At 64.2% G+C, this 461,373-nt stretch carries 411 protein-coding genes, 4 tRNA genes and 1 riboswitch (2 of these 416 only partly in view); of the genes, 293 read left to right on the top strand and 122 right to left on the bottom strand.

From position 1 onward, the window contains the following. Positions 1-609, top strand: partial view of an error-prone DNA polymerase gene (locus tag ACSQ3S_RS26250; RefSeq protein WP_436144246.1) — the 3' end only. Its footprint begins 2,565 nt before the window's first position; only the last 609 of its 3,174 coding nucleotides appear in the window; its start codon lies beyond the left edge, outside the window; its stop codon occupies positions 607-609. On the opposite strand, the gene ACSQ3S_RS26245 is transcribed toward ACSQ3S_RS26250, so the two are convergent. Further along, positions 610-1,029: a PRC-barrel domain-containing protein gene (locus tag ACSQ3S_RS26245; protein WP_436144245.1), complete on the bottom strand. Its 420-nt coding sequence runs from the start codon at positions 1,027-1,029 to the stop codon at positions 610-612. A gap of 224 nt (positions 1,030-1,253) precedes the next feature. Here ACSQ3S_RS26245 and ACSQ3S_RS26240 point away from each other — a divergent pair, with 224 nt between their 5' ends. From ACSQ3S_RS26240 to ACSQ3S_RS26210, 7 genes are all read left to right on the top strand, one after another. Continuing rightward, positions 1,254-2,942, top strand: a complete 1,689-nt coding sequence (locus ACSQ3S_RS26240; protein ID WP_436144244.1) for a CTP synthase — start codon at positions 1,254-1,256, stop codon at positions 2,940-2,942. Beyond that, positions 2,939-3,793, top strand: a complete 855-nt coding sequence (gene kdsA, locus ACSQ3S_RS26235) for a 3-deoxy-8-phosphooctulonate synthase (protein WP_176654304.1) — start codon at positions 2,939-2,941, stop codon at positions 3,791-3,793. The genes ACSQ3S_RS26240 and kdsA overlap by 4 nt, the downstream gene beginning before the upstream one ends. Positions 3,794-3,926: 133 nt before the next feature. Then, complete coding sequence (gene eno, locus ACSQ3S_RS26230; protein WP_176654305.1) at positions 3,927-5,210, top strand: phosphopyruvate hydratase; 1,284 nt, start codon at positions 3,927-3,929, stop codon at positions 5,208-5,210. A 43-nt stretch (positions 5,211-5,253) separates the two neighbouring features. Further along, positions 5,254-5,574: a cell division protein FtsB gene (gene ftsB / locus ACSQ3S_RS26225; RefSeq protein WP_436144243.1), complete on the top strand. Its 321-nt coding sequence runs from the start codon at positions 5,254-5,256 to the stop codon at positions 5,572-5,574. Positions 5,575-5,581: 7 nt separating this feature from the next. After that, complete coding sequence (locus ACSQ3S_RS26220; RefSeq protein ID WP_436144242.1) at positions 5,582-6,379, top strand: hypothetical protein; 798 nt, start codon at positions 5,582-5,584, stop codon at positions 6,377-6,379. Between the two features lie 4 nt (positions 6,380-6,383). After that, positions 6,384-6,764: a VOC family protein gene (locus tag ACSQ3S_RS26215; protein ID WP_436144241.1), complete on the top strand. Its 381-nt coding sequence runs from the start codon at positions 6,384-6,386 to the stop codon at positions 6,762-6,764. 61 nt (positions 6,765-6,825) lie between these two features. Beyond that, positions 6,826-7,749 carry a L,D-transpeptidase family protein gene (locus ACSQ3S_RS26210; protein ID WP_436144240.1) on the top strand — a complete coding sequence of 308 codons (924 nt, stop codon included), beginning with the start codon at positions 6,826-6,828 and terminating at the stop codon, positions 7,747-7,749. Between the two features lie 7 nt (positions 7,750-7,756). Here the strand turns inward: ACSQ3S_RS26210 and ACSQ3S_RS26205 are convergent, their stop codons facing one another. Next, entirely contained in the window at positions 7,757-9,409 is a 1,653-nt protein-coding gene (locus ACSQ3S_RS26205; protein WP_436144239.1) for a DUF5597 domain-containing protein, read from the bottom strand. 96 nt (positions 9,410-9,505) lie between these two features. Further along, on the bottom strand, positions 9,506-12,592 hold the full coding sequence (locus ACSQ3S_RS26200; protein WP_176654310.1) for a TonB-dependent receptor: 3,087 nt from the start codon (positions 12,590-12,592) through the stop codon (positions 9,506-9,508). Positions 12,593-12,795: 203 nt separating this feature from the next. On the opposite strand from ACSQ3S_RS26200, the gene ACSQ3S_RS26195 reads away from it, so the two are divergent. The 6 genes from ACSQ3S_RS26195 (at position 12,796) to ACSQ3S_RS26170 (ending at position 16,367) form a co-directional block, all read left to right on the top strand. Further along, positions 12,796-13,179: a VOC family protein gene (locus ACSQ3S_RS26195; protein ID WP_176654311.1), complete on the top strand. Its 384-nt coding sequence runs from the start codon at positions 12,796-12,798 to the stop codon at positions 13,177-13,179. Positions 13,180-13,192: 13 nt separating this feature from the next. Beyond that, positions 13,193-13,900, top strand: a complete 708-nt coding sequence (locus ACSQ3S_RS26190; protein ID WP_436144238.1) for an aspartate/glutamate racemase family protein — start codon at positions 13,193-13,195, stop codon at positions 13,898-13,900. Further along, positions 13,897-14,523 (top strand): glutathione S-transferase, encoded by a 627-nt coding sequence (locus ACSQ3S_RS26185; protein WP_436144237.1) that lies wholly within the window; start codon positions 13,897-13,899, stop codon positions 14,521-14,523. Before ACSQ3S_RS26190 ends, ACSQ3S_RS26185 begins: the two co-directional genes overlap by 4 nt. 2 nt (positions 14,524-14,525) lie before the next feature. After that, positions 14,526-15,137 carry a hypothetical protein gene (locus ACSQ3S_RS26180; RefSeq protein ID WP_436144236.1) on the top strand — a complete coding sequence of 204 codons (612 nt, stop codon included), beginning with the start codon at positions 14,526-14,528 and terminating at the stop codon, positions 15,135-15,137. Continuing rightward, the gene (locus tag ACSQ3S_RS26175; RefSeq protein WP_176654315.1) at positions 15,137-15,664 is read left to right on the top strand and encodes a gamma carbonic anhydrase family protein; all 528 of its coding nucleotides are present in this window, start codon (positions 15,137-15,139) and stop codon (positions 15,662-15,664) included. The genes ACSQ3S_RS26180 and ACSQ3S_RS26175 overlap by 1 nt, the downstream gene beginning before the upstream one ends. 112 nt (positions 15,665-15,776) lie before the next feature. Continuing rightward, positions 15,777-16,367 (top strand): PEP-CTERM sorting domain-containing protein, encoded by a 591-nt coding sequence (locus ACSQ3S_RS26170; protein WP_413446340.1) that lies wholly within the window; start codon positions 15,777-15,779, stop codon positions 16,365-16,367. Positions 16,368-16,439: 72 nt separating this feature from the next. On the opposite strand, the gene ACSQ3S_RS26165 is transcribed toward ACSQ3S_RS26170, so the two are convergent. Together ACSQ3S_RS26165 and ACSQ3S_RS26160 are read right to left on the bottom strand one after the other, a co-directional pair. Continuing rightward, positions 16,440-17,615, bottom strand: a complete 1,176-nt coding sequence (locus ACSQ3S_RS26165) for a glycerophosphodiester phosphodiesterase (protein ID WP_413446339.1) — start codon at positions 17,613-17,615, stop codon at positions 16,440-16,442. Beyond that, entirely contained in the window at positions 17,615-20,011 is a 2,397-nt protein-coding gene (locus ACSQ3S_RS26160; protein ID WP_436144235.1) for a TonB-dependent receptor, read from the bottom strand. The genes ACSQ3S_RS26165 and ACSQ3S_RS26160 overlap by 1 nt, the downstream gene beginning before the upstream one ends. A 119-nt stretch (positions 20,012-20,130) precedes the next feature. On the opposite strand from ACSQ3S_RS26160, the gene ACSQ3S_RS26155 reads away from it, so the two are divergent. Continuing rightward, complete coding sequence (locus ACSQ3S_RS26155; RefSeq protein WP_176654318.1) at positions 20,131-20,445, top strand: hypothetical protein; 315 nt, start codon at positions 20,131-20,133, stop codon at positions 20,443-20,445. A gap of 1 nt (position 20,446) precedes the next feature. Further along, the gene (locus tag ACSQ3S_RS26150; protein WP_436144234.1) at positions 20,447-21,340 is read left to right on the top strand and encodes a cupin-like domain-containing protein; all 894 of its coding nucleotides are present in this window, start codon (positions 20,447-20,449) and stop codon (positions 21,338-21,340) included. Positions 21,341-21,347: 7 nt separating this feature from the next. On the opposite strand, the gene hslO is transcribed toward ACSQ3S_RS26150, so the two are convergent. Together hslO and ACSQ3S_RS26140 are read right to left on the bottom strand one after the other, a co-directional pair. Further along, positions 21,348-22,313: an Hsp33 family molecular chaperone HslO gene (gene hslO / locus ACSQ3S_RS26145; RefSeq protein ID WP_436144233.1), complete on the bottom strand. Its 966-nt coding sequence runs from the start codon at positions 22,311-22,313 to the stop codon at positions 21,348-21,350. A gap of 3 nt (positions 22,314-22,316) precedes the next feature. Then, positions 22,317-22,841, bottom strand: coding sequence for a gamma carbonic anhydrase family protein (locus ACSQ3S_RS26140; RefSeq protein ID WP_436144232.1), 525 nt, complete (start codon positions 22,839-22,841; stop codon positions 22,317-22,319). Between the two features lie 144 nt (positions 22,842-22,985). On the opposite strand from ACSQ3S_RS26140, the gene ACSQ3S_RS26135 reads away from it, so the two are divergent. The 10 genes from ACSQ3S_RS26135 (at position 22,986) to bamC (ending at position 32,456) form a co-directional block, all read left to right on the top strand. Continuing rightward, on the top strand, positions 22,986-23,870 hold the full coding sequence (locus ACSQ3S_RS26135; RefSeq protein ID WP_353404034.1) for an alpha/beta fold hydrolase: 885 nt from the start codon (positions 22,986-22,988) through the stop codon (positions 23,868-23,870). A gap of 255 nt (positions 23,871-24,125) precedes the next feature. Continuing rightward, positions 24,126-25,166, top strand: a complete 1,041-nt coding sequence (locus ACSQ3S_RS26130; protein WP_436144231.1) for a threonine ammonia-lyase — start codon at positions 24,126-24,128, stop codon at positions 25,164-25,166. 29 nt (positions 25,167-25,195) lie between these two features. Next, on the top strand, positions 25,196-26,029 hold the full coding sequence (locus ACSQ3S_RS26125; protein WP_413446333.1) for a 3',5'-nucleoside bisphosphate phosphatase: 834 nt from the start codon (positions 25,196-25,198) through the stop codon (positions 26,027-26,029). Between the two features lie 116 nt (positions 26,030-26,145). Then, a complete protein-coding gene (htpX, locus tag ACSQ3S_RS26120; protein WP_176654326.1) occupies positions 26,146-27,030 on the top strand; it encodes a protease HtpX in 885 nt (294 codons plus the stop codon). A 46-nt stretch (positions 27,031-27,076) separates the two neighbouring features. Continuing rightward, positions 27,077-27,700, top strand: a complete 624-nt coding sequence (locus ACSQ3S_RS26115) for an L-threonylcarbamoyladenylate synthase (protein WP_176654327.1) — start codon at positions 27,077-27,079, stop codon at positions 27,698-27,700. Positions 27,701-27,807: 107 nt separating this feature from the next. Further along, positions 27,808-28,485 (top strand): site-2 protease family protein, encoded by a 678-nt coding sequence (locus ACSQ3S_RS26110; protein WP_176654328.1) that lies wholly within the window; start codon positions 27,808-27,810, stop codon positions 28,483-28,485. Between the two features lie 7 nt (positions 28,486-28,492). Then, positions 28,493-29,695, top strand: coding sequence for a tryptophan--tRNA ligase (locus ACSQ3S_RS26105; RefSeq protein ID WP_176654329.1), 1,203 nt, complete (start codon positions 28,493-28,495; stop codon positions 29,693-29,695). Positions 29,696-29,703: 8 nt separating this feature from the next. After that, a complete protein-coding gene (locus ACSQ3S_RS26100) occupies positions 29,704-30,252 on the top strand; it encodes a class I SAM-dependent methyltransferase (protein WP_436144230.1) in 549 nt (182 codons plus the stop codon). Between the two features lie 84 nt (positions 30,253-30,336). After that, positions 30,337-31,212, top strand: coding sequence for a 4-hydroxy-tetrahydrodipicolinate synthase (gene dapA, locus ACSQ3S_RS26095; protein ID WP_413446331.1), 876 nt, complete (start codon positions 30,337-30,339; stop codon positions 31,210-31,212). Positions 31,213-31,340: 128 nt separating this feature from the next. Beyond that, positions 31,341-32,456, top strand: a complete 1,116-nt coding sequence (gene bamC / locus ACSQ3S_RS26090; RefSeq protein ID WP_353404039.1) for an outer membrane protein assembly factor BamC — start codon at positions 31,341-31,343, stop codon at positions 32,454-32,456. A gap of 119 nt (positions 32,457-32,575) precedes the next feature. On the opposite strand, the gene ACSQ3S_RS26085 is transcribed toward bamC, so the two are convergent. The 3 genes from ACSQ3S_RS26085 to ACSQ3S_RS26075 form a co-directional block, all read right to left on the bottom strand. After that, on the bottom strand, positions 32,576-32,815 hold the full coding sequence (locus tag ACSQ3S_RS26085) for a hypothetical protein (RefSeq protein ID WP_176654333.1): 240 nt from the start codon (positions 32,813-32,815) through the stop codon (positions 32,576-32,578). Between the two features lie 294 nt (positions 32,816-33,109). Next, entirely contained in the window at positions 33,110-33,586 is a 477-nt protein-coding gene (locus ACSQ3S_RS26080) for a hypothetical protein (protein WP_176654334.1), read from the bottom strand. A 27-nt stretch (positions 33,587-33,613) separates the two neighbouring features. Then, positions 33,614-34,735, bottom strand: coding sequence for a JmjC domain-containing protein (locus tag ACSQ3S_RS26075; protein WP_436144229.1), 1,122 nt, complete (start codon positions 34,733-34,735; stop codon positions 33,614-33,616). 102 nt (positions 34,736-34,837) lie between these two features. Between ACSQ3S_RS26075 and ACSQ3S_RS26070 the strand changes: the two genes are divergently transcribed. Beyond that, the gene (locus tag ACSQ3S_RS26070) at positions 34,838-35,380 is read left to right on the top strand and encodes an FKBP-type peptidyl-prolyl cis-trans isomerase (RefSeq protein ID WP_176654336.1); all 543 of its coding nucleotides are present in this window, start codon (positions 34,838-34,840) and stop codon (positions 35,378-35,380) included. 11 nt (positions 35,381-35,391) lie between these two features. Here ACSQ3S_RS26070 and ACSQ3S_RS26065 read toward each other — a convergent pair whose 3' ends face one another. After that, positions 35,392-36,345: a hypothetical protein gene (locus ACSQ3S_RS26065; RefSeq protein ID WP_436145079.1), complete on the bottom strand. Its 954-nt coding sequence runs from the start codon at positions 36,343-36,345 to the stop codon at positions 35,392-35,394. After that, entirely contained in the window at positions 36,345-39,023 is a 2,679-nt protein-coding gene (mutS, locus tag ACSQ3S_RS26060) for a DNA mismatch repair protein MutS (RefSeq protein ID WP_436144228.1), read from the bottom strand. Before mutS ends, ACSQ3S_RS26065 begins: the two co-directional genes overlap by 1 nt. A gap of 340 nt (positions 39,024-39,363) precedes the next feature. Between mutS and ACSQ3S_RS26055 the strand changes: the two genes are divergently transcribed. Further along, positions 39,364-40,368: a GlxA family transcriptional regulator gene (locus ACSQ3S_RS26055; protein WP_436144227.1), complete on the top strand. Its 1,005-nt coding sequence runs from the start codon at positions 39,364-39,366 to the stop codon at positions 40,366-40,368. Here ACSQ3S_RS26055 and ACSQ3S_RS26050 read toward each other — a convergent pair. Further along, positions 40,362-41,378 carry a LysR substrate-binding domain-containing protein gene (locus ACSQ3S_RS26050; RefSeq protein ID WP_436144226.1) on the bottom strand — a complete coding sequence of 339 codons (1,017 nt, stop codon included), beginning with the start codon at positions 41,376-41,378 and terminating at the stop codon, positions 40,362-40,364. The genes ACSQ3S_RS26055 and ACSQ3S_RS26050 overlap by 7 nt on opposite strands. 301 nt (positions 41,379-41,679) lie before the next feature. On the opposite strand from ACSQ3S_RS26050, the gene ACSQ3S_RS26045 reads away from it, so the two are divergent. The 12 genes from ACSQ3S_RS26045 (at position 41,680) to ACSQ3S_RS25990 (ending at position 54,213) form a co-directional block, all read left to right on the top strand. Further along, a complete protein-coding gene (locus ACSQ3S_RS26045; protein WP_176654383.1) occupies positions 41,680-42,438 on the top strand; it encodes an SDR family oxidoreductase in 759 nt (252 codons plus the stop codon). A 73-nt stretch (positions 42,439-42,511) separates the two neighbouring features. Next, positions 42,512-43,015, top strand: a complete 504-nt coding sequence (locus ACSQ3S_RS26040; protein WP_176654384.1) for an Ohr family peroxiredoxin — start codon at positions 42,512-42,514, stop codon at positions 43,013-43,015. Between the two features lie 121 nt (positions 43,016-43,136). Then, positions 43,137-44,378, top strand: a complete 1,242-nt coding sequence (locus ACSQ3S_RS26035) for an alpha-hydroxy acid oxidase (RefSeq protein WP_436144225.1) — start codon at positions 43,137-43,139, stop codon at positions 44,376-44,378. Positions 44,379-44,392: 14 nt separating this feature from the next. Next, a complete protein-coding gene (locus tag ACSQ3S_RS26030; protein WP_436144224.1) occupies positions 44,393-45,055 on the top strand; it encodes a response regulator transcription factor in 663 nt (220 codons plus the stop codon). A 142-nt stretch (positions 45,056-45,197) separates the two neighbouring features. After that, positions 45,198-45,566 (top strand): cupin domain-containing protein, encoded by a 369-nt coding sequence (locus ACSQ3S_RS26025; protein ID WP_353404096.1) that lies wholly within the window; start codon positions 45,198-45,200, stop codon positions 45,564-45,566. A gap of 121 nt (positions 45,567-45,687) precedes the next feature. After that, the gene (locus tag ACSQ3S_RS26020) at positions 45,688-46,851 is read left to right on the top strand and encodes a hypothetical protein (RefSeq protein ID WP_413446323.1); all 1,164 of its coding nucleotides are present in this window, start codon (positions 45,688-45,690) and stop codon (positions 46,849-46,851) included. A gap of 3 nt (positions 46,852-46,854) precedes the next feature. Beyond that, a complete protein-coding gene (locus ACSQ3S_RS26015) occupies positions 46,855-47,658 on the top strand; it encodes a hypothetical protein (RefSeq protein ID WP_436144223.1) in 804 nt (267 codons plus the stop codon). Between the two features lie 17 nt (positions 47,659-47,675). Then, positions 47,676-49,121, top strand: coding sequence for an efflux transporter outer membrane subunit (locus ACSQ3S_RS26010; RefSeq protein WP_436144222.1), 1,446 nt, complete (start codon positions 47,676-47,678; stop codon positions 49,119-49,121). 18 nt (positions 49,122-49,139) lie between these two features. Then, entirely contained in the window at positions 49,140-50,315 is a 1,176-nt protein-coding gene (locus ACSQ3S_RS26005) for an HlyD family secretion protein (protein ID WP_176654390.1), read from the top strand. 1 nt (position 50,316) lies between these two features. After that, positions 50,317-51,825, top strand: a complete 1,509-nt coding sequence (locus ACSQ3S_RS26000) for an MFS transporter (protein WP_436144221.1) — start codon at positions 50,317-50,319, stop codon at positions 51,823-51,825. A gap of 68 nt (positions 51,826-51,893) precedes the next feature. After that, positions 51,894-52,802, top strand: coding sequence for a hypothetical protein (locus ACSQ3S_RS25995; RefSeq protein ID WP_353404052.1), 909 nt, complete (start codon positions 51,894-51,896; stop codon positions 52,800-52,802). A gap of 331 nt (positions 52,803-53,133) precedes the next feature. Next, positions 53,134-54,213: a LacI family DNA-binding transcriptional regulator gene (locus ACSQ3S_RS25990; RefSeq protein ID WP_176654393.1), complete on the top strand. Its 1,080-nt coding sequence runs from the start codon at positions 53,134-53,136 to the stop codon at positions 54,211-54,213. Here the strand turns inward: ACSQ3S_RS25990 and ACSQ3S_RS25985 are convergent. From ACSQ3S_RS25985 to kduI, 9 genes are read right to left on the bottom strand one after another with little or no spacing between them, the layout of a single operon-like run. Next, the gene (locus tag ACSQ3S_RS25985; protein ID WP_413446317.1) at positions 54,203-55,030 is read right to left on the bottom strand and encodes a hypothetical protein; all 828 of its coding nucleotides are present in this window, start codon (positions 55,028-55,030) and stop codon (positions 54,203-54,205) included. The genes ACSQ3S_RS25990 and ACSQ3S_RS25985 overlap by 11 nt on opposite strands. A 12-nt stretch (positions 55,031-55,042) precedes the next feature. Next, positions 55,043-56,230 (bottom strand): glycoside hydrolase family 88 protein, encoded by a 1,188-nt coding sequence (locus ACSQ3S_RS25980; RefSeq protein ID WP_176654395.1) that lies wholly within the window; start codon positions 56,228-56,230, stop codon positions 55,043-55,045. Further along, positions 56,214-57,476, bottom strand: a complete 1,263-nt coding sequence (locus ACSQ3S_RS25975; protein WP_436144220.1) for an oligosaccharide MFS transporter — start codon at positions 57,474-57,476, stop codon at positions 56,214-56,216. The genes ACSQ3S_RS25980 and ACSQ3S_RS25975 overlap by 17 nt, the downstream gene beginning before the upstream one ends. After that, a complete protein-coding gene (locus ACSQ3S_RS25970; RefSeq protein ID WP_436144219.1) occupies positions 57,473-59,410 on the bottom strand; it encodes a glycoside hydrolase family 97 catalytic domain-containing protein in 1,938 nt (645 codons plus the stop codon). The genes ACSQ3S_RS25975 and ACSQ3S_RS25970 overlap by 4 nt, the downstream gene beginning before the upstream one ends. Before the next feature lie 14 nt (positions 59,411-59,424). Beyond that, entirely contained in the window at positions 59,425-60,363 is a 939-nt protein-coding gene (locus tag ACSQ3S_RS25965) for a carbohydrate kinase family protein (protein ID WP_436144218.1), read from the bottom strand. Further along, complete coding sequence (locus ACSQ3S_RS25960; RefSeq protein WP_436144217.1) at positions 60,360-61,574, bottom strand: AGE family epimerase/isomerase; 1,215 nt, start codon at positions 61,572-61,574, stop codon at positions 60,360-60,362. The genes ACSQ3S_RS25965 and ACSQ3S_RS25960 overlap by 4 nt, the downstream gene beginning before the upstream one ends. A 2-nt stretch (positions 61,575-61,576) precedes the next feature. Then, a complete protein-coding gene (locus tag ACSQ3S_RS25955; protein ID WP_436144216.1) occupies positions 61,577-62,653 on the bottom strand; it encodes a hypothetical protein in 1,077 nt (358 codons plus the stop codon). Next, positions 62,650-63,405 (bottom strand): 2-dehydro-3-deoxy-D-gluconate 5-dehydrogenase KduD, encoded by a 756-nt coding sequence (kduD, locus tag ACSQ3S_RS25950; RefSeq protein WP_436144215.1) that lies wholly within the window; start codon positions 63,403-63,405, stop codon positions 62,650-62,652. The genes ACSQ3S_RS25955 and kduD overlap by 4 nt, the downstream gene beginning before the upstream one ends. Positions 63,406-63,413: 8 nt before the next feature. Then, positions 63,414-64,262: a 5-dehydro-4-deoxy-D-glucuronate isomerase gene (kduI, locus tag ACSQ3S_RS25945; protein WP_436144214.1), complete on the bottom strand. Its 849-nt coding sequence runs from the start codon at positions 64,260-64,262 to the stop codon at positions 63,414-63,416. Positions 64,263-64,376: 114 nt separating this feature from the next. Here kduI and ACSQ3S_RS25940 point away from each other — a divergent pair, with 114 nt between their 5' ends. The 4 genes from ACSQ3S_RS25940 to ACSQ3S_RS25925 all read left to right on the top strand — a co-directional run bounded on the left by ACSQ3S_RS25940 (position 64,377) and on the right by ACSQ3S_RS25925 (position 71,536). After that, complete coding sequence (locus tag ACSQ3S_RS25940; RefSeq protein ID WP_436144213.1) at positions 64,377-65,996, top strand: glycoside hydrolase family 43 protein; 1,620 nt, start codon at positions 64,377-64,379, stop codon at positions 65,994-65,996. A gap of 21 nt (positions 65,997-66,017) precedes the next feature. Beyond that, complete coding sequence (locus ACSQ3S_RS25935) at positions 66,018-67,469, top strand: hypothetical protein (protein WP_436144212.1); 1,452 nt, start codon at positions 66,018-66,020, stop codon at positions 67,467-67,469. Positions 67,470-67,674: 205 nt separating this feature from the next. Then, on the top strand, positions 67,675-70,650 hold the full coding sequence (locus ACSQ3S_RS25930) for a TonB-dependent receptor (RefSeq protein WP_436144211.1): 2,976 nt from the start codon (positions 67,675-67,677) through the stop codon (positions 70,648-70,650). A 139-nt stretch (positions 70,651-70,789) separates the two neighbouring features. Then, positions 70,790-71,536 carry a substrate-binding periplasmic protein gene (locus ACSQ3S_RS25925; protein ID WP_436144210.1) on the top strand — a complete coding sequence of 249 codons (747 nt, stop codon included), beginning with the start codon at positions 70,790-70,792 and terminating at the stop codon, positions 71,534-71,536. 45 nt (positions 71,537-71,581) lie between these two features. On the opposite strand, the gene ACSQ3S_RS25920 is transcribed toward ACSQ3S_RS25925, so the two are convergent. Further along, the gene (locus ACSQ3S_RS25920) at positions 71,582-74,116 is read right to left on the bottom strand and encodes a cation-translocating P-type ATPase (RefSeq protein WP_436144209.1); all 2,535 of its coding nucleotides are present in this window, start codon (positions 74,114-74,116) and stop codon (positions 71,582-71,584) included. 175 nt (positions 74,117-74,291) lie between these two features. On the opposite strand from ACSQ3S_RS25920, the gene ACSQ3S_RS25915 reads away from it, so the two are divergent. The 5 genes from ACSQ3S_RS25915 to ACSQ3S_RS25895 all read left to right on the top strand — a co-directional run bounded on the left by ACSQ3S_RS25915 (position 74,292) and on the right by ACSQ3S_RS25895 (position 78,733). Continuing rightward, on the top strand, positions 74,292-75,026 hold the full coding sequence (locus ACSQ3S_RS25915) for a cytochrome b/b6 domain-containing protein (protein WP_436144208.1): 735 nt from the start codon (positions 74,292-74,294) through the stop codon (positions 75,024-75,026). Between the two features lie 24 nt (positions 75,027-75,050). After that, positions 75,051-75,719, top strand: coding sequence for a winged helix-turn-helix domain-containing protein (locus tag ACSQ3S_RS25910; protein ID WP_176654406.1), 669 nt, complete (start codon positions 75,051-75,053; stop codon positions 75,717-75,719). A 1-nt stretch (position 75,720) separates the two neighbouring features. Then, positions 75,721-77,082, top strand: coding sequence for an ATP-binding protein (locus tag ACSQ3S_RS25905; protein ID WP_436144207.1), 1,362 nt, complete (start codon positions 75,721-75,723; stop codon positions 77,080-77,082). Between the two features lie 15 nt (positions 77,083-77,097). Beyond that, entirely contained in the window at positions 77,098-77,871 is a 774-nt protein-coding gene (locus ACSQ3S_RS25900; protein WP_436144206.1) for a substrate-binding periplasmic protein, read from the top strand. Positions 77,872-77,995: 124 nt separating this feature from the next. Continuing rightward, positions 77,996-78,733 carry an alpha/beta fold hydrolase gene (locus ACSQ3S_RS25895; protein ID WP_353404068.1) on the top strand — a complete coding sequence of 246 codons (738 nt, stop codon included), beginning with the start codon at positions 77,996-77,998 and terminating at the stop codon, positions 78,731-78,733. Here ACSQ3S_RS25895 and ACSQ3S_RS25890 read toward each other — a convergent pair whose 3' ends face one another. The 3 genes from ACSQ3S_RS25890 to ACSQ3S_RS25880 are packed head-to-tail and all read right to left on the bottom strand — an operon-like array spanning position 78,734 to position 80,881. Next, the gene (locus ACSQ3S_RS25890) at positions 78,734-80,104 is read right to left on the bottom strand and encodes a YncE family protein (RefSeq protein ID WP_436144205.1); all 1,371 of its coding nucleotides are present in this window, start codon (positions 80,102-80,104) and stop codon (positions 78,734-78,736) included. Further along, entirely contained in the window at positions 80,101-80,541 is a 441-nt protein-coding gene (locus tag ACSQ3S_RS25885) for a DUF305 domain-containing protein (protein ID WP_436144204.1), read from the bottom strand. The genes ACSQ3S_RS25890 and ACSQ3S_RS25885 overlap by 4 nt, the downstream gene beginning before the upstream one ends. 4 nt (positions 80,542-80,545) lie before the next feature. Then, entirely contained in the window at positions 80,546-80,881 is a 336-nt protein-coding gene (locus tag ACSQ3S_RS25880) for a CzcE family metal-binding protein (RefSeq protein WP_413446299.1), read from the bottom strand. 164 nt (positions 80,882-81,045) lie between these two features. Here ACSQ3S_RS25880 and ACSQ3S_RS25875 point away from each other — a divergent pair, with 164 nt between their 5' ends. From ACSQ3S_RS25875 to ACSQ3S_RS25850, 6 genes are all read left to right on the top strand, one after another. After that, the gene (locus ACSQ3S_RS25875) at positions 81,046-81,717 is read left to right on the top strand and encodes a heavy metal response regulator transcription factor (protein WP_176654413.1); all 672 of its coding nucleotides are present in this window, start codon (positions 81,046-81,048) and stop codon (positions 81,715-81,717) included. Then, a complete protein-coding gene (locus tag ACSQ3S_RS25870) occupies positions 81,714-83,114 on the top strand; it encodes a heavy metal sensor histidine kinase (protein ID WP_436144203.1) in 1,401 nt (466 codons plus the stop codon). The genes ACSQ3S_RS25875 and ACSQ3S_RS25870 overlap by 4 nt, the downstream gene beginning before the upstream one ends. Positions 83,115-83,213: 99 nt before the next feature. Continuing rightward, positions 83,214-83,687 carry a VOC family protein gene (locus ACSQ3S_RS25865; RefSeq protein ID WP_176654415.1) on the top strand — a complete coding sequence of 158 codons (474 nt, stop codon included), beginning with the start codon at positions 83,214-83,216 and terminating at the stop codon, positions 83,685-83,687. A gap of 10 nt (positions 83,688-83,697) precedes the next feature. Continuing rightward, entirely contained in the window at positions 83,698-84,111 is a 414-nt protein-coding gene (locus ACSQ3S_RS25860) for a YciI family protein (protein WP_176654416.1), read from the top strand. Between the two features lie 38 nt (positions 84,112-84,149). Then, the gene (locus ACSQ3S_RS25855) at positions 84,150-84,968 is read left to right on the top strand and encodes a YciI family protein (protein WP_436144202.1); all 819 of its coding nucleotides are present in this window, start codon (positions 84,150-84,152) and stop codon (positions 84,966-84,968) included. Between the two features lie 25 nt (positions 84,969-84,993). Beyond that, positions 84,994-86,217: an RNA polymerase sigma factor gene (locus ACSQ3S_RS25850; RefSeq protein ID WP_436145078.1), complete on the top strand. Its 1,224-nt coding sequence runs from the start codon at positions 84,994-84,996 to the stop codon at positions 86,215-86,217. Here ACSQ3S_RS25850 and ACSQ3S_RS25845 read toward each other — a convergent pair. From ACSQ3S_RS25845 to ACSQ3S_RS25830, 4 genes are all read right to left on the bottom strand, one after another. Continuing rightward, positions 86,210-87,073, bottom strand: coding sequence for an alpha/beta hydrolase family protein (locus ACSQ3S_RS25845; protein WP_436144201.1), 864 nt, complete (start codon positions 87,071-87,073; stop codon positions 86,210-86,212). The two genes, ACSQ3S_RS25850 and ACSQ3S_RS25845, sit on opposite strands and share 8 nt — an antisense overlap. Beyond that, positions 87,070-87,654, bottom strand: coding sequence for a TetR/AcrR family transcriptional regulator (locus ACSQ3S_RS25840; protein WP_436144200.1), 585 nt, complete (start codon positions 87,652-87,654; stop codon positions 87,070-87,072). The genes ACSQ3S_RS25845 and ACSQ3S_RS25840 overlap by 4 nt, the downstream gene beginning before the upstream one ends. Positions 87,655-87,792: 138 nt before the next feature. Beyond that, positions 87,793-88,296: a GAF domain-containing protein gene (locus tag ACSQ3S_RS25835; protein WP_176654419.1), complete on the bottom strand. Its 504-nt coding sequence runs from the start codon at positions 88,294-88,296 to the stop codon at positions 87,793-87,795. Positions 88,297-88,363: 67 nt separating this feature from the next. Beyond that, the gene (locus tag ACSQ3S_RS25830) at positions 88,364-89,254 is read right to left on the bottom strand and encodes a LysR family transcriptional regulator (RefSeq protein ID WP_436144199.1); all 891 of its coding nucleotides are present in this window, start codon (positions 89,252-89,254) and stop codon (positions 88,364-88,366) included. 89 nt (positions 89,255-89,343) lie between these two features. Between ACSQ3S_RS25830 and ACSQ3S_RS25825 the strand changes: the two genes are divergently transcribed. From ACSQ3S_RS25825 to ACSQ3S_RS25795, 7 genes are all read left to right on the top strand, one after another. Beyond that, entirely contained in the window at positions 89,344-90,294 is a 951-nt protein-coding gene (locus tag ACSQ3S_RS25825; RefSeq protein ID WP_436144198.1) for an aldo/keto reductase, read from the top strand. A gap of 146 nt (positions 90,295-90,440) precedes the next feature. Further along, positions 90,441-90,671: a hypothetical protein gene (locus tag ACSQ3S_RS25820; RefSeq protein WP_436144197.1), complete on the top strand. Its 231-nt coding sequence runs from the start codon at positions 90,441-90,443 to the stop codon at positions 90,669-90,671. A gap of 73 nt (positions 90,672-90,744) precedes the next feature. Continuing rightward, positions 90,745-91,776, top strand: a complete 1,032-nt coding sequence (locus ACSQ3S_RS25815) for a ligase-associated DNA damage response exonuclease (RefSeq protein ID WP_436144196.1) — start codon at positions 90,745-90,747, stop codon at positions 91,774-91,776. Continuing rightward, positions 91,769-93,400: an ATP-dependent DNA ligase gene (locus tag ACSQ3S_RS25810; RefSeq protein WP_436144195.1), complete on the top strand. Its 1,632-nt coding sequence runs from the start codon at positions 91,769-91,771 to the stop codon at positions 93,398-93,400. Before ACSQ3S_RS25815 ends, ACSQ3S_RS25810 begins: the two co-directional genes overlap by 8 nt. After that, the gene (locus tag ACSQ3S_RS25805; RefSeq protein ID WP_436144194.1) at positions 93,397-95,841 is read left to right on the top strand and encodes a ligase-associated DNA damage response DEXH box helicase; all 2,445 of its coding nucleotides are present in this window, start codon (positions 93,397-93,399) and stop codon (positions 95,839-95,841) included. The genes ACSQ3S_RS25810 and ACSQ3S_RS25805 overlap by 4 nt, the downstream gene beginning before the upstream one ends. Beyond that, positions 95,838-96,512: a ligase-associated DNA damage response endonuclease PdeM gene (pdeM, locus tag ACSQ3S_RS25800; RefSeq protein ID WP_436144193.1), complete on the top strand. Its 675-nt coding sequence runs from the start codon at positions 95,838-95,840 to the stop codon at positions 96,510-96,512. The genes ACSQ3S_RS25805 and pdeM overlap by 4 nt, the downstream gene beginning before the upstream one ends. A 145-nt stretch (positions 96,513-96,657) precedes the next feature. Next, on the top strand, positions 96,658-97,023 hold the full coding sequence (locus tag ACSQ3S_RS25795; RefSeq protein ID WP_176654427.1) for a KGG domain-containing protein: 366 nt from the start codon (positions 96,658-96,660) through the stop codon (positions 97,021-97,023). Between the two features lie 61 nt (positions 97,024-97,084). On the opposite strand, the gene ACSQ3S_RS25790 is transcribed toward ACSQ3S_RS25795, so the two are convergent. Next, positions 97,085-97,579 carry a pyridoxamine 5'-phosphate oxidase family protein gene (locus ACSQ3S_RS25790; RefSeq protein WP_176654428.1) on the bottom strand — a complete coding sequence of 165 codons (495 nt, stop codon included), beginning with the start codon at positions 97,577-97,579 and terminating at the stop codon, positions 97,085-97,087. 166 nt (positions 97,580-97,745) lie between these two features. Here ACSQ3S_RS25790 and ACSQ3S_RS25785 point away from each other — a divergent pair, with 166 nt between their 5' ends. From ACSQ3S_RS25785 to ACSQ3S_RS25765, 5 genes are read left to right on the top strand one after another with little or no spacing between them, the layout of a single operon-like run. Further along, positions 97,746-98,375: a PepSY-associated TM helix domain-containing protein gene (locus tag ACSQ3S_RS25785; protein WP_413446288.1), complete on the top strand. Its 630-nt coding sequence runs from the start codon at positions 97,746-97,748 to the stop codon at positions 98,373-98,375. 30 nt (positions 98,376-98,405) lie between these two features. After that, on the top strand, positions 98,406-98,915 hold the full coding sequence (locus tag ACSQ3S_RS25780) for a DUF2271 domain-containing protein (RefSeq protein WP_353404084.1): 510 nt from the start codon (positions 98,406-98,408) through the stop codon (positions 98,913-98,915). Positions 98,916-98,923: 8 nt separating this feature from the next. Next, positions 98,924-99,754 carry a DUF4198 domain-containing protein gene (locus ACSQ3S_RS25775; RefSeq protein ID WP_176654431.1) on the top strand — a complete coding sequence of 277 codons (831 nt, stop codon included), beginning with the start codon at positions 98,924-98,926 and terminating at the stop codon, positions 99,752-99,754. A gap of 6 nt (positions 99,755-99,760) precedes the next feature. After that, complete coding sequence (locus ACSQ3S_RS25770; RefSeq protein WP_436144192.1) at positions 99,761-100,750, top strand: FAD:protein FMN transferase; 990 nt, start codon at positions 99,761-99,763, stop codon at positions 100,748-100,750. Then, entirely contained in the window at positions 100,747-102,111 is a 1,365-nt protein-coding gene (locus ACSQ3S_RS25765; RefSeq protein ID WP_436144191.1) for a sulfite reductase subunit alpha, read from the top strand. Before ACSQ3S_RS25770 ends, ACSQ3S_RS25765 begins: the two co-directional genes overlap by 4 nt. A gap of 33 nt (positions 102,112-102,144) precedes the next feature. On the opposite strand, the gene ACSQ3S_RS25760 is transcribed toward ACSQ3S_RS25765, so the two are convergent. The 6 genes from ACSQ3S_RS25760 to ACSQ3S_RS25735 form a co-directional block, all read right to left on the bottom strand. After that, positions 102,145-103,326 (bottom strand): DUF2325 domain-containing protein, encoded by a 1,182-nt coding sequence (locus tag ACSQ3S_RS25760; RefSeq protein WP_436144190.1) that lies wholly within the window; start codon positions 103,324-103,326, stop codon positions 102,145-102,147. A gap of 9 nt (positions 103,327-103,335) precedes the next feature. Beyond that, the gene (locus ACSQ3S_RS25755) at positions 103,336-103,668 is read right to left on the bottom strand and encodes a hypothetical protein (protein ID WP_176654435.1); all 333 of its coding nucleotides are present in this window, start codon (positions 103,666-103,668) and stop codon (positions 103,336-103,338) included. A gap of 105 nt (positions 103,669-103,773) precedes the next feature. Next, positions 103,774-103,974, bottom strand: a complete 201-nt coding sequence (gene hemP / locus ACSQ3S_RS25750; protein ID WP_436144189.1) for a hemin uptake protein HemP — start codon at positions 103,972-103,974, stop codon at positions 103,774-103,776. A gap of 184 nt (positions 103,975-104,158) precedes the next feature. Beyond that, positions 104,159-104,956: a Crp/Fnr family transcriptional regulator gene (locus tag ACSQ3S_RS25745; protein ID WP_176654503.1), complete on the bottom strand. Its 798-nt coding sequence runs from the start codon at positions 104,954-104,956 to the stop codon at positions 104,159-104,161. A 302-nt stretch (positions 104,957-105,258) separates the two neighbouring features. Continuing rightward, entirely contained in the window at positions 105,259-105,903 is a 645-nt protein-coding gene (locus ACSQ3S_RS25740; protein ID WP_090314830.1) for a response regulator, read from the bottom strand. A 94-nt stretch (positions 105,904-105,997) separates the two neighbouring features. Beyond that, positions 105,998-106,462, bottom strand: coding sequence for a universal stress protein (locus ACSQ3S_RS25735; protein WP_176654437.1), 465 nt, complete (start codon positions 106,460-106,462; stop codon positions 105,998-106,000). Positions 106,463-106,851: 389 nt separating this feature from the next. On the opposite strand from ACSQ3S_RS25735, the gene ACSQ3S_RS25730 reads away from it, so the two are divergent. The 21 genes from ACSQ3S_RS25730 (at position 106,852) to ACSQ3S_RS25630 (ending at position 129,940) form a co-directional block, all read left to right on the top strand. Beyond that, positions 106,852-107,679, top strand: coding sequence for a protein phosphatase CheZ (locus ACSQ3S_RS25730; protein ID WP_436144188.1), 828 nt, complete (start codon positions 106,852-106,854; stop codon positions 107,677-107,679). Further along, on the top strand, positions 107,679-109,568 hold the full coding sequence (locus ACSQ3S_RS25725) for a chemotaxis protein CheA (RefSeq protein WP_413446285.1): 1,890 nt from the start codon (positions 107,679-107,681) through the stop codon (positions 109,566-109,568). The genes ACSQ3S_RS25730 and ACSQ3S_RS25725 overlap by 1 nt, the downstream gene beginning before the upstream one ends. Positions 109,569-109,809: 241 nt before the next feature. Further along, complete coding sequence (gene leuC, locus ACSQ3S_RS25720; RefSeq protein WP_176654504.1) at positions 109,810-111,213, top strand: 3-isopropylmalate dehydratase large subunit; 1,404 nt, start codon at positions 109,810-109,812, stop codon at positions 111,211-111,213. A gap of 26 nt (positions 111,214-111,239) precedes the next feature. Continuing rightward, positions 111,240-111,362, top strand: coding sequence for an entericidin A/B family lipoprotein (locus tag ACSQ3S_RS25715; RefSeq protein ID WP_176654440.1), 123 nt, complete (start codon positions 111,240-111,242; stop codon positions 111,360-111,362). 53 nt (positions 111,363-111,415) lie between these two features. Then, positions 111,416-112,063: a 3-isopropylmalate dehydratase small subunit gene (leuD, locus tag ACSQ3S_RS25710; protein WP_176654441.1), complete on the top strand. Its 648-nt coding sequence runs from the start codon at positions 111,416-111,418 to the stop codon at positions 112,061-112,063. A 15-nt stretch (positions 112,064-112,078) separates the two neighbouring features. Next, positions 112,079-113,149 (top strand): 3-isopropylmalate dehydrogenase, encoded by a 1,071-nt coding sequence (gene leuB / locus ACSQ3S_RS25705; RefSeq protein ID WP_436144187.1) that lies wholly within the window; start codon positions 112,079-112,081, stop codon positions 113,147-113,149. 25 nt (positions 113,150-113,174) lie between these two features. Then, positions 113,175-114,302, top strand: coding sequence for an aspartate-semialdehyde dehydrogenase (gene asd, locus ACSQ3S_RS25700; RefSeq protein WP_176654443.1), 1,128 nt, complete (start codon positions 113,175-113,177; stop codon positions 114,300-114,302). 253 nt (positions 114,303-114,555) lie between these two features. Beyond that, positions 114,556-117,309, top strand: a complete 2,754-nt coding sequence (locus ACSQ3S_RS25695; protein WP_436144186.1) for a FimV/HubP family polar landmark protein — start codon at positions 114,556-114,558, stop codon at positions 117,307-117,309. Between the two features lie 48 nt (positions 117,310-117,357). Continuing rightward, the gene (gene truA / locus ACSQ3S_RS25690) at positions 117,358-118,161 is read left to right on the top strand and encodes a tRNA pseudouridine(38-40) synthase TruA (protein WP_176654445.1); all 804 of its coding nucleotides are present in this window, start codon (positions 117,358-117,360) and stop codon (positions 118,159-118,161) included. Between the two features lie 9 nt (positions 118,162-118,170). Beyond that, positions 118,171-118,878 carry a phosphoribosylanthranilate isomerase gene (locus ACSQ3S_RS25685; protein ID WP_176654446.1) on the top strand — a complete coding sequence of 236 codons (708 nt, stop codon included), beginning with the start codon at positions 118,171-118,173 and terminating at the stop codon, positions 118,876-118,878. Further along, entirely contained in the window at positions 118,844-120,076 is a 1,233-nt protein-coding gene (gene trpB, locus ACSQ3S_RS25680; RefSeq protein WP_176654447.1) for a tryptophan synthase subunit beta, read from the top strand. The genes ACSQ3S_RS25685 and trpB overlap by 35 nt, the downstream gene beginning before the upstream one ends. Before the next feature lie 9 nt (positions 120,077-120,085). Beyond that, positions 120,086-120,883: a tryptophan synthase subunit alpha gene (trpA, locus tag ACSQ3S_RS25675; protein ID WP_436144185.1), complete on the top strand. Its 798-nt coding sequence runs from the start codon at positions 120,086-120,088 to the stop codon at positions 120,881-120,883. 140 nt (positions 120,884-121,023) lie between these two features. Further along, a complete protein-coding gene (accD, locus tag ACSQ3S_RS25670; RefSeq protein WP_176654449.1) occupies positions 121,024-121,896 on the top strand; it encodes an acetyl-CoA carboxylase, carboxyltransferase subunit beta in 873 nt (290 codons plus the stop codon). Between the two features lie 179 nt (positions 121,897-122,075). After that, positions 122,076-123,362 (top strand): bifunctional tetrahydrofolate synthase/dihydrofolate synthase, encoded by a 1,287-nt coding sequence (gene folC, locus ACSQ3S_RS25665; RefSeq protein WP_436144184.1) that lies wholly within the window; start codon positions 122,076-122,078, stop codon positions 123,360-123,362. A 22-nt stretch (positions 123,363-123,384) separates the two neighbouring features. Continuing rightward, the gene (locus ACSQ3S_RS25660; protein WP_436144183.1) at positions 123,385-124,377 is read left to right on the top strand and encodes an SPOR domain-containing protein; all 993 of its coding nucleotides are present in this window, start codon (positions 123,385-123,387) and stop codon (positions 124,375-124,377) included. An 18-nt stretch (positions 124,378-124,395) separates the two neighbouring features. Beyond that, positions 124,396-124,884: a CvpA family protein gene (locus tag ACSQ3S_RS25655; RefSeq protein ID WP_353405303.1), complete on the top strand. Its 489-nt coding sequence runs from the start codon at positions 124,396-124,398 to the stop codon at positions 124,882-124,884. Between the two features lie 39 nt (positions 124,885-124,923). Next, positions 124,924-126,447 (top strand): amidophosphoribosyltransferase, encoded by a 1,524-nt coding sequence (gene purF / locus ACSQ3S_RS25650; RefSeq protein ID WP_353405304.1) that lies wholly within the window; start codon positions 124,924-124,926, stop codon positions 126,445-126,447. Positions 126,448-126,544: 97 nt separating this feature from the next. After that, positions 126,545-127,789: a cystathionine gamma-synthase family protein gene (locus ACSQ3S_RS25645; RefSeq protein WP_436144182.1), complete on the top strand. Its 1,245-nt coding sequence runs from the start codon at positions 126,545-126,547 to the stop codon at positions 127,787-127,789. Positions 127,790-127,876: 87 nt separating this feature from the next. Beyond that, positions 127,877-128,449 (top strand): hypothetical protein, encoded by a 573-nt coding sequence (locus ACSQ3S_RS25640; RefSeq protein ID WP_353405306.1) that lies wholly within the window; start codon positions 127,877-127,879, stop codon positions 128,447-128,449. Between the two features lie 99 nt (positions 128,450-128,548). Beyond that, the gene (locus ACSQ3S_RS25635) at positions 128,549-129,313 is read left to right on the top strand and encodes a tetratricopeptide repeat protein (RefSeq protein ID WP_436144181.1); all 765 of its coding nucleotides are present in this window, start codon (positions 128,549-128,551) and stop codon (positions 129,311-129,313) included. Between the two features lie 39 nt (positions 129,314-129,352). After that, on the top strand, positions 129,353-129,940 hold the full coding sequence (locus ACSQ3S_RS25630) for a hypothetical protein (protein ID WP_436144180.1): 588 nt from the start codon (positions 129,353-129,355) through the stop codon (positions 129,938-129,940). A gap of 33 nt (positions 129,941-129,973) precedes the next feature. On the opposite strand, the gene lexA is transcribed toward ACSQ3S_RS25630, so the two are convergent. Then, complete coding sequence (lexA, locus tag ACSQ3S_RS25625; protein WP_176654458.1) at positions 129,974-130,612, bottom strand: transcriptional repressor LexA; 639 nt, start codon at positions 130,610-130,612, stop codon at positions 129,974-129,976. A gap of 240 nt (positions 130,613-130,852) precedes the next feature. Here lexA and rpsF point away from each other — a divergent pair, with 240 nt between their 5' ends. From rpsF to ACSQ3S_RS25585, 8 genes are all read left to right on the top strand, one after another. Then, positions 130,853-131,239 carry a 30S ribosomal protein S6 gene (gene rpsF, locus ACSQ3S_RS25620; RefSeq protein WP_028819549.1) on the top strand — a complete coding sequence of 129 codons (387 nt, stop codon included), beginning with the start codon at positions 130,853-130,855 and terminating at the stop codon, positions 131,237-131,239. Positions 131,240-131,269: 30 nt separating this feature from the next. Then, positions 131,270-131,575: a primosomal replication protein N gene (priB, locus tag ACSQ3S_RS25615; RefSeq protein ID WP_176654459.1), complete on the top strand. Its 306-nt coding sequence runs from the start codon at positions 131,270-131,272 to the stop codon at positions 131,573-131,575. Positions 131,576-131,590: 15 nt separating this feature from the next. Further along, entirely contained in the window at positions 131,591-131,881 is a 291-nt protein-coding gene (rpsR, locus tag ACSQ3S_RS25610) for a 30S ribosomal protein S18 (protein WP_008450941.1), read from the top strand. A 34-nt stretch (positions 131,882-131,915) separates the two neighbouring features. Continuing rightward, positions 131,916-132,368: a 50S ribosomal protein L9 gene (rplI, locus tag ACSQ3S_RS25605; protein ID WP_090314782.1), complete on the top strand. Its 453-nt coding sequence runs from the start codon at positions 131,916-131,918 to the stop codon at positions 132,366-132,368. Between the two features lie 121 nt (positions 132,369-132,489). Further along, a complete protein-coding gene (locus ACSQ3S_RS25600; RefSeq protein ID WP_176654460.1) occupies positions 132,490-133,875 on the top strand; it encodes a replicative DNA helicase in 1,386 nt (461 codons plus the stop codon). A 57-nt stretch (positions 133,876-133,932) separates the two neighbouring features. After that, positions 133,933-134,559, top strand: coding sequence for a DUF47 domain-containing protein (locus ACSQ3S_RS25595; RefSeq protein ID WP_008450935.1), 627 nt, complete (start codon positions 133,933-133,935; stop codon positions 134,557-134,559). Positions 134,560-134,580: 21 nt separating this feature from the next. Continuing rightward, positions 134,581-135,591 (top strand): inorganic phosphate transporter, encoded by a 1,011-nt coding sequence (locus ACSQ3S_RS25590; protein WP_176654461.1) that lies wholly within the window; start codon positions 134,581-134,583, stop codon positions 135,589-135,591. Positions 135,592-135,733: 142 nt separating this feature from the next. Then, a complete protein-coding gene (locus ACSQ3S_RS25585) occupies positions 135,734-136,099 on the top strand; it encodes a cytochrome-c oxidase (protein ID WP_176654462.1) in 366 nt (121 codons plus the stop codon). On the opposite strand, the gene ACSQ3S_RS25580 is transcribed toward ACSQ3S_RS25585, so the two are convergent. Further along, entirely contained in the window at positions 136,096-136,704 is a 609-nt protein-coding gene (locus tag ACSQ3S_RS25580; RefSeq protein ID WP_436144179.1) for a TetR/AcrR family transcriptional regulator, read from the bottom strand. The two genes, ACSQ3S_RS25585 and ACSQ3S_RS25580, sit on opposite strands and share 4 nt — an antisense overlap. 72 nt (positions 136,705-136,776) lie before the next feature. Between ACSQ3S_RS25580 and ACSQ3S_RS25575 the strand changes: the two genes are divergently transcribed. From ACSQ3S_RS25575 to ACSQ3S_RS25555, 5 genes are all read left to right on the top strand, one after another. Next, positions 136,777-137,232: a nuclear transport factor 2 family protein gene (locus ACSQ3S_RS25575; protein ID WP_436144178.1), complete on the top strand. Its 456-nt coding sequence runs from the start codon at positions 136,777-136,779 to the stop codon at positions 137,230-137,232. Positions 137,233-137,387: 155 nt separating this feature from the next. Continuing rightward, positions 137,388-138,182: a metallophosphoesterase gene (locus ACSQ3S_RS25570; RefSeq protein ID WP_353405314.1), complete on the top strand. Its 795-nt coding sequence runs from the start codon at positions 137,388-137,390 to the stop codon at positions 138,180-138,182. Positions 138,183-138,190: 8 nt separating this feature from the next. Further along, entirely contained in the window at positions 138,191-138,649 is a 459-nt protein-coding gene (locus ACSQ3S_RS25565; RefSeq protein WP_436144177.1) for a GNAT family N-acetyltransferase, read from the top strand. Beyond that, a complete protein-coding gene (locus ACSQ3S_RS25560) occupies positions 138,646-139,593 on the top strand; it encodes an alpha/beta hydrolase fold domain-containing protein (protein WP_436144176.1) in 948 nt (315 codons plus the stop codon). Before ACSQ3S_RS25565 ends, ACSQ3S_RS25560 begins: the two co-directional genes overlap by 4 nt. Positions 139,594-139,717: 124 nt before the next feature. Further along, the gene (locus tag ACSQ3S_RS25555) at positions 139,718-140,299 is read left to right on the top strand and encodes a hypothetical protein (RefSeq protein ID WP_413446274.1); all 582 of its coding nucleotides are present in this window, start codon (positions 139,718-139,720) and stop codon (positions 140,297-140,299) included. Here ACSQ3S_RS25555 and ACSQ3S_RS25550 read toward each other — a convergent pair. Both ACSQ3S_RS25550 and ACSQ3S_RS25545 read right to left on the bottom strand, forming a co-directional pair. Continuing rightward, positions 140,182-142,533 (bottom strand): ATPase, T2SS/T4P/T4SS family, encoded by a 2,352-nt coding sequence (locus ACSQ3S_RS25550; protein WP_436145077.1) that lies wholly within the window; start codon positions 142,531-142,533, stop codon positions 140,182-140,184. The two genes, ACSQ3S_RS25555 and ACSQ3S_RS25550, sit on opposite strands and share 118 nt — an antisense overlap. Before the next feature lie 11 nt (positions 142,534-142,544). Next, a complete protein-coding gene (locus tag ACSQ3S_RS25545) occupies positions 142,545-143,444 on the bottom strand; it encodes an MBL fold metallo-hydrolase (RefSeq protein WP_436144175.1) in 900 nt (299 codons plus the stop codon). 254 nt (positions 143,445-143,698) lie between these two features. Here ACSQ3S_RS25545 and ACSQ3S_RS25540 point away from each other — a divergent pair, with 254 nt between their 5' ends. The 12 genes from ACSQ3S_RS25540 to ACSQ3S_RS25485 all read left to right on the top strand — a co-directional run bounded on the left by ACSQ3S_RS25540 (position 143,699) and on the right by ACSQ3S_RS25485 (position 171,823). Further along, positions 143,699-145,327, top strand: a complete 1,629-nt coding sequence (locus tag ACSQ3S_RS25540; protein WP_436144174.1) for an HD-GYP domain-containing protein — start codon at positions 143,699-143,701, stop codon at positions 145,325-145,327. A gap of 16 nt (positions 145,328-145,343) precedes the next feature. After that, entirely contained in the window at positions 145,344-147,623 is a 2,280-nt protein-coding gene (locus ACSQ3S_RS25535) for a CHASE2 domain-containing protein (RefSeq protein ID WP_436144173.1), read from the top strand. Positions 147,624-147,872: 249 nt separating this feature from the next. Further along, positions 147,873-153,818, top strand: a complete 5,946-nt coding sequence (locus ACSQ3S_RS25530; protein ID WP_436144172.1) for a beta strand repeat-containing protein — start codon at positions 147,873-147,875, stop codon at positions 153,816-153,818. 208 nt (positions 153,819-154,026) lie between these two features. Next, positions 154,027-155,628: a ShlB/FhaC/HecB family hemolysin secretion/activation protein gene (locus ACSQ3S_RS25525; RefSeq protein WP_436144171.1), complete on the top strand. Its 1,602-nt coding sequence runs from the start codon at positions 154,027-154,029 to the stop codon at positions 155,626-155,628. Positions 155,629-155,642: 14 nt separating this feature from the next. After that, positions 155,643-160,835, top strand: coding sequence for a beta strand repeat-containing protein (locus ACSQ3S_RS25520; protein ID WP_436144170.1), 5,193 nt, complete (start codon positions 155,643-155,645; stop codon positions 160,833-160,835). Continuing rightward, a complete protein-coding gene (locus ACSQ3S_RS25515) occupies positions 160,804-161,655 on the top strand; it encodes a FecR family protein (RefSeq protein WP_436144169.1) in 852 nt (283 codons plus the stop codon). Before ACSQ3S_RS25520 ends, ACSQ3S_RS25515 begins: the two co-directional genes overlap by 32 nt. A gap of 125 nt (positions 161,656-161,780) precedes the next feature. Further along, complete coding sequence (locus ACSQ3S_RS25510) at positions 161,781-163,988, top strand: heavy metal translocating P-type ATPase (protein ID WP_436144168.1); 2,208 nt, start codon at positions 161,781-161,783, stop codon at positions 163,986-163,988. Further along, complete coding sequence (cueR, locus tag ACSQ3S_RS25505) at positions 163,985-164,371, top strand: Cu(I)-responsive transcriptional regulator (RefSeq protein WP_436144167.1); 387 nt, start codon at positions 163,985-163,987, stop codon at positions 164,369-164,371. Before ACSQ3S_RS25510 ends, cueR begins: the two co-directional genes overlap by 4 nt. A gap of 2 nt (positions 164,372-164,373) precedes the next feature. Continuing rightward, a riboswitch (cobalamin riboswitch) is annotated at positions 164,374-164,592 on the top strand. 189 nt (positions 164,593-164,781) lie between these two features. Further along, on the top strand, positions 164,782-165,378 hold the full coding sequence (locus tag ACSQ3S_RS25500; RefSeq protein ID WP_436144166.1) for a MotA/TolQ/ExbB proton channel family protein: 597 nt from the start codon (positions 164,782-164,784) through the stop codon (positions 165,376-165,378). 1 nt (position 165,379) lies between these two features. Beyond that, positions 165,380-165,715: a DUF2149 domain-containing protein gene (locus ACSQ3S_RS25495; protein WP_436144165.1), complete on the top strand. Its 336-nt coding sequence runs from the start codon at positions 165,380-165,382 to the stop codon at positions 165,713-165,715. After that, positions 165,702-169,778 carry a cobaltochelatase subunit CobN gene (locus ACSQ3S_RS25490; RefSeq protein ID WP_436144164.1) on the top strand — a complete coding sequence of 1,359 codons (4,077 nt, stop codon included), beginning with the start codon at positions 165,702-165,704 and terminating at the stop codon, positions 169,776-169,778. Before ACSQ3S_RS25495 ends, ACSQ3S_RS25490 begins: the two co-directional genes overlap by 14 nt. Beyond that, complete coding sequence (locus tag ACSQ3S_RS25485; RefSeq protein ID WP_436144163.1) at positions 169,775-171,823, top strand: TonB-dependent receptor; 2,049 nt, start codon at positions 169,775-169,777, stop codon at positions 171,821-171,823. The genes ACSQ3S_RS25490 and ACSQ3S_RS25485 overlap by 4 nt, the downstream gene beginning before the upstream one ends. Here the strand turns inward: ACSQ3S_RS25485 and ACSQ3S_RS25480 are convergent. Beyond that, complete coding sequence (locus ACSQ3S_RS25480; protein ID WP_436144162.1) at positions 171,813-172,577, bottom strand: sulfite exporter TauE/SafE family protein; 765 nt, start codon at positions 172,575-172,577, stop codon at positions 171,813-171,815. The genes ACSQ3S_RS25485 and ACSQ3S_RS25480 overlap by 11 nt on opposite strands. Positions 172,578-172,674: 97 nt before the next feature. Here ACSQ3S_RS25480 and ACSQ3S_RS25475 point away from each other — a divergent pair, with 97 nt between their 5' ends. After that, entirely contained in the window at positions 172,675-173,397 is a 723-nt protein-coding gene (locus ACSQ3S_RS25475; protein WP_436144161.1) for a glutathione S-transferase, read from the top strand. On the opposite strand, the gene ACSQ3S_RS25470 is transcribed toward ACSQ3S_RS25475, so the two are convergent. Next, entirely contained in the window at positions 173,398-173,598 is a 201-nt protein-coding gene (locus ACSQ3S_RS25470; protein ID WP_436144160.1) for a heavy-metal-associated domain-containing protein, read from the bottom strand. 78 nt (positions 173,599-173,676) lie between these two features. Between ACSQ3S_RS25470 and ACSQ3S_RS25465 the strand changes: the two genes are divergently transcribed. After that, on the top strand, positions 173,677-174,012 hold the full coding sequence (locus tag ACSQ3S_RS25465; protein WP_436144159.1) for a type II toxin-antitoxin system HicB family antitoxin: 336 nt from the start codon (positions 173,677-173,679) through the stop codon (positions 174,010-174,012). 88 nt (positions 174,013-174,100) lie between these two features. On the opposite strand, the gene ACSQ3S_RS25460 is transcribed toward ACSQ3S_RS25465, so the two are convergent. The 11 genes from ACSQ3S_RS25460 to ACSQ3S_RS25410 all read right to left on the bottom strand — a co-directional run bounded on the left by ACSQ3S_RS25460 (position 174,101) and on the right by ACSQ3S_RS25410 (position 184,876). Then, the gene (locus ACSQ3S_RS25460) at positions 174,101-174,385 is read right to left on the bottom strand and encodes a type II toxin-antitoxin system HicB family antitoxin (protein WP_176652084.1); all 285 of its coding nucleotides are present in this window, start codon (positions 174,383-174,385) and stop codon (positions 174,101-174,103) included. A gap of 261 nt (positions 174,386-174,646) precedes the next feature. Continuing rightward, positions 174,647-176,467, bottom strand: a complete 1,821-nt coding sequence (locus tag ACSQ3S_RS25455; RefSeq protein WP_353405332.1) for a PhoH family protein — start codon at positions 176,465-176,467, stop codon at positions 174,647-174,649. A 282-nt stretch (positions 176,468-176,749) separates the two neighbouring features. Then, positions 176,750-177,214 (bottom strand): peroxiredoxin, encoded by a 465-nt coding sequence (locus ACSQ3S_RS25450; protein ID WP_413446261.1) that lies wholly within the window; start codon positions 177,212-177,214, stop codon positions 176,750-176,752. A gap of 21 nt (positions 177,215-177,235) precedes the next feature. Beyond that, positions 177,236-178,180 (bottom strand): polysaccharide deacetylase family protein, encoded by a 945-nt coding sequence (locus ACSQ3S_RS25445; protein WP_353405359.1) that lies wholly within the window; start codon positions 178,178-178,180, stop codon positions 177,236-177,238. A gap of 33 nt (positions 178,181-178,213) precedes the next feature. Further along, positions 178,214-179,266: a bifunctional UDP-4-keto-pentose/UDP-xylose synthase gene (locus tag ACSQ3S_RS25440; RefSeq protein ID WP_176652082.1), complete on the bottom strand. Its 1,053-nt coding sequence runs from the start codon at positions 179,264-179,266 to the stop codon at positions 178,214-178,216. Positions 179,267-179,290: 24 nt separating this feature from the next. Continuing rightward, complete coding sequence (locus ACSQ3S_RS25435) at positions 179,291-180,232, bottom strand: formyltransferase (RefSeq protein WP_176652081.1); 942 nt, start codon at positions 180,230-180,232, stop codon at positions 179,291-179,293. Next, on the bottom strand, positions 180,225-181,220 hold the full coding sequence (locus tag ACSQ3S_RS25430; protein ID WP_436145076.1) for a glycosyltransferase: 996 nt from the start codon (positions 181,218-181,220) through the stop codon (positions 180,225-180,227). The genes ACSQ3S_RS25435 and ACSQ3S_RS25430 overlap by 8 nt, the downstream gene beginning before the upstream one ends. 11 nt (positions 181,221-181,231) lie before the next feature. Beyond that, positions 181,232-182,371: a DegT/DnrJ/EryC1/StrS family aminotransferase gene (locus ACSQ3S_RS25425; protein ID WP_436144158.1), complete on the bottom strand. Its 1,140-nt coding sequence runs from the start codon at positions 182,369-182,371 to the stop codon at positions 181,232-181,234. Between the two features lie 64 nt (positions 182,372-182,435). Next, complete coding sequence (locus tag ACSQ3S_RS25420; protein ID WP_176652079.1) at positions 182,436-182,807, bottom strand: SMR family transporter; 372 nt, start codon at positions 182,805-182,807, stop codon at positions 182,436-182,438. 15 nt (positions 182,808-182,822) lie between these two features. Beyond that, a complete protein-coding gene (locus ACSQ3S_RS25415; protein ID WP_436144157.1) occupies positions 182,823-184,484 on the bottom strand; it encodes a glycosyltransferase family 39 protein in 1,662 nt (553 codons plus the stop codon). Continuing rightward, the gene (locus ACSQ3S_RS25410; protein WP_353405337.1) at positions 184,484-184,876 is read right to left on the bottom strand and encodes an Mth938-like domain-containing protein; all 393 of its coding nucleotides are present in this window, start codon (positions 184,874-184,876) and stop codon (positions 184,484-184,486) included. Before ACSQ3S_RS25410 ends, ACSQ3S_RS25415 begins: the two co-directional genes overlap by 1 nt. Before the next feature lie 185 nt (positions 184,877-185,061). Here ACSQ3S_RS25410 and ACSQ3S_RS25405 point away from each other — a divergent pair, with 185 nt between their 5' ends. Then, positions 185,062-186,294: a pyridoxal phosphate-dependent aminotransferase gene (locus tag ACSQ3S_RS25405; RefSeq protein WP_436144156.1), complete on the top strand. Its 1,233-nt coding sequence runs from the start codon at positions 185,062-185,064 to the stop codon at positions 186,292-186,294. A gap of 112 nt (positions 186,295-186,406) precedes the next feature. After that, positions 186,407-187,729: a homoserine dehydrogenase gene (locus tag ACSQ3S_RS25400; protein WP_353405340.1), complete on the top strand. Its 1,323-nt coding sequence runs from the start codon at positions 186,407-186,409 to the stop codon at positions 187,727-187,729. 123 nt (positions 187,730-187,852) lie between these two features. Here ACSQ3S_RS25400 and ACSQ3S_RS25395 read toward each other — a convergent pair whose 3' ends face one another. The 4 genes from ACSQ3S_RS25395 to ACSQ3S_RS25380 form a co-directional block, all read right to left on the bottom strand. Continuing rightward, a complete protein-coding gene (locus tag ACSQ3S_RS25395) occupies positions 187,853-188,179 on the bottom strand; it encodes a BON domain-containing protein (protein WP_176652074.1) in 327 nt (108 codons plus the stop codon). Positions 188,180-188,385: 206 nt separating this feature from the next. Then, entirely contained in the window at positions 188,386-189,807 is a 1,422-nt protein-coding gene (locus ACSQ3S_RS25390) for a sigma 54-interacting transcriptional regulator (protein ID WP_353405342.1), read from the bottom strand. Beyond that, positions 189,804-190,406, bottom strand: coding sequence for a hypothetical protein (locus ACSQ3S_RS25385; protein ID WP_436144155.1), 603 nt, complete (start codon positions 190,404-190,406; stop codon positions 189,804-189,806). Before ACSQ3S_RS25385 ends, ACSQ3S_RS25390 begins: the two co-directional genes overlap by 4 nt. Continuing rightward, complete coding sequence (locus tag ACSQ3S_RS25380) at positions 190,396-191,820, bottom strand: sensor histidine kinase (protein WP_176652071.1); 1,425 nt, start codon at positions 191,818-191,820, stop codon at positions 190,396-190,398. The genes ACSQ3S_RS25385 and ACSQ3S_RS25380 overlap by 11 nt, the downstream gene beginning before the upstream one ends. A gap of 179 nt (positions 191,821-191,999) precedes the next feature. On the opposite strand from ACSQ3S_RS25380, the gene ACSQ3S_RS25375 reads away from it, so the two are divergent. Together ACSQ3S_RS25375 and ACSQ3S_RS25370 are read left to right on the top strand one after the other, a co-directional pair. Continuing rightward, positions 192,000-193,913: a methyl-accepting chemotaxis protein gene (locus ACSQ3S_RS25375; protein ID WP_436144154.1), complete on the top strand. Its 1,914-nt coding sequence runs from the start codon at positions 192,000-192,002 to the stop codon at positions 193,911-193,913. Positions 193,914-194,047: 134 nt separating this feature from the next. Further along, positions 194,048-194,335, top strand: a complete 288-nt coding sequence (locus ACSQ3S_RS25370; RefSeq protein ID WP_436144153.1) for a YciI family protein — start codon at positions 194,048-194,050, stop codon at positions 194,333-194,335. Here ACSQ3S_RS25370 and ACSQ3S_RS25365 read toward each other — a convergent pair whose 3' ends face one another. From ACSQ3S_RS25365 to ACSQ3S_RS25340, 6 genes are read right to left on the bottom strand one after another with little or no spacing between them, the layout of a single operon-like run. Further along, positions 194,336-194,677, bottom strand: a complete 342-nt coding sequence (locus ACSQ3S_RS25365) for a ribonuclease E inhibitor RraB (RefSeq protein WP_176652068.1) — start codon at positions 194,675-194,677, stop codon at positions 194,336-194,338. Positions 194,678-194,681: 4 nt separating this feature from the next. Further along, the gene (locus tag ACSQ3S_RS25360; RefSeq protein WP_436144152.1) at positions 194,682-195,014 is read right to left on the bottom strand and encodes a nucleotidyltransferase domain-containing protein; all 333 of its coding nucleotides are present in this window, start codon (positions 195,012-195,014) and stop codon (positions 194,682-194,684) included. A 60-nt stretch (positions 195,015-195,074) separates the two neighbouring features. Further along, on the bottom strand, positions 195,075-195,200 hold the full coding sequence (locus ACSQ3S_RS25355) for a nucleotidyltransferase substrate binding protein (RefSeq protein ID WP_436144151.1): 126 nt from the start codon (positions 195,198-195,200) through the stop codon (positions 195,075-195,077). Positions 195,201-195,233: 33 nt separating this feature from the next. Continuing rightward, positions 195,234-195,806, bottom strand: coding sequence for a CDP-alcohol phosphatidyltransferase family protein (locus ACSQ3S_RS25350; RefSeq protein ID WP_436144150.1), 573 nt, complete (start codon positions 195,804-195,806; stop codon positions 195,234-195,236). Next, positions 195,803-197,296, bottom strand: coding sequence for a sensor histidine kinase (locus tag ACSQ3S_RS25345; protein WP_176652064.1), 1,494 nt, complete (start codon positions 197,294-197,296; stop codon positions 195,803-195,805). Before ACSQ3S_RS25345 ends, ACSQ3S_RS25350 begins: the two co-directional genes overlap by 4 nt. Then, entirely contained in the window at positions 197,297-198,013 is a 717-nt protein-coding gene (locus tag ACSQ3S_RS25340; RefSeq protein ID WP_176652063.1) for a response regulator, read from the bottom strand. It lies immediately after the preceding gene. A gap of 228 nt (positions 198,014-198,241) precedes the next feature. Here ACSQ3S_RS25340 and ACSQ3S_RS25335 point away from each other — a divergent pair, with 228 nt between their 5' ends. The 24 genes from ACSQ3S_RS25335 to ACSQ3S_RS25220 all read left to right on the top strand — a co-directional run bounded on the left by ACSQ3S_RS25335 (position 198,242) and on the right by ACSQ3S_RS25220 (position 221,733). Further along, entirely contained in the window at positions 198,242-199,306 is a 1,065-nt protein-coding gene (locus tag ACSQ3S_RS25335; RefSeq protein ID WP_176652062.1) for a porin, read from the top strand. An 87-nt stretch (positions 199,307-199,393) separates the two neighbouring features. Next, entirely contained in the window at positions 199,394-200,365 is a 972-nt protein-coding gene (locus ACSQ3S_RS25330) for a Bug family tripartite tricarboxylate transporter substrate binding protein (RefSeq protein ID WP_436144149.1), read from the top strand. A 31-nt stretch (positions 200,366-200,396) separates the two neighbouring features. Then, positions 200,397-201,494, top strand: coding sequence for an ABC transporter substrate-binding protein (locus ACSQ3S_RS25325; protein ID WP_413446253.1), 1,098 nt, complete (start codon positions 200,397-200,399; stop codon positions 201,492-201,494). Between the two features lie 69 nt (positions 201,495-201,563). Then, entirely contained in the window at positions 201,564-203,339 is a 1,776-nt protein-coding gene (locus ACSQ3S_RS25320) for an ABC transporter permease (RefSeq protein ID WP_353405357.1), read from the top strand. Positions 203,340-203,363: 24 nt separating this feature from the next. Then, positions 203,364-204,434: an ABC transporter ATP-binding protein gene (locus tag ACSQ3S_RS25315; RefSeq protein ID WP_413448454.1), complete on the top strand. Its 1,071-nt coding sequence runs from the start codon at positions 203,364-203,366 to the stop codon at positions 204,432-204,434. A 281-nt stretch (positions 204,435-204,715) separates the two neighbouring features. Further along, entirely contained in the window at positions 204,716-205,447 is a 732-nt protein-coding gene (locus ACSQ3S_RS25310; RefSeq protein ID WP_436144148.1) for a beta-ketoacyl synthase chain length factor, read from the top strand. After that, positions 205,440-206,225, top strand: coding sequence for a lysophospholipid acyltransferase family protein (locus ACSQ3S_RS25305; RefSeq protein WP_436144147.1), 786 nt, complete (start codon positions 205,440-205,442; stop codon positions 206,223-206,225). Before ACSQ3S_RS25310 ends, ACSQ3S_RS25305 begins: the two co-directional genes overlap by 8 nt. After that, on the top strand, positions 206,218-206,472 hold the full coding sequence (locus ACSQ3S_RS25300; RefSeq protein WP_043481206.1) for a phosphopantetheine-binding protein: 255 nt from the start codon (positions 206,218-206,220) through the stop codon (positions 206,470-206,472). Before ACSQ3S_RS25305 ends, ACSQ3S_RS25300 begins: the two co-directional genes overlap by 8 nt. Before the next feature lie 11 nt (positions 206,473-206,483). Continuing rightward, positions 206,484-206,753, top strand: coding sequence for an acyl carrier protein (locus ACSQ3S_RS25295; RefSeq protein ID WP_436144146.1), 270 nt, complete (start codon positions 206,484-206,486; stop codon positions 206,751-206,753). A gap of 5 nt (positions 206,754-206,758) precedes the next feature. Beyond that, entirely contained in the window at positions 206,759-207,304 is a 546-nt protein-coding gene (locus ACSQ3S_RS25290; RefSeq protein WP_353402656.1) for a hypothetical protein, read from the top strand. Beyond that, positions 207,297-209,057, top strand: coding sequence for an AMP-binding protein (locus tag ACSQ3S_RS25285; protein WP_436144145.1), 1,761 nt, complete (start codon positions 207,297-207,299; stop codon positions 209,055-209,057). Before ACSQ3S_RS25290 ends, ACSQ3S_RS25285 begins: the two co-directional genes overlap by 8 nt. Then, complete coding sequence (locus ACSQ3S_RS25280; RefSeq protein WP_436144144.1) at positions 209,050-209,799, top strand: glycosyltransferase family 2 protein; 750 nt, start codon at positions 209,050-209,052, stop codon at positions 209,797-209,799. The genes ACSQ3S_RS25285 and ACSQ3S_RS25280 overlap by 8 nt, the downstream gene beginning before the upstream one ends. After that, positions 209,784-210,740 carry an LpxL/LpxP family acyltransferase gene (locus ACSQ3S_RS25275; RefSeq protein ID WP_436144143.1) on the top strand — a complete coding sequence of 319 codons (957 nt, stop codon included), beginning with the start codon at positions 209,784-209,786 and terminating at the stop codon, positions 210,738-210,740. Before ACSQ3S_RS25280 ends, ACSQ3S_RS25275 begins: the two co-directional genes overlap by 16 nt. Beyond that, on the top strand, positions 210,727-212,298 hold the full coding sequence (locus ACSQ3S_RS25270) for an HAL/PAL/TAL family ammonia-lyase (RefSeq protein ID WP_436144142.1): 1,572 nt from the start codon (positions 210,727-210,729) through the stop codon (positions 212,296-212,298). Before ACSQ3S_RS25275 ends, ACSQ3S_RS25270 begins: the two co-directional genes overlap by 14 nt. Beyond that, a complete protein-coding gene (locus tag ACSQ3S_RS25265) occupies positions 212,285-212,719 on the top strand; it encodes an acyl-CoA thioesterase (protein WP_436144141.1) in 435 nt (144 codons plus the stop codon). Before ACSQ3S_RS25270 ends, ACSQ3S_RS25265 begins: the two co-directional genes overlap by 14 nt. Beyond that, positions 212,716-213,324, top strand: a complete 609-nt coding sequence (locus ACSQ3S_RS25260) for an outer membrane lipoprotein carrier protein LolA (protein ID WP_436144140.1) — start codon at positions 212,716-212,718, stop codon at positions 213,322-213,324. Before ACSQ3S_RS25265 ends, ACSQ3S_RS25260 begins: the two co-directional genes overlap by 4 nt. Continuing rightward, entirely contained in the window at positions 213,321-215,672 is a 2,352-nt protein-coding gene (locus tag ACSQ3S_RS25255; RefSeq protein ID WP_436144139.1) for an MMPL family transporter, read from the top strand. Before ACSQ3S_RS25260 ends, ACSQ3S_RS25255 begins: the two co-directional genes overlap by 4 nt. Beyond that, the gene (locus ACSQ3S_RS25250; RefSeq protein WP_436144138.1) at positions 215,665-216,918 is read left to right on the top strand and encodes an NAD(P)/FAD-dependent oxidoreductase; all 1,254 of its coding nucleotides are present in this window, start codon (positions 215,665-215,667) and stop codon (positions 216,916-216,918) included. The genes ACSQ3S_RS25255 and ACSQ3S_RS25250 overlap by 8 nt, the downstream gene beginning before the upstream one ends. Then, complete coding sequence (locus tag ACSQ3S_RS25245; RefSeq protein ID WP_436144137.1) at positions 216,903-217,478, top strand: DUF3261 domain-containing protein; 576 nt, start codon at positions 216,903-216,905, stop codon at positions 217,476-217,478. Before ACSQ3S_RS25250 ends, ACSQ3S_RS25245 begins: the two co-directional genes overlap by 16 nt. Before the next feature lie 10 nt (positions 217,479-217,488). After that, positions 217,489-218,682, top strand: coding sequence for a beta-ketoacyl-ACP synthase (locus tag ACSQ3S_RS25240; RefSeq protein WP_436144136.1), 1,194 nt, complete (start codon positions 217,489-217,491; stop codon positions 218,680-218,682). Further along, positions 218,679-219,149, top strand: a complete 471-nt coding sequence (locus ACSQ3S_RS25235) for an ApeP family dehydratase (RefSeq protein WP_436144135.1) — start codon at positions 218,679-218,681, stop codon at positions 219,147-219,149. Before ACSQ3S_RS25240 ends, ACSQ3S_RS25235 begins: the two co-directional genes overlap by 4 nt. Continuing rightward, entirely contained in the window at positions 219,146-219,883 is a 738-nt protein-coding gene (gene fabG, locus ACSQ3S_RS25230; RefSeq protein WP_176652046.1) for a 3-oxoacyl-ACP reductase FabG, read from the top strand. The genes ACSQ3S_RS25235 and fabG overlap by 4 nt, the downstream gene beginning before the upstream one ends. Next, complete coding sequence (locus ACSQ3S_RS25225) at positions 219,880-221,112, top strand: beta-ketoacyl-ACP synthase (protein WP_436144134.1); 1,233 nt, start codon at positions 219,880-219,882, stop codon at positions 221,110-221,112. The genes fabG and ACSQ3S_RS25225 overlap by 4 nt, the downstream gene beginning before the upstream one ends. Then, entirely contained in the window at positions 221,113-221,733 is a 621-nt protein-coding gene (locus ACSQ3S_RS25220; protein WP_436144133.1) for a 4'-phosphopantetheinyl transferase family protein, read from the top strand. Here the strand turns inward: ACSQ3S_RS25220 and ACSQ3S_RS25215 are convergent, their stop codons facing one another. Then, positions 221,734-222,582 (bottom strand): polysaccharide deacetylase family protein, encoded by an 849-nt coding sequence (locus ACSQ3S_RS25215; RefSeq protein WP_353402686.1) that lies wholly within the window; start codon positions 222,580-222,582, stop codon positions 221,734-221,736. A gap of 34 nt (positions 222,583-222,616) precedes the next feature. Further along, positions 222,617-223,249, bottom strand: coding sequence for an energy transducer TonB (locus ACSQ3S_RS25210; RefSeq protein ID WP_436144132.1), 633 nt, complete (start codon positions 223,247-223,249; stop codon positions 222,617-222,619). Positions 223,250-223,401: 152 nt separating this feature from the next. Here ACSQ3S_RS25210 and ACSQ3S_RS25205 point away from each other — a divergent pair, with 152 nt between their 5' ends. From ACSQ3S_RS25205 to ACSQ3S_RS25175, 7 genes are all read left to right on the top strand, one after another. Then, the gene (locus ACSQ3S_RS25205) at positions 223,402-224,040 is read left to right on the top strand and encodes a response regulator transcription factor (protein WP_436144131.1); all 639 of its coding nucleotides are present in this window, start codon (positions 223,402-223,404) and stop codon (positions 224,038-224,040) included. Between the two features lie 4 nt (positions 224,041-224,044). Further along, positions 224,045-225,331 carry a sensor histidine kinase gene (locus ACSQ3S_RS25200; protein ID WP_436144130.1) on the top strand — a complete coding sequence of 429 codons (1,287 nt, stop codon included), beginning with the start codon at positions 224,045-224,047 and terminating at the stop codon, positions 225,329-225,331. A gap of 31 nt (positions 225,332-225,362) precedes the next feature. After that, positions 225,363-225,581, top strand: coding sequence for a hypothetical protein (locus ACSQ3S_RS25195; protein WP_176652039.1), 219 nt, complete (start codon positions 225,363-225,365; stop codon positions 225,579-225,581). Between the two features lie 144 nt (positions 225,582-225,725). Then, entirely contained in the window at positions 225,726-226,031 is a 306-nt protein-coding gene (locus tag ACSQ3S_RS25190) for a hypothetical protein (RefSeq protein WP_436144129.1), read from the top strand. Positions 226,032-226,190: 159 nt separating this feature from the next. Then, complete coding sequence (locus ACSQ3S_RS25185) at positions 226,191-226,679, top strand: VOC family protein (protein ID WP_436144128.1); 489 nt, start codon at positions 226,191-226,193, stop codon at positions 226,677-226,679. A 129-nt stretch (positions 226,680-226,808) separates the two neighbouring features. Further along, on the top strand, positions 226,809-228,719 hold the full coding sequence (locus ACSQ3S_RS25180) for an MFS transporter (RefSeq protein WP_436144127.1): 1,911 nt from the start codon (positions 226,809-226,811) through the stop codon (positions 228,717-228,719). 145 nt (positions 228,720-228,864) lie between these two features. Continuing rightward, a complete protein-coding gene (locus tag ACSQ3S_RS25175; protein ID WP_436144126.1) occupies positions 228,865-229,620 on the top strand; it encodes a hypothetical protein in 756 nt (251 codons plus the stop codon). A 10-nt stretch (positions 229,621-229,630) separates the two neighbouring features. Here ACSQ3S_RS25175 and ACSQ3S_RS25170 read toward each other — a convergent pair whose 3' ends face one another. The 3 genes from ACSQ3S_RS25170 to ACSQ3S_RS25160 form a co-directional block, all read right to left on the bottom strand. Then, entirely contained in the window at positions 229,631-231,157 is a 1,527-nt protein-coding gene (locus ACSQ3S_RS25170) for a hybrid sensor histidine kinase/response regulator (RefSeq protein ID WP_436144125.1), read from the bottom strand. A 5-nt stretch (positions 231,158-231,162) separates the two neighbouring features. Next, positions 231,163-232,653, bottom strand: coding sequence for an ATPase domain-containing protein (locus tag ACSQ3S_RS25165; protein WP_436144124.1), 1,491 nt, complete (start codon positions 232,651-232,653; stop codon positions 231,163-231,165). 72 nt (positions 232,654-232,725) lie between these two features. Beyond that, the gene (locus ACSQ3S_RS25160; RefSeq protein WP_436144123.1) at positions 232,726-234,879 is read right to left on the bottom strand and encodes a diguanylate cyclase domain-containing protein; all 2,154 of its coding nucleotides are present in this window, start codon (positions 234,877-234,879) and stop codon (positions 232,726-232,728) included. A gap of 197 nt (positions 234,880-235,076) precedes the next feature. On the opposite strand from ACSQ3S_RS25160, the gene ACSQ3S_RS25155 reads away from it, so the two are divergent. The 5 genes from ACSQ3S_RS25155 to ACSQ3S_RS25135 all read left to right on the top strand — a co-directional run bounded on the left by ACSQ3S_RS25155 (position 235,077) and on the right by ACSQ3S_RS25135 (position 242,361). Further along, entirely contained in the window at positions 235,077-236,285 is a 1,209-nt protein-coding gene (locus ACSQ3S_RS25155) for an efflux RND transporter periplasmic adaptor subunit (RefSeq protein WP_436144122.1), read from the top strand. Between the two features lie 11 nt (positions 236,286-236,296). Beyond that, positions 236,297-239,431: an efflux RND transporter permease subunit gene (locus ACSQ3S_RS25150; RefSeq protein WP_436144121.1), complete on the top strand. Its 3,135-nt coding sequence runs from the start codon at positions 236,297-236,299 to the stop codon at positions 239,429-239,431. Next, complete coding sequence (locus tag ACSQ3S_RS25145; protein ID WP_436144120.1) at positions 239,428-240,849, top strand: efflux transporter outer membrane subunit; 1,422 nt, start codon at positions 239,428-239,430, stop codon at positions 240,847-240,849. Before ACSQ3S_RS25150 ends, ACSQ3S_RS25145 begins: the two co-directional genes overlap by 4 nt. Before the next feature lie 106 nt (positions 240,850-240,955). Beyond that, entirely contained in the window at positions 240,956-241,567 is a 612-nt protein-coding gene (locus ACSQ3S_RS25140) for a TetR/AcrR family transcriptional regulator (RefSeq protein ID WP_436144119.1), read from the top strand. An 86-nt stretch (positions 241,568-241,653) separates the two neighbouring features. Next, positions 241,654-242,361, top strand: a complete 708-nt coding sequence (locus tag ACSQ3S_RS25135; protein WP_436144118.1) for a fumarylacetoacetate hydrolase family protein — start codon at positions 241,654-241,656, stop codon at positions 242,359-242,361. 5 nt (positions 242,362-242,366) lie between these two features. On the opposite strand, the gene ACSQ3S_RS25130 is transcribed toward ACSQ3S_RS25135, so the two are convergent. Next, complete coding sequence (locus tag ACSQ3S_RS25130) at positions 242,367-243,203, bottom strand: SIR2 family NAD-dependent protein deacylase (RefSeq protein ID WP_436144117.1); 837 nt, start codon at positions 243,201-243,203, stop codon at positions 242,367-242,369. Between the two features lie 98 nt (positions 243,204-243,301). Between ACSQ3S_RS25130 and ACSQ3S_RS25125 the strand changes: the two genes are divergently transcribed. Then, a tRNA-Pro gene (locus ACSQ3S_RS25125) sits at positions 243,302-243,378 on the top strand. A gap of 95 nt (positions 243,379-243,473) precedes the next feature. Here ACSQ3S_RS25125 and ACSQ3S_RS25120 read toward each other — a convergent pair. Further along, positions 243,474-243,722, bottom strand: a complete 249-nt coding sequence (locus ACSQ3S_RS25120) for a helix-turn-helix transcriptional regulator (RefSeq protein WP_436144116.1) — start codon at positions 243,720-243,722, stop codon at positions 243,474-243,476. 843 nt (positions 243,723-244,565) lie between these two features. Here ACSQ3S_RS25120 and ACSQ3S_RS25115 point away from each other — a divergent pair. The 5 genes from ACSQ3S_RS25115 (at position 244,566) to ACSQ3S_RS25095 (ending at position 250,713) form a co-directional block, all read left to right on the top strand. Beyond that, positions 244,566-245,432: a phage integrase N-terminal domain-containing protein gene (locus ACSQ3S_RS25115; RefSeq protein WP_436144115.1), complete on the top strand. Its 867-nt coding sequence runs from the start codon at positions 244,566-244,568 to the stop codon at positions 245,430-245,432. A gap of 185 nt (positions 245,433-245,617) precedes the next feature. Next, positions 245,618-246,562, top strand: a complete 945-nt coding sequence (locus tag ACSQ3S_RS25110; RefSeq protein ID WP_436144114.1) for a DUF2971 domain-containing protein — start codon at positions 245,618-245,620, stop codon at positions 246,560-246,562. A gap of 326 nt (positions 246,563-246,888) precedes the next feature. Continuing rightward, positions 246,889-247,656 carry a hypothetical protein gene (locus tag ACSQ3S_RS25105; protein ID WP_436144113.1) on the top strand — a complete coding sequence of 256 codons (768 nt, stop codon included), beginning with the start codon at positions 246,889-246,891 and terminating at the stop codon, positions 247,654-247,656. A gap of 234 nt (positions 247,657-247,890) precedes the next feature. After that, entirely contained in the window at positions 247,891-250,017 is a 2,127-nt protein-coding gene (locus ACSQ3S_RS25100; RefSeq protein ID WP_436144112.1) for a hypothetical protein, read from the top strand. A 144-nt stretch (positions 250,018-250,161) separates the two neighbouring features. Continuing rightward, a complete protein-coding gene (locus ACSQ3S_RS25095) occupies positions 250,162-250,713 on the top strand; it encodes a hypothetical protein (RefSeq protein ID WP_436144111.1) in 552 nt (183 codons plus the stop codon). Between the two features lie 208 nt (positions 250,714-250,921). Here ACSQ3S_RS25095 and ACSQ3S_RS25090 read toward each other — a convergent pair whose 3' ends face one another. The 6 genes from ACSQ3S_RS25090 to ACSQ3S_RS25065 form a co-directional block, all read right to left on the bottom strand. Beyond that, positions 250,922-252,340: a tyrosine-type recombinase/integrase gene (locus tag ACSQ3S_RS25090; RefSeq protein WP_436144110.1), complete on the bottom strand. Its 1,419-nt coding sequence runs from the start codon at positions 252,338-252,340 to the stop codon at positions 250,922-250,924. Positions 252,341-252,918: 578 nt separating this feature from the next. Continuing rightward, positions 252,919-253,188: a hypothetical protein gene (locus ACSQ3S_RS25085; protein WP_176652018.1), complete on the bottom strand. Its 270-nt coding sequence runs from the start codon at positions 253,186-253,188 to the stop codon at positions 252,919-252,921. A gap of 63 nt (positions 253,189-253,251) precedes the next feature. Next, positions 253,252-253,752, bottom strand: a complete 501-nt coding sequence (locus ACSQ3S_RS25080) for a PEP-CTERM sorting domain-containing protein (protein ID WP_436144109.1) — start codon at positions 253,750-253,752, stop codon at positions 253,252-253,254. An 80-nt stretch (positions 253,753-253,832) separates the two neighbouring features. Next, a complete protein-coding gene (locus ACSQ3S_RS25075) occupies positions 253,833-254,420 on the bottom strand; it encodes a TadE/TadG family type IV pilus assembly protein (RefSeq protein WP_436144108.1) in 588 nt (195 codons plus the stop codon). A 1-nt stretch (position 254,421) separates the two neighbouring features. After that, positions 254,422-254,880 (bottom strand): TadE family protein, encoded by a 459-nt coding sequence (locus ACSQ3S_RS25070; protein WP_436144107.1) that lies wholly within the window; start codon positions 254,878-254,880, stop codon positions 254,422-254,424. Further along, on the bottom strand, positions 254,877-256,340 hold the full coding sequence (locus ACSQ3S_RS25065) for a pilus assembly protein TadG-related protein (protein ID WP_436144106.1): 1,464 nt from the start codon (positions 256,338-256,340) through the stop codon (positions 254,877-254,879). Before ACSQ3S_RS25065 ends, ACSQ3S_RS25070 begins: the two co-directional genes overlap by 4 nt. A 152-nt stretch (positions 256,341-256,492) precedes the next feature. Here ACSQ3S_RS25065 and ACSQ3S_RS25060 point away from each other — a divergent pair, with 152 nt between their 5' ends. From ACSQ3S_RS25060 to ACSQ3S_RS25020, 9 genes are all read left to right on the top strand, one after another. Beyond that, a complete protein-coding gene (locus tag ACSQ3S_RS25060) occupies positions 256,493-256,858 on the top strand; it encodes a VOC family protein (RefSeq protein ID WP_176652013.1) in 366 nt (121 codons plus the stop codon). A 236-nt stretch (positions 256,859-257,094) separates the two neighbouring features. Further along, the gene (locus ACSQ3S_RS25055; RefSeq protein ID WP_436144105.1) at positions 257,095-258,366 is read left to right on the top strand and encodes an ABC transporter substrate-binding protein; all 1,272 of its coding nucleotides are present in this window, start codon (positions 257,095-257,097) and stop codon (positions 258,364-258,366) included. A gap of 60 nt (positions 258,367-258,426) precedes the next feature. Beyond that, a complete protein-coding gene (locus ACSQ3S_RS25050) occupies positions 258,427-259,452 on the top strand; it encodes a LacI family DNA-binding transcriptional regulator (RefSeq protein WP_176652011.1) in 1,026 nt (341 codons plus the stop codon). A gap of 75 nt (positions 259,453-259,527) precedes the next feature. Then, positions 259,528-260,841 carry a glycoside hydrolase family 5 protein gene (locus ACSQ3S_RS25045; RefSeq protein WP_436144104.1) on the top strand — a complete coding sequence of 438 codons (1,314 nt, stop codon included), beginning with the start codon at positions 259,528-259,530 and terminating at the stop codon, positions 260,839-260,841. Between the two features lie 9 nt (positions 260,842-260,850). Next, a complete protein-coding gene (locus ACSQ3S_RS25040; RefSeq protein WP_353402738.1) occupies positions 260,851-262,215 on the top strand; it encodes a GH1 family beta-glucosidase in 1,365 nt (454 codons plus the stop codon). A gap of 98 nt (positions 262,216-262,313) precedes the next feature. After that, positions 262,314-264,836, top strand: coding sequence for a glycoside hydrolase family 3 N-terminal domain-containing protein (locus tag ACSQ3S_RS25035; protein WP_436144103.1), 2,523 nt, complete (start codon positions 262,314-262,316; stop codon positions 264,834-264,836). Between the two features lie 21 nt (positions 264,837-264,857). Next, entirely contained in the window at positions 264,858-266,147 is a 1,290-nt protein-coding gene (locus tag ACSQ3S_RS25030; protein ID WP_176652007.1) for a sugar MFS transporter, read from the top strand. 162 nt (positions 266,148-266,309) lie between these two features. Further along, positions 266,310-267,884 carry an oleate hydratase gene (locus tag ACSQ3S_RS25025; RefSeq protein WP_436144102.1) on the top strand — a complete coding sequence of 525 codons (1,575 nt, stop codon included), beginning with the start codon at positions 266,310-266,312 and terminating at the stop codon, positions 267,882-267,884. Between the two features lie 52 nt (positions 267,885-267,936). After that, a complete protein-coding gene (locus tag ACSQ3S_RS25020) occupies positions 267,937-268,560 on the top strand; it encodes a 2OG-Fe(II) oxygenase (protein ID WP_436144101.1) in 624 nt (207 codons plus the stop codon). A gap of 15 nt (positions 268,561-268,575) precedes the next feature. Here the strand turns inward: ACSQ3S_RS25020 and ACSQ3S_RS25015 are convergent, their stop codons facing one another. The 3 genes from ACSQ3S_RS25015 to ACSQ3S_RS25005 all read right to left on the bottom strand — a co-directional run bounded on the left by ACSQ3S_RS25015 (position 268,576) and on the right by ACSQ3S_RS25005 (position 272,049). Next, a complete protein-coding gene (locus ACSQ3S_RS25015) occupies positions 268,576-269,040 on the bottom strand; it encodes a hypothetical protein (protein ID WP_413448501.1) in 465 nt (154 codons plus the stop codon). A gap of 258 nt (positions 269,041-269,298) precedes the next feature. Then, positions 269,299-269,766 (bottom strand): DUF1854 domain-containing protein, encoded by a 468-nt coding sequence (locus ACSQ3S_RS25010; protein WP_176652003.1) that lies wholly within the window; start codon positions 269,764-269,766, stop codon positions 269,299-269,301. Between the two features lie 9 nt (positions 269,767-269,775). Further along, positions 269,776-272,049: an ABC transporter ATP-binding protein gene (locus ACSQ3S_RS25005; protein WP_436144100.1), complete on the bottom strand. Its 2,274-nt coding sequence runs from the start codon at positions 272,047-272,049 to the stop codon at positions 269,776-269,778. A gap of 262 nt (positions 272,050-272,311) precedes the next feature. Here ACSQ3S_RS25005 and ACSQ3S_RS25000 point away from each other — a divergent pair, with 262 nt between their 5' ends. From ACSQ3S_RS25000 to ACSQ3S_RS24985, 4 genes are all read left to right on the top strand, one after another. Then, entirely contained in the window at positions 272,312-274,489 is a 2,178-nt protein-coding gene (locus ACSQ3S_RS25000) for a cyanophycin synthetase (protein ID WP_413448503.1), read from the top strand. A 27-nt stretch (positions 274,490-274,516) separates the two neighbouring features. Continuing rightward, positions 274,517-277,087: a cyanophycin synthetase gene (cphA, locus tag ACSQ3S_RS24995; RefSeq protein ID WP_436144099.1), complete on the top strand. Its 2,571-nt coding sequence runs from the start codon at positions 274,517-274,519 to the stop codon at positions 277,085-277,087. A gap of 196 nt (positions 277,088-277,283) precedes the next feature. Continuing rightward, complete coding sequence (locus ACSQ3S_RS24990; protein WP_436144098.1) at positions 277,284-278,747, top strand: catalase; 1,464 nt, start codon at positions 277,284-277,286, stop codon at positions 278,745-278,747. Between the two features lie 116 nt (positions 278,748-278,863). Continuing rightward, positions 278,864-279,934 carry a patatin-like phospholipase family protein gene (locus ACSQ3S_RS24985; RefSeq protein ID WP_436145075.1) on the top strand — a complete coding sequence of 357 codons (1,071 nt, stop codon included), beginning with the start codon at positions 278,864-278,866 and terminating at the stop codon, positions 279,932-279,934. On the opposite strand, the gene ACSQ3S_RS24980 is transcribed toward ACSQ3S_RS24985, so the two are convergent. Then, positions 279,894-280,811: a LysR substrate-binding domain-containing protein gene (locus ACSQ3S_RS24980; RefSeq protein ID WP_176651997.1), complete on the bottom strand. Its 918-nt coding sequence runs from the start codon at positions 280,809-280,811 to the stop codon at positions 279,894-279,896. The genes ACSQ3S_RS24985 and ACSQ3S_RS24980 overlap by 41 nt on opposite strands. An 87-nt stretch (positions 280,812-280,898) precedes the next feature. Between ACSQ3S_RS24980 and ACSQ3S_RS24975 the strand changes: the two genes are divergently transcribed. From ACSQ3S_RS24975 to ACSQ3S_RS24960, 4 genes are read left to right on the top strand one after another with little or no spacing between them, the layout of a single operon-like run. Continuing rightward, a complete protein-coding gene (locus ACSQ3S_RS24975; protein ID WP_436144097.1) occupies positions 280,899-282,395 on the top strand; it encodes an acetyl-CoA hydrolase/transferase family protein in 1,497 nt (498 codons plus the stop codon). Between the two features lie 33 nt (positions 282,396-282,428). Then, positions 282,429-283,556, top strand: coding sequence for a M14 family metallopeptidase (locus ACSQ3S_RS24970; RefSeq protein WP_436144096.1), 1,128 nt, complete (start codon positions 282,429-282,431; stop codon positions 283,554-283,556). 2 nt (positions 283,557-283,558) lie between these two features. Beyond that, positions 283,559-284,023 (top strand): CYTH domain-containing protein, encoded by a 465-nt coding sequence (locus tag ACSQ3S_RS24965; protein ID WP_436144095.1) that lies wholly within the window; start codon positions 283,559-283,561, stop codon positions 284,021-284,023. Positions 284,024-284,051: 28 nt separating this feature from the next. Continuing rightward, positions 284,052-284,336: a hypothetical protein gene (locus ACSQ3S_RS24960; RefSeq protein ID WP_436144094.1), complete on the top strand. Its 285-nt coding sequence runs from the start codon at positions 284,052-284,054 to the stop codon at positions 284,334-284,336. A 34-nt stretch (positions 284,337-284,370) separates the two neighbouring features. On the opposite strand, the gene ACSQ3S_RS24955 is transcribed toward ACSQ3S_RS24960, so the two are convergent. From ACSQ3S_RS24955 to ACSQ3S_RS24935, 5 genes are all read right to left on the bottom strand, one after another. Next, on the bottom strand, positions 284,371-285,642 hold the full coding sequence (locus tag ACSQ3S_RS24955; RefSeq protein ID WP_436144093.1) for a DUF2863 family protein: 1,272 nt from the start codon (positions 285,640-285,642) through the stop codon (positions 284,371-284,373). Between the two features lie 154 nt (positions 285,643-285,796). Next, a complete protein-coding gene (gene acnA / locus ACSQ3S_RS24950; protein ID WP_176651991.1) occupies positions 285,797-288,505 on the bottom strand; it encodes an aconitate hydratase AcnA in 2,709 nt (902 codons plus the stop codon). A 97-nt stretch (positions 288,506-288,602) separates the two neighbouring features. Beyond that, positions 288,603-289,121, bottom strand: coding sequence for a hypothetical protein (locus ACSQ3S_RS24945; RefSeq protein WP_176651990.1), 519 nt, complete (start codon positions 289,119-289,121; stop codon positions 288,603-288,605). Next, complete coding sequence (locus tag ACSQ3S_RS24940; protein ID WP_413448507.1) at positions 289,121-290,125, bottom strand: HpcH/HpaI aldolase/citrate lyase family protein; 1,005 nt, start codon at positions 290,123-290,125, stop codon at positions 289,121-289,123. Before ACSQ3S_RS24940 ends, ACSQ3S_RS24945 begins: the two co-directional genes overlap by 1 nt. Before the next feature lie 114 nt (positions 290,126-290,239). Beyond that, the gene (locus tag ACSQ3S_RS24935; RefSeq protein ID WP_176651988.1) at positions 290,240-291,232 is read right to left on the bottom strand and encodes a malate dehydrogenase; all 993 of its coding nucleotides are present in this window, start codon (positions 291,230-291,232) and stop codon (positions 290,240-290,242) included. 247 nt (positions 291,233-291,479) lie between these two features. Here ACSQ3S_RS24935 and ACSQ3S_RS24930 point away from each other — a divergent pair, with 247 nt between their 5' ends. The 7 genes from ACSQ3S_RS24930 to gltA all read left to right on the top strand — a co-directional run bounded on the left by ACSQ3S_RS24930 (position 291,480) and on the right by gltA (position 297,538). Then, positions 291,480-292,301: a GntR family transcriptional regulator gene (locus tag ACSQ3S_RS24930; protein WP_176651987.1), complete on the top strand. Its 822-nt coding sequence runs from the start codon at positions 291,480-291,482 to the stop codon at positions 292,299-292,301. A gap of 244 nt (positions 292,302-292,545) precedes the next feature. Then, positions 292,546-292,968 carry a succinate dehydrogenase, cytochrome b556 subunit gene (gene sdhC / locus ACSQ3S_RS24925; protein ID WP_353402766.1) on the top strand — a complete coding sequence of 141 codons (423 nt, stop codon included), beginning with the start codon at positions 292,546-292,548 and terminating at the stop codon, positions 292,966-292,968. 1 nt (position 292,969) lies between these two features. Next, positions 292,970-293,335, top strand: a complete 366-nt coding sequence (sdhD, locus tag ACSQ3S_RS24920; protein ID WP_176651985.1) for a succinate dehydrogenase, hydrophobic membrane anchor protein — start codon at positions 292,970-292,972, stop codon at positions 293,333-293,335. Between the two features lie 2 nt (positions 293,336-293,337). Further along, the gene (gene sdhA / locus ACSQ3S_RS24915; protein WP_176651984.1) at positions 293,338-295,116 is read left to right on the top strand and encodes a succinate dehydrogenase flavoprotein subunit; all 1,779 of its coding nucleotides are present in this window, start codon (positions 293,338-293,340) and stop codon (positions 295,114-295,116) included. A gap of 10 nt (positions 295,117-295,126) precedes the next feature. Further along, positions 295,127-295,837, top strand: a complete 711-nt coding sequence (locus tag ACSQ3S_RS24910) for a succinate dehydrogenase iron-sulfur subunit (protein WP_008450684.1) — start codon at positions 295,127-295,129, stop codon at positions 295,835-295,837. A 57-nt stretch (positions 295,838-295,894) separates the two neighbouring features. Continuing rightward, positions 295,895-296,176 (top strand): succinate dehydrogenase assembly factor 2, encoded by a 282-nt coding sequence (locus ACSQ3S_RS24905; RefSeq protein WP_176651983.1) that lies wholly within the window; start codon positions 295,895-295,897, stop codon positions 296,174-296,176. Between the two features lie 60 nt (positions 296,177-296,236). Further along, entirely contained in the window at positions 296,237-297,538 is a 1,302-nt protein-coding gene (gene gltA, locus ACSQ3S_RS24900) for a citrate synthase (RefSeq protein WP_176651982.1), read from the top strand. Positions 297,539-297,583: 45 nt separating this feature from the next. Here gltA and ACSQ3S_RS24895 read toward each other — a convergent pair whose 3' ends face one another. Further along, complete coding sequence (locus tag ACSQ3S_RS24895) at positions 297,584-297,988, bottom strand: hypothetical protein (protein ID WP_436144092.1); 405 nt, start codon at positions 297,986-297,988, stop codon at positions 297,584-297,586. Positions 297,989-298,142: 154 nt separating this feature from the next. Here ACSQ3S_RS24895 and ACSQ3S_RS24890 point away from each other — a divergent pair, with 154 nt between their 5' ends. Then, complete coding sequence (locus ACSQ3S_RS24890) at positions 298,143-298,715, top strand: PEP-CTERM sorting domain-containing protein (RefSeq protein WP_436144091.1); 573 nt, start codon at positions 298,143-298,145, stop codon at positions 298,713-298,715. A 34-nt stretch (positions 298,716-298,749) separates the two neighbouring features. On the opposite strand, the gene ACSQ3S_RS24885 is transcribed toward ACSQ3S_RS24890, so the two are convergent. From ACSQ3S_RS24885 to ACSQ3S_RS24875, 3 genes are all read right to left on the bottom strand, one after another. Next, complete coding sequence (locus ACSQ3S_RS24885) at positions 298,750-299,130, bottom strand: BlaI/MecI/CopY family transcriptional regulator (protein ID WP_436144090.1); 381 nt, start codon at positions 299,128-299,130, stop codon at positions 298,750-298,752. A gap of 32 nt (positions 299,131-299,162) precedes the next feature. Continuing rightward, the gene (locus tag ACSQ3S_RS24880; protein WP_436144089.1) at positions 299,163-300,446 is read right to left on the bottom strand and encodes a leucine-rich repeat-containing protein kinase family protein; all 1,284 of its coding nucleotides are present in this window, start codon (positions 300,444-300,446) and stop codon (positions 299,163-299,165) included. Positions 300,447-300,507: 61 nt separating this feature from the next. Next, a complete protein-coding gene (locus ACSQ3S_RS24875; protein WP_436144088.1) occupies positions 300,508-301,368 on the bottom strand; it encodes an MBL fold metallo-hydrolase in 861 nt (286 codons plus the stop codon). A gap of 114 nt (positions 301,369-301,482) precedes the next feature. Between ACSQ3S_RS24875 and ACSQ3S_RS24870 the strand changes: the two genes are divergently transcribed. The 7 genes from ACSQ3S_RS24870 to ACSQ3S_RS24840 all read left to right on the top strand — a co-directional run bounded on the left by ACSQ3S_RS24870 (position 301,483) and on the right by ACSQ3S_RS24840 (position 310,648). Next, positions 301,483-302,400, top strand: coding sequence for a LysR family transcriptional regulator (locus ACSQ3S_RS24870; RefSeq protein WP_436144087.1), 918 nt, complete (start codon positions 301,483-301,485; stop codon positions 302,398-302,400). A gap of 263 nt (positions 302,401-302,663) precedes the next feature. Beyond that, the gene (locus ACSQ3S_RS24865; RefSeq protein WP_176651974.1) at positions 302,664-305,519 is read left to right on the top strand and encodes a 2-oxoglutarate dehydrogenase E1 component; all 2,856 of its coding nucleotides are present in this window, start codon (positions 302,664-302,666) and stop codon (positions 305,517-305,519) included. A 73-nt stretch (positions 305,520-305,592) separates the two neighbouring features. Continuing rightward, positions 305,593-306,846, top strand: a complete 1,254-nt coding sequence (gene odhB, locus ACSQ3S_RS24860; protein WP_436144086.1) for a 2-oxoglutarate dehydrogenase complex dihydrolipoyllysine-residue succinyltransferase — start codon at positions 305,593-305,595, stop codon at positions 306,844-306,846. A 54-nt stretch (positions 306,847-306,900) separates the two neighbouring features. Then, positions 306,901-307,233 (top strand): PspC domain-containing protein, encoded by a 333-nt coding sequence (locus ACSQ3S_RS24855; RefSeq protein ID WP_176651972.1) that lies wholly within the window; start codon positions 306,901-306,903, stop codon positions 307,231-307,233. 3 nt (positions 307,234-307,236) lie between these two features. Next, complete coding sequence (gene lpdA, locus ACSQ3S_RS24850) at positions 307,237-308,667, top strand: dihydrolipoyl dehydrogenase (protein WP_353402781.1); 1,431 nt, start codon at positions 307,237-307,239, stop codon at positions 308,665-308,667. Between the two features lie 159 nt (positions 308,668-308,826). Further along, positions 308,827-309,924 (top strand): cell division protein ZapE, encoded by a 1,098-nt coding sequence (zapE, locus tag ACSQ3S_RS24845; RefSeq protein ID WP_176651970.1) that lies wholly within the window; start codon positions 308,827-308,829, stop codon positions 309,922-309,924. A gap of 19 nt (positions 309,925-309,943) precedes the next feature. Continuing rightward, complete coding sequence (locus tag ACSQ3S_RS24840; protein WP_353402783.1) at positions 309,944-310,648, top strand: hypothetical protein; 705 nt, start codon at positions 309,944-309,946, stop codon at positions 310,646-310,648. Here the strand turns inward: ACSQ3S_RS24840 and ACSQ3S_RS24835 are convergent, their stop codons facing one another. After that, positions 310,649-311,452 carry a PP2C family protein-serine/threonine phosphatase gene (locus ACSQ3S_RS24835; protein ID WP_176651969.1) on the bottom strand — a complete coding sequence of 268 codons (804 nt, stop codon included), beginning with the start codon at positions 311,450-311,452 and terminating at the stop codon, positions 310,649-310,651. Positions 311,453-311,598: 146 nt separating this feature from the next. Between ACSQ3S_RS24835 and ACSQ3S_RS24830 the strand changes: the two genes are divergently transcribed. Continuing rightward, a complete protein-coding gene (locus ACSQ3S_RS24830; RefSeq protein WP_008450659.1) occupies positions 311,599-311,799 on the top strand; it encodes a YdcH family protein in 201 nt (66 codons plus the stop codon). A 30-nt stretch (positions 311,800-311,829) separates the two neighbouring features. Continuing rightward, positions 311,830-313,866, top strand: coding sequence for an ATP-dependent DNA helicase (locus ACSQ3S_RS24825; protein ID WP_436144085.1), 2,037 nt, complete (start codon positions 311,830-311,832; stop codon positions 313,864-313,866). 100 nt (positions 313,867-313,966) lie between these two features. Here the strand turns inward: ACSQ3S_RS24825 and ACSQ3S_RS24820 are convergent, their stop codons facing one another. Continuing rightward, a complete protein-coding gene (locus tag ACSQ3S_RS24820; protein ID WP_436144084.1) occupies positions 313,967-314,941 on the bottom strand; it encodes an NADPH:quinone oxidoreductase family protein in 975 nt (324 codons plus the stop codon). Positions 314,942-315,119: 178 nt separating this feature from the next. On the opposite strand from ACSQ3S_RS24820, the gene ACSQ3S_RS24815 reads away from it, so the two are divergent. The 9 genes from ACSQ3S_RS24815 to pbpC all read left to right on the top strand — a co-directional run bounded on the left by ACSQ3S_RS24815 (position 315,120) and on the right by pbpC (position 330,765). Beyond that, positions 315,120-315,725 (top strand): toll/interleukin-1 receptor domain-containing protein, encoded by a 606-nt coding sequence (locus tag ACSQ3S_RS24815; RefSeq protein ID WP_176651967.1) that lies wholly within the window; start codon positions 315,120-315,122, stop codon positions 315,723-315,725. Between the two features lie 10 nt (positions 315,726-315,735). After that, a complete protein-coding gene (locus tag ACSQ3S_RS24810; RefSeq protein WP_176651966.1) occupies positions 315,736-317,700 on the top strand; it encodes a KGGVGR-motif variant AAA ATPase in 1,965 nt (654 codons plus the stop codon). A 70-nt stretch (positions 317,701-317,770) separates the two neighbouring features. Further along, positions 317,771-318,508, top strand: coding sequence for a 5'/3'-nucleotidase SurE (gene surE / locus ACSQ3S_RS24805; RefSeq protein WP_176651965.1), 738 nt, complete (start codon positions 317,771-317,773; stop codon positions 318,506-318,508). Then, a complete protein-coding gene (locus tag ACSQ3S_RS24800) occupies positions 318,505-319,380 on the top strand; it encodes a protein-L-isoaspartate(D-aspartate) O-methyltransferase (RefSeq protein ID WP_436144083.1) in 876 nt (291 codons plus the stop codon). Before surE ends, ACSQ3S_RS24800 begins: the two co-directional genes overlap by 4 nt. Positions 319,381-319,421: 41 nt before the next feature. Next, positions 319,422-320,375, top strand: a complete 954-nt coding sequence (locus ACSQ3S_RS24795) for a peptidoglycan DD-metalloendopeptidase family protein (protein ID WP_436144082.1) — start codon at positions 319,422-319,424, stop codon at positions 320,373-320,375. Between the two features lie 7 nt (positions 320,376-320,382). Continuing rightward, positions 320,383-321,387 carry an RNA polymerase sigma factor RpoS gene (gene rpoS / locus ACSQ3S_RS24790; RefSeq protein WP_176651962.1) on the top strand — a complete coding sequence of 335 codons (1,005 nt, stop codon included), beginning with the start codon at positions 320,383-320,385 and terminating at the stop codon, positions 321,385-321,387. Positions 321,388-321,475: 88 nt separating this feature from the next. Beyond that, entirely contained in the window at positions 321,476-322,813 is a 1,338-nt protein-coding gene (rlmD, locus tag ACSQ3S_RS24785; RefSeq protein WP_436144081.1) for a 23S rRNA (uracil(1939)-C(5))-methyltransferase RlmD, read from the top strand. An 81-nt stretch (positions 322,814-322,894) separates the two neighbouring features. Beyond that, entirely contained in the window at positions 322,895-328,669 is a 5,775-nt protein-coding gene (locus ACSQ3S_RS24780) for an alpha-2-macroglobulin family protein (RefSeq protein ID WP_436144080.1), read from the top strand. After that, complete coding sequence (gene pbpC / locus ACSQ3S_RS24775; RefSeq protein WP_436144079.1) at positions 328,666-330,765, top strand: penicillin-binding protein 1C; 2,100 nt, start codon at positions 328,666-328,668, stop codon at positions 330,763-330,765. The genes ACSQ3S_RS24780 and pbpC overlap by 4 nt, the downstream gene beginning before the upstream one ends. 145 nt (positions 330,766-330,910) lie before the next feature. On the opposite strand, the gene ACSQ3S_RS24770 is transcribed toward pbpC, so the two are convergent. Further along, a complete protein-coding gene (locus tag ACSQ3S_RS24770) occupies positions 330,911-331,591 on the bottom strand; it encodes a Bax inhibitor-1/YccA family protein (protein ID WP_176651958.1) in 681 nt (226 codons plus the stop codon). A 270-nt stretch (positions 331,592-331,861) separates the two neighbouring features. Between ACSQ3S_RS24770 and ndk the strand changes: the two genes are divergently transcribed. The 19 genes from ndk to ACSQ3S_RS24675 all read left to right on the top strand — a co-directional run bounded on the left by ndk (position 331,862) and on the right by ACSQ3S_RS24675 (position 350,540). Continuing rightward, complete coding sequence (ndk, locus tag ACSQ3S_RS24765) at positions 331,862-332,269, top strand: nucleoside-diphosphate kinase (RefSeq protein WP_090314593.1); 408 nt, start codon at positions 331,862-331,864, stop codon at positions 332,267-332,269. A 72-nt stretch (positions 332,270-332,341) separates the two neighbouring features. Next, positions 332,342-333,514 carry a 23S rRNA (adenine(2503)-C(2))-methyltransferase RlmN gene (gene rlmN, locus ACSQ3S_RS24760; RefSeq protein WP_176651957.1) on the top strand — a complete coding sequence of 391 codons (1,173 nt, stop codon included), beginning with the start codon at positions 332,342-332,344 and terminating at the stop codon, positions 333,512-333,514. Then, on the top strand, positions 333,514-334,341 hold the full coding sequence (pilW, locus tag ACSQ3S_RS24755) for a type IV pilus biogenesis/stability protein PilW (RefSeq protein WP_176651956.1): 828 nt from the start codon (positions 333,514-333,516) through the stop codon (positions 334,339-334,341). The genes rlmN and pilW overlap by 1 nt, the downstream gene beginning before the upstream one ends. Positions 334,342-334,354: 13 nt before the next feature. Continuing rightward, entirely contained in the window at positions 334,355-335,341 is a 987-nt protein-coding gene (locus ACSQ3S_RS24750) for a helix-turn-helix domain-containing protein (protein WP_436144078.1), read from the top strand. Between the two features lie 26 nt (positions 335,342-335,367). Continuing rightward, positions 335,368-336,636, top strand: a complete 1,269-nt coding sequence (gene ispG / locus ACSQ3S_RS24745; RefSeq protein ID WP_176651954.1) for a flavodoxin-dependent (E)-4-hydroxy-3-methylbut-2-enyl-diphosphate synthase — start codon at positions 335,368-335,370, stop codon at positions 336,634-336,636. Next, positions 336,623-337,966 carry a histidine--tRNA ligase gene (gene hisS / locus ACSQ3S_RS24740; protein WP_353402804.1) on the top strand — a complete coding sequence of 448 codons (1,344 nt, stop codon included), beginning with the start codon at positions 336,623-336,625 and terminating at the stop codon, positions 337,964-337,966. The genes ispG and hisS overlap by 14 nt, the downstream gene beginning before the upstream one ends. A gap of 54 nt (positions 337,967-338,020) precedes the next feature. After that, positions 338,021-338,674, top strand: a complete 654-nt coding sequence (locus tag ACSQ3S_RS24735; RefSeq protein WP_176651952.1) for a tetratricopeptide repeat protein — start codon at positions 338,021-338,023, stop codon at positions 338,672-338,674. Positions 338,675-338,724: 50 nt separating this feature from the next. Continuing rightward, positions 338,725-339,861 (top strand): outer membrane protein assembly factor BamB, encoded by a 1,137-nt coding sequence (gene bamB, locus ACSQ3S_RS24730; protein WP_436144077.1) that lies wholly within the window; start codon positions 338,725-338,727, stop codon positions 339,859-339,861. A gap of 4 nt (positions 339,862-339,865) precedes the next feature. Next, entirely contained in the window at positions 339,866-341,212 is a 1,347-nt protein-coding gene (gene der / locus ACSQ3S_RS24725) for a ribosome biogenesis GTPase Der (protein WP_176651950.1), read from the top strand. Positions 341,213-341,394: 182 nt separating this feature from the next. After that, positions 341,395-341,631: an RNA chaperone Hfq gene (gene hfq, locus ACSQ3S_RS24720; protein WP_008450615.1), complete on the top strand. Its 237-nt coding sequence runs from the start codon at positions 341,395-341,397 to the stop codon at positions 341,629-341,631. 45 nt (positions 341,632-341,676) lie between these two features. Then, positions 341,677-342,837 carry a GTPase HflX gene (hflX, locus tag ACSQ3S_RS24715; RefSeq protein WP_436144076.1) on the top strand — a complete coding sequence of 387 codons (1,161 nt, stop codon included), beginning with the start codon at positions 341,677-341,679 and terminating at the stop codon, positions 342,835-342,837. A gap of 17 nt (positions 342,838-342,854) precedes the next feature. After that, a complete protein-coding gene (gene hflK, locus ACSQ3S_RS24710) occupies positions 342,855-344,153 on the top strand; it encodes an FtsH protease activity modulator HflK (RefSeq protein ID WP_436144075.1) in 1,299 nt (432 codons plus the stop codon). Next, positions 344,153-345,067 (top strand): protease modulator HflC, encoded by a 915-nt coding sequence (gene hflC, locus ACSQ3S_RS24705; protein ID WP_176651947.1) that lies wholly within the window; start codon positions 344,153-344,155, stop codon positions 345,065-345,067. Before hflK ends, hflC begins: the two co-directional genes overlap by 1 nt. A 160-nt stretch (positions 345,068-345,227) precedes the next feature. Continuing rightward, positions 345,228-346,388 carry an ATP phosphoribosyltransferase regulatory subunit gene (locus ACSQ3S_RS24700; protein ID WP_436144074.1) on the top strand — a complete coding sequence of 387 codons (1,161 nt, stop codon included), beginning with the start codon at positions 345,228-345,230 and terminating at the stop codon, positions 346,386-346,388. 4 nt (positions 346,389-346,392) lie between these two features. Beyond that, positions 346,393-347,703 (top strand): adenylosuccinate synthase, encoded by a 1,311-nt coding sequence (locus ACSQ3S_RS24695; RefSeq protein WP_176651945.1) that lies wholly within the window; start codon positions 346,393-346,395, stop codon positions 347,701-347,703. 14 nt (positions 347,704-347,717) lie between these two features. Next, the gene (locus ACSQ3S_RS24690; RefSeq protein ID WP_436144073.1) at positions 347,718-348,263 is read left to right on the top strand and encodes a phosphoribosyltransferase; all 546 of its coding nucleotides are present in this window, start codon (positions 347,718-347,720) and stop codon (positions 348,261-348,263) included. A 255-nt stretch (positions 348,264-348,518) separates the two neighbouring features. Then, positions 348,519-349,187 (top strand): choice-of-anchor E domain-containing protein, encoded by a 669-nt coding sequence (locus ACSQ3S_RS24685; protein ID WP_436144072.1) that lies wholly within the window; start codon positions 348,519-348,521, stop codon positions 349,185-349,187. Between the two features lie 31 nt (positions 349,188-349,218). Next, the gene (locus tag ACSQ3S_RS24680) at positions 349,219-349,875 is read left to right on the top strand and encodes a choice-of-anchor E domain-containing protein (RefSeq protein ID WP_436144071.1); all 657 of its coding nucleotides are present in this window, start codon (positions 349,219-349,221) and stop codon (positions 349,873-349,875) included. A 68-nt stretch (positions 349,876-349,943) separates the two neighbouring features. Beyond that, the gene (locus ACSQ3S_RS24675) at positions 349,944-350,540 is read left to right on the top strand and encodes a MarC family protein (protein ID WP_070268658.1); all 597 of its coding nucleotides are present in this window, start codon (positions 349,944-349,946) and stop codon (positions 350,538-350,540) included. On the opposite strand, the gene ACSQ3S_RS24670 is transcribed toward ACSQ3S_RS24675, so the two are convergent. Beyond that, positions 350,527-351,633 carry a S41 family peptidase gene (locus ACSQ3S_RS24670; protein WP_436144070.1) on the bottom strand — a complete coding sequence of 369 codons (1,107 nt, stop codon included), beginning with the start codon at positions 351,631-351,633 and terminating at the stop codon, positions 350,527-350,529. The genes ACSQ3S_RS24675 and ACSQ3S_RS24670 overlap by 14 nt on opposite strands. Before the next feature lie 71 nt (positions 351,634-351,704). Here ACSQ3S_RS24670 and ACSQ3S_RS24665 point away from each other — a divergent pair, with 71 nt between their 5' ends. From ACSQ3S_RS24665 to ACSQ3S_RS24600, 14 genes are all read left to right on the top strand, one after another. Continuing rightward, positions 351,705-351,854: a hypothetical protein gene (locus ACSQ3S_RS24665; protein ID WP_436144069.1), complete on the top strand. Its 150-nt coding sequence runs from the start codon at positions 351,705-351,707 to the stop codon at positions 351,852-351,854. An 80-nt stretch (positions 351,855-351,934) separates the two neighbouring features. Next, positions 351,935-352,951 (top strand): LacI family DNA-binding transcriptional regulator, encoded by a 1,017-nt coding sequence (locus ACSQ3S_RS24660; protein ID WP_176651940.1) that lies wholly within the window; start codon positions 351,935-351,937, stop codon positions 352,949-352,951. 60 nt (positions 352,952-353,011) lie between these two features. Then, positions 353,012-355,867: a TonB-dependent receptor gene (locus ACSQ3S_RS24655; RefSeq protein WP_436144068.1), complete on the top strand. Its 2,856-nt coding sequence runs from the start codon at positions 353,012-353,014 to the stop codon at positions 355,865-355,867. 16 nt (positions 355,868-355,883) lie between these two features. Continuing rightward, complete coding sequence (locus tag ACSQ3S_RS24650) at positions 355,884-357,296, top strand: glucoamylase family protein (RefSeq protein ID WP_436145074.1); 1,413 nt, start codon at positions 355,884-355,886, stop codon at positions 357,294-357,296. Beyond that, the gene (locus tag ACSQ3S_RS24645) at positions 357,293-358,567 is read left to right on the top strand and encodes a sugar ABC transporter substrate-binding protein (protein WP_436144067.1); all 1,275 of its coding nucleotides are present in this window, start codon (positions 357,293-357,295) and stop codon (positions 358,565-358,567) included. The genes ACSQ3S_RS24650 and ACSQ3S_RS24645 overlap by 4 nt, the downstream gene beginning before the upstream one ends. Continuing rightward, complete coding sequence (locus ACSQ3S_RS24640) at positions 358,564-359,439, top strand: carbohydrate ABC transporter permease (RefSeq protein ID WP_176651936.1); 876 nt, start codon at positions 358,564-358,566, stop codon at positions 359,437-359,439. Before ACSQ3S_RS24645 ends, ACSQ3S_RS24640 begins: the two co-directional genes overlap by 4 nt. Further along, positions 359,436-360,266 carry a carbohydrate ABC transporter permease gene (locus ACSQ3S_RS24635; protein WP_353402827.1) on the top strand — a complete coding sequence of 277 codons (831 nt, stop codon included), beginning with the start codon at positions 359,436-359,438 and terminating at the stop codon, positions 360,264-360,266. Before ACSQ3S_RS24640 ends, ACSQ3S_RS24635 begins: the two co-directional genes overlap by 4 nt. Then, positions 360,263-363,400, top strand: a complete 3,138-nt coding sequence (locus tag ACSQ3S_RS24630; protein ID WP_436144066.1) for a discoidin domain-containing protein — start codon at positions 360,263-360,265, stop codon at positions 363,398-363,400. The genes ACSQ3S_RS24635 and ACSQ3S_RS24630 overlap by 4 nt, the downstream gene beginning before the upstream one ends. Positions 363,401-363,425: 25 nt before the next feature. Beyond that, entirely contained in the window at positions 363,426-364,784 is a 1,359-nt protein-coding gene (locus ACSQ3S_RS24625; protein WP_436144065.1) for a GH1 family beta-glucosidase, read from the top strand. Positions 364,785-364,788: 4 nt separating this feature from the next. Next, complete coding sequence (locus ACSQ3S_RS24620) at positions 364,789-368,601, top strand: GH36-type glycosyl hydrolase domain-containing protein (protein ID WP_436144064.1); 3,813 nt, start codon at positions 364,789-364,791, stop codon at positions 368,599-368,601. Positions 368,602-368,614: 13 nt separating this feature from the next. Beyond that, entirely contained in the window at positions 368,615-369,694 is a 1,080-nt protein-coding gene (locus tag ACSQ3S_RS24615) for an ABC transporter ATP-binding protein (protein WP_436144063.1), read from the top strand. An 86-nt stretch (positions 369,695-369,780) separates the two neighbouring features. After that, on the top strand, positions 369,781-370,062 hold the full coding sequence (locus ACSQ3S_RS24610) for an autorepressor SdpR family transcription factor (protein WP_436144062.1): 282 nt from the start codon (positions 369,781-369,783) through the stop codon (positions 370,060-370,062). After that, positions 370,059-370,691 carry an SdpI family protein gene (locus tag ACSQ3S_RS24605; RefSeq protein ID WP_436144061.1) on the top strand — a complete coding sequence of 211 codons (633 nt, stop codon included), beginning with the start codon at positions 370,059-370,061 and terminating at the stop codon, positions 370,689-370,691. The genes ACSQ3S_RS24610 and ACSQ3S_RS24605 overlap by 4 nt, the downstream gene beginning before the upstream one ends. Before the next feature lie 15 nt (positions 370,692-370,706). Continuing rightward, a complete protein-coding gene (locus ACSQ3S_RS24600; RefSeq protein WP_436144060.1) occupies positions 370,707-371,648 on the top strand; it encodes an alpha/beta hydrolase in 942 nt (313 codons plus the stop codon). A 4-nt stretch (positions 371,649-371,652) separates the two neighbouring features. On the opposite strand, the gene uvrB is transcribed toward ACSQ3S_RS24600, so the two are convergent. After that, positions 371,653-373,725: an excinuclease ABC subunit UvrB gene (uvrB, locus tag ACSQ3S_RS24595; RefSeq protein ID WP_436144059.1), complete on the bottom strand. Its 2,073-nt coding sequence runs from the start codon at positions 373,723-373,725 to the stop codon at positions 371,653-371,655. A 113-nt stretch (positions 373,726-373,838) separates the two neighbouring features. Between uvrB and ACSQ3S_RS24590 the strand changes: the two genes are divergently transcribed. The 3 genes from ACSQ3S_RS24590 (at position 373,839) to ACSQ3S_RS24580 (ending at position 376,497) form a co-directional block, all read left to right on the top strand. Continuing rightward, positions 373,839-375,041 (top strand): aromatic amino acid transaminase, encoded by a 1,203-nt coding sequence (locus tag ACSQ3S_RS24590; protein WP_436144058.1) that lies wholly within the window; start codon positions 373,839-373,841, stop codon positions 375,039-375,041. A 122-nt stretch (positions 375,042-375,163) separates the two neighbouring features. Further along, a tRNA-Asn gene (locus ACSQ3S_RS24585) sits at positions 375,164-375,239 on the top strand. A 265-nt stretch (positions 375,240-375,504) separates the two neighbouring features. Further along, positions 375,505-376,497 (top strand): DUF6896 domain-containing protein, encoded by a 993-nt coding sequence (locus tag ACSQ3S_RS24580; RefSeq protein ID WP_436144057.1) that lies wholly within the window; start codon positions 375,505-375,507, stop codon positions 376,495-376,497. Here ACSQ3S_RS24580 and ACSQ3S_RS24575 read toward each other — a convergent pair. Then, positions 376,490-377,461: a hypothetical protein gene (locus ACSQ3S_RS24575; RefSeq protein WP_436144056.1), complete on the bottom strand. Its 972-nt coding sequence runs from the start codon at positions 377,459-377,461 to the stop codon at positions 376,490-376,492. The genes ACSQ3S_RS24580 and ACSQ3S_RS24575 overlap by 8 nt on opposite strands. Positions 377,462-377,632: 171 nt before the next feature. On the opposite strand from ACSQ3S_RS24575, the gene ACSQ3S_RS24570 reads away from it, so the two are divergent. The 7 genes from ACSQ3S_RS24570 to ACSQ3S_RS24540 all read left to right on the top strand — a co-directional run bounded on the left by ACSQ3S_RS24570 (position 377,633) and on the right by ACSQ3S_RS24540 (position 386,048). After that, positions 377,633-380,848 carry a M35 family metallopeptidase gene (locus ACSQ3S_RS24570; RefSeq protein ID WP_436144055.1) on the top strand — a complete coding sequence of 1,072 codons (3,216 nt, stop codon included), beginning with the start codon at positions 377,633-377,635 and terminating at the stop codon, positions 380,846-380,848. 97 nt (positions 380,849-380,945) lie between these two features. Next, positions 380,946-381,021, top strand: a tRNA-Asn gene (locus tag ACSQ3S_RS24565). A 146-nt stretch (positions 381,022-381,167) separates the two neighbouring features. After that, positions 381,168-381,569 carry a VOC family protein gene (locus tag ACSQ3S_RS24560; protein ID WP_436144054.1) on the top strand — a complete coding sequence of 134 codons (402 nt, stop codon included), beginning with the start codon at positions 381,168-381,170 and terminating at the stop codon, positions 381,567-381,569. 198 nt (positions 381,570-381,767) lie between these two features. Beyond that, positions 381,768-382,463 (top strand): DUF3334 family protein, encoded by a 696-nt coding sequence (locus tag ACSQ3S_RS24555; RefSeq protein WP_176651922.1) that lies wholly within the window; start codon positions 381,768-381,770, stop codon positions 382,461-382,463. A 331-nt stretch (positions 382,464-382,794) separates the two neighbouring features. Beyond that, a complete protein-coding gene (locus ACSQ3S_RS24550; RefSeq protein WP_413446397.1) occupies positions 382,795-384,984 on the top strand; it encodes a TonB-dependent receptor in 2,190 nt (729 codons plus the stop codon). Positions 384,985-385,040: 56 nt separating this feature from the next. Then, positions 385,041-385,116 (top strand) — tRNA-Asn (locus tag ACSQ3S_RS24545). Positions 385,117-385,319: 203 nt separating this feature from the next. Further along, a complete protein-coding gene (locus ACSQ3S_RS24540) occupies positions 385,320-386,048 on the top strand; it encodes a substrate-binding periplasmic protein (RefSeq protein WP_436144053.1) in 729 nt (242 codons plus the stop codon). 10 nt (positions 386,049-386,058) lie between these two features. Here ACSQ3S_RS24540 and ACSQ3S_RS24535 read toward each other — a convergent pair whose 3' ends face one another. Further along, a complete protein-coding gene (locus tag ACSQ3S_RS24535) occupies positions 386,059-387,135 on the bottom strand; it encodes a GGDEF domain-containing protein (RefSeq protein WP_436144052.1) in 1,077 nt (358 codons plus the stop codon). Positions 387,136-387,368: 233 nt separating this feature from the next. Here ACSQ3S_RS24535 and ACSQ3S_RS24530 point away from each other — a divergent pair, with 233 nt between their 5' ends. The 4 genes from ACSQ3S_RS24530 to ACSQ3S_RS24515 all read left to right on the top strand — a co-directional run bounded on the left by ACSQ3S_RS24530 (position 387,369) and on the right by ACSQ3S_RS24515 (position 390,526). Beyond that, positions 387,369-387,953, top strand: coding sequence for a Crp/Fnr family transcriptional regulator (locus tag ACSQ3S_RS24530; protein WP_176651918.1), 585 nt, complete (start codon positions 387,369-387,371; stop codon positions 387,951-387,953). Positions 387,954-388,009: 56 nt separating this feature from the next. Beyond that, entirely contained in the window at positions 388,010-389,197 is a 1,188-nt protein-coding gene (locus ACSQ3S_RS24525; protein WP_436144051.1) for a hypothetical protein, read from the top strand. Positions 389,198-389,262: 65 nt separating this feature from the next. Then, on the top strand, positions 389,263-389,712 hold the full coding sequence (locus ACSQ3S_RS24520; RefSeq protein ID WP_176651916.1) for an Hsp20/alpha crystallin family protein: 450 nt from the start codon (positions 389,263-389,265) through the stop codon (positions 389,710-389,712). A gap of 97 nt (positions 389,713-389,809) precedes the next feature. Next, positions 389,810-390,526 (top strand): glutathione S-transferase N-terminal domain-containing protein, encoded by a 717-nt coding sequence (locus ACSQ3S_RS24515; protein ID WP_176651915.1) that lies wholly within the window; start codon positions 389,810-389,812, stop codon positions 390,524-390,526. A 6-nt stretch (positions 390,527-390,532) separates the two neighbouring features. On the opposite strand, the gene ACSQ3S_RS24510 is transcribed toward ACSQ3S_RS24515, so the two are convergent. Beyond that, on the bottom strand, positions 390,533-391,255 hold the full coding sequence (locus tag ACSQ3S_RS24510) for a hypothetical protein (protein ID WP_436144050.1): 723 nt from the start codon (positions 391,253-391,255) through the stop codon (positions 390,533-390,535). Between the two features lie 120 nt (positions 391,256-391,375). Between ACSQ3S_RS24510 and ACSQ3S_RS24505 the strand changes: the two genes are divergently transcribed. The 4 genes from ACSQ3S_RS24505 (at position 391,376) to ACSQ3S_RS24490 (ending at position 397,772) form a co-directional block, all read left to right on the top strand. After that, positions 391,376-392,215, top strand: a complete 840-nt coding sequence (locus tag ACSQ3S_RS24505) for a M15 family metallopeptidase (protein WP_436144049.1) — start codon at positions 391,376-391,378, stop codon at positions 392,213-392,215. 111 nt (positions 392,216-392,326) lie between these two features. After that, on the top strand, positions 392,327-396,004 hold the full coding sequence (tssM, locus tag ACSQ3S_RS24500; RefSeq protein WP_436145073.1) for a type VI secretion system membrane subunit TssM: 3,678 nt from the start codon (positions 392,327-392,329) through the stop codon (positions 396,002-396,004). Then, positions 396,001-396,969, top strand: coding sequence for a type VI secretion system-associated protein TagF (tagF, locus tag ACSQ3S_RS24495; protein ID WP_413446401.1), 969 nt, complete (start codon positions 396,001-396,003; stop codon positions 396,967-396,969). The genes tssM and tagF overlap by 4 nt, the downstream gene beginning before the upstream one ends. A gap of 14 nt (positions 396,970-396,983) precedes the next feature. Next, positions 396,984-397,772, top strand: a complete 789-nt coding sequence (locus tag ACSQ3S_RS24490; protein ID WP_436144048.1) for an OmpA family protein — start codon at positions 396,984-396,986, stop codon at positions 397,770-397,772. A gap of 4 nt (positions 397,773-397,776) precedes the next feature. Here ACSQ3S_RS24490 and icmH read toward each other — a convergent pair whose 3' ends face one another. Then, positions 397,777-398,559 (bottom strand): type IVB secretion system protein IcmH/DotU, encoded by a 783-nt coding sequence (gene icmH / locus ACSQ3S_RS24485; RefSeq protein ID WP_436144047.1) that lies wholly within the window; start codon positions 398,557-398,559, stop codon positions 397,777-397,779. Further along, positions 398,556-399,899: a type VI secretion system baseplate subunit TssK gene (gene tssK / locus ACSQ3S_RS24480; RefSeq protein WP_436144046.1), complete on the bottom strand. Its 1,344-nt coding sequence runs from the start codon at positions 399,897-399,899 to the stop codon at positions 398,556-398,558. The genes icmH and tssK overlap by 4 nt, the downstream gene beginning before the upstream one ends. Positions 399,900-400,082: 183 nt before the next feature. Between tssK and ACSQ3S_RS24475 the strand changes: the two genes are divergently transcribed. From ACSQ3S_RS24475 to ACSQ3S_RS24435, 9 genes are all read left to right on the top strand, one after another. Beyond that, entirely contained in the window at positions 400,083-400,673 is a 591-nt protein-coding gene (locus ACSQ3S_RS24475) for a hypothetical protein (RefSeq protein WP_413446404.1), read from the top strand. Between the two features lie 37 nt (positions 400,674-400,710). Continuing rightward, positions 400,711-401,211: a type VI secretion system contractile sheath small subunit gene (gene tssB / locus ACSQ3S_RS24470; RefSeq protein ID WP_436144045.1), complete on the top strand. Its 501-nt coding sequence runs from the start codon at positions 400,711-400,713 to the stop codon at positions 401,209-401,211. 2 nt (positions 401,212-401,213) lie between these two features. Further along, the gene (tssC, locus tag ACSQ3S_RS24465) at positions 401,214-402,710 is read left to right on the top strand and encodes a type VI secretion system contractile sheath large subunit (RefSeq protein ID WP_436144044.1); all 1,497 of its coding nucleotides are present in this window, start codon (positions 401,214-401,216) and stop codon (positions 402,708-402,710) included. Between the two features lie 30 nt (positions 402,711-402,740). Continuing rightward, entirely contained in the window at positions 402,741-403,232 is a 492-nt protein-coding gene (locus tag ACSQ3S_RS24460) for an Hcp family type VI secretion system effector (RefSeq protein ID WP_176651905.1), read from the top strand. A gap of 98 nt (positions 403,233-403,330) precedes the next feature. Further along, positions 403,331-403,789: a type VI secretion system baseplate subunit TssE gene (tssE, locus tag ACSQ3S_RS24455; protein ID WP_436144043.1), complete on the top strand. Its 459-nt coding sequence runs from the start codon at positions 403,331-403,333 to the stop codon at positions 403,787-403,789. Between the two features lie 2 nt (positions 403,790-403,791). Further along, positions 403,792-406,392: a type VI secretion system ATPase TssH gene (gene tssH, locus ACSQ3S_RS24450; protein ID WP_436144042.1), complete on the top strand. Its 2,601-nt coding sequence runs from the start codon at positions 403,792-403,794 to the stop codon at positions 406,390-406,392. Positions 406,393-406,406: 14 nt separating this feature from the next. Continuing rightward, entirely contained in the window at positions 406,407-407,258 is an 852-nt protein-coding gene (gene tssA / locus ACSQ3S_RS24445) for a type VI secretion system protein TssA (RefSeq protein ID WP_436144041.1), read from the top strand. 102 nt (positions 407,259-407,360) lie between these two features. After that, positions 407,361-408,986 carry a methyl-accepting chemotaxis protein gene (locus ACSQ3S_RS24440; RefSeq protein ID WP_436144040.1) on the top strand — a complete coding sequence of 542 codons (1,626 nt, stop codon included), beginning with the start codon at positions 407,361-407,363 and terminating at the stop codon, positions 408,984-408,986. A 6-nt stretch (positions 408,987-408,992) separates the two neighbouring features. Further along, positions 408,993-409,631 (top strand): tRNA-uridine aminocarboxypropyltransferase, encoded by a 639-nt coding sequence (locus ACSQ3S_RS24435; protein ID WP_436144039.1) that lies wholly within the window; start codon positions 408,993-408,995, stop codon positions 409,629-409,631. On the opposite strand, the gene ACSQ3S_RS24430 is transcribed toward ACSQ3S_RS24435, so the two are convergent. The 3 genes from ACSQ3S_RS24430 to ACSQ3S_RS24420 are packed head-to-tail and all read right to left on the bottom strand — an operon-like array spanning position 409,628 to position 414,875. After that, a complete protein-coding gene (locus tag ACSQ3S_RS24430) occupies positions 409,628-412,459 on the bottom strand; it encodes an Hsp70 family protein (protein ID WP_436144038.1) in 2,832 nt (943 codons plus the stop codon). The two genes, ACSQ3S_RS24435 and ACSQ3S_RS24430, sit on opposite strands and share 4 nt — an antisense overlap. Positions 412,460-412,461: 2 nt before the next feature. Next, positions 412,462-414,315 carry an Hsp70 family protein gene (locus ACSQ3S_RS24425; RefSeq protein ID WP_436144037.1) on the bottom strand — a complete coding sequence of 618 codons (1,854 nt, stop codon included), beginning with the start codon at positions 414,313-414,315 and terminating at the stop codon, positions 412,462-412,464. After that, on the bottom strand, positions 414,312-414,875 hold the full coding sequence (locus ACSQ3S_RS24420; RefSeq protein ID WP_436144036.1) for a DUF2760 domain-containing protein: 564 nt from the start codon (positions 414,873-414,875) through the stop codon (positions 414,312-414,314). Before ACSQ3S_RS24420 ends, ACSQ3S_RS24425 begins: the two co-directional genes overlap by 4 nt. A 207-nt stretch (positions 414,876-415,082) precedes the next feature. On the opposite strand from ACSQ3S_RS24420, the gene ACSQ3S_RS24415 reads away from it, so the two are divergent. After that, positions 415,083-416,240, top strand: a complete 1,158-nt coding sequence (locus ACSQ3S_RS24415) for a PA0069 family radical SAM protein (RefSeq protein ID WP_436144035.1) — start codon at positions 415,083-415,085, stop codon at positions 416,238-416,240. Here the strand turns inward: ACSQ3S_RS24415 and ACSQ3S_RS24410 are convergent. The 3 genes from ACSQ3S_RS24410 to ACSQ3S_RS24400 form a co-directional block, all read right to left on the bottom strand. Next, positions 416,232-416,810, bottom strand: a complete 579-nt coding sequence (locus ACSQ3S_RS24410; RefSeq protein ID WP_176651895.1) for a gamma-glutamylcyclotransferase — start codon at positions 416,808-416,810, stop codon at positions 416,232-416,234. The two genes, ACSQ3S_RS24415 and ACSQ3S_RS24410, sit on opposite strands and share 9 nt — an antisense overlap. Positions 416,811-416,849: 39 nt before the next feature. Then, on the bottom strand, positions 416,850-417,416 hold the full coding sequence (locus tag ACSQ3S_RS24405) for an NAD(P)H-dependent oxidoreductase (RefSeq protein WP_176651894.1): 567 nt from the start codon (positions 417,414-417,416) through the stop codon (positions 416,850-416,852). Positions 417,417-417,536: 120 nt separating this feature from the next. After that, positions 417,537-418,451: a LysR family transcriptional regulator gene (locus ACSQ3S_RS24400; RefSeq protein WP_436144034.1), complete on the bottom strand. Its 915-nt coding sequence runs from the start codon at positions 418,449-418,451 to the stop codon at positions 417,537-417,539. 87 nt (positions 418,452-418,538) lie between these two features. Between ACSQ3S_RS24400 and ACSQ3S_RS24395 the strand changes: the two genes are divergently transcribed. The 3 genes from ACSQ3S_RS24395 to maiA are packed head-to-tail and all read left to right on the top strand — an operon-like array spanning position 418,539 to position 420,744. Then, on the top strand, positions 418,539-419,081 hold the full coding sequence (locus tag ACSQ3S_RS24395; RefSeq protein ID WP_176651892.1) for a VOC family protein: 543 nt from the start codon (positions 418,539-418,541) through the stop codon (positions 419,079-419,081). Beyond that, the gene (locus tag ACSQ3S_RS24390; RefSeq protein WP_436144033.1) at positions 419,078-420,100 is read left to right on the top strand and encodes a fumarylacetoacetate hydrolase family protein; all 1,023 of its coding nucleotides are present in this window, start codon (positions 419,078-419,080) and stop codon (positions 420,098-420,100) included. The genes ACSQ3S_RS24395 and ACSQ3S_RS24390 overlap by 4 nt, the downstream gene beginning before the upstream one ends. Next, positions 420,100-420,744, top strand: coding sequence for a maleylacetoacetate isomerase (gene maiA, locus ACSQ3S_RS24385; RefSeq protein WP_436145072.1), 645 nt, complete (start codon positions 420,100-420,102; stop codon positions 420,742-420,744). The genes ACSQ3S_RS24390 and maiA overlap by 1 nt, the downstream gene beginning before the upstream one ends. Before the next feature lie 13 nt (positions 420,745-420,757). Here maiA and ACSQ3S_RS24380 read toward each other — a convergent pair whose 3' ends face one another. The 9 genes from ACSQ3S_RS24380 to ACSQ3S_RS24340 all read right to left on the bottom strand — a co-directional run bounded on the left by ACSQ3S_RS24380 (position 420,758) and on the right by ACSQ3S_RS24340 (position 433,828). After that, on the bottom strand, positions 420,758-422,731 hold the full coding sequence (locus ACSQ3S_RS24380) for a TonB-dependent receptor (RefSeq protein ID WP_436144032.1): 1,974 nt from the start codon (positions 422,729-422,731) through the stop codon (positions 420,758-420,760). Between the two features lie 93 nt (positions 422,732-422,824). Next, entirely contained in the window at positions 422,825-424,648 is a 1,824-nt protein-coding gene (locus tag ACSQ3S_RS24375) for an IucA/IucC family protein (protein ID WP_436144031.1), read from the bottom strand. After that, a complete protein-coding gene (locus tag ACSQ3S_RS24370) occupies positions 424,645-425,853 on the bottom strand; it encodes an MFS transporter (RefSeq protein WP_436144030.1) in 1,209 nt (402 codons plus the stop codon). The genes ACSQ3S_RS24375 and ACSQ3S_RS24370 overlap by 4 nt, the downstream gene beginning before the upstream one ends. After that, entirely contained in the window at positions 425,850-427,610 is a 1,761-nt protein-coding gene (locus ACSQ3S_RS24365; protein WP_436144029.1) for an IucA/IucC family protein, read from the bottom strand. The genes ACSQ3S_RS24370 and ACSQ3S_RS24365 overlap by 4 nt, the downstream gene beginning before the upstream one ends. Positions 427,611-427,747: 137 nt before the next feature. After that, on the bottom strand, positions 427,748-429,433 hold the full coding sequence (locus ACSQ3S_RS24360) for a diguanylate cyclase (protein WP_436144028.1): 1,686 nt from the start codon (positions 429,431-429,433) through the stop codon (positions 427,748-427,750). Positions 429,434-429,559: 126 nt separating this feature from the next. Continuing rightward, positions 429,560-430,726, bottom strand: coding sequence for an ABC transporter permease (locus tag ACSQ3S_RS24355; RefSeq protein WP_436144027.1), 1,167 nt, complete (start codon positions 430,724-430,726; stop codon positions 429,560-429,562). A 10-nt stretch (positions 430,727-430,736) separates the two neighbouring features. After that, positions 430,737-431,894: an ABC transporter permease gene (locus ACSQ3S_RS24350; RefSeq protein WP_353402870.1), complete on the bottom strand. Its 1,158-nt coding sequence runs from the start codon at positions 431,892-431,894 to the stop codon at positions 430,737-430,739. A 9-nt stretch (positions 431,895-431,903) separates the two neighbouring features. Further along, a complete protein-coding gene (locus tag ACSQ3S_RS24345; RefSeq protein ID WP_436144026.1) occupies positions 431,904-432,605 on the bottom strand; it encodes an ABC transporter ATP-binding protein in 702 nt (233 codons plus the stop codon). A 2-nt stretch (positions 432,606-432,607) separates the two neighbouring features. Then, a complete protein-coding gene (locus tag ACSQ3S_RS24340) occupies positions 432,608-433,828 on the bottom strand; it encodes an efflux RND transporter periplasmic adaptor subunit (RefSeq protein ID WP_436144025.1) in 1,221 nt (406 codons plus the stop codon). A 145-nt stretch (positions 433,829-433,973) separates the two neighbouring features. Between ACSQ3S_RS24340 and ACSQ3S_RS24335 the strand changes: the two genes are divergently transcribed. From ACSQ3S_RS24335 to ACSQ3S_RS24325, 3 genes are all read left to right on the top strand, one after another. Beyond that, complete coding sequence (locus tag ACSQ3S_RS24335; protein ID WP_436144024.1) at positions 433,974-435,290, top strand: glucoamylase family protein; 1,317 nt, start codon at positions 433,974-433,976, stop codon at positions 435,288-435,290. Positions 435,291-435,547: 257 nt separating this feature from the next. Next, positions 435,548-436,219, top strand: a complete 672-nt coding sequence (locus ACSQ3S_RS24330; protein WP_436144023.1) for a DUF2306 domain-containing protein — start codon at positions 435,548-435,550, stop codon at positions 436,217-436,219. Positions 436,220-436,280: 61 nt separating this feature from the next. Beyond that, on the top strand, positions 436,281-437,060 hold the full coding sequence (locus tag ACSQ3S_RS24325; protein ID WP_436144022.1) for a uracil-DNA glycosylase: 780 nt from the start codon (positions 436,281-436,283) through the stop codon (positions 437,058-437,060). Between the two features lie 30 nt (positions 437,061-437,090). Here the strand turns inward: ACSQ3S_RS24325 and ACSQ3S_RS24320 are convergent, their stop codons facing one another. Beyond that, complete coding sequence (locus ACSQ3S_RS24320; RefSeq protein WP_176651878.1) at positions 437,091-438,116, bottom strand: hypothetical protein; 1,026 nt, start codon at positions 438,114-438,116, stop codon at positions 437,091-437,093. Between the two features lie 186 nt (positions 438,117-438,302). On the opposite strand from ACSQ3S_RS24320, the gene iscR reads away from it, so the two are divergent. The 11 genes from iscR to ACSQ3S_RS24265 are packed head-to-tail and all read left to right on the top strand — an operon-like array spanning position 438,303 to position 446,528. Then, positions 438,303-438,779 carry a Fe-S cluster assembly transcriptional regulator IscR gene (gene iscR / locus ACSQ3S_RS24315; protein WP_176651877.1) on the top strand — a complete coding sequence of 159 codons (477 nt, stop codon included), beginning with the start codon at positions 438,303-438,305 and terminating at the stop codon, positions 438,777-438,779. Positions 438,780-438,807: 28 nt separating this feature from the next. Beyond that, a complete protein-coding gene (locus tag ACSQ3S_RS24310) occupies positions 438,808-440,064 on the top strand; it encodes an IscS subfamily cysteine desulfurase (protein WP_176651876.1) in 1,257 nt (418 codons plus the stop codon). 24 nt (positions 440,065-440,088) lie between these two features. Next, complete coding sequence (iscU, locus tag ACSQ3S_RS24305) at positions 440,089-440,478, top strand: Fe-S cluster assembly scaffold IscU (protein WP_008450509.1); 390 nt, start codon at positions 440,089-440,091, stop codon at positions 440,476-440,478. A 48-nt stretch (positions 440,479-440,526) separates the two neighbouring features. After that, positions 440,527-440,850 (top strand): iron-sulfur cluster assembly protein IscA, encoded by a 324-nt coding sequence (gene iscA / locus ACSQ3S_RS24300; RefSeq protein WP_209715847.1) that lies wholly within the window; start codon positions 440,527-440,529, stop codon positions 440,848-440,850. 6 nt (positions 440,851-440,856) lie between these two features. Then, positions 440,857-441,372, top strand: coding sequence for a Fe-S protein assembly co-chaperone HscB (gene hscB, locus ACSQ3S_RS24295; protein ID WP_436144021.1), 516 nt, complete (start codon positions 440,857-440,859; stop codon positions 441,370-441,372). Between the two features lie 54 nt (positions 441,373-441,426). Next, complete coding sequence (gene hscA, locus ACSQ3S_RS24290; protein WP_353402878.1) at positions 441,427-443,307, top strand: Fe-S protein assembly chaperone HscA; 1,881 nt, start codon at positions 441,427-441,429, stop codon at positions 443,305-443,307. Between the two features lie 23 nt (positions 443,308-443,330). Then, positions 443,331-443,672, top strand: a complete 342-nt coding sequence (gene fdx, locus ACSQ3S_RS24285) for an ISC system 2Fe-2S type ferredoxin (RefSeq protein ID WP_176651872.1) — start codon at positions 443,331-443,333, stop codon at positions 443,670-443,672. Between the two features lies 1 nt (position 443,673). Then, a complete protein-coding gene (gene iscX, locus ACSQ3S_RS24280; protein WP_176651871.1) occupies positions 443,674-443,868 on the top strand; it encodes a Fe-S cluster assembly protein IscX in 195 nt (64 codons plus the stop codon). Further along, a complete protein-coding gene (locus ACSQ3S_RS24275; RefSeq protein WP_176651870.1) occupies positions 443,855-444,745 on the top strand; it encodes a class I SAM-dependent methyltransferase in 891 nt (296 codons plus the stop codon). Before iscX ends, ACSQ3S_RS24275 begins: the two co-directional genes overlap by 14 nt. A gap of 20 nt (positions 444,746-444,765) precedes the next feature. Then, positions 444,766-445,788, top strand: a complete 1,023-nt coding sequence (gene ltaE, locus ACSQ3S_RS24270; RefSeq protein ID WP_436144020.1) for a low-specificity L-threonine aldolase — start codon at positions 444,766-444,768, stop codon at positions 445,786-445,788. Continuing rightward, the gene (locus ACSQ3S_RS24265; RefSeq protein WP_436144019.1) at positions 445,785-446,528 is read left to right on the top strand and encodes an rRNA pseudouridine synthase; all 744 of its coding nucleotides are present in this window, start codon (positions 445,785-445,787) and stop codon (positions 446,526-446,528) included. The genes ltaE and ACSQ3S_RS24265 overlap by 4 nt, the downstream gene beginning before the upstream one ends. Here ACSQ3S_RS24265 and ACSQ3S_RS24260 read toward each other — a convergent pair. The 4 genes from ACSQ3S_RS24260 to ACSQ3S_RS24245 are packed head-to-tail and all read right to left on the bottom strand — an operon-like array spanning position 446,525 to position 448,818. Next, complete coding sequence (locus tag ACSQ3S_RS24260; protein WP_413446431.1) at positions 446,525-447,064, bottom strand: RDD family protein; 540 nt, start codon at positions 447,062-447,064, stop codon at positions 446,525-446,527. The two genes, ACSQ3S_RS24265 and ACSQ3S_RS24260, sit on opposite strands and share 4 nt — an antisense overlap. Then, positions 447,054-447,809 carry a DUF3106 domain-containing protein gene (locus ACSQ3S_RS24255; protein ID WP_353402882.1) on the bottom strand — a complete coding sequence of 252 codons (756 nt, stop codon included), beginning with the start codon at positions 447,807-447,809 and terminating at the stop codon, positions 447,054-447,056. Before ACSQ3S_RS24255 ends, ACSQ3S_RS24260 begins: the two co-directional genes overlap by 11 nt. A gap of 47 nt (positions 447,810-447,856) precedes the next feature. Beyond that, on the bottom strand, positions 447,857-448,252 hold the full coding sequence (locus ACSQ3S_RS24250) for a DUF3619 family protein (protein ID WP_176651865.1): 396 nt from the start codon (positions 448,250-448,252) through the stop codon (positions 447,857-447,859). Then, complete coding sequence (locus ACSQ3S_RS24245) at positions 448,249-448,818, bottom strand: RNA polymerase sigma factor (RefSeq protein WP_176651864.1); 570 nt, start codon at positions 448,816-448,818, stop codon at positions 448,249-448,251. The genes ACSQ3S_RS24250 and ACSQ3S_RS24245 overlap by 4 nt, the downstream gene beginning before the upstream one ends. Positions 448,819-449,328: 510 nt before the next feature. Here ACSQ3S_RS24245 and ACSQ3S_RS24240 point away from each other — a divergent pair. From ACSQ3S_RS24240 to ACSQ3S_RS24190, 11 genes are all read left to right on the top strand, one after another. Continuing rightward, on the top strand, positions 449,329-451,056 hold the full coding sequence (locus tag ACSQ3S_RS24240; protein ID WP_176651863.1) for an acetolactate synthase 3 catalytic subunit: 1,728 nt from the start codon (positions 449,329-449,331) through the stop codon (positions 451,054-451,056). Position 451,057: 1 nt separating this feature from the next. Further along, positions 451,058-451,549 (top strand): acetolactate synthase small subunit, encoded by a 492-nt coding sequence (ilvN, locus tag ACSQ3S_RS24235; RefSeq protein WP_176651862.1) that lies wholly within the window; start codon positions 451,058-451,060, stop codon positions 451,547-451,549. Positions 451,550-451,580: 31 nt separating this feature from the next. Beyond that, the gene (ilvC, locus tag ACSQ3S_RS24230) at positions 451,581-452,597 is read left to right on the top strand and encodes a ketol-acid reductoisomerase (RefSeq protein WP_176651861.1); all 1,017 of its coding nucleotides are present in this window, start codon (positions 451,581-451,583) and stop codon (positions 452,595-452,597) included. 620 nt (positions 452,598-453,217) lie between these two features. Next, positions 453,218-453,982 (top strand): SIMPL domain-containing protein, encoded by a 765-nt coding sequence (locus ACSQ3S_RS24225; protein WP_436144018.1) that lies wholly within the window; start codon positions 453,218-453,220, stop codon positions 453,980-453,982. Positions 453,983-454,048: 66 nt separating this feature from the next. Continuing rightward, on the top strand, positions 454,049-454,813 hold the full coding sequence (locus ACSQ3S_RS24220) for an SIMPL domain-containing protein (protein WP_176651859.1): 765 nt from the start codon (positions 454,049-454,051) through the stop codon (positions 454,811-454,813). Between the two features lie 67 nt (positions 454,814-454,880). Beyond that, positions 454,881-455,753, top strand: coding sequence for a CDP-diacylglycerol--serine O-phosphatidyltransferase (gene pssA, locus ACSQ3S_RS24215; protein ID WP_176651858.1), 873 nt, complete (start codon positions 454,881-454,883; stop codon positions 455,751-455,753). Positions 455,754-455,781: 28 nt separating this feature from the next. After that, positions 455,782-457,329 (top strand): 2-isopropylmalate synthase, encoded by a 1,548-nt coding sequence (locus tag ACSQ3S_RS24210; protein WP_176651857.1) that lies wholly within the window; start codon positions 455,782-455,784, stop codon positions 457,327-457,329. Between the two features lie 86 nt (positions 457,330-457,415). Further along, positions 457,416-458,324, top strand: coding sequence for an alpha/beta fold hydrolase (locus ACSQ3S_RS24205; RefSeq protein ID WP_436144017.1), 909 nt, complete (start codon positions 457,416-457,418; stop codon positions 458,322-458,324). Then, positions 458,321-458,677, top strand: a complete 357-nt coding sequence (locus tag ACSQ3S_RS24200; protein ID WP_436144016.1) for an antibiotic biosynthesis monooxygenase family protein — start codon at positions 458,321-458,323, stop codon at positions 458,675-458,677. The genes ACSQ3S_RS24205 and ACSQ3S_RS24200 overlap by 4 nt, the downstream gene beginning before the upstream one ends. After that, positions 458,674-459,378: an ArsR/SmtB family transcription factor gene (locus tag ACSQ3S_RS24195; RefSeq protein WP_436144015.1), complete on the top strand. Its 705-nt coding sequence runs from the start codon at positions 458,674-458,676 to the stop codon at positions 459,376-459,378. The genes ACSQ3S_RS24200 and ACSQ3S_RS24195 overlap by 4 nt, the downstream gene beginning before the upstream one ends. Positions 459,379-459,380: 2 nt before the next feature. Further along, positions 459,381-460,304 carry a sugar kinase gene (locus tag ACSQ3S_RS24190; RefSeq protein WP_176651853.1) on the top strand — a complete coding sequence of 308 codons (924 nt, stop codon included), beginning with the start codon at positions 459,381-459,383 and terminating at the stop codon, positions 460,302-460,304. Positions 460,305-460,316: 12 nt separating this feature from the next. On the opposite strand, the gene ACSQ3S_RS24185 is transcribed toward ACSQ3S_RS24190, so the two are convergent. Both ACSQ3S_RS24185 and ACSQ3S_RS24180 read right to left on the bottom strand, forming a co-directional pair. Continuing rightward, a complete protein-coding gene (locus ACSQ3S_RS24185) occupies positions 460,317-461,129 on the bottom strand; it encodes a hypothetical protein (RefSeq protein ID WP_353402886.1) in 813 nt (270 codons plus the stop codon). Between the two features lie 103 nt (positions 461,130-461,232). Further along, positions 461,233-461,373: the 3' portion of a hypothetical protein gene (locus tag ACSQ3S_RS24180; protein WP_436144014.1), read on the bottom strand. 330 nt of this gene lie beyond the right edge of the window; only the last 141 of its 471 coding nucleotides appear in the window; its start codon lies off the right edge, out of view; it ends in the stop codon at positions 461,233-461,235.

Genomic DNA, 461,373 nt, shown 5'->3' with positions numbered 1-461,373 from the left:
GTGGCCGATATGGCGCGGCGTGCCGACCTGGAGCGGCATGACCTGCAGGTGCTGGCCGGCGGCAATGCGTTGAAGGATTTGGCCGGCAACCGGCGCCAGGCCTTGTGGCAGGCGGTCGGCGCCACGCCGGACAAGGACCTGCTGCGGCCGACCACGCCGGACGAGGAAATCCCGGTGCTGAAGCCGCCGTCGGAAGGGGAGGAAATCCTCGGCGACTACCGCTCGCACGGCCTGACGCTGGGGCGCCATCCGCTAGCGCTGCTGCGGCCCAGGCTGCTGGAGCACCGCTTCCTGCCGGCCGCCACGCTCAACACCTACACCAACGGCATGCTGGCGCGGGCCTGCGGCATGGTCACGGTGCGGCAGCGTCCCGGCACGGCCAAGGGCGTGATCTTCATCACCCTTGAGGATGAGACCGGCAACGTCAACGTCATCATCTGGCCAGCGCTGGTCGAGCAGCAGCGGCGCGAAGTGCTGAGCGCGCCGCTGCTGGGGGTGTATGGGGTCTGGCAACAGGAGGGTGTGGTGCGCCACCTGGTTGCCAAGCGGCTGGTCGACATGTCCCACCTGCTGGGACGCCTGCCGACCATCAGCCGCGACTTCTGCTAGTTAGCGGAGGTCGGCGCTGCGCGCGCTGTTGGTGCCATAGTAGGTATGAATCTGGCTGGCCCAGGTCTGGTTGGCCATGTTCGGCCAGTGGTCGCTGTCGAAGCCGGGGGCGTTGTCGATGCGGTCCTTGTCGATATTGAGCGTGAAGCGCTTGTTGATGGTGTCCAGGGTCATCGCTTCCCAGGGCACGGCGAACAGCTTCTCGCCGAGCGTGAACACGCCGCCGTGCGACATCACCGCATAGGCGATCTGGCCGGTGCGCATGTCGAGCATGATTTCCTTGATCTCGCCCAGGTGCTCGTTTTTCAGGTTGTGGACATGGTTGCCGATCAGCGTGTCGGCGCCCATCAGTTCCGGACCGGGGCCTTTATGGCCGTTGTCGACATACATGCCAAATGGATCGAGTTCTTCGTAGTTCATGATGAGCCTCCTTTTATTCAATGAGTTGTCATTTTGTTCTTGTTGGAGTATCCGGTCTGTACGGTGAGGCACGGTCGCGGCGGATTGATAAACGGTCTCGTTTGCTGTTTAACCATCTGGATTTTCCCGTCCAGTTGCGGATTTTTCCGGGCAGGAAGGTGGAGAATTGCACGTTTTAGGGTATAATTTCAATTTCCCGCACGTGCCGTTCGGCACTATCTGCAATGACCAAATTTGTCTTCGTCACTGGCGGCGTCGTGTCTTCCCTTGGTAAAGGGATTGCCGCCGCCTCTCTCGCCGCGATCCTCGAATCGCGCGGCCTCAAAGTCACCATGCTCAAGCTCGACCCGTACATCAACGTCGATCCTGGCACGATGAGCCCTATGCAACACGGTGAAGTCTTCGTCACCGACGACGGGGCCGAAACCGACCTCGACCTCGGTCACTACGAGCGCTTCATTTCCACCCGCATGAAAAAGGTGAACAACTTCACCACCGGGCAGATCTATGAATCGGTGATCCGCAAGGAACGCCGCGGCGAGTACCTGGGCAAGACCGTGCAGGTGATTCCGCACATCACCAATGAAATCCAGGACTACATCCGTCGCGGCGCCGAAGGCTACGACGTGGCCCTGTGCGAAATCGGAGGCACCGTCGGCGATATCGAATCGCTGCCCTTCCTCGAAGCCGCGCGTCAGCTGAGCCTGCGCGCCGGCCGCAAGAACACCGCCTTCGTGCACCTGACCCTGGTGCCGTACATCGCCTCCGCCGGCGAGCTGAAGACCAAGCCTACCCAGCATTCGGTACAGAAACTGCGCGAAATCGGCATCTCGCCCAACGCGCTGCTGTGCCGCGCCGACCGTCCGATCCCGGACGACGAACGCGCCAAGATCTCCTTGTTCTCGAACATCGAAGAGCAGGCCGTCATTTCCGTGTGGGACGTCGATACCATCTATAAGGTGCCGCAGATGCTGCACGACCAGGGCCTGGACGCGATCATCTGCGAAGCGCTGGACCTGAACCCGGCGCCGGCCGACCTGTCGGTGTGGAGCCGTTTGATCTACACGCTGGAACATCCGAAGACCGAAGTGTCGATCGGCATGGTCGGCAAGTACGTGGAACTGACCGAGTCGTACAAGTCGCTGACCGAAGCGCTGCGCCACGCCGGCATCCACAACGAATCGAAGGTCAACATCGAGTACATCGACTCGGAAGAGATCGAAACCACCGGCTGCGCCTCGCTGGCCAAGTACGACGCCATCCTGGTGCCGGGCGGCTTCGGCAAGCGCGGCGTCGAAGGCAAGATCATGGCGGCGCAGTTCGCCCGTGAAAACAAGATCCCTTACCTGGGTATCTGCCTCGGCATGCAGGTGGCGCTGATCGAATACGCCCGCCACAAGGCCGGCCTGACCGCCGCCAACTCGACCGAGTTCGACCTGGAAACCTCGCAGCCCGTGGTCGCCCTGATCGACGAATGGCAGGGCCAGGACGGCAAGGTCGAGAAGCGCGACGAGAACTCCGACCTGGGCGGCACCATGCGCCTGGGCGCGCAGACCTGCGCCGTCAAGCCGGGCACCCTGGCATCGGAAATCTACGGCGGCGTGGTGACCGAGCGTCACCGCCACCGCTACGAAGCCAACAACCACTACCTGCCGCGCGTCGAAGCGGCCGGCCTGGTGGTGGCGGCCCGTACGCCGACCGAAGACCTGTGCGAAATCATGGAACTGCCGCGTACCGGCGAAAACGCCCACCCTTGGTACATGGGCGTGCAGTACCACCCGGAATTCAAATCGACCCCGCGTGACGGCCACCCGCTGTTCACGTCCTACATCAAGGCAGCACTGGCCCACAAGGCCGCCGGCGGTAATCGCCCGCACGCTGTCGCAGATGCACTGCAAGGAGATGCAGCATGAAACTGTGCGGATTCGACGTAGGCCTGGATAAACCGTTCTTCCTCATCGCCGGCACCTGCGTGATCGAATCGCGCCAGATGGCGTTCGACACCGCCGGTGCGCTGAAGGAAATGACGGCGGCGCTGGGCATCCCGTTCATCTACAAGTCCTCGTTCGACAAGGCCAATCGTTCCTCCGGTACCTCGTACCGCGGTCCGGGCCGCGACAAGGGCCTGGAGATCCTCGGCGACGTCAAGCGCGAGCTGGGCGTGCCGGTGCTGACCGACGTGCACTCGATCGACGAAATCGCCGAAGTCTCGGCGGTGGTCGACGTGCTGCAAACGCCGGCCTTCCTCTGCCGCCAGACCGACTTCATCGTCGCCTGTGCTGAGTCCGGCCTGCCGGTCAACATCAAGAAGGGCCAGTTCCTCGCTCCCGGCGACATGAAGAACGTCATCGACAAAGCCCGCCTGGCCGCCCGCGCCAAGGGCTTGAACGAAGACAACTTCATGGCCTGCGAGCGCGGCGCCTCCTTCGGCTACAACAACCTGGTGTCGGACATGCGTTCGCTGGCCATCATGCGCGAATCGAACTGCCCGGTGGTGTTCGATGCGACCCACTCGGTACAACTGCCAGGCGGCAACGGTACCTCGTCCGGTGGCATGCGCGAGATGGTGCCCGTGCTGTCGCGCGCGGCGGTGGCCGTTGGCGTGGCCGGCGTGTTCATGGAAACGCATCCGAACCCTGCGGAAGCCCTGTCGGACGGCCCGAACGCCGTGCCGCTGGGTCGCATGAAGGAGTTGCTGTCCACGCTGATCGAGCTGGACCGCATCACCAAAAAAGCTGGCTTCCTGGAAAACAGCTTCAACTAACGCAGCATACCTGGCGTACGAGTTTTCGTATGAGTGGCCCTCTTGCGCCGGGTACAATTAATTCCCGTTATTTTGTCCGCAACGCGCATCAGAACGCGTAGCGACTTCGCATCGCCTAACTTTGGAGAATGACATGAGTGCTATTGTTGACATCATCGGCCGTGAAATCCTGGACTCGCGCGGCAACCCTACCGTCGAATGCGACGTGCTGCTGGAGTCCGGCGTCATGGGCCGCGCCGCCGTGCCGTCGGGCGCGTCGACCGGTTCGCGCGAAGCCATCGAGCTGCGCGACGGCGATCCGAAGCGTTACTTCGGCAAGGGCGTGCTGCAAGCCTGCGAAAACATCAACACCGAAATCTCGGAAGCGATCATGGGCCTGGACGCCAATGAGCAAGCCTTCCTGGACCGCACCCTGATCGACCTGGACGGCACCGAAAACAAAGGCCGCCTGGGCGCCAACGCCATGCTGGCCGTGTCGATGGCTGTCGCCAAGGCCGCCGCCGAAGAAGCCGGCCTGCCGCTGTACCGCTACTTCGGCGGTTCGGGCGCGATGCAACTGCCGGTGCCGATGATGAACGTCATCAACGGCGGCGCGCACGCCGACAACAACCTGGACATCCAGGAATTCATGATCATTCCAGTGGGCGCGCCGTCGTTCAAGGAAGCGGTCCGCTACGGCGCCGAAGTGTTCCACACGCTGAAAAAGATCCTGCACAAGAAGGGCCTGAACACCAACGTGGGCGACGAGGGCGGTTTCGCGCCATCGCTGGCCAACCATGAAGAAGCGATCAAGCTGATCATCCAGGCCATCGAAGAAGCCGGCTACGAGCCAGGCACCCAGATCGCCATCGGCCTGGACTGCGCTGCTTCCGAGTTCTACAAGAACGGCAAGTATGAACTGGAAGGCGAAGGCCTGAGCCTGACCGCCACCGAGTTCACCAACCTGCTGGCGACCTGGTGCGACAAGTACCCGATCATCTCGATCGAAGACGCGATGCACGAAGGCGACTGGGACGGCTGGGCGATCCTGACCAAGGAACTGGGCAAGAAGGTGCAGCTGGTCGGCGACGACCTGTACGTCACCAACACCAAGATCCTGAAAGAAGGCATCCAGAAGGGCATTGCCAACTCGATCCTGATCAAGATCAACCAGATCGGCACCCTGACCGAGACCTTCGCCGCCATCGAAATGGCCAAGCGCGCCGGCTACACCGCCGTCATCTCGCACCGTTCGGGCGAAACCGAAGACTCGACCATCGCCGATATCGCCGTTGGCCTGAACGCCCTGCAGATCAAGACCGGCTCGATGTCGCGTTCGGACCGCATGGCGAAGTACAACCAGCTGCTGCGTATCGAAGAAGATCTGGGCGACATCGCTTCCTACCCGGGCCGCGACGCGTTCTATAATCTGAAGTAATTAAGCAAGCGCGGCCGGATCTGATCCGGCCGCTTTCAAATCCATGCGCTTGATCACCCTCGCACTGGCAACGCTGTTGTTGCTGATCCAGTACCCGCTCTGGCTGGGGAAGGGGGGATGGCTGCGCGTGGCCGATTTCGAGACCCAGGTCAACACGGCCCACAAGAAAAACGCGGAACTGATCGCCCGCAACGCTAAGCTCGATTCCGAAGTGCGCGACCTCAAGGACGGCACCGGCGCGGTCGAGGAGCGTGCTCGCTACGAGCTCAGCATGATCAAGCAAAACGAAATCTTCATCCAGATCGTCGGCAAGGGCCAAGCCGCTCCGCCGCCGCCTGTCGCTCCGAAACCTCCCGGGCAGTAATCCCACCATGGCGAAACGTGCTGGCATATTGCTGATGTTGGCCCTGATTGCACCGCTGTCGCAGGCGGCGGGCAACTGCATTCCGCTGCGCTTCGGCTATATGGACCAGGACCGGCCGCCGTACTGGATGGGCGACGGCGACAAGGTGCCGGAACCGCCCGGCGCGGCGGTCGACCTGGTGCGCGACGCGGTGATGGGCTCCGGCTTCAACTGCCTGCCGACCTTGGTGCGGCTGCCGGTGGCGCGGCTGAAGGTGGCGCTGGAAGCGGGCGACATCGACATGTCGACCCTGGGCGAGCAGCCCAGCTATCCGCCCGAGATCGCGCTGCCGCGCGACAAGGACGGCAACGTCGACCGCAACCGCGCGCTGCACAACACGGTGGTGGTGCTGGTGCGTGCCAGAGACAAGCTGCCGGCCAGCACCAATCCGATGGAATATTTCCGTGGCAAGCCGCTCGGCGCGACGCAGGGTAACGCCTACACCGCACGCCTGCGCGAGTCCGGCCTGACCATCGACGACGGCGCCCGCGACCTCGACCGCAATATCGAAAAGCTCAAGCTGGGCCGGGTGGACGGCGTGCTGGCCAGCCTGGTCAAGCCGGAGCACCTGACGGCGACGTTGAAGCGCTACAAGGGCACCATCGTGCAGCTGCCGCAACCTCTGATCAATACGCGGCTGTGGCTGGCTTTCAACGCCGGCTACTACCGCGCCCACCACGACCAGGTCGAAGCGCTGTGGACCTGGCTGGACACCAACCGTGGCCGCCTCGGCTACGTCATGCAAAAATACCGCAAACAGGACTAACTCCATGAAATCGATCAGCGCCATCAGCTTGTTTGTTGAAGACCTGCCCGCCGCCAAGGCTTTCTATCTGGACGTGTTCGACGTCAAGTTGGTCTACGAGGATGCGGTATCGGCGGTGATGCAGTTCGAGAACGTGCTCATCAATCTGCTGCACGTGGACAGCGCACCGGTGATTATTGCGCCCGCTGTCGTGGCGCCGCGCGATGCAGGATCGCGCTTCCAGATCAGCATCTGGGTGCCGGATGTGGACGCGGTCTGCGCGCAATTGCAGCAGCGCGGCGTGCAATTGCTGCAGGGCCCCGTGGATCGCGCATGGGGCATGCGTACCGCCAATTTCGTCGATCCCGCCGGCCACAGCTGGGAAGTCGGACAGCAGATCTCCTGAGCGCGGGCCGCCGACGAATTGCGGATAGAATGCGCTTCTTTTGTCGTTATCCGAGTTTGGTTTGAGAGTTCTATTCTTTGCATGCACGCTGGCGCTGGCCGGCGCCGCCAACGCGGCCGTGATCGGCCCGCATTCCAGGGGCGATGAAGTCTTGCGGGCTCAAGTGCTGCTCGACCGCGCGCACTTTTCTTCCGGCGAAATGGACGCCGCCTACGGCAGCAATATGCGCCAGGCCATACGGGGCTTCCAGAAGCTGCACCAGCTGCCGGTGACCGGCGTGGTCGACGCCGCCACGTGGACCGAGCTGGAGCGCGATCAGGCGCCGGTGCTCGACGTCTACACCGTCACCGCGCAGGATGTGGCCGGGCCTTACACGCCGGTGCCAGCCGGCATGATGGCCAAGGCCAAACTGCCGGCGCTAGGCTATGCCAACCTGGCCGAGGCGCTCGGCGAACGCTTCCACATCAGTCCCGACCTGCTGCGCCGCCTCAATCCCGGCAAGGTGCTGGCGCGCGCCGGCACGCAGCTGGTGGTGCCCAATGTGGCCGCCGCCAAGCCGCTGCCGAAGGCGGCGTCCATCCTGGTCGATGCGAAGGAAGGCACGCTGACGCTGCTCGATGCGGGCGGCATGCCGTTCGCGCAATTCCCCGCCAGCACTGGCAGCAAGCATGATCCCTTGCCCGAAGGCCGCTGGCAGGTGCGCGGCGTCGCCGTCAATCCGGAATACCGCTACAACCCCAAGCTGTTCTGGGATGCCCAGGCCGGCGACAGCAAGGCCAGGCTGGCGGCCGGGCCGAACAACCCGGTCGGTGTCGCGTGGATAGAACTGAGCAAGGAACACTACGGCATCCACGGCACGCCCGAGCCGGGCAAGATCGGCAAGACCCAGTCGCACGGCTGCATCCGCCTCACCAACTGGGACGTGATGGCCGTGGTCCGCTCGATCTCGCGCGGCGCGGTGGTGTTGCTGCAGCAGAGCGCCTAGTGCCGCACTACCTGTAACGGTACAGCTTGACCCTTTGCATGCTGAAGTCGTCGGCCGGCAGCCGCACGTGGCGGCCCTGGTGGCTTTCGTCGCCGTTGAGCCAGCGGCCTTCCTTCCATACGCCGTTGTCGTAGCCGCCTTCGGTCAGTTTCTCGATGCCGGCCACGCTGCCGTCGCCGTTGGCGTTGCTGAAGGTGACGGTCATGCCCTTGCCGGCGACCAGGAATTCGTCGTCGGCCAGCCGTATCACCAGGCCTCCCCGGGTTTCGGCCTCGGCGCTGTCGGTCTTGCCCCACTGGTTGACGAAGCTGACTTCCAGCGCATAGCCGCCCATCGTCGTCTTCACCGGCAGCAGGTCGACCACGCCGTCGTACGATACCGGCGCCTTGAAGCCGCGCATATTGCCGCTGCCCTGGTATTGGTTGATCAGCGGCGTCAGCTGGCGCAGCACGCGGTAGGCCTGCGGCAGCGACTCGGTCTTGCCATCCTTGATGTCCTCGATGCCGAACGGCGAGAAGCCGAACGCGTCCAGCTCGCCCATCATGAAGAAGGCGTTGGCGCCGTTGTTGGGGCGGCCGGCATAGTTGGCTTCCGGGATGAACAGCGGATTGTCGGGACGCTTGAACAGCCTGGCCCAGTCGGCGAAGTTGGGGAAGTAGGTGTCGATGGCGATCAGGTCGACGGCCGGCGCGCCGGCCTTCCAGATGTCGAACAGGTGCGGCAACGGGCCGGCGCTGGGATATTCGCCCGGCTTCTTGCCCGGCCGGTTCAGCGCCACGTTGACGTACGCCGGCAGCGCATAGGCGGCCTTGCCGGCCGCCGTCATGCTGTCGACAAAGGCGGCGTAATACCAGGCCTGGAAGATTTCCTGCGCGGCGATGCTGTCGCCGAACACTTCGGCCCAGTTGCCCGCCGTGCGCTTGCCGTGTTCCGCCCACAGCGCGCGCAGCGCCGGATGCAGGCTGTCCTGGTGCGCGGCCAGGTAGGCGGTCAGCGCCGCCGGCACCGGGCCGGCGAAGGCGGCTTCGGCCTGCGGGCTGTAGTCGCGCACGTCCGGCAGCATGCCGATTTCATTTTCCACCTGCACCATCACCACCGTGTGCTGCGGGTCGGCCTGCTTCAGGTGGGCCAGCATGGCGCGGTAGGCCGCCGTGTCCGCCGCCAGCGTGCGGGCGTCGAACGGCGACAGCAAGTCCTGCGGCACGCCGGCGCGGCTGCGCGCGCGCGGGAAGCGCTGCTGGTCGTGCTTGACCCAGGCCGGCACGTAGGTGGACATCGAATTCTTCCACGCGCCAAACCACAGCAGCACCACGTGCATCTGGTGCGCGCGCGCCTGCTTGAGCATGCCGTCCAGCACGGTGAAATCGAAGCGGCCTTCCACCGGCTCGATCTGGTCCCACTCGACCGGCGCGATCACCGTGTTCAGCTCGGCCGTCTTCAGCGCCGGCCACAGCTTGTCCAGGTAAGCCAGGCTGGAGGCCGACGAGTTGTGCAGCTCGCCGCCCAGCATCAGCAGCGGCTGGCCGTCGACGATCAATTGCGTGGCCGTACCCTGCTTGCGCAGATGGGGAATCGCCGATGCCGCCTGCGCGGCAGCGGCGCCGCAGGCCAGCAGCAGAGCGCCGGCGCAGAGGCCGTGACGGCCTGTCCAAAATTTCATGGTTGTCCTCGTCTGTAAAAAAAATCCACCGCCACTGGAGGGCGGCGATGGATAAGATCCGCCTGAACAGGAACAGGCGGCCTCGGAGCGAGCTGTTTAGAACTTGGCGCGCAGGCCCAGCGAGTAGGTACGGCCTGGCGAGTATTGCGTGAAGTTGGCGTTGCCGAACTGGAAGTAGCCGCGACGCGAGTCGTTGTTCAGGTTGACGATGTCAAAGCTGAGCGTCGGCCAGTTATCCTTGTCGAACACTTCCGCCAGGTCGAGGCTCGACGAGAAGTCCAGCTGCTTGTAGTTGTCCGAGAACAGCGCCGCGTTGGTGATGCCGTTCTGGTTGGCCGTTGCAGTCTGGCTGCCCTTCGAGAAGGTGTGCGACAGGCGCGCCATGTAGCCGTGGTTCTCGTAGTAGACCGAGAAGTTGTTGGTGCGCTTCGGCACGCCCAGTGCGATGAAGCCGTTCAAGCCGTCGCCGCTGGCGCGCTGGGTGATGAAGGTGGCCGTCTCGTTGAAGCCCACGCCGCGGAACGGCAGGATCTTGTCGAGCGGCTGGACCCAGCCCAGTTCCAGGCCGCGGATGCGCAGGTCGCCGTCGGCATTGCGGGCGCGGGTCAGCACCACGGTGGCCTTGTCAGGACCGCCGCGCGAATCGATGGCGGTCTGCTGGTTCGGCGTCAGCGTGTTGTAGTTGATGCCGTAGGCGGCCAGCGCGCTGAATGGCGCGGTGACGTTTTCGTTGACGGTGAAGCCATCCACCTTCTTCTGGAACACGGTCAGGCTGACGTAGCCTTCGCGGCCGGTGTACCAGTCCAGGCCCAGGTCGATGTTATCCGACAGGTAGGGCTTGAGCGCCGGATTGCCCACCGAGCCGACGTCCGCCGACACGCCGGAGAAGTTCACGCCAGGGCGCAGCGCGTTCGGGTCGGCGCGGGTCAGGCTGCGCGACAGGGCGGCGCGGGCCACCACGTCGCTGCGCAGGTTGAGCGCCACGGTGCCCGACGGCAGCGTGTTGTTGTACGTGGTTTCCTGGTACACCCACTGGTCGATGTTCGGGTATTTGCTGCCGTTCAGCGTCAGGTTGGCGTTGCGTGGATCGGTGATCGAGTTGAGCGAACCGACCGACTGCTTGGTGCGCACGTAACGTACACCGCCGTTGTAGCGCAGAGGGAAGCCGGACAGGTCATACTTGCCGTTGGCCTCCATGTACAGGCCGGTGGTCTTCTCGCCGATAAAGCCCGCCGCCGCGCCGGTCGACGAGGCGCCGCTCGATGGCGCATTGTCGTAGTACTTCTGGTACTGCGCATCCTTGGCGAAGCGATCCCAGTCGACGATCGGACGGCCGTACGGGCCCGGCACGATGTAGCTGGCCAGCGCGCTTTGCGGAATCAGCGAACCGCCATAGGTCAGCGGCGTGGTGGCGCCGGCGGTGTAGCCGGTGCCGTAGCCCGGGTACAGCGCGGCGGCGCTGGCGCCCGGGGTGGAGGCGCCGTTGCATGGCGGCGCGCCGTTCGGTCCCTGCAGGAACACGCTAGGATTGTTGCCGCACACCGCGGCCTGCCACGCGGCCGAGTTGTCGGTGGCGTTGATGCGGCGGGTGATGTCATCGTAGGCGAGGCCGCCCTTGATGTTGAACTTGTCGTCACCCCAGGTCAGGTCGCCGTGGAAGCCCTTGGTCTCGGTCTTGCGGAACTCGTTCTGGATGTTGACGCGGCCCGTGTTCCACACATAGTTGGCCGGGTTGTTCAGATCCACATTGGAAACCACGGACGGAATGCCGCCGGTGTTGGTGTAGGTGACCGTGTTGCCGCTGTTCGGCGCGGTGATCGGATAGACGGTCGGCGCCTCGTGGGTGAAGTTGCTGCGCGTGTAGTTGACCTGCGCGTCCAGCTTCAGCGTGGGCGTGATCTTCCATTCCATGCCCGGGTTCAGGCCCAGCATGCTGACCTGGTCGTGACGGTAGCCGTGCTCGAAGAAGTTCTGGGTGTTGGCGAAGGTGCCGCCGGTGACGGTGCAACCGTCGCTGCAGTCGCTCTTGTCGACCGTCATGTTCAGCGGGATCATGCCGCCGTTGCGGACCGACCAGTCGTAGTCCATGCGCGTCATCTTGTCGTCGCGCTTGCTGTACATGGTGTCGACGTAGAAGTGCAGGTTTTCGGACGGACGGTATTCGGCGCTGAAGATGGCCGAGCCCTTGTCCTTGGTGCCGAAGTAGTCCATGGTGCGGCCCAGGCGCGGCAGGATCGCGTTGTCGATCTGCTGGATGGTCAGGCCGGGATTGTGCGCCAGCAGGAAGGCCTGGTCGATCACTGTGCCCGGCACCAGGCCGTTACCCGCGCCGGCCGGCACGGTGGCCGGGATGGTCCAGTTGCCGCCGCCGGTGTTGTTGCGGTTGGCGGCCGGGTTCTGTGCGGCCGACAGGTTGGCGTTGGTGTAGCCGACGGTTTCCCAGCCGGTGGTGTGGATCTGCTGGCGCGACAGGGCGATGCCGCCCAGGATGCCCCAGTTGCCGAAGGTCTGGCTGGCCATGAAGGAACCGCGGCCGCCGGTCTTGTCGGCGATCTGCTGCTTGGTGGCGGTGACGCTGCCGACCATGTAGCGGCCTTCCTTGTCGAACGGACGCGCGCTGCGCAGGTTGACCACGCCGGCGGCGCCGCCTTCGATCATCTCGGCGGTCGGGCTCTTGCTGACGGTGAGCTTGGTGAACAGGTCGGTCGGTAGCAGGTCGAGGTCGACCTCGCGGTTGGTGTTGGCGCCGTCGATCGGGCCGGACGAGGCCACGGCGATCGGCGCGCCGTTCAGCAGGATCTTGGTGAAGCTGGAACCCAGGCCGCGGATCTGGATGGTCGAGCCTTCGCCGGTGATGTCGCGCGACACGCCCACGCCGGGAATGCGGCTCAGCGATTCAGCGATGTTCTTGTCGGGGAATTTGCCGAAGTCTTCGGCGTTGATCGAATCCTGGAAGCCGACCGCTTCCTTTTTGTCCTTGGCCGAGGACAGCAGGCTGTTGCGGTAGCCGCTGATCTGGATGGTCTGGATCGCGGGCGCATCGGCGGCGGGGGCCGGCGTTGCGGGAGCGGCGGGCGTGCCGTCCTGTGCATAAACCTGGGAAATCAGACTGGCCATGGCCGTCAGGGCGAAGGCGAATTGCCGGCGCGAACGGCGGCCTGGTGCTGGGTAGCTGCTTGACATTGATGTCTCCTCTTTGTAAGTCGTAATTTATTGCTTTTATATGGTAGCGCAACCATTTTGAGATCAATAAAAGTGGATGTCAACAAAAATCAGCAAAAAAAGCTATACGCTACCATTTGTTGCAATTGAGTCATTTTTCATCGCATACGATATCCCCGCCTTTTGCCACTGGCCTGTTTTACAATGCTGTCAAGGAGGCACTTATGACCATACATCTGGATCATCTGTTGGTGCCGTCGCGCGACAAGGTGGCGGCGGCGAAGATGCTGGCGGAGTTGCTGGATGTGCCGTGGTCCGCCACCGGCATCGGTCCGTTCGCGCCGGTATTCGTCAGCGATGGCTTCACCATCGATTTCGACACCTGGCCCGAACCGATACCGCTGGCGCATTACTGCTTCCGCGTCACGCAGCAGGAGTTCGACGCCATCCTCGGCCGCATCCGGGCCGCCGGCATTCCCTACCGCAGCTCGGTGCACAGTCCGGTAGACTACAAGGTCGATACCTATCACGGCGGCAGCATCGTCTACTGGAACGAGCCGGACGGCCACCAGTGGGAAATGCTAACGGTAAGCTATGCACGACAATGAAACGGAGCAACGGTTGAAAACAATAGGGCTGATAGGCGGCATGAGCTGGGAATCGACGGTGCCTTACTACCGTCAGGTTAACGAGGCAATCAAGGAGCATCTGGGCGGACTGCATTCGGCCAAGGTGGTGCTGTACAGCGTGGACTTCCATGAAGTCGAGCGGCTGCAGCACGCCGGTGACCGGGACGCGGCCGGCGCGCTGCTGGCCGACGCGGCGCGCTCGCTGCAGGCGGCCGGCGCCGATTTCCTGGTGCTGTGCACGAACACCATGCACAAGGTGGCGTCCGCCGTTGAAGGCGCGGTGAACATTCCGCTGTTCCATATCGCCGACCCGACCGCGGAAGAAATCAAGCGCGCGGGCTACACCAGGATCGGCCTGCTGGGCACGCGCTTCACGATGGAGCAGGCGTTCTACAAGGACCGCCTGCGCGAGCGCCACGGGCTGGACGTGATCGTGCCGGGGCAGGAAGACCGCGACATCGTCCACCGCATCATTTACGAAGAACTGTGCCTGGGCCGCATCGTCGACGGCTCGCGCGACGAATACCGCCGCATCATCGCCGGGCTGGTCGAGCAGGGCGCGCAGGCCATCATCCTTGGCTGCACCGAGATCTCGCTGCTGGTCGCGCAGCAGGACGAGGCAGTACCGCTGTTCGACACCACCGCCATTCACGCGCGCAAGGCCGCCGAATGGGCGCTGACTTCCATGGAGAAAAAATGAAACTGATAGGCATGCTCGATTCCCCTTACGTGCGCCGCGTGGCGGTGACCTTGCAGCTGATGGGCGTGCGATTCGAGCACCAGTCGCTGTCGGTGTTCAGCACCTTCGAGCAGTTCCGCGCGATCAATCCGGTGGTCAAGGCGCCGACCGTGGCGGCCGACGACGGCACCGTGCTGATGGACTCCACGCTGATCGTGCAATATGCGGAAGCGCTGGCCATGCCGTCCAGCCGCCTGACGCCGACCATGCCGGCCGAACTGCTGCGCTCCCTCCGCGTGCTCGGGCTGGCGCTGGCCGCCTGCGACAAGGGCGTGCAGCTGGTGTACGAGCGCATGGTGCGGCCGTCCGAGAAGCTGCACCAGCCGTGGGTGGACCGCGTGACGGTGCAAATGCTGGCGGCGTTCGACGCGCTGGAAGCCGAGCTGCGCGCCCATCCGCTGTCCGTGGCCGACATGGACCACGCCGGCGTGATGACGGCGGTCACCTGGCACTTCATGCAGCAGATGTTGCCTGAGGTGGTGGCCGCCGCCAGCTATCCGCTGCAGGCCGAGTTCTCGCGCCAGGCCGAAGCGCTGCCAGCCTTCCGCGCCGCGCCGCACGGCGACAGCACTTATCAAGGTTAATCATGCGCTGGCTGCTGGCCTTCCTGCTGGCACTGTCCGGCGCTGCCCCCGCCGAACCCTGCGACATCCCCGAGCTGCAGTGGGAATGCGTAGGCGCGGTGGCGTTCCGCAGCGAGGGCCGGCTGCTGCGCTTGACACTGTACGCCAACGGCGATGTGTTGGCGGAAGACGACGCGGAGAAGGGCGGGCCATCCATGTTCGTCGACAACCAGGCCAAGGTTTATCATTACCTCAACCTGTCGGATGAAGCGAAGAACGACAAGGTCAGGCATCCCTTTCTGTTTTTCGGCGAGGGGGCCTGGACATCTGTCGAACTGCTCAAGATCGGTTTTCCCGATGGTCCTTCGTCGGTGCCGGGCGACGATACGGAGCGCACGATCACGCTGCGAAGCGCGCCGCCGATTTCGCTCCACGCCCGCCAGACATCCAGCGGCGAAATACTGTTCCGTGTGGGCGGCCCCATCACTGTGACGGACGGGCGCTACATAAGCGGACGCTTGCCGCCACCACCTGCTGACTATGAGGGGCGCCACTGGCCGGTGCATTTGCCGCCCCCACCGCGAAAAGTCGACGAGCCTGTTGCTGTACCTAAACCATCTGATACTAAAAAATAATGCCTCTCACTCCTTACCTGAATACCAGCCCCGTCCTCGGCGACAACATCTTCCTGCACGCTTCGGCGCAGGTGATCGGCGATGTGCGCATCGGCCGCGACAGCTCGATCTGGTGCAACACCGTGCTGCGCGGCGATGTCAACAGCATCGTCATCGGCGAGTGCAGCAACGTGCAGGACTTCGCCATGGGCCACGTGTCGCACAAGAACGCCGCCAAGCCCGACGGCTCGCCGCTGATCATCGGCGACTATGTCACCATCGGCCACTCGGCGCTGCTGCACGGCTGCACCATCGGCAACGAATGCCTGGTCGGCATGGGTTCCATCATCATGGACGACGTGGTGATCCAGGACCGCGTGATGGTCGGCGCCGGCAGCCTGGTCTCGCCGGGCAAGGTGCTGGAGAGCGGCTATCTGTACGTCGGCCGCCCGGCGCTGCGGGTGAGGGCGCTGACCGCCGAGGAGATCGCCTATCTGAAATACTCGGCCGAGCATTACGTCCGTATCAAGAACAACTACCTGGCATAGCCGGCATCCGGCAGGTCCCATTGTTTCATAATAAATCTATTGTAAATTTTTCTATGTTTGCATATTATGTGGTTAATTTGTTATTTCAAATAATTAACTCACAGGGATAATCATGAAAAAAATTCGTGGCGCGGTTGTCGCGCTGTTCGTCTCATTGCTGTGTTCCGCTGCCGCCGGCGCGGCCACGATTTCCATCGATTTTGAGCATCTGCCAGGGGCAGATGGCGTTCTCGGTACGGCGGACGATGTTCCGACTGACAATACTTTTATGACTTCCTTGGATGAAAAATTTGCCGCAGTCGGTGTGCATTTTTCCCAGGGATCGCTGCTCCAGGACAGCTTTTACGACGGCAATCCACTCAATCATTTCGTCAGCTCGACCAATCCGATCGCTACGTTCTCGGTGCCGGTGTTCGGCATTTCGATGGACAGCAGGTCGTACTGGACCGCGACGCTGACCGCGTTTGACAGCCACGGGAATGTCCTCGCGACGAATGTACTGTCGAGCTCCAGCGGCACGGTGAGCGTTACCAGCGCTGTGCCGATCTACAGTTTCTCGATCTTGCCACCGCAGCAGCAGCAGATCCTCAACCTGGATAACCTGGTGCTGACGACCGCGCCGGTGCCGGAACCGGAACAGTTCATGATGATGCTGGCCGGCCTGGCGCTGGTGGCGGGGTATGCCCGGCGCCGTTCGCGCTGATCGCCGCAGTAAAAAAAGCCCGGTTCAGTTTCGAACCGGGCTTTTTTGTTTGTACCGCCGGTACCGCCAGGGTCAGCCGTTCAAGGCGGCGCGGCCGAGGGCGGGGTCGTCGGTGAAGAAGCCGTCCAGGCCGGTGGCGATGTAGCGCTTGATTTCGGCGATGGAGCCGGCCTCGTTGCGCGCGGCGTCGCCGGCGTTGTTGCGGAAGTCCGCCGCCAGGAAGTGGTTTTCCGGACGGAAGGTCCACGGCTCCACGCGCAGGCCGGCCTTGTGCGCATCGTCCACCAGCGAGCTTGGCTGGTCTAGGCTGCCGTCTTTTTTCAGCGGAATCAGCGCACGCGTCGGCGGGGCGATCACGTCGGCGTACTGGGCGACTTCGCGCAGGCCTGCGGGCGTGCACATCTGCGCGAAGGTCAGCGTGCCGCCGGACGCGGCGACATCCATCGGACGCACGTTCTCGCCGATGACCAGCTGCATCAGGCGCAGGTTGGCGCGGCGGCCCAGCTTGCCGCGCAGGTATTTCAGGTTGGCGATCTCGAACGACTGGATCTCGACCGGATTGCGCCGCGTGTAGTCGTGCGCCGCGAGGATGGACAGGAAGCGGTCCTCCAGCGGCAGGCCGACGCTGGCGAAATAGGTCGAGTGCTTCAGCTCCGGCACCAGGCCGATGATGCGGCCGCGCGCCGCCGCTTCCGCCGCCGTGAAGTCGATGATTTCTTCAAACGTCAGCACCTGGAACATGCCGTTGTACTGCGCGCTGCCGGGACGGTATTGCGGCAGCCGCTCGACGGCGCGCAGCGTCTTCAGTTCGGCCAGCGTGAAGTCGTCGACGAACCAGCCTTCGTGCGTTTCGCCGTCGATGGTCTTGCGCGCCTTGCGGCTGGCAAACTCGGGATGGGCGGCCACGTCGGTCGTTTCGCTGAGGAAGGCTTCATGGCGCGCGACCAGCACGCCGTCCTTGGTGCTGCACAGGTCCGGCTCGATGTAGTCGGCGCCGTCGGCGATGGCCTTGGCGTACGAGCCCAGCGTGTGCTCGGGACGCAGCGCGCTGGCGCCGCGGTGGCCGAACACCAGCGGCGTCTTCGAACCTGCGCCCACCGGCGCGATGCCCGGCATGCCGGACAGGTCCGGCGTCGACGATGCCGCCAGCACCGAGGCCGGCATGATCAGCGACGCGCCGGCGGCCACCGCCGCCGTTTGAATGAAGCCGCGCCGCGACAGGCGCTTCGGTAAATAAAGATTGTTCATCAGAAATCCGCCATCAAAGTCAGGAAGCCCTGACGTGGTGCAATCGGGAATGTATTGTAAGTCCCGCTGGCCGCGCCGACCACCACATTCAAACTGCCTTCGCGATTGGCCAGGTTGCTGACGTTCAAACGATAGCGCGCGTTCTTCACCCAGCCGCCGTTGAGGAAGGGCAGCTTGCCCGATACGCCCAGGCTCATCAGGAAGTAGCTCGGCACGTCCAGGTCGTTGGTGTAGGTGGCGTAGCGCTTGCCGACGTAGTCGCCGATCAGCTGGAACTCGGTGTCGGCGACGCTCAGCGTGGCGACGAACTTGTTCATCCATTCCGGGCTGCCCGGCACGGCCTTGCCGGCCGTGGCCACGATGTCCTTGCCGTTGCTGTAGTTGTCCGAGTAGGTCGAGCGGTTGAACGACAGCGCGTCATAGAACGAGAACATGCGGCCGAAGTGCAGCGTGCCGGAGATGTCGATGCCGTCGGTCTTGACGCTGCCGACGTTGGCCAGCACCGGATTGCCGCCGATGATGGACGAGATCACCGGCGTCGGGCTGATCGTCAGCAGGCGGTCCTTGAAGTCGACGTGGTAGAGGTTGACCTGGCCGTCGACTGCGCTCAGCGCACCCAAGTCCAGCTGGTGGCTGGTGCGCATGCCCAGCTCGTAGGTGATCGAGGTTTCAGGCTTGGCGGTGGCCTTGAACAGGTCGAACGCCGACTGGCTCGCCAGGCTCCACGGCGAGGCGCCACCACCGCCGTAGGTGACGAACTGGCGCATGTTCTTTTGCACGTTGACGAACATCTGGTCCTGCGGCGTGATGTCCCAGCGCGCGCCCAGCTGCGGAAGGAACCATTTCTTGGTGATGATCTCGCCCACCGGCAGCGCCAGCGAACCGTTGGCGATCGCGCCCTTGGCCGGCTGCACCGGGAACTGGCCGTCGGCGAACTGCAGGCTCGACTTGAAGCCGGCCTGCAGCGCCAGGTCGTCGCGCATGCGCCATTCGTCCTGCAGGTGGATCTGGGCCACCTTGTTGTCGATCTCGCTGCCGTATTGCGTGATCAGCGGATTGGCCGGCCGGTCGTATGGCGAGCTCGGGTTGTTCACGTCCAGCGCATACCAGCGGCGATACGCCGACGAGCGGTTGTGCTCCAGCCACAGGCCGCCCTGCAGCTTGTGATTGCCGAATTCGGTGTTCACGGTGGACAGCCAGCCGTTGCGGTTGATCGCGTACTCGGTGGTGCGGGTGGCGTAGCCGGAGTTGCCGAACACCTGCTTCAGGTTCTGGCCCGGGAAGTACACCGCGAACAGCGCCGGCAGGCCGGCCACGCCGATGGGACCTGCCACCACGCCGACGCCGTCGTCGTTGTGGTAGTAGACCTGGTTGGACCAGGTGGTCGCTTCGCCGATGTTCATGTCGAACCTGGCGTAGGTCAGGTAGTCGGTGCGCTGGGCGTCGCTGTAGTAGTTGCGGTAGTTGTTGCCCTCGGCCGCAGGCGTGCCGCCGGTGGCCGACAGGTAGGACAGCGCCTGCTGGAAGTTCGGGTACAGGAACGGACGGGTGTATGGCTGGTACTTCTCGGTGGCCGAGTGCACCGTGCTGTCTTCGTTCGGTTCGATCTTGTCCGAGTAATCGACGAACAGCGTCAGCTTGCCCAGGCTGCTCTGGTTGACGTACTTGGCGTTGATCTGGTCGCCGCCCTGGCGGCCGTTGAAGTCCCAGGCCTTTTGCTCGTGGTGCACGCCGGAGATGTAGGCGCTGTTGCCGTTGCCGAAGTTGCCGGTATCGTAGCGCACGAAGGTGCGCGAGGTGTTGTAGCTGCCGACGGTCTGCTGCACGGCCAGGTTGCGGCCTTGTAGCGGATCGCTGGAGAAGGTCTCGATGGTGCCGCCGAGGTTGCTGGTCGAGGCGGTCGACAGGTCGCCGGCGCCCGACGACAGGATCACGCTGCCGACGTTTTCGCTGATGACGGCGCGCTGCGGCGACAGGCCGTTGTAGTTGCCGTATTGCTGGTCGCCCAGCGGCACGCCGTCCATGGTGTAGCCCAGCTGCTGGCCGCTGAAGCCGTGCACGAACAGCGACAGGTTTTGCTCGTTGTTGCCCCAAGGGTCGGCGGTCTGGAAGCTGACGCCTGGTAAGGTTTCCAGCGCTTTCAAGGGATTAATGCCCGGCAGGATTTTCTGCATGTCGCTCTTGGTCATGGCGACCGAGGAACGGGTCTTGCGGGTGGCGATTTCAACGGTGGCGACCGGCGCGGCTGCCGCCGCCGCTTCCGCTTCCGTGGCGTAGTCGGCTGCTGGGGCCGGCGCGGCTGCCATGTCGGCGACGGCGGCGGCAACGTTGGCGGCCATGGCCAGCATAGGGAAGCTCAGCGCGGCGAAGCACACCGCGGATAATTTCTTGTTCATGTTTTGCCTTGAGGAGCAGTTTGAGGGAATAGCAACGTCGCGAATGATAGGGACCGAGTGTTACCGGATCATGACGCTGGTGCGCTACACTGCTGGCTGGAAATTAAGGAGACGACACGATGCGCAGACTTTTGATGCTGGCGATGGCGCTGCAACTGGCCGGTTGCTACACGGTGAATCAATCGGCCCTGGGGAACTTCGTCACGCAGACGGTGCAGCCCGGCATGCCGCTGGACCAGGCGCTGGTGCGCATGCGCGCCGAAGGATTCTTCTGCAACACCAGCAGCGCCGGCACGGTGACGATCTGCACCCGCAACCAGGACCGTTTCCTGCGCGGCTCGTGCCTGGAGCGCGTCGACATGGTGCGCAGCGCGACCTCTACACAAACCGTCGGCGCCATCGATGTGATGGAAACCCGCTGCGCAAAAATTTGATATGACAACAGAAAGAAATTCGTTACGCTTGCCGCCCCGCAGGGCGGTGTTGAAATCGCCCGAGGACGCCGAGGCCAAGAAACGGGCACAGGAGCAAAGAGATGCGGAGGTGCGCGGCGTCGCATCGATCCACGACATGCGGGAAGCGATCAAGCACGCCGCGCGCGCCTTGCCGGCGATTGCGGAAGTGCCGCGTTTGGGCGTGCTCAGCGCGGCGGCCTTCCGCGCCCGTGCCGCGCAAGGCCTGCCGTTCCTGACGACCGGGCTGGTCAAGCGCTGGCCGCTGTCGGCCCTGCCGCCGGAGATCCTGCGCGAACGCTACAGCCAGGTGCCGGTGCGGGCGCGGGTGGGCGACTATATCAACACCGCCTTCGCGGCCGACCGCGCGATGCAGGATATGTCCATGGGGGAGTATCTGGATGTGGTCGACTCGGGCGTGCACGCACTGCCGCCGTACCTGGGCAACCTGGAACTGCGCGAGCTGAACAGCCTGTGCCACTGGCCCACGTATTTCGACAAGATGGGCCCGCCGCGTTTCTGGGTAGGCCCGGCCGGCACGGTGACGCCGCTGCACTGCGACTACGACGACAACATCTTCGCGCAGATATGGGGCACCAAGCGCATCTTCCTGTCGCCGCCGCATCACGACGAATTCCTCTACCCGAGGGAGGCGAACGCCATCCTGTTCGGATCGCCGTTCGACCCCGAGGCGCCGGATTTCGACCAGTTCCCGCTGGCGCGCCAGGCGACGATGATCGAGGTCATCGTCAACCCGGGCGATATGCTGTATGTGCCCGCCGGCTGGTACCACCAGGTGCGCGCGCTGACGTTTTCGCTGTCGTCCAACCGCTGGGCCAGGGCCGTGCCGTTCGCGCTGAGGGCGCCCGGAGCTTGATGCCAGCTTAGTGCTTGGCTTCGCTGGCCGGGATCAGCGCTTCCACCGGCGCGTCGGTGGCGAACAGCTGGGCGCAATCGACCTTGTCGTAGTCGTAGTGCTGGCCGCAGAAGTCGCAGTTGACGCCGACGTGGCCTTGCTCTTCCAGCACGCTGTCCACTTCGGCGCGGCCCAGCATCTTCAGCATGTTGCCGACCTTTTCGCGGGTGCAGGTGCAGTGGAAGGACGGATGCAGCGGTTCGAACACGCGTATCGTCTCCTCCCAGAACAGGCGCTGCATCAGCACGTCGATGGTAGTCGACAGCAATTCCTCCTGCTTCAAGGTCGAGCCGAGGATGACGGCGCGGTTCCACGTTTCCAGCGCCTCGTCCTCGGTCAGCGGCGCGGTCTCGACGGCGGTCTTGCCGCCGTTGTAGGGCAGCTTTTGCAGCAGCAGGCCGCGCGAGACGTTGTCGTCCGCCGCCAGCCACAGCTTGGTGTCCAGCTGTTCCGAGCGCAGCATGTAGTTCTCGATGACGGTGCCAACGTCGTCGCCGTCCAGCGGCACGATGCCCTGGTAGGGCTGCTGGCCGGGCATCTTGTCGGCCGGGTCGAGGGTGATGATGAAGCGGCCCTTGCCGTGCGCGTTCAGCAGCGTCGGCAGCCTGGCGTCGTCGGCGATCACGGCGTCCGGATCGATCTTGGCGGTGGCGCGCAGGTGCAGGTCGGCGTCGCATTCGACCACCAGCAGCCGCACCGGACCGTCGCCGTGGATCTGCATGATGATGGAGCCGTTGAATTTCAGGTTGGCCGACAGCAGCGCGGCGGCGGCCACCATCTCGCCCAGCAGTTTTTTCACCGGGGCAGGATAGGCGTGGCGCGACAGCACCTCGCGCCAGGTGGCGGAGATGTCGATGAACTCGCCGCGCACGGCGGCGTTGTCGAAGATGAATTTCTGCAGGGTGTCCTGGCCGATGATGGGGGTAATGCTCATTTCTTATCCGATCTTTTTGAGTTGCGTCTTGAACAGTTGGCCGCGCTGCACGTAGCCGTCGGCGATGACCAGCAGGCGCGCCGCGTCTTCATCGGTCAGCGTGCGCACGGCCTTGGCCGGCGAGCCGATGATCAGCGAGTTGTCCGGGAATTCCTTGCCTTCGGTGACCAGCGCGCCGGCGCCGACCAGGCAGCCCTTGCCGATCTTCGCGCCGTTCAGGATCACTGCCTGGATGCCGATCAGCGCGCCATCGCCGATGGTGCAGCCGTGCAGCATGGCCTGGTGGCCGATGGTCACGTTCTTGCCCACGGTCAGCGGGTAGCCCATGTCCGTGTGCATTACCGTGCCTTCCTGTACATTGCTGTTTTCACCGATGGTGATGCGTTCGTTGTCGCCGCGCAGCGTGGCACCGAACCATACCGTGGTGTTGGCGCGCAGGCTGACCTTGCCGACAACGTTGGCGGAGTCGGCAACAAACGACGATGCATCTATCTCGGGCGCGTGTTCGCCCAGTTGATATATAGACATTGGAAACCTTAGGTTGAGTGCTGAGAGCGGCGGGATGGCGCTATTTTACGCTTGCGTGGCTAGCGAACGGTCGTGCTATTATTTTACCTTATCGCTGGCAAGCAACCGATATTGCGCCGGCCTGCGCATTTTCAAGGACCAAACATGAGCTACACGCCTTCCCGTTCCGAATTCCTGGCCATCCGCGGCCTGCGCTGCCACGTGCGCCATTGGGGGCGCGAGGGCGCGCCCAAGATCTTCATGCTGCACGGCTGGATGGACGTGGGCGCCTCGTTCCAGTTCGTCGTCGACGCGCTGCGCGGCGACTGGCATGTGATCGCGCCGGACTGGCGCGGCTTCGGGCTGTCCGAGCGCAGCGGCGCCGATACCTACTGGTTCCCCGACTACCTGGCCGACCTGGATGCGATCCTGCGCCATTACTCGCCGGAGCAGGCGGTCAACCTGCTGGGGCACAGCATGGGCGGCAACGCGGTCGCGCTGTATGCCGGCGCGCGGCCGGAACGTATCCGCAAGCTGATCAACCTGGAAGGGGCCGGCTTGCGCGCCAGCAAGCCGGAGCAGGCGCCCGGCCGTTTCGCCAAGTGGATGGACGGCCTGCTGGAGCAGCCTGAACTGCGCAGCTATCCGAGCCAGGCGGCCGTTGCCGCGCGGCTGCAAAAGACCAATCCGCGCCTGGGCGACGAGCGCGCCGCTTTCCTCGCGCAGCACTGGTCGGCGCAGAACGATGCCGGCGAGTGGGAAATCCTGGGCGATCCGGTGCACAAGCAGACCGGACCGCTGCCGTATCACGTCGAGGATGTGATGGCCTGCTGGAAGGCGATCGCGGCGCCGGTGCTGTGGGTGGAGGCTGAGCAGACCAATATGTGGACCTGGATGGGCGACGAGCAGGGCGGGCGCGCCGAGTTGACGCGCCGGCTGGCGCATTTGCGCGACGTGCGCCGCGAGGTGCTGGCCGACGCCGGCCACATGCTGCACCACGACCAGCCGGAGCAGCTGGCGCACCTGATCGAGGACTTCCTCGCGGGCTGACAGGAAGGACTTGCCAAGACTTTGCTTATTTGGCATGATTGATCCCATGACTTCCCATCCGACCATGACAACCCGCCGCCACGTCGCCCACGACGCTGGTGTTGCCGCGTTTGCCGGTCGGAGCCTGCCTTTCCGCGCCGTCTCCATTATTCGAATTATTCAGGGTCGCTGAGCTGCGGCTGCGCCGGTGCTCGGCGCCCCCAGCCTCCACGCGGCTCAGCCCGCATTCCCTCGAATATTTTATGGAGCAGCATCATGACACTATCGTATCCCTCGCTGGCCGAAATCCGCGACACCGCCCACCGCCTGCAAGGCAAAATCCTCGAGACGCCCGTGTGGCGCTGGCAGACCGGCGTCATCGAGCAGCAGTTTGCCGCCGGCGAGGTGTGGCTCAAGCTGGAACTGTTCCAGAAGACCGGCACCTTCAAGCTGCGCGGCGCCCTCAATTGCGTCGAAGCGCTGGACGCCGAGGAGCTGCGTCGTGGCATCGTCGCCGTCAGCGCCGGCAACCACGCGATCGCCGCCGCCTACGCCGCCCGGCTGGCGGGGTGTAGCGCCAAGGTCGTCATGCCGCGCCACGCCAGTCCGGCCCGCATCGCGGCCTGCCGTGAACTGGGGGCCGAGGTGCTGCTGATGCCCGACGTGCACCAGGCGTTTGCGCGCGGCCGCGAGATCGAGCGCGACGAGGCGCGCACCATGCTGCATCCCTACGACGGCCCGCGCACCGCGCAAGGCACCGGCACGATAGGGCTGGAGCTGATGGCCCAGGTGCCGCAGCTGGAGGCGGTGGTGGTGCCGGTGGGCGGCGGCGGCATGTGCGCCGGCATCGCCGCCGCCGTCAAACAGATCAACCCGGTCTGCGCGGTGTATGGCGTCGAGCCGTTCGGCGCGGACGCGCTGTATCGCAGCTTCGCCTCGGGCGTGCCGGAAGCGCTGGAACGGGTCGACACCGTGGCCGACAGCCTCGGCGCGCCGTACGCGATGGCCTACAGCTTCGGCGTGTGCCGCCGCTTCGTCAACGAAGTGGTGCGGGTGACGGACGACGAGATCTGCCTGGCGATGTTGCATTTGTTCCGCGACGCCAAGCTGGTGGCCGAGCCGGCCGCCGCCGTGGCGACGGCCGCCTTGCTCGGGCCGCTGCGCGAGCGGCTGGCGGGCAAGCGCGTGGCGCTGCTGGTGTGCGGCTCGAACATCGATCCGCTGCGCTTTGCCGAGCTGCTGGCGCGCGGCGCCCGGGTGCGCGGCGACGGCCTTGATGCAGCCGTGGATGGTTTTTGCGCAGGCAGCGTACAATGAGGCCTTCATTGCTGTAATCATTGAGCCATATGTTGAAAGTCGATCTGCACTGCCACTCCAACGTTTCCGACGGCGTCCTCGCGCCGGCCGCGGTCGCGCAGCATGCGCGCAAGGCCGGCGTGGACGTCTGGGCGTTGACCGACCACGACGAAGTGGGCGGCATTGCCGCCGCCCGCGCCGCCGCGGAGGAGCAGGGCATGCGCTTCGTGACCGGGGTCGAGATCTCGATCACCTGGGCCAACGAGACGGTGCACATCGTCGGCTTGCAGATCGACGAAAACAATGCCGGCCTGGTCGGCGGCCTGGCCCGCACCCGCTCCGGCCGCGACAACCGCGGCCACGAGATCGCCGCACAGCTGGCCAAGGTCGGCATCGACGGCGCCTACGAGGGCGCGCTGAAATATGTCGGCAATCCCGACCTGATGTCGCGCACGCACTTCGCGCGCTACCTGGTCGAAATCGGCGCCTGCGCCAATATTCCCGAAGTGTTCAAGAAATACCTGTCCGAAGGCAAGCCTGGCTATGTGCCGCATTGCTGGGCGTCGCTGGCCGATTCCGTCAACTGGATACGCGGCGCCGGCGGCATCGCCGTGATCGCCCATCCGGGCCGCTACAAATTCAGCCCGACCGCGCAGGGCGCGCTGTTCGACGAGTTCAAGCAGCTGGGCGGCACGGCGATCGAAGTGGTCACCGGCAGCCATACGCCGGACCAGTATGCCGAGTACGCGCAGCTGGCCAACAGCTACGGCTTCCTGGCCTCGCGCGGCACCGACTTCCATGCGCCGGGCGAGTCGCGGGTGGACTTTGCGCTGCTGCCGCCGCTGCCGGCCAACGTCAAACCGGTGTGGCACGACTGGTTCTGACACGGTAAATTGCTGTATCGATTACCGTCGGCAAGTAATATCTTGTATCTTGATTTTGTGTTCCCGTGGTCATACCTTATGATTTGGGCAATTTGTCCGCACCCGGAGAACCAACAATGAAACGCATCATCCTGTTTATCGCCACCAACCTCGCTGTGATGCTGGTGTTGTCGATCGTCCTGTCGCTGTTGGGCATCGGCCGTCCCGGCTCGGGCAGCACGCTGCAACTGGGCAGCCTGCTGGCGTTCTCGCTGGTGGTCGGTTTTACTGGCGCGATATTTTCGCTGCTGATCAGCAAGCCTATGGCCAAGTGGTCGACCGGCGCGCGCGTGATCGCGTCGCCGTCGTCGTCGACCGAGTTGTGGCTGGTCAATACCGTCAAGGCGCTGTCCGAGCGCGCCGGCATCGCCATGCCGGAAGTGGCCGTGTACGACGGCGAACCGAATGCCTTCGCCACCGGCGCCTTCAAGAACTCCGCGCTGGTCGCCGTCTCGACCGGCCTGCTGCAAAACATGAACCGCGACGAAGTGGAGGCCGTGCTGGGCCACGAGGTCGCCCACATCGCCAACGGCGACATGGTGACCATGACGCTGATCCAGGGGGTGATGAATACCTTCGTCGTGTTCCTGGCGCGCGTGGTCGGCTTCTTTGTCGACAACGTGCTGCTGAAGAATAACGACAGCGAGCGCCGCGGTCCCGGCATCGGCTACATGGTGACGGTGTTCGTCTGCGAAATCATCTTCGGCGTGGCCGCGTCGCTGATCGTGGCCTGGTTCTCGCGCCAGCGCGAATTCCGCGCCGACGCCGGTTCCGCCAAGCTGCTGGGCAGCTCGGTGCCGATGCAGCACGCGCTGGCGCGCCTGAACGGCATGGAGCCGGGCGCCTTGCCGCAATCGATCGCGGCCTCGGGCATCACCAGCGGCGGCGGCTGGGGCGCGCTGTTTTCCACCCACCCGCCGTTCGAGCAGCGTATTGCCGCCTTGCGTAGCGTACAATCCTGATCATTAATAACAGCGGCGAGGGCAGCAGCGGCCCCGCCAGCAATATATGAGTCAATTTTTTCAGGTCCATCCCGTCAATCCGCAGTCGCGCCTGATCAAGCAGGCGGCGCAGATCGTGCATGACGGCGGCATCGTCGCCGTGCCGACGGACTCCTGCTACGCGCTGGTCTGCCACCTGGACGACAAGAGCGCGGTCGAACGGCTGCGGCGGATACGCGGCATCGACGAAAAACATCACCTGACCCTGCTGTGCCGCGACCTCAGCGAGATCGGCGTGTATGCGCGGGTCGACAATCGCCAGTTCCGCCTGCTCAAGGCGGCCACGCCGGGCCCGTTCACTTTTATCCTCGAAGCGACCAAGTGCGTGCCGCGCCGGCTCAGCCACCCGTCGCGCAAGACCATCGGCCTGCGGGTGCCGGAAGACGCCATCGTGCATGCCTTGCTGGAAGAGCTGCAGCAGCCGCTGCTGGGCACGACCCTGATCATGCCGGGCGAGGAAGACGCGCTGAACGACGCCGACGCCATCTGCGAGCGGCTGGGCAAGCAGATCGAGCTGATCATCGACGGCGGCGCCTGCAGTATGGAGCCGACCACGGTGATCGACCTCAGCGGTGCCGGCGCCGAACTGGTGCGGCAGGGCAGGGGCGACGCCGCCATGTTCGGTCTGTAAGCCAGGCCTAAGACCGGGCTGTCAATGTCGGTCTGGCAATCGGGCAAGTGCGCCGGCCCTTGACGGCGTAGCAAGAGCACTTTGTGGCCTCTGGTAAAATCCCCTTCATGAACGACACTGATAGCATTATCCAGACCATCACGGTCTACGTGATCCCTGTTCTTTTTGCAATTTCCCTGCATGAAGCCGCACACGGATACGTCGCCCGCTATTTCGGCGACCCCACCGCAGCCAACGAAGGCCGCCTGAGCCTCAATCCGCTGCGCCATATCGACCCCTTCGGCACGGTGATCCTGCCGTTGATCCTGAGCCTGCTGCATCTGCCGGCGCTGGGCTACGCCAAGCCGGTGCCGGTCGATTACGGCCGCCTGCGCAATCCGAAGAAGCAGATGGCACTGGTGGCCGCGGCAGGTCCGGCGGCCAACTTCCTCATGGGCCTGGCCTGGATGGCGCTGTGGGTGGTGCTGACCTACGCGCTGGGCGTGCCGCAGGATGATTTCTTCATCGAAATGTCCAAGGCCGGCATCGGCGTCAATTCGGCCATGTGCGTGTTCAACCTGATTCCATTGCCGCCGCTGGATGGCGGCCGCATCGTCACCGGCATCCTGCCGATGGCGCTGGCGCGTAAGTACGCGCAGATCGAACGCTACGGCGCGGTCGTGTTCATCGGCCTGATCCTGATGATGCAGTTCGGCATGTTGACCGGCTTCCTGATCGGCGGCATGCATATTCTGCAGAGCATCTTCCACGTGCTGCTGTTCCCCCTTATTTTCATTTTTAGCTGAGCCGACTATGTATCCCGATCGTGTTGTATCCGGCATGCGTCCGACTGGTTCCATGCACCTGGGTCATTACCACGGTGCCTTGAAGAACTGGATCAAGATGCAGTCCGAGCTGCCGTGCCTGTTCTTCGTGGCCGACTGGCACGCGCTGACCACGCATTACGACGACCCCAGCGTGATCGAGCGCAGCACCTGGGAAATGTTGATCGACTGGCTGGCCGCCGGCATCGATCCGTCGCAATCGACCCTGTTCATCCAGTCGCGCGTGCCCGAGCATGCCGAGCTGCACCTGCTGCTGTCGATGGCCACGCCGCTGGGGTGGCTGGAGCGCGTGCCCACCTACAAGGACCAGATCGAAAACCTGGCCAGCAAGGACCTGGCCACCTACGGCTTCCTCGGCTACCCGCTGCTGCAGGCGGCCGACGTGCTGATCTACCGCGCCAGCCAGGTGCCGGTGGGCGACGATCAGGTACCGCATATCGAGATGATGCGCGAAATTGCGCGGCGTTTTAATCACTTGTACGGCAAGGAAAAAGGCTTCGAGGAAAAGGCGCAGGAAGCGGTCAAGAAGCTGGGCAGCAAGCGCGCCAAGCTCTACAACGAACTGCGCACCGAATACCAGCAGGACGGCAAGGAAGAGGCGCTGGAACAGGCCAAGGCCATGCTGGACGACGCCCAGAGCCTGTCGATGGGCGACCGCGAGCGCCTGTTCGGCTATCTGGAAGGCAGCCGCAAGCTGATCCTGGTCGAGCCGCAGGCCCGCCTGACCGTCGCGTCGCGCCTGCCGGGCCTCGATGGCCGCAAGATGTCCAAGAGCTACGGCAACGCCATCGCGCTGCGCGAGGACAAGGAATCCGTCAGCAAGAAGGTCAAGACCATGCCGACCGATCCGGCCCGCGTGCGCCGCACCGATGCCGGCGACCCGGCCCGTTGCCCGGTCTGGCAGTTCCATCAGGTGTATTCCGACAACGCCACCCAGGAATGGGTGGTAAAAGGATGTAAATCCGCCGGCATCGGCTGCATCGAATGCAAGCAGCCGGTGATCGACGCCATCATCAAGGAACAGGAACCGATGCACGAGCGCGCCCAGCAGTACCTGGACGATCCGTCGCTGGTGCGCGCCATCGTTGCCGACGGCAATGACGCGGCCCGCAAGCTGGCGCTGGAAACCATGCGCGACGTGCGCGAAGCCATGGGCCTGGCATACACATGAGCGGCGGCATGAGTGACACCGTCTCCCCCTGGGTGCGCCGCTACGCCCCGCTGATCCCCGGCGGCGAGGTGCTGGACCTGGCGTGCGGCAGCGGCCGTCATTCGCGCCACCTGGCCGCGCTGGGCCATGCCGTGGTCGCGGTCGACCGCGACAACGAGGCGCTGGCCGCCGCGGCCGGGCCGGAAATCACCACCACCGAAATTGATCTGGAGCAGGAGGGCGCCGCCTGGCCATTCGGGCCTGAGCGATTTGCCGGCATCGTGGTCACAAACTATCTGCATCGTCCGCTAATTGCGGACATGCTGGCCAGCCTGGCGCCGAACGGCGTGCTGCTGTACGAAACCTTCGCGGACGGCAACGCGCAGTTCGGCAAACCGTCGAATCCGGCATTTTTGCTGCAGCCCGGCGAACTGCTGGAATGGGCGCGCACCCACGGTTTGCGGGTGGTGGCCTTCGAGGATGGCGTCACCGACACGCCAAAAGCTGCCATGGTGCAACGTCTATGCGCCGTGAAGCCCGATTTTCCCCGCGTGGCGGCCCTTTTGCCGCCATTTTGATGGCCGATATGTCATCCGGAATGCACCATATCCGCAGCCTATCGTCTACAATCGTTGTTTTAATACTTTATGCAGTGGTTTCCTATGATTAAGGGCAGCATAGTAGCAATCGTCACCCCGATGAACGCAGACGGTAGTCTGGACTTCGAGGGCTTGAACCAGCTGATCGACTGGCACATCGCCGAAGGTACGGACAGCATCGTCATCGCCGGCACCACCGGCGAATCGGCCACCGTGAGCGTGGAAGAGCACTGCGCGCTGATCAAGGCTACCGTTGCCCACGCCAAGGGCCGGATCCCGATCATCGCCGGCGCCGGCGCCAACTCGACCGCCGAGGCGATCAAGCTGACCCGTTTCGCCAAGGAAGCGGGCGCGGACGCCACGCTGCAAGTGGTTCCTTACTACAACCGTCCTACCCAGGAAGGCATGTACCAGCACTTCAAGGCCATCGCCGAGGCGGTGGACCTGCCGGTGATCCTGTACAACGTACCGGGCCGTACCGTTGCCGACATGAGCAACGAGACCATCCTGCGCCTGGCCGCGATCCCCAACATCATCGGCGTCAAGGATGCGACCGGCAACATCGGCCGCGGCTACGACCTGCTGCGCCTGGCGCCGAAGTCGTTCGCCGTGTATTCGGGCGACGATCCGACCGCGATGGCATTGATGCTGGGCGGCGGCGCCGGCAACATCTCCGTCACCGCCAACGTCGCCCCGCGCGACATGGCCGACATGTGCCGCGCGGCGATCGCCGGCGATATCGCCAAGGCGGTGGAATTGAATAACAAGATGTTCCCGCTGCACCAGAAACTGTTCATCGAGCCGAATCCGGTGCCGGTCAAATGGGCGCTGGCGGAAATGGGCAAAATGCCGGCCGGCATACGCCTGCCGCTGGTGCCGCTGGCGGCCGAATGCCACGAAGCGGTACGCGCGGCCCTGCGAGAAGCCGGCGTACTGTAAAACCTTAGCAACAAGCCCCGACTTCGGTTCGGTTCATTCCTGATTTGCGCTTCTTAAACAGTAACGACATGACTATTCGCAAGACAGCTTCTATTTCCTCGCAACGCGCCCTGGTAGTTGGCGCATTGATGGCCAGTTTGACCGGTTGCGGCATGATCGGCTCGGTAGTCGGTAACGACAAGGTGGACTACAAGTCCGCCAAGAAGGCCAGCACGCTGGACGTGCCGCCGGATCTGACGCAGTTGCAGAAAGATAACCGCTATTCGCTGCCGGACTCGAACAACGGTGTCGCCACCGCTTCCGGCTACAACGCTTCCAAGGGCATCGCCACCGGTCCCGCCGCCATCATGCCAGGCACGCCAGCCGCCGGCACGGTCGCACCGACCTCGCTGAGCGACATCAAGGTCGAGCGCGACGGCAACCAGCGCTGGCTGGTCATCAAGCAGACGCCCGAGCAACTGTGGCCGCAGCTGAAGCAGTTCTGGGAAGATTCGGGTTTCGTGCTGGCGCAGGACAATCCGACCGCAGGCACCATGGAAACCGAGTGGAATGAAAACCGCGCGAAGATCCCGCAAGACTTCATCCGCAACACCATCGGCAAGGTCTTCGATTCCGTCTATTCGAGCGGCGAGCGCGACAAGTTCCGCACCCGCATCGAGCGTCGCGGCGACGGCGCCAGCGAGATCTACATCAGCCATCGCGGCGCGCAGGAAGTCGTCACCGGCGCGCAGAAGGAAAGCACCGTCTGGACCCCGCGTCCCAACGATCCGGGCCTGGAGGCCGAGTTCCTGGCGCGCCTGATGACCAAGCTGGGCAACGGCGCGGAAGTGGCGCAAGCCAAGACTGCCGTCGAATCGGCCATCGTGCAGCCGCAGCACGCGTCGCTGGTCGGCTCGGGCGCCGAGCGCGCCGTGCAGGTCGACGAAGGCTTCGACCGCGCCTGGCGCCGTGTCGGCCTGGCGCTGGACCGCGCCGGCTTCACCGTGGAAGACCGCGACCGCACCCAGGGCACTTATTTCGTTCGCTACGTCGACGATGTGACCGAGACCAAGGGCTTCTTCAGCAAGCTGTTCAGCTGGGGCTCGTCGTCGGAAGCCGATAAGGAAGCGCAGCGCTATCGCATCTCGGTGAAAGCCGGTGCGGGCAATAGCAGCACCGTGACCGTATTGAGCAATGCCGGCAAACAGGAAGCGACGCCGGTCAGCGATAAGATCCTGACCCTGCTGCACGAGCAATTGAAGTAATCGTAGAAGTATAAAAAAAACCGGCTTTAAGCCGGTTTTTTTATGCCTGTATTTAATCGCAGACAAATCTCCAGGCGAAAAAAAACCGGCCCGAAGGCCGGCTTTTTTCCGCTAGCTGATTACTTCGAAGCAGCTGGAGCAGCAGCAGCCGAAGCGGCTGGAGCAGCGGCAGCGTCCGAAGCAGCAGGAGCAGCAGCGGCAGGAGCAGCAGCGTCAGCAGCTGGTGCTGGTGCTGGAGCAGCAGCTGGAGCAGCTTCTGGAGCAGCTACTGGAGCTGGAGCAGCAGGAGCTTCTTCTTTTTTGGAGCAAGCAGCCAGAGCAACAGCCAGCAGGGAAACGATCAGCAGGGATTTTTTCATGGGTTTTCCTTAAAATTCAAAATTAAACACAATTGTTGCGATTAATAATTACCGGTAATTATCGCTCATTAGGTCGTCTTCGAAGGCTTTCGTACCTGGAAATGGTGCCTGCCAGACAACGGAAACTTCCTAACCGAATATTATAGCGATTTTTAGTGCGTCGCAATAGGACAAACAGTCGTTCCCACAACTATTTTGCGATATCGCAACATTTAACTTTCGACTTCCTTTTAGGGAAATCGTGCCTAATTACCAGTGTTCGCATCGAACACACGCATTTTACCCGGAACTGGCTCACAATCCAGTTGAGTTTGCATACAAACCGGGGCTGGATTCTAACCAAATTGTAATAAAACGTTCCGAACTGGTCTGGACATCGGCCGGCGAGTCGAAAACCGCTTCACCCCGGAAATGTTCAGCATGAAAACGGCGCACGATATCGCGCTGGTCGGCGATGCAGAAGGAATCCGTCAATTGCCGCAGGTTCTGGCTGGTGCGGCGCACTTCCAGCAAATGGCCGTAGTCCTTCAGCAGGCGCAGGAAGCGGGGCGCGTCGCGCTCCATGTGGCGGCCGTCGTGCGCCACCAGCTGCAGGCGTCCGCCGTTCTGGAAGAAGCGGCGCAGCAGGGCGTCGGTGGCGCTGCTGCCCAGTTCCCAGATGGCGAAGTCCGGATCGAACATCTCCAGCGTATGCTCGGCCCGGCCGAGGCAGTTGGACAGGTGCTGGGCGAATTCCGCCCGCGTCGTGAAGGGAAATGCCTGCCTGTCCATATTGCCTCCTTGTTTAGTCCAAACCCTTTAGCCCAGCTCGATCCAGCCGTCCTGGTACCAGGTGTAGAGCGCGTCCATGACGTCGTCCGACGCCTGCGCCATCTCCGCGCCGGCCAGCGCGCGGTTGTTGGCCAGCAGTTCGAGGGTGATCTTGTCGGCGCGGCTGACGCCGAACGATTCGCCGTTGATGAAGACATTTTTGCCGCGGTACAGCATCTGCGTCTTGCGCGACAGCACCAGGCCTTTTTTCGCGGCCGCCTCGGCGAACTTGCCGACCGTCAGCGGCTTGGCCGGGCCGGTGAAGAACACATTGTGCTTGGGCTCGGACATGTACTCGCCGAAGAAGATGGTGATGTCTTCCTCGGTGAAGCGCACCTTGTTCAATTCCTCGGCCAGCGAGCTCAGCATGTGACGCGGGATCTCGGCCGGCTTGGCGGTCGCCTCCAGTTCCGGATCGGCGTAGCGGCCCGGCAGGTCGATCGAGTCGGCCATGAACTGCAGGAAGGCTTCGCCCAGCTCCTGGTACGACGGCGAACGGAAGCCGATCGAATAGGTCTGGCAATCGCCGATGGCGACGCCGTCGTGCGCGTAGTGCGGCGGCAGGTACAGCATGTCGCCCGGATTGAGCACGAACTCCTCGTTCGGCTTGAAGTTGGCCAGGATCTTCAGCGGCAGGCCCTCGACCAGGCTCAGGTCCTTTTGCGGGCCGATCTTCCAGCGGCGCTGTCCCTGCGCCTGCAGCAGGAACACGTCGTAGGAATCGAAGTGCGGACCGACGCCGCCGCCGTCGGTGGCGAAGCTGACCATCAGGTCGTCCAGGCGGGCATCGGGGATGAAGCGGAACTGGCGCAGCAGCGCGTCGGCCTTGGCGTCGAACAGGTTGACGCCCTGGACCAGCATGGTCCAGCCCTTCTGCGTCATCGGCGGCAGGCTTTCCAGCGGGCCGTGCTGCATGTTCCACTCGCCGTCGACCGAGGTGATCAGGCGCGATTCGGCGTGGTTGGTGGCGGCCAGCTTGGTCAGCGCCTCCATGCTCAGCAGCGGTTTGAAGCCGGGGATGGCGTTACGGATCAGCAGAGGCTTCTTGTGCCAGTAGTCGCGCAGGAACTGCGCCGGCGTGATGTCGCCGAGGAGAGGTAATTTTTTCATACCGCATTATAACCATCCGCCGCAGCAATTGCCGGGCCGGCGGCGGCCCGGGCGGCGATCCAAGGTATAATCGCGGGGCTTATATACAGAAAGGAATTAGAAATGAAGATTGCCAAGAACACGGTCGTGACTGTGAATTACAAGCTGTCCGATGCCCAGGACAATCTGATCGAAGACGGCCGTCAGCCCATGGTCTACCTGCACGGTGGCTACGAGAACACCCTGCCAAAAATCGAAGAAGAACTGGACGGCAAGGAAGTCGGCTATTCGTCCATTATCCAGATCGAACCGGAAGACGCGTTCGGCGACTACGACGCCGCGTTGGTCAAGGTCGAGCCGCGCAACCGCCTGCCGGAACCGCTGGAAGTCGGCATGCAGTTCGAAGGCATGCCGGATGGCGACGATGGCGAAGAGGCGATGATCTTCACCGTCACCGATATCGCCGACGACAAGGTCGTCCTGGACGGCAACCATCCGCTGGCCGGCATGGCGCTGCGTTTCTCGCTGAGCGTTGCCGAAGTGCGCGAAGCGTCGGATGAGGAAATCGCCCACGGCCACGTGCACGGCGCCCACGGCCACCACCACGGTGACGAGGACGACGAAGGCGAAGACGGCGACCACGTCGCCATCCACCCGATTCACTAAGTCCTAGTGCGTCAAGGCGTCGTTTCGGCGCCGCCGCCCTTCAATGCAAAGAGGGTGGTGGTGCCCGGAGCGACGCGCACCTCGGCCCATTCGGCGGCCAGGCTCAGATGTCCCACATTGCCGCGCCAGTTGATGGTGGCCTCGGTCCCGGCGGACGCGCCGCCCTGGGTATCGATCAGCAGCACCTTCCCTTTGAATTTTTCCGCCATCGCCCGTATCTGCCGGCGCGGTTCGGCGAAGCCATCCTGCTTCGATTGAAAACTCGGCAGCAGCGAAAAGCCTTCCTCCGCCTGCACGCCGACGTCGCCGTCCGAGAACAGCACCAGCCCTTGCAGCTTCTGCCGCTCGGCCAGCGTGAACAGGCGGTGCAGCCAGGCGCGGTTGGCCACCAGGCGGTCCTCGTACTCGCTGTTGCGGCCGGCCTCGGGGCGGAAGTGGTTGTTATTTGCCGGCAGGTTGATGGTGGCGAACAGCACCTTGCCGTGCTCCCAGTGCGCGTTCTCGGCGTAGCTGCGGAACTTGGCGGTGGACGACAGCCGCGTGAGCGGCATGCGCTTCGCGCCCAGCGATTCGGCGTCGGCGTAGAACAGTTCGCGCAGGCGGTTCAGGCGTTCGATGGCGTTCGAGCGGCCGGCGGAATTGAGGCAGCCGCTCCAGTCGCTGCCGGCCAGCGACACGATCATCGGCGGCGGCGACTCGTCCAGCAGCGCGCGGCGCTGGGCGTACAACTTGTCGCTGCAAGGCTCGCTGACGGACTTGATGCCGGTGGCGACGATGAAGGCCGGATTGACCTGCGCCGCGTCGGCGATGGCGCGCTTGAGCACCGCTTCATCCGGAGCGTTCTTGAACGAGTGGCCGATCACGCCGAAGCGGAAGCCGGCGGTCGGCGGTGCCGCCTGTGCAAACAGCGCCGCCGACGCGACGATCGCGCCGAGCAGCATGCGGCGGGTGCAGCGCAGACGCATCATGCCTGCGCCGTCTCCGTCAGGCGCTTGAGCTGATACAGGCGCTCCAGCGCTTCGCGCGGCGTCAGCGCATCGGGATCCAGCTCGTCCAGCGCATCGAGCAGCTCGCGCATGGCGGGGCTGGCGGCGGCCGGCGCGGCGGCGATCTCCTCGTCGTCGGCATCGGCCACCGGCGCGGCGAACAGGTCCAGCTGCGGACGGGCGTCCAGCGCCTGCGATTCCAGCCGCGCCAGATGCTTGCGCGCGGCCTTGATCACCGGCTGCGGCACGCCGGCCAGCTGCGCCACCTGCAAGCCGTAGCTCTGCGAGGCGGGGCCGTCCTGCACCGCGTGCAGGAACACGATGCTGTCCTTGTGCTCCACCGCCGACAGGTGCACGTTGTGGGCGGTCGGATGGCTGTCCGGCAGCTGCGTCAGTTCGAAGTAGTGGGTGGCGAACAGCGAGAAGCTGCGGCTGGTGTCGATCAGGTGGCGCGCGATCGCCCACGCCAGCGCCAGGCCGTCGAAGGTCGACGTGCCGCGGCCGATTTCATCCATCAGCACCAGCGAATGCTCAGTGGCGCCGTTGAGGATGGCCGCCGCCTCGGTCATCTCGACCATGAAGGTGGAACGGCCGCCTGCCAGGTCGTCGGTCGCGCCGATGCGGGTGAAGATGCGGTCGATAGGACCGATCACCGCGCTCGTCGCCGGCACGTAGCTGCCCATGTAGGCCAGCAGCGTGATCAGCGCCACCTGGCGCATGAAGGTCGATTTACCGCCCATGTTCGGGCCGGTGATCAGCAGCAGCCGGCGCTCGTCGACGAAGCGGCAGTCGTTGGCGATGAAGCGCTCGATCTGGTTTTCCACCACCGGATGGCGGCCCTCGGCGATGTTGATGCAGGGCGTGTCGACCAGCTGCGGCGCGCACCAGTTGTGGCGCAGCGCGTGGTCGGTCAGCGAGACCAGCGCGTCCAGTTGCGCCAGCGCTTTCGAGATGGTCTGCAGGCAGCCGATGAACGGCGCCAGGTCGCCCAGCAGCTGGTCGTACAGCATCTTCTCGCGCGCCAGCGCCTTGTCCTGCGCCGACAGCGCCTTGTCCTCGAAGGCCTTCAGCTCCGGCGTGATGTAACGCTCGGCGTTCTTCAGCGTCTGGCGGCGGCGGTAGTCGTCCGGCACCTTGGTGGTCTGGCCGTGCGTGACTTCGATGTAGAAGCCGTGCACCTTGTTGTACTCCACGCGCAGGTTGGCGATGCCGGTGCGGGCCCGTTCGCGCGTCTCCAGGTCGACCAGGAACTGGCCGGCGTTTTCCGACAGCGCGCGCAGCTCGTCGAGCTCCGCGTCGAAGCCGCGCGCGAACACGCCGCCGTCGCGCACCATCGCGGCCGGCTCCTGCATCACGGCGCGCTGCAGCAGGTCGAGGCAGGCTTCCGGCGTGGCGATGTCGGCGTGGATGGCGTTCAGCAGGCCGTCGGCGTCGGTCAGCGCGGCCTGCAGGCCGCGGCGCAGCGCCGGCAGTTGCTGCACGCCGTCGCGCAGGCTGGCCAGGTCGCGTGGACGCGCCGACAGCAGCGCGATGCGGGTGGTGATGCGTTCGATATCCGGCACCTGGGCCAGCGTGTGCGACAGCGAGCCGGTGGCGTCGGCCTGGCCCAGCGCGGCGATGGCCTGGTGGCGCGAGCGGGCGATGCCCTGGTCGCGGCGCGCATGGTGCAGCCAGTGGCGCAGCAGGCGCGAACCCATCGCCGTGCGGCAGTGGTCCAGCAGCGAAAACAATGTCGGCGATTCCTGGCCGCGGATGGTCTCGGTCAGTTCCAGGTTGCGGCGGGTGGCGGCGTCGAGGCCGATGAATTCGTTCTCGGTTTCGGTGGCCAGCGTGCGCACGTGCTGCAGGCCGCGTCCCTGCGTGGACTGGGCGTAGCGCAGCAGCGCGCCGGCCGCGCCGAACGCGGCGCCCAGGCCGTCGGCGCCGAAGCCGGTCAGGGTGGCCACGCTCAGCTGATCGAGCAGCGCCTTGTGGCCGCTGACGACGTCGAAGTGCCAGTCGGGCACCCGGTTGACGTGGCAGGGAATGGTTTCCTCGAACAGGTCGGCGTTATCGCCGCGCAGCACCTCGGCCGGTGCGATGCGCTCCAGCTCCTGCTGCATGCGCGCCTGCACGGTGCGGCTGTCGCCGGAGAACTCCATCAGCTTCAGCGCGCCGCTGGCCAGCGACAGCCACGCCAGGCCGGCGGTGGCGACCTTGCGCTGGCTGATGATGCACATCGCCAGCAGCGGACGTTCGGCCTTCTCCGGCAGCAGGTCGGCGTCGGTCAAGGTACCCGGCGTGACCACGCGCATCACCTTGCGTTCGACCGGGCCCTTGCTGGTGGCCGGATCGCCGATCTGCTCGCAGATCGCGCAGGACTCGCCGATCTTGACCAGCTTGGCCAGGTAGCCCTCGAGCGAATGGAACGGCACGCCGCACATCTTGATCGGCTGGCCGTTCGAGCTGCCGCGCGCCGTCAGCGTGATGTTCAACACGCGCGCCGCTTTTTCCGCATCCGAATGGAACAGCTCATAGAAGTCGCCCATGCGGTAGAACACCAGCATGTCCGGGTACTCCGCCTTGATGGCGAGGTACTGCTGCATCATCGGCGTGACTTTTTCGGTAGGACTGTTCTTGACGGCTGCGGCGTTGATTTCGTTCGGGACGGTGGTCATTGGTTCTTTTTCGGCGATGCATGAGTCGGTTTTGCGGCGGCTCAACCGGCCACCGCGCTGAACCCGTCATTTTACCGCGTTCGGCTGTGCCACTGGAGAATTTGCAAAGGGCGGGTGCGGATCTGGATTGGTGCCTGCGATGCACCAGCATGTATCCCTGTCGGGCACTACCGTCGCCGGTCCTGCGCGGCCATGCTTCGTCGCGCAAAATTGCCTGGGCTCGCAAAGCGGCGGCCGATAGTGCGATCCGGCAGAGCGTATTATTATTGTAGGAACGTTTTGGACGGGTGATATTTGCAGTAGAAAACACTTCGTAACCAATTTTATAGGATGACTTGATATGACATTGCGCCATCGCCAATCACCGCTGGTGTTATTTGTCGCATTCCCCCGAATGGGGCTGCTGGACCTGACCGGCCCCCAGTCGGCATTTTGGGTCGCATCGAAGAATATGGTGAAGCGTGGCGCGCCCGGTTACGACCGGCATACCGTCAGCTTGCACGGCGGACTGATTCAAACAGCGGAAGGGGTGGGCATAGACACCCGGCCATTCAGCGATTTCGCGGGCAGCGAGATCGACACGATAGTGGTCCCGGGGGCACCGTATGTCTTGGCGGCACTGGAGGAAGTCCAGGAAACCGTGGACTGGATACATGTCAATTCCCAATCGGCGCGCCGCACGACCTCGGTTTGCACGGGTGCTTTCCTGCTGGCCCAGGCGGGTTTGCTGCAAGGGAAGCGGGTCGCAACGCACTGGGCCATGTGCGACGAGTTGCAACGGCGCTTTCCCGCGCTGAGCGTGGATCCGGAGGCCATCTTCGTGCAGCAGGGCGCCACCTGGACTTCAGCCGGCGTTACCGCCGGCATCGACCTTGCGCTGGCCCTGATCGAAGCGGATTGTGGCCGGGACATGGCCATGCAGGTTGCCAAGGAGCTGGTGGTTTTCCTGAAGCGCTCAGGGGACCAGGCGCAGCATAGCGAGTTGCTTCGGGCGCAGTCGAAGGATACTGCGGTCTTTGACGAACTGCACCTGTGGCTGTCGGAGAACCTCGGCATGGCTGATCTTTCAGTGAGCGTGCTGGCCGAGCGTGCGTGCATGAGCCCGCGGAACTTCTCCCGCGTGTACAAACAAAAGACCGGCAATGCTCCCTTCAAGGCGCTGGAGTTGTTTCGCCTGGAGGCGGCACGGCGCCTGCTTGAAAACTCGGAGCGGAATCTGGACCAGATCGCCCGCCAGTGCGGCTTTGCCGACGAGGAGCGCATGCGGGTGACTTTCCACCGCAATCTGGGGATTTCGCCGTCGGATTATCGGAAGCGCTATTCGCGCCCTGCCGAAGCTCAATAGGCAAGGGGGTCGACGGCGGCTTGTCCGCCCCCGGGCGTGAAATGCGTAATGCAATGCAGGTCCAGCGCGCGGATATGCAGGGTCATGTAGTCGATGAAGACCCGTATCCGTTGCGGCAGGTGGTGGCGGCTCAGGTAACACACATAGTGGCCGCGATCGTCGGGCGCGTAGGAGGCGAGGCAGGCCACCAGCCGGCCGGCGCGCAGGTGATCGCATATCTGATAGCCCGCCATCTGCGCCAATCCCTCGCCATCGAGCACGGCCTGCAACACCAGGTCGGCGTCGTTGTAACTGCTGCTGGCCTGGGGCAGGAATTTTTTCTCAACCCCGCCCACCTTGAACTGCCAGTCGCAAGTCCGGCCGGAGGCCAGCAGCAGGTTGATGCATCGGTGCTGCGCCAGTTCGCCGACGGTGTGTGGCATGCCGTGCTTCCGAACGTATTCGGGGGATGCGCAAACCAGCATTTGCATGGGTATCAGCTGCTTCGCCACCACCTGGCTGTCATCCATGCGGCCGTTGCGGAATGTCACATCGATCCGGTCGGAGATCAAGTCGGCCTGGCTGTCGTCGAGCAGCAGCTCGACCCTGATCTCCGGATAGCTCTCGCGGAAACCGCGCAACAGCGGTGCCACTATCTTGCGCCCGAAACCCACCGTTGCGCCGAGACGCAGCAAGCCCCTCGGCGCCCCGCTGCGCAGTTCGCGCATTTCTTCAATCGATCGGACGATGCGTTCCACCCCCGGTTTGCAGTTCTCGTAAAACAGCTCGCCTTCGCCCGTCAGCGAGGTGCTGCGGGTGGTGCGTAGAAACAAACGGGTATCGAGTTGCCCCTCCAGTTTTTGCACGCTACGACTGATCGCCGAGCGGCCGATGCCGAGTCGCTCCGCCGCCTTGGCGAAGCTCCCCTCATGGACCACTGCGATGAAGGCGACCACGCCCGCGTAGGTGGTGGCGAAACTCGACGCCAGCGGGTCGATCTCGTGGTTCGGTTGGAGTTGATGAAGTGCCATATATACGCCTAATCACGTTGTCACATACGACCCAACTATATGGGGCAGCGTCTGCGCAAGGTCGGTAGTCAGGGCGGAGTGCCTGCTCAGCGCGATCCTTGTTTCCTGAATGGGATGTTAGGTTCGAACTTACCCGACGTAAATGACAAATATCCCTTTAATTATGACAAGCGCCCACGCGATTGTTGCCTCCCATGAACCATCGTGCGGCCCGCCGCAGGCCTACCGCACTGCCGGGGGCGAGCCTAGAATTTCTTCAGCAATACCGCGCTATCACATCCATCTCGAAAGGCAGGACAATATGAAAATCGTCGTTATCGGAGGCTCCGGCCTCATCGGAAGTAAGCTGGTCAACATTCTCCGCGCACGCGGCCATGAGGTGCTTCCTGCTTCGCCTGCATCCGGCGTCAACACCATCACCGGCGAGGGACTTGCCCGGGCGCTGGCCGGGGCCGACGTGGTGGTGGACGTCGCCAACTCTCCCTCGTTCGAAGACCAGGCGGTGATGGAATTCTTCCAGACTTCCGGCCGCAACCTGCTGGCTGCGGCCGCAGCGGCGGGTGTCCGGCATCACGTCGCGCTGTCTGTCGTCGGCGCCGACCGCCTGCCCGACAGCGGCTACCTGCGCGCGAAAATCGCGCAGGAAGAGCTGATCCGAAAATCGGGCCTGCCTTACACCATCGTCCGTGCGACCCAGTTCCTCGAATTCCTCGGCGGCATAGCCACGGCAGGCTTCGATGGCCAGGTGATACGCCTGTCGTCCGGCTTGATGCAGCCGATCGCTTCGGACGATGTCGCCGCCGCCGTGGCCGACTTTACCCTGGGTGGTCCCATCAATGGCATTGCTGAAATTGCCGGCCCCGAGCGCGAGAGCATGGCCGGCCTGGTGCAGCGCTATCTGAAAAGCACCAATGACGCCCGTCCTGTCGTGGCCGACGCGCACGCACGGTACTTCGGCGCAGAGCTGGCCGAGCTTAGCCTGGTGCCTATCGGTCAGGCGCGTTTGGGCACGATCACGCTCGGGCACTGGCTGAAGACCGCCGGCGCCGTGCACAAATAAGTCGGTCCGGCAGCAGGTCTGCCGGGATGAATGTTGGCCCATGGTGTGGCCCAGACGTAGGAGCTTCCCCCCAATGAAAGAACTGTCCCCGCCACCGACTTCCATGCTGGATAAATACGTCGGTGAGAACTTTAAACCCCTGTACTCGACCAGTGTCAGCGTGACCGGCGGGATCGCATCGCACGGACGGGCTTCGGGCGTAGCCCGCTCGGACGACGGCAGTCTCGACGTCGAGCTGCGACTGCCGAAGGCGCTTGGCGGCCCCGGTGGCGGCACCAATCCCGAGCAATTGTTTGCCGCTGCCTTGGGCGCCTGCTTCCACGGCGCGCTGAACTTGCTGGCAACCAAGGCCAACATCAAGTTCGAAGGCTGCCAGGTCAACGTCTCCGTTTCTTTTGGACGAGACCCGGTGGACGGACTTTATATGCTGGTTGCCGAGGTCACCATTGAAATCCCTGGCGTCCCTGTCCCGGTGGCGGAAGAACTGGTTCGAAATGCGGAACGCGTGTGCCCATACACCAAGATGGCGAGGCACGGCATCATTTGCATCGTCGCCTTGGCCAAGCCGGCGCGGTAGCGCCGGCAGTGGCACTCCCAGGCAATATTTTTCGAAAGAGAAAATCATGAATATCTTTGACAGCGGTCCCGACAACGCAGGCCCGGGGGAGCTCAACCCGCGACGCCAATTCCTGCGCTACATGATGTCCAGCCCACTGCTCGGCAGCGGTGCTGGCCTTGCCACCTTGACGTCGTTGCTGGCGGCCTTGCCGCAGGCTGCCCAGGCGCAGAGCTACGATGTGTTGCGCGCCCAGACCAAAAAAATCGGCGACATTATTGACGCTCCGGAAGATGCGCTCGATGTGTTTGACTTCGAGCCGGCGGCGCGCAAGGCTTTGCCGCCCGCCCATTACGGTTATCTCGCCACCGGCGTCGACGGTGACGCCACACTGCGCGCGAACAGCGAAGACTACGCCAGGATCCGCATCAAGGCGCAACGCCTGGTCGACGCCCGCAAGATAGACACCCGTCTTCAATTGCTGGGCGCCACCTTTGCCAGTCCGATCTATATCTCTCCCATCAGCAGTCAAGGCGCCTTTCATTCAGACGCGGAAGGGGCCGTGGCACGCGCCGCGCGCGCCAGGGGCATGCACATGATCTTGTCCTCGGTGGGCAACACGTCGATTGCCGATGCGAGCAAGGAGCATGGCTCCCCCGTCTGGCTGCAGGTATATCCGACCGATGACTGGAACGTGACGATGGCGTTGATCAGGAAGGCGGAAGCGGCCGGCACGCCCGCGATCGTGCTGACCGTCGACCGCCAGGGCGGGCGCAATACGCAGACGCTGTTCCGTTACCGCCGCCAGGACGACCGGACTTGCATTGCCTGCCATGGCGGCGGCTTCGCCAATGAGGTGTCGCGCAAGCCGAATTTCCAGGGGATCGACGTGTCGAAAGTCACCAACCTGTACGGCACCGGCATGACCTGGGACTTCGTGGCGAAGCTGCGCATGGCCACCAAAATGAAGGTGATACTGAAGGGCATCATGACGGCCGAGGACGCGACAAGAGCGGTCAAGGCCGGCGTCGACGGCATCATCGTTTCCAACCACGGCGGAAGGGCGGAGGAGAGCCTGCAGTCGACGATACGCGCGCTGCCGGATGTGGTGAAGGCGGTCGGCGGCAGCATTCCGGTGCTGGTCGACGGCGGGGTACGGCGCGGCACCGACGTCTACAAGGCTCTCGCGCTGGGCGCGACCGCCGTGGGCATCGGCCGGCCCTATTGCTGGGGCCTGGCGGCCTTCGGCCAGCCGGGCGTCGATGCGGTGCTGGCCATCCTCCAGCGCGAATTCGAAACCATCATGCGGCAAGCCGGAGCGACCACGCTGAAGCAGATTACGGCGGCGTCTGTCATCAGCGACTTTAATCAAGCGTCGCGCTGATCCCGGGAAGCCCTATGCAAACCCTTGCCTTCTCTGCTGAGTTGGTCAGCAAGCGGACGATCCAGGTACATGTGATGCACAAGTGTCCTATCGTCAGCGCGGGCTTGAGCGCCATCCTGTCCATGCAGCCCGACTTCCGCGTCAGCACTGGTCCGTGCAGTGCGTTGTTGCGCGTGGGCGCCTGCGTCGTCGTCGCCGACTACGAATCCGGCATCGCCGTGGCGCGTGAAGGTTGGCGTCATGCCAGCGGGTATTCCGTCCAACCGGTGCTCGCATTGACCTATCAGGTGAAGGCCAGCGCGATCAGGCATGCGATGGAGAGCGGCGTACGCGGCTATGTCATCCAGGGTTGCGATGCCAGCGAGGTGGTCGAGGGCGTACGCATGCTGAGCCGCGGCGATTGCTACCTCAGCCCGATGGCCGGCCGCCTGGAAGCCGAGTGGCTGCGACGAACGCCATTGACCCAGCGCGAGGCGGAGGTCTTGCAGGTGCTGGTGCGCGGAAGTTCCGACAAGGTGATTGCGCGAGGACTCGGGATCGGGGTCGGAACCGTGAAGAGCCATATGAAGCAATTATTCCAGAAACTGGGCGTGTCCACCCGGACCCAGGCCGTCATCAAAGCCATGGATCTTGGGCTGCATGAGCCGCTAGAAAACATGGGGGGCTGGAATATGTAGCGATCGATTGATGCTGATAGGGAACCACTGTGAAGCCTGGCATGGCACTACCGAAGCACGGGCTTCCGCCACTAGACTAGATGGCCAACAACAGGAGAAACACATGTTCAATATTAAGAAATTCGCCGCCGTGTTTTGCACCATGGCTAGTGTGATCGCCACGCAGCACGCGAGCGCCGCCCCGGATGCATTGGTTGCGCCACTGATCGAGAAGCCATTCAAAAACCTGCCCGGCAAAGAGGGGCTGATGCTGCTGGTTGAATATCCGCCGGGCGCCGTCGACCCGGTCCATCGCCATGACGCGCATGGCTTCATCTATGTGCTGGAGGGCTCCATCGTGATGGCCGTAAAAGGCGGGAAGGAACAGACGCTGACGCCCGGCCAGACGTTCTACGAAGGCCCCGGGGACATCCACACGGTGGGCCGCAACGCGAGCGCCACCAAGCCTGCAAAGTTTCTGGTTTTCCTGGTCAAGGACGAGAAAAAGCCGGTGTTGATACCGGTGAAGTGAACGCTGCGGTACCAAGGATTGTTTTCATCTTTTTCATCTTCAATAGGAGCTGTTCATGCGTATTCCTTTCATCGCAACATCTTGCTTGTTGCTTGCCTCCGCCAGCGCTTACGCGGCGGACGTGAAATCCATCTCCCGCCTGGCCGCCGGCCCGGATAACATCCTGTTCGTCGCCGACTGGAAAGCGGCGCGCGTGCACGCCATCACGCTGCCGGCGGCGCCGCAAAAACCGGCCGGAACGGTGTTCAACATACTGGACCTGGAGGAGCGCCTGTCCCGCCAGGTCGGCGGCGCCAAGGTCACCGTCGAGGACATGGTGGTCCGGCCCGGCACCGCCGAGGTGTATGTCGCGATCAGCTACGGCGCCGCGAAAACGCCGGCGCTGATTGCGGTGACCAGCGATAAAAAGACCCGCCGCATCGACCTGAAGGCGGCGCCGTCGACCTCGGTGGCGCTGCGCAACGCACCTACCACGAACTACAGTTTTTGGAAGGAGACGCCCGAGCGCAGTTTCACTGTCACGGACATGAAGTGGCGCAACGGCGAGCTGTTCGTCGCCGGCCTGTCCAATCAGGATTTCGCGTCGACCCTGCGGCGCATCCCGTATCCGTTTGGGGCGCAGCAGTCGGCCACCTCGGTGGAAATCTATCATGCCGGTCACAACCTGATCGAGACACGGGCGCCGATACGGGCGATGAGCTTTGCGACCTGGGGCGGCAAGCCTTACCTCGTGGCCGCCTATACCTGCACGCCGCTGGTGACCATTCCGCTCGACGACCTGAAGGATGGCGCCCACGTCCGCGGCAAGACGGTCGCCGAACTCGGCTACGGCAACACGCCTGCCGACATGATCTCGTACACCAAGACCGAGCAGGGCAAGGCTGAAGATTTTCTTTTGCTGGTCAATTTCAGCCGTGTGGCGAACGTCATCCCCGTGTCGCAACTGGAAAGCGCGGACGCCGGCCCGGGCATCGAAAAGATCGTGCCGTTCGGACAGGTTACCGGTGTGAACGTGGCGCAAGTTCCGCTGGCCGGCACGCTGAGGCTCGACAACCTGGACGAGAAGTCCTTCATCGTCGTGCGCCGGGAGCTTGAGCAAGATGCGCTGCAACTGGTCTCCATGGGGAAGGACTTGAGCTTCCGTCTGTCCGACCACGTCTCGGAGTATGCGTTCCCGGAATACAGCTTCAAGGGCAACGCCTTCCAGATGCAATACGTCAAGCCGCGGCTGGACGTTCTGCTGAAGGAAGAGGGCTTCCCTGACTTCATCAAGGCATCGGAGTAGTCCATGCATCCGCGTCCATCGATTGCCGCCGCCGCGCTGGCCGTTGTGCTGAGCGGCACTTGCGCCGCGCAGCAAGCGCCGCGCGTGGTGCTGGTTCAGCCATCGGCGGCCGAAGTGCCGGCCAACCTGCTGCGCATCTCCATCGAGTTTGCAGCGCCCGCCGAAGGTCCGGTCCTGCCCAGGCTTGCCATGTCGCACACCGATGGCAGGCCGGTCCAGCAACCGTTTCTTCAGCAGGAGCTGTGGTCCCCGGACGGCAAGATCCTGACCGTCCTGATGCATCCGGGGCGCGTCAAGACTGGCCTGCAGGCGAGGGAGGAAATGGGACCCATCCTGGCGGCCGGGGATGACGTCGTCCTGGCGCTGGACGGGCATCCGATCCGGCGCTGGCGTGTCAGGCCAGCGGAGGAGAACGGCCCGCGATCGACGGCGTGGAAACTGTCGACCGTAGAGGCCGGGTCGAAGCGAGCCCTCGTCGTGGCGCTGGATAGGCCCATCGATGGCCGGGAGGTCGACTACCTGGCGATTGCGGACAGCCACAACCGGCGGATCGACGGACGCGCCCGATTGAAGGACGGTGAAAGGGTCTGGACCTTCACGCCGATGGGGCCATGGCGGGCCGGCGCGTACAAGCTGGTCGCCCGTGGCACTTTGGAGGATCCCGCCGGCAATCGTTTGGGGGGCCGGTTCGAAACGGCAATTGATACGCCGCCCAGCTCTCCGGTGGATGCGGTGATCGACTTCGCTGTAGGGCCGGGCGGGAGACCAGGCGCAGGCATGCACCCGGCACAATCGGACCGGCAATGACGATACAGGAATAAGTCATGAACAGCTTTCTACTAACAGCCGTCTGCGCCGGCGCCATCGCCGCCCTTGCGGGGTGCGCGAGCGATGGCGGATCCCGGCCGCAATCGAGGATCGCGGCCGCGGAGGGCTTGACGGCCGAGAATGCCCTGCGCACGGCGCAGCTGTCGCCGGCTGCGTGGCCCCGGCAGGATTGGTATATGCGTTACGGTGACGCGCAACTCGATGCCATGATCAAGGAGGCGCTGGCCAACAATCCCGGTATCCGGGTGGTCAATGCCCGGGTACGACAGGCGGCCGCGGTCGCAGGCGTCGCAGCATCGGCACAATCACCGCAACTGTCGGCCGGCGCCCGGACCAGCCGGCAGCTGTTCAGCGCAAACAGCACCGTTCCCAAGCCGCTTGCCGGCAACTGGGCTTGGAGCAATGACGCCGGCGTCAACCTGTCCTACGAGCTGGATTTCTGGGGCAAGAACGAGGCTGGCCTGGCGGCGGCCATCGGCCGCCTGCGCGCCAACGAAGTGGAATCCCGGGCGGCGCGCCTGATGCTCGCCGTCACCATCACGCAAGCTTATTTGCGGCTGTCGCAAACCTGGGCGCAACTGGACCTGGCCGAGGCGACATTGCGGCAACGCGAACAGGTACTCGCATTGACGGCGCAGCGCGTGCATGCGCACATAGACTCCCGCGTCGACCTCAAGCAAGCGGAAATGGCGCTCCCGGTGCAGCGCGAACAGCTGGCCGCCACCCGCGAAGCGCTGGCGCTGGCACGTTATCAGCTGGCGGCCCTGTTGGGCGCGGGGCCGGACCGTGGCGACGCCATTACCCGGCCACGCTTGCCGAAATCGGCGCCGGTCGCGGTACCGGCGTACCTGCCCAGCGACCTGATCGCAAGGCGCCCGGACCTGGTTGCACAACGGTGGCGCGTCGAAGCGGCTGCGCAGGACATCAAGCTTGCCCAAACCCAGTTTCTGCCATCGTTCAATCTCGGCGCCCTGATCGGCTTGCAGAGCCTGGGATTTGACCGCTTCCTCAACGGCAGCAGCCGCACGACCGGCGCGGGCTCGGTCCTCAGCCTGCCGATTTTCGACGGGGGCCGGCTGCGCGGCAACCTGGCCGCGCGGGATGCCGAATACGACGCCGCCGTGGAGCAGTACAACCTGACCTTGCTTGAGGCTGTGCGCGACGTGGCCAGCCAGCTGACCTCGATTGCCGCGCTCGCCGAGCGGGCCGCGCTCCAGGCCGACGCATTGGCCGCCGCGCAGCAGGCAAACGATCTGGCCATGCAGCGTTATCGGGCCGGCGTGGGCAACTATCTGCAGGTGCTGGCGACGGAAGTCCAGGTCCTCGCGCAGTCGCGCGCCAGCATCGACCTCGACACGCGGGCGTTCGACCTCGAGATCGGCCTGGTCCGCGCGCTAGGCGGCGGCTATGCGATGGACGCCGCGGCGCCCGCTTTAAACTAACTTTGCACAAGGTGCGCCATGACTACACCAGACACTTCTCCAACCGATGCCGCCAGCGGCGGCGCCGGCAAGGCCCTCCGCATCGGCGCGGCCGCATTGATTGCCTCCGCCGTCGGGGCCGCCCTCTGGATGCACTACGCCGACGGCGGCAGCGAGACCACGGAAGACGCTTATGTCGATGGCAACGTGGTCCAGGTGACGCCACAACTGGGCGGCACGGTGACCATGATCGCCGCCGATAACACGGAATTTGTCGCAGCCGGCCAGATACTTGTGCAGTTCAACGATGTGGATGCCAGGCTGGCGCTGGAGCGCTCGCAGGCCCAGCTGGCGCGTGCGGTCAGGCAAGTGCGCGCGCAGTTCGCCAACGCCACGCAAACCGGCGCCAATGTGGCGCTGCGCGCGAGCGACCTGGCCCGGGCAGAAGCGGACCTGGCGCGCCGGCGCCAACTGGTGGACAACGGCGCGATTTCCGGGGAGGAACTCACCCACGCGCAAGATGCCGTGCTGGCATCCCGCGCCGCCTTGTCGGTCGCGCGTGAACAGCAGAGCAGCGCCAGGTCGCTGGTGGACCGCACCAGCATCGCCACGCATCCGGACGTTCAGGCCGCCGTGCTGCAATTGCGCGACGCCTATCTGGCGAATGCGCGCACCCGCGTGCTCGCGCCGGTGAGCGGCATCGTCAGCAAGCGCGGCGTGCAGCTGGGCCAGCGCGTCAACGCCGGCACGCCGTTGATGTCCATTGTTCCTTCCGAGCAGATGTGGGTCAACGCCAACTTCAAGGAGTCGCAGCTGCGCCACCTGCGCATCGGACAAACGGTGACCCTGCAAGCCGACCTGTATGGCAGCGCGGTGCTTTATCACGGCACCATCGTCGGACAGGATGCGGGAACCGGCAGCGCGTTTTCGCTGCTGCCTGCGCAAAATGCCAGCGGCAACTGGATCAAGGTCGTCCAGCGCGTGCCGGTACGGGTCGCCATCGCGCCGCAGGAGCTGGCGGCGCATCCGCTCAAGCTCGGCTTGTCGATGCAGGTGGCAGTCGACACCCGCCGCCGCGACGGCGCCGTCGCGATGACGCAGCCTGGCAAGCGCAGCAACTATCGGACCGATGTGTTCAACGGCGAGCTGGCGAAAGCGGACGAACTGGCTGCGCGAACCATCGCGGCCAATCTGGGCGCCGCTGCGGCGCGCTGACATGGACGCCGCCCGCCATCCGCAGCAGCCGGCGCTGCTCGCAACCATATTCATGCTGAACAGCGTGGAGTTTTTGCAGACGGGAATGATCGCCTTCAGCGCCAGCGCCATCATGGGGAGAATTAACGTATCGCCGGATGAATTCGTCTTCGCGACGGTGCTGTATGCGGCGATCGCCATCACAGCGATTGCAACGCAGCACTGGATGGTCGAGCGTCTCGGCTGGCGCGCCTTCGTTCAGTTGTCGGTGGCGCTATTTGTCGTCGGCGGCGCGATCTGCGCGACGAGCGGTTCGCTCGCTCCCTTCCTGCTCGGCCGTGCGATCATGGCCTGCGGAGGGGGCGGCTTCATGACCACGGCGCGCCTGCTGATCAACCTGATTCCGCCCAGCCCCGAGCGCTTGAAAGGGATTGGCGCCTTCGGCACCGCGCTGGCGCTTGGCAATGCACTGGCGCCCTGGGTCGCGGTCGCGGCTTTCGACACCGACAACTGGAGCGCCATTTTCGCCATCCCTTCGGCGATTGCGGCATCGGCCGTCGTCTTTGCGAACGCTTGCCTTCCGCGCGGGCTGACACTCGACAAGGACAGGAGCCAGTCCAGCCCATGGCTTGCCGCGTCGATTTTTTGCGTGAGCCTGCTTTCGCTCTACGCGGTACAGCGCGCGGTCTACGACTTCTACAGCGACGCGGTGCCGCTGCTCGTTTGCCTGGTTGCCGGCCTTGCGGGCGGTTGGCTGGTCATACGCCAGCAGCGCCGGCACGCTCGTCCGATGATCGCATTTCTCCGTCTCATGCATCCACGCTATCTGACCGGGCTTGCCGTATTTTCCTTATGCTACGTTATTCTCGGCGCAAACAATGCGATGCTGCCGCTGCTGCTGCAGCGTTCCCTGGGCGCGCCCTGGCGGGCTGTCGGCACGATGCAGACTATCGGTCTGATGTCGTCCCTGCTTGCGTTCGTCGCCATGGTGATGCTCCTCAAGCGATGGCCGTCGGCGCGCAAGTTTTACGTCGCCGGCTTCGCCTTCCTGTTCTTTTTCGCCTGGCAGCTGTCGCGCCTGACGCCGGAGGCCAGTCTATGGGAAGATGTGCTGCCGGCCATCGCTGCCTTTGGCGCTTTCCTGATCCTGGCGATGGTGACCACGGCAAGCCACAGCTTCGCCGATTTGCAGAACGATCCAATCGGCTTCAACCACGGCCAGATGGTCAAGAATATGGGCTCCCAGTTTGGCGTTGCCCTTGGTGTGGCCGGATCGACGCTGTTGATGCAGTGGCGCATCAGCGAGCACACTACAACGCTGGTGGAGCGATTCCATGGCGGTAGCGCGCTGTTCGTTGGCCCGCGCGACCAGCTAAACGCCGGCATGGATGCGCCACAGGCGGTCGTACAGCTCAGTCAGATGCTCACCCAGCAGGCGAACCTGTTGGCCGGACTCGAGTATTATTCGCTGCTCATGGTCGTGGCGGTCGTCCTGGTCGGGATCGTGATGGTTCAACGTGTGTTCAAATAGCGCAATGCCTTTCCAGGAACGTCTCCGGCCCGGCCCCGCTATTCACTACAAATTGTAAGGACGCAGCTATGAATAAGCCCATCAAAATCCTTTTGCAGACCACCATCGTAACCACCGACAACGACTGGCATATCGGCCGTTTCTCTTTGCTGCGCGACTTGCTGGCCGGCTTGACCGGCGCCGACGGCAAGCCGCTGTTTGACGTGACCGCGCGCGATCGCGTCAGCGTCGGCAACGCCGATCCGGTACTGTCGACATTGGCGGAGTCGGACTATGGGCAAGTGTGGCTGTTCGCGGTCGACACCGGCGACGGCTTGCATGCCGACGACAGCGCGGGGCTATCGGCGTTCCACCGCAGAGGCGGGGGCTTGATGGTTACGCGCGACCATATGGATTTGGGCTGTTCAATCTGCTCGATAGACTTGATCGGCGCGACGCATCTTTTCCATACCCACAATCGCGCAGCGGGCAGCCCGCTGCCGGCGCCCGACGATCGCGGCACGCCGCAGATCCTGTGGCCCAATTTTCATTCGGGGGCAAACGGCGACGCTCAGCGCATCACAGTCGTCAAGCCCGCGCATCCGGTGTTGTGCGATGCGGAGACGGACGACGGCCTGGTACATTATCTGCCGGCACATCCGCATGAAGGGGCGGTCGATGCTCCCGCCGGCGTGGCGCAGGCGCGCGTGATCGCCACTGGCATCAGCAAGGCCACCGGCAACCCGTTCAATATAGCCGTCGCGATCGAACCGGCTGCCGGCAACGGGCCGGTGATCGCGCAATCCACTTTTCACCATTTTGCCGACTACAACTGGAATCCGCAGCTGGGCAGCCCCGACTTCGTGAGCGAGGCGCCGGGGAACAGTCTGGCGACGACTCCCCACGCACTGCGTTCAGTGCACCGTTACGTCAGCAACGTCGCGCTGTGGCTGGCCGGACGGCTGGGTTCCGTCGCGCCCGTCAATCTCCCTGATTAAAATGCAGGCGGGTGCCTGGCTCGGAGGGCCAGTAAATAAAGCTCCGCGCCGCGCAAAAGCTGTGATAAGATCGGTTCTGTTATCGATAACTTTAAGTTCAGCGGTTTTCGGTAGCGGTTGTTTCACCGTCACTCGCCAGTGTTTAGGCGGCCGTCCCGGCCGCTTTGATCCGGCGGCATTTTCAGCCGCCGGCCTTTTTTCGTCCGTACACTTGCTGAGTGGCGGTGCAACACTGCGTCCGGGCCGCTAAACTCGGGCTTTGCGCCTGACTTTGCTGGGTTTTCTCAACCTGACCGCATATAATCGACACTTGCCTGAACAACCGGAATCAATGGTGCCTGTAAAACAAACCGACCGTAGCCAGAGTGGCGCAACCATCTACGACGTCGCCCGGATAGCCGGCGTCTCGGCGATGACCGTGTCGCGCGTCATGAACGGCAATACGCACGTCTCCGAAGCCACGCGCGACAAGGTGGTGGCGGCGGCCGCATCGCTCAACTACCAGGTCAATTTTGCCGCGCGCGCGGCCCGCATCGGTACGCTGGGCGTCGGCCTGTTGTACAGCAATCCCAGCTCGGCCTACCTGAGCGCCTTCCTGGTCGGCGCGATGGAGCAGTGCAGCCAGAGCGGCGGACAGCTGATCCTGGAGCGCTGCGACGACATGCGCAGCCAGCGCAGCGCCATCGCGCGGCTGATCGCCAACGGCGCCGACGGCATCCTGGTGCCGCCGCCGCTGTGCGATTCCAAATCCGCGCTCAAGCAGCTCGACCAGATTGGCATGCCGACCGTCGCCATCGCCACCGGCCGGCCGCTGGCCGGCGTCTCGGCCGTGCGCATCGACGACTATGAAGGCGCGATGGCGATGATGCGCTACCTGCTGGAGCGGGGCCATACCGACATCGCCTTTGTGCAGGGCGATCCTCTGCACACGCCGGCGCAGCTGCGCTACCAGGCCTACCTGGACGCGATGGCGCAAGCCGGCCTGACGGTGGCGCGGGAACGCGTCGCACCGGGCCTGTTCACCTACCGTTCCGGCCTGAGCGCGGCGCGCCAGCTGCTGGGCCGCAAGAGCCGCCCCAGTGCCATCTTCGCCGCCAACGACGACATGGCGGCCGCCGTGATCGCGGTCGCCCATGGCCTGCACCTGCAGGTGCCGGAAGACCTGGTGGTCTGCGGCTTCGACGATACGCCGGTCGCCACCACGGTCTGGCCGGAGCTGACCACCATCCACCAGCCGATCGGCGATATGGCGCGCGCCGCCGTCGACCTGCTGATCGAGCAGATACGCCGCCGCCGCGCCGGCGGGCCTGCGGCGGTGCAGCACAAGCTGATGCCGTTCACGCTGATCGTCCGCGAGTCGTCGGACCCGGCCGCCGCCGGCATCCAGGACGGCGACGCGCTTACAGGATAAGGATGCCCTGCAGCGAAGAGATGCGCTGCGGATCGGACCAGCCTCCCAGCAGGCGGCCTGCCGCATCGAACTCCAGCAGCTGACGGCCCTTGGCGCCGTTGTCCGGTCCATGCCCCTGCCAGTTGGCCACCGCCAGGTGGCCGTTATCGAGCTGCTGGAAGCTGGCATAGAAGAACGGCGCGATCTCCGGCGCCATGTTGCCGTCGCTGTCGCCGGCGCCGCCGAAAGTGCGGGCCAGCCGACCCTCGGCATCGAAGCGCGCCATGAAGCCGCCATAGCCGGCCGCCACCAGCGTCGAGCCGTCGGCGCAGCGCTCCGCCTTCCACGCATGTTCGAAACCCGGCGCGCGCAGTTCACGCAGCGCGTTCAGCGCGCTGTCGGTTTCCAGTATGTGATCGTTCATGCACAGCAGGTAGCTGCCGCTGGGCGTGGGGCGCATCAGCCGCACGTAGTCGCCGTCGCGGCGCGCGGTGCGCAGCAGCTGGCCGCCGCCGTCCAGCGTCAGTACGTTGATGCCGCCTTCGCCGTCGAGGTTAAAGCCGGTCACCAGCGTTGTGCCGTCGTCCATGCGCCGGGCCGAGGTCACGTCGGCCCAGCGGTCGCAGGCCGCCAGCACCTCGCCGCTGCCGATGTCGATCTCGAAGTAGCCGCGCTCGAAGCCGATCAGCGCGCGGTTGGCCTCCAGCCGCTGCATGTCACGCGCCAGGGGGAAGTCGGCCAGGTCGCGGCTCCAGCCTGCGCCGGGGCGGGTGGTGTCGATCAGCGACAGCCGCTGGCGGCCTTCGTCGATGGCCAGCAATCGGTGGTTCAATGTCATGTGTGCTCCGTGTTACCAGTAGGATGTCCAGCTGCGGCTCAGGCGCAGCAGGGCTTCGAGATAGAAGTAGTCGCCCCAGATGCAGCTCTCGTCGATGCCGACGCCGTGCGGCTTGTGGTAGACCGCGTGCCGCAGCAGGCCGCCGCCGGGGACGTCGTCGCCCTGATAGCGTTCGGACAGCTGGCGCACCGTGCGCAGCGCGGCGCGCTGATAGTCTGCGCGCAGCGGATCGAGCAGCGGCAGGTTGTTCGACAGCTCCAGCAGGCCGCAGGCGGCGATGGCGGCGGCCGAGCTGTCGCGTTCTTCCGTGCCCGAGGTGAAGATCAGGTCCCAGTAGCAGATGCCGTCCTCCGGCAGCCGGTTCAGGTAGTAGTTGGCCAGTACCTTGGACAGCGCCAGCAGCCGCGTATCGCCGTTGTGGCGGTACACCAGCGGGAAGCCGGAGATGCCCCACGCCTGGCCGCGCGCCCAGCACGAATCGTCGGCATGGCCCTGGTGGGTCTTGCCGTGGCGCGGCGCGCCGCTGGCCGGATCGAAGTAGAAGGTGTGGAAGGTCGAGCCGTCGGCGCGCACGATGTGGCGCGCGGCCGCTTCGATATGGCGGTTGGCGGCGTCGCGGAAGGCCGGGTCGCCGCTGTAGTCGCTGGCCCAGTACAGCAACGGCAGGTTCAGGTTGCAGTCGATGATCATGCGGCCGGCCTGTTCGGGATCGTTCAAGTCGCCCCAGGCCTGGATGATGCCGGCGCGCGGCTGGTAGCGTTCCAGCAGCAGGCGCGCCGCGCCCATCGCCGCCTCGGCCGCGACGGCGCTGCCGGTCAGTTTGTAGGCCGACACGCAGGACAGGCTGTACAGGAATCCGAGGTCGTGGTGGTTGACGTTGTGGCGCTCGGCCTGGCGCCGGTGGAAGCTGAGCACGTGGCGCTCGGCGGCTTCGCGGTAGCGCGGCGCGCCGCTGGCCTCGTAGGCCAGCCACAGCATGCCGGTCCAGAAGCCGTTGGTCCATTCGTCGTTGCCCATCGCCGGATACACGCCGCCGACGCTGGACGGCGCCGGGAACTGGTCGCCGAAGTGGGCAAGGTTGCGGTCGACGGCGGCCAGCGCGCTGGCCAGCGCCTGTTCGACCATGCGCTGGTCGTCGCGCTGCGGCGCGCTGCCGTTCTTCAGTTGTTCCATGACGGCGGGGTTAAGAGAGGGAGGCATTGGATTCCTTTGCAAGCGGGGCAGGTGAGTTCATGCGTTTGATTTCGGGCGGCGTGGCTTCCAGCGCCCAGGCGGACAGCGCGAGGAACACGGCTCCCAGGCCGGCCAGCAGCAGGTAGGTGGACGGGAATCCGAGCAGGTCGTAGCTCTTGCCGACCAGCGGCGACAGGATCGCCAGTCCCAGCGAATGGCCGAAGCTGACGCCGACCATGTACAGCGTGGAGGCCAGCCGGTTGTCGAAGTGATGGGCGATGTAGCGGAACACCGACACCATCAGGATCGGCAGCTCCAGCGAGTGCAGCATCTTGAGCACGGAGATCGACAGCGGACCGACCGCGAAGCTGGAGCCGCCTATGCGCAGCAGCATGATGGTACCGGCCAGCATCAGTCCGCGCTTGGCGCCGATGCGGCGCACCAGCAGCGGCGACAGGAACAGGCCGCCGGCCTCGATGAAGATCTGCGCCGAGTTCAGGTAGCCGAACATGGCGGCGCCCTGTTGCGGTGTCGGGAACAGCGATGCGAAGTAGCTGGGGAACTGCTGGTCGAACACCAGGTACAGATTGGTTACGCCGAGGATGAACACCATGAAGCGCCAGAACTTCGGATCGCCCAGCAATCCCAGCGCGTCGGCCAGCTTGACTTTGCCGGCGGCGGACGTGGCCTCGTCGTCGGCGGCGCCGCCGGTCTTCCACAGCGCCAGCATGGCGATCAGCAGCAGGCCGGCGCCGGAGGCGATGAAGAAGTTGATGCCGGGATTGATGTTGTACAGACGGCCGGTCAGCATGGCGGCGCTGGCGAAGCCCAGCGAGCCGCACAGCCTCACGCGGCTGTACTCGAAACCGTGGCGGCGGCCGATGCGGTCGACGTACGATTCGATCGCATAGCTGCCGGCGATGAAGGTGACGCCGAGATAGACGCCGCCGACGGCCGCGCCCAGCAGCAGGTTGGTCTTCAGCAGCGGCGCGTAGACGTAGACGAAGAACAGGCCGCACAGGCTGCACAGCGTGCCGACCGCCCACAGGATGTGCTTGCGCGTGCCGACCTTGTCGGAGACGAAGCCGTAGACCGGCTGCGAACACATGGCGGCGATGAAGTTAGCGGAGAACACCACGCCGGCCTCGGCGCCGCTCAGCTGCAGCGTGCTGCGCAGCCACAGCGTCAGCAGCGACACGCTCATCGCCTGCGCGAAGAAGTAGATGAAGACGAAGCTGGCGAGGAAGCGGAAATGGTTTTGCTTGTCGGTCATGGCCGGCTCCCTGCGGTGGCCGCGACGGGCGTGATCCAGATCGCCTGGCCGCCGGACGGCGACAGGCGCGCTTCGATGACGCTGGAGGCGTCGACCAAGCGACGCTCTATCGTCACGTGGGTCCCTTTGGCCGTTGCGGGCGCGCCTGCATCGTCCGAGTAAATGCTGGCCTGGTACTGCTTGCCCGGCGTGAGGAAGTCCAGCTTGACCGACAGCGCGCGGGCGTCGTTGTTGGTGATGCTGCCGATGAACCAGTCCTCGCCCTTGCGGCGCGCGGTGGTGATGAACTGGCCGGGCATGCCTTGCACGATCCTGGTCTGGTCCCATGTGGTCGGAATGCGGTCCCAGAATTCCAGTTCCGGCTCGTTGTGCTCCATCTCCGGCTTGTCGTACCAGTACAGCGTCTGCAGCGGGCTGTAATAGATCGCCGCCAGCGCCAGCTGGTGCGCGTGGGTGGTCTTGATGCGCGGGTCGAAGTAGCAGATCGTGTAGTCGGCGGCGCCGGCCAGGTAGCGGGTGAAGGGCAGTATCGTGTTGTCGGTGGCGCTGGGCATTTCCTCGTTGCCGCGCACGCCCTCGGCGGTCATCAGGTTCGGCCAGGTGCGCTGCTCGCCGGTCGGACGCCAGTCGTCGTGGACGTTGACCATGATGTGGGCGTCGGCCGCCTGGCGTATCGCCTGGTTGATCCAGGTGGACCAGCGGTGCGAGCCGACCTGCACGAAACCGAACTTGACGCCCTTGACGCCCCAGTCGCGGTAGGTCTTGAACAGCGTGTCCGATTGCGTCAGCAAGGCTTGCTGGTTCACGTACAGCCAGACGCCGATGCCCTTGCTCTTGCCGTAGGCGATGATGGCCGGCAGGTCGAAGTCCGGTATCGCCACCTTGCCGGCGTCCGAATCGAAGCTGAAGGCGGGGCCGTACCACTTCCAGTCGAACAGGATGTACTGCAGGCCGCGGCGCGCGGCGAAGTCGATGTTGGCCCTGGCGCTGGCGGTGGTCTGTGTCATCACGCGCATGATCTTGCCGGGCTTGATCCAGTCGGGTTGCGCGATGCGCGAGGGCGGATTCAGGTTGAGGATGAAATAACTATGCTCGGCCAGCGCGGCGGCCGATCCGGCGACCATGATGCCGCGCCAAGGCGTGGAAAACGGCGAGATCAGGTCGGCCGCGTCGTGCATCGACGCGACCAGCGTATTCGGCCGCTCCTTGCTCAACTTGAACTTGGTGCGCGAGTAGTCGACCATCTGTGCTTCCAGCAGGCTGACATGGATGCCGCCCAGCAGTTCCAGCGTCAGCGGACGCTCGGATTCGTCTGGCCAGTCGACCAGCTCCAGCTGCTTGTAAGGCGCCTGCGCCCAGCCGTGGTACCAGGCCTTGGCGCCCACCGGCAGCGCGAACTCGGTGTTGTCGGCCGTGATGCGGTAGTAGCTGCCCTTCGGGTGCTCGGGGAAGCTGAAGCGGAAGGCCACCCCTTCGTCGTAGGCGCGCACTTCCAGCTGCAGCTTGTAGTCCGGGTTGTCGTCCTTGACCATGGCGATGGTCAGCAGGTTGTAGCGGTCCGGGATCGCTGCTTGCTCGCCGTAGCCCGGCGTCCAGCTGCTGTCGTGGGGCGCGACGCTGCTGCCGGTGATGGCCAGGTTGTCGAACCATCTGGCGCGACGGTCCACCTTCAGCGCCATCGCGCTTTCGGACAGGTGGTTGTCCAGCCGCAGCTCAAGCAGCGAATCCAGGATCACCGGCTTGTGCTTGTAGTTGACACGGTAGTACAGCTGCCGCTCGCCGCCGGCCAGCACCTTTTGATAGAAGATGTACTGCAGGTTGCTGTCGGGCGAGGAGACGCTGGCAAGGTGGTGCTGCTGCGTTGACTGGGCATGCGCTGCCGGCGGCATCAGCGCCGTCAGCAGCAGCCCCAGCAAACTGGCAAGGATTTTCATTGTTGTCTCGATTATTATGATTGTACTGCCTGGTGATTGTAGACCGACACGGCCGGCAGCAGCTGCTGCAGTTGTTCCAGCGTCGGCGGGGCGGCGCCCGGCGCCAGGCAGGCCGCCGCGCCGCCGGCAACCGCGTAGCGCAGGTGCTGGTCCATGCCGGCCTCCGGCTGCCGCATCAAACTGTAGAGCAGGGCGGCGATGCTGGCGTCGCCGGCGCCGACGGTGTCCGCCACCCGCACTTCCGGCGCGGGCGCGCTCCAGGTATGCCCGCCGTGCAGCAGGCGGGCGCCGGCGGCGCCCAATGTGTAAAGGTAAAGCGCACCTGGGTTGATTGCGCGCAGCGCGGCCAGCGCCGGTTCCGGATCCTGGCAGCGGAACAGGCCGCACAAGTCCTCGTCCGACACCTTGATCACGTCGGCCAGCGCCGTCATCTGCCGCAGCACCGGATCGTAGCGTTCGTCCATCAGGGCCCGGTAGTTCGGGTCGTAGCTGATCGCCACGCCCTGTTCCTTGAGCCGCACGGCCAGCGCCAGCAGATTGTCGCGCAGCGGCGGCCGCGCCAGGCTGATGCCGCCGAAATGCACCCACGACGCCGCGCCGTGCCAGCCTGCGGGCAGCCGGTCAGGATCGAAGTACAGGTCGGCGCTGTCGTCGCCGACAAAGAAGTACCGCGGCGGATTGCGCTCGTACACGATGGCCAGCAGCGGCGAATGGCCCAGCCGTTGCAGGAAACGCGAATCGAGTCCCGCTTCGGCGCTGGCCCGCAGCAGCGCGTCGCCAAACACGTCGTCGCTGACCGCGCCGGCAAAGGCGCTCGGCACGCCAAGGCGGGCCATCACGCGGGCCACGTTCCAGGTCGAGCCGCCGACCTGGCTGGTCCAGTTGTCGGCGCCGTCGCGCAGCATGTCGGTCAGCGCCTCGCCGGCCGACACGAAGACGGGCAGGCCGCTCATGCCTCGCTCCCCAGCACGTGCAGCACTTCGTAGCATGCGCCCATGGTGTGGTAGTCGACCTTGCCGGCCGGGCTTTTCTCGTCGCCGAGTTTTTCGTTGGCGGGGCCCAGTATGCGATACCAGGCGCCATGCCGGTGGTCGACGAAATGGCGCCAGCTATAGGCCCACAGCTGGTCGTACCAGACCCAGTAGCCTTCGTCGCCGGTGCGCTGCGCCAGCACGGCGGCCGCCGCCAGGCTTTCGGCCTGCACCCAGAAGTATTTGTCGGCGTCGCAGATCTCGTCGTCGGGCCCGAAGCCGTAGTGGATGCCGCCGTGTTCCGCATCCCAGGCCTTGGCGACCGCGAGGTTGAACAGATCGGCGGCGCGCGGCGCCAGCCATGCCGTCTCGCCGTCGAGCGCCACCGGATGGCGCTCCAGCTGCAGCAACAGCTTGGCCCATTCGGTCAGGTGGCCCGGCTGGTAGCCCCACGGACGGAAGATGTTGCTCTTGTCGTGGCGGTTGTAGTCCCAGTCCACCGACCAGTCGGGATGATAGTGTTCCCAGATCATGCCGCCGGCCAGCGCCGCCTGGCGCACGGTGATGTTGTGGGCCAGCAGGGCGGCGCGTTGCAGGTAGTGGGTTTCGCCGCTGGCCTCGAAGGCCGCGATCAGCGCCTCGCAGGCGTGCATGTTGGCGTTCTGGCCGCGATAGGGATCCAGCACGCTCCAGTCGGCGCTGGCCTGGTCGGCATACAGGCCGTGCTCCGGCTGCCAGAAGCGGCGTTCCATCAGCTCGAAGGTTTCCGTCATGTAGGCGCGCGCCTCGCCGACGCCGGCCGCCAGCGCCTGCGCATAGGCCAGCAGCACGAAGGCCAGGCCGTAGCAGTGGTTGTCGGCGTCGATGACCTGCTTCCTGCCGTCCTTCCAGGACAGCTGCCAGGCATAGCCTCCGGTGCGCGGATTGCGGTGCGCCTGACGCAGGAAGGCCAGGCCGTGATGCAGCGCCTCCAGGTAGGCCGGATCGCCGAACTGGCGCCAGGCCTTGGCGTAGTTGAAGATGAAGCGCGTGCTGCTGACCAGGTGGCGCGTGTGGCTGTCGTAGACTGTGCCGTCGTCGCGGAAGAAGTGGAAGAAGCCGCCGCTGGGATCGATGCAGCGGGGGTGGTAGAAGCGCATGGTGTGGGCGATGTGCGACAGCAGCATCTCGCGCGAGCGAAAATCTGGAAGCATGGTCAATCTCCTTGGCGGGCGTTCGGCCACGCCGCGATGCGGTAGCGCGTGTGCCACGGTTGGTCGGGGTGCAGCGCCAGGCCGAGGCGGTCGGCCAGCGGATGGCCGGCCGGCGCCTGCGCAACGCGGCCCAGGTCGAACAGGCTGTTGAGCGGTTCGGCGCCGATCGCCAGGTGGCGGCTCATCCACGGATAGTTGATGCGGCCGCCGTTGCTAATCCATAGCATCAGGTCCGGTAGCTGTTCCGTGTCCCACCACATGCCGACGCTGGCGTCGTAGTCGAGGTAGTGCAGGGCGAACGGCGGCTGGCCGCCGATTCCGCTCAAGTCGCGCACCTGAACCAGTTCCTCGGTGGGCATGGTCAGCGGAAGCCTGGTCAGGTCGAGCGGCCCGTCGACGCCGGCCAGGGCCGACAGCGTGGCCGATCGGGTGTCCGGCAGCAGCCGCGAGACGGCGCCGGGCGGGCAGGCCGGATAGCTGTGGATGCCGGCATGGGGGCCCAGCGCCACCTGCACCCGGCCCGGGGCCGGCGGAATGCGGAAGGTCGGATGCAGGCCGACCGGCACGCGCGCCGCGCGGCGCGCCCAGATGCTGAGGGAGATGTCGAGCGCGGGCGCGTCCGGATCGGCGGCGATCACGCGTTCGATGCGGGCGATGGCGCTGTCGGCCGGGTAGTCGATCGCCAGGTGTACGCGCAGCGCGCTGGCCTCGATGCAGGTCCAGCGCTGGTTGGCGGCGTAGCCGTGCATCCAGGCGTCGTCGCTGGCGCGCGTGTGCCAGCCGGGCGGCAGGATGGCCGGGATGTCGGCGCGGCCGAAGGGCACGCACGGCCATTCGCCGCGCAGGCGGCGCAGCACGCCGGGCAGGCCGGCGGCGCCGGTGGTGCCGGCCCATGGCGCCACGTGCATCAGGTCCAGTTCGCGCTCGTCGTCCAGGCGCAGGCTCACCGGTCCCAGCATGCCGCCCAGTGGCTGCACTTCGGCGCTGCCGTGGTCCCAGTTCAAACGCCAGCCGCGGCCGCCGTTGCCCGGTGCGGCAGTGTCGGCGCCGGGGACGGCATGCATCGTCGGATGCTTCATCGGGCCAGCCATCCGCCGTCCACCGGCATGACCGCGCCGTGGACATAGTCGCTGGCGCGGCTGGCGAGGAACACGGCGACGCCGGCCAGGTCGTCGGGACGGCCCCAGCGGCCGGCCGGAATGCGGGCCAGGATCGCCGCCGAACGGTCGGCGTCCTCGCGCAGCGCTGCGGTGTTGCTGGTCTCGAAGTAGCCGGGTGCGATGGCGTTGACGTTGATGCCCAGCGCCGCCCATTCATTGGCCAGCGCGCGCGTCATGCCGGCCAGCGCGCTTTTGCTGGCGGTGTAGGCCGGCACCCGTATGCCGCCCTGGAACGACAGCAGCGAGGCGACGTTGATGATCTTGCCGCCGCTGCGTCCGGCCATGTGCCTGGCCAGCGCCTGCGACAGGAAGAACACCGAGCGCAGGTTGGTGTTGACGACGGCGTCCCAGTCTTCCTCCGTGACGTCGAGGCTGTCGGCGCGGCGGATGGTGCCGGCGTTGTTGACCAGGATGTCGACGCCGCCGTTGAAGGCGATGGAGGCGTCGGCCACCATTTGCAGCGGTTCGGTCGAGCCGAAGTCGGCCTGCACGAACAGGAAGCGCCGGCCCAGCGCCCGCACCTGATGGCCGGTGTCGTCCGCCGCGCTGCGGCCGGCGGCGACGATGTCCGCGCCGGCTTCGGCCAGGGCCACGGCGATCGCCTGCCCCAGCCCCGTATTGGCGCCGGTGACCAGCGCGGTCTTGCCGCTCAGATTAAATAGATCGGACATGGCGGCTCCTATTTCAGCTGGCAGATATCGAGCACGTTCATGTCGGTGTAGTCGAGGTTTTCGCCGCCCATGGCCCAGATGAAGGTGTAGTTGGCGGTGCCCGAGCCCATGTGGATGGACCACGGCGGCGACATGACCGCTTCTTCATTGGCGACGATGATGTGGCGCGCCGAATCCGGCTCGCCCATGAAATGGAACACCCGCTCGGTGTCGCTCAGCTTGAAGTAGAAATACACCTCGGAGCGGCGGTCGTGCAGGTGCGGCGGCATGGTATTCCAGACGCTGCCCGTTTGCAGCACCGTCAGTCCCAGCAGCAGCTGGGCGGACTGGCAGACACCCGGGATCACGTATTGGTAGATGGTGCGCGCGTTCGAGGTTTCGGCGCTGCCGCGTTGCAGCGGCACCGCCTGCGCATGGGTGATTTTCTTCAGCTCGAAGCGCGCGTGCGCCGGCGTCGAGACCAGGTAGAAGCGCGCCGGGCGGCCGCCGTCCACCGATTCGAACGTGACGTCGGCGCAGCCCATGGGGATGTACATGCCGTCCAGCGGCGCCAGCTCGAAGCGCTCGCCGTCGACGGTGACGATGCCGTCGCCGTCGGCGACGTTGATGATGCCCAGTTCCCGCCGCGCGAGGAAGGGCTGGCCGGCTGCCGAGGCAGGTTCCGTATGGCGCGGCAACATGATAGCCTGCGTCACAGGCGCTGCGCCGCCGACCACGAAGCGCTCATGGTGGCAGTAATTGAGCTTGACCTGGTCGGCGGAAAACAGCTGGCTGATCAGATAACGATCGCGCAATTGGTCGTTGCTGACGCCGGACATCATATCGGGGTGGGTGGCGTGAAAGATTTTATCGTACATGGATGGTCTCCTGATGGTGTCTGTCCGGCGCCGATGTCGATGCCGGACTATCTTTTCATCAAATATTACAGTAAGCTGTTATCGATAACAAGAAAAACTATCAAGGAGACCGCATTGAGATCGACGACGTGTAGTTTGATTCTGGCCCTGTTGCCCATGCTGGCCGGCGCGCAGACGGCGGTTTCCGCCACGCGCGCGCCCTGGGTGGCCGACCTGGGCGACGGCCGCTATCAGAACCCGGTGCTGCACGCCGACTATGCGGATCCGGACGCCATCCGCGTCGGCGATATGTACTACATGGTGTCGTCGAGCTTCAACAACGCGCCGGGACTGCCGCTGCTGCAGTCGTCGGACCTGGTCAACTGGGAACTGGTCGGCCATGCGCTGCCGGCCTTGCCGCCGGCATCCGTGTTCGCCGTGCCGCAGCCGGGCAAGGGCGTGTGGGCGCCGGCGCTGCGCCACCACGCGGGGAAATTCTGGATTTTCTATCCCGACCCCGACTTCGGCGTGTACGTGATGACGGCGGACCGGTTCGCCGGACCGTGGAGCGAGCCGCACCTGCTGCTGGCGGGTAAAGGCATCATCGACCCGGCGCCGCTGTGGGACGACGACGGCAAGGCATGGCTGGTCCATGGCTGGGCCAAGAGCCGCTCCGGCATCAACAACATCCTGACGCTGCGCAGCATGAGCCCCGATGCCACGGCGCTGCTCGACGCGCGCGGCAAGGACATCATCAACGGCGACCTGCTGCCGGGCTACCACACCATCGAAGGGCCCAAGCTGTACAAGGCCAACGGCTATTACTATGTGTTCGCGCCGGCCGGCGGCGTCGAGCAGGGCTGGCAGTCGGTGTTCCGTTCGCGCCGCATCGAGGGGCCGTATGAGGACAGGATCGTGATGGCGCGCGGCACCTCGCCCATCAACGGGCCGCACCAGGGCGCCTGGGTGGATGGCGCGGACGGCAAGGACTGGTTCCTGCACTTCCAGGACAAGGGCGCATACGGCCGCGTGGTGCACCTGCAGCCGATGCGCTGGCGCGACGGCTGGCCGCTGATCGGCGCTGAGGCCGGCCAGTCCGGCGTCGGCGAGCCGGTGGAGAATTACGACAAGCCAGCCGGCAAGGACCGCGGCGTGCTGGTGCCGCCGACCGGCGACGAGTTCGCGTCGCCGCGTCTCGGCCTGCAATGGCAGTGGAACGCCAATCAGGCCAAGGGCTGGTACGCGCTCGATGCGCGGCGCGGCCACCTGCGGCTGTACGCGCAGCCGGCCGCCGGCAGCGCGCGCATGGCGCCGTCGGTGCTGACGCAGAAATTCCCGGCCCCCGCCTTCACCGTGGAGACGAAGCTGGAGCCGCACGGCGCGCAGCTGCAACGCGCCGGCCTGGTGGTGCTGGGTGTGCAGTATGCCTGGCTTGGCCTGCGCCGGAGCGGCGGCGTCACGCAACTGGCGCTGTCGCGCTGCGAGACGCCGGCGCTGGCTTGCGTGGAGCAGGTCGAGCCGTTGCCGGTGACGGTCAAGGGCCCGGTCTACCTGCGCGCGCGGGTGGAAGAGGGCGCTCTGGTGCAGTTTTCATACAGCCTGGATGGCGTGGCCTACACGCCGGCGGGCAAACCCTTCCAGGCGGTTGCTGGCCGCTGGGTGGGCGCGCAGATCGGTTTGATGAGCCTTGCCGCCGAGGGCGTGCAAGACCGCCAGTCGTTTATCGATGTCGACTACTTCCGTGTCGGCCAATAAAACACAATAAGGAGACAATGCATGAATATTCGAATCGCCAGCGCCGTTGCCGCGCTGTTCCTGGCTGCCGGTCCGGCGGCCGCCACAGCTTCGCAGTTGCAGGTGTTTCCGTTCGTGGAAGCGGTACGCTACTCGCATCACAACGACGACTACACGGTGCGGGTGCGCACGCCGGGTGGCGTCTGGCAGGATCTGTACGAATACAAGGTCAAGGTCGACCTGGACAATCCCAGCGACGCCTCTATGGTCTATTTTAATTTCGACGGCCCGGTCGAGGTGGCGGTGCAGAAGAACAACGGCCGCTTCAGCGAAGTGAAGATACGGCCATCCGGCAAGGGCATCAAGCCTGTGGTGCGCGGCCGCACCGCGTACTTCACGCTGACGCGCCCGGAAAACCTGAGCATTGAGTTCGACGACGACCACCTGCACAATCTGCACCTGTTCACGCATGCGATCCGCAAGGACATGCCGGCCGCGCCGCCACGCGCGGCCACCGCGCCGATCGGCAACGGCACGCCGCCGGACTTCACGCAGCCGGTGGTGTACTTCGGCCCCGGCGTGCATGACGGCGAGTTCAATGTGCGCTCCAATTCCACCGTCTACATCGACGGCTCGGCGCTGCTGAAACGGCCGCTGATCGTCAACGGCGTGGAAAACGTCAAGATCTTCAGCGACGGCCTGTTCGACAGCGTCGATATGCTGACCATCAAGAATTCACGCCATGTGCTGATCGACGGACCGATCTTCTTCAACCAGCCGCACGGCACCATGCGCTGCATCACCTCGCAGGATATCGAGGAGCGCAGCATCCGCACCATCGGCGGAGGCAAGTGGTCGGACGGCCTGGGACACTTCGCCTGCGAGCGGGTGACCGTGGCCGACAGTTTTATCCGCACCTCCGACGACAGCGTGACGCTGTACAACCACCGCTGGGATATCTGGGGCAATACGCGCGACATCGTGGTCAAGGACAGCACCTTGTGGGCCGACGTGGCGCACGCGGTCATGATCGGCATACATGGCAACACGCCGACGCCGGCCCATCCGGAGCCTGAAGTGCTGGAGCGCATCCGCTTCAGCAATATCGACATCCTCGACCACGACGAGGACGATCCGGAATACGAGGGCGCGATCGGCATCATGGCCGGCGACGACAACCTGGTGCGGGACGTGACGTTCGAGGATATCCGCGTCGACCGCATCGAGGAGGGCAAGCTGTTCAACCTGCACATCGCCTACACGCCCAAGTACAACACCAGTCCCGGACGCGGCATCGAGAACATCCTGCTGAAGAATATCAGCTTCACGGGAGAGGGCGCGCCCAGCGCCTCGGTCATGTACGGCTACGATGCGCAGCACAAGGTCAAGAACATCGTCATCGACAATGTCACCGTGGGCGGGCGCAAGCTGACGGCGCCCGAAATCAACCTGCTCGATATCGGCCAGTTTGTCGAAGGCGTCAGTTTCAAGTAGTTTTTATGTTGTGGCTTCCAAGCTACAATTTACCGACAAGATATCGATAACAGAGAAAACCGTGGACATCTGAAAAGGATGTGATACCATCAATCCTGTTATCGATAACTTGCTTAGACGAATTATCCGATACGCAACAAGAAAAGGGGCGGCACTGCTCCATCACGCGCACAAAGCGCGGATCGCACAACAACGGAGACATAAAATGAAGATGAAGATCAAACACACGCTGCCGGTTTCCGCGCTGGCGTTGACCGTGGCGCAGGGCTTGTTCGTGGCGCCGTGCGCGCTGGCCCAGGCCCAGGCGCAGGGAGCGGATGCGCAGGACGTGACCGTGGTGGTGACCGGCATACGTGCCAGCGCCCGCAACGCGCTGGCGATCAAGAAGGACTCGATTGAAATCGTCGATTCCATCACCGCCGAAGACATCGGCAAGCTGCCGGATCCCAACGTTGCCGAGACCCTGACCCGGATCCCCGGCGTGCAGGGCTACCGCTATGGCGGCGAGGGCGCCTCGCCGGTCGGCGTCGGTTCCGGCCTGACCATCCGCGGCCTGTCCGGCCAGACGGCGTCGCAGGTCAATGGCCGCGCCTACTTTACCGCCGGCGGCCGCGAATACAATATCGAAGGCGCGATCCCGGCCATGATTGCCGGCGTCGACGTGTACAAGAATCCGACGGCCGAGCATATCGAAGGCGGCATCGGCGGCCTGGTGAATATCCGCACCCGCAATCCGAGCGACTTCAAGGGACCGACCGTGTCGCTGGGCGTGTCCGGCCGCTACAACGACCTGGCCAAGGAAAAGGATCCGGAGCTGTTCGGCCTGGTCGCCAACAAATGGACGCTGGAAGGCGGCGGCAAGCTGGGCGTGATGGCCGCCGCCGTCTACCAGAGCAGCACCGGCCGCTCCGACAACAACCCGGCCAACGGCGGCGCCAACTTCAAGCGCGCGGTGCGCGCCGACAGCGCCGAGTACAAGACGCTGGCCGCTGCCAACACCGCCAACAGCCCGAATCAGCCGCTGTCGAGCTATGTCGGCCGTTCCGACGTCAGCTATCTGGCCGGCGTGCCGACGCTGCCGACTTCGGCCACCGTCGGCGCCAACACGCCGAACCTGACGGGTCTGTCGGCCGAGCAGATCGGTAACATCATGACGGCGCCCGCCATCACCAACAACGCGTTCCAGGAAACCATCATGCGCGTGCGCCGCGGCCTGAACCTGGCCGCCGACTACCGCCATGACAACACGCTGCGCTTCTTCACCGAGTTCAATTACACCTACTACCTGTACCACCAGAACTACCGCGGCCTGAACTCGGTCGACGGCGCCAACGTGCAGAACCTGACCACCACGCCGTTCGCCTTCACCGAAGGCCTGGCCAACCGTAACATCAACGGCGGCAGCAACGATGTGCTGGCCAACCAGCGCCTGCTGGGCGGCACCTTCCTCAACTCCACCGTCAACACCGTCGGCGGCGACGAGCATACGCCTTACACCACCTGGATCGCCGCCGGCGGCGCCGACTGGAACCCGACCCCCGAGCTGGCGATCAAGGCCGAGTTCAACTACATCAAGTCGAAGAAGACCCAGGACAACCGCTCGGTCAACATGGACTCGAAGGCCGGCCTGTACTGGAACACCACGCGCCTGGCCGACGGCACGCCGCACCAGCTGAACTTCACGGGCCCGAACCTGGGCGATGCCGCGAACTTCGTGTTCCGCGACTACGCCAACGGCACCAACCAGATCACGGACGACAAGGGCAGCGCCAGCGCCATCAGCGGCAAATACACGGTGGGCGAGGGCTTGCTGCGCACCGTGAAATTCGGCACCCGCTACGCGAACCAGGAAAGCCGGTTCAACAGCTACAACTTCTCCGGCAAGCCGCTGACGGTGGACGGCTTGCCGCTGAACGCGGCCCGCAGCAACGGCATTTCGGCCGATACGCTGGGCGTGACGCAGCAGTCGCCGACCAACTTCATGGACGGCGACGCCGGCTACTCGGGCGGCTACGTGGTGTACACGCCGGGAGCGCTGCTGGGCAACCAGGTCGCCAACCTGTTCCCGAAGGCGGGCATCCCGCAGGATAACGCCTACGTCGAAAACATCGGCGCGCGCCGCTTCCTGCGCGAGAACACGCTGGCGGGCTACGTGATGGGCGAATTCTCGGCGCTGGACGACCGTATCACCGGTAACGTCGGTGTGCGCGTGGTGCGCACCGACAGCAAGGCGGTGGCCATGAACAGCCTGACGGCCGGCGTGTTCACGCCGACTTCCACCAAGACGAGCTACACCAACACCTTGCCGTCGTTGAACCTGACCGGCTTTATCACGCAGGACTTCCTGACCCGCTTCGGCTACGCCAAGGGTCTGACGCGCGCGCCGCTGGACCAGTTGAACCCGACCCTGTCGGTCAACACCGTGACCGGCACCGGCAACGCCGGCAACCCGACACTGCGTCCGCAAACCGCCAACAGCTTCGACCTGTCGCTGGAACGCTACTTCAGCAAGACCAACTACGTGTCGGCGGCGGTCTTCGACAAGGAGATCGATGGCTTCTTCAACGGCATCGTCGAATGCCAGACCGTGGCCGGCGTGCCTGCCTACAGCGGCAGCCAGAACAACAGCTGCAGCAACGGCCAGTACCAGATCACCAAGTCGGTGAACTCGGAGAAGGGCAATGCGCGCGGGATGGAACTGGCGGGCCAGTACTTCTTCGACAGCTTTGCCGCGCCGCTGAAGAACTTCGGCGTGGCCGGTTCGTATACTTATGTTAAGACGTCGAACCCGGTCAACTTCGGCACCGCCGCCGCGCCGCGCATCGTCGATTCGATCCAGCCGTTCCAGTCCAAGAACAGCTACAGCGTCTCCGGCATGTACGAGGACACCAAGTGGTCGGCACGCCTGGTCTACACCTGGCGTTCGGATTCCATCCTGTTCGGCGCGTCGGCCAATCCTATCGATGCGCGCGGCATTTCCGCCACCGGCATCCTGGATGGCTCGGTCAACTACAACATCGACGAAAACTTCACCTTGTCGTTCAACGCCTCCAACATCCTCGACAAGGCGCTCAACCGCTTCGTCGGCGAGCCTGGCGCCTACCAGACCGGGATCGAGCGCCAGCACTATGCCAACGGCCGCACCTTCAGCCTGGCGCTGCGCTACAAGTTCGGCAAGTAATGTAATCGGTTGACAGCGGTACCGCATGGCGAGCTTCGGCTCGCCATGCGCGTTTGGCGGGCGGCTCGCCCCCGGCGATAGACATTTTCGACCCTTTGGCGTCTAATGAATTTTGGGACAGCTTAAGTTATGTGAAGAAATGAAACTATTCCAAGTATGCGCGATGACGGCAGGGGTGTTGCTTTCCTGGTCCGCCATGAGCGAACCGCTCCGGATTCAAACGATCCAGGGGCCACCATGGGGATTTATCGGCAGCGACGGCAAGCCCACCGGCATGATGTATGAAATCGGAAATCGCATTGCGGAGGAGGCTGGGTTCTCTTACACAAACGCCCTGGTTCCCTACGCCCGCACCGCCCTCGAAATCGAAACCGGCGGCGCCGACTGTATCTTGCGGTTCAGCAATGAGCATATGGCGCGGGTCGCCGTACCGGTGGCCAGCGTTGCCACCATGCCCGTCATTTTGGTCGGCCCCAGCGGAACGCGTTACAACAACCTGGCCGAGTTGCGCGGCAAGACCGTCGGCGTGGTGCGGACCAGCAATTATGTGGAACAATTCGACAGCGGCAGGTCGATCCAGAAGTACCCGGTCAACGATTACGTGACGATGGCGAAAATGCTGGCCATGCGGCGCCTGGACGCGGGCGTCGGCTCCAGCGTGGGCTTGTTTTACGGCGCCTATATGGCCGGCGTCAAACCGGAGGAACTTGGCGTTCCCCTGGTCCTGGGCAGCAACGATTTCATCTTGTTCCTTTCCAAGAAAAGCGCGAAGCCGGAAACGATCAGGGCGCTGAAGGAATCGGTGAGGAAACTCACTGCCAGCGGCGAGATCAAGAAAATCATGGGCAAGTACCCCAGCTTCGATGTTGAATTGCCACAGAAATAGACCGCAAGGCAAAAAACATCGCGCGCTCCACCCGGCTTAGCGCTGCTATGTTCCTGGTCGACTCCCGACGCGCGACTGTGCCCATTTGACCGACTCGAACCAGGCGACGCTCAACGCGGCAAGCATGGCGCTGGCGAGCAGCAACGGCAGGCCGGGCAGTGAAAACGCAAACAGTTCGCGTATGGTGTCCAGATAGAGCACCAACAGCAACAGCGACACGGCTGCAAGGCTGATCCAGGCGAACGCCCGGTTCGACGCATGCCGCCGCCATGACGGCAGGGACCAGCTGCGATTGACGTGGATCAGTCCCAGGTTGGACAGGATGAGGGCGAGGAAGGTGGTGGTGCGCGCGATGTCGTCGGACTTGCTGACGTCCCGGGCCAGCAGGTAAAGGCCCACCAGCATCAGCAGCAGGCCCCCCCCCTGCAGCAAGCCGCGCACCAGGATCTCGCGGTCGAACAAATGCATGTCCGGCCTGCGCGGCTTGCTCACCATGGCGTCCGCTTCCATCGGCTCCGCCTCGAACACGATGGAGCAGGCCGGGTCTATCACCAGTTGCAGAAACAGTATGTGCACCGGCATCAGCAGCATCGGCCAGCCCAGCGCCACCGGCAGGATAGACAGCCCGACGATGGGCACGTGCACCGCGACGATGAAGACGATGGCCTTGCGCAGGTTGGCGAACAAGCGGCGGCCGTGCTGGACCGCCAACAGCAGCGACGAGAAGTCGTCCCTGAGCAAGACCAGCGCCGCCGCCTCGCGGGCGACGTCGGTGCCGCGCGCGCCCATGGCCACGCCGATGCTGGCCGCCTTGAGCGCCGGCGCATCGTTGACGCCGTCGCCGGTCATGGCGACGATGTCGCCCCGGCGGCGAAAGGCCTGCACCAGGCGCAGCTTCTGTTCCGGGGCGATGCGGCAAAAGACGTCGGTATCCTTGAGCCGCGCTTGCAGCGCCGTGTCGTCCATCTGCGCCAGCTCGGCGCCGGAGAGCACACCGCCCGCTGCGCCGGTGATACCCGCCTGCTGCGCGATGGCCAAGGCCGTGGCCGGATGGTCGCCGGTGATCATCACCACGCGCATCCCCGCGGCGTGACATTGCGCCACCGCCCGAGGAACTTCCGGCCGCACCGGGTCTTGCAATGCGACCAGGCCGAGGAACACAAAGTCAAACACATGCTGATTGTCCGGCAGGCCGGCCGCCGGGAAGGTGGCGCTGGCGACGCCGATCACGCGCAAGCCGTGGTCCGCCATCGCCGCCACTTGTGCCGAGATGTCCGCCGCCCGCGCGGGATCGAGGTGGCACAGGTCGATGATGGCTTCCGGCGCACCCTTGGCCGCGATCAGGTATTCGGTGCGGTCCGGCGATTGCCACACCCGCGACATGGCCAGCATCTGCCGCGACAGCGGATAGTCGTCAATCAGGGCCCAGTCGGAATGCAGGTGTTCCGTGTTGGCCAGCAGGCGCGTGCCGGCCTGGCCGATGGCGGCCTCCATCGGATCGAACGCTTGCCGGTGGCTGGCGAGGACGGCATATTCGAGCAGGCCATGCAGCGCCTCCTGCAGCACAGCGGCGGCCGGGGCGCGGCAATCGTAGCTGGATTGTTCCGACCAAAGCCGCACCACCTCCATGCGATTGGCGGTGAGCGTGCCGGTCTTGTCGACGCACAGCACCGTCGTCGCCCCCAGCAATTCAATGGCGGGTATGCTGCGCGCCAGGATCTGTTCGCGCCCGAGCCGCCATGCGCCCAGCCCCAGGAACAGCGTCAGGATCACCGGCAATTCCTCGGGCAGGATCGCCATGGCCAGTGTCAACCCCGCCAGCAGCCCCTGCAGCCAATCCCCGCGCAGCCACCAATGGGCGAACGCCAGGCCGGCCGCGAGGCACAAGCCGCCGATGGCGACGGCCTTGACCACGGCGCGCGTTTCCAGCTGAATCGGCGTCAGCTCTCCGCCCAGCGCGGCAAGCGATGCGCCTATGCGCCCCAGCGCGCTGTGCGCTCCGGTGGCGATCACCAATCCGCTTGCCGTTCCTTGCGTGATCAGGGTGCCGGAATAGACGCGGCTTTCCACATCGCCGCCGGCGCCGGACGCGCCGTGCCTGGTCACCGGCACCGACTCGCCCGTGAGCATCGACTCGTCCACCGTCAGATTCGACGCGTTGAGCAGGTCGATATCGGCGGGAACGCGGTCGCCCTCCGCCAGCAGCACCAGGTCTCCCACCACCAGTTCCCTGCCGGCGATGCGCTCCTGCCTGCCGTCCCGCATGACCAAGGCGCGAGGACAGGACAGGTCGCGCAAGGCGTTCAGCGAACGCTCGGTGCGCCGTTGCTGGAAGAATGTGATGCAGATGACAATGCACACAAAACCCAGCAGCATCAGCGCTTCGTTGCGGTCGCCCAGCGCCAGGTAGATGACGCCGCAGGCCACCAGCAGCAGAAACATCGGCTCCGAGACCACGTCCAGCAGCAGGCGCCCAGCGCTCAGCGGGCGCGAGGTGGGCAACTCGTTCGGGCCGTTTTTACGCAGCCTCTCCGCGGCCTCCGAAGCGCTCAGGCCTTCATTTTGCAGTCGTGCCGACATGGAATCCATCCTATTTTCTGTGCAAGCGTAGCACATCGCATGCGGGAAATTGCCGGTGCCATCCGATGGTGCTCAGAATTCCTTAATGTCGCGCGGCGACCATGTCATTGCGCCGGCGAGGTTTCCGCCTCCAGCCTGGCCTCGACACTGTTTGACCAACGCAGAGGAGCATTCGATGAAAGATATTCAAGCCGCGCCCGGGGAGGGCGAAAACCACAGCCAAGTCCAAGGCCCGATCCAGGTGTGGGACTTGCCCGTCCGCCTGGTGCACTGGCTGATGGTGTTCTGCTTTGCCGGGGCTTATCTGACGGCGGAAATGGACGCATGGCGCCTGGTCCACGTGACCTTGGGCTACACGATGGCGGCATTGGTCTGCTTCCGCCTGGGGTGGGGATTTTTCGGCACGTATCATGCGCGGTTTTCCAGCTTTGTGCGGGGACCGCGGGCGACCCTGGCCTATCTCCGCTCCCTGCCAAGCGGACGGCCGCAGCATTTTACCGGACACAACCCCGCCGGCGCCGTCGCCATCCTGTTGATGCTGGCGATCGCCCTGGCGCTGACCGCCTCCGGTTGGCTGCTGTATGCCGAAAAGGCCGGCGCATGGATGGAGGAGGTGCACGAGCTGATCGCGAACCTGATGCTGGCAGTGATCGCCCTGCACGTTGCCGGGGTCCTGGTAGCGAGCCGGCTGCATCGCGAGAATCTGGTGAAGGCGATGTTCACCGGACGCAAGCGCGGTGTGCAAGCCGGGCCGGCGCAAGGGCCGGGACTGCGCGGCGGCATCGCATTCCTGCTGCTACTGCTGGTGTTGGGATTCTGGTGGTGGCAAGGCAGCGGCGCGGATATCCCCGGCGACGGCAAGGTGGCGGCTTCGCGCGAGCGCAGCCATGCCGGAGCCGAGGATGACTGAGGTGTTTCGTGGGATAATCCTGAGATGCATATACTACTCGCGGAAGACGATAGATTGCTCGGTGACGGCCTGCAGGCGGGCTTGCGCCAGCTCGGTTTCCAGGTTGACTGGGTGCTGGACGGTGCGGCTGCCGCGCGCGAGTTGCGGACGCAACCCCCTTATGCCGCAGCCGTGCTCGATCTGGGGCTGCCGCTGAAGGACGGCCTGGCCGTGCTGGCCGAGGTGCGGCAGGCCGGCGTCATGGTGCCGGTGCTGATACTGACCGCACGCGATACGGTGCCTGACCGTATCCGTGGCCTGGATATCGGCGCCGACGACTATGTGGTGAAACCGGTGGACTTGTATGAACTGGCGGCGCGCCTGCGCGCCCTGATCCGGCGCTCCCATGGCCAGGTCCAGCAGTACCTGCGGGCCCGCGACATCGAGCTCGACGCCGCCGCCAGGATCGTGCGGCGCGCCGGCGCGGTGGTGTCGCTGTCGGCGCGCGAGTTTGATCTGCTGCAGGCGCTGATGCTCAATGCGGACCGGGTGCTGTCACGCGAACAGCTGGAACAATATCTTTACAGTTGGGGGCAGGAGGTGGAGAGCAATGCGATTGAGGTGCACATCCATAACCTGAGGCGCAAGCTGGGGGCCGATCTGATACAGACGGTGCGCGGCGTCGGTTACATGCTGTTGCGGGCGGCGGCCTAGCATGACGGGCCGCCCGGCGTCATTGCAAGGCCGCTTGATCCGATCGGTGTTGGCGGTGGTCACCCTGATATGGCTGCTTGCCGCCGGCCTGACCTGGTTCGATGCCCGGCACGAACTGGACGAACTGCTCGACGCCCACCTGGCGCAGTCGGCGGCATTGCTGCTGACGCAAAGGCTGGGCGATTTCGACAGTGATGAGATCGCGCCCGGCACGCCGGGCGCCCGGCATGTCGCCTCCGCCACCGTCATGTTCCAGGTCTATCAGGCCGGCCGGCTGATACTGAAGTCCGACGATGCGCCGGACCAGCCCCTGATGGCGCGCGGCGCGGCGCGGCCCGGCTATGGCGTGGTGACGCATGGGGGGAAGTCCTGGCGCGCCTACGCGGCGCCGGACAGCGCGCGGCGGCTCGATGTCTTTGTCGCCGAGCGCCTGGCATCGCGGCAGGAGATTTTGTGGGCGGTGCTGCGCAGCAGCCTGTGGCCGCTGCTGCCGGCCTTGCCGCTGCTGGCCATCGCCACGTGGTGGACGGTGCGCCGTGGGACGGCGCCGATACGCGCGTTGAGCCGGGCGGTGCTGTCGCGGCAGCCGCAGGCGCTCGAGCCTATCGCGGTGCCGGGCCTGACGGTGGAACTGAGGCCGCTGCTGTCATCGATGAACCAGCTGTTCGAACGCATCGTGGAATTGCGCGATGCGGAGCGGCGCTTCACCGCGGACGCGGCGCATGAATTGCGCACGCCGATCGCTGCCATTCGCATGCAGGCGCAAGTGGCCGCGGCAGAGACCCAGCCGGAAGCGCGCCGGCATGCATTGGCGGCCACGCTCGACGGCTGCGATCGCGCGACCAGGCTTGTTGAGCAACTGCTGACGCTGTCGCGGCTGGAAACCACCGGCGTGGTCGAGCGGAGGCCCGTCGAATTGCGGCAACTGGTGCGGCAGGTGCTGGCGGAGGTGGCGCCCAAGGCCGCGGGCAAGCAGCAGGAACTGAGCCTGGATGCGGAAAAGGAATGCCCGGTGCTGGGCGACGACATGCTGCTGATGGTCTTGGTACGCAACCTGATCGACAACGCCGTGCGCTACAGTCCGGCCGGCGCCCGCATCGCCGTGCGGCTGGTATGCCAGAATGAGCGCTTCAACCTCAGTATCGAGGATAGCGGCCCCGGGATCAGTCCGGCCCACCTGGCCAGGCTGGGTGAGCGCTTCTTCCGGGTGACGGGCAGCGGGGAGAGCGGGAGCGGGCTGGGATGGTCGATCGCGCGGCGGATCGCCTCCACACATGGCTTCGAGCTAGGCGCGGGGAGCTCGGTGTCGCTTGGCGGCATGGCGGCCAGCGTGGCCGGACCACTGGCCGTGTACGCACAATAGGAAATGGCGGACAAAATGTCGATACTAAAAAACCGTAGCGCCGTACCCTTGCTGTGCGGCTGGGCCCTGGCTGTGTTGCTGCCCATGGCGAGCAGCGGCGCCGAAGTCAGGATGGCCTTCGGTGAAAAAATTCCGCCGTTCTGTTTTCCCGAGACCGACTCGGGCATCGAGATCGAGATCATCCGCGAAGCGCTGGCCTTTCGCGGCCACGTCCTCAAGCCGGCATATTATCCGTTTGCCCGCATCCCGATCGCGTTCAAGGCAGGCAGCGTCGACGCGGCCATGACGGACCTGGGCGAGAACATGGACAAGGCGGGCGGATACTATGGCGAGCCGGCGGTTTTTTATGACAACGTGTTCATCACTTTGAAGGAGCGCAACGTGACGATCAAGACGCCGGCGGATTTGCGCGGGTTGACCGTCATCGCGTTTCCCGGCGCCGCCAGGCGCTATCCCTTGTGGCTGGACGATGTGAAAAAATCCGGGCGATATTTTGAGCAAAACAACCAGTCGCTCCAGGTCATGACGCTCAATGCCGGGCACTACGATGTCGCCCTCAGCGATCGAAGCATATTCAGGTATTTTTCATCGGCGCTGCAGAAGACCAAGGATTTCCGTCCCAAGCCGGTGGTCATGCACAGCTTTGTGAAAATGAATCCCCAGGACTACCGCCCGGTATTCCGGGATCCCGTGGTCCGCGACGACTTCAACGCCGGACTGCGGCAGTTAAAGGCGGCCGGGCGGGTCAATGCGATCTATAAAAAATACCTGGGAGACCAGCAGGACTAGCGTGCGGACGCCCTCGCCAAGGGCTTTTCGCCGGCTGTTGTAATCTGTTTGTAATCTGCGCGTAATGTTTGGGTCATGGGCTGGTTTCTATACTGGGTTTTTAACCTCGATAAAGGACTGGACCATGAAACGCTCACTCATTGCCGCCGCCACGCTGCTGGCGGCCAATCTCGCTGTCGCCGCGCCGTCGGTACACAACGTCGTGCTGGTGCACGGCGCCTATGCCGACGGCTCCGGCTGGAACGAGGTGATCGCCCGCCTGCAGAAAGCCGGCATGCACGTCACCTCGGTGCAGAACCCATTGACCTCGCTGGCCGACGATGCCGAGGCCACGCGCCGCGTCCTGGCGCTGCAGGACGGCCCGACGATCCTGGTCGGCCACTCGTGGGCCGGCACCGTGATCAGCGAGACCGGCAACGATCCGAAAGTGGCGGCGCTGGTGTACCTGGCGGCGCGCGCGCCGGATGTCGGCGAAGACTACGGCGCTTTGGCGGCCAAATTCCCGGCGCCGCCTGCCAGCGCGGGCCTGGTCAAGTCGCCGGATGGTTTTGCGCAGCTGAGCGAGCAGGCCTTTGTGCGCGACTTTGCCGGCGACCTCGATCCGGCGCAGGCGCGCGTGCTGTACGCATCGCAGGGACGGATTTCGCAGACGCTGTTCTCCGGCCGTACCACGCAGGCCGCCTGGAAGAATAAACCCAGCTACTACGTCGTGTCGCAGAACGACCGCACCACGTCGCCGGAACTGGAACGCTTCGTCGCCAAGCGCATGGGCGCGAAGACCATCGAACTGGCGTCCAGCCATGTATCGATGATCTCGCACCCGGACGAGATTGCAAACCTCATCCTTGAAGCAGCGAAGTAATTACTGAACGCTGACCAGCACGGGAGTAGCGCTGCCCGTGCCGGCCTCGGTCACCATCAGGCGGTCGGCCTTGGCCGCCGCATCGCTGGCGGCCTGCGCGCGCACCGGTCCGATCATGGTGCCGTTGGCCATCCCCGCGTCGTTGGTGCGGAAGCTGCCGACCGGCGCCGCCTGGCTGCTGACCGTTACGTTATAAACCGTATTGGGCTTCAGCTTGTACAGGAACACTTCCATCGCATCAACCACGCCCAGGTTGCGCACCACGACAAAGCCCTTGCCTTCGCCGGTTGTCGGCTTGAGCGCGATGTTGTGCGAATCCTGGTTCACGCGCGGCACCAGGTTGGAGCGGTCGTCGGCGGACGGCGCCACCTTGGACAAATACACCAGCGCTTGCGGCGCCTGCCCACCGGGCATGGTGGCGATGATCTTGTTGGTCGCGGGATCGATGACCTGCACGCCGTCGCCGTTTTCCAGGCCGACGTAAATGCGGCTGCTGTCGTCGGACGTCCAGATCCCGTGCGGCAGGGCGCCGGTCGGGATGGTGGCCAGCAGCCTGGCTTCCTTGCCGGTGGTGTAGACCTTGACGACGTTCTCGCCGCCTATGGTCACGTAGGCGCGCACCTCGCCGGCCACGGTGGCGAAGGCCAGGTGGTTGGAGATGAAGCCGGTGTCGATCACGCCGGTCACCTCCAGCGTCTTGGTGCTGATGCGGGTGACCTTGCCGACGTCCTTGTGCGTCATCCAGATCTCGCTGTAGTCGGGCGTGAATTGCAGGAACGGCGAGAACGGGCTGACCACGCCGATGCGCTTGACGACGGTGTGCGTGGCCACGTCGATGACGTCGACGGTCGGCGTAAAGCTCGACACGGCAAAGGCCAGCTTGCCATCCGGGTGGAACTGCACCATGCCGGGACCGAGGTCGGTCTGGATGCGGCGCGTTTCCCTGAACGTGAGCGGATCGATGACGGAGATATAGTCTTCGCCGCGCACCACCACCCACACCTCCTTGCCGTCGGCGCTGAAGAATCCCTCGTGCGGCGAGCGGCCCACATAGGTCTTGCCCTTGACCTTGTTGGTCGCGGTATCGATGAAGGTCACCGAATTGGAGCCGTTGGAAATGGCGATCAGCGTCTTGTGATCCGGCGAAAAGCCCAGGCCGTGCACATTGATCTCGCCGCGATACAGCGGCGACAGCACGTCCGGCCGCACGTTGCCCAGCTTGATCTGGCCCAGCAGCGTGTTGCTGGCGGGGTTGAAGACGGAAATGGTATTGGTGTTCTGGTCCGCGGTGTAGACACGGTCCAGCGGCGACGGCGCGGCGGCGGCATAAGCCGACAGCAGCGTTCCTACCGCGAAAGCGATGGTTTTCATTTATTTGCCCCTTTATTGGTCTCTTGTGGTTGTCGTTGCAGCCAGGCCTGCATTACCTTGATCTCGTTCTGCTGTTCGGCGATGATGCCCAGCGCCAGGTTGCGGATCTCCGGGTCCTGGGTGTACAGCAGCACTGCTTTCGCCATGTCGACGGCGCCCTGGTGGTGCGGCATCATCATGGTGACGAAATCGTGTGCGCTCACGCCGTTCATCGGCGCCTGCTTCATGCCGGCGTCCATCACGGCCATGGCGTCGTCCATCAGCGCGTCGAAGGTTTTGGCGGTGCTGGCGACGAATGCCGGCGGCGGCTGGCCGCTGTCTGCGCTGTCGCCGTGGTGGTGATGTTCCTGGGCGCCCGCCGGCGACGCCGCCAGCGCCAGGGCGCCGGCGAAGCCTAGACGGAGCGCGCCGCGTAGTGCTCCACGTGGTGCGCGCATGGCCTTAACCGCGATACAGCGGGTTGGAGGCGACATACACCGTGACCTTGTGGTCTACACTGCCTGCCGGGGCGATTTTCGACAGGTCGAAGGCGGCTTCGTCGTGCAGCGTGTCAAAATGCCAGGTGAAGCTGGTGCCGTTGGACTGGAATTCCACGGTATCGCCGTTGTCGACGTTGACCCAGGGCGTGTTGGCGTTGATGACGATATGGCGCTGGGCGTTGGATGGCGCCACGGCGCTGCCGTATTCGGCGGTGCCGTTGGCGGCGAAAGCGGTGGAGGCGGCCAGGGTTGCGGTCAGGGCTGCGGTCAATGAGGCGATGCGGATGGCGTTGAACATGATGATTCCTATAGTGAGTTGACTGTCGGGGAGTCGATGCATTTGCTGTATCGATGGAGCCAGTCTAGAGAGCCGCCGCTGACGGGAAGATGACGTGCAAATGACAGATTTGTAATCCAAACGGCCTGCGGAAAAGCCGACAATGCTGCATCTGGAGGTAGATCATGAAAATTCTGGTTGTTGAAGACGAGCCGAAAGCGGGCGATTACCTGGTCAAGGGCCTGCAGGAATCCGGCTACGTGGCGGACCTGGCGCGCAATGGCGTCGACGGCCTGGCGCTGGCGCTGGAGCACGACTACGAACTGATCGTGCTGGACGTGATGCTGCCGCAAATGGACGGCTGGGCGGTGCTGAGCAAGCTGCGCGAGCGCAAACAGACGCCGGTGCTGTTCCTGACCGCGCGCGACGACGTGGCCGACCGCGTCAAGGGACTGGAACTGGGCGCCGACGATTACCTGGTCAAACCGTTCGCTTTCGCCGAACTGCTGGCCCGCGTCAAGACGCTGATGCGCCGGGGGCCGGTGCGCGAGATGGAAATGATACGCGTGGCCGACCTGGAAATCGACGTGCTGCGCCGCCGCGTCACGCGCCAGTCCACGCGCATCGAGCTGACCGCCAAGGAGTTCGCGCTGCTGCACCTGCTGGCCAAGCGCCAGGGCGAGGTGCTGTCGCGCACGCAGATCGCCTCGATGGTGTGGGACATGAACTTCGATTCGGACACCAACGTGGTCGACGTCGCCGTGCGCCGGCTGCGCGCCAAGATCGACGACCCCTACACCACCAAGCTGATACAGACGGTGCGCGGCATGGGCTATCTGCTGGAAGCGCGGTCATGAAGCTTCGTCCGCTGTCGTTGACGCTGCGCGTCGCGCTGCTGCTGTCGGCGGTCGCCATCGTCACCTTCCTGGCGGCCGGCGCCTACCTGTATCAGACGCTGGCGCGGCAGATGTCCTACCGCGACGACGTGGAACTGATCAACAAGGTGATGCAGATCCGCCGCATCGTGGCCGAGCTGCCGTCGCCGCAGGCCATCGCGCGCGACAGGCGGCCGCTGATGGATACGCTGTTCGGCCACAACGACTTCATGCTGCGCGTGAACGGGCCGGATGGCGCACCGCTGCTGCAATCGTCCACCACTTCGCGGCCGCTGCCCAAGGTGGACAGCGTGCCGCCGCAGCGTGAACTGACGCTGGACGACATCCACGACTGGATGCCGGCCATGGGGCGTGGCCGCATGGTCAGCGCGGTCGGGCTGGCCGGCGGCGAACCGGTCAAGATCACGCTGGCGCGCGAGCGCTCCGACCGGCTGCAACTGCTGCGCCGCTATACCTCGGATCTGCTGGCCGCGCTGTGTGGCGGCGCCGCGCTGGCCACCTTGCTCGGCTATGCGATCGTGCGCCACAGCATGCGCCAGCTGCGCTCCGTCATCGGCAAGGCCAACGAGATCAACACCAACCGTCTCAACACCCGTTTGTCGGTGCGCGACGCGCCGGTCGAGCTGCGCGAGATGGGCGAGGCCTTCAACGCCATGCTGGACCGGCTGGAGGACGGCGTGCAGCGCCTGTCCGGCTTTGCCGCCGATCTGGCGCACGACCTGCGCACGCCGGTCAACACGCTGATGGTGGAAACCCAGGTCGCGCTGTCGCGCCCGCGCACGGTGGAGGAATACCAGTCGCTGCTGGCGTCCAATTCGGAAGAGTACGAACGGCTGGCGCGCATGATCGAGAACACGCTGTTCCTGGCGCGGGTCGACAACGCCCAGCTGGCGCTGCAGCGCGAAACGCTGGACCTGCGCAACGAGCTGCTGCGCATCCACGACTACTTCGAGATCCTGGCCGACGACGTCGGCGTCGCGCTGACGGTCGATGCGCCGGCGCTCGAAGCGCATGTCGATCCTGTGCTGCTGCAGCGCGCCGTCAGCAACCTGGTGTCGAACGCGATCCGCTACACGCCGGCGGGCGGCGCGGTGCGCCTGTCGGCGCGCAGGATGGAGCAGGGCGTGGAGCTGGCCGTCAGCAATACCGGCGCCGGCATTGCGCCGGAACATTTGCCGCGCATCTTCGACCGCTATTACCGTGCCGACGCCGCGCGCTCCAACCAGGCCCATTCGGCGGGGCTCGGGTTGTCCATCGTCCGTGCCATCATGGAGTTGCACAATGGAAACGTCCGGGTCGAGAGTTTGCCGGGACAGACCACTACGTTTTACCTGCGGTTTGGTTCCGCGGACAAGTAAATAAAAAAATTAAAAAAACATGTCGATTTGATGCGTGCTGCTTCGTCGTAGAGGTAGAGTGACGATTCACTCGCTTCAACCCACATCAAGGAGATCACCATGACTGCAAAAGTAGATGCCATTCCAGAAGGTATGCACAGCGTCACCCCGCACCTGGTTTGCGAGGGGGCGGCCGACGCCATCGAGTTCTACAAGAAGGCCTTCAACGCCGTCGAAACGGCGCGCATGCCCGGCCCGAACAACAAGTTGATGCACGCCGCCGTCAAGATCGGCGATTCCATCGTCATGCTGGCGGACGATTTTCCCGACTATGGCGGCCTCGGCCCGAAGGCGCTGAAGGGCAGCCCGGTCACGCTGCACCTGTACGTGAAGGATGCGGACGCCATCTTCGCCCAGGCGGTGGCCGCCGGGGCCACCGTCAAGATGCCGATTGCCGACATGTTCTGGGGCGACCGCTACGGCCAGGTCACCGATCCGTTCGGCCACCACTGGTCGATCGCCACCCACATCAAGGACATGACGCCCGAAGAAATGAACGAGGCGATGAAACAGCAAACCCCGCCTTGCGAATAAGGAGACCGTCATGCGTTTCATGATTATCGTAAAAGCCACCGAGGATTCCGAGGCCGGCAAGATGCCGAGCACCGAGCTGCTGACGGCGATGGGCAAGTTCAACGAGGAGCTGGTCAACGCCGGCGTGCTGCTGGCCGGCGAGGGGCTGCATCCCAGCTCCAAGGGGGCCCGCATCCGCTACGACGGCGCCAGCCGCACCGTCATCGACGGCCCGTTCTCCGAGACCAAGGAATTGATCGCGGGCTTCTGGCTGATCCAGGTGAAATCGAAGGAGGAGGCCATCGAGTGGATGAAGCGTTGTCCGAACCCGATGGAAGTGCCGTCCGAAATCGAGATCCGCCAGGTGTTCGAGATGGAGGATTTTGGCGAAGCCGCCACACCCGAGGTGATCGCGCAGGAAGAAGCCTTGCGCGCCCGCCTGTGATGCTGCTACCTTAGCCGTAATAAAAACAGGAGCATTCCATGGAATTCATGATACTGCGCCGGGCCAACCAGAACACCGAACGCGGCCAGCAGCCGCCGGCGCTGGAGCCGGGAATCTTTTTACGTCCGAGCGCCGAAGCGGTGCGGCTGGTGCGCCGCGACGGCGTATGGAGCCAGAGCCAGGGGCCGTTCTCGCCGAAGGAGCTGGTGGCCGGCTTTACGCTGATCGAGGCCGAGTCGCGCGAGGATGCGATCGAGCAGGTGCGCTGGTTTCCGCTGTTCGACAGCGGCGCAGTCTATGAAATCCGCGACCCCGGCTGCCCTGGCGGCTGCGTCGGCTTCGACGATCGCGGCACGGCGGCGGGCACGCTGCCGCGCCGCGAGGAGTCGCTGACGCGCTACGTGGTGTTCATCCGTTCCGACGCCGACCTGGAGGCCAACAGGGTGCCGCCGGCGGAAGTCATCGACGTGATGAACGCCTACAACGAAGCGGGCGTGCGGCAGGGCGTGCTGCTGGCGGGCGAAGGACTGCGCGGTACGTCCAATGCCGCGCGGGTCCACTTCGCCAATTCGAAGACGACGGTGATCGACGGCCCGTTCACCGAGGTGAAGGAGCTGATCGCCGGCTACTGGATGCTGCAGGCGGCGTCGATCGACGACGCCATCGCCTGGGCCAAGGCCTATCCCTATCCCAGCCCCGGCGACCTGACGCTGGAGATACGCGAAGCCTGCGAGCGTATCGCCCACCAGGAATTTACCCCGGAAATGCGCGCCGCCGAGGAACGCCTGCGCGCCGAGCTGCTGGAGGTGGGCCTGCGCGAAGCCTTCAGCAAAAAATCCCGTGCCCGCCAAGGTTGACAAGGTCGTCGAGGCGGTCTGGCGGATGGAGTCCGCCAAGATCATCGCCGTGCTGGCGCGCATGCTGCGCGACGTCGGCCAGGCCGAGGAACTGGCGCAGGACGCGCTGGTGCTGGCGCTGGAGCGCTGGCCCGAGACCGGCGTGCCCGACCAGCCGGCCGCCTGGCTGACCACCGTGGCCAAGAACCGCGCGCTGGACGTGCTGCGCCGGCGCCAGATGCACCAGGAAAAAGAAGCGGAACTGACCTACGAACTGGAAGGCGTGCTGCAGGACGCCTCGCCCAACCTGGATGCGGCGGTGGCCGATGCGCTGGAAAACGACATCGGCGACGACCTGCTGCGCCTGGTGTTCGTGGCCTGCCACCCGGTGCTGCCGACCGAAGGCCGCGTGGCGCTGACCTTGCGCATGCTGGGTGGCTTGAGCACCGAGGAAATCGCCCGCGCCTTCCTGGTGCAGGAATCGACGGTGGCGCAGCGCATCGTGCGCGCCAAGCGCACGCTGGCCGAAGCCAAGGTGCCGTTCGAGGCGCCGCGCGCGCACGAGCTGGTCGAACGGCTGGCGTCGGTGCTGCAGGTGATCTACCTGATTTATAACGAAGGCTATTCCGCCAGCGCCGGCGCCGACTGGATGCGCCCCACTTTGTGCGAGGAGGCGCTGCGCCTCGGCCGCATCCTGGCCGAGCTGGTGCCGGGCGAGCCGGAGGTGCACGGACTGGTGGCGCTGATGGAGATCCAGTCGTCGCGCGCCCGCGCCCGCGTGGGGCCGAAGGGCGAGCCGATACTGCTGCTGGAGCAGGACCGCGCGCGCTGGGACCAGATGCTGATACGGCGTGGCCTGGCCGCGCTGGAGCGCGCCGCGCACACCGGCCGCGGCCTGGGGCCGTACGGCTTGCAGGCGGCCATCGCATCCTGCCATGCGCGGGCGCGGACGGCGGCCGACACCGACTGGGGCCGCATCGCGGCGCTGTACGACGCCTTGTCGCAGCTGGCGCCGTCGCCGGTGGTGGAGCTCAATCGCGCGGTGGCGCTGACCATGGCCTTCGGCCCGGAGGCGGGGCTGGAGGTGGTCGATGGATTGATGGATGTGCCGGCGCTGCGAAACTATCATCTGCTGCCCAGCGTGCGGGGAGATTTCCTGGCCAAGCTGGGGCGGCACGACGAAGCCCGCATCGAATTCCAGCGCGCGGCGGAGCTGACGCAAAACGAGCGGGAACGCGCGCTGCTGCTGGCGCGCGCCGGCGCTAAATGAGCCGGGCCTGGAACCAGGCCAGCGCGTCCTCCCACAGCGGTTGCGCCTTCGCCTTGAAGTAGCCCATATGGCCTATGGCGCCAACGCCGGCGCGCGCGGGGTCGATGGTGACGGCGGTGACGCTGGCGTTGCGGTAGCCGGCCATGAAGGCGTCGCGCGAGGCGGGGCGCGCCCACAGGTCGTCCAGCGCGTTGACCGCCATCACCGGCATGCGCACGCGGTCGTAGCTGGCGCGGATGCCGTGCATGTCAGGATCGTCGAAGAAGTAGTGCGGGTAGCGGCACCAGCCTTTCCATTGGCGGTAGACGTCCAGCGGCAGGTCTTCACCCATGCCCAGCTTGCTCCAGGCCAGATAGCCCTTCCAGCGCGTCAGTATAGGGCCGGCGATGTTCCACATGATCCAGACCTTGACGCGTTCCAGCGGCGGCATCCAGCCGTGCCAGCCGGCGCCGGTGGCGAACAGGTAGCAGGCGGCGATCTTGTGCTGGTTAGGCAGCAGGCCGAGCGCGTGGCCGCCGTAGGAATGGCCGATCATGAACAATGGCAGTCCGTCCTGCTTGCTGGCGTCCATGTGGTCGACGGCGGCGGCCAGGTCGAGGCGGCCCCAATCCAGGTAATCCATCTTGAAGCCCTTCAGCGTGGCCGGGCGCGACAGGCCGATGCCGCGATAGTCCAGCGTCAGCACGCGGAAGCCGCGCGCCGCCGCGAACTCGGCGAAGCGGCGGTAGTAGCCCTGCGGCACGCCGGTGGCGCTGGCGACGATCAGGTGCGCGCGGAGGTCGCCGGCGGCGGGGTAGAGCGTGGCGGCGATCGGGTAGCCGTCGGCGGCCTTGAGTGTGAGTTGCTGTTTGATCATTGCGGTTTTCCTTGGAGTTGTGCGCGCAGCAGGGGGAACAGGGTGGCGCTGACCAGTTCCATCGGCGCCACGCTGCCGGCCACGCGGGCTTGCAGCAGGGCGCCCTCGTAGGCCGCCACGATCAGCGCGGCCAGGCCGCCGGCGTTGGCGATTTTTCCGGAGGCCTCGAAGGCCTGCGCCAGCCGATCGCGCACGGCGGCAAAGCCGTCCGACAGCGCCTGCCGGATCGCGACGTCGTCGACTTCCGATTCCAGCGCCACGGTGGCCAGCGGACAGCCGCGCTGGAAACCGCTGGCCGCCAGCAGTTGCTGCGCCTTGCTGGTCCACAGTTCCAGCGCGACCACCGGATCGGGCGAGGCGGGCAGCAGCTTGTCGAGCAGGGCGCACAGGTCGGCCACCTGCTGCTGGATGGCGGCCACCGCCAGCTCGGTCTTGCCACCGGGAAAATGATGATAGAGGCCGCCCTTGGGCGTGTCGGCGGCGGCCAGGATTTCGCTGATGCCGGCGCCATGCAGGCCCTTGCGCTGCAGCGCATCGCCCATGGCGCGGATCAGCCGGTCTCGGGTGGGTAAAGTAGTCATGTCATGGACTGTACAGACCGGTCGGTCTGTTGGCAAGTGAAAAATCCGGGGTCAGAGCTGACATTTGGACACGGGCTCAGCCGTAGCCGGCGCTACGGCTGAGCCCGTGTCCAAATGTCAGCTCTGACCCCGGATTGTTTAGAAGGTGGCTTCGAGGATTTTTACCAAGGATTCGATGCCGTCGGCGTCGGTCTGGTCGAAGCGGTTCGGCAGCGGGCTGTCGAGGTCGAACACGCCGACGATCTCGCCGCCGGCGCCGCGCACCGGCACCACCAGCTCCGAGCGGGAGTTGACGTCGCAGGCGATATGGCCGGGGAAGGCGTGTACGTCCGGCACGACGATGGACTTGCCTTCCACCACGGTGGTGCCGCAGACGCCGCGCCCCTTCTTGATGCGGATGCAGGCCGGCTTGCCCTGGAACGGTCCGAGCACCAGCTCGTCGCCCTTGAGGAAGTAGAAGCCGGCCCAGTTCAGGCCCGGCATGCTGTTGAACACCAGCGAGCTGAAGTTGGCGGTGTTGGCGATCAGGTCGCTCTCGCCGTGCACCAGGCCGCTCAGTTGCGAGCGCAGGTCGCCAAACATGGCGATCTTGGCTTCGGGGGTGTCGGTGCTGTAGGCGGTGTCGCTGAGGGTGAAAGTCATGGTTTTCTTCTAAGAAAAAATTCGCTAAGCCGATATGGTAGCCGTTTCGGCGTCGGCGCGCTGCCGATCACGCCAGCGTTTCGCCGGCCAGGCGCCGCAGCAGGGCGGTGGCGGGATGGCCGTCGGCGACGATCAGGCCGAGGCCGGCCGCCAGCTCGTCCCCTTCCTTCAGCTTGCGGTAGGCGATGCCGGGGCGGCGGATGGCGGCGAAGGAGGCCGGCAGCAGCGCCATGCCCTTGCCGGCGGCCACGTCGCTGAGCAGCACGTGATGATCGTGCGGCTCCAGCAGGAAGCGGGGCGCGAAGCTATGCTTGCGGAACACGGCGTGGCAGTGGTCGAAGAAGGCCGGCTGGCGCGCCCGTTCGAACCAGTACACCGGCTGCTCTTGCAGGTCGGCCAGCGCCAGGCTGCGGCGCCGGGCCAGCGGATGGCGGCTGGCCAGCGCGACCAGCGTCGGCTGTTTTCCCAGTTCCAGCACAGGCAGGTCGAAGGTCTTGGTCGGCAAGGCGATGACGGCCGCGTCCAGCCGCCTCGCGCGCAGCCGGGCGACCAGCCGCGGCGAGGCGTCGAACAGCACGTCCAGCGCCACGGCGCCGTCGGTCGCCGCCGACAAGCTATCGGTGAAGGCGCGGAACAGGTCGGACTCCATCGACGAGGTCAGGCCCAGCCGCACTTGCTGCCGCATGCCCGGTTGGCGCGCCTGCAGTGCCTGCTCGGCGTCGTCCAGCAGCGCCAGAATGCGTAGCGCGCGCGGCAGCAGGTCGGCGGCGGCCGGCGTCAGGGCCACGTGCTGGGTATCGCGCTCGAACAGCTTGACGCCCAGCCGCTCTTCCAGCTGCCGCACCGCGCGGCTGAGCGGCGGCTGCGTCATGTGCAGCTGCTCGGCGGCCTGGCGGAAGTTCAAGCATTGCGCGACGGCGACAAAGATCTGCAGCGCGTGGGTATCGAGTTTTCTCATGATACTGAAAAGGTATCACGATTTTGCACATTCCGCCGCCGGCCGTGCGCGCCTAGACTGGCTTCATCACTCACCAACTGGAGCACATCATGAAACTACCGCGCATGGGACTGGGCTGCATGGGTATGTCGGAATTCTACGGCGCCACCGACGACGCCCAATCGCTGGCCACACTGGAGGCCGCGTACGAGGCCGGCGTTACCCTCTACGACACCGCCGACAGCTACGGTATCGGCCACAACGAAGAACTGCTGGGCCGCTTCCTGCGCGGCAAACGGCAGCAGGTGACCGTCGCCACCAAGTTCGGCCTGGTGCGCCGGGCCGGCAGCTACGAGCGCCGCGTCGACAACACGCCGGCCTACATCCGCGCTGCTTGCGAGGCATCGCTGCGGCGGCTGGGCGTCGAGCATATCGATCTATACTATATACACCGTTTCAACCTGGCCGAGACGCCGCTGGAAGATACCATGGGCGCGCTGGCCGACCTGGCACGGCAGGGCAAGATCGGCGCCGTCGGCGTGTGCGAAGTCTCGCCGGCCACGCTGCGCCGCGCCGCTGCCATCCATCCCATCGCCGCTGTGCAGAGCGAGTACTCGCTGTGGACGCGCGATCCGGAGGACGGCGTGCTGCAGGCCTGCCGCGATGTCGGTGCCGTGTTCTGCGCCTACAGCCCGCTGGGCAGGGGCTTCCTCACGGGCACGGTGGCGCCGCTGGAGGACGGCGACTTCCGCAAGCTCAGTCCGCGCTTTGCCGAAGCCAACCTGCAGGCCAACCAGCGCATCGCCGGCATCGTGCGCGACATCGCCGCCGCGAAGGACTGCACGCCCGCGCAACTGGCGCTGGCCTGGCTGCTGGCGCAGGGCGAGGACATCATTCCCATCCCCGGCACCAAGCGCATCCCTTACCTGCTGGAGAACCTGGGCGCTTTGCAGATACAGCTGAGCGCCGCCGAACTGGCCCGCATCGACGCCGCGCTGCCGCCGGGGATGGCCGCGGGCGAGCGCTATCCGCAGGAAGGCATGAAGGGCCTGAATGCCTGAAAGCGGCCGAGGCCGCTATTCCTAACGACTCCTAGCCGTTTTCCGAGGCACTCCTACGATATTTGTAGGCACCCTCCGATGGCGCGTCAGCGCGACCCGCGATACTCTGGTTGGCAGTGCGCCGTGCTTCCAGACCGGCGCTTTTGTTGACCAAAGAAAACGGATTAGCTATGCCGACCAGAAAAAAGAACGTAGTCCTGCTGCGTCAGGGGAAGCACAGGTTATCGTCAAGTGCGGACAGAACCGTGCCGGGCGGACCGCCGAGGCTGTCACCGGAAATCGAGGCCATGCTGATGATTGGTGACGAGCATGTTTTAATCAACCAGGAAATGGATGAGAATATCTGCTTCATGACGGAATTTATCGAGCCTGTGTGATCTTGGTGCGGTGACGGACAGATAAGACATTCCGCGAACACTACAATCGGGCATCGAATTTCGAAAGCAGCCCATGTCCGATATGGTGGTAGTGCGCAAGGAAGGCTTGTACTGCGTCCCCGGCCGGTTTTATATCGATCCATGGCGTCCAGTGGAGCGCGCCGTGATCACGCACGCCCATGGCGACCACGCGCGCGGCGGCCATCAGCACTATCTGACGGCGGCGCCCGGCGTGCGCATCATGCGGTCGCGGCTGGGGCCGATCTCCGTCGATGGACTGGCCTACGGCGAGCGGGTCACGCACAACGGCGTGACGCTGTCGCTGCACCCGGCCGGACATGTGCTGGGCTCGGCTCAGGTTCGCATGGAATACCAGGGCGAGGTCTGGGTGGCGTCGGGCGACTACAAGATCGAGCCCGACAGCACATGCGCGGCCTTTGAACCGGTGCGTTGCGACACCTTCATCACCGAATCGACCTTCGGCCTGCCGGTGTATCGCTGGCAGCCGGAGCGCGAGGTGTTTGCCGACATCAACGAATGGTGGCGCGCCAACGCCGGGCAGGGCCGCGCCAGCGTCATGCAATGCTACAGCTTCGGCAAGGCGCAACGGATATTGAGCGGACTCGATCCGTCCATCGGCCCCATCATCTGCCACGGCGCGGTGCAGGCCCTGAACCAGGTCTACCGTGACGAAGGCGTGGCGCTGCCGCCCACGGTGATGGTGACCGACGTGCCCAGGGATACCATCGGCAGTTCCATCGTCATCGCGCCGCCGTCGGCGGCCGGGTCGCCGTGGATCAAGCGCTTCGGCGACTTCAGCGACGCCTTCGCCAGCGGCTGGATGCAGCTGCGCGGCGCGCGCCGGCGGCGCGGCGTCGACCGCGGCTTCGTGCTGTCCGACCATGCCGACTGGCCGGGGCTGATGCAGGCCATCGCCGCCACCGGCGCGCGGCGCGTGATCGTCACGCACGGCTCGATACCGGTGCTGGTGCGCTGGCTGCAGCAGCAGGGCTTGCAGGCAAGCGGTTTCGATACCGAATATGGTGACGACGAGGCGGACGAGTCTGTCGCCGCCGCCCCGCCGGACGGAGGCAGCGATGCATGAGTTCTCCCGTCTCTATGCCGAACTCGACGAGACCACGGCCACCAGCCGCAAGCTGGCCGCGCTGCAGTCGTATTTTTCCAGCGCCGCGCCGCAGGACGCGGCCTGGGCCGTCTACTTCCTGGCCGGCGGCAAGCCGCGCCAGGCCGTGCCGACCAAGCTGCTGCGCCAGTACGCCATCGAATACTCGGGCCTGGACGACTGGCTGTTCGACGAGTGCTACCACGCCGTCGGCGACCTGGCCGAAACCATCGCGCTGATCCTGCCGCCGCCGTCCCAGCACAGCGGGATCGGCCTGGCCGACTGGATCGAGCTGGCCATCGCCCCCCTGCGCGGCGCGGCGCCGGAAGCGATCCGCGCCGCGCTGTTCCTGTACTGGGACCAGCTCGACACGCGCGAACGCTTCCTGCTGACCAAGCTGATCGGCGGCGGCTTCCGCGTCGGCGTGTCGCGCCTGCTGGTGACGCGCGCGCTGAGCGCCGTCGCCAAGGTGGACAGCAAGGTGCTGGCGCAACGCCTGATGGGCTGGACCGACGGCAGTGTCAGCCCGACGGCGGCCGGCTTCCTGCAACTGATCTCGGCCCACAGCGAGGACGAGCACGCGCAGCGCGGCGGCCAGCCCTATCCGTTCTTCCTCGCCCACGCGCTGGAGCGCGACCCCGCCACGCTGGGCCAACTGGCTGACTGGCAAGTCGAATGGAAGTATGACGGCATGCGCGCGCAACTGGTCAGCCGCGGCGGGCAGAACTGGATCTGGTCGCGCGGCGAGGACCTGATTACCGAACGCTTTCCCGAACTGGCGGCGCTGCGATTGCCGGACGGCGTGGTGATCGACGGCGAAATCCTGATCTGGAACGGCGGCCACGCGCCGGCGCCGTTCGCCGACCTGCAGAAGCGCATGGGCCGCAAGCAGGTCTCGGCGCGGCTGCTGGGCGAGCTGCCGGCGGTGATGGTGGCCTACGACCTGCTGGAACTGGATGGCCAGGACCTGCGCCACCTGCCGCAGTCCGGCCGGCGCCAGTTGCTGGAAAAGCTGGTGCGCAAGCTGCAGGGCGCGCCGCAGCTGCGCCTGTCGCCGCTGATCGCGGCGGAAAGTTGGGAACAGCTGGCGGAAATTCGCAACGAGTCGCGCGAGCGCGGCGTCGAGGGCATGATGTTGAAGGCTGTCGACGCGCGCTACGGCGTCGGCAGGACCAGGAGCGAGGGCACCTGGTGGAAATGGAAGATCGATCCCTACAGCGTGGACGCGGTGCTGATCTACGCGCAAAGCGGCCACGGGCGGCGCGCTTCGCTGTACACCGACTACACCTTTGCCGTGTGGGACGCCGATACCGACGGCGAGCGCAAGCTGGTGCCCTTCGCCAAAGCCTATTCCGGCCTGACCGACGCCGAGATCGCGCAGGTCGATACGGCCATCCGCAAGACGACGATAGAAAAATTCGGGCCGGTGCGCAGCGTCACGCCGAGCATGGTGTTCGAGATCGGCTTCGAAGGCATCGCCAGTTCGCCGCGCCACAAGTCCGGCATCGCCGTGCGCTTCCCGCGCATCCTGCGCCGGCGCGAGGATAAGTCGATAGAGGATGCGGACACGCTCGACGTCTTGAAAAGCCTGCTGGCGGCGCCATGAAGGGCGAGGGGCCGGTCGAGGCATGGTTTGCCGCGCGCGGCTGGCGCGTGTTTCCGTTCCAGCGCGAGGTGTGGGCCGCGGCGGCGCAAGGCCGTTCCGGCCTGCTGCACGCCAGCACCGGCGCCGGCAAGACCTATGCCGTGTGGTTCGCCGCCCTGCGGCGCGCCGCAGCCGCGAACAAATCCAGGGCCGGCCTGCGCGTGCTGTGGATCACGCCGATGCGCGCGCTGGCCGCCGACACCTTGCGTGCGCTGGAACAATCGGCCGCCGACCTGGCGCCGCAATGGCAGATCGAATCGCGCACCGGCGACACCTCGTCGGCCCAGCGCGCGCGCCAGAACAAGCGCCCGCCCGAAACCCTGATCACGACGCCCGAAAGCCTGACGCTGATGCTCAGCAAGGCCGACGCACGCGCGCAGTTCGCGCAGCTGGACATGGTGGTCGTCGACGAATGGCATGAGCTGATGGGGAACAAACGCGGCGTGCAGACGCAGCTGGCGCTGGCGCGGCTGCGCTTGTGGAATCCGGCGCTGCTGGTGTGGGGCTTGTCTGCCACGCTGGGCAACCTGGCCCGCGCGCGCGAGGTACTGATGCCGGACGGCGTGATCGTCGAAGGCCATGTGACCAAGGAGATCCGCGTCGACACGCTGATACCGGAAAATCCGTCGCGCTTCCCGTGGAGCGGCCATCTCGGCATCCAGATGCTGGCACCGGTCATCGCCGAGATCGAGCGGCACGCCGCCACGCTGGTGTTTACCAACACGCGTTCGCAGGCGGAGCTGTGGTACCAGCACCTGCTCGATGCGCGGCCGGATTGGGCCGGCTTGATCGCGCTGCATCACGGCTCGCTGGACAAGGAAGTGCGCGATTGGGTGGAGCAGGGCTTGAAGCAGGGCCAGTTGAAGGCGGTGGTGTGCACGTCGAGCCTGGACCTGGGCGTCGATTTCCTGCCGGTGGAGCGCGTGCTGCAGATCGGCAGCGCCAAGGGCATTGCGCGCCTGCTGCAGCGGGCCGGCCGCAGCGGCCACGCGCCGGGCCGCGTGTCGCGCCTGACGCTGATGCCGACGCAGAGCATGGAGCTGCTGGAGGCGGCTGGCGCCAGGCAGGCGGTGGCCGCGCGCGACATCGAAGCGCGGCAGGTGCCGGAAAAGCCGCTCGACGTGCTGGTCCAGCACCTGGTGACGATCGCGCTAGGGGGCGGCTTCCGCTCCGAAGCCCTTTACGCGGAAGTGCGCAGCGCCTGGTCGTACCGCGACCTGAGCGAAGAGGAATGGCAGTGGGCGCTGGACTTCGTCGCGCGCGGCGGCCAGGCGCTGACCGTCTATCCCGAGTACCGGCGCGTGCTGCAGGATGAGGAGGGCGTCTACCGCGTGCCGGACGTGGCGCTGGGCAGGCGGCACCGCATGGGCATCGGCACCATCGTGTCGGAATCGTCGCTGCAGGTGAAATACGTCAGCGGCGGGCGTTTGGGCAGCGTCGAGGAATCGTTCATCTCCCGTTTGCGCCAGGGCGATCACTTTCTGTTCGCAGGCCGCGTACTCGAATTCGTGCGCCTGCACGAGATGACGGCCTACGTGCGCCGCGCCACCGGCGCGCGCGGCGCGGTGCCGCGCTGGCAAGGCGGCAAGATGCCGCTGTCGTCGGAACTGGCGCACGCCGCGCTGGAGCAACTGCGCCTGGCGGCGCACGACCGCTACGACGGCCCCGAGATGCAGGCGCTGCGACCGCTGCTGGCGATCCAGCGGCGCTGGTCCGCATTGCCGACGCCGGATACCATGGTCGTCGAGAGCATGCAAAGCCGGGAGGGCTGCCATTTGTTCATCTACCCGTTCGCCGGCCGCGCGGTGCATATCGGGCTGGCGTCGCTGCTGGCGTGGCGCGTCGGCTGCATCATGCCGGTGACGTTTTCGATCGCCGTCAACGACTACGGCTTCGAGCTGCTGGCGCCGCAGCCGCTGGACTGGGCGACGCTGTTCGGCGGCGAGCGCGGCGACCAGATGCCGCTGCTTGGCACCGGGCGCCTGCTGGAGGACGTGCTGGCCAGCCTGAACGCGAGTGAGCTGTCGCGGCGCCGCTTCCGCGAGATCGCCCGCATCGCCGGCCTGGTGTTTCAGGGTTATCCCGGCCAGCCGAAAAGCGCGCGGCAGCTGCAGGCGTCGTCGTCGCTGTTCTTTTCGGTGTTCAGCCAGCACGACGCCGGCAACCTGCTGCTGACGCAGGCGCAGTGGGAAGTGCTGGAGCAGGAACTGGAACTGGGCCGCCTGCGCGCCACGCTGGAGGAGCTGCATGGCCGCGCCATCAGCTTCAACGCCGTCAAGCGCGCGACGCCGTTCGGCTTCGCGCTGATGGTGGAGCGCTTCCGTGAAAAGCTCAGCACCGAGAAACTGTCGGACCGCGTCGCCCGCATGGTGCGCGAACTGGAAAAGGCGGCCGGACCATGAAACGCGAAGACCACGCGGCCTTGCCGCTGCAGCTGGCCGGAGAAGAGGTGCTGCTGCTGGCGCAACGGGCGCTGTACTGGCCGCGCGAAAAGATGCTGGTCGTGGCCGACATCCATTTCGGCAAGGCGGCCTCGTTCCGCAAGCTGGGTGTGCCGGTCCCCGGCGGTACCACCTCGGCCAATGTCGCCGCGCTCGATGCGTTGATCGCGGCCTGCGACGTGCGGCACATCATGTTCCTCGGCGACTTCCTGCATGCGAAGGCGGCGCATGCCGACGCCACGCTGGCCGTCATGCTGCGCTGGCGCCTGCGTCATCCGGCGCTGCGCCTGACGGTGGTGCGCGGCAACCATGACGCCCACGCCGGCGATCCGCCCGCCGCGCTGGATATCGCAATGGTCGACGAGCCGCATGTGCTGGCGCCGTTCGCGTTCTGCCATCATCCGGACATGCTGGTGCCGTCCTACGTGCTGGCGGGCCATGTGCATCCGCTGTACCGCTTGCGCCGCGGCTGGGAGTTGCTGACGCTGCCATGCTTCCTGATCGGCGACACGCGCATGGTGCTGCCGTCGTTTGGCGCCTTTACCGGCGGCCACGCGGTGGCGACGCAACCTGCGGAGCGCATCGTTGTCAGCACTGGCGACGCCGTGTTCGAAGTGCCGGGCCCAGCGTAATTGAGTTTCGCTCAGGTGGGAAAACCGGTACCCGGAATGATCCTACAGTGCTCACTGCACACGTCCTATATTGTGTGGCTGGGCTGTGCACTACGATGGCTGCTCCTGTGTAGCAAGCAGGCGACGCGATCAAAGGAGACCCATCATGGCGACGAATCAAGACAAGGATCAAAGTAAGGATCAAGGCAACAAGCAGGGCGGCAAATCCGGCAGCCAGCAAAGCGATACCAGCAAGCGCGGCTTCGCTTCCATGGATCCGGAACAGCAACGCGAGATAGCGGCTGAAGGCGGCCGCGCGGCGCATGAAAAAGGTACGGCGCACGAATTCACTTCGGAAGAGGCGCGCCGTGCCGGCAGCATGAGCCACAAGAACGATACGCGCAGCAGCCAGAGCAGCTCGCCCGGCAGCGCATCGCGCAGCGGTGGAAAAGCCGGCAGCGAGGAGGAAGACGAGGACCGCGGCAAGGGTAGCCGTGGCGGCTCATCGGGCGGCTCGGGCTCCAAGTCCTGACGCTTGATCCTCCGAGTGTTCAACGCTGAAAAACCTGCAGGCATGCGCCTGCAGGTTTTTTTTACAGGCAGATGGTATGCCGGCCCACTTCCTGCGCAGGCTGGCCGGTGACGGCGGCCTTGGCGATATGGAGCAACTGCTTCATCTTGCTGGAGCCTGCGTCCCAGTATTCGGCCGACTGTATCTTCAGGCGTATCAGCGCCAGATGCGGATCGTCCAGCCCACCGGGGAACCAGCCGCGTGCCATAGGATTCCATAATTCCCGCGCCTTGGCGCGGTCCTTCAGCAGATAAGCCTGGCCATACACCGACAAATAGGTATGGTGCCCGGGGTCGGAGAAACTCACGTTGACGTTGGGATGCTGCTGCAAATCGTTGATGAAGCCCGCCTCGTCCGAGGTGATGAACCACATATTGCCTTCGTTGTCGATTTGCTGGGTGGTCAGCGGACGGCTGCTGAGCACATTGCTATCGTCGGTCGTGGTGAACATGCCGAAGCGCACACTCTTGATCTTGGCGGCAAGGGTGTTGATTTGTTCCTGGGTATAGAGCGGCATGATGCGCCTCCATGATAATAGTGGATGGATCTGGCTAACCTTAGCCTGTGCCGCCGCACGCTTCTGTACGGAACTGCACGTAGCTTTACATTCTTAATACATGAAGGTGATTGACTTCCCAAATGATAATAATTATCATTTGTGTTTGTTCGTAAAAGGAAACTGTGTGAGCGCACAAAATGCCAGCCGCGCTGTCTGGCTGAAGAACCTGCACCAATGGCACTGGATCAGCTCGGCAATGTGTTTGCTGGGCATGTTCCTGTTCAGCATTACCGGCATCACCCTGAACCATTCGTCGCAGATCGAGGCCAAGCCGGTCGTGGTGCGCAAGCAGGCGCAATTGCCGGCGCCGCTGACGGCGCAGCTGCGCGTGTATGCCCAGGCGCACGATGGCGCCAAGGATCCGTTGCCGGCCGCCGTCGAGCAATGGCTGAACGACACCTGGAAGGTGCAGGCCGGCGGCCGCCCCGCCGAATGGGCGGCCGATGAAGTCTACCTGCCGCTGCCCAAGGCCGGCGGCGACGCCTGGGTGCGCATCGCGCTGGAAGATGGCGCCACCGAATTCGAAAACACCGACCGCGGCTGGATCTCGTGGCTCAACGACGTGCACAAGGGGCGCAACACGGGCGCGGCCTGGAACTGGTTCATCGATATCTTTGCCGTGGCCTGCCTGGTGTTTTGCATCACCGGCCTGCTGATCCTCAAGTTCCATGCGGCGAACCGGCCGTTCACCTGGCCGATGGTGGGCCTGGGCATCCTGATTCCGTTTGTTATTGCGCTGCTGTTTATTCACTAAGTTTATACATTCTTTTTCGACAGGACCTTCATGAAATTACGCTATTCCATCGCACTGAGCCTGCCCTTGGCCAGCGCATCGGCCATGGCCGCCGACCTGGCGCTGAAACTCGACGTGCCGCAGCTGAACGTGGCGGAATATCATCGTCCCTACATCGCCGCCTGGCTGGAAAACGCCGACCAGAAAGTGGTCGCCAACCTGGCCGTGCTGTACGACGTCAAGAAGAAGGACAACGCGGGCACCAAGTGGCTCAAGGATGTGCGCCAGTGGTGGCGCAAGAGCGGCCGCGATGTCGAGATGCCGATGGACGGCGTCAGCGGCGCGACCAAGGCGCCGGGCGAGCATACGCTGACCATGTCGAAAGCCGCGCTGGACAAGCTGCCGGCCGGCCAGTACACGCTGCTGGTGGAAGCGGCGCGCGAAGCCGGCGGCCGCGAAGTGGTCAAGGTGCCGCTGCAATGGCCGCCGAAGTCGGCGCAGAACCTCACCGGCCAGGGCAAGGAAGAACTGGGCGCCGTGGTGGTACAACTCAAACCTTAAGGCGCGCCATGTTCAAACTTAAACTGAATAAAACCCTGATCGCTTTGGCGCTGGCTGGTCTGTCGCTGAGCGCGCAGGCGCACAAGCCGTGGCTGCTGCCGTCGTCCACCAACGTCGAAGGCAAGGAAGCCTGGGTCACCGTCGATGCAGCCATCTCGGAAGGCCTGTTCGATATCGACCACCAGCCGCTGAAGCTGGACGGCATCGTCGTCACCGGCCCGGACGGCGGCAAGCTGGAGCTGCAGAACGTCAGCAACGGCAAGCTGCGCAACACCTTCGACCTGAAGTTGCCGGCGCCGGGGACCTACAAGATCGCGCTGGTGTCGCAAGGCGTGATGGGCAGCTACAAGAACAAGGAAGGCGAAATGAAGCGCTTCCGCGGCACCGAGGAATCGCTGGCCAGGGATGTGCCGTCCGACGCGACCGAGGTCAAGTTGTCGCGCATGCAGAGCCGCCTGGAGACTTTCGTTTCCACCGGCACGCCGGACATGGCGGTGTTCAAGCCGACCGGTGTCGGCCTGGAGCTGGTGCCGGTCACCCATCCGAACGACCTGCGCGCGGGCGAGAAAGCCACCTGGCGCTTCCTGCTGGACGGCAAGCCGGCGGCCAACCAGGCGTTCAGCCTGATTCCCGGCGGCGTGCGCTATCGCGGCACCTTGGGCGAAATCCGCAAGAGCACCGACGCCAAGGGCGAGATCACGTTCGATCTGCCGGCGGCGGGCATGTACCTGGTCAGCAGCGCGTGGCCGGCCGCCGCGCCGCAAACGCCGGGCCAGCCGCCGCAGATGGCGCCGCGCCGCGTCAGCTACGCGGCGACGGTGGAAATCCTGCCGCAATAAACAATAATGCGCCGGGTACTCCTGCCTCATATTATTTCCGAAGACCCGGCGCCGGCAGGCGGTGCGATCCGCGATTTTGCCGGCCGCAGCATGGGCACGAGCTGGTCGGTGCGGCTGGTGGCCGCGCCGGGCGACGCGCTGGCCCATATCGAACAAGGGCTGCAGCGCCAGCTGGATTGCGTCGTGGCGGAGATGAGCCACTGGGAAGACGATTCCGACCTGGGCCGCTTCAACCGGTCCGCCGCCGGCAGCTGGCATGTGTTGCCGCCGGCGTTTTTCGATGTGCTGGCGTTTGCGATGGAGGTGGCGCGCGAGTCGGGCGGCGCCTGCGATCCTTGCGCCGGCGAGCTGGTCAACCTGTGGGGCTTCGGCCCGCATGGGCGCTTCGACCAGCCCGGTTTTGTGCCGCCTTCGGGCGGACGGATAGAAGCTGCGCTGGCCGCGCGGCCGGTGCTGCTTGAGCGCGAGGGAAGGCGAGCGTTGCAGCCGGGCGGCGTGCAGCTGGATATGTCGGCCGTGGCCAAGGGTTACGGCGTGGACCGGTTGGCGTTTTATTTGAAGAACCAGGGCATCCTGCATTTTCTGGTCGAGGTGGGCGGCGAGCTGCGCGGCGCCGGCGTCAAGCCCGATGGCCAGCCGTGGTGGGTGGCGCTGGAGCAGGTGCCGGGCATGGCGGCGGACGAACTGGTGCTGGCGCTGCACGGCCTGGCGGTGGCGACGTCGGGCGACTACCGGCGCTATTTCGAGCTCGATGGCCGGCGCTATTCGCACACCATCGACCCGCGCAACGGCATGCCCATCGCTAATGACCTTGCCTCGGTTACCGTTGTGCATCCACAATGCATGGCCGCCGACGCCTGGTCCACCGCGCTGACCGTGCTGGGCGCCGAACACGGACTGCGGCTGGCCGAGCGCCTTGGCCTGGCGGCCCGCTTTGTCGCGCGCGGCGGCGCCGAACACCTGAGCACCCATTTACGGAACATGCTGGACGAATGATCTGGACCAACGACCCCACCCGATTGATGCTGGTAGCCAGCCTTGCGATGAGCTATGGGCTGGTCTGCCTGGCGCCTTACCTGCGCATCCGCCGCAAGCGCGAAGCGGCGCAGCGCGCCAAAGATGAAGCGGCCGCGTCACCAGGCTGGATCATCGCCTACGCCAGCCAGACCGGCAACGCCGAAGAACTGGCCGGACAGACTCTGGCCACGCTGCGCCTGGCAGGCATTCCCGCGCAACTGAGCGAGCTGTCGGAATTGCATGCGGCCGACTTGCAGCGCGCCGAACGCATCCTGTTCCTCGTCAGCACCTACGGCGAAGGCGACGCGCCGGATGCCGCCGCGCATTTCGCCGGCCGCCTGATGACCGGAAACCTTCCGCTGCCGCAACTGCATTACGCCGTGCTGGCGCTGGGCGACAGCGCTTACGCCCAGTTCTGCGGCTTCGGCCGCGCGCTCGATCAGTGGCTGCAGGCGCAGGGGGCGCAAAGCTTGTTCCCGCGCATCGAAGTCAATCGCAGTTCGGCCGCCGCGATCGGTGCATGGCGCCAGCAGCTCAGCCATCTGGCCGGCACCAGCGACGCGCCGGACTGGAGCGCGCCGGCCTTCGATAACTGGCGATTGGCTGGACGAGTGCTGCTCAATCCCGGCAGCGCCGGCGCGCCGGTCTACCATCTGGAACTGGAACCGCAGAGCGGGGAACCGGCCGACTGGCAGTCCGGCGACCTGGTGCAGATTGCCGCGCCGGCCGATGCCGAGCGTCCGCGCGAATATTCGATCGCCTCGATTCCGGCGGATGGCCGCGTGCACCTGCTGGTGCGCCTGCACAGCCATGAGGATGGCAGTCATGGTGTCGCCTCGGGCTGGCTGACGCGGCAGGCTGACATCGGCGCGACGATACAGCTGCGGCTGCGCCAGCATCGCCGCTTCCGCCTGGAAGACAACGCGGCGCGGCCTTTGATCCTGATCGGCAACGGCAGCGGCATCGCCGGACTGCGCGGCCATCTGAAGGCGCGCGCGCTGGCGGGGCAGGGCCGCAACTGGCTGCTGTTCGGCGAGCGCAACGAAGCCCACGACTACCACTATCGCGAGGAGCTGCAAGCATGGCGGCAGGCCGGCATGCTGGAACAAATGGACATGGTGTTCTCGCGCGACCAAGTCCCGCGCCGCTACGTGCAGGACCGCCTGGTCGAGCACGCCGGAGCGGTGCGCGGCTGGATCGACGATGGCGCCGCCATCTATGTGTGCGGCAGCCTGGAGGGCATGGCCGGCGGCGTCGACGAGGCGCTGGCCGCCATCCTGGGCCGCGAGCGGCTGGACCAGCTGGCCGCCGCCGGCCGCTACCGGCGCGACGTTTATTGACCGTCTATTGACGCGCGTTCCGCATCGTCGTCTTTACTCTGCGCCGGCTTGCTCGAGGCCGCGCGCCAGGCTTGAGATGCTGGGGTTGTCGATGAAGACGCAGCGCTTGCCGTTGCGCTTGCAGTAGTCCTTGACCCGCCAGTATGCGCTGTGGCTGATGCAGCCGGTCTGGCAGATCACCAGGTCGGCCGCCGCCAGGCTGGCGTCGAGGCGGTTGGCGTTGTCCTCCAGGCCGCCGTCGTGGTGCGAGAACTGCGCGCCTTCGCGTTCGATCAGTTCGCGGTAGGTGGCGACGTTGCCGCTGCGCCCGCCCACGCACAGCACCGAGCGGTCGCTCAGGCGCAGGGGCATTTTCATCACGTGTTCGACGACCTGACGAGTCTCTTCTTGTATCGGCGCTGCCGGTTCGGCGGAGCGCATCGCTTCCACTTTCAGCTCGACGATCTGGTTGCGCAGCGCGCGTTCGCGCTCCTCCATCTGCGCCAGCCTCTCGGCCAGCTTGGCGCGCGATTCCAGGCCGGGGATGGACTCGCGCAACTGCTCCAGCTCCGTCCGCAGCGAATCGATCATGCTGTCCTTGCCGACCGCCTGCGCACGCAGCTGCATCAATTGCACGGCGTGCCTTTCGGCGTCGGCGGTCTTTTCCGCCAGCAGCGCTGCGCCGCGCTGTTGCGCCTTGTTCAGGTCGTGCGCCAGGCGTGCGTTCTCGGCCAGCGTGGCGTTGAACTTGCCGATATCTGCACGCACGCAGGCGCCGGCCTGGTGCTGCACCATGTGCAGGTCGCGGCACATCTGCTCTTCCAGCTCGGCGCTGCAGCGCGGATGCGTGAGGCCGGCCCAGAACGCGCCGGCCACGTCGCCGTTGGCGACGGCGGCGCGCCACATCGCGGCGACCTGTTCGGTGGTCTTGGCGGCGCGGAAGCGCAGCAGCACGGCGGCATAGCGGCGCTCCAGCTCCTTCTGCAGCGCCTCGGACAAGCGGTTGCGGCTGCCGCACTCGGTGACGGCGCCCACGTGCACTTCATAATCGTCGGCCACCACTTTGCCGGACGTGACTTTGTCCACCAGCTTGCGCAACACGCCCAGCGGAAAACCGACGCCGACCAGCGGGCAATGGCAGGCGTGACTCAGTTCCCACAGCCTGCGGCGGCGCGAGGCCTGCGTGTCGTCGTTGGGCTGGAACATGGCAGCCGGCGTATCGTGTTTGTCGCACATGGCCGGCTCCTATGCGGTGGCCGGCGCAGTGCGGGCGCGCGCCATGATGCGGCTGAGGAAATTGCTCTTTTCCTGCAACTGCATATTGCGCTCGACCACCTGTGCCCATTGCTCGGACAACTGCTGGCAGGTGGCTGTCAGCACCGGCGCCAGGTCGGGCAGGCCGGCCAGCGCTTTCAGGTGGCGCTCGATCACGGAGGCCAGCTTGACGCAGCCGCCGGCGTCGTCGTTGCCGGCGGTGTAGTGCGACATCAGATGCAGCACGGCGGACAGCATCAGTTCTGGATTGTGCCCGCCCTGCGAGGGCGCGAGAAAAATCGGATTGCTACGGTCTATGGCCATCAAACGCTCCTTTGGTTCGAAAGGGGGGAGTCTGGCTGGCGGTACTGCTGGCTACTCAGGGGAGTGGGCGCGGCGGCGCCCGGGTACGCGATCAAACGCGCCTGGTCAGGCGGTCAAAATCAGCTTGTTGAGCTGGGTGATGCGCAGGCGGTAAATCCGCCCCGCATGTTCGATTTCGACCTCGCGCCCACCGTCCATCAGGCCGGCGCTGCTGATGCGCTTGACCGGCGCCACGGCGTGCGCGGTGGCGCTGGCGGCGGGACGGGCGGCGATTGCCGGTGGCGTGGCGGGCAGGGTGGTGGGCATAGTCTTCCTTCCTTAAATAAGAATGATTCGCATTTGTATTCATTATTGAGGAAGGCGGAACGGAATGCAAGCCTTATTTGGCTATCGTGCGGGCTGCGCGCGGAGGCGGGACAAAAAAAGACCCAGCTGGGAGGCCGGGCCGAAGGCTGGGTAAATTTGTCGGACTGCGCTGTGGGCTGCGCGGCTACAGCGCTGCCAGCAACTGTCCCGGAGGCACCGCTTCGCTGCCCTTGGTTTTGGCCGCCGCCAGTTGCTTGGCGCGGGTACGGGACGGCGGCAGGCGGCGCAGAGTTTTCAGAGCCTCCGGATCCTTGATGCCGATGGTGCGTTGATCGACGCTGATCAGGCCGATCTCGTTGAAAGCCGACAGCGTGCGGCTCACCGTTTCCAGGGTCAGGCCCAGGTAGCTGCCGATTTCATGGCGCGTCATGCGCAGGTTGAACAGTTTGCTGGAATAGCCCATCTGGGCGAAGCGCTCCGCCAGCGACACCAGGAAACGCGCCACGCGGGCCTCGGCGCTGAGCGCGCCCAGCATGCCGATCATCGCCTGTTCGCGCACCAGTTCGCGGCTCATGACGCCGTACATCATATTCTCCAGTTCAAGATGGACTCTTCCTAACGCTGTCAGTTTTTTGAACGGCAGCAGTATCAGGTCGCAATCGGACAATGCCACGGCCTCTGAGGAATAATGACGGGTGTGGATGCCGTCCACGCCTAGCATATCGCCCTTCATCGGAAAGCTGAGCACCTGCTCATTGCCGAACTCGTCGATCAGCACGGTTTTCAGAAAACCGGAGTTGACGATGTACAAGGTATCGAAGGGTTGGCCGATGGTGTGGATGCGCTGGCCGGTCTTGAACTGAACGTGCTGGAACAGCAGTTCTTCCGTGGTGACCGAGCAGGCCGCCGGTATATGCAGCAGGTCGCAGACTTCCTTCAGGTTCGACCAGAGCCGCCCCTGACGCTGGCGGCCCGCTTCCATCGACGAGGACTGCATCGTCGTGGTGGTGGCTGGACGAATTTCAGACGTATGCGTAGACAGCATGTTGTTCTCCTGTGTACAGGTATTGCTTTTCGAATGGAAGGGAACTGGGGTGTGCCGCGTTGCTTTGTTTCCTGTTGGTTTGTCATGCGGCACCGTGCTGCGGATCTTGTAGCTGTGCAGCAAAATCGTATGGTTTCAGTATGCCAACGGAGGGGGGAGATAGATATCAGCAATGGCTGAATATGCGCATAGGAGCTAGCGCAGGATTGTAGGAGTACTCCTACTGATCCGGTCGGAGGTCAGGTTTTGAACGGGGATAACAAGCGGTGCGCGACAGCATATTGCACCATTTCGGACAGGGAATTCATGCCCATTTTCTGCATAATCCGGGTTTTATGCGTGCTGACGGTTTTAACGCTCAGATGCAGGCTGTTGGCGATTTCAGTGATCGACTTTCCCGCGACCAATAAAGAAAACACTTCAAACTCGCGGTCCGACAGCTGCTTATGCAACAGGCTCTCGTTCGGCATCATGATGTTCAAGGCCAGCTGCTCGGCCACTTCGGTGCTGATGTAGGGCCGGCCGGAAGCGACCTTGCGGATCGCGCCGACCAGCTGGGTGCCGGCGCTTTCCTTGGTCAGATAGCCCTGGGCGCCGGCACGGATGGCGCGCACCGCGTACTGTTCTTCCTCGTGCATGGTCAGGATCAGGATGGCGAGCTTGGGCGCCTCCGCCTTGATCTGGCGGATCAGGTCGACGCCGCTGCGGCCGGGCATCGACAAATCGAGCAGCAGCAGGTCGAACCCGCCCTGTCGCACGTGGCCCAGCACCTCGAAGCCATCGATGGCCTCCCCCACGATATCGATGTCCGGCGCGCCATCGAGTATGCGCTTGAGACCTTCGCGCATGATGGTGTGGTCGTCGGCGATGACAATTCGAATCATAAGGGGGCTGCTATAAAAAGTGATTAATGGTATTTATGGTTGCGCTTGAGCTAAGCTTATTATCTTACTATAAAAAGCATCTGATATGCGCTTTTTATTTGCCTGGCTCCTTGATGAGACGGTGAACCAGCACAGGAATTTTGGCATGTGACAATACCTTGTTGGTTACACTGCCCAGCAACAATTGGCCCCAGCCGCTGCGGCCGTGCGAGCCCATGAAGATCAGGTCGCAATGGTGTTTTTCCGCCACGTCGACGATCTTCAGCGCCGCGCTTTCGGCAAACACCGTCATTGCCTCGCAGGGAACGGCGCGGCGCGCGCAGGAATCGACCACGTCCTGCGTGTGCTCCTTGCCCGCTCGCAGCATCGAGGCCCGGTATTCCTCCTCGCTGGGGTAGCTGGGAGGAATGATTTCCACATAGATCGGGTACTGGTATTCCGGCGCTACAAACAGCACCAGCACCTCTGCCTTCATCTGCTCGGCAAAAGCGACCCCGGCACAGGCGGTTTTACTGGATACGGCCGAACCGTCGGTGGTGATCAAGATTTTCCGGTACATGGCGAACCTCCTTTTCAAACCAACGCGCTACTTTAATTGTAGTCGCGATTTACATTATTATTAGTCTGGAAATACTTGATGTTTATCAAATAAATCCGCTTTATCCCATGGTACTAGTGTCGGCTTTCATACTTTTTACCGCCTTTTTTTGCATAGGGGCACTACTTTTGTGTCTCAAGGCGTGTTTTGACGATGTATCCGATGTTAGTATCTCCAAATACAACGAAACTTGGCCAGCACCCGGAGCGCAGGGCAGGCTAGCCGACTCTGGGATTGAATAATCTGGCTGCGCCCTGCTACACTCGGGTACGTGCGTTATATTGCCAAGCTGCATCAATGGCATGCAAGTTTCGGGCAGCAATTTTACAAATTATGGAGAAGCAGGGATTATGACCAACGCCGCTGATGATTTCGACGCATTATTTGATGAAGTGTCTGCTCAGAGCAAGACCGCAGCGCCCGCTCCAGCGCCTGCCCCCGCACCAGCCGCCGCGGAAGACGACCTGGAAAGCCTGTTTGACCAAGTCTCTTCTGCCACACTGGCTCCCGCCCCCGTAGCCGCTCCGGCCCCGACCGCCGCGGTTGCTCCCGCCGCCGGCGAAGCCGCGGCCGACGGCGAAGACAAGCCGATGTTCGAACGCCTTGGCGGCATCGTCCGCCTGCTGCACGATTCGCTACGCGAACTGGGCTACGACAAGGCGCTGACCGAGGCGTCGTCGCAAATCAACGACGCCCAGGACCGCCTCGAGTACGTCGCCACGCTGACCGAGCAAGCCGCCAACAAGGTGCTCAACACCTTGGACGAGGGCATGCCTGAGCAGGACTCGCTGTCGAAAAAATCCAAGGACATGGAAAACCGCTGGGCCGACCTGTTCGCCGGCAAGCTGAGCCTGGAGCAGTTCAAGCAACTGGCGGGCGACTCGCAGGCGTTTGCGGTGGCCGTGTCGGCCGCCACCGAGGCCGAAAAAGCCCGTTTGCTGGAAATCATGATGGCCCAGGACTTCCAGGACATCACCGGCCAACTGATCAAGAAAGTCGTGAACATCACCAAGACGGTGGAGCACGAACTGGCAGAACTGCTGCGCGACAATGCGCCGCCGGCGGTACGCGAGAAAATCGCGCAAAAAGAAGTGTCTCTGATGTCCGGCCCATCGGCTCCGACCGTAGCGCTGAACCAGGACAATGTCGACGACCTGCTTGCTGATCTGGGATTCTAATGGACGATATGCTCAAGGATTTCGTCGTCGAGGCGATGGATCTTGCGGTCAACGTTGAAGAGCATCTGCTGCGGCTCGAACGCGACCCCGACAACAAAGAGACGCTGAACGCGGTGTTCCGCTCGTTCCACACCATCAAGGGCGGCGCCGGTTTCATGGGCCTGCCTGCGATGGTGGCGGCGTGCCACCTGACGGAAAACCTGTTCGACGCGCTGCGCACCGGCGCCGCGCCGGTGACGCCGATCGCGATCGAGGCGGCGCTGCAGGCGTCCGGCTTCGTGGCCGACCAGCTCGCCGAACTGAACAATGGCGCCGAGCCGGACAGCCTGCCGGCGATGCCGAAGGATCTGGAAATCATCCTGACCGACGCCATCGAAGGCAAGACCAGCTCCGCCGCGCCCAAGGCAGCCGCCCCGGCGCCCGCGCCTGCGGCCGCCGCGCCGGTCGCCGCCGCGGCAGCTCCGGCCGCCGCGCCGTCGGCCGATGGCCTGGACTGGGAAGGCATGTACGAAACCGTGATGCCGCCTGGCAGCTACACGCGTTCGGCGCCAGCGCCGGCCGCCGCAGCCGCGCCATCGGCGTCGGCGATTCCCGCCGCCGAGCTCGCCGCTGTCGTGGCCGCCGTGCAAGCCGGCGCGCCAACCACGGCCGCCGCTCCGGCCAAGGCCCGCGAGGCGCGCGAAGAGCGTCCGCAGGCCGCGCCGGTCAAGGAAGAGTCGATCCGCGTCGACGCCGTCAAGCTCGACGCGCTGCTGGAAGTGGCCGGCGAATCGGTGCAGGCCGCCAACCAGGCCGCCGTGCTGCTGGAACGCCTGCTGCAATTCAAATTCGAAGGCCAGGCCCAGACCTTGATGGCGACGCTGGCGGAAACGCTGGAACGCGCCTCGCGCTACTCCACCGAACTGCAGCGCGCCACCCTGGCGACCCGCATGCAGCCGGTCGGCCGCCTGTTCCAGAAGTTCCCGCGCCTGGTGCGCGAGCTGGCCAAAGACCTGGGCAAGGACGTCGAACTGACCATCGAAGGCGCGGAGACCGAAGTCGACCGCGTGGTGGTGGACAGCCTGTACGATCCTCTGGTGCACATGCTGCGCAACTCGCTGGACCACGGCGTCGAATCGCCGGAGGACCGCCTGGCCGCAGGCAAGCCGGCCAAGTCGTATATTTCGCTCAAAGCATGGCAGGAAGCAAATAGCGTTATGATTGTGCTGCAGGACGACGGCAAGGGCATGGATCCGGTGGTGCTGCGCACCAAGGCCCAGCAGAAGGGCCTGATCTCCGAATCCGCGCAGCTGACCAACGACGAATGCTTCCAGCTGGTATTCTTGCCGGGTTTCTCGACCAAGGAAGTGGCCTCCAGCGTGTCCGGCCGCGGCGTCGGCATGGACGTGGTGAAGACCGCCGTGGAGAAAAACCGCGGCGCCATCCATATCGAATCGTCGCTGGGCAAGGGCACCAAGTTCGCCATCCGCCTGCCGATCGAACTGTCGATCGTGCCGACCATGCTGGTATCGACCTCGGGCGCCGCGCTGGCGCTGCCGATGGCCGTGGTCCAGCGTGTGGTCGAGCTGCCGGAAGTGTTCATGGAAGTGGGCGGCGCGCCGGTGCTGAAAGACCAGGGCCGTCCGCTGCCGGTACGCTCGCTGGCCGATTCGCTGGGTTACGAGAGCTGCCGCGAGAAGGTGGGTATTGTTGTCGCTGCGCCACAGCCGTACATCCTGGCGGTGGAAGCGGTCGACGGTACCGCCGACCTGGTGATTAAACCGATGACGGCGATCGCCGTCGAGGGCATTACCGGCACCGCGCGCTCGGCCGAGGGCGAACTGGTGCTAGTGGTGGGCCTATCGTTCCTAATGGACGGATGTCGAGGTAGTGTACGCATGGCGGCTTAGTCTCGGGACTGAGCCAGAAAGACCAAAAGCCTGCGTCCACGCAGGCTTTTTTTCGTTCGCGTTTTTATTTGCAATACCGAATTTTGTAAAAGGAGTCATAAAAAGTGTATCAACAGGCGGAACCGAGTCGGCTCACGAGGCCGGCCAGCGGCGGCTGCTATTGCATTGCACAATATGGCATAATCGAAGTGGATCACTCACACAGGCAGAAGTAGTTCCCTTAATTGGGTACTCATCAATCATCATGAAGACGCTTTACGACAAACTCTGGGAATCGCACGTGGTCAAGGCCGAGGAAGACGGCACCACGATCCTGTATATCGACCGCCACCTGGTGCATGAGGTTACCAGCCCGCAGGCATTCGACGGCCTGCGCGCCGCCGGCCGCGCGCCGTGGCGCGTGTCCGCCAACCTGGCGGTGGCCGACCACAACGTGCCGACCACCGGCCGCGCCGACGGCATCGCCGACCCGGTCTCGCGGCTGCAGGTCGAAACGCTGGACAAGAACGCCAAGTCCTACGGGCTGACCTATTTCAACATGAACGACAAGCGCCAGGGCATCGTCCACGTGATCGGGCCGGAGCAGGGCGCTACCCTGCCGGGCATGACCGTGGTCTGCGGCGACTCGCACACGTCCACCCACGGCGCGTTCGGCGCGCTGGCGCACGGCATCGGCACCTCGGAAGTCGAGCACGTGCTGGCGACCCAGACGCTGCTGCAAAAGAAATCCAAGTCCATGCTGGTGCAGGTCGACGGCGCGCTGCCGGCCGGCGTGACCGCCAAGGACATCGTGCTGGCCATCATCGGCAAGATCGGCACCGCCGGCGGCACCGGCTACTGTATCGAATTCGGCGGCTCGACCATCCGCGCGCTGTCGATGGAAGGCCGGATGACGGTCTGCAATATGGCGATCGAGGCGGGCGCGCGCGCCGGCATCATCGGCGTCGACGACGTCACCATCAACTACGTCAAGGGTCGTCCGTTCTCGCCGGTGGGCCCGCACTGGGACCGCGCGGTGGACTACTGGCGCACGCTGCACAGCGACGCCGGCGCCAAGTTCGACCTGGTCGTCACCCTGAACGCCGCTGAGGTCAAGCCGCAGGTGACCTGGGGCACGTCGCCGGAAATGGTGACTTCGATCGACGGCCGCGTGCCGGATCCTGACCTGGAAAAAGACAGCGTCAAGCGCGACGCGATGGAAAAGGCGCTGGTCTACATGAACCTCAAGCCGAACACCGCGATCGAGGACATCCGCATCGACAAGGTCTTCATCGGCTCCTGCACCAACTCGCGCATCGAGGATTTGCGCGCGGCGGCGGAAGTGGTGCGCGGCAAGCACCGCGCCTCCAACGTCAAGCTGGCGATGGTGGTGCCGGGCTCTGGACTGGTCAAGGACCAGGCCGAGAAGGAAGGCCTGGACCGCATCTTCAAGGATGCCGGTTTCGAATGGCGCGATCCGGGCTGCTCGATGTGCCTGGCGATGAACGCCGACCGCCTGGAACCGGGCGAGCGCTGCGCATCGACCTCGAACCGCAATTTCGAAGGACGCCAAGGCCAGGGCGGACGCACCCATCTGGTGTCTCCAGCCATGGCGGCGGCAGCCGGTATCGCCGGCCATTTTGTCGACGTGCGCGCGCTACGTTAAGTCTTCCACCACCCATTGAGACCAACATGAAAAAACTGATCGCTCTGACCATCTTCGCTCTGACCATCACCGGCTGCAACACCATTGCCGGCATGGGCAAGGATGTGCAGAAAGCCGGCCAGGCGGTGCAGGGCGCCGCGGGCCATTGAACCCGACCCGACCGCGCGCCGCCCCGTGCCGCGCGGTCCACATATAAAGCATCATGGATAAATTTACGATCTACGAAGGGCTGGTCGCACCGCTGGACCGCGCCAATGTCGACACCGACGCCATCATTCCGAAGCAATTCCTGAAGTCCATCCATCGCACCGGCTTCGGCCCGAACCTGTTCGACGAGTGGCGCTACCTGGACCACGGCGAGCCCGGCCAGGACAACAGCCGCCGTCCGCTCAATCCGGACTTCGTGCTCAACGAGCAGCGCTACCAGGGCGCATCGATCCTGCTGACGCGCAAGAACTTCGGCTGCGGATCCTCGCGCGAGCACGCGCCGTGGGCGCTGGACCAGTACGGCTTCCGCGCCATCATCGCGCCGTCGTTCGCCGACATCTTCTTCAACAACTGCTACAAGAGCGGCTTGTTGCCGATCGTATTGCCTGAAGCGCAGGTTGATCACCTGTTCAATGAAGTCAAGGCCTTCCCCGGTTACCGTCTGGTGGTCGACCTTGAACAGCAGCGCATCTCCACCAGCAATGGCAGCGTCTCCTATCCCTTCGAGATCGACGCCTTCCGCAAATACTGCCTGATGAACGGGCTCGACGATATTGGCCTGACCCTGCGTCACGCCGACGCTATCCGCGGCTTCGAAGAGCGCCATCTGGCAACCCAACCTTGGTTGGCCAACGTCATCTAATTTCGAAGAACTAACATGAAAATCGCAATCCTCCCGGGCGACGGTATCGGCCCGGAAATCATCGCGCAGGCAGTCAAGGTCTTGAATGTGCTGGGCGAAAAATTTGAGCTGGAAAGCGCGCCGGTCGGCGGCGCCGGCTACGCGGCCCACGGTCATCCGCTGCCAGAGGGCACGCTGGCGCTGGCGAAAGCGGCCGACGCGGTGCTGTTCGGCGCCGTCGGCGACTACCAGTACGACAAGCTGGACCGCCCGCTGCGTCCGGAGCAGGCCATCCTCGGCCTGCGCAAGAACCTGGGCCTGTTCGCCAACCTGCGTCCTGCCATCCTCTACCCTGAACTGGCCGGCGCCTCGACGCTGAAGCCGGAAGTGGTGTCCGGCCTGGACATCCTGATCATCCGCGAACTGACCGGCGACATCTACTTCGGCCAGCCGCGCGGCGTGCGCGAGTGCCCGGACGGTCCGTTCAAGGGGCAGCGCGAAGGCTTCGACACCATGCGCTATGCCGAAGGCGAAATCCGCCGCATCGCCCACGTGGCGTTCCAGGCCGCGCAAAAGCGCGACAAGCGCCTGACCAGCGTCGACAAGGCCAATGTGCTGGAAACCTTCCAGTTCTGGAAGGACATCGTCACCGACGTGCACAAGGAATATCCGGACGTCGCGCTCGAGCACATGTATGTCGACAACGCCGCGATGCAGCTGGTGCGCGCGCCGAAGAAGTTCGACGTCATCGTCACCGGCAATATGTTCGGCGACATTCTCAGCGACGCGGCCGCGATGCTGACCGGCTCGATCGGCATGCTGCCGTCGGCTTCGCTCGATGCCAACAACAAGGGCTTGTACGAGCCGTCGCACGGTTCCGCGCCTGACATCGCCGGCAAGGGCATCGCCAATCCGCTGGCGACGATATTGTCGGCCGCGATGATGCTGCGCTTCTCGCTGAACAAGGCCGAACAGGCCGACCGCATCGAGACCGCCGTCAAGCAGGTACTGGCGCAGGGCCTGCGCACCGCCGACATCTACGAGGCGGGCACCACCAAGGTGGGCACCGAGGAAATGGGCAACGCGGTGGTCAAGGCACTGGCATAAAAATTTAAAGACAAGGAAGAGCAAAATGAAACTCGTAGGCTTGGTAGGTTGGCGCGGTATGGTGGGTTCGGTCCTGATGCAGCGCATGCAGGAAGAGGGCGATTTCGCCCACATCGAACCGGTGTTCTTCACGACGTCCAACCCGGGCGGCAACGCGCCGGCAATGGCGAAGAATGAAACCAAACTGAAAAGCGCGACCGACATCGACGAACTGAAAAAGTGCGAGATCATCATCTCGTGCCAGGGCGGCGACTACACCACCGAGGTGTTCCCGAAACTGCGCGCGGCCGGCTGGAACGGCTACTGGATCGACGCCGCGTCGACCCTGCGCATGGAGAAGGACGCCGTCATCGTGCTGGACCCGGTCAACCTGCACGTCATCAAGGACGCGCTGGGCAAGGGCGTGAAGAACTACATCGGCGGCAACTGCACCGTGTCGTGCATGCTGATGGGCCTTGGCGGCCTGTTCCAGCACAACCTGGTCGAGTGGATGACCTCGATGACCTACCAGGCGGCTTCGGGCGGCGGCGCCCAGCACATGCGCGAACTGCTGACCCAGTTCGGCACCATCAATTCGTCGGTGAAGGCGCTGCTGGACAATCCGGCGTCGGCGATCCTGGAAATCGACCGCCAGGTGCTGGCCACCCAGCACGGCTTGTCGGCCGAGGAAACCAAGCAGTTCGGCGCGCCGCTGGCCGGCAACCTGATCCCGTGGATCGACAAGGACCTGGGCAACGGCCAGTCGAAGGAAGAGTGGAAGGGCGGCGCCGAGACCAACAAGATCCTGGGCCTGGGCGCGGACTTCGGTTCCAAAGCCATTCCAGTCGACGGCCTGTGCGTGCGCATCGGCGCGATGCGCAGCCACTCGCAGGCGCTGACCATCAAGCTGAAGAAGGACGTGCCGATCGACGAGATCCACGACATCATCGCGTCCAACAACCAGTGGGTCAAAGTGGTGCCGAACACCCGCGAAGCGTCGGTCACGGACCTGTCGCCGGCCGCCGCCACCGGCAGCCTGACCATTCCGGTCGGCCGCCTGCGCAAGATGAGCATGGGTGATGATTACCTGTCGGCATTTACCGTCGGCGACCAGCTGCTGTGGGGCGCGGCCGAACCGCTGCGCCGTATGCTGCGCATCGTGCTGGACAAGTAATACCGGGCGTCAATTGTTAAAGCTGAAGGGGTTTTCTCTATGTGCTCTCATAGGGAAAACCCCTTTTTTTGGTTTAAAGTTGGCGTAGACGTTACACATCCTCATGTATCACTAGAGAAACATCGTGCAAAGCTTGCGTGCCCCGGAGCATGATGATATGTTGGTATATCTGGGAAAGTAACATTTTCCCTCTGACAACCTAATGCCGCCCACTATGCCCGTACCGACTCGCTCCAGCATTGTTTCATTCGCGTTGAAGACACTCACCGGCGCTGTCGCCAGTGCGGTGTTAGTGGCTGCCACGGCCAACGCCGCCGGCCTTGGCAAACTGACCGTGCTGTCCTCGCTGGGACAACCGCTGCGGGCCGAGATCGAGCTGACCGCCGTGTCGGCCGACGAAGCCGGCGCGCTGGTCGCCAAGCTGGCGCCGGCCGAGGCGTTCCGCGTCGCCAATATCGATTTCAATCCCACCCTGTTGTCGCTGCGCTTCGAGATCGAGCAGCGCAATGGCCGCCAGATTATCCGCGTCACGTCGTCCCAGCCGGTCAACGAGCCCTTCGTCGACATGCTGCTGGAGCTGAACTGGACCGGCGGCCGCATGGTACGCGAATACACCTTCCTGCTGGACCCGGCCGAGATGCGCGCGACCCAGTCGCCGCAAGTGGCCGCGCCGGTGGATTTGGGCCGCAGTGCGGCCGCTCCAGCCGCCGCGCCCGCAACCCCGGCCGCGGCACCGGTCGCGCCGAGCGCTCCCGCGCCGGCACGCCAGCCGGCCGCCGTGTCGCCGCCTGCGCCGTCCAGCAAGTCCGCCAGCGAATACACCGTCAAGGCGGGTGACAACCTGACCCGCATCGCCAACCAGGTCAAGCCGGTCGATGTGTCGCTGGACATGATGCTGGTGGCCCTGTACCGCGCCAATCCGGAAGCGTTCTCCGGCAATAACATGAACCGCCTGAAGTCGGGCCAGATCCTGGCGGTGCCGGATTCGGACACCATCCGCAACACCGCGCCCGAGGGCGAGGCGCGCGGCGTGGTTGTCGCGCATGCGGCTGATTTCAACGCCTACCGCGCCAAGCTGGCGGGGCAGGTCGCCAACAGCACGCCGGCCAAGGAGCCGGACGCCACGCAAAACGTGTCGGGCAAGATCACCGCCAAGGTGGAGGAAAAGCCGAACGCGGTCAACGCCGCCAAGGACAAGCTGACGCTGTCGAAAACCACGGCCAGCGCGCCGGTGCAGGGCAAGACCGGCCTGGCGGTGGAAGACAAGATCGCCAAGCAGAAGGAGCTGGACGACGCCGCCGCGCGCATCAAGGAGCTGGAAAAGAACACCCGCGACCTGGAAAGCCTGATGGCGGTGAAGAGCAAGACCGCAGCCGATGCCAAGCAGGCTTCGGCCTCCGCCTCCGCTGCGGTCTCCGCATCGGCCGCGGCCTCGGTCGAAGCGTCCGCGCCGGCCAAGCCCAAGCGTACGTTGGTGGTGCCGCCCAAGCGCATCGCCGAGCCTAGCCTGTTCGAAACGCTGATGGACAACCTGAACTATGTCGGCCTCGCCGCCGCAGCCTTGCTGGCGGGTGCGGGGGCGATGATCGCCTCGCGCCGCCGCAAAAAGTTCGTGGTGCCGGCGGAAGAGCCGAGCATCCTGGGCGACACCGCCATTCCCTCGCAGTCGCTGATCGCCGAGGCCGGTGGCCAGAGCGTCGACACCAACAACAGTGTCTTCAACTCCAACTTCGCGCCGTCGGCCAGCCAGCTGGACACCAACGAAGTCGATCCGGTGGCCGAGGCCGACGTGTACATCGCCTACGGCCGCGATGCGCAGGCCGAGGAAATCCTCAAGGAAGCGCTGCGCACCCATCCGGAACGCCACGCGGTCCGCCTGAAGCTGCTGGAAATTTATGTGACGCGCAAGGATGCGCGCTCGTTTGAAAACCAGGCCAGCGAGCTGTATTCGATGACACGCGGCCAGGGCGACGAATGGGCGCAGGCCGCCGCGATGGGTCAGTCGCTGGATCCATCCAATCCGCTGTACAGCAATGGCTCCGGCGATGGCTCGACCATGTTTGCCGCCGCCGCGCCGGCTGTTGCCGCAGGCGCCGCCGCAGCCGCATTCTCGGCTTCCGACTTCGGCAGCGATTTCAACGCACCCGCCCCGGCCCCTGCGCCGGCCGATGGCGGCCTCGACCTGGATCTGGGCATGGATGCCGCCCCGGCCGCCGACGGCAACAGCATGGACTTCGGCAGCGACATGGAAACGGCCTTGCCGCAAGCGGCCGATGCGGCGATCTCGCCGGCGTCCGTGGCGGCGGAATCCGACAACCTGATGGACTTCGACCTGGGCGGCCTGAGCTTCGAACCGGTGCCGGCGGTTGGCGCGCCGATTGAAATGCCGGCCGCGCCCGCCGAGCCGGATCCGGCGGAAGACGCGTTCAACCTGGCTTTCGACACCCCCGCACCGGCGCCTGCGCCTGCGGCCGAGCCGGCCGCTGCACCTGCGCCGGCCCCGGCTGCCGAGGACCTGAGCATGGACTTCGGCCTGGACCTGCCTGCGGAAGCGATGGCGACTGCGGAAACGGCCAAGCCGTCCGCCAGCACCGACCCGCTCGACCTGGACCTGATGGGCTTTGATATTCCGGACGTGCCGGCCGCACCTGCGCCAGCCGTTGCCGAACTGAGCCCTGACGATTTCGACCTCCCGGCCGCCGAGGAAATCACCCCGGCACCGCCACCGGCGGCGCAGGAGTTCGACCTGTCCGGCATCGACCTGGACCTGGACAGCGCCCTGGGCGGCGGCGCCGCCGCGGCCGCAACCGAGGCGGCGCCAGCCCATGCGCGCGACGACACGCTGTCGGCGCACCACATGGAAATGGACACCAAGCTGGACCTGGCGATCGCCTATCAGGAGATCGGCGACAAGGAAGGCGCGCGCGAGCTGCTGGACGAGGTGCTGCGCGGCGGCAGCGACGACCAGATCGCCAAGGCCAACGCGATGCGGGCCCAATTGGGGTAATGCCGCTCCGTATATAATGGCTGACTCAGACATCAGATCGGGCAGCAATTGAAACGGATAGCAATCGGCGTCCAGTACGACGGCAGCGCCTGGCACGGCTACCAGAAGCAGGAAGACGGCCACACGGTGCAGGACCAGCTGGAACAGGCGCTGGAGAAATTTGCCAGGGTACGCCTGGCCACCACCTGCGCCGGCCGCACCGATACCGGCGTGCACGCGCTCGAACAAGTCGTCCACTTCGACACCGACCTGAACCGCGACGTCCATTCCTGGGTGCGCGGCGTCAACGCCTTCCTGCCGCCGTCGATCGCCGTGCGCTGGGCCAAGGAGCTGGAGGGCGACCCGACGGTCGATGATTTCTTCCATGCCCGCTTCAGCGCCCGCGCCCGCACCTATCACTACGTGCTCTACAACAACCCGACGCGCTCGCCGTTGCTGGAAGGGCGCGCCGGTTTCTATTTCCGCCCGCTGGACGTGGAACTGATGCAGCAGGCCGTCGCGCCGCTGCTCGGCTGGCACGACTTCACCGCCTTCCGCGCGGCCCAGTGCCAGGCCAAGTCGCCGGTTAAGCTGATGCACGATATCCGGATCAAGCGCCACGGCGAGCTGGTGGTGTTCACGATTACCGCCAACGCCTTCCTGCACCACATGGTGCGCAACCTGGTCGGCTCGCTGGTCTACATCGGCACCGGGCGCGAAAAGCCGGAATGGCTGGGCCAGCTGCTGGAAACCAAAGACCGCCACGCCGCCGCGCCGACCTTCATGCCGGACGGCCTGTACCTGGCCAAAATCGATTACGATCCCAAATGGGAACTGCCGCTGGAGACCACCAGCGCGCTCCCCTGGTTTTAAAGGAAGAGTATGCGCACCCGTATCAAGATCTGCGGCCTGACCCGTGTGGAAGACGTGTTAGCGGCCGTGGCCGCCGGCGCCGATGCGATCGGCTTCGTGTTCTATCCGAAGAGCCCGCGCTACGTGACGGCTGAGCAGGCCGCCGAGCTGATCCGCGCCGTGCCGCCGTTCATCACCTGCACCGGGCTGTTCGTCAACGCCTCGCCGGAGCAGGTGGCGGCCATCGTCAAGGTGGCGCCGATCTCGCTGATCCAGCTGCACGGCGACGAGACGGTGGCGCAGTCCGCCGCCATCGCCGCGGCGGCCGGACGACAATTCATGCGCGTGTTCCGCGTCAAACCTGACACTCTGCCGTCCGATTTGCTAGAATACGAGCAGCAATGCCGCGCCGCCAGTCCCTTGTTCACCAGCCTGTTGCTGGATACCTATGTGGATGCCTATGGCGGCGCAGGAAAGGGTTTTGATTGGTCTCTCATTCCAAAAGATCTCGCGCCTCGGGTCGTTTTAAGTGGTGGCTTGAGCGTACACAACGCGACTGACGCGGTGGTAGGTGTACGCCCCTACGCCGTCGACATCAGCAGTGGTGTCGAAGCGTCCAAGGGGATCAAGGATGCCCGCAAGATCGCCGACTTTGTCGCGGCGGTGCGGGCCGGAGATGCCATTATTGAAAGCGAAACCCATCATGAACGCTCCAGCGAAGGCCCTGTTCCACGCTAAAGACTACGACCTGCCCGATACGAAAGGCCATTTCGGCCCGTACGGCGGCTCGTTTGTTGCCGAAACCCTCACATACGCGCTTGCCGAGCTCAACGAAGCTTACGAGCGCTACAGCAAAGATCCCGAGTTCCTCGAAGAGTTCCGCTACGAGCTCAAGCACTTTGTCGGCCGTCCATCGCCGATCTATCACGCCAAGCGCTGGTCGGAAATCGCCGGCGGCGCGCAGATCTACTTCAAGCGCGAAGACCTGAACCATACCGGCGCGCACAAGATCAACAACGTCATCGGCCAGGCCCTGCTGGCCAAGCGCATGGGCAAGCCGCGCATCATCGCCGAGACCGGCGCCGGCCAGCACGGCGTCGCTACGGCCACCATTTGCGCCCGTTTCGGACTCGAGTGCGTGGTCTACATGGGCAGCGAGGACGTCAAGCGCCAGGCGCAGAACGTCTACCGCATGAAGCTGCTGGGCGCGACCGTGGTGCCGGTGGAGTCAGGCTCCAAGACGCTGAAGGACGCGCTCAATGAGGCCATGCGCGACTGGGTCACCAACATTGAAAACACCTTCTACATCATCGGCACCGTGGCCGGCCCGCATCCGTACCCGATGCTGGTGCGCGACTTCCAGTCGGTGATCGGCGAGGAATGCCTGGTGCAGATGCCGGAAATGACCGGCCGCCAGCCGGACTACGTGGTCGCCTGCATCGGCGGCGGTTCGAACGCGATGGGCATCTTCTACCCGTACATCGACCAGAAGGACGTCAAGCTGATCGGCGTGGAGGCGGCCGGCGAAGGGCTGGACGGCGACAAGCACGCGGCCTCGTTGACCAAGGGCTATCCGGGCGTGTTGCACGGCAACCGCACCTATCTGCTGCAGGACGGGAACGGTCAGATCATCGAGACCCATTCGGTGTCGGCCGGCCTGGATTACCCGGGTGTCGGGCCGGAGCATGCCTACCTGAAGGACAGCGGCCGCGCGCAATACGTGTCGATCACGGACGAGGAAGCGCTGCAGGCTTTCCACGATTGCTGCCATATCGAAGGCATCATCCCGGCGCTGGAATCGTCGCACGCGCTGGCCTACGCGGCCAAGCTGGCGGCAACCTTGCCGAAAGATCAAATAATTTTGGCCAACCTGTCGGGCCGGGGCGACAAGGACATGCATACCGTCGCAGAGCGTATGGGTTTGAATTTTAATTAAGGAATCGGCATGTCCAACATCGCAGCAACTTTCAGCGCCCTGAAGGCGCAAAACAAGACCGCGCTCGTCACCTTCATCACCGCCGGCGATCCGGCGCCCGAGCTGACCGTGCCGTTGATGCACGCGCTGGTGGCCGGCGGCGCCGACATCCTGGAACTCGGCGTGCCGTTTTCCGATCCGATGGCCGAAGGCCCGGTGATCCAGCGCGCCTGCGAGCGGGCGCTGGCGCACGGCGTCGGCATCCACGACGTGTTCGGCTACGTGGCCGAGTTCCGCAAGACCAACCAGACCACGCCCGTGGTGCTGATGGGCTATGCGAACCCGATCGAGCGCATCGGTCCGGCAGCCTTCATCGCCAAATCAAAGGCGGTGGGGGCGGACGGCGCCATCGTGGTCGACTACCCGCCGGAAGAGTGTGAAGAGTTCGCCGCCGCCATGCGCGCCGCCGAGCTGGACCTGATCTTCCTGCTGGCGCCGACCTCGACCGAGGAACGCATCGCGCAGGTGGCCAAGGTCGGCGGCGGCTTCAGCTACTACGTCTCGCTGAAGGGCGTGACGGGCGCCGGCAACATCGACACGGTGGACGTGGCGAAGCGCCTGACGGCGATCCGCCAGCACGTCAAGTTGCCGATCGGCGTAGGCTTCGGCATCCGCGACGGCGCCACCGCGCGTGCCGTGGCCGAGGTGGCCGACGCCGTCGTCATCGGCAGCCGCATCATCCAGGAAATCGAAGCCGCAGGCAAAGACGGCGCAGTAGCAGCTGTGCAATCTTTCGTTTCTGGCATCAGATCCGCACTCGACGCTTGATTTGCCTCACCCCCTAGGGGAATACCTCTAAAAACCCGTCAATTCCATGACGAAGTTTAAAAATTGTTGTACTGCAAAGTTCGACAGGGGGGCGAGAAACGGCTACACTTCGGCCACAAAGTTAGCTGCAAGGAGAATTTATGAGTTGGTTGGAAAAACTGCTGCCCCCACGAATCCAGCGTTCCGACGCTGCCGCGCGCAAGACCATGCCCGAGGGCCTGTGGGTCAAATGCCCGTCCTGCGAAGCCGTGTTGTACCGCACCGATCTGGAATCGAACCTGCACGTTTGCCCTAAATGCGACCATCACATGCGCATCCGCGCGCGCGAACGCCTCGACAGTCTGCTCGACGCCGGCGGTCGCTACGAAGTCGGCATGGACACGCTGCCGGTCGACACGCTGAAGTTCAAGGACAGCAAGAAATACCCTGACCGCCTCAAGCAGGCGATGGAAGCCACCGGCGAGACCGATGCGCTGATCGTCATGGGCGGCGCCATCATGAGCATGCCGGTCGTCGTGGCCTGCTTCGAATTCGAATTCATGGGCGGCTCGATGGGCTCCGTGGTCGGCGAGCGCTTCGTGCGCGGCGCGCAAGTGGCGCTGGAACAGAAGGTGCCGTTCATTTGCATCACCGCCACCGGCGGTGCCCGCATGCAGGAAGGCCTGCTGTCGCTGATGCAGATGGCGAAAACCACCGCAATGCTGACCAAGCTGTCCGACAAGAAGCTGCCGTTCATCAGCGTGCTGACCGACCCGACCATGGGTGGCGTGTCGGCCTCGTTCGCCTTCATGGGCGACGTCGTCATCGCCGAGCCGAAAGCGCTGATCGGCTTCGCCGGCCCGCGCGTGATCGAAAACACCGTGCGCGAGAAGCTGCCGGAAGGCTTCCAGCGCGCCGAGTTCCTGGTCACCAAGGGCGCCGTCGACATGATCGTCGACCGCCGCAAGATGCGCGAAGAAATCGCCCACCTGCTGGCTCTGCTGCAGAATCAAGCCGTCGAAGTGATCGCGTAAGGCGGTCGCTTCAAAACGACCGCAGCGGCGTTGCGGCGTCTCGCCGTGCTAACGCACTGTCTTCGCCGTCGCGCCTTGCTGCGCTCATTTTGAAGCAACCGCCCTCGCTTCCCGACGCTGCGGCGCGCAATCGGCTATCATGCCGGCCTGCGCGCCGTTTTCACTTTTGAGCCACCATCATGTCGAACCCAACTACTTTGCCCGCCTGGCTTGCGCTGCTTGAATCGCGCCATGCCGAAACCGTCATCAACATGGGCCTGGATCGCGTTCTCGCCGTCAAGGAACGCCTGAACCTGAGCTTCAGCTGCCCCGTCATCATGGTGGCCGGCACCAACGGCAAGGGTTCGACCTGCGCCATGCTGGAATCGATACTGATGCGCGCCGGCTACAAGGTCGGCCTGTACATCAAGCCGCATTTCCTCGATTTCAACGAGCGCGCCCGCGTCAACGGCGAACTGGCCAGCGACGAGGTGCTGGTGGCCGCCTTCAACGCCGTCGAGGCGGCGCGCGGCGACACCACGCTGACCTATTTTGAATTCACCACCCTGGCCATCATGCATCTGCTGTCCGGCGCGGGCATGGATGTCGTGATCCTGGAAGTGGGCCTGGGCGGCCGCCTGGACGCGGTCAACATCGTCGATGCCGACGTTTCCATCGTCACCAGCGTCGATATCGACCACACCGATTACCTGGGCGACACGCGCGAGGCGATCGGCTTCGAGAAGGCCGGCATCTTCCGTCCCGGCCGGACCGCGATCTGCTCGGACCCGGTGCCGCCGCAATCGCTGATCGACCACGCGGCGGCCATCGGCGCCGACCTGTGGCTGATGGGCCGCGATTTCAACTATTCCGGCGACAAGCAGCAGTGGAACTACGGCGGCCGTTCGCAGCGCCGCAACTCGCTGGCCTATCCGAGCCTGCGCGGCGCCAACCAGATCCTCAACGCCTCGGCCGCGCTGGCCGCGCTGGAGGCGCTGAAGCTGGAATTGCCGGTCGGCGCGCAGGAAGTGCGCACCGGCCTGGTGACGGTGGAGCTGCCGGGCCGCTTCCAGGTGCTGCCGGGCCGTCCGACCGTCATCCTGGACGTCGCGCACAACCCGCATGCCGCCTCGGCGCTGAACCAGAACCTGGGCAACATGGGCTTCCATCCCTACACCTATGCCGTGTTCGGCTCCATGCACGACAAGGATATCGACGGCGTCATCGCCGCCATGTCCGAGCACGTGGACCACTGGTGCCTGACCACGCTGCCGTCGCCGCGCGCGGCCAGCGCCTCCGAACTGGCGGCAAAAGTGCAAATTGTGCAAGCCGACAAAGCGGAGCGCACCATCAATATCTTCGAAGATCCGGCCTCAGCCTACGCAAATGCGATCAGCCGGGCCGGGGAGAATGATAGAATTGTGGTCTTTGGATCTTTCCTCACGGTCGCCGGCGTCATGGCGGCGCGAAAATCCTCATTCCATTGAACGCACAGGACTGAAATCACGCATGGGCTTGTTCTCGAAACTCGGTAAAAACAAGCAAGAAACTGCTGCGCAAGACAGCGGCTATTACACCAGCGCAGATGACCAGGCGATGTCGGAGCGCGCGCGCTCCAAGCGCGCCTCGTCGGCCGATGGCAACGCCAAATCCCGCCGTTCGCGGGACAACGAGGCCGACGATCCGGTGTTGCCGGAAAAGAAACGTGCGCGCCGCCGTCTCGTCGGCGCCATCGCGCTGGCGCTGGGCGTGGCGATCGGCTTGCCGATGGTGCTCGATTCCGAGCCGAAGCCGCTGGCGTCCGACATTGAAATCAAGATTCCGTCCAAGGACAAGCCGGCGGAAGCCCCCGCCGCCCCCGTCGCCAACAGCGCCGCGCTCGACAGCAAGGAAGAAATCGTCGACGACGCCAAGCTGGCCGTGAAACCGTCGCCGGCCGTTGCCGCGCCAGCGCCCGCACCTGCGCCCGCCAAGCCTGACACCGCCAAACACGAAGCCGACCTGAAAGCCGAAGCCAAGGCCAAGGCCGACCAGATCGCCAAGAACAAAGCCGACAACGAAGCCAAGGCCCGCCAGGACGCCGACTACAAGCAGGAACTGGAGCGCAAGCAGGCTGAGGTGAAGGCGGAAGCGAAGGCCAAGGCCGACGCCGAGCGCAAGCTGGCCGAGGCGAAGGCCGCCAAGCAGGCCGAGAAACCGGCGGCGACATCGGAAGACGCGCGCGCGCTGGCCATCCTGGAAGGCAAGAGCGCCGCCAAGCCGGCCGCCGCCGAGTCCGGCCAGAAGTTCGTGCTGCAGGTGGCCGCGCTGTCGGACAAGGGCAAGGTCGATGAGCTGCGCGACAAGCTGAAAAAAGCCGGCATCAACTCCTTCACGGAGAAGGCGCCGTCGGGCGAGGTGACCCGCGTCCGCGTGGGACCGTTCACCAGCAGGGACGAGGCAGAAAAAGTGAAGGCCAAGCTGACCGCGATGGGCTTGAACGGCCGTCTCGAAACCGTCTGATCCAGCCGGCTGCCCGACGTGACGATTTTTGATTACCTGGTGATTTTCGTGCTGGTCGCGTCGGTCATCATCGGCATGATGCGCGGACTGGTGAAGGAAGTGCTGTCGCTGGCGGGCTGGGTGGTGGCCTTCGTGGTCGCCAACGCCTATGCCGCCGCGCTGGCGCAGCTGCTGCCGCCGGTGGTGCCGGGCGAGGTGCTGCGCCTGATCCTGGCCTTTATCGCCTTGTTTATCGGCGTGCGAATTTTAATGGGGCTGCTGGGCATGGCGCTGGGCGCCTTGCTCGATGCCGGCGGCCTCGGGCTGGTCGACCGCTTGCTGGGCATGGTGTTCGGTTTCGGCCGCGGCCTTGTAATCGTGTTGGCCGGCGTCATCTTGTGTGGGATGACGTCGATACCGCAACAGGCATTCTGGAAGAATGCGCTATTGAGTCCGCTCGCGGAGACCGGGGCGCATATGGTGAAAGCCTTCCTTCCCGCTGCCATGGCGCAGCATGTAAATTTTTGAATTCTTTAAATCCGTAGCACCAAGTCCAGGAGCAACATCATGTGTGGCATCGTCGGCGTCGTATCCCATCAACCTGTCAATCAACTGCTGTATGACGCGCTGCTGCTGCTGCAGCACCGCGGCCAGGATGCGGCGGGTATCGCGACCAATCACAGCAGCATGTTCGCCATGCACAAGGCCAACGGCCTCGTTCGTGACGTCTTCCGTACCCGTAATATGCGTACGTTGCAAGGCAATTCCGGTATCGGCCACTGCCGCTACCCAACGGCCGGCTCGTCGAGCGAGGAAGAGGCGCAGCCGTTCTACGTCAACGCGCCGTTCGGCATCACGCTGGCGCACAACGGCAACCTGACCAACTGGGAACAGCTCAAGAAAGAAATGTTCCAGAACGACCGCCGCCACATCAACACCGATTCCGATTCGGAAGTGCTGCTGAACGTGCTGGCCCACGAAATCCAGAAAGCCACCACCGGCATCTCGATCGACGCCGACACGATCTTCGAAGCCGTGACCGTGCTGCATCGCCGCGTGCGCGGCGGCTACGCTGCCGTGGCGCAGATCGCCGGCGTCGGCCTGCTGGCCTTCCGCGATCCGTTCGGCATCCGTCCGCTGTGCCTGGGCATCAACGAAACCGAGCAGGGCGCCGAATACCTGATCGCCTCCGAATCGGTGGCGCTGGAAGGCATGGGCTTCCGCTTCGTGCGCGACATCGCGCCGGGCGAGGCCGTCTTCATCGACGCCGACAAGCAGCTGCACAGCCGCCAGTGCGCGGACAATCCGTCGCTCAACCCTTGCGTGTTCGAGTTCGTCTACCTGGCCCGTCCGGATTCCGTCATCGACGGCGCCTCGGTCTACGCCACCCGCCTGAAAATGGGCGAGTACCTGGCCGAGAAGATCAAGCGCGAATTCAAGGACGGCGAGATCGACGTGGTCATGCCGATTCCGGATTCGTCGCGTCCGGCCGCGATCCAGCTGGCGCTGGCGCTGAACGTCGAGTACCGCGAAGGCTTCATCAAGAACCGCTACATCGGCCGCACCTTCATCATGCCGGGCCAGGCCGCGCGCAAGAAATCCGTGCGCCAGAAGCTCAACGCCATCGCCTCCGAGTTCAAGGACAAGGTCGTGCTGCTGGTCGACGACTCGATCGTGCGCGGCACCACCAGCCGCGAGATCGTGCAGATGGCGCGCGAAGCGGGCGCGAAGAAAGTGATCTTCGCTTCGGCCGCGCCGCCGGTGATCTACCCGAACGTGTACGGCATCGACATGCCGACCCGCGACGAGCTGATCGCTTACGGCCGCACCACCGAGGAAGTGTGCCGCGAGATCACCGCCGACCACCTGGTCTACCAGGACATCGACGCGTTGAAACGGGCGATCTCGGACGTCAATCCGGCGCTGAAGAATTTCGAGGCTTCGTGCTTCGACGGCGTCTACGTCACCGGCGACATCTCGAAGGACTACCTGGACAAGCTGGAGTACGCGCGCCACCATCCGAAGGCCGCCGCGCCGGAAGACGCGGGCCGCTCGCAACTGAACCTGAACCTGGCTGTCACCGAAGCCTAACCTTCGTCATTCCCGCGCAGGCGGGAATCCATACTGAGCCTGCGTGCTCGCGTTCTATGGGTTCCCGCCTGCGCGGGAACGACGTGCGAGAATGCACATGAACGACAAAAAGAACTACGGCTTCACCACCACCATCCTGCACAACGACCGCCTGAAAGGCATCGAGCACGGCTCGCTGCACAAGCCCATCCACACCTCGGTCGCCTTCGGCTACGCCGACGCGCGCCAGCTGGCGTCCGTGTTCCAGGGCAAGGAGCCGGGTTTCCGCTACGGCCGCCAGGGCAACCCCACCATCTCCGCGCTGGAAGACAAGGTCAACAAGATGGAGCAGGGCGTCGGCACGCTGTGCTTCGCCACCGGCATGGGCGCGATCGGCGCCGTGTTCCAGTCGCTGCTGCGCGCCGGCGACCACGTGGTGTCATCGGCCTTCCTGTTCGGTAACACCAACAGCCTGTGGCAGACCACGATGGGGCAGGGCGTGGCCGTGTCCTTCGTCGACGCCACCGACGTCGCCAACGTCGCCGCCGCCATCACCGAGCAGACCCGCGTGGTGTTCGTCGAAACCGTCGCCAATCCGCGCACGCAGGTGGCGGATTTGCGGCGCATCGGCGAACTGTGCCAGCAGCGCGGCATCCTCTACATCGTCGACAACACGATGACCACGCCGTATCTGTTCCGTCCGAAATCGGTCGGCGCCGGCCTGGTGATCAATGCGCTGACCAAGTCGATCGGCGGCCACGGCAACGCGCTGGGCGGCAGCCTGACGGACACCGGCGTCTACGACTGGAGCAGGTTCCCGAATATCTACGAGAACTACAAGAAGGCCGCGCCGGCGCAATGGGGGCTGGCGCAGATCCGCGCCAAGGGCCTGCGCGACTTCGGCGCCTCGCTGGCGCCGGAAGCGGCGCACCACATCGCGGTCGGCGCCGAAACGCTGGCGCTGCGCATGGAGCGCACCAGCAGCAACGCGCTGGCGCTGGCCGGGATGCTGGAGGCGGACGAGCGCGTCGCCGCGGTCCACTATCCGGGGCTGAAGTCGCACCCGCAGCATGGCATCTCGACCGAGCTGTTCCACAGTTACGGCTCGCTGCTGAGCTTTGAGCTGAAGGACGGCATCGACTGCTTCGATTTCCTCAATCGCCTGAAATTGGCGATTCCGGCGTCCAACCTGGGCGACACGCGCACGCTGGTGATTCCCGTGGCCCACACCATCTTCTACGAGATGGGCGCCGAGCGCCGCGCGTCGATGGGCATCGCCGAATCGCTGATACGGGTGTCGGTCGGCATCGAAGACGCCGACGATCTGCTGGACGACTTCGCCTGCGCGCTGGAAGGCTGCTGATACAAAACTGCACATTTGAATATTTGTGCGCAGTTATCTTTTTCTATACACTTGGCTTTAATATATTTAAAGCCAAGGGGCGGAACAATGAAAACTGCTTTGGTGTTTGCGTTAACGCTGGCCGCGGCCGGCGCAGTCCAGGCCGAAGACCTGCAGAGTGACCAGCACAGGGCCCGCCAGTCCGACATCGACTACTACACCCAGCGCTACGACGGCGCCGATGTCGCGCTGGCCAGGTTCAACTGCGTCAAGCCCGACATTCCCACCCGCTCCGAAACCAAGCAGGACATCAAGGCCGTCGGCGCCGGCATCGACGCCTGGATGGCTTGCTACAACGGTTTCGTCAAAAAACTGCACGACGTGCTTCCTGTCGGCAAAGCCATTCCGGACGACCTGGTCGACCTGATGACGGACGACGAGTTGAAGCAGGCACTGTCCCGGCTGGATCACGCCTACGCCGCCGTCTACGCCGAAGGCAAGCAGCGCGCCGACCAGATCATGGCCGCCCGCGAAGCCTGGCAAACCAAGACCAACGAATTCGTCGCCACCGAGAACGCCCGCACGCAGCAGGTCGCCCTGGTGCAGCAGACCGAGGCCCGCAATGGCGCCTCCACCGCGCGCGCGTCGGGTCCGGTACCCACGCTGGCGGTCAAGCACTGAATTGTTTTGCCAAATCCTTAAGTTTGCTTATACACTTGGTTTTTCAGACTATAACTAAAAAGGTGTGACATGAAAGCTTCGTCGATAATCGGGTTGTGCATGGTATTGGTCAGCGGCAGCGTGCTGGCGGATGAACTGGCCGATGCCGACAAGTTGATGGCCGCCAAGGACTACACCCGCGCGCTGCCGATCTACGCCAAGCTGGCCTCCGGCGGCAACGCCGTCGCGCAATTCCACCTGGGCGAACTGTACTGGTACGGCGAAGGCACGGCGGTGGATATGGCCAAGGGCGACGAGCTGTTCAAGAAGGCCGCCGACGCGGGCGTGGCCGACGCCAAGGCGGCCTTGCAGATGACGCCGCAGCGCCAGGCCAAGCTGAGCCAGATCGACTACTACGCCAACAAGTACGACGGCTCGGATATTACGCTGAGCAAGTTCAACTGCGTCAAGCCGGACATTCCAGCGATGTCCACCAATGTCAGGGACATCAAGGCGGTCGGCGTCAACGTCGACGCCTGGCTGGCCTGCTACAACGGTTTCGTCAAGAACCTGAACAGCCTGCTGCCAGCCGGCAAGGCAATCCCGGCCGACCTGCCCAACCTGATGACGGATGCCGAATTTGCCCAGTCCATCGCGCGCATGGACCAGGCCTACGCGGCCGCCGGCGCCGATGCGAAGAAGCAGGCCGACAGCGTGAACCTGGCGCAGGCAGCCTGGGAAGCCAAGACCACCGAGTACGTCAAGACCGCCAGCGCCCGCAGCCAGAACGCGCTGACCCAGCGCCAGGCCGAAACCGACCAGCAGCAGAACTGGGACCAGAACATGCGGGTCGGCAGTTCTATCATGGGCAAGAGCACCAAATAACTACGATGTGATAACCGGGAGTAAGCGATGAGAGTTGCAATGATTGCTGGTCTGATGATGGTGATGGGCACGCAGGCTTGGGCTGCGGGGACGACCGATGTGGACCAGATCGTCGCCAAGCGCCGCGCGCACCAGGCGGACATCGACTATTACACCAGCCGCTACGACGGTGCCGACCTGGCCGCCAAGGCCAACTGCGCCGAGCCGGTGATGCCGTCCCATTCCGCTTCCCGCGACGGCGTCAAGCAGGTGCGTAACAATATCGCTGAATGGAGTGAGTGCTACAACCAGTTCATCGGCAGCTATAACGCCTTGCTGCCGGCCGGCAAAGCCATTCCGGCCGACGTGGCGGCGGTGATGACCGATGCCGAGCGCAAGGTCGCGGCCACGCGCATGGATATGGCCTATACCGAGATCGCCATGGAGATGCAGCGCAAGGCGCAGGCGCTGGACGTCAAGGCGGAGTTGTGGGCGCAGGCCACCTCGGAATTCTTGAAGGACCCGAGCTACGTCAAGCACTTCAAACAGAACTACTATTCGGTCAACAACAGCGACAACGGCATGGCTTCCTATGTTGTCGGCAGCGCCATGCCTGGCCAGCGTCCGACCGCGGACAACCGCCGCTAAGACCATAGCGGCGTCCGGGCAGCTGGCGCGAACTTAGTGCCAGCTGCGCATCAGGCCGACCGCCAGGCCTTCCAGCGCGAACTCGTCCGCTTCCGGATCGACCTTGATGATCTTGAAGTCCGGATTCTCCGGCAACAATTCCACCGTGGATCCCGTCTTCCGGTAGCGCTTGACCGTGACGTCGTTGCCGATGCGGGCCACGACGATCTGGCCGTTCTTGGCGCTGTCCACCTTCTTCACCGCAAGTAAATCGCCATCCATGATGCCGGCGTCGCGCATCGATTCGCCGCGCACCTTGAGCAGGTAGTCCGGCTTGGACGAGAACATCGCCGGATCGACGCTGTAGCTGGTTTCCAGGTTTTCCTGCGCCAGGATGGGCGAGCCGGCGGCCACGCGGCCGATCAGCGGCAGCGACATCATCAGCGACGGCGGCACCTTCGGCATCGCCGGCTCGGCATGCACGCCCAGCAGGCGGATACCGCGCGAGGTGCCGGCGGCGATCTCGATCGCGCCCTTGCGCGCCAGCGCCTGCAGGTGCTCCTCGGCCGCGTTGGCGGATTTGAAGCCCAGTTCATTGGCGATCTCGGCACGGGTCGGCGGGAAGCCGGTGTTTTCGATGGCATCCTTGATCAGATTGAGAATTTGTTCCTGTCGTGCGGTGAGCTTGATCATAGAGTCCGTTGGGCCTGTGTATATAGACAGTCTGTATTTTTGTACAGTGTGAGAGGAAATGCAAGAGGATTTGTTGCTTTGCGCGAAATAAATTCATGCGGCCTCATAGGGCAGGGAATTTCGGCGGCGGGCCAGGGCTGGTTTTTTGGCCCAAAAGCTGATATAGTCGCGGGCTTACCTCTTCCCACACCTGTCTTGACGCCAGGGTGGGCTATATTCACAGTCCTTAAGGGAGTTTGCATGCGTCACTATGAAATAGTATTTATCGTCCACCCGGACCAGAGCGAGCAAGTGCCCGCCATGATCGAGCGTTACAAAACCACCGTAACGACCCGCGGCGGCGCCGTGCACCGTGTTGAAGATTGGGGCCGTCGTCAGATGGCTTACTCGATCCAGAAACTGGCTAAAGCACACTACATCTGCCTGAACATCGAATGCGACAACGAGACCCTGGTCGAGCTGGAAACCGCCTTCAAATTCAATGATGCCGTGCTGCGTCACCTGACCGTCAAGATGAAGAAAGCGGAAACCGCTCCTTCGCCGATGATGAAGTCGGTACAACGTGAAGATGCAGCGAAATCGCATCGCACCGAAGCTCCAGCAGCCGCTGCTGCTCCTGCGGCCTAATTGTTTCAGAACCGGGCTGAATCAGCTCCAGTGAATGTAAGCCAATTCATCGCGTTGATCGCCGAACGGGACGCCTTGCGCTATACCCCGGCCGGCATGCCGATCGTGAACGCTGTCCTGCAGCACCGGTCGCAGCAGATGGAGGCGGGCATCGCCCGATTGAGCGAGTTTGAAATTTCCGCGGTTGCCGCGGGCGAGATTTCAGGCCGCTTCAGTCAGGCGCCACTGGCAGGCATGTATCAGTTCACCGGTTTTCTGAACAAGAAGAATCGCAATAGCAAAAGCCTGGTGTTTCACATCATTGATTTTAGTGCTGTCCCAGACAGCTCAATTTAAATACAGGAGCCTAAAATGGCATTCGGTAAAAAGTTCGACAAAAACAAGCTCAAGCTGAAAGAAAAGCGCAAGCAACAAAACCCATTGTTCAAACGTAAGAAGTTCTGCCGCTTCACCGCAGCAAACGTTGAACAAGTTGACTACAAAGACGTCGACACCCTGAAGGACTTCGTCCAGGAAAACGGCAAAATCATGCCAGCACGTCTGACCGGTACCAAGGCGCACTACCAGCGTCAAGTTGACACCGCAATCAAGCGCGCCCGCTACCTCGCGCTGCTGCCTTACACCGATCTGCACCACGCTTAATTGCGTAGTCTAGATAAGATCCTGGAGAAGAACTATGCAAATCATTCTGTTAGAAAAAGTCGTCAACCTGGGCAACCTGGGTGAAGTCGTTAAAGTTAAAGACGGTTACGCACGTAACTTCCTGATTCCGCAAAAAATGGCTCGCCGCGCTACCGCGTCAGCCGTTGCTGAATTCGAAGTCAAGCGCGCTGAACTGGAAAAAGCTGCTGCCGCCAAACTGGCCGCCGCGCAAGCCCAAGGCGAGAAACTGAACGGCATGACCGTGAACGTTTCGCAAAAAGCTGGTGTTGACGGCCGTCTGTTCGGCTCCGTCACCAACTTCGACATCGCTGAAGCGCTGACCAAAGCTGGTTTCGCCGTTGAAAAAGCTGCCGTGCGCATGCCTACCGGTCCTCTGAAGACCGTGGGCGAGCACCCGGTGAGCGTTGCTCTGCACACCGACGTGGTGGTGGAAGTGACCGTTGCTGTCGTAGGCGAAGCTGCCTAAGATTTGAGCGGGCGGCAACGCCTGCCAAGCTTGCAACATCGAGAAAAAAGCCGGGCTAGCCCGGCTTTTTTCTCGTCATAATTTTGTAGTATGGCACAAACAAGCAGGTATAATTCGCGCCATGAACGCCCCTTCCGATCCGCAAGTAGATTCACTCCGCGTCCCGCCGCATTCCATCGAAGCAGAACAGTCCGTCATCGGCGGCCTGCTGCGCGACAATGCCGCGTTCGACCGCATCGCGGACATGATGCATCCGGAAGATTTCTACCGCTACGACCACCGCATCATCTTCGAGCAGATCGTCAAGATGATCAACGGTTCCAAGCCGGCCGACGTGATCACCGTATTTGAAACCCTGACCCAGCTGGGCAAGGCCGAGGACGTCGGCGGCCTGGCCTACCTGAACGCGATGGCGCAAAACACGCCGTCGGCCGCCAACATCCGCCGCTACGCCGAGATCGTGCGCGACCGCTCCATCCTGCGCCAGCTGATCACCGTGGCCGACGAGATTTCCGGCCAAGCGTTCAGCCCGCAGGGCAAGGAAGTCAAGCAGATGCTCGACGAGGCCGAATCGAAGATCTTCGCCATCGCCGAGCAGGGCGCCCGCGGCGCCGCCGGCTGGACCGCCGTGCAGCCGCTGCTGACCCAGGTGGTCGAGCGCATCGACGAGCTGTACTCGCGTGAAAACCAGTCCGAGATCACCGGCGTGCCGACCGGCTTCATCGACCTCGACCGCATGACCTCCGGCCTGCAGCCGGGCGACCTGGTCATCGTGGCCGGCCGTCCGTCGATGGGCAAGACCGCATTCTCCGTCAACATCGGCGAAAACGTCGCCATCGAGGCCGGCCTGCCGGTGGCGATCTTCTCGATGGAGATGGGCGGCGCCCAGCTGGCGATGCGTATGCTGGGCTCGGTCGGCCAGCTCGACCAGCACCGCCTGCGCACCGGCCGCCTGAACGACGAGGACTGGCCGCGCCTGACGCACGCCATCCAGAAGATGAACGACGCCCAGTTGTTCATCGACGAGACCCCGGCGCTGAACCCGATCGAGATGCGCGCCCGCGCGCGCCGCCTGTCGCGCCAGTGCGGCAAGCTGGGCCTGATCATCGTCGACTACCTGCAGCTGATGACCGGCTCGACCCAGGGCGACAACCGCGCCTCCGAAATCTCGGAGATCTCGCGCTCGCTCAAGGGCCTGGCCAAGGAGCTGCAGTGCCCGGTGATCGCGCTGTCGCAGCTGAACCGCTCGCTGGAGCAACGCCCCAACAAACGTCCCGTCATGTCCGACTTGCGCGAATCCGGCGCTATCGAGCAGGACGCGGACGTCATCATCTTCTTGTATCGCGACGAGGTCTACAATCCGGACTCGCCCGATAAAGGAACGGCCGAAATCATTATCGGTAAGCAGCGTAACGGCCCGATCGGCGCGGTGCGTCTGACCTGGATCGGCCAGTACACCAAGTTTGGTAACTACGTCGGTAATCTGGCGCTGTACCAAGGCGACTAATCTTTACGCCGGCCCACCAGGCCGGCGCCCGCAGCAAATTAATAAACGGAGAAAGACATGTTTGGACGCTTGATGCCCACCGAGGGCAAATTTTTTGACCTGTTCAACCAACACGCCGACCTGTGCGTCAAAGGTGCAAAAGAGATGCTGGGCCTGATGTCCAATTTCGACGACCTGGAAAACCGCGTGCACGCGATCGAGTCGATCGAAAAGCAAGCCGACAAGATCACCTACGCCACCGTCGACCTGCTGCACAAGACCTTCATCACGCCGATCGACCGCGACGACATCCACAAGCTGATCACCCGCATGGACGACATCCTCGACCTGCTGGAAGACGCCGGCCAGACCGTCTCGCTGTACGACCTGCATTCGGTCACGCCGGAAGCCAAGCGCCTGGCCGAGCTGGTGCTGGCCTGCGCCGAGAAGGTACGCGACGCCGTGGCGCTGCTGCACAACATGGACAACTCGCGCCAGATCGTCGCCATCTGCGAAGAGATCGACCGCCTGGAGTCGGACGCCGACCACGTGATGCGCGCCGCCATGTCCAAGCTGTTCCGCGACGAACCGGACGTGCGCAACCTGATCAAGATGAAGGCCATCTACGAAATCCTGGAAACCGTGACCGACCGTTGCGAAGATGTGGCCAACATCATCGAAGGCATCATCGTCGAAAACGCATAATTACAAAGAACTGTCCAAAACATGCATACCCTACAAATCAGCATCTACGTGCTGGGCCTGTTGATTGCCCTGGCGCTGGTGTTTGACTTCATGAACGGCTTCCACGACGCCGCCAACGCGATCGCGACCGTGGTCTCGACCGGCGTGCTCAAGCCGCAGACCGCCGTGGCCATGGCCGCCGTGTTCAACTTCACCGCGATCTTCGTGGTCGGCCTGCACGTCGCCTCGACGGTGGGCAAGGGCACCATCGACCCGGGCATCGTCGACCAGTACGTGATCTTCGGCGCGCTGGTCGGCGCCATCGCGTGGAACCTGTTCACCTGGTACTACGGCATTCCGTCGTCGTCGTCGCACGCGCTGATCGGCGGCCTGGTGGGCGCGGCGGTGGCCAAGTCCGGCACCAGCGCGCTGGTCGGCGGCGGCCTGCTGAAGACGGTGCAATGGATCATCCTGTCGCCGCTGATGGGCTTTGTGTTCGGCTCCATCATCATGCTGATCGTGTCGTGGATCTTCGTGCGCTCGACGCCGCGCCGCGTCGACAAATGGTTCCGCCGGCTGCAGCTGGTGTCGGCCGCGTCGTACAGCCTCGGCCACGGCGGCAACGACGCCCAGAAAACCATCGGCATCATCTGGATGCTGCTGATCGCGGTGGGCCAGGTGCCGGCCGGCGAAGCGGCGCCGCCGCTGTGGGTGGTGGTGTCGTGCTACACGGCGATCTCGTTCGGCACGCTGTTCGGCGGCTGGCGCATCGTCAAGACCATGGGCCAGAAGATCACCAAGCTCAAACCGGTGGGCGGCTTCTGCGCCGAGACCGGCGGCGCGCTGACCCTGCTGATCGCCTCGCACTTCGGCGTCCCGGTCTCGACCACGCACACCATCACCGGCGCCATCGTCGGCGTCGGCTCGTCGCAGAAGATGTCGGCGGTGCGCTGGGGCGTGGCGGGCAACATCGTCTGGGCCTGGGTGTTCACGATTCCGGCCTCGGCCTTCGTGGCCGCGCTGGCCTGGTGGGTCGGTCACCACATCATGTAAAACAAGGGGAGCCTCGGCTCCCTTTTTTTCGCCGTTGTAAAAAAACCAGCTCATGCGACTTGCTTATTGCCTTGACAACTCCTTCGTGTCAGCATGATGGCGCCCGGCGCCGCCGGCCTATCATGCGAATGAGGAGAATTTCATGGGTAATCGCTTTCTGCGTATCGCCGTTGTGTATTTCCTCGCCGGCATCGCGCTCGGCATCGTCATGGCGGCGTCGCAGGACTTCGTCATGCGCCCGGTCCATGCGCACGTCAACCTGCTCGGCTGGGTCAGCCTGGCGCTGTTCGGGCTGTTTTATCGCAGCGTGCCGGCGGCTGCCGCTACCCGGCTGGCCAAGGCGCATTTCTGGCTCTACAACGTTGCGCTGCCGGTCCAGATGATTTCGCTGGCGCTGTTCCTGAACGGCAGCACGGCGGTCGCTCCCTTGCTGGGCCTGGCGTCGGTGACGCTGGCGACTGGCGTGATCTGTTTTGCCGTCAACCTGTGGCGTTACACGCAAGACTAGCTGCGCATCGTCTCGCCGGGCCGGTCGAGCCCCAGCATCCTGGCCGCCATCGCGCGCGCCAGCACGGACGGCGGCGGAACCTCGACCGGCAGGTCGGTGAATGCCTCGTCGATCGCCAGGTTCGCCAGCCCGTGTGCCAGGCTCCATCCGGTCAGCGCCAGTTCCGGGCCGCGCGCCGCATCGAAGGCGGTGGCCGCCGAGACCAGCACATTGAACGCCGCCTCGGCGGCCTGCTTCAACTCCGGATGGCGGGACTTTTGCGCCAGCATGGGACCGAACATCAGGCGGAACTGCGCCGGCCGCGCGCGGGCGAATTCGACATACACCTCGCAGATGTCCATCAGCCGCTCGCCCTGGCTGCGCGCGCTTGCGTCATTCGCCGCCGCCATCGCCGCCGCCAGCGCGGCAAAGGCGCGCGCCGCCACCGCGGCCAGCAATTGCTCCCTGCCGGCAAAGTGATGATAGGGCGCGGCGTGCGACACCCCCGCGGCCTTGGCGACCTCGCGCAAGGTCAGCGCCTGCGCGCCGTCCTGCGCCAGCAGCGCGTCGGCGGCGTCGAGCAGGCTGTCGCGCAGATTGCCGTGGTGATAGGGTTTAGTGGTCATAAAGTCATCTTGACAGGGGAAAGATATAATCGCACTATACATATCTTTCCACTGTAAAGATTGGAGGCGATTATGTACCACTTTATTGTCGGCCGCAAGCTGCGGCGCGCTTTTGGATACATTAACGCGGGAGCGTACGAGCGGGTGTTGCCGCAATTCGCGGCGTCGCACCGCCATGTGATGTACGGTGTCCATCCGCTGGCCGGCGAGCGCCGCACGGCGGCGTCGACGGCGCAGTGGTATGCGCGTCTGGCGCGGCTGCTGCCTGGATTGCGCTTCGACATCGCCGCCATCGCCGTCGCCGGCTGGCCGTGGCGCACCATCGCCACGGTGACCTGGAAGGACCGTTTCACGCTGCCGGACGGCACTACCGGCTCCAACCAGGGCGTGCATGAATTCGAATTGCGCTGGGGCCGCGTGCACAGGATGGTGATCCATTGCGACACCGCGAAGCTGGAGGACTACTGCCGCCGCATGGCCGCGGCCGGCATGGCCGAAGCGGCCGCCGCGCCGATCGCCGATGCCTGAAACATTGGCGGGCGTTGGCTGGGCCTGTCGATGCTTGTCGGCCTGCCGCGTCCCAAATACGCTATCATTCCGCCTCTTTCCAGTTTTGTCCGGTTGCCATGAAAGTTCCCCGCAATAAGCGTTATTCCCGGCGCCAGCACCAGCTTGAAGCGCTGTTGAATATCGCCCTGCTGGGCGGCCTGGTCAGTGCTCTGAGCTACCGTTGCGGCCTGCACGGCCGCCTGGGGGTGACGCGCCACGCGCTGGCGCTGCCGGACCAATTGCGCCTGCCCCAGCCGCTGAAGATCGCCTTTGCTTCCGACTTCCACGCCGGTGCGCCCACCCACCCGGCCATCTTCGCGGATTTATTCGCCAGCATCGCCGCCGAAGAGCCGGACCTGCTGCTGCTGGGCGGCGATTATGTCTCCGGCCCGGCCGGCAACGCCGCAGTGTTGTGCCCGGCGCTGGCGGCCTGCCGTCCGCCGCTGGGCAAGTTTGCCGTGCTCGGCAATCATGATTTGTCGACCGACGATGGCGAGATCGCGCGCCTGTTCGAGGCCGTGGACGTGCAGATGCTGGTCAACCGCGCGGTCGCGCTGCCTGCGCCGTTCGGCAATGTCTCGGTCTGCGGCATGGACGATCCCTGGACCGGCGAGCCGGACGGCGCCGCCACCTTTGCCGGCGCCGGCGCGGTGCGCCTGCTGCTGATGCACGCGCCGGACGGCTTGCTGATGCTGGACGGCGAACGCTACGACATCGGCTTTGCCGGCCACACCCACGGCGGCCAGATCGCGCTGCGCGACGGCACGCCGCTGGTGATGCCGACCGGCCCGCTGTCGCGTCCCTATCACTACGGCCGCTTTCCCGTGCGCGGCAACGGCGAGCTGATCGTCAGCCGCGGCGTCGGCTGCAGCGGCGTGCCTGTGCGCATCAACGCCGATCCGGAACTGGTGATCTGTACTGTGCAATAATTTGCGCTATGCAGACGACCATACATATTTCCAGGGAAGACGCCGGGGCGGCCGATGCGGTGGCGCTGATGGCGGAGCTGTCGACAGCGCTGGCGGCGATCACCGGCGACAGCGGCAACGCCTCGTTCGACGCGGACGATGCGCGCGGCCCGACGGCCTGTTTCGCGGTGGCCCGCGATGCGGCCGGCGCGGCGCTGGGCTGCGGCGCCTTCCGGCCGTTGCAACCCGGCGTGGCCGAGCTCAAGCGCATGTATGCGCGCCACGGCACCGGCGGCGTCGGCAGTGCCGTGCTGGGTTTCCTCGAGGATCAGGCGGTCGCGCTGGGCTATCAGGCGCTGTGGCTGGAGACGCGGCTGGTCAATCGCCGCGCCGTGGATTTTTACGAAAAGCACGGCTATCGCCGGATTGCCAACTACGGCAAATACATCGGCAACCCACTGGCCGTTTGTTTTGAAAAACAATTATGACTAAACGCCGCGTGTTCATTGGCATGTTGATGCTGTCGCTGGCCGCGCAGGCGGCGGGACCTGTACGCGACCGTCTGGCCGAGCGTCGTGCCGCCGCCCAGGAGGCGCGCGGCGACATGGACGAAGAGGAGGGCGCCGCCGCGCCGTTCACGCTGCCGGATGGCGTACGCCTCCTGGCCGACCAGTCTTACGGCGCCGGCCGGCTCCAGCGCTACGACGTCTACCTGCCGCCCAGGGCCGACCACGCGCCGGTGATCTTCATGGTGCACGGCGGCGCCTGGCGCACCGGCGACAAGGCCAACGCGCAGGTGGTGCGGAACAAGGTGTCGCGCTGGACCGCGCGTGGCATCATCGTGGTGTCCGTCAATTACCGGCTGCTGCCGGAAGCCAGCGTCGCCGTGCAGGCGGAAGATGTCGCCGGCGCGCTGGCGGCGGTACAGGCCGGGGCCGCAGGTTGGGGCGGCGACCGCAATAAATTCGTGTTGATGGGGCACTCGGCCGGCGCGCATCTGGTGGCGCTGCTGGCTGCCTCGCCGTCCGCGGCGATCTCGCGCGGCGCCGCGCCCTGGCTGGGCACGGTGTCGCTGGACAGCGCCGCGATGGACGTGCCTGGATTGATGCAGCAGCGGCATTTTCCGCTGTACGACCAGGCCTTCGGCAAAGATCCCACCTACTGGGCGGGCGTTTCGCCGCTGGCGCAATTGAAGCCCGGCGGTGCGCCGTTGCTGGCGGTATGCTCGTCGCGCCGGCGGGACGCCTGTCCGCAATCGCAGGGCTTTGCCTCCGGCGCCGGCAAGCTGGGCATCCGCGCCCGGGTGCTGCCGCAGGACAAGAGTCATCGTGAAATCAACGAAGCGCTGGGCCAGCCCGGTCCCTATACGGACGCCGTGGAAAGTTTCCTGTCCAGTCTGGATCCGGCGCTGGCGTCCCGGCTGGGCAGGTAGCACAGGTCGGCCCCGCGCACGATAGCTGTCAGCGTGGTCTTACACGGCCGCGCTCCGGGCGCCGCTTCCGTGTGGGCGGGTTGAAGGTCACAATATTGCCTGTCATTTAAAAGGCATTGCGACCATGAGAATCATCGATCAGCGTTACCTCGCCAGCGACAACCGCTATTCCACCCAACCCTGCCTGCTCGGCATCCTCGAACTGGACCGCGACACCCCGACGCCCGCCGCCATGGCCGCGCTGGAACGGCGTTTGCAGGCCGTCCTGCCGGGCCTGCGCCGCCAGCGTCCGCTGATCGGCAAGCGCGCGGACGACGTGCCGCAACTGGTGCAACTGGTGCAGCAGGTGGCGATGGAATTGCGCCGGCTGGCGTTCAATGAAGTGACGCTGGGCTTTGTCGGCGTGGTGCCGCACATGCGCAACCGTTACCGCCTGGTGCTGCCGTATTCGTCCAAGGCCGCCGCCGCGCCCGCGCTGGCGATGGCCACCCGGCTGGTCGACGCCTTGCTGGCCGGCCGCTCGTTCAACCTCAAGGCCGGCCTGACCCGCCTGCGCGTGCTGGCCGACCGCCGCGCCAGGCCGCGCGGCTACTTGATGCAGACCGCCCGCACCATCTTGATGTCGGTGATCCCCAGCAGCACCTTCTCGATGCCGTCCATCTTCAGCGTCAGCATGCCGTCTTCCAGCGCGGCGGCCAGCAGCTGAGCGACGCGCGCGTGCTCCTGCAGCAGCTTCTTGACCTTGTCCGATCCCGTCATCAGCTCGTGCAGGCCGACGCGCCCCTTGTAGCCCTTGTTGCATTCGTCGCAGCCGACCGCGCGGTACAGCGTGAACTTGCCGTCCTTGGCATAGCGCTCGCGCCAACCGGCCAGCACGGCCGCGCGGCCGGCGGCGGCGTCCTTGATGAAACTCTCGGTGTTGAGCAATTCCTCGCAGTATTCCGTCAGCAATGACTGCAGCTCGGCGTCGCCGGGCGTGAACGCCTGCTTGCATTTGCCGCACAGGCGCTTGGCCAGCCGCTGCGCCAGGATGCCCAGCAGCGCGTCGGCGAAATTGAACGGGTCCATGCCCATGTCCAGCAGCCGCACGATCGATTCCGGCGCGCTGTTGGTGTGCAAGGTGGCGAACACCAGGTGGCCCGTCAGCGACGCCTCGATGCCCATGCCGACGGTTTCCTTGTCGCGCATCTCGCCGACCATGATGATGTCCGGATCGGCGCGCAGGAAGGCCCGCATCACGGTGGCGAAATCCAGCCCGGCCTTGCGGTTGACCTGCACCTGGCGCAAGCCTTTCTGCGTGATCTCGACCGGATCCTCGGCGGTCCAGATCTTGGTGTCCGGCGTGTTCAGGTAGTTGAGCACCGAGTGCAGCGTGGTGGTCTTGCCGGAACCGGTCGGGCCGCAGACGAAGAACAGGCCGTACGGCTTCTCGATGGTGGCGCGCAGCCGCTCCAGGTTGAACGGCAGCACGCCGAGCTTGTCCAGCGGAATCGGTTCGCCGGCCGCCAGGATCCGCATGACGATGTCCTCGACCCCGCCGGCCGACGGTATCGTCGCCACCCGCAGCTCGATGTCGAGCGGGCCGTATTTCTTGAACTTGATCTTGCCGTCCTGCGGCTTGCGGCGCTCGGAGATGTCGAGGTCGCACATGATCTTCACCCGCGCCGCCAGCGCGCTGCGGTAGGCGGCGGGAATCTCGATGTAGGGCACCAGCGTGCCGTCCTTGCGGAAGCGGATGCCGGTCTTGCCCTTGCCCGGCAGCGGTTCGATGTGGATGTCCGACACCCCCTGGCGGTAGGCGTCGATGATGATCTTGTTGAGCAGCTTGACCAGCTCGTTCTCGACCGCCTCCGACACCTCGCCGGAGCCTTCGCCTTCCTCGTCGTCGGCGTCCATGCCCGACAGCAAGTCGCCGACGCTGCCGCTGTCGCCGGCCGCGCCGAAGAAATGCTCGACCATCTGGCGGAACTCGCGGTTGCTGGTGACGCGGAACACCGGCTTGGCTTTGGGGAAGATCTGGTTGACGATGTGCGTGTGCGCCACCCGTTCCGGATCGAGCGCCACCACCAGCATGCCTTCCTTGTTTTCCTCCAGCGGCATCCAGCCAGATTCCTCGATGTACTGGCGCTTCAGGTTCCTCAGCAGGTCCACCGGTTTGATGCGGTCCGGTTTGACGTGCTCGTACGGCACGCCGAAGAATTTTTCCAGCGATGCGCCGATGGCCGCCGGCTTGACCTCGAATTCGTCGATCAGCACGTCCTCGATGTCGATATCCTTCTTGCGGGCCGAGCGGGTCGCCAGTTCCAGCTCCTGCGCCGACAGCACCGCCTCGGTCACCAGCCCGTCATATTTGGTGCGTACCATCTGCGGGGGCTTCATGCGTTGGCTGAAGGCCACCGACAGCGTCTCGCACAGCTCCTTGACGCCGTCCTCGGCGATGGCGGAGAAAGGCCCGCGTTCGCGGTTGTTGATGAACTGGACCACGCCCAGCAGCTCGCGCGACTGCACCGAGATCAGCGGCGCCACCAGCATCTGCCGGGTACGGTAGCCGGTGCGCTGGTCGACGCCCTGCTGGAAACGCAGCTCCGGCGAGTGGCGCGCCAGCTCGGCCTGGTCGTAGACGTCGGCGATGTTGACGGTCTTGCGCGTCAGCGCCACGTAGCCGGCGATGCTGGCCGGCGTGACCGCCAGCTTGAGGTCGCGGAAGGAAGTCAGGCCGGTCTTGACCTTGGAGACGATGTAATCCTTTTCGTGATCCATCGCGTACAAGGTGAAGCGGTCGCAGTTGAACAGGTCGCAGAACTCCATGCCCAGGTCGAGCATGATCTCGTCCAGGTTGCTGGTGGCGTGGATCTTGGTGGTGACCGTCTGCAGCTTCTGGAAAAACGCCAGCCGCAGGTCGACATCACTGGGGTGAAGACTGGAGCCGGCGTCGTTCATCATTGCTTTCGCTAGGTCAGTTGGACTTCCATGCCTTCATAAGCGAGGAAGACTTTCAAGTTGCCCAGCAGCGGCGCGTGGCGTGCCATGACTTCGGCGAACACGGCTTCGAGTTCGTCGTCGCTGCGGGTCGGTTCATGATGAGTGCAGTATAGCGCCTTGGCGCCGGTGCGCAGCGCCATGGAGAACGCCGAATCGAAGGTGCCGTGGCCCCAGCCCTGCTTGGCCGGGTATTCCTCGCGGGTATAGGAGCAGTCGACGATCAGCGCGTCGACGCCCTGGACCACGGCGTCGATGGCGGCAGTGCGCTCCTCCATCCATTGCTGGTAGGCGGCGTGCTCGGGATGGCCGGCGGGATGGATGTTGTAGTGCGGTTCATGGTCGCCGGTGAAGAACACCGACTTGCCGTTGCACTGGATGCGGTAGCCCAGGTCCGTCACCGGATGGTTCATCACCACGTTCTGCACGGTGGCGTCGCCGACCTCGATGGTCTCGTCCACCAGCAGGGTGCGGTATTCGATGGTGGCGTCCATCTGCGTTTCGCTGACCGGAAAGTAGCTGTTCTGCAATTGCACGCCCATCACGTGCTCGATGCCGTTGCCGGTCACCGGGTCGGTCACGCCGTGCAGGCGCACGCGGCTGCCGCGCACGAACAGCGGCGTGAAGAAGGGCAGGCCATGGATGTGGTCCCAGTGGCTGTGGGTGATGAAGATGTTGGCGTGGATGCCGCCTTCTTTTTTGTTTTGCAGCAGGGATTGGGCCAGCGAAAAGATGCCGGTGCCGCCGTCGATGATGATCAGGGTGTCGTCGTCGCTGCGCACTTCGATGCAGGTGGTGTTGCCGCCATAGCGCGCCGTGCGCGGGCCGGGGGAGGGAATCGAGCCGCGCACTCCCCAAAATGTGAATTTCATACAGAGTCCCTGTTTTTTTGCTGGCGATCGCCTGTTGTTACTTGTTGTTTTTGCTTTTGTTTTTTTGTGTGTTGCTATCGGTCGATGATAGCTTTTTTTTTCCGCAACAGGGAAAAACCCGACACAGTCGCGCTAATTTTATGACTGGGATCATTTCCTGATGTACAACAGCTTGCGCTAGAGCTACACTTCTAAACTGCGTCCGCGCGTGCGCGCCGCAGTCTCCATCCCAAACAGGTATTAAAAGAACAACCATGCAAGAGTTGAATCAAACGCAAATCGCACAGCGCCTGGACCAGCTGACAGAGCTCAGCGTTGAACTGGGCAGCAGTCACGATACGGATACGCTGCTGGAGCGCATCCTCGTCGTTGCGAAAAGCATGACCAACGCCGACGGCGGTACCCTGTACCGTCCCAGCGAGGACAAGCGTTTTCTCGATTTCACGATACTGCTCAACGACACGCTCAACACCCGCCAGGGCGGCGCCACCGGCGACCCGATCACGGCGCCCGGCGTGCCGCTGTTCGACGAGAGCGGCGACAAGAACCTGGCCTCGGTGGCCGCCTATGCCGCCCACTTCGGCCTGTCCGTCAACATCGAGGACGTCTACAAGGCGGACGTGTTCAACTTTTCCGGCATGGTCAAGTTCGACCAGCTGCGCAACTACCATTCGCAATCGTTCCTGACGGTGCCGATGAGCGACCACGAAGGCGAGCTGGTCGGCGTGCTGCAGCTGATCAACGCCAAGGACGCCGACACCGGCGAGATCCGCGCCTTCAGCCAGACCGACCAGCGTTTCATCGAGGCGCTGGCGGCGCAGGCCGCCGTCGCGCTGACGCACCAGCGCCTGATCGCCCAGCTGGAAGAGCTGCTCGAATCGCTGGTCAACCTGATCAACATCGGCATCGATGAAAAGTCGCCGTACACGGGCCGCCACTGCCAGTTCGTGCCGGAGCTGACGATGATGCTGGCCGAGGCCGTGCACAACACCGAAACCGGTCCGATGGCCGATTTCCGCATGAACGACGCCGACCGCAAGGAACTGTGGCTGGCCGGCCTGCTGCACGACTGCGGCAAGATCACCACGCCGGTGCACGTGGTCGACAAGGCCACCAAGCTGGAAACCATCTTCGACCGCATCGCCGTGGTCGACACCCGTTTCGAAGTGCTGCTGCGCGACGCCGAGATCGCCGCGCTCAAGCGCAAGCTCGAGGCCGGCGCCGACCAGGCCGCCATCGCCGCCATCGATGCGGAACTGGCCGAACAGCAGGCCGCGCTGCGCGCCGAGCGCGATTTCATCCGCGTCGCCAACGTCGGCGGCGAGGGCATGAAGCCGGAAGACCAGGACCGCGTGCGCGAGATCGGCAAGCGCAGCTGGGTCGGCCCGGACGGCGCCGAGCAGGCGTTCTTCAGCGACAACGAGCTGATGAACCTGACCATCAAGTTCGGCACCCTGACCGATTCCGAGCGCAAGGAAATCAACAACCACATTTCGATGACGATCAAGATGCTGGAGGCGCTGCCGTGGCCCAAGCACCTGAAGAACGTGCCGGAATACGCCGGCGGCCACCACGAGCGGATGGACGGCAAGGGCTATCCGCGCGGGCTGACCAAGGACCAGATGTCGGTGCAGGCGCGGCTGATGGCGATCGCCGACATCTTCGAGGCGCTGACCGCCAAGGACCGGCCTTACAAGAAGGGCAAGATGCTGTCGGAATCGCTGCGCATCCTGGGCAACTTCTCGCTCAACGGCCACATCGACCCGGACCTGTTCGACATCTTCATCCGCAACAAGATCTACATGGAATTCGCCCACAAGAACATGGACGAAAAGCAGATCGACGCCATCGACGAATCCAAGATCCCAGGCTACACGCCCTAACCAGTAAGGAGCGCGTGTGCGCCTGCTTCCCGCCAAGTGGTCCAAGATCCTGCTGAAGTACGGCCCCCGCTGGCTGCTGGGCCTGCTGATCACGGCCGCCGGCGTGGCTTACACGGCCGGCGTGTTCGAACTGGACGCGGTGTCCCGCTTCGACAGCCTGCTGAACGGTGAGCGCATGAAGCTGCAGCCGCCCAAGCTGGACCCGCGCATCGTCGTCGTCGACATCGACGGCAAGTCGCTGACCGAGGTCGGGCGCTTCCCGTGGAGCCGTAATATCCAGGCCAGACTGGTCTCGCAACTGACTCAGCACTACCATGTCGGCGCGGTGGGTTTCGATATCTCGTTCCCCGAGCCGGACACCAGTTCCGGCTATGGCGTGCTGGAAAAACTGTCCGACGGCGAGCTGAAGGACGTTCCCGCGCTGAAGCAGCGCCTGACGGCATTGAAGCCGTCCATGGATTACGACGGCCTGTTTGCCGGCGCGCTGCGCGGGCAGCCGGTCATCCTCGGCTTTAACTTGTCGGTCGACCAGATCAAGGGCCAGTTGCCCGCCCCGATCATCACGGAGCAGGATCTGAACGGGCGCGAGCTGCTGGCCTATTCCGCGCCCGGCTACGAAGCCAACATCGGCGTGCTGCAAAGCGCGGCTGCCGGCGCCGGCAGCTTCTCGGTGGTGACCGACCTGGACGGCATCGTCCGCACCGCCGGCATGATCCAGCAAATCGGTGACAACTACTATCCTGCGCTGTCGCTGGCCACCGCCGCCAGATACCTGGGCGCGGTGGCGATCAAGCCCTATCTGAGCGAACGCGTGGACCAGTTGTCAGCCAACCAGCTGGCCAGCGGCGGCTTCGATTCGGTCACCATCCTGATGCCGGAAAAGCGCCAGCGCGTGATACCGGTAGGCGAGGCCATGACCACCGTGGTGCAGTACCGCGGCAAGGGCGGCCCGCGGGGCGGCGCCTTCCGCTACGTGTCGGCGGCCGACGTGCTGGCCGGCCGCACGCCGCCGGAGATATTGAAGGGCGCCATCGTGCTGGTCGGCACCACGGCGCCGGGCCTGGTCGACTTGCGGGCGACCCCGGTCAACCCCGAATATCCGGGAGTGGAAATCCACGCCAACATCATCAAGTCCATTCTCGACAACAGCTTCAAGTCGCGCCCCGACTGGGCCAGCGCCATCGAAGGCATCGAGATCCTGGCGCTGGGCCTGGCGCTGAGCTTTGCGCTGGCGGCGCTGGCGCCGCTGCCGTCGATCCTGGCGGGTTTGCTGACTTTGGGCGCGGCGGTCGGCGCCAACTATTATCTGTACAGTGAGCAAAACCTGCTGTTCAACTTCGGCATGCTGAGCATCGTCATCGTCGCCGTGTTCGTGCTCAACGTCGCCTGGGGCTACTTCTTCGAGGTGCGCAAGGGGCAGGCGCTGGTGTCGCGTTTCGGCGAGTACGTGGCGCCCGAACTCGTGGCCGAGATGGCCGACGATCCGGAAAAGTACAATATGGACGGCGAAAGCCGCGAGCTGACCGTGCTGTTCGTCGACGTGCGCGGCTTCACCACCATCTCCGAGGGCCTGACGCCGAAGCAGCTGCGCGAGTACATCAACCTGTACCTGACGGCCATGTCCGAAGACATCCGCGACAGCCACCGCGGCACGCTCGACAAGTACATCGGCGACGCCGTCATGGCGTTCTGGGGCGCGCCGGTGGCCTTTGCCGACCACGCCAGCCGCGCCGTCGCCACCTCGCTGCTGATGCAGGCCAGCGCGCACCGCCTCAACGACGACTTCATCGCGCGCGGCTGGCCGCCGCTGAAAATCGGCATCGGCCTGAACTCCGGCCTGATGCACGTGGGCGACATGGGCTCGAAAATCCGCCGCGCCTACACCGTCATGGGCGACGCCGTGAATCTCGGCTCGCGCCTCGAGGGCATCACCAAGGTCTATGGCGTGGGCATCACCGTCGGCGAGGCCACCCGCGCAGCCGCGCCGGAATTCGCCTACCGCGAGCTGGACCTGGTGCGCGTCAAGGGCAAGAACGAACCGGTGGCGATCTTCGAGCCGCTGGCGCTCGACAAGGACCTGGACCCGGCCAGCCGCCACGAACTGGAGCGCTGGGCCCTGGCGCTGGCCGCCGTGCGCGCCCAGCAATGGGATCAGGCCATGGAGATCATTGTCGAGTTGCAGGCAATCTCGCCCGACCGCGGCTTGTATGTGCTGTATACCGAGCGCATCGCCTATTATCGAGCTCATCCGCCGGGAGAGGGCTGGGATGGCGTCACGACTTTCGAAACAAAATAGTGTGCTGATGGCAACAATTATGCCAGTGTAATAGTGCTATCAAGTCAGTAATTTCGGAAAAAAGTGCCCGAAAACGCTAAAAAAGAGTGGCGGATTGAGCAATTCCGACTACACTTATAGAAATAATAGTTTCCTATTGGCTATACTCTGCACTTCTCTGTAGTCCTGCAATAACAATAACCAACAGACTTGCCTGGCGTGCATGAGCACTCGCGTGGGCAAAATCCCCACCGGATAGAGGATGTCGTTATGAAAGTTGAAACCCTTTCCCAGACCCGCCGCGCCGCCTCCGCGCCGCTGCGCCGCAAATTGATCGCCGTGCTGGTGGCCGCCTGCTACACGGCGGCCGAGGCCAGCCCGGTCAGCCCGACCGTGGTGGCGGGGCAGGCCAGCTTCAACCTCCAGGGCAAGACTTACTCAATCACCAACACGCCCAACACCATCATCAACTGGCAGAGCTTCTCGGTGGCGTCGGACGAAATCACCCGCTTCATCCAGCAAAGCGCCGACAGCAAGGTGCTGAACCGGATCACCGGCCAGGACCCGACGCAGATCCTCGGCTCGCTGCAGTCGAACGGCAAGGTATTCCTGATTAATCCGAACGGCGTGATGTTCGGCGCCGGCTCGCGCGTCGACGTCAACGGCCTGGTGGCGTCCAGCCTGGCGATCTCGAACGCCGACTTCCTGTCCGGCAAGAACAACTTCACCGACGTCGCCAACGCGGGCAAGGTCAGCAACGCCGGCACCATCACCACGCCGGCCGGCGGCCAGATCTTCCTGGTCGCGCCGGCGGTGGAAAACAGCGGCATCATTTCGTCGGCCAACGGCGACGTCGTGCTGGCGGCCGGCCACAGCGTGCAGCTGTTCGACTCGAAGGATCCGAACGTGCAGGTGGTGGTGTCGTCGCCGTCGGACCAGGCGGTCAACCTGGGCCAGATCGTGGCGCAGGGCGGCCGGGTCGGCGTGTACGGCGCGCTGGTGAGCCAGCGCGGCGCCATCAACGCCAACAGCGCGGTGCGCGGCGAGAACGGCCGGATCGTGTTGAAATCGAGCGGCACCACGATGGTCGAAGCGGGCAGCACGACCACGGCGGTGGGCAGCAACCTGAACACCGGCGGCGACATCCAGCTGCTGGGCGACAAGGTCGGCTTGACCGGCAACGCGGTGGTCGACGCCAGTGGCGCGGCCGGCGGCGGCACGGTGCTGGTCGGCGGCGACTACCAGGGCAAGAACGCGGCCGTGAAGAACGCGCAGCAAAGCTACGTCGGCAAGGATGCCGTCATCAAGGCCGATGCCACGGGGCTTGGCGACGGCGGCAAGATCATCGTCTGGAGCGATGAGGCGACCCGCGTCTACGGCAGCATTTACGCGCGCGGCGGTGCCAATGGCGGCAATGGTGGCTTTGTCGAAACGTCCGGGCACTATCTGGACATGCAGGGCGCGGTCGATACCCGTGCGCCGCAAGGCAGCACCGGCAAGCTGCTGCTCGATCCGAGCAATGTTTATATCGCCAATTCCGTTAGTACCGCCACGGCGGCTGGCATGGAGGGCAATAACGAAGTGCCGTCGACGGGCAGCACCGTGTTCCTCGAAACGGGTTATTGGGTCGATTCGCTGCTGACCACCGCCAACCTGCAGAACGCACTAGCTACCACCGACGTGACGGTAAGTACCGTCAACAACATCACCCGTGGCGGCGTCGGTTTCATCAAAGTCCTCAGCCCGGTCAGCTGGAGTTCCTCGCACAGCCTGACGCTGGAAGCGACCACCGACATCAATCTGAATGCCGCCATCAATGCGCCCAATGCGGCGCTGAACCTGCATGCCAACGGCGGTCTGATCACGCAAGTCACCAGCCCGATCGACGGGCTGACGGCCAGCAGCATCAACGCCATCGCGGCCAGCAGCATCTCGCTGGACAACACCGGCAACAGCGTCAGCGGCCAGATTGCGTTGCAGACCACCAGCGGCAACGCTACCGTCACCGCGCAAAGCCTGAGCCTGGGCGCCGTCAATGTGGGCGGCGCGCTGGTCGCCAGCGGCGTCAACAGCCTGACCACCAACAGCGCCATCACCGCCGGCGGGGATATCACGCTGACGGCCGACCAGATGACGCTCGGCGCCGCCGTGAACGGCAGCACCGGTCATACGGTCACGCTGCAGCCATACTCCAACAGTACCAATGTGGCGCTGGGCGGCAGCGCGGCCGACGCCACCGGCACGCTGGGCTTGAGTCAGGCTGAATTGCAGAATATTGGCGTCGGCGGCGGTACGCTGGCGATCGGCGCCTTCGATAGCGCCCACACGGGCAATGTCGCCGTCACCGGCAACCTCGATCTGACCAGTACGCTGGCCAGCGGCACGCTGCTGCTGGAGGCGCAGAGCGGCTCGATCGCGATCAGCCAGCCGCTGACCCTGGCCGGCGGCCTGACGCTGCAAACAACCAACAACATCAGCGCGCCGGCCAGCGTTTCGGTCGGCGGCACCTTCACGCTGGCCGACGGCTCGTGGGCGCAACTCGGCACACTGCCTGCTTTCAGCGCCCACGATTTCAGGATCGGCAGCGGCACTTTCCTGCGCGCGTCCGGCGGCGACGGCAGCTTGACGGCGCCCTATCTGCTGGAGGATGCCTATGGCCTGCAGGGCGTGGGCAGCTTGCTGATGTTGGCCTCGTACAAGCTCAATACCAATATCGACGCCAGCGGCACCGCCAACTGGAATGGTGGCCAGGGCTTCAAACCGATCGGCGGTCTCGACTACGCCTACACCGGCACCTTCGACGGCAACAACCTGGCCATCAACGGCCTGCATATCAATCGCGGCGCCAGCGATAACATCGGGCTGTTCTCGTATCTCGGCACCGGCACCATCAAGAACCTGTCGCTCAATAGCGGGATCGTGACCGGCCGCAACAATGTCGGTGGCGTGTACGGCAGCTCTCAGACCGGCGGCCTGGTGCAGAACGTGCACAGCGACGTCGACGTGACCGGCGTCTTCAACGTCGGCGGCATGGCGGGCACCAACTACGCGAGCATCAGCGATTCCAGCGCCAGCGGCACCGTCAATGGCATTGCCGGCGGTGATGCCTCCAATATCGGCGGCCTGGTCGGGCGCAACCTGGGCAGCATCAGCTATTCGTCGGCCAGCGGCGACGTCAACGCCACCGGTTTCGGCTATGCGGGCGGTTTAGTCGGCAGCAACGCCGCCGACGGCAGCCATACGGGCAGCATCGACCACGCCTTTGCAACCGGCGATGTGTACAGCACAGGCGAAATCATCGGCGGCCTCGTGGGCGACAACAACGGCGGCGGCATCAGTGTGGCGTATTCGACCGGCGCCGTGAACGGCGGCCGCAATGTCGGCGGCTTCGCCGGCCGCAACACGAACAACGGCACCATCACCAATGTCTACACGTCCAGCAATGTCAGCGGCAATACGCTGGATTCCAGTTACTCCCACGCCAATATGGGCGGGCTGCTTGGCGATCTGAACAGCGGTACCGTCAGTAACAGCTTTAGCAACGGCAGCGTCACCGGCACCGCCTTCAGCGGCGCCAATGTCTACGGCATGGTCGGTTCACATGAGAGCGGCAACCTGGTGCATGGCTACTTCGATTCGACGAAGGCCGGTACCGCCAGCGACATCGCCGGCACTGCGCTGACCACGGCGCAAACCATGAAGGCGGCCAGTTTCGCCGGTTTCGACGTCAGCGGACAGGGACATGACCAGAGCAGCAGCGTATGGCGTATCTACGATGGCCTTACCGTGCCGATGCTGCGCGATTACTTGACGCCGACCACGGTCGCCGTCACCGGCGGCACCAGCGTCACCAAGGTGTATGACGGCACCGGCGCCGCCTTCGGCGGTGCGCTGGTGAACTCGCTGCCGGCCGGCGTTGACGGCAGCCTGGCCTTCGACGGGCCGTTCAATGTGGGCGACCATAGCGTCGGCGGCCTGTATTCCAGCAAGTACGACATCAGCTACACCGGCAGCAGCGCGCTGCTGCACGTCACGCCGGCGCCGCTGAGCCTGTCGCTGCTGAGCCGGGAATACAACGGCACCACCGCCGGCACCGTGACCGGCGCCACGCTGGTCGGCGTGGTGCACGTTGGCGACGACTACGACAATGTCTCGCTGGTGGCGGGTAACGCCACCGCGACCTACGCCGACAAGAACGTCGGCGTCGGCAAGACGGTGACGCTGGGTGGCACAGGCTTGGCGCTGTCGGGTGCGGACGCCGGCAACTACACGGTGCCGGTCAGCGCCACCGGCACCATCACGGCGCGACCGCTGTCGACGTTCAATGCCGTCGGCGGTGGCTTGTGGAGCGCGGCCGGCAACTGGGTCGACGGCATCGCGCCGGACGGCGCCAACGTGCTGGCGGCCGCCATCCAGAGCGGTAGCGGCACCATCACCTACGACGCCAGCGCCGGCAACACCACGCTGGCCAACTTCAGCGTCGGGAGCGGCCGCAACCTGGAGTTGACCGGCGGCGCGCTGACCGTCACCGGCACCGGCGGAAAATCCTATGCGAGCGGCGCGACGCTGACGCTGAACGGCGGCAGCCTGGTGCTCAATGGCTCGCTGGACGGGACCTACCTGACGCTGACCAGCGGCACCATCAGCGGCACCAGCAGCAGCGCCAACCTGTACGTCAACAACCTGACGCAGACCGGCGGCAGCATCGACATGAGCGGCTCGCTCAATGTCATCAACGGCAACAGCATCGCCATCGGCAGCGTGCGCGCGCAAAGCGGCATCACGCTGAACGCGGGCGAGGGCGGAACGATCACGCAGACCGGCCCGCTGGTCACCGACAGCCTGCATGCGATGGCCACCAACGGCATCACGCTGACCAACACCGGCAACCATGTCGGCGCCTTCACGGCGACCAACTACAGCGGCGACATCCGGCTCAACAACACCGTCAGCAGCGGCGAGCTGGCGCTGGGTCCGTTGAGCACCACCGGCAACATCATTATTGACAACCACGGCGGCATCCACACCACGGGCACGATCCATGCCATCCACAGCGGCGCCAACACCGGGCTGGTGTCGATCGCCGCGCACAGCCCGATCACGGTCAACGACACCATCGACGGCAGCGACATCGGCCTGTCGGCCAGCACCAGTATCACGCTCGCGCCAGGCACCTCGCTGCAATCGACCAACACCATCGGCCTGACCGCCGGCACCGGCATCGCGATGGACAGCAGCTCGGTGGTGAACTCGGGCAGCTCCATCGCGCTGACGGCCGGTACCGGCATTGTGCTGGGCGGCAGCCTGAGCGTGGCATCGGGCGGCAGCATCAGCGCCACCGCCGCGTCGGGCAGTATCACCGCCAGCAGCGGCACCTCGATCAACAGCAGCGGCGGCACGATCATACTGGCGGCCCCGCAAGGGTCGGTGACCACGCCTAACGTCACCTTCACCGGCGTCCAGCCGACCGTGACCGACGGCGCCGCAGCGGCGGCTGCTGCCGCCCAAGCCGCCGCCGCAGCGGCTGCGGCGCAGGCCGCCGCCGATGCTGCCGCCAAGGCAGCAGCCGATGCGGCCGCCAAGGCGGCCGCCGACGCCGCCGCAGCGGCAGCAGCCCAGGCCGCAGCAGACGCAGCGGCCAAGGCTGCCGCTGACGCAGCCGCGAAAGCTGCCGCCGATGCCGCCGCCAAGGCCGCCGCCGATGCGGCCGCCGCGCAGGCCGCCGCCGACGCCGCCAAGGCCGCTGCCGATGCGGCCGCGAAAGCCGCCGCCGACGCCGCGGCAAAAGCTGCAGCCGACGCCGCGGCAAAAGCTGCCGCCGATGCGGCCGCCCAGGCCGCCGCCGACGCCGCCGCCAAGGCCGCTTCCGATGCCGCCGCGAAAGCTGCCGCCGACGCCGCAGCGAAAGCCGCAGCCGATGCGGCCGCCGCCGCCGCAGCAGCGGGCAGCGGCACGCCGACGCCGGTGGGACAGGCGCTGAACTCGACGGTCAACATCATCAACACGGTGACCACTACGGTCCAGGCCAATAAGAACACGCCGGCCACCGTCCCCACCGCGCCCGACACCACGGTGGCGAGCACCGGTAGCGGTAGTGGAGGCAACAGCAAGCCGGACGACAAGGTGCCGGACTCCAAGGCGACCGACAAGAAGGATGACAGCGGCACCACCGCGGTCGCGAAGAACGAGCCGACCAAGAAAATGTATTGCAACTAGCTGGCGCTGGTCTCGGGCCCGCCACACCGGCGGGCCTGTTTGTGACCTGAAATGCAACACTCCAGGTAACGATGTGAAAATCGAACCTTTCAATTGGGCATTACCTGATATGGCTATGCTAGCATCTGGGGTGAATGTAAATTGCCTCACCTAATGATGATACAAAATCAAAGTTAGCAAAACAGCTAGCAAAATTAAGAGCCGACACATGAGATATAGCTTAACGCGCCTGCTAGCAGGTTCCATCCTCGCCGCCGCCGTCACTTCAGCCTGGGCGGCCGAGCCGGCAGACGACGGCGCCCCCATCCGTTTTGAAATTTCACGCTTCGAAGTCAAGGGCAATACCCTGCTGCCGCAGCAGCAGATCGATGCCTTGCTGGCCCAGTACACCGGCACCGGGCGCGACTTCGGCGACGTGCAGCGGGCGCTGGAGGCGCTGGAAGCGGTCTACCATGCGCGCGGCTACAACATCGTCTCCATCGAACTGCCCGAGCAGGAGCTCAATCGCGGCGTGGTGGTGTTGAAGGTAGTGGAAACCAAAATCGGCCGCGTCAGCGTCAAGAACAATCGATATTTCGACGAGGCCAATATCCGCCGCAGCCTGCCGGCGCTGCAGGAAGGCCGCACGCCGGATCTGGCGGCGGTGTCGCGCAACCTGAAGCAGGGCAACGAGAATCCGTCCAAGGAAGTCACGATGAAGCTGCAAAGTGGCGAAAAGGACGATGAGGTCGACGCCGTGCTGGACGTCAAGGATCAATCGCCGTGGAAGGTCATGGCCAACGCCGACAACACCGGCACCGAGCAGACCGGCAAGACCCACCTGGGCTTCGTCCTGCAAAACGCCAACCTGTTCGGCCGCGACCACCTGGCGTCGCTGCAGTACACCACCTCGGCCGAGGAACCAGGCCGGGTCAAGGTGTACGGCGCTGGCTATCATATCCCGCTGTATGCGCTGGGCGATTCGCTGGACTTCTTCGCCAGCTATTCCAACGTCGACTCCGGCACCGTGTCGGCCGGCGCCTTCAACCTGGCCGTCAGCGGCAAGGGCGCCGTGTACGGCGCGCGCTACAACCAGAACCTGGCCAAGCGCGGCGAACTGGAGCAGCACCTGACCTACGGCGTCGATTACAAGGCGTTCAAGAACAACGTTGAATTGCTGGATGTGCAGAGCGGCAGTTCGCAGCTGGGCAATGACGTGACGGTGCATCCGCTCAGCGTCAGCTACCAGGCCAGCCTGCCGATCAAGGCGGGCGAGATCAGCGGGCAGATTACGCTGGCGCACAACATCTCCGGCGGTTCCAAGGGCGATCAGGCGTCGTTTACGCTGGCCCGCGCCGGCTCCAAGGCCGACTACACCGTGCTGCGCTTCGGCGGCAGCATCACCCGCGCGCTGGCCGGCGACTGGCAATTGCGCGCAATCGCCAACGGCCAGCTGACCAGCGACGCACTGATCCCCGGCGAGCAGTTCGGTGCCGGCGGCGCCACCTCGGTGCGCGGCTTCGCCGAGCGCGAGATTTCCAACGACTCCGGCCTCGGCATCAACCTCGAAGGCTACACGCCCAACCTGTGCAGCCGCGCCGGCTGGAATTGCCGCCTGCTGGCCTTCTACGATACCGCTTACGTCAAGCGCAATCACGCGCTGGCCAGCGAACTGGAAAGCACCACCATCGCCAGTACCGGCGTCGGTGCGCGCTTCGTGCTGTCCACTTACGCCAACCTGCAGCTCGATTACGGCCATGTGGTCCGTGCCGGCGCCACCACGCGCGCCGACGCCAATCGCTTGCACCTGAGATTGGGGCTGGCTTACTGAGCCTGATGAAGATCATGAAAAAAAATATCCGAAGCGGCCGCGCAGCGCAGGCTTACTCCTCCATCCCTTTGCGCCGCAAAATACTGGCGGTGATGGTCGCTGCGGCGTTCGGCGCCGCGCAAGCCAATCCCGTGTCGCCGACGGTTGTGCACGGCATGGCCACCTTCAACCAGCAGGGCAGCCTGTACTCGATCACCAATACGCCGAATGCCATCATCGACTGGCGCAGCTTCTCGATCAATGCCGGCGAAATCACCCGCTTCATCCAGCAAAGCGCCGACAGCAAGGTGCTGAACCGGATCACCGGCCAGGACCCGACGCAGATCCTCGGCTCGCTGCAGTCGAACGGCAAGGTGTTCCTGATTAATCCGAACGGCGTGATGTTCGGCGCCGGCTCGCGCGTCGACGTCAACGGCCTGGTGGCGTCCAGCCTGGCGATCTCGAACGCCGACTTCCTGTCCGGCAAGAACAACTTCACCGACGTCGCCAACGCGGGCAAGGTCAGCAACGCCGGCACCATCACCACGCCGGCCGGCGGCCAGATCTTCCTGGTCGCGCCGGCGGTGGAAAACAGCGGCATCATTTCGTCGGCCAACGGCGACGTGGTGCTGGCGGCCGGCCACAGCGTGCAGCTGTTCGACTCGAAGGATCCGAACGTGCAGGTGGTGGTGTCGTCGCCGTCGGACCAGGCGGTCAACCTGGGCCAGATCGTGGCGCAGGGCGGCCGGGTCGGCGTGTACGGCGCGCTGGTGAGCCAGCGCGGCGCCATCAACGCCAACAGCGCGGTGCGCGGCGAGAATGGCCGGATCGTGTTGAAATCGAGCGGCACCACGATGGTCGAAGCGGGCAGCACGACCACGGCGGTGGGCAGCAATCTGAACACCGGCGGCGACATCCAACTGCTGGGCGACAAGGTCGGCTTGACCGGCAACGCGGTGGTCGACGCCAGCGGCGCGGCCGGCGGCGGCACGGTGCTGGTCGGCGGCGACTACCAGGGCAAGAACGCGGCCGTGCAGAACGCGCAGCAGACGTTTGTCGGCAAGGATGTCCTCATCAGCGCCGACGCCACGGGCAGCGGCAACGGCGGCAAGCTGGTGGTGTGGAGCCAGGATGCGACGCGCATGTACGGCATGCTGTCGGCACGCGGCGGCGCCCACGGCGGCGACGGTGGCGCGGTCGAAACCTCGGGCCACTACCTTGATGTAGCGGGCGCCCGTGTCAATGCCGGCGCCGCGCAGGGCCGCACTGGTAGCTGGTTGCTTGATCCGTACGACATTGAGGTTGTATCGAGCGGCGGCAGTGCTCTGAGCGGCGCAGCCATCTTCGGCACTCCACCCCAACCAGACCCGACTGCCGACTCGACCACGGTCAATGCCAGCGATATCACTGCAGCTACTGCCAACGTCACTTTGCAGGCGCGGCACGATATTACCTTCTCCTCCTTGATCAACAATCCCGGCGCCTACAGCCTTACCGTGCAGGCCGGCAACGACATCAAAGTCAATGCGCCGCTGTACATGAACGGCGACATTACGCTGAAGGCCAACGACAACAGTGGCGGCTACGCCAGCGGCTTGGGCGGCGTCATTATCGCCAATGTCGGCGGTGCGGACGGCGCGGTGCAGACCGGCGGCAACAAGCTGACGCTCAGCGGCAGCTACGTCACCGTCAATGGCGGCATCCAGCTGGGCATCGGCGATTTCGACGCCCGCGCCGAAACGGCGGATGGCTACATCACCGTGGGCCAATACGGCTCGATCCGTACCACGTACAACGGCAGCAATGCGCCGTTGATTTCCTTCACGGCCGACAACATCAATCTCAACAGCGCGGCCGGCACCATCGGCACGACCAACAGCAACGGTTTTGCATCGGTGTCGTTTGCGCCGTACACCGTCAGCCGCGCCATCACCCTCGGCGCCAAGACCGCCGGCACGTTGGGCTTGAGCCAGGCTGATTTCGACACGGTATCGGCCGGCAGCGTGGTCGTCGGCCACAGCGGAGCCGCCAACATCAACAGCGGCGGCGCGTTGAGCTTCAACACGGTGAATAACGTACTGCTTGAAAGCGGCGCGGACATCAATCTGAATCACGCGCTGAGCCTGGGTACCGGACGCACCGGCGTGCTGCAGGCCAGCGTGGACGGCAGCGGAACGCTGACCCTGGGTTCCGGCGCGGCGCTGAGCACCGACACCGGCGGCGGCTCGGTGCAATTGACCGCGGACAAGATGAGCCTGGGCGGCAGCGTGGCGTCGTCGGTCATCAAGCTCGACACCTACACCAGCGACAAGAACATCAACCTCGGCGTTGGTGCCGCCGACTCGTCCACTGTGCTGGGCCTGACCGATACGGAATTGAAAACGCTGCACGGCGCGCATATGAGCATCGGCACGGCCAGCGGCTACACCGGCTCGGACGTCGTCACCGGCGCCCTCAACCTGGCGGGCAGCACCACCGGCACCACCGACCTGACACTGTCCGGCGGCACGGTCTCCGGCAGCGGCGCCGTTACTATTGGCGCCCTGAACGCCATTGCCCAGACCGTGTCGCTGACCGGCGCCAACGAAGTCGGCACTATTAGCGGCAGCAGCAGTGTCGGCGATTTCAGTTTCACTGCAGCCCACAATGTGGTGCTTGGGAACATCACCGGCGCCACCGGCATCGTCCTCACAGCCGGTGGCAACATCACGCAGCAGGCTAATGCCCAGCTCAATTCCTACAACGTTGAACAGGCCACCGGCCACGGCCTCAGCATCAGTACGCCTGGCTCGGCCTTGCTGGATAATTCCAGTAACCATATTTCTGAACTGTCCGCTGTCAACATCGGCGCGCTGAGCGTCAAGAGCCTGAACGATTTGACCGTGGGCTGGCGGGGCAATGGCGTCAGCCAGTCGAGTGGCTTCGCCAATGGTTACCTGCAATTCGACAGCAACAAAGTGAAACTGGCGTCCGGCATGCAGCTGAGCGGGAATGACATACGCCTGTACACCGGAAAAATCGTCTTGCCGAGCGATGCCACCATTGTTGGCACTGGCACCGCTCCTCAAGTGTTTATCAAGTCCTATGGCAACGTCAATATCGGGACCGGCGCGGATTTGATTGAGACTTTCGATATGAATCTGAGCGACACCACGCTGCAGAAGATACGTAACGCCGATATCAGCATCGCCAGTCCCAATGGTCAAGTGAATGTGACCGGTGCGCTCGACCTGACTGGACAGACCTACTACGCTCGCAACCTCGAACTGGGTGCGACAGTCGGCGGGGCTGCGAGCACCCTGGTGTCGATCGCTGCACCGATCAAGGTAGCCGGTGAATTGGCACTGAACGCGCCGGCGGTCAACATCGCTGCGACAGCGATGGGCGACGTTGTCTCGATCGGCGCCAACAGCTTGACGCTGGGTGCCGACGTCACGTCCAACACCGCCAGCATTGCGCCGTTTGACCACAACTACAAGATCCTGGTCGGCGGCACGGGTTGCTCGGCGGGCAGCTTTGCCGGCTGCCTGGAAATCACCAAGCTGTATCACATGGTCACGCCGACGTTGGGCCTCGGCGACAAGGGCGCGACGGATAACGTTGGCGATATCACGGTGCAAAGCCTGGTCGCGGGCGGCACCGGTGTCGATTCGCTCAACGCGCTCACCACGCGGGTGGGCTTGCTCAGCTACGGTGGCGACATCACGCAGACCGGCTCGATCAGCGTGAGCGATCTGGGTGTGGCCACCAACGGCAATATCAACCTGACCAATGCCGGCAACGCGGTGGATAACATCGCCATGTGGCAGACCGGGGCCGGCAAGACCATTCAATTCACGGATAGCCGCAGCGTGGCGATCAGCCGCTTGACGGGCGGCGACGTCAGCGGCGCTACGCTGTATGACATCAGCGGTGTGCAAAGCGAGGGTGACGTGACGCTGACTGTGGCGGGCAATATCAGTACCGCCACGGGGGCGATGCAAGGGGCTATCGTCGCAAATACGCTGACGATGGACGCCACCCAAGGTATCGGTACCGAATCCACCGCGCTGAAGACCAATGTGTCGGCGCTGTATGCCACCAACACCGCCGGTGGCCACAGTACCACCGACATCAATATCGCCAACGCCAACAACACGGCCCATGATGCCACTTACATGACGGTGTACAAGGCGCTGCAGGTCGACAGCGGAGGCGGCAATGACGGCGATGTCAGGATCGAAAACTGGGGCGGCTTGAAGATCGCCGCGGCGCCGTCGCCAGCCCCGTCGCCGGCGCCGGCCTATGGCGTAGTGACGGGCAGCGGCAGCATCACGCTGCAGACGCACAGTCCTCTGGTCATCGATGGCAACGTCAGCACGGCGTCCGGCAATATTTCGCTGGCTGCGGGTACCAGCTATGATCCTAGCAACCAGATCACCATCGGTAGCGGCGCCACCGTGGCGTCGACCAGCGGCACCATCTCGGTGACGGCGGCCAGCTACACGGTTACCGCCGGCGGCAGCGTTGCCGACGTCCATGGCCCGGTGACGCAGGCGACGACTGTTCAGCAGCCGCCGACACCGACTCCTGCGCCGACACCAACGCCGACGCCAACTCCAACACCAACTCCAACACCAACGCCAACGCCAACGCCAACGCCAACGCCAGTGCCGACTCCGGTGCCAACGCCGACGCCTACACCGACGCCAGTGCCGACTCCGGTGCCAACGCCGACGCCGACGCCTACACCGACGCCTACACCGACGCCAGTGCCGACTCCGGTGCCAACGCCTACACCGACGCCAGTGCCGACTCCGGTGCCAACGCCGACTCCAACGCCAACGCCGGCCCCGACGCCAGTACCGACGCCAACGCCAACGCCGCCACCATCGGCCGATATCTGCACGATCGCGCCGAATTCGGCGTTGTGCCAGGTGTTGTCGCCGCCGACGGCCAGCGAGCCGGTGAAGCCGGTGCAGCAGGCGTCGAACGAAATCATCAAGACGGTGACGACGTCTGCGCCCAAGACCGACCTCGATCAGGTGGCGTTCCTGGATACGAAGAAAACCACCACGTCCAGCGGCGGCGCCACCACGGGTGGCGCGGCCACCTCGACCACGCCTGACGACACCAAGTCCGACAAGACAGCCGACAAGGCTGCGGACAAGACCGACACCAAAGAAGTTGCATCCACTGACAAGAGCGGAACCAAAAATGAACCTGCTAAAAAAATGTACTGTAATTAAAGCGCTGATGCTGCTGGCGCTGTGTGGCGTCGTCAGCGCCAGCTGGGCCGCGCAGGTGGCCGGCACCATCGTGCAACTGAGCGGGCCGCTGCTGGCCAAGAAGGCCGACGGCGTCGTGCGCATCCTGTCGATGCGCTCGGAGGTCGAGAGCGGCGACACGCTGGTGACGGAGAAGAACACCTACGCCATGGTGAAATTCATCGACAACAGCGAAATCACGCTCAAGCCGTCGACCACCTTCAAGGTGGAAAACTTCAGCTACGACGCCGGCAAGCCTGACGGCGACAACGCGTCGTTCAATCTGGTCAAGGGCGGCCTGCGTTCAGTGACTGGCCTGCTGGGCAAGCGCAACAAGGAAAAGTTCGCGATGAAGACGCCGAGCGCCACCATCGGTATTCGCGGCACCACCTTCATTGCCGAGTGGGTCGAGCCGTCGGAGCAGGCTGTCGCCGCGCGCGAAGCCTACCTGATGGCCAGTACGGCCGCGCTGGGCGACGCCTACCCGGTCCAGCCGCTGATGCTGGCGCAGGTCAATATCCCGCTGCCGAGGACGGTGACCCCGACCGCCGGGCCCGTCCTGCCGCCCGGCCTGTACGTGCAGGTGATCGATGGGCTGATCAATGTGAGCAACAGGGGCGGTACCCAGAACTTCGCCGCCGGCCAGTTCGGCTTTACACCAAACCCGATCCAGCCGCCGGTCATCGTGCCGAAGAATCCGGGCCTGCTGTTCACGCCGCCGCAGGCATTTAGCGCGCCGCCGCCTACATCGGGGACGAGCACGCCACCCAAGTCCAACGCCGTCGATTGCGAAGTACGCTAATCCCGTCGTCGCCATACCAGGAAGGCCAGGTTTGATACCTGGCCTTTTTTATTTGCAAAAACGCTTGACCTTCCAATCATGGGATACTTGATGCTGACAGCATACAGATAGCAACGGGCGTCATCATGAATCAGCAAGCGATCAAAATTGAAGGCATGAGCTGTGCCTCCTGCGTGGGCAGGGTGGAGCGGGCGCTGGCGGCGGTGCCGGGCGTGGACACGGCCAGCGTCAACCTGGCGACCGAGATGGCGCGTGTCGAATCGGCGCAGCCGGTGGATATCGCGTTGCTGGTGCAGGCGATCGACAAGGCCGGCTACCAAGGCATCCCCGTCGTGCCGGACGCAGTGGCCAATGCGCAGGCACCGATGCTTGCGCGCGGCTTGCCCGGGCCGCGCGATGGCCATGCCGTCCTGCTGGCCGCGTTGCTGTCTCTGCCCTTGGTGCTGCCGATGCTGATGGAGCTGGCCGGCGTGCACTGGATGCTGGATGGCCGCATCCAATTCCTGCTGGCGACGCCGGTGCAGTTCTGGCTGGGGGCGCGTTTCTATCGCGCCGGCTGGCTGGCGGTTCGCGCCCGCAGCGGCAATATGGATTTGCTGGTCGCGCTGGGCACCAGCGCCGCCTATGGCCTGAGCGTCTATCAACTGCTGGCAGGCCGCGGCACCATGCCGCATCTGTACTTTGAGGCGTCGGCCGTGGTCATCACGCTCGTCCTGCTGGGCAAATGGCTGGAGGCGCGGGCCAAGCGGCAGACCGCATCGGCGATCCGCGCCTTGCAGGTGCTGCGTCCGGAATCGGCGCGGGTGCGGCGCGGCGCGCAGGATATCGACGTGCCGATCGCCGAGGTGCGCATCGGCGACATGGTGGTGGTGCGTCCCGGCGAGCGGGTGGCGGTCGACGGCGTGGTGACGGAGGGCGCCAGCCACGTGGACGAGGCATTGATCACGGGCGAGAGCCTGCCGGTGGCGCGTCACGGTGGCGACCACGTCACCGGCGGCGCCATCAACGGCGAGGGGCTGCTGCTGGTGCGCGTGACGGCGGTCGGTGCAGAGAGCACGTTGGCGCGCATCATCCGGCTGGTGGAAGACGCGCAGGCCGCCAAGGCGCCGGTGCAGCATCTGGTGGACCGCGTCAGCGCGGTGTTCGTGCCGGTGGTGCTGGTGCTGGCGGCGTTGACGCTGGCCGGCTGGTGGCTGTTCAGCGGCGATATGGAGCATGCCATCATCAACGCGGTGGCGGTGCTGGTGATCGCCTGTCCATGCGCGCTGGGGCTGGCCACGCCGGCCGCCATCATGGCCGGCACCGGCGTGGCGGCGCGTTACGGCATCCTGATCAAGGATGCGGAAGCGCTGGAGCTGGCGCATCGCATCACCACGGTGGCTTTCGATAAAACCGGTACGCTCACCGAAGGCAAGCCGTCGCTGGCGGCGCTGGAGCCGGCACCGGGCGTGGCTGCGGCGCGCCTGCTGCAACTGGCGGCCGCCATACAGCGCGGCAGCGAGCATGCGCTGGCCCGCGCCGTGGTGGACGCCGCCGCAAAGGACGCCGACTCCGTCCCCTTGTCCGCATCCGATGTCGCTGCCTTGCCCGGCCGAGGCATCGCGGCCTCCGTTGACGGCAGGCGCATGGTGCTGGGCAGCACGCGCCTGATGCAGGAGCGGGGTATCGACTTGTCCGCGCTAGAGGCACGCGCGGGGGAACTGGAGCGGCAGGGGCATACCATCTCCTGGCTGGCCGACGTGGACGACAAACAGCTGTCAGGCCTGCTCGCCTTTGGCGACCGCGTCAAGCCGCAGGCCCGCGCGGCCGTGCAGGCGCTGCACGCGCTGAACATCCACACCGTCCTGCTTACCGGCGACAACCAGGGCAGCGCCGACGCCGTCGGCAAGGAACTCGGCATCGAGCGCGTGACCGCCAACATGCTGCCGGCGGACAAAGCCGCCGCCATCGCCGCGCTGAAGCACGAGCATGCATGCATCGCCATGGTCGGCGACGGCATCAACGACGCGCCGGCGCTGGCGGCGGCCGATGTAGGCATCGCCATGTCCAGCGGCACCGACGTCGCCATGCACGCCGCCGGCATCACGCTGATGCGCGGCGATCCGGCGCTGGTGGCCGCCGCCATCTCGATCTCGCGCCGCAGCTACAGCAAGATCCGCCAGAACCTGTTCTGGGCCTTCATCTACAACCTGGTGGGCATACCGCTGGCGGCCTTCGGCCTGCTCAACCCGATGGTGGCTGGCGCCGCGATGGCGCTCAGCTCCGTCAGCGTCATCAGCAATGCGCTGCTGCTGCGCCGCTGGACACCGGAACACGCGAAAGGACAACCATGAATATCGGACAAGCGGCAACGGCCACCGGCATCACGGCCAAGATGATCCGCTACTACGAGAGCATCAACCTGATTCCGCCGGGCCGGCGCAGCGATTCCGGCTACCGCATCTACGGCGACAACGACCTGCATGCGCTGCGCTTCGTCAAGCGCGCCCGCACGCTGGGCTTTTCGCTGGAACAGATCCGTGAGTTGCTGTCGCTGTGGCAGAACAAGGAGCGGGCCAGCGCCGACGTCAAGACCATCGCCATGGGCCACGTGGCGCAGCTCAATCAGCGCATCGCCGAGCTGACCGAAATGCGCGACACGCTGCAAACCCTGGCCAGCTGCTGCCACGGCGACAACCGGCCCGACTGTCCGATCCTCCAATCGCTCGCCGATTAACGTATAATCGCCACGTTTTGGTGCTCGCGCGTCTGTCCAGGCGCGCAGTTAAACGGGAAACATGAAGCTGGCCACGCCAGCCAACATGTGCTGCCCCCGCAACGGTAAACAAGCGTCGTCACCGACGACAATCCGCCTCTTTGAACCACTGTGCCTCGGCATGGGAAGGTCAGGCGGTTTCGCTTGCCAGCCCGGATACCGGCCAGACAGGTGGAAATGCCCAGGCATTTCTTTTCAATCCGCGCACGGGGAAGTGAGCGGATTGCGTCTGTTTTGATCTACACATATGCATCGATTTTGCGCGCCTCGGCTACGCCGGCTGGCGGCCGTGCCTTGCGCACGCGCCGTTCGCGTGCCCGCGCGCCTCCGCGGCCTCCCTCTTTCTTCCTCTCTTCCTACAGGACCATCCCATGCTTAACCTGCCTGCCGACGCGGCCGTGCACTCTATCGAGACACTGCTGTATTCCATCTCCACTGTCCTTTATCTGCCGGTCCTGCTGGGCATCGCGGCGCTGGTGCTGCACATGCTGGTGTGCTTCGGCACCTTCGGCGCTGAGTGGCTGGAGCGCCGCCGCGGCGTGCACGTGCTGGTCGCCACCGCTAAACAGGAGATGGCCGCCGTGCTCACCGCGCAGGAAGGCGAACCGGGACTGGACGCACGTCTCGAACGGCTGGTGCAGCGCGCCGACGCCAACGGCGTGCGCCGCCTGGACAGCGTGCGCTTCGTGGTCCGCGTCGGTCCGGCGCTGGGCCTGATGGGCACCCTGATTCCGATGGGCATCTCGTTGGCCGGACTGGCGCAGGGCAACCTGCCGAAGATGGCCGAGTCGATGACCACCGCCTTCACCGCCACCGTGGTCGGCCTGGCCTGCAGCGTCAGCGCCTATGTACTGAGCCTGGTGCGCGAGCACTGGCTGCGCAGCGACCTGACCGAGATCGCCTACGCCGCCGAAGCCCATCTCGCGGCGCAAGACCACAAGCCGCACCTGGTCCGCGCGGGGGCCTGAGATGCGCTATCTGAACCGCCACCGCTATAGCCGCATCGGCGAGCATAACGAGGATCCGCTGGCCGGCGTCGCCAACCTGTTCGACGCCAGCATCGTCTTCATCGTCGCCATGATGCTGGCACTGTTCTCGGCCTGGAACATGATGGACCTGCTGGATCCGAACTCCGAAGTCACCATCGCCAAGAAAAGCGCCGACGGCCACGTGGAAGTGCTGACCAAGAAGGGCGCCGAGATCAAGGTCAGCAAAGTCAGCGACAAGCCATTGTCCGGCTCCGGCAAACGCCTGGGCACCGCGTATCAACTGCAGGATGGGAAGGTTGTCTATGTACCGGAATAAGCTGTTTGCCAAATTCGGGGCGCTGGCCCTGTTGCTGATCTCCCTGTGCATAGGCGGCTACGTGCATTCCGCGCAGGCGCCGCGCACCTTGGCGCTGATGCTGGGCGATGTCGAGTCGCGGCCCGCCGTGCTGGCGGTACGCGGCCTGCAGTCGGAGTTGAAGGACCTGAACGTCGCCGTGCGCATCATCCCCGCCAACGGCATGACGCCGGCCGACCGCGCGGCCTTGACCGGCGCCGACGTGGTGGTCATCACCGCCAAGGGACGGCAGGCGATGACCGGCCTGAGCGCCGAACTGCTGGCGCTGCAAAAGGCGCGCCGCCCGGTGTTTGCCGTCGGCGGCGCCATCGACGACAGCCTGCGCGAGCAGGGCGTGCGCGACGACAAGACTATCCAGTCCTACCACAGCGAAGGCGGCGTGGAGAACATGGGCAACCTGCTGCGCTACATCCTGCGCAACCACTTCGGTTCGAAGGTGGCGGTGGCGCCGGTGCACGCGATGCCGGAGGTGGGCCTGTACGACGTTGCCGCCAATCGCACTTCGGACAGTTATGAGCAGTACTTGCGCGGTTACGCCAACTACAAGACCGGCGCGCCGTGGATCGCCGTGCCGTTCTACCGCGCCAGCCTGGTGGCGGGACAAACGCTGCCGCTGGCCGCCATCGTCGCGCGGCTGGAAGCGAGCGGCTACAACGTGCTGCCGGTGTTCGGCTATCCGTACGACGTGCCGCTGCGCTTCCTGCTGGATGAAAACGGCAAGAGCCGCGTCGACTTGATCGTCGCGCTGGGCATGAAGGTCGGTGGCACCGCCAATACCGGCGCACTGCTGGACAAGATCGGCGTCCCGGCGATCAACGCCATCACCTTGAGCCAGCAGTCGCTGGCGCAGTGGCGGGAATCGAAAATCGGCCTCGATATCATCGAGCGCACCTGGCAGCTGGCCGGCGCGGAGGTGGCGGGCCTGATCCAGCCGACCGTCGTCGCCAGCCGCGAACGCATCAGCGATGCACAGACCGGCCTGGCCTACGTCGAGGAGACGCCGATCCCCGAGCGCATCGAGCGCCTGAACGAGCGCGTCGCCGCCTGGATGGCCTTGCGCCAGAAAGCCAACGGCGACAAGCACATCGCCATGATCTACTTTAATTATCCGCATGGTTCCGAGACCATCGGCGCGGCCTATCTGAACGTGCTGCCGGAGAGCCTTTGGCAGATCGTCCAGCGACTGAAGCAGGAAGGCTACCAGACCGGCACGGCGCTGCCGTCGTCGCAAGACGAGCTGCAAGGCGAGATCCAGCAGTGGGGCAACTACCCCGGCAAATCCAGAGGCGACTACATGGCTGGCCTGACGCATCTGGCCGAAAGCGGCCAGGCGCTGCTGGTGCCGCTGGCCGATTATCAGCAGTGGTTCGCCACGCTGCCGCAACCGCTGCGCGCATCGATAGAAAAATCCTGGGGCAAGCCGGAGAACGCACCGGTCCTGTGGCGCAACGCCAAAGGCGAGCCGTTCTTCGTCTACCCGGCGCGCCGCTTCGGCAATGTGTTGATGGCGCCGCAGCCCGGCCGCGCGTGGGAGCAGAACCTGGAGAAGCTGCACAACGAAGTCAGCATGCCGCCGTCGCATGAATACATCGCGTTCTACCTGTGGCTGCAGAAGGGCTTCCGGGCCAACGCCGTCATGCACATCGGTACCCACGGTACGCAGGAATGGCTGACCGGTAAGGAGGCCGGCCTGTCCGATAGCGATCCGACCGAAGCGCTGATCGGCGCCATGCCCAACATCTATCCGTACGTGATGGATGACGTGGGCGAGGGCATACAGGCCAAGCGCCGCGGCATGGCCACCATCATCGACCACATGACGCCGCCGTTCGACGTGGCCGGGCTGAATCCCGACCTGCGCGAGCTGGGCGCCCTGCTGAACGACTATCGCGTGGCGGAGCAGAAAAGCCCGCTGCTGGCGCGCAGCCATCTGGTGGCGATCAACCGGCTGGCGGCCAGGAGTGGCGTGTTGAAGGACATGAAAAAAACCGAACTCAAAACCGAAGCCGACATGGAAGGGCTGGAGGAATACCTGGACGACACAGGCAGCAAGCTGACGCCGTTCGGCCTGCACACCTTCGGCGTAGCGCCGAACGCCGGGCAACGCAACGCCACCGCGCGCGCGGTGGTCAGCCTCGATACGACATCGACCGCCGAGCAAAAGACCAAACGCATCGCGCAGCTGGAAAGCGACATCGAGCGCAGCGCGGCTCTGGAGCTGGAGCGCCTGATGCAGGCGCTGTCCGGCCGCTACATTCCGACCGGCGCCAGCGCCGACCTGGTACGCAATCCCGATGCGCTGCCGACCGGCCGCAATTTCTTCGGCCTCGATCCGTCGCGCATCCCGAGCAAGACCACCTACGAAGCCGGGTACAAACTGGCGCAGCAGTTGGCCGAGGATTACCGCAAGCGCCACGGCGCCTGGCCGGACAAGTTGAGCATGAACCTGTGGGGCGTCGAAACGTCGCGCCATGAGGGCATCATGGAGGCGCAGGCGATGGCGCTGATGGGCGTACGGCCGACGTGGGACGAACGTGGCCGCGTCACCGGCGTGGAAGCGCTGAGCCGCAAGCAGTTGGGCCGTCCACGCGTGGACGTCACGCTGATCTCGTCCGGCCTGTTCCGCGACTTGTTCGGCAATCTGCTGACGTTGATGGACCAGGCGGCGCAGCTGGCGCAGCGGCAGGATGATGACGGCGACAATGTGATGCGGGAGCACAGCCTCAAGACGGTCGCCGCATTGCAGGCGCGCGGCATCTCCGCCGAGGAAGCGCAGCGCATGGCCTCGGTACGCATCTTCGGCTTGCCGAGCGGCGCCTACGGTACGCAGATCGAAAAGCTGATACCGCTGACCAACGCCTGGCAGAACGAGAAAGAAGTGGCGGACGTGTTCATCAACCGCATGAGTCATCCGTTCGGCGCCGGCTACTGGGGCGACGACAAGGCCGACCCGGGCCAGCGTCGCGAACTGTTCAAGCAGGCCATCAGCGGCAGCAAGATCGCGCTGCACAGCCGTTCCAGCAACCTGTTCGCGACGCTGGACAACGACGACTTCTTCCAGTACCTGGGCGGCACCGCGATGGCGATCCGCAGCGTCGACGGCAAGACGCCTGAAGTGATGGTCAGCGACCTGTCCAACCCCCGCAAGCCGGGCCACAAGACGCTGGAACAGTACATGGGCCAGGAAATGCAGGCGCGCTACCTGAATCCGCGCTGGGCCGACAGCATGCTGAAGGAAGGTTATTCCGGCGCGCGCTACATCAACCGTGTGGTCGACTATCTGTGGGCCTGGCAGGTCACCGTGCCGGAAGTGGTGGACGGTGGCAAATGGCAGCGCATGTACGACACCTACGTCGAGGACCGCCATGGCCTGAAGGTGCGCGAGCGCTTCGCCGGCAGCGGCAACCTGCGCGCCTTCCAGGCGATCACCGACCGCATGCTGAGCGCGATCGAGCGTGGCTACTGGAAGCCGAGCGACGCCGTGCGCGAAAAGCTCACGCAGCAGAATGCGCAGGCGATCAAGGATGCCGGCGTCTCCTGCAGCGCGGATTCGTGCAGCAAGGCGACGCTGAAGATCGCTCCGCAGTTCAGCGGCCAGTTCGTGCCCAACGTCGGCACCAACGCCGCCATCGCGCGCGGTGCCGCCGCTGCCGGCCGTGTTGGCGGCGCCGCGCCGTCCGCGCAGCCGCAAGCCGCGCCATCGGCGACGCAGCAGCAAACCGACGCCGCCATGCAGGCCGCGCTGGCGGATCTGAAGGAGCTGCAAGCCAAGGCGCAAGAACTGCCTCCGCCAACGGCGCAGCCGCAGCGCGCCAAATCCAGGCCGGCCGCCCCGGCGCCGCAGGCCAAGCCCGACGCGGTGGACGCCAAGGTCAACGGCTTTGAAATGCAGACGCTGGCCCACCTGACGCCGGTGCAGAAAACCGTCGGCACGCTGGCCCTGCTGGCGCTGGCCGCCGCGCTGATCGGTGTTGGCTATGTCGGCCGCCGGAACAAACTGAGTAAGCTGAAGGAGTATTTATGATCGGTTCATTGATGGTCGCACTGGCGGCGTATGCGGACGAAGACGGCATGCGTGCCGCCGCTGCGGCGGGCGTTGTGGAGGCGGTGGAAGTGCGCGGACACTACGACAACGGTGTCGGCACTTCCGGCGCCGCCAGCCAGGGCTCGGTGACGGCGGCGCTGATCGCCAACCGGCCGGCGCTGCGTCCCGGCGAACTGCTGGAGTTCGTGCCGGGTGTGATCGTCACGCAGCACAGCGGCGACGGCAAGGCCAACCAGTACTTCCTGCGCGGCTTCAACCTTGATCACGGCACCGACTTCGCCACCTTCATCGACGGCATGCCGGTCAACATGCGCACCCACGCGCACGGCCAAGGCTACACCGACCTGAATTTCCTGATGCCGGAACTGGTCGACCGCATCAACTACAAAAAGGGGCCGTACTATGCCGACGAAGGCGATTTCGCTTCCGCCGGCGCCGCCCACATGGGGCTGGCGAACAAGCTGAAAAACAGCTCCGCCAGCGTGACGGTCGGCGAACACCAGTACTACCGCGCCAACGCCACCGGCTCGGCGCCGCTGGGCGACGGCAACCTGGTGTACGGCGCGGAGCTGGGACACAACAACGGACCCTGGGCCAGTCCCGAGGCGTTCCACAAAAGCCTGGGCGTGCTGCGCTACAGCCAGGGCGGCAGCGACAACCAGTTCAGCGTGACCGGCATGTTTTACAAGGGCGGCTGGTACGCCAGCAACCAGATTCCGCTGCGCGCGGTGCAGAGCGGAACACTCAGTCCATACGGCGCGGTCGATACCAGCGATGGCGGCATCACCTCGCGCTACAGCTTGTCCGCCACGCTGCGCCGGCGCAGCAGCGACACGCTGTTGCAGGCCAATGTCTACCTGGTGCAATCGAGCCTGGACCTGTACAACGACTTCACCTACTTCCTCGACGATCCCGTCAACGGCGACCAGTCGCGCCAGACCGAGAAGCGCCGCATGGCGGGCTTCGACGTGGCGCAGACCTGGTACACGCGCTGGGCCGGGCTGGAGGTGAACAACAAGGTGGGCCTGCAGGGACGCTACGACTACCTGTCGCCGCTGGCGTTGTACAAGACCGTCAACCGGCAGATCGCCGGCGCCGTCACGCTGTCGAAGGTGAAGGAGGCCAATGTATCGGCCTATGTGGAGAACACCGTGCAGTGGCGCGAATGGCTGCGCACCACGGCCGGATTGCGCTACGACCGTTATCGCTTCGATGTCGCCAGCAACATCGCCGAGAACAGCGGCAAGGTCAGCGACGGCATGACGTCGCCGAAGATTTCGGTGGTGCTGGGGCCGTGGGCGAAGACGGAATTCTTCGTCAACTACGGCGAAGGCTTCCACAGCAACGACGCGCGCGGCACCACCGTGCACTTGACACCGAAGGAGCTGGAGCCTGTCGATCCGGTCACGCCGCTGGTCAAGACGCGCGGCGCGGAGCTGGGCGTGCGCACGGAGTTCATCCCCGGCCTGCAAAGCTCGATGGCCTTGTGGAAGCTGCGCTCGGCGTCCGAGCTGGTGTTCTCCGGCGACGCCGGCGACACGGCCGCCAGCCGCGGCAGCTACCGCTCGGGCATCGAATGGAACAACCACTACATCGCGCGTCCGTGGCTGCTGTTCGACCTGGACCTGGCCTATTCGCGTGCGCACTATACCGAGCATGACGAAGCGGGCGACTACATCCCCGGCGCCATTGGCAAGGTGGCTTCGTTCGGCGCCACCATCACCGATATCGGCCCGTGGTCCGGCGCCTTCCAGATGCGCTACTTCGGACCGCGTCCGCTGATCGAGGATAACAGCCAGCGTTCGGCGACGACGGCGATTGCGTATGCGAGGGTGGGATACAGGATAGGCCGGCGCTGGGCCGTGTCGCTGGACGCCTTCAACCTGTTCGACCGCAAGGCCAGCGATGTGGACTACTACTATGCGTCGCGGCTGCCGGGCGAGCCGGCCGAAGGCGTCGACGACATCCACTACCATCCGGTGGAACCGCGCACCTTCCGCCTGACGCTGAAGGCTACGTTCTAGCGAACATCCAGATGGTCAGCACGGCGCCGACCAGCACCACGAAGCCGCGCATCATTTTTTCCGGCAGGCGGTGGATCAGCCAGCCGCCGCACAAGCCGCCGACGATGCCGCCGGCGCACAGCGCAACGGCGGCGGGCCAGCTGATCAGGCGCGAGGTGGCGAAGATCAGCGTGGCCGCCGCGTTCATCGCCATCGCCAGCACGTTCTTGGTGGCGGTGGCGGCGCGCACCTGCTGGCCGGCGATGGTCAGCGCGGCCAGCATCAGGAAGCCGATGCCGCCGCCGAAGTAGCCGCCGTAGATGGCGATGCAGGTCTGCACCAGGATCAGCGTCCAGCGCGGTATGCTGCTGGCCGCGTGCAGCGGCTTCTTGCGGAAGCTGCCCCACGCGAACACCGACGTGGCGAACAGCACTAGCCATGGCACCAGCCGCGCGAAGAACGAGGGCGGGGTATTGAGCAGCAGGATGGCGCCGAAGATGCCGCCGATGCCGCTGATGATCAGCATCTGGCGGAAGGTCAGCGGCCCGACGTCGTCGACCAGCTTGCGGCCGGCATAGGCGGACGTGGTCTGGCTGGGGAACAGCGCGATGGTCGAGGTCATGTTGGCGGCCAGCGGATTGAGGCCGGCCAGCAGCAGGGCGGGGAAAGTAATGAAGGAACCGCCTCCCGCCAGCGCGTTCTGGACACCTGCGAGGAAACCGGCGGCGGCGACCATCAGGACGATATGCATCTCAAGCGGGGGAACTGGTGACATGACTGGACAGGCGTAAACGGGGTAACCATGGATTATAACCGGGCAGCGCATATCGTTCCGGGCGCTGCCCCGTCGTTGTCGGTGCTACCATCTTGGCATGACGACACCATACCAACTTTATTATTGGGACGGCCTGCAGGGCCGCGGCGAGTTCGTGCGGCTGGCGCTGGAAGAGGCGGCGGTACCGTATGTCGATGTGGCGCGACAGAAGAAGGGCATGCCGGCGCTGCTGGCCAGCCTCGATGGCAGCCAGGTCGATCATCCGTCGTTCGCGCCGCCGGTGCTGCGCGCGGGCGAGTTGCTGATCGGGCAGACCGCCACCATCCTGATGTTCCTCGGCACCCGCCATGGCCTGGCGCCGCGCGCGGAAGAGGGACGCTTGTGGGCCAGCCAGCTGCAGCTGACCATCGCCGACATTGTCGCCGAGGTGCACGACACGCATCATCCCATCTCCACCAGCAAATACTACGAAGAGCAGAAGAAGGAAGCGAAGGCGCGCGCCAAGTGCTTCCGCGAGGAGCGGATACCGAAGTTCCTTGATTATTTCGAGGGCGTGGTGGTGCGCAATCCTGGACGGGGCGGTTATGCGATCGGTTCGCGGCTGACCTATGTGGACCTGTCGCTGTTCCAGTTGATCGAGGGGCTGCGCTATGCCTTCCCGAAGGCGATGGCAAGGCTGGAGCCTTCGTATCCGGCGTTGATCGCGTTGCGCGACAAGGTGGCGCTGCGGCCCAATATCGCCGCCTATGTCGCGTCGAAGCGGCGGATACCGTTCAACGAAGACGGCATCTTCCGCCACTATCCCGAGCTGGATAAATAATCAGGCCGCGCTGGTGACCGGATAGCCGGCATCGGCGATAGCCGATTTGAGCGGAGCCAACGCGCTGGCGCTGGCGATCCTGACGGTCTTGCTGGCCAGGTCGATATCGACCTTGGCCGCCGCATCGACCGCCTGCACCGCCTTGGTCACCGCCCCCACGCAGTGCCCGCAGCTCATGTTTTCCACTTGTAGCTGATACATCGCCTTGCCCCCTGAACAGTTTCGATGATCATACTGTAGCCCTTCCAACCATGGGAAGGTCAAGCGACAAGGAAATTTGTGTTCCTCACCCAAAAAAGATTTGTCTATCGGCGTAAGCAAGGCTATCTTGAAGCAGGCGAACTTGAAATGAAGGTCACTATGCTCTATCCGATTTATGTCTGGAAGGACGAGCGTAGCGCTTACGGCGCTGCGTTCCCTGACCTGCCCGGCGTCTTCACAGCCGCCGACGATCTGGATGATCTTCCCGCAATGGCGCAGGAGGCTGTCGCGCTCATGTTTGAGGGATCCGACAAACCGCTGCCCCCTCCAACAGCCATCGAGTGCTGGCAGGACAGCGAACGTTACCAAGGCGGGTTTTGGCTGCAGATCGAAGTCGGTCTCCCGGCAAGGTAAAAAATCTGCCGGCAAGGCGAAATGGTGGCCCGCTACGGCATGATCAACGTACCGGAGTCGGCGCTGCGGCGCCATCCGCAAGAGCCGCTCAATTCTCCGGCGGATCGTCCAGCTTGGCCAGGTCGAGGCTGACCAGCGCCCAGATGCCGCCGGCGTAGTCCGGCTCGCGCGACAGGTATTCCACTTCCGACGGCTTGATCTCGAAGGCCTTGCCTTGCTCGACCAGTTGGCCGACATGGCCGTAGATGGCCTTGGTGGCGTTGCTCATGGCCTTGTCCACGGTTTCGCCGCTGCACACGCAGCCCGGAATGTCCGGGACCGTGACGCCGTACTTGCTGCCGCCGTGCTTCTGGATCAGGATAGGGATGTCCATGGTCGTACCTCGGCTGTGGCGTAAAAAACGGGCGAAAATCAATGACTTGGGATGTCTAGTGTCATACAGCTTGCTGCCGGTTTCAAGCACTTTCGTGGCTGACTTCGTCTGTATTGTGCACTGCATTAAATCGTTGACATCACTAATTGTCTGCATTGCCACGAAATAAATGCTCCATTGCATCTTAAATGTATTCGAAGACAAAAAAGAAGCCCCGCCGGCATTGCTGCGGGCGGGGCTAACAGGTACGGTTTTATTCTACTACAGGACGTCGCTTGCGTGGTCTGCCAGACGCGAGCGTTCGCCGCGCGCCAACGTCACGTGGCCGCTGTGCGACCAGCCCTTGAAGCGGTCCACCACATAGGTCAGACCGCTCGACCCTTCGGTCAGGTAAGGCGTGTCGATCTGCGCGATGTTACCCAGGCACAGGATCTTGGTGCCTGGACCGGCGCGGGTGACCAGGGTCTTGACCTGTTTCGGCGTCAAGTTCTGCGCTTCGTCGATGATCAGGAACTTGTTGACGAAGGTGCGGCCGCGCATGAAGTTGAGCGACTTGATCTTGATGCGCGAACGGATCAGGTCCTGCGTCGCCGCGCGGCCCCACTCGCCGCCGTCCGAATCGGACTTGTTGAGCACTTCGAGGTTGTCGTCGAAGGCGCCCATCCATGGCGACATCTTCTCTTCCTCGGTACCCGGCAGGAAGCCAATGTCTTCACCGACGGGCACCGTCACGCGGGTGACGATGATTTCGTTGTAGAGCTTGGTTTCCAGCACTTGCGCCAGGCCGGCGGCCAGGGCCAGCAGGGTCTTGCCGGTACCGGCCTGGCCCAGCAGGGTGACGAAGTCGCACTCCGGATTCATCAGCAAGTTCAAGGCGAAGTTCTGCTCGCGGTTGCGGGCGGTGACACCCCACACATTGTTCTTGTTGTGGCTGAAGTCGCGCAGGGTCTGCAGCACGGCGGTCTTGCCGTTGATCTGCTTGACCTGGCCGTAGAACGGCGCTTCGCCATTCTTCGGCTCCAGGAAGATGAACTGGTTGACCAGCAGCGAAGGCACGAACGGGCCGGTGACGCGGTAGAACGTGGCGCTCTGGCCGTTCTTGTTTTCCTGCCAGCTCTCCAGATCCTTGCCGTGCTTGGTCCAGAAGTCGTCCGGCAGCTGGACGATGCCCGAGTACAGCAGGTCGGTGTCTTCCAGCACGTGGTCGTTGAAGTAGTCCTCGGCCGGCAGGCCCAGCGCGCGCGCCTTGATGCGCATGTTGATGTCCTTCGACACCAGCACCACGGGACGGCCTTCCTGTTCCGCTTCCAGCGAACGGACCACGGACAGGATCTGGTTGTCGGCCTTGCCGACCGGCAGGCCCACCGGCAGGTCGGCCGTTTGCAGGCGCGTCTGGAAGTACAGACGGCCCTTGGCGTCCTTGTTGCCCAGCTTGGACAGCGGGATGCCGTTTTCGATGGCGTCGTCGTCGGTGTTGGAAACCAGCGCGTCCAAAGTGCGCGACACCTGGCGGGCATTGCGCGCCACCTCGGTCATGCCCTTCTTGTGGTTGTCCAGCTCTTCCAGCGTCATCATCGGCAGGTAGACGTCGTGCTCCTCGAAGCGGAACAGCGACGATGGATCGTGCATCAGCACGTTGGTGTCCAGCACGAACAGCTTGGTGGTGCCGGTCTGGTCGGCGTGGCGGCTGGTCGACGACTTGATCGACACTTCATGCGGCTTGTGCTTGGCTGGATGCGGCGCCTCGGCGTTGATCGGCGTGACCTTGCTGCGCGCGGCCGGTGCGGATTTTGCCTTGGTGGCAGGAGCCGCGGCTGGAGCGATGCCGGCGGCGGCGTTCTTCAATACTTCCGGCGCAGCCTTCAGCACGGCGGCGACGGTTTTCGACTTGGTTGTGGTTTTCGGGGGAACTGCTTTGGTCTTCGCTACAGGCACTGCTTTGACAGGCGCCGCTTTCTTCGGCGCGGGCGCAACCTCAGCCACCGCTACTATGGCGGGAACCGGGCGCGGCCCTGTCGCTTTTGGATAATCTTTGGCCAGAAGTAAAGTCGCTGGCTTACTAGGTAATTTTGGCAGTGGCATCAGGATCTCATTCAAAAAAAATCTGGAGGAATCCGCCCATAGGGCGAGAGCGCGCAGTGCGCGCGCGAGCGAACACAGCGAACTCTTGACCGGATGGGGTGGATGCTGGGTAAAACAGGTTATAAGACTGCCGACGGGCTCTCATCTCGCCCGGAGAAAGTACCGCGTGGTGGCCGGTTGGCCACCATGTAGGGTGGGAAGGATTACAGTGATGACTCAAGGGCTGTTACGCATGGTTCTGCTACGGTTAAGCAACTCTGGAAGCTGCAACGCGCACAACAACTAAGCCTGACGCGCTACAAATTCCAGCACTTCATCGACGTGACCCGCTACCTTCACGCCTCTCCATTCTTTCACTAATTGACCATTAGCGTCAATCACAAACGTACTACGCTCGATGCCGCGCACCGTCTTGCCGTACATTTGCTTCATCTTCATCACGCCGAACTGCTGGCACAGCGCTTCGTCCGGATCGGAAATCAGTTCGAAAGGCAGGCCCAGCTTGGCCTTGAAGCTTTCGTGCGAGCGCAGCGAATCGCGGCTGACGCCGTAGATTTCCGTGCCGGCTGCCTGGAATTGCTGGTACAGGTCGCGGAAAGCCATGTTTTCGGTGGTGCAGCCGGGCGTATTGTCCTTCGGGTAGAAGAACAGCACGGTGTGGCGCGCCGGCCGGCCGGACAGCTGGAAGGTCAGGCCGCTGGTCATTGCAGCGGAAAAGTCGCTCACTACGTTTTGGCTATCAGCCACAGGCTTTCTCCTGAACGGTATTTAAGAACGGGCGGCGCCTTGTACGATCAGCTGCCCCGAGCGGCCGGGCAGTTCGCCCCAGGTGATCGGGATGACCGGCACGGTCGAGTGCTGGATCTTCTGATAGTAGTCGGCCATGGACGCCAGTTGGTAACCCTGCGCCTGCCACCCAGCCAATAACTGCTCGAATATGGGGGCGAGTTTCTGGCCTTCAAGCTCAGCATGCAAAGTATAAACGTGGTCGCGCGCCGCGCCTTCGGTCAGCTTCAGCAGGAAGGCCGCGATGTTGCCGGTCGAGACCATGGTGCCGTCGATGTCGCGGCCCAGCAACTCGTCCAGGGTCGGCAGCGTGGTCGGCAGCTGGATGTGGGCCAGCACCTTGCCGCCGTCGGACAGGCGGTGGGGGCCGTCGGCCGGATTGGCCAGGCTGCCGTTGTCGTTGAGCACGCAGCGGCCGTCGGAGGCGTAGCCGTAGCCGGCCGTGTCATGCTCGGCGAAGGCGGCGTTGTTCATCTGCCAGCCGGCCGCGCCGTGGGTGCGCGGCGCCGTGCCGAACACCTGCGTGAAACGGGCGGCGGCCTTGCGCATCATGCTGGTGGACCATTTGCCGTCGCGCTTGGCGACATTGTCCTGCCACAGCACGTGGTCCCAGGTGTGGATGCCGCATTCGAAGCCGGCGTCGCGCACCGCGCGCATCTCGGCGGCGCAATCCTTGCCGATGTCCGGGCCCGGCAGCAGGGTGCCGTACATCAGCGTCTTGAAGCCGTAGTGTTCGACCACGGAAGTGCGCGAGACCTTGCTGAAGAACCCGGGACGCAGCGCGCGGCGCAGCGCCCAGCCGGTGTGGTCCGGCCCCAGCGAAAACAGGAAAGTGGCGCCGGCGTTGTGCGCCTTCAGCATGCGCACCAGGTTAGGTACGCCTTCACGGGTGCCGCGATAGGTGTCGACGTCGATCTTCAACACCATCAGCGGTTTGCTGTTCAAAGTCTCGGTCAAATCTCAGTCCATCAGTTTTTGTGCTTCGGCTACCTGGCTGCGGTAGGCGTCGAAGATTTTCTTCAGGGCGTCGGCCATGGTGGTGGTCGGCTTCCAGTTCAGCTCTTCGCAGGTGTTGGTGATCTTCGGCACGCGGTTCTGCACGTCCTGGTAGCCCGAGCCGTAGTAGGCGCCGGACGTCGTTTCAACGATCTTGACCTGCTTGGCGCCGGTGGCGTACTCCGGATATTCCTCGGCCAGCTTCAGCATCATGCCGGCCAGTTCGCGGATCGAGTAGTTGTTGACCGGGTTGCCGATGTTGTAGATCTTGCCGCTGGCGGCGCCGTCCTTGTTGTCGATGATCTTCATCAGCGCGTCGATGCCGTCGTCGATGTCGGTGAACGCGCGTTTCTGCGCGCCGCCGTCGACCAGCGAGATGTTCTCGCCGCGGACGATGTGGCCGAAGAACTGCGTCACCACGCGCGACGAGCCTTCTTTCGGCGTATGGATGGAATCGAGGCCGGCGCCGATCCAGTTGAACGGACGGAACAGCGTGAAGTTCAGGCCTTCCATGCCGTAGCCCCAGATCACGCGGTCCATCAACTGCTTGGCGTTGGAGTAGATCCAGCGCGGCTTGTTGATCGGGCCGCAGATCAGTTCCGAGTTCTCCGGATCGAACTCTTCGTCGTGGCACATGCCGTACACTTCCGAGGTCGACGGGAACACCAGGTGCTTGCCGTACTTGGCGGCCGAGCGGACGATGGGCAGGTTGGCCTCGAAGTCCAGTTCGAACACGCGCAGCGGCGCCTTGACATAGGTCGACGGCGTGGCGATGGCGACCAGCGGCAGGATCACGTCGCACTTCTTGACGTGGTACTCGACCCATTCCTTGTTGATGGTGATGTCGCCTTCGAAGAAGTGCATGCGCGACTTGTAGGCCTCGTTTTCCAGCACGTCGGTGATGCGGTCGGTGCTCATGTCCATGCCGTAGACATGCCAGTCGGTCGTTTCCAGGATGCGCTTGGACAGGTGGTGGCCGATAAAGCCGTTGACGCCGAGGATGAGGACTTTTTTCATGTGAGTTTACCCAGGTAATGTTCGTTATCCGCCGGCGGCCAGCGCGGCCAGGCGGGATTGCAACTGCTCGGCCGTTACGGGTTCCCCGTCGGCCGTCAAGGCGGAAATCGTCAGCATGCGGCCATCGCCGCACACGCCAAAGATGCAATTATCCACTACTGTCAAGCCCGGTGGCAAACTTAGCGATACAACATTGCCGAAATTGCCAGACAATCGGGCGCGCTGGATGACGTAGCGTACACCCCCCAGATCGGTGAAGGCGCCCGGGTAGGGCGGGGCGACGGCGCGGTGCAGGTTGTAGACGTCCTGCGCCGGCAGCAGCCAGTTGATGCGGCCGTCCTCGGGCTTGCGGCCGCCGAAATAGCCGCCCTTGCTGAGGTCGTTCTTGAGGCGCGGCGCGGTGCCGGCCAGCAGCGACGGCAGCACCCGCCACAGCGCCTGCTCGGCCGCCACGGTGACCTTGCCGAACACTTCGAACGCGGTGTCGTCGGGCAGGATGGGCACTTCCATCTGCGAGACGATGGCGCCGGCGTCCGGCTTGACGGTCATCTCATGCAGCGTGGCGCCGGTGACGGTGGCGCCGTGCAGCACCGCCCAGTTGACCGGCGCGCGGCCGCGGAATTCCGGCAGCAGCGAGCCGTGCATATTGAAGGCCGGCGCCACCGCCAGCAGTTCGGCCGGCAGCATGTTGCGGTAGTAGAAGCTGAACATCAGGTCCGGCTTGGCGGCCTGGACCTGCTCCAGCAGCTCCGGCGATTTGGCGTCGGCCGGCGTGATGTAGGGGATGCCCTCGGCCTGGCACAGCGAAATCACCGATTCGAACCAGATGTTTTCGCTGGCGCTGTCCTCGTGGGTGACCACCAGCGCGACGTCGACGCCGCCGGCCAGCAATACCTTCAGGCAGCGCACGCCGACATTGTGATAGCCGAAGACGACGGCACGCGGTCGGTGGTCGAGATCACTCATGGCTGCGGCCCACGGTGCGTTTCTCCACGCCGGCCGGCACGTCGAGCGCCTGGCCGGGTTTCTGTTCCAGGATGGTCTGCACCACGTAGCGCGGACGGGCGCGCACCTGCTGGAAGATGCGGCCGATGTATTCGCCCAGCAAACCGATGCCGAACAGGATAGTGCCCATGAAGAAGAAGGCGATCGCGAACAGCGTGAACAGGCCTTCCGCCTCCGCGCCCAGGAACAGGCGGCGCACCAGCAGCACCAGCACCAGCAGGCCGGAGGCGATCGACAGCAGCATGCCGAACATCGAGAAGAACTGCAGCGGCACCAGCGAGAAGCCGGTGACCAGGTCGAAATTCAGGCGGATCAGGCTGTACAAGGAGTACTTCGATTCGCCGGCGGCGCGCTCCTCGTGCTCGACGATGATCTCGGTCGGCTTGCGCGAGAAGCGGTAGGCCAGCGCCGGCACGAAGGTGTTGACCTCGCCGCACTGGTTGACCAGGTCGATCACGTTGCGGCCGTAGGCGCGCAGCATATTGCCCTGGTCGGTGATCTTGATGTTGGTGATCTTTTCGCGCACGCGGTTCATGGCCTTGGACGCATAGGTGCGCCACGCCGAATCCTGGCGCTTGCGGCGGATCGAACCGACGTAGTCGTAGCCTTCGCGCATCTTGGCCACCAGGTTGCCGATTTCCTCCGGCGGGTTCTGCAGGTCGGCGTCCAGCGTGATCATGATGTCGCCGCGCGACGCTTCGAAGCCGGCCAGGATGGCCATGTGCTGGCCGTAGTTGCCGTTGAACAGCACCACGCGGGTGACGTCGGGCCGCTGGCGGAACTGCTCGGCCAGGATGGATACCGAGTTGTCGCGGCTGCCGTCGTTGACGAACACGATTTCATAGCTGGCGCCGAGCTTGTCGAGCGCCGGGTACAGGCGGTCGAACAGGGCCTGCAGGCCGGCCTGCTCGTTGTAGATGGGAATGACGACGGAGATTTCAGGCTTCATCAGGGACACGCTCATTTGATCAGGATCGCTTTCACGGCGGCGACCGCGCGATCGACGTCGGCGGTGGTCATGGCGTAGAACATCGGCAAGGTCACGGTCAGGCGGCCGATCTTTTCCGACACGGGGAACATGCCCTCCTTGAAGCCGCGCTCGCGGTACATGGTGAACAAATGGATCGGCGCGTAGTGGTAGCCGGTGCCGATGTTGTAGCGCTCCTGCATCGCGCGCATGAAGTCGGCGCGGGTGGCCGGGCCGTTATCGGGCAGCACGATCTGGAACAGGTGGTAGTTGCTGGTGTCAAAGGCCTGCAGCGGCAGCTGGGCGCCGGACTGCGCCTCGAACTCCGGACCGAAGGCCTCGTAGTAGCGGCGCGCCAGGTTGCGGCGGTGGGCGGTGATGTTGTCGATGTTGGCGAACTGGCCCAGGCCGATGGCGGCCATGATGTCGCTCATGTTGTACTTGCCGCCAAGGACATCGACGTCGATGCCGTCGACGCCGCTGCGCGTCACGCCCTGCAGGCGGTATTTCTCCGCCAGCCTGGCTTCTTCCATATTGTTGAGCACCAGCGCGCCGCCTTCGCCGGTGGTGATGTTCTTGTTGGCCTGGAAGCTGAACGAGACGAAGTCGCCGAAGGAGCCGATGCGCTTGCCGTTCCACTCGGAACCGAAGGCTTGCGCCGCGTCTTCGATGACGCGCAGATTGTGTTCCTTGGCGATGGCGTACAGGCGGTCCATGTCGACCGGCAGGCCGGACAGGTAGACCGGGATGATGGCCTTGGTGCGGGGCGTGATCGCCGCTTCAACCAGGTCCAGGTCGATGTTGCGGGTGAGCGGGTCGATGTCGGCAAACACCGGCGTGGCGCCCACTTCGATGATGACGTTGGCGGTGGCGACCCACGAGATCGACGTGGTGATCACTTCGTCGCCGGCGCCGATGCCGGCGATGCGCAGCGCGATTTCCATGGTGCAGGTGCCGGAATTGAAGGTGCGCACCGGACGGCCGCCGAAATACTCGGACATCTGGGCTTCGAAGGCCTGGACTTTCGGGCCGCTGGTGATCCAGCCGGAACGCAGCACGTCGCTGACGGCGGCGATGGTCGCCTCATCTATCGTTGGTTTCGAGAAGGGCAAAAAGGGCAGGGCGGAGGTCATTGGGTATTTCGCTCTCTCATACTGATTAGGGTTTTGGCTTATGGCCGCAATTCTAAATTGTTCGTCAGGTCCGCGCCAGCCAGGCGACCCCGACCAGGATGACGCCGATCGCCAGCAGGCGCTGCAGCGACAGCGCCTCGCCGAACAAGTACCAGGCGCCGATGGCGGTGACCACGTAGCCCAGCGACAGCATCGGATAGGCGATCGACACGTCGACGCGCGACAGCGCGATGATCCACAGCACCACCGACAGCACGTAGCAGGTCAGCCCGCCGATGATGGGCAGCTGGGTGGCGACCTTGAGGCCGACCGAAAACAGGTTGTCCAGCGTCAGGTGGATCTCGCCGACGTTCCTGGCGCCGGCCTTGAGCAGCAGCTGGGCCACGGCGTTGAGCAGCACGCCGAAGACGATGAAGCCGAAAGTTGCAATATTCATGACATTCTTTATCAATTACAGGTTGGCCACGATCACGCGGCGGGTGTCTTCCGCCACCACGCGCATGGCCAGGCCTTGTTCCTTCAGCTCGGCGTATTTCTCGTTGCTGATGATGGCCAGCGCCTTCACGCCTTGCTGCGTATGCTCCTTCCAGCGCTCGACGAATTCCTCCACCGTCGGGATCGACAGCTCCGGCTGCTGGCGCAGGCCGAAGGTGAATTCATCCCAGTAGTCGACCAGCACCACGGTGCGGCGCAGGTAGAAGGTCATCGATTGTTCGTAGGTGGCGACCGAATACACCCGGGTGTCCGGCTTGAGTTCGGGCAGCATCTTTTGCGCGATGGCTTTGCCGGCGCGCATTTTGCCATAAGGCTCGAAGCCGGTCAGGATCAGCTGGGTGGACAGGAAGCCGGCCACGGCCATGGTGAGCACCGTCAGGTCGCGGCGCAGGTGGCGCGCATGCAGCAGCGCCAGCGCGCCGCCGGCGGCGGCAATGATGCCGGCCGTCAGCACCCACGGCTGGTAGGCTTCCAGCAGGACCGTCTCGTCGCGGTGGCGCACCGCCATGTGCACCATCTGCGGCACGGCGGCCAGGCCGGCCACGCCGATCAGCACCAGCAGGCCGGCGGCGACCATGCGGCTGCGGCGCGAGGCGCTTTCCAGGTAGACCGCTATCAGCATCGCCAGCGCCGGGAAGATCGGCAGGATGTAGCCGGGCAGCTTGGAGCTGGAATAGCTAAAGAAGAAGAAAATGAACACGGCCCAGATCAGCAGCAGCAGCTTGGGCTGGAACACGGCGCTGCGCTCGCGCTGCAGCGCGCCCCACAGCGCCTGGGGCAGCACGCCCAGCCACGGCACGATGCCCGGGATCAGCATCACGAAGAAGTAGTACCAGGCGCCTTCGCGGTGGTGGGTCTTCAGGAAGAAGCGTTCCCAGTGCTCGTGCACGAAGAAGAAGTAGGGTTGCTCGGGATTCTTCAGCGCCACCAGCACGAACCACGGCGTGGCGATGGCGAAGAACAGCAGCAGGCCCTTGCCCAGGTGCAGCCGGGTCCAGATCGCCAGGTCGCGCGACAAGGCCGAGTACAGCACCAGCACCGCGCCCGGCAGCACCAGGCCGATCAGGCCCTTGGCCAGCACCGCCAGCGCCATGCCGGCCCAGCAGACCAGCATCCAGTTGCGGCGCTCGACCTCGGTGGCGCGGTCGCGCTGGGCCACCAGCAGCGCGCACAGGGCGATGGTCATCATGCCCGACAGGCTCATGTCCAGCGAATCGATCTGGCCGGAGGCCACCCAGAACAGGCTGGAGCCGAGCGCCAGCGCGGCGTAGAAGCCGGCGCGGGGGCCAAACGCGCGCCGCGCGGCATAGCCGGTCAGCAGCACGCCGCCCAGGCCGCACAGGCCGGTCCACAGGCGCGCCTGCCATTCGCCCAGGCCGAACACGGCAAACGAGGCCGCGTTCATCCAGGTCTGCAGTGGCGGTTTTTCAAAGTACTTGATGCCGTTCAGGCGGGTGGTGATCCAGTCTCCGGTGCTGAACATTTCGCGCGCCATTTCGGCGTAGCGGCCCTCGTCGGGCGGCACCAGCGTGCGCACGCCAAGCACATACAGCCAGACGATGACAAAGGCCGCCAGCAGCGACCAGACGAATTTTTTATTGTTATAGAGATCGTTCATCAGGCGGTTTTGGCCTCGTCGGGATTGATGATCAGGGCCAGCGTGACCTTGCGGCCCTCGCCCATCAGGATGTTGTAGGTGCGGCAGGCCGCCTGGCTGTCCATGCATTCGACGCCGATGCGGCGCATCGTCAGCGCGGCCGTCAGGCGCGGATGGATGAAGCGCTGCCTGGCGCCGGTGCCGAGGATGACGACGTCCGGGCTGTCGGCGCCGATGATGTCGAAATGCTCTGCGGTAATAGATTCGAAGGTCGGGGCATCCCAGGCGCGTGGCGGGCTTTCCGGCAGCACGATCAGGCTGTAGTTGTAGCGCTCGGCGTTGATTTCGACGCCGGTTTCATCGTAGCCGGTGACGGTCTGGTATTTTTGAGTATCGCTTGCGTGGAGCTTCATGACGGAATAGCGGTTTTAGTCGGCAAAAGAAGCGTCATTGTAGCGTTTTTCCGGGGTGATCCAGCCTGAAAGGTTGATTAAATGGGAGGCTTTCGGCAGAATGGATCTTTTCGCATTGCAGCAAAGGCCGCCATCGCGTTTTTGGCAGGTCAGAGCAATTTGCTTCACCTAGACAGGATTTTATTTTGCGACCGATTCAAAAATCGAACAAACTGGCCGAAGTCTGCTACGAGATCCGCGGTCCGGTGCCGGAAAAAGCCCGGCAAATGGAGGAGGAAGGCCATAAGATCACAAAGTTGAATATTGGCAACTTGGCCGTGTTCGGCTTCGATCCGCCGGATGAAATCGTCCAGGACATGAAGATCAACCTGCCCAACGCGGCCGGCTACACCGATTCCAAGGGCATGTTCGCGCCGCGCAAGGCGGTGGTGCATTACACGCAGGGCAAGAATATCCCCGGCGTCGGCATCGAGGACGTGTACCTGGGCAATGGCGCCTCGGAGCTGATCGTCATGTCGATGAACGCGCTGCTCAACACCGGCGACGAGGTGCTGGTGCCGGCGCCCGACTATCCGCTGTGGACCGCCGCCGTGTCGCTGTCGGGCGGCACGCCGGTGCACTACATCTGCGACGAGCAGCAGGAGTGGTACCCGGACATCGAGGACATGCGCCGCAAGATCAACTCCAACACGCGCGCCATCGTCGTCATCAACCCCAACAATCCGACCGGCGCGCTGTATCCGGTCGAGCTGCTGCTGCAGATCATCGAACTGGCGCGCCAGCACGAGCTGATCATCTACGCCGACGAGATCTACGACAAGGTGCTGTACGACGGCGCCGAGCACGTGTCGATCGCCTCGCTGGCCGACGACGTGCTGTTCGTCACCTTCAACGGCCTGTCGAAGAACTACCGCGCCTGCGGCTACCGTTCCGGCTGGATGGTGGTGTCGGGCGAGAAATCCCATGCGAAAGACTATATCGAGGGCCTCAACATGCTGGCCTCGATGCGCTTGTGCGCCAACGCACCGGGCCAGTTTGCGATCCAGACTGCGCTCGGCGGCTACCAGTCGATCCACGACCTGGTGGGGCCGGGCGGGCGCCTGTTGAAGCAACGCGACCTGGCCTACCAGCTGTTGACCGATATCCCGGGCGTCACCTGCGTCAAGCCGAAAGCGGCGCTGTACATGTTCCCGCGTCTCGATCCGAAGATCTACCCGATCGCGGACGACCAGCAGTTCGCCTACGAGCTGCTGGCCGAAACGAAAGTGCTGATCGTCCAGGGCAGCGGCTTCAACTGGATCGCCCCGGACCACTTCCGCGTGGTGTTCCTGCCGAACTCGGACGACATGACGGAAGCCTTTGGCCGCATCGCCAAGTTCATGGAAGGCTACCGCAAGCGCCACGGCGCCAGCTTTTAACAACCGCGTCATTCCCGCGGAAGCGGGAATCCATAGGCCGCGTCCAGCCCGGCTCAGCATGGATTCCCGCCTGCGCGGGAATGACGAGGCTCAAACTATAGAAACGGTTTATATGAAATCCATCAAAGTAGGCTTGTTAGGCGTCGGCAATGTCGGCGGCGGTACGTTCGATGTGCTCGCGCGCAACCAGGAAGAAATCCGCCGCCGCGCCGGCCGCGGCATCGAAGTGGTGGCCGTCTCGGCCCGCAACCTGGAACGCGCCAAGGCGCGCACCGGCGGCAAGGTCAAGGTCGTCGCCAGCCCGTTCGACATCGTCAACGATCCCGAGATCGACATCGTCGTCGAGCTGATCGGCGGCTACGACGAAGCCAAGGCGCTGGTGCTGCAGGCCATCGCCAACGGCAAGCACGTGGTCACCGCCAACAAGGCGCTGCTGGCCGTGCACGGCAACGAGATCTTCGCCGCGGCCCAGGCCAAGGGCGTGATGGTGGCGTTCGAGGCGGCCGTGGCCGGCGGCATCCCCATCATCAAGGCGCTGCGCGAAGGCCTGACCGCCAACCGCATCGAATGGCTGGCCGGCATCATCAACGGCACCACCAACTTCATCCTGTCCGAGATGCGCGACAAGGGCCTGGACTTCGCCACCGTGCTCAAGCAGGCGCAGGAACTGGGCTACGCCGAAGCCGACCCGACCTTCGACATCGAAGGCGTGGACGCGGCGCACAAGGCCACCATCATGTCGGCCATCGCCTTCGGCATTCCGGTGCAATTCGACAAGGCGCACGTCGAGGGCATCTCCAAGCTCAACGCGATCGACATCCGCTACGCCGAGCAGCTGGGCTACCGCATCAAGCTGCTGGGCATCGCCAAGCGCGCCAAGGTCAACGGCACAGAGGGCGTGGAGCTGCGCGTGCATCCGACGCTGATCCCGGCCAAGCGCCTGATCGCCAACGTCGAAGGCGCGATGAACGCGGTGCTGGTGCATGGCGACGCCGTCGGCGCCACGCTGTACTACGGCAAGGGCGCCGGCGCCGAGCCGACCGCATCGGCGGTGATCGCCGACCTGGTCGATATCACCCGCCTGGCCACGGCCGATCCGGAACACCGCGTGCCGCACCTGGCGTTCCAGCCCAACGAGATGACCGACATCGAGATCCTGCCGATGTCGGAGATCACCACCAGCTACTACCTGCGCATGAACGTCAGCGACCAGCCGGGCGTGCTGGCCGACCTGACCCGCATCCTGGCCGACGCCACGATCTCGATCGACGCCATGCTGCAGAAGGAGCCGGCCGAGGGCGAGACCCGCACCGACATCATCTTCCTGACCCACCAGACGCAGGAAAAGAACGTCACCGCCGCCATCGCCAAGATGGAAGGCTTGCCGACCGTATGCGGCAGCGTGACCAAGATCCGCCTGGAAAACCTGAGCTAAGCCCCTGAGCCAAGCCGGACGAAAAAAGGCCGGGCAGCGTCTACGTACGCTGTCCGGCAAAGGGTCCTACTCCTATTAACTCGGTGCTGCCGCCGCGGCATCGCTGCCGCGGCTGTCCTGCGATTACTTCGAAGCGACCGTCAGTTCGCTTTTCACTTCTTTCACGCCTGGCACTGCCGAGGCGACCTGGATCGCCTTGGTGCCGACATCGGTGCTGGCTACCGAGCCGCTCAGCACAACCACGCCGTCGGTGGTGGTCACGCCGATTTGTTTTTGATCAGCCAGGGAAGCCTTGATTTTGCTGGTGATGGCGTCGTCGTTGGTGGCGGCGCCGGTCTTGGCTGCGCCAGCCATGGCGGCGTCGGTCTGGGCGAAGGCGGTGCCGGTGGCGGCAGCGGCGGTCAGGGTGGCGGCAACCATCAGGCGGGCGATCAGTTTGGTAGTCATCATGATTTGCTTCCTTTTTCAAGTTAGGGTGAAACGTCAGTGACGTTACCCTATCCTCAGCAAACCCCGTGCCAGCTCTGATATTCCCTTTTAATTCAATGGCTTAAGTGTGATTTTCCTGCTGGAAAGCGGGTTGGCATGGCATTTCAGGCCATATTGCCGCGATTTTGTCGGGGTTTGGCGACAAGCTCCGGCCGCCAATTGCCAAGTTATTGATTTTTAAGGGGTTCTTCCTGTCGCTCGGCGGCGACAAGGCTGGAATCGCTGCGAAACAGGCTGGCATCCAGGTCGTATTTCTGCAGCAGGCGGTAGAATTCCGTGCGGTTGCGCTCTGCCAGGCGGGCGGCGTCGGCGACGTTGCCGTCGGTCAGTTTCAGCAGCTGGACCAGGTAGTTGCGCTCGAAGCGCTGCTTGGCCTCGGTATAGCTGAGCACCTCCAGCGACGGCACCCGCAAGGCCCGCTGCACCAGCGACAGCGGCACCAGCGGCGCCGTGGCCAGCGCGCACACGTGTTCGATCACGTTGTACAGCTGGCGCACGTTGCCGGGCCAGGCGGCCGTGGTCAGCGCCTCCAGCGCGCCGGGCGCGTAGCCGCGCACCGTCTTGCCGTACTTGGCGGCCAGCGTCAGCAGGAACTGGGTCGCCATCGGCGCGATGTCCTCGCGCCGCTGCGACAGCGGCGGCAGGGTCAGCGTGATGACGTTGAGGCGGTAGTACAAGTCCTCGCGGAACTGGCCTTCGAGCATGGCGGCGTCCAGGTCGCGGTGGGTGGCCGACAGGATGCGCACGTCGACCGGCCGCGCGACGTCCGAGCCCAGCTGGCGCACCACGCGCTCCTGCAGCACCCGCAGCAGCTTGACTTGCAGCAGCAGCGGCATGTCGCCGATCTCGTCGAGGAACAGCGTGCCGCCGTCGGCCGCCTGCAGCAGGCCTTCGCGGGCGGCCACGGCGCCGGTGTAGGCGCCCTTGACGTGGCCGAACAGCTCGGACTCCAGCAGCGGCTCCGGTATCGCGCCGCAATTGACGGCGATGAACGGCGCCTTGCTGCGGCGGCTGGCGCGGTGGATGGCGTTGGCCAGCAGCTCCTTGCCGGTGCCGCTTTCGCCGCGGATCAGGATGCTGGCGTCGGAGGCGGCCACCAGCCGCGCCTCGGCCAACAATTCGTCCATCACCTGGCTGCGACTGATGAGTCCGGCGCGCCAGGCGTGGTCGCCGCTGGCCGCGCCGGGATCGGGGGCGGACAGGCTCAGCGCCTGCGCCACGCGCTCCAGCAGCAGCTTGGCGTCGAACGGCTTGGTCAGGTAGGCGTAGGCGCCCAGCGTGGTCGCCTCCACCGCGTCGGGGATGGTGCCGTGGGCGGTCAGCAGGATCACCGGCAGCGCCGGCCAGGTGCTGCGGATTTCCTGGAACAGCGACATGCCGTCGCGGTCCGGCAGGCGGATGTCGCTGATGACCAGACGAGGCAGCTCGATGGCCATGCGCGCCAGCGCCGCCTCGGCGCTGCCGACCGCCGTGACGCGGTAGCCGTTGGCGCCCAGCCGCATCGACAGCAGGCGTAGCAGGTCGGCGTCGTCGTCGACCAGCAGCAGGTGGGCGCCCTGGCTGGCGGCAGGAGCTTGCGCGGCGCTCATTTGATCACCGCCTGCGGGCCGGGCGCCGGCCGCGCCGGCAGCGTGCGTTCGATGGTCTTCAGGCCTTCCAGCATGTCGTTCAGCTGTTCGATGCGGCGCTGGCTGTCCTTTTGCTGGACCAGCAGCTTGTCGGCATGGTCGGCCAGCCGGCGCGTTTCCGCGCAGTTGCTGGACAGCAGTTGGGCCAGCGCCTTGAACGGCGCCGATTCGGTGTCGGTGGCGGTGGCCACGCTGTCGAGCAGCGCCTGCGCGCGGGCCAGGTCGCCGCTGCCGCGCGTCAGCATCAGCACCATGCCCATCTGCACCGCCACGCGCGGGCTGCGTTGCTGCAAGCCCAGTCCGCTCAGCTCCTTCAGCATGTCGCCCTGGCTCATCTTGCGCAGTTGCTGGTGGTAGCTGAGCAGCGGCCCGACTTCGTCCGGCGGCGCCAGCGGCGCCACTTCCTGCACCGGTGGTGGCGGCGGCAGGTTGACTTCCATCTGCGGCGGCGGCGCCGGCATCGGCGAATTCAGGCTGCAGCCGGCCAGCGACAGGCTGAGCAGCAACAGGATCAGCAGCAGCGGGGGCCGCAACGCGGCGCGAGGACTATCATATTTCATAGGGCAATTCGATTCTGAAATGCGCGCCGCGTTCGGCGGGCAGCAGTTGCAAGGCGCCGCCGTGGGCGGCGACGTATTCGTGGACGATGGACAGGCCGATGCCGTTGCCGCGGCGCGCGCCCGGCGGCTGGCGCTGTCCCTGGTAAAACGGTTCGAAGATGCGCGCCGCGTCGTCCGGCGCCACGCCCGGCCCCTGGTCGACGCAATCGAGCAGCAGCCTGCCGTGCCGCTCGCCGAGGCGGAAGGAGATCAGTCCGCCTTGCGGGCTGAAGCGCACCGCGTTCGACAGCAGGTTGCCGATCGCCACGCCGAGCTTGTCGGCATCGACGGCGATGGCGCGCGCCTTGCCTTCGGTGCTGACGGTCAGGCCGCCGGCCTGCCACTGCAGCCGCTGCGCGGCGATCGCCTGCTGCAGCAAGGCCGCCATGTCGGCCGGATGGCGCTGCAGGTGGTGGGCGTCGAAGGTGGCCGCGTTGTAACGCAGCAGCGCTTCGATCTGCGACTGCAGCGCCGCCGTGTTCTGGTTCAAGATGCCGGCGATCTCGCGCTGGTTGGGCGACAGCGCGCCGGCCACGCCATCCTCCAGCAGGGCCACCCCCTCGCGCAGCGCGGCCAGCGGCGTCTTCAGCTCGTGCGAGATGTGGCGCAGGAAGCGCGCCTTGTCCGCCTCCAGGTCGGCCAGCCGCTGGCGCAGCCAGTTCAGTTGCTGACCGACGCGCTGCAGGTCGCTGGGGCCGCGCACCTCGATCGCGTGGTCGAAGCGGTTTTCGCCGAGCAGGTCGATCGCCGTTTCGATTTGCGCCAGCGGGCGCGACAGCCACAGGCCGAAGCCGCCGGCCAGCAGCGCCGCCAGCACGATGGACCCCAGCACCTGCGCCTTGAGCACGGCGCGCCGCTGGTCCAGCTCGCCCAGCAGTTCGCTGTTGCGGCGCTCGACTTCCTGCTTGACCTCGTCGGCCAGCCGGGCGTTCACCGTGGGCAGCGGCGCCAGCACTTTTTCCAGCGCCTGCTGGCGCGCGGACGAGCGCGGTCGCGCCGGCGCCTGCAACAAGTCCCAGGCCTGCTCGCCGGAACGGCGCCACAGGTCGAAGGTGGCGGCCGGCGTGTAGGGCAGGGACGCCGCCACCGCGTCCAGCGCGGCGCGCGCCTCGCGCCAGGCGTCGGCGTAGCGCTTGCGGAAGGCCGGGTCGTCCAGCACCAGGAACTGGCGCGCGCTGCGCGTCATCGCCACGCTGCGTTCGGCCAGCTGCTGCGTGTTTTCGGTCAGCGCCAGCGCATGGCGGCCGCTGTCGCGGCTGTGCGCGGCAAGCCGGTCCAGCGTCCACAGGGCATGCAGGGAAGCCGCGCTCAGCAGCACCGCGATCAGCAGGAAGACGCCCAGCAGCAATTGGCGAAACGAGAGTTTCGAGAGCATCGTCGTTGAATAGTATCTATATTGGCTGAATGATATGGCGAAAGCGCCCCTACAGCCTGTTCGATTGGTGGCGTTGCAGTTCCGCACAGCAGCGGAATTTTCTGTTGCGCATGGCAACTGACTTCGATTACGCTGAATTTTCAAATGTAGTAACGCCGATTTAACCTTTGGGGAATGTTATGGCTAGTCTTCTGCGCCGTCTGTCGATACAGCAAAAACTGATGGTCAGCATGGGCGCCTGCCTGCTGCTGTTCCTGGCGATCTCGGCAACGCTGAGTGTAGTGATGACCGGCAACAGTATCCGCGACCGCGTGGTCGATACGGAGCTGCCGGCGGAGGTGGGCGAGATCCGCAACGACATCCTGCGCCAGATCGGCGAGCCGCTGTCGGCCACGCTGGCGATCGGCGCCAATACCTTCCTGCTGGATTGGGAAAAAGCCGGCTTGCCGGATACCGGCCTGCCGGCCTGGATCGCCTACGCCGCCAGCATGAAAAAAACCATGAAGGCGGCCGCCGTGTCGTGGGTGTCCGGCAGCACCGGCAAGTACTTCGACGAGAAGGGCTACAGCCGCACGCTGGACAAGGGCGCGGCGGCCGACCAGTGGTTCTTCAACTTCCTCGCCGGCGGCAAGCCGTACTCGCTGAACCTGGACAAGGAACCGGGCGCCACCGCATACAACGTCTTCATCAACACCCGCTTCGACGCCGGCGACGGCAAGATCGGCGTGGCCAGCCTGGGGCTGGCGGTCAACAAGCTGGCCGAGACCATCCGCACCTACAAGGTCGGGGCCTCCGGCTTCGTGTACCTGGTGCGGCCGAACGGCATGCTGATCGTGCACCGCGACGCCGCGCTGGCGGACGGCCAGCACTTCATGAAGGACTTGCCGGGCTTTAACGCCGAACTCAGCACCAAGCTGCTGGCCGGCGAACGCTACGCCAACGCCAGCTACAAGGCGCCGGACGGCAAGCGGCTGGTGGCCTCGTCGTTCGTGCCGGAGCTGAATATGTATGTGATCGCCGAAGTGCCGGAGGCCGAGGTGCTGGGCGCCGTCACCCGCTCGGTGACGATTTCGGCGCTGGTGGGCGGCCTGGTCGGCGGCGGCGTCGGCATGCTGGTGATCCTGCTGGTGAGCCGGGCGATTGCCGCACCGGTGGCGCGCGCCGCCCACATGCTGGGCGAAATCGCCGACGGCAACGGCGACTTGAGCCGCCGCATGACGGTCGAGAGCGAGGATGAGGTGGGCGCGCTGGCCCACGGCTTCAACCGCTTCGTGTCCTCGCTGAACGGCACGATACGCCAGGTGCGCGACAGCACCGAGACCATCGCCACGGCATCGAGCGAGATCGCCAGCGGCAACCTGGATCTGTCGTCGCGCACCGAGGCGCAGGCCTCCAGCCTGGAAGAGACGGCATCGGCGATGGAGCAGCTGACGGCGACCGTGACGCAGAACGCCGAGAGCGCCAAGCATGCCAATCAGCTGGTGCAGTCGGCGTCCGGCTTCGCCACCCAGGGCGGCGAGGTGGTGGGGCGCGTGGTGCAGACCATGGTGTCGATCAAGGATTCGTCGCGCAAGATCGTCGACATCATCGCGGTCATCGACGGCATCGCTTTCCAGACCAATATCCTGGCGCTGAACGCGGCGGTCGAGGCGGCGCGCGCGGGCGAGCAGGGACGCGGCTTCGCGGTGGTCGCTTCCGAGGTGCGCAACCTGGCGCAGCGCTCGGCCTCGGCGGCCAAGGAGATCAAGGAGTTGATCGGCGATTCGGTGGTGAAGGTCGACGCCGGCAGCGTGCTGGTGGACGAAGCCGGTGCGACGATGAGCAAGATTGTGTCGTCGGTGGAGCAGGTGACCAGCATCATGGGCGAGATCGTCTCCGCCAGCCACGAGCAGAGCGAAGGCATCGCGCAGGTGAACCTGGCGGTGACCGAAATCGACAGCACCACGCAGCAGAACGCCGCGCTGGTGGAGCAAGCCGCGGCGGCGGCGGGTTCGCTGCAGGAACAGGCGGCCCATCTGGCGCAGGTGGTCAGCGTGTTCAAGCTGGAAGACGAACCGCGCGGCGGCATGGCGGCGCGGCTGGCCCTGCGCTAGGCTGGAGGCGCGGCATGATCGTCAGGTTCCGGCCGACCTCTTTGAGCGATTCAACAAGTTAGCTATACTGGGTCGTTATCGGGTGCGGACGTTCATTCGAGACTTGTCGTCAAATTAGATTGGAATGCTGCCCCATGTACATCGTTGACCTGACTTATTTGAAACCGCTGGCGGAGATTGAGCCGCATCTGGCAGCGCATCGCGCGTTTCTTGATGAGCATTATGCGCGCGGGATCTTTATCGCATCCGGCCCCAAGAATCCGCGCGATGGTGGCGTGATCGTGGTTGGCGGCCGGGTGTCGCGGCCGGAGCTGGATGCATTGCTGGCGCAGGATCCGTTTGCGAAGAACGGCATCGCCAGCTATCGCGTGACGGAGTTCGAAGCCACCAAGCACCAGCCGGCGCTTGCCGAGTTGTTGTAATCAGGCGGGCGGGCCGACGTCCATGCCGTCGTAGGCTTCGATCTGCTGTTCCTCGACGAATTTGTAGAACTCCTGGTTGCGCGCGTGCAGCGTGTCGACCGTGTGCTTCTCGACTTTTTCCACGTGCAGCCACCACAGCGCCGGCGTATCCGCTTCCGGCTTCGAGTCGTAGATGCCGACGGTCTTGTAGCCCTTGGCCATCAGCAGCGCGGCGGCGCTTTCCAGCTTGCTCTTGGTCGGGTCGGCAAAAAAGTAGCCCCACAACAGCGGCTTGGCGATATCCCACGGCGCGTTCTGCTTCATGTCGGCAAACAGCTCGACCATTTCTTCTTTGGTGATCATTTTCTTATTCCTTGTTACGCTGGTAGAACGAGGTACCGACTCGTTCGATGTGGTTCAATAGCTCGGGGTTGTCGATGTGGTCCCGGATCGACAGGTCGATCTTGTACGGCAGCAGCAGGTCGTCCAGCTGATTTTCCAGCTTGAGCAGCAGTGGAGTGGTCAGGCCTGTACCGATCAGGCATAGGTCGATGTCGGAACCCCGCTTGAAATTGCCCGCTGCGCGCGAACCGTACAGGATCGCTTGCTCGACTTCCGGAAACTCGGAAAATACCGCGCCCATGCTGCGCACAACGCTGGCCTTCAGACCGAACACGAGCGGTTCAAGTTCAGACGACATCGGCCAGCTCCGTCATCTTCCGCTCGAACTGCGTGAACAGCGCAAAGTAGCCATCCAATATCAATTGGCGATTTCATCCGCGGTTTCTTTGTTGTACGTATGCGCCGACTGGTTGCGGCTTTTGATCATTCCCATCCATATCTCGCCATCGTCGATCAAATCATATTGAAAGTCTTGCTCGCTCATGTTTGGCTCCGGCGATGGATGGATGTCGCTATTTTACCGCAGGCGCAGTGCGTGGACGAAGGAAGGCACGTCGGTTTGCCATCGCGGCAGGATGACGGAGATGGCCAGGCCTTCAACATCGGCGACGATGCCCATGTAGATGGCCAGCGCCACGGCCGTGCCGTTCAGGCCCAGCACCAGCAGCGCGAAGAAGCCGGCGAACAGGAAGATGCCCCACAGTTTCGAGGACCACATGTGGTAGCTGGCTTCGCGTCCGAACTTGCGCAGGTCGTAGGCGTAGCGGGCCAGTTCCAGCGTGGCCAGCACGGCCAGCGCGGCCGCATGGTCGAGGATCGCGCCGGGGTGCAGGTGCCAGGCGGCGAATACGGCGGCGAGGTAGAAGATGGAGTCGGCGACGCTGTCGAGCCGGCGCAGGTTCGGTGTCGCGATGCCGAGGCGGCGCGCGATGATGCCGTCGAATACGTCCGACAGGAAGGCGGCGACCAGGCAGGCGCCGAACGCGGCGCCGCTGGGATGGTAGAGGGCGAGCACCACCACCACCGGCGCCAGCAGCGCGCGCAGCGCCGTCAGCGAGACGGGAATCAGGTTGATCGCCGCAGCCATCATTTCGACGCTGAAGCCATCGCGGGAAGCCTGATCTCGACCTTGAGCCCCTGGCCGCCGGCGGCATCGGACAGCGTGATGCCGGCGCCGTGCAGGCTGGCGATGTCGCGCACGATGGCCAGGCCCAGGCCGGCGCCGCCCGGATTGCGCTCCAGCGTGGCGGCGGCGCGGTAGAACGGCGCGAACACGCGTTCGCGCTCCGACGCCGGAATGCCGTGGCCGCTGTCTTCGACTTCCAGCGTCACGCCGCCGCCACGTTGGGCCACCCGCAGCACCACCGTGCCACCCTGCGGCGTGTAGCGCAAGGCATTGTCGACCAGGTTGGCGATCATCTCGTGCAGCAGCAGACCCTGGCCGTCGACGACGCATTCCGTCTCGGCCTCCAGCGACAGGTCGATCTGCTTGGCCACCGCCGCCATCGCCATCTCCAGCCCGACCTGGCGCGCGATGTCGCGCAGCGACACCGGTTCCGATTGCGCCGCCGCGCCGTCGGCGTTGCCGCCATGTTCGATGCGGGCCAGCGTCAGCAGGCGGTTGGCCAGATTGACGGTGGAGTCGGTGGTGGCGGCGATGCTGTGGACGATCTCGCGCAGCGCGGCCCTGGTCTCGTCGGGATGGACGCCGGCACGGTCGCATTCGCGCAGCGCCAGTTCGGCCTGCGTCTTCAGCACCGTCAGCGGCGTGCGCAGCTGGTGCGAGGCGTCGGCGATGAAGCGGCGCTGGCTGCTGATCAGGATGTGCAGCCGCGAGCGCGAACTGTTCATCGCCGCCACCAACGGCCGCACCTCCTTGTGCACCAGCGTCGGATCGACGTCGGACGAGTCGTTCAGGCTACGCGTCTCCACGGCGATTTTCAGCCGCATCAACGGCTGCAACACCAGCCGCACCGCGAACCATACCAGCAGCGCCACCGCCAGCAGCAGCAAAGCTTGCCACACCAGCGTGTCGAACAGGATCTGGTTCGACAGGCCGCGCCGCGCCTCCAGCGTCTCGCCGACCTGGATCAGCGCGATGCCGCGCATCGAGTCGTCGTACACCGGCTGCAGCAGCGCGGCGATGCGCACCGGCTGGCCGTTGTAGCTGGCGTGATAGAAGCGCACCAGCGCCGGATAGGCTTCCGAGCGCGGCACGTTGGCCGGCACCGCCGGCAGGTCGCCGTAGCCGGACACCGTCTCGCCGTTGAGCCCAGTGACCTTGTAGTAGATGCGGCCCAGCGTGTCGGTCTCGAAGCTGTCCAGCGCCACGTAGGGCACGTCCGCCACCACCTTGCCGTCGACGATGGAGACGCGCTCCGCCAGCGCGCGGGTGGAGGCCAGCAGCGAGCGGTCGTAGGCGACATCGGCGGCGTCGAGCGCGTTGCGGTAGACCGAGACGGTGTTCAGCGCCACCAGCACCAGCAAAGGGCCCAGCAGCCAGCGCAGCAGCTGGCCGCGCAGGCTGCCCAGCGGCGCGCCGGGACCGATCAGGCGGTGGAGTGTGCCGGAAAGCGCCATTTAACCGGCAGGGGTGGAAGGCGTAGCCGAGGCGGGGCGGGGCTGCAGCAGGTAGCCGATGCCGCGCAGCGTGGTGATGACGGCGGCATCCGGCCCGGCGATGTCGAGCTTCTTGCGCACGCGGTGGATGTACAGTTCGATGGCGTCGAGGTTGGCGTCGTCGGCCAGCGCGAAGACTTCGTCGAACAGCTTCTCCTTGGAGACGGCGCGGCCGGCGCGGGTGATCAGCGTTTCAAGCACCGCGTGTTCGCGCGGCGTCAGCGCCAGCGCGTTGCCGGCATAGGTGAACATGCGGGTGACGGTGTCGAAGCTGAGCGCGCCGCAGTTGTGCACCAGCGCCTCGTTGCCGACGCTGCGGCGCAGCAAAGCCTTGACCCGCGCTTCCAGCTCGGCCAGTTCGAAGGGCTTGGCCAGATAGTCGTCGGCGCCCAGGTTCAGGCCTTGCACCCGGTCTTCCAGGCCGCCGCGGGCGGTCAGTATCAGCACCGGGGTCTGGCCGCGTGGGGCGCCGCGCGCGCGCAGGCGCTTCAGCACCTCCAGACCGTCCATGCGCGGCAGGGTCAGGTCCAGGATCACCAGCGCGTAATCCTGCGTGTGCAGCAGGGCGTCGGCGTCGGCGCCGTTGTCCGCACATTCAACCGTCAGGTTGGCGTCGCGCAGCGCCTTCGACAGCCAATGTGAGAGCTCAGTGTGGTCTTCAACTAACAGTATGCGCATAAGTTCTTGCCAACAATATGAAATAAGTTCAGTGTAAGGCCAGAATCATGGTCTCAGGCGCCGCAAAAGGGAAGCCCTCGCCTGGTTTGTGGTGCATGGACGACAGGTATCCGCGCCGATGTGGTAATGAAATGCCAGTGAAAGGCAATTGAAAGGAAGCGACTCCTATAGTGACAGCCTGATCACAAAAATCAGGCATCACAAATAACTATATCCTCTGGAGACAACATGAAGAAATCCGCATTGACCCTCGCAGTCATGGCTTTGGCCGCAGCAAGTGGCGCCGTCCAGGCGCAAACCAACGTGCAGGTCTACGGCCTGCTGGACATGGGCGTTGAAGTCGCCAATAACAAAACACCAACAGGCGGCAGCCAGACCAGCGTGATTTCCGGCGGTATGAACACCTCGCGCTGGGGCTTGCGCGGCACCGAAGATCTGGGTGGCGGTTTGAAAGCAGTATTCAACCTGGAAGGCGGCATCCTGATGGACACCGGCGCCGCCGACGGCCCGCTGTTCAAGCGTCAGGCCACCGTGGGCCTGGAAGGCTCGTTCGGCCGCGTCGTTCTCGGCCGCTCGTTCACCAGCGTGTACGACACCGTGATTTCCTTCGATCCGATGGGCTTCGCACCGTACTACTCGTGGGCCACTTCCGGTCCGGCCACCGGCCCTAGCAAGTACGGCTTCACCACCGCTTACGACAACATCATCAAGTACAGCAACACCTTCGGCGACTTCAAGTTTGCCGCCAACTACGCGGCGGGTGAGCAGACCACCGGCACGCAGGACAGCGCCAAGGTCGGCTTCGCAGGCGTCTACAAAATCGGCGGCGCCAACCTGATGGCGACCTGGGAGCGCAACAACGGCAACACCGTGGCCGCCACCGGCAACCGCGACAAGAACACCGTCTGGCACCTGGGCGCCAACTACGAGAACGGCCCGTTGAAGCTGTGGGGCGTGGTGCGCGACTACAAACTCGTCGCCGGCAAGGCCCTGACGGCCGATGTCGATGCCACCACCACCTGGGCCGGCGTCGCCTACAAGACCAACGACGTGACCACGCTGACCGGCGCGATCTATCATATGAACGTCAAGAACGTCGCCGCCGGCAAGGACGCCGACCCGACCATGTACGTGGCGCGCTATCGCTACGCACTGTCCAAGCGCACCGACCTGCATGTGTCGGCCGCCTACGTCAAGGCCAAGAATGGCCAGCTGACCGGCCTGTCGCGCGACGACGCTGGCTACGGCACCACCCAGCACGGTGTGACCGTCGGCATGCAGCACCGCTTCTAAGCCAAGGAAAAGGACGCGGCGTTTTTCTTCAAAACGCCGCGTCCTGAAAGCGCTTTGAAAGCTTCACCGTTCTAAGATACCTACAAGATGACTAAAGTTTTGCTGGCTTTGATTGCCGCGCTTTTTCTAGGCGTGGCAGCGCAGGCCGCAAGCCTGGAGTGCATCGTGCCGTCCAAGCCGGGCGGGGCGATGGACCTCACCTGCAAGCTGGCGCAAAAGGGTTTGCAGGGCTTGCGCGGGTCGCCGAACCCGCCGCCATCGGATATGCACATCAGCTATCTGCCGGGCGGCATCGGAGCGGTGGCCTGGCATTCGCTGGTGTCGCAGCGGCGCGCGGAACCGAACACGCTGGTGGCTTTTTCGGGCGGCTCGCTGCTCAATCTGGCGCAGGGCAAGTTCGGCAAGGCCAAGGCGGCCGATGTGCGCTGGGTGGCGGCGCTGGGCGCCGACTACGGCATGATCGCGGTGCGCGCCGATTCGCCCTACAAGACGCTGGGCGAGCTGGTGGCGGCGCTGAAGGATCATCCGCAGAAGGTGCTGATCGGCGTCTCCGGCACCATCGGCAGCCAGGACTGGCTGAAGATGGCGATGGTGGTCAAGACCGCCGGCGTCGATCCCAAGGTGCTGCGTTTCGTGGCGCTGGAAGGCGGCGGCGAAGCCTTCGCCGCGATGCACGCGAATCTGGTGCAGGTGGTGTCCGGCGACGCCAGCGAGGCGACCTTGTATGCGGCCAGCGGCAATACGCGGGTGCTGGCGATACTGGCCGAACACCGGCTGCCGGGCGTGTTGGCGAATGTGCCGACGGCGCGCGAGCAGGGCATCGATGTGGTGTGGCCCATCATCCGCGGCGTGTGGATGGGGCCTCAAGTGTCGGATGCGGATTATCAGCATTGGGTATCGAACTTCGACCGGGTGCTGGCCAGTCCGCAGTTCGCGCAAATGCGCGCGGCGTCGGGGCTGTTCCCGTTTGGGCTGACCGGCGACGCGCTGGGAGCGTACGTAAAAAAGGCCGTGGACGATTACGGCAGGCGCGCCGCCGAACTCGGTCTGGTGCGCTGATCAAACAAACATATAAGAACTGGAGACGAAGATGATGAAGACCACTTTGGCCGCTGCATGCGCCACCCTGTTTGCTGCGACGCTTGCCGCCCCGGCTTTTGCGCAGGTACCCGCCGGCTATCCGGCCGACTATCAGAAGATCATCGACGGCGCCAAGAAAGAGGGCAAGCTGGTGCTCTACGGCGCCACCGACAGCAAGGCGACCGCGCCGCTGATCAAGGACTTCAACGCGCTGTACCCGGGCATCACCGTCGAGTACAACGACATGAACTCGACCGAGGTGTACAACCGCTTCATCTCCGAAGTGGCCGCCGGCGGCAACACGGCAGACGGCATGTGGTCGTCCGCGATGGACCTGCAGATGCGCCTGGCCTCGGACGGCTACGCGCTCAAGTACAAGTCGGTGGAAGCGGCCAAGATCCCCGGCTGGGCGGTATGGGACGACCAGGCCTACGGCACCACGTTCGAGCCGGCCGCCATCGTCTACAACAAGCGCCTGGTGGACGCCAAGGAAGTGCCGCAGACGCACGCCGATTTCGCCAAGCTGATTCTGCAGCCGAAATTCAAGGACAAGGTCACCACCTACGACATCGAGAAATCCGGCGTCGGCTTCATGTTCATGACGCAGGACGCGCGCGAGAATCCGAAGTTCCTGGAGTTGGAAAACGCCTTCGGCGAAGCCAAGGTGCGCGTGCAGTCGTCCACCGGCACGATGATGGAGCGTATCTCGTCGGGCGAGAACCTGATCGGCTACAACGTGCTGGGCTCCTACGCGCTGGTGCGCGCCAAGACCGACCCGTCGATCGGCGTGGTGCTGCCGAAGGACTACACGCTGATCCTGTCGCGCGTGTTCTTCATCAACAAGGCCGCCAAGAACGTCAACGCCGCCAAGCTGTGGCTGGACTACATGCTGTCGCACCGCGGCCAGACCATCATCGCCAACGATTCGAAGCTGTTCGCGATCCGCGCCGACGTCACCGGCGAGACCACCTCGGCGGACCTGATCAAGCAGATCGGCAAGGACAACGTCAAGCCGGTGCCGGTCCATCCTATCGTGCTGCAGTTCCTGGGCCCGCAAAAGCGCATGGCTTTCCTCAAGCAGTGGAAAGAAACCGCAGGCAAGAAGTAATCCGTATCGCCGGCGCGCGACGTTCGCCGCGCGCCGGCCGCAACATCCATCCGCTTCTACGGAATCACTATGCAAACTCTCTCTATCCCTGGCTCCGGCCGGCGCAGCATCAACTGGCCGCGCGGCGTGGTGGTGACGCTGGCCGCCATCGCCATCTTCCTGCCGCTGCTGCTGATCTTTTACCAAAGCTTCCTGGACGCGCCGTTCTTCATGCCCGTCAAAAACCTGGGCCTGGACGCCTACCGCTTCATCTTCGACGATCCCGATTTCTCCGTGGCGTTCAAGAACGCCTTCCTGCTGGCCGCCGGCCTGACCGCGATCGCCGTGCCGCTGGGCGGCATGCTGGCCTTCCTGATGATACGCACCGACCTGCCGGGCCGCGGCTTCATCGCGCCGATGCTGCTGGTGCCTATCTTCGTGTCGCCGATGGTGATGGGCTTCGGCTACGTCGTCTCGATGGGACCAGTAGGTTTCTATTCGCTGTGGGCCAAGGACATCCTCGGCTTCATCCCCTGGAACATCTACTCCTTCACCAGTATCGTGGTGATCGCCGGCCTGACGCACGTGCCGCACGTCTACCTGTACGCCTCGTCCGCGCTGAAGAGCCTCGGCTCCGACGTGGAGGAGGCGGCCCGCGTGGCCGGCGCCTCGCCGCTGCAGGTGATGTTCAACGTCTCGCTGCCGATGATCACGCCGGCGCTGGCCTATGCCGCCGTGCTGGTGTTCTTCCTCGGCTTCGAGGTGTTCGGCCTGGTGCTGGTGCTGGGCGATCCGGAAGGCCACCTGGTGCTGGCCACCTACCTGTACAAGCTGACCAACAAGCTGGGCACGCCGTCCTACCATCTGATGGCCGCCGTCGCCGTCTGCCTGGTGATGGTGACGATGCCGCTGGTGATGATCCAACGCTGGCTGCTGAAGTCCGCCAACAAGTTCGTCTCGATCAAGGGCAAGGGTGCGCGTTCGAAGTCCATGCCGCTGGGTAAATGGAAATGGCTGGCCTTCGCGCTGATCTTCGCCTGGCTGATGTTCACCATCATCATGCCGATGTCGGGCATCGTGCTGCGCTCCTTCGTCCAGTACTGGGGCGAGGGCGTGAACCTGCGCGACGTGCTGACCCTGTCGCACTTCCGCGAAATCATGGAACAGCCGGCGCTGATGCGCGGCATCCTGAACACGATCCTGATCGGCGTGATCGGCGGCGCGCTGGCGGTGTGCTGCTACTGCGCCATCGCGCTGGCCATGCACCGCAAGCCGGACGGCATCACCCGCTTCCTCGACTACAGCGTGCTGGTGCCGCGCGCCGTGCCTGGCCTGCTGGCCGGCCTGTCCTTCCTGTGGGTGTTCCTGTTCGTGCCGAGCTGGCTCGATGGCATGCTGAAGGGCATGGACAACGGCGCCGCCCTGTGGCTGAGCGAGCATGCGATACCGGTGCTGCGTTCGCTGCGCTCGACCATCTTCGCCCTGTGGCTGGCGTATTCGGTGGTGTGGCTGGCCTACGGCATGCGCCTGATCTCGACCGCGCTGCTGCAGGTCGGACCGGAACTGGAAGAGGCGGCGCGCGCGGTCGGCGCATCGCGCGGCCAGGTGACCCGCGACGTCACGGTGCCGCTGGTGAAGTACGGCCTGCTGGGCGCGTGGCTGATGGTGTTCCTGATCTTCGAGCGCGAATATTCGACCGGCGTGTATCTGCTGTCGCCGGGCACCGAGGTGATCGGCGCGATGCTGGTATCGTTGTGGGGGACCGGCTCCACCGATCTGGTGGCGGCGCTATCGTTCATCAACATATCGCTGGTGGCCATCGGCCTGGGCGTCGCATTGCGCTTTGGCGTGAAGCTGCATAACTAAAAAATTATGAAACGAGACATCATCATGAATGAACTGACCGTCAACGACCTGCACCTGGACTACGGCACCGGCGCGCACGCCAACCAGATCCTGAAGGGCGTGTCCATGCACCTGCAAAAAGGCGAAGTGGTGGCGCTGCTTGGTCCGTCGGGCAGCGGCAAGACCACGCTGCTGCGCGCCGTGGCCGGCCTGGAAAGCCCGAAGCAGGGCACCATCGCCATCGGCGAACGCAATGTGTTCGACGGCTCGAAAAACTTCGAGATGGCGGCCGAGCACCGCAACCTGGGCCTGGTGTTCCAGTCCTACGCGCTGTGGCCGCACAAGACGGTGTTCGACAACGTTGCCTATGGCCTCAAGCTGCGCAAGATGGGCACCAGCGAAATCAAGGACCGCGTCAGCGACGTGCTGAAGAACCTGGGCCTGGGCCATCTGGGCGAGCGCTTCCCGCACCAGTTGTCGGGCGGCCAGCAGCAGCGCGTGGCGATCGCGCGCGCGCTGGTGTACAACCCGCCGGTGATCCTGCTGGACGAACCGCTGTCCAACCTGGACGCCAAGCTGCGCGAGGAGGCGCGCGCCTTCCTGCGTGAGCTGATCGTGCGTATGGGCCTGTCGGCGCTGATGGTCACTCACGACCAGGCCGAGGCGATGGCGATTTCCGACCGTATCCTGCTGCTCAATAACGGCAAGATCGAACAGCAGGGCACGCCGCAAAGCATGTACGAAACGCCGGATACGCTGTTCACGGCCGAGTTCATGGGCAGTAACAACCGCCTGCCGGCCACCGTCGTGCAGCGCGATGGCGCCAATGTGCTGCTCGACGTAGGCGGCACCCGTCTGCAGGGCACGGGGCGCGGCACCGCGTCCGGCGACCCGTCGACCATCATCCGCGTGGAGGAAGTGAAGGTCAGCGCGACGCCGGTGGACAACGCGATCCAGCTGCCGCTGCTGACCTGCATGTACCTGGGCGACCGCTTCGAATGCCTGTTCAAGAGCGAGAGCGGTCCGGAGATGAGCCTGCGCGCGTATTCCAAGTACAAGCTGGAAGCGGGCAGCTACTGGCTGCAGATGCCGGCCGATAAGCTCTGGGTGTTCTGACCCCGCAGCAGGTCTGCGTGGTCCAGGGAGCGGCGCCGCAATCGTGCGGGGCCGCTTTTTTTTATTGCTTTCTGCCAAAAGTTGGGGGTTTTGGAGAGGATTCGTGCGTGAAATCGCACAGTTTTAAAGCCTTAAGCGTAAAATAGTTGCCCAGAGTCTATTTGGTTTGGTGTGCACCATTGCCAGTCGTTTATAATTTGCACGGTACGCCGGCTGGCATTTTTGCGGCATGAGAGTGCGATTTCGCGCCTTCTTTTACCTCAAAACTCTGGATATTCAACATGCGTACAGATGGCGTCCGTTTTTCAATCGCTAGGCACGCCGAATGGGCGCCCGGCCTGACTACGTCCGAAGCGTGGGCGCAGTGGGCGCAGGCGCCGTATCCCATCCAATCCGCCGAGGAGCCGGGCGTCAAGGCCATGCCCGCGATGCTGCGCCGTCGCGCCGGTTTCCTGGGGAAGATGGCGCTGGAGGTCGCATACGAGTGCCTCGACGGCCGCAGCGATATCCCGACGGTTTTCTGTTCGCGGCACGGCGACGCGGCCCGCGCGCTGGCGCTGCTGGCCGACCTGGCGCGCGGCGAGGCGTTGTCGCCCACGGCTTTCGGCATGTCGGTGCATAACGCCATCGCCGGCCTGTTGACCATTGCCCGCAACGACCGCGCCAACCATATCGCGCTGGCCGGCGGCGCCGCGACCATCGAGCATGCGGTGATCGAAGCCTGCGGCCTGCTGGCCGACGGCGCGCCGATGGTGCTGCTGGTTGCCTGCGATTGTCCGCTGCCGGAATTGTTCACGCCTTTCGAGGATTGCGAAGAACAGCCGCATGCGTGGGCGTGGCTGATGACGCCTGCCGCCGATGACGCTGTCGCGCTGAGCTGGAGCGCCGGCGGCGACGCGCCGACCGGCGGCATGCCGGGCGGGTTGGAAGTGGCAGCCTTCCACCTGCGCGGCGCGCGCCACCTTGAGCGGTGCGATGGGCGTTTGCGCTGGCGCTGGAGCCGCGATGCTTGAAGCGCAAAAGGCCAGGCTGTCGCTGTATTGGCGGGTGTTTGCCACCGGCCTGAGTTTTACGGTATTCGGAGCCGGCGGCCTGGTGCTGGGTGCGCTGGTGTTTCCCTTGTTGAACCTCGTGGTGCGCCAGCCGCAGCGCCGCGTTGCGGCGGTGCGCGGGCTGATACACCGGGCCTTTCGCATTTATGTGGGTTTGATGCGGGCGCTGGGCGTGCTGCGTTATGAGATACGCGGCCTCGATAAGCTGAAACGCGGCGGCCTGCTGATACTGGCCAACCACCCGACGCTGATCGACACGGTGTTCCTGATGGCCTTCGTGAAAAACGCCGATTGCATCGTCAAGGGCGCCTTGTGGCACAACCCCTTTACGCGCGGGCCGTTGCGGGCGGCGGGCTACATCAGCAACGAGGGCGGTCCGGCGCTGGTGCAGGACTGCATCGCGTCCCTCCGGCGCGGCAATAACCTGATCGTGTTTCCGGAGGGGACGCGGACACCGGGTGACGGTGTGATCAGCATGAAGCGCGGCGCGGCGAATATCGCGGTGCGAGGCGATCGCAATATGACGCCGGTGCTGATCCGCTGCGAGCCCCCCACTCTGGGCAAGGGCGAGAAGTGGTGGCGCGTGCCGTCGCGCCGTGTGCTGATACGGATCGACGTCCAGGATGACCTGGCGATCGAAGCATTTACAGGGGGCGGCGCCAGCGAAGTGATGGCGGCGCGCCGATTGACTGAATTTTTGCAGAATTATTTTACCGGGAAGTGCCAAAGCCATGCTTGAACTGGAAGTCAAAGAACTGATCATTGATGTGCTGCAGCTCGAGGACATCACACCGGCCGACATCGACAGCGCGGCGCCGCTGTTCGTGGAGGGACTCGGCCTCGACTCGATCGACGCGCTGGAGCTGGGCGTGGCGCTGCAGAAGAAGTACGGCATTTCGCTGTCGGCCGATTCGGAAGATACCCGCCGCCACTTCGCGTCGGTACAGGCGCTGGCGGCGATGATCGACAGCCATAGAAAGAAATAAGGGAGCGGGACATGATTGAGTTGAATCACATGAGCAAGGACCAGCTGCAGGCGTGCGTGGTCGATCTGCTGGCGGAGATGTTTGAACTCGACAAGAGCGAACTGACCGCCGAATCGAATCTGTACGCCGATCTGGACATCGACAGCATCGACGCCGTGGACCTGGCCGTGAAGCTGAAACAATTGACCGGCAAGCGCCTGCAGCCGGAAGTGTTCAAGACCATCCGCACCATCGGCGACGTCGTCAACGCGCTGGCCGGCATGACGGAGCAGGCGGCGTAGGTACGATGCCGATGACTGTACTGACAGTGGCGATAACGCTGCTGTATCCGTTGGCGATCTGGTTCGGACACGGGCAGGTGGAGCCGCGCTGGCTGGCCGGCCTGTTGCTGCTGGCGGCGGCCACGCGCCTGCCGGCGCTGAAGCTGAGCGTTGCCGCCCGCTGGTCGGTGGCCGGCGCGCTGGTGCTGGTCGGCTGCGCCGTCTGGAGCAATCTGCTGCTGCCGCTGAAGCTCTATCCGGTGCTGGTGAACGCGGCGCTGCTGGCCGGCTTCGGCTACAGCCTGACCACGCCGGTGTCGGCGGTCGAGCGCATGGCGCGTTTGCGCGGCGAGGACTTCCCGCCGGCGGCGCAGGCCTATATGCGTACCGTGACGCAGGTCTGGTGCTGCTTCTTCGTGATGAATGGCGCGATCGCCTTCGCCACGGCGCTGTGGGCGTCGGAGGCGGCGTGGTCGTTGTACACCGGCGTGATCTCGTACGCGCTGATGGGGCTCCTGTTCGGCGCGGAGTATCTGGTGCGCCTGCGTTTCAAGCGGTTGCATCATGTCTGACCGGATTGAAAATCTGTATGCCGCGATCGCGGCGCGCCCGGCGGCAGGACTGATCGGCCGGCGCGCGGGCGAGGGCGTGCGCAACGAGCAATTCCTGGCGCGCGTGCAGGCCTGGCATGCGCTGCTGCGCGCGCAGGCCGGCAGCGCTTTCGCCTTGTACCTGGACGACAGCATCGAGTTCGGCGCGGCGCTGCTGGGCGCCTGGCACGCCGGGAAAACCATCTGGCTGAGCGCCGATACGCTGGAGGCCAGCTGCGCCTCCCTGCGCGCTTCCGTCGATGGCTTCCTTGGCCAGTTCCCGGAGTCCCTGCAGCCTTTGCGGCCAAGTGGCGGCGCAGCTCCCGCCGCGGACCTGAGCGGCGCGCTTGCCGCGGACCTGCCGGCGCTGGTGGTGTTCACCTCCGGCAGCACGGGCGCGGCGCAAGCCATCCCTAAAAAACTCTCGCAGCTGGCCAGCGAAGTGGCGACGCTGGACGCGCTGTTTGGCGCCGCCGCTGGCGTTGGCGACGACGTTGCGGTCTTGGCGACGGTTTCGCATCAGCACATCTACGGCCTGCTGTTCAAGGTCCTGTGGCCGCTCAGTTCCGGCCGCTCCATTCATGCGGCCAGCATCAGCTATCCGGAGGAGCTGGCGCCTGCGATGGCGGCCGGTCCCTGTATGCTGGTCACCAGTCCGGCCCACTTGAACCGCCTGCCCGATCACCTGGACTGGAGCGGTGCCGCGCGAACGCTGCAGGCTGTGTTTTCATCCGGCGGTCCGCTGTCGCCGGAAACGGCATACACAAGCGGGCGGCTGCTGGGCAAAGTACCGGTGGAAGTCTACGGCAGCTCGGAAACGGGCGGCGTGGCATGGCGCCAGCGCAGCGCCGGTGCCGATGACTCCTGGCTGCCTTTTCCGACGGTGGCATGGCGTCTCGGCGACGAGGACGGCGCGCTGGAAGTGCGCTCGCCGCACCTTGCCGACGACAACTGGCTGGCGCTGGCCGATCGCGCCGCGCGCAGCGGCGAGCAGCGTTTCCTGCTGCTGGGCCGTAACGACCGCATCGTCAAGATCGAAGAAAAGCGCATCTCGCTCAGCGGCATGGAAGCGACACTGATCGCCTCCGGGCTGGCAGCCGAAGCGCGTGTCATGCTGTGCGAACCGGTGGCCGGCGAGCGTCAGAAGCTGGCTGCTTTCATCGTCCCGACGCCGGAAGGCAGCGCAGTGTTCGCCGCCGGCGGCAAGGCCGCATTGAACGGCCGACTGCGCAGCGCACTGGCCGCCACCGTGGAAGCCGTGGCCTTGCCGCGCCGCTGGCGCTATCTCGACCAGATGCCGGTCAACGCGCAGGGCAAGACCACGCTGGCCGCCTTGCTGGCGCTGCTGGACAGTGAAGACGGCATGGCCGGCCACCGTCCGCGCTTTGCGCAAATGCGCGAGCTGGAACGCGAACCCCGGCGAGTGCTGTTGGAGCTGACCGCGCCGTCGAACCTTCTGTATTTCGATGGCCATTTCGACGCGGCGCCCATCCTGCCGGGCGTGGTGCTGGTCGAGTGGGCGATGCACTACGGGCGCCAATACTTTTCGCTGCCGCCACAATTCAAGGGCATCAACGCGCTGAAGTTCCAGCAAGTGATCCAACCGAATCAGGCGGTGCTGCTGGAGCTGTTGCACGACGCGGCCAAGGGCGGCCTGCAATTCCGTTACACGTCCGAAGCGGGACATCATGCGAGCGGGCGCGTCGTCCTGCACGCTGGAGAAGTCCATGTCTGAGTTTAAACCCTGCATCGTGGTTCCGGTCTATAACCATGAACACGCCATCGGTGCCGTGCTGGCGGGTCTGCTGGTTTACGGCGTGCCCGTCATGCTGGTGGACGACGGCAGCAGCGCGGCGTGCGCGGCGGTTCTCGATACGTTGACGCGCGAGCATTCGGACCGCGTCTGTCTGGTGCGCCTGCCGTACAACCAGGGCAAGGGCGCGGCGGTGCTGGCCGGCTTCCGCCGCGCGGCGGAACTGGGCTACAGCCATGTGCTGCAGATCGACGCCGATGGCCAGCACCGGACCGCCGACGTACCCAAGTTCCTGGAGACGGCGCGGACGCATCCGCAAGCCGTCATCGCCGGCCACCCGATCTATGACGAGTCGGTGCCGAAGGCGCGTTTGTATGGCCGCTACGCCACCCACATCTGGGTCTGGATCAATACGCTGTCGTTCGACATCAAGGACTCGATGTGCGGCTTCCGCGTCTATCCTGTGGCACCGGTCAATGCGCTGGCGGCGCGCCAAACCATCGGCGTGCGCATGAACTTCGACACCGACATCCTGGTGCGCCTGTTCTGGGACGGCCTGCAAGTGGTCAACCTGGCGACGCGGGTATCGTATCCGTCGGATGGCGTGTCGCACTTCCGCATGTGGCGCGACAATGTGTTGATCACGCGGATGCACACGGTGCTGTTCTTCGGCATGTTGCCGCGTATCCCGCGACTGCTGGCGCGAAAATGGCAGACGCGATGAGCGGGGAGCGCGGCCGGCACTGGGCTTCGATCAACGAATTCAGTTTCGTGGCCGGCATGCGGCTGCTGTTCTGGATCTGCCGCGTATTCGGCCGCTGGCCGTTTCGCCTGTTCCTTTACCCGGTGCTGGGCTGGTACGTGCTGACCAAGCCGCAGCCACGCCGCGCCTCCCAGGAGTACCTGCGCCGCATGGCGGACTACAGCGGCCGCGCCATGCCCGGCGTGTTGCGCCATTTCGCCGCCTTCGGCGAGAGCATCCTCGACAAGATGCTGTTGTGGGGCGGCCTGTTCAGTCTCAACGATGTGGACCTGCACGGCGGCGATCTGATTACCGACGCGGCGAAGCAAGGGCGTGGCGGCCTGCTGATCTGCGCCCACCTGGGTAACATGGAACTATGCCGCGTGCTGTCGCGCCGGCGCAGCGAGATCAAGATGACGGTGCTGGTGCATACCAAGCACGCGCAGGCGTTCAACCAGATGCTGGGCCGCCTCAACCCGGACAGCCAGCTCAATCTGATGCAGGTGACGGAAATGACCCCGGCCACCGCGATGCAGCTGTCGGAAAAGGTCGCGCGGGGCGAGTTCGTCGTCATCGCCGGCGACCGGGTTCCGGTATCGCATAATCCGCGCGTGGCGGTGGCGGACTTCCTTGGCGCGCCGGCGGCGTTCCCGGTCGGTCCGTATGTACTGGCCAGCGTGCTGCAATGCCCTGTGTATCTACTGTTCTCCGTCCGGCAGGGCGCGCGCTCGGCGATATATTTTGAACCCTTCCGCGACTCGGTGCGCGTGCCGCGCCAGGGGCGCGACGCCGCGCTGGCGGCGCTGGCCGCCGACTACGCCAAACGGCTGGAGTACTATTGTCTGCGGGCGCCGCTGCAATGGTTTAATTTTTACGATTTCTGGCACTTACTCCAACTGGAACGCTCCGATGCACCTCGCTGACATTGCCCAACTCAATACCGCTCCGCGCACCGTGCGCTTCGACCGCGAACGCCTGACGATCGAAGACATCGTCGATATCGCGCAGGGCCGTGCCGTCGCCGAGCTGTCGGACGATCCGGCCTTCCGCGCCGCCATCACGCGCGGCGCCGATTTCCTGGATCGCCTGCTGCGCGAGGACGGCACCGTCTACGGCGTGACCACCGGCTATGGCGATTCCTGCACCGTGACGGTACCGCCGGAACTGATTGCGGAGCTGCCGCACCACCTGTACACCTATCACGGTGTCGGCCTGGGCGAATACTTCACGCCGGCGCAAACCCGCGCCATCCTGGCGTCGCGCCTGGCCTCGCTGAGCAAGGGTTATTCGGGCGTCAGCGTCGAACTGTTGCTGCAGATCACGCGCCTGCTGGACGCCGGCCTGCTGCCGCTGATCCCGTCCGAAGGCTCGGTCGGCGCCAGCGGCGACCTCACTCCGCTGTCCTATCTGGCGGCGGTGCTGTGCGGCGAGCGCGAGGTATGGCGCGACGGCGTGCAGGTGCCGGCCGCGCAGGCCTTGCGGGAAGCCGGCATCACGCCGCTGCGCTTGCGCCCGAAGGAGGGCCTGGCCATCATGAACGGCACCGCCGTGATGACAGCGCTGGCCTGCATGGCCTACGACCGCGCCGAATACCTGCTCAAGCTGAGCACCCGCATCACGGCCATGGCCTCGTTCGCGATGGACGGCAACGCCCACCACTTCGACGAAGTGCTGTTCTCGGTCAAGCCGCACGACGGCATGCAGCAGGTGGCGGCGTGGCTGCGCAGCGACCTGCCGACCGATCAATGGGAGCGCAACGGCAAGCGACTGCAGGACCGCTACTCGATCCGCTGCGCGCCGCACGTCATCGGCGTGCTGGCCGACGCGATGCCGTTCTTCCGCTCATCGATTGAAAACGAACTCAATAGCGCCAACGACAATCCGCTGATCGACGGCGACAACGAGCGCGTGCTGCACGGCGGCCACTTCTACGGCGGCCACATCGCCTTCGCCATGGACGGCATGAAGAACGCCGTCGCCAACCTGGCCGACCTGCTGGACCGCCAGATGGCGCTGCTGGTCGACAGCCGCTACAACCACGGCCTGCCGGCCAACCTGTCCGGCGCCACCGGCCCGCGCGCGGCCATCAACCACGGCCTGAAGGCGCTGCAGATCAGCGCATCGGCATGGACGGCGGAGGCGCTCAAGCTGACCATGCCGGCCTCGGTGTTTTCGCGTTCGACCGAGTGCCACAACCAGGACAAGGTCAGCATGGGCACCATCGCCGCGCGCGATTGCCTGCGCGTGCTGGAGTTGACCGAGCAGGTTGTCGCCGCGCTGCTGATCACGGTGCGCCAGGGCGTCTGGCTGCGTTGCCAGGCCAGCCCGGAACTGCAGCCGCACGCCGCGCTGGCTGCGATGCAGGAAGCGCTCGGCGCCGACATCCGGCCGGTCGAGGAAGACCGCCGCCTGGAGCCGGACCTGCGCCTGCTGCTGGAGCGCATACGCGCCAAGGCATGGGATCTGTATGCGCCGAACTAACAAGGAAAGCCGCTGGTTCGCGGAAATCGAGATGCAGGTGCAGTTCTTCGACCTGGATCCGATGGAGATCGTCTGGCACGGCCGCTACGTCAAGTACCTGGAAGTGGTGCGTTGTGCCCTGCTCGACAAGATAGGCTACAACTACCCGCAGATGAAGGAATCGGGCTACGCATGGCCGGTGATCGACATGCAGCTGCGCTACGTCGGCTCGGCCACTTTCGGCCAGAAGCTCAGGGTGCGCGCCGATATCGTCGAATGGGAAAACCGCCTGAAGATCGACTATCTGATCACCGACGCCGACACCGGCAAGCGCCTGAACCGCGCCAGCACCACGATGGTCGCCGTCGATATCGCCACCAAGGAGATGTGCTTCGTGTCGCCGCCTGTGCTGTTTGAAAAACTAGGAATCGAGCCCGTATGAAACTGATCAAATCCGTCGTGCTGGCGATCTCGCTGGCCGCACTGAACCCGGCGCAGGCTGCCGTGCAGGTCGCGAAGATCCAGGCCATGCTGGCCAGGCCGCCCGTCATGTGCGGCCGCTTCGACCAGAACAAGCAACTGGCGGGCATGAAGAAGCCGCTGGCGGCGGAGGGGCGATTCTGCGTCGTCGCCGGCAAGGGGGTGCTGTGGCGCACCTTTAAGCCTTTTCCGAGCACGCTGCGGCTGACGCGCGATGAAATCGTCAATTATCAGGGTGACCGCGTCGCCATGCGGCTTGACGCCAAGACCGAGCCCACCGTCCGCATGATCAACAACGTGCTGTTCTCGCTGCTGGCCGGCGACCTGGCGCAACTGGAATCGCTGTTTGAAGTCGACGGTACGGTCGATGCCGGCAGCTGGAGCGTTTCGCTGAAGGCGCGCTCGCCGGGGCTGGCCAAGGCTATTGGCGCCATCAAGCTTGAGGGCGGCACCTACGTCAGGAGCATTGTCATGAGCGAAGCCAGCGGCGACCGTACCAGCATCGTGTTCTCGGCGATTCAATCCGGCGAAGCGGCGATGACCAGGGAAGAGGCGGCGCTGTTTTGACGCGCAGCCGACAATTCGCGCTGCTGTGGGCGATGGTGGTCTGCCTGCTGTTGGGGCATAACGCCTATCTGTGGCTGGTCAAGCGCATTGTGCCCGACACAGACATCATGGCGCTGCTGCCGGTGCAGGAGCGCGACCCGGTGCTGCAGCAATCGTTCTTGCACATGGTCGACGCGGCGCAACAACGGGTGGTGGTGCTGGTCGGCGCGGCGGACTGGCAGGACGCCAAACGCGCCGCCGACGCCTACAGCGCAACGCTGGACGCGCGCAAGGACTTGTTCGAAGCGACGCCGATCAACGATCAAACGCAGGCCGACTGGCTGTCGCTGTTCCAGCAGCATCGATTGACGCTGCTGACGGCACAACAGGAAGCGCAGCTGCGCGAGCAGCCGTCGCAGTTCTGGCTGGACGGGGCGCTGGCCAAGCTGTACGCGCCGTTCGGCGGACCCAAACTCGGTTCGTGGCAGGAGGACCCGTTCGGCCTGTTCTCCGGCTGGGTGCAGGAACGCGCGCAGGAAACGCCGGTGCGTCCGCGCGACGGCCACCTGTTCGTGGCCGACGACCAGCGCCAGTATGTGCTGCTGCCGTTGACGCTGAAAGTGCCCGCGCTGTCGATGACTGCGCAGGAGAGCGTGCTGCCGCTGCTGAAGCAGGCCGGCGATGCCGCCCGCAAGGCCGTGCCGCAAATGGAACTGATCGAAGCGGGAGTGATACTGCATGCCGCCGCCGCCAGTGCGCAGGCCAGCGGCGAGGTCTCGACCATCGGCATCGGTTCACTGCTCGGCATCATCCTGCTGATGTGGTTTGCCTTCCATTCCTTCAAGCCGATTTCGCTGATCCTGCTGTCGATCGGCATAGGCTGCCTCGGTGCGCTGTCGGTATGCTGGCTGCTGTTCGGCCGCGTGCACTTGCTGACGCTGGTATTTGGCGCCAGCCTGATAGGCGTCGCGCAGGATTACGGCATCTACTTCCTGTGCAACCGCCTGGCCGCAGATGAAAAAATCGATTCGCCGGCGTTGCTCAAGCGCCTGCTGCCCGGCCTGAGCCTGACCTTGCTGGCGGCGGTGATCGGCTACATGGGACTGGCGTTGACGCCGTTCCCCGGCCTGCGCCAGATGGCGGTGTTCTCGGCGCTGGGCCTGGTCTTCGCGTGGATGACGGTGGTGTTCTGGTTCCCGGCCTTGATCGGCGGCCGTACTTTGAAGAGCGGCGCATTGGTGCGGGTCTACGGTACCGCCCTGCAGCGCTGGCCGCAGTTGCGCATGAACCGTGCCACGCTGGTGGCCGCGGTCGTGTTTGTGCTGGCAGCCGGCTATGGCGTCAGCCGCCTCGGCGCCAACGACGATATCCGCCTGTTACAAACCCCTCCCAAGCATCTGATCGCGGACCAGATCAAATTGAGCAAGCTGCTGGACGCGCCGACACCGGTGCAGTACTTCCTGGTGCGTGGCGCCTCATCGGAGACGGTCTTGCAGCGCGAGGAAGCGCTGAAAGCGCGGCTGGACAAGCTGATTGCCGCGCATCGCATTTCCGGCTACCAGGCCATGTCGAACTGGGTGCCGTCGGCGCGGACCCAGGCGGCGCGCCGCGCCCTGATCGAAGAAAAGTTGCTGAACGACGGCGGTCCGCTGCAAGGGCTGGCCAAGCAAACCGGCGAGGATGCGCAATGGATCGCTGCCACCCGCAACGGCCTGCTGGCCGCCGCCGCGCCGCTGACGCTGGACGACTTCCTGAAGACGCCGGCCAGCGATCCGTGGCGCCACCTGTGGCTGGGCGGGATCGACGGCGGCTATGCCAGCATCGTCGCCTTGCGCGGGCTGGAAAGCAAGTCGGTAGCGGAGGTGCTGCTGGCCGCGAACGGCCTGCAAGGCGTGCAATGGGTCGACAAGGTGGCCGAGATTTCGTCGGTGCTGGGCCGCTATCGCCAGTATATGAGCTGGGTGGCGCTGGGCGCCTACGCGGTGGTGTTCGCGCTGCTGTTCCCGCGCTACCGCCGCAAGACCTGGCGCGTGCTGGCGCCTACCGCCTTCGCCAGTATCGCCACGCTGGCCCTGCTGGGATATGGCGCGCAGAACCTGCAGTTGTTTCATGTGCTGGCGTTGATGCTGCTGCTGGGTGTAGGCGTCGATTACGGCATCTTCATGCAGGAGCATCCGGACCGCCGTGACCACACGCCCTGGCTGGCGGTCGGCATGTCTGCCGCGAATACGATTTTGTCCTTTGGTTTGCTCGGCTTGAGCAAGACCCCGGCGTTGCAGGCCTTCGGCCTGACGATGCTGCTGGGGACCGCGCTAGTGTGGATCATTGTTCCTTGTTTTGGCTCCATCAACGAAAGCTCGCATGACTGACGCAACGCATATTGAAACCGCCGAAATCCTGATCGTCGGCGCCGGACCTGCCGGTTCGGTCGCCGCCGCCTTGCTGCGTCAACAGGGACGGCAGGTGCTGGTGATCGAGCGCGAACAGTTCCCGCGTTTCTCCATCGGCGAGAGCCTGCTGCCGCAAAGTATGGCCTATCTGGAGCAGGCCGGCATGCTGCAGGCGGTGGTCGAAGCGGGCTTCCAGTTCAAGAACGGCGCCGCCTTCATGCGCAACGGCCGCTATACCGATTTCGATTTCCGCGACAAGCACACCGCCGGCTGGGGCACGACCTACCAGGTGCAGCGCGCCGATTTCGATCACGTGCTGGCCAAGGGGGCCGAACGCTTCGGCGCCGAAGTGCGCTATCGCCACGAGGTAGTGAACATCGAACTGGGGCAGGGTGCCAACGGTGGTGCCCGCGTCACCGTGAAGGACGCGGACGGACAGCAGTACCAGGTGGACGCCGGCTTCATCCTGGACGCCAGCGGCTTTGGCCGCATCCTGCCGCGCCTCCTGAAACTGGAGACGCCATCGAACTTCCCGGTGCGCGGCGCGATCTTCACGCATATCGAGGACGGCATACGCGGCGGCGGTTTCGACCGCAACAAGATACGTGTGACGGTCCATCCCGAGCACTGCGACGTCTGGTTCTGGACCATTCCATTCGCGGGCGGCCGTTGCTCGCTGGGCGTGGTGGCGGAGACCGGTTTCCTGGACCGCTATCAGGGCAGCGCCACCGAGCGCCTGCAAGCCATCGTGGCGGAAGAACCGTCGCTGCAAGCCTTGCTGGCCGAAGCCAGGTGGGATACGCCGGCACGCCAGATCGTCGGCTACTCGGCCAACGTCGAGAAGCTGTGGGGGCAGGGTTACGCGCTGCTGGGCAACGCGGGCGAATTCCTCGACCCGGTGTTTTCGTCGGGCGTGACCATCGCCTTCAAGTCGGCCAGCATGGCGGCGGCTGCGCTGCAGCGCCAGTTCGCAGGCGAGACGGTCGACTGGCAAGCCGACTACGGTGCGCCGCTGCGCAAGGGTGTCGACACCTTCCGCGCGTTTGTCGAATCCTGGTACGCCGGCGGCTTCCAGAAGATCATCTTCCACGAGAACCAGCAGCCGGAGGTGAAGCGCATGATCTCGGCGATCCTGGCTGGTTATGCGTGGGACCTGAGCAATCCCTTCGTCAAGGAGACCTCGCGCAGGCTGGCGGCGCTGGAGGCGGTATGTACGCCGGAGTGATGTGGCGCCGGGCATCGGTGACGCTGCCGGTCACACTCGGGCTGCTGCTGGGCGGCTGCGCCATCGCACCGCGGGCGCCGGCGCCCGCGCGGCTGGGACTGAAGCTGGCGCCGGCGGCGCTGGGCACCTCGATCAGCGTGCAGCAGCATCTGACAGTGGAGCGCAACGGCCGCACCGACGATCTCGATGTGGCGCTGCAGGTGGAACCGGAGGCGATCGACGTGGTGGGCCTGGCGTTCGGCCAGCGCGTGCTGACGCTGCATTACGACGGCAAGGAGCTGACATCGTGGCGCCATGTCATGCTGCCTTCGCAAGTGCGTGCCGAGGACGTGCTGGAAGACATGCAGCTGACGCTGTGGCCGGCCGCGGCGGTTGCCGCGGCGCTGCCGCAGGGCTGGCGCATCGCGGAACAACGCCTGGGGCGCACGCTGTATCTGGACGAGGAGCCTGTGATGCGGATAAGCTACAGCGGCATGCCGCGCTGGAGCGGCACCGTGGTGTTGGAAAATATCCGATATCACTATAAGCTGACGATACAGGCTGCGCCGAATACCGATTGAGACTGAGTTTATGCAGAATTTTCACCTGAACGCTTGCGGCATCATCTGCGCGCTCGGCGACGGCGCCGCGCAGGTCAAGGCGCGTCTTTACGCCGGGCAGACCGGCGTGGCGATGACGGAGCAGTGGTCGCCGGGACGCGAGCTGCCGCTGGGCCGTGCGCCGGATGAACTGCCGTCGGTTCAGCATCTGCCGGTCCAGCATCGCAGCCGCAACAACGCGCTGGCGCTGGCGGCGCTGGCGCAGATACGCCCCGCGGTCGATGCGGCGATCGCCCGCTACGGCGCGGACCGCGTCGGCGTCCTGATCGGCACCAGCACCTCCGGCATCGGCGAGACGGAACAGGCGCTGCGCCATCACACGCTGTCCGGCGCCTTGCCGCCGGACTTTCATTACGGCTCGCAGGAGATGGGGTCGCCCGCCGCCATGCTGGCGCTGGAGCTGGGCCTCGCCGGCCCGGCCTATGTGCATTCGAGCGCGTGCTCGTCGAGCGCCAAGGCCATGGCCAGCGCGGCGCGCCTGATCAAGATGGGACTATGCGACGCGGTGCTGACCGGCGGCGTCGATTCGCTTTGCGCGTTCACGGTGGCCGGCTTCGCGGCGTTGGAGTCGGTCAGCGCGGCGCAATGCAATCCGATGAGCGCCAACCGCAACGGCATCAATATCGGCGAGGGCGCCGCCCTGTTCCTGATGAGCGCCGAAGCCGACGGCGCGGCGCCGGTAGCCTTGCTGGGCTGGGGCGAATCGTCGGATGGCCATCACATGTCCGCGCCGGATCCGTCCGGCGCCGGTGCGCGGCTGGCGATGGGGCAGGCGCTGGAGCGCGCCGGTGTCGGCGCGGCGCAGGTCGAATACATCAATATGCACGGCACCGCGACGCAGCAGAACGACGCAATGGAGTCGCGCGTCATCGAGTCGCTGTTCGGCCTGGACGTGCCGGTCAGCTCGACCAAGCCGTTCACCGGCCATACGCTGGGCGCGGCGGCCGCCATTGAGGCGGCGCTGTGCTGGCTGGCCATGCAGGACGATAACCCGCAAGGCCGCCTGCCGCCGCACCTGTGGGACGGCGTTGCCGATCCGGCGCTGCCGGCGCTGAACCTGGTGCCGCGCGGCGCCGCGCTGGGACGTCCGCTGCGGCTTGCGTTGAGCAGCTCCTTTGCTTTCGGCGGCTCCAATGCCGCGCTGCTGCTGGGGAGGACTTCATGAGCATGCCGGATATCCGTGCGCTGGTGCCGCATTCCGGCCAGATGGTGATGCTGGACCGCGTGCTGAGCGCCGACATCGACAACCTGTGCGCCGAAGTGCGCATCCGCGCCGACAGCATGCTGGCCAGTGAACACGGCGTGGGCGCGTGGGTGGGCATCGAATACATGGCGCAGGCGATTGCCGCGCACGCGGGCTGGCTGGCGCAGCGGCGCGGTGAAGAAGTCAAGGTCGGCTTGCTGCTCGGTTCGCGCAAGTACGAAGCGAAGGTGACGTACTTTGCCCCCGGCAGCCTGCTGACGGTGCATGTGCACCGGGTGCTGTTGGCCGATAACGGACTGGGCGCGTTCGAGTGCCGCATCGACACCGACTATGGCGCTGGCGGCGTGGCAAGTGCGGCGACAGCCACCGTGACGGTTTTCCAGCCCAACAATGTCAATCAATTTATCGAAGATGGAAACGTGGCATGAATCAGAATAAATCCATGAGCGTGCTGGTGACGGGGTCTTCCCGAGGCATTGGCAAGGCGATCGCGCTGCGCCTGGCGCGTGACGGTTACGACCTGGTGCTGCATTGCCGCAGCCAGCGCGGCGAGGCCGACGCGGTCGCGCAAGAGATCGTGGAAATGGGCCGCGCGGTGCGCGTGCTGCAGTTCGATATCAGCGACCGCGCCGCCACCGCCGCCGCGCTGGAGGCGGACATCGGGCAGCACGGCTGCTACTACGGCGTGGTGTGCAATGCCGGCGTCGCGCGCGACAACGCCTTCCCGGCGATGTCCGGCGAGGACTGGGACATCGTGCTGCAAACGAACCTCGATGGTTTCTACAATGTGCTCAATCCGTTGGTGATGCCGCTGGTCCAGCGCCGCAAGCCGGGCCGCATCGTCACGCTGGCGTCGGTGTCGGGATTGATCGGCAACCGCGGCCAGGTCAACTACAGCGCAGCCAAGGCCGGCATCATCGGCGCCACCAAGGCGCTGGCGCTGGAACTGGCCAAGCGCGCCATCACCGTCAATTGCGTGGCGCCGGGACTGATCGAGACCGACATGACCAGCGACGTGCCGATGGAGGAAGCGCTGAAGATGATACCGGCGCGGCGCGTCGGCAAACCGGAGGAGGTGGCGGCCGCCGTCAGCTTCCTGATCGGCGAGGAAGCGGGCTACATCACGCGCCAGGTCATCTCCGTCAACGGAGGTTTGGCATGAGCCGGCGCGTCGCCGTCACCGGCATGGCAGGCATCAGCCCGATCGGCAACGACTGGTCCACGATCCGCGAACGACTGGGCCAGTACCGCAACGCCATCGTGCGGATGTCGGAATGGGACGATTACGACGGACTCAATACCCGCCTGGGCGCACCGGCGGCGCCGTTCGAACTGAATGAACGCTACAACCGCAAGGCGATCCGCAGCATGGGCCGCGTGGCGCTGATGGCCACCCGCGCCAGCGAGCTGGCGCTGGCCGATGCCGGCCTGCTGGAGCATCCGCTGCTCAAGAGCGGCGACATGGGCGTGTCGTTCGGCTCGTCGGCGGGCACGCCGAGCGCCATTGGCGACTTTGGCCGCATGATGGAGGAGCGCACCACCAAGGGCATCAACGCGACCACCTATATCAAGATGATGGCGCATACGGCGCCGGTCAATATCGGCGTGTTCTTCGGTCTGACCGGCCGGGTGATCACCACGTCCAGCGCCTGCACCTCGGGCAGCCAGGGTATCGGCTATGCCTATGAAGCCATCCGCGGCGGCAAGCAACTGGCGATGGTGGCCGGCGGCGCAGAGGAACTTTGCGCCACTGAGGCGGCGGTGTTCGACACGCTGTTCGCCACCAGCACCCGCAACGACGCCGGCCATACGACGCCGCGTCCGTTCGACGCCGGCCGCGACGGCCTGGTGATCGGCGAGGGCGCCGGCTGCCTGATCCTGGAAGACCTGGAACATGCGCAGGCACGCGGCGCCGTGATCCATGCGGAGCTGGTGGGCTTCGGCACCAACAGCGACGGCTGCCACGTGACGCAGCCGAATGCGGCGACGATGAAGAAGGCGATGCAGCTGGCCCTGCTGGACGCGGGCCTGCAGCCCTCGGACATCGGCTACATCAACGCGCATGGCACCGGCACGCAGCAGGGAGACATCGCCGAGTCGCAGGCGACGATGGCCGTCTTCGGCGGCGCCACGCCGATCAGCTCACTGAAAAGCTATACCGGCCATACGCTAGGCGCTTGCGGCGCGCTGGAAGCCTGGGTCAGCGTCGAAATGATGCGCGAGGGCTGGTTTGCGCCGACCATCAACCTGGAACAGATCGATGCGGAGTGCGCTCCGCTGGATTACATCGTCGGCGAGGGCCGGGCGTTGCAGTGCGAGTACGTGATGTCGAATAACTTCGCGTTCGGCGGCATCAATACCTCGCTGATTTTCAAGCGATGGAGTAGCTGAATGCCCGCCCCGGCTTTGCTTTGGCTGGTGGATGCGGACGCGGTTGCGGACGACGATCTGCTGCGGTTCCGCGGCTGGCTGGGGCCCGGCGAAACGGCGCGCTACCAGCGCTTCGTGCGCGCCCAGCGACAGCGGCAGTTCGTCGTCGGACGCGTGCTGCTGCGTCTGGCGTTGAGCCGCCTGCTCGGTGCGGCGCCGCAGGACATCCGGCTTGAAGAGCAGATCGCCAAGGCGCCGCGCCTGATCGCGCCCGCAGCCAAGGGCGGCCTGCCGGGTTTCAGCATCGCGCACAGCGGCCGCTGGGTTGCTTGCGCGGCCAGAACGCAGACGGCGCTGGGGCTGGATATCGAGATGATGGACGCCGGCCGCGACCTGGCCGCGCTGGCGGAACAGGCGTTCGACAGTGCCGAGATGGCGCAGTGGCAGCGACTGCGGATGCTGCCCGATGCTCAGCGCGTCGAAGGCTTTTACCGCCTGTGGAGCGAGAAGGAAGCGCGCTTCAAATTGGGATTGGCGGCAGACGGGCATTGCGTCGCGCTGCCGCATGCGGAGCTGTCGGTGGTGTTGTGCAGCGAGCTGCCGCTGGATCAGCCGACGGTGGAAATCGTCACGCTGCCTTAATCAATTCCACAGCCAGTTCCACAGGCCGGGCAAACGCGGCTTGGTGTTCGGGTCGCTGACGGAGGCGGCCAGTGCGGCGCGTTCGAGTTCGTCGTGGTCGTCGTAGAAAGGCTTGGCGGCCAGCGGCACGTCCAGTTCATGCGCCACGTCGAGCAGGATTTCCATGTACTCCTGGATGTGGCGCGACGTGTAGGTATTGACGTCGTGGAAGGTGACGACGACCGGTGTGACGCCGTCCGATACGGGCATGGCGCCGGCGGCCCAGCGTTTGCGTGTTTCCGCCAGGTGGGTCAGCATGTTCGAGCGCTTGTGCCAGCTGAAGTTGACGCCGTAGATTTTGCCGTCGTTGGCGCTCAGGTCGGTCAGCAGCATCTGCATGCCGTGCTGGTGATACGACTCCAGCGTGCCGGCGTCGTAGGCCCAGAACGGCGGACGTACCAGCTTGGGGGCGGCGCCAGTGACGCTGACCAGGTCATCGACGCCGTTTTGCATCGATTCGTCCAGCGCCTGGCGGCTCATGAGGCGGTGGTTCGAATGAAAAGTGGTGGCCGAATGCAGCGCGACGACATGGCCTTCGTCGTATTCGCGTTTGATCAGGGCGCGTCCGACATCGGTTCCGCCGCCGTGCCAGGCGCGGGTCTGGGTGAAGAACACGGCCTTGATATTGTCCTGCAGCGGATTGTGCGCCAGCGTTTCGAGGATATGCACGGTCGGATTGCCGCTTTCGGCGGCGGCGGGGCCGTCGTCGAAGGTCAGCAGGAATCGTACGGGCGCAGGTTCGGCCGCCGCTGCGGCGTTCAGCAGCAGCGACAACGATACAGCGAGCAGGTGGGATCGGAGAACTGGCACGGAGGCATTGTACGTGAATTCCTCCACCTCCCCGCTAGTCGTTCAAGCTCCACACGTATTGCATCCTGGTCCAGGACTGCTGCGGCACGCCATCCACCGTGCCCGGCCTGAATTTGCACAGGCCCAGTCCGACCTGCGCGGCGCGATCCAGTTCGCGGAAGCCGCTCGATTTCTCCACTTTTGAATCGGCCACCCGGCCGTCGGTGCCGATCAGCAGCGCCAGTGTGACGGTGCCCGTGTCGCCGTTGCGCAGCGCGTTCTTCGGATAGTCCGGCTTCGCGCAGGCATTCGAATCCACCACCGCCGCCACCTGCACCGGCGCCGCTTTCACCTGGGTCTTGGCGCCGTTATCGGCAACGCCGGTCGGTGCTTGCTGCACCGGCGTTTGCTCCGTCATTGGCCGTGCCGTGACCGGCGGCGGATTGGTCGCGACCACCGGCGTTTCCACAGGCGGCACGAAGATGTCCGGCGTGGATGGCGGCGGCAGCGGAACGTCCGGCGGCAGCACCTGCGGTGGCGGCGGTTTGATGTCGGTCGGCGTCAGGTCGATCACCGCTTCCTTCGGATGGGACACCGTCAGCTTGGAGCCGTGCAGGAAGGCGGCCAGCAGCGCCACGTGGAGCGCAGCGACGACGGTAAGGCCGGTCAGGTTCTTTTTCGGTTGCATAAGTGCTCCTTGGTGGTGGGTGTTATTGCTACATGTTGGAAGTATACTATTCCATGTAATAGCAAAATAAAAGGAAATTTGAGGAATATTTTGCTGCTTCATGGTGTGGTATGCTTCCACCATCAGGTAGAAAACCATTCTTCGAGGTAGCAATGAAAAAAATACGGGTCATGCTGGCGGACGATCATCCGATCGTGATGACGGGTTTTGCGATGTCGCTGACGGGGCAGGGGCTGGATGTGGTGGCGCAGGCGCGCACGCCGGAGGAGGCGCTGGAACAGCACAAGCGGCTGGCGCCGGACGTGATCGTGCTCGACATCCGCTTCGGCGACCAGTTGACCGGGCTGGACGTGGCCAAACGGATACTGGCGCAGGCGCCGTCGGCCGCCATCGTCTTTCTCAGCCAGTTCGACCAGGACAGCCTGATCAAGGAAACCTACCGCCTCGGCGGCCGCGCCTTCATGACCAAGGATTGCGATCCGGCCGACCTGGCGGCTGCCGTGCGGCGCGCGCATGAGGGCGAGTTGTACTTCCTGCCGCACATCGCCGAGCGGCTGGCGAATCTGTCGGTGCGCGGCGACGCGTCGCCGCAGTCGCAGCTGGACGAGCGGGCATTGGAGATTTTCACGCTGATGGCCGAGGGGCTGACCAACGCGGAGATCGCCGAGAAGCTCGACGTCTCCACCAAGACCATCAGCAATATCAGCCAGGCGGTGAAGGAAAAGCTGGGCGTGCACCGGCCGGCCTACATCACGCGGCTGGCGGTCAAGCACGGCCTGATCGAGCCCTGAGCCGATGCGCCTCGACTTCTGGCGTCACTGGAGCGTGCGCGCGCGGCTGCTGGCAATTACGGTGACACCGCTGGCGTACATGTTCTGCACCTTCGTCTGGTATGCCTATCAATCGCGGTTGACGGAAGTGCGCGAGGAGATGGCGGAGCGCGGACCGCTGGTGGCCAAGGTGCTGGCCGACAGCAGCGAATTCAGCCTGCTGACGCATCGCTACGATGACCTGAAGCCGACCATCAACGGCCTGCTGCGCGCCGACGCCAGCATCTACCGCATCGACGTGCTCGACGCGCAGCGCCGCGAACTGCTGCATGCTGCGGCGCGCGCGCCCGGCGAGCCGGATGCCCGCTACTACGAGGCGCCGGTGCTCAAGCGGCTGATGTTCGTGACCATGCTGGCGGCCGACGGCAAGCCGTACCTGAAGGACAAGGCGGCAAGTGCCAGCAGCGTGGCTGTCGAGACGATGGGCTATGTGCGGGTGACGATGTCGCCTTCGGCGTTGCTGGTCAAGCAGACCAGGCGCTTTTACGTGGAGCTGCTGGTGGCCAGCTTCGGCCTGCTGGCCTGCGCGCTGCTGGCGTGGCAGCTGTCGAAGGGATTGAACGCCTCGCTGCAGTCGTCGATGCAGGCGCTGCGCGAGGCGGACGCCGAGAAGCGCCGCCTGATCCGCAAGGTCAATACGGCGGTGGAGGATGAACGCAAGAGCATCGCGCTGGAGATCCACGATGAGCTCAACGCCACGCTGATCGCGGCGCGGCTGGAGGCGCAGCGCATCGTCGATGTCAGCGAGACGGGTGAGGTGCGCGAGCGCGCGCAGTCCATCATCAAGCTGGCGCTGGGCCTGTACAACAGCGGCCGCACGCTGGTGCGACGCCTGCGTCCCGAAGTGCTGGACATGCTCGGTCTCGATGGCGCGATCGAGGAGATGGTGCGCCACTACGACGGCGCCCATGCCGGCTGCCGTTTCGTGTTCCATGCCGACGGCGACTACGCGCGGTTGCCGGGCGAGATCGGCATATCGGCTTACCGCATCGTGCAGGAGGCGCTGTCCAACGTCGTCAAGCACGCGCGCGCTACGCAGGTGACGGTGGCACTGTCGCTCGACGCTGCGGGCCTGCGCATGCGCATCGCCGACAACGGCGCCGGCTTCGATCCCGCGCTGGCGTCGGCCGGCATCGGCATCGTCGGCATGCGCGAACGCGTGGCCGCCTTCGACGGCCGCATCGACGTCGACACCGCTATCGGGGCCGGCACCCGCATCGCCATATCCATACCCATCGGCGCAGGTGTATAGTGAAACGGTGACTTCCTCTGAGAGGTTCAGCATGGAAACCGATATCGTTGTTGGGCAGGAATTGGACCAGTTGCTGCGTGCATATTCCGAAGGGAAAACCGGCCGGCGGGAGCTTGAGCAGGCTACCGGACTGTGGTTCGGCGAGATACTGGCCGAGCTGGCGCGGCGCGGCCTGCCGTTGCCGCGCGTCGATACGCGCGTGCATTTCAATGAGGCTCAGCGGCTTCTTTATGAGCAGGTGTTCGGATGAATATCGCGCTGATCGTTACGGATGCCGGGCCGCTCATCACGCTCGCGCTAGCCGATGCGCTGGACAGCTTGATGCTGCTCGGCGTGCGCGTAGTCATTCCCGACATGGTGCGTTTCGAGGTGACGCGACACGCGGACAAACCTGGTGCGCAGGAAGGAAATGGCGGCGGCCGAGGTGCTGGCGAACGAACTGGCGGGCGGCATCGACGCCGGCTTATTGTTATTCGAAGACTCGGATGTTCGACAGGCCAACTTCCTGGTGCGCATACCGGACAAGGTATTGATCCTGTCGACATCGACATTCCTGCACGGCCTGCAACGTCGCAAGCTGATCGCCGATGCAGAGGCGATACTGGATCGGGCCACCGCGATCTGTGGCCCCACGGCGCGGGCGGCCGGGGCGCTGGCCTGCAGCGGGGCGGAGGACGTCCTGAACGCGTCGTTGAAATAAAGTACTCGGAGTTCATCAAGTTGCGAGCGAATGAGTTGACGGGCGGTATCGCTGTTGGTTTGCCGCTGTTTGGAGATTCGGATATCCTGAAGGCCGACTTCCCGGTGCAGATGCCGGATAACGTTTTGATCCCGTCAACGACTATAGTGGAGAGCAACGATGAAGAAGAATACGATCTGCCTGTGGTATGACCATGACGCGGAAGAGGCCGCGCATTTTTACGCCCGTACCTTTCCCAACAGCACGGTCGGGGCTGTTCACCGTGCGCCGTCCGATTTTCCAGGCGGGAAGGAGGGCAACGTACTGACCGTCGAATTCACCGTGTGCGGCATTCCATGCATCGGCCTCAATGGCGGCACCGCCTTCAAGCACAGCGAGGCGTTCTCCTTCCAGATCGCCACCGACGACCAGGCCGAAACCGACCGCTTGTGGAACGCGATCGTCGGCAACGGCGGCAGCGAGAGCGCCTGCGGCTGGTGCAAGGACAAATGGGGTTTGTCGTGGCAGATCACGCCGCGCGTTCTGACCGACGCCATGGCCCAGGGCGGCGAGGTGGCGCAGCGCGCGTTCAAGGTGATGATGACGATGGGTAAGATCGACGTCGCCAGGATCGAGGCGGCGGTGCGCGGCGAGGCCGCGCCGGCGTGAGTCCCGCCCGGACTGCGCCATCGCAATTGATCTGACGCCAGCTTATTGCTCGTAGGCATGCCGCACCGTCGCGGCATGCGGTTATAATCCGCTCAATCTTTCCGCAAGTCTCACATTGAACGGTACGACATGAGCCAGCCCAATCAGTTCTCCCTGCTGTCGCAACGCCGCTTCGCGCCGTTTTTCTGGACCCAGTTTCTCGGCGCCTTCAATGACAATCTGTTCAAGACCGCGCTGGTCGTCATCCTCACCTTCGACGCGCTCAGCTGGACCACGCTGTCGCCGTCGCTGATCACGAACCTGATCCCCGGCCTGTTCATCCTGCCGTACGTGCTGTTCTCCGCCACCGCCGGCCAGTTGGCCGACAAGTTCGAGAAGTCCGGCCTGACGCGCTTCGTCAAATGGCTGGAAGTGGTCATCATGTGCGTCGCCGGACTCGGGTGGTTCACCCACACGCTGTGGCTGCTGGTGGCCGCCGTGGTCGGCATGGGCATCCACTCGACGCTGTTCGGACCGGTGAAGTACGCCTACCTGCCGCAGCAGCTCAAGCCCGAGGAACTGATCGGCGGCAACGGCGTGACCGAGATGGGCACCTTCGTCGGCATCCTGCTGGGCGAGATCCTGGGCGCGGTGCTGGTGGTGCAAAGGCCGAACGGCATCGCGCTCGAAGCCATCGCCACCATCGCCGTGGCCTTGCTCGGCCTGATCGCCAGCTACCGCATCCCGAATGCGCCGGCGCCGGTGCCGGAACTGAAGGTCAGCTGGAACTTCGTCGGCGAATCGATCCGCAACATCAATTTCTCGCGCAAGAACCGCGTGGTGTTCCTGTCGATGCTGGGCAATTCGTGGTTCTGGTTCTACGGCGCGCTGGTGCTGGCGCAGTTCCCGGTCTACGCCAAGGATTTCCTGCACGGCGACCACAGCGTGTTCGTGCTGCTGCTGACGGTGTTCTCGCTGGGCGTGGGCGCCGGCTCGCTGCTGTGCGAGCGCCTGTCGGGACGCAAGGTGGAAATCGGCTTGGTGCCGTTCGGCTCCATCGGCCTGTCGCTGTTCGGCGCCGACTTGTATTTCTCCAGCCAGCACTTCGCCGCCATTGCCGGCGCGCTGGCCTCGGGCCCGCACCTGGACGCGTTCGCGATGATGGCTTCGCACCACGCGATCTGGCGCATCCTGTTCGACGTGCTGATGATCGGCATGTTCGGCGGCTTCTTCATCGTGCCGCTGTTCGCGCTGATCCAGATCCGCTGCGACCCGGCTCATATCTCGCGCACCATCGCCGGCATGAACATCCTCAACGCGCTGTTCATGGTGGCGGCGGCCGGCGTGGCGATCCTGCTGCTGGGCCAGGGCTTCACGATACCGCAGCTGTTCCTGGTGACGGCGCTGCTGAACGCGGTGGTGGCGATCTACATCTTCTCGCTGGTGCCGGAGTTCCTGATGCGCTTCCTGGCCTGGCTGCTGATCCACACCGTGCACCGCGTGCGCCTGATCGACGCCGATCGCATTCCAGCCGAAGGCGCGGCGGTGCTGGTGTGTAACCACGTCAGCTATGTGGACGCCATCGTCATCGGCGCGGCCAGCCCGCGCCCGATCCGCTTCGTGATGGACCACCGTATCTTCAAGCTGCCGCTGCTGGGCTGGATCTTCCGCACCGCGCGCGCGATCCCGATCGCTTCGGCCAAGGAAGACCCGTGGCTGATGGAGAAGGCCTACGTCGACATCGCGCAGGCGCTGCACGAGGGCGACCTGGTGTGCATCTTTCCGGAAGGGCGGCTGACCAATACCGGCGAGCTCAATGAGTTCAAGGGCGGCATCGCCAAGATCATCGAGCGCACCAAGGTGCCGGTGATCCCGATGGCGCTGCGCGGACTGTGGGGGCATTTGCTCAGCCGCAGCGACGACAATGTGTTCGAGCGCGCCTTCCGCACCGGCCTGCGTTCGCGCCTGGCGCTGGCGGTCGGCTTGCCGGTGGCGCCGCACGACGTCACGCCGGAAGGCTTGAAGGAGCAGGTGCTGGCGCTGCGCGGCGACTGGAAATGAGGTCCGCGTTTACCAAAACCTGGACGTCATTGTCGTTATAAATTGTAACTTACCTGTGGTTACAAATTACTTTTCCAAATACTTAAGCTTTCCTTAAACTGCGATGCTGCGCCTCACGAGGGCGCCACCAACTTTAGGGGAAACCATGTCCAAACAAAAAAATATCCGTACCAATATCGGTATCGCGCTGGCCGCCGCCGGCATGCTGGCGCTGACCGCTTGCGGCGGCACCGACATCGTGCTGCTGCCGTCCAAGCCCGCCGGTTCGCCGACGCCGGTGGCGTCCACGCTCACCGTCGATTTCAGCGCCGGCATCGACGGCTGGAGCACCGGTGTGGCCGACTACACCGACGGCACCGAGCCGACCGAGGTGGCCGCGTCCTGGAAGGATTTGCCGGCGCCGCTGACCGGCAAGGGCTACTACCTGATCTCCCATAACAACAGCGACGACGTGCTGACCTACGCCAAGCGCCAGGTGGGCGGCTTCGTCCCCTGCGCGAAATATGCGCTGACCTTCGAGATGCGTTTTGCGACCGATGCGGCGGCGGGCTGTTTCGGCGTCGGCGGTTCGCGCGGCGATAGCGTGTACCTGGTGGCGGCGGCCAGCGCCGACGAGCCGAAGACGCTCAAGCAGGCCGACGGCAACTACCGCCTGAACCTGGAACGCGGCAACCAGGCCGAATCCGGACGCCAGGGCAAGGTGCTGGGCACGCAGGGCGTCGACGGCCTCGATTGCAACGGCGGCAAGTGGGCGTCGGCCACGCGCAAGTCGAGCGAAGCGATCGAGCTGCAGGCCGACAAGGATGGCAAGTTCTGGATCGTGCTGGGCACCGACTCGGCGTTCGAATCGACCAACGCCTTGTACCTGCAGGGCGCCACCATCAACGTCAAGCCGATTTGACCGATCCGGCTCAGCGCGCCGCCTGCACCTGTTCGCGGTTCTGCCGCGCGCCGGCCAGGCGGACCAGCTGTTCCAGCTCCACCGGCTTGACCAGGTGATAGTCGAAGCCCGCCTCGCCGGTGCGCCGGCGGGCGTCGTTCTGACCCCAGCCGGTCAGGGCCACCATCAGGATGCGCTCGGCGCCGGCACGCTGGCGGATCGCCCGCGCGGTTTCGTAGCCGTCCATGCCGGGCATGCCCAGGTCCATGATGATCATGTCCGGCACCAGCTCGGCGGCCAGCTGGATGGCGCTGGCCCCGTCGTACACCGCATGGGCGTCGAAGCCGTCGATTTCCAGCAGCGCGGCCAGCGAATCGGCGGCGTCCTGGTTGTCGTCCACCACCAGCACCTGCATCTTGCGGCCGTCGACGCCCTTGGCCGCCGTTGCCGGCGCCGCGTCGCGCACGGCGCTGCTGAGCACCGGCAGCCGGATCGCGAACTCGCTGCCCATGCCGGGGCCGGCGCTGTAAGCCTCCACGATACCGCCATGCATTTCCGCGAACTGGCGCGCCAGGCTCAGGCCGATACCCAGGCCGCTGGAGAACTGGCCGCTGACGGTGCTGCTTTGCTCGAACATGCGGAAGATGCGCGCGATCGATTCCGCGTCGAGCCCGATGCCGCTGTCGCGTATTGTCACCAGCAGCTCGCCGTCCTGGCGCTCGGCGCGCACCACCACGTTGCCGCCCTGCGGCGTGAACTTGACCGCGTTCGACAGGATGTTGGCGTAGATCTGCACCACGCGCGCGTAGTCGGCGTCGAGCGTGACTTCCTCGGCAGGCAGCTGCCAGGCGATGTGGATGCGCTTGGCGCTGGCCGCCTGCGCGCACAATTCGTTCACGTGGTTCATCACCGCGCCCAGGCTCACCAGCTGGCGCTGCAGCTTGATCTTGCCGCTGGTGATGCGCGCCACGTCCAGCAGGTCGTCCACCAGCCGCGTCAGCAGCCGCACCTGGCGCTCCACCATGTCGCGGATGCGCGCCACCGGCGGCGCGTCCGGATACAGGTGGGTCAGCAGCGAGACCGAGGTGCGGATCGGCGCCAGCGGATTGCGCAGTTCGTGGCCCAGGCTGGCCAGGAATTCATCCTTGCGGCGCGCCGCCTCGCGCACCTGGTACTGCTTGTTGCGCGCGCGCAGCGTCGAGTGCAGGGCTGTGATCAGTGCGAGCGTGCGCACCGGCCGCTCCATCAGGCTCAGGTTGCCCAGGCCGGCCACCGCCTGCCGCACCGCCGACGAATCGGCACCGCGGTGGGTCAGCAGGATGATGGGCAGGTCCGACCAGTCGGGCTGGCGCGCCACGCAGTCCTGCAGCAGCTTGTAGCCGCCCGGCCCCAGGGCTTCCTCCACCGTCAGCACCGCGCCCGCGCCCAGTTCCAGTTGCTCCGCCAGTTCGGCCAGCGTGCGGCAGACGTGGCTGTCGATGGCCGCCATCGCCATCACCTTGGCCGCCAGCGGCGCGTCCTGGCCGGTGGGGGCGTAGATCAGGATGCGGTTTTCCATGCGAGTCAGCCGGCCGCGGCCCGGTCCGGGTCCTCGTCGTAGGTGGGCACGCCGGTCAGGATGCCGTGGAAGCCCTTGAGCACCGGGCCGACCTGTATGCCCTTGCCGCCGATGGCGAAGCGGCGGATGGTGCGCTCGTGCGCGCTGCCGCGCTTCTTGAACACGGAGATCGCCTGCCGCACCTCGCCCTCGGCCTCGAAGTAGCGCAGCATGATGACGTTGTCGGCGATATAGCTGGCGTCGACCGAGGTGGTCATGCCGGTGCCTATCATGCCTTGCTGGACGCCGACGATGATGCTGACCACGCCGCGCTGGCCCAGGTAGGTCAGCAGCTCGTGCAGGTAGACGGTCAGGAAGCGTTCGTCCGGCACCGCGTTCAGGTAGCCGTTCAGGCTGTCGATGACGACCACCCGCACGCCGCGTTCGACCGCCTGCATCACCGCGTGCGAGAACTGGCCCGGCGCCAGTTCGGCCGGGTCGATCTGCTGGATCGACAGCAGGCCGCCGTCGATGGCGCCGGCCAGGTCCATGCCGAGATTGGCCGAGCGGTTCAGCATGTTGTTGCGGGCTTCCTCGAACAGGAACATCGCGCACGGCTCGCCGCGCGCGGCGGCGGCGTGGACGAACTGCGCCGCCAGCGTGGATTTGCCGGTGCCCGGCGGGCCGGAGATCAGGGTGCTCATGCCTTCTTCGAGGCCGCCGCCGATCAACTGGTCCAGCGCCGCTATGCCGCTCGAGAGCTGGCGCCGCTGGCCGGTGGCACGGGTGGCGGCCGCCACCAGGCGCGGATAGACCTGCAGCCCGCCGCGGACGATCTTGTAGTCGTGGGCGCCGCCGTGGAAGGCGATGCCGCGGTATTTGACCACGCGCAGGCGGCGCCGCTCGGCGCCGTAGGCCTGGTCGGCCAGCTCCAGCGTCAGCACCGCATGGGCCACGCTGCGCACCTGCAGGTCGGTGCTGAGGGCGGTGCGGTCGTCGAGGAAGATGGTGGTGCAGTTGCGGCTGGCGAGATACTGCTTGAACGCCAGCACCTGGCGCCGGTAGCGCAGCGGACTCTCGGCCAGTAGCTGCAGCTCGGATAGCGAATCGAGCACCACGCGGCGCGGCTTGTATTTGTCGATCGCCGTCAGGATGCGCTGGGTGGTGGAGCCGAGCTCGATTTCGGACGGATGGAAGATGGTGTACTGCTGCTCGGGATTGAGCACGTCTTCATTGGGCAGGATTTCTTCGATCTGGATGCCTTCCATGTCCCAGCCGTGCGAAGCCGCCACGCTGCGCAGCTCGACCGCCGTTTCTGCCAGCGTAATGTACAGCACCGACTCGCCGCGGCGCTGGCCCTCGTTGAGGAACTGCAGCGCCAGCGTGGTTTTGCCGGTGCCGGGCTCGCCCTCGACCAGGTAGAGCCGGTCGCTGGTCAGGCCGCCGGCCAGGACCTCGTCGAGGCCGGGCACGCCGGATGAAATAAAGAGATTGGAGAGGCTGTTTTGTGCTTCCATGTCCATGATCCGCAGGTTTTTTGGCTGATACTACCTGAAACGCGGAAACAGGGATTTTCGATAGGAAGCGTCTTAGCGCTGCGCCTGCAGCTGCCTGGTTTGCTGTTTGTTGAGGTACATGGCGCGGTCGGCGCGGCTCAGCAGCGTCTCGATATCCTGCGGGTCGTCCGGGTGGTGGATGGCGATGCCGATGCTGGCGCTCAGGGTGACGGTGGCGGTCTTCAGCGTGAACGGCTGCCGCAGCGCCGGCGCCAGTTTGTCGGCGGTTTCCTGGGCCGCGCTGTCGCTGTGCAGGTTTTCCAGGATGACGATGAATTCGTCGCCGGCCAGGCGGCCGACGGTGTCGGTCTTGCGCACCGTGTGCAGCACGCGCTCGGCGAACTGGCGCAGCAGTTCGTCGCCTTCCTCGTGGCCGTAGCGGTCGTTGACCTGCTTGAAGCGGTCGAGGTCGAGGAAGAACACGGCGCAGCTTTGGCGCAGCCGGTTGGCGCGCTGGATCGCCTCGGTCAGCGCCTGCATCAGCGCTCGGCGGTTGGGCAGGCCGGTCAGGGTGTCGCGCAGCGCCATCGCCTCCATCGACGCGAACAGCGACTTGCGCTCGCTGATGTCGTGCAGGAAGGCGATGAATAGATGGCCGCTGCTGCGCGGCACGTAGGCCAGCGATACTTCCACGTCCAGCTCCTGGCACTCGCGGTTGTGCAGCGTCAGTTCGATGCGGCGGTTCAGCACCGTTGTCGAGCCAGCGCCGGCATCGGCCAGCTGGCGCATGTCGCGTTCATAGGCGCGGCGCAGCAGCGGCGGCAGCACCATCGCCGCCAGCGGCTGGCCGATCACCTCGGCGCGGGTCCATCCCATCAGCTTCTCGGCCTGGCGGTTCCAGTCCAGCACCACGCCGCCCGGATCGAGGGCGATGAAGGCGTCGTGCGCGTTGTCCAGGATGGCCCGCAGCTCGGCCGCGCGCTCCTGCAGCAGCAGCTGGGTGCTTTGCTCCTGCGCCAGCGCGCGCTCCAGCTGCAGCGCCTTGCGCGCGATCTCGCGGGTGCGCTCGGCCACCGTCGATTCGAGCTTTTCGTTCAGGCCGCGCAGCGTGGCCAGATGGCCCCGTTCGTTATGCACCAGCTCGGCAAGCGCGCGCGACAGCACCTGCGCCTCGTGGAAGCTGTCGATCTGCACGATCTCCGGCAGGTCGGCCGTGCTGGCCGTCGCGGCCGAGCGCTGCTCGATATTCCTGCTCAGCGCGTTGAGCGGGCCGGCCAGCCGCCGCGCCACCGCCGATGCCGCCAGCGCCATGGCCAGCCCGAGGATGGCGCCCAGCAGCAGGATCTGGCGTTCCAGCGCGTGGGCGCCGGCCAGCGCGACGTCCTCCGGCTGGCGCACCAGCACCGACCAGGCCAGCGTGGCCGGGTCGTCGTGCTTGCCGGTGCGGGAAAAGCCGGTCAGGTAGTTGCGGCCGTCGGCCCAGGTTTCCTTCACCGATCCCGGCGTGCCCGATTGCGACCGCGCCAGGCTGTCGCTGCTGATCTTTTGTTCCTCCATGCCCTTCGGTCCCAGCATGACGGTGCCGTCGCCGCGCACCACGAAGATATCGGCCGAGTACTGCCGGTCGGCCGGCGCCAGGATGGTGCCCACCAGGCGCCGCGCCCAGCCCCAGCTCATGTGCACGCACAGCACGCCGCGATAGCTGCCGTCCGAACGGCGCACCGGGCCGGCGGCGTCGACGAAGCGCCACGGGTCGGCGCTGTAAGGCAGCTTTTTGCCGAGCAGGGTGGCGGGGTGGAAGTCGCCGGCGTAGAGCTTGTCGCGGCCGCCCTTGAACCAGGCGCGCTCGCTGACGTCCTGGCCTTCGAGCAGGCCCTGGGTGGCGGCGTAGACGGTGCCGTCCGGATTGGCCAGGCCGATCCAGGCGTAGTCGGGGAAGGTCTTTTGCAGGCTCTCGAGCACCTGGCGGATGTCGGCGGGCGAGCTGGCGTCGCGGACCTGCGGCAGCTCGGTCAGCAGCTGGACGTCGCCGGTGGCTTTCTGCACCACGCGGTCGAGCGCGTCGCGCATCTGCCAGGACAGCTGTTGCAGGCGCTGGCCGGCCTCGCGCTCCGCGTAGTCGGTCGCGAAGTGACTGACCAGCACCAGCAGGCACAGCACGGACAGCAGCACCGTCGCGGCGACACCCACTGTGACCAGCGTGGTGAGGCGCGGCCTGGCCGTGCTTTTAGTTGGCGGCGTGATCATAAACGACGGGCGAAATGATGTCCTGAAGAAATTAAATTCATTGTAGCACCGGGCATGGCGCCCGCCCCAAGGATGATGAGAAATCATCGATCTCAACCACGTATCGCTTTGTCCTGAACAATAAAACCTGCTTGACTTAATTAGAATGATCGTTCATTCTATTGTCTATGCTTATTTTTTATACAGAAAGCCCCATCATGGAAGCCATTTTCTGCAAACCATCCCTGCGGCCGGCCGGGTCCGCCGCTCTGATCATCGCAACCGCGCTGGCCGCTGGTTGCTCCCAATCCACGACCGAAGCACCTCATGCGCAGGTGGCGGAAGTGGGCGTTTTTAAAGTGACGCCCGAGGCGCTGCAGATCACCACCGAACTGCCGGGCCGCACCGCCGCCTTCCAGGTGGCCGAAGTGCGCCCGCAGGTCAGCGGCCTGATACAAAAACGCCTGTTTGTCGAAGGCGCCGACGTCAAGGCCGGCGTCGCGCTATACCAGATCGACGCGTCCAGCTACCAGGCCGCCGTCAACTCGGCCAAGGCGGCGCTGGCCAAGGCCAGGGCCAACCTGATGACCAGCGGCCCGAAAGTGGCGCGCTATAAGGAGCTGGTCGCCATCGAAGGCGTGAGTCGCCAGGATTACGACGATGCCGTCGCCGCCAACGAGCAGGCCAAGGCGGACGTGGAATCGGCCGCCGCCGCGCTGGAGCAGGCTGCCATCAACCTGAAATACACGCACGTCGACGCGCCGATCGGCGGCCGCATCAGCCGCTCGGCCGTCACGCCGGGCGCGCTGGTCACCGCCAACCAATCCGCCGCTCTGACCACCGTGCAGCAGCTGGACCCGATCTATGTCGACGTCACGCAGTCGAGCGAGGACCTGCTGCGCCTGAAGCGCGAAATGGAAAGCGGCGGCCTGAAAAAATCCGGCGGCCAGGCCAAGGTTACGCTGCTGCTGTCGGACGGCAGCAAGTACGCCGAGCCGGGCAAGCTGCAGTTCTCCGACGTGACGGTCGATCCGGGCACCGGCAACGTCACGCTGCGCGCGCTGTTCCCGAATCCCAAGCATGATCTGCTGCCGGGCATGTTCGTCCGCGCGGTGGTGGAGTCGGGCGTCAATGAGCAAGCCATCGCCGTGCCGCAGCAGGGCGTGACGCGCAATCCGAAAGGCGAGGCGACCGCGCTGGTGCTGAACAAGGAAGGCAAGGTCGAGCAGCGCACGCTGGTCACCGGCGGCACGCTGGGCGACAAATGGCTGGTCAAGTCCGGCCTGAACGCGGGCGACCTGCTGATCGTCGAAGGCGTGCAGAAGGTGAAACCGGGTGCGTCGGCCAACGCCGCCAAGCCGGCCGCCGGTGCCGTCGCCACCGCGGCCGGCGGCGCCGTGCCCGCCAACGCCAAGAGCGCTCAGTAAAGGACGCCGCCATGTCACGTTTCTTTATTGACCGCCCGATTTTCGCGTGGGTCGTCGCCATCGTCATCATGCTCGCGGGCGTGATCGCGATCCTCGGCCTGCCGATTTCGCAGTATCCAAGCATCGCGCCGCCATCGATTTCGATCAGCGGTTCCTATCCCGGCGCCTCCGCCAAGACGGTGGAAGACGCCGTCACCCAGGTCATCGAACAAAAGATGAAGGGCATCGACGGCCTGCGCTACATGTCCTCGTCGAGCGACGCCACCGGCGGCATCAGCATCACGCTGACCTTCAACAGCGGCACCAATCCGGACATCGCGCAGGTGCAGGTGCAGAACAAGCTGCAGCTGGCCACGCCGCTGCTGCCGGCCATCGTCACCCAGCAAGGGCTGGTGGTGGCCAAGGCCACCAAGAACTTCCTGATGGTGTTGGGCTTCGTGTCCGAAGACGGTAGCATGAAGCAGGCCGACCTGGGCGACTACGTGGCCGCCAACGTCATCGATCCGCTGAGCCGCGTGCAGGGCGTGGGCGACGTCACGCTGTTCGGTGCGCAGTATGCGATGCGCATCTGGCTCGACCCGGCCAAGCTGCAAAGCTACCAGCTGACGCCGGCCGACGTGACCGCCGCGATCACCGCGCAGAACACCGAAGTCTCAGCCGGTGAACTGGGCGGCGCGCCCGCCGTGCCGGGCCAGCAGCTGAACGCCACCGTGTCGGCGCAGAGCCGCCTGCAGACCGCCGAGCAGTTCGGCGCCATCCTGCTGAAGACCGCCGCCAGCGGCGCCACCGTGCATCTGCGCGACGTCGCCCGCATGGAGCTGGGCAGCGAGAACTACAACGTCCTGGCGCGCTACAACGGCAAGCCGGCGACCGGCGTGGCGATCAAGCTGGCCACCGGCGCCAACGCGCTGGAAACCGCCAACGCCGTCAAGGCGAAGATCGAATTGATGGGCAAGCAGTTCCCGCATGGGATGAAGGCGGTCGTCGCCTTCGACACCACGCCGTTCGTCAAGCTGTCGATCGAGGAAGTGGTCAAGACGCTGGTGGAAGCGGTGGTGCTGGTGTTCCTGGTGATGTATCTGTTCCTGCAAAACTTCCGCGCCACGCTGATTCCGACGATGGCCGTGCCGGTGGTGTTGCTGGGGACTTTCGCGATCCTGTCCGCGCTCGGCTATTCGATCAACACGCTGACCATGTTCGCGGTGGTGCTGGCGATCGGCTTGCTGGTCGACGACGCCATCGTAGTGGTGGAAAACGTCGAGCGGGTGATGACGGAAGAGGGCTTGTCGCCGCTGGAAGCGACGCGCAAGTCGATGAGCCAGATCAGCGGCGCGCTGGTCGGCATCGCGCTGGTGCTGTCGGCGGTGTTCGTGCCGATGGCCTTCTTCAGCGGCTCCACCGGCGTGATCTACCGCCAGTTCTCGATCACCATCGTCTCGGCGATGGTGCTGTCGGTGCTGGTGGCGATGGTGTTCACGCCGGCGCTGTGCGCCACGTTGCTGAAGCCTGTGGCCAAGGGCCATCATGCGATCGACACCGGCTTCTTCGGCTGGTTCAACCGCACCTTTGAACGCGGCAGCGCCAGATACCAGGGCTGGGTCGGCGTGCTGCTGAACCGCGGCGGACGTTCGCTGGCGATGTACGCCATCCTGCTGGCGGTGCTGGCCTTCGTCTTCATGCGCCTGCCGACCTCCTTCCTGCCGGAAGAGGACCAGGGCGTGCTGTTCTCGCAGATCCAGCTGCCGACCGGCGCGACCCAGCAGCGCACGCTGAAGGTGATCGAGAAAGTCGAGCAGCACTTCATGAACGACGAGAAGGACTCGGTGGCGTCGGTGTTCGCGGTGGCTGGCTTCAGCTTCAGCGGCAATGGCCAGAACACGGGCATCGCCTTCGTCCGCATGAAGGACTGGGCCGAGCGCAAGGGCGCCGGCCAGCGGGTGAACGCGATCGTCGGCCGCGCCATGGGCAACTTCTCGCAGATCAAGGATGCGATGGTGTTCGCCTTCGCGCCGCCGGCGGTGCTGGAGCTGGGTAACGCCAGCGGCTTCGACCTGCAGCTGCAGGACCAGGCCGGCGTCGGCCACGATGCGCTGATGGCCGCGCGCAACCAGATGCTGGGCATGGCGGCCAAGAACCCCGTGCTGATGGCCGTACGCCCGAACGGGCAGGAAGATACGCCGCAGTACAAGATCACCGTCGACCAGCAGAAAGCCACCGCGCTGGGCCTGTCCATCGCCGATGTGAACAAGGTGCTGAGCACCGCCTGGGGCAGCGCCTACGTCAACGACTTCGTCGACCGCGGCCGCGTCAAGAAAGTGTACATGCAGGGCCAGCCCGATTCGCGCATGTCGCCTGAAGACCTGGGCAAATGGTTTGTGCGCAACGCCGACGGCGAGATGGTGCCTTTCTCGGCCTTCTCGACCGGACGCTGGATCTACGCGTCGCCGCGCCTGGAGCGCTACAACGGCCTGCCGTCGACCGAGATCCTCGGCATGCCGGCGCCGGGCCGCAGCTCGGGCGCCGCGATGGCGGAAATCGAAAAGATGGCAGCCCAGCTGCCGCCGGGTATCGGCTTCGAATGGACCGGCCTGTCGACCGAGGAGCGCGACTCCGGTTCGCAGACCACGGAGCTGTATGCGATCTCGATCCTGATCGTGTTCCTGTGCCTGGCCGCGCTGTATGAAAGCTGGTCGATTCCGTTCTCGGTGCTGCTGGTGGTGCCGCTGGGCGTGATCGGCACGGTGCTGGCGACGTCCGTGTTCCATCTGTCGAACGACGTCTACTTCCAGGTCGGTCTGCTGACCGTGGTCGGCCTGGCGGCGAAAAACGCGATCCTGATCGTGGAATTCGCCAAGGAGCTGCAGGAGCAGGGCGTCGAGCTGAAACAGGCGACCTTGCAGGCCGTGCGTTTGCGCCTGCGTCCGATCTTGATGACGTCGATCGCCTTCGGCCTCGGCGTGCTGCCGCTGGCCATCAGCAGCGGCGCCGGTTCCGGCAGCCAGAACGCGATCGGCGTCGGCGTGCTGGGCGGCATGCTGTCGGCGACCTTCCTGGGCATCTTCTTTGTGCCGGTGTTCTTTGTGCTGGTGCGCGGCTTCTTCTCGAAGAAGGCCGCGGTACCGGCGAGTGAGGGAGTTCAATCATGAAAAAATCCTTGATCGCGATGGCGGCATTGGCCGCATTGGCGGGGTGCAGCCTGGCGCCGGTGTACGAGCGTCCGGCGCAGCCGGTGGCGCAAGCCTGGCCGGCCGGCGATGCCTACAAAGGCGTGCCTGCGGCGGCAGCCGATGCCAAACCGGTGTCGGAAATCCAGTGGCGCGAATACTTCGCCGACGAGCGCCTGCGCCAGGTGATCGCGCTGGCGCTGGCCAACAACCGCGACTTGCGCGTATCGGTGCTGAATATCGAGAAGGCCAAGGCGCAGTACAACATCGATACCGCCGCGCTGCTGCCCAAGCTGTCGGCCAACGTGAGCCAGAACGCGTCGCGCACACCGGCCACGATGACCGGCACCGGCAACGCCGCCGTGAGCCGCCAGTACAGCGGCGGCCTGGCGATGGCGTCGTATGAGCTGGATTTCTTCGGCAAGGTGCGCAACCTGTCGGAGGCGGGCCTGCAGACCTACCTCGGCACCGAGGAAGCGCGCCGCGCGCAGCAGATCACGCTGGTGGCCGAAGTGGCCAACGCGTATCTGACCCTGATCGCCGACCAGCAGCGTCTGAAGCTGGCGGCGGAAACGCTGCAAAGCCAGCAGACATCCTATGACCTGAGCCGGAAGCGCTTCGATTCCGGCGTCACCTCCGGCCTCGACATGTATGAAGCGCAGACCAGCGTGGAAGCGGCGCGCGGCGACATGGCGGTCTACACCGCGCAGGTGGCGCTGGACCAGAATGCGCTGACCCTGCTGGTCGGCGGCACGGTGCCGGACGACCTGCTGCCGGGCGGCGATATGGGCGCGGTCACGCAACTGGCCGCGATTCCGGCCGGACTGCCGTCGGACCTGCTGCAGGACCGTCCGGACGTGCAGCAGGCGGAACGCGCGCTGCGCGCCGCCAACGCCAACATCGGCGTGGCGCGCGCCGCCTTCTTCCCCAGCATTTCGCTGACGGCGTCTGGCGGCAGCGCCAGCTCCACCTTGTCCGGTTTGTTCAAGGCAGGTTCGTCGACGTGGAGCTTCATTCCGCAAGTGAACCTGCCGATCTTCGACGGCGGCGTCAACCGCGCCAACCTGAATATCGCCAAGGCGGAACGCGACATCTCGGTGGCGCAGTACGAAAAGGCGATCCAGGTGGCGTTCCGCGAAGTGGCCGATGCGCTGGCCCAGCGCGGCACGCTTGACGAACGCATCGCCTCGCAGCAGGCGCTGGTCGACGCGGCCGATAAAAGCTTCCGCATCCACGAGGCGCGCTACCGCAAGGGCGCGGACTCGTACCTGAACGCGCTGGTGTCGCAGCGTGCGCTGTATTCGGCGCAGCAGGGGCTGATCACGGCGCGGCTGGGCAAGTCCAGCAACGCGGTCACCTTGTACAAGGTGCTGGGCGGCGGCTGGCAACCGGAGGGCTAAGGTGTTGCGCGCCCGCCGCTTTCCGAAGCTGTTAAATTGACAAAGCGGGCGCGCTTCGCCACAGTACCGCCTCAGGCAGTGACAGATACCCAAGGACGATATCCCCATGACCAGCAGCGGCAAACGACGTACAGACCCGGAACGGGCACAGAACCGGCGCACTCAAGTGCTGGACGCGGCCGCCGTCTGCTTCGCGCGCAGCGGCTTTCACGGCGCCAGCATGTCGGAGATTTCCAAGCAGGCCGGCATGAGCGCCGGCCATATCTACAACTACTTCGACGGCAAGGACGCCATCATCCTGGCCTTTGTCGAGCGCGAAGCGGAGCATGTGGCCGGCCTGTTGGGCGACCTGGCGACGCGTGAAGATCCATTGCAGGCCATGCTGGACGACGCCGCCTTTCATGTGGGCGAGACGCTCGATCCGCAGCCTTGGCATGTGCCGCTGGAGATGTATGCGGAAGCGTCGCGGAATCCAGTGATCGCCGCCAAGCTGCGCGAGAACGACGATATATCCCGGGCCAAGCTGCGCGAGCTGGTCAAGCGCGGACGCGAGCGCCGCAACTTGCCGGTGGACGACCTGCTGCTGGATGGGCGCATCGACACCATCATCTCGTACTTCCAGGGTTTGCAGATCCGCGCGCTGCACCGCACCGACATGAACCGCGACAGCCTGGTGGACGCCTTCCGCATCGCGATGCGCGCGCTGTTGATGACCTGATTTGTCTCGTATTGTTTCCGCCCGCTGCAGGCCCGCGGCGGCTGTTGTACCATGTCTGATCTCCCATATCCATCCATCGGAGCATCATGACTTCCTACGTTATTCCCGCCCACGACATCGTCGGCCTGCCGGTTGCCGGCACCTCTGATCTGTTCCCCGTGCGCCGCGTCTACTGCGTCGGCCGCAACTACGCGGCCCACGCGCGCGAGATGGGTTTCGACCCGGACCGCGAGCCGCCTTTCTTCTTCTGCAAGCCGAACGACGCGCAAGCGGTGATCGCCGTCGCGCCGGGACAGGTGGTGGACCTGCCGTATCCGCAAGTGACCAACAATCTGCATTACGAGTGCGAGCTGGTGGTCGCCATCGGCAAGGGGGGCAGCAATATCGCCGTGGAGGACGCGGTGCAGCACATCTTCGGCTACGCCGTGGGGCTGGACATGACGCGCCGCGACCTGCAGTTCAAGATGCGCGACGCCGGCCGTCCGTGGGAAATCGGCAAGGCCTTCGACTACTCGGCGCCGGTGGGAGTGATCCACCGCGCCGCGGAAGCGGGCGACATCAACCGCGCGGCGATCCAGCTGGATGTGGACGGGGTGACCAAACAGTCGGCCACCATCGATCATCTGATCTGGTCGGTCAGCGAGACCATCGCCAACTTGTCGACACTGTTCGCGCTGGCGCCGGGCGACCTGATTTTCAGCGGCACGCCGGAAGGCGTGGGCGCGGTGGTGCGCGGCCAGACCCTGGTGGGCAAGGTCGAGGGCTTGTCCGGCATCGCCGTAAAATTGGTGTAAATCGTTTATAGCAAAGCGTCGATCGCCGCCAGCGCGGCGAGGGCGCCCATAGCCAGGCCGACGTCGCGCGGGCTGGCGGCGTCCGGTTCGCGCGGATTAATCCGTATCATACGGCCGTTGTGCTGCTGGATCACGCGGTGGCCGAAGTTGCGCACCGACGGTATCGCCACGCCGGCGCCCAGTTCGACCACCAGCGGGCGGTCGGCCTGCTGCAGCAGGCCATGCAGGTGCGCTTCCTGCACCATCGAGCGCCGCTCGTTCCATCCCCAGTCGCCGAACATCAGGATATTCGGCCGCGCCATGCCGCCGCAATGCGGGCACAGAGGCGGCGCATTGAGCAGCCGGCAGGCGTCGGTATCGACTTGCGGCACATAGCTGTCGGCGCTCCAGATATCGGGACCGCAGGGCTCCATGCATTGCAGATGGTGGATGGAGCCGTGGCATTCGTAGATGCGTTGCGGATCGAAGCCGGCGCGCTGGAAATGGCCGTCGACGTTGCTGGTGAAGACGCCGCAGCCGGCCGGCATGCGCTCGCCCCATTTCCTGAGCAGGGCAAAGCCTGCATGCGGGGCGGTGTCGCGGTACAGCAGCAGGCGATGGCCGTAGAAGCCCCAGGCCAGCGTGGGATCGGAGCGGAAAGTGTAGGGCGTGGCGACGCTGGAGAATTCCATGCCGGCGCGGCCGAGGGCGGGGTAGACCTTCCAGAAGCCGTCGTTGCCGCGAAAGTCGGGCAGCCCGGAATCGACGCCCATGCCGGCGCCGGCGCAAACGATCAGCGCATCGGCCTGGCGGACCAGGTCGGCGGCTTGTTCGAGGAGGGCGGGGACGGGGACTTGCTGCATGGGTAAATCTTACTATAGCCCTGCGGTGAGAATGTTGCGGCGTGGGCACGAAGCAAACATGACAAATACTTAAACCGGCTGTTATAATCTCAGTTCGTCGGGGCGTAGCGCAGCCTGGTAGCGTACTTGCATGGGGTGCAAGGGGTCGGAAGTTCGAATCTTCTCGCCCCGACCAATAGAATCAACAGCTTAGGCCAGTCTTCGGACTGGCCTTTGTTGTTTTTACAAGTCTGTACCCCAACAAATACCCCAACAAACTTCTTTTAGCGGTCAAACCCCAGTCTCACGATTTTCCGGCGGTGTTGGGGTACAACTGCGACTGGCGTGGATACGGCTTTCTACCCAGGCCAGCACCTCTTCCCGAACCCATGCCGAAGCGTGCCTGGTTATCTTAACCCGCGCCGGGAATTCGCCGCGCTTGGTGTAGGCGTAGACGGTGCTGCGCGACAGCCCGCAGATCGCCATCACTTCCGGCAGGCGGATCATTCGTGTGGTGCGGGGCAGGGGTGATCGTTTCATGTCTTCCTCCATTGTCTAAGTGCTGCCAGTACTGTCCTCCGATTGCCGCGCAAGTGCGACCCGAAATTGGCCTCGTTTTTGGCCTCGATTCTTCGCTAGCTTCGTAGACAAATAAATCGAGGAGAATTTTAGGTAGGTGATGCCGGCGCGATGCCAGATGGAGGACAATATGCTTTTCGACGCGAAGGGATCGCCCTTCGCGCAACTTGGCATCGCGCCAGGCGTAGCGCTCGTCACGCGCCCTTAGACTCCACATTTGTTTTTAGATTGGCTTCGCCTTTGAGCGAGCCCGCGATCAGCCTGGATAGGCTGCATCCATTTTGCGCATCCTTCCCTCGAGGGAGCTGCGCGTCACATCGTGCGCATTCACGCACCGTCCCCACCTCACGCGGCGATCTGCCGCCGCGTGCATGTCGATACGCCGCCATAGTCCGCGGCGCAAACCGCGCGTCGTTACTGGCGGCCTGCTGCCAGTGACGACGCGCTAGCAACCAAGCGCTATATGGGCTGCGCCGCTGTTTTCTCAGTGACGCCGGCCAGTGACAGCGGATCTACCGCTATCAGCGCAGCAGAACGCTGCTTGCCAACTTGCCCCTCGTGGGCCGACAACGTGTGCGAGGCACACCCCATGGACCCTGGGTAACTGGTCCCACCCCGATCAAGCTTCTACAAGGAGCGGATCGCGGCGCCAAACGCGCATGCGGCGCGGGCAAGCAGTGAACATACCGCATACACGGGAGTGGTGTCCCGGGGCCTTTATAAACCGTCCTTGCTGCGGCAAGCACGGTGGCCAGAAACACTCACCTGACTCGATCACACCAAGTTTGATTTTAGGAGCACGCGATGCGCGACTTGAACTATCAACTCAAGCAACTGTGCGACCGCAATCGCGACGGCAGCTACGCCACGCAGTCCGACCGCGTGCGGATACTCTCGCACGTGGCCAACCAGTTGCACGATCTCGGATATCGCCATATGAATGCTGACAGTCTGCGTCCCAAGCATGTGGACGCGCTGGTGCAGCAATGGAAGGCCGATGGCGTCAGTGCCGGCACGATGAAGAACCGTATGAGCGCGATGCGATGGTGGGCGCAGAAGATCGGCAAGGACAACATCATCGCGCGCGACAACGGCAGCTACGATATCGATAAGCGCACCTTTGTCACCAATATCTCCAAGGCCAAGGTGCTCGAAGATGCGCGCCTGACGAAGGTCACGGATGCTTACACGGCCACGTCCCTGCGGTTGCAATCCGCGTTTGGCTTGAGGCGCGAGGAGAGCATCAAGATCGTTCCAGCGTGGGCCGATGGTGGCGATCGACTGAAGCTCAAGGACACCTGGACCAAGGGCGGGAAGTATCGCGAGATCGCCATCCGCACGCCGGAACAACGCACCGTACTCAATGAAGCCAAGCGGCTTGCAGCTGACGGTAGTCTCATTCCGTCTAACCTGCGATATCGCGAACAGCTCCAGCGCTTCCGTGCGCAATGCGACAAGGCAGGCATCCATGGTGTCCATGGGCTGCGCCACAACTACGCGCAAGACCGCTACCGCCAGCTCACCGGGTGGCAAAGCCCGGCGCGAGGTGGCCCGAGGTCATCTCAGTTAGGGCCGGAGCAAAAGCAACGTGATCTCTCGGCGCGCTTGCTATTGTCAGAAGAAATGGGGCACGGCAGAGAGCAAATCACGGCGGTGTACTTGGGCCGTTAGAACAGAAGGGGTGTTCTCAGCTTTGCATTAGTCAGATCGCTGTGAAAAATTGTGAATTTCCTTGGTGACAAGAATGTTATGCTGGCTGCATAAGCGATATTGATTCGATGGACCGAGTTCCGCTGCGGATTCAGCGAAAAGCGGACAGCTGAGTTTTGCTAAACAACTAGTTAGGCCTCTCTCAAATGGATCTACTCAAACAAACATTCTTCCCCCTAGCCTGCAACGCAGCCGAAGAAGCCAGAAAGAGTGGTAATCGATTCGCTTACTACACTACAGCAGAGGTTGCGTTTTCTGTGATCAAGAACAGGCGCATTTGGATGCGCAGCACGACCACAATGAACGACTACCTTGAGCTTCAATATGGCCGCGACCTGTTGTTTGAGGCAGTGAATAACAAGCCTGGTGCAGACCTAAAGGCGGCAATTGAGTCCTGTTACGCAGGACTGTTTGATGAAGTATGGGCGCTGGTCACAGCTTGGATTCCTGGCTTCTTAGCGGACACGTTTATAACTTGCGTATCGCAGCATCACACAGAAGAAGATGTGCTCGGAAGACTATCCATGTGGCGAGCGTACGGAGGCAAAACAGGGGTTGCTTTGGTTTTCAACGGTGCAGTTTTTGATCTTCAAACCAACGCTCTAGGCGCCTATTCAAGTCCCGTCGCGTACCTTGACAAAGAGCAGTTTTTTGGCGCTATGGAACTGGTTGCGACCAATATCGTGACAAACCGCGAATACGTTTCTTCCCTGAGCAGGGACGCCGTAAAGAATACGCTCTTCAATATGTTTAGGTTTGCTGTGCTCTGCACCAAACATCCTGGATTCGCTGAAGAGAAAGAGTGGCGAATTGTCGCCTCTCCAGCACTGCAACAAAGCGCCTTGCTGGAAAGTGACATTGCGGTTGTCCACGGCGTCCCTCAACCGATCCTGAAAATTCCGCTGGAGAACTTTCAAGAAGAGGGAATTACCGGTCTTGCAGTTCCGGAACTCATTAATCGTATCATTATCGGCCCATGCGAATTTTCCCATGTCACTTTTAGAGCACTCTGGCTCGCTTTAAATCATTCAGGTGTCGAAGACCCGGCGAGTCTGATCATCCAGTCACACATCCCACTGCGCCATACGTAGCCCCGCGCTAGTCAAGCCAGGCCGAATTGGGCGCGCAAGCGAACGTCAACACTGCTTCTCAATTTTCGTAGTTAGTGTTGGTATCCGCCGCCTCGGGCTCGGGTGCCCCTTACCTTGGGCATTGAAAGACATAATTGGCGCACCTGGAGTGTCAGCTTCGGGACGATTGCTACCTGGACGTGACAAATAGTGAACTTTGCACGCAGGCAAGATGCTATCCTGAGCGTGCTAGCAGCATCCGGCCAGTACCGGATATTCAACTAAACATAACATTTGCTGCATTAAATGCGACCCGCCGCCAGTTCGAGGACGCGTAGGACTATCTCATGAAATATGAACATTGCCTCGCTGTACTCGCCTTCGCAGTTACTTCATTTGCGCACGCAGTCGATACATCCAACGTGATTGCGCGAGGTCATAAGATCTCAGTCGGTGACTCTGCTGACAGTGTGTTTTCCGTCCTGAAGAAGGAAGACATGGTGAGTCAGGACATTGAGAAGGTGACCAATGGACTGAAGCTTACGAAACGCTACAGTGTGAACGGTAAAAGCTTCACTATGATCTTCGCTCGCACTGGCGCCGAGGGACCCTATATGGTTACTCGAATCGACGTAGAAGGCAGTCCGACACTTGGAAGTTCAACCGTGACCAAGGGCAGTTCGCTCGCCAGTGCGAAGGCATTCGAGGGCACGGAGTTCTACCGCAAATACAAACCCAAGAAGGACAGTTGGAAGCTGACTGACGGCGACATCAACAATTCTTACTTGATTGACGATACGGAAAATGCCGGCCAATCCGTCGGCATCGAAATTACTGAAGCGAAAGCTGGCACGAATTCTGTGTCAGTTTCTTGGACAGGTGCATCGAACATCAAGCCTGCACGCATGACGAAGACTAAAGAAGCATTTTTGACCGACCTCCTTCATGCGGCGAGCCCTACCACTAAAGCCGAGGACGTAATCAAGTACATTAAAAGAGCAGGTAGCAAGAATTACGACGACGGATCTAACGCTATGCCAAGAGCTACTATCGGGGGGCTGCATATGCACAGTGGAAATGTCGGATCAAGCCTGATAGTCGGGCTTGAAAGATAAGCATTACCCCTTGTTAATTTTCAGCCCAAGCTACCCGATTAATTGGACTGGTTTGGATTGTAGCTTCAATCGGTCAACGCAACACATCGGTCAAATTGTTGAGCTGGTGTGTTGCGTTGATAGATCGAATCCACAGCCATAAGTGTCCACTGACCAGAGCAACGCCATAACAATAGTCCAAAAAGAAAGTTGTAAAATTGTTGTGGATTCCATGGCATACCTGAGAGCAATTCTATGACGAGTGACATTAAGAGCGCAGATATTTTAAAACAAATCGATGAGATGCCGGGCGCGGTGTTCTTGAACCGATCGCGCCAGAGAAGTTTTTCTCTCAATATCTTTCGTATGAATGCTTTGGAGCTCATGGAAGTGGCTCAAAAGGTGAAGGACCCTGTCCATGGATTTGCGCTGATGACTCAGTCGAATCGAGAAGCAGGCCTTCAAGCGCACCGCGAACTAAATCGCCATGTGCATAATTTTGCGGCATCGGCCCTAACGCTTGTAGAACATACTCGAGTTTTCATGCGTAAGCATTACGCCGGCACTTCGGTGTTGGCTGCCTATGAAGCAATGATTACGCGGACATTCATACAGTCTCCTGTTGCTCAATTCGTTCAAGGCCTTCGGAACTACATGGTTCACAGAGGCCTTCCTAATTCGAGCATGTATTTGAATTTCACTTCTGGTCCGGATACTGACGGAACAGGTACGATTGAAACTGGTGTTCGGTTTGAAACCTCCTCTTTATTGGATTGGGATAATTGGAAATCGATAGCTCGTAAGTATTTGGAGGAAGCCGGGGAGCAGATTGAAGTTCATGACTTTGCTAGCGAATACATGGTATTAGTCAACCAATTCAACGAATGGCTGGATGCCATCTTGGCTGAGCATCATCGCGTGGATGTGCTGAATCTTGTTCAGGTGCGCGCCGAACTTGATGCACTTAGACCCATTACTGAGCCAACCCCTCGGGCTGCAAAAACAGAGGAACCGCTTACTGTTCCATTTTTTTTTACCCCCCACCAGTCATCCAGCTTAGACAAGATTTCGCTCAAGATTTTTGAGAAGGTACGAGAACTCAACTTCAAGGCGACGAAAAAAGACTTTGATACTGAGAGGCCGAGAGTTTTAATTACAGAGGGAGACGTCATTGGACCCATTTCGCATTGGGGCGAAGAGCTAGATGGAGTATTAGCATACTCATTTATCGACGCAAATAGTAAATTATATGGGCTGGGTGAATCTGACTTTCGGTGCATAGATGAACTGGCCGATGTGGTGCAGCAGACAAGTTGGGCACGAGGTTGCATAAGCCGAAAGTTTGTTGAAAAAACCTTTCTCGATTGGGCTCGAGGTCGGTTCTCTAATTCTCAAGCAAGTTTTGTTGATGCATTTAGTACGGCAGCGCGAAACAGTGTGAAATCCATCGAAATTTGCGCACCAATCTCACATATGGAGATCGAGCGTGGTTTCGAGTTTGGTCCAGTTCGAATTGAACCGGTTACATCTGAGTTCATGACTAAAATTCAAGGAAAAGCCGACAATATCCCAGCGGAACAACGCAGTAGAGTCGAGCAATACTTCGAGCGGCTTAGAAAAGAGATTCAGGGCGGCGCAGCAGTTTTCGCTACGTTCGACTCTGAACCAGAGTTTGCGACGGAACGCGGGCTCAGGATTGCTCAAGATGCAGTTGGTCTATTGAGCTTCTTTGCACCGGCAGCTCCAAATTCCATGACATTTAACCCAATCTATCTAATGGGGGCCAGCTGCGTTCCGTCGATGAAACTAATTGCTTCGCACGATGATGGAACCATTCTCACCGAGGGGCTCTTGGCAAAAAATCTCGCTTTGTGGAGGTTATCCTCCGCAAACATCGCGGCGCTGCAGACCGACTTATTTGATGCTGCGGCGTCTCTCGTAATCAGCGATGGTTTAAGCGAGTTTGCGTTGGCGATGAGAGCAAGTATTCTCAATTACACAAAAGGTACGATCTTAGTATCGCCCCTTGACCGATTGCGAAATTGCATACTTTCGCTGGAAGGTGTTTTACTTAAACACGACATGGAGCCACGCTCTCACAGTCTTGCTACTCGAATGGTACAGCTTTCTATGACCAACGGAAAAGGTGATCCGTCAATAGCGACCGTCGTTCAACAAATCTATTGGCTTAGCGAACAGCCAGCTCCAACCCAATATGGGCACCGAGAATTGGAATTAATCGGCACGTTCACATTCCTCGCGTATAACGTACTGTGCACTGCTCTGGCAAACATTTTTTGTTTCAAAACAAAAGCTGGATTTATAGAGGGAATTGAGAGGCTGGCTCAAACCCCTGCGGACGTGAAAAGCGGAGCTGGCTGATGCCATTTTTGATAGAAATAAAATCCTACGAGTGATAAGGTCCCTTTCGGTCGGCAGCAAACTAATGATTGAAGTGTAGGATGGGGCAATTTTAGCTTTGTAATTTTCGACTTGTAACCATCGGGCCAATTTGACCTATTTTGTATGTTTAAAACAATAAAGTATATATCCAGAGAAGAATTTGATCCACTTATTACTTTGTTGGATTCTGCTCTGCAGCAGTTAAAGGGTTCTATAAACGAATTCACTTACCCAGATGATTTAAAGCGCAGTAATAATAAAGACATGTGGAAATTCCGATATAAGGAAATTGACAATATGAATGTGGATATCATGAGCGCTATTTCTGGAAAAAGCGGCGTTTATGCAATATTATCCGCCCAACCAAATGAAAGATGGGTCTTGCAGTACATCGGTCAAGCGAAGTCTAGTGTCTCAAAGCAACGGATTCGCTCCCATCTTGTATGGCGAAATAAGGATACAAAGAGCGGTAGATTTACAGGATCGAAATTTGATGAAGTGCAGCAAGCGCTTCGGGCAGGAAATGATATAGCACTTTCGTTTATCGAAATTTCACCAGCATCGTTAAGGCATTACGTTGAAGAGATGCTAATCGATAAAATGCAGCCAGCATGGAACTTGAATGGAACCACAGCTCAAAGACAACGTGTTAATCGTATGCATTGTTCATGGTAGGGAAATGGTTTTACGATCCGTTTCAGCGGATGCTCAGTCAGCTTCACTGTTTGATCCAGTTGAATTTCCTCCATAATCTCGCCTTTTGTTGTCCAATTTCCGCAAAGGGGCGGTGACCGACGGCTTTGTAATTAACGTAGGAATACGCTCACCTGATCGACAACGCTCCAACTCATAAGCCGGCTAATTGGGAATGCTCAACGGCTCTTTATTTATCGTGCAAAGCTACGACATTTTCAGCATTGACGATTGCTTCTAAGTGTCGTCCTAGCTTGTTCCATGCTTCCCGTTTTTCGGGGGCATAGTCGTAGTGCAGGTAGTGGCGGCGAACCTTGCTTCCCGCCAGTACGTGGTTTTGGCAACGGTCGATGACGTCCAGTGTGACGCCGAGACTTTGCATTAGTGTGGCACCTGTCCTGCGCAAGTCATGCGCGGTCCACGCGCCGTGTTTCCCATTCTGTAGCACCAGACGATCGTCCTGGCGGCGATGCGGCATCTTGGCGCGAGGCCCGCCGTCGCGGCCATTCTTGAACATGGTCTGTCGGTCGCTGATTTGTTTGGTGATCGCTCGCGGGGAAATGTGGAGCGTGCCCATGTAGTTCGGGAAGCACCAGTCGGTGTCCCCGCTGCAATCGTACAAGCGGCGAAAATATCGCAGCGCGAAATCGGATAGCGAGATCGTCAGGCTGCTGATGCGGTCCTTCACATTCTCCTTTGGTATAAACCATTCCGCGCGCTCGAAGCTGACGTGCTCCCAACGTGCCATGGTCAATTCGCCGACCCGGCACAGGGTCGACAGCATGATCCAGATCGCGCATTCGGTTGTGATTTCGATTGGCTGCACGGCGATGCGCCTGTTTGCCGCCTGCGCATACTCCTTCCGTGCGCGGTCGAGGACGCTGTGCAATTCGTGAATCTCGGCAGGGGAGAGCACCCGCTCGCGCACGCCGCGCGGATCGAAGTCCGGGCTGACGATGCGGCCGATCTCGATCAGATCCATCGGGTTGCCTTCGACGAGCAGGCGGCGCCACGGCTGACGCTTCTGTGCCCAGTTCAGCATCTGCTTCAGGTTGTTCCGCAGCGAGACGGCGCTGCGGTTGGCTCCACGCGCCACCATGGTGCGCAGCACGTTACGCAGATCGTGCTCCGTCAGTGCGCGCACGGCGACGCCGCCAATCTTGGGCAAGACGTCGGCATTGAACTGCCGTTTCAATTCTGCGTTGTCGTTCCTGCGCCGCACGCCGTCCAGCAGCCAGACGTCGAACATATCGCGCACCGTCAGGCCTGCCTCGCGTTGCGCCTCGACCTGGGCCAGCTTTGCTTCCAGCGCCTCCTGAACCTCGATCTTCTGCACCTTTTTTACCGTGGCAGGATCGGCTCCAGTGGCCGCGCGGTCGCGCGCGGCATCGCGGGCTTCCCTGATTTGCGCCAGGCTGTCATGCGGCCAGGAGCCGCATGAAATGTCGTGCAGCTTGTCGCCATGCCGGTAGCGGTAGTAAAACGGAATCGTGAGTTTGTTGTCGGCCTTCACGCGTACGCGCCCGAACAGTCCGCCATCATCCCGGACGACGAGTCCGACTTGTTTCGTCGTAATCGCCAACAATTCCTTCTGTGTGATCCTAGGCATCTTGTATTCCAGAACGTCAGCCCTGCAATGGGCCGGAGGTTTTTACAAGGGGTCGCAAGAGGAGCAAAAAATACCCCAACAAATACCCCAACAAAACGCTCGGCTAGGACTGGATGAGTACGGATGGGTATAGACGGATGGTAGCGCCAAGCCATTGATTATTAATGATGTTGCTCAATGGATGGACGTTCCTGGATGCTAAAGGAAGAGTTAACTCGGCCATGGGGTGCAAGGGGTCGGAAGTTCGAATCTTCTCGCCCCGACCAATAGAATCAAAGACTTAGGCCAACCTTCGGGTTGGCCTTTTTCTTTGGGCGCAAGGATGACGAAACCCGCCGCGCGCATTCGAGCATAAACGGCTACGGGACTTTCCAGGAGGCGCCGGACCAAACTCCGGCGGCGCATCATGACCGATACCACGCATCCGAGTAAGCAACTGGTGCGCGACTATCTCGACTCGCGCACGCGCTCCACGGAGCCTCCACCGGCGCCGGCCGAAGTGCGCAGGCAACTAGGTTGGGAGCTACTGCCGCAGAACCGTCAGCCGGACCGCGTAGACGAACCGAAAGCCTACCGGCTTACTCTTCAGTCGCGGCCTCTTCAATTGCTATGCGAACCTGGTCGATAAATCCCAGATCCACTGCGCCGCCGGCCGGTCCATCCTGGTAGTAGGTGTGGATGCCGTCATGGTGCTCGACCACCCAGATATCGGTTTCGATGCGCTCCGACTTGCCGCCGATGCTGATGGCGTCGATCTTCTGAGAGGCACCATGCTGGATATGCTTGATAACGTTTTTGGTTCGCTCAGTTGCGAGCGGAATGTAGGTTGCTGCAGGGCGTACAGACATTGATTCCTCCTGATAAGGAACCCATGGTATGCGCCTTGGGATATGGTCGGCGCGCCGTTGAAATCAGGCGCGGCGGCGGCGGGCGAGCAGGCCCATCAGGCCTGCACCGGCCAGCAGCAGGCTGTAGCTTGTAGGCTCTGGCACGCTGCTGATCACGCCGCTGCTGACCGTGCGGAAGTTCATGCAGTTGTCGCATTCGTAGCTGTTGCCCGACAAGGCCAGCGTGCCGCCGGCGTTGGTGAGCGGCGCCACTGCCAGCAGCGACAGGTAGGGCGTGCCGGTATTGCTGAACCACGACACGCTTGACGGCAGGAAGGGATTGTCGAAGAAGTGGCTGGTGGTGGTGTCGTAGGTGTAGGCGCCGAGGTCGGGACCGTTCGACGTGCTCAGGTTGAAGGCGGTGGACGCGTGCGCGTCGGCATCATAGGTGAACCAACCGCTGGCGGTTGCGCCGTCGCTGAACGTGACCCCTTGCAGCGTCCAAGTCACCGGGGTCGCCTGAACCGCGCCGGCGCATACCATGGCCGCGAGCAGCAGCGATTTGATGAAAGTCGAGCCGTTCATATGTTTCCCCTGATGAAATATCTGATGCCATTTAATAATTTTTTTAGGATAGCATTTAAATAAGCGGACTGCACCATAATTTACGGGCACATCGGGCTGCCGGGCTGCATGCCCAGCGATTCCGCCCGCACGATGGTGGTCGAAGTCGGCAGCGTGGCGGGAAAGCTGATCAGCGGCATCAGGGTCTGGTACTGGACCGGGTCGCAGGCGCCGTCGGCGGAACCGGGGGCGCACAGGCGTACCCGCACGAAGCGTATGCAGCTGGCGCCGTTGGGATCGGCGACGCAGTTGAGGCGCTGGCGGGCCACGCAGGCCGGCAGGCTGGCGGTGGGAATCGGCGTCAGCGTCAGGATGCCGCCGCCGTTGTACGCCAGCGACAGGTAATCGATGTGGACGTGGGCGTCGGTGATCGGGGCGCCCAGCAGCAAGGTGCCGGGCGAGTCGCGAAACACCGCCTGCTGCCGCACCGCTGCCATCGCCGCGGGATCGCTGAAGTCGCTGACGGCGGCCATCATGGCCGCGCGGCGGCTGACTTCCTGCAGGGTGTTGAGCAGGTAGATCGCGCGCGCCATTTCCATCACGGCAAACATGAAGGTGAAAAAGATCAGCGAGACCAGCGCGAACTCGGCTGTCACGACCCCGCGCGGACGGTTGGTCTTGGTCCGCATCTCAGTTCCCCACGTAGCGCATGGTGGCCTGCGCGGTCAGGTCGACACCGTTCAAGCCGTAGGGGTTGACCGGCACCAGGTCGTCGCCCAGCAGGCTTTCGATGCGGACCGCCACGGTGACCGGGATGCTGAAGCCGGCACAGGCGCCGCCGCCGTTGCACATGACGCTGACCACGGGCGGGGCGCCGCCTGTGTGCAGGTCGGCGATCTCGGCATCGGCGATGGCCCTGGCGACCGCCACAGTGCCGGCCATGCGCGCGGAGGAGCTGACCTCGAGCGCCGGCGCCGACGCCAGATAGCGCGTCGCGTCGTGCGCCGCCTTTTGCATCACCTGGTAGTGGTACAAGGTGCGGCCGAGAAACACGGTCGCCGCCAGCAGCAGCACAAATGCCGGCAGCACCAGCGCCAGCTCGACGGCAGCGATGCCGCGCTGGCGGCGGCTCCGATGGCCGCGCGTCATGGCAGCAGCTCCACCGTGCCGCCCAGTTCCTGGTCGTCGACGGCGCCGGCAAACTCGGCGCTGAGGGCGGTGCCGGTGGCTTTCACCGTCATGAAGAACCTGCCGATCGCCAGCACGGAGGCGCTGACGGTGCCGCCGGCGGGAACGGGGCAGGACAGCAGGGCCACGTTCAGCACGCGGCGCCTGGCCAGGCCGGGCAGGTTGGCGCTGGACGGCGCCTGGAAATTGACGCCGGACAGTGGCTGGTAAGGCGTCGTCGCCGGATAGGAGAGCGCGATCGGCACGCCCGGCGCGTACAGCGTGGCCCAGTTGGCCGGCGCGAAGGTGGCGTAGCCGGCCGCCGGTTCGGGCACGCCCGGCGTGTAGGCGGTGAACTTGACCGACCTGGCGTACGACCACAGCAGGCCGTAGTCGCCGGCGGCGTAGCTGGTGGCGCCGTTCAGCGGGTCGGCGGCGGTCCACAGCTTGGTGCCCTCGGTGGTGCGCTGCCTGGCGGTCTGGAAGCTGCGAGCGCTGTTCATCCACGGTATCGTGCCGTTGTAGTCGTAGGACTTGACGTTGGCGTCGGGCGGCGCGCCGTTGGGGCTGCAGACACCGCCGCCATACTGGTCGAAGCGCGAGTTCAACTGGTTGAACAGCGTGGCGAGCGGAAAGCCGCGCCGCACCGTGATGGCGCCGCCCTGCAGGCGCGGCATCTGCAGGCTGCCGGCGCACACGAACGGGCCGACGATGACGTCGGCGGTGTTGGCCGCCGAGCCCGCCGTGCCCGGCGGCGACAGCGGGTCGATGACGAAATTCTCCGGCGTCAGCCCGTTCGGATTGAGTTGCATCAGGTCGTAGCCGACACCGCGCCGGAAGCCGTACTCCACCAGTTCGTTGCCCGGCGCGCCAGGGTTGATGCGCTCGCCGGCGTGGGTGGCCGACATCGCGCAGATCGCCAGCGGCGTGGCGGCGATGGTCAGGCGGCCGGCCGTGGCGCGCGCGGCCGCGCTGACGGTGGCCAGGTCGCTCGACAGCACGCGCATGAAGATGGTGTCCAGCTGGCTGTAGGCCGAGCCCAGCCTGGCCGTGTCGACGCGGGCGTACAGCAGGCCGGCGGGCGCGACCAGGGCGGTGGCGGCGTCCACCCAGACGGCCGACGGCCCGTCCGGCGCGGCGCTGAAGCTGAGCGCCGCGTCGGACCAGCTGACCCGCAGCTTGTTGTACTGGTAGTTGAAGTCGGCGGCCGCGTCGGCGGCCCTGGCCAGCGCATTGCTCACGCCGGCCGACGTGCCGGTCAGCTGGCGCGCGGCGGCCAGCGCGGTGGCGTCCGCCAGCGACTGCAGCTCGGCCTTGCGGTTGTAGAGCTGGGCCAGGTCGAGCGCGAAGCCGATCATGCCCAGCAGGCCGATCAGCGCCAGTCCGAACATCAGCGCGAAGGCGCCGCGCTGGCGCCGTAACAAGCGGCCCGTGTGCTCCATGCTGCCCTCCGGAAAACAATATCGTTGAGTTTATCCAGGCGGAAACATTTGAATTTGATCGGGGACAAGAAGGGTGGCGCACGCTCCTGACAGAAACTGTCACAGCTTGCCATTAACATAAGGCCATGCTTACCAACCAAGAGGAGAACACCATGATCAGCCCTAGCTTTGTTTTGCTGTACGTCGACAATCCGGCCACCAGCGCCGCCTTCTACGCCGACCTGCTGGGCCAGCAGCCGGTGGAAGCGTCGCCGACGTTCGCGATGTTCGTGCTCGAGTCCGGCTTGAAGCTGGGCCTGTGGTCGCGTCACACGGCCGAACCGAAGGTGATCGCCTCGGCCGGCGGCTCCGAGCTGGGCATTGCCGTGGCCGACCGCAGCGTGGTCAACGACATGCACGCCGACTGGTCCGAGCGCGGCGTGGCCATCGCCCAGCGCCCGGTGGCGATGGACTTCGGCTATACCTTCGTGGCGCTGGACCGCGACGGACATCGGCTGCGCGTGTTTGTGCCGGAGTAATGTGAAAGGCGGCCGCGAGCCGCCTTTTTTACGCCTTGCGAATTCTCGTTGACACTCAAAATCATTGGGTGATATATTCGCCTGCATGAATTGGTAACGTTTCCAATTTGGCTGTCGCCGACCGTTGTCTCTTCGTTCAGCGAAGTTGCCGGCGCCTTGGGCGGCGCCGGTTTTTTTCGGTATGATCGAGCACAAGATAAAAAGCGCCGGGACACACCGGCGACCAAGGAGACTGGATGAGCAAGCAATGCACGGCCGGCGCGCGCGCCGCCCCTTCCCTGTTGACGACGCTGTCGCTGTCCCTGCTGCTGACGGCGGCCGGCGCCAGCCAGGCCGCGGCGGCCGGGCCGAAGGCGGAGGTGATGCATTGGTGGACGTCCAGCAGCGAATCGGCCGCGGTGCGTAAGTTCGCCGAGGCCTACCGCGCGGCGGGCGGCGTCTGGGTCGACACTGCCGTGGCCGGCGCCGACCAGGCCAAGGCCGTGGCCATCAACCGCATCGTCGGCGGCAATCCGCCGACGGCCGCGCAGTTCAACACCACCAAGCAATTCCGCGACCTGATCGACCAGGGCTCGCTCAACAACGTCGACGATATCGCCGCGCGCGACAAGTGGGACCAGCTGATGCCGGGGCCGATGCTGGACGTGATCCGCGTCAAGGGCCATTACTATGCGCTGCCGGTCGACATCCACATGTCGACCTGGATCTGGTATTCGAAGGCCGCGTTCAAGAAGGCCGGCATCGCCACAGAGCCGGCCACCCCGGACGAGCTGTTCGCCGCGCTGGACAAGCTGAAGGCGGCCGGCGTGGTCGGCCTGGCGCATGGGGGCCAGCCGTGGCAGGAGAACATCCTGTTCCAGGCCATGCTGGCCAATGTCGGCGGCAAGGAGCTGTACCTGCGGATCCTGCGCGACCGCGATCCGAAGGCGCTCAATTCCGAGGCGTTCAAGAAGGTGCTGCTGGCCTTCAAGCGCCTGCAAACCTATGTCGACGCCGGTTCGCCCAACCGCAACTGGAACGATGCCACCGCCATGCTGATCAGCGGCAAGGCCGGCGTGCAGATCATGGGCGACTGGGCCAAGGGCGAATTCGCCGCCGCCAAACAGAGCGCGGGCAAGGACTACGGCTGCATCGCCGGCCTGGGCCCGGCCGTGCCCTACCTGATCCAGGGCGACGCCTTCGTGTTCCCGAAAACCGCCAACGCCGATGCGGTCAAGGCGCAAAAGCTGCTGGCCACGACCATGCTGGCGCCGGCCGCGCAGCTGGAGTTCAGCAAGCTCAAAGGCTCGCTGCCGGTGCGCAGCGATATCGACGTGTCGTCGATGGACGCCTGCGCGCAGGCCGGCATGGCCATCATGAAGGACAAGTCGCGCCAGGTGGGCATGATCGAAGTGTTCCTGACACCGGACCAGAACGGCGCGCTGCAGGACGTGCTGACGGCGTTCTGGAATACCCGCATGCCGGTGGAGAAAGCGCAGAAAAGCATAGCCTCGGCGCTGCTGGACTAGCCGTGGCAGGTCGTGATGCGGTATCCTTGCCGCCGCATAGACTGAACGGATAAGGTAAACGTGGCAACTATCAAAGACGTAGCCCGCCTGGCGGGAGTAGGCCTCGGCACCGCGTCGCGCGTCATCAGCGGCAAGGGCTCGGTGTCGCAGGACACGCTGGAAAAAGTGCGCAAGGCGATCGAGGAGCTGGATTTCCGGCCGTCGCACGCGGCGCGCTCGCTGTTGTCGGGCAGCTCGCAGATGATCGGGGTGTACATCCCGTATCTGAGCGGGACGTTTTACACGCCGATCCTGCAGTCGATTTACACGGCGCTGCGCGAGGCCGGCCTGAACATGGTGGTGGCCTTCGGCGTCGGCGACGGCAACGCGCGGCAACAGGCGGTGGACGGCGTGAACTTCCTGATCGAGCGCGGCAGCGACGGCTTGATCGTGATGAGCAATTCGCTGGAGGACGAGGATTTTGTGGCGCTGGGACCGTACCAGTCCAAGGTGGTGGTGATCAATCACGATTTCGCCAGCATCCCGGAGCAGTGCTTCACCGTTGATCACGACGCGGGCGGGCGGCTGGCGGCGCGCACGCTGCTGGAGCTGGGCCACCGGAAGATCGCCGTGATCGCGGGCCGCGCGGCCGCGCCGGACAACCAGACGCGTATCGCCGCGTTCATGGAGGAGCTGGCGGCGGCGGGCATCGATACGGCCGGGGTGTGGATGGAGGACGGCCAGTTTTCGCCGGAGGGCGGCAGGGAGTGCGCGGAGCACCTGCTGGCGTCGGGCTACGAATTTACGGCGCTGTTTTGCGCCAACGACGAGATGGCGGTGGGCGCCTTGTCCTGCCTGCACCGGGCCAGGGTGGCGGTGCCGGAGCAGGTGTCGGTACTGGGATACGACGACACGCACAGCGCGGAATTCACCGCGCCGGGCTTGACCAGCGTGCATATCCCGTGGAGTGAAATGACCTTGAACGGCTTGAACTATCTGCTGAACCAGTGCTACGAAATGGACCGTCCGGTCGAGCGCGATTACCGCTTGCACGTGACGGAACGGGCCTCGCTGGCAAGGGCGCCGGGCACAGGTAAAGAAGAGTAAAAATCAGGGTATGCGCTGGCCGCATGCTCTTTTTTTGCAGTATATTGGAAACGATTCCACAACCGGAGGCGCTGGATGCATACAACAAGATTGCTGAGGTCCGCATGGCTGGCAACGACGCTGCTGGCGGCGCTCGCCCATGGCCAGACGGGCGGGACGCCTGCGCAGGCGCAGCCAAGTCTGCCGATGCTGCACACCGAAGGCAGCAAGTGGCTGGCGGCGGATGGCAGCCAGCCGGCGCTGCGCGGCGTCAATCTCGGCAATTACCTGATCCAGGAGTTCTGGATGATGGGGCAGGGCAGCGCCGGCGTCGACGACCAGTGCAAGCTGGAGGCGGTGCTGGACAAGCGCTTCGGCTACGCGGAACGCGAGCGCCTGTACCGGCTGTATCGCGACAACTGGATCACCACGCGCGACTGGGACATGCTGCCCAAGCTCAACCTGAACCTGGTGCGCCTGCCGTTCATCTACAGCGTCATCGAAGACGAAAAGAACCCGCGCCACCTGCGCGCAGACGCCTGGCGCTATCTGGACAACGCCATCGACGAAGCCGAGAAGCGCGGCGTGTACGTGATCCTCGACCTGCACGGCGCCGTCGGCAGCCAGGGCTGGGAGCACCACAGCGGCTGCGCCGGCAAGAACCAATACTGGGACACGCCGGAGTATCAAGAGCGCACCATCTGGCTGTGGCAGCAGATCGCCGCGCGCTACAAGGACCGTGGCGCCGTCGCCGGCTACAGCATCCTCAACGAACCATGGGGCACCACGCCGGAAAACCTGGCCGTGGTCATGGGCGCGCTGTACAACGAGATCCGCAAGGTCGACCAGAACCACGTCATCATCCTGCCGGGCCACAGCAAAGGCATAGACGGCTACGGCAAACCGTCCCAGCATGGCCAGGTCAACGTGGCGTTCGAGATGCATCCGTATCCCGGCCATTTCGGCTGGGGCAAGCCCGGCGTGGCCGTGCACCGCGACTGGCTGCGGTGCGGCCCGACGGGGAAGACCGGCGTCTGCGAATGGAAGGCCAAGCAGGAAGGCCTGAACACCGCCTACTTCATCGGCGAGTTCCAGCCGTGGGCCTTCATGGGCCCTGAACTGGGCGGCCAGGTCACGCGCGTCACCTACGACACCTATGTCGCCAACGGCTGGGCGTCGACCGCCTGGGCCTACAAGCTGGTGTCGAACAAGGGCGGCCAGGGCAAGGGCACCTGGGGCCTGGTGACCAACGCGCCGGGCGCAAAGATTCCCAAGCTCGATTTCAACAAGGCCTCGCTGGCCGAGATCGAAAACCTGTTCCGCCTGTTCGGCAGCGTGCCGTACGAGCCGCAGCAAACCGCCATCAAGTGGATGAACGCCAAAGTCCCGCCTACCCCCTTCGCACAATAATAACCAACTATGACCATGATTCTTACCGACCTGCCTACGGCGATCCAGCGTTCCGATTTTGCCAGCGACTTCCTGTGGGGCGTGTCGACATCGGCCTACCAGATCGAAGGCGCGGCAGCCACCGACGGCCGCGTGCCGTCGATCTGGGACACCTTCAGCGAAACCCCGGGCAAGGTGCGCGACGGCTCGACCGGCGCGGTCGCCTGCGATCACTATCATCGCTGGGAAGAAGACCTGGACCTGGCAAAGTCGATGGGCTGCAACTCCTACCGCTTCTCGATCGCTTGGACGCGCATCTTCAATGGCGTGGACGCCGAGCCTAACCCCAAGGGACTGGAGTTTTATTCGAAGCTGGTGGACGGCATGCTGGCGCGCGGCCTGCAGCCGTGGTGCACGCTGTACCACTGGGACCTGCCGCAGTACCTGCAGGACCAGGGCGGATGGGAAAACCGCGCCACCATCGACGCCTACCTGCAATATGTCGACGTCATGACCAGACACCTGGGCGGTCGCATCAAGCATTGGATCACGCACAACGAGCCGTGGTGCACTGCCATGCACGGCAACTGGGACGGCATGCATGCGCCGGGCAAGAAGAGTTTGCCGATCGCGCTGCAGGTATGCCACAACGTGCTGGTGTCGCACGGCCTGGCGGTGCCGCGGATCCGCGCCAACGTGCCGGGCGCGCAGGTCGGCATCGCACTGAGCCTGCATCCGGTGAGGGCCGCCTCCAGCAGCGCCGCCGACCAGGAAGCCGTGCAGCGTCATGACGCGCTGCGCAACCGCTGGTTCCTCGATTCGTTGTACGGCCGCGGCTATCCTGAACAGGCGTTGCAATTGGTCGGCAAGGACGCGCCGCAGGTGCTGCCGGGCGACATGGACGCCATCGCCGTCAAGATGGATTTCCTCGGCGTGAACTACTACTTCCCGGAAGTGGTGACCGACGCGCCGGACCAGTATCCGCTACGCACCTCCATCGTGTATCCGCAGGACCGCCAGCGTACCGACTTCGGTTGGGAGGTGTCGCCTGAGGGGCTGGTCGATCTGCTGGAGCGCATCGCGCGCGACTACCCGACCGGAGACCTGTACGTGACCGAGAACGGTTCGTCCTACGACGATCACCTGTCGGCCGACGGCAGCGTCGACGACACCGCGCGCCGCGACTACCTGATCCGCCACCTGGCGGCGATGCGCGACGCCATCGGCGCCGGCGGCAGGATCAAAGGCTATTTCGCCTGGAGCCTGCTGGATAACTTCGAATGGGCGGAGGGCTACCTGCGCCGCTTCGGCCTGACCTATATCGACTACCCGACACAACGCCGCATTCTCAAGCAAAGCGGCCAGTGGTACAGCGCCTTCCTGCAAGGCGAGTAACCGTCATTCCCGCGCAAGCGGGAAACCATACTCAGCATGGGTTCCCGCTTGCGCGGGAACGACGAGCTGACAATTCAAATAACGGAGACAAGCACCTAATGAACAATCATAACCACATCCTGCGCCGCGCCGTATTGGCCGCCACGCTGGCGCTGGGCGCCTCCAGCATCGCCGCCGCGCCGTCGGCGCCGTTGAAAGACTGGCCGCACATCACCAGCGCCGTCAAGCAGGACAAGGCCATGGAGGCGCGCATCAAGGAGATCGTCGCCGGCATGACGCTGGCGCAGAAGATCGGCCAGATGACGCAGCCTGAAATCAAATTCAGCACGCCGGAAGACATCCGCAAGTACTACATCGGCTCCGTGCTGAACGGCGGCGGCAGCTGGCCGGACGGGAACAAGCACGCCAGCGCGGCGGACTGGGTCAAACTGGCCGACGCCTACTACGACGCCTCGATGAGCACCGACATGAAAGTGCAGATCCCCGTCATCTGGGGCATCGATGCCATGCACGGCAACAGCAATATGTACGGCGCCACGCTGTTCCCGCATAACATCGGCCTCGGCGCCGCGCGCGACGCGAAGCTGATCGGCGAGATGGCCAAGTCGGTCGCCAAGGCGGTGCGCGCCACCGGCATCGACTGGGTGTTCGCGCCGACGCTGGCCGTGGTGCGCGACGACCGCTGGGGGCGCACCTACGAAAGCTTCTCCGAAGATCCGGCCATCGTCAAGGACTACGCGGGCGTCTACGTCAAGGGTCTGCAGGGTGACCTGAAAGGCGACGGCACCGTGGTCGCCACCGCCAAGCACTTCATCGGCGACGGCGGCACCGCCGAGGGCAAGGACCGCGGTGAGAACCACTCGACGATGTCGGAGATGATCAACATCCACGCGCAGGGCTACTACCCGGCGCTGCAGGCCGGCGTGCAGACGGTGATGGCGTCCTTCAACAGCTGGAACGACGTCAAGGGCGGCGTCGACCACGGCAAGATGCACGGCAGTAAAGAGCTGCTGACCGACGCGCTGAAAACCAAAATGGGCTTCGATGGCCTGGTCGTCAGCGACTGGAACGCCATCGCCGAAGTGCCCGGCTGCGGAGAAGACAGCTGCGCCGCCTCGATCAACGCCGGCGTCGACCTGGTGATGGTGCCGGAAAAGTGGAAGACCTTCATCGCCAACACGATTGCGCAAGTGGAAAAGGGCGAGATTCCGATGTCGCGCATCGACGACGCGGTGACCCGCATCCTGCGCGTGAAGCTGCGCACCGGCCTGTTCGATGGCAAGAAGCCTTCGCAGAACGCCTACGCCGGCAAGCAGGAAACGCTGCAGGCGCGCGACCTGGCGCGCCAGGCGGTGCGCGAATCGCTGGTGCTGCTGAAGAATAACGGCGGCGTGCTGCCGCTGGCGCGCGGCAGGAAGATACTGGTGGTCGGCAAGAGCGCGGACAACATGGCCAACCAGTCCGGTGGCTGGTCGCTGACGTGGCAGGGTACCGACAACAAGAACAGCGACTACCCGTTCAGCGACACCATCCTGGCCGGCATCCAGGACGCCGCCGGCAAGGACAACGTCACCTTCAGCGAAAACGCCGCCGGCGTGGACGTCTCCAAGTTCGACGCCGTGATCGCGGTCATCGGCGAGACGCCGTACGCGGAAGGCGACGGCGACATCGGCCCGGCCGGCACGCTGCGCGAGTCCGGCCGCCATCCCGAAGACCTGGCGGTGCTGCAGGCCGTGTCGGGCAAGGGCAAGCCGGTGGTGACGGTGCTGCTGTCCGGTCGCCCGCTGTACACCAATGACCTGCTGAACCTGTCGGACAGCTTCGTCGCCGCCTGGCTGCCCGGCACCGAGGGCAAGGGCGTGTCCGACGTCCTGTTCCGCAAGGCGGACGGCAAGGTCAACGCGGACTTCCGCGGCAAGCTGTCGTTCTCGTGGCCGAAGTCGGCCTGCCAGTCGCCGCTCAATGTCGGCGATGCCTCGTATGATCCGCTGTTCAAATTCGGCTACGGCTTGAACTACGCCAGCAAAGCGACCGTGCCGGTGCTGGACGCGAGCTTCCCCGCGGGCGGCTGCGGCAAGACCACGTCCATGTCGGTGTACAGCCCGACGGACCGCTCGACCTACGCGTTGTACGTCACCAGCGGCGACAAGCGCGTGCCGCTGGGCGCGGACCTGAACGCCGTGTTCAACCTGCCGACCGTCAAAGTCGAAACCGCGCAGATCAACACCCAGCAGGACGCCAAGCGCCTGACCTGGACCGGTCCGGCGAAGCTGGAGGCACAATCTTCCAAGGCCTTGAAGGTGCCTGCCTTCGCAAGTACTGACGGTGCACTGCAATTTGATGCTATCGTGTCGGCTGCGCCGGCGGGCAAGGTCAATATCGGTATCGAAACCACCGAGTTGGATGCCGGTGCCGTGTTCCAGCGTTTGGCCGGCAAGGGCAAGCAGACGGTCAAGATTCCGCTGTCGTGCTTCACCGCCAAGGGACTGGTGCCGGCGGCTTTGAGCACGCCGTTCAGCGTGGCCGCCGATGCGCCGTTCGCGGCGACGTTCGCCAACATCCAGATCGTTGGCGGCGCCGCCAGGGACAAGGATGCGCTGGCGTGCGGCGACTTTAAATAAAAATCAGGAGAAAGTAAAAGCATGGAACATTATTCGCAAGCTGCCCCGGTTGCGGGCAGCCAATCGCAGGCCGGCGGCAACACCGGTCCGCTGGTCATCGTCACCATCCTGTTCTTCATGTGGGGCCTGCTGACGTCCCTGAACGACGTGCTGATCCCGCACCTGAAGGCTGTCTATACATTAACCTACGTGCAGGCCATGCTGGTGCAGTTCTGCTTCTTCGGCGCCTATTTCATCGTCTCGCTGCCGGCCGGTATGCTGATCAAGAAGATCGGCTACCAGCACGGCGCCGTCGCCGGCCTGACCATCGCGGCGGCCGGCTGCGCGCTGTTCTATCCGGCGGCGACCAGCGGCTACACGCTGTTCCTGATCGCCTTCTTCGTGCTGGCAGGCGGCATCACCATCCTGCAGGTGGCGGCCAATCCATATGTGACGGTGCTGGGCGATCCGCAGACGGCATCCAGCCGCCTGACGCTGACCCAGGCCTTCAACTCGCTGGGCACCACCGTGGCGCCTACGCTGGGCGGCATGCTGATCCTGGCCGGCGGCGTGTTGAGCGCGGCCGACCTGGCCAAGCTGCCCGCTGTCGAGCAGGCGGCCTACCACGCCAAGGAAGCGTCCAGCGTGCAGGGTCCTTACCTGGTGCTGGCGCTGGCGCTGCTGGCGCTGGCCGTGCTGTTCGCGTTCGCGCGCCTGCCGAAGATCGTCGACGCTGAACAACCAGGCGGCGAGAGCGCCGGCTGGTCGGCCGTGCTGAAGCACCGCCACCTGGTGCTCGGCGCCGTGGCGATCTTCCTGTACGTGGGCGGCGAGGTCAGTATCGGCAGCTTCCTGATCAACTTCATGGGCGACCCGAAAGTGATGGGCCTGGCGGCCGCCGACGCGGCGCCGTTCGTCAGCTACTACTGGGGCGGCGCGATGATCGGCCGTTTCATCGGCTTCGCCGTCATGCGCTCGGTCAGCCCGGGCAAGGCGCTGGCCTTCAACTCGGCGGCGGTGATCGTGCTGGTGCTGGTGGCGATCTTCAGCGGCGGCCACCTGGCCATGTGGTCGATTCTGGCGGTTGGGCTGTTCAATTCCATCATGTTCCCGACCATCTTCTCGATGGCGCTGAACAAGCTGGGTCCATTGACCGGCCAGGGTTCGGGCGTGCTGTGCATGGCGATCGTCGGCGGCGCGCTGGTGCCGTTCGCGCAAGGCCTGCTGGCCGATAACATCAGCCTGCAGCTGTCGTTCCTGGTGCCTGCCGCGTGCTACACCTTCATCCTGTACTTCGGCCTGAAATACGCCAATATGTATTCGGAAAAATAATCCGCCCGGCGCGGTGGTTGCGGAAGGCTCCCTGCGGGGAGCCTTTTTTTATCGGAATTTTGACCTGCCTCATGGAGTTGATGCCTTCGGGTAATGTGCGACATTTTTGACAGCTCGTGCAGCACTATCATGGCAACTCTATCCAATGAAAAGGGCGGTTCCATGAGCAATCCCATCAAAGCATACCTGGTCGGCGGCGGCATCGGTTCGCTGGCGGCGGCCGCGTTCATGATCCGCGACGGCGGTATCGCCGGCGCCAACATCACCATCTTCGAGGCCATGCCGGTGGCCGGCGGCAGCCTTGACGGCGGCGGTGATGCGGACACCGGCTATACGCTGCGCGGCGGCCGCATGCTCACCACCGACAACTACGAATGCACGTGGGACCTGTTCAAGAGCATCCCGTCGCTGGAGCATGAAGGACTAAGCGTCTACGACGAGACCATCGCCTTCAACCAGATGCACCAGTCGCATTCGCAAGCGCGCCTGGTCGACCGCAACCGCTTCCGCGTGAACGTGACGTCGATGGGGTTCTCCATGCAGGACCGAACCGAGCTGCTGGCGCTGGCCGAAGCCGATGAGGAAGCGCTCGGCAACAGCGCCATCACCGACTGGCTGTCGCCGGAATTCTTCGACACCAAATTCTGGTACATGTGGGCCACCACGTTCGCCTTCCAGCCCTGGCACAGCGCGGTGGAGTTCAAGCGCTACCTGCATCGCTTCATGATGGAGTTCTCGCGCATCGAGACGCTGGCCGGCGTCAAGCGCACCGTCTACAACCAGTACGATTCGCTGGTGCGGCCCTTGCAGGATTGGCTGCAAAAGCAGGGCGTGCAGGTGGTCCACAACTGCAAGGTGGACGATATCGCCGTGATGGAGGAGGGCGGCACCTTGACCGCGACCTCGCTGCGCTGCGTGCGCAACGGCGAAACCGAAACCATCGCCGTCGGTCCGCATGACCTGGTGTTCTTCCAGAACGGTTCGATGACCGATGCGTCGAGCTACGGCAGCATGCACAGCGCCCCGCCCAAGCTGGACAAGCGCGACAGCCAGGGCTGGGCCTTGTGGGAAAAGCTGGCGGTGGACCGTCCGCAGTTTGGCAATCCGGCGGCGTTCAATTCCAGCGTTTCCGAATCGTGGTGGGAGTCGTTCACCGTCACGCTGAAGGATCCCGCGTTTTTCAACAAGATGCAGCAGTTTAGCGGCAACGTCGCCGGCACCGGCGGCCTGGTGACGTTCAAGGATTCGAACTGGCTGCTGTCGGTGGTGCTGGCGCACCAGCCGCATTTCGCGGGCCAGCCGGAGGGCGTGCAGGTGTTCTGGGGTTATGCGCTGCATCCGGACCGCATCGGCGATTTTGTCGCCAAGCCGATGGCCGATTGCAGCGGCGAGGAAATCCTGCGCGAGCTGTGCGGACACCTGAATTTCGACATGGCGGAAGTGTTCGCCGCGGCGAACTGCATACCGTGCCGCATGCCTTACATCACCAGCATGTTCATGCCGCGCTTTAAGAGCGACCGTCCGCTGCCGGTGCCGCCGAACTCGCGCAACCTGGCCTTTGTCAGCCAGTTTGTCGAGGTGCCGGAAGATGTGGTGTTCACGGTCGAGTATTCGGTGCGCGCGGCGCAGATGGCGGTCTACCAGCTGCTCGACATCAAACGCGAGGTGCCGCCCGTCAGCCACCATGATCAGTCGCTGAAGGTGAAATTCGACGCGGCCGTCAAGGCCTTCAAATAAGGCGATCCACGGCGGCGCGCGGGTGTTACCATGGTCGTTCACCAGGAGTCCCATGCCTATCGAACTCCCCACCCCGGCCGCCGGCCTGCATCAACTGACGCTGGATGGACTGGCCTTGCATGGCTGGTCGCAGCAGAACCTGTTTTTATCAGATGAACTGACGCTGGCGCTGGCCGCCGAATGCCGTGTCGAGGCGGCGGAGGGCGCGCTGGCGTTCGCCGCCGTCGGGCGTGGCGCCGCGCAGGCGGTGCGCGCCGACATACGGGGCGACCGCATCCTGTGGCTGGAGGCGGGCCGCTCCGACGCCTGCGACCGTTATCTGGCGATCATGGAATCGCTGCGCCTGGCGCTGAACCGCGAGTTCTTCCTGGGGCTCGACAGCTACGAAAGCCACTTCGCGCTGTACGCGCCCGGTGCCGCCTACCACAAGCATCTGGACCGTTTTCAGGATGACGATTTGCGCACCGTCTCGGTGGTGATTTATCTGAACCCGGATTGGCGGCTGGAGCAGGGCGGCGCCCTGCGTCTGCATCCGCTGGACGCGCCCGTCAACGACATCGCGCCGATGGGCAGCCGGCTGGTGTTGTTCCTGTCGGCCGACATGCCGCATGAAGTGCTGCCGGCCACGCGCGACCGTCTGTCGCTGGCCGGCTGGTTCCGCCGCCGGCCGCACTAGATTTTGAGATACGGCTCAGGCCAGCGCGCTCATTAGTTTCTGCATGGGTGTCAGCGGAATCAGCGAGTCGGTTTCGTCGATTTCCAGCATGACATCGTTGTACGCGACTGCGCGTAGTGGTTCAATTTCTTCCGAATCGGTCTGCCTTGCCTCGTGTAGCAGATGTTGGATCGCGGCAGCGTCGAGGTTGTCGGACTTGGCGATCAGCGCCGCGTACTTTCGGACGTCCGAATGTAGTGCGGCGATTTTTTCCGCCGGTCTTATGGCGAAATTGAGAATGCCAAAAATGGCAAACGCGGCCATCATCCACGTGGCGGCCATCGGCATTTGCGCGGCAATTGCAGCAATCGCGCTGCTGCCGGCCAGCATGCTTATAAATGTTAAGGTAGTCTGAATCCGTCGATAGAAGCGCACGCTGCGCTGGCCGACGCGCTGGGCATAGCGCAGTTCAATCTGCAGTTGCTCCTTGTCTGGTTTCATCTTAATCCCCTTTCTTCGGCTGAGGCTGCTTTGGTCGAGGCTTGGGCTTCTTGCGCTTCGGTTTTGGAATCGAGCGAGGCGGCACAAAGGATTTCGGTTCCGGGAGTTTCATTGTAGGCCCTTCCGGCCCGTATCGACGGGCGCACGATTCCATCATGCGGGCGCTCTTTGAGGCCGCTTTGTGCTGTATCAGGAGTATGCCGGGCTGGGCCGGTGGGGAGGACGCCGCCGGAAACAATCCGGCGACGGCTGACGCGCTTACAGGAAGCGGTCGAGGATTTTCTTGCTGTGCTTGTCCAGTTCGCGGACGTCGCGGATCAGGTAGTGGATGCCGTGGATGTCGGAGACCAGCAGCGTGTCCACCGTCAGGCGGCGGATGTCCTCCTCGCCGCGCAGCACGAACTCGGTGTCGCCGCGGTCGGTCGCCACCGACCAGGTGCACGGCGTGGCGTAGCTGGTCACGCTGTTGATGCGCGCGATCTCCGGCATGAACTCGCGTCCCGACAATTCCTCGCGTACCAGTTCGCCCTGCGCCGCCGGCAGGTCTTCGATGCGGTCGATCCAGCCGACTTCCTTGCCGTCGGTGCTGACCAGCGCGATGCCGTCGGTCGGCGCCTGCACCGGGAAGGCGCGCACCGGCGCCACGCCTTCGTGCACCACGCCCTCGGTGGTGGTCAGCACCAGCCGGCCGAAGGGATTGCGTACCAATTCAAATTTGCTCGTCATAGTGTTCTCTTATTCCTTGCTGCCGCTGTCGTCCAGATCGGTGTCGACGTTGCGGGCCTGCGCCTGGTACAGGCGGTAGTAGGCGCCTTCGCGCGCCATCAGGTCGTCGTGCGCGCCTTCTTCCACCACCACGCCGCGGTCGAGCACCACCAGGCGGTCGGCCTTCTGCAAGGTCGACAGGCGGTGCGCGATGGCGATCGTGGTGCGGCCCTGCACCAGGTTTTCCAGCGCGCGCTGGATCTCTTTCTCGGTCTCGGAATCGACCGAGGAGGTGGCTTCGTCGAGGATCAGGATCTTCGGATCGATCAGCAGCGCGCGGGCGATCGAGATGCGCTGGCGCTCGCCGCCGGACAGGCCCTGGCCGCGCTCGCCGACCATCGAGTCGTAGCCCTGCGGCAGGCGCAGGATGAACTCGTGCGCATGCGCGGCGCGCGCGGCGGCGATGATTTCGGCGCGGGTCGCATCGGGTTTGCCGTAGGCCAGGTTCTCGGCGATGGTGCCGAAGAACAGGAACGGCTCCTGCAGCACCAGGCCGATGTTGCGGCGGTAGTCCGACACGGCGAACGAGCGGATGTCGACGCCGTCGAGCATGATCGCGCCTTCGGACACGTCGTAGAAGCGGCAGATCAGGTTGACCAGGGTCGATTTGCCGGAACCGGAATGGCCGACCAGGCCGATCATTTCGCCGGCCTTGATATCGAGGTTGATGCCGCGGTTGACGGCGCGGTTACCGTAGCGGAAGCCCACTTCGCGCAGGGTGATGTTGCCGTCGACCTTGGCCAGCTTGACCGGATTGGCCGGTTCGGGCACCGACGACACGTGGTCGAGGATGTCGAAGATGCGCTTGGCGGCCGACGCCGATTTCTGCGTCACCGAGACGATGCGGCTCATCGAGTCGAGGCGGCCGTAGAAGCGGCTCGAATACGCGATGAACGCCGACAGCACGCCGACGGTGATGTGGCCCTTGGACACCTGGTAGATGCCGAACACCCAGATCACCAGCAGCCCCAGCTCCGTCAGGAACGACACGGTGGGCGAGAACAGCGACCAGATTTTATTGAGCTTGTCGTTGACGGCCAGGTTGTGCTTGTTGGCGGTGCGGAAGCGCGCCGCTTCGCGCGACTCCTGCGCAAACGCCTTCACCACGCGGATGCCGGGGATGGTGTCGGCCAGCACGTTGGTCACCTCGCCCCACACGCGGTCGATCTTCTCGAAGCCGGTGCGCAGGCGGTCGCGCACCATGTGGATCAGCCAGGCGATGAACGGCAGCGGCAGCAGCGTGAAGATGGCCAGCCACGGATCGATGGAGAACAGGATCACGCCGGTCATGATGATCATCAGGCAGTCGGACGCGAAGTCGAGCAGGTGCAGCGACAGGAACACGCAGATGCGGTCGCTCTCGCTGCCGATGCGCGACATCAGGTCGCCGGTGCGCTTGCCGCCGAAGTATTCCAGCGACAGGCGCAGCAGGTGGTCGTAGGTCTCGGTGCGCAGGTCGGCGCCGATGCGCTCCGACACCAGCGCCAGCACGTAGGTCTTGCCCCAGCCCAGTATCCACGCCAGCACGGCCGACGCCACCAGGCCGGACATGTACAGCGCCACCATCATCGGATCGACCGCCTTGCCGTTCTGGTAAGGGATCAGCACATTGTCCATCAGCGGGATGGTCAGGTAGGGCGGGATCATGTGCGCGCCGGTCGACAGCAGCATCAGCGCGAAGCCGAAGCCCAGCGGCAGCTTGTACGGCTTGGCGAAGCGCCACAGGCGGAACAGGGTCCAGGTCGACGGCGGCGTGTAGACCACCTTGGTGCAGATCGGGCATTCCTCCTGCTCGGGTTCGAGCGGCGCCTTGCAGCTCGGGCAGATGTTTTTCTCTTCGCGCAGCACCGGCACGCCGGTGGCGTGGCTGTCGCGGTGGGCGTCGAACTGCTCGACCAGGCGGATCGCCTGCAGGTTCTGGCCCAGCGTGAAGCGCCAGGCGCCCAGGCGGCCGCCGGCGTTGATCAGTTCCAGGTGGCCGACGCCGGCGTGGTCATGGTGTTGGAGCGCCAGGTCGTGGTCGAAGGGCCAGCTTTGCCAGTCGTTGCGGCCCGGCGCGCGCGCCAGGACACGGGTGCCGGTGACCAGAATTATCCCCTTGGAAAAACGAAGTTGTTCATCCAAGTCAACCTCCAGGGCACTTACAACGTTTTCCCCTTGGGAAAGTTGTGCCTGTATCTCGGAACGCCAGCGCTCAGGTAGCTCGCTCTGGCTGGAGTTGGAGGAAAGTTGTTCTGTTGTCATCGTGCAGCGTACTCCGGCGGAGAAAAGGTGGAACAAAAGGTGGAACTAGTAGGTGTTGCGTCTGATATAACTGCTTTATTTACGGTATTCTGTCAGTTGTTACATCCTTGACAGAAATCAAGATGAACCAGTGTTTTGTTGGCGGCAAGTATAACGCACACGCAGGGACGGCCAAATGCAATTTGGCTACCAGTGGTGGTACAGAGGTTAAAATACGGCGCGGGCTGGCCACGGCTGATAACAAAGATACAAGAATAGAAACATGATCAAGAAGAAAGACATTGAAGTTCTCCGCGTAACCCATTTGCGCGGGCCCAACATCTGGACTTATCGCCCGGTGATCGAGGCGTGGCTGGACATTGGCGAGCTGGAGAATTTCCCCTCGAATTTGTTGCCTGGCTTGTATGAACGCCTGACGACGGTCCTGCCGGGCCTGATCGTGCACCGCTGCGGCGTGGGCGAGCATGGCGGTTTCCTGGAGCGTTTGCGCGACGGCACCTATGCCGGCCACATCCTCGAACACGTGGTGCTGGAACTGCAAAACCTGGCCGGCATGAAAACCGGCTTCGGCAAGACCCGCCAGATCGGCGAGAACACCGGCATGTACAAGATGGCCTTCCGCACCCGCCAGGAGCAGGTCGGCCGCGCCGCGCTGGCCCACGGCCGCGACCTGCTGATGGCGATGATCGAGGATAAGCCCTATGACCTGGCCGCCACCGTGGCCGAGCTGACCGACATGGTCGAGTCGCTGTGCCTGGGACCGAGCACCGCCAACATCGTCGACGCCGCCACCGTGCGCAAGATCCCGTCGATCCGCCTGACCGACGGCAACCTGGTGCAGCTGGGCCATGGCGCCCGCCAGCGCCGCATCTGGACCGCCGAAACCGAACAGACCAGCGCCATCGCCGAGGGCATCGCCAGCGACAAGGACCTGACCAAGTCGCTGCTGGCCTCGTGCGGCGTGCCGGTGCCCGAGGGCGAACTGGTGACCAGCGCCGAAGCGGCCTGGGAAGCGGCGCAGGACATCGGCGTGCCGGTGGTGGTCAAGCCGTACGACGGCAACCACGGCCGCGGCGTGTCGCTGAACCTGATGACCGAAGCCGACGTCACCGCCGCGTACGCGCTGGCCGCGCGCAAGGGCGACAGCACGAGCGTGATCGTCGAGCGCTTCGTCGCCGGCAACGAGCACCGCCTGCTGGTGGTCGGCAAGCGCCTGGTGGCCGCCGCCGCCGGCGAGTCGCTGTGGGTCACCGGCGACGGCAAATCCAACATCATCGAACTGTGCGACAGCCAGATCAACACCGATCCGCGCCGCGGCACCACCGAAGACGCGCCGCTGAACCAGATCGCGCCGCAGCATGGCGCCGAGATCATCCTCGAGCTGCAGCGCCAGGGCATGACCGCGTACTCGGTGCCGCAGGACGGCCAGAAAGTGCTGATCCAGCCGAACGGCAACGTCGCCATCGACGTCACCGACAAGGTGCACCCGCAGGTCGCCGCGATGGCGACGCTGGCGGCGCGCGTGGTCGGCCTGGACATCGCCGGCATCGACGTGGTGGCCGCCGACATTTCGCGTCCGCTGCAGGAGCAGGGCGGCGCCATCATCGAAGTCAACGCCAGCCCCGGCTTGCTGGCCCATTTGAAGCCGGCCGGCGGCGAGCCGCGCAACGTCGGCGAAGCGATCGTCGACCACCTGTTCGCGCCGGACGAGGGCGGGCGCATGCCTATCGTCGGCATCGCGGGCAAGCACGGCACCACGATGGCGTCGCGCCTGATCGCCTGGCTGCTGCAGATCAGCGGCCGCAAGGTCGGCCTGACCTGCGCCGACGGCCTGTTCGTCAACGGCCGCCTGCTGCCCAAGGACGGCTTCAGCGACTGGGAAACCGGCGAGCGGCTGCTGCTGAACAAGAATGTCGAAGCGGGCGTGTTCGAAGCCAGCGCCCGCATGATACTGACCGAAGGCCTGGCCTACGACAAGTGCGCGGTCGGCGTGGTCACCGACGTCAGCGACTTCGAAGAGCTGAGCGAGTTTTACATCGACAGCGCCGACAAGCTGTACGGCGTGCTGCGCACCCAGGTCGACGTGATCCTGCCGAGCGGCGTGGCGGTGCTGAACGCGGCCGATCCGCAAGTGGTGGACATGGCCGACCTGTGCGACGGCGAGGTGATTTTCTACGGCGTCGACGAGCACCTGGCCGCCGTCGCCCAGCATCGCCAGGATGGCAAGCGCGTGGTGTTCCAGCGCCAGGACAAGGACATGAGCCGCATCGTGCTCGCCCAAGGCTACGACGAAGCGGCCAGCCTGCCGCTGTCGCCGCTGGTGCCGCCGGAGGCCGTGCTGGCCGCGATCGCCGCCGGCTGGGCGCTGGGCCTGACGCCTGAACTGATCGGCGCCGGCCTGCGCACGTTCGATGCGAACCCGAAGCGAACTCATCACTGATACATCACTGAAAGAACAAGCAGATTTATGGAAGTCATCCGCACCCGCGCCCTTCGCGGCCCGAATCTTTGGAGCCACCACACCGCGGTGGAGGTCATCGTATCGTGCCCGCCCGAGGAGCGCTCGATCGCCTCGCTGCGCGGTTTCGAGCAGCGCCTGCATGCGCGCTTCCCCGCCATCGGCGCGCTGCGCCCGACCGGCCATGACGACGACGTGCCGCTGGCCCGCGTGCTGGAAGTGGCGGCCCTGAGCCTGCAGGCGCAAGCCGGCTGCCCGGTCACCTTCAGCCGCACCACGGCCACGCTGGAAGACGGCATCTACCAGACCGTCGTCGAGTACAGCGAGGAAGCGGTGGGCCGCCTGGCGATGACGCTGGCGCACAACCTGATCAACGCCGCGCTGGCCGACACGCCGTTCGACCTGACCGGCGCGCTGAACGAATTGCGCGACCTGGACGAGGATGTGCGCCTGGGCCCGAGCACCGGCGCCATCGTCAGCGCCGCCATCGCCCGCGACATCCCGATCCGCCGCCTGACCGAAGGCAGCATGGTGATGTTCGGCTGGGGCTCGCGCCAGCGGCGCATCCAGGCCGCCGAAATGGACACCACCAGCGCCATCGGCGAATCGATCGCGCAGGACAAGGAACTGACCAAGAAGCTGCTGCACGCGGCCGGCGTGCCGGTGCCTATCGGCCGCACGGTGGAAGACGCCGAGGATGCCTGGGCGGCGGCGCAGGAAATCGGCCTGCCGGTGGTGGTCAAGCCGAAGGACGGCAACCAGGGCAAGGGCGTCACGGTCAACGTGATGTCGAAGGAGCACATGGAAAAAGCCTTCCACACGGCGAAGGAATTCCGCGACAACATCATGGTCGAGCGCTACCTGCCGGGCCACGACTACCGCCTGCTCGTCATCGGCAACAAGCTGGTGGCGGCCGCGCGCCGCGATCCGCCGCAGGTGGTCGGCGACGGCGTGCACACGGTGCGCGAGCTGGTCAACATCGTCAACGCCGATCCGCGCCGCGGCAGCGGCCACTCGACTTCGCTGACCAAGATCCGTTTCGACGACATCGCCATCGCGCGCCTGGCGCTGCAGGACCTGGAGGCGGACTCCGTGCCGAGCAAGGGCCAGCGTGTCATCCTGCGCAACAACGCCAACCTGTCGACCGGCGGCACCGCCACCGACGTCACCGACGACGTGCACCCTGAAGTGGCGGCGCGCGCGGTGGAGGCGGCGCAGATGATCGGCCTCGATATCTGCGGCGTCGACGTGGTCTGCGACGGCGTGCTGCAACCGATCGAGAACCAGCGCGGCGGCGTGGTCGAAGTGAACGCCGCGCCCGGCCTGCGCATGCACATCGCACCGTCGTACGGCAAGGGCCGTGCGGTGGGCGAGGCCATCGTCAACACCATGTTCGCGCCGGGCGACGACGGCCGCATTCCGGTGGTCGCGGTCACCGGCACCAACGGCAAGACGACGACCGTGCGCCTGATCGCGCACCTGCTGACCGCCAGCGGCCTGCGCACCGGCATGACCAATACCGACGGCGTCTACATCGAAGGCCGCCAGACCGACAGCGGCGACTGCAGCGGTCCGCGCAGCGCGCGCAACGTGCTGCTGCATCCGGACGTGGACGCGGCGGTGTTCGAAACCGCGCGCGGCGGCGTGCTGCGCGAAGGCCTGGCCTTCGACCGCTGCAAGGTCGCCGTGGTGACCAACATCGGCAGCGGCGACCACCTCGGCCTGAACTACATCACCACGGTGGAAGACCTGGCCGTGCTGAAGCGCGTGATCGTGCAGAACGTTTCCGAGAGCGGCTTCGCGGTGCTGAACGCGATCGATCCTATCGTCGCCGGCATGGCGGCCAACTGCCGCGGCAAGGTGATCTTCTTCGGCGCCGACCGTGGCCATCCGGTGATCGCCACGCACCTGGCGCAGGGCTGCCGCACCGTGTACGTGGAGGACGGCCAAATCGTCGCCGCGGAAGGCAAGGAATTGAACAAGATCGCGCTGTCCATGGTGCCGATCACCCGCAACGGCGCCATCGGCTTCCAGGTGGAGAACGTGATGGCGGCGGTGGCGGCGGCGTGGGGCGTGGGCATCAGCTGGGACGCGATCCGTCTCGGCCTGAAGACCTTCGCCAACGATTCGGACAATGCGCCGGGCCGTTTCAACGTGTTCGACTACAAGGGCGCGACGCTGATCGCCGACTACGGCCACAATCCGGACGCCATCCTGGCGTTGGTGCAGGCGGTGGAGACGATGCCGGCCAAGCGCCGCTCGGTGGTGATTTCCGGCGCCGGCGACCGCCGCGACCAGGACATCACGCAGCAGACCGAGATCCTCGGCCGCGCGTTCGACGACGTGATCCTGTACGAAGACGCGTGCCAGCGCGGCCGCGTCGACGGCGAGGTGGTGGGGTTGCTGCGTTCGGGCCTGAACGGCGCGCCGCGCACCACCCACATCCAGGAGATCTACGGCGAGTTCCTCGCCATCGATACCGCGATGGGGCGCCTGCAGGAGGGCGACCTGTGCCTGATCCTGATCGACCAGGTGGAGGACGCCCTGGCCCACATCGCCAAGCGCATCAAGGAAGCGTAAGTCCAATCCGGGGTCAGATCCGACATTTGGACACGAGCTCTGCTGTAGCAGCCGCTACAGCAGAGCTCGTGTCCAAATGTCGGATCTGACCCCGGATTGTTTTTGGCTATCAATTCCATAGATATATATAGATTTTATTTATGGCGTTGTCTCGGTAGAATAGTTTCACCCTATCGAACAACGAGGAGTTATAGCCATGAGTCAGCCACCGATTACCACCGCCTCCGGCATCCCAGTCGCCGACAACCAGAATTCGGCCAGCGCCGGCGAACGCGGTCCTTTGCTGTTGCAGGACTTCCACCTGATCGAGAAACTCCAGCACTTCAACCGCGAGCGCATTCCCGAGCGCGTCGTCCATGCCAAGGGCTCGGGCGCCTACGGCACCTTCACCGTCACCCACGACATCACCCGCTACACCAAGGCCAAGCTGTTCTCCGAGGTGGGCAAGAAGACCGACACCTTCGTGCGCTTCTCCACCGTCGGCGGCGAGAAGGGCAGCGCCGACACCGAACGCGATCCGCGCGGCTTCGCCATGCGCTTCTATACCGAGGAAGGCAACTGGGACCTGGTCGGCAATAACACGCCGATGTTCTTCATCAAGGACGGCATCAAGTTTCCCGACTTCATCCACACGCAAAAGCGCGATCCGCAGACCAACCTGAAATCGCCGACCATGATGTTCGACTTCTGGAGCAAGGCGCCGGAAAGCCTGCACCAGGTGACGATGCTGTTCTCCGACCGTGGCACGCCGGACGGCTACCGCCACATGGACGGTTTCGGCAGCCACACCTTCAGCCTGATCAACGCCGCCGGCGAGCGCGTCTACGTCAAGTGGCACCTGAAGACCAAGCAGGGCATCAAGAACCTGCCCGCCGACGTCGCCACCCGCATCGCCGGCGAAGATCCCGACTACGCGCAGCGCGACCTGTTCGGCGCCATCGCCGCCGGCGACTTCCCGCAGTGGGACGTCAGGCTGCAGGTGGCCACCGAGGCCGAACTGGCGGCGTGGGAAGCGCGCACCGGCTGGAATCCGTTCGACCTGACCAAGGTCTGGCCGCACAAGGATTTCCCGCTGATCCCGGTCGGCGTGTTTGAGCTGAACCGCAATCCGCTGAACTACCACGCCGAAGTCGAGCAGGCCGCGCTGTCGCCGGCCAACATCGTGCCGGGCATGGGCTACTCGCCGGACAAGATGCTGCAGGCGCGCCTGTTCGCCTACCACGACGCGCAACTGTACCGCGTCGGCACCAACCACCAGCACCTGCCGGTGAACGCGCCGCGCTGCCCGTTCCACAACCAGCAGCGCGACGGTGCGATGGCGATCTCCAACGGCGGCTCGGCGCAGAACTACGCGGCGGTCGACGCCGGCGGCAGCAATCCGCAAGGCCTCGGCCACGGCGAGCCGGCGCTGGCGCTGCACGGCGGCGCGGCCCGCTACGACGGCCGCGGCAAGGAAGACGATTACACGCAGGCCGGCAACCTGTTCCGCCTGATGCCGGCACAGGAACAGCGCAACCTGTTCAACAACATCGCCGGTCCATTGAGCCAGGTCAGCGCCGAGATCATCGAGCGCCAGCTGGGCCACTTCGACAAGGCCGATCCGGCCTACGGCGCCGGCGTGCGCGCAGCGCTCAAGGCACGTGGCGTGACCCTGGGCTAAAGAGCGGCTGCGGACGGCGGGGAAGTGCACTACAATCTCCATGTTGCAGTGCACCGTGGAGATCCGATTTGAATCGTACCCCCGTCCGTCCGTCGTCACCTTCGGCATCGCCGTCCATGCCGGGCCAGGTTGTGCTGGTCCTGCAGGGCGGCGGTGCCCTGGGCGCCTACCAGCTGGGCGTCTATCAAGCCATGCACGAAGCCGGCGTCGAGCCGGACTGGGTGATCGGCACGTCGATCGGCGCCATCAACGGCGCCATCATCGCCGGCAACGACCCGCGCTACCGGCTGGACCGGCTGCGCCAGTTCTGGCACCGCATGGAGCAGAACGCGCTGGGCTTTTCGCTCCTGCCGCGCGCCTTCGCCAATGCCTTGACGGTGGGCCAGGGCATTCCCGCCTTCTTCGAACCGAACCTGTCGTCGTGGTGGAATCCGGACGCCAGGGTCGGCATCGAGCAGGCATCCTTTTACCAGACCGCGCCGCTGCGCACCACGCTCGATACGCTGGTCGATTTCGACTACATCAACGCGAAGCACACGCGGCTCACCGTCGGCGCCGTCAACGCGCGCACCGGCGGCATGCGCTATTTCGACAGCCGCAAGGAGCCGCTGGGCGCCTTGCACGTGATGGCGTCCGGCGCGCTGCCGCCGGCCTTTCCCGCCGTGCGCATCGACGGCGAGCCATACTGGGACGGCGGCATTTATTCCAACACGCCGATCGAGGCGGTGCTGGACGACGAGCCGCGCCGCAGTTCGGTGATCTTCTCGGTGCAGGTGTGGAACCCCGACGGCAGCGAGCCGCAAAGCATGATGCAGGTGCTGGACAAGCACAAGGAGATCCAGTACGCCAGCCGCGCCAGCAATATCGAACAGCAGCGCAAGCTGCACCGGCTGCGCCACGTGATCCGCCAGCTGACGCTGCACCTGTCGGATGAGGCGGCGATGTCGGAAGAGGTGCGCGAACTGGCCGCCTGGGGCTGCGGCACCACCATGCACGTGGTGTCGCTGAAGGCGCCGCGCGTCGGCAACGAGGACCACACCAAGGACATCGACTTCAGCGCGGCCGGCATCCGCGCCCGCTGGCAGGCCGGCTACGAGGATACCAAGCGCTTCATCGCACTGCGGCCGTGGGACAGGGAGATCGATCCTATCGAGGGGATCGCGATCCACGAGCTGCCGGCGCGGTAGTGCCCAGCACATCGCGGCATACCTCCAGCCACGCGCGCGCCGCGTGGGACAGGTAGCTGCCGCGCCACACATGCGCCGGCTGCCATTGCAGGCCGGGATCGGTCAGCCGCACCGCATCCATCTGGCCGATCGCCAGCCGGTGGATGAACGGCTCGGGCAGCAGCGCCACGCCCATGCCGGCCGATGCCATTGCCACCAGCCAGTCCCACTGGCCGCTTTGCGCGGCGATGCTCGGTTCGAAGCCGGCGTCGCCGAAGGCCTTGCGCAGGCTGCGGGTCATGGCGAAATCGTCCTTCAGCAGCACCAGCGGCGTCTTGGCCAATGCCTTGAGCGTGAGCGTGCTGCGGCTCTTCTGGAACGTGCCGCGCGCGGCCAGCGCCCAGATCGGGTAGCTGGCGATGGGCGCCGTTTGCAACCCCAGCAGCGGATCGGCCGGCAGCACCGTCATGCCGATTTCCAGTTCGCCCAGCGCCACCTGGCGCTCGATCTCCTGGCCGGCGTCTTCCTGCAAGGTCAGCGCGATGTTCGGGTGGCGTTGGCGGAAGGCCTTCAGTACGGGCGTGAACAACAGGTTGATCATCGGCGGGATGCCGACCGTGAGCCGGCCGCGCTCCATCGCCTGCGTATCGCGCACTTCCGCCGTCAGGCGGCTCATGGTGGCCAGCATCTCCTCGCCGCGCGCGTAGACCACGCCGCCGGTGTCGGTCAGCGTCAGCTTGCGGCCTTCGCGTATCAGCAGCTGCGCGCCCAGTTCCTCCTCCAGCTGGCGCACCATCTTGCTGATGGTCGACTGCGTGACGTGCAGCGATTCGGCCGCCTGCGTGAAGCTGTTCAGGCGGACGGTTTCAATGAAGTAGCGCAGCGAGCGGATGTCCATGAATAAAACGACTGGAATATCGGAATTTAAGTCATGCAACGACTGATATCCGGATTCTATACTGAATCAAAGAACGAGGAGAACACCATGCATGAAGACCGCATCCGCCGCCCGGCGTTGATGGATAAAATAATGAGCGCGGCGCAGGCCGCACAGCTGTTCAGGGACGGCATGACCGTCGGCATGAGCGGCTTCACCCGCGCCGGCGACGCCAAGGCGCTGCCGCTCGCGCTGGTCGAGCGGGCGCGCCGGACGCCGCTGAACCTGACCTTGCTGACCGGGGCGTCGCTGGGCAACGACAGCGACGGCCTGATGGCCAACGCGGGCGTGGTCGCGCGCCGCATGCCGTTCCAGGCCGACGCCGCGCTGCGCCGCAAGATCAATGCCGGCGAGGTGATGTTCATCGACCAGCACCTGTCCGAGACGGCCGAGCAGCTGCGCTCGGGCGACTTGCGGGCGGTCGATATAGCCGTCGTCGAGGCGGTGGCGATCACGCCGGACGGCGGCATCATTCCCACCATGTCGGTCGGGAACTCGGCCAGTTTCGTGCAGCAGGCCAGGCAGGTGATCGTCGAGATCAATCTGAGTTCGCCGCTGTCGCTGGAAGGCTTCCACGACATCTATTTGCCGGGCGCGCGGCCGCGTCGCAGCGCGATTCCGCTGCTCGACCCCTGGCAGCGCATCGGCTGGACCTCGATCCCGGTGCATCCGGACCGCATCGCCGCCATCGTCATCACCGACAGTCCGGACAGCCCCTCCAGCGCGCTGCCGCCGGATGCGGAGACCGACGCCATCGCCCGCCACGTGGTCGCCTTGCTGGAGGGCGAGGTGAAGGCAGGGCGCATGGGGCCCGAACTGCGCCCGCTGCAGGCCGGCATCGGCACCATCGCCAACGCGGTGCTGCACGGCCTGATCGATTCTCCGTTCCGCGACATGACCATGTATTCGGAAGTACTGCAGGACAGCGCGATCGAACTGCTCGATTCCGGGCAGCTCTCGATGGCGTCCGCGTCGTCGATCACGCTGTCGGCACCGATGCACGAGAAATTCATCCGCAATATCGAACAGTACCGCGACCGCATCGTGCTGCGGCCGCAGGAGATCAGCAACCATCCCGAGGTGGTGCGCCGGCTCGGTCTCATCGCGCTGAACACGGCGCTGGAGTTCGACATCTACGGCAACGTCAACTCCACCCACGTGGGCGGCACGCACATGATGAACGGCATCGGCGGCTCGGGCGACTTTGCCCGCAACGGCCAGCTGTCGATATTCGTCAGCAAGTCGGTGGCCAAGGATGGCGCCATTTCCAGCGTGGTGCCGTTTGCCGCCCACGTCGACCATACCGAACACGATGTCGATGTGCTGGTGACCGAATGGGGGCTGGCCGACCTGCGCGGCCTGGCGCCGCGTGAGCGCGCGCCGCTGATCATCGAGCACTGCGCCCACCCGGACTATCGCCCGCAGTTGCGGGCCTACCTGGAAGAGGCCTTGGCGGGTGGCGGCCAGACGCCGCACGTGCTGGAAAAGGCGCTGTCCTGGCATGCCCGCTACAAGCGCGAAGGGAGCATGCTGCTGGTAAAATAGGGGTCATAGCCATACACTTAATATTGGATCAACATGACCATCAAAATCAGCCAAAACTTCGACTCCGGCGCCATCGAGGTGCTGCGCGCGGACAGCGCGGCGGAGATCGAACTGAATCTGCGCAAGGACTCGCACGCCGACATCCACCAGTGGTTCCACTTCCGCCTGCAGGGCGCGCGCGGCCAGCAGGTGACGATGCGCTTCCTGAACGCCGGCCAGGCCACCTACGCCAAGGGCTACGAGGACTACCAGGCCGTGGCCAGCTACGACACCGAAAACTGGTTCCGCGTGCCGACCTCCTTCGACGGCCAGGTCATGACGATCCGCCACACGCCCGATACCGACAGCGTCTACTATGCCTACTTCGAGCCTTATTCGTTCGAACGCCATCTGCGCCTGCTGGGCGAAGTGGCCGAGCATCCGCTGGCCCGCGTGCTCGACCTGGGCAACACCGTCGACGGCCGCGACATGAACATGGTGGTCGTCGGCAAGCCGGAATCGGAAAAGAAAATCTGGTTCATCGCGCGCCAGCATCCGGGCGAGTCGATGGCCGAGTGGTTCATCGAAGGCCTGATCGATTCGCTGCTGGACGACGCCAATCCGATCGCCCGCAAGCTGCTGCAGCGCTGCGTGTTCTACATCGTGCCGAACATGAATCCGGACGGTTCGGTGCGCGGCAACCTGCGCACCAACGCCACCGGCGCCAACCTGAATCGCGAGTGGATGACGCCGACCGTCGAGCGCAGCCCGGAAGTGCTGTATGTGAAGCAGAAGATGCACGAAACCGGCATCGACATGTTCTTCGACATCCACGGCGACGAGGCGCTGTCTTACAACTTCGTGGCCGGTAACGAGATGCTGGAGAATTTCAGCGAGGAGCGCCGCGCCAAGCAGCAGGCCTTCATTGACCGCTACAAGAACGCGACGCCGGACTTCCAGGACAAGGTCGGCTACGCGGCCAGCAAGTACAAGGAAGACATGCTGACCTTGGCGTCCAAGTACGTCGGCCATCACTTCGGCTGCCTGGCGCTGACCCTGGAGATGCCGTTCAAGGACAACGCCGACCTGCCGGATCCGCACGTGGGCTGGAACGGCGCCCGCAGCGCGGCGCTGGGCGCGTCCATCCTGCAGCCCATCCTGCTGTCGCTGGACGACTACTGATCGTGGGCGTCGAGATCGAGCGCAAGTTCCTGCTGCGCGGCGATGCGTGGATGAATCTGGGCGAGCCGGTGTTCTTTCGCCAGGGTTACCTGTCGTCGCACAAGGACCGCGTGGTGCGCGTGCGCATCGAGGGCGACCGCGCGGTGATGACGATCAAGGGCCGCAACGTCGGCGCCACGCGCGGCGAGTGGGAATATCCGATACCGATGGACGATGCGGCCGAGCTGCTGGACCGCTTGTGCGAGCAGCCGCTGATCGAAAAGTACCGCCGGCGCATCGAGTTCGCCGGCAACGTGTGGGAAGTCGACGAGTTCCTCGGCGCCAATGCCGGGCTGGTGGTGGCCGAGATCGAACTGAGCTCGGAAGACCAGGCGTTCGACAAGCCGGACTGGATAGGCGAGGAAGTCACCGACGACCTGCGCTACCTCAACTCCAGTTTGATGAAGCATCCGTTTTCGGCCTGGTAGGAAGCCGGTTTTGGCCTAAGCTGGAAGGATGGACAGCGAGCGATTTGCCGCGCTTGAAGCGCACTACAATGCCATCCTGCCGACGTTGGCGACGAAGGCGGACATTGAGGCGTTGCGTACTGAAATGCACAGGATGTCGGCCGACACGCACAAATGGATGGTTGCCAGCCTGATCGGACTGTTTATCGGTTTCGGTGGCCTGGGCGTAACACTGGGCCAAATTCTGAAGCCTGCCGCCACGCAGGCCGCGGCGCAGCCGCCTCAGCCGATCGTCATCTGCCTGCAGCCGCCAGCGCCGCAGGCGCAGAAATAAAAACGCCCCCGGATTGAACTCGGGGGCGTTTTGCTTAGTGGAAGTGCTCGGTGCCGGTCGGCGTATCCTCGGGCATTTCCGCGTGGGCCAGTTCGCCGACCGGATCGGCAAACAGCGGCGCGCCGCAGTCGTCGCAGAACTCGGCCACATAGCGTTCGCCATGCTTCTTGATCTGCGTGACGCCGGCCTCGTTCAGGTGGGCGACGATTTCCTCCACCGGCGTGACCGGCTTCTGCACCACACCGCCCGGACCGCCTTGCAGCGGACCTTCCGGCGGCGTGCCTTCCTCGTCCTCCTGGCCGTACAGCGGCCACACCACGCCGTAGATCACGTCCGGCGTCGAACGCTGCGTGAAGGCCACGCGGTATTCGTCGATCTGGCCGTCGGCGCTTTCCTCGCCGAAGCCGGCGATCACCGCGCGCAGTTCGGACGGCTCGATGGCCAGCGTGTGCGTCAGGTAGTGCACGGCGGCGCGGATCGACACCGGGCGTATCAGCTTGTCCGCCTCGCGGCAGGCCATGTAGTACGCCTCCGGCAGCAGCAGCTCGACGCCGCAGCCGGGCAGCAGGCGGTTGATGGTCGGCGTGACCTGGGCGCGCCATTGCTCCAGCGCGGTGGCGCGCTCGTTGGCGAACTGCGCCTGGTTGGCGGGCATCTGCCAGCGGAACAGCGGCGCGCCGGCCGGCGCCACCACGGCCACCAGCAGGTAGCGGGTGTCGGCCAGGAACGGCGCCGTTTCCGGCACCTTGGTGTCGGCCTTCAGCACGGTGCCCTTGAGCGCGGCCTGCGCTAGCTTGTGCACCTTGCCGTAGGCCTCGACATGGCTGCGCGGCAGCTGGTCGATCGAGAACAGCGTCGGCGACATCGCCATCTGCGTGCCGTCGGCCAGCAGGTGGGCGGAGAAATGCGCCGACAGGGTTTGCAGGATGTCCGCCGGGATCGGACCGGAGGCGATCGCGAAGCGCGTCCACGCCAGGATGGGCGCGGCCACCAGCAGCACGTCGTACTGCTTGGGCACGCCGTCGGCGGTGTCCATGGTCACGCTGCTCGATTCGCTGGCCGCTTCCACGCCATCCATCAACACGTCGTAGGCGTTCAGGTCTTCCTTGAACAGCACGTTGAGGGTGGCGTCGATGGTGTCCTGGTGGCCGGTCTTGAGGAGTTTCTGAAGCTGCGCATCGAGGCTGTGCTCCCAGGCCCGCTCTTCGATACGGCTGGCCGCCTGCCCGACAGCCTGGGCGTAGGTGACGAGGCGCTGGCTCTCGGCAGACAATTTATGGGATGAATCTTTAGATGGACGACGCATAGCGCAATAAGAGTCTCATAAAAGTGAAAAAAACGGATCAGTCATGCAGATGATAACCCTTATGACTCGTATTGTAGTTGATTCGGCAAACGTGCATAAAAAAACGCCCTGTGGCCTCGGCGCACAGGGCGTTCTCTACGGGACAGCTAGCTGATTATGCGGCCAGCAGCTGACGCAGCACGAACGGCAGGATGCCGCCATGCTTGTAGTAGTCGACTTCGATCGGGGTGTCGATACGCAGCAGCACTTTGACTTCCTGTGCCGGCTTGCCTTCGCGATGGATGACCAGGGTAGCCAGTTGCTGCGGCTTGATCTCGCCTTCCAGACCCTTCAGGTCGTAGACTTCCTTGCCGGTGATGCCCAGCGATTCGACGCTGTCGTTGCCGATGAATTGCAGCGGCAGCACGCCCATGCCGACCAGGTTCGAGCGGTGGATGCGCTCGAACGAACGCACGATCACGGCCTTCACGCCCAGCAGCTGGGTGCCCTTGGCCGCCCAGTCGCGCGACGAGCCGGTGCCGTACTCTTCGCCGCCGAACACCATGGTCGGCGTGCCTTCGGCAACGTACTTCATCGCCGCGTCGTAGATCGACAGCTGTTCGCCGCTTGGCTGGTGAATGGTGATGCCGCCTTCAACCGCCGAACCGTCCGCCTTGGCAGGGATCATCTTGTTCTTGATGCGCACGTTGGCGAAGGTGCCGCGCATCATGATCTCGTGGTTGCCGCGGCGCGAGCCGTAGGAGTTGAAGTCGGCCTTCAGCACGCCGTTGGCCAGCAGCCATTTGCCCGCCGGGCCGTCTTCCTTGATCGAGCCGGCAGGGGAGATGTGGTCGGTGGTGATCGAATCGCCGAACACGCCCAGCGCGCGCGCGCCGGTGATGCCGGTGGCGGCCGCTTTCGGGGTCATCTCGAAGCCGTCGAAGAACGGCGGCTCGGCGATGTAGGTCGATGCTGGCCAGTTGTAGACGTTGCCTTCGGTCGACGACACGTGTTCCCACAGCTTGCCAGGGTTGCCCTTGACGTCGGCGTAGTTCGACTTGAACACTTTCGAGTTCATCGCGAACTTCATCAGCTTGGCGATCTCTTTCGAGGTCGGCCAGATGTCGCCCAGGTACACGTCCTTGCCGTTCTTGCCCTTGCCGACCGGTTGGGTCATCAGGTCGACGGTCATGTTGCCGGCGATGGCGTAGGCCACGACCAGCGGTGGCGATGCCAGGAAGTTCGAGCGGATGTTCGGGTGAATACGCGCTTCGAAATTGCGGTTACCGGACAGCACGGCCGAGGCGACGATGTCGTTGGTCGAGATGGCGGCGTTCAGTTCCGGGGTCAGGTCGCCGGCGTTGCCGATGCAGGTGGTGCAGCCGTAGGCGGTGACGCCGAAGCCCAGTTGCTCCAGGTATGGCAGCAGGCCGGCGGCGGTCAGGTACTCGGTCACCACGCGCGAGCCGGGGGCCAGCGAGGTCTTGATGTGCGGCGCGACGGTCAGGCCGGCTTCGACGGCTTTCTTCGCCAGCAGGCCGGCGGCCAGCAGCACGCTCGGGTTCGAGGTGTTGGTGCACGAGGTGATCGCGGCGATCAGCACGTCGCCGTTTTTCACGTTCACGCCGTTGGTGGTGGTGTAGGTCTGGTTCAGCTGTTCAGGCTTTTTGTTGAAGCCGTTTTCGGTGGTCGGTTTCGAGAACAGTTCGGTGAAGTTGTTCTTCACGTTGCCGATTTCGATACGGTCCTGTGGACGCTTCGGACCGGCCAGCGAAGGAGTAACACTGGTCAGGTTCAGTTCCACCACGCGGGTGTAGTCGATGTCGCCGGCCTTCGGCACGCCGTACAGGCCCTGCGCCTTGAAGTAGGCGGCGAAGGCGGCGATTTCGTCCTTGGTGCGGCCGGTGCCTTCGAAGTATTCGACGGTGGCGTCGTCGACCGGGAAGAAGCCCATGGTCGCGCCGTATTCAGGCGCCATGTTGGCGATGGTGGCGCGGTCGGTCAGCGACAGCGTCTCGGTGCCTTCGCCGAAGAACTCGACGAACTTGCCGACGACTTTTTCCTTGCGCAGCAGTTCGGTGATGGTCAGCACCAGGTCGGTCGCGGTGCAGCCTTCGCGCAGGATGCCGGTCAGGTTGACGCCGATCACGTCCGGGGTCAGGAAGTAGACCGGCTGGCCCAGCATGCCGGCTTCCGCCTCGATGCCGCCCACGCCCCAGCCGACCACGCCGATGCCGTTGATCATGGTGGTGTGCGAGTCGGTGCCGACCAGGGTGTCCGGGTAGTACACGCCTTCAGCGGTCTTGTGCACGCCGCGCGCCAGGTATTCCAGGTTGACCTGGTGGACGATGCCGAAGCCTGGAGGGACTACGCCGAAGGTGTCGAAGGCTTGCATGCCCCATTTCATGAACTGGTAGCGCTCGTTGTTGCGCGAGAATTCCAGCTTCATGTTCAGGTCCAGCGCGTTCTTTTCGCGGAAGTGGTCGATGGTGACCGAGTGGTCGACCACCAGGTCCACCGGCACCAGCGGTTCGATTTTCTTGGCGTTGATGCCCATTTTGTACGCGACGTTGCGCATCGCGGCCAGATCGGCCAGCAGCGGCACGCCGGTGAAGTCCTGCAGCACGACGCGGGCCACGACGAAAGGAATCTCGTCGGTGCGCTCGGCGGTCGCGCCCCAGTTGGCCAGTTGCTTGACGTGTTCTTCGGTGACTTTCTTGCCGTCGCAGTTACGCAGGACGGATTCCAGCACAACGCGGATCGATACCGGCAGGCGGGAGATTTTGGCGCCCAGGCTCTTTTCCAGTGCGGGCAGGGAGTAGAACTTACCCTTCTTGCCCGAAATGTTGAAATCCTTAAGCGTGTTCAGAGTGTTGCGGGACATGACCTCTCCTTCAGTGGGTATCGTCTATTGTTGATGTTAAACCGTGTTGCTGGCGCCCGTGCCGGCGCGCCCGTTTTGGAGCTGGAACTGATTGCTGTTACTGGATGCTGATCTTGGTGCTGGTCGGTTCCGCGGCGCTGGTGGTGACCGGCTTGAGCTGTTCGGCGTTGCGGCATTCGTTGGCCAGCTGGCGGTTCTGCTTGGAGTCGAGCAGCATGCTCTTGGCGGGAATGCCGATCCAGATCAGGCCGTACAACTTGTTCTCGAAGCGGTTGGCGCCGGTGGTGGTGCCCACGCGGGTCAGGCGGTGCAGGCGCTTCTTCCAGCGCAGCGCGATATGGGCCTCGTCGCTGGCGTTGCTGTAGATGGTGATCTTGTTGCCCAGTTCGCAGTCGAATTCGATGACGGACGCGTCGCCGATGGCCGGCTCGTCGGCCTCCTCGTCCGGCGCCTTCGCTTCGACCGGCTTGGCGGCGGCTTTGGGCTTGCTGGCCTTCTTGACGGCTTTCTTGGCCGATGCGTTGGCTGGCGCGGGAGTGTCGGCGTGGGCGCCGGCGGCCAGGGTCAGGGAGCCGAGCGCGAAGCTGCAGGCCAGGAATAATTTGGAGATAGACATCAGTGTGCTTCCTGTATGGGGTCGGTAGGGCTTCCGTTGAGCAGCGCGACGGCCGATTCGGGCAAGCTCAGCCCGGCCAGTCTGGCGCGCTGTAAAACGGTCCAATAGTATCTGTAGCTTGCGCGGTCGTGCAAGCGCCCGTTTTGGGATATTGGCCCCCATTGGACCGCCTCTGCTTCAAGCAGGATGGCGGCCGCCTCGCTGACCTCGGACAGGCGCGGCGTGAAGGTCTTGATAATAGGTTTGATCTGGTTCGGATGGATGCTCCACATGCGCGTGTAGCCGAATTCGGCGGCGGCGCGCTGGGCATCGTTGGCGGCAACCGCCGTGTCCTTGATTTCGGTGGTCACGTTATGCGACGGCACCTTGCCGTGCGCGTGGCAGGCGGCGGCCACTTCCAGCTTGGCGCGCACCACCAGCGGGTGCGTGAACTGGCCCGGCGTGCGCATCGCGCTGCCGGGAATGGCGCCGTAGTGCGACGAGACGAAGTCCATGATGCCGAACGACAGGCACTGCACCTGCGGCAGGGCGGCGATGTCGTAGGCCTCGCGCAGCGCGCTGTGGGTTTCGATCAGCACGTGCACCGGCAGGTCCTTGCGGCCGGCCTTGGCGGCATGGGTGTTGATCAACTTGATGGCGGCGGCGACTTCCTTGGCGCTGTGCACCTTCGGCAGCACGATGTAGGCCAGGCGCTTGGCGGCGGCGCAGATGATCTCGACGTCCTGCAGGAAAAAGGGGCTGTCGACATCGTGCACGCGGGCGCCGATGCGGTTGAATTTATTGTCGTCGGACAACAGCAGTTCGGCCACCAGGCGCGCGTGCGCCTCCTCGTTGCCGGCGCTGGCGCCGTCTTCGCAATCGAGGGTGATGTCGAACAGGGGGCCAAGTTCTTGTTGCAGGGCGATCGATTTGCGCATCAGCTTTTCGGAGCCGGCGTAGTGGTCGCAAGCCGGCAGCAGCAGCGGCTGGCGATTGCCCTGGAATAAAACCTCGGATGGGTGCATGCGGGAATCTGGAGTAGGCGAGGGAGCGGTAACGGACGCCGCGCTGCTCTCGGCAGCGCGGCGGGTGCGGCGGATCGGTGGTTTAACCGGTTCCACGTGCGGTTGGATCGGAACTTATGCAGGCAGCAGGTGCTTGACGCCTTCGCGCTCTTCGGTCAGTTCCTTCAGCGTCAGGTTGATGCGCTCTTGCGAGAACGCGTCGATTTCCAGGCCCTGGACGATTTTGTATTCGCCGTTTTCGGTGGTGACAGGGAAGCCGAACATGGTGCCTTCCGGGATGCCGTACGAACCGTCCGAAGGAACGCCCATGGTGGTCCACTTGCCGTTGGTGCCCAGCATCCAGTCATGCACGTGGTCGATGGCCGCGTTGGCCGCCGACGCCGCCGACGACAGGCCGCGCGCTTCGATGATGGCCGCGCCGCGCTTGCCGACGGTCGGCAGGAACACGTTGGCGTTCCATTCCTGGTCGTTGATCAGTTCCTTGACAGCCTTGCCGTTGACGGTGGCGAAACGGTAGTCGGCGTACATGGTCGGCGAGTGGTTGCCCCAGACGGTCAGCTTTTCGATGTCCTTGACGGCGGTGCCGGTCTTGGCGGCCACTTGCGACAGCGCGCGGTTGTGGTCCAGGCGCAGCATGGCGGTGAAGTTCTTGGCCGGCAGCGAAGGCGCCGATTTCATGGCGATGTAGGCGTTGGTGTTGGCCGGGTTGCCGACCACCAGCACTTTGACGTTGCGCGAAGCGACGGCGTCGAGCGCCTTGCCTTGCACGGTGAAGATCTGGGCATTGGCTTCCAGCAAGTCTTTGCGCTCCATGCCCGGGCCGCGCGGACGGGCGCCAACCAGCACGGCGACGTCGACATCCTTGAACGCGGTCATCGGGTCGGAGTGGGCGGTCATCTCGGTCAGCAGCGGGAACGCGCAGTCGTCGATTTCCATCATGACGCCTTTCAGCGCTTTTTGTGCTTTTTCGTCAGCGATTTCCAGCAGTTGCAGGATAACTGGTTGGTCTTTGCCGAGCATGTCGCCGTTGGCGATGCGGAACAGCAGAGCGTAACCGATTTGACCGGCGGCGCCGGTGACAGCAACACGCATTGGGGTTTTAGCCATGATGAATCTCCAAAGTGGGAATTAAAACGTTCTCTAAGCTGGACCGGTGCCGGTCCGGGGAAACCGTAATCATACTGCAAATCGAGCGCTTATATCTCCGTCAAAGCGGTATGGTAAAGCGCCTCGCCGGGGAGTGTAGGCGCGTGGCGGGTATCTGTCAATCCTATCTTATGTCTTATATAAGACAGATAAGTTATTGCGTGTTTTTGCTGGACGGCAGGGGGCTTTTGTGGTGAAATCTTGGCCTATGAATCCAGCCCCGCCTAATTCGAACAGCAATCCCGCCGCCGTCAACACGGGCGGAGCTGCCGGATCGCCTGCGGCGCCTTCCTCCGTTACGCCTTCCGGCGCGTCGCCGACCTTCTCCCCACTGTACCAGCAAATCAAGGCGCTGATCACGCGCAGCCTGCAGTCGGGCGAGTGGAAACCGGGTGAGCTGATCCCCAGCGAAGTCGAACTGGCCAACCGCTTCAAGGTCAGCCAGGGCACGGTGCGCAAGGCCATCGACGAGCTGGCGGCCGAGAACCTGGTCATGCGCCGGCAGGGCAAGGGCACGTTCGTGTCCACCCACCACGAGGAGCGCGCCCACTTCCGCTTCCTCAAGCTGATGCCCGACGAGGGCGTGCCGCACTACCCCGAAAGCAAATTCATCGAAGTCAAGCGCATGCGCGCGCCCGCCGACGTGGCGCGCCTGCTCGACCTGAAATCCGGCGACGCCGTCATCTTCATCAAGCGGGTGCAGTCGTTCGACGGCATGCCGACCATCGTCGAGGAGCTGTGGCTGCCGGGCATGACGTTCAAGGGCTTGACCGCCGAGCGGCTGGTTGAATACAAGGGGCCGATGTACGGCCTGTTCGAATCCGAGTTCGGCACCCGCATGATACGGGCGACGGAAAAGATCCGCGCCGTCTGCGCGGCGGCCGAAGACGCCGCGCTGCTGCACCTGCCCGCCAACACGCCGCTGCTGGCGTCCGAGCGGGTGTCGTTTACTTATGGCGACAAACCGGTGGAGCTGCGCCGCGGCCTGTATTCCACCGAGCGCCATCACTATCACAATGAGTTGAACTGAGCGGGTTGAATTGAAGGAGACCCTGGGGCGCTAAAAAGCCGCTTCAGGAGCGCAGGGCAGGGCGCCGTCACACGCCGGTAGCATTGTTGCGCTGATAATACGTCGAGCTACAGGAAGTAGCCGCCAGCTAGTGTTGTCAAACACTATTTTAGTTATATGTAACAATAGATATTGGTTATGAGTGCGGAAATCGGCGAAAATCGCAGTCTTACCAAATTTTTGTTTAGCCTGAGGAGGTCTTGTTATGTCAGAAGCCGTAAGGGAAGTCCCTAAAAAAGAACGGCCGGAGTTCCGTAACATCCACGTTACCGAATTGTCCAACTACCGCTTGCCATTGGCCGGTATCGTATCCATCCTGCACCGCATCAGCGGCTTCCTGATGTTTGCGCTGCTGCCTTTCGTGCTCTATTTGCTGGAGCAGAGCCTGCGCTCCGAGATCTCCTTCGCCTACTACCAGGGGATCGTGTCGACCCCGCTGGTCAAGCTGATCATCCTGGCCCTGGTCTGGGGTTATATGCAGCACTTCTGCGCCGGCGTACGCCACCTGTTCATGGACCTGCACTACGGCCTGGACAAGGATTCGGCGCGTAAATCGGCCGCCAGCGTGCTGGTCGTCAGCCTGGCTTTGACCCTGGTCGTCGCCCTCAAACTGTTTGGAGTATTCTGAGATGGCAAATAACAATATTGGCCCCAAGCGCCGCGTGGTCGGTGCCCACTACGGCCTGAAAGACTGGCTGGCGCAGCGCGTCACCGCCGTCATGATGGTGCTGTACACCGCCATCCTGCTGATTTCCTTCCTCACCGGCCAGAACTTCACCTATGAAGGCTGGGCTGGCCTGTTCGCGCAGCAGTGGTTCAAGCTGATCTCCGCAGTCACCCTGTTCGGCCTGTTCTACCACGCCTGGGTCGGCATGCGCGACATCTGGATGGACTACGTTAAAGCCGTCGGCGTTCGCCTGACCCTGCAAATCGCCACCATGCTGTGGTTGATCGCTTGTGCCGTTTGGTCGGTACAGATACTCTGGAGTGTGTAATCGTGGCAGCTATTAAAACTGGAATTCCTACCCGCCGCTTTGACGCGGTAATCGTCGGCGCCGGCGGCTCCGGCATGCGCGCATCCCTGCAGCTGGCTGAAGCCGGTCTGAACGTGGCGGTGCTGTCGAAAGTGTTCCCGACCCGCTCGCACACCGTGGCGGCGCAGGGCGGCATCGGCGCGTCGCTGGGCAATATGGCTGAAGACAACTGGTTCTGGCACATGTTCGACACCGTCAAGGGCGGCGACTACCTGGGCGACCAGGACGCGATCGAATTCATGTGCCGCGAAGCACCGAAGGTCGTCTACGAGCTGGAACACTTCGGCATGCCGTTCGACCGCAATCCCGACGGCACCATCTACCAGCGTCCGTTCGGCGGCCACACCGCCAACTTCGGCGAGAAAGCCGTGCAGCGCGCCTGCGCCGCGGCCGACCGTACCGGCCACGCGCTGCTGCACACGCTGTACCAGCGCAACGTCCGCGCCCGCACCCACTTCTTCGTCGAGTGGATGGCGCTCGACATCATCCGCGACGCCGAAGGCGACGTGGTCGGCGTGGTGGCACTGGAAATGGAAACCGGCGAAACGATGATCCTGGAAGCGAAGACCACCATCTTCGCCACCGGCGGCGCAGGCCGCATCTTCGCAGCTTCCACCAACGCCTTCATCAACACCGGCGATGGCATGGGCATGGCGGCACGCGCCGGCCTGCCGCTGCAGGACATGGAGTTCTGGCAGTTCCACCCGACCGGCGTGGCCGGCGCCGGCGTCCTCATCACCGAGGGTGTGCGCGGCGAGGGCGGTATCCTGATCAACTCCGAAGGCGAGCGCTTCATGGAGCGCTATGCGCCGACCCTGAAGGATCTGGCGCCGCGCGACTTCGTGTCGCGCTCGATGGACCAGGAAATCAAGGAAGGCCGCGGCTGCGGCCCGAACAAGGACCACGTGATGCTGGACCTGCGCCACATCGGCGCCGACACCATCCAGAAGCGCCTGCCGTCGATCCTGGAAATCGGCCACAAGTTCGCCAACGTCGACGCCACCAAGGAACCTATCCCTGTCGTGCCGACCATCCACTACCAGATGGGCGGCATTCCGACCAACATCCACGGCCAGGTCGTCACCCCTAACGGCGACGGCACGCAGAAGGTCGTCAACGGCCTGTACGCGATCGGCGAATGCGCCTGCGTGTCGGTGCACGGCGCCAACCGCCTGGGCACCAACTCGCTGCTGGACCTGGTGGTGTTCGGCCGCGCGGCCGGCAACCACGTGGTCGCGTCCAACCTGAAGCAGAAGGAAAACAAGCCGCTGCCGAAGGACGCGTCCGATTTCGCCATGGACCGCCTGAACAAGCTGGAAACCTCGACCGGCTCGGAAAAAGTGCAGGGCGTCGCCAACGACATCCGCGCCACGATGCAGAAGTACTGCGGCGTGTTCCGTACCGAGGAGATGATGGCCCAGGGCGCCAAGGAAATCATGGTGCTCGACGAGCGCCGCAAGCATGTGTCGTTCAAGGACAAGTCCAAGGTGTTCAACACCGCGCGCGTCGAAGCGCTGGAGCTGGACAACCTGATCGAAACCGCGAAAGCGACGATCACGTCGGCCGTGGCCCGCAAGGAATCGCGCGGCGCCCACGCCCACAACGATTTCCCGCACCGCGACGACGACAACTGGATGAAGCACACCCTGTGGTATTCGGAAGGCAACCGACTGGAATACAAAGCGGTCGTTACCAAGCCATTGACGGTTGATACCTTCAAACCGAAACCACGTACTTTCTAAGGGCTAGAACATGGCACGCACTCTCAAACTGAAAATTTACCGTTACGACCCGGACCAGGACGCCAAGCCGTACATGCAGGACGTGACGGTCGAGCTGAAAGACACCGACAAGATGCTGCTCGACGCGCTGCAGCGCATCAAGTCCGACGTCGACGATTCGCTGGCCCTGCGCCGCTCGTGCCGCGAAGGCGTGTGCGGTTCGGACGCGATGAACATCAACGGCAAGAACGGCCTGGCCTGCACCACCAACCTGAACGAGCTGACCGAGCCTATCGTGCTGCGTCCGCTGCCAGGCCTGCCGGTGATCCGCGACCTGATCGTCGACATGACCCAGTTCTTCAAGCAGTACGATTCGATCAAGCCTTACCTGATCAACGATTCGATCCGTCCTGAAAAAGAACGCCTGCAAACCCCGACCGAGCGCGAAGAGCTCGACGGCCTGTACGAGTGCATCCTGTGCGCCTGCTGCTCGACGTCGTGCCCGTCGTTCTGGTGGAATCCGGACAAGTTCGTCGGTCCTGCCGGCCTGCTGCAAGCCTACCGCTTCATCGCCGACTCGCGCGACGAAGCGACCGGCGCGCGCCTGGACAACCTGGAAGATCCGTACCGCCTGTTCCGCTGCCACTCGATCATGAACTGCGTCGACGTTTGCCCCAAGGGTTTGAACCCGAACAAGGCCATCGGCAAGATCAAGGAATTGATGGTACGCCGCGCAATTTAAGGCCATTCCTCGGGCGGCGGCTCCGCCGCCCGTTTTAGTATAAAGTGGCACAGCCATATGACTGAACAGAACAACTCTGCGCATCAGTCCGACCCAGCCAACAGAGCGCGCCTGCGCTGGCGCTCGCGCCGGGGTCTGCTGGAAAACGACATCATCCTGACCCGTTTTCTCGATGCGCATGAAACCGAATTGACCGACGAAGAAGTGGACGCGTTCACGCGGCTCCTCGATTTGTCGGACAATGCCCTGATGGATCTGGTACTGGCCCGTAAAGAGCCGGAAGGCGAGGTCGATCTGCCGCATGTGCACGCACTGTTGCAGCGACTGCGGCTTGCATAAAGACACACCCAGAATTTTAGTTTTTTTTATTTGTCGCATCTCTCCAAGAAGGAAGAGTCCATGAACACCTCTGATAACAAAGCCACCCTGTCGTTCTCCGATGGCAGCCCATCGGTCGAATTCCCGATCTACAAAGGTACCGTTGGTCCCGACGTGATCGACATCCGCAAGCTGTACGCCGGCACCGGCAAGTTCACCTACGATCCGGGCTTCATGTCGACCGCCGCCTGCAACTCGTCGATCACCTACATCGACGGCGACAAGGGCGAGCTGCTGTACCGCGGCTACCCGATCGAGCAGCTGGCCGTGAACGCCGACTTCATGGAGTCGTGCTACCTGCTGCTGAACGGCGAACTGCCGAACAAGGTTGAAAAAGAGAAGTTCGTTGAAACAGTGACCAAGCACACCATGGTCCACGAGCAGATGCAATTCTTCTTCCGCGGCTTCCGCCGCGACGCGCACCCGATGTCGGTGCTGGTCGGCACCGTCGGCGCGCTGGCGTCGTTCTACCACGATTCGCTCGACATCAACGACGCCAAGCAGCGCGAGATCTCGGCCATCCGCCTGATCGCCAAGATGCCGACCCTGGTGGCGATGGCGTACAAGTACTCGATGGGCCAGCCGTTCATGTATCCGCGCAACGACCTGTCGTACAGCGCCAACTTCATGCGCATGATGTTCGGCAATCCGTGCGAAGAATACAAGGTCAACGACGTGCTGGTGCGCGCGCTGGACCGCATCCTGATCCTGCACGCGGACCACGAGCAGAACGCTTCGACCTCGACCGTGCGTCTGGCCGGTTCGTCGGGCGCCAACCCGTTCGCCTGTATCGCTGCCGGCATCGCCTGCCTGTGGGGCCCTGCCCACGGCGGCGCCAACGAAGCGGCGCTGAACATGCTGAAGGAAATCGGCACCGTCGAGAACATTCCTGCCTTCATCGCGCAAGTGAAAGACAAGAACTCCGGCGTCAAGCTGATGGGCTTCGGTCACCGCGTGTACAAGAACTTCGACCCGCGCGCCAAACTGATGCGCGAAACCTGCTACGAAGTGCTGGAAGAGCTGGGCCTGCAGGACGACCCGCTGTTCAAGCTGGCGATGGAACTGGAAAAGATCGCGCTGAACGACGAATACTTCGTCTCGCGCAAGCTGTACCCGAACGTCGACTTCTACTCGGGCATCGTGCAATCGGCGCTGGGCATTCCAGTGTCGCTGTTCACCGGTATCTTCGCCATGGCCCGCACCATCGGCTGGATCGCCCAGTGGAACGAAATGATCGCCGATCCGGAACAGAAGATCGGCCGTCCACGCCAGCTGTTCGTCGGCGCGACCACCCGCGACGTGCCGCCGCTGGACAAGCGTTAATCCGCGGTTTCACGCAGCAAAAAAAACGGGCTTCGGCCCGTTTTTTTATTTCCGCCGTTGATCCGGTCGCAGCACCAGCAGCCACCAGACGATGACGCCGATGGTCACCTGCGGCAGGTTGAACAGGAATTTCTCCAGCGTGACGTCGCGCCGCTGCGGCCATGGCAGGTCGGCCGATTCAATGATGATGTTGGTGTGGTAGAAGCATGCCGCCAGCAGGAGCAGCACGGCCGCCACCCAGATGCCGGGCAGCGTGGTGACGCGCCGGCGCAGCAGCGCGGCAAACGGGTAGGCGACGATGCAGCAGCCCAGGTACGCAAACAGGTTGGCCATCAAGTCCCCCACGCGCGCATGCGGCAGCAGGATGGGGGCGGCGCAGATTGCAATCGCCAGCATGACGGCGATGACTGGGTGCGGCTTTTCAGGCCAAACGTTGGCGCGGCTGTTCATAAGGAAGGCATGGGTTGAAAGGAGTGTGCCATTGTATTGGCCTGGTGATATCCGGTCCATCGATCGATCATTTAAATGATTTCATCGAAATGGGCGCCAATTCCTTTGTTATTGAAATATAATTTAATTTTGATTAATACATGAATTGGAGGAGATGGTGAAATTTAACTTGTTGAAACACGTTCTTTTGGCTGGGATGTGCTTGGGGGCCTTCGGCTCTGCATTGGCTTCACCCTTCGTTACCACTTTTTCCATCAGTGGGTTCAGTCCGGTTTCGCCTGTTCAATCAGTTACTGGAAGCATTAGTTTCGAGGCCAGTTCTCTTTATGCCCCTATTGATCACCTTTCGGCAATCGATCTGACGATAAACGGCCATTCGTACACGCTGCAAGAAGTTGGTTTTATAACCGATACCCCGGCGGATGTTGCGCAGTGGCCAACGACGATCGTTGGCGGCAAGCTAAACGGTGTGGATGCGCTTAATCATTACACGGATGACTTTTGGCTTCGCTGGCGGACCGATACCCACGAATGGGTAGATTTCTACTATTCGTCTACCACTGAGTACTATGTTTGGGGAACTTCTCAATGGGACAGCAGCGCTACGGCGCAGTTTAAAATCGCCGCACCGGTGCCGGAGCCGATGGAGTGGGCTTTGTTGCTGGCAGGGCTGTCTCTGTTGGGCGGACTGGGCGCGCGCCAAAAATCGCGCAAGACGGGCGGATAAGTTGTAGCGATTCTCCACGTCTTGGCTGGTTGGTTTATTTTTCCTGGTCGAGCAGCGCCTGGATTTCTTCGCGTTCTTTCTTGCTGACGTGGCCGCCGCGCAGGGCGGCCAGCACCAGCGCCTTGCCGGAGCCGGAGAAGGCCTTTTGTATCAATTCCTTCAGCAAATTGGTTTGCAGTGAGTCCTGCTCCTGCGCTGGTGCATAGATGTGGGCGCGCTGGCTTTCGTCGCGGGTCAGCAGGCCCTTGGTGTGCATCACCTGCAGCAGGCGCAATACCGTGGCGTAGTTCATCTCCGGCCGCGTTTCCAGCGCGGCGGCATGCACCTGCTTGGCCGTCGCCGGGCCCAGCGCGAACAGCAGGCGCAGCATCTCCAGTTCGGAGGCGGTCGGTTTGGGTGGGGTAACAGTGCTCATGGATGTAGAATAAAATATCTAGAACGAATTGTCTAGCCCTTCGTCAGCAGAAGTGCGATGTCGGCGAACAGCGGGCGTGCCGCGCTGTCGGCGTGGACGCAGGCCGCTTGCAGCGGCGCCAGGAAGGGTGGGGCGCCATCGTAGCGCGCCATCAGTTCTTCCAGCAGGAAGCCGAAGGCGCGCACTTCCAGCCGCTGCAGCTGCGCGGCGGCCGGCCCGGCTGGGTCGTAGAAAGAGGCGGCGCCGAAATCCCCCAGCAAGGTGCGGCCCTGCTCGCAATGCAGGATGTTGTGGCCGTACAGGTCGCCGTGCATGATGCCGCGCCGGTGCAGCTGGGCGGCGGCGGAGGCGATGCCGCCGGCGATGGCCAGCATCGCGTCCACGCCGAAGCGCTTGCCGTCTTCGTACATGTCGCGGGTACAGCTGTCCAGGCTGGGCGGGCCGGCCAGGTTGCGGAATTCGGGATCGATCAGCGACATCACCAAGCCGTGCGCGCCGTCCGGGTGATGCTCGACCTGGCCCAGCACCGGGATCAGGTTGGGATGGGCGCCGGCGCTGATGCAGGCCGCCATTTCGCACAGCGGCGAGCCGTCGCTGGTCATCGCGCCCTTGAACAGCTTGACGGCCACGTGCTCGCCGCCGTACGCGGCGCGGTGGATCACGCCGGAGGCGCCTTCGCCCAGCTTCTGCTCCAGCCGCAGTGCATCCCATGCGATGCCGGCGGCCGGCGCGCTTTCCATCGCCAGCTCGCGTTCTGCGCAGAAGGGATTGCCGGCATAGGCCAGCCAGGTCAGGCGCGGCAGCGCGGGCAGCCACGCGGGCAATTCGGTCAGCTGGTTGGCGGCGATGCGCAGCAGTTCCAGCCGGTGCAGCTGCGCCATCTCCGCAGGCAGCGCGCGCAGGCGGTTCCCGGCCAGCATCAGCTTTTGCAGCATGGGCCGGCGGCCCAGCTCGGCCGGCAGTTGTTCGATCTCGTTCCCGGTCAACACCAGCCAGCGCAGTTGCGGCGGCAGCGAGGCGGCCGGCACCGTACGGATGCGGTTGGCCTTGAAGCCGACCATGGTCAGCGCCGCGCAGGCGCCCAGCACCGCGGGCAGCTCGGCGAAGCGGTTGTCCGAGCAGAAGATGATGCGCAGCTTGTGCAGCCGGGGCAGGTCGTCCGGCAGCGACGACAGCGCGTTGCCGGACAGGTCGAGGATTTCCAGGGTGTCGGCCAGCTCGAATATCTCGCGCGGGAATTCGGTCAGGCCGCAGGCCAGTTGCAGGCGCCGGACGCCTTTCAGGGCGCCTGCGCGCAACTGCTCAAGGGTGTGCATGTAAAGGAGGGTGGTCAGTCAATAATAACCGCCGCAGTGTATCACTCCCTTGCCGCCTTGATTACCACTTCATTTCGCCTTTGGCCACTTTGGCGCTGGTGTCCAGCGCGGCGCTCAGGCCGGCGTTGGGATACAGCTGCTTCATGCGGGCGATCAGCGCGGCGGAATCGGCCGCTTTCGCCGTCTCGGCTTCAAAGCTCACCAGGTAGTTGCTGGTGAAGGCGATGCTGTCCGGCGTCAGCGCGGCGCCCGGCGCGAAGTGGCCCGGCACCACCGTGGCCGGCTTCAGCGCCGCGATGCCCTTCAGCGTCGCCAGCCACTGGCGGCGCGATTCCGGCGTCTGCGTATCGGCGGTCCACACGTGCAACTGGTTGAACACCGCCACGCCGCCGGCGACCGTCTTGATCGACGGGATCCACACGTAGCTGCGATCCGGCGTCGCGCCTTTCAGGCCTTCGATCTTCAGCGCCTGGCCTTCCAGCTGGATGGTGTCGCCGGCCAGCGGCTGCGGCACGATGATGCTCTGCGGCGCGTTGTCTTTCAGGATGGGCCCCCAGAAGGCGACCTTGGCGTCCTTCTTTTTCTCGATGCCGGCGATGGTTTGCGGCGTGGCGACGATTTTCGCCTCGGGGAAGGCGGCATGGATCACGTCCAGGCCGAAATAGAAATCGGGATCGCTGTGGCTGACGTACACGGTGGTCAGGCGCTTGCCGCCGGAGCGGATGCGCTCGACCAGCTTGAGCGCTTCGCCGCGCGAGAACTGGGCGTCGATCAGCACCGCGTCCTTGGCGCCGCTGACGATCACCGAGGCCACCGGGAAGATGGCGGCTTCGCCCGGATTGAAGACTTCCAGCTGCAATGGCGCGGCGTGGGCGGCGGCGGAAGCGGCGAGGGCGGCGGACACTAAGGTTTGCTTGATCATGATGGTCTTTCACAAGAGGTTGGAGTGACGCCATCTTAAATTGCTTGATTCGATAGAGAAATACGGTAATCTGCACGTGTTAATTGCATAAATCGGACGAATAGGGCCAATCGCATGGATCGCATCATCGCGGCGCAGGTTTTCGTCAACATCGCCGAGCGTGGCAGCATGATCGCCGCCGCCGAGGCGCTGGACATGTCGCGCGCCATGGTCACGCGCTACCTGGCCGAGATGGAGGAGTGGGCCGGAGCCCGCCTGCTGCACCGGAGCACGCGTCGCCTGAGCCTGACCGACGCCGGCGACGTCACGCTGGCGCGCTGCCGCGCCATGCTGGAACTGGCCGGGGCCATGCAGGTGGCGGCCGAAGACGCCGGCACGCCGCACGGCCTGCTGCGCATCACCTGCTCGCAATCGCTGGCGCAGGCCGAATTGGCCAGCGCGGTGACGGCTTTCCTGAAGCGCTACCCGCGCACGGCGGTCGACCTGCAGATGAGCAACCGCGCGGTCAACCTGGTCGAGCAGCGCATCGACCTGGCGCTGCGCATCACCAATGCGCTGGAGCCGAACCTGATCGCCCGCCAGCTCGGCGTGTGCGACTCGGTGGTCTGCGCCGCGCCGTCCTACCTGGCCGGGCGCCCGGCGCCGCAGCGGGCCGAAGACCTGGCCGCGCACAACTGCCTGACCTACACCTATTTCGGCAAAAGCCTGTGGCAGTTCACGCGCCGGGACGGGGAGGGTGTTACGGTGCCGGTCAGCGGCAACCTGTCCGCCAACGAAGACCTGATCCTGCTGAAGGCGGCGGTGGAGGGCGCCGGCATCGCGCTGCAGCCGCTGTACAGCGCAGCGCCGCTGATCGCCGACGGCCGGCTGGTCGCGCTGCTGCCTGGCTACGCGCCCCAGCAGATGGGCATCTACGGGATTTACACCTCGCGCCAGCACATGCCGCCGGCGCTGCGCGCCATGCTCGACTTCCTGCTCGACTGGTTCGCCCATACCAGCCTGCAGGCGAAGCAGCCGCTGGAAAGCCATTGAAAATATGCAAACATTACGCAAGAGCCAAGCAATCATGCGGCTTAAGCGAAAATTAATGGCAAAAGATTTACCAGGATTTTGTCGCACAATTGGTTGTTGGGATACAATACCGGTGCTATGCTGAATGACCGATTTTGTAGTACCTGAAGAACTATAGCCCTTCCCCACAACTTGATGTGCAATCCGCTAACCGGTCAGGCCGTGTCGCGGAAGGTTAGATTAACCCGCTAATTCCTCGCGAAGCGCGAAGAAAGGTGAGCAAGATGATGCAACAATATACGTCCAATTCCTACCTGTTTGGTGGGAACGCCCCGTACGTCGAAGAACTGTACGAAGCGTATCTCAACAACCCAGGTTCCGTGCCAGACAACTGGCGCGCCTACTTCGACGCCATGCAGCACGTACCGGCAGTCGATGGCTCCAACAAACCAGACGTCGCTCACGCTTCGGTCATCGCCTCCTTCGCCGAACGCGCGAAAGCCGGCCCGATCCGTACCGTGGTTGCCTCGGCCGACGCCGAAATGGGCCGCAAGCGCGTCGCCGCGACCCAGCTGATCGCCGCCTACCGCTACCTGGGTTCCCGCTGGGCCAACCTGGATCCGCTGCAGCGTCAGGAACGTCCGTCGATCAACGAGCTGGAGCCGAGCTTCTACGGCTTCACCGACGCGGACATGGACACCGTGTTCAACATCAGCAACACCTACTTCGGCCCGGAAACCGCGACCCTGCGCGACCTGCTGAACTACCTGCGCGACACCTACACCCGTTCGATCGGCGCAGAGTACATGTACATCTCCGACCCGGCTGAAAAGCGCTGGCTGCAAGAGCGCCTGGAGTCGATCCGCTCGACCCCGAACTTCACGCCTGAGAAGAAAAAACACATCCTCGAGCGCCTGACCGCCGCTGAAGGCCTGGAGCGCTACCTGCACACCAAGTACGTCGGCCAGAAACGCTTCTCGCTGGAAGGCGGCGAAACGTTCATCGCCTCGATCGACGAAATCATCCAGCGCGCCGGCGAAAAAGGCGTGCAGGAGATCGTTATCGGCATGGCCCACCGCGGCCGCCTGAACGTGCTGGTCAACACCCTGGGCAAGTCGCCCAAGGAACTGTTCGAAGAATTCGAAGGCAAGCACGGCGACGACCTGCCGGCCGGCGACGTCAAATACCACCAGGGCTTCTCGTCGGACATCTCGACCGCCGGCGGTCCGGTCCACCTGTCGCTGGCGTTCAACCCGTCGCACCTGGAAATCGTCAATCCTGTGGTCGAAGGCTCGGTCAAGGCGCGCATGGACCGCCGTGGCGACACGCTGGGCAAGCAAGTGCTGCCTATCCTGGTGCACGGCGACGCCGCCTTCGCAGGCCAGGGCGTCGTGATGGAAACGCTGAACCTGGCGCAGACCCGCGGCTACGGCACGGGCGGCACGGTGCATATCGTCATCAACAACCAGATCGGCTTCACCACCTCGGACCCGCGCGACGCGCGTTCGACCATCTACTGCTCCGACGTGGTCAAGATGATCGAAGCGCCGGTGCTGCACGTGAACGCCGACGATCCTGAAGCCGTGGTACTGGCTTCGCAGATCGCCATGGACTACCGCCTGCAGTTCCAGAAGGATATCGTTGTCGACATCATCTGCTACCGCAAACTGGGCCACAACGAACAAGATACGCCGGCGCTGACCCAGCCGCTGATGTACAAGAAAATCGGCCAGCACCCAGGCACCCGCAAGCTGTACGCGGACAAGCTGGTGGCGCAGACCGTGATCGCGGCCGACGGCGGCGAACAGATGCAAGCGGCCTTCCGCGACGCCATGGACGCCGGCAAGCACACCGTCGATCCGGTGATCTCGAACTTCAAGAACAAGTACGCCGTCGACTGGCTGCCGTTCCTGAACCGCAAGTGGACCGACTCGGCCGACACCGCCGTGCCGATGACCGAACTGAAACGCCTGGCCGGCCGCATCACCACCGTGCCGGAAGGTTTCAAAGTGCACTCGCTGGTTGAAAAGGTCCTGGGCGACCGCGCCTCGATGGGCCGCGGCGAACTGAACCTGGACTGGGGCATGGGCGAACACCTGGCCTACGCCTCGCTGGTCGCATCCGGCTACGCCGTGCGCCTGACCGGCCAGGACGCCGGCCGCGGCACCTTCGTGCACCGCCACGCCGTGCTGCACGACCAGAACCGCGAACGCTGGGATGCCGGCACCTACGTGCCGCTGGAGAACATCGCCGAAGGCCAGGCGCCGTTCACCGTGATCGACTCCGTGCTGTCCGAAGAGGCGGTGCTGGGCTTCGAATACGGCTACTCGACCGCCGAGCCGAACACGCTGACGATCTGGGAAGCCCAGTTCGGCGACTTCGTCAACGGCGCGCAAGTGGTCATCGACCAGTTCATCAGCTCCGGCGAAGTGAAATGGGGCCGCGCTTCGGGCCTGGTCATGATGCTGCCGCACGGTTACGAAGGCCAGGGTCCTGAGCACTCGTCCGCGCGTCCTGAGCGTTTCCTGCAGCTGTGCGCCGACAACAACATGCAAGTGGTGCAGCCGACCACCGCCGCGCAGATCTTCCACGTGCTGCGTCGCCAGATGGTGCGCCAGTTCCGCAAGCCGCTGGTGATCCTGACGCCGAAATCGCTGCTGCGCAACAAGGACGCTGGTTCGGCACTGAACGAGCTGGCCAAGGGCGCGTTCCAGACCGTGATCGGCGAAGTCGACGAGAAAATCGACGCCAAGAAGGTCAAGCGCGTGATCGCCTGCTCGGGCAAGGTCTACTACGACCTGGTCAACGCACGCAAGACCCGCGGCCAGACCGACACCGCCATCATCCGTATCGAACAGCTGTATCCGTTCCCGCACAAATCGTTCGCCGCCGAGCTGAAGAAGTTCCCAAGCCTGACGGAAGTGGTGTGGGCGCAGGACGAGCCGCAGAATCAGGGCCCATGGTTCCAGATTCAGCACAACATCTTCGAGAGCATGGACGCTGGTCAGCGCCTGGCATACGCCGGCCGCCCAGCATCGGCATCGCCGGCTGTCGGTTACTACGACAAGCACTACGCCCAGCAGAAAGACTTGCTGGAGACGGCGTTCTCGAAGCTCAAGGGCTTCATCCTGACGAAATAATCACAATACTTAATGACGGAGCGCCGTCCTGCTACGCGGGGCGGCGCCGCAATAACAATTTACGGAGTTTTACATGGCACAAATCGAAGTCAAAGTCCCCCAGCTGTCGGAATCGGTAGCAGAAGCCACGATGCTGACCTGGCATAAAAAAGTCGGCGACGCTGTAGCGCGCGACGAAAACCTGATCGACATCGAGACCGATAAAGTAGTTCTGGAATTGCCTGCACCAGCCGCCGGCGTGCTGGTCAAAATCATCAAGGGCGACGGCAGCACCGTGGTTGCCGACGAACTGATCGCCGTGATCGACACCGACGGCGCCGCCGCTGTCGCAGCTCCTGCCGCCGCTGCCGCCCCGGCACCAGCCGCCGCAGCAGCACCAGCAGCAGCTCCTGCAGCCGCCACCGGTGGCAGCAAAGGCGACGTGGCCATGCCGGCCGCCGCCAAGATCCTGTCCGAAAAAGGCCTGAGCGCTGGCGATGTCGCCGGTTCGGGCAAAGACGGCCGCGTGACCAAGGGCGACGCCCTGGCCGCTGGCGCCAAGGCACCGGCAGTCGCTCCACTGGCAGCGCCAGCCGCCAAGCCTGCGCTGCAGCAGGTTGCCGCCCCTGCGGTCGCCGGCCTGGGCGATCGTCCGGAAGAGCGCGTGCCGATGAGCCGCCTGCGCGCCCGTATCGCCGAGCGCCTGGTGCAATCGCAATCGACCAACGCCATCCTGACCACGTTCAACGAAGTGAACATGGCGCCGGTCATGGACCTGCGTAACAAGTACAAGGACAAGTTCGAGAAAGAGCACGGCGTCAAGCTGGGCTTCATGTCCTTCTTCGTCAAGGCAGCCGTTGCCGCGCTGAAGAAATACCCGATCATCAACGCCTCCGTCGACGGCAACGACATCGTCTACCACGGCTACTTCGACATCGGTATCGCTGTCGGTTCGCCGCGCGGCCTGGTGGTGCCTATCCTGCGCAACGCCGACCAGATGTCGATCGCCGACATCGAGAAGAAAATCGGTGAATTCGGCCAGAAAGCCAAGGAAGGCAAGCTGACCCTGGACGACCTGACCGGCGGCACCTTCTCGATCTCGAACGGCGGCACCTTCGGCTCCATGCTGTCGACCCCGATCATCAACCCGCCACAATCGGCCATCCTGGGCGTGCACGCGACCAAGGACCGCGCCGTGGTTGAAAACGGCCAGATCGTTGTGCGTCCGATGAATTACCTGGCGATGTCCTACGACCACCGCATCATCGACGGCCGCGAAGCCGTGCTGGGCCTGGTGGCCATGAAGGAAGCGCTGGAAGATCCTGCGCGCCTGCTGCTGGACCTGTAATTCCTGCCTTGCCCCGGGCTCGTCCGAGCCCGGGAATTTCTCTGGGGATCACGAATGAGCGTCGCAGAAGAAATCAAGCGTTTACACGAGTTGCACCAGGCCGGCGCCTTGTCGGATGAGGAATACGCCGCCGCCAAGGCCAGGCTGCTGAACCAGGACAACTACCGTCCCGGCGAGGATGTCGGCAGCGACATCTCCCGCCTGCGCCGTTCGCAAACGGACCGCTGGCTGGGCGGCGTCTGCGGCGGGCTGGGCAAGGTGACCGGGGTCGAATCGTGGATCTGGCGTTTGCTGTTCGTGCTGTTCGTGTGCACCTTTGGTTTCGGCCTGGCGGTCTACCTGCTGTTGTGGATTTTCGTGCCGGAAGAAGAACTGATTGGAAAATAAAAAATGAGTAAACAATTTGACGTAGTAGTCATCGGCGCCGGTCCTGGCGGTTACATCGCTGCCATCCGCGCCGCTCAACTGGGTTTCTCGGTCGCCTGCGTGGACGCGTGGGAAAATGAAAAAGGCGGCCCTGCGCCGGGCGGCACCTGCACCAACGTCGGTTGCATCCCGTCGAAAGCGCTGCTGCAATCGTCGGAGCACTACGAGCACGCCGGCCATGCGTTCAAGGAGCACGGCATCGATGTCGCCGGCCTGTCGCTGAACCTGCCGCAGATGCTGAAGCGCAAGGACACCGTGGTCAAGCAGAACAACGACGGCATCCTGTTCCTGTTCAAGAAAAACAAGGTCACCTTCTTCCACGGCCGCGCTGCATTCGCCGGCGCCGCCACCGCCGAAGGCTACCCGCTGACCATCACCGGTCCTGGCGCCGACAGCATCACCGGCAAGCACGTCATCGTCGCCACCGGCTCCAACGCGCGCGCGCTGCCTGGCGCACCGTTCGATGAAAAACTGATCCTGTCGAACGCCGGCGCGCTGGCCACCGGCGCGGTGCCGAAGAAGCTGGGCGTGATCGGCGCCGGCGTCATCGGCCTGGAGATGGGTTCCGTATGGCGCCGCCTGGGTTCCGAAGTGACCGTGCTGGAAGGCCTGCCGGTGTTCCTCGGCGCGGTCGACGAGCAGGTTGCCAAGGAAGCGCTGAAGCAGTTCACCAAGCAGGGGCTGTCGATCAACCTGGGCTGCAAGATCGGCAAGATCACCCCGGGCAAGAACGACGTCACCGTGGAATACGAAAACGCCAAGGGCGAAGCCACCACCGCCACCTTCGACCGCCTGATCGTGTCGATCGGCCGCACGCCGAACACCGACGGCCTGGCCGCCGACAAGGCCGGCCTGCAGCTGGACGAGCGCGGCTTCGTCGCGGTCGACGGCGACTGCAAGACCAACCTGCCCAACGTCTGGGCGATCGGCGACGTGGTGCGCGGCCCGATGCTGGCGCACAAGGCTGAGGAAGAAGGCGTGGCGGTTGCCGAGACCATCGCCGGCCAGCACGGCCACACCAACTTCAACACGATTCCGTGGGTGATCTACACCTCGCCGGAAATCGCGTGGGTCGGCCGCACCGAGCAGCAGCTGAAAGCCGACGGCGTGGCCTACAAGGCCGGCAGCTTCCCGTTCCTGGCCAACGGCCGCGCGCGCGCGCTGGGCGACACCACCGGCTTCGTCAAGTTCCTGGCCGATGCCACCACCGACGAAATCCTGGGCGTGCACATCATCGGACCGATGGCTTCCGAGCTGATCTCCGAAGCCGTCGTGGCGATGGAGTTCAAGGCTTCGGCTGAAGACATCGCGCGCATCTGCCACGCACACCCATCCTTGTCGGAAGCGACCAAGGAAGCAGCGCTGGCGATCGACAAGCGTACGCTGAACTTCTAACGAGGTCGCTTAAAAGCGAGCGCGGCTTCGTTGCTGCGACTCGCCGTACAGTTGTACTGTCTTCGTCGCCGCGCCTCGCCGCGCACGCTTTGAAGCAACCTCGGGCGGGCCGTTGGCCCGCCGTTTTTATTTGCGCAGCCGCCATACAGAATCGAACACATGAACGTCGAAGAGTTTTATCAGCATGCGCTGGAAGAGCGCAATTTCAAGGCCGACGCGGCCCAGCGCCGCGCGGTGGACCGCCTGCAGCAGTGCTACGACGAATGGGTGGCCTACAAGGGCCAGCGCTCCAGCACCTTCAAGCGCCTGATCAATCGTCCCGACGTGCCGAAGGGCGTCTACATGTGGGGCGGGGTAGGGCGCGGCAAGTCCTTCCTGATGGACAGCTTCTATTCGGTGGTGCCGCTGGTGCGCAAGACGCGTCTGCACTTCCACGAATTCATGCGCGGCGTGCACCGCCAGCTCGACGAGCTGACCGGCGTCGCCAATCCGCTGGACGAGGTGGCCAAGCGCATCGCCAAGAAATACCGTTTGATCTGCTTTGACGAATTCCATATCTCGGACGTGGCCGACGCCATGATCATGTACAACCTGTTGAGCGCATTGTTCGACAACGGCGTGTCCTTCATCATGACCTCGAACTACGATCCGAAACTGCTGTACCCGGACGGTCTGCACCGCGACCGCATCCTGCCGACCATCGCGCTGCTGTACGACAAGCTGGACGTGATGAACATCGATGCCGGCATCGACTACCGCGGCCGCGCGCTGGAGCAGGTCGATTCCTACTACACGCCGCTCAACGCGACGACCGACCAGGCGCTGCGCGACGCCTACTCGCGCATCGCCGAGAGCGCCGACGAGGATCCGGTGGTGCGCATCGAGGCGCGCGAGATCCGCGCGCTGCGGCGCGCCGGCACCATCATCTGGTTCGATTTCAACACGCTGTGCGGCGGCCCCCGTTCGCAGAACGATTACCTGGAAATCGCCAGCCGCTTCCATACCGTGATATTGTCCGGGATTCCGATGATGTCGGCCGCGATGTCGTCGGAGGCGCGGCGCTTCACCTGGCTGATCGACGTGTTCTACGATCAGGGCGTCAAGCTGCTGATGTCGGCCGAGGTGGAACCGGAAGAGCTGTACACCAACGGTACGCTGGCCAATGAATTTCACCGCACGGTGTCGCGCATCGTCGAGATGCAATCGCGCGAGTACATGGACAAGGAGCAGCGCGCCGCGGCCGGTGCGCTGGCTTGAGCTGCAACAGGATAAGAATATGAGACCAAGTTTGAAACCGCTGGGCGAGATGATCGCAGCCGCTGCCTTGGCCGCCCTCGCGGCGCTGGCCGCGCCGGCGCAGGCGCAGGACATCGGCCAGGATCCGGTCGGCGCGCCGCGCGTGCCGCAATCGCATTCGGTGGAGCAGGCCAACGCCACGCTGGAGCAGGTGACCAGGGAGCGCGCCGCCGCCAACGACGAATTCGCCGCCAGCGAGCGCGTTTGTTACAGCAAGTTCTTCGTCAACAATTGCCTGGACAAGGCCAAGGAAAAGCGCCGCGCCACGCTGGCCCGGCTGCGCGCCGTCGAGGTCGAGGCGCAGCACTTCAAGCGCGCGGATTCCGTGGCCCGGCGCGACGCCGACCTGGCCGAGCGCGCCCGCAAGGACGCGGACGAGCAGGCCGCCCGCGCGGCACAACCGCCGAAGCCGCCGAAGGTGGCCGACGAAACCCCGCGTCCGCCGCCCAAGGCCGGCAAGGTGGTCGACCGCGAAGCGGAACATGCGGCCAAGGTCAAGCGCATGGAAGCGCAGGACGCGGCCGACGCCGGCAAGCGCGCCGCCAACGTAGCCGCGTTCGAGCGCAAGAAGGCGGAGTCGGAGCGCCGCCAGGCCGAAGTGGCCAGGAAGAAGGCCGAGAGCGACGCCAAGCGCGCCGCCCAGGCGGAGGCGGAGAAAAAGAAAGCCGCCGCAGCCGCTAAGTAGTCAGACCGCGCGGCGCATCTTCTGCACGATGTAGGTCGGCGCCTCCTGCGGCACCTCGACCAGCTTGATGATCGCCATCGAGCAGTTGTCGCCCTTGCCCTGAGCCCGCTCGCCCGCCTTGCCGACCAGGCGCTCGGCGGCCTGGCGCGGGCTGTTGCGGGCCACCACCGCTGCCAGTTCGCTATCCTTGAACCACTGCCACAGGCCGTCCGAGCACAGCAGGAAGGCGTCGCCCGCCTTCAGGCCTTCGTGCCAGCCGACCGTGACAAACGGCGTCTTGAAGCTGTTGCCCAGCACGTTGCTGAGCAGCTTGGAGTTGCGGTGCTTCCTGGCGGCGTCCAGCGGCAGCTTGTCATGCTCGACCAGGTGTTCGATATAGGCGCCGTCGTTGCTGCGCATCGCGCAGGTCTCGCCGGCAAAGCGGTACACCCGCGCGTCGCCCACATGCGCCCAGACCACCTGGCCGGCCGGCGTCAGTATCAGCAGCGCCACCGCGCTTTGCGGCTCGGTGGTGGCGGCGATGGGATTCATCTTGATGACCTGGTGCGCCTCCAGCGCGATGGCGCGCAGCAGTTCCTGCAGGCGCGGCAGGCTGGGCGTGTCGCCGACGCGGAACTCGTCGAACAAGTGTTTGCCGGTCAGCAGCACCTGGTCCGAGCCGATGGGGCTGTGGTTGCCGTCGGCCAGCACCGCCATCACGTAGCCGGGCGCCTGGGCGGACGTGAACAGGGCCACCCGGTCGTTTTGCTGCGGCCGGTTGCCGATATGCTGGGCCGTACCGGCTTCTATTTTGTATGCGCTCATAACGTGACTGTATCCTGAACCGCGGGTGAGCGATCATTCTGTTGGCGGCAAGCTCGCCGTAGATTAAACTATGCACCGTGTCGCAGTTTGTATGCAACCGTTTTGTTGTTCCAGTGAAACTATTTGGTGAGTAAAGACCGAGAATTATGACTGATGTACAAGATATCCAGCGTCGTCTGATCGAACTCGACGTCGAACACCGCGATTTGGACGCGGTCATCGACATGCTGACGCTGGACGGCCACCACGATCAGCTGCAGTTGCGCCGCCTCAAAAAGCGCAAGCTGCAATTGAAAGACCATATCACTCTGCTGAAAATGCAATTAGTGCCCGATGTGCCGGCCTGAGTCCGGCCCTGCGCCCCAACTAAGTATATTTTGACCGAACACCTTCCCACGCCCGCCGATACCATCCCCGCCGTCATCGGCGCCACGCCAGACCTGCCCCCCGGAAAACACGATGCCGAGGTTGAGCGCCTGTTCGGCGCCGGCGGACCGCTGGGGCCGGCTGTCGGCGAATATCGTCCGCGCAAGTCGCAGACCGAGATGGCCAAGGCGGTCGCGGCGGCCATCGCCAGCCAGACCACCCTGATCGCCGAGGCCGGCACCGGCACCGGCAAGACCTTCGCCTACCTGGTGCCGGCGCTGCTGTGGGGCGGCAAGACCATCGTTTCCACCGGCACCAAGAACTTGCAGGACCAGCTGTTCCTGCGCGACATTCCGACCGTGCGCGCCGCCCTGCAGGCGCCGGTGTCGGTGGCGCTGCTGAAGGGACGCTCGAACTACCTGTGCCACTACCACCTGGAACGCACGCTGCAGAACGGCCGCATGACCTCGCGCGACGACGTCGGCCACCTGCGCGAAATCTCGCGCTTCCTGAAGATGACCAATTCCGGCGACAAGGCCGAGCTGGCCCGCGTGCCCGAAAACGCGCTGATCTGGAACCTGGTGACCTCGACCCGCGACAATTGCATGGGTTCCGAGTGCCAGTACTACCAGGATTGCTTCGTCATGAAGGCGCGCAAGGAGGCGCAGCAGGCCGACGTGGTGGTGGTCAACCACCACCTGTTCTTTGCCGACGTGGCGCTGAAGGATTCCGGCATCGCCGAGCTGCTGCCGTCCGCCAACACCATCATCTTCGACGAGGCGCACCAGCTGCCCGACACCGCCACCTTGTTCTTCGGCGACACGTTTTCGACCTCGCAAGTGCTGGAATTGTGCCGCGACGTGCTGGCCGAGGGCTTGTCGAACGCCCGCGACGGCGCCGACTGGGGCAAGGTGGTCACGGTGGTGGAGAAGGCCGCGCGCGACCTGCGTCTGACTTTCCCGCAAGACATTGTTCGCCTGTCGCTGCCGCAAATCGCGCCGTCGAGCGACTTTTTCCCGGCCTTGCAGACCCTGAAAGACGAACTGGACGGCATGCTGGCGGTGCTGGAAACCCAGGCCGCCCGCGCGGAAACGCTGGAACAATGCCGCCAGCGCGGCCTGGAACTGGCGCAAAAGTTGGTGGATTGGAAATTCGACCCGAAGGCCAAGGTCGAAAAAGGCGCCGAAGCGGTGTTCTGGGTCGAGGCCTATGCGTCGTCGCTGCAGCTGCACAAGACGCCTTTGTCGATCGCACCCATCTTCAACGGCCAGCGCGAAGGCGTGCCGCGCAGCTGGATTTTCACCTCCGCGACCTTGGCCGTGAAGAACGATTTCAGCCATTTTTCCGAACAGATGGGCCTGGACGGTGAGCCGTCGAAGTCCTGGCCCAGCCCGTTTAACTATGAACAGCAGGGCATTTTGTACGTGCCGCAAGGCTTGCCGGACCCGAATTCCATGGGTTATACGGACGCCGTGCTGGACCATGCGCTGCCGATCATCGAGGCGGCGGGCGGAAAAACCTTCCTTTTATGCACGACTTTGCGCGCCGTGAAGCGCGCAGCCGAGCGTTTGCGCGATGAATTCGAGCAGCGCGGCCTGCCGTTTCCGCTGTTTGTGCAGGGCGATAAAGGCCGCACCGAGCTGCTGGACCAGTTCCGCAAGGCGGGAAATGGCGTGCTGATCGGCTCCCAAAGCTTCTGGGAAGGCGTCGACGTGCGCGGCGATGCGCTGTCTTTGGTGATTATCGACAAGCTTCCGTTCGCCCCACCGGACGATCCGGTGCTGGCCGCGCGCATCGAAGTGATGGAAAAACAGGGCAAGAACGGCTTCATGCATCACACTTTGCCGGAGGCGATTATTAACCTGAAGCAAGGTGCCGGCCGTCTGATCCGCGACGAAAACGACCGCGGCGTGCTGATGTTGTGCGATCCACGGGTGATTTCCAAGCCTTACGGCAAGCGGATCTGGCAGAGTTTGCCGTCCTTCAAGCGCACCCGCGAGCAGGCCGAGGTCATCGAATTCTTCAAAAATAAGAATTCCGAATCGTAACTTCCAGTATCAAAAAATACGCGCCGTCATTCCCGCGAAAGCGGAAATCCATAGTCAGCATGAATTCCCGCTTTCGCGGGAATGACGGGAGTATTTGATATTATGGCAATATCACCACCTTGCCCGTCACCTTCCTGGCCGCCATGTCATTGAGCGCCTGCGCGGTCTGTTCCAGCGTGTAGCGTCCCGAAATGCGCGGCTTGATCTTGCCCTCCTGTAACCATCCCATCAGCTGCCGCATGCCCGCCAGGTTGGCCTTCGGCTCCCGTTTGACGAACTCGCCCCAGAACACGCCGACCAGCGAAGCACCCTTCAACAGCGTCAGATTGAGCGGCAGTTTCGGAATCTCGCCGTTGGCGAACCCGACCACCAGATACCGTCCGCGCCAGCCGATCGAGCGGAACGCCGGCTCCGAATATTCGCCGCCGACCGGGTCGTAAATCACGTCCGGCCCCTTGCCGCCGGTCGCCGCCTTGATCGCCTCGCGCAAATCTTCCTTGCTGTAGTTGATCAGCACGTCCGCGCCATGCGCTTTGCACACTTCCAGCTTCTCGTCGGTCGAAGCGCAAGCAATAATGCGGGCTCCAAGGGCTTTGCCGATCTCCACCGCAGCCAGCCCCACACCCCCGGCCGCGCCAAGTACTAGCATGGTCTCGCCAGCTTTTAGCGCGGCCCGGTCCACCACCGCATGGTGCGAGGTGCCGTAGGTGAGGGTGATGGCCGCCGCCGTCTCGAAATCCATGCCTGGCGGCATAGGTGCCAGGGCTTGCACAGACGCTACTAATTGTTGCCCGAAACCACCGGTCGACGTGAACGCGATGACCTTGTCTCCGACCTTGAAAGTTGTCACATCGTCAGCAATCGAGCGGATCACGCCGGCCACTTCGTTGCCTGGAACGAAGGGCAGTTCCGGCTTGAACTGATACTTGCCCTGAACAATCAGCACGTCCGGAAAGTTGACGCCGGCCGCTTTGACATCGATCACAACCTGACCCGGACCGGCTTGCGGATCGGGCAATTCCTGGACGGTGAGGGTGTCGGGCAATCCCCAGGCCTGGCATACGACAGCTTTCATTGTGGTCTCCTTGGTTTGAAAATAGAACGATCGTTAGATTTTTATGATACCTGAAATCGCCACCGGTTTGCGCAAAGATCGGCCTGCCGTCCCTTTGCGTTCGCGCAAAGTGCCTGCTGAGCTGATTGTTAGAGTTGGTTAATCGCTGCACCTTTGGGGTGCAGCAACGGAGGATGTCATGACTATCCGTCACGGCTGTTTTTTCAGTTATGCACACGGCCAACACGCGTATATGAACAAGTTCAAAAACGATTTGGTCGATGCGCTTAAATGTTATCTGGAACCTCACTTCGACAACGAGAACGAACTCTTTGTTGATAGTGAGCAACTCGGTGGCGGGGACGACCTGGATCAGAAGATCGCGCGGGCCTTGTGTGAGAGCGCTTGCATGATTGTTATTTATACACCGAAATACGAGGCCCACGCTTACACCCGTCGTGAGTTTGCAGCAATGCAACTTATCGAAAACGAACGCAAGCTGTGGTACCAGCTACCCAGCCACCTGATCATCCCCGTCATCATGACCCGCCACCCCGACGGTTTGCCGCCGCAGATTTCCGGGCCGGGCATGTACGTCGACTTTTCCCGCTACACGCTCGCCAGTGGCGACTTGAAGACCAACCCCGAGTTCATTCCGGATATAGAAAAAATAGTCCTTCGTATTGTTTCGCACTATCACTACGTAAAACGATGCACGCCGCCGGGGCATGACTGTGGTCGCTTTGTCATGCCGGATATCCCGCCGGAATGGCGTGCCATTCCTCCTCCACACTTCCCACGCTAAAAGGTATGTCATGGAACCCATTTCCTTGTCCCTGCCGCCGTTGACCGACCACGGCGAAGTTGTCACTTTCTATTCTTACAAGGGTGGGACAGGGCGTACGATGGCTCTGTCCAATATAGCGGTGCTGCTGGCGCGCCAGCAAAACGCCACCGCCCCGGTATTGATGATCGATTGGGATCTGGAAGCGCCCGGCCTGCACCATTATTTCGACCACCACGAGGAGCGGCCGGGGGTGCTGGAACTGTTTGAGGCTTGCCGGGAGCAACTGATGCGCCGCCGCGGCGCCGGGACGCTGGACAAGGAGACGCTGGCGCAGCAGGTGCTGGCCGACGTCGGTTGGGAACAATACGTCAGCCGGGTGGATCAGGGCAGCCAGCTGTACCTGATGCGGGCCGGCCGCTTCGACGACAGCTACGGCGAGCGCCTCGCGGCCATGCGCTGGGACGAGCTGTTCGACAGTTGCCCGGCGCTGTTTCGCTGCTTTGCCGACAATCTGGCCCGTCATTTCCGCTATGTGCTGGTCGATTCCCGCACCGGCCGCACGGACAGCGCCGGCATCTGCACAACCTTGCTGCCGCGCAAGCTGGTGGTGGTGTTTACGCCGAACAGGCAAAGCCTGGAGGGCGTGCAGGCGCTGGTCACCCGCGCGACCGCCTACCGGCGCAGCCATGAAGACGAACAGCGGCCATTATTGGTCTATCCTCTGCCATCTCGCATCGAAATGAGCGACAGCACGCAGCGCGCGCAATGGCGGCGCGGAGCCCCGTCGCAGCGCATCCTCGGCTACCAGCCCATCTTCGAGCGGCTGCTGGGCGAGTGCTACGGCATGCAGCAATTGTCGCTGGACAGCTATTTCGACGAAGTCCAGTTGCAGCAGACCCGCACCTTTGCCTACGGCGAGCAGCTGGCGGTGCGCCTGGATCAGGGCGGCGACCGGTTTTCGCTGACCCGCACCTTCGAGGCCTTCCTGGACTGGCTGGCCGACGGCTATTTCCCATGGCAATCGCGGCGCGAAATCCAGCTGCAGGCCACCATCGGCGAGGCGCGCCATGCGCTGGACGAGGGCGGAGCGCGCGCGCTGGCGCAGCCGCTGGCGCGCGATCTGAACCTGCTGGGCGAACTCTACCGGCGCGAAGGCAAGCTGCGGCAGGCGCTGGACTGTTTCGAGGAAAGCATGTCGTTGCGCCAGCGCGGTCTGGGCGAAGACCATGCCGACACGCTGGCCAGCAAGGCCAACCTGGCGGTGGCGCTGCGCATGCAGGGCCGGCTGGACGAAGCGCAATTCCTCGAAGAATGCGTGGTCGAGGCGCGCCAGCGTCTGCTGGGGCCGGAGCACCTGGATACGCTGGCGGCGCGCGCCAATCTGGCCGCCACGCTGGCGCAACAGGGACGCATCGCCGAGGCGCTGGCGATTCAGGATCTGGTGCTGGAATCCTATCTGCGCCTGCTCGGCCCCGAGCACCTGCTGACCCTGACCTGCCGGGCCGGCCGCGCCGACATGCTGTTCCAGCGCGGCGACACCGAACACGCGCGCATCGCGCAGGAACAGGTGCTGGCCGGCCGCAAGCGCCTGCTGGGCGCCGAACATAGCGATACGCTGCGCAGCAAGACGGCGCTGGCCTGCACCTTGCTCCGCATGCAGGAGCTGGACGCCGCCCGCAGCCTGTTCGATGCCGTGCTGCAGGCGCAGCTCCACCGCCACGGCCCCGACCATCCGGAAACGCGCAAGGCGCGCGAACAGCTGATCGACGTCCAGATCCAGCTGGGCGGCGAACCGGCGGACAAGCTGGGGGAGCCGCTGATGGTGCCGGAGGAGCTGCATCAGGACGCGGCCATGGACGACTACAGCGATGCGCTAGCCCGGCCGCTGCGCGCCCCCGGCGCGGTCTCGCCCGGCGATCTGTGGTCGCGCACCACCGATGAACTGCTGGCGCTGGAAGGCCATATGGCCGCCGCGCGGGCGGCGCCACGCTAGCGCAAATTTATCTGGCCCGGAGCGCCCCGGCGCGCGCAGTCCGGCCATTGCTTCAGGTAAAATCTCCGGTATGAGAATCCTGATCAGTAATGACGACGGCTACCTGGCGCCGGGCATCAACGCGCTGGCCGAGGCCCTGGCGGCCATCGCCGACATCGTGGTGGTGGCGCCGGACAGCAACCGCTCCGGCGCGTCCAACTCCCTGTCGCTGGACCGGCCGCTGTCGGTGCAGCAGGCCGCCAATGGTTTCTATTTTGTCAACGGCACGCCGACCGACTGCGTCCACGTGGCGCTGACCGGCATGCTGGACTACCGGCCCGACCTGGTCGTCTCCGGCATCAACAACGGTCCCAACATGGGCGACGACACGCTGTACTCCGGCACCGTCGCCGCCGCCACCGAGGGCTATCTGTTCGGCATACCGGCCATCGCGTTCTCGCAGGGCGCCCACGGCTGGGAACATATCGAGGACGCCGCCCGTCATGCGCGCGACATCGTCGAGCGCTACTATGCATTGCTGCCGGCGCCATATCTGCTGAACGTCAACATTCCGAACCGGCCCTACGAGCGGCTGTCGACTCCGGTCGCCACCCGGCTGGGGCGCCGCCACCAGGCCGAACCGGTGATCCGTTCGCAAGACCCGCGCGGCAAGGAAATCTTCTGGATCGGGCCGCCGGGCGCGACCAAGGACGCGGGTGTAGGCACCGATTTTTATGCCTGCGCCCAGGGGCAGACCTCGATCACGCCGTTGCAGATCGACCTGACCCATAAAACCCAACTCGATGCATTGGCAAAGGCCCTGGCATGACCGACAAAAACCGTAGCTTTCCCCTCCCGCTATCCTCGGTAGTCGACAAGGGGGGCAAGAAGGCCACGGTGTTCGCGCCGGTGGCCACGCCGCAGACGGCGACCCAGAACGCGGCCCGCCACGTGGCGCCGCAGCACGGTTATTCGAACCCGCGCCCGGTGGCGGCGCCGTCCAAGTCGCACAGCTACGCGATGGAGCGGGCGCAGCCGCTGCCGGCGCCGGCGCCGCGCCAGAATCCGCTGGTGTCCGAGGCGGTGCGCCGCGCCATGGTCCAGCGCGTGGCCAGGCAGGGCGTCAAGGATGCCGTGGTGCTGGGCGCGATGGAAAGCGTGCCGCGCCATATGTTCATGGACGAGGGGCTCGCTTCCCAGGCCTATATCGACGCCTCGCTGCCGATCGGCCATCACCAGACCATCTCCCAGCCCTACATCGTGGCGCGCATGATCGAGGTGATGCGCAACGGCGGCCAACTAAAGAACGTGCTGGAGATCGGCACCGGCTGCGGCTACCAGGCGGCGGTGCTGGCCTGCGTGGCGCAGCAGGTGTATTCGATCGAGCGCATCAAGCCGCTGCACGAGCTGGCCAAGGCTAATCTGCGTCCGCTGCGCGTGCCGAACCTGCGTTTGCACTACGGAGATGGTATGCTTGGCCTGCCGCAAGCGGCGCCGTTCGACGGCATCATCCTGGCCGCGGCCGGGCTGGAAGTGCCGCAGGCGCTGCTGGAGCAGCTGACCATCGGCGGCCGGCTGGTCGCGCCGGTCGGCGCCCGCGCCCAGCATCTGGAACTGATTACCCGCATCGGCAAGGCGGAATGGACCAGCGTTACGCTGGAAGACTGCCATTTCGTGCCGCTGCGGCCGGGCACGGTTTGATTGTGCGGTCGCGTCCGAACCACTAGAACATTAAGATGAGAATGACTAATAAAAGTAACTTGCTCGTTTTGAGCTTTGCGCTCGCCTTGCTGAGCGCCTGCACCACCACCCCGAATCAAGCGCCGGTTGTCGACCGCACCCAGCCGCCGCCGGTCAAGCCGGCCACCCCGAGCGAGTCGGCGCAGGTCACCCGCGACGAGCGCGGCCTGTACACGGTCAAGAAGGGCGACACGCTGATCCGCATCGCGCTTGAGTATGGTCAGAATTACCGCGACCTGGTGACCTGGAACAACCTGTCCAACCCGAACGACATCAAGGTCGACCAGGTGCTGCGCGTGCTGCCGCCGGAAAGCACGGCGGCCACCGGCAACGGCGTGCAGACCGGCGCCATCGTCATGCCGCCGCCGGACAAGACGCCGCCGCCTCCGCCGGTGATCAAGAAGACCGAGCCCAAGGGCGAGAAGAAACCTTATTCCGACAGCGCGCTGGCCGAGCTGCAGCGTCCGGAAAACGGCAAGGGCGAAGGCAATGGCACGACCAAGCCGGCGTCCGTGCCTGCTCCCGCGCCGGCGCCGTCCCCTGCCGTGGTCGCCGCGCCGCCGGTGGTGGCGCCCGGCGCCGACGATGAAAAACTGAGCTGGATGTGGCCGTCCGAGGGCAAAGTCGTCGCCACCTTCGACGAAGGCAAGAACAAGGGCGTCGATATCGCCGGCAAGGCGGGCCAGCAGGTCGTGGCTGCCGGGGCCGGAAAAGTGATGTATGCAGGCAGCGGCATCCGCGGTTATGGTAATCTCGTTATTGTGAAGCACAGTAATAGCTTGTTGTCGGCCTACGCGCACAATCGTACGATTGTGGTCAAGGAAGGCCAGAGCGTGACCAAGGGACAAATGATTGCGGAAATGGGCGATTCCGATGCCGACTCCGTCAAGCTGCACTTTGAAATCAGGCAGCAGGGCAAGCCGGTGGATCCGTCCAAATTCCTGCCTAACCGCTAGCTGAGCCATGACACATACGCCGCACGACCCGATGGATGACGACTCAGCCCCGGAAGATTTCCAGGATGAGGCGAGCGATGATGTCGCCATCGATAGTGCGGACGGCGAGACGGTCCCCGAAGCGGGCGCGGTCCTCGAAAGTGTCGACGAACTGAAAAAGGTGCTGGCGGCCGAGCTGTCGACCGACACCACCCAGCACTACCTGAACCAGATCGGCACCCGGCCGCTGTTGACGGCGCAGCAGGAGGTGCACTACGCCACGCTGGCCAAGGCCGGCGACTTCAGCGCCCGCCAGACCATGATCGAGCACAACCTGCGGCTGGTCGTCTCCATCGCCAAGCACTACATCAACCGCGGCGTGGTGCTGCTCGACATGATCGAAGAGGGCAACATCGGCCTGATGCGCGCGATCGACAAGTTCGAGCCGGAGCGCGGCTTCCGCTTCTCGACCTACGCTACCTGGTGGATACGCCAGTCGATCGAGCGCGCCATCATGAACCAGGCCCGCACGGTGCGCCTGCCGGTGCACATGGTGCGCGAGCTGAACCAGATCCTGCGCGGCAAATACCATCTCGAAGCCCAGCACCACAACGGCAAAGACGCCACCGCCGAGGACATCGCCGAGCTGGTCGGCCGCCCGGTGGAGGAGGTGCAGGACATCCTGGCGCTGTCCGAGCACGCCACCTCGCTGGATGCGCCGCTGGACAACGATCCGCAATCGTCGCTGATGGACATGCTGCCCGGCGACAGCGACGACAGCCCCGACGCCCGCGCCGAGCACCACGAGATGACGGTGCTGGTGCGCGACTGGCTGACCAAGCTGCCGGACAAGCAGCGCATCGTCATCATGCGCCGCTTCGGCCTCGACAACGACGATCCGGCCACGCTGGAAACGCTGGCCGAGGAAATGGGCGTGACCCGCGAGCGGGTGCGGCAGATCCAGCAGGAAGCGCTGGTCAAGCTGAAACGGGCCATGGCCGCGCGCGGCGTGGTGCGCGATTCCCTGCTTTAAGCCCTTCCCATTCTGCTATCATTACGGCCCTGCGCGGCCCGGCGCACGAGCGCCTGCGCCAGCCATTCCCAATTCAATATTGAACGTTATGCAAGAAAATAAACTCTTCATCAAATCGCTCGACATGGACGCCCGCGGCGTCGGCCATATGGAAAATGAAGACGGCTCGCAAGGCAAGGTCGTGTTTGTCGAAGGCGCGTTGCCGGGCGAGACAGTCAGCTTCACCTCGTTCAAGAAGAAGAAAAACTGGGAAATGGCGCGCATGGATGCGCTGCACCACGAATCGCCGATGCGCGTGCAGCCGAAGTGCGTGCATTTCGAGATGTGCGGCGGCTGCTCGATGCAGCATCTGGAGCCGACCGCGCAGGTGGCGATCAAGCAGCGCGTGCTGGAAGATAACCTGCAGCACATCGGCAAGGTCCGTCCGCAGACGGTGATGCGCCCGATGTACGGCCCGACCTGGGGCTACCGCTACCGCGCGCGCCTGTCGGTGCGCCACGTGGCCAAGAAGGACGCGGTGCTGGTCGGTTTCAAGGAAAAGAAATCGATCTTCGTGGCAGACATCCAGAGCTGCCAGATCCTGCCGAAACACGTGTCGGACCTGCTGCTGCCGCTGCGCGCGCTGATCGGTTCGCTGACCCTGTTCAACCAGATCCCGCAGATCGAAGTGGCCATCGGCGAGGGCGTCACCGCGCTGGTGCTGCGCATCATGGCGCCGCTGGCCGGCGACGACGACGTCAAGCTGAAAGCCTTCGCCGACCAGCACAAGATCCAGTTCTGGCTGCAGACCAAGGGTCCGGAAACGGCGGCGCCTTACTATCCGCTGGACCAGGAGCTGCACTACCTGCTGCCGGAATTCGGCATCAAGATGCCGTTCAAGCCGGTCGACTTCACGCAGGTCAACCACTACATCAACCGCGTGCTGGTGGTGAAGGCGCTGCGCCTGCTGGAAGTGCAGCCGGAAGACCGCGTGGCCGACCTGTTCTGCGGCCTGGGCAACTTCACGCTGCCGCTGGCGACGCAGGCGCGCGAGGTGGTCGGCATCGAAGGCGCGACCTCGCTGACCGAGCGCGCGCTGGACAACGCCAGGGCCAACGGCCTGTCGGACAAGACCACCTTCTACACCCGCAACCTGTTCGAGGTGACGGCCGAGCACCTGATCGAGCTGGGCAAGTTCGACCGCATGCTGGTCGATCCGCCACGCGACGGCGCCATGGCGCTGAGCGACGCGCTGGTGGAACTGAGCCAGACCCGTGCCGACCTGCTGCCCAAGCGCATCGTCTACGTGTCGTGCAGCCCGTCGACGCTGGCGCGCGACGCCGGCATCCTGGTCAACGCCGGCTATGTGCTGAACAAGGCCGGCGTGGTCAACATGTTCCCGCACACTTCGCACGTGGAATCGATGGCGGTATTTGATCTGACCTGATGTTTTTTTTGTAATGTTATTGACTTTGTCGGAGGCGTACGCAACACTGGGCTGATCCCATAATCAGCGTCCGGAGTTGGCATGCGCCTCCTGTTTCGCCTCATCGGCATGGCTGCTTTTTGCAGCATGCCACTGGCCGTCCTGGCCCAGACTTCCGTTATCTCGTTTTCTCCGTCCGGCGTCGTCAAAGGCGTGCGGCAGGCGACCGCGCGCTTCAGCGGCCAGATGGTCCCGTTGGGCGACATGCGCCTCGGCGATCCGTTCAAGGTGGATTGCCCCGAACAGGGCAAGGGCCGCTGGATAGACGGCAAAAACTGGAGTTACGATTTCGAGCGCGACCTGCCGGCCGGCGTGGCCTGCCGCTTCACGCTGAAGGACGATCTCAAGGACCTGGCGGGCAAGCCGCTGGAAGGCGAGCGCCGGTTCTCCTTCAACACCGGCGGCCCGGCCATCGTCAGCTCGCTGCCGCGCGAAGGCGCCGGCAATATCGACGAGCAACAGATCTTCATCCTCGGCCTCGACGCGCCGGCCACCGATGACAGCGTGGCAGCCCACGCCTGGTGCCGCGCCGAAGGCATCAATGAAAAGATCGGCGTGCGCATACTCGGCGGCGCCGAGCGCCAGCGCATACTCGACCAGCGCAAGGAGTTCACCGACCGCTACCTGTCGCTGTACTTCAAGGCGCGCGGCGTGGTGTGGCGGGCCACGGCGACGGTGCGTGACAAGCGCATGGAAAAGCTGCCGCTGGTGGTTTTGCAGTGCAAGCGCAACCTGCCGGCGGAGGCCGAGGTGTCGCTGGTCTGGGGCGCCGGCATCGCCGCCGACAGCGGTATCGTCACCGACAAGGACCAGACCTGGACCTACAAGACGCGGCCGGAGTTCACCGCCCGCTTCAGTTGCGACAGATTGAAGCAGGACGGCGGCTGCATTCCCTTCCTGCCCGTGCGCGTGGACTTCTCGGCGCCGGTGCGCATGGCCGATGCGCTGGCCGTCAGGCTGACCGGCCCGGGCGGCAAGGTCTTCAAGGCCGCCGTTGACAAGGAAGAGCTCAAGGCGGAATACGTCAGCTGGGTCACCATCAACGGGCCGTTCCCGGAGAAGGCCAAACTGACGCTGTCCGTGCCGGCCGGCCTCAAGGACGACGCCAACCGGCCCTTGCTGAATCAGGCGCGCTTCCCGATGTCGGTGCAGACGGACGTGCAGCCGCCGCTGGTCAAGTTCCCGGCACGCTTCGGCATCATTGAAGCGAAGGGCGACCGTTTGCTGCCGGTCACGGTGCGCAACGTGGAGGCCAGCCTGGCCGGCCGCACGGCGCGCGTCGATGGCGCCGCGCTGCGCGTCAACGACGCCGCTGTCCTGCCGGAGCAGCAGGACAAGCAGATCTTCGACTGGCTGCAGCGCATGTCCGGCTACGGCTGGGGACCGGTGGAGTTGTCTGGCGACGCGCTGTACAAGCCGCTGCTGGGCGACAGCAAGAAGGCGCCACCCGGCGCCATCGAACGCTTCACCATGCCCAAGCCGGGCGGGCGGCAGGCGTTCGAAGTGGTCGGCATCCCGCTGCGCAAGCCGGGCTTCTACGTGGTCGAACTGGCCAGCCCCAAACTGGGCGCGGCGCTGAACGACAAGCCGTCCACCGCCTACGTCAGCACGGCGGCGCTGGTGACGAACATGGTGGCGCACTTCAAGCAGGGCGCGCAATCGTCGCTGGTGTGGGTCACGTCGCTGGACAAGGGCAAGCCTGTGCCGCAAGCGCAGGTATCGGTGCGCGACTGCCACGGCAAGCAGCTGTGGCAGGGCACCACCAACGCCATCGGCGTGGCCGACATCAAGCAGGAGCTGGCGGAGTCCCGTTGCGAACGAAGCAGCGGCTATTTCATCAGCGCGCGCAGCGGCGCCGACATGACCTTCACATTGTCCTATTGGACGCGCGGCATCGAAAGCTGGCGCTACAACCTGCCGACCGAAGACAGCAGCGCCGACAACGTCATCGCCGCCACGGTGTTCGACCGCACCTTGCTGCGCGCCGGCGAGACGGTGCACATGAAGCACTTCCTGCGCCGCCATGTGGAGCAGGGCATCGCGCTGGTCGGCGCCGCCGACACGCCGCGCAAGGACCAGCGCAACTGGCGCGCCAAACAGCTGACGGCGGACGAGCGCAAGGCGCAGCCGGGCAGCATCTTCGTCATGCATGAGGGCAGCGAGCAGAAATACGAACTGCCGATCAGCTGGAGCGCGAACGGCAGCGCGGAAAACCAGTGGATCATTCCGGCGGACGCCAAGCAGGGCTGGTACACGGTCATGCTGGGAGGCCGCACGGCGGGCCGCTTCCGCGTCGAGCAGTTCCGCGTGCCGACCATGAAGGCCGTGCTGCAGGGGCCGAAGACACCGGCCATCCAGGCGCCGGCGGTGGACCTGGACGTGCAGCTCAGCTATCTGTCAGGTGGCGGGGCCGGCGGCGCGCCGGTGCAATTGCGCACGGTGGTGCAGGACAAGGCGGTCAGCTTCGAAGACTACGCGGACTTCAGCTTCAGCACCGGCGACGTCAAGGTCGGCGTCGAGCGCAGCAACGGCGCCTTCGATGAGGACGAAGGCGTGTTCGAGGGAGGAGAAGCGGATGGCGGCGCGGCAAGCGGCCCGGCCGCCATCAAGACCCGCAATCTCACGCTGGACAAGGCCGGCGGCGCGCGTGTCGCACTGGACCAGCTGCCGGCCGTGCAAACGCCGCATGATTTGACGGCCGAGATGTCCTATCAGGATGCCAACGGCGAAACGTTGTCCGTCTCCACCCGCATTCCGCTGTGGCCGTCGAGCTATGTGATCGGTATCCAGCCGGACGGCTGGGTGCTGAGCAAGGACGCGCTCAAGTTCCAGGTCGTGGTGCTGGACCTGCAAGGCAAGCCGGTGGCCGACGCGCCGGTGTCGGTCGACTTCTTCCAGCGGCAATCCTACTCGCACCGGCGCCGCCTGATCGGCGGCTTCTACGCCTACGAAAACAACAGCGAAGTCAAGGCGCTGGGCGCGGCCTGCGAAGGCAAGACCGACAACAAGGGCCTGCTGATCTGCCAGGTCAAGGCGCCCGCGTCGGGCAACCTGATCCTGCGCGCGAAAACGCAGGATGAACAGCAGCGTGTGACGATGACCAATCGCGAGACCTGGGTGGCCGACGGCGCCGACTGGTGGTTCAGCGCCACCGACAACGACCGTATCGACCTGCTGCCGGAGAAAAAACGCTACGAGCCTGGCGAGACCGCCAGCTTCCAGGTGCGCATGCCGTTCCGCGAGGCGACCGCGCTGATCACCGTGGAGCGCGAAGGCATCATCGACACCTACGTGCGGCCGCTGTCGGGCAGCGCGCCGGTGTTCACGATTCCGGTCAAGGGCGGTTACGCGCCCAATGTGTATGTGTCGGCGCTGGTGGTGCGCGGCCGCGTGGCCAGCGTGAAGCCGACGGCGCTGGTCGATCTGGGCAAGCCTGCGTACAAGCTGGGTATCGCGGCGCTGCGCGTGGGCTGGTCGGCCAATGAATTGAAGGTGCAGGTCAAGGCGGACAAACCGGTCTACAACGTGCGCGACAAAGCCACCGTGGCGGTCAAGGTCACGCGCGCGGACGGCTCTGCGCCACCCGCCGGCGCCGAGGTGGCGCTGGCCGCGGTCGATGTTGGTCTGCTGGAGCTGATGCCGAACGACAGCTGGAACCTGCTCGAAGCGATGATGCAGCAGCGCAGCCTGCAGGTGCAGACGTCGACCGCGCAGATGCAGGTGGTCGGCAAGCGCCACTTCGGCCGCAAGGCGGTGCCGCACGGCGGTGGCGGGGGCAAGGGTGGAGGACGGGAGCTGTTCGATACTTTGCTGTTCTGGAAGGCGCGCGTGACGCTGGACGCCAATGGCGAGGCGACGGTGCAGGTGCCCATCAACGACTCGCTGACGGCGTTCCGCATCGTCGCTATCGCCAGTGCGGAGACGGATTTGTTCGGCACCGGCCGCGCCGAGGTGCGCAGCTCGCAGGACCTGATGCTGCTTTCCGGGCTGCCGTCGCTGGTGCGCGAGGGCGACCGCTTCCGCGCCGGCTTCACGCTGCGGAATACGACCGCAGGCGCCGTCAAGGTGGCGCTGAGCGCTGCCGTCGGCGGCAAGACATTGGCGCCGCAGCAGGTCGCGCTGGAGGCGGGGCAGGCGCAGGATATCGGCTGGGAGTATCAGGTGCCGGTCGGCGCGGCCACGCTGGCGTGGGACGTCGGTGCGGCGATCGTCGGCGATGGCACGGTGGCCGGACCGGCGTCGCGCGACCGCTTGAAGGTCAAGCAGAAAGTGGTGGCCGCCGTGCCGGTGCGCATCACGCAGGCGACGCTGCTGCAGCTGGACCGCAAGCAGACCATGCAGGTCCGCCTGCCGGACGACGCGTTGCCGGGACGCGGCGGCGTGCAGGTGCAGTTCAGCCCCAAACTCGGCAGCGACCTGCCCGGTGTGCGCGACTACATGAGCGCCTATCCGTACCGCTGCTTCGAACAGGTCAGCTCGCGCGCCATCGCGCTGCACGACCCGGCGTTGTGGCAGTCTGCGGTGGACAGCCTGCCCGCGCATCTGGACGCCGATGGCCTGGTCAAATACTTCGCCACCATGCAGCAGGGCGACGACACTCTGACGGCTTATGTGCTGTCCGCCTCACAGGAGGCCGGCTACAGCATACCGGCTGAACTGAAGGGGCGCATGGAATCCGGCCTGCTGGCCTTCGTGCAGGGCAAGGTCACGCGCTACTCGTCACTGCCGACCGCGGACCTGGCCATCCGCAAGATCGCCGCGCTGGAGGCGCTGTCGCGCACCCACGGCATCCAGCCGGAAGAGCTGCAATCGTTCAGCATCGAACCCAATCTATGGCCGACGTCGGCCGTCATCGACTGGTATCTGATTCTGAAACGCTCGCCGAAGCTGTTGATGCACGCGCAGCGCATGGCGCAGGCGGAACAGATCCTGCGTTCGCGCCTGAACCTGCAAGGCACGACGTTGGGCTTTTCGACCGAACGTACCGATGACTGGTGGTGGTTGATGGCGTCCGCCGACAGCAACGCCAACAAGCTGCTGCTGGCGATGCTGGACAATCCGGCGTGGCAGGAAGACATGGGCCGGCTGGCGCGCGGCGCCTTGGAACGCCAGCGCAAGGGCCGCTGGGGCACCACGGTCGCCAATGCCTGGGGCACGCTGGCCATCGATAAATTCTCGCGCAAATTCGAAAACGAGAAGGTCACCGGCACCGGCAGCGCGACCTTGGCGAATGCCAGCAAGAGCGTCGCGTTCGGCGGTGACACCAACGGCGGCAGCGTCATGCTGCCCTGGCCCCGCGGCGGCGCCGGGCTGGAACTCCATCACGCCGGCACCGGCAAGCCGTGGGTGACGGTGCAGACGCAGGCCGCGCTGCCGCTGAAAGCGGCGGTATCGAGCGGCTACAAGATCGCCAGGACCGTTACGCCGGTGGAGCAGAAGGTGGCGGGCGTATGGTCGCGTGGCGACGTCTATCGCGTGCGCCTGGACCTGGAAGCGCAGGCCGACATGACCTGGGTGGTGGTCGACGATCCGATCCCGGCCAGCGCCACGGTGCTGGGTTCCGGCCTGGGACGCGACTCGCAGCTGCTCAGCAGCGGAGAAAAGCGTAGCGGCTGGGCGTGGCCGGTGTTCGAAGAGCGTACGTTCGAGGGCTTCCATGCGTTCTACCAGTTCGTCCCGAAAGGGAAATGGGGCGTGGAATACACTGTGCGGTTGAACAACGCCGGACAGTTCAATTTGCCCGCCACGCGCGTCGAAGCGATGTATAGTCCGGAGATGTTCGGCGAATCCCCGAACGCACCGTTCAACGTCAAATGAAACCGATCCTGGCAACCTTGCTGGCGCTGGCCGGCGCTGTGCATGCAGCCGGCGCCGTCAACGCCGCCACAATCGTCGTGCCGACAGCCGAGCAGGTGCGCGCCGCCTGGCGCTCGTCGGAGGCGGAGCTGCTGGACCGCCGTGGAGAGCCGATCCAGTCGCTGCGCATCGACATGAAGGTGCGCCGCCTGCCGTGGGTGGCGCTGGCCGACATCTCGCCCAGCCTGCCGGCCGCCGTGCTGCAGGCCGAGGACCAGCGCTTCTACCAGCATGACGGCGTGGACTGGAGCGCCGCCGGCAAGGCGGCCTGGGATAACTTGTTCCGCAGCCGTCCGCGCGGCGCCTCGACCATCACCATGCAGCTGGCCGCTCAGCTCGATCCGCGCTTGCAGCCGTCGGCCAAGGGCCGCAGCTGGGGACAGAAGTGGGACCAGATCCAGGCCGCGCGCCAGCTTGATGCGACATGGACCAAGCCGCAGATCATGGAAGCGTATCTGAACCTGGTGTCGTTCCGCGGCGAGCTGCAAGGCGTCGGCGCGGCGGCGCGCGGCTTGTTCGGCAAGGCGCCGTCCGGATTGAACTTGAGCGAATCGATGATCCTGGCCAGCCTGCTGCGCGGGCCGGGCGCGGCGCCCAAGGTGGTGTCGCAGCGGGCGTGCGCGCTGGCCAGGGAGTTGCGGGCGCCTTCCACCTGCAGCGATATCGAGCTGCGGACCATCATCGCGATGGGGCGCCCGCTGTTGGCGGCCGAGGCGCCGCCGGCGCCGCAAGTGGCGCAGCAGCTGCTGACCAGCGCCGGCAAGGCCGTGCGCAGCACGCTCGACGGCGATCTGCAGCGCTTTACGCAGACCGCCTTGCGCCAGCAGTTGATGTCGCTACGGGCGCGCAATGTCAACGACGGCGCGGTGGTGGTGCTGGATAACGCCAGCGGCGAGATCCTGGCCTATGTCGGCAACGCCGGCGGTGGCGAGGTAGACGGTGTGGCCGCGCTGCGCCAGGCCGGGTCGACGCTCAAGCCCTTCCTCTACGAGCTGGCGCTGGAGCGCAAGCTGATCACGGCGGCCTCGGTGATGGACGACACTGCGATCGATATTTCCACGCCGTCCGGCCTGTACATCCCGCAGAACTACGACAAGGACTTCAAGGGCTACGTTAGCGTGCGCACCAGCCTGGCCAGTTCGCTCAACGTGCCGGCGGTGCGCACGTTGGTAATGACGGGCATGGACCGCTTCTACGAGCGGCTGCACGACGTGGGCTTGAGCAGCCTGACGGAATCGGCCGACTACTACGGCTACTCGCTGGCCCTGGGTTCGGCGGAAGTGTCGCTGCTGGAGTTGAGCAACGCCTACCGGACCCTGGCCAACGGCGGCATGTACGGCCCGCTGAGCCTGGCGCCGCAGGCTGCCGTGGCGCCGCGCCGCGTGCTCGACGCCAGGGCCAGTTTCATCGTCGGCGACATCCTGTCCGACCGCGCCGCGCGCAGCCTGACGTTCGGCCTGAAAAACGAACTGGCCACGACGTTCTGGAGCGCCGTCAAGACCGGCACCAGCAAGGACATGCGCGACAACTGGTGCCTCGGTTATTCGGAGCGCTACACGGTTGGCGTCTGGGTCGGCAATTTCGACGGCCAGTCGATGTGGGACGTTTCCGGCGTCAGCGGCGCCGCGCCGGTGTGGCGCGACGTGATGGACTACCTGCACCGCCAGCAGCCCAGCCGCGCGCCAAAAGCGCCGGCCGGCGTGGTGCGCCAGCAGATCGTCTACCAGCCGATGCTGGAGGCCGCGCGCGGCGAGTGGTTCATCGCCGGCACCGAAAGCCCGCTCATCGCCGTGGTGCAGGACACGCAGCGCGCGCCGAAGATACTGTATCCAGGAGACGCCAGCATCATCGCCATCGATCCCGACATCCCGGACGCCATCCAGCGCGTCTTTTTCCAGGCGCAGGCGGGCAGGGGACTCCACTGGCGCCTGGACGGCGCCGATCTCGGCCAGGCCGGCGCCGACTACGCCTGGCGCCCGGTCGCGGGCCAGCACCAGTTGGCCCTGATCGACGCCAACGCCCAAGTCGTCGCCACCACCCGCTTCCACGTCCGCTAGATCCGGGGTCAGATCCGACAATTGGACACGAGCTCTGCCGTAGCGGTCGCTACGGCAGAGCTCGTGTCCAATTGTCGGATCTGACCCCGGGTTGAAATAAAAAAAGCCGGCGCTGGGCCGGCTTCGAGGGGAGGACTGTTTTCGCTCAGTCGCGGTTGCCGCCGAAGATGCCCAGCAGCGACAGCAGGTTGACGAAGATGTTGTACACGTCCAGGTAGATGTTCAGCGTGGCGCGGATGTAGTTGGTCTCGCCGCCGTTGATGATCTGCTGCACGTCATACAGGATGTAGGCCGAGAAGATCGCGATCGCCACCACCGAGATCACGATCGCCAGCGCCGGGATGCCCAGGAAGATGTTGGCGATCGACGCCAGCAGGATCACCACCACGCCCGCGAACAGCCAGTTGGCCATGCCGGAGAAGTCGCGCTTGGACACCGTGGCGATCGTCGCCAGCACCGCGAACACCGACGCCGTGCCGCCAAACGCGGTCATGATCAGGAATCCGCCGTTGGAATAACCGAGAATGCGCGACAGCATAGGCGTCAGCATCAGGCCCATGAAGAAGGTGAAGCCCAGCAGCAGGGCCACGCCCAGGCCGGAATCCTTGTTCTTTTCGATGCCCCAGATGAAGCCGAAGGCGATGCCCAGGAACAGCAGCGCCATCAGCCCGCCGCCCAGCGGCAGGTGCAGCGACACGCCCAGCACCGCGCCGAATACGGTCGGCACCATGGACAGGGCCAGCAGCCAGTAGGTATTGCGCAGCACGTTGTGCTGGACCGACCGGCGGCTTCCCGCCAGGTCGTAGGTATTTTGCATGTTGTTCATATGGAACCTCCTTCATAGTGATTCGAATACCGCTTGCCAAAAGCATAGCACGGCGGGGTAAAAATGCGCAAAAATGCCCCGAAAATGCACTTAATACTGGCTTAAAACCGTCCCAGGCCATATTTTCGCCCGAAAAAGGGGCAAATATGGCCGCTCTTGCAAGCTTATCTACTCCCGTTTCTCGGTATATGGGGTGTTCTATGGTAAAATCAAAGGTTGATTGAGTTATCAATTTTGTTTTAAACCTTTCTTTTTATTGGAGTTTTTTAAATGGCAATCGAACGCACCCTGTCGATCATCAAACCAGACGCAGTTGCAAAAAACGTTATCGGCCAAATCTACAGCCGCTTCGAAGGCGCTGGCCTGAAGATCGTTGCTGCTCAAATGAAGCAGCTGTCGCGTGAAGAGGCTGAAGGTTTCTACGCTGCGCACAAAGAGCGCGGTTTCTTCAAGGACCTGGTGGACTTCATGGTCTCCGGCCCAGTCATGATCCAGGCTCTGGAAGGCGAAAACGCAGTTCTGAAAAACCGCGAACTGATGGGCGCCACCGATCCTAAGAAGGCAGAAAAAGGCACCATCCGTGCTGACTTCGCCGATTCGATCGACGCCAACGCTGTCCACGGTTCCGACGCTGTCGAAGCCGCCGCAGTTGAAATCGCTTACTTCTTCGGTAAGTAATTTTTAGTAAGATCCGTTTCCGCGCCGCGGTGCGGAAACGGAAAAATGATTAGTACTGTTTTGAATACCACTATGAACGCACCTCTGACCAACTTGCTGGACTTCGATCCCGCGCAACTTATCGCTTACTGCGCCGAGTTGGGAGAGAAGCCGTTCCGCGCCAAGCAACTGCAACGCTGGATCCACCAATTCGGTGCGTCGGACTTCGACAGCATGACCGATCTGGCCAAGTCGCTGCGCGACAAACTGAAAACCCGCGCCCACGTCACGGCGCCGGCCATCATCAGCGATCACACGTCCACCGACGGCACGCGCAAATGGCTGGTCGACGTCGGCAACGGCAACGCGGTGGAAACCGTGTTCATCCCGGAAGAGAACCGCGGCACGCTGTGCATCTCGACCCAGGCCGGCTGCGCCGTCAACTGCCGCTTCTGCTCGACCGGCAAGCAAGGCTTCTCGCGCAACCTGACCGTCGGCGAGATCATCGGCCAGCTGTGGATGGCGGAGTTCGAACTGCGCCGCACCAAGGGCATCGAGCCGGGCCCGAAGGGCGAACGCCAGATCACCAACGTGGTCATGATGGGCATGGGCGAGCCGCTGCTGAACTTCGAGCCGACCGCCACCGCGCTGAAGCTGATGCTCGACGATAACGCCTACGGCCTGTCGCGCCGCCGCGTCACCTTGTCGACTTCCGGCGTGGTGCCGATGATGGACAAGCTGTCGCAGGAAGTGCCGGTGGCGCTGGCCGTCTCGCTGCACGCGTCGAACGACAAGCTGCGCGACAGCCTGATCCCGCTGAACAAGAAGTATCCGCTCAAGGAGCTGATGGCCGCCTGCAAGCGCTACCTGGAATTTGCGCCGCGCGACTTCATCACCTTCGAGTACTGCATGCTCGACGGCGTCAACGATTCCGACGAGAACGCCCGGGAACTGCTGGCCCTGGTGCAGGACCGCGAGTTCGGCGTCAACTGCAAGTTCAACCTGATTCCGTTCAACCCGTTCCCGGAGTCGGGCCTGCTGCGCTCCAAGAATCCCCGCATCAAGGCCTTCGCCCAGATCCTGGTCGACGGCGGCCTGGTCACCACCATCCGCAAGACGCGCGGCGACGATATCGACGCCGCCTGCGGCCAGCTGGCCGGCGAAGTGCAGGACCGCACCAAGGTGGCCCAGCGGATGGAGAAAATGGCCGAGTACCAGCAGAAGTTCGGCGCCAATTTCGGCAAGATCGTGGAGATCCGTTCCTGATGACCCTCCTGGCGCAGCGTAGCCGGCTCACTCTCGCCACGATCCTGACGATCGCGGCCGGGACGCTGGCCGGCTGCGCCTCGTCGGGCCCGGAGCGCGGCAAGAGTGGTCAGGCCGAGCTGACCACGGTGTCGGACCAGACCAGCGCTCAGCGCAAGGTCGAGATCCGCATGCAGCTGGCGATCGGCTACTTCGAGCAGCGCCAGTATGCGTTCGCGCTGGACGAGGTCAAGCTGGCGCTGGCGGCCGATCCGAACTACGCCGACGCCTACGGCATGCGCGGCCTGATTTACCAGCAGATGGGCGAGAACGGGCTGGCCGAGGACAACTTCGTGCGCGCCCGCAAGCTGGTGCCGGGGAATCCCGACCTGGCCAATAATTACGGCTCGTTCCTGTGCCAGCTCGGCCGGGTGGCCGAGGCGCTGCCGCTGTTTGATGCGGCCCTGAGCAACCGCAGCTATCGTTCGCCGGCCAGCGCCGCGAACAACGCCGGTTCCTGCGCATTGAAGATCAAGGATTACGCCAGCGCGGAGCGTTATCTGCTGCAAGCCTTGCAGTTGACGCCCGACCTGCCGGCCACCAACGCCAATCTGGCGCGGGTCTATTTTGAAAAGCGCGATTATGTGCGCGCCAATTTCTTCGTGACCCGCCTGAACAAGGTGGCAAAGATGGAGAGCCTGACGGCCGACGTGCTGTGGCTCGCGATTAAGGTGCAGCATAAGCTTGGCGACACGAGCGCGGAAGCTGGTTGGGCGACGCAGTTGCGCCGCCACCACCCCGGCTCGGCCGAGTATGCTGCTTATCAACGTGGGGCGTTTGATGAGTGAAACAGGGATACCAATGAATTCAGAGTGGGCAGAATCGCCAAAAGACCAGGGCAGCAGCAGCCTGGCCACGCCCGGAGCACAACTGGCGGCCCAGCGCGAAGCGATGGGTTGGACGGTGGAACAGATTGCCGATCAACTGAAACTGGCGCCGCGCCAGGTCAAGGCACTGGAAGCGGGCGACTACGCCGCGCTGCCGAATATGGCCGTGGTGCGCGGCTTCGTGCGCGCCTACGCCAAGGTCGTCAAGATAGACGCCACCCCGCTGGTGGCGATGATCGAAGTGGTGTCGCCGACCAGCCATGAGGCTGCGCCGCCGCGCAAGGAAATCGCCGCGACGTTCTCCGAATCGCGCTTCCCGTCGATGACGCAGCGTTCGTCCGGTCCGGCCGGCTGGCTGATCGGTGTGGCCGTGGTGGTGGCCGTGGCCGCCGCCGGCGTGTATGCCTACCAGAGCGGCATGATCCCGGCGACGCTGTTCCAGCGCTCGGAAGCGCCGGCCAGCGCCACGACCGAGGCGGTCAAGCCTGCCGAACCGGCGATCGCGCCGATCGAAACGACCACCGCCGCGCCGGGCGCGGCAACCGCACCGCTGCAATCGCCTAGCGTGCCGCTGATTTCGGTGCCGCCGCCAGGCGGCAACGCGCCGGCCGATGCGGCGGCGGCGGGTGCCGCTGCAACGCCGGCCACCACGACGCCTGCAACCGCGGCGCCAGCGGCACCGGTCGCGCAAGTGTCGCCACCGGCGGCAGTGCCGGCCGCAGCCGGCAGCCAGCTGGTGCTGGAAGTAACGGAAGATTCGTGGGTGGAGATCCGCCGCCCGGGTACGACGCCGCTGATTTCGCGGCTGGTGAAGGCCGGCAACACCGAGACCTTCGACATCAAGGATCCGGCGCTGCTGATCGTCGGCAAGCCGGGCGGCGTGAAAGCCACGCTGGGCGGCGTGCCGCTGGCGTTGCCACCGGTCGCCGGCGGTACGATTTCGCGCGTGAACATTAAATAAGTTAAGCACAAGCCGAGTAAAAGATCATGTCTTCACAAACAGCTATTCCTTCGGGACCATCGAATCGCCGCGCCAGCCGCAGCGTGCTGGTTTCGCACGGCCAGCGCAAGATCTGGGTCGGTGGCGACGCGCCCGTGGTGGTGCAGTCGATGACCAATACCGACACCGCCAACGTGATCGAAACCGCGATCCAGATCAAGGAGCTGGCGCGTGCCGGTTCGGAGCTGGTGCGCCTGACGGTGGACCGTCCGGAAGCGGCTGAAGCGGTGCCCTACATCCGCGAGCAGCTGGACAAGATGGACATCGACGTGCCGCTGGTCGGCGATTTCCACTACAACGGCCATACGCTGCTCAACGATTATCCGGAGTGCGCGAAGGCGCTGTCGAAGTACCGCATCAACCCGGGCAACGTCGGCAAGGGCGCCAAGCGCGACACGCAGTTTGCGCAGATGATCGAAGTGGCCGCGCGCTACGACAAGCCGGTGCGCATCGGCGTCAACTGGGGCAGCCTGGACCAGGCGCTGCTGGCGCGCATCATGGACGAAAACGCCGGCCGCGCCGAGCCGTGGTCGGCGCAGGCGGTGATGTACGAGGCGCTGATCACCTCGGCGATCGAGAACGCCGTGCGCGCCGAGGAACTGGGTCTGGGCCGCGACAAGATCATTCTGTCGTGCAAGGTCTCGGGCGTGCAGGATTTGATCGCCGTGTACCGCGAACTGGCCAAGCGCTGCGACTATCCGCTACACCTGGGCCTGACCGAGGCGGGCATGGGCAGCAAGGGCATCGTCGCGTCGACGGCCGCGCTGTCGGTGCTGCTGCAAGAGGGCATCGGCGACACCATCCGCATCTCGCTGACGCCGGAGCCGGGCGGCGACCGCACCAAGGAAGTCGTGGTGGGCCAGGAGATCCTGCAGACCATGGGCCTGCGCAAATTCACCCCGATGGTGATCGCGTGCCCTGGCTGCGGCCGCACCACCTCGACCACCTTCCAGGAACTGGCCGACAACATCCAGACCTATCTGCGCGACCAGATGCCGGAGTGGAAAAAGACCTATCCGGGCGTGGAGGCGATGAACGTGGCCGTGATGGGCTGCATCGTCAACGGCCCGGGCGAATCGAAGCACGCCAACATCGGCATCAGCCTGCCGGGCACCGGCGAATCGCCGGCCGCGCCGGTGTTCGTCGACGGCGCCAAATTCGCCACCTTGCGCGGTGAGCGCATCGTTGAGGAATTCCAGGAAATCGTACTGAATTACGTGAAGAAGAATTACAGCCAAGAATATGTCCAAAACTGAAAAAATCACCGCCGTCAAAGGCATGAACGACATCCTGCCGCAGGATGCGCACCTGTGGGAACTGTTTCAGAACACCGCGCAATCGGTGGTGCAGAGCTACGGCTTCCAGCATATCCGCACGCCCATCGTGGAAAACACCGCGCTGTTCGCGCGCGCCATCGGCGCCGTCACCGACATCGTGGAAAAGGAGATGTACTCGTTCACCGATTCGATGAACGGCGACCAGCTGACCTTGCGCCCTGAAGGCACGGCCGGCGTGGTGCGCGCGGTGATCGAGCATAACCTGGTCTACGAAGGTCCGAAGCGCCTGTGGTACACGGGCCCGATGTTCCGTCACGAGCGTCCGCAGCGCGGCCGCTATCGCCAGTTCTTCCAGTTCGGTTGCGAGGCCGTCGGCTTCAACGGCCCGGACGTGGACGCGGAAATGATCATGATGTGCCGCCGCCTGTGGGATGACCTGGGCCTGGAAAACATCCGCCTTGAGCTGAACTCGATCGGCGACGCCGAAGAGCGCGCGCGCCACCGCGTCGACCTGATCGCCTACCTGGAAAAGCACGAGGAGCTGCTGGACGCCGAAGCCAAGCGCCGCCTGCACAGCAATCCGCTGCGCATCCTGGACACCAAGAACCCTGCCATGCAGGAGATGGTCAACAACGCGCCCAAGCTGCTGGACTACCTGGGCGAGGAATCGCTGGCCCACTTCAACGGCGTGCGCAAGATCCTCGACCACAACAACATCCCGTACACCATCAACACCCGCCTGGTGCGCGGCCTGGACTACTACAACCGCACCGTGTTCGAGTGGGTCACCGACCTGCTGGGCGCCCAGGGCACCGTGTGTGCCGGCGGCCGCTACGATCCGCTGATCCAGACCTTCGGCGGCAAGCCGACGCCGGCCGTCGGTTTCGCCATGGGCATCGAGCGTCTGATTGAATTGATGAAGGAAGCCGGCGAGCCTGAGCAGCCGGGCCAGTGCGACGTCTACCTGGTGCACCAGGGCGAGGCGGCGCAGCTGCAGGCCTTCGTGCTGGGCGAGCGCATCCGCGACGCCGGCCTGGACGTCATCATGCACGCCTCGACCGCCAACGGTCCGGGCAGTTTCAAGACGCAGATGAAGAAGGCCGACGGCAGCGGCGCCGCCTTCGCCGTCATCATCGGCGACGACGAGGTGGCCAACCACACCGCCAGCGTCAAGGCGATGCGCGCGGAAGAGGGCGAACAGCAGCAATCGACGGTGCCGTTCGACGACGTGGTCGATTTCCTGGTCGACCAGATCACCAGCGGCGACGATCACCACTACCACGTGCACGACGAGCACTGCAATCACTAAGCTAAGTCACCAAACTAAGCCGTACTTTTTTAAACCTATAACTAGCAGACGAACATGGCATACGATCTCGAAGAACAAGAACAAATTGCGTCCCTCAAAGCGTGGTGGGACAAGTACGGCAATCTGACCTCGTGGGTGCTGATCGCCGGCCTCGCGGCGTATTCCGGCTTCACCGGCTGGAACTACTACCAGCGCACCCAGGCCGCGCAAGCGTCCGCGTTGTACGACGAAGTGCAGAACGCGGCCGAGGCCAAGGACAACGTCAAGGTGCTGCGCGCCGCCGGCGACATGGAATCCAAATTCGGCAGCACCGCCTACGCCTCGATGAGCGCGCTGGTGGCGGCCAAGTCCAGCTTCGACGCCAACGACATCAAGTCCGCCAAGGCGCAGCTGCAGTGGGCCATCGAGCATGGCGGCGACGAGTTCAAGGCCGTCGCCAAGGTGCGCCTGGCCGGCCTGCTGCTGGACGAGAAAGCCTACGACGAAGCGCTGAAAGTGCTGTCGGGCGACGTGGCACCGCAGTTTGCCGGCGCCGTGGCCGACCGCAAGGGCGACGTGCTGGTCGCGCAGAACAAGCTGGCCGAAGCCCGCACCGCCTATCAGGCCGCGCTGGAAGCCACCGACAAGAAGAACCCTGGTCGTCAGCTGATCCAGCTGAAACTTGAAGCCATCGGCGGCACCGTGCCGGCCGACAAGGACGCAGCGTAATTTTTCCGGCGCCGGCAATCACCGGCGCCTCCCCAGATCAAGGTTAAAAAATGCGTATTACCGAAAAAGTTATTGCTGCAAGCCTGTTTGCGATGTTGGCCGGTTGTTCCTTGTTCTCGTCCAAAGATACCAAGACCCAGCCGGCGGCGCTGGTTGAGCTGAAGGGCGGCATGACGCCCAAGACCGTCTGGAAGTATTCGATGGGTAAAGCCGGCGTGGCCGTCTTCACCCCGGCGCTGGCCGGCGACAGCATCTACGTGGCCGACGCCGACGGCGCCCTGGCGCGCCTGAACGCGGCCACCGGCAAGGAGCAATGGCGCGTCAAGACCGGCACCGACCTGACCGCGGGCGTGGGCAGCGACGGCGAGGTGGTCGTGGTCGGCGGCGCCAAGGGCGTGATCTTCGCCTACGACGCCAACGGCAAGCAGCTGTGGAAAGGCCAGGCGACCAGCGAAGTGCTGTCGTCGCCGGTGGTCGGCGGCGGCATCGTCGTGGTGCGCAGCGTCGACAACCTGATCACCGCGTATGACGCCAAGACCGGCGCCAAGCGCTGGAACGTCACCCGCACCACGCCGGCCCTGACCCTGCGCAACGCGCCGGGCATGGTCATCAACGGCCCCAACGTGTACGTGGCCCAGCCGGGCGGCAAGCTGCTGGCGCTGGTGCTGGCCACCGGCCTGCCGCGCTTTGAAGTGGTGGTCGGCGAGCCGCGCGGCGCCACGGAGCTGGAGCGCGTGACCGACATCGCCGGCACCCCGGTGATCTTCGAGAAAGATGTCTGCGCCGTGTCGTACCAGGGCCGCGTGGCCTGCTTCGACGCCACCACCGGCGCGCCGCACTGGAGCAAGCCGACCTCGTCCGACGTCGGCGTGGCGGTGGACCAGCGTTTTGTATTCGTCTCCGACGACAAAGGCGAAGTTGCAGCCTACAGCCGTGAAAACGGCAGCAACGCCTGGAAGAACGACAAGCTGGCCTACCGCCGCCTGTCGACTCCGGTTTCCTACGGCCGCGTCGTGGCCGTCGGCGACTTCCAGGGATATGTCCACCTCCTGTCGCGGGAAGATGGCGCATTTATAGGTCGCGCCGCGACCGACGGCAGCCCGATCCAATCGGACCCCGTCATCGCCGGCACGAATTTGATTTTCCAAACCCAATCAGGGACAGTGACCGCTCTCGCGGTCGAGTAATAAAATGAAGCCGGTAATCGCACTAGTGGGTCGACCCAATGTAGGGAAATCGACCTTGTTCAATCGTCTGACCCGCTCGCGCGATGCGCTGGTGGCGGACTTGCCTGGGTTGACGCGAGATCGTCACTATGGCGAGGGCCGTGTCGGCGAACGTCCCTTCCTCGTCATCGACACGGGTGGCTTCGAGCCGGTCGCCAAGGAAGGCATCATGCACCAGATGGCGCTGCAGACCAAGCAGGCCGTGGCCGAGGCTGACATCGTCATCTTCCTGGTCGACGGCCGCCAGGGCCTGACGCCGCATGATAAAACCATTACCGACTTCCTGCGTAAAAGCGGCCGTCCGGTCATGCTGGTCGTCAACAAGTCGGAAGGCATGCGCTACACCGCCGTCGTCGCCGACTTCTACGAACTGGGACTGGGCGAGCCTTACTCGATCTCGTCGGCGCACGGCGACGGCGTCGCCGACCTGGTGGAGGAGGCGCTGGACCTGGCCTTCGCCCAGCGGCCGGAAGATCCGGAAGAGCTGGAAAAGACCGAACACGGCATCAAGATCGCGCTGGTCGGCCGTCCCAACGTCGGCAAGTCCACGCTGATCAACACCCTGGTGGGCGAAGAGCGCGTGATCGCCTTCGACATGCCGGGCACCACCCGCGACTCGATCGAGATTCCGTTCGAGCGCGAGGGCAAGCAATACACGCTGATCGACACGGCCGGCATCCGCCGCCGCGGCAAGGTGTTCGAGGCGATCGAGAAGTTCTCGGTCGTGAAGACCCTGCAGTCGATCTCGGAAGCCAACGTCGTCGTGCTGATGCTCGACGCGCAGCAGGACATCTCCGAGCAGGACGCCCACATCGCCGGCTTCGTGCTGGAGACGGGCCGCGCGCTGGTGATCGCCGTCAACAAGTGGGACGGCCTGCGCACCGACGAGCGCGACGAGATCAAGATCGACATCGACCGCAAGCTCGATTTCCTGTCCTTCGCCAAGATGCACTTCATCTCGGCGCTGAAGGCGCAGGGCATCGGTCCACTGATGAAGTCGCTTGACGCGGCCTACGCCGCCGCCATGTGCAACCTGTCGACGCCCAAGCTGACGCGCGCGCTGATCGAGGCGGTGGAGAAGCAGGAGCCACGGCGCAAGGGGTCGATCCGTCCGAAGCTGCGCTACGCGCACCAGGGCGGCATGAATCCGCCGGTGATCGTGATTCACGGCAATGCGTTGGACGCCGTCGGCGAACCGTACAAACGCTACCTGGAAAAGCATTTCCGCGACACGTTCCAGCTGGTCGGCACGCCGTTGCGCATCGAACTGCGCACCGGTAAGAATCCGTTCGCAAAAACTCAGTCGAAATAAGCGGTTTTTTTGCTGGTGCGCCCTGCAAAAAAAGCAAAAACAGGTTACAGTGGCTTAGAAGCACCATTCCCGGCGTGGCGAACGGTGTTTCAGCGAAAATCATTTGACTTTCGCTGGGCCACGTACTTGAAATCAAGCGTTTCGCCTCCAATTCCAACACAACAACATAAAATGGAGCTGTTATGAGCAACAAAGGGCAACTGTTACAAGACCCATTCCTCAATGCCTTGCGCAAAGAGCATGTTCCTGTCTCGATCTATCTGGTCAACGGCATCAAGCTGCAGGGCCATATCGAATCGTTCGATCAATACGTCGTATTGCTGCGTAACACAGTGACCCAGATGGTGTACAAGCACGCCATCTCCACCGTGGTACCGGCACGCGCCGTCAACCTCAACATTGAATCCGAAGCGGAATAAGCGCTTGCACCACCGCTTCTTTTTCTCAAATCGCCTGACCGTCGTATGCGCGCAGCTCTAGTCGGTATCGATTTCGGTCAGGGCGACTTTGCCGCCAGCGTCGAGGAACTGCAACTGCTGGCCCGTTCAGCAGGTGCGGAACCGATCACGACAATTACGGCCAAGCGCTCGTCCCCGGACGCGGCATATTTCGTCGGCAGCGGCAAGGCCGACGAGATCGGCCTTGCCGTGCTCGATCATAAAATCGAAATCGTCATCTTCAACCACGCGCTGTCGCCGGCCCAGCAGCGCAACCTGGAAAAGCGCCTGCAGATCCGGGTGCTGGACCGCACCAGCCTGATCCTCGACATTTTCGCCCAGCGCGCCGCCTCCCACGAGGGCAAGCTGCAGGTGGAACTGGCTCAGCTGCAGCATCTGGCCACGCGCCTGATACGCGGCTGGACCCACCTGGAACGTCAAAAGGGCGGTATCGGCCTGCGCGGCCCCGGCGAGACGCAGCTCGAGACCGACCGCCGATTGATCGGCGAGCGGGTCAAGGCCCTGCGCGCGCGTCTGGACAAGCTGCGCAAGCAGCACGAGACGCAGCGCCGTTCGCGCGGCCGCAGCCAGACCTTCTCGGTGTCGCTGGTCGGCTATACCAATGCCGGCAAGTCGACCTTGTTCAACGCCGTCACCAAGGCCGGCGTGTATGTCGCAGATCAATTGTTCGCCACCCTGGACACCACCTCGCGCCGTGTTTACATGGGGCAGGAAGTGGGCAACGTGGTGATCTCGGACACGGTCGGTTTCGTGCGCGAACTGCCGCACCAGCTGGTGGCGGCCTTCCGCGCCACGCTGGAGGAGACCATCCACGCCGATCTGCTGCTGCACGTGGTCGACGCCTCGTCGCCGGTGCGCATGGAGCAGATCGAGCAGGTCAACCTGGTGCTCAAGGAAATCGGCGCCGATCACATTCCGCAGATACTGGTGTGGAACAAGATCGATGCCGCAGATCTGGAGCCGTCGGTCGAGCGGGATGAATATGATAAGATTTCCCGCGTTTTCCTCAGCGCGCGCACCGGTCAAGGACTGGACCTTTTGCGCGGCGCCATGATCGAATGGGCCAAGAACGCGCCGGGTGCCCGGCTCAACCAGGCTTATCATGTCGACGACGAAGAAGCAGAACCGGATAGCAGTCCCACCCTTACTCATGTCGGATCACACTAATGCGTGTCTCGTCACTTATGAAACGTCTCGGCTTGAAGCTGTCGCTGAACGATCCCCGCTGGGGCTCGGACAAGAAAGATAGCAAGCCGCAAGCCAATGAAGGCAAGAAGCCCGGCGAAGGCCCTCCCGACATGGAGCAGCTGTGGCGCGATTTCAACCAGCGCCTGAACAGCTTCTTCGGCCAGAAGAACCGTCCCGATAACAACGGCGGCGGCAATGGCGGCGGCGGTGGCCGTTCCGACCTGTCCGGCGTGCGCGCCACGGCCGGCGCGGTCGGCGCCGTCATCGCGCTGATCTGGCTCGCCAGCGGTTCCTTCATCGTGCAGGAAGGCCAGACCGGCGTGGTCTACACCTTCGGCAAAGTCAGCCACACCACCGGTTCCGGTTTCAACTGGCGCTGGCCGTACCCGTTCCAGAGCGACGAGACGGTCAAGGTGTCGCAGATGCGCATGGTCGAAATCGGCTATCGCGGCAACGTCAAGAACAAGCAGCTGCGCGAGGCGCTGATGCTGACCGATGATGAAAACATCATCGACATGCAGTTCGCCGTCCAGTTCAAGCTGAAGGATCCCGTGGCCTGGCTGATGAACAACCGCGACGAAGAGGAAACCGTACGCCAGGTGGCCGAGACCTCGATCCGCGAAGTGGTCGGCAAGAACAAGATGGACTTCGTGCTGTACGAGGGCCGCGACAAGGTCGGCTTTGAAACCCAGCAGCTGATGCAGCAGATCCTCGACCGCTACGCGTCGGGCGTGCTGATCTCGGCCGTCACGTTGCAGAACGTGCAGCCGCCGGAGCAGGTGCAGGGCGCCTTCGACGACGCGGTGAAAGCAGGGCAGGACCGCGAGCGCCAGAAGAACGAGGGCCAGGCCTACGCCAACGACGTGATCCCCAAAGCCCACGGCTACGCCTCGCGCCTGATGCAGGAGGCCGAAGCCTACCGCTCGATGGTGACCGAGAACGCCACCGGTAACGCCTCGCGCTTCAAGCAGGTGCTGACCGAGTACCAGAAGGCCCCGGGCGTCACGCGCGACCGCATGTATCTGGAAACCATGCAGCAGATCTTCTCCAGCGCCAGCAAGGTCATGGTCGACGCCAAGACCGGCAGCAACCTGCTGTACCTGCCATTGGACAAGCTGATCGCGCAAGCGGCGGCCACCGATGCGCAGGCCGCGGCCGCCAAGGCTGCCGCGCAAGCGGCCGCATCGCCGCCGCCGGTGGCCACGCTGCCGTCGGATGTGATGCCGACGGTGGAAGTGAATCGCCAGCGTGATCCGCGTTCGCGCGAAGCCTTACGTGACCGGGAGAGCCGTTAATGAACCGCATAGCCAGTACCCTTATCGCGGCGTTCGTCGCGCTGCTCGTGTTGTCGTCGATGGTGTTCGTGGTCGACCAGCGCAAGTACGCGATCGTGTTCGCGCTGGGCCAGATCAAGGAAGTGATACGCGAGCCGGGCCTGCATTTCAAGCTGCCGCCGCCGTTCCAGAACGTGGTCTATCTCGACAACCGCATCCTCACCATTGAAACGCCGGACGCCGAGCGCTTCATCACGGCCGAGAAGATGAACATCCTGATCGACAGCTTCGTCAAGTGGCGCATCGGCCGCAACGAAGGCCAGGCCAAGCTGTACTACGTCACCTTCGGCGGCGACGAGAGCCGCGCGCGCGACCGCATGTCGGTCATCGTCAAGGCGGCGCTGAACGAGGAAATCACCAAGCACACGGTGAGCGAAGTGATTTCCGGCCAGCGCGGCCAGGTGATGGAGGCGATCCGCACCAAGGTCGTGCAGGAAGCGGCGCAGATCGGCGTCGAGATCATCGACGTGCGCCTCAAGCGCGTCGAATACGTCGAGCAGATCAACAACTCGGTGTACGACCGCATGAAGGCCGAGCGCCTGCGCGTGGCCAACGAGCTGCGCTCGACCGGCTCGGCCGAGTCGGAAAAGATCCGCGCCGACGCCGACCGCCAGCGCGCCGTGATCCTGGCCGAAGCCTATCGCGACGCCGAGCAGATACGCGGCGAGGGCGACGCCAAGGCCTCGGGCATCTACGCCGAAGCGTTCGGCAAGAACCCCGAGTTCTACAAGTTCTACCGCAGCCTGGAAGCCTACCGCGCCACCTTCAAGAATCACGGCGACGTGATGGTGATGGATTCGAGCTCGGACTTCTTCAAGTACTTCAAAGGCTCCGGCGCCGCCGGTTCGGCCGCACCGGCTCCCGCCAAGAAGTAAAGTCAGACCCGCGCCGGGGTGCCGTATGGCTCCCCGGCGTATCTTTTTCTCCTCCCGCAACGTATTTTCGCGTAAAATATCAGGTTCGGCTTTCTGCTTGATGGCTGCGGCGCGTGCGTCACATTGTTCATTTTTCAATTACCTTTGTCACCAGTTTCCCATGCCGAATTGGCTTTTGCCCGAAAATATCGCCGACGTCCTGCCGTCGGAAGCCCGCAAGATTGAAGAACTGCGTCGTCTGATGCTGGATAATTTCCGTCTGTACGGATATGAACTGGTCATGCCGCCGCTGCTCGAGTACCTGGAGTCGCTGCTGACCGGCGCCGGCGAGGATACCGATCTGCGCACCTTCAAGCTGGTCGACCAGATCTCCGGCCGCATGCTGGGCCTGCGCGCCGACATGACGATCCAGGTGGCCCGCATCGACGCCCACCTGCTGAACCGCGCCTCGGTCACCCGCCTGTGCTACGCCGGCAGCGTGCTGCATACCCGCCCGTCGGGCCTGCACGCCACCCGCGAGCCGCTGCAGATCGGCGCCGAGATCTACGGCCATGCCGGCCTCGAAGCGGACGCCGAGATCCAGGAGCTGGCGCTGGCTTCGCTGGCCCTGGCCGGCTTCACCGAAGTGCGGCTGGACCTGACCCATGTCGGCGTGCTGCGCGCCATCCTCGAAGGCGACGCCGCGGCGGCCAGGGATGAAGCCCAGCTGTACCTGCTGCTGCGCGCCAAGGATGTGCCCGGCCTGCAGGAGCTGACGAAAAATTACTCGCCGGTGGTGCGCGACGCCTTGCTGGCGCTGCCCAACCTGTACGGCAGCGTCGAAGTGCTCAAGCGCGCGCGCGACGTGCTGCCGGACCTGCCGGGCATCGCCAAGGCGCTGTCCGAGCTGGCGGCGCTGGCCGCGTCGGCCATCGACCGCGCGGAAGTGGCGATCGACCTGGCCGACCTGCGCGGCTATCAGTACGAAAGCGGCGCGATGTTCGCGCTGTATGTGCCGGGCCTGCCGAACGCGGTGGCGCGCGGCGGCCGTTACGATCACGTAGGCGAGGCTTTCGGCCGGGCGCGTCCCGCCACCGGCTTCTCGCTCGACCTGCGCGAACTGGCGCGCCTGCTGCCGACCGCGGAGCGCAAGCATTCGATCCGCGCGCCGTGGGGCAATGCGCCGGAATTGAAGGAAAAAATCGCCGAGCTGCGCAAGTCCGGCGAAGTCGTGATCCAAAGTTTGCCGGGTCACAGCAACGAGCTGGACGAGTTCGAGTGCGATCGCGCGCTGGTCCTCGACGATAATGGTAGCAACTGGATTCTTAAAAACTTAGGTTAGTGTGATGTCAAAGAAAAACGCAAAAAACGTCGTCGTCATCGGTACCCAATGGGGCGATGAGGGCAAGGGCAAGATCGTCGACTGGTTGACCGATCATGCACAAGGTGTGGTTCGCTTCCAGGGCGGCCACAATGCCGGCCATACGCTGGTCATCGGCGGCGTCAAGACCGCGCTGCAGCTGATCCCGTCGGGCATCATGCGTCCAGGCGTGGCCTGCTACATCGGCAACGGTGTGGTGGTGTCGGTGCCGGACGTGCTGCGCGAAATCGACAAGCTGGAAAAAGTCGGCGTCGAAGTCGCGTCGCGCCTGAAGGTGTCGGACGCCGCCCCGGTGATCCTGCCTTACCACTCGGCGCTGGACCTGGCCCGTGAAGCCGCCCGCGGCGAAGCCAAGATCGGCACCACCGGCAAGGGCATCGGCCCGGCCTACGAAGACAAGGTGGCGCGCCGCGCGATCCGTGTCGCCGACCTGCTCAACGAGAAGCGCTTCGCCGAGAAGCTGGCCGAGAACCTCGACTACCACAACTTCGTGCTGGAGCACTACCTGAAGGCGCCGCGCATCGAATACCAGAAGACCCTGGACGACGCGCTGGCCTACGTGCCGCGTCTGCGTCCGATGGTCACCGACGTCTCGAGCGCGCTGTACGCCGCGCACAAGGCCGGCGCCAACCTGCTGTTCGAAGGCGCGCAGGGCTCGCTGCTGGACGTCGACCACGGCACCTATCCGTTCGTCACCTCGTCGAACTGCGTGGCCGGCAATGCCGCCGCCGGCGCCGGCGTCGGTCCGAACATGCTGCACTACATCATGGGCATCACCAAGGCCTACACCACCCGCGTCGGTTCCGGCCCGTTCCCTTCGGAACTGCCTACCGATGCCGGCGTGGGCCACCACCTGGCGCAGGTCGGCCACGAGTTCGGCACCGTGACGGGCCGCGCCCGCCGCTGCGGCTGGTTCGACGCCGCGCTGCTGCGCCGCTCGGTCCAGATCAACGGCGTGACCGGCATGTGCCTGACCAAGCTCGACGTGCTGGACGGCCTGGAAACGCTGAAGCTGTGCACCGGCTACACCATCGACGGCGTGGCCGTGGACATCTTCCCGTCCGGCGCCGAAGAGGCGGCCCGCTGCGTGCCGGTGTACGAGGAAATGCCGGGCTGGACCGAAAGCACCGTCGGCGCCAAGTCGCTGGCCGCGCTGCCGGCCACCGCCCGCGCCTACATCAAGCGCATCGAAGAGCTGGTCGGCGTGCCGATCGACATGGTATCGACCGGTCCGGATCGCGAAGAGACGATCGTGCTGCGCCACCCATTCGAGTAATAAGGAATTAAGCAATGACGACCCCACAATCGAACGAAAAACACCTCTGGGTCTCCTGGGACGAATACCATCGCCTGATCGAGCGCCTGGCGCTCAAGGTGCATGAATCGGGCTGGAAATTCGACCAGGTGCTGTGCCTGGCGCGCGGCGGCGTGCGTCCGGGCGACGTGTTCTCGCGCATCTTCGACGTGCCGCTGGCGATCCTGTCGACCAGCTCCTACCGCGCCGACAAGGGCACCGTGCAGGGCGACCTGGACATCGCCAAATACATGACGATGACCAAGGGCCCGCTGGCCGGCCGCATCCTGCTGGTCGACGACCTGGCCGACTCGGGCGTCACGCTGATGAAGGTGATCGATCACCTGAAGTCCAACTTCGACGGCGTGAGGGAAGTGAAGACCGCGGTGATCTGGACCAAGGGCAGCTCGGCGTTCAAGCCGGACTACCAGATGGAAGAGCTGCCGCACAATCCATGGATCCACCAGCCGTTCGAGGACTACGACGGCCTGCGTCCGCACCAGCTGGCGGCCTGGATCAAGAAGGGCGAAACTGGCGGCTGATGCGCTGTAAGTGGCTCCCTTACTGGATTCCCGCAGTTTGTGGGAAAAAAACGACCTCCGGGTCGTTTTTTTATTTGCAATTGTATTTTGGAAACTATAGTTGTATAAATTGTCTGAAAAATGTCGAAAAAGAAATGTAATTTCCACATTGTATGTTATGATTGCTCCAAGTAAGGAAATGGCAGCAAAGCAGAACATCCTGCGGCTTGCCTTTTAGGGCCGTAGTTGGGCAAAACATCCAATAAGGAAATATTAATGAAACTGAAAAACTTTGCTGCCGCAGCTATTTGCGTTGCCGCCGGCGCCTTCGCAGCTCCTGCGATGGCAGACACCGTCACTTATGACATCACCGCCTTCACCGGCACCCCGACCAATATCGCATCGCTGCTGGACATCAAGCAATTCGACAGCACGCTGGGCGCACTGTCCAGCATCGAGATCGAGTACAGCTCGGTGGTGTATGGTCAGCTGCTGGCCAGCAACGCCAACACCCGCGCCGACAAAGCCGTCAACGGCACGCTGGGCGCAACGATGACCCTGACCGGTCCAGGCAGCCTGCTGCTGGGTTCCACCAGCGGCACCGTGTTTTCTGGCGCCGGCATTGCGCACAAGGCCACCGCGCTGACCCTGGTCCTGGACGGTGAAAAGAACCTGTCGACCGACGTGGTGCTGGACAGCGGCTCGTTCGAGCTGTTCACCGGTACCGGCAATGTGCAGGCGAATTTCTCGCTGATCGCCGACGGTACCAAGTCGGGCGGCACGGGCGTGCTCACCAAGTTCGCCACCACCGCTTCGGGCATCGGCCACGTCACCTATACCTACACCGTCGCGGCGCCGGTACCTGAGCCGGAAACCTACGGCATGATGCTGTTGGGCCTAGGCGCTATTGCCTTTGTCGCCAAGCGCAAATCGCGCGCAGCCTGAGCCACGTCACCAACACGATTGCGGATAACATATGAAAAACCTGACCACCACCATCTTTGCCACCGCGGCCCTGACCCTCGCGCTGGGCGCCAGCGCAGCCACCGTGCAGCTGCCGACGATCACCACCGCGACGGCGTATGACGTCGAATACAACGGCGGCGACCTGAGCTTTGACAAGTTCAACCCATCGCTGGGCAATCTGACCTCGGTACAGTTCGAACTGTTCAACACCATCAACGGTTCGATCTATGTCTCCAACGATGCCTTGTCCGGCGCTCCGGCGACCTTCACCGTCACCACCGGCGGTCAACTGGACAGCGCAGTGGGCGGCGGTACGCTGAGCACCCTGGCGACCACCACCAAGGTGTTCAACCTGGCGGCCGGCACCGACTCGACGCTGACTCTGGATCCCTGGACCACCACCAATTCCGTGACCATCAACTCGGCTGGACAACTGGGCGCCTTCACCGGCCCCGGCACCTACCACGCGCTGCTGAGCGGCTGGTCGTCGGACAGCCTGTCGGGTACCGGCAATGCCAGCTACTTCACCAACATTACGATGGACGGCTACGCAAAGGTCACCTACACCTACACCACGCTGCCGGTACCTGAGCCGGAAACCTACGCCATGCTGCTGGCCGGCCTGGGCCTGGTGGGCGCCATCGCCCGCCGCCGCAAATCGGCATAAGCCGAATCCGGTGGTACACTGCAAACGGGAGCTTCGGCTCCCGTTTTTCTTTTGACCCGATACTTTCCATGACCCAGAACTTCTTCCAGACCTTCATCCTGCTGCTGCTGGTGACCGACCCCTTCGGCAACGTGCCGCTGTTCGCCAGCGTGCTCAATCCGGTGCCGGTGGCGCGCCGCTCACGCATCGTCATCCGCGAGTGCGCGATCGCCTTCGTGCTGCTGCTGGTGTTCATGTTCTTCGGCCGCCACTTCCTGACCGCGCTGCAGCTGTCGGAAGTGTCGTTGCGCATTGGCGGCAGCGTGATCCTGCTGCTGATCTCGATCCGCATGATCTTCCCGCACCCGGACGGCGTGCTGGGCCGCACCGAAGGCGGCGAACCGTTCATCGTGCCGCTGGCGATTCCGGCGCTGGCCGGTCCGTCGGCGCTGGCCACCGTGCTGCTGTTCTCGCGCGAGAGCACCGGCGAGGTGCTGGTGCACGTGGCCGCGCTGGCGGCGGTCGGCGTGGTGTGGCTGGCGGTGTTCCTCAGCGCCGAGAAGCTGCAGAAGGTGCTCGGCCCGCAGGTGATGACCGCCTTCGAACGCCTGATGGGCCTGATCCTGACCGCGATGTCGGTCGAGATGCTGCTTGGCGGCATACGCGAGTTCGTCAAGACCCTTTAAGGTTTTGCCGCAGCGGCGGCGGCAGGGCGGGCGCGTAAGTCGGCCGCCACCGTGTCGAGCAGGCGGTAGGCGCGGGCGCGGTCGTTCTCGCCTTCGGCCGGCAGCACCGGCAAGTCCGGCTTGACGCCGGCCACTTCGTTGCCGTCGTCGGCCCGCAGCCGTACGCAGTTCGGCACGCGGTAGCGCAGGCGGGAGCGGGGCAGTTCCACCGGCGGCACGTCCGCCATGAAGCCGCAGCCGTCGCCCGGCCCACAGTGCGGGCGCCGACCGCATCGTGCATCAGCGCGGCGAACATCTCGGCCGACGATGCCGTGCCGCTGTCGGTCAGCACATATGCCGGCCCGTTCCAGGCGCCGCGTAAGCCGTCGACGCCGGCGGCCCAGTAGATGCTGGAGGCGATAGTCTGGTTGCCGAACGACTTGGGCGGCAGGTAGGCCGCCTGGCCGCTGGCGTAGCCCGCGTCGATCAACCGGCTGCAGCCCTGCGGCTGCCAGGGCCGCTGCTCGGTCCACACCCACGACAGGTCGCAGTGCCGCGCGGCGATGCCGGCCTTGCGCGCTTCAAACGCGGCGATCGATTGTTCCAGCATGGCCCGCGCTTCCGGCGTGGCGTCCTTTTCCTTTTGCGCCGCGCGCAACTGCGCCAGTTGCTCGTCAAAATACTGCGCGGCCAGCGGCGCGGCGCTCATCATCAGCCGGGCGGAATGGACGTCGTTCGCGGTGAACAGGCGGGCGGCCCAGTCGCCGGTGTCGTTGCCGCCCGAGTTGCCGCCGACGTCGGCGATCACGGCCGCCACTTTTTGCTCGCGGAAGTGGCGCAGCTGCGCCGCCAGCGTTTGCATCCAGGCCGCGCTGGCGGCGCTGCGCACCGGCGCCACGTCGGCCTCGCTCATGGCGCCATCCGCCTGACGTTCGCGCCAGGCTTCCATGCAGGAGTTGGGCGACGAGTCCTGTTCGCGGAAGCGCGCGATGCGCACGATGCCGAGGCGCGTGCCGTCCGGCGCCGTGACGACGCCGGCGCGGAAGGCGCGCGCCAGGCCGTCGGCTTCCAGCATGGTGCCGGGCAGGCTCTCAAACGGCAGCGAGAACGCCACGCTGCGGAACGGCGCATAGCCGAGCGCCGCGCAGGCCTGCCTTGCGCCGCCGGCGGGGAGAAGTGGCCGTCATGAAAACCGCCGACGAAAGCGGTCAGCTCCCGTTGCAAGCAGCAGGGCGGCGGCGATCAGTGGTTTCATCTGGACAGAAAGGTACTGTTGAGAAAAAGACTTTACAACACAACAGTAAGGCGCGTAGACTTTGTTTTTATCGCATGTAACCGGTTACATTTCGCTTGAATCGTCACCGGTTTTATTTTCGATAGCAATGTAACCGGTTACATTTTTCTGAAAGCAACAAATGGCGATCACGATCAAGGATGTGGCACAGGAAGCGGGAGTCTCGGTGGCCTCGGTGTCGCGCGCGCTCAACGGCCATGCCAGCATCACCGACGACACCCGCAAGCATATCCTGGCGGTGGTCAAGCGCATGCGCTACATGCCGCACGTCGGCGCGCGCAGCCTGACCACCAGCTTCACCAACACCATCGGCGTGCTGCTGCCCGACCTGTACGGCGAATTTTTCTCGGAGATGATACGCGGCATAGACGGCGCCGCGCGCCGCCGCGGCCTGCACCTGATGGTCTCCAGCCTGCACGGCGACGCCGACGAGGCGGCGCTGGCGATCCGCGCCATGCGCGGCCGCGTGGACGGCCTGCTGGTGATGTCGCCGCACGTCGATGCGGCCTTCCTGTCCGATAACCTGCCGGAAGACCTGCCCATCGTGCTGATGAACACCGTCGCCGGCGGCACCCAGTATCCGTCGATCTCGGTCGACAACTACAGCGCCGCCTACGCCATGGTGGCCCACCTGGCGGCGCGCGGCTACCGCGAGATCGCCTTCCTGGCCGGCCCGTCCGGCAACTTCGAGGCGCAGGAGCGTTTGCGCGGCTACCGCGCCGCACTGGCCGAGCTGGCGCCGGGCGCCACGGCGCAGGTGTACGAGGGCGACTTCTCCGAGCAGTCCGGCCAGGCCGTAGGCCAGGCACTGCTGGCGATGGAGGCGGCGCGCCGTCCGCACGCGCTGTTCGCCGCCAACGACATGATGGCCATCGGCGCGCTGCTGGCGCTCAAGCAGGGCGGCCTGCAGCTGCCTCAGGACATGGCGCTGGCCGGCTTCGATGATATTCCGATCGCGCGCTACGTCAGCCCGGCGCTGACCACCGTGCGCGTGCCGATCGCCGACCTGGGCGTGCAGGCGCTGGAAAACCTGGTGGCCCGTATCGGCCAACCGGGCAGCCTGCCGTCGGCCACCGTGCAGACACTGGGCGCCGAACTGGTGGCGCGCGCTTCGACGGGAGAATCCACACCCTCATAACTTGCAGTTCCGCTTTTGCTTCATGCCCTAGATGTACACAACAAAAATCAGGAGACAAACATGAAAACACCACCACGGCAATTGCCTGCATTACGCTTGTCCGTCATGGCAGCCTCGCTGGCCGCCGCCTTGCTGACGGCGCCATACGCCGGCGCGCAACTGAGCAGCGCCACCATCCAGGGCCAGGTCACGGCCAGCAACGCGGCACCGTCGGCCGGTACGCCGGTCAGCGCCACCAACCAGTTGAACGGTTATGTCTATCGCACCACCACCCGCGCGGACGGCAGCTATGTGCTGAGCGGCGTGGCCCCCGGCACCTACCAGATCAACGTTGGCGAGCAGAAGGCGGAGCTGGTCACCGTCAGCGTCGGCCAGACCAGCCAGGTCAACCTGGCGCTGCAAGGCGGCGTGCAGCAGGTGGTCATCACCGGTTCGGCCACGCGGCGCGACGTCGCCGGCTCCGAGGTCGGCACCTCGGTCTCGCGCGAGCAGATCGAGAAGCTGCCGCAGGTGACGCGCAACTTCCTGTCCTTCGCCGACCTGGCGCCCGGCGTGCGTTTCAACGTCGACGGCAGCGGCAACGTCAAGGTGCAGAGCGGCGCGCAGAACCAGGACAACGTCAACGTCTTCATCGACGGCGTCAGCCAGAAGAACAACATCCTGCGCGGCGGCGTGTCGGGCATCGATTCCAGCCGCGGCAATCCGTTCCCGCAATCGGCGGTGGCCGAGTACAAGGTGATCGCGCAGAACTACAAGGCGGAATTCGACCAGGTGTCGAGCGCCGCGATCACGGCCGTCACCAAGTCCGGCGGCAACCAGCTGCATGGCGACGTGTTCTGGGATCACACCGGCACCAACCTGACCGCGCTCGATCCGTTCCAGAAGGAAGCGCAGCGCCAGGGCATCGGCCGGCCGGCGTCGTCGCAGGACCAGTACGGCGTGACGCTGGGCGGTCCGATCAAGCAGGACGTGGCGCACTTCTTCTTCGCGTATGAAGGCAAGAAGATCGACAGCCCGCGCCAGGTGCTGGCACAGCGCACCGACCTGCTGCCCAACGCCGGCATCGTGCCGTCGCTGCTGGCGCAGCAGGGTTCGTCGGTGTCGTCGTTCAAGGAAAACCTGTTCCTGCTGAAGGTGGACGCGCAGGTCGACCGCGACCAGCGCATCGAGGCGACCGCGCGCATCCGCCGCGAGACGGACCTGATCCCGGAGGATGCGAAGCTGAGCGTGGCGGAGAATGTCCTCAACCGCAGCAACGACGAGGACCGCTTCGACTTCAAACATGAATGGAGCAACGACCGCTGGCTCAACGAGGCGCGGCTGGGCTACGAAAAATACAGCTGGAATCCGCACTCGAACGCCAACAAGCCGTACATCCGCTACCAGGTCTCGCCGAGCAACACCGACAACAACGTGGTCGACGTGCTGATCACCGGCGGTTCGCCGAACAACCAGTTCCGCGAACAAAGCGGCACGCTGCTGCAGGACGACCTGACCTACACCGGCAAGGCCGGCCACACGATGAAGGGTGGCGTCAAGGTCAAGCACATCAGCTACGACTTGTCGGGCACCGCGCGCGCGGTCGACCAGATCTACGAGCGCATCGACACCGTGACCGGCCTGCCGAGCATCATCCGCACCGATCCGGCGATTCCCGCCAGCGGCGTCAACTTCGCCAACAACCAGTATGGCGTCTACTTCCAGGACGACTGGCAGGCCAGCGACAAGCTGCTGCTGAATCTCGGCCTGCGCTACGACTACGAAGACAATATGCTGAACGACAGCTATGCCACGCCGGCCGACCGCGTCGCCATCTTCGACAAGCAGGATCCGCGCGACGGTGCGCCGGCGGGGCAGACCTATGCGCAGTCGCTGGCCAAGGGCGGCATCAACATCAAGGACTACATCAGCACCGGCAGCAACCGCAAGCCGTTCAAGAACGCGTGGGCGCCGCGGCTGGGGCTGTCCTACGACATCAAGGGAGATCTCTCCTCGGTACTGTTCGCGGGCTGGGGCCGTGCCTACGACCGCACCATCGCCAACCACGCGCTGGACGAATCGCAGAAGAACGCGCAGCCCGGCGGCGAGATCTGGATGATCAAGAGCGACCACAAGATGGCGTACACCGACCAGTTCAGCTTCGGCCTGCGCCAGGCGCTGGGCATCTGGAACGGCGAGGCGGGCTACACCAACTCGCGCAGCCATAATCAGTTCAACTGGTTCGGCGGCAACCGCGATCCCAAGGGTGGCTGGGGCAACGCCAGCCCGATCGATCCGCTGTGGGGTTCCGTTCCCGGTTTCAGCACGCTGATTCTGGGCGACTTCATCACCGAAGCGAAGACCGATTCGGCCTACCTGAAGATGGACAAGCCATACTCCAAGGCTTCCACATGGAGCCTGGGCGCGACCTATACCTACAGCCGCGGCGAGACCACCAACAAGGAATGGACCAACGATATCTTCAACTGGACCTACGGCCGCTTCGCCGGCGCCTGGAATCCGTCGACCGACGTCGAGCGCCATCGCCTGGTGGTGGCCGGCGTGAGCGATGGCTGGCTGCCATGGGGCTTGATGTTGTCCGGGAAGCTGACCCTGGGTTCCGGCCTGCCGTACCGTATCACCGACTGCTCGAAAGGCTTCGACCATTGCGTGTCCGCCAAGGGCAACGGCGACGCCTTCCATCAGATCGATGTCGGCTTGTCGAAGGAAGTCGGTTTCCGCTTCGGCAAGGTATCGCTGCGGGCGGACGTGCTCAATCTGTTCAACAGCATCAACTACGGCGGCTACGACGGCTGGGGTGGTGGCCCGGGCAATCCGCAGAACCGCCTCGGCGGCGACAACAAGAACCTGGGTACGCCGAATTCGGTCGGCGGCCCGATGCGCACTGTGAAGTTCAGTGCCCGCTATGCGTTCTGAGGTAACGATCTTGACGATGCCACGTACCTCGCGCGCCGTTGCCAGCCTTGCCTTCGCGGTAGCGGCGCTGTGCAACGGCGCCGCCGTCGCTCGCGACACGGCGCTGCCGCCGCTGTTCGACCAGCTCGAACAGCGGACCTTCAACTTCTTCTGGGAGACCGCCAATCCCGCAAACGGGTTGGTGCCGGACCGCTATCCCACGCCATCGTTTTCCAGCGTGGCGGCGGTCGGCTTCGGCCTGACCGCCTACCCGGTCGGCGTGGAACGCGGCTACATCACGCGCCAGCAGGCGCGCGACCGCGTGCTGACGACGCTGCGCTTCTTCCGCAACGCGCCGCAAGGCGGCGCGAAGGGAACGGGCACCAGCGGCCACAAGGGTTTCTTCTATCACTTCCTCGACATGAAGACGGGGCTGCGCTACAACGACAAGGTTGAGTTGTCGACCGTGGACACGGCGCTGTTCCTGGCCGGCGCCTTGTTCTGCCAGTCCTACTTCGACGGCGACGACGCCTCTGAAAAGGAAATCCGCAAGCTGGCCGCGGAAATCTACGAGCGCGTCGACTGGACCTGGGCGCAGGCGCGCAAGCCGTCCATCGCGCTGGGATGGCATCCCGAGTCCGGCTTCATCGGCTACGACTGGAAGGGCTACAACGAGGCGATGCTGATCTACGTGCTGGCGCTTGGCTCACCGTCGCACCCGGTACAGCCGGATGCCTGGAAGGCATGGACCAGCAACTACGCCAAGAGCCTGGAAGGCACGGGCGACAAGGAACACCTGGGCTTCCCGTCGATGTTCATCCACCAGTACAGCCATGTGTGGATAGACTTCCGCAATATCCGCGACGCCTACATGCGCGAGCGCGGCTACGACTATTTTGAAAACAGCCGCCGCGCCACCTATGCGCAGCAGTCGTACGCCATCGCCAATCCGCTGGCCTGCAAGGGCTATGGCGCTAATGTCTGGGGCATCACCGCCAGCGACGGCCCGGTCGACAAGGTGCTGGACTACGGCGGCTCGAAACTGCCGTTCCGTACATACGCCGCGCGCGGCATCGGCGGCCTGACGACCTACGACGACTGCACGCTGGCGCCGACCGCGGTCGCCGCGTCGCTGCCGTTCGCGCCGGAGATCGTCATTCCCGCCGTGCTGGAGATGAAGCAGCGCTACGGCGATTTCATATACGGCCAGTACGGCTTCCTCGATGCATTCAACCCCAGCTTCACCTACGACATCCAGGTGTCGCAGGGGCGCGTGGTGGCGGGCAAGGGCTGGGTCGACAGCGACTATCTCGGCATCGACCAGGGACCGATCATCGCCATGACGGAAAACTATCGCAGCGATTTGATCTGGCGCGTCATGCGCGGCAATCCGGCGATCCGGCGCGGCCTTGAGCGCGCAGGCTTCACCGGCGGCTGGCTGGCCAAATGACGCGACGCGCCTTCTCCGCCTTGGCTCTGCTGGTACTGGCCGGCGCCACGCTGCTGTCTTCCTGCGCGCCGCGCCAGGAGCAGGGCGTGGTGCTGAAATTCTGGGCCATGGGGCGCGAGGGCGAGGTGGTCACCGCGTTGATGCCGGAGTTCGAACGCACGCATCCCGGCGTGCGCGTCGAGGTGCAGCAGCTGCCGTGGACCGCCGCCCACGAAAAGCTGCTGACGGCTTTCGCCGGCGACGTCATGCCGGATATTTTCCAGCTCGGGAATACCTGGGTGCCGGAGTTCAAGGCGATCGGCGCGCTGCAGTCGCTGGACGCGCCCGTCGCGGCCTCGCAACTGGTAACGCCGTCCGATTACTTCCCCGGCATCTGGGACACCAACATGGTGGACGGCAAGCTGTGGGGCGTGCCGTGGTATGTCGATACGCGGGTGATGTTTTACCGCCGCGACATGCTGGCACGCGCCGGTTACGCCAAGCCGCCGCAGACGTGGGCCGAGTGGATGAAGGCAATGAGCGCGATCAAGCGCATTGTCGGTCCGGACAACTACGCCATCCTGCTGCCCAGCGACGAATTCGAGCCGCTGCTGGCGTTGGCCCTGCAGCAGGACGAACCGTTGTTGCGCGACGGCGGTCGTTACGGCAATTTCCGCAGCGCCGGATTCCAGCGCAGCCTGCAGCTTTATGCCGACATGTATGCGCAGAAGCTGGCGCCTTTGAACCGCATCACCAATGTTTATCATGAATTCGGCATGGGCTATGTCTCCTTCTACATCTCCGGTCCGTGGAATATGGGCGAGTTCAAACGCCGCCTGCCAGCGGAGCAGCAGGACAGCTGGATGACGGCCATCCTGCCCGGACCTTCCGGCCCCGCCGCGTCGATTGCCGGCGGTTCCAGCCTGGTGCTGGCGGCGGCGTCGAAGCACCAGCGCGAGGCCTGGCAGCTGATCGAATACCTGTCGCGTACCGAAACCATGGCGCGCTTCCACGAATTGACCGGCGATCTGCCGCCGCGCCGCAGCAACTGGACCTTGCCCCGCCTGGCGAACGACGCTTATGCCGACGCCTTCGGCCAGCAGCTCGAACGCGTCAAGCCCGCGCCCAAGGTGCCGGAGTGGGAGCAGATCGCCACCGAAATGCGGCTGGTCGCCGAACGTGTGACGCATAACGAACTGACGGTCGCGCAAGCCGCCGCCGAGCTGGACGCCAAGGCCGATCACATCCTCGAAAAGCGCCGCTGGATGCTGGCGCGGAAGGAGGGGCGATGAATTCCCAACGCGCCGCATGGTGCTTCGCCGGGCCGGCGCTGCTGGTCATCAGCGTGTTCTTCTTCCTGCCGGTGCTGGCTGCACTGGCCATGAGCCTGACCGACTTCGATATCTACGCGCTGGCCAACCTGGATAACCTGCGCTTCGTGGGGCTGCGCAATTACGTCCAGCTGCTGCAAACGCCGCTGTTTTGGCAGGCGCTGGGCAACACGCTGTATTTCGTCGTGGCCGGCGTACCGCTGTCGATTGCGGCTTCGCTGGGTGCGGCGCTGCTGCTGCATTCGCGGCTGACGCGCTTCAAGGGCTTGTTCCGCACGGCGTTCTTCGCGCCGGTGGTGACCTCGCTGGTGGCGGTGGCGGTGATCTGGCGCTACCTGCTGCACACGCGCTACGGCATGATCAACTACGGGCTGGGCGAACTGGGTATCTCGCCGGTTGACTGGCTCAACGATCCGCACTGGGCGATGCCGGCGATTATCCTGTTCGCGCTGTGGAAGAACTTCGGCTACAACATGATCATTTTCCTCGCCGGGCTGCAAAGCATACCGGACGACCTGTACGAGGCGGCTGGTCTCGATGGTGCCGGCGTGTGGTCGCAATTCCGTTACATCACCTGGCCGATGCTGGGGCCTACGCTGCTGATGGTCAGCATCCTGAGCATGTCCGGCTACTTCCAGCTGTTCGCGGAACCGTATGTGATGACGCAGGGCGGGCCGGTGCAAAGCACGGTCAGCGTGTTGTACTTCATGTATGAGCAGGGCTTCAAGTGGTGGAACCTGGGTGCCGCGTCGGCGGTGGCCTTCGTGCTGTTCGCGATCATGTTCTGCGTCACGCTGCTGCAGCTGCGCTTTGCCAGGGGAGGCGAGGTATGAGCCTCTTGCACAACAAGCCGCGCGCGTTGCTGCTCAATGGGCTGATGCTGGGCGCCGGCATACTGACCTTGTTTCCGCTGCTGTGGATGCTGTCGGTGTCGCTGATGGCGCCGGGCGAATCAAGTTCGTTCCCGCTGCCGCTGGTGCCGCGTTCGGCCACGCTGCACAATTACCGCGAGTTGTTCAGCCATGCCGGCATCGGCCAGTACTTGCTCAACAGTGTGCTGCTGTCGTGCGCGGCCACGCTGCTGTCGCTGCTGTTCAATGTCAGCGCCGGCTATGCGTTCGCCAAGCTGCGCTTCCAGGGCCGCGACCGCATCTTCAAGGTGATGCTGGGCGCGCTGGTGATTCCAAGCCAAGTGGCGATGCTGCCGCTGTTCCTGCTTTTGAAGTACATGGGACTGGTGAACAGCTACGGCGCCGTGCTGGTGCCGGCGATGGCGGGTATCTTCGGCATCTTCCTGGTGCGCCAGTACGCGCTGACGATACCGGACGCCTTGCTGGAGGCGGCGCGCATGGACGGCGCAAGCGAGTTCCAGATTTTCCGCATCATCGTGCTGCCGCTGTTGACGCCTATCCTCGTCACGTTGGGTATCTTCACCTTCCTCGGCACCTGGAATGATTTCATGTGGCCGCTGATCGTGTTGACCGACAAGGACTTGTACACGCTGCCGGTGGCGCTGGCATCGCTGTCGCGCGAGCATGTGCAGGACAATGAGCTGATGATGGCCGGATCGGTGTTGACCATCCTGCCGGTGCTGCTGTTGTTCCTCGGCCTGCAGCGCTACTACATCCAGGGCTTGCTGGTGGGGAGCGTCAAGGGATGAAGGCGATACGCATATTGCTTGCATTGCTTGCCGTCGTCGCACTGGCTGCGGGCGCACAGGAAAACGTCCGCACGCTGGACGATTTTTCCAACGTCGACCTGTGGCAGGCGCAAGCCTCCGACGGCGTGCAGTCGCACGCCAGCGCCGCCGACGGTGGATTGCGCCTGGGCTTCGACTTTGCCGGCAAGGGAGGCTACGCCTTCGTGCGCCGCAGCCTGCCGCTGGACCTGCCGGATAATTACGAGATCTCGTTCTATGTGCGTGCCGATGCGCCGGCCAATCACTTCGAGTTCAAGTTGACCGACGCCAGCGGCGACAACGTCTGGTGGTTCCAGCAGCAGAACTATGTCTTTCCCAAGCAGTGGCAACTGGTGCGCATCAAGAAGCGTCAGATACTGTTCGCCTGGGGACCAGCCAAGGACCACAACCTGAGACACGCCGACAAGATCGAGTTCGTCGTCAGCGCCGGCAGCGGCGGCGGCAGCGGCGCGATCTACGTCCGCGACCTGGCGATACGCGCGTTGCCGCCGGCGCCGGCCGTCTGGCCTGCGGCCAAGGCAAGCGCCTCCAGCGCCGTGCCATCGCATGGCGCCGGTTTGGCCCTGGACGGCGACGCGTCTACCGCGTGGATCAGCAAGCCCGCTGCCGGCAAGCCTCAACAACTGGTGATCGATCTCGGTGTCGAGCGCGAGTTCGGCGGACTGATACTGCATTGGCAAGGCCGCCGCCATGCGCGTGCCTACGATGTCGAGTTGTCCGCCGATGGCCGGCAATGGCAGATAGTACGCCGCGTCAGCGTGGGCAACGGCGGCGACGATCCGCTGCGGTTACCCGAATCGGAAGCGCGCTATATTCGTCTGACGCTGCGAGATGGTCCCGGCGCCGCCGCCGGCTACGCGTTAGCCGAGGTGGAATTGAAAGATTTGGCTTTCGGTGCCACGCCGAACCAGTTCATCGCGGCGGTGGCGCAAACCGCGCCGCGCGGCCTGTACCCGCGAGGCTTCTCCGGCCAGCAGACATATTGGACGCTGGTCGGCGTCGATGGCGGCGGCGACCACAGTGCCTTGATCTCCGAGGACGGCGCGCTGGAGGCGAAGCAGAGCGGCTTTTCGCTGGAGCCTTTTGTGCAGGAAGGCGGCAAGCTGCTTGGTTGGGCCGATGTTCAAGTCAGCCAAAGCCTACGCGATGGCTACCTGCCGGTACCGACGGTGCTGTGGCGCCATCCAACGTGGACATTGAACGTGACGGCTGCGGCGGCGGGCACACCGGCATCGTCGCAACTGCTGGCGCGCTATGAGTTGACGAACCTCACCGCAGCAAGCAAGAAGCTGAAGCTGGTGCTGGCTGTACGGCCCTTCCAGGTCAACGCGCCGCGCCAGTTCCTCAACACGCCCGGCGGCTTCAGCGCGATCAATGACCTGCGGTGGGACGGCAGGGCGCTTATCGTCAACAACGACGCCAAGGTTTATCCGTTGCAGCCGCCGGCAAGCGTAGCGATTTCCACATTCGATGCCGGTCTGTTGCCACAACCTGTCCACCGCGATACCTCTCCGCTGGCGACACACGATGATACCGGCATGGCCTCCGCCGCGCTGACCTACGAGATCACCTTGCCACCGCACGGCAGCGTGGTGTTGGGTGCCGTCCTGCCGATGGCCGGAGCAGCCTTGTCGAGCGTTCCACGCACAGCCGCATGGATCACCGGAGAACAGGACAAGGTCGCCGCCGAATGGCGCGAGAAGCTGAATCAAGTCACGCTGAACGTTCCGCCACAGGGCCAGCACATGGCCGACACGCTGCTATCTTCCCTGGCTCACATCCTGATGACGCGCGAAGGCGCGGCGCTGCAGCCGGGAACGCGCTCCTACCGCCGCTCATGGATACGCGATGGCGCCATGATGTCGGAAGCTTTGCTGCGTCTGGGCCAGCCGTCCATCGCCGCCGATTACCTGCACTGGTATGCGCCGTACCAGTTCGATAGCGGTAAAGTTCCATGCTGCGTCGACCGGCGCGGCGCCGATCCGGTACCGGAGAACGATAGCCACGGAGAGTTGATCTTCCTGGCCGCCGAACTCTATCGCTACACACAGGACAAGGACGCGCTGGCCGCCGTCTGGCCGCGCATCGACGCCGCAGCCCGTTACATGGAGACGCTGCGCCAGTCCGAGCGTCGCATCGCGAACCCGGTGTTGTTCGGCCTGATGCCCGCATCGATCAGCCATGAAGGCTATTCCGAGAAGCCGATGCACTCCTACTGGGACGATTTCTGGGCCCTGCGCGGCTACAAGGATGCGGCCGACATGGCCGCCGTGCTGGGCGACACCGCCGCCGCCCAGCGTCTCGCAACCCAGCGCGACGAATTCCGTCACGACCTGTATGCATCGCTGGATGCCAGCACCAGGGCGCATGGCATCAGCTACCTGCCCGGCGCGGCGGAGTTGGGCGACTTCGACCCGACCTCGTCGACCATCGCGCTGACGCCCGGCGGCGAACAGCAGCACATCCCGCCGGTGCTGCTGCAATCGACCTACGAAAAATACTGGGACTTCTTCCGCGCCCGCCGCGACGGCAGCAAGGCCTGGGACGACTACACACCCTATGAGCTGCGCAACGTCAGCGCCTTCATCCGGCTGGGTTGGCGCGAGCGTGCGGCGGAGCTGCTGGACTATTTTTACGCCGACCAGCGTCCGCGCGCCTGGAACCAATGGGCTGAAGTGGTCGGCCGCGATGCCCGCCAGCCGCGCTTCCTCGGCGACATGCCGCATGGCTGGATCTCGTCGGACTACATCCGCGCGGCACTCGACTCGTTCGCTTATGAGCGCGAAGCCGATCACGCTCTGCTGCTGGGTGAGGGCGTACCGACGGCGTGGTTGCCGGGCGCCGGCATTGGTCTGCATGGCCTGCGTACGCCATATGGACCGCTCAGCTACTCGCTGGCGGCGCAGGGCACGAAGCTGACGCTGCGCATCGACGCCATGCCGCGCATGCCGCCCGGCGGCGTTATTTACACCTGGCCGTGGTCCGGCGTGCCGGGCGTCGCGCGTCTCAACGGCCAAGCGGTGAACTGGCAGGGCCGCCATATCACGATTACCAGTCTTCCAGCGGTCTTGCAGATCGATGGCGCACCGTTTTAACTTCCGCATTCAAAGGGATTTTTACATGAGCAAAGCAATTCAATTTCCGGCCAACTTCCTGTGGGGGAGCGCTACCTCCGCCTACCAGATCGAAGGTTCGCCGCTGGCCGATGGTGCGGGCCCCAGCATCTGGCAGCGCTTCTGCGCGGTGCCCGGCAATGTGCGCGACGGCGACCATGGCGATATCGCCTGCGACCACTACAACCGCTACAAGGAAGACGTGGCGCTGATGGTCAAGCTGGGATTGAAGGCTTACCGCTTCAGCGTATCGTGGAGCCGCATCCTGCCGCAGGGGCGGGGCGCCATCAATCAGGCAGGCCTGGACTTCTACAGCCGCTTGATCGACGAGCTGCTGGACAATGGCATCGAGCCGATGGTGACGCTGTATCACTGGGACTTGCCGGCGGCGCTGGACGATCGTGGCGGCTGGCTCAATCCCGATATCGCCGACTGGTTCACCGACTATGCGCGCATCCTGTTCCGCGCCTTCGACGGCCGCGTCAAATCGTGGGCCACGCTCAACGAGCCGTGGGTGGTGACCGATGGCGGCTATCTGCACGGCACCTTGGCGCCCGGTCATCGCAGCTTGCACGAAGCGGCGCTGGCCAGCCACAACCTGATGCGCGCGCACGGCAGCGCCGTCAAGGCCTACCGCGAAGAGGGAAAACACGAGATCGGTATCGTCGTCAATATCGAGCCGAAGTATCCGGCCAGCCAGTCGCAGGCCGACCTTGACGCCACGCGCCGCGCCGACGCCTATATGAACCGCCAGTATCTCGATCCGATTTTCCTCGGCAGCTATCCGCAGGAACTCAAGGAGGTCTTCGGCGACGCTTGGCCTGATTGGCCGGCAGAGGATTTCGAGCTGATAGGACAGGAGCTGGACTTCGTCGGCATCAACTACTACACCCGCAGCGTGGTGCGCAACGAGCCGGCGAACTGGCCGCTGCAGGTGGCGCCAGTGCGCCAGTCGCAAGCCACTTATACGGAGACGGGTTGGGAAGTGTTCCCGCAGGGGCTGACCGATACGCTGGTCAACTTCAAGCAGCGTTACGGCGACACGCCGCTGTACGTGATGGAGAACGGTTCCGCCTTCTACGATCCGCCGAACGCGGAGAGTGGCCGCGTGCACGATCCGCTGCGCATCGATTGCCTGCGCAAGAACATGGGGGCGCTGCACGCCGCGATGGAACTGGGCGTGGACATGCGCGGCTACATGGTGTGGTCGCTGCTGGATAACCTGGAATGGTCGCTGGGCTTCTCCAAGCGTTTCGGCATCATTCACGTCAATTTTGAAACCCAGCAGCGCACCTTGAAAGACAGCGCGCTGCTGTATGCGGATATCGTCGCCAGCAACGGCGCCTGTCTGAATCAACCGGTATAAGCCCATGACCAACACTCCCGCAAACAATACGGCGCGTCATGCGCAACTGCTGTCGAACGGCAGTTTCACCACTCTCATCACCGGCGCCGGGACGGGCTTCAGTCGTGTCGGCGACTGCATGCTGTCGCGCTGGAACGGCGATCGCATCGAGGATGCCGAGGGCTATTTCTTCTACCTGCGCGACGCCGATAGCGGCCAGCATTGGTCGCTGGGCGCACAACCCGGCGGCGGAGATGTGCTGCGCTCCGCAGGCGGCGATGCCGGCAGTTGCTGGATAAGCGCGACCGTCCATGACATCGAGGCACGCATGGACGTGGCCGTCGATCCGCAGCGTGATGTAGAACTGCGGAGTATTTTGCTCAGCAATCTGTCCGGTCATACGCGCCGCATCGAATTGACCAGCTATCTGGAGGTGGTGCTGAATCGCCAGGCTGACGAGGCATCGCATCCGGCGTTTTCCAAGTTGTTTGTACAGACCGAATACGAGGCCGCCAGCGGCGCCTTGCTGGCGCGCCGTCGTCCCCGCGGCGAGGGCGAGGGCGGCCTGTGGATGGTGCATGCCGCATCCGGCGGCAGCGCATCGGGCTACGAAACCGACCGCACGCGCTTTGTCGGCCGGGGTCGCGATCTGCGCGCGCCGCAGGGCATGGAGGGGGAATTGTCCGGCACCGCAGGCAACGTGCTGGACCCCGCGTTCAGCCTGCGCCGCAGTGTAACGCTGGCGCCGGGCGCGCAGGTGCGCCTTTCCTTCGTCCTGGGAGCTGCAGCTGGCCGCGACCAGGCCCTGGCGCTCGCGTCGGCGCTGGCGCAGGATGGCCAGCCATTGTTCGCGGCGGCGCGTGCCGCGGGGCTGGCTGCGCAACAGCACGCTGGCCTTGATGCGACACAGGCGGAATATTGCCAGCGCCTTGCCGGCGCCATGCTGTATGGGCAGTCGGCGGTTCGTGTTTCGGCTTCCACCGCCGCCATCGCCAGCGCGGTGATTGAAGCCGGCGCTTCGCAATCCAGCAGTGCTCCGGCCTCGCCCGCGTTACCTTCCGGCCCGCTGGTGCTGCTGTGGAGCCTTGGCGCCGCCGACGCCAGCGTCGAACTGATGCTCCGCGCCCGCCGTTATTGGGCCGCGCTCGGCCTGCCGTTGCAAGTGCTGCTGCTCGATGCCGACGGCGTATGGCCGTCGCAAGAGGGCGTCCATATCGTCAAGCCGGACGATATTGCGCCGGCCGATCTGGCTCGCATCGAATTGAATGCCTTGCTGATTGTGCGTGGCGGCCTGCCATCGTTGGATGACGTGGACGGTGCTGGCGCCAAGATGCCGCATGTGGAGGCCGCGATCCAACCCGACGGGCCCTCGACTTTGCCGGGGCGTCCGGTGCTGCGCTTCTTTAACGGCAATGGCGGCTTTTCCGGCGCCGGCGACGAATACGTGATTCGCATGGACTGGGATGGCCAGAGTGGCTTGCGCCGGCCGCCGCTGGCCTGGACCAACGCCATCTCCAACGAAGGCTTCGGCTTCCTGGTCAGCGAGAGCGGGGCCGGCTACACGTGGAGCCGCAACAGCCGAGTGCATCGCCTGACACCCTGGTACAACGACCCGATCCGCGATCCGCACGGCGAAGCGCTCTACCTTCGCGACGAGGACAGCGGAAAATACTGGTCGCCGCTGCCGGGCCCCGCACCAGCGGCCGCCGGCTATGAAGCCGCACACGGCTTCGGCTATACGCGCTTCAATCACGTCAGCCACGGGCTTGAGCAGGAAACGGTAATGTTCGTGCCGCGCCACGATCCGGTAAAGATCGTGCGGGTGCGGGTGACCAACCATGGCGACACCGCGCGCCGCCTGTCGCTGTTTTCCTACCAGCGCCTGGTGCTGGGCGGTACGCCGGCCGACAGCAGCCGTTTCGTCATTACCGAGCATGATGTATCCGGTGTCCTGCTGGCGCAGAATCCGCTGGCAGGCCAGTTTGCCGACGGCGTGACCTTTGCCGCAGCGCTGGCCGGCGACGGCGCCATGGTGCATCACAGTGCCGACCGCGCCGCATTTATCGGCCGCCACGGCAGTCCGGCCGCTCCTGCCGCGCTGGCGGCGCCTCGCCTTGACGGCGTCACCGGCGCCGGTCTCGATCCGTGCGCGGCGTTCCAGGCGGTTCACAAGCTCGCGCCGGGCGCCACGCTGGAATGCGTCTTCCTGCTTGGCGAAACCGTGGAACGCCAGGCTGCGTTGGATCTGGTGCTGCGCTATCGCGCTCCCGGCGCCGTGCAGCAGTCGTTCGACGAGATCACAGCCTTCTGGCGCCACACGGTCAGCGCGGTGCAGGTGACCACGCCGGTGCCGGCGGTGGACCTGATGCAGAACGGCTGGCTGGCGTATCAAAACCTGAGCTGCCGCATCTGGGGCCGTTCGGCGTTCTACCAGTCCGGCGGCGCGCTGGGGTATCGCGACCAGCTGCAGGATTCCAGCGCCATGATCTATGCCCGGCCGGACCTGACGCGCCAGCAGATCCGCATCCATGCCGCACACCAGTTTGTCGAAGGCGATGTGCTGCACTGGTGGCATACGGCGCCGATGGAGCAGGGCCTGCGCACGCGCTTCTCCGATGACCTGCTATGGCTGCCATATGTGGCGGCGTTCTACATCAAGACCACCGGCGACTGGGGCGTGCTCGATGAGGTCGAGCCGTTCCTGACCGCGCCGCTGCTGGAGGACGGCGAGGACGAGGTTTACCTGAAGCCCGAGTTGTCTGGCACCAGCGGCGACGTCTATGAACACTGCTGCCGCGCGCTGGACCGCTCGCTGACGCAGGGTGCGCACGGCTTGCCGCTGATGGGTACTGGCGACTGGAACGACGGCATGAACCGCGTCGGCCGCGAAGGCCGCGGCGAGAGCGTGTGGATGGGCTTCTTCCTGTCCCGCATCATCAAGGACTTCCTGCCTATCTGCGAAAGACGCGGCGATACCACGCGGGTGTTGTGCTACAGCGCCTACCACGACCATCTGGACCACGCGCTCAACGCCGATGGCTGGGATGGCGAATGGTACCGCCGCGCGTTCTACGACAACGGCGCCGTGATCGGCTCGAAGGACAGTGACGAATGCCAGATCGACGCGCTGGCGCAAGCCTGGGCCATCATCTCGGAAGCGGCGCCGCCACAACGCGCGGCGCAGGCACTGGACGCGCTGGAGCAGCGGCTGGTGTCGGAACAGGATAAATTGATACGCCTGCTGACGCCTGCCTTCGTCAACACGCCCAACGACCCCGGCTACATCAAAGGCTACGTGGCGGGTGTGCGCGAGAACGGGGGGCAGTACACGCATGCGGCCTGCTGGGTGGTGCGCGCGATGGCGGAGGCGGGCCGCCGCGACCGCGCCGCCCACCTGCTGGAAATGCTGAGCCCTGTCAGCCACGCGCTCGATCCGGCGGCGGTGGCCGTCTATCAGGTCGAGCCGTACGTGATCGCCGCCGATATCTATGGCGAAGCGCCGCATGTCGGCCGCGGCGGCTGGACCTGGTACACAGGCTCGTCGGGTTGGATGTATCGCGTGGGACTGGAGTCGGTGCTGGGATTCGGCATCGAGAACGGCGACACCATCGTGCTGGCGCCGCGTATTCCCGACGACTGGCCGGAATTCAGCATCCGGTATCGCTTGCCCGATGGCGGCGGCAGTTACGAGATCGTCGTGCGCAATCCGCAACGCAGCGCAGGCGCCGTTCATGGCGCTTCGCTGGACGGCGTAGCGCTGGCGGTTGAAAACGGCGTGGCGCGGATACCGGTGCGGCGCGACGGCGGCGAGCATCGCGTCGAGCTGGTGCTGGGCTAACAGGGGGAATGGCATGGCTGGACTGGAAATACAAGGCATCCGCAAGGGGTTTGGCCAGCATCAGATTTTGCGCGGCATCGACCTGAGCATCGCAGACGGCGAGTTCGTGGTGTTTGTCGGACCGTCGGGATGCGGCAAGTCGACGCTGCTGCGCACCATCTGCGGACTGGAAAACAGCGACGAAGGCGCGGTGCTGATCGGCGGCCGCGACATGACCGAGGTGGCGCCGGCCGCGCGCGGCATCGCGATGGTGTTCCAGAGTTACGCGCTGTATCCGCACATGACGGTGTACGACAACATGGCGTTCGCGCTGAAGCTGGCCGGCCTGCCGCCGGATGAGATACGCGCCAAGGTCACGCAAGCCGCGGCGATCCTGCGTATCGAGCCGCTGTTGCTGCGCAAGCCCAAGGAACTGTCCGGCGGCCAGCGGCAGCGGGTGGCGATAGGCCGCGCGATCGTGCGGCAGCCGCAGGTGTTCTTGTTCGACGAGCCCTTGTCCAATCTGGATGCGGCGTTGCGCGTGCAGATGCGTATCGAGTTGAAAAACCTGCACCGCACCCTGCGCAGTACGATGATCTACGTGACCCACGACCAGGTGGAAGCGATGACGCTGGCTGACCGCATCGTCGTCCTGCGCGGCGGGCTGGTGGAGCAGGTGGGGGCGCCGCTGGAGTTGTATCAGCGTCCGGCCAACCTGTTCGTCGCGGGTTTCCTCGGTTCGCCGGCGATGAACTTCATCACCGGCACGGTGGAGCGGCTGGAGCCGCAGGGGATGGCGGTCCGGCTTGCCGGCGGTGCGCTGGTGCAGGTGGCTGAGCGGGACGGCCTGGCTGTCGGCAGCCGCGTCACGCTGGGCGTGCGCGCCGAGCACATGGCGCTGGAAAAATCCGGCGACGGCATCCCCGTGACAGTGCTGGCAGCCGAACTGCTGGGCGATACCAGCTATGTCTACCTGACGCCGGACGGCGGCACGACGCAGTTCATCGCCCGCATCGATCCGGAGGCGCGCTGGCAGAACGGCCAGACAGCGGCGGTGTGCGTCGAGCCCTCGCGCTGGCACGTGTTCGACGAACAGGGCCTGGCACTGACGTAACAGGGCGGCGGCAGCGGAAATCGCTTGACCGCCGTTTTTTGCAGGTCTATAGTTAGATAACTGTCTAATTAGATGTTTGCCTTAATATGAACGCATCCAACAACGCCTTCAAGGCCATTGCCGATCCGGCGCGGCGCGAGATCCTGCGCCTGCTGCGGCCCGGCGAGATGACCGCCGGCGAGCTGGCTGCGCATTTCGACATGAGCAAGCCGACCATGTCGCATCACTTTGCCGTACTGGCCGACGCCGACCTGATTACCCGCCGCCGCGAAGGGCAAACCATCTGGTATGGCTTGAACACGACGGTGCTGCAGGACGTGCTGTCCTGGGTGATGGACCTGACCGATGCCAAAGGGAGCAAAAAATGAAACGCTATCTGTTGCTGTGCCTTGTGCTGGTGGCCGCCGCTTGCGCTGCCACGGTGTACGCCTGGCCGATGCTGCCGGAACGGGTGCCGGTGCATTGGGATATCGACGGTGTTGTGAATGGCTATGGGCCACGCGCAGCCTTGTGGCTGCTGGGCCCCGGCCTGATATCGCTGATGGCGCTGTGCGGAGCGCTGCTGCCGCGTATCTCGCCGCGCCGCTTCGACATGAGCGGTTTCGAGCCGACTTACTACTACCTGTGCGGCGTGGTGGTGTGCATGCTGGCCTATGTGTATGCGCTGGTGCTTGCCGCCATGCTGCATGGCGCGGTGCCGATGCAGAAGGCGGTGCCGGCTGGCGTATTCATTCTGCTGATTTTGATTGGCAACCCGATGGGCAAGGTGCGCCGCAACTTCTTCATGGGCATCCGCACGCCGTGGACGCTGGCCAGCGAGCGCGTATGGTACGCCACGCACCGGCTGGCGGCGAAGCTGATGGTGGCCAGCGGCCTGCTTGGACTACTCGCGCTGTGGCTGGGCGTTCCGCACTGGGCCTTGCTGGCGTTGATGCTGGCGTGGGCACTGCTGTCCGCCGGTTACTCGCTGCTGCTGTATAAACGATTGACTCACTGACACTGGAGATTACGTATGCGTTTGGGATTCTTGTTATCGTTGTTGATGCTGGCGTTGCCTGTAGGCGCCGCTGAACGGCAGGTCTCGCTGCAAGTGGACGGCGGCACGCTGTATGGAACCGAATGGCTGCCGGACGGTAGCGGCAAGGTGCCGGTGGTGCTGCTGCATTCAGGCTCCGGTCCCACGGACCGCGACGGCAACAGCAGCATGCTGTCCGGACCCAACGACTCCTTGCGTATGGTGGCGGAGGCGCTGGCCAAGCGCGGCATCGCCTCCGTGCGCTACGACAAGCGCGGAATCGCATCGAGTGCGTGGAAGGGCTGGAAGGAAGAGGATGTGCGCCTCGACGACTATATCGGCGACGCCGTGGCGTGGGTGCGCCAGCTGCGCGCCGATCCGCGCTTCTCCCGTGTCGTGATGGCAGGGCATAGCGAGGGTGCGCTGATCGCGTCCGTGGCCTGCCGCCAGGCGCCCACCGACGCCTGCGTGCTGATCTCCGGCGCCGGGCGCCCGGTGGATGAAGTGCTGCGCGAGCAGCTCAAGCCCAAGCTGCCACCGCCGCTGTTCGACCAGAGCGAGCGCGTGCTGGCCGCGCTCAAGGACGGGAAGACGGTCGATGACGTGCCGCCGCCGTTGATGTTCCTGTACCGTCCATCGGTACAGCCATATCTGGTGTCGCTGCTCAAGTACGATCCGCCGACGGCTGTGGCGGCGCTGAAGATGCCGGTGCTGATCCTGCAGGGGACGACGGATATCCAGGTCCAGGTGTCGGACGCCAAGGCGCTGGCCGCCGCCGCGCCGCGCGCTAAGCTGGTCATCGTCGACGGCATGAACCACGTGCTGAAAATGGTCGGCGACGACCCGGCCGCGCAAATGAAATCCTACAGCCGGCCCGACCTGCCTGTGGCGCCGCAACTGATCGACGCGTTGAGCGGTTTCGTCAACGCGCCGAAATAAACGCCTAGGCGATATTGTCCGAGCCCGGTGCGCCGAACAGCTGCTGCTTCAACTGATGCAGCTGGTCGCGCACCTGCGCGGCCTTTTCGAACTCCAGGTTCTTGGCGTGATCGAGCATGGTTTTTTCCAGGCGCTTGATCTCCTTGCTGATCTGCTTCTCGCTCATGGATTCGTACTTGGCCGTCTCCTGCGCCACCTGCAGCACTTCCCGCGCATCCTGCGGGCTGTAGACGCCGTCGATCATGTCCTTGATGATCTTCTGCACGCCGCGCGGCACGATGCCGTTGGCCGCGTTGAAGGCGATCTGCTTGGCGCGGCGGCGTTCCGTCTCGCCGATGGCGCGCTCCATCGAATCGGTCATGCGGTCGGCGTACAGCAGCGCCACGCCGTTCAGGTTACGCGCGGCGCGGCCTATGGTCTGGATCAGCGAGCGTTCCGAACGCAGGAAGCCTTCCTTGTCCGCGTCGAGAATCGCCACCAGCGACACCTCCGGCAAGTCCAGGCCCTCGCGCAGCAGGTTGATCCCGACCAGCACGTCGAAGGTGCCGATGCGCAGGTCGCGCAGCAGCTCCACGCGCTCGACGGTTTCGATATCGCTGTGCAGGTAGCGCACCTTGATGCCATGGTCGCTCAGGTATTCGGTCAGCTGCTCGGACATGCGCTTGGTTAGCGTGGTCACCAGCACGCGCTCGTTCTTGACCACGCGCAGCGTGATCTCGGACATCAGGTCGTCCACCTGCGAGCTGGCCGGACGCACGATGATCAGCGGGTCGACCAGGCCGGTCGGCCGCACCACCTGCTCGACCACCTGGTCGGCGTGCGTGCGCTCGTATTCGGCCGGCGTGGCGGAGACGAACACCGTCTGCCGCATCTTCTGCTCGAACTCCTCGAACTTCAGCGGGCGGTTGTCCAGCGCCGACGGCAGGCGGAAGCCGTAGTCCACCAGGTTGGTCTTGCGCGAGCGGTCGCCGTTGTACATGGCGCTCAGCTGGCCGATCAGCACGTGCGACTCGTCGAGGAACATCAGCGCGTCCTTCGGCAGGTAGTCGACCAGGGTCGGCGGCGGTTCGCCGGCCTGGGCGCCGCTCAGGTGGCGCGAGTAGTTCTCGATGCCCTTGGTGAAGCCGATCTCGGTCATCATCTCCAGGTCGAAGCGGGTGCGCTGCTCCAGGCGCTGCTCTTCGATCAGCTTGTTCTCCTTGCGGAAGAACTCCAGTCGCTCGCGCAGTTCCAGCTTGATGGTCTCGATCGCCCGCAGCACGGTCGAACGCGGCGTGACGTAGTGCGAACCCGGATACACGGTGAAGCGCGGGATCTTCTGCTTGACGCGGCCGGTCAGCGGATCGAACAGCTGGATCGATTCCAGTTCGTCGTCGAACAGGTCCAGGCGCACGGCCAGCTCCGCATTCTCGGCCGGGAAGATGTCGAGCGTATCGCCGCGCACACGGAAGGTGCCGCGGCCGAAGTCCACTTCGTTGCGGGTGTACTGCATCTGGATCAGGCGGGCGATGATGTCGCGCTGCGAGACGCGGTCCTTGGCGCGCAAGGTCAGGATCATCTGGTGGTATTCGGTCGGGTTACCGATACCGTAGATCGCCGACACGGTGGCGACGATGATGACGTCGCGCCGCTCCATCAGCGACTTGGTGCACGAGAGGCGCATCTGCTCGATGTGCTCATTGATGGACGAATCCTTTTCAATGAACAGGTCGCGCTGCGGCACGTAGGCTTCCGGCTGGTAGTAATCGTAGTAGGAGACGAAGTATTCGACCGCGTTCTCGGGGAAGAATTCGCGGAATTCCGAATACAGCTGGGCCGCCAGCGTCTTGTTGGGCGCGAAGACGATGGCGGGTCGGCCCTTGCGGGCGATCACGTTGGCCATCGTGTAGGTCTTGCCCGAACCGGTCACGCCGAGCAGGGTCTGGAAGAACAGGCCGTCGTCGATGCCCTCGCACAGCTGGTCGATCGCGGTGGGCTGATCGCCGGCCGGCGGGAAGGGCTGGTGCAGCTTGAACGGCGAATCCGGGAAGGTGACCACGGTTGCCACGGTGTTATCGAGTACGGGTAATTCAGCCATCTTGTCAGACCTTTGTTAAAATAATGGCCTGCCAGCGGCCTGAAGCACTTTTTATAGGGGCGCTGTCTACATTCATCCGCTGCGAACCGCTTCCAATCGAATCCAATCTTATCATGACGAATCCTAGCTTGTTCAGCGCCATCGACATGGCACCACGCGACCCTATCCTGGGTATTACCGAAGCATTTAACGCCGACCAGAACCCGGCCAAAATCAACCTGGGCGTGGGCGTCTATTATGACGACAACGGCAAAGTGCCGCTGCTATCGTGCGTGCAGAAAGCGGAAGAGATCCTGATCGCCACGCCGGCCCCGCGCACCTACCTGCCGATCGAAGGCCTGGCTGCCTACGACAAGGCGGTGCAAGAGCTGGTATTTGGCGCCGACAGCGCCGTAATTCAAGAGAAGCGCGCGGTCACCGTGCAAGCCATCGGCGGCACCGGCGCACTGAAGATCGGCGCCGACTTCCTGAAGCGCTTCGCGCCGGATTCGCAGGTCTACATCAGCGACCCTAGCTGGGAAAACCACCGCGCGCTGTTCGAAAGCGCCGGCTTCACCGTCAACAACTACGCCTACTACGACGCAGCCACCCACGGCGTGAACTTCGCCGGCATGCTGGCCGACCTGAAGGCCATGCCGCGCGGCGCCATCGTGCTGCTGCACGCCTGCTGCCACAACCCGACCGGCGCCGACCTGACCTCGGCCCAGTGGGATGAGGTCATCGCCGCCGTTACCTCGGGTGGCCTGGTGCCGTTCCTGGACATGGCTTACCAGGGCTTCGGCGCCGGCATCGCCGAAGACGGCGCCGTGGTGCGCCGCTTCGCTGCCGCCGGCGGTCCGCTGCTGGTGTCGAATTCGTTCTCGAAGTCGTTCTCGCTGTACGGCGAGCGCGTGGGCGCGCTGAGCGTGGTCGCCGCCACTGGCGAAGAGGCGAGCCGTCTGATGTCGCAATTGAAACGTGTCGTGCGCACCAACTACTCGAACCCGCCGGTCCACGGCGGCAAGGTGGTGGCCACCGTGCTGACCACGCCGGAACTGCGCCAGCTGTGGGAAGACGAACTGGCCGGCATGCGCGTGCGCATCAAGGAAATGCGCGAAGCCTTCGTGGCCAAGCTCAAAGCTAAGGCGCCGGCACACGATTTCGCCTTCGTGCGCGACCAGGTCGGCATGTTCTCGTACTCGGGCCTGACCAAGGCGCAGGTCGAGAAACTGCGCGAGCAGTCGATCTACGCGGTCGACACCGGCCGCATCTGCGTGGCAGCGTTGAATTCGCGCAATATCGATATCGTGATTGACGCTATCGCGAAAGTACTCTAAAATCTTGCTTCTTCGGGTTGAGCGGCTAAGCTTAACCTGAGCGGCAACAGGAAATACCGGGAAAGTTGCTCTGTCAGAAACCTTGATAGAGTGGATGAAACAGTATAAAATGTTGCCTCTAATCCCTGATAGCTCAGTCGGTAGAGCGACGGACTGTTAATCCGCAGGTCCCTGGTTCGAGTCCAGGTCGGGGAGCCAGAACATAGAAAAGCCCAGCCTTAACCGGTTGGGCTTTTTGCTTTCTACGCCGACCGATAAGGCAACATGAGCGCGACGCGGGCCAACGCGACGGAGCGACCACAACCGAATAAGAGCGAGTCAAGCCCCTGGAGCGCGAAGTGCATGGTTACACGGAACTGATTACGTCAGTGAGGTCCATAGTGGGCGCGTGGGAAATTGGGGCTTGCATTTTTGCTGATTTAATTTTACTGTATAAATAAACAGTAAAATGAGGCGCGTTTGCATGGACTCCAATCTCGAACAGCTAATCACCGAATTCCAATCTCGCGTGCGGGAATCAGTAGCACTGATGTACAGGTCCGGCATGACGATGCCGTACAGTTCGTTCGCCTGGCTTAGAGCCGACATTCCGGGGAGCGGAGTCCTTGACGGCGGGATCAAATACTTCAAGCACGGTGCTGGTTGTGAGGTGCGACTTGAAACGGGAACGGTCGACTTTGATTTTGGTGAACATGGTGAGATCGACGGATTTGACCTATGGCGGCTGACCAAATTTACAAGGGGCAGTCTTCCCTGCTTCGGTTTTGACAGTCCGGAGCAAATCGAGCAGTCTTTCAACGCCGCGGTAGCCTCCGGCGATCTGGAACGGTCCGGATACGACTTGTACTATTTGGCAGGTACCACGTCTATGCTTGCCATTGACATCGATTCGACTCAACCCGGCGACAAGCTTCCAAGTCAAAATCACGACATGGTTATGACCCTGTACGCCCACTACTTCGAAGCGGCTGACCTGATGCGGGAGAACTTTGAAAAGCTCGATGCGAAGTTGAAGAAGAGAGGAAAGCTCAGCCGCAATGACGAAGTGCAAAGCAGGATTTATTTCACGACTTGGCTCGGATTCCTTTGGGCCACTTGCGAGGGCTTCAAAAAAAAGATGAACATGCGTCGACTGCTCACGGAAGAGCGGCCTGAGCGCTTTAAAGAATTACTCCCAGAATCCGACGCATTGCTAAAATTGATCAACGCCCATTGGGACCCACTCAGAGAGGTCAGAAACAACGTGTTTCACCTTCGCGATAACTCAGAAAAGATTCGTAAATTCTTTTCAAGAGAAGCAGATCGCCTTTCTTGGGCTCTCGAACTGCACGACGCTTTGAAGCGTTTTTTCGCGAATTATCGGATTCAGTGCACAGTCCACTACGCCATGAATGGTCGAAAGGGTGAGATAGATATAGGACCTACTCGGCGAATCTTTAGATCTGATGCTACTTGAGTTGCCCAAGCGGCGCCAGCGTGCCGTAGCGATAATCGTAGGTCCACGCCGCTAGGCGGAGGCCGGTCAGGCGCAGCACGGCAGCCTGAATGCTCGCGACTTCAGCGTTGATACGTGCGATGTCCAGCACGCGTTTGGCACCCAGCCTCGACAGCAAACGCTTGTCGCTCAGATCGGCTAAATTGACGCAAATGCCGATCAGGTGAGATTTCTTAAGATTGACAACAATCTCATTGCTGGGCGACTTCCGGCCAGCCGCACGCAGGCGGGCGAAATCGTCATAGCCTGCGGCCAGGTCCTTTGCGTGTGTGCGTTGCAAATGTTCCAGTAGTATGGCCTTCAGGCTATTCGAGTCCAACCCCTTGCCCGAGATTTGCTTTTTGAAAGCATTGACGCCGAGATCGTTGATGCCGATTGCCAAGGTCTCATCTTCCGGCACCACGGCAAACACGCCATAGGCACAAGCGTAGATCGTATCGAGGCTGCGTACCAAGGTCAGGCTGCACACTTCGAAACCGGTGGGGCTCATGGTCAAGCCAAGATCGTAAGCCCAGGCGTCTCGTTCGGCGCCGGGGAGGCGCGGGATCATATGGACCAATAGGGTTCCATCGCGAAACGCGTCAGCCACCGCGTTATCTGCGACCGGCGCGGCGACCGCCAGGCGCTGGCGTACCGCCACGGCGGCGTGGCGAGGCGAGATATAAATATGCTCGCGCTGCTCCTCAACCAATTCCATGAAACGCACGAAGGCCGTCGCTATGGCGGGGCTGGCGATGTCACGCAACTCGGCGCGCACCTGACGCCATGCGTCAAGATGAGAGCACTGGCTGGATGTCAGCACCGGCGCGCCGACCGAACGTCGCGCCACCAATGGCGTGCGTGCGTGATCGTTGCTGAAGACCAGCACTTCTTCGTCGGGACCACTGGCCACCACCACTCGCTTCGTCATTAAGATCACAGTCAAGGTATATCTCCGGTCGCAGGCTTCGTTGCAGTATTGCATTTTTCACAATGATGGTCAATGTACCTCCGGGCGGGCAAGGTGGTTTGACGCTTTCGGCGGTCTGCGCCGTATCAATGTCGATGGCAGTGACGGTCTTATGCTCGATCGGTAATCCCATAAAGGAGACCCGACATGAGACACCAGCCCTTTGTTGCCACCCTGACCGCCCAGCCTGTGTACGCGCTGGGCGATCCCATCGTCATCACCTGTGAAATCGAGAACACCAGCGCCGAGGCCTATCAACTGCTGACCTGGGCCACGCCGCTGGAAGCCACCCTCAGCGGCGACTGCTTCGTCGTCGAGCGCGAGGGCCAGCGCATCCCCTACGATGGCCGCTACGTCAAGCGCGGCGATCCGCCGGCCAGCGCCTACACGCTGATCGGCCCGGGAGAGCGCCAGAGTTTCAGCGTCGATATTTCCGAGGTGTATGCGATCGACCAGGCCGGGCAATACAAGGTGGCCCTGAATGCCGTGTTTTTCGACGCCTTCATGGTCACGGGCAACGTCAAGGCCGGCGCGCGCAAGCGTCAGGCGCACGAGGCGCATGTGGCGCCGCCGGCCGACGTGCAGTTCGAGGTGGTGGCGGGCGCCGAGCCCAAATCGACTTCCGGCCAACTGGCGCGCAAGGCCGAGTCGCAGCTGGCGAAGAACAACGCCAAGGCGCCCAATTTCAACGGCGGCACGGCGACCCAGCAGGCCGACACCGTCATCGCCCACGGCAACGCGCAGTATTTCGCCGCCTTGTCGGCTGCCCAGCTTGCCGCCGGGCCGGCCAGCACCAACGCCTTGTACCAGACCTGGTATGGCGCTTTCAACCAGGGCCGCTACGACAAGGTCACCAAGGACTACAACGACATCTCCGGCACCCTGGCCAACGAACAGGTGACCTACGATTTCACCGGCCAGGGCCACGGCAGCGACACCTGCCAGCCGGGCTACTTCGCCTTTACCTACAAGGGCTCGCGCACGGTCTGGCTGTGCAGCAGCTACCTGAGCGCGGCGCAGATCGGCACCGATTGCAAATTCGGCACGCTGGTGCACGAGTGGAGCCACGCGGTCAGCAATACCGACGACATCCAATACGGCGAAACGGCCTGCCTGGCGCTGGCCACCAGCGATCCCGGCAAGGCGGTCAACAACGCCGACAGCCATGAATATTTCGCCGAACACCTGGCGCAATCCGACTTCGGCAAGAGCTTCACCTTCATCACCGACCGCAGCACCTTCGGCAAGGACGAGATCGACACGATGCCGTCGCCGGCCGTGATCGACAAGGCGTTCTACGTGCTTGCCGACGGATTCTGGCCAGACAAGCTGGGCATCACGCCCGGCACGCTGGGCAATTCGCCGACGGTGAAGCCGACCATCACCTTCAATCCGGCGGTGGCGGGCATGTCGGTCACGGTGACGTCGCTGGAGGCGGAGGACGCCAGTCTGCCGATCGCGCCGCAGCGCTTCACCTGGGTCTGCCGGATCACCTTCGCCAACAGCAGCGGCTTCCCCGCCAACGCCGGCCAGACGCTGACCGTCAACATGACGGCGACGCTGGGCGGCCTGAGCGCCAACGCGCAGATCCTGCTGATACGCGACCCCAATCCGTGGGAGGTGGACGGCCCGACGTCCTGGCTCAGCACCGACTTGCGCGTGTTCAAGATCCGTGACGGCGATGCACGCTTCGGCGCCACCGTCAGCGGCAACGCCAATGCCTATATCAAGCAGGTGCTGGCCAACCTGAACGCCGGCACGGCGGGCGAGACCTTCGACAACCTGTCCACCGACGAAACGCTGGAGCTGTCGCAGAAGGTCAACGGCACGGCGATGTTCAACTTCGCCATCGCCCGCGTGCATTATCGCGGTTCGACCAACATCAGCAACGTGCGCACCTTCTTCCGGCTGTTCCCGGCCAGCACCACGTCGACCGAGTTCGACGCCGGCACCACGTATCGCCGCGCCACCAGCGGCACCGACGCGATCCCCTTGCTGGGCTTGAGCGGCGGCGGCGATTTGCTGACCATTCCCTGCTTCGCCGAGGAGCGCGTCAATTCGGCCAACACCGGGTTGACGGCGCAGCAGGATCCGGCCAATGTGCGTACCCTGAACGGCACCGGCGGCGAGGTGTTTGCCTACTTCGGCTGCTGGCTCGATATCAACCAGACGCAGGCGCAGTTCCCGACCCATCCGTCGCCCGCCAACGGACCGTGGGGCTCGGGCCGCAAGTCCGTCCAGCAACTGGTGCGCAACGCTCACCAATGCCTGGTGGCGGAAATCGCCTTCGACCCCGATCCGATTCCCGCAGGAATATCGCCGGCGGCCTCGGACAAGCTGGCGCAGCGTAACCTGTCGATCATCGAATCGCCGAATCCGGGCTACGCCTCGTCGCGCCGGATACTCGGCACCTTCGAGCTGCGTCCCGCCAAGGGCGCCGAGCAGCTGCCGGACCGCCAGCCCGACGAGCTGCTGATCGAATGGGGCAACCTGCCGAAGGACAGCATCGCCAGCATCTACATACCGGAGGTGGCCGCCAGCCAGATCGTCGCCCTGGCGGGCACGCGCTACGTCAACCACGGCCTCACCCTGCTGGACGAGCAGACGATACGGCTGACGGTCGGCGGCATCTCGTATGTGCCGCTGCCGCCGGGCGCCTCGTTCGGCCTGACCGGGCTGCTGTCGGTGCAACTGCCGGACACCATCCACAAGGGCGAGCTGTACACGGTGATCGTGCGCCAGGTCAGCGACACCTTTGCCTTGCCGTCGGTGGTGATCGGCATCCGCGGAGAAGGGCGGCGCGAAGGGTCTAGGGAAAATGCGGTGGATGTGATCCGCTGGCGGCGGGTGGTCGGCAGCTACCAGCTGACGATACCGGTGCGCACCAAGGAGGTGATCGTCGGCGCCGAGTCGCGGCTGTTGTCGGTGCTGCGCTGGATCCTCGAGGCGGTGCCGGCCGGCGACCGCTGGCATCCGGTGTTCAGCCGCTACGTGTCGCTGATCGGCGACCGTGTCGGCGGACTGGGCGGCAATCCGGACGACATCAAGCCGTCGCCGGACGGTTCGGGCGGCGAGGGCGGCGGCCATCACGGGCAGCCTCCGGGCCATGGACATGCGCACGCGCACCGCTACGAAGGCAAGGTCAGCGGGCTGATTTACGATTGCTTCGGTGATTTCGCCGGCTTCCTGCTCGACACTTGCGGCAAGGAGCGGGAATTCTGCACGCGCGAGCACCAGATCGAGGCGCTGGCGCGGACCGCCTGGCGCGAGCGGATAGCGATCACGGTGGTGGCGCACGCATCCCATCCGCACCAGCCGGTGACCATCATCCTGCAGCGGGCGCCGCAGCCGTTCCAGGCTTGAGGTTTTTGTTAAATTGACATTATTTTGCGGGCGGGAAAATAGTTTCGGTGTGGGGCTGGGCAAATTGGCGGGCAGGGGATATAATTCGGGCCTCTTTTCCCTGATAGCTCAGTTGGTAGAGCGACGGACTGTTAATCCGCAGGTCCCTGGTTCGAGTCCAGGTCGGGGAGCCAGAATTCAGCAAGATCAAAAAGCCCAGCCTTTACCGGTTGGGCTTTTTGCGTTTCAGACTTCCGTTTATTTGTGTGTTTCGCAAAGCTAAAAATGTTACTCTGACCATATGTATGTCAGGCCGCAAGACGAACAAGGACACCAGATCATGAGCTTGTCATTTCATATCGATTTCAACGGTCAGTGTGAGGAGGCTTTTAGATTCTACGCTGAGAATCTGGGCGGGCGAATCGGAACGATGCTACGGGTTAAGGACTCTCCAGTCCCGGCGGTGTCAGCGTCGCACGGAGAAAAAATTGTCCATGCAAATATCTGTATAGACGGCGTTGAGCTGGCAGGTGCCGATGTAGACTTAAGCAGATATGAGAAGCCCCAAGGCTTTTATGTATTGATTGGCGTTGACTCCGAGGAGAAGGTGAAGCTGTTCTTCAATGCGCTGCAAACGGAAGGGCAGGTTGTCCTCGCACCTCAGAGAACATTCTGGTCGCCATGCTATGCGATTGTGATTGACCGCTTCGGAGTTCCGTGGAAGATCAACTGCGGCGCCTGACAATTCCTTTAGTCCAAGCCTGTGGCAGATTGCCTTGGTGAAGGCATGGCTGGCGATTTTTTGCATTTTGGCACGCAAATCTCACACAAATGCGCGATTCCGGTGGACGAGAATCTTGCACCTCGGTATTCTGAATCTGATGGTCGGCAAGTCATGTTGGCTGTCGTCTATAGAAAAATAACCAGAGGTAGGTAGATCATGATCGAGGAAAACAAGGACGTTGTGTACGGTACCGAAGACTTGTTGATGAGTCTGTGTAATTCGGTGACCCGGGTGTTGAACGTCGCGACCCAAAGCAAGGTCAATTACTCGGGGATGGTGCAGCGGATTACCAAGATCGGCCTGAAGCCGGACATCGGCTGCTTCGTGCTGTTCGACGGCGGCTTCACCGGCCTGGTGGTGCTGAACTTTGCCGCCGACACGGCCATGGAAATTTACGAGCGCTACATGTTGCACATGGGCATGCCGAAGTCCGAGCTGGCCGGCTCGCACACGTCGGACGAGGTGTCCAACATCATGGGCGAGCTGATGAACCAGATCGTCGGCGACTTCACCGGCAAGATCCGGCGCGAACTGCAGACCAACATCACGCAGAACCAGCCGAAGATGCTGGTGCTTAACAAGCAGGTGATGTTGAGCGTGGACACGCCGCTGGACCGTCCGGAAATGCGCCGCGTGACCTTCTACACCGAGAAGAGCAACATCTTCTATCTGGAACTGGCGATCGACCGCACCGAATTCATCCGCCTGCACGACTTCGATTCGAGCGAGGTGGCCGATCCGGACGCGCTGATGGACCAGGAGCGCGACAACCACGCGTCGGCGCAATCGCAGCCGCACTTCTCCGGGGGCGACGACGACTCCGACGAACTGCTCAAATCGCTGGGCATGTAGGCCGGCGGTGTGGAAAATTTGATACAACTGAACAAAAGCTAACGTTGTTTTTTGTCACCACAACCGGCCTGCGGGCCGGTCCCGCCGCCTTCTAATATTCAGTCGCGCCGCCCGGCGCGCCGAATTTCTATCAGTTAATTGCACTTTGCTTATATTGCTCTTGCAATATCCGGTATCAATGAATGAAAATACCGCCTCTTCGCAAGACGGTGGCATTCTAGACATTCCGCTTGCGTTGCCACGGTCGCGCCAGACGACCGGGCAATATCAAAAAGAGAGAACAGGAGACACTGTTTATAACTCTTGGATTTACCTCAACTCGGGAAATTGAATGATCAAACTGTCGAAGATGCACAAGCGCCTGCTGGCGCTGAGCGCCGTCATGCCTATCGGTTCCGCCATGGCGCAAACCGCCGCCGCCGAGCCGCAGCTGGAAACCGTCACCGTGACCGCCCAGCGCCGCACCGAAAACATCAAGGACGTGCCGGTATCGGTCTCCTTGCTCAAGGATGAAAAGCTGGACGTGCTGCTGTCCGGCGGCCAGGACATCCGCCTGCTGGCCGGCAAAGTGCCGTCGCTGAACGTTGAATCGTCGAACGGCCGTACCTTCCCGCGCTTCTACATCCGCGGCTACGGCAACACCGACTTCAGCACCTTCGCCTCGCAGCCGGTCTCGCTGGTGTATGACGACGTGGTGCAGGAAAACGGCATCCTGAAAGGTTTCCCGATCTTCGACGTGGCCGGCGTGGAAGTGCTGCGCGGCCCGCAGGGTACGCTGTTCGGCCGCAACACCCCGGCCGGCGTGGTCAAGTTCGAATCCGAAAAGCCTAACTTCAAGAAGGTCGACGGTTATTACAATGTGTCGTGGGCCACCCACAACACCGTCAACGCCGAAGCCGCCGTCAACGTGCCGCTGTCGAGCGAGTGGGCGATGCGCGTTTCGACGCTGCGCCAGCACCGCGACAACTTCGTCGACAACACCTACACCAAGCAGAACGATGTACTGGAAGGCTACAACGAACACGCCGAGCGCGTGCAGTTCCTGTACAAGCCAAGCACCACGTTTGACGCCCTGTTCAATGTGCACTCGCGCATGACCACCGGCAGCGCGCGCCTGTTCCGCGCCAACATCATCAAGAAGGGCACCAACGACTTCGCCGACGGTTACGACTTCACCAAGATCAACACCAACGGCCTGAACATGCAGAGCCTGGACACCAACGGTGCCAACGCCCGCCTGACCTGGGACCTGGGTTCGGTCAAGCTGTTCTCGATCACCGGCTACGAAGGCGTGGACAACTACTACAGCCGCGGCGACATCGACGGCGGCACGCCGACCGGCCCGGGCTTCATTCCATTCCAGGTACAGACCGGTGGCGGGCTGACCGGCCTGCATCAGTACAGCCAGGAATTCCGCGTCGAATCGAAGAACGCGGGTCCGCTGAACTGGCAGACCGGCGTCTACTACTTCAAGGAAAGCGCCGACGGCTACAGCAACAACTTCGACAGCAACACCCAGGCGCAGACCTCGCACCTGGCCAGCCACCAGAACAACACGGCTTCGGCAGTGTTCGGCTCGCTGACCTATGACCTGTCGGAAAAAGTCGTGCTGCGCGGCGGCCTGCGCTACACCGACGACAAGAAGGATTTCCGCACCGTTGAAGCGGTCAACGTGACGCAGATCGGTCCCAAGTCGGTGGAAGAGAGCAAGAGCAAGACCAACTGGGACATGAGCGCGACCTACAAGGTCAACAAGGACGTCAACGCCTACGCCCGCGTGGCGACCGGCTTCCGCGCGCCGAGTATCGCCGCCGCGTCGGCATCGGTGCCGATCACCGTGGCCGACGCTGAAACCATCACCTCGTACGAAGCCGGCATCAAGGCCGACCTGTTCAACCGCCGCGCCCGCGCGTCGGTCAGCATCTACGACTACGACGTGAAGAACCAGCAGCTGACCGTGGTCGGCGGCAATTCCAACGTCACCAAGCTGATCAACGCCGCCAAGACCGCCGGCCGCGGCCTGGAAGCGGACTTCGAAGCCTTCGTGACGCCGGACTTCAAGGTCACCGCGGGCGGTTCGTACAACTTCACCGAGATCAAGGACCCGTCGCTGTCCGTGGCCAAGTGCGGTTCGTGCACCGTGACCGATCCGATCAACGCGGCCGGTCGCGTGGTCATCGACGGCAACCCGCTGCCGCAGGCGCCGAAGTACATCCTGAACGCCACCGCGCGCTACAACTGGGCGCTGGCTGACGGCAACCTGTTCGTGCTGACCGACTGGTCGTATCGCAGCAAGATCAACTTCTTCCTGTACGAAGCCAAGGAATTCACCGGCAAGTCCATGGTGGAAGGCGGCCTGCGCGTGGGTTACAACTGGTCCGGCGGCAAGTATGAAGTGGCGGCCTTCGCTCGCAACATCACCAACACCGAGCGTATCATCGGCGCCATCGACTTCAACAACCTGACCGGCTTCGTCAACGAGCCGCGCCAGTTCGGCGTGCAGTTCAAGGGCGGCTTCTGATTTTTGCCCGCTAGCCTAGACAGCTAGAAATTGGCCGTATATAATGCGGCCTCTTTTCCCTGATAGCTCAGTCGGTAGAGCGACGGACTGTTAATCCGCAGGTCCCTGGTTCGAGTCCAGGTCGGGGAGCCAGAATACGAAAGGGCCCGTGAGCAATCACGGGCCCTTTTCCGTTTGCGGACGGCTATATTCTTTCACTAATTCTCCAAAACTTGTACCAGTGTATAAAGGCGCGCCCCGCTTTTTCCTACACTAGCGCGTTACGCCATTCCGGCGATCCGCGCAGCTGTGCATGTGAAAGAGGGTAAGTAGATGAAAGACCAAGGAGTGGGGACATGAAGGGCTTGTCTTTGGGGGCCTTCGTTTTATCGGGCATGGGTGCTACGGCCGCCTGCGCCGCCGATACGGTCCTGGAATTGCATATCGTCCACCGCCCGCCTTACCTGGTGGTGGGGCCGAATCTGCAGGTCAGCGGCTCGTCGGTCGGGCCCACCGTGAGGGCGTTTGAAAAAGCTCATATCCCGGTCAAATGGCGGGAGATCCCGGCCTTGCGCCAGCTCGCGCTGCTGCGTAAAAACAGCGGCAAGTTTTGTTCGGTCGGCTGGTACAAGACGCCTGAACGCGAAAAATTCGCCAAGTATTCCAATCCGGTGTCGCAGGACGGGCCGTGGGTGGCCGTGGTCTCTTCCCGTTTCCCTCGGATCGCCGCGACCGTCGACGGCATCCTGTCCGACGCAAAACTGACGGTGCTGATGAAGGATGGCTTTGTCTACGGCACCTATCTGGACAAGAAATTCAGCACCATGAAGGCGGCGCGCATGGCCAGTGCGGGCGATATGCCGCAACTGTTCAACATGATCGCGGCCGGCCGCGCCGACGTTCTTTTCGCGCCGAAGGAAGAAGCGGAATACTATCTGGCGCTGGGCATCTTCCGCACCGAGCAGCTGCGCGTCGTCACCTTCAAGGAAATGCCGCAGGGCTATTACCGCCACCTGATGTGCTCCCAGCAAGTGGAGGACAGCGAGATCGCCAGGTTCAACGCGGCGCTGGCGCGCCACCCCTGATCGCGCGGCGCTAGAACAGGTCGATGCTGCCTGACGCGACTTCTTCCAGCACGCCGCGGTCGATCAGGTCATCGTAGTGGAAGATGCGGTTGCGGCCGGCGCTCTTGGCTTCGTACAGTGCCCGGTCGGCCTGGTTGATGACGGTTTGCGGCAGCACGCTGGGGTTGGCGACGCAATAGCCGCCGCTGACCGTGACCCGGCCGACCTGGGGGAAATTGAATTCCTCCACGCAGCGGCGCACGCGTTCGAACACCTGCGCGGCGGCGTGGCTGTCGTCGGCGGCGATGACGACGACAAATTCCTCGCCGCCGTAGCGGTACAGCAGGTCATGGCGGCGGAACGCCTTTTCCAGCAGGCGCGCCACCAGCAGCAGGATCTCGTCGCCGATGATATGGCCGTGGCCGTCGTTGATGCGCTTGAAGTGGTCGATGTCGAGCACGCCCAGCCAATAGGTTTGCAGCTCGGCCACCCGCCGGTCCGGCGTGCGCGCGTCGGCGGCGCCATGCCAGCGCCCGGACATGCGGTCCCACAGTCGCCCCAGGTTGAGCTCCAGCGCGTAACGGTTGAGCAGGCCGGTCAGGCGGTCGCGCTTGCTGGTGTCGAGCAGGGCGTAGTAGTTGCAAAACACTTCCAGCACGCCGTCGACGAGGGCGTCTTCGTGGGGCGTGACATCGTGTTCGCGCTCAAACAGAAAGTACCCGCGCAGCGTGTCGCCGTTGTACAGGGGATAGCCGACGATATAGCCGTCGCGGTGCTGGCGGCTGCAGTGGCGTCCCAGCATGCGCATGCCGTCGAACAGTTCGCGCACATGATCCGGCAGGACGATGCCGGTATGAATCTCCTCGATCCGCTCGATGGTGCGCTGGAGTTCGCCGTGTTGCGCATCCACGGCGTGGGCGTGGTGCAGCGCGCGCACCACTTCACGATGGCGGTCTACACGGTACAGCGTGGTGGAGCGCGCCCCGAGCACGGGACCCAGCATGCGTAACAGACTTTGCTCCAGCAAGGGCATTTCCCTCAGCGCCGTCATGGCGCCCAGTTTCTTGAGCAGGCTGGTGGTGGGCGCGTTCGGTGGTTTCTTGCTCATTGGTCGATTCGGTAGGGGGCATCGCGGCGTTTCCGACCGGGAGGCAACGGTGCAGTGTAGGCAAGGCCGGCCTTAGTCGCTATGCACTAGAGCATATTCGCAAAAAGAAAAATCATTGCGCAACAAAATGTTTGCGCTAACATTTTTAGCGATTACAATGTGATTTATAAACATAAATTAATAAAATGCAACAATATTTTTTTAAACAACGAGAGAAGTTTCGGCGGGAAATTGTGCGGCGTTATGGCGTCAGCGACGACGAATACACCGAGATGACGCTTGCCATCGCGCCTATTGCCCACCCGTTCACGGCCGCCAAGGGCGAGTATCTGCAGCGGCAGGGCGGCGTGGCGCAATCGATCTACTGGATTACCGAAGGCGTGACGCGCAATGGCTTCATCGTGGTGTCCGGCGCCGACGTCACCATACGCTTCGCCACGGAGGGCTGGAACGCCAACGCGCACGAGGATTTGCTGTCGATCTCGGACGGCGTGCCCGCGATGCAGTTCATCATGGCGGAAACGGCGGTGCGCGGCTTCCGTTGGGACTGGGCCGACATCTGCCGGCTGCGTGACGAAAGCCAGTTTTTCAGCAACTATTATCTGAAGGTGCTCGAGCATATGATCAAGCTCAGCGCCCGCCGCACTTACGCCTTCGCGGCCAGTACGGCGCTGGAACGGCTGGAGGCCTTCCGCTCCGACTATCCTGGCTTGGAGTGCCGGATCTCGCAACGGATCCTGGCGTCCTACCTGGGGGTGACGCAACCCTATCTGTCCCGCATCCTGGCGGCCCATCCGGCGGGCGGAGAAGGAAGTTAAAAAAGACATGTCTTTTATGCTATATTTTGCCGTTTCTATAACGACGGGATGCGGCGATGCTGGAGAGATTCTTGATGGGGGCGGGACTGGCGCTGAGCATAGCTACGGGCGCGTGTGCCGAGGCGCCGCTGCCGGCGCAGGTGCGCGTGACGCATACGGCGCCCGATACCTGGCGCGTGGAGTACCAGTTCTCGCAGCCGGTGACGGCGCTGTCGTTCCGGCCGGTCGGCGACTATCGTAAAACTTCCTGGAAAGTGCTGACGCCGGGCGTGACGCTGACCACCGGCGCGGACGAGGATGCGCTGGCCGCGTCCGACGGCAAGGCGCTGCGGCAGGTCAGCCTGGAGATCGCCACTTTCGATGCGTTGGTGGAGAAGCAGTACGTGGCCATGGACCGTTTTTCCGACGGTGGCCGCGCCGTGTACCTGGGCTTCCTGCAGGGCGATGCCCGGCAGGGGACGGTGCAGCGCGATGTTGCCGCCAACTTCACGCTGGAGGGGCTCGGCAATGAATATGTGCTGACGCCGGCCTCGCCGGCGGATCCATCGCGCGGCGCGACGCCGTATGCCTATTTCGGCCCGCAAGCGCCGGTAGCGGCCGGCGACGCCAACATCATTCTCGATCCGAAACTGCCGGCCTGGGCGGTCGAGGCCATGCTCGACGCGACCGCCAAAATCTCCAGCTATTACACCAGCGCTTATCGGCAGAAATTGAAACAGCCCTTATTGCTGCTGGTCGCCGCCGGCGACACCGAAGCGCCGGGGCTGTCGATCAAGGGCGGCGCGATCGGTGGGCAGATCGCCTACCGCTTCGGCGGCGCCGGCTTGCAGACAGACCATCCCAAGAAGCGGCAATTGATCGCCCGGCTGGTGGCGCACGAAATGGCCCATCTGTGGCAGAACAATGTCAGCCGGGGCGGCCTCAGCGAGCAGTCGCCGCCTTGGGTGCATGAGGGCGGCGCCGATGCGATGGCGCTCGACGGCCTGTTGCGCAGCGGCGTCTGGAGCGCGGAACAGGGCCAGGCTTATGTCGAGGCGACGCTGAAGGAGTGCGAACAGCTGGAGCACAGCCTGGCCACCTATCGCGGCATCTACGCCTGCGGCTTCGAACGCTACCACAAGCTGAACGTCGGCATCGTGCCGCTGTGGCGGGCGATGATCGCGGCGGCAGAGGAGCGCGGCGAGTTTTATTCCGAAGCGATGATCAGCTCGTATGCGGCGCAGGGAGGCAAGGCCGCGCCTTGATGTGCGTCAAACGCGTAGCCGGGCCGCTTCTTATCATGGTAGTCCTAACGTTTAAGGAGACCGCCATGGCCAACAATCTAATGCGTATGGACCCGTTCCGCGATATCGCGCGCTTCGATCCCTTCCGCGATATCGATGAAATGTTTCGCGATTTTTCTCCGTCCCTGTGGCGCAATTCCGAGGTGATGCCGCGCCTGCGGATGGATGTCAGCGAGACCGAAAAAGAGTATCTCGTCAAGGCCGAAATTCCCGGCGTGCAGAAAGATGACATCAAGGTCGCCATCAACGGCAACCAGGTGTCGCTGTCGGCGGAAGTCAAGGATGAGCAGCCGGCGACGACCGGCAAGAGCGGCGCCTTGCGTACCGAGCGTTACTACGGACACATACAACGCAGCTTCACGCTGCCGCAGGACGTCGACGACGACCAGGCGCAGGCGCGCTATGAAAACGGCGTGCTGCATTTGACGCTGCCGAAGAAGGTCGGCACCGGCGCCAAGCAGTTGTCGATACAGTAGTTCGACGTGGCGGCGCGCGCAAGGCGGGCGCGTCAGCGCGATCTGGTCAGTTCATGGATAATTGGGGATACCTTCTTATCTTGAACAAAGGATATCCATGTCTGACCTGTCCGCTGAGCTATCCGCGTTTCCCATCACCCAGAAATGGCCGGCCTCGCATCCGGAACGTGTGCAGCTGTATTCGCTGCCGACGCCGAATGGCGTCAAGGTGTCCATCATGCTGGAAGAGACCGGCCTGGCTTACGAGCCGCACCTGGTCAGCTTCGACCGCAACGACCAGATGTCGCCGGAGTTTCTGTCGCTGAACCCGAATAACAAGATTCCCGCCATCATCGATCCGAACGGCCCGGGCGGCAAGCCGCTGGCGCTGTTTGAATCGGGCGCCATCCTGATGTATCTGGCCGAGAAGACCGGCAAGTTCCTGCCAGCGGATGCGGCCCTGCGTTACGAAACCATGCAGTGGGTGATGTTCCAGATGGGCGGCATCGGGCCGATGTTCGGCCAGGTGGGATTTTTCCATAAATTCGCCGGCAAGGAGTATGAGGACAAGCGTCCGCTCGAGCGCTATGTGGCTGAGTCGAAGCGCCTGCTGGGCGTGCTGGAGCAACGCCTGCAAGGCCGCGAATGGATCATGGGCGAGCAGTACACGATCGCCGACATCGCCACCTTCCCGTGGGTGCGCAACCTGGTCGGTTTCTATGGTGCCGGCGAGCTGGTCGGCTTCGATCAATTCCCTCATGTCCAGCGTGTGCTGGCGGCGTTTGTTGCCCGTCCCGCTGTCGCAACGGGATTGGACGTGCCCAAGCGCGGCTGACGCCGTTCAGTGAGACGGCGCGCGGCAGGCCGCGTCCGCATCCCAGCGGCCCGAGCAGATGCGCGATCGGCACAGCATGCCTTCGATCAGGCCCAGCTGCTTGCAGCGGGCCAGCAACTGGGCCGTGCTGTCGCCTTCCTGACGGTCGACCACGTCGCGGCTGCGTTCGGGCGCCACCACGCTTGGCTTGCCCGTGTGGGCGACCAGCGCCGCCAGCAGGGCGACGTCGGTGTCGCCGGCGGCGGCCGGCGTTGGCGTGGTGCGGGCCTGCACCTTGACAGGAGCTGCACGTGGCGAAGCGGTGCTTGCCACGGTGGCGAGGGCGGCTGGGCGTGTTTTCTGCACCGCCGGTTCGGCTGAACGTTCCGCGGACACGCCGGTTGCCGGATCGTTGATAATTGACGCCGCCTGATTGCTGCTGCGCTCGGCCGGCGGCGCTTCATGATGCTCCACCGCCGCTGGCATGGCCGGCACGCTCGAACCGACACGTCCAGGCTTGAAGGAGTCCGGCGTGATGGTCTTCTTGTGCATCATCCACGCCATGCCGGCCATCGTCAGCAGCAGTACGCACAAACCGATGGTCCAGCCGTCGATGGTCCAGCCGGCGGTGCGCGCCGGCTTGGCCGCCGGACTGCGGCCGTGTTCCAGGTGCGCCAGGATGCGTTTGCCGCCGTCCGCCGGACCGCATACCGTACTCATCAAGTCGGGTTTTTGTTTCGACGTATCCACAGTATTCCCTCCGAGTTTGATCTGGTCTTTCACGCCGCGCGGTAAAGCGCCTACGATGGTGCGTTCCAGTCCCAGCCAGTGTCCGGTCTGCGGGGCGATCTTGCTTTGACGGAGCGCACCATGTTTCTCTTTTCAGTGCTGATGTTTTTCCTGTTTGCTTGTGTTGCCGCCTGGCTGGCACTGTTCCCGGCCGGCAGGGAGGTAGTAGTGCTGTCGATGGCGGCGGCAGTCCGCCGCATCGGGCAGCAAATGCGCGACGGCTGTCTTGCCGGAGGCCGGCAGGCCGCGACGGCCGGGCGCGGCGCCGGCGCCGGACTGATGCAGGTGCTGCGCTTCCTGCGGCGGCGGTACCTGTTGATCTTGTCAGCCACTGTGCTGCTGACGGTGCCGACGATGCTGGCGCTGGCGCTCAGCGGCCGCGGCATGCTGGGCGGCTACGACAGCGACAGCCGCGCCATCAACGAGCAGGTCACCGAGCTGCTGAAAGGCGAACTGCTGGCGCTGCCGGCGCCGCTGCCGCCGCCGGCGTTCACCACGGCCGAGGTCACGCTGGTGCGGCCGATGCTGGACGGCGCCAACCGCAACTGGCAGTTGCTCGATCCCGAGTTTGCCCAGCGCCTGCTGCTGGTGTTCAAGATCATGAAGGAGGCGCACGGCTACGACATGGCCATCCTGGAGGGCTACCGCAGTCCCGAGCGGCAGAATGCGCTGGCTGCGGCCGGCCCCGGCGTGACCAACGCCAAGGCTTTCCAGAGCTATCACCAGTTCGGCCTGGCGGCGGATTGCGCGTTCCTGCGCAACGGCAAGCTGGTGATCTCGGAAAAGGATCCGTGGACAATGCGCGGCTATCGCCTGTACGGAGAGGCGGCCGAGGCGGCGGGCCTGCGCTGGGGCGGACGCTGGACCATGATGGACTTCGGCCACACGGAGTTGCGCGTGGCGGGTATGGCCAGGAAATAGAGCGGCGCGGCAATTATTGTTTTCTATCAAAAAATTCTTCCATGGTTGGTGGCAACATTGGCCGGTCCGCTTGCTACTCAGGCGCTTCATTCACGCCGGCCACGTCCCATGATGCGAAGAATCTGGTACTTCCTCACCGATACCCGCCGCCTGAACATCATCGGCCTGACAGCCATGGCGGCCTTCTTTTACCTGGGCGCGCAAGTGCTCGAACTGGCGCTGATCTGGGCGCTGGCGGCCACCGCGCTGATGCTGCTGCTGGCCGCGTTGATTTGGCTGTGGCGGCGGTTGCGGGCGCGGCGCGACTCGGACAAGCTGGGCGAGGCCATCGGCACCCAGTCCGGCGCCGAGGTCAAGGCCATCCGCGACAGCATGATGAAAGCGATCGAGACCATCAAGGGCTCGAAGATGGGCATCGTGTCCGGCAAGCGGGCCTTGTACGAGCTGCCTTGGTACATGATCATCGGGAATCCGGCCGCCGGAAAGAGCACGGCCATCGCCAATTCCGGCCTGCAGTTCCCCTTCGCCGACGGCAAGATCGTGCAGGGCGTGGGCGGCACCCGCAACTGCGACTGGTTCTTCACCACCGACGGCATCCTGCTCGACACCGCCGGCCGTTATTCGGTGCTCGACGAGCATCGCGCCGAGTGGTTCGGCTTCCTCGACCTGCTGAAGAAGTACCGCCGCCGCGCGCCGATCAACGGCATCCTGATCGCGGTCAGCATCGCCGAGCTGCGCGGCGACGATCCCGAGGTGGGCATCAAGCTGGCGCGCAGCCTGCGCAAGCGCGTGCAGGATCTGATCGAACGGTTGGAAGTGTTCGCGCCGGTGTACGTGGTGTTCACCAAGGCCGACCTGATCGCCGGCTTCAGCGAGTTCTTCGCCCGCGCCGAACGGGCCGAACGCGAGCGCGTGTGGGGCGCGACCATGCCCTATAAACGCAAGGCCAGCAGCCAGCAGATGCTCGCTTTTTTTGACCACAGCTTCGACGAGTTGTGCGACGGCCTCAAACAACTGAGCCTGGCCAACATGGGCCAGCAGCGGCGCGACCGCATGGAACCTGGCGTGTTCACCTTCCCGCTGGAGTTCGCGACGATACGCACGCCGCTGCGCGCCTTCCTGGCCACGCTGTTCGAGGAAAACCCATTCCAGTTCAAGCCGGTGTTTCGCGGCTATTACTTCACCAGCGCGCTGCAGGAGGGGATGCCGGTCAGCGAACAATCGCAGCGCCTGGCCAGGCGTTTTGCGCTGACGGTATCCGATGCGCCCGCGATTACCGGCGCAGGGCAGTCCGGCTTCTTCCTGCTGAATTTATTCCGCAAGGTGATCTTCGCGGACAAGGACCTGGTGTCGCAGTACGCCAGCAAGAACAAGGTCAAGCTGACGTATGCGGCGTTTTTCTCGGCGGTGTTGGCGCTGGGCGGGGCGCTGGGCGGATGGAGCTGGTCCTACCTGGGCAACCGTCAACTGGTCAGCAATGTGCAGGCGGACCTGGACAAGGTCGTCAAGCTGCAGGAAAAGCGGCTCGATCTGCAGTCGCGCTTCGAGGCGCTGGAGGTCATTCAGGACAGGATAGCGCAGCTGGAGAAGTATCGCGCGGACCGGCCATGGTCGCTGCGTATGGGGCTGTATCAGGGCGAACTACTGGAGCGCAAGCTGCGCGAGGAATATTTCTCGGGCGTGCGCGAAGTGATGCTCAAGCCGGTGGTCGCCAATCTGGAGACTCTGCTGTCAGAGATGAACGCGCATGCCGACCAGTTGCAGATGTCGGGCGGCGCGCCGGCACCATCCACGCCCGGCCGCCAGTTCCAGGAAGCCTCCGCCATCAATGTGGAAGACGCCTACAACGCGCTGAAAAGCTATCTGATGCTGGCCGACAGCGCACATGCCGAGCCGGGGCACCTGAACGACCAGCTCACGCGTTACTGGCGCGGCTGGCTTGAGAACAACCGCGGCGCCATGCCGCGTGAGCAGATGATCCACAGCGCCGAGCGGCTGATGACTTTCTACCTGGCCCAGATCTCCGATCCATCGTGGCCGCGCATCGAGCAGAAGCTGGCGCTGGTCGACCAGGCGCGCGAGAACCTGCGCCGCGTGATGCGCGGCATGCCGGCGCGGGAACGCGTCTACGCCGACATCCGCGCCCGCGCCAACACCCGCTTCCCGGCGATGACGGTGGCGCGCATGGTGGGGGAGCAGGACCAGGCGCTGGCCACCGGCAGCTACGCCATTCCCGGCGCCTACACTCGCGAGGCGTGGGAGAAGTTCGTGGAGGGCGCCTTCCGCGAAGCGGCCACGCACGAACTGCAAAGCGCCGACTGGGTGCTGAAAACCGCCGCCCGCGACGACCTCACGCTGGAAGGCAGCCCCGAACAAATCGAGAAGGGCCTGACGGATCTGTACAAGGCGGACTACGCGCGCGAGTGGCGGAAGTTCGTACAAGGCGTCACCATCGCCAACCTGAATGGTTTCGATGCGGCCGTCATCGCGATGAACCGGCTCGGCGATCCGCAATCGTCGCCGCTCATCAAGCTGCTGAACACGATCCACCAGCAAACCTCGTGGGACAACCCGTCCGTCATGAGCGCCGAGCTGAAAGAGGCGCAGTCGGGCTTCGTCAACTGGATCAAGAATAGCGTGCTGCGGCGCGGGCCGTCGCAAATCAACGTCAACGTCCAGCTGGACCAGGCCCGCGCCGAGAAACCGATGGGGCCCATCGGCCGCGAATTTTCCGGGGTCGGCAAACTGGTGGCGATCAAGGACAAGGACGCATCGCTGATGCGCTCTTATATGGACGCGCTGTCCAAGCTGCGCAGCCGGCTCAATCAGCTGAAGAACCAGGGCGATCCCGGCCCCGGCGCGCGCCAGTTCATGCAGCAGACGCTTAAGGGCAGCGGCTCCGAGCTGGCCGACGCGCTGCGCTACGTCGACGAACAAATGCTGACCGGGATGAGCGATTCGCAAAAGCTGTCGATTCGTCCCATCCTGGTGCGGCCGCTGATGCAGACCTTTGCGGTGCTGGTCGGCCCGGCCGAGGCGGAACTCAACAAGACCTGGCTGGCGCAGGTGTACGAACCGTTCCAGCAATCGCTGGCGAACAAATATCCGTTCTCGCCGAATGCCCGCATCGAGGCCGGCAGCGCCGAAATCGCCCAGTTCTTCGGTCCCGATGGCCTGATTGCCAAATTCGCCACCACCGCCATGGGCCCGCTGGTGCTGCGACGCGGCGACGTGCTGGCGGCGCGCACCTGGGCCGGCATGGGCATCACGCTGTCGCCGCAAACGGTGGCGCGCTTCCCCGGCTGGATCGCGCCCATCGGCGTGGGCGGTGTGGCTGCCGCGTCGGCCGCCGCGCAAACCATCTTTCAGATCCAGCCCATGCCGGCGCCGGGCACGCTGGAATATACCGTCGATATCGATGGCCAGCAGCTTCGCTATCGCAACACGCCCGCGCAATGGGCTAATATGGTTCACCCAAGTCCGCAGGGTGTGCCAGGCGCCCGCATCACCGCCGTGGCGTTCGACGGCCGCAGCGTCGAAGTGTTCAACGAAGCCGGCCAGTTCGGACTGCGGCGCATGATCGACGCCGCCGCCAAGCAAAAGCGCGACGGTGGCGTGTTCGAGCTGCGCTGGACCGCCGGCGCCATCACGGTGACGATGGGCCTGAAAATCGTCAGCAGCCCGGAGAGCGCGGGTGCCGCGCCGCAGGAGCAGGGGTTCCGTGGCATGAAGCTGCCGGAGACCATCGTCGGCGCGCCGTCCGCCGTATCGGCCGGAGCCGCTCCGTGAAGCGGGGGGCGCAGACCGCGCGCATCGGCTACTTCGGCAAGCTGCCGGCACGCGGCGACTTTATCAAGGCGGCCGATAACCTGGCGCTGGCCAACTTGTTGGACGGCTGGCTGGCCGAAGTCATGAACCTGCTCAGCATCGATCCACGCTGGAAGCTGAACTACGACGCCTTGCAGCCGCTGGACTTCGCCTTCGTCGGCACGCACAGCAGGCGCGCCATCGCAGGCCATCTGCGGACCAGCGGCGACCTGTCGCAGCGGCGCTATCCCTTCCTCGGCATGAGCGCCATCGAGATCGACGAGCCGAGCAAGTTTGTCGCCCGCAGCCCGCTGGTGCTGGCGCCGTTGTGGCACGCAGTGGCTCCGCTGATCGGCGGCGTGATGGACGCGGATGATCCCGATCCCGCTTTGCAGGCGCTGGCCGCGACCACCGTCTATATCGATCCCGGCGAGGCGATGCACGAACAATTGTTCACCGACTTCCTCGATCGCCACAACATCGCGGGGTTGGAGGCGATGCTGGCGCGCAGCTCTGTGCGCCGAACCATATTGGCGATCGGCCTGCTGCTGCAGCCGGTGCGCCGCAGCGGGGCTGAGCGATTGGACAAAAGCCTGGTACTGCCGTTGCCGGCATCGGAGCGTCAGCGCAACCTGGTGGCCGCCTTCTGGCTGGACCTGATCACGCCATTTTTGCATCAGGCGGACTTTGAACTGAGCCTGTTCTTTGCCGAACTGCGTGAGCAGCCGGTGCTGGTGATCGGTTTCAGCGGAGCCGCGCCGGAAACCCTGCAGGCCATCATTGATCCACGCTGCGCCCTCGAACAGCAGATCACCTTTGAATACGCGGGCTGGGTCGATGAACTGATCGCCGGCGACGCCAATGTGCAGAAGCTGTCGGCGTACCTGGAGCAAGGGCAGTTGTCGCTGCGCTCGGCCCACGCGCTGTTCCACGAAACCTTTTCCTGATGAGGAGTCCTGCAATGCGCCAGCGGACCATCTGGCCGGCGGTGATGCCGGTATTGCTGTCAACCTCGCTCTACTGCGCCGCGCAGACGCCGTTACCCGTGTCGCCCAAGCCGGGGCAGATACTGGTCAGTGGCGCCGTGCCGGATGAAGCCAGCAAGGCCGCCATGCTGCAGCGCGTGCGTGAGTTGTATGGCGCCGATCGGGTGGTCGACCAGGTCGCGATTTCACCGGTGTCACTGCCACCCAACTGGAACGGCTATGTGCAGAAGCTGATCCAGCCGAACCTGAAGCTGATCAGCAAGGGCGAACTCAAGATCGACGGCACCAATGTGACCGTGCGCGGCGAGGTGGCCAACGAGGCGCAGCGGCAGCAGATCGCCAGCGATATCGCCACCAGCCTCAATCCCGGCTACACCGTCAACAACGGCTTGCGTGTCAGCGCGGCCGAGCAGAACCTGCTGGATGAGACGCTCGCCAGACGCATCATTGAATTCGAAAGCGGCAAGGCGGCGCTGACGGCGTCCGGCAAAGGCATCCTGGACGAAATGGCCGCCGCGCTGCAAAAGGTCAAGGGCAAGAAGGTGGAAGTGATCGGCCATACCGACAACGTCGGTCTGCGCGAGAGCAACCTGACGCTGAGCCTCGCGCGCGCCGAAGCGGTGCGGACTTACCTCGCCGGCAAGGCGATACCATCGGAGATGGTGACGGTGTCCGGCCAGGGACCGGACCGGCCGGTTGCGGAGAACAGCAACGCGGAAGGCCGCGCGCGCAACCGTCGCATCGAGTTCCGCGTCGCGCAATAAAAATCTACGGCAGCGTGATCGTCACATAGGCCGGGCGCGGGGCCAGCTTCACCAGATCGTTGTAGCCGGCCAGCGTATTCTGTGTCGAATGCGATAGCGACGACGCCAGTCCGATGTAGGCACCCAGGGCGATCACCGCGAACACCGCGCACGTGGCCCACAGCGGCGTATTGCTGCGCAGTTTGTGGACGATCTGGTCCGGCCGTTCGGCCTGGGGGGCGAAGCCCTTGCTCTTGCCTTGAATATGAGCGATTTCGTCGCCGACGCGTGCCGTCAGGTAGGCCAGCTTGTCGCCGGCGTCCAGTGCATGCTTGCCGCGAAAGCCGATTAGCAGGCACATATGGAACACCTGCAGCGCCGCCAGCCGCGCGCCACCGCTGCTGCGCAATGCCTCCAGCCGGTCGAAGAAGTGCTCGCCCGCCAGCTGGTCGCCGAAGATCACAAGCTGCAGCGGACGCCGTTCCCAAGCGAAGCGCATGGGAAACTGCGACGACAGGATGATCTCGTCGAGCGCGGCGCAGAATGCGTACTTGGCCGCATCGATGTCTTCGCCTTGCGCGCGCAGCTTGCGCGCCTCGCTGTCGAATTCCGCCAGGTAGGCGGTGACGGTGTCGAGGAAGGGCGCCTCACCCGGCGGCACGCTGCCGTTTTTCAGCATGAACAGCAGGTAGAAGCCTTCCTGCAGCAGGTCCACCAGCGTTTGCACGTGGCCATAGCCAGGCTGCTGCTGGCGGCGTTGTCCACCCATCAGTGTCGGGATGGCGCGGCGTTCGACCGGCGACGTCATGCCGTCACCGCGATGAGGTTGAGCCGCAGGTCGCGTATCCCTGCCGGTACGTAGATGGAGATCGATTGCGCCTTCAGCATTTGTTCGTACAGCATGCCTTTTCCCTCCAGGGCGAAGTAGTAGGTGTCCGGCTGGACCGGGATGGCCGCCGGCACTTGCGGAGCGTGGGTAAGCTTCACGCCGGGCATGGCGGAGAGTACGCATTTCTCCACGTCGTCCGGGGCGCCGACCTTGACGCGCAGCGGCACGATCTCCACCAGTTCCAATGCCGGCAGCGCGGCGCTGACCGCAAGATAAAGCGTAGTGCGTTGGTCGATCTTGCCGGAATCGAGCTTGCCCAAGTGGTAGCTGGGCTTCTCCTCCGACAGCGCGATCGAAAAATACCGGGTCGAGATGACGGTGTCCAGCAGATCGCGGATGATGCGGTCCAGGCCGGAGAAGCATTGCGCCAGGTCGTCATGCCGGTAGCTGGGCAGATGGATCAATGAGTACTGCTTGGAGTAGGTCATCATGGCGCCGGCCAGCGCGAGCAGCGCTTCGAACAAGCGCTCCGGATGCAGCTCGGGATTGCGCACATAGTGCATCAGCGCCGCGGCCGACGTGCTGACCGTGTGCAGCAGCCAGAAGGACGAGACATCGCCGGAGCGGAACTCGATCACGTTGCGGCTGGGTTCACGCATGTGTCCCTGCAGCGACTGCACCTTGGCCTGCAGCGCATCCATCAGCCGGTCCAGCAACGCCTTCAGCACAGGGGCGCTGGCGATCGACAGTCCGGGCGGGATGAATTGCGGATCCGGTTCGAAGCCGCCCGTCACCAAGCGCCGCAGCTGTATCACGGGAATGCAGTCGAAGGCGCCCAGCGGCTCCTGATCCGACATCAGTCGCACGGTCTTTTTCAGGTAGCTGACGTCCGCGCTGACGGCCTGCGTGTACAGGTCCGCCGTTTCGCGCGAGGTCTGGCGGAAGCGCGCGGCGCCTTGTTGTTCGGCCGTCGTGGCGTTGCCGCCGCCGGGGGACAGCGAGGGCAGGGCAGCGTAGAACGTCAGCTCCTGCAGATTCGGCGGCAAGGTGCCGAGGTCGATGGCGGTCGGCAGTGGGTCGCTGGACGGCGCATCGACGATTTCTCCGTCATGGAATATCGCGGAGAGTGATTGCAGGCGCAGGCGGTTGGTCTTCAGCGCGTCCAGATCCCATTCGATGGCGCGCACGCCCCACAGGTACGGATGCAGCGCATGCGCCATCTGCTGCAGGCGCGCTTCGTGATACTGGTCCTGCTGCTGGAAGTGCTGCGGCCGCAGGAACAACCCTTCTCCCCAAAGAACCTTGGACGGAATACTCATGCTGTCCCCCTCTTTCTGGCAGCTGCGCCGCCGACGCTCCATTAGAGCGAAAGCGCCATCGGCGGAATTTGCGGCTGCGCAAGCAATGTAGAAGCGAAGCATCGTTTGAGTAAGCGCAATGGTGGGGATATGGCATTCATGAATAATGGGTCCCTTCCTGTCCGCATAAGCAAAGGAGAAGTGATGATCACTCCACGAACCTGGTTGCCTTGCATCGCCAGCGTGTTACTGCTGTCGGCCTGCGCGACAGATGGTGATACCGTCCGTATCGCCAAACCTCAGGCGTCGACGCTGGAGAGCGCGCTGGCGGAAGCCGGCACCGCGTTGGCCTCCGGACAAAGCGACAAGGCGCAAGTCATCCTGAAAGGCGCCGCCGCAAACTACCCCGCCGACAAGACTCCCTGGCTGCATATGGCCCAGATCAAGTTTGACCGCGCCAGCTACGGCGAGGCGATCATGAATGCGCTGGAAGCACTGCAACGCGACCCCAGCGACAAACTCGGTAACAGCATCGTCGCCGTCAGCGGGCTACGTCTGTCGACCAAGGCGCTGGCGGACCTGAGCCAGCAAAATAATCTGAACGGTTCCTTGCGCTCCGAGGCGCAGGATCTCGCCAAACTGCTGCGCACCAGCCTGGGCGAGGACGTGCTGGTGCCGAGCCCGAACACCGCCGCCCGCAAACCGGCGCCGGTTGCCGCCGCCGGCAGGAAAACGGCGCCGGCAAAAAGCAGCAATCAGACCAACAGCAATGATCCTTTCGGTGGATTGAAATAACCTGCCGTCCCGCAGTTTCCCTTTCGATGGAGTTTGTATGGCTAATGGTGACAGTGTCCAAAAACGCCTGACCAAGGTGCGTCCGCCGCGCGTCCAGATGACTTACGACGTGGAGATCGGCGATGCGATGGAAAACAAGGAGCTGCCTTTCGTGGTCGGTGTGGTCGGTGATTTCGACGGCAATTCGGATTCAGAGAAAAAGCGCCTGAAGGACCGCAAGTTCGTCAGCATCGACAGCGACAATTTCGATGAGGTGCTGGGCGGGGTGGAGCCGGTGGCGCGCTTTGAAGTGCCGAATCAGCTCAGCGACGACAACACCAGCTTCAATGTGGAGCTGCGCTTCAAGTCGATGTCGGACTTTCGTCCGGAATCGGTGGTGCGGCAGGTCGAGCCGCTCGGCAAGCTGCTGGAGACGCGCAGCAAGCTGGCCGACCTGCGCAACAAGCTGGCTGGCAACGACAAGCTGGAAGACATCCTCAGCGATGTACTGAATAACACCGACAAGCTGGCCAGCTTGAAATCCACCAAGGGAGGCTGACAATGTCCGCACATGCAAATCAAGTGCAGGCGACAGCTGCCGCCGAAACGGTCTCGGACAGCGCCAGCCTGCTGGACCAGATCGTCGAGCAAAGCAAGGTCGCCAAGTCCGATGTGGAGCACGAGCGCGCCAAGGACATCATTTCGGAGCTGGTCAGCCAGGTGCTGGAAGGGACGGTGGTGATGTCGAACAATCTGTCCGCCACGCTCGACGCGCGCGTGGCAGAACTGGATCGCCTGATTTCCCGCCAGTTGAGCGCCATCATGCACGCGCCGGCCTTCCAGAAGTTGGAGCAAAGCTGGACCGGCCTGCATTACCTGGTCAAGAATTCCGCTACCGGCCAGGGTCTGAAAATCCGCATGCTGAACGCTACCAAGCGCGAACTAGTGAAGGACTTCCAATCCGCGCTGGAATTCGACCAGAGCTCGATGTTCAAGAAGGTCTACGAAGAGGAATTCGGCACCTTCGGCGGCGCGCCGTACGCCGCGCTGCTGGGCGACTTTGAAATCTCGCGCCAACCGGAAGACATGTACTTCATCGAGCAGATGTCGCACGTGGCTGCGGCCTCGCATGCGCCGTTCATCGCCTCCGCGTCGCCGGAACTGTTTGGACTGGAAAGCTACGGCGACCTGGGCAAGCCGCGCGACCTGTCGAAAGTGTTCGACACTGTCGAATATGCCAAGTGGAAGGCGTTCCGCGAATCCGAGGATTCGCGCTACGTCGGCCTGGCGCTGCCGCGTTTCCTGGGCCGCCTTCCGTTCAATCCGGTCGACGGCACCACGGTCGAAGGATTCAACTTCGTCGAGGAAGTAGACGGCACCGACCACCAGAAGTACTTGTGGTGCAACGCCGCCTACGCTTTCGGCGCCAAGCTGACCAAGGCCTTCGACGATTTCGGCTGGTGCGCGGCGATACGCGGCGTCGAGGGCGGCGGGCTGGTGGACGATCTGCCCACCCACACCTTCAAGACCGACGAAGGCGAAGTCGCGCTCAAATGCCCGACCGAAGTGGCGATCACGGACCGTCGCGAGAAGGAGTTGAGCGATCTTGGTTTCATCTCGCTGGTCCACTGCAAGAACACCGCCTACGCGGCCTTCTTCGGTGCCCAGTCCGCGCAAAAGGCCAGGAAATACAACTCGGAAGCCGCCAACGCCAACGCGGTGCTGTCTTCGCAACTGCAGTACATCTTCGCCGTCTCGCGCATCGCGCACTACATGAAGGCCATGATGCGCGACAAGATCGGCAGCTTCGCGGCCGCCTCCGGCGTCGAGGATTTCCTCAACCGCTGGCTGATGAAGTACGTGCTGCTGGACGATAACGCCAGCCAGGAACAAAAGGCCCAGTTCCCCCTGCGGGAGGCCTCGGTGCAGGTGCACGAGGTGGCGGGGCGGCCGGGCGTTTATCGCGCGGTGTCGTTCCTGCGGCCGCACTTCCAGCTCGACGAACTATCCGTTTCCCTCCGTCTGGTCGCGGAGCTGCCGCAGTCGACCAACTACTGATTTTCACTTAACCTGAGACAGGAGCATGCAATGGCAATCGACGTCTATCTGTACATTGATGGCATCAAGGGCGAATCCAACGACGACCGGCACAAGGACTGGATCGAGTGCAAATCGGTCAGCTTCGGCGTGGAGCAGCCGAAATCGGCCACCGCTTCGACTGGCGGCGGCCACACGGCGGAGCGCTGCGAGCATCGCGACATCGTGCTCTCCAAGCTGGCCGACCTGGCGTCGCCCATCCTGCTGCAAACCTGCTCGGCGGGACGCACCATCCCCAAGGCCAAGTTCGAGTTCATGCGCGCGGACGCGCAGGGTGAACGTGTCAAATACTTCGAGATCGAGATCGAGAACGTCCTGATCGGCGCGGTCTCTCCGGCGGTGGAGGAGGGCGACATCCTGACCGAGGACGTCGCGCTGAAATTCTCCAGGGTCAAATGGAAGTACACCCAGCAGAAAATAAGCGGCGGCGCGGGCGGCAACACGTCCGGCGGCTGGGACTTGTCCAGCAATCGCGTCGTCTGACGATTCCCCCAGCGCCCGCTGCGAATTGTGCGGCGATTCGCAGCGGCGCGCTTTTCTGGCCAGGCCGTTCCGGCCTGGCCATTTTTTGAGAGTACGCGATGAAAGGTTTTACTCCCGGCCTGTTCGACCGTCTGCTGGATTCGCGCGGCGGCGCCAGCCTCTCGCTGGAGCAGTGGAAGGACGCGCTGGCACGCGATCTCGAGGACTTGCTTAACACGCGCTGCGCGCTGTCCGAAGAACTGCTGCGCGCCTATCCCGAATGCGCCCGCTCCATCATCAACTACGGGCTGGTCGACTTTGCCGGCATGTGTCTGAGCAGCAGCGAGGACAGGGCGCGCGTCTGCGCCTGCCTGAAGACCGCCATCGAACGCCACGAGCCGCGCCTGCGCAACGTGCAGGCCCGCCTGGAGCGCGAAACAGGCTCGATCAACCGCATCAGCTTTGCCATCAGCGCGACGCTGACAGGCTTGCCGATGCGCGAAGCGGTCAGCTTCGACGCCGTGCTGCAGCCATCGTCGCTGCACTATTCAATCAACCGTAGCAACCGGGGAGTGTAGGCATGAACCTCAACCTCAAGACCTTGATCGGGAAATTGAACGACACCACCCGGCTGGCCGCAACCCGCGCCGCCAGCATCTGTGTGGCGCTGGGACAGTACGAGGTGGAGGTGGAACATCTGTTCCTGGCCCTGCTGGAGCAGGAGCGCTGCGACGTGGTGCTGATCGCGCGCCAGTCCAGTGTCGTCGTCGATGCGCTGGAGGCGGACCTGCATCATGAGATCAGCCAGTTCAAGACCGGCAGCACCCGCACGCCGGTGTTCTCGCGACACTTGCCGCTGCTGCTGGAGCATGCATGGCTGATCGCCTCGCTGGCGACACCGCAGCCGGACCGCATCCGCAGCGCGCACCTGCTGGTTGCGCTGCTGACGGAACCGGACCTGGCGCAATTGGCGCTGCGCGCTTCGCCGCTGTTTGTGCGGATTCCCATCGATGAGGTCAAGCACAAGCTGGAGAAATATACCCATGGCTCGCAGGAAGAAACGGCCGCAACCGACGCAACCCCCGCCGCCACGCTTGCCGGCATGGCGCCGCAGAGCGGTCCACGCACACCGGCGCTCGACCAGTACACAACCAGCCTGACGACGCTGGCCCGCGACGGCAAGCTCGATCCGGTGATCGGCCGCGAGACGGAAATCCGCCAGGCCATCGACATCCTGATGCGCCGCCGCCAGAACAATCCTATCCTGACCGGCGAGGCCGGCGTCGGCAAGACCGCTGTGGTGGAGGGCCTGGCGCTGCGCATCGCCGCCGGCGACGTGCCGGATGTGCTGCGTGGCGTCGAGATCCGCACGCTGGACATGGGGCTGCTGCAGGCCGGTGCCAGCGTCAAGGGCGAGTTCGAGAACCGCCTGAAGAACGTTATCGACGAGGTCAAGCAAAGCCCGCACGCCATCATCCTGTTCATCGACGAGGCGCACACGATGATAGGCGCGGGCGGCCAGGCCGGCCAGAACGACGCCGCCAACCTGCTCAAGCCTGCGCTGGCGCGCGGCGAACTGCGCACCATCGCGGCGACGACGTGGAGCGAATACAAGAAGTACTTCGAAAAGGATGCCGCGCTGGCGCGACGCTTCCAGGTGGTCAAGGTCGATGAACCGAGCGAAGAAATCGCCAGCGCCATGCTGCGGGCGATGACGCCGCTGATGGAACGTCACTTCGGCATCCGCATCCGCGACGAAGCGGTGACCGAGGCGGTGCGGCTGTCACATCGTTATATCAGTGGCCGGCAATTGCCGGACAAGGCCGTCAGCGTGCTGGATACGGCCTGCGCCCGCGTCGCGTTGGCACAAAGCGGCGCGCCGGCCCTGCTGGAGAACGTCGCCAAGGCGATGGAGCGCCTGTGCGTGGAAACCATCGCCTTGGAACGGGAAGAGGGTGGGCGCCAGCACGCGCAACGGCTGCGGAAGCTGAAGGAAATGCATGCGGAGCTTGAAACCGAACACGCACAGCTCAGCGAACGCTGGCAACGCGAGCAGGCACTGGTGGCGGCGATCGCCCGCCAGCGCACCGCCGGCGACGGTGAGGCGGAAGTCCGCGCGCTGCGCGAGGAACTTTTGGCGCTGCAGGGCGAGACGCCGCTGGTGCCGGTGGAGGTGGATGCCGCGGCCGTCGCCGCCATAGTCTCCGGCTGGACCGGCATCCCGCTCGGGAAAATGGTCAAGGACGAAATCCGCACCGTGCTCAAACTGCAGGACGCGCTGCAGGCGCGCATCCTCGGCCAGCCGTACGCGATTGCTAGCGTGGCCCAGCGCGTGCGCACCGCGCGCGCCAATCTCGACGACCCGAACAAGCCGAAGGGCGTATTCCTGTTCGTCGGCCCGTCCGGCGTCGGCAAGACCGAGACGGCGCTGGCGCTGGCCGACCTGCTCTACGGCGGCGAGCGCAAACTGCTGACCATCAACATGAGCGAATACCAGGAAGCGCACAGCGTCTCCGGCCTGAAAGGTTCGCCGCCCGGCTACGTCGGCTACGGCGAGGGCGGCGTGCTGACCGAGGCGGTGCGCCGCAATCCCTACAGCGTGGTGTTGCTGGACGAAGTGGAGAAGGCCCACCCGGATGTGCTGGAGCTGTTCTTCCAGGTGTTCGACAAGGGTGTGCTGGACGATGCCGAAGGCCGCGAGATCGACTTCCGCAACACCATCATCATCGCCACCTCGAACGCCGGCTCGGCCGCCATCATGCAGGCCTGCCTGAACAAGGAGACGCCGCCTGCCGCCGACGAGCTGGAGGCGCTGCTTCGCCCGCAACTGGTCAGGCACTTCAAGTCGGCCTTCCTCGGGCGGCTGAAGGTCGTGCCGTACTACCCGATACCGGATGCGGTGCTGGCGCAGATCATCGCGCTCAAACTGGACCGCATCGGCCGGCGCATCCAGGACCAGCATCATGCGGAGTTCAGCTACGACCAGGCGCTGGTCGACGCGGTGCTGGCGCGCTGCACGGAAGTCGATTCCGGCGCCCGCAATGTCGATCACATCCTCAACGGCAGCCTGCTGCCGGAGATCGCCGAAGCGGTGCTGCAAAGGATGTCGGAGGGCGAGGCGATCGCCAGGATCAAGGTGGGCGCCAGCAAACAAGGACAGTTCAGGTACACCATCAGATAACACGGAGGTCGCCGATGTTAAGTATCGATCAACTGCTGTTGCCAATCAGCGACACCCAACCCTGCGGCGAAGACACCTGCTTCAGCGTGGAAGTGGACCGCATCGCGCAGGCGCGCGTGCACGACGATCCCACGCTGGACCAGGGCGAATGGATCGCTGCGTTGAAGGAGGCGGACTGGGACTTCGTCGCCGCGCACTGTGCGCAGATGATCGCCGCGAAGAGCAAGGACCTGCGGCTGGCCGTCTGGCTGGCCGAGGCCTACGCCAAAACACGGGGATTGCGCGGACTGGGCGATGGCTACGCGGTGCTGGCCGGCCTGTGCGACCGGTTCTGGGATGGCATGTACCCCGCAGGCGATGACGGCGATTACGACCAGCGCATCGGCAATCTGTTCTGGCTGTTGAGCCGCACGCCGGCGCTGGTCAGGGACGCGGCGTCACCCGCGCCGGCGGATGCGGAGTACTGCCTGGCCATGCTGATGGCGCTGGAGCGCGTCGTTGACCTGCGCCTGGGCGCCGACGGCCCCGGCTTCAGCGCGGCCAGGGACGCTCTGCAATCGGCACTACGCGCCGTTGCGCCGGTCGGCAGCGCGGCTGTGCTGCCCACAACGGATGCCGCAACCGGCGCCGCCGCCGTCAACGCAGGCGGCTTATTGCAGAGTCGCCAGCAGGCGCTGGCCCAATTGCGGCTGGTGGCCGATTTCTTCCGTAGCACGGAGCCGCATAGCCCGGTGGCCTACCTGGCCGACAAGGCCGCCAGTTGGGGTGAGATGCCATTGCATGTGTGGCTGCGCACGGTCATCAAGGATCCCGCCGCGATTGCCGGCATTGAAGAGCTGCTGGATGCGCCCGCCTCCGGCAATTGAATGCTGCACTGCAACGAGTAATCTTTCCTTTAGTACTATAGCTTCCGATTAAATAGTGCTAGCATGAATCAGAAGTCCGTGTTCGTCCGCTAGGGGAAAGCCATGAACAATCTGAAAATAGGAACGCGCCTGGCGTTTGGTTTTTCGCTCATTTTGCTGTTGCTGACGGCGATGACGATCATCGGCATCCTGCGCCTCAGCAGTGCCAGCGCGCTGACCGACCGCATGATCAACGAGAAGGTCCGCGAAGAACGCCTGATCGCCGAATGGGGCAAGATCATCGAAGTCAACGCCGCCCGCACCACCGGCGCCTGGATGGTGGCCGATCCCGCCGATCAGAAAAAACTCGAGGACATGATGGCCGGATCGTCCGGCCGCGCGACGCAAATCCAGGACCAGATCGGCGCCGGTATCGACGACGAGGAACTCAAGCCGCTGTTCAAGCAGGTGCTGGAGACGCGCAAAGCCTACACCGATATCCGCAAGGCCGTCTTCGCCGCCAAGAACGCCGGCGATATGGAGCAGGGCAAGAAGCTGTACGAGACCGACATGAACCAGGCGCGTACCCGCTATCTGGACGCGCTGAAGAAATTCTCCGATGAGCAGGCGGCGCTGCTCGATGCGGCAGCCCTGGAAATCCAGCATCAGTACACCAGCGGCCGCACGCTGCTGGTGATGCTGGGGCTGGCCGCGATCGTGCTGGGAATGGTCGCCGCATGGTGGATCACGCGCACCATCACGCAGCCGATCAACGAAGCGGTGAAGGTCGCGGAATCCGTCTCCTCGGGCGATTTGACCAGCGATATCCAGGTCAACAGCAGCGATGAAACCGGGCAGCTGATGAGCGCCCTCAAGAACATGAACTCCAACCTGGTCAATATTGTCGCCCAGGTGCGCAACGGCACCGACCTGATGGCGACGGCGTCATGCGAGATCGCCGCCGGCAACCAGGACCTGTCTTCGCGCACCGAGGAGCAGGCCAGTTCGCTGGAGGAGACCGCGTCGTCGATGGAGCAGTTGACGTCGACCGTGCGCTTCAACGCGGAGAATGCGCGCGAAGCCAACCAGCTGGCCGCCACGGCGTCGGAGATCGCCAGCCGCGGCGGCTCGGTGGTCGGAGAGGTGGTGACCACCATGGGATCGATCAACGATTCGTCGCGCAAGATCGTCGATATCATCTCCGTCATCGACGGCATCGCGTTCCAGACCAACATTCTCGCGCTGAACGCCGCGGTGGAAGCGGCGCGCGCCGGCGAGCAGGGACGCGGCTTCGCGGTGGTGGCTTCGGAAGTGCGCGTGCTGGCGCAACGCTCTGCGGCGGCGGCCAAGGACATCAAGGCCCTGATCGACGACTCGGTGCAGAAGGTGGCGCTGGGTTCGGACCTGGTCGACAAGGCCGGCCGCACCATGGGCGAAATCGTGCAGAGCATCAGCCGCGTCACGCAGATCATGAGCCAGATCAGCCACGCCAGCGAAGAGCAGAGCATCGGCATCGCCCAGGTGAACGACGCGATCACGCAAATGGACCAGGTAACGCAGCAGAACGCGGCATTGGTGGAGCAGGCGGCGGCAGCGGCCGAATCGATGCAGGAGCAGTCGGCAAGACTGGCCGAAGCGGTCAGCGTATTCAAGCTCGATGCCGCGCAGTCTGCGCCGGCGCCCCGTCGCCTGGCAAAGGCGCCGTCGCGCGTAGCCCTGCCACGGCCTACCGCATCGACGGTACAATGATGGTCTATGACTCCAGCACTTTCCACCCGCGCGCATTGCGCAAGCTGCCTGCGGCCGCAGCGTACCTGCATTTGCCGCTGGGTGGCGCCGCTGCGGAACCAGGTGGAAGTGCTGATCCTGCAGCATCCGCTGGAAGTCGATAACGCCAAGGGCAGCGCGCGGCTGCTGCATCTGAGCCTTGCCAACAGCCGGCTGGAAGTCGGCGAAGAATTCGCGCCGGAGCGCATGCAGGTCATGCTGTCGCCGGAGCGGCGCAGCGTGCTGCTGTATCCCGATACTGTGGAGGACAAGGCCTTGGGCCTGGTTGCGGCGCAGCCGTTCGATCCGGCGTGGCTGGCGGCGCCGGCCGCGCTACGGCTGGTGGTGCTGGACGGGACATGGCGCAAAAGCCGCAAGATGCTGTATCTGAATCCGGCGCTGCAAAGCCTGCCGCGGCTGCCGCTGCGCGACACGCCGCCGTCGCATTACCTGATCCGCAAGGCGCATCTGCCGGATCAGTTGTCGACGCTGGAGGCCACTGCGTACGCGCTGGCACAACTCGAAAACGACGCGTACAAATACAATCCGCTGATCGATGCTTTCGATGGCTTCGTCGCGCAGCAGGCAAGCTACACGCGGCAGCGAGCTTTAAACGGTCAGCTTTAAGCGATCAGCTTTAAGCCCGGCGGCAGCGCATCGCCCAGCATGCGTTTCTCATCCGCTTGATCCAGCTGAACCACTTCACGCACCATCGCGCGCCAGTTGGCCGGGGCGCCGGCGGCTGCAAGGCGGCGCAGGATTTCCTCCCGCAGCGTTGCATCGATGTCGCGCGAGCGGTCGCCGGTCATGCGCGCCAGGTGGGCGGCGGCATAGCCTGCCGGCTCCACTTTTTTCCAGTCCAGCGCAAGGATGGCGGCCAGCCATTGTTCGACGACTTCCTTAGCCACCACGTCGTGCGCGCTGCCGTGGAAAGGCTGGCGCGCACCGACCCGGCTCAGGCCCCACAGGAAGCGCGCCTGCGCCGCCTTGTCGGCCGATTCCAGCCGGCCCAGCATCCACGCGCCGATTTCGGCCTTGTAGTTGCCGGGGATGCGTTCCAGCGAGGCCCCGAGGCGCAGCATGTCTTCGTCGCTGCCGTTGACCAGCGTGTGCGGACGGCGTCCGCGTTCCTGAGCGTCGGCCTGCACGTTGAAGGCGAAATCGTCCAGCACGCGCAGTTGCGCCTCCACGCTCAACCCTCCCGCCACGCGGCGCCACAGGGTCCACCACTCGGCGCAAACCTGACTGTCCTTGTGATGCTGGACGCCGGTTTCAAACAGTGCCCACAGCTGCTCGATGCGCCACTCGTCCAGCGTGTAGCCGAAGCCGGGGCGCAGGCAGTAGCCGCTCAGGTTGAGCCACGCGCGCTCGTGTTCGGACGAGCGGCGACGGCCCTTGGCGCGCTGCATCAGCGCGTCGAACAGGCGGCGCAGCAGCGGCGTGGGCCAGCTTTCGCGGCTGCCGAGCAGGTGTTCGAGCTGTGTGCGCAACTGCTTCACTTCCTTGACCTCGACCTGCTGCGCGCGGCTGCCGAAGATGCGGTCTATCTTCTCGATGGCGGCGTCGAAGCCGGCGGGCATCGGCGCCTCTTGCGGTGGAGCCGTGTCGGCATCGTCGTCGGCGTGGGCCGCATCGCCGCGCAGCTGGAATTCCAGCCGCCAGCGCTGCGCGCCTTCGATGGCGACGCAATGCACTTCCAGCGTACCCACTTCGCTCAGCGTGGCGGCCAGTTGCACCGGCACTTCCTTGCGGGCGTCGGCGGCGCCGCTGTCGCGCAGCACGGTGGCGATGGGCGGCAGCTGGATGTAGTCGTCCGCCTCCAGTTCGACCAATTCTCCTGCTTGCGGTGTGCCGGCTTCGGAAATCGACGAGGCCAGGTGGAAGCGCACCGGCCGGCCGAGGCGGAGCGCGAAAGTGCGCTCGGCCAGCAGGATTTCGCGATTCTCGACGCTGCCGCGCGGCAGGATGCAGATGGCGCGGCGCGGCTGGTCGGGGCGATGTGCGTCATCCAGCAGCAGGAAGTAGCTGCGCGGCGAGCCGCCGCCGATCAACGGCGCTTGTCCAGCCTGGCCGAGCGCGTAGGCCACTCCGCCTCGTGCGACGGCGACGTCGGGATTGTCGTTGTGCAGAACGCGCAGAGGCTGGCCGCGCCAGTTCGCCAGCGTGGCCTCGAGGCGGCGGGCCAGCGCGTCGGCGCGGAACACGCCGCCGTTCAACAGCAAGGTATCGGGAACGGGGACGGTGCTGTCATCCGCCGGCAGGCCAAGAGCTGCGCGCGCGGCGGCGGCATGCTGGCGCAGGAAGCCGGCCAGATGGCGCGTGACCGCGGCGTCGCTGGCGTAAGGCAGGCCGAATTCGACGATCGCCGCGCGGCCGCGACGTGCGGGTTCCTGTGTTTCGTTCAGCGGGAAGAAGCCGTCGACGACCAGTGACGCCACTTCGTCGCGGGTCAGGTCGGCGGAGCGCGAACCGCCGATCAGGCGCGAGCCGGAGCCGAGCAGGGTGACGGTGGTGCGTTCGGGGGCATCGGCCGTCAGCAGCAATTCCTTCGCCGCCCGGCAGCGTTCCGCCAGTTGCGACAGGCGGCTGGCGGACAGGCGTGCCGGTGCTGCGGCATCGCCGGTCGCGCCCGACGACGACGCCATGCGCGCCTCGACCAGATGGGCCAAGGCCAAGTCCATGTTGTCGCCACCCAGTATCAGGTGGTTGCCTACGCCGATGCGGCTGATCTGCGGCAGGCCATCGACCGTCTCCACTTTGATCAGACTGAAGTCGGTGGTGCCGCCGCCGACGTCGCACACCAGCACCAGGCGCGTGTCGGCGAGGTCTGTGGCAAGCGTGGCACGTTGGCGGAACAGCCAGTCGTAGAAGGCCGCCTGGGGTTCTTCCAGCAAGCGCAGGTCCGGCAGCCCGGCCATGCGCGCCGCCTCCAGCGTCAGCGCCCGTGCGCCTTCGTCGAACGACGCGGGTATCGTCAGTACCAGCTGCTGGCGCTCCAGCGGGTGTGCCGGAAAGCGCGTATTCCACGCGGCCCGCAAATGGGCCAGATACGAAGCACTGGCCGCCACCGGCGACACCCGGGCCACATCCGCCTCCGCGCCCCACGGCAATATCGGCGCCGTGCGGTCCACGTGAGGATGCGACAGCCAGCTCTTGGCGCTGGAAACCAATCGCCCCGGCACCTGCGCGCCCAGCGTGCGCGCCAGCCTTCCGACCACCACCTGCGACAGCCCGGCCACATCGGCGACGGGCCACGGCAACTGCAAATCGCCATCGGCCAGCTCGCCGGAAGCCGGGTGGTAGCGCACGGAGGGCAGCAACGCACCGGCGCCGACTTCGCCAGGCGCCACCAGCTGCTCGATATCGAACAAGCGTATCTGCGCGCTGCCCGGCTCGGAATAAGCCAGCACCGTGTTGGTGGTGCCCAGGTCGATGCTGACGACGTATTGACTCATGCTTAGCTGGCTTCACCCGCGCGCACGTCGAACTCCACCTTCCAGCGTTCGCCGCCATCGGACACCGCTTGCAGTTCCAGCGTGCCCGACTCGGTCGCCATCGCATGCAGGCGCACCTGCACCACGTCGCCGGCCTGGCGGCCTTCCGGCGACAGCGTCGCCTGGATCTCGTTCAACTCGATCAGCTCATCGGCGCCCCAGAAGTCCAGCAGATCGCCGATGCGGTCCTGGCGACGTACCGACGAACCGAAGAAGCGGAACTGCACCGGCTCGCCGACCACCAGGCCGAATTCCTGGTTCGGCAATTCGATCTCGCTGCCTTCCTCCATGCCGAACGGCGCCACGCACAACGCCTGGATCGGCGGTTCCATGCCCGGGATGGCCGGCATCGACGACTCGATCGCCACATAGTAGGCGCGTGCCGTGCCGCCGCGTATGCGCACGCCGCTGCCACGGCGCACGTAGCTGTAGTAAGCCGCGCCGCGCGCCACCGCCAGATCGAGGTCGGCGCCGGCCAACATGCGCGCAGGTTCCGCGCCTTCCAGGTACAGCCATTCGTTGATGCTGTCCATGATGCGCTGTGCCAGCAGGTCCGACTTGAACACGCCGCCGTTGAACAGCACCGCCGTCGGATGGAGGAAGGTCGCCTCGGCGGACTGCTTGCCGGCGTAGCCTTCCAGTTCGCTGGTGGCGCCGGTCTGGCGCGCCAGGAAGGCTGCCAGGTGGCGCGTGATGCCGGCGTCCTGCGCATACGGCAGGCCAAGCTGCGTCAGGCCCGCGCGCGTGCGCACGGCCGGACGCGCCGACGCTTCCACTTTAGGGAAGAAGCCGTCGAGGATGAAGGTCGTCACTTCGTCGCGCGTCAGTTCGGTGCGGATCGAGCCGCCGATCAGTTTCGAGCCGCGGCTCGGCACCACGATAGGCCAGGTCTCGACTGTTGCATCGGCCAACAGTTTTTCCTTGGCGCTGCGGCAGCCGTAGGTCAGTGCACGCATCTGCCAGGCGTCGAGCTGGGTGCCGTTGGCGGCCAGCTTGCGCGCCACCAGGTGCGCCAGCGCCAGGTCCATGTTGTCGCCGCCGAGCAGGATATGGTCGCCGACGGCGATGCGGTGTGGTTCCAGCACGCCGTCGCGTTCCAGCACGGCGATCAGCGAAAAGTCGCTGGTGCCGCCGCCCACGTCGACCACCAGGATGATGTCGCCCGGCTTGACGTCCTTGCGCCAGCGGCCTTCGCTGCCCTGGATCCAGCTGTACAAGGCCGCTTGCGGCTCTTCCAGCAAGGTCAGGTTGGTGTAGCCGGCGGCGCGTGCCGCAACGGCCGTCAGCTCGCGCGCGCCCGGATCGAACGATGCGGGAATCGTGACGGTGACCGCCTGCTCACCGAACGGCGCGTCAGGGTAGGCCTGCTCCCACGCCTGGCGCAGATGCGACAGGTAGCGGGTCGAGGCTTCCAGCGGCGATACGCGCGCGACTTCTTCCGGCGCGTCATTCGGCAGCAGCGCGCTGCGGCGGTCCACGCCAGGGTGGCTCAGCCAGCTCTTGGCACTGGAGACCAGGCGGATCGGCGTGGTGGCGCCACGGCTGCGCGCCATCTCGCCGGCCACGCCGGTCAGTTCTTCAGCGGACTGCTGCCACGGCAGGCTCAAATCGCCCGGCGCCAGTTCGTCCGCGTGCGGCAGGTACAGGAAGGACGGCAGCAGCGGCAGTTCTTCGACGGTGCCCGGCGCGGTCAACTGCGGAATGGCCAGCACGCCGTGACGGGTCTTCTCGCCGTCGCTCGCTTGCAGGTCTACATAGGACAGCGCGCTGTGCGTGGTGCCCAGGTCGATGCCGATGGCGAAACGCGGGTCGCTCATAATTCCACCTCCGCCGGCGCGAGGATGGCGGCGTCGTGCGCTTCGGCCAGTTTCGGCAGGCGCACGTTGGCCGCGCGCCAGCCGCGATGGCTCAGCGCACCACGGAACGGCGCGCAGCCGACCACGTTGCCGGTCAGGCGCACGGCGCTGGCGTCGAAGCCGTTTTCCAGCACGATGCGGCTGCCTTCGGCTTCGCTGCGCACCGGTTCGATGGTGAAGTGCTCGCGCAGCACCTTGCTGCAGCCTTCATGCACCACGCGCGCGGCGGCGCCGATGTCGGCGTCGGAATAGGCGCTCAGGTTTTCCTGGGTGAAGTCGATCAGGCGTGCTTCGCGCTGGAACAGGCTCAGCAGCTGCAGGGCGGCGTCCGGCGTGGCGACGCGCAGCGGTGTCGGGACCGGCGCCGGTGCCGGCGTTGGCGCGGCCGCCGGTTGCGGCGCGTCATCGATGCGCGTCAGGCGCGCAGCGTATTCGGCGTCGGACAGGGCACGAAAGAATGCGCCGACAGCGATCGAAATCCGGCTGAAAAAAGACGGCAATGGTTGAGTCGAGTTATTCATGTTTTTGCTCGTATTGGGATGAGTGGGCTGGGGGCGCGCGCAGGCGCAGGGAAGATCCATCCCCCGGAAGCCCTGCATGATACCAGCTTGCCCCCGCGCTACCCAAGGCGCCCTGCTCGCACTATTGATATTTCGCTTGATATGGCGGTTTCGAGCGCATAGAATACTGGATATATATACAGTATTTAGGGTTATGCCGGCCTTGCCATGAACAAGCACGATGAAAACAATCAGGAGCAGGTGATGTTGCCGCCGCCTTCGCTGAAGGCGCAGAAGGGCCGTGGCGCGGTGTCGAACCTGCAGGGCCGCTTCGAAGTCAACGCGCGTGAAGCCTACGACGACGGCTGGGAGCGAGAAGAAGAGGAGGCCAAGCCATGGAAAACCCAGGTCACCGACGAATACTGCAAATCCATCCTCAGTCGCAACGCCTCGCCGGACTTGCCGTTCGGCGTCTCGCTCAATCCCTATCGCGGCTGCGAACATGGCTGCATCTATTGCTTTGCGCGGCCCACCCACAGCTATCTCGGCCTGTCGCCGGGCATGGATTTCGAGACCAAGATTTTCGCCAAGGTCAACGCGCCGGAAGTGCTGCGGCGCGAGCTGGCCAAGCCCGGCTACGAGCCGCAATCGATCGCGCTTGGCGTCAATACGGATGCCTACCAGCCTTGCGAGCGCGAGCGCAAACTCACGCGCCGCGTGCTGGAGGTGCTGCAGGAATGCCAGCATCCGGTGGGCCTGATCACCAAGTCTTCACTGATCGAGCGCGACATCGATATCCTGGCCGCGATGGCGGCACGGCAGCAGGCCGGCGTCGCCATCACGCTGACCACGCTTGATCCGGCCATCTCGCGCACGCTGGAGCCGCGCGCCGCCGCACCGGCGCGTCGGCTGCGCACGATACGCACGCTGACCGAGGCCGGCATTCCGGTCGCCGTCAGCATCGCGCCCATCATTCCGTTCGTGACCGAGCCGGACATCGAGCGGATACTGGAGGCGGTCAAGGAAGCGGGCGCGGTCAGCGCGCATTACACGGTGCTGCGCCTGCCGTGGGAAGTGGCGCCGCTGTTCCATCAGTGGCTGCAGGCGCACTTCCCTGAGCGGGCACAGCGGGTGATGAACCGCGTGCGTGAAATGCGCGGCGGCAAGGATTACGACAGCACCTTCGGCGCGCGCATGAAGGGCGAGGGCGTGTGGGCGGAGTTGATACGACAGCGTTTCAAGATCGCCACCGAACGCCTGGGCCTGACCGGCCGGGGCAGCCGTTTCCACAATATGGACGCGTCGCAGTTCACGCGGCCGCTGGTGGTGCCGCCGCTGGGCGCGCGCGCCAAGGCGGCCGATGCGGGGCAGCTGGATTTATTCTGAAGGAGCTTGCCGCAGTTCCGCCAGATGCCGCTCGATCTCAAACACGTGCTGGTCATGTTGCCCCAGTTCGCGCAGCGCCGCAGCCAGGTGGTTGAGATAGTCGCTGTTCGGCCCGCTCGGTCCGGCGGAGCGGGCGATGTGTCGCGCGATTTCCTGCTCGGAGGCCGCGCCCAGGAAGGCGGTGTTGTCCGGCGTGGCGATGTAGACCAGGCCGGTCACGCTATCGCCGACTTCGAACATGATCGGAATCGCCAGCCGCAGGTAGCCGTTCTTTTCGCGATGGTCGAGATGGGCAAACACTTCGGGCGTGATCAGGTACGCCATGCCGTGGCAGATGGCGCCGGCCTCTTCGATGATGGTGACCACGCGGCCCGGCGCTTCAGGCGTGCCGCGATGGTCGTGCGAGCCTTGCCAGAAACGCCGCGTCCAGTTGGCGATGCTGGCCGGGCGGCGTTGCAGGTAAGGGAAGTCGGCCTTGTAAATCAGGGAGCCGTAGCCGAACAGCCAGACGCTGTGGTGGCCGTCGAACTGATCCATCATTTGATTGATGGCGATGGTGTCTGCTGTCATGATGAGTGCTGCCGTTGCCCGATACAGCCAACATTATAATCACGCGGCCGCTTTAAGTTCCCGCGCGACCTGCAAATCCGCCTCCTGGCGCACAAATTCCAGCTGCGTCAAGCCCAGCGACTTGAACATGGCCCGCAGCTGCGCCTCATGGTTGCCCACTAATTCGGCCAGCGCCGGATCGGTTGCGGCGCTGCAACCGGCCACCACCAGCACCACCCGTATCCGCGCGGCGCGTTGGCGCCCCTGATCCGTTTGCAGATGGATCAGCCGATCCAGCCATGCCTTCAGCGTCGACGGAATCGTATAGTTGAACATCGGCGCTGCGATCACCGCCGCGTCCGCCTGCAGGAATTCCTCTAGCAGCAGGGCGGCCAACGTGCTCTCCGCGCGCAGGTCGGCATTCATCGGAATGGCGCTGTTCCACTGGTTGCGTATCACTTGCAGCAGCGGGCCGCTGATATGCGACAGCGGCGAGGCGGCCACGTCCCGATAACTGATGGCCGGATTGGCATCGCCGCCGGCAAGCTGCGCCATGACTGCGGCGGTGTATTGGCGGGACGGGCTGTTGTCGCCCAGCGGGCAGGAGTCGATGTGCAGGATGTTCATAAATGAAGCATACACATGCGGCAATCATTGCGGAAGAGGCTAAAACGTATTTTATCTCTGAGTGATGTCCAGACCCTGCATCGCATGTATCTAATTGCCAATGTTGCAGAGCATGGCTGATCAGCCCTGCGGCACGTTCCATTCATGCGCCGCCACGTGTTCCTGCAGGAAGGCGACAAAGCTCTCGGCCGCCGGCGACAGCGCCCGCGCGTTGCGCGTGTAGACAAAGAAGCGCCGCGTCAGCGCCGGCGATTCCAGCGGCCGCATCCGCAAACCATACAGCTGCACCATCTTCTCCGCATACGGCAGGCACACGGTGATGCCCAGCCGCGCATGCACCATGGCCAGCGCGGTGGTCATGAAGGTCACCTCGTTAAACGGACTGAGCGACAGCTCACGGAACGACGCGTGCATATCGCGCAGCAGGCGCTCGGTGAACTGGCCCTGCAGCGAGATAAACGGAAACTCGTCGACGTCAGCCCAGGTGATGCTGGCGCGCTGCTCCAGCGCATGCCCCGGCGGAAACACCACCACGAACGGCATTTCAAACAGCGGCTGCGACTCGATTTCCGCCGTGGTGTCGCGCTCAGGGCCGATGCCGAAATCGACTTCGCCGCTGAACACCCGCGCCGGCACCTGCTCGACCGGGCTGTCGGCCAGCCGCACCTGCACGTCCGGATAGCGGGCGCGGTAGGCGGCGATCACCTCCGGCAGCAGGGTGCAGGACAGCATCTGCGGCGCCGCCACGCGCACCGAACCCTGCTTCAGCGCCTTGCGGCTGGCGATGTCGGCCATGGCGCGGTCCAGGTCCTGCAGCATCTTTTCAAACAGCGGATACAGTTCGCGTCCCAGCTCCGACAGCTGCGCCTTGCGCGTGGTACGCTCGACAACACGCACCCCCAGCATCTGCTCCAGCTCCTTGATCTGGCCGCTCAGCGCCGATTGGGTCACGCTGAGATGGTCGGCCGCCAGCGTAAAACTGCCGGTCTTGGCCAGCGCCACCAGGGCGCGCATTTGCCGCAAGCTAGGATTCATGGGGGAATCTGATAAATCGAAAGAAAAATACTGTTTGTATGATATCTGAAACTGTCATCTAATGCAGGAATCGAGTTGGAGACAAACATGAAAATCAAGCAAATTCACCATGTGGCCTACCGCTGCAAGGATGCCAAGGAAACCGTCGAGTGGTACGTCAAGCACCTGAACATGGACTTCGTGCTGGCCATCGCCGAAGACGAAGTGCCGTCGACCAAGGCGCCGGACCCGTACATGCACGTGTTCCTGGACGCCGGCCACGGCAACGTGCTGGCCTTCTTCGAGCTGCCGACGCAGGCGCCGATGGACCGCGACCACAACACGCCGGCCTGGGTGCAGCACCTGGCGATGGAAGTCGACACCATGGACGAGCTGCTGGCCGCGAAAGAGCGCCTGGTCGCCGCCGGCATCAACGTGATCGGCCCGATCAACCACACCATCTTCAAGTCGATCTACTTCTTCGACCCGAACGGCCACCGTCTCGAGCTGGCGGTCAATACCGGCACGCCGGAGATGATGCAGAAGCTGGACGCCGTCAAGTGGGACATGCTCGAAGAGTGGTCGCAGACCCGCAAGGCGCCCAAGCACGCGGCCTGGATGCACGCACCGGCGGCGGAGGTGAAGGCATGAAGCTCGCAACCCTGAAGGACGGCAGCCGCGACGGCCGCCTGGTGGTGGTCAGCCGCGACCTGTCGCGCTACCAGCATGTACCGAAGATTTCGGCCACGCTGCAGCACGCGCTCGACAACTGGGAGCTGGTGTCGCCGCGCCTGGAGCAAATCTACGCAGGCCTCAATTCCGGCGAGGCGATCGACACCCATCCGTTCGACCAGCAATACTGCCATTCGCCGCTGCCGCGCGCCTACCAGTGGGCCGATGGCTCGGCCTACATCAACCACGTGGAGCTGGTGCGCAAGGCGCGCAATGCAGACGTGCCGGCCTCGTTCTACACCGATCCGCTGATGTACCAGGGCGGCTCGGACAGCTTCATCGGCCCGCGCGATCCGATCTACGCGCTGTCGGAGGAGTGGGGCATCGACCTCGAGGCCGAAGTGGCCGTCGTCACCGGCGACGTGCGCATGGGCGCCAACGCGGACGACTGCGCCAAGGCGATCCGCCTGGTCATGCTGGTCAACGACGTCTCGCTGCGCAACCTGATTCCGAACGAGCTGGCCAAGGGCTTCGGCTTCTTCCAGTCCAAGGCCGCCAGCGCGTTCTCGCCGGTCGCCGTCACGCCCGACGAACTGGGCGCGCACTGGGTCGACACCAAGCTGCACCTGCCGCTGCTGGTGGACTTGAACCAGCGGCCGTTCGGCAAGCCGAACGCCGGCGAAGACATGACCTTCAACTTCGCCCAACTGGTGGCGCACGCCGCCGCCACGCGCGAGCTGGCGGCCGGCACCATCATCGGCTCCGGCACCGTGTCGAACAAGCAGGGCAGCCTGCACGGATCGAGCATCGCCAACGGCGGCGTGGGCTACTGCTGCCTGGCCGAGGTACGCATGTACGAAACCATCGAAAGCGGCAAGCCGAAAACCGGCTTCCTCAAATTCGGCGACAGCGTGCGCATCGAGATGAAGGACGAGCAGGGCGTCAGCATCTTCGGCGCCATCGAGCAGACCGTCGCCCACTACAAAGAGCGCGGATGATGAAGCTCTATACCTATTTCCGCAGCTCCGCCGCGTACCGCGTGCGCATCGCGCTGAACCTGAAGGGCCTGGATTACGAGGCGCTGCCGGTGCACCTGCTGCGCAACGGCGGCGAGCAGCTGACCGACGCCTATCGCGCCATCAACCCGTCGGCGCTGCTGCCGACGCTGGACGACGATGGTGCCGTCATCGGCCAGTCGCTGGCGATCATCGAGTACCTGGAAGAGACGCGCCCGCAAGTACCGCTGCTGCCGGTTGATCCGGCCGACCGCGCCCGCGTGCGCGCGCTGGCGCTGACGGTGGCAGCCGACACGCACCCGTTGGGCAACCTGCGGGTGCTGAAGTATCTGAAGCACGACCTCAACCTGTCGGAAGAGGTCAAGCTGGAGTGGCAGCGGCACTGGCTGCGCATCGGCATGGCGACGCTGGAGACGATGTTGTCCGGCGATGCGCGCACCGGTCTTTACTGCCACGGCGATACGCCGACGCTGGCCGACTGCTGCCTGGTGCCGCAGGTGTTCGGCGCGCAGCGCTTCGGCGTCGACCTGGCGCCGTATCCGACGGTGACGCGCATCCACGACGCCTGCGCCGGGCTGCCCGCCTTCCATCAGGCCCAACCGTCGCAGCAGCCGGACACCGAGTAGTCCGGGGCGCGGATCAGAACCGGCTGGTCAGCGTCACGCTCGCGTTGCGCGAGGCGCCCGGCTGGATCTGCACGTTGTTGATCGCCGATTCAAAGAAGCGCGCATTGCCCACGTTGTTGACCTTGAACCGCAGGTCGTATCCCTTGCCGCGATAGCCGATCGCCGCATCCACGCGGCCGTAGCCGGGCAGCCGCACGGCGTTGTCGGACAGCGCGAACTGGTCGCTGTTGAGCAGCACGCCCAATCCCGCGCTCCAAGCCTTGCCGATCTCCTGGTCCAACCACAGCGATGCGCGATGGCGGGGCGTCATCTCCGCGCGGTTCCCGCTCGGGATGTCGTTCGATGCGACGATGCGCGCGTCGTTGTAGGTATAGGCTGCGCTCACGCGCCCGCCTTGCCATAGCGCCCCTTGCAGCTCCAGCTCCCCGCCCTGGTTGCGCTGCTTGCCGACCTGTAGCTGGCGCAGGCCGGCCGGATCGGCCGGATCCAGCGTCAACTGGTTGCGCTGTTCGATGCGGAACAGCGCTGCGGTCGTGAAGAAGCGGCCGCCCAGCCACTCCTGCTTGTAGCCCATCTCCTGCAAATCCGTCTGCAGCGGCCGAACCTGCGACAGCGGCGTGCTGCCGGTGTAGAGCAGGTCGCCGCCGCCCGGCTGCGATGAACGGCTCAGGTTCAGGTACCACGACTGGCCATCCAGTGGCTGATACACTAGGCCCGCGCGCGGCGACGTCACGTTGTCGGTGCGTTCGCTATACCTCTTGGTCAGCCGGTTGGTTTGCTGCTGTTGGAAGCGGTCGAAGCGCACGCCGGCCAAAGCCTTCCACTGCGGCGCGATGCTGATCTGGTCCTGCAGGTACAGTGCCTGCGTCTTCGCCGTGAACGCGTTGCTCAGCGCAACCGGCAGGGCGCTCAGATTGGGTGCCGGCAGCACGTGCTGCGGCGCGTAGAGATTCACCGGATAGGCGATGCCGGTCTGCGCGGTGACGACGTCGCGCTGCTGGTCCGACAGCTCGAGCCCTGTCAGCAGCGTATGCCCGGCCAGCGTGTAGGTCAGCTCCGTTTGATTGGTCAGGTTGCGCTGCGTCTGCGGGAAGTAGGTGATCTGGCGCGATACGGTGCCATCGGCATTGACGCGGCGATTGCGGGTGTTGACTCCTTCAAGTTCGGTGCGGCTGTATTGCAGCGTGTTTTCCAGCTTCAGATGGTCGTTGAAGCGATGTTCGAGCCTGGCCTTCGCCATATCGCTGTCGGTGCTGGTGTAGTCGTAGGTCTCGCCATAGAAGGTTGACGGCGCCACCGCCACCGGCCGGCCCGCCAGCGACGGCACGCCGCGATCGGGCGTGCGGTCCTCGCGCTGGACCTCGGCCTGCAACAGCAGCGACGTGGCCGGCGACAGCGCCACCTTCAGCGAAGGCGCCAGCAGCTTGCGCGTATGCTCGATCACGTCGCGGTAGCTGTCGCCTGCATCGTAGACTACGATCAGGCGGCCGTTGACGCCGTCGCCCAGGGCGCCGCCGGCGTCAACGCTGACGCGCCGCTCCCTGTTCGATCCCAGCGTGGCCGACACTTCGGTATCCTGTTTGGCGCGCGGCTGCTTGCTGACGCGGTTGATCAAGCCGCCGGCCGAGCCGCGTCCATACAGCGCGGCGGCCGCGCCCTTGATGACTTCGATCTGCTCTACCGTCGCCAGGTCGCGCGAATACAGCGTGTCGTCGCGCACGCCATCGAGGCTGGTGTCGCGCAGCGAGTAGAAGCCACGGATATAGAATTCGTCGCGGCGGCCTTCGCCCTGGCCGGCCACCACGCTGCTGACGTAGTCCAGCGCATCCTTGCTGGTGAGGGCGGCGCGATCGCGCAGGTTTTCCTGCGTGACGACGCTGACCGATTGCGGCACATCGAGCAGGCTACCCTGGGTCTTGGTGCCGGCGGCGCCCGCGGCCAAGCCGTCGGCGGTGCCGCTCACGGTGATCTGCTGCATGGTCTGCATGGTTTGTGTATCTTGCGCGTGCGCGGCGAAGACGAGGCCTGCCAGCAGCAGGGGAATTGGTTTAAGAGCTGTTTTCATTGAGTTGGAGGGTAGTTAAAAAGATGCCGCCGCACCGTTGACGACGCCGAGCGGGTGATACAGGGGCAGATAGCTGGCCTGGCGGTCCGCCTGGCGCAGGAAGCGCGTCAGCAGGTTGCCTTTGGCCGGCAAAGGTTCGCCCGCCAGCAAGCCCTGGATGCGGCGGTTGGCGGACGGACGGGGGAATTGCGCGAGGTAGTCCTGCAGCGTGTTGCGCAACACGCCCCACAGGCCCAGGTACAGGCTGTGGTTGCCGTTGGCGATGCTGGCGATCACCTCGCACAGGTTGTTGACGAACAGGCAGTAGCCGATGCGTATCCAGGCCCGTTCGTCGCTGCAGCACAGCGCCGCCAGCGTCTCCGGTTCCAGCCGCATGGCGCGCGCCAGCGGCTGCGCCTGCGGCGCGAGCCGCGCCAGCTCCAGGTCGCGGACGGTGAAATGGCTGGGCGCACCGTCGCCATCCAGTCCGACGACGGTATTCTGCATGTGCGGCTCGAACGCCACGCCGTGCTCGAACAGCAGATACAGTATCGGATGCACCGCCACCTCGGCATAGCGCGCAAACCAATGGTGCGCGGCGCGTTCCAGCGTGTAGCCGCGATGGAGCGCATAGCGTTCGATCAGCGCGAACACGCGCTTGCGGCCATGCTCGCCGTTGCCGAACAGCGCGGCGCACATCACCGGCTGCACGTCCTGGCGCAGCAGGCCGGCCACGCCTTCGCGCAGCAGCACGCCGAATCCGTTCGCCAGCTGAGGATCGGCGCCGGGCAGGTCGACGGTGACGTAGGCCTGTTCCTCCAGCACGCGAAAACCGGGGAAGCGGCTTTGCATGTCGGCCTGCATGCCGCGGTACAGGCGGGTCCCGGTCAGCGCGCTTTGCAGTTCGTGGCGGGCGTTGTTGCGGATGCAGTTGGTGATGCGCATGTTCAGCGACAGTTTGATGAACGACGCCGCATCCTCGGCCAGCAGCGTGCGCACCGAAGCGGTGGGATGGAAGGGGCGGCCGTGGGCGCCGAGGTCGCGCACTTCGCCGCTGCGCAAGGCTTCGGCGATGCGCGGCTGGCGACGCATCCAGCCGGCCTGCCACGGATGCAGCGGTACGATCGCGCCGCCGGCCTCGGGCTGCAGGCCGTGCGCGGCCAGCCCCTGCAACGCGTCGCCGTCGACACTGTCGCTGAGCAGCCACTGCTGCGGAATCTGGAAGTAATGCAGGCGCATGCTGGCCTTGTGCTCGGGCGAATAGTCCCGCTGTTCGGCGGGCGACCAGTCGGAGCGGCTTTTGGGCGCCGGGTGGAATGGATGGCCGGTCAGCAGGCCTTGTTCGCTTTCGATGTAGATTTGCAGCGGCGTGGTTGTCGCCGCCAGGGGCGGCAGCGCAGGTGCCGGCTGGCGGTCCATCACGTCCTGCATGGTGGCGATGCTGTCGCCGATCTGCTGCAGCAGTTCGTTGTTGAACGGTGTGTCGGCGCGGCGCGACAGGTCTTCGATGATGAGGCGGGCGATTTCCTGCCAGCTGGCGTCGCGCCAGGCGTCCTGGCCCTGGCGCAGGCAGACCCCGGTGGTGTAGTCGAAATTGGCGGTGGCCGATACGTGCAGCACGCCCACGCACAACTGGCTGCCGACGCGCGGCAGGGCGATTTCCAGCACCTGTCCACGATAGTCGTCCGGCATGGCCGGATGCGCGCTGCGGCTGGCCGGCAGCACCGCCAGCGTGTGCTCCTGCATCGCCACTTCGCGCGCATAGCAGTTGATCAGCAGGCGGCTGTGCTGGCGTTCGGCGAAGCGCTCGTTGTCGGGACGGGCGGGCTGCAGGTGCCTGGATAACAGTGGAGAGTTCATATCAGCTTCCATTTCAGTGTGATAAACAGAGTGGCGACCAGCGCGGCGCCCAGCCACAACGGGGCGGCGTAACCCAGCGATGGCGCCAGCAGGCTGGCCAGCAGGCCGGCGCCGACGGCGCCCCATTTGTTGGCGCCTTCCAGGCTGCCGAAGTGGCGGCCGGCCTGGGCGGCGGTGGAGGTGGCGGCGGCCAGGGTGTTGATGGCGAGGTAGGCGCCGGTCATGCCTATGCCCATCAGCACGCGGCCCGCCAGCAGCGCCGGAAGCGCGCCGGCCAGCGCCTGCAGCAGCATGCCGGCGCTGGTCAGCGCGGCGTACCAGCCTAGGGCGGCGCGGGCGTTGGCGAATCCGAGCTGACGTCCCAGCGGCCAGGCCAGCAGCAGGAACAGGGCGTGCGGCAAACCGAATAGCAGGCCGGCGGTGGCGGCGCCGATCTGCAAGCGCTGCGCGAGGTCGCTGACGAAATACGGGTAGGGCAGCACGGTGCCGATGGCGAACAGCGCCTGCAGGCGATAAAGGCCGGCGGCACTCAGGCCGCAGCGGCCGGCGGCATCGGCGGTTGGTGAAGCTATAGCGGCGGCGGACGGCTGGACCACGGCGCGCCTCGGCGCACGGACGCCGGCATCCGGCAGCAGGTACAGCACCACGCAGGCAGCGCCGGGGAACAGCGCCAGGTACAGGAACAGCTGCAGCAGGTCGGCCCGTCCGCTCATCATGCCGATCAGCGCCGGGCCGATGAACAAGGCGGTTCGCGCCGAGGCCTGCATCACGCCGAGCAGCGCCGCCAGCCGCGCCGGCGCCAATTGTTCCGCCAGATAGGCGTTGGATGCCGAGAAGGTCCCGCCCAGCAGCCCTTGCAGCGTCAGGCCGAACGCGAATTCCAGCGGCGTGCGCGCCAGGCCGGTGACGATGAAGCTGATGCACAAGCCGCCGTGCGCCCGCATCAGCGACGCGCGGCGGCCGATGCGGTCGGCCAGCCGTCCCCACGCCGGATTGGCGACGGCTGCTGCCAGCGTCGGCAGCGTGAAGTACCACCCGGCCAGCGCGGCCGAAGATCCCTGCGCCGCAAAGCTGGACTGCAGGATCTGCGCATAAAACGGCGGCATGCACAGCGCCGCGAATGCCGCGCCAAAGTGGCCCGCCACGGTGATCGTCACGGCGCGCGTCAGCCCGGCCGGGCGCGCCGCAATCTGCGCGATGCTCATGCCTGGCTGCCAGCGGCTAGCGCCGCCGCCAATGGATTGCCAACCGTGCGCAGGCGCGGCGTGCTCCATTCCAGCAGGCGGCGCGCCGCCAGACATTCGATGCGCAGCTGCTGGCCCAGCAGGTCGAACTCGCGGTGGCGCACGGCGCTTGCCGGAAAGCGCGACTGATAGGCCAGCACGGTGCGTGCAGCCTGGCTCCAGAACAGGTCTTCCGCATAGCCGTGATGACGCTGCAGCCGCCATGCCAGCTCGCCCAGGTTAATGAAGAACAGCACCTCCAGCAGATAGTCGCGCGCCTCCGTCGGCGAACCGAACATGAATCCATTGCTGGCGTTGAGCGCGTTGCGGTATGCCGGCGCGGCGCGCAGGCCCGCCAGTTCGGCTTCGCCGGTGGCGCCCTGCAGGTAGTGCAGGCCGCCCGGCAGATCGCGGATGGCGATGCGGCGCGGCAGGCCGTCGCGCAGGATCAGCAGCGTGTTTTGCGCGTGGCACTCGAGCAGCACGCCGTGCGCCATCATCAGATGCAGCAACGGCGGCACGCTGGCCTCCAGCAGCGCTTCCACCCAGCGATCGACACCGTGCCGCGCCAGCCAGGGAGCGATGGTCAGCTGTCCGCCCGCCAGCGTGGTCAGCGCCGTCATCGGGAACACCTGTTCGCCCTCGGCCAGCACCGATTCCGGCGCGCTGCGCCAGATCGCGCCGAGCATGCCGTAGGCGCCTTCGCGCCGGTGCTCCTTTGCGACGGTGATGCCGGCCGGTTCGGCCAGTATCGCCAGGCGCTGGCCGTCGGCGAGGAAGGCGTCGTTGCGGCATATTCCGTCCAGCCAGCGCGAAATCAGCGGCGCGTTGTGCACGTGGTGGTCGGACAGGACGCGGTCGGCCGAGCTGTTGGCGATGGCCAGCGGCAGCTTCAGGTTGCAGCGGCCGTCGGCGCCGAGACGGCTCAGCGAGCGTATCGATTGCTGCGCCAGCCATTCGGCGCGGCCGACACCCAGGTGCAGCAAGGTGCTGTCGGCGAGCCAGTCGGCAAAGTGCAGCGCGATGCCGTGCTCCCACTGCCACGGGTGCACCGGCAGCAGGCGGTAGTGCGACGGCGCGCAACCCAGTGCTTCGATCTGGCCCAGCAGGCGGTGGTATTCCTCCGTTCCCAGCTGCGAGCGCACGAAGGTGTCGTAATCCAGCTCCGGCAGGAGATGCACCTCGCTGGCGTCGCGGGCGATGGCCAGCCAGGTCAGGGTGACAGTCGCGGCAAACTCCGGGCCATAGCGCCGGTGATCGTCGATGCTGAAGCCGATGCGTGAACGGAAGCAGGGGTGATAGGGGTGTCCGTCGCCCAGCTGCGCCTCCTGCAAGGCATACGGCGATTGCAGCGTGGCGTCGGGTGTCGCCGTCGCCGACCATGCCTGCTTGAGCGCCGTGTGCTGCAGCTCCGTCACGAACCGGCGCAGCGCCGCGGCATCGGGCTGCAGATGGCGCACCAGCGCCGGCACCACGGTGGCGATGCCGGGCTGTCCCGGGCCGGCGCCGCGCAGCTCTCCGTCCAGGCGCAGGCGGCCGAAGGCGCTGTCGCCGGCGATGTCGATGTGATAGGTCAGCGCCTGTCCCTGTTCACCCATCCCGTCAAGCCGCAGCCGGCGCTGCGCCGGTTCGGCGGCGCCGCTCAGGCAGCCCTCGTTCCAGAAGGCTTCGATGAATTGGCGCAGGGTGCGGGCATGGGCGGCGGCGTAGTGGGGCAGGAATGGGAGCGTGTGGGGCATGGCGGTGTTTTAAAAAATCAAATCTTGTCGTAAATGCTATGACGACACATTAGCTTTTTAAAAATTGAATGTCAATACAAATGATAATAATTCGTATTTACATTTTGATGCGGACGGTTGCCGTGGCGCGCCGGATATCAGGCGCACACCACCCGGTCGCGGCCCGCATGCTTGGCCTGGTACAGCGCCTTGTCCGCCCGCGACAGCAACGACGAGGGGCTGTCCAGCGCGCCGCCGGGATCGGACGCCGCGACGCCGATGCTGATGGTGAGCGCGATCTGTTCGCCATTGTCGCCGTGGATGCGCAGCGCGGCGACGCACGCGCGCAGGCGTTCGGCGGCGTGGCCGGCGACATCCAGGTCGGTCTCGGGCATCAGCAGCACGAATTCCTCGCCACCGAAGCGCGAGGCCATGTCGATGCTGCGCATGCCGCCGGCCAGCGCCTTCGACACCGCCACGATCGCGCGGTCGCCCGCCTCGTGGCCGTAGACGTCGTTGACGTTCTTGAAGTGGTCGATATCGACCATCAGCAGCGACAGCGGATGCAGGAAACGGCGGCTGCGTTCCAGCTCCTTGGCGATCTGCTCCGTCATGCGGCGGCGGTTGCCGATGCCGGTCAGCGGATCGGTGGTGGCCAGTTGTTCCAGCTTGGTGTTGGCCACCATCAGCTCCAGCGTGCGCTGCAGCACGCGCGCCTCCAGCTGGTTGCGTTCATCGTGCAGCGCCCGCAGCGACTGGCGCCGTCCGCGTAGCGCGACGATCAACGCTGAAATCAGTATTCCCTCCACCACGATCAGCGTGACGCCGCCCAGGATCTGCCACAGATACTGCTGCAACATGCTCTGCGGCCGGTTCAGCCACAGCGCGTCCGAAGGCACGTTCTGCAAATGGAAGCGCTGCACGGCGGCGTAGTCGAACAGGTAGCCGGTGATGCCGGCGATGTTCGGCGTTTGCTGTATCAGCAGCTTGCCGATCGCATGGCCTATCCGTTCGGCGCTGATCACATAGCCGCCGACCACGCCCGGAATGACGATCGCCTCCCAGTTGGTGAAGATCGGCACCTGGGTGGCCGCCACCAGCTTGCGCACGGTCTCCACCGGCCGGCGCCGTTCGCCGGTGCTGTCATGGTAGAAGGCCAGCAGGAAGATGGCGCTGCCCGGCTGCAGCTGCGCGGCCTTGCGGTCGATCTGTTCGTAGCTGAGCTTATCCCAGTACTCGAAGCTCAAGCGGTTGTTGTAGCCGGCGGCCGCCTTGCGCACGGCATTCACCGACTCCTGGATATTGTCCGTGCTGTCGCCGATGACCACCACGTGCCGCACGTCGGGCGCCATGCGCGCAATGGTGCCGATGGCGCGGCTGAAATCCGCCTGCACGTCGTAGGCGATGCCGTCGTCCGGCTTCCAGTTGGGCCGGCCGTGGTTCAGGTAGTGGCGCGGCACGCCGCGGAACAGGTCCGGGTGTTCGCTGAGGAAGCGCGCCGCCACGTAGTTTTCAGTGATGATGTCGTCGAAGCGGATGTTGGCGTACTTGGTGCGCAGATACTGCTCCATGCCGGCTTGCGACTGCTGGTCGCCGACGCGGACGGCGTCGAAGCGTTCTTCAAAAATACCCAGCGCAGAGGTCAGGTTTTGCTGCGCCAGCTCGGCGCTCAAGCCCTTGTGGATCAGGCTTTGCCAGGCCGACGCCGAATCGGCGCCCAGCGAATACAGCACCAGCACCTTGCGTTCCTTGGTCGCTGCCGCCAGCGCCCACGCCGGCAGCATCGCCAGCGCGCCGCACAGCAGCATCCAGCGCCAATACTGGCGCAGCGTCTGGTATGGCACGGCAGGCGGAGGATCCCTGGGCGGCATGGCGGCGGTTGGACTGCAAAAGCGATTGCGGCGAAATTTACACCAAGGCAAGTCTAGCACGCTTCTCCCCGCTATTTGTTGCCCGGCGGGTACGGCGCTTCAGGCCGCGCGCAGGGCGTCGACGATTTGCATGCGCGCCGCGCGCAGCGCCGGCAGGAAGCCGCCGACCACGCCCATCGCCAGCGAAAACATGAGCGTCTTGACCACGATCCCCGGCGTCAGCCGGAAGCCGAACGCCAGTTCGGAGAAGGACTGGAAATTGGTGGTGGAGAAGGACAGGAACTGCATCAGCGACGCGCAGGCCAGCCCCAGCGCGCCGCCCACCACCGCCAGCAGCATGGACTCGGCCAGGAAGGCGGCCAGGATGCTGCGGCGCTGGAAGCCCAGCGCGCGCAGGGTGCCGATCTCGCCGACGCGGTTGGCGACCGAGGCGTACATGGTGATGGTGGCGCCTATCATCGCGCCGATGGAAAAGATCACCGACAGGATCAGCCCCAGCACGCTGATGAAGGTCGACAGCGCCTTCGACTGGTCGGAGTAGAAGGTCTGTTCACGCTTGGCGTCCAGCGTCAGGCGCGGATCGGCTTCGATGTCCTTCTTGAAGCCGTCGAACAGCGCGGTGTCGGCCAGCCGAAGTATCACGGAGGAGTAGGCGACGCGGCGGAAGGTCGGCATCAGCTGGTCGGCATCGCCCCAGATCTCCGAATCGAAGCCGCTGTTGCCGGCGTCGAACAGGCCGACCACGGTCCATTCGCGCTGGCCGAAGCGCAGCGTTTCGCCGATGCCGGCGCCTTCGAAGCGGCGCGCGATGCTGGCGCCGGCGATGATCTCGGAGGCGCCGGGGCGGAACATGCGGCCGGCCGTCAGCTTGACCTGCGGCCGCAGCGTCATGCCGCGCGGCGAGATGCCGCGGATGATGACGTTGGACGGCTTGGCCGAACCGCGCTTGTTGAGCGAAATGAGCACCAAGGTTTCCTTCGACAGCATCGGCTGGCCGTCGGCGCCGAGCGCGATGGCGGGATGGCTGGAGGCGACGCTGGCCTGGGGCCGGTCGACGCCGCTCTGCACCTCGGTCTCGGCGGAGCGGCGCACCAGCACCACGTTGTCGTATTCGCCGGTGGTGACCATGGTGTTGCGCAGGCCCTCGTCCAGCATCAGCACCGTGGCGAACACGAACACCACCAGCGCCAGGCCGGCGCCGGTCAGCGCGGTGGTCAGGCGGCGCGCCCACAGGTTGCGGGCCACGTAGGACAAGGGGATCTTCATGATGGAAGCGTCATCCTATGCTCCTCAGTCCCTCGACGATGTTGATGCGCACCGCGCGCACGGTGGGCGCGATGGCGGCGACGGCGCCAATGGCCAGCGCCGCCAGCATCTGCTGGATCACCGTCAGCTGCGACACTTCAAACACGGGGAACATGGTGCCCATCACCTTGCCGAGGAAGGCGGCGAACGGGAACAGCATGACGATGCCGATCGCCGCGCCGAACAGCGACAGCAGCAGCGATTCGCCGAGGATCATCAAGGTCAGGAAGCCGGGGCCGAAACCGAGCGCCTTCAGCGTGGCGTATTCGCCCAGCCGCTCGCGCGCGCTCATGGCCATGGTGTTGGCCATCACCGCCGCGATAATGACGATGACCACGAACGACACCACCCGTATCGCCACCACGATCGCCTCGGACATCGACACGAAACCCAGCTGGAAGGCCTTCTCGGTCTCGGTCAGCGTTTCGGCCAGCGAGTTGGCGAACTCCTTGTCGACGGCGGCGGAGATGGACGCGGCATTTTCCGGCTGATTGATCTGCACCACGTAGACGCCGATCTGGTTGGCGCGGCGCGGCGCCAGCTTCTTTATGGTCTCGTTGACGTAGTCCCAGTGGAAGAACAGCGTCGCCGTGTTGGTGGTGCTCTGCTTGCCGTCGTAGATGCCGCGCACCACCAGCTCCCAGTTGCCGGGATAGATGGTGCCCTTGAGCGGGATGATGTCGCCGACCTTGAAGCCGTACTGGTCGGCCAGCTTGCGGCCGACGATGCAGCCCTTGCGGTCGCGCAGGAAGTCGGCGCGTTCGTCGGGCGTCAGCAGATAGTCGGGATAGATGTCCAGGTAGCTCTCGCCGGAGATGGCGAACTGCGCGAAGAAGTTCTTCGGATCCTTGTACGTGCCCTGGAACCAGTTGGCGAAGCCGACGCCGGACACGCCCGGCACCGCGCGGATGCGGGCCTGGTACGACAGCGGCAGCGGAAACACCAGCGAGGTCTTGTTGCGCGTGACCAGCGTGGTGTTGGAGGCGCCCTCGGCGCCGGCGTACCAGGCGTCCACCACCGTCTGCAGCAGGCCGAAGGAAAAGATCGCCACCACCAGGCCGAGTATCGTCAGCGAGGTGCGCAGCTTGTGGCGCATGGTGTTCTTGACGATCAGCCGGAACGTGTACATGGCGCGGGGTCAGGTGGGGGAGGTGGCGGGCTCGCCGGCGATCAATTCGCCTTTTTCCAGATGGATCATGGTGCGCGCCTGCGCCGCCGCGTTGGCGTCGTGCGTGACCATGATGATGGTCTTGCCCAGCTGCTGGTTGAGCTGCTGCAGCAGCGCCAGGATCTCGGCGGCGGAGTTGCGATCGAGGTCGCCGGTCGGCTCGTCGGCGACGATCAGGGTCGGATCGGTGACGATGGCGCGGGCGATGGCCACGCGCTGCTGCTGGCCGCCGGACAGTTCGTTCGGCGTGTGGTCCATGCGGTCGGAAAGGTTGACCATCTCCAGGGTCAGCTCGACACGCTCGCGCCGTTCGCGGCGCGACAAGGGTGTCAGCAGCAGCGGCAGCTCGACGTTTTCAAACGCCGACAGCACCGGCATCAGGTTATAGAACTGGAAGATGAAGCCGACGTTGGCGGCGCGCCAGTGCGCCAGGTCGGTCTCGCCCATGCCGGCGATATCGAGGCCGGCGATGCGCAGCACGCCGCGATCGGGCTTGTCGATGCCGGCGATGAGATTGAGCAGCGTGCTCTTGCCGGAGCCGGAAGGGCCCATCAGCGCGGTGAAGTCGCTGGCCGGTATCGCCAGGCTGATATCGCGCAGCACCTCCACCACCTGGTCGCCGCGGCGATAGGACTTGACCAGGTGCTCGATCAGTACCAGTGGCTCGGCCATGGTCATTTCTTCGCCAGGCTGACGGCGGCGCCGTCATGCAGCTTGGCGTCCGGCGCCATCACCACCTTGTCGCCGGGCTTGACGCCCTTGACCTCGGTCAGCTCGCCGATCTTGCGGCCCTGCGTGACGGCGACCTGTTTGACCTTGTCGCCGTCGAGCACGAACACCACGGCCTTGCCGTCGCGCTGGACGATGGCGGCCGGCTGCACGGCGGTCACCGCCTGCTTGTCTTCAGGCGGGACGGCCTTGGACAGGAAGGCCACCTTGGCGCTCATGTCCGGCAGCACGCGCGGATCGCGGTCGATGAAGCGCACCTTGACCAGCAACGTCGCCTTGCTGCGGTCCATGGTCGGCACCATGCGCGAGACGGTGCCGGCCAGGCGCAGCTCGGGGAAGGCGTCGAGCAGGATTTCGGTCGGCTGGTCGACGCGGATCTTGCTCAGGTTCGATTCGGAGACGTCGGCCTCCACCTCCAGCGTGTCCATGTCGGCGATGGTGACGACGGCGCCCTTGCTGTCGGCGGCGGAAGAGAAGGGCGTGATGTTGTCGCCGACGTTGGCGTTCTTGGTCAGGATCACGCCGTCGAACGGCGCCCGTATCACGGTCTGGTCCAGCGCCACCTGCGCCGCCTGCGCGTTGGCGCGCGCGGCGGCGATGGCGGCGTTGTAGCCGGCGATGTTGGCCTTGGCCTTGTTCAGCCGCGCCTGCGCGGTGTCGTAGGCCGAGGCGGTGATGAATTTCTGGTTCAGCAGTTCGGCGGTGCGCTTGAAGTTGGCCTGCGCGTCCTGCAGTTCGGCCTGGCCCTGTTCCAGGTTGGCCTGCGCGACCTTGACGTTGGCCTGCGCCTGGCCCAGCGAGGCGCCGACGTCGCGGTTTTCCAGCCGCGCCACCACTTCGTCTTTTTTGACCTTGCTGCCTTCAAGCACGCCCAGCCACTCCAGCCGGCCGGTGGCCTTGGACGACAGGGCCGCCTTGCGCTGCGCCACCACGTAGCCGGTGGCGTTGAGCAGCGTGTAGCTTTGCGACGGATAGCTCTGGGCCACGGTGACCGTCTCCACGCTGGGCTTGCCGGCGAACTGGCCCATCGCCACCCGGCCGCCGATGCCGACCGCCACCACGATGAGCGCCACCCGGATCCAGCGGCGGCGCTTGCTGCGCTGGCCAGGGACCTGCGCCTGGGCGCCGCGCTCGATTTTCAGCTTGGAGATGTCGGGAGTTGCCACATTACCCTCGTTGTCAATTTTGTCATTAGATAGTGCGGCAAAAGTCCCTCCACCGCAAGTACCGGGACGCGATATGTGCGTTATAGAACATACCGGCCTCTGCCGGTATGACAGGATGTGGTTTTTGCCTAGCGCAGGACCGACCATGACTACCTTGCCGCCCGCGACCCTGGACACCGCATCGCTGGCCCTGCTGATGGATATGCAGAAGAATTCCTTCGGCTATTTTGTCAACGAAACCAATCCGCACAACGGCCTGGTGCGCGACAAGACCGCGGCCGACTGGCCGGCCAGCATCGCCGCCGTCGGCATGGCCCTGACGGCGTATGTGATCGGCGTGCGGCGCGGCTGCATGCCGCGCGGCGACGCGGTGGCGCGCACGCTGACCACGATGCGCTTCTTTGCCAACAGCGAGCAGGGCAGGTCGCCCTCCGCCACCGGCTACAAGGGCTTCTACTACCATTTCCTGGACATAAAAACCGGCACGCGGGTGTGGAATTGCGAGCTGTCCAGCATCGATACCGCGCTGCTGATCGCCGGCATGCTGACGGCGGCCGGATTCTTCACGGCCGACACGCCGGAGGAAAGCGAGATCCGCGAACTGGCCGACATGCTGTACCGCCGCGTGGACTGGCAATGGATGCGCGGCAAGAAGGGGCTGCTGCGCCACGGCTGGAAGCCCAAGACCGGCTTCCTGCGCTACCACTGGGAAGGCTACGACGAGGCGCTGATCCTGTACATCCTGGCGCTGGGCTCGCCGACCTTTCCCATCGGGCGCGACAGCTACGACGCCTGGGCCAGCAGCTACGAATGGAAGTCCCTGCACGGCATCGACTATCTGTACGCGGGGCCGCTGTTCATACACCAGATGTCGCACATCTGGCTGGACCTGCGCGGCATCCGCGACGACTTCATGCGCGCGCACGACCTCGACTATTTCGAGAACAGCCGCCGCGCCACCTACGCGCAACAGCGCTATGCGATCGAGAATCCGCTGGGCTTTCCCGAGTACGGCGAGCTATGCTGGGGCATCACCGCCAGCGACGGGCCGGGGCCGTCGACCAAACGGCTCGACGGCGTGCAGCGCAAGTTCTACGACTATGTCAGCCGTGGTGCGCCTTACGGTCCGGACGACGGCACGCTGGCGCCGTGGGCGGTGGCCGCCTCGCTGCCGTTCGCGCCGGAGATCGTGCTGCCCAGCATCCAGCATTATCAGAGCCTGCAATTGTGCGAGGCCAACCCCTACGGCTTCAAGGCATCGTTTTCCACCATCTTCCACCTGGACGACCAAGGCTGCCGGCGCTGGGTGTCGCCTTATCACTTCGGCATCAACGAAGGCCCGACGGTCATCATGATAGAAAATCACCTGCATGATTTTCCCTGGAGCCTGATGCGCAACAACACCTATCTGCGCGACGGCCTGTCGCGCGCAGGCTTCACCGGCGGCTGGCTGGCAGACTGACGAAGGAATTCTTGACGCAGATCCATTGCAGCGGCACCGCCCGCGTATGCACTGCGCCTGGTGTCCGTCTGGTAGTTCAACCGACAACTCTGTTAGTTCAACCGGCAATTTAGGTAGATTGGACAGCTGTTGTAAAAAGGCCGGCATATATTGTCTGTTAAATTATTCCCCCTCAATTGTTACATTTTTTTCGTCGCACTAACGCCGATTGAATGCGTTAATTGGCGTGCGGCAACATCGACGAAAAAGATCGTCGTGTGATTCCTCCAACCTTGGCCCTGCGCTGCTGCACGTCGGGCCGACTTTTTATCGAGGACGTCGTGCTGGAATCGATCTCTCAACGTCAACTGTGGATTATCTTTTTCGTGCTGGGCGGCCTGGTGGCCTGGGTGATGGTGCAGGTCGAACTGCCGATGCTGCTGGGTTGGAATCCGGCCTGGAACCAGAAGATCAGCGACTACCGGCTGCTGCTGCACGTGCACGCGACCGCCGGCAGCGTGGCGCTGTTTGCCGCGCCGCTGCAACTGCTGCCTTTCCGGCGCATCCGCCGCCTGCATCGCCCGATCGGCTACGCCTACCTGCTGGCGATCTGCATCGGCGCGCCGACGGCGATCTGGATCGCGCTCGACCACCTGTCCGGCAGCGAGCGCTGGATGACTTGCGCGCAAGCCGTCTGCTGGCTGTACGCGACCCTGGTGGCGGTGGCGGCCATCATGCAGCGCAAGGTCGACCTGCACCGGTTGTGGATCATGCGCAGCTATGCGCTGACCTACACCTTCATCCTGAGCCGGCTGGCGGTGGACGTGCTGCATTACCATCCCAGCCCGGCGGTGGGCGGCAATTCCGGCTTTATCCTGATGTCCTCGCTGGCCGTGCTGGTGCTGGCCGATCTCGTGAGCATGAAGAAACGGGGCTGGAGCCTGGCCTGAGATCTTGGGCGGGAGGCGATTCGGCGATACAATCTCGCCTTTGCCTGGAAGCTTTCCGCCCATGACGATCCCGACCTCCATCCTCGATGCGCTGCCGCGCGCCGACGCCTCCTGGCGTCCATTGCTGATCAAGGGACTAGAGGCCATGATGACGGCCTATCCCGACTACCTGCCGCAACTGGCGCAGGACCAATACCTGCCGACGGAGCAGCGCCTGTTCGCCGCCTTTGCCCTGCCGCTGCAGGATGTGCGCTATGTATTAGTGGGCGAGGGCCCGTATCCGCGCGAGGAAAGCGCCACCGGCGTCTGCTTCATGGATGGCGCGGTCGGCAGCCTGTGGTCGAGCGAGGAGGGCGGCGGCCTGTCCAAGCCGGTCAACAAGGCCACCTCACTGCGTAATTTCATGAAGATGCTGCTGGTGGCCGACGGCCAGCTGGCGCTGGACAACACCGCCGGCGAGGCGATGGCGGCGGTGTCCGCCCAGGCCCGCAGCGGCGCAGGCAGCCACATCCAGACGCTGGCCGACATGCAGCGGAAACTGACCGGGCAAGGCTTCCTGCTGCTGAACGCCTCGCTGGTATTCCGCAGCCATGTGGCCCCGGCCCAGGATGCCAAGGCCTGGCTGCCGTTCTTCGAGACGGTGATGACCGGCCTGGCCGCCCAGGCACGCGTCACGCCGACGATGATTCTGTGGGGGAAGATTGCTGAATTGCTGAGCAAGTTGCCGGTAATGAAGGATTTCCCGCAGATCGCCGCGGAACACCCATACAACCTCAGTTTCATCGGCAACCAGGACATGCACGCGCTGTTCAAGCCCATGCAGCTACTGAAGGGACGGTAGGCCGAAGAAACGGCCTACCTGTTCGCCTGCCTAGAACGCGAACGCGTTGATCACGCTGCCGGATGGCGCGCTCACCATCACGGCGTTGCTGGTGGTGGTGGCGCCCAACTGGCTTGCCGTGCTGATGACATAGACATTGTTGTCCAGCGCGACGTACAGGCGGTCGTTGTTCGGATCGAAAGCCGCCGCGCCGTTGCCCAACTGGCTGGCGACCGGCAGTTTGGCCAGCTTCACATTGCCTGCGCCGGCCGTGTTTTTCAAGATAGTGCTGGCGTCGGTGATCACCGTGACGCCCTGGGACGGCGTGCTGACGTACAGGCGGTCGCGCGCGGCATCGACGGCCAGGCCGCTTCCGTAATCGATCGGCGCGGGGAGCTTCAGCGACGTCGCGTCCTGCAGCGAGCCGTTGAACTTGTCCACGTTCGGATAGGCGTAGACAGTAGGTGTGTTGAACGAGCTGAACGAGGTGGTGTACAACACCGAGCGCTGGGTATCGATGGCGAAGTTGCCGTGCAAACCGAAAATGGTACGGTTCGGTACGACATCGCCTTTTGCAGCGCTGACGTTGTCGAGCACGGCCAGCGAGTATTGCAGGCCGTCGCCGTAGCCGATATACATGCGGTCGTGGTCCTTGTCCAGGAACATGCCGTACATGCCCCCGCCCGACGCGCCACTCAGGATGGGGGTGAAGAAGCGGGTGCGCGTGATGTTGCCGTTCAGGGCGCTGGCATTGTCGAACACGGAGACATCCTTGCCCGCCAAGCCGTAAAGGCGATCGCGCGCCGTATCGTAGGCCATGCCTTTGCCGAAGCTTTGTCCGCTATTTGCCAAGATGTTGGCGACGAAGGCGCCGGCGGCGGGAGTGAGCGTGGTGGAGGCGGCCAGGAAGCCGGATGACCCCCTGTCGGCGACGAACAGTACATTCTTCGTCTGGGCAACAGGCGGCACGGTGGGAGGGACGGGGGGCGCACTGGCGCCTCCGCTGTTGCCGCCACCACCACAGGCGGCCAGGGTCAGTGAAATCAGGAGCGTGCTGATACGTTGGGACAGGGTCATGGGGAGCAATAATATTTAAAAAACACATTATTGCATATTTCTCAACTCCCCCTTCAGCTGAAAGGGCCTTCCGGCAAACTTTGTTAAAGTTTGGTATACTTGACTAAATCGATCAACTAATCAGCCCTCTCAGGTGCCGGTTAGCGTGAAAGGTCGATATTTTAACCCAGTTGAACCGAGGTAGTGATGCGTCTGACCACCAAAGGCCGTTTTGCTGTGACTGCGATGATCGATCTGGCTTTGCGCCAAGGCAAGGGCCCGGTCACGCTCTCCGGCATCAGCCAGCGCCAGGCCATCTCGCTGTCCTACCTGGAGCAGTTGTTCGGCAAGCTGCGACGCCATGAGATCGTCGAGTCGATCCGTGGTCCGGGCGGCGGCTACAGTCTGGCGCGCCGCGCCGACAAGGTCACCGTGGCCGACATCATTATCGCCGTCGACGAGCCGCTGGATGCGACCCAGTGCGGCGGCAAGGAAAATTGTCATGGCGCCGACGCCACCAGCGGCGCGCGCTGCATGACCCACGAACTGTGGGCCACGCTGAATGAAAAGATGGTCGACTACCTGGATTCGGTATCGCTGCAGGATCTGGTCGATCAACAGAAGCAAAAGAATGCTGAACAAAACGTGGTCGTGATGCACCGTAACCACGCCGCGCTTGGTTAAGAGAATAAGTTAAATCGGAGTAACCCAGATGAACGCCCCTGAAAAAAACATCGCGCCAGTGAAGTTCCAGACCGCCCCGCATTTCCCGATCTACATGGACTACTCGGCCACCACGCCGATCGATCCACGCGTGGCCGACATGATGATTCCCTACCTGCGCGAGCAGTTCGGCAATCCCGCGTCGCGCAGCCACATGTACGGCTGGACGGCGGAAAAAGCGGTGGAAGAGGCGCGCGCCCACGTCGCCGCCCTGGTCAATGCCGACCCGCGCGAAATCATCTGGACCTCCGGCGCCACCGAGTCGAACAACCTGGCCATCAAGGGCGCGGCGCAGTTCTACAAGACCAAGGGCAAGCACATCATCACCGTCAAGACCGAGCACAAGGCGGTGCTGGACACGGTGCGCGAGCTGGAACGCGTCGGCTTCGAGGCGACCTACCTGGAACCGCAGGACAACGGCCTGATCACCATCGAGCAGCTGACCGCCGCCATCCGTCCGGACACCATCCTGGTCTCCGTCATGCTGGTCAATAACGAGATCGGCGTGATCCAGCCGATCGACGAGATCGGCGCGCTGTGCCGCTCGAAAGGCATCATCTTCCACTGCGACGCCGCCCAGGCGACCGGCAAGGTGGTGATCGACCTGCAAAAGACCAAGGTCGACCTGATGACCTTTACCGCGCACAAGACCTATGGTCCGAAAGGCATCGGCGCGCTGTACGTCTGCCGCAAGCCGCGCGTGCGCATCGAAGCGCAAATGCACGGCGGCGGCCACGAGCGCGGCCTGCGCTCCGGCACCCTGCCTACCCACCAGATCGTCGGCATGGGCGAAGCCTTCCGCCTGGCGAAGGTGGAAATGGACAGCGAGATCACCCGCATCAAGGGCCTGCGCGACCGCCTGGCCAAGGGCCTGCAGGAGATCGAGGAAACCTATATCAACGGCGACATGGAACACCGCGTGCCGCACAACCTGAACGTCAGCTTCAACTACGTCGAAGGCGAGTCGCTGATCATGGCCGTGAAAGACCTGGCCGTGTCGTCCGGTTCCGCTTGTACTTCGGCCTCGCTGGAACCATCTTATGTGCTGCGCGCGCTGGGCCGCAGCGACGAGCTGGCACACAGTTCGATCCGTTTCACCATCGGCCGTTTCACGACGGAAGAGGATATCGACTTCGCCATCGACCTGATGAAGTCCAAGGTACACAAACTGCGTGAACTGTCGCCGCTGTGGGACATGTTCAAAGAAGGCATCGACATCAGCTCGATCCAATGGGCAGCCCACTAATTTTAAAGTTACAGGAGCACTAAAATGGCTTACTCGGAAAAAGTACTGGACCACTACGAAAACCCACGTAACGTTGGCGCTTTCGAAAAGGGCGATGAAACCGTCGGCACCGGCATGGTCGGCGCGCCGGCCTGCGGCGACGTCATGAAACTGCAGATCAAGGTCGGCGCCGATGGCCTGATCGAGGACGCGAAGTTCAAGACCTACGGCTGCGGTTCGGCCATCGCTTCCAGCTCGCTGGTGACCGAATGGGTCAAGGGCAAGACGCTGGATCAGGCGCTGGCCATCAAGAACACCCAGATCGCCGAAGAACTGGCGCTGCCGCCGGTGAAGATCCACTGCTCGATCCTGGCGGAAGACGCCATCAAGGCGGCAGTGCTGGACTACCAGACCAAGCACCCAGTCGCGGCCTAAGTCTGTTTTACACCGGCGACGATCGTCGTCGCCGGCACGGAGAATCAAATGGCAATCACCCTGACCGAAAAAGCAGCCAAGCATATCAACCGCTACATCGAACGCCGCGGCAAGGGCGTCGGTTTGCGTTTCGGCGTGCGCACCACCGGCTGCTCGGGCCTGGCCTACAAACTGGAATACGTGGACGAAGTGGCGGCCGAGGACAGCGTCTTCGAGTCGCACGGCGTCAAAGTATTCGTCGATCCGAAAAGCCTGCCGTACATCGACGGCACCGAGCTCGATTTCGCGCGCGAGGGCTTGAACGAAGGCTTCAAGTTCCATAACCCGAACGAGAAAGACGCTTGCGGTTGCGGCGAAAGCTTCCGCATCTGATAAGCCATGCAAAATCACTTTGAGCTGTTCAATCTGCCGCAGCAGTTTGGCGTGGACGCGGAAGCGCTGGACAGCGCCTACCGCGACGTGCAGGGCCGCGTCCATCCCGACAAGTTCGTCAGTGCCACCGATGCCGAAAAGCGCGTCGCCATGCAGTGGGCCACCCGCGCCAACGAAGCCTATCAGACCCTGAAAAATCCGCAGAAGCGCGCGCAGTACATGTGCGAGCTCAATGGCGTCGACTTGCAGACCGAGTCGAATACCGCGATGCCGATGGCCTTCCTGATGCAGCAGATGGAGTGGCGCGAAGAGCTGGGCGACGCCCGCGCCAGCAAGGACGGCGAAGCGCTGGAAGCGCTGGACAAGCAGCTGCGCAACGAACGCAAGGCGCGCCTGGCCGAGATCGGGCAGCAGATCGACGCCGGCGACTTCCACGCGGCGGCCCAGGGCGTGCGCGCGCTGATGTTCCTCGAAAAATTCGGCGAAGAAGTCCGCTTCGCATTTGAAGCAATCGAAGCCTGACCGCACGCGCCGGCCGCGCGTGCTTGGGCAATACAAAAAATACAGGTCTCATCCATGGCACTTCTGCAAATTTCCGAACCCGGCATGTCCACCGCACCGCACCAGCACCGCCTGGCGGTCGGTATCGACCTGGGCACCACCAATTCGCTGGTCGCCACCGTGCGCAACAGCATTCCAGAAGTGCTGAGCGATGAGGATGGCCGTCCGCTGCTGCCGTCCGTGGTGCGCTACCTGCCGAACGGCCATGCCAACATCGGCTACAAGGCGCAGGCCGCGCAGACCACCGATCCGAAGAACACCATCGTCTCCGTCAAGCGTTTCATGGGCCGCGGCCTGGCCGATATCGCCTACGCGGAAAACATGCCCTACGATTTCCAGGACACGCCCGGCATGGTGCAGCTGAAGACTATCGCCGGCATCAAGAGCCCGGTCGAGGTCTCGGCGCAGATCCTGGCCACGCTGCGCCAGCGCGCGGAAGATTCGCTGGGCGACGACCTGGTCGGCGCCGTCATCACCGTGCCGGCTTACTTCGACGACGCCCAGCGCCAGGCCACCAAGGACGCCGCGCAGCTGGCCGGCATCAACGTGCTGCGCCTGCTGAGCGAGCCTACCGCCGCCGCCATCGCCTACGGCCTGGATAACGGCTCGGAAGGCATCTACGCCGTCTATGACCTGGGCGGCGGCACCTTCGACATCTCCATCCTCAAGCTGAGCAAGGGCGTGTTCGAAGTGCTGTCCACCGGCGGCGATTCCGCGCTGGGCGGCGACGACTTCGACCACCGCCTGTTCTGCTACATCCACCAGCAGGAAAAGCTGGCGCCGCTGTCGGACGAAGACACCGCCGTGCTGATGGTCAAGGCGCGCGAAGCGAAGGAACTGCTGTCGACCAAGGCCGAAGTGACCGTCGACGCCATCCTCGGCTCGGGCGAGGAGGTGCACCTGAAGGTCACCGCCGCGACCTTCCAGGAGATCACCAAGCACCTGATCGAGAAGACCATGAAGGCCATCAAGAAGGCGCTGCGCGACGCGAACGTCGATGCGGACGACGTCGACGGCGTGGTCATGGTCGGCGGCGCGACGCGCATGCCGCATGTGCAGCGCGCGGTCAGCGAATACTTCCACACCATCCCGCACGCGAACATCGATCCGGACAAGGTCGTGGCGCTGGGCGCGGCGATCCAGGCCAATCTGCTGGCCGGTAACCGCGCGCCCGGCGACGACTGGCTGCTGCTGGACGTGATCCCGCTGTCGCTGGGCATCGAGACCATGGGCGGTCTGGTGGAGAAGATCATTCCGCGCAACTCGACGATTCCTTGCGCCCGCGCGCAGGAGTTCACCACCTTCAAGGATGGCCAGACCGCGCTGGCGGTGCATGTGCTGCAGGGCGAGCGCGAACTGGTGTCCGACTGCCGTTCGCTGGCGCGCTTCGAGCTGCGCGGCATTCCGCCGATGGTGGCCGGCGCGGCACGCATCCGCATCACCTACCAGGTCGACGCGGATGGCCTGCTGTCGGTTTCCGCGCGCGAGCTGCGCTCCGGCGTGGAAGCGTCGATCACCGTCAAGCCGGCCTACGGCCTGGGCGACGACGACGTCGCGCGCATGCTGCAGGATTCGTACAAGTCTGCCGACGTCGACATGGTCGCCCGCGCATTGCGCGAAGAGCAGGTCGAGGCCGAGCGCATCCTGCTGGCGACGCAGTCCGCGCTGGACGAAGACGCCGAGCTGCTGAGCGGCGAGGAACGCGCATCGGTCGATGTGCTGATGAACAAGGTGCGCGACGTGATCGCCCAGTCGCAGACCGGCGCGGCCGATCATGCGGCGGTGAAGTCCGCCGTCGAAGCGCTGGCCAACGGCACCGAAGAATTCGCATCGCGCCGCATGGATCGCAGCGTGCGCAGTGCGCTGGCCGGCAAGACGCTGGACCAGGTCGTATAAAAATCAAAACCTAGAGGTATCAAGTGCCACAAATCGTATTCCTGCCCCATGCAAAACTGTGCCCGGACGGCGCCGTTGTCGAAGCTCCCGCCGGCAAGACGCTGTGCGACGTCATGCTTGAAAATGACATCCACATCGAGCACGCCTGCGAAAAATCCTGCGCCTGCACCACCTGCCACGTGCTGGTGCGCGAAGGCTTCAATTCGCTGAGCGAAGCCAGCGAAACCGAGGAAGACCTGCTGGACAAGGCCTGGGGCCTGGAAGCCGTGTCGCGCCTGTCGTGCCAGGCGGTTGTGGCCGACGAAGACCTCGTCGTTGAAATTCCGAAGTACACCATCAATCACGCAAGCGAAGGCGGGCACTGATATGAAGTGGACCGACATCACCGCGATTGCGGAAGCGCTTTACGATAAACACCCGGACGTCGATCCGCTGACTATCCGCTTCACCGATCTGCACAACTGGATTGTCGACCTCGAAGAGTTCGACGACGACCACACGCGCGGCGGTGAGAAGGTCCTCGAAGCGATTCAGCAGGCGTGGATCGATGAAGCCCAATAAGCAAGCGAACAAGATCGGCGCCACCGTCACCGGCGCCGACAACATGCCGGAAATCCGCGAAGGCCAGACCGTCGCGCTGCTGCAGGAGCTGCACATCCTGACCCGCGACGGCAAGATGAACCAGGACAGCCGCCGCAAGCTGAAGCAGGTCTATCACCTGTACCAGTTCATCGAGCCGCTGTTGAAGGACGTGCTGGCCGGGAAGGACAGCGTATCGCTGGTCGACCACGGCGCCGGCAAGTCCTATCTCGGCTTCATCATCTACGACCTGTTCTTCAAGGCCCTGGGCGATAGCTCGCACATCTACGGCATCGAAACCCGCGAAGAGCTGGTGGCGCGCTCGCAGGAGCTGGCCAGGCAGTTCAACTTCCCCGGCATGTCCTTCCTGCCGCTGTCGGTGGCCGAGTCCACCGAATCGAAACTGCTGCCGGAGCAGATCGACATCGTCACCGCGCTCCACGCCTGCAACACGGCGACCGACGACGCCATTCACTTCGCGCTGAAGAAGAAGGCCAGGTACATGGTGCTGGTGCCTTGCTGCCAGGCGGAAGTCGCGTCGGTGCTGAAGAAGAACAAGGGCAAGTCGCTGGCCAAGTCCGCGCTGACCGAAATCTGGCGCCACCCTATCCACACGCGCGAATTCGGCAGCCAGATCACCAACGTGCTGCGCTGCCTGCAGCTGGAGGCGCATGGCTACCAGGTCAACGTGACCGAACTGGTTGGCTGGGAGCACTCGATGAAGAATGAGCTGATCATCGCCACGTATAAAAACCTGCCGCGCCAGCGTCCATCGGAGCGGCTGCAGGAAGTGCTGGAAACATTGGGGCTGGAGGAGATGGGCAACCGCTTCTTCACTGAACAGGTAGCGAAACAATAAACTGAAAGGGCGACGGAACGATGAGTGAGCTGAACGAAAAATGGTTGGATCTGCGCAGCGACACCGTCACCCGCCCCAGTGCGGCGATGCGCGCGGCGATGAGTGCGGCGGACGTCGGCGACGACGTCTACGGCGACGATCCAACCGTCAATCGGCTGCAGGAATATACCGCCGATTTGTTCGGCTACGAGGACGCGCTGTTCGCGCCGTCGGGCACGCAGAGCAATCTGCTGGCGCTGCTGGCCCACTGCGGCCGCGGCGACGAATACCTGGTCGGGCAGGAAGCCCACACCTACCGCTATGAGGGCGGCGGTGCGGCGGTGCTGGGCAGTATCCAGCCGCAGCCCATCATCAACCAGCCCGACGGCAGCATCGCGCTGGCCGACATCGAATCCTATATCAAGCCGGACGATTTCCACTTTGCGCGCACCAAATTGCTGGCGCTGGAAAACACCATCGGCGGCCGCGTGCTGGGCCTCGACTATCTGAAGCAGGCGACCACGCTGGCGCACGGGCGCGGCCTGGCCACGCACCTTGACGGCGCCCGCGTCTGCAACGCCGCCGTCAAGCTGGGCGTGAGCGCGCGCGCGGCGGTGGCGGGCTTCGATTCGGTCTCCGTCTGTTTGTCCAAGGGGCTGGGCGCGCCGATCGGCTCCGTCCTGTGCGGCAGCAAGCCGCTGATCGCCGAGGCCAAGCGCTGGCGCAAGATGCTGGGCGGCGGCATGCGCCAGGCCGGCATGATCGCGGCCGGCGGCCTGTACGCGCTGCAGCACAACTTCGCGCGGCTGGCGGAAGACCACGACAACGCCACCTACTTCGCCGGCGAGCTGGCCAAGCTCAAAGGCATCAAGGTCAGCACGCCGCAGACCAATATCTTTTACGTCGATATCCCGGCCGATGCCTGCCGCGGCTTGAACGACGTGTTGCAACTGACCCGCATACGCGTGTCGATGTCGCCGCACCTGCGCATCGTCACGCACATGGATGCGTCGCGCGAGGACATCGACCGCGCCATTACCGTTTTTGGAGATTTCTTCGGATGACCGACACCACCACTGATAACACCGTCCGCCTGGCCAAGCGCCTGTCGGAGATGCGCCCATGCTCGCGCCGCGAAGCCGAACTCTATATCGAGGGCGGTTACGTCAGCGTCGACGGCGTCGTTGTGGAGGAGGCGGGGGCGCGCGTGACGATGGAGCAGCAGATCGACGTGGCCGCCGACGCCACGCTGCTGGAGATCGTGCCGGTGACGATCCTGCTGCATAAGCCGGTGGGCGCCAACGGCGGCATCGGCAAGGACGGCGCGCCGGCGCTGCATCTGCTGAACGCGGCCACGCTGACGCGCTCCGCGCCGGGCCAGCGCTTCCTCAAGCGCCACCTGGCCGGCCTGACCCTGACCACGCCGCTGGAGACCAAGGCCAGCGGCCTGCTGATCTTCACGCAGGATTTCCGCGTCAGCCGCAAGCTGGTCGACGACGCCGCCAAGATCGAGCACGAAATCATCGTCGAGGTAACGGGCGACATCATGGAAAATGGTCTGGCGCTGCTGAACCACGGCCTGCCGTTCAACGGCAAGCCGCTGCCGCCGAACAAGGTGAGCTGGCAGAACGAGAACCGCCTGCGCTTCGCGGTGAAGAGTCCGAAGCCAGGCCAGATCGAGCATGTGTGCAAGCTGGTCGGCCTGAGCGTGGTGTCGATGAAGCGCATCCGCATTGGACGCCTCGCGATGGCCAGCCTGCCGCTGGGCGAGTGGCGCTACCTGCAGAACCACGAGAAGTTTTAAGCGGCGGGAGCGGCCTTGTCCGCAGCCTTCTTTTTCTTTTCCGGCGGCGGCAACTGGACCAGGCGGGTGCCGGTCAGTTTGTCGTGCAGAAACTGGCGGTCCTTGTCGAAGAAGGCCGTCAGCGACCACAGCAAAATGCCAACGCCGACAGCGCCCAGCGCCTGCCACTTGTGCAGGCCGAACACCAGCGACACCAGCAGCGCCGGCAGCACCCACATCCAGCTCAGCAGGTAGCGCACGGCGGCCGTCTGCAGCGACAGGTGCGGATGCCCGGGGCGCACCAGCTTCAGGCGCCAGGTCTTCATCGCCAGCGTCTGGCCGTCGCGGCTCCACTGGTGGATGAAATAGGCGCCCAGCACCAGGAAGGCCAGCGCCTGGCGCATGTGCTCCACCGTCGGCGTATGGCTGGCGTGGGTGGCGACTTCAAAGATCAGGAAGGGCAGGAACAACACCGCGAAACCCAGCAGGGTTTCATACACCATTGAAATCAGGCGGCGTTTGACGGTGGGGTTGGTAACAGGCGGATTATTTGACATTGCTGCTGGCGGGTGGGGCGGGCTGGACGGTGCCCGGCGCGGCCGGTGCGGCGGGCGCCACGGCCGGCGCTATATTCGATGCATTGGGAATCGGCGCGCCGGTGGCCGGATCGATGCCCGGCGCTACCGGGGTAACCGCCGCCGCGGTTGGCGCGGCGGCCGGCGCCACGGCAGGGCCGCCGGTGGTCGGCACGGCCGGCTTGATCGGCGCCACCGTCTTGATCTTGCTTTGCGTCGGCGTCGGCAGGTTGGCGACCTGCTTCTTGATCGCAGCCTTGGCGGCCAGTTCCTTCTTCTGTTCTTCCGGCAACTGCTGGTAGGACTCCCACTGCGTGGTCTTTTGCGACGGATCGATTTTCTGCGCGCGGGCGAAATTCTGGCGCACCTGGCGGCGCTCTTCCGGCGTCATCTTGACCCATTCGCGCATGCGTTCCTGCACGCGGGCCTGTTCATCCGGCTTCATCGACGCATAGCGCTTGACGATGCCCAGCCATTTTTGCTTGCGGATGGGCTCCATCTGGTCCCACTCGGCGGACAGCGGCTCCAGCGCCTGCTGTTGCACAGGCGTCAAGTCCTTCCACATGGTTTTTTCGGGCGCCTTGGCGGACGCGGTCTTGCCGGTCTTGGCGCCGGGCAGCAGGGCGGATGCCGCCGAGGTGGCGGCGGCCATGGGCGCGGAAACGATGGCCGGCGCATCCGGCCGGCTGGCAACATAGGCCGTGCCCGCCGCTGCTACCGCTAACACAGCTACCGCTCCAGCGCCCCATTTTGCGCGACCGCTCAATGCCATGCTTATTGCTCGCTCTGGGTCAGATAGGCGTTAAAACCGTGGTCCAGGTAGGCGGACAGCGGCAATTCGTCGGACAGCACGGCGGCGTCCAACTCGGCCAGATCGGCCACGCGCTGTTCCTGCTCATAGTGGTAGATGCCGGCCAGGCCGCCGACCAGTACCAGCAGCGGCAGCGCCACGCTCATGCGGGTCATCCACGAGAACGAGAAGAAGCCGCCAGCCGAGGCCAACTCGGTCTTGCTGACGCGCACCTGCATCGGCGCATCGGCTTTTTTTCGGGCGAGCGCCATCTTGCGCGCCTGTGCCAGGCGGTCTGTGGTCGATGCGGGCAGATCGTCCAGCTTCTCATTGAGCGCGTGGCGCACTTTGTAAGCGAAATTCAGATCGTCGGTATTCATAGTTTTATTCCCAAGGCTTTTAGCGACTCCGCAAGTGTATGTGTTGCACGAGAGCAATGCGTTTTCACGCTTCCCTCGGAACACCCCATCGCTTCGGCTGTTTCAGCCACGTCCATATCCTGCCAATAACGCAGTAGGAAGGCTTCTCGTTGACGTGCCGGAAGCTTTTGTACTTCGGCATCGATGAGTTCGAGCATTTGCTGGCGCTCGACCTTGTCCGCGCTGGACTCGGAGGCCTCGGTGCCTTCCTCGGCGGCATAGGATTCGAGTATATCAAAGTCCTCATGCTCGTCGCCCGAGGGCCCCATGCCCGAAAACAGGCTGACCCAGGTGTTGCGCACCTTTTCCCTGCGGAAATAATCGAGGATGGTGGTCTGCAGGATGCGCTGGAACAGCATCGGCAGCTCGGCGGCCGGCTTGTCGCCGTATTTTTCGGCGAGCTTGATCATCGCGTCCTGCACGATGTCCAGGGCGGATTCGTCCTTGCGCACTGCGTAGACGGCTTGTTTAAAGGCACGCCGCTCGACGTTTTCGAGGAAGTCGGATAATTCTTTGTCTGTGGCCATGCGTCGGGTGAGGGTACTGCCGGAAAAGCCGGCGCTGGGATGCCTGGCGGCGACCCGTGAACTGAGCGCATGCTAGCAAAAATTAGCCATTTCTGCATGGTTTTTGACGCACAATCGATCGAAAATGCACCGGCAAGGGGATATTTTCGATATTTCACTTGCCCAAACAGGGTGCCACGGTGTACCGTATGGGACGCTTTGAACACCCCGAAGCTCTATGGTCTCGCCGCAGCAGGCACACAACGCCGCAATCGACGGGACGCGCTTTCATATGTCAGCAGTTTGCTCTAACCAGTGCCACAAGCGCGAGAGGTACGCACAACCGCTACAGACAGATCCGGCTGAACGAGAGTTTGCGTTGAGCGCCGCTTTGCACGTCACTACGGTTGACGGAAGAGGCTGGCGTAACCGCAGAAAAAAAGGGACGCAGGGCAAAGCTGTAGAGGCAGGCCTACTTCGCTAGGAAAGAGCATCCGATCAATCTCCTATGGACCTTGAAAGGAATGTTTCATGAATACCGAAGCATCAACACAAATCACTGGCGCGGAAATACTGGTGCGCTGCCTGGCGGAAGAGGGCGTGGAACACGTCTTTGGCTATCCCGGCGGAGCCGTGCTGTATATCTACGACGCCATCTTCAAGCAAGACAAATTCCAACACGTCCTCGTGCGTCACGAACAGGCCGCAGTGCATGCCGCCGATGCGTACTCGCGCAGCTCGAACAAGGTTGGGGTCGCGCTGGTCACGTCCGGTCCGGGTGTCACCAATGCGGTCACAGGTCTTTCCACCGCTTACATGGATTCCATCCCCATGGTCGTGATCTCGGGCCAGGTGCCTAGCCACGCCATCGGCCAGGATGCCTTCCAGGAATGCGACACGGTCGGCATTACCCGTCCCGTGGTCAAGCACAATTTCCTCGTCAAAGACGTCAAGGATTTGGCGGAAACCGTCAAGAAAGCCTTCTTCATCGCCCGCACCGGCCGTCCAGGCCCCGTGCTGGTCGATATTCCGAAGGATATCTCGATGCACAAGACGACGTACTCGTATCCGAAAGAGATCGAGATGCGTTCGTACAAACCGGTCGACAAGGGCCACTCCGGCCAGATCCGCAAGGCGGTCCAGCTGCTGCTGCAGGCCGAGCGTCCGATGATCTACACCGGCGGCGGCGTGATCCTGGCCAATGCGGCGCCCGAGCTGAACAAGCTGGTCGACAAGCTGGGCTTCCCGGTCACCAACACGCTGATGGGCCTGGGCGCCTACCGCGCCAGCGACGAGAAATTCGTCGGCATGCCCGGCATGCACGGCACCTACGAAGCGAACATGGCGATGCAGAATTGCGACGTGCTGATCGCCATCGGCGCCCGCTTCGACGACCGCGTGATCGGCAACCCGAAACACTTCGCCTCCAACCCGCGCAAGATCATCCACGTGGACATCGATCCATCGTCGATCTCCAAGCGCGTGAAAGTGGACATCCCCATCGTCGGCAACGTCAAGGACGTGCTGATCGAATTCCTGGCCCAGCTCGACGCTGCGGACGCCAAGCCGAACGCGCCCGCGCTCAAGGACTGGTGGAAGCAGATCGCCGAATGGCGCGGCAAGGATTGCCTGAAGTATCCGACCTCGGACCTGGTGATCAAGCCGCAAGCCGTGGTGCAGAAGCTGTGGGAAGTGACCAAGGGCGATGCCTTCATCACCTCCGACGTCGGCCAGCACCAGATGTGGGCCGCGCAGTACTACCCGTTCGACAAGCCCAAGCGCTGGGTCAATTCGGGCGGCCTGGGCACGATGGGCGTGGGCCTGCCGTACGCCATGGGCGTGCAGATGGCCAACCCGGACGCGACCGTCGCCTGCATCACCGGCGAAGGCTCGATCCAGATGTGCATCCAGGAGCTGGCGACCTGCAAGCAATATCATCTGACGCCGAAGATCATCATGTTGAACAACCGCTTCCTGGGCATGGTGCGCCAGTGGCAGCAGATCGATTACGGTTCGCGCTATTCCGAGTCCTATATGGATTCGCTGCCGAACTTCGAGAAGCTGGCGGAAGCCTACGGCCACGTCGGCATGCGCATCGAGAAACCGGGCGACGTCGACGGCGCGCTGCGCGATGCCTTCGGCATGAAAGACAAGCTGGTCTTCATGAACTTCATTACCGATCAATCGGAAAACGTCTGGCCGATGGTGAAAGCGGGCAAAGGGCTCTCTGAAATGCTGTTGGGTTCGGAGGACTTATAAGATGCGACACATTATCTCTGTCTTGCTGGAAAACGAAGCCGGCGCGTTGTCCCGCGTGGTGGGCCTGTTCTCGGCCCGCGGCTACAACATTGAAACGCTGACGGTCGCACCGACCGAAGATCCGACCCTGTCGCGCATGACCATCGTCACCAGCGGCTCGGACGACATCATCGAACAGATCACCAAGCACCTGAACCGCCTGATCGAGGTGGTCAAGGTGGTCGATCTGACCGAAGGCCAGCACATCGAGCGCGAACTGATGTTGATCAAGGTGCGCGCGGTGGGCAAGGAGCGTGAAGAGATGAAGCGCACCGCGGACATCTTCCGCGGCCGCATCATCGACGTCACCGAGAAGAGCTACACGATCGAACTGACCGGCGCCAAGAGTAAGCTCGACGCGTTCATCGATTCGATCGACCGCGCTTCCATCCTGGAGACGGTACGTACCGGCGGTTCCGGCATCGGACGCGGCGAACGCATCCTCAAAGTTTAAGCAAATTCAAAAATACTACTAAGGAAATACCATGAAAGTTTTCTACGACAAAGACGCTGACCTCTCCCTGATCAAGGGCAAAAACGTCGCCATCATCGGTTACGGTTCGCAGGGCCACGCCCACGCGCAAAACCTGAGCGACTCCGGCGTCAACGTGACCGTCGGCCTGCGCAAAGGTGGTTCTTCGTGGAACAAGGTTGAGAAAGCCGGCCTGAAAGTGGCGGAAGTGAACGATGCGGTCAAGGCTGCCGACGTCATCATGATCCTGCTGCCGGACGAAAACATCGCCCAGGTCTACAACGAAAACGTCGCGCCGCACGCCAAGCAAGGCGCCGTGCTGGCCTTCGCCCACGGCTTCAACGTGCACTACGGCCAAGTCGTGCCGCGCGCCGACCTGGACGTGATCATGGTCGCACCGAAGGCCCCGGGCCACACCGTGCGCGCCACCTACACCCAGGGTGGCGGCGTGCCGCACCTGATCGCCGTGTACCAGGACAAGTCCGGCATCGCCCGTGACATCGCGCTGTCGTACGCCTCGGCCAACGGCGGCGGCCGTGCCGGCATCATCGAAACCAACTTCCGCGAAGAGACCGAAACCGATCTGTTCGGCGAGCAGGCAGTCCTGTGCGGCGGCGCGGTCGAGCTGATCAAGGCCGGCTTCGAAACCCTGACCGAAGCGGGCTACGCTCCGGAAATGGCCTACTTCGAATGCCTGCACGAGCTGAAGCTGATCGTCGACCTGATCTATGAAGGCGGCATCGCCAACATGAACTACTCGATCTCGAACAACGCCGAATACGGCGAGTACGTGACCGGTCCTAAGGTCGTGACCGAAGCTACCAAGGACGCGATGCGCCAGTGCCTGAAGGACATCCAGACCGGCGAATACGCCAAGTCCTTCATCCTGGAAAACAAGGCCGGCGCTCCGACCCTGATCTCGCGCCGTCGCCTGACCGCCGAGCACCAGATCGAAGAAGTCGGTGCGAAACTGCGCGCGATGATGCCTTGGATCGCCAAGAACAAGATGGTCGACCAGTCGAAGAACTAAGCTGTATCTTCTTCAGCAAAAAGCCGGCTCACGCCGGCTTTTTTTCGTCCCTACCGGCAGTCGATCCGAACAACGTTCTTCTAGTTGCCTCAGGACTGTACTTGGGGGCCGGATTCTGGTTTTGAGGAAGCTTCAGTAAGCTGTCGGCTCATTGTTTTGATGCGCCTGGATTCATAGCGCCGATATGCTACATTGCGTTTTCAAAGGAGCCTTTTATGTCAAGGACGACGCTACGCTTGGGGGAAGAGTCGAGGGCGCACATCGGCGCTGCTAAAGCCAAGATGGAAGAGCGGTATGCCGACTTTGTGGCTGAAGCTGACGCCCGGTTTGCCAAGATAGTTGGGACTGGAAAAACCATACGGTGGGCCGACATGCGCCGCTATGTCACGGAGCGGGCCAATGGCCAGCCTTCTGCGCACCCCAGCGCAGGCGCTGGTAGTTTGAAACTGGGCAGGTAGCCGTCGCTTCGGACTAGCGTGTAAGAAGATTCGAGCACGATGCCGCCGAAAACGCTTGGTTCGGGAATGGAGAATGTTACAAACACTCACCATGTCTTACAAGTACGCACGATAATTTCGGGTACAGTTCCTCTTGCCGTAAATTTAACTTTGGAGCCCGCAATGACCGTCATGAAACATATCGCCGCAGCCGCTGCTGTCTCCTTCGCGCTGGCCGCGCATGCCGCGCCGGAATCGCTGCCGACCACCGGCACGCTGGTCGTGGTGCCGGCCTTTGGCGAAGTCACCCACGTCAACGACCAGGCCGTCGCCACCCTCGCCGTCGAAGAGCAGGATAAGGACAAGGCCGCCGCCGCCTCGCGCGTCAACCAGAAAATGAAGCAGGGCATGGAGATCGTCAAGAAGGAGGATCCCCAGGCCAGTCTGAAAACCCAAGGCTATTACACCTATCCGGTCTATCCGGAAGAGCGCCCGCTGCTGAACGGCCAGCAGCAGAAACCGCGCGTGCCGACCGCCTGGCGCGTCGGCCAATACCTGCAGGTCACCACCACTAACCTGGCCAGCCTGCCGAAAACCGTGGCCGCCGCGCAAAAAGTCCTGGCCTTGAACGGCCTGCAATTCGGCCTGACGCCGGCGACCACCAAACAGCTGGACGATCAGCGCATCGCCGCGACTTATAAAAACCTGAACGAGCGCATCAACTCGATCGCCAGCGCGATGGGCCGCAAAGTCAGCGACGCCACGCTGGACACGGTCGACTTCGAAGGCTCCGGCAATTACGCCCAGCGCGAGTTCGCCGCCGTCCCGGCGCCGATGGCGATGCGCATGGGCAAGTCCATGGACAGCGCCGAAGTGGCCGAGCCCAGCTTCGAGCCGGGTGAAACCACGCTGCAGATGCAACTGGTCGGGAAGGTCCGCTTCAAATAAGCGTGCTGCAAGGCGGCCATTGTTCGGGTACAGTTGATTGCTGTTATATCAACTCTGGAGACCGCAATGACTGTCATGAAACAACTCGCCGCCGCCGCGATCGCTTCCTTCGTGCTATCCACGCAGTCGGCGCCGCTGGAATCCCTGCCCACCGCCGGCACGCTGGTGGTGGTGCCCGCTTTCGGCGAAGTCAAACACGTCAACGACCAGGCAGTCATCACGCTGGCCGTCGAGGAAGTGGACAAGGACAAGGCCGCCGCCGCCTCCCGCGTCAACCAGAAAATGAAGCAGGGTCTGGACATCGTCAAGAAGGAAGACCCGCAGGCCAGCCTGAAAACCCAGGGCTACTATACCTATCCGGTCTACCCGGATGAGGTGGCGCCGCCGCCGGGCCAGCCGCGCAAGCCACGTGTGCCGACCTCCTGGCGCGTGGGCCAGTCGCTGCAGGTCACCACCACCAACATCGCGGGCCTGCCGAAAACCGTCGCCGCCGCCCAGCGCATCATGACGCTGAACAACCTGCACTTCGGCCTGACGCCGGAAACCACCCGGCAGCTGGACGACCAGCGCATCGCCGCGACCTACAAGAACCTGAACGAGCGCATCAACTCGATCGCCAACGCCATGGGCCGCAAGGTCGGCGACGCGGTGCTCGACACGGTCGATTTCGAAGGCTCGGGCAACTATACCGACCGCGTCAACGTGACCGGGGCGCGGGCGTCCTCGCCGATGTTGATGAGAGCGGCCGACACCGCCGTCGAGGAGCCCAGCTTCGAACCGGGCGAAACCACGCTGCAAATGCGCCTGGTCGGCAAAGTGCGCTTCAAATAGGCGGATTTGGGTTCGGCTCCTCTATAATGATGGCGCAGCAAGACCAGATAACCATAAACGGAACCCCATGGCCAAATTCCCCCGCCGCCGAGCAAAAAATGGCGTAGCCCAAGCCAAACTGCCGAAGACCTCGCGCTTCAGCCGCTTCGCCCGCCGCGCCAGGGGCGAGGATCTCGACCGGCCGCGCCATCGCGGCATCTACCTGCTGCCCAACGCCTTCACCACCGCCGCGCTGTTCTGCGGTTTCTACGCCATCGTCATGGCGATGAACCAGAAGTTCGAGCACTCGGCCTGGGCCATCTTCATCGCCATGGTGTTGGACGGCCTGGATGGCCGCGTCGCCCGCCTGACCAATACCCAGAGCGAGTTCGGCGCCCAGTACGATTCGCTGTCGGACATGGTGTCCTTCGGCGCCGCGCCGGCGCTGGTGATGTACGAGTGGTCGCTGCGCGGCCTGGGCAAGCTCGGTTGGATCGCCGCCTTTGTCTATTGCGCCGGCGCCGCCTTGCGCCTGGCCCGTTTCAACACGAATATCGAAGTGGTCGACAAGCGCTTCTTCCAGGGCTTGCCGTCGCCGTCGGCCGCCGCGCTGGTGGCCGGCTTCATCCTGCTGATGGTCGACCAGGAAGTCTCCGGCATCGAACTGCGCTGGGTATCGTGGGGCATCGCCGTATTCGCCGGCCTGACGATGGTGACCAATGTGCCGTTCTACAGTTTCAAGGACGTGAACTTCCGCAAGTCGGTGCCGTTCATCGCGGTGTTCCTGATCGCGCTGGTGTTCGCGCTGGTATCCATCGATCCGCCCAAGGTGCTGTTCCCGATCTTCATCGCCTACGGCCTGTCGGGCTACGCGGTGTCGGCGTGGCGGCTGGCCAAGGGCAAGAAGGTCAGCCTGATCCAGACCGACCAGGAATCGGACGATCCGAGCGAGCGTCTTTAAGCAACGAAGCATCAGTCACGGAGCCATCATGAGCAACTCATCCAACCGCCTCATCATTTTCGACACCACGCTGCGCGACGGCGAGCAATCTCCCGGCGCGTCGATGACCAAGGACGAGAAAGTCCGCATCGCCAAGCAACTCGAACGCCTGCGCGTGGACGTCATCGAAGCCGGCTTCGCCGCCGCCTCGCAGGGCGACTTTGAATCGATCAAGGCCATCGCCTCGGTGGTGCGCGAGTCGACCATCTGTTCGCTGTCGCGCGCCAATGACCGCGACATCTCCCGCGCGGCCGAGGCGCTGGCGCCGGCCGAACGCAAACGCATCCACACCTTCATCGCCACCTCCAAGCTGCACATGGAGATGAAGCTGCGCATGCTGCCGGACCAGGTGCTGCTGCAGGCGAAGAACGCGGTGCGCTTCGCCCGCCAGTTCACCGACGATATCGAATTCAGCCCTGAAGACGGCAGCCGCTCGGACGAGGATTTCCTCTGCCGCGTGCTCGAAGGCGTGATCGCCGAGGGCGCCACCACGATCAATTTCCCCGATACGGTGGGCTACGCGGTGCCGGAGATTTTCGGCGAGACCATCCGCCGCCTGCGCGAGCGCATTCCCAATTCCGACAAGGCCATCTGGTCGGTGCACTGCCATAACGACCTGGGACTGGCGGTGGCGAACTCGCTGGCCGGCGTGATGATAGGCGGCGCGCGGCAGATCGAATGCACCATCAACGGCCTCGGCGAACGGGCCGGCAACACGGCGCTGGAAGAAGTGGTGATGGCGCTGCGCACGCGCGGCGGCTACTACAACCTGGAGTGCGGCGTCGACACCACGCAAATCGTCGCGGCCTCGAAGATGGTGTCGCAGATCACCGGCTTCGCGGTGCAGCCGAACAAGGCTGTGGTCGGCGCGAACGCGTTCGCGCACGCTTCCGGCATCCACCAGGACGGCATGCTGAAATCGCGCGAGACCTACGAGATCATGCGCGCCGAGGACGTGGGCTGGACCGCCACCAAGATCGTGCTGGGCAAGCTGTCCGGCCGCAACGCCTTCAAGCAGCGCCTGCTGGAGCTGGGCATCGACCTGGAATCGGAAGCGGAAATCAACGCCGCCTTCGTCCGCTTCAAGGAGCTGGCCGACCGCAAATCCGATATCTTCGACGAGGATATCCTGGCGCTGGTGTCGGACGAGCAGCAGTCGCAGGATAGCGAATACTACCGCTTCACGTCGCTGGCGCAGCGCTCCAATACCGGCGAGACACCGAGCGCGAAGATCGTGTTCTCCATCGGCGGCGAAGAGCATGTATCGGAAGGCAAGGGCGATGGTCCGGTTGACGCCACCGTCAACGCTATTGAATCCGAAGTGGGCAGCGGCGCTGAACTGGTGCTGTTCTCGGTCAACGCGATCAGCACCGGCACGCAATCGCAGGGTGAGGTGACCATGCGCCTGTCGAAGGAAGGCCGCATCGTCAACGGCGTCGGCGCCGATCCGGACATCATCGTCGCTTCGGCCAAGGCCTATCTGTCGGCGCTGAACAAGCTGCACTCGAAGATCGAGCGCGTCAATCCGCAGCCCTGAGCGGCGCCTGGCGCATGCTTCGGTCCACGCCGAAGCATGCGCCGGTTCAAACAGCTATCTTGTCGATTCGATGACAGGAGGCTTCAATGATCAATTTAATGGAACAGCCCATGCTGGCGCTGCAAGTCCGCCGCGCCGCCGCCGATCTGGGCGACGTGATCTACGTCCACGGCTCGACGTTCGGCGCCGATCTTTCCATCTTCTTCCAACTGGATGGCCGCAGCTGGGCCGATGAGCTGAACGCGGCCGGCTTCAACGTGTGGGGCTTCGACTTCGCCGGCTATGGCGCGTCGGCGCGATACCCGCGGCATGGCGGCACGCCCGCTGGCGGCCTGGAAGACGTGCAAGCGCAACTGCGCCGCGTGGTCTGCGCCGTCCGCGAGCGCAACGGCAGCCGTCCCGTCATGTTGCTGGCCCATTCGTGGGGCGGCACGGTGGCGGCGCGCTACGCGGGCGACCATCCGGACGGCCTCGCGGCGCTGGTGCTGTTCGCGCCGATCACAGCGCGCGGCAGCGGCTCCGAACCCGGCAATTACGTGCCCGCCGCCGCAGGCTCGGCATCGCATTACCCGCTGACCGCGTGGGCGCAATATCGCCGCTTCATCGACGATGTCCCGCGCGGCGGCGAGCAGGTCTTCGCGGAAGCGCATTTCCAGGCTTGGAGCGAGGCTTTCCTGGCCACCGATCCCGACGCCGCCGGCCGCATGCCGCCGGCCGTGATGACGCCCGCCGGCCCGCAAGCCGATGTGCGCGCGCTGCGGGCCGGGCAGGCGCTCTACAGCGCTTCGAACATTTCCGTGCCCACGCTGCTGGTGCGCGGCGCATGGGACAGCGCATGCAGCGGGGTCGATGCCGACGAGCTGATGGCCGCCCTGGGCAGCGTGCACAAGGAGCTCGCCACCATCGAAGGCGCCACGCACCTGATGCATCTGGAGTCTGCGCGCGGGCTGCTCTACAATGCTGTCAATGCGTTTTTACTCAGGAGCGCCACATGATAGCCGTGATCTTTGAAGTGATACCCAGCGGCGGCGGTTACGCCGAGTATCTTGACCGCGCGGCCCAGTTGGCGCCGTTGCTGGAAAAGATGGCCGGCTTCATTTCCATCGAGCGCTTCGAGAGCATGAAATCGCCGGGCAAGCTGTTGTCGCTGTCGTTCTGGCGCGACGAGGAGGCGGTGCGCGTCTGGCGCGAGCAGGAGCAGCATCGCGCGGCGCAAACCGCCGGCCGCTCGGGCGTATTCGAAAACTACCGCCTGCGCGTGGCCAGCGTGATCCGCGACTACGGCCTGCTGGAGCGCGACGAAGCGCCGCCGTTCCATCCGCCCGTCGCCGCACCGGACACGCCATGACGATGCCGCAACCGCGCTTCGCCCGCGTGGCCGCCGCCATCGGCGATCCGACCCGCGCGCTGATGTTGTCTCGCCTGCTGGATGGCCGCTTTTACACGGCCACCGATCTCGCGCAGCACGCCGGCGTCGCCGCGCCGACCGCCTCGCAGCACCTGAAACTGCTGGTGGACGAAGGCCTCGCGCGGGTGCGCGCGCAAGGCCGCCATCGCTACTACATGCTCGCTGACGGCAACGTCGCGCACGCGCTGGAAGCCTTGCTGCGCGTAGCCGACGGCTCGCTGCCGGAAACCACCCGCTGGCAGGCGCCCGCCATGCGCGGCCTGCGCCACGCGCGCAGCTGTTACGGCCATCTGGCGGGCGTGCTGGGCGTGGACCTGTGCCGCTGTTTCGTCGATAATGGCTGGGTCCAGGCTGGCGAAGGCGATGGACACGACTACCCGCTGACAGCGGAAGGCGAGGCGCAGCTGCGGGCATTGGGCATCGTGCTGGCGGAAGGCGCGCCGGCGCGGCGCCAGTTGTACGGCTGCGTGGACTGGTCCGAACGGCGCGACCATTTTGCCGGCCCGCTGGCGGTCGCGCTGCTCGACAGTTTCGTCGAGCGCGGCTGGCTGCGCCGCAGCGACGACAGCCGCGCTTTGGAAGTATCCGCACAAGGCAAGCTTGAACTGGCCGCATGGCTCAACCCCGAACCTGAAAATTAAACATGACCAAGCAATTCGACATCGTCGCACTCGGTGAAGCAATGGTGGAGTTCAACCAGACCACGCCGGGTGATCCGAACTACCGCCAGGGCTACGGCGGCGATACCTCCAACTCGGTGATCGCCGCCAGCCGCCAGGGCGCCGCCACGGCCTACCTGAGCCGCCTCGGCGACGACCAGTTCGGCCGCATGTTGATGGCCCTGTGGAAGCAGGAGGGTGTCGACGCCAGCTTCGTGGAACTGGATGCCGGCGCGCCGACGGGTTTGTATTTCGTCCATCACGGCGCGCAAGGCCATTCGTTCAGCTACCTGCGCGCCGGCTCGGCGGCCAGCCGCATGCAGCCGCGGACGATGGATCTGCGCGTATTGTCGGCCACGCGCTGGCTGCATGTGTCGGCGATTTCGCAGGCGATTTCCGCCAGCGCCTGCGACACCGTCTTTGCCGCGATCGAGACCGCGCGCGCGGCCGGCGCGCGGGTCAGCTTCGATCCGAACCTGCGTTTGTCCTTGTGGCCGCTGGCGCGCGCACGCGCCGTCATCACGGCGACTATCGCGCTCACGGATCTGTTCCTGCCCAGCCTTGATGAAGCGGTGGCGCTGGCCGGCACCGACGACGTGCCGACGATCTTTGCCTGGTGCCGCCAGCAGGGCGCGCGCGCCGTGGTGCTGAAGTGCGGCCCGGCGGGCGCTTGGTACGCCGCCGAGGGCGACGCGCCGCAACTGGCGCAAGGCAATCCGGTGCAGGCGGTGGACGCCACCGGCGCCGGCGACTGCTTCGACGGCAGCCTGCTGGCGCGCCTCGCCGCCGGCGATACGCTGGCCGACGCGGTACGCTATGCGAATGCGAGCGCCGGCTTGTCGACGCTGGGTCATGGCGCCGTGGCGCCTATCCCCTTTGCGGCGCAGGTGCGCGCGGCGCTGGGCTGATGGATCAACGCATCAGAAGCGGAACTTGACGTAGGCAGCCGGGCCGCTCAGGCGAATGTTGAAGTCGGTCGCATCGCGTTCCCGGGTCAGGCTGATTTTGGACGAGCTGTATTCCGCCACCACGCCGACATTCGGCGTGGCATACCATTCCAGCCCCAAGGCGCCGCCGTAGATATGGCCCTGGATGCTGCCGCCGTTTTTCTTGATGCCGTTGGCGTCGGCGAACATGCGCAGCGTCGGCGAGAACGCGTGGCGCCAGCCCAGTTCCAGCAGCGGCGCATAGGCGCTTTCGCTTTCCGAATAGCGCGAGTTGCCGCTGATGCCGTTCAGGATGCCGCTGGCCGTGCCGTCCACCCGCGCGTGATAGTAGGCGGCGCCCACGCCGATGCCGAACACGTCGTTGCCGCTGCCCAGCCACCATTTATAGGCCAGGTTGGCCAGGTCCATTTTCAGCTTGGCGTTGAGCCGGCCGTTGCCAACCAGCGGAATGCCGTCGCGGTTGGTGGCGCCGCTCAGGCTCGGGTTGTAGGTCTTGTCGTAGTTGTAGTAGTCGAAGTCCAGCCCCTGCGTATCGCCCAGCAGCAGTTGCGCCTTCACGCGCGGCAGCGTGACGCGATCGGTCTTGTAGGTGCCGCTGTCGATATGGCCGTAGTTGGTGTCGCCTTCGTAGTTGACGCGCGGGTCGGTGTAGAAGGCGCCAACCGAGACGCTGGCGCGGTCCAGCGCCGGCGATGGATCGGCCCATGCCATCGCGGTGGCGGTACTGAGGGCGATCAGGGTTGCCGTGTAAATGGCGTGGCGTGCGGGAGGAGTGCATAAAGGCATGGGGTGCTCCGTAGGGTGGCGATTGAATGGCGGAATCTTATCAATCACGCTACGGAATCTGCGTCGGCGCACTCCCATATGTATCGTGGGATTGATCCTACCTTTATCGCCCCCGGCGCCCCTCGCGCTCCGGGTCGGGGCCGTTGACCATGGCCTGGACGACGCCGTTGCGGTCGAACTCCACGCTCATCACCGAGTCCCAGACGTTCTGTTCCTTGTAGCGGTAGACCCAGACGTCGCCGTC

This window comes from Duganella sp. LjRoot269 (assembly GCF_964254095.1).
GTDB classification, from domain to species: domain Bacteria; phylum Pseudomonadota; class Gammaproteobacteria; order Burkholderiales; family Burkholderiaceae_D; genus Rugamonas; species Rugamonas hordei.
The sequence above is the reverse complement of the archived record's forward strand: the minus strand, read 5'-3'. Positions and strand labels throughout refer to the sequence as shown.

Coding starts and splice junctions, on each gene's coding strand:
- ACSQ3S_RS26245 (WP_436144245.1), bottom strand. CDS start 1,029: ATGAACTACGAAGAACTCGATCCATTTGGCATGTATGTCGACAACGGC.
- ACSQ3S_RS26240 (WP_436144244.1), top strand. CDS start 1,254: ATGACCAAATTTGTCTTCGTCACTGGCGGCGTCGTGTCTTCCCTTGGT.
- kdsA (WP_176654304.1), top strand. CDS start 2,939: ATGAAACTGTGCGGATTCGACGTAGGCCTGGATAAACCGTTCTTCCTC.
- eno (WP_176654305.1), top strand. CDS start 3,927: ATGAGTGCTATTGTTGACATCATCGGCCGTGAAATCCTGGACTCGCGC.
- ftsB (WP_436144243.1), top strand. CDS start 5,254: ATGCGCTTGATCACCCTCGCACTGGCAACGCTGTTGTTGCTGATCCAG.
- ACSQ3S_RS26220 (WP_436144242.1), top strand. CDS start 5,582: ATGGCGAAACGTGCTGGCATATTGCTGATGTTGGCCCTGATTGCACCG.
- ACSQ3S_RS26215 (WP_436144241.1), top strand. CDS start 6,384: ATGAAATCGATCAGCGCCATCAGCTTGTTTGTTGAAGACCTGCCCGCC.
- ACSQ3S_RS26205 (WP_436144239.1), bottom strand. CDS start 9,409: ATGAAATTTTGGACAGGCCGTCACGGCCTCTGCGCCGGCGCTCTGCTG.
- ACSQ3S_RS26200 (WP_176654310.1), bottom strand. CDS start 12,592: ATGTCAAGCAGCTACCCAGCACCAGGCCGCCGTTCGCGCCGGCAATTC.
- ACSQ3S_RS26195 (WP_176654311.1), top strand. CDS start 12,796: ATGACCATACATCTGGATCATCTGTTGGTGCCGTCGCGCGACAAGGTG.
- ACSQ3S_RS26185 (WP_436144237.1), top strand. CDS start 13,897: ATGAAACTGATAGGCATGCTCGATTCCCCTTACGTGCGCCGCGTGGCG.
- ACSQ3S_RS26180 (WP_436144236.1), top strand. CDS start 14,526: ATGCGCTGGCTGCTGGCCTTCCTGCTGGCACTGTCCGGCGCTGCCCCC.
- ACSQ3S_RS26175 (WP_176654315.1), top strand. CDS start 15,137: ATGCCTCTCACTCCTTACCTGAATACCAGCCCCGTCCTCGGCGACAAC.
- ACSQ3S_RS26170 (WP_413446340.1), top strand. CDS start 15,777: ATGAAAAAAATTCGTGGCGCGGTTGTCGCGCTGTTCGTCTCATTGCTG.
- ACSQ3S_RS26165 (WP_413446339.1), bottom strand. CDS start 17,615: ATGAACAATCTTTATTTACCGAAGCGCCTGTCGCGGCGCGGCTTCATT.
- ACSQ3S_RS26160 (WP_436144235.1), bottom strand. CDS start 20,011: ATGAACAAGAAATTATCCGCGGTGTGCTTCGCCGCGCTGAGCTTCCCT.
- ACSQ3S_RS26155 (WP_176654318.1), top strand. CDS start 20,131: ATGCGCAGACTTTTGATGCTGGCGATGGCGCTGCAACTGGCCGGTTGC.
- ACSQ3S_RS26150 (WP_436144234.1), top strand. CDS start 20,447: ATGACAACAGAAAGAAATTCGTTACGCTTGCCGCCCCGCAGGGCGGTG.
- hslO (WP_436144233.1), bottom strand. CDS start 22,313: ATGAGCATTACCCCCATCATCGGCCAGGACACCCTGCAGAAATTCATC.
- ACSQ3S_RS26140 (WP_436144232.1), bottom strand. CDS start 22,841: ATGTCTATATATCAACTGGGCGAACACGCGCCCGAGATAGATGCATCG.
- ACSQ3S_RS26135 (WP_353404034.1), top strand. CDS start 22,986: ATGAGCTACACGCCTTCCCGTTCCGAATTCCTGGCCATCCGCGGCCTG.
- ACSQ3S_RS26130 (WP_436144231.1), top strand. CDS start 24,126: ATGACACTATCGTATCCCTCGCTGGCCGAAATCCGCGACACCGCCCAC.
- ACSQ3S_RS26125 (WP_413446333.1), top strand. CDS start 25,196: ATGTTGAAAGTCGATCTGCACTGCCACTCCAACGTTTCCGACGGCGTC.
- htpX (WP_176654326.1), top strand. CDS start 26,146: ATGAAACGCATCATCCTGTTTATCGCCACCAACCTCGCTGTGATGCTG.
- ACSQ3S_RS26115 (WP_176654327.1), top strand. CDS start 27,077: ATGAGTCAATTTTTTCAGGTCCATCCCGTCAATCCGCAGTCGCGCCTG.
- ACSQ3S_RS26110 (WP_176654328.1), top strand. CDS start 27,808: ATGAACGACACTGATAGCATTATCCAGACCATCACGGTCTACGTGATC.
- ACSQ3S_RS26105 (WP_176654329.1), top strand. CDS start 28,493: ATGTATCCCGATCGTGTTGTATCCGGCATGCGTCCGACTGGTTCCATG.
- ACSQ3S_RS26100 (WP_436144230.1), top strand. CDS start 29,704: ATGAGTGACACCGTCTCCCCCTGGGTGCGCCGCTACGCCCCGCTGATC.
- dapA (WP_413446331.1), top strand. CDS start 30,337: ATGATTAAGGGCAGCATAGTAGCAATCGTCACCCCGATGAACGCAGAC.
- bamC (WP_353404039.1), top strand. CDS start 31,341: ATGGCCAGTTTGACCGGTTGCGGCATGATCGGCTCGGTAGTCGGTAAC.
- ACSQ3S_RS26085 (WP_176654333.1), bottom strand. CDS start 32,815: ATGAAAAAATCCCTGCTGATCGTTTCCCTGCTGGCTGTTGCTCTGGCT.
- ACSQ3S_RS26080 (WP_176654334.1), bottom strand. CDS start 33,586: ATGGACAGGCAGGCATTTCCCTTCACGACGCGGGCGGAATTCGCCCAG.
- ACSQ3S_RS26075 (WP_436144229.1), bottom strand. CDS start 34,735: ATGAAAAAATTACCTCTCCTCGGCGACATCACGCCGGCGCAGTTCCTG.
- ACSQ3S_RS26070 (WP_176654336.1), top strand. CDS start 34,838: ATGAAGATTGCCAAGAACACGGTCGTGACTGTGAATTACAAGCTGTCC.
- ACSQ3S_RS26065 (WP_436145079.1), bottom strand. CDS start 36,345: ATGCGTCTGCGCTGCACCCGCCGCATGCTGCTCGGCGCGATCGTCGCG.
- mutS (WP_436144228.1), bottom strand. CDS start 39,023: ATGACCACCGTCCCGAACGAAATCAACGCCGCAGCCGTCAAGAACAGT.
- ACSQ3S_RS26055 (WP_436144227.1), top strand. CDS start 39,364: ATGACATTGCGCCATCGCCAATCACCGCTGGTGTTATTTGTCGCATTC.
- ACSQ3S_RS26050 (WP_436144226.1), bottom strand. CDS start 41,378: ATGGCACTTCATCAACTCCAACCGAACCACGAGATCGACCCGCTGGCG.
- ACSQ3S_RS26045 (WP_176654383.1), top strand. CDS start 41,680: ATGAAAATCGTCGTTATCGGAGGCTCCGGCCTCATCGGAAGTAAGCTG.
- ACSQ3S_RS26040 (WP_176654384.1), top strand. CDS start 42,512: ATGAAAGAACTGTCCCCGCCACCGACTTCCATGCTGGATAAATACGTC.
- ACSQ3S_RS26035 (WP_436144225.1), top strand. CDS start 43,137: ATGATGTCCAGCCCACTGCTCGGCAGCGGTGCTGGCCTTGCCACCTTG.
- ACSQ3S_RS26030 (WP_436144224.1), top strand. CDS start 44,393: ATGCAAACCCTTGCCTTCTCTGCTGAGTTGGTCAGCAAGCGGACGATC.
- ACSQ3S_RS26025 (WP_353404096.1), top strand. CDS start 45,198: ATGGCTAGTGTGATCGCCACGCAGCACGCGAGCGCCGCCCCGGATGCA.
- ACSQ3S_RS26015 (WP_436144223.1), top strand. CDS start 46,855: ATGCATCCGCGTCCATCGATTGCCGCCGCCGCGCTGGCCGTTGTGCTG.
- ACSQ3S_RS26010 (WP_436144222.1), top strand. CDS start 47,676: ATGAACAGCTTTCTACTAACAGCCGTCTGCGCCGGCGCCATCGCCGCC.
- ACSQ3S_RS26005 (WP_176654390.1), top strand. CDS start 49,140: ATGACTACACCAGACACTTCTCCAACCGATGCCGCCAGCGGCGGCGCC.
- ACSQ3S_RS26000 (WP_436144221.1), top strand. CDS start 50,317: ATGGACGCCGCCCGCCATCCGCAGCAGCCGGCGCTGCTCGCAACCATA.
- ACSQ3S_RS25995 (WP_353404052.1), top strand. CDS start 51,894: ATGAATAAGCCCATCAAAATCCTTTTGCAGACCACCATCGTAACCACC.
- ACSQ3S_RS25990 (WP_176654393.1), top strand. CDS start 53,134: ATGGTGCCTGTAAAACAAACCGACCGTAGCCAGAGTGGCGCAACCATC.
- ACSQ3S_RS25985 (WP_413446317.1), bottom strand. CDS start 55,030: ATGACATTGAACCACCGATTGCTGGCCATCGACGAAGGCCGCCAGCGG.
- ACSQ3S_RS25980 (WP_176654395.1), bottom strand. CDS start 56,230: ATGCCTCCCTCTCTTAACCCCGCCGTCATGGAACAACTGAAGAACGGC.
- ACSQ3S_RS25975 (WP_436144220.1), bottom strand. CDS start 57,476: ATGACCGACAAGCAAAACCATTTCCGCTTCCTCGCCAGCTTCGTCTTC.
- ACSQ3S_RS25970 (WP_436144219.1), bottom strand. CDS start 59,410: ATGAAAATCCTTGCCAGTTTGCTGGGGCTGCTGCTGACGGCGCTGATG.
- ACSQ3S_RS25965 (WP_436144218.1), bottom strand. CDS start 60,363: ATGAGCGGCCTGCCCGTCTTCGTGTCGGCCGGCGAGGCGCTGACCGAC.
- ACSQ3S_RS25960 (WP_436144217.1), bottom strand. CDS start 61,574: ATGCTTCCAGATTTTCGCTCGCGCGAGATGCTGCTGTCGCACATCGCC.
- ACSQ3S_RS25955 (WP_436144216.1), bottom strand. CDS start 62,653: ATGAAGCATCCGACGATGCATGCCGTCCCCGGCGCCGACACTGCCGCA.
- kduD (WP_436144215.1), bottom strand. CDS start 63,405: ATGTCCGATCTATTTAATCTGAGCGGCAAGACCGCGCTGGTCACCGGC.
- kduI (WP_436144214.1), bottom strand. CDS start 64,262: ATGTACGATAAAATCTTTCACGCCACCCACCCCGATATGATGTCCGGC.
- ACSQ3S_RS25935 (WP_436144212.1), top strand. CDS start 66,018: ATGAATATTCGAATCGCCAGCGCCGTTGCCGCGCTGTTCCTGGCTGCC.
- ACSQ3S_RS25930 (WP_436144211.1), top strand. CDS start 67,675: ATGAAGATGAAGATCAAACACACGCTGCCGGTTTCCGCGCTGGCGTTG.
- ACSQ3S_RS25925 (WP_436144210.1), top strand. CDS start 70,790: ATGAAACTATTCCAAGTATGCGCGATGACGGCAGGGGTGTTGCTTTCC.
- ACSQ3S_RS25920 (WP_436144209.1), bottom strand. CDS start 74,116: ATGTCGGCACGACTGCAAAATGAAGGCCTGAGCGCTTCGGAGGCCGCG.
- ACSQ3S_RS25915 (WP_436144208.1), top strand. CDS start 74,292: ATGAAAGATATTCAAGCCGCGCCCGGGGAGGGCGAAAACCACAGCCAA.
- ACSQ3S_RS25910 (WP_176654406.1), top strand. CDS start 75,051: ATGCATATACTACTCGCGGAAGACGATAGATTGCTCGGTGACGGCCTG.
- ACSQ3S_RS25905 (WP_436144207.1), top strand. CDS start 75,721: ATGACGGGCCGCCCGGCGTCATTGCAAGGCCGCTTGATCCGATCGGTG.
- ACSQ3S_RS25900 (WP_436144206.1), top strand. CDS start 77,098: ATGTCGATACTAAAAAACCGTAGCGCCGTACCCTTGCTGTGCGGCTGG.
- ACSQ3S_RS25895 (WP_353404068.1), top strand. CDS start 77,996: ATGAAACGCTCACTCATTGCCGCCGCCACGCTGCTGGCGGCCAATCTC.
- ACSQ3S_RS25890 (WP_436144205.1), bottom strand. CDS start 80,104: ATGAAAACCATCGCTTTCGCGGTAGGAACGCTGCTGTCGGCTTATGCC.
- ACSQ3S_RS25885 (WP_436144204.1), bottom strand. CDS start 80,541: ATGCGCGCACCACGTGGAGCACTACGCGGCGCGCTCCGTCTAGGCTTC.
- ACSQ3S_RS25880 (WP_413446299.1), bottom strand. CDS start 80,881: ATGTTCAACGCCATCCGCATCGCCTCATTGACCGCAGCCCTGACCGCA.
- ACSQ3S_RS25875 (WP_176654413.1), top strand. CDS start 81,046: ATGAAAATTCTGGTTGTTGAAGACGAGCCGAAAGCGGGCGATTACCTG.
- ACSQ3S_RS25870 (WP_436144203.1), top strand. CDS start 81,714: ATGAAGCTTCGTCCGCTGTCGTTGACGCTGCGCGTCGCGCTGCTGCTG.
- ACSQ3S_RS25865 (WP_176654415.1), top strand. CDS start 83,214: ATGACTGCAAAAGTAGATGCCATTCCAGAAGGTATGCACAGCGTCACC.
- ACSQ3S_RS25860 (WP_176654416.1), top strand. CDS start 83,698: ATGCGTTTCATGATTATCGTAAAAGCCACCGAGGATTCCGAGGCCGGC.
- ACSQ3S_RS25855 (WP_436144202.1), top strand. CDS start 84,150: ATGGAATTCATGATACTGCGCCGGGCCAACCAGAACACCGAACGCGGC.
- ACSQ3S_RS25850 (WP_436145078.1), top strand. CDS start 84,994: ATGGAGTCCGCCAAGATCATCGCCGTGCTGGCGCGCATGCTGCGCGAC.
- ACSQ3S_RS25845 (WP_436144201.1), bottom strand. CDS start 87,073: ATGATCAAACAGCAACTCACACTCAAGGCCGCCGACGGCTACCCGATC.
- ACSQ3S_RS25840 (WP_436144200.1), bottom strand. CDS start 87,654: ATGACTACTTTACCCACCCGAGACCGGCTGATCCGCGCCATGGGCGAT.
- ACSQ3S_RS25835 (WP_176654419.1), bottom strand. CDS start 88,296: ATGACTTTCACCCTCAGCGACACCGCCTACAGCACCGACACCCCCGAA.
- ACSQ3S_RS25830 (WP_436144199.1), bottom strand. CDS start 89,254: ATGAGAAAACTCGATACCCACGCGCTGCAGATCTTTGTCGCCGTCGCG.
- ACSQ3S_RS25825 (WP_436144198.1), top strand. CDS start 89,344: ATGAAACTACCGCGCATGGGACTGGGCTGCATGGGTATGTCGGAATTC.
- ACSQ3S_RS25815 (WP_436144196.1), top strand. CDS start 90,745: ATGTCCGATATGGTGGTAGTGCGCAAGGAAGGCTTGTACTGCGTCCCC.
- ACSQ3S_RS25810 (WP_436144195.1), top strand. CDS start 91,769: ATGCATGAGTTCTCCCGTCTCTATGCCGAACTCGACGAGACCACGGCC.
- ACSQ3S_RS25805 (WP_436144194.1), top strand. CDS start 93,397: ATGAAGGGCGAGGGGCCGGTCGAGGCATGGTTTGCCGCGCGCGGCTGG.
- pdeM (WP_436144193.1), top strand. CDS start 95,838: ATGAAACGCGAAGACCACGCGGCCTTGCCGCTGCAGCTGGCCGGAGAA.
- ACSQ3S_RS25795 (WP_176654427.1), top strand. CDS start 96,658: ATGGCGACGAATCAAGACAAGGATCAAAGTAAGGATCAAGGCAACAAG.
- ACSQ3S_RS25790 (WP_176654428.1), bottom strand. CDS start 97,579: ATGCCGCTCTATACCCAGGAACAAATCAACACCCTTGCCGCCAAGATC.
- ACSQ3S_RS25780 (WP_353404084.1), top strand. CDS start 98,406: ATGAAATTACGCTATTCCATCGCACTGAGCCTGCCCTTGGCCAGCGCA.
- ACSQ3S_RS25775 (WP_176654431.1), top strand. CDS start 98,924: ATGTTCAAACTTAAACTGAATAAAACCCTGATCGCTTTGGCGCTGGCT.
- ACSQ3S_RS25770 (WP_436144192.1), top strand. CDS start 99,761: ATGCGCCGGGTACTCCTGCCTCATATTATTTCCGAAGACCCGGCGCCG.
- ACSQ3S_RS25765 (WP_436144191.1), top strand. CDS start 100,747: ATGATCTGGACCAACGACCCCACCCGATTGATGCTGGTAGCCAGCCTT.
- ACSQ3S_RS25760 (WP_436144190.1), bottom strand. CDS start 103,326: ATGTGCGACAAACACGATACGCCGGCTGCCATGTTCCAGCCCAACGAC.
- ACSQ3S_RS25755 (WP_176654435.1), bottom strand. CDS start 103,668: ATGGCCATAGACCGTAGCAATCCGATTTTTCTCGCGCCCTCGCAGGGC.
- hemP (WP_436144189.1), bottom strand. CDS start 103,974: ATGCCCACCACCCTGCCCGCCACGCCACCGGCAATCGCCGCCCGTCCC.
- ACSQ3S_RS25745 (WP_176654503.1), bottom strand. CDS start 104,956: ATGGAAGCGGGCCGCCAGCGTCAGGGGCGGCTCTGGTCGAACCTGAAG.
- ACSQ3S_RS25740 (WP_090314830.1), bottom strand. CDS start 105,903: ATGATTCGAATTGTCATCGCCGACGACCACACCATCATGCGCGAAGGT.
- ACSQ3S_RS25735 (WP_176654437.1), bottom strand. CDS start 106,462: ATGTACCGGAAAATCTTGATCACCACCGACGGTTCGGCCGTATCCAGT.
- ACSQ3S_RS25730 (WP_436144188.1), top strand. CDS start 106,852: ATGACCAACGCCGCTGATGATTTCGACGCATTATTTGATGAAGTGTCT.
- ACSQ3S_RS25725 (WP_413446285.1), top strand. CDS start 107,679: ATGGACGATATGCTCAAGGATTTCGTCGTCGAGGCGATGGATCTTGCG.
- ACSQ3S_RS25715 (WP_176654440.1), top strand. CDS start 111,240: ATGAAAAAACTGATCGCTCTGACCATCTTCGCTCTGACCATCACCGGC.
- leuD (WP_176654441.1), top strand. CDS start 111,416: ATGGATAAATTTACGATCTACGAAGGGCTGGTCGCACCGCTGGACCGC.
- leuB (WP_436144187.1), top strand. CDS start 112,079: ATGAAAATCGCAATCCTCCCGGGCGACGGTATCGGCCCGGAAATCATC.
- asd (WP_176654443.1), top strand. CDS start 113,175: ATGAAACTCGTAGGCTTGGTAGGTTGGCGCGGTATGGTGGGTTCGGTC.
- ACSQ3S_RS25685 (WP_176654446.1), top strand. CDS start 118,171: ATGCGCACCCGTATCAAGATCTGCGGCCTGACCCGTGTGGAAGACGTG.
- trpB (WP_176654447.1), top strand. CDS start 118,844: ATGAACGCTCCAGCGAAGGCCCTGTTCCACGCTAAAGACTACGACCTG.
- trpA (WP_436144185.1), top strand. CDS start 120,086: ATGTCCAACATCGCAGCAACTTTCAGCGCCCTGAAGGCGCAAAACAAG.
- accD (WP_176654449.1), top strand. CDS start 121,024: ATGAGTTGGTTGGAAAAACTGCTGCCCCCACGAATCCAGCGTTCCGAC.
- folC (WP_436144184.1), top strand. CDS start 122,076: ATGTCGAACCCAACTACTTTGCCCGCCTGGCTTGCGCTGCTTGAATCG.
- ACSQ3S_RS25660 (WP_436144183.1), top strand. CDS start 123,385: ATGGGCTTGTTCTCGAAACTCGGTAAAAACAAGCAAGAAACTGCTGCG.
- purF (WP_353405304.1), top strand. CDS start 124,924: ATGTGTGGCATCGTCGGCGTCGTATCCCATCAACCTGTCAATCAACTG.
- ACSQ3S_RS25645 (WP_436144182.1), top strand. CDS start 126,545: ATGAACGACAAAAAGAACTACGGCTTCACCACCACCATCCTGCACAAC.
- ACSQ3S_RS25640 (WP_353405306.1), top strand. CDS start 127,877: ATGAAAACTGCTTTGGTGTTTGCGTTAACGCTGGCCGCGGCCGGCGCA.
- ACSQ3S_RS25635 (WP_436144181.1), top strand. CDS start 128,549: ATGGTATTGGTCAGCGGCAGCGTGCTGGCGGATGAACTGGCCGATGCC.
- ACSQ3S_RS25630 (WP_436144180.1), top strand. CDS start 129,353: ATGATTGCTGGTCTGATGATGGTGATGGGCACGCAGGCTTGGGCTGCG.
- lexA (WP_176654458.1), bottom strand. CDS start 130,612: ATGATCAAGCTCACCGCACGACAGGAACAAATTCTCAATCTGATCAAG.
- rpsF (WP_028819549.1), top strand. CDS start 130,853: ATGCGTCACTATGAAATAGTATTTATCGTCCACCCGGACCAGAGCGAG.
- rpsR (WP_008450941.1), top strand. CDS start 131,591: ATGGCATTCGGTAAAAAGTTCGACAAAAACAAGCTCAAGCTGAAAGAA.
- rplI (WP_090314782.1), top strand. CDS start 131,916: ATGCAAATCATTCTGTTAGAAAAAGTCGTCAACCTGGGCAACCTGGGT.
- ACSQ3S_RS25600 (WP_176654460.1), top strand. CDS start 132,490: ATGAACGCCCCTTCCGATCCGCAAGTAGATTCACTCCGCGTCCCGCCG.
- ACSQ3S_RS25595 (WP_008450935.1), top strand. CDS start 133,933: ATGTTTGGACGCTTGATGCCCACCGAGGGCAAATTTTTTGACCTGTTC.
- ACSQ3S_RS25590 (WP_176654461.1), top strand. CDS start 134,581: ATGCATACCCTACAAATCAGCATCTACGTGCTGGGCCTGTTGATTGCC.
- ACSQ3S_RS25585 (WP_176654462.1), top strand. CDS start 135,734: ATGGGTAATCGCTTTCTGCGTATCGCCGTTGTGTATTTCCTCGCCGGC.
- ACSQ3S_RS25580 (WP_436144179.1), bottom strand. CDS start 136,704: ATGACCACTAAACCCTATCACCACGGCAATCTGCGCGACAGCCTGCTC.
- ACSQ3S_RS25575 (WP_436144178.1), top strand. CDS start 136,777: ATGTACCACTTTATTGTCGGCCGCAAGCTGCGGCGCGCTTTTGGATAC.
- ACSQ3S_RS25565 (WP_436144177.1), top strand. CDS start 138,191: ATGCAGACGACCATACATATTTCCAGGGAAGACGCCGGGGCGGCCGAT.
- ACSQ3S_RS25560 (WP_436144176.1), top strand. CDS start 138,646: ATGACTAAACGCCGCGTGTTCATTGGCATGTTGATGCTGTCGCTGGCC.
- ACSQ3S_RS25555 (WP_413446274.1), top strand. CDS start 139,718: ATGAGAATCATCGATCAGCGTTACCTCGCCAGCGACAACCGCTATTCC.
- ACSQ3S_RS25550 (WP_436145077.1), bottom strand. CDS start 142,533: ATGAACGACGCCGGCTCCAGTCTTCACCCCAGTGATGTCGACCTGCGG.
- ACSQ3S_RS25545 (WP_436144175.1), bottom strand. CDS start 143,444: ATGAAATTCACATTTTGGGGAGTGCGCGGCTCGATTCCCTCCCCCGGC.
- ACSQ3S_RS25540 (WP_436144174.1), top strand. CDS start 143,699: ATGCAAGAGTTGAATCAAACGCAAATCGCACAGCGCCTGGACCAGCTG.
- ACSQ3S_RS25530 (WP_436144172.1), top strand. CDS start 147,873: ATGAAAGTTGAAACCCTTTCCCAGACCCGCCGCGCCGCCTCCGCGCCG.
- ACSQ3S_RS25525 (WP_436144171.1), top strand. CDS start 154,027: ATGAGATATAGCTTAACGCGCCTGCTAGCAGGTTCCATCCTCGCCGCC.
- ACSQ3S_RS25520 (WP_436144170.1), top strand. CDS start 155,643: ATGAAAAAAAATATCCGAAGCGGCCGCGCAGCGCAGGCTTACTCCTCC.
- ACSQ3S_RS25515 (WP_436144169.1), top strand. CDS start 160,804: ATGAACCTGCTAAAAAAATGTACTGTAATTAAAGCGCTGATGCTGCTG.
- ACSQ3S_RS25510 (WP_436144168.1), top strand. CDS start 161,781: ATGAATCAGCAAGCGATCAAAATTGAAGGCATGAGCTGTGCCTCCTGC.
- cueR (WP_436144167.1), top strand. CDS start 163,985: ATGAATATCGGACAAGCGGCAACGGCCACCGGCATCACGGCCAAGATG.
- ACSQ3S_RS25500 (WP_436144166.1), top strand. CDS start 164,782: ATGCTTAACCTGCCTGCCGACGCGGCCGTGCACTCTATCGAGACACTG.
- ACSQ3S_RS25495 (WP_436144165.1), top strand. CDS start 165,380: ATGCGCTATCTGAACCGCCACCGCTATAGCCGCATCGGCGAGCATAAC.
- ACSQ3S_RS25490 (WP_436144164.1), top strand. CDS start 165,702: ATGTACCGGAATAAGCTGTTTGCCAAATTCGGGGCGCTGGCCCTGTTG.
- ACSQ3S_RS25485 (WP_436144163.1), top strand. CDS start 169,775: ATGATCGGTTCATTGATGGTCGCACTGGCGGCGTATGCGGACGAAGAC.
- ACSQ3S_RS25480 (WP_436144162.1), bottom strand. CDS start 172,577: ATGTCACCAGTTCCCCCGCTTGAGATGCATATCGTCCTGATGGTCGCC.
- ACSQ3S_RS25475 (WP_436144161.1), top strand. CDS start 172,675: ATGACGACACCATACCAACTTTATTATTGGGACGGCCTGCAGGGCCGC.
- ACSQ3S_RS25470 (WP_436144160.1), bottom strand. CDS start 173,598: ATGTATCAGCTACAAGTGGAAAACATGAGCTGCGGGCACTGCGTGGGG.
- ACSQ3S_RS25460 (WP_176652084.1), bottom strand. CDS start 174,385: ATGGACATCCCTATCCTGATCCAGAAGCACGGCGGCAGCAAGTACGGC.
- ACSQ3S_RS25455 (WP_353405332.1), bottom strand. CDS start 176,467: ATGCCACTGCCAAAATTACCTAGTAAGCCAGCGACTTTACTTCTGGCC.
- ACSQ3S_RS25445 (WP_353405359.1), bottom strand. CDS start 178,180: ATGGTGTTGAAGATCGACGTCGACACCTATCGCGGCACCCGTGAAGGC.
- ACSQ3S_RS25440 (WP_176652082.1), bottom strand. CDS start 179,266: ATGAAAAAAGTCCTCATCCTCGGCGTCAACGGCTTTATCGGCCACCAC.
- ACSQ3S_RS25435 (WP_176652081.1), bottom strand. CDS start 180,232: ATGAGTGATCTCGACCACCGACCGCGTGCCGTCGTCTTCGGCTATCAC.
- ACSQ3S_RS25430 (WP_436145076.1), bottom strand. CDS start 181,220: ATGAAGCCTGAAATCTCCGTCGTCATTCCCATCTACAACGAGCAGGCC.
- ACSQ3S_RS25425 (WP_436144158.1), bottom strand. CDS start 182,371: ATGACCTCCGCCCTGCCCTTTTTGCCCTTCTCGAAACCAACGATAGAT.
- ACSQ3S_RS25420 (WP_176652079.1), bottom strand. CDS start 182,807: ATGAATATTGCAACTTTCGGCTTCATCGTCTTCGGCGTGCTGCTCAAC.
- ACSQ3S_RS25415 (WP_436144157.1), bottom strand. CDS start 184,484: ATGAACGATCTCTATAACAATAAAAAATTCGTCTGGTCGCTGCTGGCG.
- ACSQ3S_RS25410 (WP_353405337.1), bottom strand. CDS start 184,876: ATGAAGCTCCACGCAAGCGATACTCAAAAATACCAGACCGTCACCGGC.
- ACSQ3S_RS25400 (WP_353405340.1), top strand. CDS start 186,407: ATGAAATCCATCAAAGTAGGCTTGTTAGGCGTCGGCAATGTCGGCGGC.
- ACSQ3S_RS25395 (WP_176652074.1), bottom strand. CDS start 188,179: ATGATGACTACCAAACTGATCGCCCGCCTGATGGTTGCCGCCACCCTG.
- ACSQ3S_RS25390 (WP_353405342.1), bottom strand. CDS start 189,807: ATGAGCGCCGCGCAAGCTCCTGCCGCCAGCCAGGGCGCCCACCTGCTG.
- ACSQ3S_RS25385 (WP_436144155.1), bottom strand. CDS start 190,406: ATGAAATATGATAGTCCTCGCGCCGCGTTGCGGCCCCCGCTGCTGCTG.
- ACSQ3S_RS25380 (WP_176652071.1), bottom strand. CDS start 191,820: ATGCTCTCGAAACTCTCGTTTCGCCAATTGCTGCTGGGCGTCTTCCTG.
- ACSQ3S_RS25375 (WP_436144154.1), top strand. CDS start 192,000: ATGGCTAGTCTTCTGCGCCGTCTGTCGATACAGCAAAAACTGATGGTC.
- ACSQ3S_RS25370 (WP_436144153.1), top strand. CDS start 194,048: ATGTACATCGTTGACCTGACTTATTTGAAACCGCTGGCGGAGATTGAG.
- ACSQ3S_RS25365 (WP_176652068.1), bottom strand. CDS start 194,677: ATGATCACCAAAGAAGAAATGGTCGAGCTGTTTGCCGACATGAAGCAG.
- ACSQ3S_RS25360 (WP_436144152.1), bottom strand. CDS start 195,014: ATGTCGTCTGAACTTGAACCGCTCGTGTTCGGTCTGAAGGCCAGCGTT.
- ACSQ3S_RS25355 (WP_436144151.1), bottom strand. CDS start 195,200: ATGAGCGAGCAAGACTTTCAATATGATTTGATCGACGATGGCGAGATA.
- ACSQ3S_RS25350 (WP_436144150.1), bottom strand. CDS start 195,806: ATGATGGCTGCGGCGATCAACCTGATTCCCGTCTCGCTGACGGCGCTG.
- ACSQ3S_RS25345 (WP_176652064.1), bottom strand. CDS start 197,296: ATGGCGCTTTCCGGCACACTCCACCGCCTGATCGGTCCCGGCGCGCCG.
- ACSQ3S_RS25340 (WP_176652063.1), bottom strand. CDS start 198,013: ATGCGCATACTGTTAGTTGAAGACCACACTGAGCTCTCACATTGGCTG.
- ACSQ3S_RS25335 (WP_176652062.1), top strand. CDS start 198,242: ATGAAGAAATCCGCATTGACCCTCGCAGTCATGGCTTTGGCCGCAGCA.
- ACSQ3S_RS25330 (WP_436144149.1), top strand. CDS start 199,394: ATGACTAAAGTTTTGCTGGCTTTGATTGCCGCGCTTTTTCTAGGCGTG.
- ACSQ3S_RS25325 (WP_413446253.1), top strand. CDS start 200,397: ATGATGAAGACCACTTTGGCCGCTGCATGCGCCACCCTGTTTGCTGCG.
- ACSQ3S_RS25320 (WP_353405357.1), top strand. CDS start 201,564: ATGCAAACTCTCTCTATCCCTGGCTCCGGCCGGCGCAGCATCAACTGG.
- ACSQ3S_RS25315 (WP_413448454.1), top strand. CDS start 203,364: ATGAATGAACTGACCGTCAACGACCTGCACCTGGACTACGGCACCGGC.
- ACSQ3S_RS25310 (WP_436144148.1), top strand. CDS start 204,716: ATGCGTACAGATGGCGTCCGTTTTTCAATCGCTAGGCACGCCGAATGG.
- ACSQ3S_RS25305 (WP_436144147.1), top strand. CDS start 205,440: ATGCTTGAAGCGCAAAAGGCCAGGCTGTCGCTGTATTGGCGGGTGTTT.
- ACSQ3S_RS25300 (WP_043481206.1), top strand. CDS start 206,218: ATGCTTGAACTGGAAGTCAAAGAACTGATCATTGATGTGCTGCAGCTC.
- ACSQ3S_RS25295 (WP_436144146.1), top strand. CDS start 206,484: ATGATTGAGTTGAATCACATGAGCAAGGACCAGCTGCAGGCGTGCGTG.
- ACSQ3S_RS25290 (WP_353402656.1), top strand. CDS start 206,759: ATGCCGATGACTGTACTGACAGTGGCGATAACGCTGCTGTATCCGTTG.
- ACSQ3S_RS25285 (WP_436144145.1), top strand. CDS start 207,297: ATGTCTGACCGGATTGAAAATCTGTATGCCGCGATCGCGGCGCGCCCG.
- ACSQ3S_RS25280 (WP_436144144.1), top strand. CDS start 209,050: ATGTCTGAGTTTAAACCCTGCATCGTGGTTCCGGTCTATAACCATGAA.
- ACSQ3S_RS25275 (WP_436144143.1), top strand. CDS start 209,784: ATGGCAGACGCGATGAGCGGGGAGCGCGGCCGGCACTGGGCTTCGATC.
- ACSQ3S_RS25270 (WP_436144142.1), top strand. CDS start 210,727: ATGCACCTCGCTGACATTGCCCAACTCAATACCGCTCCGCGCACCGTG.
- ACSQ3S_RS25265 (WP_436144141.1), top strand. CDS start 212,285: ATGCGCCGAACTAACAAGGAAAGCCGCTGGTTCGCGGAAATCGAGATG.
- ACSQ3S_RS25260 (WP_436144140.1), top strand. CDS start 212,716: ATGAAACTGATCAAATCCGTCGTGCTGGCGATCTCGCTGGCCGCACTG.
- ACSQ3S_RS25250 (WP_436144138.1), top strand. CDS start 215,665: ATGACTGACGCAACGCATATTGAAACCGCCGAAATCCTGATCGTCGGC.
- ACSQ3S_RS25245 (WP_436144137.1), top strand. CDS start 216,903: ATGTACGCCGGAGTGATGTGGCGCCGGGCATCGGTGACGCTGCCGGTC.
- ACSQ3S_RS25240 (WP_436144136.1), top strand. CDS start 217,489: ATGCAGAATTTTCACCTGAACGCTTGCGGCATCATCTGCGCGCTCGGC.
- ACSQ3S_RS25235 (WP_436144135.1), top strand. CDS start 218,679: ATGAGCATGCCGGATATCCGTGCGCTGGTGCCGCATTCCGGCCAGATG.
- fabG (WP_176652046.1), top strand. CDS start 219,146: ATGAATCAGAATAAATCCATGAGCGTGCTGGTGACGGGGTCTTCCCGA.
- ACSQ3S_RS25225 (WP_436144134.1), top strand. CDS start 219,880: ATGAGCCGGCGCGTCGCCGTCACCGGCATGGCAGGCATCAGCCCGATC.
- ACSQ3S_RS25220 (WP_436144133.1), top strand. CDS start 221,113: ATGCCCGCCCCGGCTTTGCTTTGGCTGGTGGATGCGGACGCGGTTGCG.
- ACSQ3S_RS25210 (WP_436144132.1), bottom strand. CDS start 223,249: ATGCAACCGAAAAAGAACCTGACCGGCCTTACCGTCGTCGCTGCGCTC.
- ACSQ3S_RS25205 (WP_436144131.1), top strand. CDS start 223,402: ATGAAAAAAATACGGGTCATGCTGGCGGACGATCATCCGATCGTGATG.
- ACSQ3S_RS25200 (WP_436144130.1), top strand. CDS start 224,045: ATGCGCCTCGACTTCTGGCGTCACTGGAGCGTGCGCGCGCGGCTGCTG.
- ACSQ3S_RS25195 (WP_176652039.1), top strand. CDS start 225,363: ATGGAAACCGATATCGTTGTTGGGCAGGAATTGGACCAGTTGCTGCGT.
- ACSQ3S_RS25185 (WP_436144128.1), top strand. CDS start 226,191: ATGAAGAAGAATACGATCTGCCTGTGGTATGACCATGACGCGGAAGAG.
- ACSQ3S_RS25180 (WP_436144127.1), top strand. CDS start 226,809: ATGAGCCAGCCCAATCAGTTCTCCCTGCTGTCGCAACGCCGCTTCGCG.
- ACSQ3S_RS25175 (WP_436144126.1), top strand. CDS start 228,865: ATGTCCAAACAAAAAAATATCCGTACCAATATCGGTATCGCGCTGGCC.
- ACSQ3S_RS25170 (WP_436144125.1), bottom strand. CDS start 231,157: ATGGAAAACCGCATCCTGATCTACGCCCCCACCGGCCAGGACGCGCCG.
- ACSQ3S_RS25165 (WP_436144124.1), bottom strand. CDS start 232,653: ATGGAAGCACAAAACAGCCTCTCCAATCTCTTTATTTCATCCGGCGTG.
- ACSQ3S_RS25160 (WP_436144123.1), bottom strand. CDS start 234,879: ATGATCACGCCGCCAACTAAAAGCACGGCCAGGCCGCGCCTCACCACG.
- ACSQ3S_RS25155 (WP_436144122.1), top strand. CDS start 235,077: ATGGAAGCCATTTTCTGCAAACCATCCCTGCGGCCGGCCGGGTCCGCC.
- ACSQ3S_RS25150 (WP_436144121.1), top strand. CDS start 236,297: ATGTCACGTTTCTTTATTGACCGCCCGATTTTCGCGTGGGTCGTCGCC.
- ACSQ3S_RS25145 (WP_436144120.1), top strand. CDS start 239,428: ATGAAAAAATCCTTGATCGCGATGGCGGCATTGGCCGCATTGGCGGGG.
- ACSQ3S_RS25140 (WP_436144119.1), top strand. CDS start 240,956: ATGACCAGCAGCGGCAAACGACGTACAGACCCGGAACGGGCACAGAAC.
- ACSQ3S_RS25135 (WP_436144118.1), top strand. CDS start 241,654: ATGACTTCCTACGTTATTCCCGCCCACGACATCGTCGGCCTGCCGGTT.
- ACSQ3S_RS25130 (WP_436144117.1), bottom strand. CDS start 243,203: ATGCAGCAAGTCCCCGTCCCCGCCCTCCTCGAACAAGCCGCCGACCTG.
- ACSQ3S_RS25120 (WP_436144116.1), bottom strand. CDS start 243,722: ATGAAACGATCACCCCTGCCCCGCACCACACGAATGATCCGCCTGCCG.
- ACSQ3S_RS25115 (WP_436144115.1), top strand. CDS start 244,566: ATGCGCGACTTGAACTATCAACTCAAGCAACTGTGCGACCGCAATCGC.
- ACSQ3S_RS25110 (WP_436144114.1), top strand. CDS start 245,618: ATGGATCTACTCAAACAAACATTCTTCCCCCTAGCCTGCAACGCAGCC.
- ACSQ3S_RS25105 (WP_436144113.1), top strand. CDS start 246,889: ATGAAATATGAACATTGCCTCGCTGTACTCGCCTTCGCAGTTACTTCA.
- ACSQ3S_RS25100 (WP_436144112.1), top strand. CDS start 247,891: ATGACGAGTGACATTAAGAGCGCAGATATTTTAAAACAAATCGATGAG.
- ACSQ3S_RS25095 (WP_436144111.1), top strand. CDS start 250,162: ATGTTTAAAACAATAAAGTATATATCCAGAGAAGAATTTGATCCACTT.
- ACSQ3S_RS25090 (WP_436144110.1), bottom strand. CDS start 252,340: ATGCCTAGGATCACACAGAAGGAATTGTTGGCGATTACGACGAAACAA.
- ACSQ3S_RS25085 (WP_176652018.1), bottom strand. CDS start 253,188: ATGTCTGTACGCCCTGCAGCAACCTACATTCCGCTCGCAACTGAGCGA.
- ACSQ3S_RS25080 (WP_436144109.1), bottom strand. CDS start 253,752: ATGAACGGCTCGACTTTCATCAAATCGCTGCTGCTCGCGGCCATGGTA.
- ACSQ3S_RS25075 (WP_436144108.1), bottom strand. CDS start 254,420: ATGCGGACCAAGACCAACCGTCCGCGCGGGGTCGTGACAGCCGAGTTC.
- ACSQ3S_RS25070 (WP_436144107.1), bottom strand. CDS start 254,880: ATGACGCGCGGCCATCGGAGCCGCCGCCAGCGCGGCATCGCTGCCGTC.
- ACSQ3S_RS25065 (WP_436144106.1), bottom strand. CDS start 256,340: ATGGAGCACACGGGCCGCTTGTTACGGCGCCAGCGCGGCGCCTTCGCG.
- ACSQ3S_RS25060 (WP_176652013.1), top strand. CDS start 256,493: ATGATCAGCCCTAGCTTTGTTTTGCTGTACGTCGACAATCCGGCCACC.
- ACSQ3S_RS25055 (WP_436144105.1), top strand. CDS start 257,095: ATGAGCAAGCAATGCACGGCCGGCGCGCGCGCCGCCCCTTCCCTGTTG.
- ACSQ3S_RS25045 (WP_436144104.1), top strand. CDS start 259,528: ATGCATACAACAAGATTGCTGAGGTCCGCATGGCTGGCAACGACGCTG.
- ACSQ3S_RS25040 (WP_353402738.1), top strand. CDS start 260,851: ATGACCATGATTCTTACCGACCTGCCTACGGCGATCCAGCGTTCCGAT.
- ACSQ3S_RS25035 (WP_436144103.1), top strand. CDS start 262,314: ATGAACAATCATAACCACATCCTGCGCCGCGCCGTATTGGCCGCCACG.
- ACSQ3S_RS25030 (WP_176652007.1), top strand. CDS start 264,858: ATGGAACATTATTCGCAAGCTGCCCCGGTTGCGGGCAGCCAATCGCAG.
- ACSQ3S_RS25025 (WP_436144102.1), top strand. CDS start 266,310: ATGAGCAATCCCATCAAAGCATACCTGGTCGGCGGCGGCATCGGTTCG.
- ACSQ3S_RS25020 (WP_436144101.1), top strand. CDS start 267,937: ATGCCTATCGAACTCCCCACCCCGGCCGCCGGCCTGCATCAACTGACG.
- ACSQ3S_RS25015 (WP_413448501.1), bottom strand. CDS start 269,040: ATGAAACCAGACAAGGAGCAACTGCAGATTGAACTGCGCTATGCCCAG.
- ACSQ3S_RS25010 (WP_176652003.1), bottom strand. CDS start 269,766: ATGACGAGCAAATTTGAATTGGTACGCAATCCCTTCGGCCGGCTGGTG.
- ACSQ3S_RS25005 (WP_436144100.1), bottom strand. CDS start 272,049: ATGACAACAGAACAACTTTCCTCCAACTCCAGCCAGAGCGAGCTACCT.
- ACSQ3S_RS25000 (WP_413448503.1), top strand. CDS start 272,312: ATGATCAAGAAGAAAGACATTGAAGTTCTCCGCGTAACCCATTTGCGC.
- cphA (WP_436144099.1), top strand. CDS start 274,517: ATGGAAGTCATCCGCACCCGCGCCCTTCGCGGCCCGAATCTTTGGAGC.
- ACSQ3S_RS24990 (WP_436144098.1), top strand. CDS start 277,284: ATGAGTCAGCCACCGATTACCACCGCCTCCGGCATCCCAGTCGCCGAC.
- ACSQ3S_RS24985 (WP_436145075.1), top strand. CDS start 278,864: ATGCCGGGCCAGGTTGTGCTGGTCCTGCAGGGCGGCGGTGCCCTGGGC.
- ACSQ3S_RS24980 (WP_176651997.1), bottom strand. CDS start 280,811: ATGGACATCCGCTCGCTGCGCTACTTCATTGAAACCGTCCGCCTGAAC.
- ACSQ3S_RS24975 (WP_436144097.1), top strand. CDS start 280,899: ATGCATGAAGACCGCATCCGCCGCCCGGCGTTGATGGATAAAATAATG.
- ACSQ3S_RS24970 (WP_436144096.1), top strand. CDS start 282,429: ATGACCATCAAAATCAGCCAAAACTTCGACTCCGGCGCCATCGAGGTG.
- ACSQ3S_RS24960 (WP_436144094.1), top strand. CDS start 284,052: ATGGACAGCGAGCGATTTGCCGCGCTTGAAGCGCACTACAATGCCATC.
- ACSQ3S_RS24955 (WP_436144093.1), bottom strand. CDS start 285,642: ATGCGTCGTCCATCTAAAGATTCATCCCATAAATTGTCTGCCGAGAGC.
- acnA (WP_176651991.1), bottom strand. CDS start 288,505: ATGTCCCGCAACACTCTGAACACGCTTAAGGATTTCAACATTTCGGGC.
- ACSQ3S_RS24945 (WP_176651990.1), bottom strand. CDS start 289,121: ATGTCTATCTCCAAATTATTCCTGGCCTGCAGCTTCGCGCTCGGCTCC.
- ACSQ3S_RS24940 (WP_413448507.1), bottom strand. CDS start 290,125: ATGCACCCATCCGAGGTTTTATTCCAGGGCAATCGCCAGCCGCTGCTG.
- ACSQ3S_RS24935 (WP_176651988.1), bottom strand. CDS start 291,232: ATGGCTAAAACCCCAATGCGTGTTGCTGTCACCGGCGCCGCCGGTCAA.
- ACSQ3S_RS24930 (WP_176651987.1), top strand. CDS start 291,480: ATGAATCCAGCCCCGCCTAATTCGAACAGCAATCCCGCCGCCGTCAAC.
- sdhC (WP_353402766.1), top strand. CDS start 292,546: ATGTCAGAAGCCGTAAGGGAAGTCCCTAAAAAAGAACGGCCGGAGTTC.
- sdhD (WP_176651985.1), top strand. CDS start 292,970: ATGGCAAATAACAATATTGGCCCCAAGCGCCGCGTGGTCGGTGCCCAC.
- ACSQ3S_RS24910 (WP_008450684.1), top strand. CDS start 295,127: ATGGCACGCACTCTCAAACTGAAAATTTACCGTTACGACCCGGACCAG.
- ACSQ3S_RS24905 (WP_176651983.1), top strand. CDS start 295,895: ATGACTGAACAGAACAACTCTGCGCATCAGTCCGACCCAGCCAACAGA.
- gltA (WP_176651982.1), top strand. CDS start 296,237: ATGAACACCTCTGATAACAAAGCCACCCTGTCGTTCTCCGATGGCAGC.
- ACSQ3S_RS24895 (WP_436144092.1), bottom strand. CDS start 297,988: ATGAACAGCCGCGCCAACGTTTGGCCTGAAAAGCCGCACCCAGTCATC.
- ACSQ3S_RS24890 (WP_436144091.1), top strand. CDS start 298,143: ATGGTGAAATTTAACTTGTTGAAACACGTTCTTTTGGCTGGGATGTGC.
- ACSQ3S_RS24885 (WP_436144090.1), bottom strand. CDS start 299,130: ATGAGCACTGTTACCCCACCCAAACCGACCGCCTCCGAACTGGAGATG.
- ACSQ3S_RS24880 (WP_436144089.1), bottom strand. CDS start 300,446: ATGCACACCCTTGAGCAGTTGCGCGCAGGCGCCCTGAAAGGCGTCCGG.
- ACSQ3S_RS24875 (WP_436144088.1), bottom strand. CDS start 301,368: ATGATCAAGCAAACCTTAGTGTCCGCCGCCCTCGCCGCTTCCGCCGCC.
- ACSQ3S_RS24870 (WP_436144087.1), top strand. CDS start 301,483: ATGGATCGCATCATCGCGGCGCAGGTTTTCGTCAACATCGCCGAGCGT.
- ACSQ3S_RS24865 (WP_176651974.1), top strand. CDS start 302,664: ATGATGCAACAATATACGTCCAATTCCTACCTGTTTGGTGGGAACGCC.
- odhB (WP_436144086.1), top strand. CDS start 305,593: ATGGCACAAATCGAAGTCAAAGTCCCCCAGCTGTCGGAATCGGTAGCA.
- ACSQ3S_RS24855 (WP_176651972.1), top strand. CDS start 306,901: ATGAGCGTCGCAGAAGAAATCAAGCGTTTACACGAGTTGCACCAGGCC.
- lpdA (WP_353402781.1), top strand. CDS start 307,237: ATGAGTAAACAATTTGACGTAGTAGTCATCGGCGCCGGTCCTGGCGGT.
- zapE (WP_176651970.1), top strand. CDS start 308,827: ATGAACGTCGAAGAGTTTTATCAGCATGCGCTGGAAGAGCGCAATTTC.
- ACSQ3S_RS24840 (WP_353402783.1), top strand. CDS start 309,944: ATGAGACCAAGTTTGAAACCGCTGGGCGAGATGATCGCAGCCGCTGCC.
- ACSQ3S_RS24835 (WP_176651969.1), bottom strand. CDS start 311,452: ATGAGCGCATACAAAATAGAAGCCGGTACGGCCCAGCATATCGGCAAC.
- ACSQ3S_RS24830 (WP_008450659.1), top strand. CDS start 311,599: ATGACTGATGTACAAGATATCCAGCGTCGTCTGATCGAACTCGACGTC.
- ACSQ3S_RS24820 (WP_436144084.1), bottom strand. CDS start 314,941: ATGAAAGCTGTCGTATGCCAGGCCTGGGGATTGCCCGACACCCTCACC.
- ACSQ3S_RS24815 (WP_176651967.1), top strand. CDS start 315,120: ATGACTATCCGTCACGGCTGTTTTTTCAGTTATGCACACGGCCAACAC.
- ACSQ3S_RS24810 (WP_176651966.1), top strand. CDS start 315,736: ATGGAACCCATTTCCTTGTCCCTGCCGCCGTTGACCGACCACGGCGAA.
- surE (WP_176651965.1), top strand. CDS start 317,771: ATGAGAATCCTGATCAGTAATGACGACGGCTACCTGGCGCCGGGCATC.
- ACSQ3S_RS24800 (WP_436144083.1), top strand. CDS start 318,505: ATGACCGACAAAAACCGTAGCTTTCCCCTCCCGCTATCCTCGGTAGTC.
- ACSQ3S_RS24795 (WP_436144082.1), top strand. CDS start 319,422: ATGACTAATAAAAGTAACTTGCTCGTTTTGAGCTTTGCGCTCGCCTTG.
- rpoS (WP_176651962.1), top strand. CDS start 320,383: ATGACACATACGCCGCACGACCCGATGGATGACGACTCAGCCCCGGAA.
- rlmD (WP_436144081.1), top strand. CDS start 321,476: ATGCAAGAAAATAAACTCTTCATCAAATCGCTCGACATGGACGCCCGC.
- ACSQ3S_RS24780 (WP_436144080.1), top strand. CDS start 322,895: ATGCGCCTCCTGTTTCGCCTCATCGGCATGGCTGCTTTTTGCAGCATG.
- pbpC (WP_436144079.1), top strand. CDS start 328,666: ATGAAACCGATCCTGGCAACCTTGCTGGCGCTGGCCGGCGCTGTGCAT.
- ACSQ3S_RS24770 (WP_176651958.1), bottom strand. CDS start 331,591: ATGAACAACATGCAAAATACCTACGACCTGGCGGGAAGCCGCCGGTCG.
- ndk (WP_090314593.1), top strand. CDS start 331,862: ATGGCAATCGAACGCACCCTGTCGATCATCAAACCAGACGCAGTTGCA.
- rlmN (WP_176651957.1), top strand. CDS start 332,342: ATGAACGCACCTCTGACCAACTTGCTGGACTTCGATCCCGCGCAACTT.
- pilW (WP_176651956.1), top strand. CDS start 333,514: ATGACCCTCCTGGCGCAGCGTAGCCGGCTCACTCTCGCCACGATCCTG.
- ACSQ3S_RS24750 (WP_436144078.1), top strand. CDS start 334,355: ATGAATTCAGAGTGGGCAGAATCGCCAAAAGACCAGGGCAGCAGCAGC.
- ispG (WP_176651954.1), top strand. CDS start 335,368: ATGTCTTCACAAACAGCTATTCCTTCGGGACCATCGAATCGCCGCGCC.
- hisS (WP_353402804.1), top strand. CDS start 336,623: ATGTCCAAAACTGAAAAAATCACCGCCGTCAAAGGCATGAACGACATC.
- ACSQ3S_RS24735 (WP_176651952.1), top strand. CDS start 338,021: ATGGCATACGATCTCGAAGAACAAGAACAAATTGCGTCCCTCAAAGCG.
- bamB (WP_436144077.1), top strand. CDS start 338,725: ATGCGTATTACCGAAAAAGTTATTGCTGCAAGCCTGTTTGCGATGTTG.
- der (WP_176651950.1), top strand. CDS start 339,866: ATGAAGCCGGTAATCGCACTAGTGGGTCGACCCAATGTAGGGAAATCG.
- hfq (WP_008450615.1), top strand. CDS start 341,395: ATGAGCAACAAAGGGCAACTGTTACAAGACCCATTCCTCAATGCCTTG.
- hflX (WP_436144076.1), top strand. CDS start 341,677: ATGCGCGCAGCTCTAGTCGGTATCGATTTCGGTCAGGGCGACTTTGCC.
- hflK (WP_436144075.1), top strand. CDS start 342,855: ATGAAACGTCTCGGCTTGAAGCTGTCGCTGAACGATCCCCGCTGGGGC.
- hflC (WP_176651947.1), top strand. CDS start 344,153: ATGAACCGCATAGCCAGTACCCTTATCGCGGCGTTCGTCGCGCTGCTC.
- ACSQ3S_RS24700 (WP_436144074.1), top strand. CDS start 345,228: ATGCCGAATTGGCTTTTGCCCGAAAATATCGCCGACGTCCTGCCGTCG.
- ACSQ3S_RS24695 (WP_176651945.1), top strand. CDS start 346,393: ATGTCAAAGAAAAACGCAAAAAACGTCGTCGTCATCGGTACCCAATGG.
- ACSQ3S_RS24690 (WP_436144073.1), top strand. CDS start 347,718: ATGACGACCCCACAATCGAACGAAAAACACCTCTGGGTCTCCTGGGAC.
- ACSQ3S_RS24685 (WP_436144072.1), top strand. CDS start 348,519: ATGAAACTGAAAAACTTTGCTGCCGCAGCTATTTGCGTTGCCGCCGGC.
- ACSQ3S_RS24680 (WP_436144071.1), top strand. CDS start 349,219: ATGAAAAACCTGACCACCACCATCTTTGCCACCGCGGCCCTGACCCTC.
- ACSQ3S_RS24675 (WP_070268658.1), top strand. CDS start 349,944: ATGACCCAGAACTTCTTCCAGACCTTCATCCTGCTGCTGCTGGTGACC.
- ACSQ3S_RS24665 (WP_436144069.1), top strand. CDS start 351,705: ATGAAAACCGCCGACGAAAGCGGTCAGCTCCCGTTGCAAGCAGCAGGG.
- ACSQ3S_RS24660 (WP_176651940.1), top strand. CDS start 351,935: ATGGCGATCACGATCAAGGATGTGGCACAGGAAGCGGGAGTCTCGGTG.
- ACSQ3S_RS24655 (WP_436144068.1), top strand. CDS start 353,012: ATGAAAACACCACCACGGCAATTGCCTGCATTACGCTTGTCCGTCATG.
- ACSQ3S_RS24650 (WP_436145074.1), top strand. CDS start 355,884: ATGCCACGTACCTCGCGCGCCGTTGCCAGCCTTGCCTTCGCGGTAGCG.
- ACSQ3S_RS24645 (WP_436144067.1), top strand. CDS start 357,293: ATGACGCGACGCGCCTTCTCCGCCTTGGCTCTGCTGGTACTGGCCGGC.
- ACSQ3S_RS24640 (WP_176651936.1), top strand. CDS start 358,564: ATGAATTCCCAACGCGCCGCATGGTGCTTCGCCGGGCCGGCGCTGCTG.
- ACSQ3S_RS24635 (WP_353402827.1), top strand. CDS start 359,436: ATGAGCCTCTTGCACAACAAGCCGCGCGCGTTGCTGCTCAATGGGCTG.
- ACSQ3S_RS24630 (WP_436144066.1), top strand. CDS start 360,263: ATGAAGGCGATACGCATATTGCTTGCATTGCTTGCCGTCGTCGCACTG.
- ACSQ3S_RS24625 (WP_436144065.1), top strand. CDS start 363,426: ATGAGCAAAGCAATTCAATTTCCGGCCAACTTCCTGTGGGGGAGCGCT.
- ACSQ3S_RS24620 (WP_436144064.1), top strand. CDS start 364,789: ATGACCAACACTCCCGCAAACAATACGGCGCGTCATGCGCAACTGCTG.
- ACSQ3S_RS24615 (WP_436144063.1), top strand. CDS start 368,615: ATGGCTGGACTGGAAATACAAGGCATCCGCAAGGGGTTTGGCCAGCAT.
- ACSQ3S_RS24610 (WP_436144062.1), top strand. CDS start 369,781: ATGAACGCATCCAACAACGCCTTCAAGGCCATTGCCGATCCGGCGCGG.
- ACSQ3S_RS24605 (WP_436144061.1), top strand. CDS start 370,059: ATGAAACGCTATCTGTTGCTGTGCCTTGTGCTGGTGGCCGCCGCTTGC.
- ACSQ3S_RS24600 (WP_436144060.1), top strand. CDS start 370,707: ATGCGTTTGGGATTCTTGTTATCGTTGTTGATGCTGGCGTTGCCTGTA.
- uvrB (WP_436144059.1), bottom strand. CDS start 373,725: ATGGCTGAATTACCCGTACTCGATAACACCGTGGCAACCGTGGTCACC.
- ACSQ3S_RS24590 (WP_436144058.1), top strand. CDS start 373,839: ATGACGAATCCTAGCTTGTTCAGCGCCATCGACATGGCACCACGCGAC.
- ACSQ3S_RS24580 (WP_436144057.1), top strand. CDS start 375,505: ATGGACTCCAATCTCGAACAGCTAATCACCGAATTCCAATCTCGCGTG.
- ACSQ3S_RS24570 (WP_436144055.1), top strand. CDS start 377,633: ATGAGACACCAGCCCTTTGTTGCCACCCTGACCGCCCAGCCTGTGTAC.
- ACSQ3S_RS24560 (WP_436144054.1), top strand. CDS start 381,168: ATGAGCTTGTCATTTCATATCGATTTCAACGGTCAGTGTGAGGAGGCT.
- ACSQ3S_RS24555 (WP_176651922.1), top strand. CDS start 381,768: ATGATCGAGGAAAACAAGGACGTTGTGTACGGTACCGAAGACTTGTTG.
- ACSQ3S_RS24550 (WP_413446397.1), top strand. CDS start 382,795: ATGATCAAACTGTCGAAGATGCACAAGCGCCTGCTGGCGCTGAGCGCC.
- ACSQ3S_RS24540 (WP_436144053.1), top strand. CDS start 385,320: ATGAAGGGCTTGTCTTTGGGGGCCTTCGTTTTATCGGGCATGGGTGCT.
- ACSQ3S_RS24535 (WP_436144052.1), bottom strand. CDS start 387,135: ATGAGCAAGAAACCACCGAACGCGCCCACCACCAGCCTGCTCAAGAAA.
- ACSQ3S_RS24525 (WP_436144051.1), top strand. CDS start 388,010: ATGCTGGAGAGATTCTTGATGGGGGCGGGACTGGCGCTGAGCATAGCT.
- ACSQ3S_RS24520 (WP_176651916.1), top strand. CDS start 389,263: ATGGCCAACAATCTAATGCGTATGGACCCGTTCCGCGATATCGCGCGC.
- ACSQ3S_RS24515 (WP_176651915.1), top strand. CDS start 389,810: ATGTCTGACCTGTCCGCTGAGCTATCCGCGTTTCCCATCACCCAGAAA.
- ACSQ3S_RS24505 (WP_436144049.1), top strand. CDS start 391,376: ATGTTTCTCTTTTCAGTGCTGATGTTTTTCCTGTTTGCTTGTGTTGCC.
- tssM (WP_436145073.1), top strand. CDS start 392,327: ATGCGAAGAATCTGGTACTTCCTCACCGATACCCGCCGCCTGAACATC.
- ACSQ3S_RS24490 (WP_436144048.1), top strand. CDS start 396,984: ATGCGCCAGCGGACCATCTGGCCGGCGGTGATGCCGGTATTGCTGTCA.
- icmH (WP_436144047.1), bottom strand. CDS start 398,559: ATGACGTCGCCGGTCGAACGCCGCGCCATCCCGACACTGATGGGTGGA.
- tssK (WP_436144046.1), bottom strand. CDS start 399,899: ATGAGTATTCCGTCCAAGGTTCTTTGGGGAGAAGGGTTGTTCCTGCGG.
- ACSQ3S_RS24475 (WP_413446404.1), top strand. CDS start 400,083: ATGATCACTCCACGAACCTGGTTGCCTTGCATCGCCAGCGTGTTACTG.
- tssB (WP_436144045.1), top strand. CDS start 400,711: ATGGCTAATGGTGACAGTGTCCAAAAACGCCTGACCAAGGTGCGTCCG.
- tssC (WP_436144044.1), top strand. CDS start 401,214: ATGTCCGCACATGCAAATCAAGTGCAGGCGACAGCTGCCGCCGAAACG.
- ACSQ3S_RS24460 (WP_176651905.1), top strand. CDS start 402,741: ATGGCAATCGACGTCTATCTGTACATTGATGGCATCAAGGGCGAATCC.
- tssE (WP_436144043.1), top strand. CDS start 403,331: ATGAAAGGTTTTACTCCCGGCCTGTTCGACCGTCTGCTGGATTCGCGC.
- tssH (WP_436144042.1), top strand. CDS start 403,792: ATGAACCTCAACCTCAAGACCTTGATCGGGAAATTGAACGACACCACC.
- tssA (WP_436144041.1), top strand. CDS start 406,407: ATGTTAAGTATCGATCAACTGCTGTTGCCAATCAGCGACACCCAACCC.
- ACSQ3S_RS24440 (WP_436144040.1), top strand. CDS start 407,361: ATGAACAATCTGAAAATAGGAACGCGCCTGGCGTTTGGTTTTTCGCTC.
- ACSQ3S_RS24435 (WP_436144039.1), top strand. CDS start 408,993: ATGACTCCAGCACTTTCCACCCGCGCGCATTGCGCAAGCTGCCTGCGG.
- ACSQ3S_RS24430 (WP_436144038.1), bottom strand. CDS start 412,459: ATGAGTCAATACGTCGTCAGCATCGACCTGGGCACCACCAACACGGTG.
- ACSQ3S_RS24425 (WP_436144037.1), bottom strand. CDS start 414,315: ATGAGCGACCCGCGTTTCGCCATCGGCATCGACCTGGGCACCACGCAC.
- ACSQ3S_RS24420 (WP_436144036.1), bottom strand. CDS start 414,875: ATGAATAACTCGACTCAACCATTGCCGTCTTTTTTCAGCCGGATTTCG.
- ACSQ3S_RS24415 (WP_436144035.1), top strand. CDS start 415,083: ATGAACAAGCACGATGAAAACAATCAGGAGCAGGTGATGTTGCCGCCG.
- ACSQ3S_RS24410 (WP_176651895.1), bottom strand. CDS start 416,810: ATGACAGCAGACACCATCGCCATCAATCAAATGATGGATCAGTTCGAC.
- ACSQ3S_RS24405 (WP_176651894.1), bottom strand. CDS start 417,416: ATGAACATCCTGCACATCGACTCCTGCCCGCTGGGCGACAACAGCCCG.
- ACSQ3S_RS24400 (WP_436144034.1), bottom strand. CDS start 418,451: ATGAATCCTAGCTTGCGGCAAATGCGCGCCCTGGTGGCGCTGGCCAAG.
- ACSQ3S_RS24395 (WP_176651892.1), top strand. CDS start 418,539: ATGAAAATCAAGCAAATTCACCATGTGGCCTACCGCTGCAAGGATGCC.
- ACSQ3S_RS24390 (WP_436144033.1), top strand. CDS start 419,078: ATGAAGCTCGCAACCCTGAAGGACGGCAGCCGCGACGGCCGCCTGGTG.
- maiA (WP_436145072.1), top strand. CDS start 420,100: ATGAAGCTCTATACCTATTTCCGCAGCTCCGCCGCGTACCGCGTGCGC.
- ACSQ3S_RS24380 (WP_436144032.1), bottom strand. CDS start 422,731: ATGCAGACCATGCAGCAGATCACCGTGAGCGGCACCGCCGACGGCTTG.
- ACSQ3S_RS24375 (WP_436144031.1), bottom strand. CDS start 424,648: ATGAACTCTCCACTGTTATCCAGGCACCTGCAGCCCGCCCGTCCCGAC.
- ACSQ3S_RS24370 (WP_436144030.1), bottom strand. CDS start 425,853: ATGAGCATCGCGCAGATTGCGGCGCGCCCGGCCGGGCTGACGCGCGCC.
- ACSQ3S_RS24365 (WP_436144029.1), bottom strand. CDS start 427,610: ATGCCCCACACGCTCCCATTCCTGCCCCACTACGCCGCCGCCCATGCC.
- ACSQ3S_RS24355 (WP_436144027.1), bottom strand. CDS start 430,726: ATGAAGATCCCCTTGTCCTACGTGGCCCGCAACCTGTGGGCGCGCCGC.
- ACSQ3S_RS24350 (WP_353402870.1), bottom strand. CDS start 431,894: ATGTACACGTTCCGGCTGATCGTCAAGAACACCATGCGCCACAAGCTG.
- ACSQ3S_RS24345 (WP_436144026.1), bottom strand. CDS start 432,605: ATGGCCGAGCCACTGGTACTGATCGAGCACCTGGTCAAGTCCTATCGC.
- ACSQ3S_RS24335 (WP_436144024.1), top strand. CDS start 433,974: ATGACTACCTTGCCGCCCGCGACCCTGGACACCGCATCGCTGGCCCTG.
- ACSQ3S_RS24325 (WP_436144022.1), top strand. CDS start 436,281: ATGACGATCCCGACCTCCATCCTCGATGCGCTGCCGCGCGCCGACGCC.
- ACSQ3S_RS24320 (WP_176651878.1), bottom strand. CDS start 438,116: ATGACCCTGTCCCAACGTATCAGCACGCTCCTGATTTCACTGACCCTG.
- iscR (WP_176651877.1), top strand. CDS start 438,303: ATGCGTCTGACCACCAAAGGCCGTTTTGCTGTGACTGCGATGATCGAT.
- ACSQ3S_RS24310 (WP_176651876.1), top strand. CDS start 438,808: ATGAACGCCCCTGAAAAAAACATCGCGCCAGTGAAGTTCCAGACCGCC.
- iscU (WP_008450509.1), top strand. CDS start 440,089: ATGGCTTACTCGGAAAAAGTACTGGACCACTACGAAAACCCACGTAAC.
- iscA (WP_209715847.1), top strand. CDS start 440,527: ATGGCAATCACCCTGACCGAAAAAGCAGCCAAGCATATCAACCGCTAC.
- hscB (WP_436144021.1), top strand. CDS start 440,857: ATGCAAAATCACTTTGAGCTGTTCAATCTGCCGCAGCAGTTTGGCGTG.
- hscA (WP_353402878.1), top strand. CDS start 441,427: ATGGCACTTCTGCAAATTTCCGAACCCGGCATGTCCACCGCACCGCAC.
- iscX (WP_176651871.1), top strand. CDS start 443,674: ATGAAGTGGACCGACATCACCGCGATTGCGGAAGCGCTTTACGATAAA.
- ACSQ3S_RS24275 (WP_176651870.1), top strand. CDS start 443,855: ATGAAGCCCAATAAGCAAGCGAACAAGATCGGCGCCACCGTCACCGGC.
- ltaE (WP_436144020.1), top strand. CDS start 444,766: ATGAGTGAGCTGAACGAAAAATGGTTGGATCTGCGCAGCGACACCGTC.
- ACSQ3S_RS24265 (WP_436144019.1), top strand. CDS start 445,785: ATGACCGACACCACCACTGATAACACCGTCCGCCTGGCCAAGCGCCTG.
- ACSQ3S_RS24260 (WP_413446431.1), bottom strand. CDS start 447,064: ATGTCAAATAATCCGCCTGTTACCAACCCCACCGTCAAACGCCGCCTG.
- ACSQ3S_RS24250 (WP_176651865.1), bottom strand. CDS start 448,252: ATGAATACCGACGATCTGAATTTCGCTTACAAAGTGCGCCACGCGCTC.
- ACSQ3S_RS24245 (WP_176651864.1), bottom strand. CDS start 448,818: ATGGCCACAGACAAAGAATTATCCGACTTCCTCGAAAACGTCGAGCGG.
- ACSQ3S_RS24240 (WP_176651863.1), top strand. CDS start 449,329: ATGAATACCGAAGCATCAACACAAATCACTGGCGCGGAAATACTGGTG.
- ilvN (WP_176651862.1), top strand. CDS start 451,058: ATGCGACACATTATCTCTGTCTTGCTGGAAAACGAAGCCGGCGCGTTG.
- ilvC (WP_176651861.1), top strand. CDS start 451,581: ATGAAAGTTTTCTACGACAAAGACGCTGACCTCTCCCTGATCAAGGGC.
- ACSQ3S_RS24225 (WP_436144018.1), top strand. CDS start 453,218: ATGACCGTCATGAAACATATCGCCGCAGCCGCTGCTGTCTCCTTCGCG.
- ACSQ3S_RS24220 (WP_176651859.1), top strand. CDS start 454,049: ATGACTGTCATGAAACAACTCGCCGCCGCCGCGATCGCTTCCTTCGTG.
- pssA (WP_176651858.1), top strand. CDS start 454,881: ATGGCCAAATTCCCCCGCCGCCGAGCAAAAAATGGCGTAGCCCAAGCC.
- ACSQ3S_RS24210 (WP_176651857.1), top strand. CDS start 455,782: ATGAGCAACTCATCCAACCGCCTCATCATTTTCGACACCACGCTGCGC.
- ACSQ3S_RS24205 (WP_436144017.1), top strand. CDS start 457,416: ATGATCAATTTAATGGAACAGCCCATGCTGGCGCTGCAAGTCCGCCGC.
- ACSQ3S_RS24200 (WP_436144016.1), top strand. CDS start 458,321: ATGATAGCCGTGATCTTTGAAGTGATACCCAGCGGCGGCGGTTACGCC.
- ACSQ3S_RS24195 (WP_436144015.1), top strand. CDS start 458,674: ATGACGATGCCGCAACCGCGCTTCGCCCGCGTGGCCGCCGCCATCGGC.
- ACSQ3S_RS24190 (WP_176651853.1), top strand. CDS start 459,381: ATGACCAAGCAATTCGACATCGTCGCACTCGGTGAAGCAATGGTGGAG.
- ACSQ3S_RS24185 (WP_353402886.1), bottom strand. CDS start 461,129: ATGCCTTTATGCACTCCTCCCGCACGCCACGCCATTTACACGGCAACC.